Raw genomic sequence first — 461,373 nt, 5'->3', positions numbered from 1 at the left:
GCGGATGTACTCCGCCTTTAAATGATTTTATACCCATAACTGTATTTTATACGTAAATAACGAAACAATCAAGAGGTTAATAAACTTCCAGTTATTCTTGGGAAGTTTTAGTTACAAGCTTAAACGGATATTCTAGGATGCCTTCAATTGAATTATATATTTGAGTGTAACCGTGATTCGATAATATTCCTGATGCACGTGAGGAGGCTGTTCCTACGTTACAATAGAGAAATATTTTTTTATCTTTCGGCAATTTATTCAGGTTCTGTTCCAACTCAGAAACAGGGATGGATATTGCTCCTTTTATATGACCTGCATCGTAGGATGTTTTGCTTCGGCAATCTATTATTATTGAGTCCTGCTCTTCTAATAATTTTTCAAATTCGCTTCCGGTTAGATTTATGTATGATACTATATCAGCATAATTATATTGTTTAAGCCCCTCTGCATTATAAATAATTTTAAACCGGTTTGCGGCAAGAACCTCCGCTGCTTTAAAACTTTTATCGTCATCCTCATCATACAGACAAATAGGCTTATTTTTCCATTTTGATATTGTATCGATTTGTCTCGAAATTTCACTTAAGGGAATATTTATAGCGTGTATTATGTGCCCTTCTTTGTATTTTTCATAGGGTCTTGTATCTATTAGTAAAATATCATCTTTATTTGAATCCGTATTTAGATATTCAAGCCTTGAGCCTCTGATATCTTCCACTTCGATTTGAGTGCTGCAAGAACATATAAATAAAATGATAACAAATAATGAATAGAATAATTGTTTTTTCATACCGATCTCCATAAGCATCAATTAAGTGAAATCAATTATACTCTGTTTTATCTTTAATGTCAAAGTATTTTAAATATCTCTTTCAAATATGACAGGCTCATCCCCGGTAGGGATTATATCATTTATGTTTAATTTAATTTTCGTTAATGTCATTTGCTGAGTATTATTTTTCTCTTTTAATTCCACTAGATAGAATTTGTTTATATTTTGATTGGATTTCATTTGTAGTATAATTTTTTCATTTATTTCCATTATGCTAAAATAACCGGTTTCAATATCTTCAGCTTCTTGAAGAGAATAAGAATTTCCTTCAAGTTGTAAAATTTTATTGCCGTCAGCTTTTTTCCATTGATTTAAAGATTTAGACAGCATTTTTTTTACTTTTTCCGGGCTATTTTCTTTTTGATTTGCGCTTATGGCAGGAAGATTAATGTTTTTCTTATAATGACCGTTCCAAAGGGATTCCGTTCCGAATTTAATTCTAGCTACGTCTTCTATTACACGTACTTGAATTTCATCTACCCCTTTAATTTCTAGTTCTACACGTCTTATGATATTGGGAATGGATTTGTTGTTTGTTGTAAAAAATAAACCGTATCGTCGAGGTAAGGTTGTTTTTATTTGGTATATTTCTTCTACGTTATCTAAATTAAATACTATGTTATTATCGTTTTTGTCAAAATAAATGCTTCTCCCTGCTTCTTTGCTCCCGTCTGCCCTAAACCATAACCCTGATAAAAAATCGATAAAGGATTCCATGCTTCCGCTTTGAAGTTTTCGTAAAAGCTGGATTTCAATTTTTTCTCCCGGAATTAGCTTTTTAGGCCCCTCTTCATATTTTTGTGTTTTTGCATTCCATGTATATTCCGTTTCAATTTGATTTAAAGTATTAGGAGCGGATTGATCTGAATTATATGTATATACGCGGTATGCAGATAGGCTGGGAAGACCTTCTTCAAAATGTTCAATTTCCCTAATCTGAATCTGCATGTCTGCATGTAAATCGGCTATTTGCAGAATTTGAATAGCTTCATCCTTGCCTTTTTTAAGGGTTTGAAGTGATAAGACTTGCCTATTATCTGATGTCATACCGGAGTAAACAAGGGTTTTAGGATCTTTTGCCAAATTCATAATATAGAAAGAAAGGGATTTGGGCTGAGTAATTGATGTTCTTATTTCCTCAACTCTTTCCCATTTTTGGGTTATAGGGTTTTGAATTGAAATAATGAGATATAAAAAAGGATCCAATAGTTTTTTTACGGCAATAACTTGATCTTCAATACCGTCTTCGTTTAGGTCATCCGAAATTGCATCAATAAATACCTCATCATTAAATAATTCCAAAAATATTTTTGCATCCGTATTGGCTGTATAGGCTTCGGTTTTTTTTTCGTCATTATTGGTTTGAGAAGGAACCATAGGAATTATTGTTTTAGCAATAATTTTCTTTTCTGTTTTTATATTTGAATTTATAAATTTAAAATAAATCAAAAAGCTTATAATGCTTAGTATCGCAATAGCCGAAAGAATATAAATTATACGTTTAAACATATCCCTGCAAGATCCTTATTTTTTATGGATTATTTTTTTTGATTAAAGCCTTAGTTTCGTCTGCATGTACTCTTTCAGTGTTTTGATTTTTCAATATATCCGAAAAAAGTTCTTTGCTTGTTTTGACTACCCTTTCCTGAAGTCCCATATCAACTGTAATTTCATACCAATTTTCATGCTTAATAATCCTTGATTCAATTAAATAAGGGCTTGAGAATTTTTTTTGCTTTCCGCTGTATTTGGATGTCATAGGAGCATCTTGTTCCAAATCCGTTAACATAAAAAGAACCTTATACCTTCCGTTTTCGCCTCTTTGGTTTACGGCTTCCTGTATTTTATCCAGAGCCCTTCCTACATCGGTAAATCTTCCATTCGGTACAATTGAATTTATTGTTTTTATTATTTTATTGGTATCATTACGGTCTTTTACTTCAATTGACAGCAAATGTTCCGGATTTTCATAAAACTGATAAATGCTTATCCAATCTCCGGTGATTATAATTTGGTCTATTAATTCATCAAGAACCCATTGCTTTAGGCTGTCGAATTTGCCCGGATCCTGCATAGATAATGACTTGTCAATCATAATAATCATATCAATAGGCATTGTTCTTTCACCTGCATTTAAATTAAATAAAACTCCTGCTAAAAGCAAAAATATAAAAATAAGCTTTTTAATTTTCATAAATACTCCTTTTTTATGCTCTATACACACTATTATATAACATATTTGAAAAAAAATCATCAACTTTAAATAAAAACTCTTTACATTCTGCAAAATATGTTTATAATTATATAATAGTGATATATATTGTAATTAAACAAAATTGCTAAAAGTAAGGAGAGTTAGGAATGGCAAATTTAGATCTACCACAGAGCCCGAATGTATTCCATCCCGAGAAGCCCAGTGCTGTCGGTTCTAGGAACTCATTGGCTCAAGACTATCGAGATCAGCAGAAAGAAGTTAATCAGCTGATTGAAGAAGAAACAAATAAAGTGTTACACCACTTGACCACAAAGCTTCCCAAAGAAGTTCTTGAAAGATTAGACGTAATGGGCGGCGTTAAGGAAAAGCTGTATAACTACTTTAACCAGAACTACCAGAACATGTTCAACCGATACATGGTAACGGCTGAAGATGAAATGCTCAAAAAGGTACGAGGATTTATCGATCGGGAAGAAATGAAGGTTTTAGACCGCTATACTCCGAAAGAAATCGCAAACCTTCTTGATGCAGTCGGCGGTGCTGACAAGTTTAACACAGGCGAAATCGAAAAATCGATTGTAAACATGTACGGACACTTACAGGGTCACGTACAGCGCGGTGTTAATGATTTGGAGACTTTAACAAACTCATTGTTAAGGCAGAAGACGGACGTAGGTGCTTTCGTTCGAGGTGAAAACGCATACTCAATCGTAAAGTGTGCATTTAAAGACAACCTCTACAAACCAAAGACTGTAACCGATGTTAAGCTTTCCGTAAACATTCTTGATACGGAACTTATAAGCCCGATCTTCCAGTATCAGTCGACAGTCGAATATCTTATTAAAGACCTCTTGTCAAACCACTATATGGATGTAATTGACAAGGAAATTGAGAAGATAAAGGACAAGAGAATTGATCAGGGATTGGATGAATTGTCTGACGGAGAAATCGTTTTTGCAAAAATCGATAAGGTAAAAGATATCACTGATGATGATATTGAGAATCCCAAGAGCAAGCGATACGATGTAGTATCCAAGCAGCTTATGGAAAGAATCAATAACTTAAGAGCTGAAATCGATCCTGAAACCTTTGATCAGCTCAATGTTAGAGAAAACATCAAAAAGATCATCGATCTTGAAAACATCAGAAACCGCGGATTTAACACGGCTATCAACTCGATTACTTCAATCCTTGACACATCAAAGATGGGATATCAGTATATCGAAAACTTAAAGAATGCCCGTGAGTTAATCTTACGCGAATATGATGATACGGATATCGCCAATCTTCCTGATGAAAGATACCAGATCCGCCTCAAGTACTATGACAATGCTCAGTTAATTTCGGAAAGACAGGCTTATGAAGTAATGATGAGCTCTTTTGAAACTGAAATTCAGCACTTGTGGGATGTAGTAAGAGCTACATACGACAAATCCAAGTTTATGACCAAGATCACAGACTTTAACGATTTGGCTGCCAACTACAAGAAATTCATCAAGCGAAAGTACAAGGATCAGTCCGGTGAACCCGTATACGAAGATACCGCTAAGGTTTGGGATGAAATCTCCTTTGTTAAAGCTCCGGAAACTGAAGTTGAAAAGATGAACAGAACCTATGTCTACGAAAAAGATAAGCTCCGCAAGAAGCTCATCATCATGCGCCGCAGAATGAAGGATCTATATGATTATCAATATCCTATCGAAAGACGTGTTATCGAAGACAGACTTTCTTTCTTAGAAGCAGAATTCAACAAATTCGATTATTTAATCAACCCCTTCCATATCCAGCCCGGTCTCTTGCTTGATATCGATATTACATCTATCAAGAGAAAGAAGGCTACATTGGACGGAATGGCCAACGTGCTCAACGAATTCTTGCACGGTGTATCAAAAGGCTTTGCCGACGCAGCATTTGCTTCGTTCAGCCGCCGACGATCCACAGTCCGCGCCGATATCGCACAGAGCTTTGCTACTGCAGAAGATGATCCTAAAGCCAGTGGAGCTGCAGGCCGCTCTCAGTTTATCGATATGCTGAACAGCACACCTGCTATTGAAGCTCCTGCAGCTGAAGCTGTAAGCGCTCCGGCCAAACGCCGAGGCCCGAAGAGCGGCGCTGTTAAAGCAAAAAAAGCAGGCTCTGTTGATTCAGGACGAGGCCGACGAAAGGCTAAATCAGGAATTAAAGAAATCTAATTTAGGATTTTAGAGCTTAACTGATTAAAAATTTAAGCCCCTGGAACAACCCCGTTTCGGGGGCTTTTGCTTAAAAAAGGAGTAATTATGGTTAATATGACTAATTTTTTTGTTCCGCTTGCTAACAAGACTGATTTTAATGCTTCAGTTAAACATATTCAGTCTGTTATCGAAATTTTAGATGATTGCAATCCTAAAGAGAATATTGCTGACAAGATAAACGTTATGATAAGGGAACAAACGGTAAAACCTGAACAAGTTAGATCAATTCTTTCGGTTTCTCTACTTGATAAATGGAATTATAAAGTTGTATCTGAAAATTTAAAATTTATTTTAGATGATGCATCATCATTTGTTGCCGAGCTTGCCAAATGGACAGGCGTTGATTTGGTTTTCGGTTATGATCATCCTGATTTGGGTTTTATTGTTATAAACCCGAAAAATCCTGATGCAGCTCCTGTTATCCAAGGTTTTAGAAAAAATGAGCTGCTTTTGATATATGTCGGTAAGCAAGACAAGGGTGCTATTGATGCCGGTATTGCCGATTCCGTTATTTCCGCTATTCGAAAATTATTTGAAAAAAAGGCTTGTTCCGTACCTGCATCGGTAAAAACAGGTCCATTTGTATATGTTGAGCCTAAAAAAACTGCTCCCGCAAAGGCAAAAAGACAGGCTGTTAAACGGCCGGCTAAAAAAGCTGCTGCACCTGTTGCTGTTGCAGCTAAAGTGCAGTCAAGTTCGGTTCCCTCACATCTGGAAAGACCCACTGCCGTTTCTACAGGACCTAAAAAAATGTCTCAGCTTGTTTCCGTGCCTGTTTCAAATGAGCTTTTCCATAACGGAAATGTTGAAGCATGGAAGAGGATTATCCGAAGTTATACTGCAAAATACCAAGATGCCGAAGTTATGGTTTACTATGACGGAGAGCGTATTGTAGATATAAATACCTTATTTAAATGGGGAAAGGTTAAACACGGAAGTACAATTCAATTTGCCGTTTCTGCAGAAGAAATTAACGACCTTTCAAAGTTATCAAAATATTTTAGGCAGGGTGCCAGCCCTATGTTTGAAGCTTTTTTGCGCGGCTCGCCTGATACCGTTTTAAATCTATTTTAAGGAGTAAAAAGTGAAAATATCAAACAATATCCATTTTTTTAACAGTAAAGAAACCGTAGGCAAAAAAGTTGATAAAAACTTATTAGGTATTCGAGGAAGGCAGGCAAACGAATTTGCAGAGCTAAAACTTCCCATCTTGCCGGGTATTATCATAGATGCTTCCGTAATGCAGGACATAGGGGATGCTGACATCTATTCGGAAATATCTCCTTATTTAACAAAATTCGGTGCAGAGGTTAAAAAGAAATACGGCGATGATGAGTCTCCATTACTTTTGAAGTTGGTTATTTCACCTAATATGCTTATCACCAGCTATCCCACCCTTCATAACTTCGGTCTTACCAAGGATACGGTAATAGGATTTCAAGAAAATGTCGGTGAAGATTTTGCTGCAAATGAAGTTCTGTTTTTGCTTAATGGAATTTTAACCGTTGTTCTAAAAATCGAAGAATTAGAAAAAAATGAGCAGAAAGTTAAAGATTTGGAAAAAGCCTTGCATGACATAAAAGAATCAATGAAGATGGGTAAAATAGGTTTAAAACCGGGTGCTATCATGGATAAGTATTCCAAGTTCTTACCCAAACATTTTTTTGATGATTGTCAAGTTCAGCTTGAAGAGTCAATCCGCCTTATCGCCCGCCTTTTAACCCTCGAAGAAGATACCGACCATGATGTGGCTCTTTTGATTCAGCCCATGGTTTACGGAAACTATGGAAAGGATTCATATTCAGGCTCCTTCTTTAGCCGAAATATCGTAAACGGAGAGAAAAAATTACAAGGTCAGTTCTTTGCCGAAAAATTCAATGAGGTAAATGCCGTAGGTAAAGATATTAACTCAATAAAGCCCGAATATTTAAAACAATTCCAGCAGATTGCATGGCAGCTTGAAGATTATACAAAGGATATCCGCAATATCCGCTTTACAATCGAGGCCGGAAGACTTTGGCTTATCGAACAAAAATCGGTTGAAGCTAAGAGCACCATCTCGATGGTTCAGATTTTGCTTGATTTATATAATAGAAAAATAGTAGATGCCGAATATGTTGTACGAGCCGTTAAGCCCGGTCAGCTAAATGAAATCCTACATCCCGTTATAGATATCATGAGTACAAAGGGTATGAAATCTTCAAAGGGCGGTATAGCAGGTGCTCCGGGAGCTGCTGTAGGAAGGGTCTATTTTACTGCCGACTCCCTTATCGAAGCTCAAAGAGCTGCAAAACTTCAAGGTATGGACACAAGATGTATTCTCTGTATGCCTGCAACCTATGCAGGAGACGTAAAAGGTATAGAGGTTTCTACAGGTGTTATATCGAATGAAGGCGGTTATTCGGCCCATGCTTCCGTTGTTGCCCGTCAGTACGGTAAAATATCTCTTGTACGCCCCGATATGAAGATAAGCGGAAAGAAGGCCGTTATTGAAGGTGTTACAATAAACGAAGGCGATTATATTACGCTCAATGTTCCTTATTATGGGGATTCTACAGTTTATTTCGGTGAAGCAAAACTGATTGAGCCCGATCCCGAAACATCAGGCCTTTTGGACTTTATAAGCCTTGCAAAAAGCTTCCTATCCAATTTCCATGTAAGAGCCAATGCTGACAGTCCTCGTGATGCTCAGCTTGCTTTGGATTTCGGTGCTGAAGGTATAGGTCTTTGCCGAACCGAACACATGTTCTTTAATGAAAAGAGAATAAACACCTTCCGCGAAATGATTTTAGCTCCAAGCGAAGCTGAAAGAAAAAAGGTGCTTGATAAACTTCAAAAAGTACAAACGGAAGATTTCTACGGAATCTTTAAGGCTATGAACGGCAAAGAGGTTACTATCCGCTTGTTGGATGCTCCTCTCCACGAGTTCTTGCCTCATAATGATCTTGAGCTTGACGGTTTTGTAAAATACTTGACGGCTCAAAGGAAAAAGGTAAGCAAAAAAGACTTGACTGCGGAAATTGAAAAACTTTCCGAAATCAACCCTATGCTTGGTCACAGAGGCTGCCGAATTGCCATAAGCTATCCTGAAATTTATGCTATGCAGATAAGGGCTATTTTTGAAGCCGCATATAAGCTAAAAAAAGAAAAAGTGGATGTAAGACCTGAAATTATGATTCCTCTTATAATGAACTTTAGAGAATTAAAGCAAATTATTTACGGAAAGAAGATTGAAGGTCATGCTTATTTAGGTATCGATGCTATTGCCGAAGAGGTTAAAGCTGCCGTAAAAGGCGGAGACCTTGATTACAAGGTTGGAACTATGATCGAGCTTCCGGCTTCTGCCTTAAGTGCCGATGAAATTGCAAAATATGCACAGTTCTTCTCTTTCGGAACCAACGACTTGACTCAAACAACATTAGGTCTTTCGAGAGATGACTTTAACAGCTTTATGCCTGACTACACCATGTACGACCTTATCGACGGAAACCCCTTTGCAGTGCTTGACAGCCGTGTAAGGGACTTAATCGAAATTGCAATTCAGCGCGGTAAACTTACCCGCCCCGATTTGCACTTAGGTCTTTGCGGTGAACACGGTGCCCGTCCCGAAAACGTACGCTTCTGTATGGAAGCAGGATTGAACTATGTTTCATGTTCATCATATTCCGTACCGATTGCTCTCCTTTCGATTGCACAGGCTGAACTGGAGAATGCGGAAAAAGCAGGGATAAAGCTTGAGCCTAAAGCTCTTGTTTCGCGAAAGCCTTCTTCGGCAGCACCTAAATCGGCCGAAAAAAAGCAGGCACCCGAAAAAAAAGCTGTAAAGGCAAAGCCTGCATCAGCTAAAAAGGCTTCTTCTGTCAGGAAGAAGACTGCAAAAAAATCTAAGTAATTTTATACGGCTCCGTTTGGAGCCGTTTTAGATGTTTATGATAGCCTGCAAAAATGTAAGTTTTTGCAGGTATTCTTATCTTAATCTTTTTTAAGGAGTATTTTATGGAATACAAAATTATTGGAGACGCTTTTCCTGCCGTTGTCTGTAAACTTAGAGCAGGAGAAAAGATGATAACTCAATCCGGCGGAATGGCTTGGATGAGTTCAGGGATTTCTATGGAAACATCTGCTGGCGGAGTAGGTAAAGCCCTCGGAAGGATGTTTTCGGGAGAAAGTTTATTTTTAAATAAATACACGGCAACTACCGACGGAGAAATCTCTTTTGCCTCAAGGTTCCCCGGTGCTATAAAAGCATTTGAAATCACATCGGGCTCTTCCCTGATTGCGCAAAAAACAGCTTTTTTAGCTTCAACTGAAGGAGTTGAGCTTTCGGTTCACTTTCAGAAAAAATTGGGTGCAGGCTTTTTCGGCGGTGAAGGTTTTATAATGCAAAAGCTTTCAGGCAACGGAACGGTCTTTCTTGAGATTGACGGTTCTGCAGTAGAATATACTTTGGGTGCCGGCGAAACAATGCTTTTGGATACGGGATATCTTGCAGCAATGGAAGAAACCTGTAAGATGGAAGTAGAGATGATAAAGGGTATAAAAAATATGATTTTCGGCGGGGAGGGTTTATTTAACACGAAAGTTACCGGTCCCGGAAAAATAATTGTACAGACAATGCCTATTCATGCGGTTGCACAATCTTTGATTCCGTTTTTACCACATGGAAAATAACCGGCTTTAAAGCCGGGCTTTAAAGCCTATTTTTATGAGCCGGTGAGAGCTGCTTACCGGCTTTACTTATGATATCCTTATAGTTATTTTGTAACATTAGCTTATCTTTGTGTTTTTACATTGGAGAATCCTATGGCTAAAATGCAGATAATAAAATCCGAAGATTTCGGTTATGATTTTATTGATGGTAAATATTTACCTGAGGGTAAGGACGAGTATTATATAAGATTTAATCAAACTAATCATAAAAGTCATAAGTACCGTCAATTGGATTCGGATGAAATTGAGCGTCTGATAAAAAACGGAAATTCCAGTACCGATTGGTCGATGGTCTTGGTTGAAGATCCTTTTGATACGGATTTGATAACAAAGAGTATGTTCGCCGGATTGGTCCGCATTGCTTCAACTCAAAATTTTTACTTAAAATACCATGATTTTACGGTTCCTGCAGGAATTACAAACAGTAAAATTATTTCCTGCGATATAGGCGAAAACTGTGCAATCCATTATTGTGCCTATCTTTCACATTATATAATAGGGGATAGGGTTATTTTAAGCCGTATTGATGAGATGTGTACTACCAACCATTCAAAATTCGGAGAAGGCTTAGTAAAAGACGGAGAAGATGAAAAGGTTAGGGTAACGATAGATACGCTCAATGAGGCCGGCGGAAGGGAAGTTTACCCCTTTTATGATATGATTACGGCTGATGCCTTCTTATGGGCAAGGTATAGGGATGACGCCGCTCTTATAAAAAAGTTTGAAGAAATAACTCAAAATTCTAAAGACTCAAAAAGAGGTTATTACGGTGAGGTCGGTTCCGATTCCGCAATAAAGAGCTGCCGTATTATAAAAGATGTTAATTTCGGTCCTTCGGTATATGTGAAAGGTGCAAATAAACTTAAAAACTTAACCGTAAAATCAACGGCTGAGGAGCCCTCGCAGATAGGGGAGGGAGTAGAGCTTGTAAACGGTATAATAGGCTTGGGTTCCAGAGTGTTTTATGGAGTAAAGGCTGTCCGTTTTGTTATAGGCAATAACTGCGAATTAAAATACGGTACACGCCTCATTCATTCGATCGTTGGAGATAACTCTACCATTTCCTGCTGTGAAGTTCTCAATGCTCTTATCTTCCCGTACCATGAGCAGCATCACAATAATTCTTTTTTGGTTGCAGCGATGATTCAAGGGCAGTCCAATATGGCTGCAGGGGCTACTGTAGGTTCCAATCACAACACAAGAGGGAACGATGGAGAGATTATCGCCGGCCGGGGCTTTTGGCCGGGGCTTTCTTCAACCCTAAAACATAATTGCCGTTTTGCTTCATTTGTTATTTTGGCAAAGGCAAACTATCCGGCAGAGCTTGATATTCCTTTTCCTTTTAGCTTGGTTTTAAATGATGCTCATGAGGATAGGCTTGAAATTATGCCTGCCTATTATTGGATGTACAATATGTACGCTCTTGAACGCAACAATAAAAAATTTTTAAAACGGGATAGAAGAATAACAAAAACCCAGCACATTGAGACCAACTATCTTGCTCCCGATACAGCTGCCGAAATTTTAAATGCCCGTATTCTCCTTGAAAAATGGATATGTACAGCGTGGATTGAGGCCGGGAACAAACCTTTAAACATAGATGAAATTCTCAAAGATAAAAAAGATGAGGTAAAGAACCTTTTTGTAAAGGGTGAAAATATCGAAAGGTCTAAACGCCGGGTAAAAATAATCAAGTCTGTAGAATCTTATGAGGCTTATCAAGATATGCTGATATGGTATGGGGTTACAACCTTAGCCGAGTATTTTGATAAGGGCGTAGATAAGATTGGAATGAGTATTGAAGAGTTTAAACTTTCAAAGGATTTTGATTTTAACTGGGTAAATATGGGCGGTCAATTGATCCCCGAAAAAAAACTCAATTCAATTAAGGAAGACATAAAGTCAGGAAAACTTAATACTTGGCAAGATATTCATAAATCTTATGATGATGCCTATGATTCTTATTGCCGTGATAAGGCTGAAAATGCTTATACTGTTCTTTGCGGGCTTATGAAGGTTAAAAAGATAGATACGGCCCTTTGGGATAGACTCTTGGAAAAAGCTGCAACAATAAGAAAATATATTGAAGAACAAATATTCTATACAAAAAATAAGGATTATAATAATCGTTTTAGGGATATTACTTACCTGAATTCTGAAGAAAGAAATGCGGTTTTAGGAAGTGTAGAAGATAACGCCCTGATTATTGAATCAAAAAAAGATACGGAATATTATCTTAACCTTTTTGAAAGGTGCAGGGATTAAATAAAAATGGAAAAAGAAACTGAAAGTTTTAAAGGTACAAAAACAGCCGAAATGATTTTACTTTTGGATAAGGTCTATAAAGAAATTGAAGAAGCCGAGAGTGAGTGGATGTCAAAATGTCCTATTAAGTGTATAGACGGGTGCGGAGCCTGCTGTGTCCATTTTGAACCGGATGTTTATGAGGTTGAGGCTCTTTATCTTGCATCTTGGCTTCTCTTTCATCAAAGGGAACGGGCTTTGCAAATACTGGAAGGCTGTTTTAATGAAAATGTTTTAGATAAAAAAAACGGATGCCTCCTATTCGATATAGATAATCCTTATCATTGTACCGTATATGACGGCCGTTGTTTAATATGCCGCCTTTTCGGTTATTCCGGAGATCACGGCAAAGACAGATCCGTGCGCTGGCGTCCATGTAAATATTTAGTTTCTATGGATAAAAATCTTTCTGCTTCAACCATTAAACAATACTCACAAGAAGATTTGCTCAATGTTTTTGGTACACTTCCTCCGGTTATGAGTGATTTTTCTTCACGAATATTGTGTTTTATGACTGAATGGGCGTCTCATACCCTTCCGCTTCGAGAGGCCTTACCTGCTGCAATTTCTAAAATTCTCATGCTTGAAAAATATTCTAACAATCCGGAATTTGAACCTGATACTGATCCTGAAATGCCGCCTTTGGCTTCTTAAAATAAATTAGCTGAAACCTTATTCCCTTTTTTTCCTCTTTGTGTTAGTATCGCGGTCATGGAAAATTCACAATTAAATCAAGGAGCCCTTGAAACGGACTCCATTAAGAAAACGAATTTCTTGCCGGTAATTTCCGGACTCTTTGTAGGCATTTTGGTTTTGTCGAATATCCTTGCGGCAAAGATGGTACAGCTTGGGCCCTTCGTTTTTGACGGAGGTACTCTTCTTTTTCCTTTTTCTTATATTTTTGGAGATGTTTTAGCTGAAGTCTATGGTTATAAGGCTTCAAGAAAGGTTATTTGGACCGGCTTTTTTATGCTTCTTATTATGAGCCTCAATATCTGGCTTATAAGTGTTCTTCCTGCCGAAGCTGAGTGGATATTTCAAAAAGACTTTGATAATATTCTTTTACAGATGCCCCGCATTTGCGCCGGCAGCCTTTGCGGTTATTTTATTGGAGAGTATTCCAACTCGGTGGTTTTATCTAAGTTAAAAGTAATAACAAAGGGCAAGTACTTATGGCTTAGAACAATAAGTTCGACACTGGTTGGAGAATTTTTGGACAGTGCCGTTTTTGTTGCTATTTCTTTTTTAGGTCTTTACAGCATAGACATCCTTATTATAATGGCTTTTTCAAACTATCTTTTTAAAACTTTTATCGAAGTTATATTTACGCCTTTCACTTACAAGATAGTTGCCTTTGTAAAAAAACATGAACAGATAGATGTTTATGACTACAATGTAAGCTATAATCCTCTTCCGGGAAAATAGATTAAAAAAATACCCATCCTTAATTTTTTAAGGATGGGTTAAACTTATAACTTTCTTACTTGATGATTTTTAATTTTATGCTAAACCTTAAATTTCATCACTTCTCCTGCAAGTCCTGCAATACTTGATTTATTTTTTTGAGCTATTTCCTGAACTTCTTGAACTGCATTATTTATTTGTAAGGCTCCCGAGGCCATTTCGTTCATGCGGTTGGTAATTGTACGCGTTAATTCATCAAGTTTACTCATTTCTTGAGCTATACCTTCTCCTCCTTTTAGCATCTCCGATGAACCTTGCTTGACCTCCTGTGTTACGGTATTGATGCTCCTGATTGCAGCTAAGACTTCTTTGCTGCCGTTTTCCTGTTCACTCATTGCCTCCATAATATTGTTACTCATCTCTTTTACATTTTCTGCAAGGGTGAATATTGAGTTAAATTTTCCTTCAACTGTTCTAGCCGATTCAGCTAAGAGCTCTATCTCTCCCGAAAGATTTTTAAGGGTAGAGGTAATGGTTTTTCCTTGGGCGCTTGACTCTTCTGCAAGTTTCCTTATTTCGTCAGCTACTACTGCAAAACCTTTTCCGGCTTCCCCTGCATGAGCTGCCTCAATTGCCGCATTCATCGCCAAGAGGTTTGTCTGGCTTGCAATATGCTGTATAACATTGGAAGCTTCCATCAAACTTCCGGATTCTTCAGCTATTTTTTGGGTTACTTCATTTGCCGTGGAAACATTGCCTTTTCCCTCTGCTGTAGCATCGGCCAGCTCCTTTATAATATTATTGCTCTTACCAAGAGTTTGTGTAATCGATGTAATATTTGCAACCATTTCTTCAATAGACGACGAGGACTGTACAACGCTTGCAGCTTGCGTTTCAATACTATTGTTAAGCTGTTTTATGGTTCGTATTATTTCTTCAACTGTAGCGGCAGTCTCGGTTACGCTTGCTGCTTGAGTTAAAGTTTGCTGCTTTATGCCGTCAATATTAGAATTTATTTCGTCTACAGCACTTGCCGTTTCTGTCATATTGCTTGCAAGTTCATCTCCTATAAACCTCATAGTGTTTGTATTAGTTTCTACCGACTTAATTGATGTTCCTATTTTTTGGATTGTCTGATTAAAATATTCTGAAAGGAGAGTAACTTCGTCATTACTGGTGAGAGGCAGCCTTACCGTTAAATCTCCTTCACCTTGGGCAATATCCTTTAAAGCTAATACAACTTTTTGTAAAGGCAAAACTATCTTGCGTGTTGTGATATATGTAGATATCAAGGCAGTACCCAATAGACTTACTCCTGCTATTACCATTAAGACCTGTAAACTTTTGACGGTATCCATAAACTCATCGACAGGGGCTCTTACTACTACCATCCAGCCTGTAGATTCCATAAGAGCATAGGATCCGATATTTTCTTCTCCGCCGAATGTATAATAACCTATGGAAGAGCCGTTTGACTGCATAGCTTGTTTTGCAAAATTTGCAATTGATATTAATGCAGGATTTGTTTTGGCTTTTTCTTGAAAATTGTCTTGATTTAGAACCAGCTCTCTGTTGCGGTGTGCTAGGGCATTTCCTGTTTTTCCTAAGATAAAACAGTAGCCGGTTCTTCCTACTGTGATATTATATATGTCTTCTGAAAGCTTTGTTCCGGGTGTATCCGCTGCGAGCACACCGATGATTTTATTTTCATAGTCATATACGGGAACTGAGATGGTATTCACCAGTGTTCCATCGGTCTTTGAATTATACGGCTCGCTTACAAATTGTTCTCCTGCTAAAGCTCTTTTAAACCATTCTCTATCATTTACATCGAATATCTGTCCGTCAAGTGCGTGACATTTCCCGTTTATATCCGTTATTGAGAACTCCGATATTCTGGGATTAAAGGCGGCTTCTTTTTTTAAATAGGCTATCTTGTCGGAATATGGAGCATCTATATCTCTCAGCTCTGAGGCTCTTGATGCACTTGAAACAAAATTTAAGAAAGCATAAACCATAGCATCAATAAGAGCTGCCGTATCTTTGGCCTTATCTGTTAAATGTACTTCAACTTTTTCAAGAATTGCTTTTCTCGAGATAATAGCCCCAATAATTCCCTGAGCAGCTACGGCAATAAAAACTATAGATGCAAAAAAAATAAGTAATTTTTTGCGTATAGAAAATATCTTTTTTTTAGATATAGTTACAGGTATAACTTCTTTTTTTTCACTTCTCACAATCGGTAATTTTCTATTTTCCATATTTTTCCTCCTAAGCTCAATCACTGCATGGTGTCCTATAAATAGTCTACATCAGTATTGTAAATAATGCAAGATTGTATATTTAAATTTTTAAAGATTTATATTTTAAATTTATTGACTTCTCCTGCTAGGATTTCAATGTTTTGCTTGTTCTTTTAAGTTATATCGTTTACTTCCTCTACTCTACAGCCTTGCTTATTTGGGTTGCCCCTGATGCCATTTCGTTTATACCGCCATTTATCATTTTTGTCATATCTTCAAGTTTTTTAATGTATTTTTGATTTTTTATCGCTAGTTGACGAAAGTGTTTAAATATGTAATAATATGCGGATAACTAGGAGGCTTTAAATGCTAGCACTTATTATTGGTATTGTTCTAATTGCTTTTACGGTTGTTGCAGCCCTCCCCATGGGATTGGCTTGGGGACAAGATATTTTATTATTTATACGAGGCGGTTTACCTATTTTTGCAGCCTTTGTCGGCCTTATTTCCGTATTTATCGGAATTGCCGATATCAAAGATAAACAGGATGCAAGAAAAGAAGAAGCTGCCATGAAGGCTGCCGAAAACAAAGCAGAATAAACGGTATAAAATATGTTCAGATGCAGATAAGCGGTAAAAAATAGTTTTTTTATAAAATATAAAAGGTAATTGACACTTATTCTGTATTTAGTTATAATATTAGAACCCACATTATCTGCATATATTGTTTGTAGAAGGTATACATTAAATGAAAACTATTTTTTTAAAAGAACATGAAGCGCCGCGCTCTTGGTATGTTATTGATGCCGCCGGGAAGCCGCTTGGACGCGTTGCTGCTAAGACTGCAGCTATGCTGAGAGGAAAACACAAGGTAGGGTTTGCACCTCATCAGGAAATCGGTGATTATGTCGTTATTATTAATGCCGAAAAAGTAGCCGTAACAGGAAATAAGGCTAAGGATAAGATGTACTATACTCACTCCGGTTATGTAGGCGGTTTAAAGTCTATCAACTTTAACGGCTTAATCGCTAAAAAACCGGTTGAACCCTTGATGATTGCAATTAAAGGTATGCTTCCTAAGGGTCCCCTTGGAAGAAAGCTTTTAACGAATGTTAAGGTCTATGCAGGCCCCGAACATCCTCACCAAGCACAGAACCCCATAGCGGTTGAAGTATAAGGAGAGTAAAGTGAAGAATATTGGAATGGGAACAGGCCGACGAAAGACTTCGGTGGCGCGAGTATACATTCGAGATGGAAAAGGTAAGTTAACGGTCAATGATAAGGACATTAACGAATATTTTGCCACTTCGGAACAAATCCAAAAAGCAAAAGAGCCCTTAATGGTTACTGCAGGTGAATCTAAGTATGATATTATAATCACTGTACGAGGCGGAGGTCTTACAGGCCAAGCCGGTGCGTGCTCTCACGGAATTGCAAGAGCTTTAGCTCAAGTAGATGCTTCAAATCATGCATCTTTAAAGGCTAACGGATTGCTTACCCGTGATTCACGAATGGTTGAACGAAAGAAATTCGGTCAGCGCGGTGCAAGACGAAGATTCCAGTTCAGCAAGCGTTAATCCTTTTTCTATTGCGGATATATGCAGCACTTCTTCAGATTTGGTGAAAATCATCAATTCTGAAGGAGTGTCTTTTGTAACAAGGCGGAGATATTTTGAAGAAAATACTTATGAAAGCCTTGTTGAACAATGCGGAGTCCTTATAAGCGATATAATGCTTACGGCTCTGCTTAATGCGGTAAGAATTTATGCGGCTGAGTGTACAGCCATGGCCTATTTAAATAGGGCCGAACACTCCCGTTTCCAGCTGGAGCTGAAGCTTAAAAAAAAAGGCTTTTCCCGCTTGGAAATTGATCCTGCACTGGATTATCTGGCTGATAAAAAATTTCTTGATGATAGACGGTTTGCTGCAGCTTGGATACATACAAGGACTATCACCAAAAAAGAAGGACGTTTAAGGTTAGCTTCTGAGCTTGCTTCGAGGGGTGTAGGTTTTAAGATTGCAGAGAGTGTACTTAACGAGTTTTTTTCCGAAGTCTCGGAAGAAGATATTTGCCGAACTGCTTTAAAAAAACAATTAATAAAGGGTTTGGATAAATCTAAGTTGATGCGAAAGATGCAAAGACTTGGTTTTTCCATTGACACTGTAAATATATGTTTGGAGGGAATTGAAAACAATACCGATTCTTTTTGAGGTTTGTTTTTTATGCTTATGGCTAAAAGTGAAAGTAGACGACGTGTTAAAATGTATTCAGCTCTTGAAGTTGCGAATATTTGCGGGGTAGTAAACCAGACTGCTATCAACTGGATTAGAAACGGGTATTTAAAAGCCTTTAATACTCCGGGCGGTCAATATAGGGTATATTATGAAGACTTGCTCTTCTTTATAAAAGAAAGGGGTATGAAAATTCCTCCTGAATTGCAGGATTCTTTAGAAGAAGCTCATTGGAATTCCGTCATTATTATTGATGATGATAAGGTTTTAAATGGCGCTATAGCCTCTTTTTTAAATAGAAATCTTCCAAACTTAACCGTATATCAATCTTTTGACGGTTTTGATGCCGGGACTCAGCTTGTAAAATATAAGCCCGGATTTGTGATTTTGGATATAGATCTTCCCGGGGTTAATGGAAAAGAGATATGTAAAAAATTAAAAACGGATCCTTTTTTTGGACAGCCCTATATAATTGTTATTACAGGACTTGATGATGATTCTCTTGAAAAAAGTATGCAAGATCTTGGTGCCGATTCTTTTTTTAAAAAACCTGTAGATTTTACTGCTATCTTAAGCGAAATAAATGAGGTTGTAAGCTAGAGGGAATGACAGTTGAGGAAGCAAAAAGACTTGTAGTCGAAACAGGAAAAAGACTTTTGTCTTCCAATTTGACTATACGCACGTGGGGCAATGTGAGCCTGCGTATAGATGATAAAACATTTGCTATTACCCCTTCGGGTTATGCTTATGAAACTCTGAGGCCTGAACAGATAGTTATCCTTAAAATAGCTAATCCTGAATCTTCCGGCCCTATAAAACCTTCTTCTGAGCGTATTGTCCATGCCTCTATTTATAAAGCTGACCCCAATATAAGATTTATAATTCATACACATCAAAAATTTGCTTCTGCCGTTTCCGGCTGCTTTTCTGAAATTAATGTTAAGGATGAAAAACTGTCTTCAATTTTAGGCAGCTCCGTGCCTATTGCAAAATATGCCCCTTCCGGGACAAAAAGAATAGCCCGCTATTCGGTAAAATGTTTAAAAAAATCTTCAGGATCAATAATACTGGCTCAACACGGCTGTTTGTGTTTTGGAGAAAATGCCGATGAGGCCTTTACTCAGGCAGAAGCTCTTGAGACTTTGTGCCGTAGTTTGCTCTTTTCGGAAGTTCCGGAATTGGCTCTTGCCTATAGACGCCGCGAACGAAAAGCCCTGCATCCTTTAGTAAATTTTTATTCAAGCTGTAGAGGGGGAAATTCATGTACTGTTTATGATAAGGGTACCGGTATTATTGTGTGCAAGATGGATATAAAATCGGGTAATATTACAGAAGGCCTTTTCGATTTTTCTGCCGATTTGCATAGAAAAATATATGCTGCTTATCCTGAGATTAGTTTTATAGAGCAAAGCGATTTACCGGCGGCTGTTTTCGTTTCAAAAAAAATGAAGATCGATAACTGCATACCGGCTTTTTTAGATGACTTTGCTCAGATTGCCGGCGAAAATATTTTTGTTCTTCCTTTTTTTGAAAACAGAGCTGAACAGATGGGGGATGCAATTGTAAACGCTTTAAAAAACCGTTCTTGCATTTTGATAAGTGAAAGCGGTGCTCTTTGCTGCCTTTCCGATAAAAATGATATAAGAGCATTAAAAGAAATTCTTGAAAAAAATCTTTTGGCTCTTGCGCTTTCGTGGAAATTTAAAAATTATTTTCCTCTCAGTTTTCGAAGAGCAAAAAAAATGCGGAAAGGATACCTGTCGGAATACTCTAAGATGAGTTTAGAAAATATGGGAGTTTATAAAAAATGAAAAATATAAAAATTTTATGGCTTATAATTTGTGCAGGCCTTTTATTTTCCTGTAAACAGGAGACCCCTTCCGAATTGGAACGGGAGGAAAAATTCAGTCTGAATTACGGTTTATTTGAAAATGAATTGAATTTATTTAATTTAAATAGTTCTTATCCCCGGCCTGATACACAGATCTTAATGAAAGACGGAATCTTTTATATAGTCAATTCCGGCGGTCAAAAAATTTTAAAATTATCCTCATTTGGAGACTTATTGATATTTTTTTATAATCAAGATACAAATATGGAGCCTGCCTTTATGAAAAAAAATGCGGACGATGTAAAGGCTACTACAAGAGGAACTGTAAAGTATCCTTTTAATCATCCGGCACTAATTACGGTAACTTCTTCAAAACAATTATTTGTTGTCGATTCGGTTGTAGATGAAAAAATAGAATATGACCACGAAGAAAATCTGGCTCTGAGGGATATAATTTTACATTTTGATGAAAACGGAAATTTCTTAGATTATTTGGGACAAGAAGGTCCGGGGGGAACTCCTTTTCCATCTATCGAAGGTATTTATACAAATTCTTCAAATGATATAATTGTAGTCTGCCGTACACAAAGCAGCTTAAAAATTTATTGGTATAACAGCCTAGGCGATTTATTGTACAAGATTCCTATATTTTTTAATGCCGTGCCCAGCCCATACGATACGGGGAATAAGATCTTTTCTTCAATAGATAAAATAATGCCTGATTTTAATGATCTTTATCTTTATATTAAAATAGACTATTATATCGAAGAAAAAGATGCTGCAACCAAGGCTAATTTAGGTATAAGTTATGATAAAAGCTGCTTATATTTTTTAAATATAAAAACCGGTAAGTATGATAAAAAATCGGATATTGATGCCTATGAGGAAACCGAGATATCCGGAGGTACAAGTTCCTCTTTTAAAAAAGTATATGAAATGATAGGCATCACTGAAAATGATTGGTGTTATTTGCTTACTCCGACAAATAAAGGTTATGCCCTCGAAATTATGGATTTAAAATCTCAGCGTAAATATAAAAGAGATTTAATTGTTTCAAGCGGAGAAATGTTTTACAACACTTTTCATGTTTCTTCCAAAGGAATTATTTCTGCTTTGCTTGCTAAAGATGATAAGGCCCTGATTGTTTGGTGGAGAGGTGATAAAATTATTGGAGACAAATAATGAGTGATGATGATCTATTTGAAAAAAGAGATTCTTCTTCGCGTGAAGCTTTTACCCGCTATAATAGGGAAGATAGAATTAAAAATGCCTCAGAAAAGGTCAGGCAATTACACGATCCGGATTTTGTAAGAAAGCGAAGTTTTATAAAAAGCGTAACCGAAAATCGAGGCTTAAGGTCCGTATTTTTTGTTATAGTTGTTCTTATAAGCATTAACATTGCCTTTTTTATTACCCGTTCCGACAGAAATAGCGGCCGTATTTATGGAATAAAAGTAGAGCTAAAGTCCTTTATTTATCAAGATAGGGCCTTGGCAAATTTGCGTTTTAGTGAAAATACTAAATTTTTAGAAGGCTTAAAAGAGAGTGAAGAAAAAGACGGAGCCTTGGTAAGAGTAAACTTTATTTTTTTAGATGATAAGGGAAACAAATTATCGTCTTCGCTGCAGACCGGTATTTATACGGGAGCCGAGCTTAGGTTTTCTTCTCAAAATGAATCCGGAAATGCAAAAAAAGTTCAAGCCGAAATTTATATTAAAGAAAAACTTTTGGTTTTATCGTCAAAAATAAAATGAGAAAATAAAATGAGTGTGAACAAAAAATATAAGTGCCGATTATGTAAGGAATGTAACGGAAAAGCCTGCATAGGAGAGCTTCCCGGAATGGGCGGAGTCTTTGAAAGCTCTAATTTTATTTTAAACTGTGCCGAGTGGAAAAATTATTATACATCTGATTCCTATCCTCTGCCGAGACTCCGCCTTGCTCCTATGACGGGGGCTGTAGAAAATGTCGGCTATGAGGACGAAAGACAATTTTATTTTGACCTTATAAGGGCATCGGTTAAGGCCGGCCTATCTTTAAGCATAGGGGACGGCCATCCCAACTTAAAACTTTTTTCAGGTATTGATGCCTTAAAGGATGTTAAAAAAAAAGGTGCAGTCTTTTTAAAACCATATCCGCAGATGAAGCTCTTTGAAAGAATTGAGGCCTCACTGGAGGCGGCGGAAATTATCGGGGTAGATACGGATGCTTATAATATTGTAACTATGCGGAATCTTGTTCACCTTGAAAAAAAGACTGCAAAAGATTTGGCTGCTTTAAAAAAATATGCCAAGCTCCCATTTGCCGTGAAGGGGATTTTTACCTCCTATGATATTGAAGTTGTGAAGGAGCTAAAACCCGACATTGCCATTATTTCAAATCACGGCGGCCGTATCGAAACCGATAGGGGAAGCGTTGCCTCATTTGCTCACTCTCATTTAAAAGAGATAAAAAAATATTCAGGCGAGGTTTGGGCTGACGGCGGCTTACGGAGAAGAGAAGATTTTATAGCATCTTCTTCTTTAGGCGTTGAAGAAGTTTTAATAGGCCGCCCCTGTATTACCGCCCTCCTTAGAGACAAGGAGAATGGAATAAAAAATTTTATCGATTCTATTTTAAGTAAAGATTTAAATAAAGAAGCTTGCGGCTCCTTAGAGAGCTGCCCTTTAAGGAGCTTTGAAAAACCTTGAAAACCCGTTTGGATAGAATATTGGCCCTCAGCGGTTTAGGCTCCCGAAGTGATGTAAAAAAAATGATACGTAAAAAAAACTGCTGCGTGGACGGGGTGCGTATTGTTTCTCCCTCCTTTATTTTAGATACTGACCTAAATAAAATAACTATAGACGGGGAGCCTCTTGTGTTAAGGACAAATGTTTATCTTATGTTTAATAAGCCTCAAGGCTGTGTAACTTCGACAAGCGATCCCGTACATAAAACCGTAATGGATTATATAAAAGCTCCCTTTGACAGGATGAAGCTATTTCCTATCGGCCGGCTGGATATAGACACCGAAGGCCTTTTGATTATTACCGATGACGGCGAGATTACCCACAAGATTACCTCGCCTAAGTCGGGAACGGTCAAGACTTATTATCTGGAGTTAAGCCGAGAGCCCTCCGATGAAGAGTTTAGAACTTACTGCGAAGAGTTTGAAAAAGGAATTGTGTTAAAAAACGGTTATAAGTGTCTCCCTGCAAAATTCGAAAAATGCGAAAACAAAACCGGTTCTTTTAGAAGCGGATTTTTAATGCACATAACCGAGGGGAAATTCCATCAAGTAAAAAAAATGTGCTTAAGCGCCGGAAATGAATTGTGTTATCTTAGGCGTATTGCAGTGGGCTCTATAGTCTTGGATGAAAATTTAAAATTGGGTGAATATAGAGAGCTTTTAGCGGAAGAAATAAATTCTCTTAGATGTTTCCTATAATATTTTTTGATACCGATAAAATTTCAGCCTCAAAAAATATAAACTATTCTAATAGATAAATGCTTGATTTTATCTGAAAAAAGGCATACAATAAATATGGAGTAGTATGTATACATAAGAAGGAGGTAGAAGCTTGGTTATTTCAAAAGAAGAAGTTAAAGATTCCGTAATAAGACGCTTAAAGAGAAATTTCAGTAAAAGCCTTGATAAGGCTACCCGCCGAGAGATTTATGATGCCGTAGCCAGTACGGTTATGGAGCTTATTCAATCTAACTGGATTAAGACTATGAATGCTCAAGAGAAAAAGGGTGTTAGGAGGATGTATTACCTTTCAGCCGAATTTTTGATGGGGCGTGCCTTAATCAATAATATAAACAATATGGGTATTCGAAAAACCATTGAAGAAATTGCAGATGAAATATCCGAACCGCTTTCGATTATCGAAGATGAAGAGCCCGATGCCGGTTTAGGAAACGGAGGCTTGGGAAGACTCGCTGCATGTTTTTTGGACTCCCTTGCAACCATGAACTATCCGGGGCACGGCTACGGTATCCGCTATAAGTACGGAATGTTCGAACAAAGAATCGAAAACGGCTATCAGGTCGAATATCCCGACCGCTGGCTTTTTGCCCGCGACCCTTGGGAGGTCCGCCGCTCCGATTTGAGCGTTAAGGTTTATTTTGGCGGTATACCTTCTTCCCGAACATCCGAGAGCGGGAGACTCTATTATGATCTAAACGGAGCGGAAGAAATTATTGCCACCCCCTATGATATGCCGATTGTAGGTTACGGTACGGACACTGTAAACACCCTCCGCCTTTGGGAAGCTTCTTCCGATGACGGCTTTGATCTTCCGCTTTTTAACAGCATGGAATATAACAGGGCCTTCCAAAAACAGATAGATGCCGAAAGCATTTCCTGTATTCTATATCCCAATGATTCCGGCCCGCCCGGAATGAATCTACGCTTAAAACAGCAATACTTTTTTACTTCTGCAAGTTTACAGGATATTATACGCTCCTTTATACATAGAGAAGGTACGGATTTTACCAAGCTGCCCGACTATGTTGTGATTCAATTAAACGATACCCATCCTGTTGTGGGAATCCCTGAACTTATGCGTATCCTTATGGACGATTATCATCTTGAATGGGATGCCGCTTGGGATATTACAAAGAAGGTTTTTGCTTACACAAACCACACGATTTTAGCGGAGGCCTTGGAAAAATGGCCCATAGATGTTTTTCAAAACCTTTTGCCTAGGATTTATCAAATCGTTGAAGAAATAAACAGGCGCTTTTTGGCAAAGCTTTACGAAAAATATCCGGGAGATTGGAAAAAGCACAACAATATGGCGATTATGGCTGACGGGAAAATTCACATGGCCCGCCTTGCCATAGCCGGAGCCTTTTCGGTAAACGGAGTTGCCGCTCTTCACACCGAAATTCTAAAGCACAAAGAGCTTGCCGATTTTTATGACCTCTATCCCCATAAGTTTAACAATAAGACCAACGGAGTAACTCAAAGGCGTTGGCTTTTAACAGCCAATCCTCTTCTTTCCGAGTTTATCACAAAATACATAGGCGGCGGCTGGATAACTAATTTAAATGAATTAAAAAAGCTTGAAGCCTTTATAGATGATGAAGAATTTTTAGAAGGTTTTATCGAGGTTAAACATAAAAATAAAATCAGGCTTGCCGAATATCTTGAAAAAAATCAGGGCATATTTGTCAACCCCGATTCTATCTATGATGTTCAAATCAAACGCCTCCACGAATATAAAAGGCAGTTACTGAACATTCTCCATATAATGACCCTTTATAATAGAATCATAAACGACCCGTCCTATGACCCTATTCCTCGAACCTTTATCTTCGGAGCAAAAGCTGCGGCAGCTTATAGGCGTGCAAAGGAAATAATAAAGCTCATCAATACGGTCTCCGACAGAATAAATAACGATCACAGGGTTGCAGGTAAATTAAGAGTTGTCTTTGTTGAGAACTACCGCGTGTCTGCTGCGGAAAAAATCTTCCCTGCTGCCGATATTTCGGAACAAATTTCTACAGCCGGAAAAGAAGCCTCCGGTACGGGCAACATGAAATTTATGATTAACGGAGCCGTAACCATCGGCACCCTTGACGGGGCTAATATTGAAATTGCCGAAGAAGCCGGAGCAGAGAATGAATTTATCTTCGGGCTTAAGGCTGAAGAGATTTTAAAGATGGATAAGGAAAACACCTATAATCCGAGGGAATATCTCGCAGCAAACCCCGAACTGGAAAAGGCTGTCAATCAGCTTATCGATGGGACTTACACCTTGCCGGGAGAACAAACATTTAGAGGGCTTTACGATTCTTTGATTTACGGTGTTGAAGGTCAGAGGCCCGATACTTATTATATTCTTGCCGATTTTAAGAGCTATCAAAAAGCTCACGAGCAGATTATAAGCGAGTATTATCACCGCCATGCTTGGGCAAAAAAATGTATTTTAAATATAGCCCGCTCCGGAAAATTCAGTTCGGACAGGACTATTCAAAACTATGTTGATGAAATTTGGAGACTGGAAAAAATAAATGTCAATCAATAAAACAAGAAAGTATGATTTTGAAAATACCCTTCCGCGAAAAAACATCGGTTCCGCTAAGTGGGAGCTTATGTACCAATGGAAGCCTGATGTTTCGGACGGCATAATTCCGCTTTCGGTGGCCGATATGGAATTTAAAAACCCGCCCGAAATAACTGAAGGCCTAAAAGAATACCTCGACAGGCTGATTTTGGGTTATTCTACGCGGTATGCCGATTATGACAACGCTGTAATAAATTGGCTTAAACGCGAACATGATTACTCCGTAAGTGCCGAAATGATTCTTCAGACGCCCGGTGTTGTAAATGCTTTTTTTGCTGCAGTAAATGCCTTTACCGAAAAAGGAGACGGCGTAATAATTATGCGGCCGGTATATTATCCCTTTTCTATGGCAATCGAAATGAATGAGCGGGAGCTTGTAAATTGCCCACTTCTATGCGATAAGGACAACTATTATACAATAGATTATGAAAAATTTGAAAGCCTTGCAAAGCAGCCTAAAAATAAACTTTTGATTTTCTGTTCGCCTCATAATCCTGTCGGCCGCGTATGGAAAAAAGAGGAATTAAAAAAACTTGCCGAAATAGCCTTAGAAAATAATGTTATAGTTTTTTCCGATGAGATTTGGAACGATATTATAATGCCCGGCTATAAACACACTCTTATGGCAAGTATTTCAAAAGAAATAGGTGCAAATACCATTACGGCGACAGCTCCTTCAAAAACATTTAATGTTGCAGGTCTTGCTACATCAAATATAATTGTAGAAAATGAGACTTTGAGAAAAAAATACGACGAAATGCTTCAGAGGATGAGATCTTCAAGCGTAAATGCTCTAGGGTTTAAAGCCTGCGAAATAGCTTACACTCAGTGCGGCAAATGGCTTGAGGAACTTCTTCAAGTTCTCGATACTAATCAAAAGCTGGTAAAAAATTATTTTGATTCCAATTTTCCCATGCTTAAAAGCCGTTTCATTGAAGGTACCTATCTTCAATGGGTTGATTTTAGAGCCCTCGGAATGGATAACCAAACTTTGGAAAATTTTATGCATAATGAAGCTCAATTTTTTACGGATGAAGGATATGTTTTCGGATCTGAAGGAGACGGTTTTGAAAGAATCAATGTCGGCTGTCCTACTAAAATTTTAAAGCGTCATTTGGAAATGCTCGGTGATGCATTAAAGAAAAAATTGTTATCATTATAAAATCGTATTATTTATAAGGAGTTTATATGTCTGAAAAAAAATTATCTTATTCTATGATCTTTTTGGCTATTGCAGTAATGTCTACGGTATTGGGAATTGTCTGTATATTTAATCCTGACAGTATAACAAGAATTATTGTAACTATTGTAGGTATTTCGTTAATCGTTTACGGCTTTATCGAAATTTATCAGTTTCTTTCAATCAAGATGAATACCTTTTTGGTATTGGGTATCATTCTTATAGGACTGGGTCTTTTTTGCCTTGTAAATCCAAGCGCCGTTCTTGGTCTTATCGGGCTAGTGCTCGGACTATTTTTGGTTTGTTTGGGAGCTATTGAGATCAAAAAGTCATTCGATCTAAAAAGATTCGGTGTGAAGCTGTGGTGGCTTTGGCTTATCTTTGCCGGGATTGTATGCTTAATAGGTCTTTCCGGCCTTTTTAATCCTGCAAGCATTTCAGGCCTCTTTGCAAGTTTGATAGGTTTCGGCTTTTTGATAAACGGGATAAGCAGTATTTGGCTTTTTATTATTCTTAAAGATAATTAAGTGCGGGAATTACGCAGTAAATAAATACTTAAAAGAAAAAATATCAAAATGGGGGTCCATGCTCCGGCTAAGGGAGAAATGTATTCCCATTTTGCACACAGCATAGTTACCATTTCCGTAACATAGAAAAGAGTTGCTATTCCTAAACTGAATAATATACTCATCAGTAGGATATTCTTTTTAAATTTGCCGCCCAAAGAAATCGAAAAAAACAAGACTATAAAAATTGTAAATGGAAATGAAAAACGCCTGTGATATTTTGAAAGAGCTTCATAAAAGGGCAGGCCGTTTTTTTTGAGAGCTTCTATAAATGCCCTAGCTTCAGATATCTTCATTTCATCTACGGAACTTAAATTTCTTTGAAAATTAGCAGGTGCCTCTGAAAGTATTATATCATCAGGAATTTTATTTAAATATGTTACCATATTTTTTTCATCAAATTTATACACTTCTGCATTATCCGCTGTCCATCGGTCTTCATTCCAAAATATACGGGAGCTTTTGATGATTAAAGAAAGATTTCCGTATTCATCCCGGACTATTATATATGTATTTGATAGAGTTTTGCTTTCGGCATTAAAATAGTCTGCCGTATAAACAATTTTTCCCAGCTCTGATAGGAGAATTAAATCTTGTCTGTCTAAACTTTCTTCTTCTTGCAAAAGCTTTTTTGAAAGCTGCGTTTTTTCGTAGAAATATTTTATAACTATTTTGTCTTCAAAGAAAATCATTCCGATTGAAAGGCATAGTCCTAGTATTAAAAGGGGAAGGGTAAATTGCCCTAATGATATCCCTGCTGAAAAGATTGAAGTAAGTTCATTCTGCGCATATAAATTCCCCATTGTGTATGAACCTGCAAAAAGGATGGCCAAAGGTATGGAATATGCAATACATTTTGGAAGATAAAGCCACATAACTTTTAATATGTCTTTAAACCTTGCTTCATTTTGCAGATATGAGATTATATTTGCAAATAAATCACCCAACTGCAAAAGTAAAACAAAAAAAAGAATTGCAGCAATGAATGTAGGTAAAAAAAGTTTTAGTAAGTAGCGGTGAATTAACTTCATTTTAGAATCCTTTTTATTGCAAGCACGGAAGTGCATACTACAAGGAGTATATTAGGCAGCCACATTACAAAAGCTCCGTTTATTTCTATACCCGATTCAAGGCAGAACATTTGTCCTCCTATTAAAAATGCCCAATAAGCAACAGAGATTAAAAGTCCTATTATAAAGCCCGTGCTTTGATCATAGGTTTTTCCTGATCGGCTTATAGCAAATGCAAGAATTACAAAAAATAAGGCGCCGAAGGGGACGGAGAATTTTCTGTGCAGCTCCATTATATAAATATTTAAAAGACGCTGACTTGTATCTCCTGATTCCTTTTTTTGCTTTATGTCTTTTATTAGGTCGTAAGAAGTCATTTTGTCTGGACCTGAGCTTGAAATAAATTTCGGGGCAACATCCTTTGCAAGAACATTATAGGTTATACTTTCTCCGTATACGGTATCGAATTTGGAAGAATCATTCAAATTTAAATTTAAAAGGCGAGGATTTTGCATCTCAAGCTGCATGATGATTGAACTGTCATTTGATTTAATTACATCGGTCTTAGGTGCCGATAAAAACCTTTTTGCACCATGCTGTGACGAGTCAATGATTAAAAGATTATGTATAGAGTTATCCTTTATTAAGCCTGAAACAACTATAGAATTGTCATTTCTCTTTATAGAATATGATTCAAGTTCTAGGGCCGGAGTTGAAGAAGCAATATTGTAAAGAACCTCGTTAAATTTTATAGTACCTCTAGGAATTAAAATATCGTTTGTTATAAATGAACCTATCGAAACTAAAATTCCGAGAGAAAAGACAGGAATCAAAATAAAAGAAGTCGAAATGCCTAAGGCATTCATCGAAATAAATTCATAGTCTGCCGAAAAACGGCCTAAGCACATTAAAGTCCCTATTAAAGCCGAATATGGTGCTGTTGTTGCAATGACAAAGGGGAGGGAATAAAACAAAAGCATCAGAACATCTTTGACGGGAGCTTTTTTTGATAGAATCTCCTCAGCCATCAAAAGAATTTGATTAACAAAGAAAATAAAAAACAAAAATAAAAAAGAAACTATAAAATATAAAAGGAGTTCTTTAAAAACATATATAAAGATTGTTTTATGATTAAATGATAGGCTTCTCATAAGCTGTGCTCTTTTTAATCATGCTATTCCCGTAGAACCGTAGCCCCCTGCTCCTCGTTCGGTATTGGATAATTCATCTTTTTGAACAAAGTCAGCCTGAATAGCTTGGGCAATAACGGCTTGGGCGATGCGGTCCCCGTTTTCTATTTTAAAGTCTTCATTTCCGAGGTTTATTAAAAGAACGGCGAGTTCTCCGCGGTAGTCCGAATCTACAGTGCCGGGAGTGTTTAAGACGGTAATACCATGTTTTAGGGCAAGCCCCGATCGGGGACGCACTTGAAGCTCAATTCCCTTAGGTAATTCAACTGAAAGGCCTGTAGGAATTAAGCATCTTTGCATGGGTTTTAAGATAATGGGGTTTTCAATAAGGGCCCGCAAATCCGCTCCGGCAGATCCGCTCGTTTTATATTCCGGTAAAAGGGCTCCTTCTTTTAATTTTGTAAAAACTTCCATTTACAATCTCCTAAAATCACCATGCGCAAAATTTAAAAGCATGGGCCGAACAACCGGCTCCATGCTTCTTTTTATTTAGAACGCTCTTCAAGAGCATCGACATAAGAAAGGTTGAGCCTTCCGAGTTTATCGATTTCCAAAAGTTTAACGGGTATTTCCTGTCCTTCTTTAAGCACATCCGAAACCTTTTCGACTCTGGAGCGTGAAAGTTTTGAAATATGGCAAAGGCCTTCTTTTCCGGGAAGGATTTCGACAAAGGCGCCGAAGTCCATAATCTTTTTTACGGTTCCGTCATAGATCATTCCGACTTCGGGATCGCTTGTGATGCCCTTAACAATCAGCTTTGCACCTTTAAGATCCGAAGTTCCGTCCTTGCCGTAAATGGTTACGGTACCGTCATTTTCGGTATTGATTGTTACATTATACTTATCCGAAATGGCTTTTACATTCTTTCCGCCCGGGCCGATTAGTGCACCGATCTTGTCTTCGGGTATTGTAATCATCTCAACTCTTGGAGCATATTGGGAAAGTTCTGCATTGGGAGCGGAGATACACTGATTCATTATGCCGAGGATATGCATTCTTCCTTCTTTGGCCTGTGCAAGGGCATTTTTCATAATTTCAGGCGAAACACCTGCAATCTTTATGTCCATCTGGAAGCCCGTAATTCCGTCGGCCGTACCTGCAACCTTAAAGTCCATATCGCCTAAGTGATCTTCTTCTCCAAGAATGTCGGAAAGAATAGCGTAACGGTCATTTCCTTCGGTGATAAGCCCCATGGCAATACCTGCAACAGGCTTTTTCATGGGAACGCCCGCATGAAGCATAGAAAGGGTTCCCGAACATACGGTAGCCATCGAAGAAGAACCGTTAGATTCCAAGACCTCTGAAACAACACGGACCGTATAGGGGAATTTTTCCCTTTCGGGAACCATCGGATAAAGGGAGCGGTGCGCAAGGTTTCCGTGCCCGATTTCCCTTCGACCCGTTCCGAGCCTTCCGACCTCTCCTACAGAGAATGGCGGGAAGTTATAGTGAAGAATAAAGTTTTCTCTTCTGTCGCCCTCGATGTCATCATATATCTGTTCGTCAAAGACTGTTCCTATCGTTACAACACCCAAGGACTGGGTTTCGCCCCGTGTAAAGACGGCCGAACCGTGGGGACGGGGAAGAACTCCGATTTCGCAAGTTATGGGACGAATGTCCTTAGTGCCTCTTCCGTCAACCCGCAAGCCCTTGTCCAAGATATTGGTTCTTAAAATATTATACTCCATCTTTTCAAAGAGGGCATTAAAAAGTTTAAGCTGAATTTCGTCTTCAAGCTGTTCTGCATATTTTTCGGCCAATTCTTTTTTTACCTTGTCCGATTCTTCGCGGCGTTCCATCTTTGTTGAAAGATAGAGGGTTTTGCTTAAACGGGGGAAGGCTTCATCATAAATTGCCTGCTTATTTTCAAGCTCGGCTTCAAGGGGAACGAGGGGAAGTTTTTCTTTTCCGGCAAGTTCGCGTAAATCTTCCTGCATCTTGCAAAGAGCCTTGATCATTTCATGGGCTTTTTCCAAGGCTGTAAGCATGACCTCTTCGGAAACCTCGTTAGCACCGCCTTCGACCATGGTAATACCCTCTTTTGTTCCGGCAACTACGATTTCCATATCGGCCGTTTCAATTTGGCTAAAGGTCGGGTTTATAATATATTCGCCGTTTTTATAGGCAACACGGGCCGCTGCAACGGGGCCGTCAAATGGTATATCCGAAATATGAACGGCTGCGGAGCTTGCGATAACTGCAAGGATGTCGGGCGGATTTATCATATCCGTTGAAATACAGGTGGGAACAAGCTGAATTTCCCGTCCGAATTCTTTGTTAAACAAGGGGCGCATTGGCCTGTCTATAAGACGGGAAACAAGGATTTCCTTATCCTTTGGTCTACCCTCTCTTTTTATAAAGCCTCCGGGGATTTTTCCGGCTGCATAATATTTTTCGTTATAATCAACCGTTAGGGGGACATAGTCTAAACCTTCCTGAGCCTGTCCCGAAGCACAGATTGTAGCTAAAATTGCGGAACCGGCATATTCCGCATAAATAGAACCGTTGGCCTGTTTTGCCAAATAACCGGTTTCTAAAATTAAATCATGTTCGCCGATTTTATAAGTTACTCTTTTTCTCATTATTTTTCTCTTTGAAAATCTCTTCTTTAAAATTACATCAATTTTAAAACTCAATAAATAAAGATAAAGGCGCAAGGACAAGAATTCAGTCTTTCTGCCCCTGCACCTTATCAAACTACTTTCTAAGGTTAAGCTCTTTAAGAATAGTTCTATAACCTTCAATGTCTGTTCTGCGATAGTATTTAAGCAAACTGCGTCTATGACCTACCATGCTGATCAAACCTCGTCGGCTGCCTGCATCTTTAGGATGCTCCTTGCAGTGGTTTGTCAACTGATTAATTTTTTCGGTCAATAAGGCAATCTGCACCTTTACATCGCCTGTGTCTTTTTCGCTTGCACCGAATTTCTTTACGATCGATGCTTTTTGTTCTTTAGTAACTGCCATTACTTACTCCTTACAAATAAATTCTATAGTGTCAAAATTATTAAGGTCTTTTAGCTCAAAACCTTTTGAATCCTTTTCAGAAAAATACAAGAGCAGCCCCTCGTCATCTATAAGGCAATGAGCTTCTTGTTCTTGTCTGTCTGTTTTTTGAACCAAGACCCTATACTTCCCGCTTTGCGGAAGAATCTGCGATATATATGCTTTGGGAGCAAAAATTGTGTTTTTGTCCTTTACCTCCCACGGCAAACCTACGAAATCAAATAAAAAAGGATAACCCAAAAGCTCTTTTGCAAGGGAAAAATCCCCTAAACGTACAGCCTCCCTGATAGCACTGGAGCTAATCTTAAGGGAGCCTCGATTCACGGGATCGATGGAATCAAAGCAAAAGCCTTTCTGAGGGGCGATTTCTTTTAAATCGTCAACCCCCAATCCTCGGCGATATCCGCATAAAAAATCGCTGCCTACAGCCAAATACTTCATACGGATAGTCTTTATAAGAATATCAAAGAACGCAGTTCCTTCTATTTTAGCAAAACTTGCGGAAAAGTCAATAAGTACAATGAAATGAAAACCTAATTCCTGAAACTTTTTTAATCTTAGCCTGAGCGATGAAACATCGCCCGAATAAGCCTTATTTTTTACTGCTGCCGGTGAGCGGAAAAAAGTAACAAGCCCCGGAACAAGGGCTTTTTCGGCTGCATAATTTAAAACTTGCCTTAAAAGCTTATCATGGCCTTTATGGGGGCCGTCAAAACCGCCCACACTAATCGCTGTTTCTTTTCCTTCGGGGAAAAAATCCGAACCGGTTAAAATAGACTGAGCTGCTTCAACAAGCTCTTCCCACGAAATTATCTTAAAATCATCCATCTATTACAGTGGAAGATTATATCTTTTTTTATATTTTGTTTCAAGAGGGCGAATAGTTAAAACTTGAGTATATATTCCGGCAAATCCTAAATAACATTCTTGTTTTCTTCTAGTCCGAACTAATAAATTATCGATAAATAAAAAAATTACAAGCTTTCCATTACCCTTATCATCTCATCGAGACCGGCAACCTCGATGCTGTCTTCAGGCGGATAGAGGGCTCCTCCATAGTAGATTGAAGGATTTGCCTTGGTAGACGGTTCTTCTCTGCGTTTTAGGGCTGCAAAGTGAATCTGATCAACACCCGTGAGCTTGATTATTTTTGAAGCGTTTTTTTCGGTAATGCCGCCGCCGGGTAAAATTTCGATTCTGCCTTTTGCACGCTTCACCATTTTTGCAATTAAGTCGGCTCCCTCGTAGGCTGTGGGTTCTTGCCCGCTGGTTAAAACTCTGGTAAATCCTAAAGAAATAAGTTCATCCAGCGCCTTTAAGGGGTCGGGCACCACATCAATAGCTCTATGAAAAACCTTATCCGCTCCCCCTGCAATTTTTATCAAAGCTTCACACCGTTTTGAATCGATAGTTCCGTCCTTTTTTAGAAAACCGAAGACAATGCCGTCTGCTCCATTATCTATAAAAAGTTTTGCATCTTCAAGCATAGTCTTATACTCATAAGAAGAGTAAAAAAAACCGGCAGCTCTGGGCCTTACCATGGTCATAACCTCAAGATGAGTTTCTCTTTTAACCATCTTTAATGTTCCAAGAGATGGAGTCAATCCTCCCAAAAAAAGAGAAGAATTAAGCTCAATCCTTGAAGCCCCCGCTTTTTCCGCCAAGACGGCATCCTCAAAGGATCCCGCACAAATTTCTATTTTAACATTTTTCATCTAAATACCATCCCGATTATTAAACGCTTTCTCATTTTAAAAAATGAAGACAAAAATGTCAACATCGTATGCTAATTGAAATTCTCAGTCTACAGGAAAAAGAAACTTGTTCCGATACAATAATAAGAGCTTAAACGGCTCCGATTTTAATTTATGGAGGTTCTTATGAAAAGAACAGTAGGCCTTATAGTATTGCAAATTGCTCTGGCATTTTTTTTGATTGTTGCCGGTATCTTGGGGTTAATCAGATCGAATGCAGGGGAATTGGGGCAGGCGGTTGCCCTTTTAGATGCGGTTTTTAAAAGCCGAATAATTACAACCATCATAGTAATAAGTCTTGCAGTTGCAGAACTCATTGCCGGAGTTTTTTTAATTGTTGAATTTTTTTCAGGCGAGATAAGATTAACAAATATAATCTTAATCATATTTATGATCTTATGGATTATAAATATCGTTCTCATTGATATAATAGGACCGATAAACGGAAATGTATTTGGAAGCACAATGTCGGTTTTAAATTATCTTTCTTTATTTTCACGCCATTTGATGATTTTGGGAGCTATTATAGCTGTAAAAGACAAAAGCAGGGTTTAATCTACACATTGCCCTTATATTTTTACAAGTCTTAAGGTAATTAATAGGCTGCGGCTTTTTGATAAAGGCGGCAGCCGATTTTTATAAAAGCCTTTTTATTCCCCGATAAAGACCATGCTAAACCACGGAATATATGTAATTAAGAGTAAAATAAGAAATTGAACTGCAAGATAGGGTAGAATACTTTTGACGATTTTTATTACAGGTTTTTTAAATGTATAGCTTGCTATAAAAAGGTTCATTCCTATAGGCGGTGTCAAGAATCCAAGGGCTAGGTTTGTTAAGAATATAACACCTGTATGAACAGGATGTATTCCAAAGCTCTCAGCAACAGGGATTACCAAGGGCGAAACGACTAAAATTGCCGAATATAGATCCATAATGCAGCCTACTATCAATAACACGATATTCAAAAGCAGCAAAAATAAAATTTTAGATCCTACAAAGGTTATTGCCAAATCCGAAAGAATTTCAGGAATGCCTGCATATACCAAAAAGAGAGCAAGCCCCTTTGCAGCTCCTATTATTACAAGCACACCTCCTGCAACAGGTATGCTTTGTAAAACAAGGTCAAGAGCTTTTTTTATGCTCAAGTCTTTTCTTATAAATACTTCCAATATAAACGAATATAAAACCGTAAAAGATGCAGTTTCAAAAAGGGTAAAATAACCTCTAAAATAGAGAACTGCTATTAATAGGGGGAGCAAGAGCTCAAAAGATGCAGACTTAAAACTTTGAAAAAAAGCCTCCCTTGAAAACCTAATTCTTTTTAAGTTTTTATCCTTTATGATTCCTATAGTCATCATTGACAGGGCTAAAAGAATGCCCGGAAGAATAGCTCCCTTAAAGAGGTCAAAGATGTTTACGCTCATAAAATTAGTTGCTCCATAGACTATAACGGCCAAACTTGGGGGCAATAAAAGGCCTATGGAACCGGAGGCTGTTATAAGGGCTTCCGAATCATCTTCGGAATAGCCTGATCCTGTCAAAATTACGCTTAAAATCCCTCCTAGGGCCAAGATGGTTACTCCCGATGCTCCGGTGAAAGTTGTAAAAAATGTTGCAACCAGTACTGCTGCAATAACAACGCCGCCTCTTATACACCCTACAGAGTTTTTTACAAAGTTCAACAGCCTCTTTCCTGCGCTTCCTCCTGCTAAAAGGTAGCCTGCAACCGTAAATAGGGGGATTGCCGCTATGGATGTATCCGTTAAAATACCGTAAGTTTCCATGGGGATACTTTCGACATATCCTCCCGTGGTCATAAAGGCAAAATATGCCAGACCTGAAAGTGCAATATAAAGGGGCATTCCGAAAAGGCTGAGAATAGTAAATACTAAAACAATCGGCCAAATAGCATTTTCCGAAAAAATTTGAACTGATGCGGAAATACCGCTTAAAAGAATTGCAAGGCCTGAATCGTTTATTTCAGGGTACCATGAGCCGAGTATTAGATTTAAAAGGCCTAAAATTGAGCCCGTACTTATCAGTAATCCTATAAAAAGACCTAGTATGCTTGAAACTATGCACTTGTTTCTTTTTATTTCCAATATAAGCATTGTCAAGTACATTGGAGGGAGGGCTGAGAAGAAAATTTTTATAGGAATATATAAAACATGATCTTCAGAAGAAAGCATATTATAGTTTGGGAATACCGAGAAAAATACCGCTGTGAGGATTGCTATATTTACACATGATATAAACCCGTGTATGATTGATTGGAGTTTTTTATCTAATTTAGAAGTAAAGACTTCTATATTCAGCTGCCGCTTTTCTATTGTGGTTATTATACCTGCAAAACAGGCAAATACAAAGACCAGCTGAACAATCAAACGTTCATACTCTAAACCGTTTTTACCGAAACCTACGGTTATATGGATTATAAAAGGCAGCACAATCAGCACTGCCGTTAGAGCTAAAACAAAACCATTAACTATCTTTCTCATCTTATGATAATATACTTATTTGCGGTATGCTTCAAGCAATGCTGTAATTTTTTCATATATTTCAGCATTTATCAAGCCCGGAATAGCTTTTTGTACCCGCTGCATATCGGTGTTGAACTCTTTTGTCCATTCTTTTCTTTGCTGAGGGCTAAGGCTTATTATTTTTAAACCGTCCTGCTTCATTTTTTTTATATAGTCTTTTTCCATATCCTCAAGGGCTATGTTTAGCTTTTTTGTTGTTTTATTCATTGCTTCCAGCATTGCCGGTTTGTATTCATCAGGTATAAGAGCCCAAGATTCGTCGGCAATCACAAAGCCTGCCATTATAGGACATATACGGGCATCAAGCAGGTAGGATACATCCTTGTACAGCCTTAATGTGTAAGTAAGAATAGAAATCGATGCAAAACTTCTTGCTCCTGCTGAGGCCTTTAATTCCTGAGTGAATTTGGCGGGTAGTACGGGTAATACATTAAAACCTGAGACTTTTAGAACGTCCGTAAAATCCTTTGTGTCATTTGAGCACAGCATTTTTATCTTTTTTAACTCATCAAGGCTTGAATAGGAATCCTTTGTATAAAATGAAAGCCAGCCCACATTGGACCATGTTATAAGTTTACATCCGCTTTTTTGAATTTCATTTTCAAAGGCATATCCGTACTTACTTAAAACCAAATCAAGTTCTTCTTGATTTTGTATTAAAAAAGGGAGAGACATGGTAAAAATTTTTGCATTTGGTGCAAGCTCATTTAAGCCGATAGGAGTTAAAATAGCACCGTCTATCTGAGGTCTTTGTCCGGGGCGGGAAGGTTTCATCTTTACAATTCCTGCTTTTTCTCCTCCGATGACCGTCATATCCATAAACCTAAGGCTTACAAGCCCATTGGTTATCTTGTTCCACTCTTGAGCTAACTTTTTTAATTCAATATCCCAAGGAGTCCTTGCAGATGCACTGCTTGCAATCTTTAAAACAATCTTCTGTTGAGCAAAGATGCCTGAAATCGTTATCAGTACAAAAAAAGCAAATAATAATTTTTTCTTCATTCTATTCTCCCAATATAAACATTTCTTTATTTTCTTTTAGCCATTTTGCATATCTTTGTGAAATGCTTATGGCCAGCTTATTATTCGGATCTAATTCAGGATTGACAGCTAAGGCTTTTTCTATAGCTTCATCAAATCCCTTGCTGTCCTGTTTAGGTACACAAAAAGAGAGGGCATAGGTTACATGGATTGAAGGACTTTTCCCTTGGGAGAGCTCAAGGGCCTTTTTATAAGCTTTTTCGGCTTTTTCAATATTGCCGCCCAGGCTGTCCGGAGCGGAGGCATAAAATTTAGTCAAAATTTCCCATGTTGCCCCGTCAGAATAATCAGGATCAAGGCTGCAAACTTTTTCAAGCATTAACCTCGCCCCTTGAACTGTTTGTAAGCTTTGAATATCCAGTGGATCAAGGGCAAAAGCTGCCAAAATACCGGCTCCTGCCCAATGCAGAGCTTCAGTGTCGTAGAGCTTGCATTTTTTTAGCATTGCCTCTATTTTTTCCTCATTATCGGAGTTTATAGCTTGAGTAAATCCCGGGTATGCCGTATCTAAGGCTGAAAGGATCTTGTTATATCCTCTTTTATAAAACTTTTTTGCTCTATTAAAAGCCTTGTCTTTTTTATCGTATTCATCATCCGAAAGATAGGCTGCGGGACTTTCTACAAATATATTTGCATACATTATATAAAGCTCTCCCGTCATTATAGCAAGCCCCCTATGGGATGGGTTTGCTATGTGCATTCCCTCATAGACTTTTAAAATAACGGGAAAGACCTCTCCGACGAGCTCTACATCATCTTCTCCGGTTAAAGCCGTGATGGGATTCGGAGCATTGGGATCGGCTTTTGTAGGTATTTTTTTTTCAGGAAGAGGAGCCATGGCATTTGCTACCGAATTATAGGCCATCTTTTTTATTGAACATGAAGAAAAACTAAAAAGAATTAAAAGAAATAATAATCCTATCTTGAATATTATAAAGTCATTATTTTTGTGTTGTTTTTTCATTTTTCCAGTCCTCGATAAATTTTTCATAGGCAGCGATTGAAGCTGAAAGAGCTATTTCATGAACCCTGCTTCTTCCGGCAATATTGTTTCCTTCCAATATATATAGAGCTTCTAATGTACCTTGAAGGTCGCTTATGGAGCAATCTTTGGAATTCTCTCTTCGTCTAGTTAAAACTCTTATTTCATCATCAAAGAGCTCATTAAATTTTTTTGTTTCCCAGTCTGTAGTTTCCGGCATATTTTAATAGTATACTCGATTTTTATACTTTTTACAAGCTGTATAGTTATGTTGAAGTTTTTGGCGTACTTGACATATCTTTCTTTTAATAATAAACTGGATTTTAATACGATAAATTTGAGGAGGCGGAATATGGCAAGAAAGATTAAACTTGTATTGGGCGTAATAGGCTCTGATTGTCATGCTGTCGGTAATAAAATTTTGGATTATTCTTTGACCGAGGCCGGTTTTGAGGTAACCAATATAGGCGTTTTAAGCCCCCAAGAGGACTTTATAAATGCTGCCCTTGAAACGAATGCGGATGCAATTTTAGTATCTTCTCTTTACGGTCAAGGAGAGCTGGATTGCAAGGGCTTGCGCGAAAAATGCGATGAAGCAGGTTTAAAGGGTATTAAACTTTTTGTCGGCGGAAACATAGTTGTAGGTAAGCAGGATTTTGATGATGTACATAAACGTTTTACTGATATGGGCTTTGATCATGTTTATCCTCCCGGAACTCCGGTTGAAACGACTATTAAAGATTTATACGCAGATTTTCCTGATCATGTATAGGACTTAAGCTTAATTTAAAATTTACTCAAAATGAACTGTTATTTATTTGTTGACTTTGGAAGTACCAATACAAAAATAACCCTTGTGGATGTCGAAAAAGAAGACATAATCGGTACGGCAAAGGCTTATACGACTGTAGAAACCGATGTTATGATAGGTTATAATAATGCCCTTGACCTATTACACAAAAAAACGGGAACGGATTATACTGTAGTAAAAAGCCTTGCCTGCTCCTCGGCTGCAGGGGGCTTAAAGATTATAGCCATAGGCCTTGTGCCGGAACTTACGAGCGAGGCTGCAAAACGGGCAGCCCTCGGCGCCGGAGCTAAGGTAATCCACACTTACAGTCATAATCTCAATAAAAGTGAAGCTGAGGAGATAGTAAGCTCAAATGCGGATATAATACTCTTAGCAGGAGGCACAAACGGCGGTGATTCACGCTGTATAATCCATAATGCAAAGATGCTTGCCGATTACGGCGTCAAGGTTCCTGTTGTTGTTGCCGGTAACAAGAGTGCTGAAGATGAAATCATTGAAATCTTTAAGGATAAGGTAGATTTTCATCTAGCAGAAAATGTAATGCCCAAAATAAACAAGCTCAATGTTGAAAGCGCCCGCGAAACAATCCGCGGCATCTTTATGAATAATATTGTGCATGCAAAGGGCATGACCCATGTCGAAAATAATATAGATAATATCCTGATGCCGACTCCTGCAGCTGTCCTAAAGGCTGCTCAAACTCTGTCTGAAGGTACTGAAAATGAAGAGGGTTTAGGAGATCTTATCGTCTTAGACATAGGCGGGGCTACAACCGATGTTCATTCCGCTGCCGACGGCGAGCCGACCCAAGGCTCTGTCTTTTTATATGGATTGCCTGAAGCATTTTTAAAACGGACAGTGGAAGGCGACCTTGGTATGCGGTACTCTCTTCCGACCGTAGCCTCGGTGCAAGGGCCTCACGGGCTTAGACACTATCTTCCAAAAGAATATAGGTTTAACATTGAAGAAGAAGTAAAAAAACGGAATGAGCACACCGATTTTATTTCTGAAACCGAAAAAGATTTGGCCTTTGATTGTGCCGTTGCCAAGGTATGTGCCGATGTTTCGATGAGCCGCCATGTCGGGGTTTTAACTCCTGTTTATACCGGCTGCGGTGCCAGCTTTCAACAAGAAGGAAAGGATTTAACCCAGCTGCGTTATATAATAGGAACAGGAGGAATTTTGGTTTATAATTCCCATTACAAAGAAATTATGGAGGCTTGCAAATTCCGTGAAGACGATCCTTTTAGCTTAAAGCCTAAAAATCCTCAATTTCTTCTTGATAAGGAGTATATACTATCGGCTATGGGACTTTTGGCTACCGAAGATCCGGATATGGCTATAAGGATAATGAAAAAACATCTGGTATAAACGGATATTTTGTTATCTTTTGAATTTTGAATTTTGTATTGACTTTTTACGGGTTTTAGTGTAGAATAGACACTTAATTATGTGAACGGCCGCAAACAAGTGCGGCAGATACGCTTTTTTAATTTTAGATATTTTGTAGTGGAGGATTGAGTATGGCTGTACCAAGAGCGAATACGTCAAAGGCTAGAACAAGACGCCGACGCGGTATAAATATGCGTTTACAAGCGCCAAATCTTGTTGAGTGTTCCGGATGCGGTAACTTGATTATGCCTCATCATGTATGCCCCAAATGCGGGTTTTATAAAGGCAAGCAGGTTATTAACCCCGATAAATTAGACTAAAGGAGATAGTTTTATGGATGATTTATTCAAAAAAATTCAGCAGTTAATCGCAGCAAAGTTGGAAATTGATGAGGACAAGGTTACATTGGATTCTTCATTCCGACAAGATTTAGGTGCCGATAGTCTTGACACCTATGAACTCGTTTATGCTCTCGAAGAGGATATGGGTATTAAGATCCCGGACGAAAAGGCAAATGAGTTTGAAACTGTCCGCGATGCTTATGAATTTATCAAGACTCAGAAAAAATAAGTTTTGTTTTTAGGGGAGTTCTTTGTTTCCGATAAAATTAGGCATTGAGGCCGGTAGGAAGCGGGAACTCCTTGAGTTCCAAAAGCAAGCGGGATTGAAATTTAAAGATCTACGCTTGCTTGATCTAGCCTTCCATCACAGGTCATTTTCCAATGAACATAATAATTTTCACATCAATAATGAACGCTTGGAATTTTTAGGCGATTCGGTTTTGGGGCTTGTCGCAGCTTCCTATCTTTATAAATCTTTTGAGGATAAACATGAGGGGGAGTTGGCTAAAATAAAAGCTTCCGCTGTTTCGGAAGAAGCTTTATCGAAGGCTGCCCATAACCTAAACATAAGTAAATATTTGGTTTTAGGGAAGGGAGAAGAAATGTCCGGAGGCAGAGAAAAAAAGGCCATCCTTGCCGATGCCCTTGAAGCTGTTATAGGAGCCTACTACCTTGATTCCGGTTTTAAAACAGCTCAAAAATTTGTGTTAAATCTTTTGGAAAAGGCTATCGCTTCGGTCTTAGAAAAAAGGTTTATAAGCGACTATAAATCCCTTCTTCAGGAATTGGTTCAAAAGAAATTTAAAGCAGTTCCGAAATATGAGCTTAAAAAGGCGAGCGGTCCTGATCATGACCGCACTTTTTGGTTCTCGGTTTCAGTAAACGGTAAGGTTTACGGTCCCCTTTCAGGTAAAACAAAAAAAGAAGCGGAGCAGGCTGTTGCAAAAGTGGCCTATGAAAATCTCTATACTGAGGATACTGTGTCAAAATAGCTCTATTTAGCATGAAAATTTGGCACAATAGTATTTTTTGTCCCTTTTAAGCTCTATCATTTTTTTATAAACATAAATTTCCCGTTTATTCATAATTGTATAAGTCTATATTGAATATAGACTTATGGCATTTTAACAAATTTTCCTTCCTTTTTTTTGATTTGGCATAAAAATTGCTTGTATATAAGTGACAGCTTGAAAAGCAGGCTTAAAAACTGAACTTACAGAGCCAGCTCAAAGAGCCAGCTTACAAAGCGGCTCAACGAGCCGCTCGTTGAGTTTGAAATAGTAACTTATAAGCAGGAGGTGCTTTATGAATAGTTTAAGTCTTTTTAGTCCGTCTTTTACGGACAGCGTATTTGATGCCCTTGATAGGAGCTTGGGTCCCAATTTTGGAGTTTTTGCTCCGATCAAGAATGCAAGCTGCGGAATGCCGAGTGTGGATATCCGCGAAACCGAGAAAGCCTATGTTATGGAAGTAGATCTTCCAGGGTACAGCGAAAAAGATGTTGAGATCAGCTTAAAAGATAGGCTTATGACAATCTCATCTTCCAAAAAAGAAGAAAAGGAAGATAAGGGGGCAGAGTACATCATAAAGGAGCGAAGTTCAAGGCATTTTATGAGGCGTTTTACCTTGCCTGAGGATATAAACTCCGATGAAGTTTCTGCAAAATTTGAAAACGGTGTTTTGGTTGTAAATATTCCGAGAAAACCGGATACTCAGCCTAAACAAATAGAAATTAAAACTGCATAAGATTTAATTTTACATCTGTACACTAGCTTACCTGCGTCTTGCCTTCGGGCAGGGCGCAGTTTTTTTATATCTTCCCAATAATGCTTTTTGTAAAAACTGCCGATAAGATTATCGATGGTTTCCGTATATAGACAATATGAAAATTCAAATTCCTCTGTTTTAAGCAATTCTCTTTTGCGTAGGGAATTTCTTTACGGTCTAAAATTTTTCGCCGTACAAGAGAATTTTATGAGTGAACAGGGAGCTGTCTTGCGTATGAGAATCTCTTTAGCCTGCATAGAAGCCGGAGCAGTGGTAATCGATGCCTATATTCAAACCGACGGGAACCTATCATACCTTTTTGTTTTATGCTCATCGATTCTTTCTCCTCAAATTTTTTCGGAAGCTGTAAAAAGAATTCTGCCGAATGCTGTTATTGAAGAATTTTATAAAACTCAAGCCGAAGCTTATTTGGGATCGGCTTCTGTAGAAGAACTGGTAAAAAAGCCCATTCCATTTTTTTCGCCTATAGAAGGAAATTCCGAATCAAACCGTCTTTTAATATCTCTTCTGATTGAACATAAAGCCCTTCTTTTGGAAAACAAAAAAGGAGGTCTTTTGGAGATGTGCTTAAAGCATAAGTCTAGGAGCCTTTTAAATGAAGCTTCTGAAATACGCCGATATTCTTCTGCCGGTTTGGACCTAAACATATTGATGTTTCAAAAAGAAGATCTAATCCTTTCTATTCCGGTTTTTCAGGTCAAAAAAATCGATAAGGATGTTTTCCAAAAAAAGTTTATTCAAATTCTTCCTGAATACGGAGGAAAAAAAATCTATGTAGAGGATGTCTTTTGCATAAAAAACATCAATCTTTCAAAAGTAAATTTTACCAAAAGGTTGAAAAGGGGTATATATAGCATCACAATACCCGGTGCTAAGACGATCATGGAATTTAACCTTTTAGTTCCTTCGATGTATGAGTGATCCCTATGCGCTATTCTGTTTCCAAAACGAAATTTAAGCAGGGATCGTTTTGATTTTTAATATCTTCAATCGTATCCATAATAAAAACGTCAGGCGATAAACCCTTATTGTTAATTTCCATATTATTGTACATAGTTTTTTGCAATGATATGAAAAATGAAAAATTATTTGTAAGCTTAAATATTCCGATGTTTCCTGTAGCTCCTTTAGTATTTGTTCCGATTAGCCTTATGTTTAATTCTTTACAAAAACATGCAAAATTATCGCAAGCGGAACCGCTTTTGTAAGATGTAAAAACGGTTATATCTTTATTCTCGATTTTACACTTATTTGCAGCAGAGATAAGTTTTTTTTCTAATTCTTCCATTTCATTACTTTGCATAAGAAAGTTGTCTATTTGTTGTAATATTTTATCTTCTTCTGACGGCATTAACAATTGATGAGCTTTCATTAATTTACCGTCGTTAATAAAAGAATTTAGTTTTGTAAGCGTATCATGGTTTATCACCTTTAAATTTTTATCTTTTATTGCAGTTAAAGTAATCAGAACGGGACTTAATCGGCGTTGAAAATCTTTAATATTGACGGAAGATATTTCAGGATCTGTTTTTCCTGTAAGTATTTTTAAAATTACAAATCCTATATTTGAATTGCCGCCGCTATTTTTTCGAATATCTAAAATAAGATGAGCAGAATTTTCTAACAAAGGAATAATTTTTTCAATAAATTCATCTATCATGTGATAATCCCAAAAATTATGTATTTGTATCAAAGCATATTTTTCTTTAATATTATAAATCGAAAAATTATAGCTTGAATATATCTTATTCAGTTTATCATAATAATCAGGGATTTTATTAAATTTTATACTACCGATTTTATTTTGCGGAATTGAATATTTCAATTCTAAATTAACTTCATTTTTATCGACCTTAAATGTAAATTTTATTTTTTTATTTTGTGAAGAATATAAAATACGTTTTATCATTGAATTTTCAAAGGCATGAGGTGTTTTTACAGGAATATATTTTGCAATATTATTTAATAAATATTTTTTTACATCTTCATCATCAATTTTTATAAGCTCTGAACCTAATGGTATTTTTATATTGTTCTCTTTATATAAAAGATAGTATTTGCCGTCAGCATAGTCCAATCCGATAGGTAAAAATTAAAAAGGAGTGTTTGGGCCTTGTTCATAGAACACGGCTGCATGTCCGTCATTTATTACTGCTAACAACTCTTCAAAATAAGTATAAATTTTATATTTATCGCTTTCATACATAATTTTATTTGCAAGTTCAAAATATTTTTCATTAAGATTATTTAAAATAGCATTATTTAAAAAAGGAGAATACTCTTTAATATATGAATATAATTCGGCTAAACTTATAATATGTTTTTTATTTTGGTCCGGTTTTAAGCCTTCAAGAGCTGCATCAGTATCGGAACAGCCAAAATACATTACAGTAAAACAAAGTATAAATATGATTCTTTTATAGTACCTCTTCATAGTTGTTATTTTAGCATGAGCCAGGGGGCTTGTAAACAGGGACAAGGCTCGTATCGGCCGCAGCCTGTGCTTGGAGATTCCTTTAAAATTGAACGGTTACTATCCTTGCATTATCTCCTGCAGCATGTTATTATATCGCTGAGGAAAACATTTTAGCGGAATTGTACCGGATAGAAGACCATAACCTTCCGTACCGGCCTTAGCTCATCAAAAAAATTTTAATTTTTTTTAAATAAAATCTTGACAAAACGGGAAGGGGATAGAATAATATTATAGAATTAATAACAAATAATAAAAATTAGGAGGCTGGTATGAAAAATGAAGACAATTATTACGCACAGAATTTAAATGCACAAAAATTATTCCGAGTATACGACACGGCACTTCCCCGTGTGCGGCAATACCTCAATGAAGAAATAAATTTTATCAAACGGAATTTAACCGGAACCGAATCGGTTTTGGAAGTCGGCTGCGGGTATGGGAGAATATTAAAAGAATTATCTCCGTATGCAAAGCGTCTTATCGGTATCGACATTTCCGAAGATTCTGTCGCTTTTGCAAAAGAATTTTTAAAAGATAGTTCCAACGCAACAGTGCAGGCAGCGGATGCTTATAACCTTGCGTTTAATGGTGAATTTGACATGGTACTCTGTTTGCAAAACGGACTTTCCGCAATTAAAGGTTCTGCAGAACGCCTTATTACCGTATGTGTCCAAAGTCTCAAGAAAGGCGGAAAAGCCTTTTTCAGCACCTATAGCGGAAAATTCTGGAAAGATCGGCTTGAATGGTTTCGGGAACAGGCGGATAAAAAGCTTTTAGGCGAAATCGATGAAGAAAAAACAAAGGACGGTATCATTATCTGCAAAGACGGTTTTAAGGCGGTAACCTTTACCGAAGAAGAACTTAAAAAACTCGGCATTCAATCGGGTTTTCGGTATGAGATAAAAGAGATAGATAAATCAAGCTTGTTTTTAATATTGACAAAATAGATATAAGGAATATGCCTTACAAAAGTGTAAAGACTGTGATATACTAATAGATAAGGGGGATACTTTATGGCAAAACACAATCGCCGGTACAAAGACTCGGTATTCGTAGATTTATTCAGCGAAGATAAAACCGCCAAAGCCAACTTTTTATCGCTCTACAATGCACTGCACGGCACACACCTTGATTCTTCGGCGGAATTGAAGCCGCTTAAACTTGAACAGGCGATGTATACAAAATTGTCCAATGATGTATCGTGTCTGATTGATAATAAAATCATTGTGCTGGCAGAACACCAATCGACTATAAATGAAAATATGCCTTTGCGCTGCTTACAATATGTAGCACGTCTGTACGAACAAATTCAAGACCCGAAAGCAAAATATTACAGAACCTTGCAAAAAATTCCCATACCTGAATTTTACGTCTTCTATAACGGCAAGGCAAAATATCCGGCTCAGAAAACGCTCAAACTTTCAGAGGCCTACATCGCAAAATCGGAACAAGTTCCGCTGGAACTAACGGTTCAAGTGCTTAATATTAACACAGACAAAGCGAATAAGATTTTAATGACCTGTAAACCATTGGAAGAATACAGCCTGTTTGTAGAAGCCGTACGCCGCCATACCGCGCTTGATAAAGAAAAAGGCTTTGAAAGTGCTATAAAAGAATGCATCCAAAACGGCATTTTAAAAGAATATCTACAAAGAAAATCACGGGAGGTGATAAATATGTTACTGGCAGAATATGACTATGATACTGATATAGCGGTGCAGCGTGAGGAAAGCCTAATGATTGGAATACAGCAAGGCTCATACAAAAAAGCTCTTGAAACGGCTGCAGCATTTAAACGGCTTGGGGTTGATATTGTTAAAATAGCCGAAGGAACAGGCTTAAGCCGTGAAGAAATCGAAAAGCTTTAAAATGTGAGGTAATCAATATGTTGCCGGCATAATATGATTATGATAAGGAGATATGATAAACAGTTCGGCAGGAATTCAGCCTCACTGTTTATCTGCCGAGTTTGCCTTTCGGCAAACGTCGCATTATTGTATGCAGTTTGTAAACAAACTGCGTGAAAAACCTTTTTTCAGGATTTGATAATCCTTGCAAAAGGTTTTTATGGGAGGTATGATAAAATAGTAAACAAACAAACGGTAATGTGATAAACTGAACTAAAAAGAAGTTCAGTGGAAACCAGGCAATAGTTCGTCATGTTTAGTGGAGGCAATGACCTCCGAATGGGAGAATGAAGAGCTTTTGCCGCATCATACAGTAGTCGTTAAAGACTGAATGGGAGATTGGAATATATTACCGAAAAGACTTTCCGCTGAAACACAAAGGGAGGGAGGTCGAAATGACATTTTTTATTGGCGTGGATTTGCACAAAACACAGTTTACAGTTCATGTAAGAACGGAAGAAAGGTCTGAAACCCTAAATCAGATAAGACAATATAAAACTGATGACAAAGGTTATGCCGACTTTATGACAAGAATAAAAGCTTACAAAGAAATCGGAGCTGTTGTAAAAATTGGAGTTGAATCAACAGGGAACACCCGTTTTTTCAAACACGAGGTAGAAAAAGCCGGAGCAGAAGTTACAGTCATAAATACTTTGAAGTTCAAGGTTATAACTGAATCTGCTAAAAAAACTGATAAGCATGATGCTTGTACAATTTCAGAGTTTCTTTCAAAGACATGCTACCTGAAAGCTATCTTTGCAGTAAAGAAACTGAAAATATGAGGCGGCTTTTAAAGTCTAGGGAAAGGCTGGTTCGCTCGATAGTAGGTCAAAAGAATGAAGTTCATGCTCTTTGGTAAGTATGGGGCTAAAAGATGAAAGCAGGAGCCTACAAAGTAAAAAAGGACGCCAGAGAGTTCTGGACGTCCTTGAGTCGAATAACGACAACGTGCTCGAGGCACAATCAGTACAACTGATGTTTGAAATTATAAGGCAAATGGAAGAAAGTGTCAAGATAATAGAAAAACAACTTACAGAATTGACAAAGGATGATCAAATGGTAAATCGTCTTTTGAGTATACGAGGTTGTGGAAAGATAACGGCATGGACTATAAGAGCCTATACTGAGGATATGGGAAGGTTTGCAAGTGCAAAAATATGCAGCCTTTTGCGGACTTGTTCCATGGGTGTCTGATTCTAATGAAAGTATTAGGCATGGAAAAATTACGAAGCGAGGCCCGCAGGAATTAAGAGTGAGCTTTGTACAATTGGTAATGGGTATAAGACGTTGCAAAGATACTGCCTGTTGGCGTTTAATGCAGCGTTATGAATATATGAAAACACATAAGGGCAGCGGAAAGTCAATCATAGCCGCTGCGAGGAAGTTGGCAGAGATTGTATGGGCAATGCTCAGCAATAAAGAAGATTTTGACTGTGAAAAGATGAAAGGAACATACAACCGTATGAATCTTGCAGTTTAATTTTTATCTGCCATCTATTTTAATTTTTTTTAAGAAAGTCGATTTTGTTTGTTGACTTTTTATGGGAGAATCTTTATGAGTGACGAAAAAAGAAACGGAACAGCTGTTCCCGAAGGAAAGATGGAACCGAAAACTATAATCCGGTTTGTGGTTTATAGTTTGATCGGTATTTTTATGTTTTTTATTCCGATTGCAATCGGCGGAAAAAAGACGATTCCATTGGATCATATTGTGGGGTTGATTCAAAAGATTCCCTATTATGCAAAGTACTGGGGGCTTTTGCTTTGCTGCGTGGGCGTAGTTTTTCCATTTATAACAGGTTCATGGAAAAAGACCAAGGTAAAAATGGTGTTTTCAATTATCAACATTCTTGCAATCCCCTTTGCAATTATGACGGTGTTCAATGTAGGGCCTGAAGCTCTTTTAGCCAAAGGAATGTTGCCTTTTATTTACGGTAAAATTGTAGTTCCGGTCACAACCATCGTTCCTATAGGCTCGGTATTTTTAGCTTTTATCGTAGGTTACGGCCTCATGGAATTTGTAGGCGTATTTATGCGTCCTGTAATGAAGCCTGTTTGGAAAACTCCCGGCCGCAGTGCTATTGATGCCGTAGCTTCTTTTGTAGGAAGCTATTCTATAGCCTTGCTCATTACAAACCGTGTTTACAAAGAAGGAAGATACACAAATAAAGAAGCTGCAATTATCGCTACGGGTTTTTCGACCGTGTCTGCAACCTTTATGATAATAGTTGCAAAAACCCTAGGGTTTATGGAACACTGGAACTTCTATTTTTGGACAACGGTTATAGTTACCTTTATCGTAACGGCAATTACTGCAAGAATATATCCTCTATCCAAAAAAGCCGACTCCTATTATGAAAATCAAAAGGGCGATATCGAAACCGATGTAAAGGGGAATAAATTTAAAATTGCCTTGGGAGAAGCCGTAAAGGTTTGTTCTTCTGCTCCTTCTCTTCCCCAAAATGTAAAAATAAATTTGCTTGACGGTATAAAACTTGCAATAGGTTTGGCTCCGTCTTTAATGGCAATCGGAAGTTTGGGGCTTATCATTGCAAAATATACGCCTGTCTTTGACATAATCGGATATATCTTTGTGCCATTTACGTGGCTGATACAACTGCCGGAACCTGTGCTTGCGGCAAAAGCTCTTGCCACAAGCATTGCGGAAATGTTTTTGCCTGCTCCATTAGTTGCAAGCGCTTCGGCAGGTACAAGGCTTGTAGTGGCTGTAACCTGCGTTTCAGAAATCTTATTTTTCTCGGCCTCAATCCCCTGTATGATGAGTACGGAGATTCCATTGAAGATGAAGGACTATCTTATCATCTGGGTTGAAAGGGTTATCCTTTCGATCCTGTTGACGGCACCCTTTGTATATTTGTTTACATATATAATTGCAAAATAAGTGCTAAAACCGGAAGATGTGCCATATATCACTGAAGAAAAATGCCGTTTTTGTCATTTTTCTTCAGTGGGATAAGGGGGGGGATAGATGTGAAACAAATTGAACAGCTCCCCTTGCTCTTTAAGCTTAAAAACCATATAATTTTTGTATGAAACTTTTTGTTGTACGCCACGGTGAAACCGACTGGAATTCTAAGATGTTGGCTTGCGGTGTTTCCGAAGCCTCTCTCACCGAAAAAGGAATGGAGCAGGCAGCAAATCTTGCCGAACGCCTCGCTTCCGAACAAGATAAAAATAAGATTAGCTTTATCTATGTGTCCCCGCTTAAAAGAGCCGTAGCAACGGCAGCCTATATCGAAAAAGCTTTGGGTATAAAAGCAAAAATAGATGAACGCTTAAAAGAAATAAATTTCGGAACTTTTGAAGGTGAGGATTGGAGGAAGCCTGAATTTTTAAAAATAACCGGCAATCCTTTTTTTAGATTTCCGCAAGGAGAATCCTTGGTGCAAACAGCACACCGTGCCTATGGTATAATTGAAGAGGTCAAAGCAAAACACAAAAATGAAAATGTACTTTTTGTTTGTCACGGAATGATAAGCACTATGATTTGCACATATTTTAAATCTTATTCACAAGAAGAATTGGAAAAGATAGAAATCAAAAACTGCCAGCTTCTTCAGTTTGAATTAAAAAATTAAATTGCAGAATAATTTATAATATAATCCAGAGGCTATCTGATATTCCCTGCTTTTTTGCCTATTGACAAAAACGGATTAAAGCTACATCATATAAGGTATGAAGCTATCTAATATTTTTACATCATCGCGGCTGGTGCTTGCGCCCATAATCTATGTTTTGTATTTTTTGCCGGATTGGGTTCCTTTTGTAAGTCCTAAAATTACAATTCTTATTATAATTCCGATTTTTATCTTTATGGAATTTACCGATTTTTTGGACGGCTATTATGCAAGGCTGCATAATCAGGTGGATGATTTCGGAAAAATATTTGATCCCTTTGCAGATGTGGTTGCAAATGTAACGGTTTTATTTTGTTTTTTGATGGACGGATTTTTGTTTGCTCCTTTCTTTTTGATTATAGTTTACCGCGAATTCGGTATCATGTTTTTGAGGATGAAGGCCCGCGGCGAAGGCATAACTATAGGGGCTAAGATGGGCGGAAAAACAAAGACCGTGCTTTATATTGTTGCGGCAAGTGTTTCAATGTTTTTAAAACTTGAAAAAATTTACACATTTTTACCGCCGGCCCTTACTCAATACATTCTTTATTTTAACTGGCTTCTTTATTTTGCGGCGGTTATTTTGTCGCTAGCTTCATTTACCGATTATATTACTTCATATTTAAATACAAGGAGAACTGCTGATGAATAATCAGGACGAATTCAAATTTGAAATTACAAAAAGCTACGGAACTATCTCCGCGGGAAAGGGCGGTTGGAACACCGAACTCAACGAGGTATCATGGAATGGCCGAGATCCTAAATTCGATATAAGGCCTTGGTCTCCCGATCACCAAAAAATGGGAAAGGGAATTACCCTTACAAAGGATGAGCTTATAGTTTTAAAGAAGCTTTTGGACGAGGCCGGAATCTAGCCGCGAGCTCAAATTACATCATTTTTTGACAGGCTTCAACCGCAAGGCGATCGCAGGCTTCGTTTAAGGGATTGCCTGCGTGGCCTTTTACCCAAATCCATTCAGGCTTAATCGAGGCAGAAAGGGAGTCCAGCTCTTGCCAAAGGTCTTGGTTTTTTACGGGCTGTTTGGAGGCCGTCTTCCAATTATTTTTTTTCCAGTTAAAGATCCACGAGCTTATACCCTGCTGTACATATTGAGAATCGGTGTGTACCGAAATGCTTTTATAGTTTAAGGTTCCGCCGGACTTGCCGGCTAAAAATGCAGGCTCCTCTTTTATCTTTTTTAAGGCCCTTATAACAGCCATGAGTTCCATGCGGTTATTGGTGGTAGATTTTTCGCCTCCGTTTTCTCTGCATATTTCTTCTTTTGAATCCTTGTTTACCATTATATAAGCCCAGCCTCCGGGGCCGGGATTTTTAGAGCAGGCTCCATCCGTGTATATTTCAATATTCATTTTTGCTTCCTTACTTTGTATTTTTCATAGATGCGGAGTATTTCTTTTTGAGTTTCTTCCCAGCCTAGGCAGGGGTCGGTTATGGATTTACCGTATTCGCCGGCATTCTTTGCTTTTTCGATTGAGGTGCTTCCCTCTTGGATAAAGCTTTCAATCATACAGCCCCTTATATAGTCAAGAGGTTCATTTTTATCGAAGCGGAGCTTTAAGCTTTCTTCAAAGATTTTTATCTGTTTTTTCGGGTCCTTTCCCGAATTTCCATGGGAGCAGTCTATTACTATACTCGGTTTCAGCATTTTTTCTTTCATAAGAGAGGCCGCTTTTTCAACTTCTTTTCTATTGTAATTGGGCTTTGAAATTCCGCCCCTTAAAACCAAATGAGTGTCCGGATTTCCGGTTGTGTGGATTATTGCCGAAAGTCCGTTTCGGGCAATGCCTACAAAGGCATGTGGCAGACGGGAAGCAATTACTCCGTTTATAGCGGCTGTTACGTCTCCGTAGGTGGTATTTTTAAAGCCGACCGGCATTGAAAGCCCTGAGGCTATTTCTCTGTGGATTTGACTTTCGGCCGAGCGTGCTCCTATCGAAGCCCAGCTTACAAGGTCGGCAATGTATTGGGGAATCATAGGGTCTACCATTTCGGAGGCGGCAGGAATGCCTATTTCGGCAAGCTTAATCAGAAATTTTCTTGTCTTTTGAATGCCGCCTTCAATATTGATAAAGCCGTCAAGTTCAGGCTCTACGATAAGACCTCTCCAACCTAAAACGGTTCTGGGTTTTTCAAAGTAGGTACGCATTATAATATAGAAAGAATCGGAGCATTTATTTTTTAGCTCTAATAGGCGCATAGCATAATCCTCGGCTGCCTCAGTGTCATGAATTGAGCAGGGGCCGACTATAAGTAAAAAACGCTCATCCTTCCCGTTTATTATATCGCTAATAGTTTTTCGGGCTTCGGCTATAAAAGAATAAAGAGAATCCGAGGCGGGTATTTTTTCTACCATTTCGGCAGGAGAACTTATGCAATGAATCCTCTCGATTCGGAGGTCAACAAGGTTTTTTATCATCTTTAAAAACTCATCTTTTTTACTTCTCTTTGTGAGTATGCCTCTTCTAAAAGGCCGTCTATTTCCATTCTTTCGAAAATTTCGGCAGCGTCTTTGAGGTTTGAGTGTAAAATAGGGTGTTTGGGTGAAAACATTACACAGCAATCTTCATACGGCAAGATTGAAGTTTCGTAGGTGCCTATTTTCTTGGCTTCTATCGTAATTTCTTCCTTATCAAGGCCGATGAGGGGCCTAAAAACAGGAAATTCCGCATAAGAGTTTGTTACGGTCAGGTTTTCTACTGTTTGACTTGCAACCTGAGCAAGGCTTTCTCCCGTGATAAGGCATTTGGAATTGATACCCCTTGCCGTCATATTTGCTATTTTCATCATGCAGATTCTCATCATTAAAGTTAGGTAGGCCTCGGGGCTTTTTTCTCTGATTTGCTGCTGCACCTTTGTAAAAGGAATTATATTGAGGTATCCGCCGAGGCCGTAAGCGGCTAAGATTTCAGCCAGTTTTTCAACCTTAGCTTGGGCTTCGGGCGAGGTATAAGGATGGGAGTGAAAATAGATATAGTCCAGCTTCATTCCGCGGGTGAGCATCTTAAAGCCCGCAACGGGGGAGTCTATTCCTCCCGATAGGAGCAAAAGGCCTCTTCCCGAACAGCCGCAGGGGAGCCCCCGCCGTCCCTTGTGCTCAAGGCCGTAGATAAAGGCTTTTTCTCTTACTTCGATGGAAATTACAATGTCGGGATTATGGACGTCTACTTTTAAAATTCCTTCGGTATGGATTACCCCTCCCACTTCCCGTGAAATTTCGTAGGAGGTCAGGGGGAAGTTTTTTTCTCCTCTGCGGGATTCTATTTTAAAGGTCTTAGCCCCTGCATCCCGGGCCCTTATGGCTTCGGCTTTGGCTGTTTCGGTAATGGCTTCAATAGTTTTTTCGGCAGGAATGGCTTCTGCCCAGCCTGTAATGCCTATGAGTTTATTTAGGGCTTCTTCGGTTTTTTCTTTAAATTCGGGCTTGACGCTTACATACATTCTTCCGGCTCTTACGCGTATATTGGATTTAGCCTCCGGTAAATAGCTGCGTAAATTCTGCGAAAGCCGCATTTCAAAGTCTTTTAAATTCCCTTTTTTTAGGTTAATTTCGCCTATTTTTGCAAGATAGAAAAGTTCTTCCATATTCTTATATTTTATCTTAAAAATATAAAAAAGTCCATCAGGGGGAATTTATTGAGATATAACAATTCCCATATTGACCATTCGGTAAAAAAATTGTATCATTTAAGGATTGAGGTGTTTATGAGACCAATTAGGAAATTTATTTTTTTGGTTATGTTTGTGTTTGTAAGCTTTTCAGCCTTTGCTTTTGAAGAAGGCTTTACTCTGGGCCTTAGAGCTAATTTTTCCGGCTCCTATACCGACCCCCATATAAATGAAGCTGATAAACAATATTTGGGCGCCGATTTTATGCGCGGTATGGCCGGTTTTATTATGAACGGAGAAGCCGAACTTACCTATATTTTTGATTCTGTCAGATATTTTAATTATACAAATAATAATATCTTCGGAGGACTTGGACTTGCCTTTAACCTCGGCGTAGGGCAGGGGTTTTCAGGCCAGATTTCAGGAACAAAGAATATGAATTTTTCTGCGCCCGGCGGAGGCAGCTATAAAAAAGATATTGAAGTTTATTGCCGTGTTTATATGACACCGGTTGTAACTTTTGGAACAAGTCTTAAAACAATGCTTTTAAAAAACAGGCTGGTTTTAGGTTTCGGCATAGGAGGAAAGATGCTGGCCGATCCTCAGCCCACTTATGAGCTTTATACTAATTTGAATAATGAAGAACTTGCTGCTTTAAAGGCTGAAAAGATTGATTTTACCTCTGAGACAGGAACTCTTTACATTTCTGAAGCTATGATGAAAAAAATGAACCCGCTGAGTCTTCTTTTAAAACTATCTATAGCTTATAACCAGCCTGTAGTTTCTACAATGGATTTGACTATGGGCGGATATTTGTCCTATTCCGTTTATAAGCCTGGGTATGTAGCTCTTCCTAAAAAGGTAGAACAGGCAGCAATTATTAATGGCAAAAAAAATGGTATTGATGTAAATTTTGAAAAAAAACCTATAAATTCGTTTTTTATGAATAACCTGGACTTCGGTATAAGTTTGGGGCTTTTATTTAAGGTGTGAGGTGAAATATGAAAAACATAGTTGCGGTAAAAACTAAATTAATAAAAAGGTTTGCCGGTCTTATATTTGCAGGCCTTGTTTTAACATTGTTAAGCGCGTGTAAACCTGCTTTGGGATCTTCTTGGTATTCCCGTGTAAATGATGATATAGGGATGACAATGTATATAACCGAAATATTTGTTGCAGACAATCCCGTTGTCCCTGTCCTTTCTGAAGTACCCATTGATGAAGCCGATAAGTTAAAAAAATTTGCTGAAGCTAGAGAGTATTTTGTAAATGTTGCCCCTTCTGTTGAAGAGATACTTTCAGAGAATATAAAGGTAAAGGCTGTGGGAGCTTTATCAACTATGGAAAACGTTGATGTAAGTATTGAAATTAACGGAGATGGGGTGCCCTTGGTTTCAGGAAAAGCAGTTCCTGTAACTATAAAAATAAAGGATACCCAAGCTAAATACGGTGAACTTACAAAGGTTATCAAGATTACTCAAAATGAACCCTTCGACTTAAAATTGGAGAGCCTTACAATTGCCGGAGAAAATGCTATGAGCGGAAGCGTAACTCTTCCTTACAAAAAAACTATGATTTCGGCAGCCGATATTAGGGCGGAATTCAGTTACGGTACGGAAAAAACCGTTATTCCTGTTGTTTTAGAAAAAAACAGCATTGAGCTAAAAGAAGATGAAAGCATTGATGTAAAAATTTCTGTAAAGGCGCTAAAAGGTCAATACAAGGACTTTGAACATTTTGTATCCGTCACCAGAGCAAAGAGAGCTGAAAATGAAGATGTTGCTTTGGAACCTCTGGAGATTTATGTGCAGGGGATTAAAAGTGAAATCGGAAAAGACGTTAGTGTTCCTTCAAATGTAACGCAAATAACCGAGGATGATATAGTTGTCATATTTAAGACCTTTGATAATCTGCCTGTAAAACTTAATCCTAATCCTATAAAATTTGAAGGCAATGATAGTGCCACTGCAGAAATTTCGGTTGAAGGAAAAGAGGGTAAATACTTAGGTTGGAATATGAAGCTTACCGTCAAAAGAAATGCTGATGCCGTATATAATCCTGTAGACAAAAACGGAAATAAAAAATATGTAATAAAGGTAAATACTATAACCGAAGAAATAGATCCCTTTACCTATTATGATAAAGATTACGGCTTTCTTGCATCGAAATTTGATGAATGGGTAGTTTATATCAATGACTTTAATAACAGCACTAATATTGCTTCTTATCGTTTTAAAGCTGATTCATGGTCAGGTTCGCCTGAGCAATACGCAGGCCCTGATTTCGGTTCCGGCCTAAAACATATGGGTAATGTGAAATTTTACCGCTATAAGTCAAGGACGGATAGATGGGATGGTAATACGCCGCCTCTTTTTGATTCGGAAAAAGAAAAACGCTTTTATTTTTACCGTTTTACGGCATCAGGCGGGGTATCGCTTGATAACTCAATGTTCTGTGTTGATACCCATTCTAAATTTCTCTTTTACTATAGCGATCCCGCTTCTATAAGCAGTTTAGGGGTGCCCAGCGGGTGGACCGATTACGCAGCCCCGTCGAAGGGAAGCCATAAACAATTCAATGAACCTTTTTATTTAAGCGATCCTGTCGGTTATGTTAAAGAGGACGGCAGTGTTGTATTGTATAGCTGGATAAAGCAAAATATTACTAATAATAACTATAATGCACAAAAAAATTCTGCATTTACCAAACCTGCCGAAAAAAAAGCAAACGGTGCTGGGTTTTCCCCATACCGTAATAATATTGTCAAAAAGAGAACGGAGGTTATTACAACGAAAAATCCTGAATACACTGTTGCACGCCCCCTTATATTAGCTCAACCTAAGGCCTTGCGGATACCTTTAAACTCAACTGAAGATGCTGTTATGGAGGTTAAGACTGCCCCTGCTCCTGATGGAGAAACTCTTTCATATAAGTGGTATAAAAATGACTATCAATCGAACGAGGGTGGAACATTAATACCTGGAGAAGTATTGTATACTTACCGGCCTAATAAAACCGTCGCAACAAACTGCTACATATATTGTGAAGTAACCAATAGAAATTCTTCTAACGGTCTTACCGATACGGTAAAAACCGATGCTGTAAAACTCTTGATAAGTTCAGGCCCGCTCTATACGGATGCAGCTCAGCCTAAAATTATTAAGGAGCCTGAAGGCAAGACTCTTCCCATAAACACCTCAGGCAATATAAGTCTTAAAGTGGAAGCTCTTTCAATGGATATGGGGCAGGTTTCTTATCAATGGTATAGAAACACTTCTAATAGTAATGAAAATGGAACAAAACTAGACGGAGAGACATCTGGGGTTCTCAATTTAAATGTAGATACTTCTTCGGTAAAAACCGAATACTATTATTGTGTTGCTACAAATACAAACGATAAGGTTGACGGTGAGAAAACTGCTGACAGGGCATCTGCTGTTGCAAAAGTTGAAGTAGAAGAAGCTTATAAAATCATTTTTGATAAGGAAGGTAAAGGCGCCATTACTGCTATTTATGAATATAAGGAAAATGATAAATATAAGCAAAAACTTATTAAAACCGGCGACTATGTCAAAAAAGGAGAAAAAGTAACTTTCTTTGCTCGATCGGACGAAGGATATGAGGTTTTAAGTTGGACAGGTGTTTCCGAGGTTTTGGAAAACAAAACGATTGCCACACGTGTTGTTGGACAACAGGAAACTGTAAAAGTGGTGTTTAGGAAGATACCTGATGGAGGTAAATTAACTATAATTGCTAAAAAATTGGAAAATATTGATATCGGTTCTAAAGATTATCTCTGGGCTGCTTGGGGGGCTGAAAAGGATTGGGCCCTTTTTACATACGATTTTAGAGCTAGGATATGTGAAGATTCTGGAGATGCCGCTTCTAATTTTTCTTCAATTTGGGCAGTTGCAGAGACTTATAAGAGTTCAGTTGAGCTCTATAAGAAGGGAACTTCTGGTGCAAATTCAGTATCATCATTGCAATTTATAGAAAAAAATCTTACATCGCTAAATAATATACCTTACTTTCAACTGGATACTAAGTTAGCAAAATATAATCGTGGTGCTGGTTGGTCTCTCAGAGATAAGGTATATCTTTCTGACTATAATCAAAGTATAATAGAATTTGTGTATGATAAGTCGCAGGATGCATGGAAATATAGAGTAAATCAATATTCGATTCCTGATGTTGACGTATCAATTCCTCCTGTAAATTTTATATTAAGGCGTGGAGAAACAAAAGATTTTACGATTTCGTATATTTCCAGTGCTGTCGGTACTGCCGAAGTAACCTATACCTTGAAGTGGGAATAGATAGTTAAACTTAAGCCGAAGCCTCCTCGTGAGTCTCCGGCTTTTTTAGTTAAGATACTCTTATGAAAAAATTCGTTTTAAAGTTTTTCAATTTATTTTTGTTTCTCTTTTGTTTTATGAATCCTCTAATAGCCGGGGACTTAGAGGACCATAGTATAAAAGCTAATCCTGAAAATCCCGACTGCATTTACGAAAAAGCAAGGCTGGGTGATTGCCTCATCCACATGGCAAAAATTACTTCGCCCTCAAAGGGGTCGGCTCCGGCAGTTGAAATCATTTTTACCTCCGATTTTAAATGGGAGTCTTGTTCTCCTCATGAAGGCTGGGGGAAAGAAGGGAAAACTTATCAATATCGAGAAACCGAGGTGCCGGGGTCTTCCGTGTTTTTAGGCATAACAAATAAGATAAGCGATGTAGTTTATTTCAAGGTAGAAGGAGTTCACCCCTTTGATTTGCCTATTTATGATGAGCCTTCAGAAGCTAAAATCCTTGAACGTTTTATTTTCTTTAAATTTACCGCTTATGCGGCTAAAGGCGGCCTTTTTGAAAATGCTCTCAATAACTTAATGTGTGCACTTGATACCCATACTAAGCTTCTTTACACCTACGGAATGCCGAGTGAGTATAAAAAAATAATTGGAAACAATTATATTCCGCAAAAATGGCTTCCCTATGAAATACATCCGAATACGGCTGATTCGAAATTAAAGTTTTATGAATATGACCCAATCGGCTTTGTTTCTCTCGAAAAAACTCACAACTTTTTGGGCGTAAAGACAAATGTTCACTTATACGATTGGTGGAATGAATCTGTAGGTGCCGGGTCTTCGATGAAGACCGTAAAGGAAAAACGCTTTATGCCGCGTCTTTCCGGCGAAGCTCTTGAGGACTGGACTATCCGAGATGCCTCTAAGCCTGTGCGTTCCCCGTATAGAAAATTTTAAATAAGGTTAGTAAGCTGTTTTTATAGATTTATTCTTTTAGCACATAATCGATTTCTTGTTCAATCTGTAAAAGTATGTGCTTGGATACTTTTCCAACTTTTTCTTCAAGTCGGGATTTATCTACCACTATAATTTGATGAACAAGTGCAACAGAATTTTTTGGAAGTTGTGATTCATTTTTGGGAATGAAAACATTACCTTTTAATTCGGCATTGACAGTATTAGATGTAAGAGGGACAACTATTTTTGTATTTAAACTATTCAAATTCTTTTTATCGGACTGTATTATTATTACCGGTCGCCTCATCCCTGGTTCACTCCCGGCCGGAATGCCGAAATCAAGCATATAAACATCACCACGAGTCATTCTTTATACTCTCCCAAACGGTTTCCAGACTTGATTCTCTAATTTTTTTTAAGGCTTCTCCTTCTGCCAAGATAGAAGTTTGTTTATTAACATTATTTGCAATAAAGGTAAGAAGTCGAATCTGTTCTGCTAAAGAAAAAGAAAGAACTTGATTTTCAACTTGTATAAGAGCATCAGACATAATCTACCTCCATAACTATAAATTATATACTAAATTGCTTTTTTCCGCAACTTGTTGCTTGCCTGTTATTTATTTTCTACTTTTATTATGCAGATAGTTTATTCTGTTTTAAAAAGGAATTTATCCCTATCGTTATTATTAATACGATGACCGACACGAGGGCTGTAAAGCCGCCGGGGGCGACATTTAGGTGATAGGATAAGACCAAGCCGAGCATTATGTCTGCAACGCTTATCAAAATAGAAAAAATCAATGTCTTTTTAAAGCTCATTTTTAATTGAAGGGCTGTTGCGACGGGGAGGGCTATCATCGAGCTTAAAACCAACATTCCTACTATTTTTAATGAAACGGCTATCGTTGCTGCTGTTAGGCCTGAAAACAAGTAATTGATAAGCCTAACCTTAACTCCTATTATTTTTGCAATATCTTCATCGAGGGCTATGTAGACCATCTTGTGATACATGAGGCCGAGAGTAACCAAGGATAAAATACTTAAGGCAATCACGGTAATTAAATCCGAAGAAGAAACGGTTAAGACGCTTCCGAATAAATAGGTTTCGGCATTTGCTCTAACGGTTCCCGAGCTTATGAGGGTAATAGCGATTCCGACACTCAAGGACAAAACTATTGAAAGGATTAAATCTTGGTATTCTTTAAAAGTATTCCGTAGGGCTTCTATCAGGGCTCCTGCTGCTGTCGTAAAAATAAAGGCTCCAAGGATGGGGTTTATTCCTGAAGCGAGGGCAAGGGTAACGCCTGCAAGGGAGCTGTGGGAAAGGGTGTCTCCTATGAGGGAGTATCTTCTGAGCACTAAAAATAAGCCGATTGAAGGACAAAGGATTCCTATAAAAAAAGAAACGATAAAGGCATTTTGCATAAATCCATATTGAAGCATTTTATTTTTCCCCCTTTGGTTTAAATTGAACAAAGCTCGGATTAAAAAATTCCGAAGTATATTGTTTGGGATTACACAAATGGCCTTCTCCGTTTTTTATGTGAAATATTTTGGTAGAATTAAAAATAGCGGCATCTAAATTATGGTCAACCGAAATGACGGTCAGCCCCTTTTTAACGTTTAAATCTTTTACAAAAGAATAGATTTCTTTTTGTCCCTGAACATCTATTCCGGTAGAAGGTTCATCTAAGATTAAAAGGTCGGGATCTCCGATAAGGGCACGGGCTATGTAAAGTTTTTGAAGCTGACCTCCCGAAAGCTCTCCTACAAGGCTGTTTTTGTATTCGGTTAAATTCACTCTTTCCAGGGCTTTTAGAGCACAATCGCTTTCCCGTATCTTTAATATTTTTCTATAGGAATTTAAAAGTTCAAAAAGCGTAATCGGGAAATCGTTTAGGTTTTCTTTTTTTTGCGGAAGATAGCCTATTCTTTTTGCATCGATAATAATTTCACCTTTTTGTATTTTTAGCAATTTTAAGATCAGCTTTAGGAGGGTGCTTTTTCCGCAGCCGTTTTCTCCCACAATCGAAATATAATCGCCTTGTTTTACTTCCAAATTTATATTTTTTAAGACTTCTTTTTTTGAATTCGGGTATTTAAACTTGAGAGAATTTATTTTTACCATAAGAATTGCATTTTACTTCTTTTTTTTAAAGATTACAAGCACTTATTTTAGGTGCAAGATTGAAAAATTTTTGCACTTTTAACTGAATTGAGTGCAAGCTCAATGCTTTACGGCTAAATTCGGTATATACTGCTTTTAAAAACGACTAACCTGTGCTATAATACAATCAAGTGAGGAAACAGTTATGAGTACTTCAAATAGAAAATACAAGGACTCCGTTTTTGTCGACCTTTTTAGTGAAGACGAAAAGGCAAAAGAGAATTTTTTATCTTTATATAATGCTCTGCACGGTACAAATCTACCGATGTCTTGTCCTGTAGAAAATATAAGGCTCGATAATGTCATGTACATGAACATAATCAACGATGTTTCCTGCCTTGTAGATGGTAAAATAATCGTGTTGGCTGAACACCAGTCTACAATAAACGAGAATATGCCTCTACGCTTTTTAGAATACATAGCAAGGCTCTATGAAAAACTGCAAGCACCTACAGACAGGTATTTAAAAAAGCTGTCTAAAATACCTACACCTGAATTTTATGTTTTTTATAACGGCAAGGAAGACTACCCTGAAACTACAGCTCTAAAATTATCTGATGCATTTATAACAAAGCCTGAACACGCCCCGCTGGAACTGAGTGTGCAGGTTTTAAACATCAATACAGATAAGGCAAACAAAATTCTAACAGTCTGCAAACCACTTGAAGAATACAGTCTATTTGTTGAAGAGGTTAGAAACCAAATACAACTCAACCCTGAAAACGGATTTACCAATGCGGTAAAAATGTGTATAGAAAAAGGAATCTTAAAAGAATACTTACAACGAAAATCACGGGAGGTAATCAATATGTTAGTAGCCGAATATGATTATGATACAGACATCGCAGTGCAGAGAGAAGAAAGTCTAAGGATTGGTATACAGCAAGGCTTTTCTGACGGCTCATACCAAACAAAGCTTGAAATAGCAAAAAACTTGCTTACAATGAATTTTCCTATTGAGAGTATTGCAAAAGCTACCGGTTTAAGTGTTCAAGAAATAGAGACTTTATAAAATCAGCTTTAAGGTAATTGTTAATATGTAATTACTCTGATATGAGAAATTTCAGTGAGAGGATTTTTTATGATTGATTAATTTACTCTAAAAGTTAGCCTATTGCTATTTTTATTTCTTTCCTATAAAATACGGGTATATTTTCTTAGAGGTTAGTTATGATTCATAAACGCCTGACAAGGTCGGTGCCGAAAAGTAAAAAATGGATATTGCTTTCGGCTCTTTCTTCATGGATTTCTCTATTGTGCAATACGGCTATTACCTTTGTAACTGTGCGCTTTATTTTCGGCCTATATAATTCTTTACTTGATAAAAAAACGGTTTTTTTGTTGTTATCCGCAGCTTCGGCTGCCTTGATAATAAGAGTTGTTGCCGTCCGTAAACGCTCTTACTTTTCGTATAGGGCAGGAACCGAGGTTAAAAGAACTTTGCGCTCGATGCTCTACGATAAATTTATTTCGCTAAAGCTTAATTATTCTCAATATATAAGCATGGCTGAGGTTACTCAAATAGGCACTGACGGAATCGAGCAGCTCGATTCTTATTTTGGGGCCTATCTGCCTCAGTTTTTTTTCAGTATGGCGGCTCCGGTAACTCTTTTTATAATTCTTGCACCGATAAACTTTTTTGCCGCCCTTGTGCTTTTTGTCTGCGTGCCCTTAATACCTCTTTCGATTGCAGCTATTCAAACGGTTGCAAAGCGTATTTTAAAAAGATACCTTGATGTTTATACCGGGCTCGGAGATTCCTTTTTGGATAACCTCCGCGGCCTTATCACATTGAAGGCCTATGCCGACGATGAGGCTCAGCATAGGGAACTAAATGCCGAGGCGGAAAATTTTAGACGGGTAACGATGAGGGTTTTAACCATGCAGCTTAATTCTATCTTTGTGATGGATACCGTTGCCTACGGCGGGACTGCCCTCGGAACAATCGTCAGTCTTTATCAGTTAAGAGCCGGAAATCTTTCGATAGAAGGCGCTCTTCTTTTTATTTTGCTCTGTGCCGAATTCTTTTTACCTCTGCGTGCACTGGGCTCGTTCTTTCATATAGCGATGAACGGCATAACCGCAGCTAACCGCCTCTTTGAATTGATGGATGTAAAAAGCGATTCGGCTTCAATTTTAAGCGAAGCCGAACTTGAAGAAACAGCAAAAAAAATTAAAGGGTCTCAGCCCGGCAGTCAGCCTGATTCTCTACAGGGCAATTTGCCTTCGCTCGAAGTAAAAAATTTAAACTTTAATTATAACGAATCAAAGCAGGCTCTAAAAAATATCTCTCTTGAATTTTTAAAACCGGGCTTTTACGGCATCGCAGGAGAAAGCGGTTCGGGCAAATCCACTGCGGCTGCCTTACTTATGGGCTTACAAAAAAACTATTCCGGCGAAATTCTCTTATCGGGCATAGAAGCAAAAAAACTCCCCGACGAATTTAGAGCTAAGTATATGAACCTTGTTTCTACCGAAAGCTTTTTGTTCGGCGCTTCGGTTAGAGAAAACCTTTTAATAGCAAAGCCTGCTGCAAGCGATGAAGAATTGATGAGCGTATTAAAAAAGGTTCTCTTAGACGAGTTTATTTTAAACAGAAACTCTTCGGGAGACGGTAATTCGGGTTTGGATTTTTATATTGAATCGGGCGGAAAGAATTTGTCGGGCGGACAGGTTCAGCGGTTTGCTCTTGCGCGGGCTCTCCTCCATGATACAGACATTTATATTTTTGATGAGGCTGTAAGCAATATCGATGTCGAAAGTGAAGAGCTTATTTTAAGCACTCTTTATGAATTAAGCAAAACCAAAATAATTATCTTTATTTCACACAGGCTTGCGAATATTGAAAACGCAGACCATATCTATGTATTTGAAAAGGGCGAAATAAAAGAAGAAGGAACTCATTCAAGCCTCATTGAAAAAAACGGCATCTATGCAAGGATGTATTTACAGCAAAAAGATCTTGAGAAAATACGGATGGATGTAAAATGAAAAAAAGCGAACTTATAAAAAAATTGATAGTATTTGTAAAACCTCTTAGCGGCGTTATGACTATAACTGTCATCTTACGGGTTTTGGGTTTTATCATTGCGGCGGCCATCCCTGTTTTGGGCGGAGTCGGCATTGTTTCTCTTTTAGGCCTAAAGATTTTTAATGTTTCTGTTTCCTTGGATTTTGTAATCATAGGCCTTATCATCTGTGCCGTAAGCCGAGGTATCTTTAGATACGGCGAACAGCTTTCGGGGCATTACATAGCCTTCACCCTTTTGGCCTTGATACGGGATAAAATTTTTACGGCTATGAGAAGACTGGCCTTTGTAAAATTACAAAAAAAGGATTCAGGCAGTCTTTTGTCTATTATAACCGCCGACATAGAATTGCTCGAAGTTTTTTATGCCCACACAATAGCCCCCGCAGCTTCTGCCGTTCTCTACTTTATTTTTGCCTTAATTATCTTTGCTAAAATACACATTGTTTTGAGCCTTACGGTTGCCCTTATCTATATAGTTATCGGCTTCTTCCTTCCCCTCCTTTTTGCTAAGATGGATGACGGGGCCGGTGTAGAATATCGAAAAAAAATGAGCTCCCTTAATTCTTTCTTTTTGGATTCCCTCCTCGGAATAAAGGAGATTATCTTTTTCGATAAGATAAAAGAAAGAAAAGATAATATTGAAAAAAGAGGCGAGGCCATAAGCGGAACCTTTAAGCTCTTAAAAAACTTTGAGGGTAAAACATTTGCAATTACGGAAGCGGCTCTTACTCTTTGCAATTTTTTAATGCTGGGCATTTCTGCCTTCCTCTTGGTAAACGGAAAAATCGACTTTGCCTCTTTTTTAATTTCCAACCTGATGCTTCTTTCAGGCTACGGCCCGATAATAGCGGTTTCAGGTTTGGCAGTAAACTTGCAGCAAACATTTGCTTCAGCAGAAAGAGTTTTTTCCCTGCTTGAAGAAAAACCGGAACTCGATGAAGTTACAGACGGCGAAAACCTAAGCTTTGAAAAAGCCGAAGCCGATAACATCAACTTTAGATATGACGATATGGAAGTTTTAAAGGATGTAAGTATCTCCGTTAAAAAAGATGAGATAGTAGGTCTTTGCGGCAAAAGCGGAAGCGGTAAGAGTACATTGCTCCGCCTAATCATGCGCTTTTTCGATCCTCTGTCGGGTGAGGTAAAGATGAACGGTATTGATATTAAAAAGATAAACACGGCAAGTTTACGGGAGGCTGTTTCTTATATTACCCAGCAGACCTATATTTTTAAAAAATCTATTTATGAAAATATTCTCCTTGCAAACAGAAATGCTTCAAAAGAGGATGTTATCGAAGCCGCAAAAAAAGCCGCAATCCACGATTTTATTATGAGTCTTCCCGAAGGCTATGATACGAAGATGACAGAGCTTGGAGGAAATCTTTCGAGCGGTGAAAAACAGCGTCTCGGTCTTGCCCGAGCCTTTTTGCACAAGGCTCCGCTTTTGTTACTCGACGAACCGACCGGAAACTTGGACAGTTTAAACGAGGCCCTCATTTTAAATTCGATATACCAAGAAAAAAAAGACAAAGGCGTTTTAATCGTAAGCCACCGCAAATCCACCGTGAACGCCGCCGATAAAATTGTTTACATTGAAAAGGGAAGGGTAATGTAGAAAAAAATAAAAATCCCCATCGGAGGGGCGGAGTATTCCGATGGGGACAACTAAAAAAGCCCGGCTTTGCGGCTAGACTTATTACTTTTTCTTGGCTACAAAGCGTTTTTTTAAGGCTTCTTCGCTGGTTCCCTTTGTAATAGGTTTATCGGACTCTTTATCCTCAATTTTAAAACCTAATTTCTCAGCTCCTACATTGGTAGCAGTAAGAAATGTCTTTACACCACCTGCAGGCATATCCATAAGCGTAGTAGAAACTTTAAGACTTGTTATAAAATTTTCATAATACGTTTGTTGTTCGGTATTCATTTTAAAAGCACAAGAGGAAAACAATAAAGCTGTTGCTGCCAAAAGCAGTACTGCTACAAAAAATTTTTTATTTTTCATTAATATCTCCTTATAAGCACTGAAATATTATTCTTTAAAGCCTTTAAGATAAACTCCGCCTGTCTTAAAAAACTCTGCGAAGTGCTTATGGATATATACTATACTATACTATACTATACTGTCAAGCCCTTTTTAATTTTTTTTTACTCTCTTTCTACCATCATATAAAGCAGGGCGTTTATAATGGAGGCAGCAACATTGCTTCCGCCCTTGGTGTCTACGGTAGAGATTTGGGGAAAGTGGCTTGAACGCAGGGCTTCTTTTGATTCGGCGGCTCCTACAAAGCCGACGGGAACTCCGATAATAAATTCGGGGGAAACTTTTTTTTCTTCGCAAAGCTCCAAGAGCCTAAAAAGAGCCGTCGGGGCATTGCCTATGACAAAGGCTTTGGCTCCTTCTTGGACTGCAAGGTCTACGGCTGCCGAAGATCGCGTAATTCCGCCTTCCTTGGACATCTTAAAAACCCTCTCGTCATCGATGAGGCATAAAAGTTTATTTTCGGTTTTTGAAAGGGCGGGTTTGTTGATGCCTGTCAGCACCATCTTGGTATCTGTAAAAATAGTTATGCCTTTTTTGAAGAGCCCTTTTAGCCGATTCTATAAAGTTATTTTGAAAGACGATTATCTTTCGGTACTCGACATCACCCGTAGTGTGAATCATCCTCTTGGCTATAATTTTTTCTTCTTCCGTAAAAGCAACATCCTTCATGCTCTCTTCAATTATATCCATGCTCTTGTTTTCTATTTCCATAGGTTTTTTAATGTACATTGATTTTTTCCTTTAAGATGCTTTTGGGATATTTATAGATTGAACCGCAGTTATGGCAATAAAGCTCTATTTCCTCAGGGCCGTTTTCGTACATGTCTGCGATTTCTTTTTCGGGCAGGGTAAAAAGTTTATTGCGGAAATTTTCTTTCGAGCAGGGACAATAAAAGTCTATCTTTCTTTCGATTAAAACTTGAGGGTTACAGTCACGGAAAAGTCCGAAGATAACATCCTCCCTGTCTCCGCCTTCTGCAAACCATTGGCCTATCGAGGGGCAGGCTGCAAAGGCTCTTTCAGCCTTTTCTATCAAGGCTTCTTCGGCTCCCGGCATTAGTTGAATATACATTCCGCCCGCCCCGATAATTCTTCCTTCCTTGTCAAATTGGATGCCTGTATTAAAGCCCGTTACCGTCTGCTCGGATTGTAAAAAATATTCGGATAGGTCAAGGGCTATGTTTTTGTGTTTTATTTCGACGATTCCGGTTAAGGGTTCTCTGGCACCTTCAGGGAAGCGGATAACCGAGATTTTCCCTTCTCCGAAAAGAGGTTTTAGGTCCCATGTTTCTAAGGGCCTGTCCGGCCTTATGGGGTCTTCCAAAAGATAGCCCCTTACAAAGCCTTCGCTGAAGGCTTCGACACTAAAACCTACAAGGGGGCCTTGGGTATCGCATCTAAATATGATTCTGTCTCTTCCCTTCATTGTCGGAATTAAGAGTGCCCCGCAAAGGGAGGCGTGGCCGAGGGCTAGGCTTTCTAAAATACCTAAATTGTGCTGCACCCTCATCTTATTTACAAAACGGGTTCCGTGAAAAAAAGCTCCGCGTATTTGGCCTTCGCCGAGCATAAAGACCGTCATTCCGTCTTCGTGCATGGTTTTAAATTTTTCGATTAAGACGGGATCTGTTATAGGTTTATCTATCATAGGCGGATTATATCAGAGTTTAGGTTTTTGTACAAGGATTAAATTTTACCTGCCTGCCGAAGTTTAAATTTTTAGAATTTGATAATGATTGCATAATTCTTAAAATTTTAGTATACTAAACCGTTTATATTTAAAAAGCAGAAGGACTGGAATATAATGCAAAACACTCAAAAAATAATTCCTTTTTTTACTCCTTCCTTTTCTGAAGAGGAAGAAAAAGCCTTGGTAAGAATTTTACATTCCGGTTGGCTTACTACGGGAAAAGAAACCCTTGAGTTTGAAAAGGAATTTGCAGAGTTAACCGGCAGTAAATATGCTCTTGCCGTTAATTCGGCTTCAAGCGGGCTTATGCTTGCAATGGATGCATGCGGTATAAAGAGCGGAACCAAAATCTTGACAAGTCCCTACACCTTTATTTCTACGGCAACCTCTGCTATGCACTTAGGCGGTGATGTAGTTTATGCCGATATTGAAAAAGATTCCTACAGTATAGACCCAGAAAAAATCGAAACTATATTAAAAAAAGATAAAAACATAAAGGCTATTGTTCCGATTCATATTGCGGGCAATGTTTGTAATATGAAGGCGATAAATGACCTTGCAAAAAAATATTCCGTTGCCGTTATAGAAGATGCCGCTCATGCCTTTCCTTCAAAAACGGAAGAAGGTTATGCCGGAACTCTCGGCACCTGCGGCGTTTTTCCTTTTTACGCGACAAAGACGATTACGACAGGCGAGGGCGGAATGGTATGTACAGATGATGAAAAAATTGCAGAGCGTATAAAACTTATGCGTTCTCACGGGATAAACCGCACAATCTGGGACAGGTACACCGACACAAAGGCCTCATGGAAGTACGATGTTACGGCTGAGGGTTGGAAGTGTAATCTTCCTGATATTCTTTCTGCAATAGGAAGGGTGCAGCTTAAAAAGGCTAAAACTTTTTTTGAGCAGAGGAAAAAAATTGCCGAAAAATATAATGCTGCATTTGCAGGCAAGGATTCTTTTATCCTTCCTCCCGATGGAGAAGGAAATGCTTGGCATCTTTATATTTTAAGGCTGAACCTTGAAGCGTTAAAAATAGGCAGAGATGAGTTTGTTTCTGCTTTGCAGGATAAAGGCTTGGGTATTTCGATGCATTTTATACCTCATTTTGAAATGTCTTATATAAAAGAAAAATACGGTTTAAATAGTTCCGATTTTCCGGAATCGAATAAAAAATATTTGCAAAGTTTAAGTTTGCCTTTCTATCCTTCTATGGTTGATGAAGATATTGATTATGTAGTAGAAACGGTAATTAATCTTGCTAAATTAAATAGGCGTTGATGATTATGGATAAAACTTTTGTTTCCGATCTGGAATTTGAAAATCAAGAATGGGCTCGTCTTATCCGCTCGCCGGATACTAATGCAAAAATAATCGAAATAGAAGTTCCCGAACTTCCCGACGGTTTTCCTTTTTTTTCTGCAAAAGATATTCGCGGTAAAAATTCTATAGATTTTTTAAAAACCGAAATACCTGTTTTTGCCGATGAAAAAATAGAATATGCAGGCCAAGCTGTAGGTATTTTAACGGGACCCGATAAAAAAAAGCTCTTAGAGCTTTCGTCTCTTTTTAAAATAAAAACTCAAGGATATTCCCGTCCTAAGGCTCAATTTACTTTTGAGGAGGAAGAAAAAAATTATTTTGACTATCCTATAGTCTCTAGAGAAAGTTTAAGTTCAGGGAATACGGAAGAAGTTTTTGAAAAGAATTTAAGAGTTGTTTATTCTACTTTTTCTTTTAAGCAACGGTATCACTACCATGCCGAAACAGCCTGCGTTAAAACAAACTGGCTTGGTGACAGACTTGAAGTTCATCTTGCGACTCAGTGGCCCTATCAGGTTTTAACTTCCGTTTGTAATGTTTTAAATGTGCCGAAAGAAAAGATAAATGTAGTTTCACATGCAGAAGCCGAATCTCTTGATGGAAGAATTTGGTTTCCTTCTTTACTTGCTGCTCAAGTTTCCATAGCCGCATTTTTAACAAAAAAGAATATAGTTATGGAATTTTCGCGTCAAGAAGATTTTTTATATACGGTAAAGTCTCCCATTGTTTTGATACAGCATAAAACGGCTGTCTCCGATTCAGGGAAAATTGCAGCGATGGATATTTCTATAATTGTCGATTCCGGTTCTTTTAATCCCTTTATAAATCAAATGCTTAAGCAGATGGTTATCACTGCTGCCGGTATATATAATCTGCCGGTTTATATGATTAGTGCCGTAGCAACAAAAACGGAAAGAGGTTTAACCGGTTTATTTTCAGGCTGGGGTGATTCTTATGTAAGCTCTGCCTTGGAAAAACATATAAATGAAATTGTAGAACAGCTTGATCTATGTCCGATTCAGTTTAGACTTCAAAATAATTTAAAGCTTGGTCAAAAAACTATTACAGGAATAAAAAAAGAAGAAGATTTTGTTTTTGAAAATATATTAAAAGCCGTTTGCAATACAAGTGATTTTTATAGAAAATTTTATGCTTATCGGCTTATGAATAAGGGGCGTACAAACCGCTATGACGGAAATTGGCGCGGAATCGGTATTGCCTTAGGCTGTCAGTATAACGGTTCTCATATTCTTGTAAAATCGGGAATGAATTATACGGCTGAAATCACTTTAACTAAAGACGGTAAAGTAATTGTAAAAGCCGAACCCACATCCGAGGGATTGAAGCGTATTTTAAAAAAACAAATTGCAAAAGAATTGGAAGTTGAAGAGTCTCAAATTATTTTCTCCGGAACAACAACGGATGAAATGAGCCCTACAGGGGCGGCGACTGCCTCTTGCGGTATTTCTATATTACCTGCCTTGATTGCAAAGTGCTGTACCGGTATAAAAAATCAGCGCTTTAGAAAGCCTCTTCCTATTACCGTAAACAGAACTTATAAACTTTCAGGTTCTAAGGACTGGAATAACGAAACCTTAACCGGTACTCCTTTTATTTCGGCAACTCCGGGAGCCTGTGTGGTTGAGCTCGAGCTTGATCCGAGTACCTATCAAGTTAATGTTAGAGGTATTTGGTTTTCATGTGATCCGGGAAAAATATATTCAAAAAAAATGGTACATAGAAATATCCATAAAACTATTGCAACTGCCGTTTCAAATATTTCTATTGAAAAAATAAAAGAAAATTCGTTACTTCCTTCCAATTATAAAATAATTACGACCGGAGAAATTCCTCCGATAAGAGTTTTTATCTTGGAAAGTGAATTAAAAACCCGCGGGTTGGGAGAGCTTGCTGAAAGTCTTGTTCCTGCAGCTTATATTTCTGCCTTAAATCAAATTATGCTCAATCATAAGCGGATAGATTTTTTACCTGTTTTTACTGAAGATATTTTTAATGCCGTTACAGAAAGCGAGGATGTAAATGAAGATTAATTTTAATTTAAATAAAACATCGGTTCAAATTGAAGCTCCTGCAAACGAAAGACTTTTGTCGGTTTTAAGACGGGAATTTAATCTTTTAAGCCTAAAAAGCTCGTGCTTAAGCGGTCAATGCGGGGCATGTACCGTTTTAATGAATGATAAACCTGTGCCGGCATGCTTTATTCCTGTTTTTAAAGCAGAAGGCAAAAATATAATTACTTTAGAATATTTTAAAACGACTGATGATTATAAAGATATTGCTGCGGGCTTTGATCAAGCCGGTGTCGAAATGTGCGGTTTTTGCGATGCGGGGAAAGTGTTTTTTACATACGCAATTTTAAATTCCAATATAGATATTGAAGAAGCCGATGCCGAAGAGAGAATAAGAAAATTTTATTCCAGCACTATGTGCCGATGTACAAGTTTTGAAGATTTATTTTCGGCTATTGAAAAAATAGGAAAAAATCAGAGGAGAAAATAAAACTTATGAATGAATTAACAAAAAACACGATTGTTTATAAGGCCCGGAATATTCAGGATATGCAGGCTATTTTAAAAAATATTTCCAATATAAAACCGATTGCAGGAGCTACGGCTTTTCTAAATAAGCAAACCGATGAAATAGTGGATTTACCGGAACATGTTTTGGATTTGACTTGCTTACCGGAGTTAAAAGTTATTTCAAAAACGGAGCGCTATTTCGAATTCGGAGGAGCCGTTACATTAAATGAAATATTGGATTTGGGCAAGAAAAACATTCCTCCTTCTTTATACCTTTCTATAGAAAAGATAGCTAACAATGCTATACGCTCTCTTGCAACAATAGGGGGGAATATTGCAAGTGCAGATCCTCTTTCCGGAACTTTTTTGCCGATGCTGGCTCTTGATGCAAAACTTGAAATCAGAACAGCAGATGATATCGAATGGGTTCCTTTTGCAAAATATATAGATAAAATATATGCAGAAAAAAGAGAGCGTCAGTTTGTTATCACACGCATCAGAATTCCAAATGAAACATGGACAAAAGGTTTTTATATGAGATTAGGTTCCGTGGGATCTATTGGAAGAGATTCGGCTTCTTTTCTCTTTTTGCTTCTTGTTCAAAAAAATGTATTATCCGATATGAGGCTTTTTTTTGCTTCGGATAAATTGATACGAAACAAAGAGTTTGATAATCTGCTTTTAGGAAGAAATTTACCTCTTTCGCAGGCAGAAGTTCCTTTAATAATGCAAAAGGCTAGACAGATTTTTAAGACTGAGGAATTTTCTTCAGAGTTTCATAGTGCCTGTTTTTATAATTTACTTGAGGATAATTTGTATAAATTGACATAAATTATGTCTTAAATTATTCTATATTATATTTTTCGATTTTATTTCCGGATTTGCAAACTATTTCGTATAAGCACATATCCATAACTATGTTTTGAAGACTTGTGCCTAAGGATCGTAGCTCCAAATCCGTTTCAGACAATAGAGCTATTATTTTTACACACTGAATCTCATTCCACATCTTTGCAGCTCTTTTGTATTGTGCTAATGCGGTTTTTCCCGAAAAACCGAAACGCTTTAAGCTAAAGTCATCCAAGTATTCGTTTTCTCTATGTATTTTATGCCAGTCTTGTAATCGCCTAAAGCAATAAGTTAAACCTGCAATTGTCTGAACAGGAGATGAGTTTTTAGAAAGGATTATTTTTTGATTTATAGATAGGGCTGTTTCCAGTTCGCCCAAAGTTAAAGCATTAAATAGTGAAAAAGGTGTTTCTTCTTTATTATGGGCAAAAAGTTTTTCGATATTCTCTTGAGCGATATGTGAGCCTTTTTGAAAATAGAGCACTAAATGAGAACAGGCTGTTTTTAAAGCATCGGTATTGTTTTCTACTAATTCCAAAAGCTCATCAACTGCTTCATCCTCAATTTCAATGCCTTCTCTAAAAAGAAATGAACGCACCCATTCTTGTTTTTTGTTTTCAAAAAGTTCCCAAAATATTTTTTGCTGAGTTTTAGAAACAGTATCGCTTATTTTTTTTGCAACTGATGTTTCATCGGAAATTAAAATTAAAAAAGAATCGCTTGCCTTATCTTTTTTTGAAACGGATTGAATCCAATCTGTAATCAAATCGATGTCTTCTTTCTTTTTGATAAGCTCTGCCGATTTTAATATAAGGAGTTTTGCAGAAGAAAAAAGAGATGCATTTTGTAAGAGAGAAATTATATCTCCCATGCCCGTATCTCCTGCATAGACAGTATGCGTTTCAATATCTCCGTATTGTTTTGAAAGAGTTTTTACTACCGTATCAACAGCTGCATTTCTTTCACCGATTTCAGGCCCCATAAAAAGCCAAACAGGATTTGCCAATTATTTCTCCTTAAAAAACATGTTTATGAATATAAGTATACAATAAATATGGAACTTTGTCAGCTACTATATTATTCGCCGGCGATTTCTCTAAAGGCTGAAGCTATTGCTTTTGCCATAGCAATTGAAGCCGATCTATGAGCTTCTTTTTCGGTAAAACCGGCGCCCCTTTTGCTTATATTTTTTTTATAAAGAATTTCTTGTGTGTTTGAATTTTTTATTTCTATATTTGCATTAAGCTTCACCAAAAGTCCATCGGCAGTTTCTGAGACTTCATCGGTTTCTATCCTTACATAAATAAAAAAATCTGCGGACGGGTTTTCATTTTTTGCGGATATGGTTTTAAAATTCATATCTTTTAAAATATCCGAAATTTTTTCTTCAATATTTAAGCTTTTAAGATTATCTTGTTCTATAAAAAGTGAAACACTTCCTTTTTGTTTCTTTTCGTTTTTTATTTTATTTTCATTTTTTTTAAATTCAAAATGTATCACCTGTTTAAAAACAATTTGCTGAAGCTCCTTAACGGCTTTTTGATATTCATCAAAATCTTTAGAGCCGAGCATTTGGTTTATTTCGGAAATATCCAGCTCTATTCTTATGAGGGCTTTGGGTTCAATTTTTTCATCATGTAAAATAAAATTTGCAGTTCCGTTTTGATCCGTTTCAATGCCTTCAATTATTATGGAGGTATTATTCTTTATTTTTGTTTTGTAGCTTATTAGTAAGGGGACATTTTCTTCAGATATTCCAATGTTTATGGGCATTAAAATTTCGTTTAAAGAATCTTTAAGCCTGTCTTTTTGCAGATTAATGTTAATTTTTTTTAAACTTTCTTTTGCGTTTGAAATATTTTGTCTAAATTTTATATCCCCGTTTTCTATTCCGGAGCTCAATGCAGCAGAGGCCGCCTTAGTGTAATAAAGGGCAGCAGAATAATATTTTTTACTTTCAAAAAAATCGTCTGCCTTTTTTTGGGGTTCACTTACCGATAAAATTTTTTCTTCTGCAATTTTTAATAAGCGGTTTCTTTCTTTGCGGAGCTCATTTTTATCGTATTCGGCCAAAAGATAGACTGTAAGGCCGTTTTGGTTTTTTTGGCTATAGCGGTTTTTGATTTTTAATTTTTTTATATTAGCAGCCGAAGACTGCGAGATTTCAGATTTTAATATTTTTTCAATGTTTTCGGCGGAGCCTAAAGCGGTTGTTGTCGTTTCGGTTTTTATTGATACGCCTAAATACCGTATGATTTCGTTTATAAGATTATTTTTTGCATCCGCCTCTGCGAGGGTAAAATTTTTATTTGTTCCTGAGGCTGTAAAGTATTCGTAATCTGCATCGCCGGCGGGCACATTTTCTATCCAAGCAGGCAGCTCTTCCTCAGGTTTATTTTTATAGCTTGTACATGAGAATAATGTTAAAGTTAAAATCAGTAAAACTAATTTTTTTAATAGTTGTTTTTTTTTCTGCATAGTCTTTGTTTTTTATTATAGATGATTTTTAAGCGGTAAACGGAAGAAAGAAAATTTTATCGCTTTTAATAAAGTTCTTTCTTCCGTAGGTTAAAAAGATTTATAGGCCTTCTGAAAGAGCTTCCTTTACTCTTTGACGTACCGTTTTCTCTTCTTCGGTCTTGGGCTTATATTCATCTGCTCCGCTGATGGCGTTTTGGACGAGTTTATCCAAGGTTTTTTTGGAGATGCTGTATAAGACTATGTATGTATAGTCATCGCCTGTAGGATTTCCATCGGCATCGAAGTATCTCATCTGAACCCAATAATCGGTTTCTTTTTTAAAGCCGGAAAGTTTTGTAGAGGTAATCGTTTTGACTATATCTTCAAGATAGCCTTCAACCTTGTCCTTGTCTCCTGCAGCGGCTGCTGCTGCCTTGCTTTCTACTCTTACCTTAACCATTCTGGCCATTTCGGAAGGGACCGAAAAATCTCTTGTCCATAGCTCGGCTCCCTCCAAGCTCTTTGATCTGGGCGACTCAAACTTAAAAAGATAAACATCCTTGCCCTTATAGTCATCTGTTTTTTCGATGGTATTGGGTTCTTCTGCGACCCAGCCGGGGACAGGTTTATCCCATTTAAGGTTTTTGTGGTCGAGCATTTCCGGTTTTTTAACCTTGCTCGATACGGTTCCAAGCGGTTTTAATTTGTTTGCACAGCCTGCTAAGGCTATAACTGCAACTGCTGCAAGGAACATAATCTTAATTGCTTTTTTCATATCTTGCCTCCTAAAATAATGCAAATATATTTTTAAAATTAGGCGTAAGCTGCGTCCAATTTAAAAGCCCGATTTAAATGTTAAGGTTTTACCCCTTAGCATTACCAATTTTATATTTTCAAAACCCGCAACTGAATCTGCCGTATCATAGATGACAGCTTCAAGGTCATCAAGGGTTCCAAAAAATGAAACGGCATATTTTGTTTGTGCTGAGGATTGATATAAGGTTTTTATATCGTTTACATTTCCGCTTAAAGCTTTTCTAAAACGAGCCATGCTCTTGCTGTCAGATGTTTCGTTTATGATAATTTCATAGCGTATTCCGCGGGAATAGGCCTTGGCTAAAAGAATCTTCGCTTGGTCTACCGCCATCGGCAGGGCCTTGTTTACTGCGGATTGAATTGCGTTCGACTGGGCATCATAGCTGCTTACTCGGCTAAAAGTTTTTTGGCTTGTGTACGGAACTGTTCCCAGTAATTCTCCTGTAGACGGATTGAATATTTTTAAGGTTATCTTTGCCGAACCGTAATAACCGCTTGTTTCATAGCCGCCCTCTGTAACGGCATCAATTTCAATATATACATCCGCATTTAGCTTTTGAGCTATCAGCTGAATGGCCGAGATTCCTTCATCGGTGCTTTCTTGGTAAATGAGGGCATTATCTTTTTTTAGCTTCTCGACCTCTTTTGAGTCTACAGCTCTATAGCCCTGCTTTAAAAGAAAGGCATTACCGGTTTCTACTGCGGCTTTAAGTAAAAATCTTTCGGCCCTTGATTCTTCAGCATCAAAAACCATGTAGGTCATATTTTCGATATAATTATTTAAAAATTGAAGATTTTTTTTGCCTTCGGCAGAAGCTTGGGCTTCTTTTAAAATAAGGCCGGAATCCTTAGGCTTTTGTGAAACTTGAGGACTTCCTTGTGATTGTCCGTTTCCGAAAACTATATCATCCATTGTTTTATTGCTTGAAGGTCTTTGAGAAAAAATACCTGCTGTAAAAAGAGTTGCCGAAACCTCATTCATTTTTACAGGGATTTTAATTCTAATTATATATATTTCTCCGTTTTTCGATTTTTGCAGTACGTCCATTTTTTCGTTTACTACATACTTATTCGGATATTCCGTATTGTAAAGCACTTCTTTAATTTGTTCATAATTGTTTTTTTCAGCTTCTGAACCGATGAGATCGATGACCCCTTGCCTTATCGCTGCCACTTTTGCCTTATTTATAGCCTGTAAAAAAGAAGAATCTTCTCCCATAGCAATATATTCTTTTTTTTCGTCATAAGGGGCATCTTCAAGACTTGCACATGAAAAAAAGAAAATAGGTGCAGTTAAAACCAAAAAAAGTAAAATCTTTTTCATTATATTCTCCTAAAGTTATAATTTAATTGTAAAGCCGGCTCCGGCTGTGAACCTTAGGATTCCTCCTATCCCATTATAAAAGGTTGATCCTATTTTTATGCCGACGTCGCCTCCTATTTTAAAATTCTTTGTTACAAGAAAACTTGTGTGTACAAAGATCTTAAGTCCGGCTCCTAAAGGAATCGGGAAACTTTCTTTAGAACCGATTACAATCATTGTATAATAAAATTGCGCTGTAGGCAAGATTTGTAAACGCCTAAAATATGTATTTCCTATTTCGGCCCCGCCGAATATGGTTATCGGTGCTCCTGTAGAAAGAATTTTAGCGCTTTGAGAGTCAAATGTCATCTCGGCTCCAAAGCATGGCCTAAAGCGGTAAAAGCCTCTTGTGCCCGCGACATTAATGCCGAAGGTTCCGCCTCCGTCATATAAACCTCTTTCGGCAAAGGAAAAACCGAACTCACCTAGGGCATAAACCCTGTATTCAAAGGGGCCGTGAGGTACCTCCTTAATAGCATCCCCTAAATTTAAGGGCTTTTTTGAATAAAGTATTAATCCTTTAGAGAAATCACTTTCAGTTTTAGTAACTACAATTAAGCCTGTTTCTCTTCTTCCGTCCTCACTCAAAACAACATATTCGTCTCCAAGTTTCACTCCCATTTTTTTCCCGAGTTCAAAGTGAACGGTGCCGGCTTCGGCTTTGATTATGCCTGTTTTTATGGTAAAGGCTTCTATTTTGCGAAGTTCAGGATCAAGTTTATCCGGCAATAATTCATATACGGTATTGCAAGCTTTTTCATAAGAGCTTCCTATAGAGCTTATTTGTATATCGATTTTTTCTCTTAGGTCTTCTTTTGAAGAATATATATAGAATTCTAAACTGACTTTTATATTATATCCGTCTATTTCTCCCAAAAAGATATCATAAAATGTTCCTTTTTTAATTGAATAATCTTTAATTACCGGTGTTATTATATAGTAAGAATTGATAGCTTTTTCCCAGTCTTCTTTTGTAAAGGCTTCCAGTCCCATCAAAACAGCCTCAGGGAGGGCGGTATTAGTTTCCCTCGATTGTTTTATAATTTTGTTAAATGTGTCTACATCTTTTGAGTCCAGTCTATATTCTAAGCCTATTATATTAAAACGCTCAAGGTTAAAAAAAACATTCATGACCGCTTTATCAATTATATCAATTAACTTATTTGGGATATGCCTGCCGTAATAGGAGGTTGCAAATACGGCAATATCTTTTTTTTTGCTGACCTTTTGAGCGTAAAAAGGACTTGAGAAAAAAAATATGATTAAAATGACAAAAAAGAGTTTTTTATTCATTTTTGTCAGTGGATTTTTCCTTTCTCCTTTTCTTATTATTAGTATCTTATTGCTAATATATACGATTTACCGACTCTTTTCAAGTGAAAGGAATTTCAGTCATTCTAAGTTCTTCCATAATTTAGATACATATCTTGATTAAAATAGAAAAAACTGGTATATTTAACCAGAGATATTTAGGAGGACTTTATGTCAGAAAAATATGATTTGGTTATAATTGGAGGCGGTCCCGGCGGTATGGCCGCAGGAATTTATGCAGCCCGTTCAAAATTAAAGACGGTTATTCTTGAAGAAAAGCCCAATCAAGGCGGACAGTGCTATATCACTGAAGAAATCGAAAACTACCCCGGTTTCCCCGAATCTTCAGGTCCTGCTCTGACCGAAGCCTTTAAAAAACATGCCGAAAAATTCGGTGTTGAATTCAAAAGAGCAAGGGCCGAAAAAATCGAACTTGTTCCCAATTCACCTACGCGCATTGTTCACGGAAGTGACGGCGTAAAGTATGAATGCTTGGCTGTTGTTGTTGCAACAGGTGCAAGTGCCAGAGAGCTCGGCTGTAAGGGCGAAAAAGAGCACTGGGGCAAGGGTGTTTCATACTGCGCAACATGTGACGGTGCTTTCTTTGAAGAGTGCGAAATCGTAGTTATCGGCGGCGGAGACTCTGCTGTTGAAGAAGCTATGTATCTTACAAAATTTGCCGACAAGGTAACTATCGTTCACCGAAGGGATGAGCTTAGAGCTGCAAAATCCATTCAGGAAAAGGCTTTTGCCAACCCCAAAATGGCCTTTAAATGGAATGCCGTTGTTGAAGAAGTTTGCGGAGACGGCCTTGTAGACAGTGTTATCTTAAAGGATACAAAGACAGGCGAAACTTCCAAATTCGATACAGAAGGAGTATTCGTATTTATCGGACACAATCCTCAGACAGCCTTTATTCAGGGCTTGGTAGACCTTGATGAAAACGGCTACATCCTCACAAACGGAAAAATGGAAACAAACGTACCCGGTATTTACGGCGTAGGCGATGTTATTCAAAAAGAATCACGTCAGGTTGTTACAGCTGCTGCCGACGGTGCTCTTGCCGGTATCTGGGCAGGCCACTATATCGACGATATCAAAGCCAAGATGGCTATGAAAAAATAAGGAGATACGATAAACAGTTCGGCAGGAATTCAGCCTCACTGTTTATCTATCGAGTTTTGTACCAAAGGTACAAAACATCGCATTATTATAGGAGAAAAAAATGATTGAATTGACAAAAGAAAATTTTGAACAAGAAGTTCATCAGTCAAAGGGCGTAACCTTTGTAGATTTTTGGTCGGACGGATGCGTTCCCTGTAAACAATTAATGCCGGATGTTCACGCAATGGCAGAACGCCATGCCGGAAAGGCAAAGTTTTGCTCATTCAATATTGACGGTGCAAGACGCGTTGCCATGAAAGAGCAGGTTTTAGGTCTTCCTACAATGCTCATCTATGTTGACGGAGAGCGAAAAGACAGCGTTACCGGAAGTGATTTGACCATTGGTCAAATCGAAGAGATGGTAAAAAAATATATCTAACTTTGGTTTTAATCTTTTAAGCCGGAAAAAGGACGATTAGTTTTTTTACGGCTTTTTAAAGATACGGTTTAATAAACCGTAAGGCAGGTTATCCTGCCTTAAAAAAATTTATCCTAGGAGGATGCTATGGTTGATTTGAAAACCAAAAAAGTCATCATCATTGGTGACAGAGACGGCGTTCCCGGGGAGGCTATTAAGCTCTGTGCAGAATCGGCAGGTGCTGAGGTTGTATATGCTGCAACCGAATGCTTTGTCTGAACAAGCGCAGGAGCAATGGACTTGGAAAACCAAAAGCGAGTCAAAGAATTAGCTGAAAAATACGGTCCTGAGAACGTAATTGTTCTTTTGGGCGGTGCTGAAGCTGAATCTTCAGGTTTAGCCTGCGAAACTGTTACAGTAGGCGACCCGACTTTTGCAGGTCCGTTGGCTGGAGTCTCGTTGGGACTCTTGTGCTATCACGTGGCAGAACCGGAAATTAAGAGCCAAATAGACCCTGCGGTCTATGAAGAGCAGGTAAGCATGATGGAAATGGTTATGGACGTCGATGCTATTATCGCGGAAATTTCGGAATACCGAAATAAAGGCTGCAAATTCCTGTAATGCCTTTCGGAGCTTATGGGTTTTAAACCCTAAGCTTCTTTCGTGTTAGTCGGCGGTGCGGTAATGCAAGAATGACCCCATTCTTTAAAATGGAGCATTTTTGCAGCTGCACCGCTTTTTTTGTTTGCTTAAAAATTTAATAGTTTTTAATAATTGTGAAAAGGTATTACAATAAGTATAATCAGCATACTCTTTATGAAAATAAAAGAATGTAGACTTAGGTGTTTCAAGTTATACGGAGCGGGAACGTATAAGAATTATATCTGCCCGTATCTCTACAAAAGAGGAGGAAAAACTTTATGAAAAATGGTGCAAACAATTTTACAACTAATAGAATTGAAGAATTACGTAAAAACATAGATTTTACAGAAATTCCTGAACTTACCGAAAAAGATTTTTTGGAAGGTCATCTAAAAAATTGGAAACCTTTAAAAAAAGCCGTATCGTTTAGAATAGATTTGGATAATTTAGCCTGGCTTCAAAGCTCCGGTGTAAAAGGTTATCAAAAACGCATGAACGAGGTTCTGCGTTGGGCAAGGCAAAATGGCTGTCCTGTAAGTCAATTATAGATTTTATAAAGCATAACTACATTTAAAAAGCTGCACTGTGTTTTACCCTCAGTGCAGCTTTTTTTGCTTTTATTTTTTCTTTAACCTTACTTTCGGTTCGCTTGCGATGCCGAATTTGGGGAAGATTCTGTCGATACCGAACAGGGTAAATAATAGAATGGTTATGACCGAGATATGTGCCATAAAGTTGTACTTTATTATCTGGGTCTGACTGAATTGGTAAAGCGGATATACCGTGCCTGCGATGCCGATAAAAAAGCTTAAATAAACATGCCAAGGAATCAGCTGGGAGCCGAAGATGCCGAGGGCTGAGGAGAAGGTTGCGTTTCTCAATTTTAAGGAATAAAGGTCCTTTTCATCGCCTTCTACGTTTTCTTCCGTGATGTCTCGGATAATCGGGCCGACGGTAACTATTTGAGCCATTTCATCGGCAAGGGCTGCGTTTCCTAATAAAGAGATAATACCGTTCCAGAACATCAGCTGTCTTACATTTCGGGAAAGTTTTACGGCAAGGTTTGATAGAGGCCTAAAGGCATCCATCTTCGACATAATTCCGCCGAAGGCTGCGACCCACATCATCATTATGATAACCCACGAGCCGGCCCCTACAAAGCCGTTATACACTATGTCAAAAAAGGCAAGAAGGCCTGAAACCGTTCCTGCAAAGCGGCCTAAGATAAAGCATGAAACTATACCTGCTCCAAGGCAAAGGAGGGTAGAGTAGCCTTTTAAGGCAATCCCTATAACCAGAATGAGCGGAATTACCATGTAAACGGGGACTCCGTGCTGTACCTGATTGAGAAGGTCAACTGCGACCGGCTTTTCTTCAGCCAATTTTGTCCAAACTTCTTGGGGAATGGCTTTGATGGCTTTTTGCGGACTTACGGCATCTCCCGGGAGGCTTAAGCCTGCAATTAAAAATAAGCCTCCGGCTATAATCAAGCACACCAGAGACCAAAGCCCCTGATTTTTCATACGGTGAGTAACTTCAACCCTGTGAATGCCTGAGCTTACGACCGTTGTGTCCGAGATAAGGCCTAGGTTATCGCCGAAGCATGAGCCGCCTGCAATAGCTGCAATGCTTAAAACCAAGTTCCCATTTAAAATATGGGTCATCCACAAGAAGATAGGAGCACAGGCTGCAAAGGTTCCCCATGAGGTTCCCGTGGCAACCGACAATACCGATGAAACCAAAAAGGCAACAAGGGCTACTGTTCTGGCGGAAATGCCTATGTTTAGGCTTAAAGTTATAATCGAGGCTCCGACTCCTGTAGACATAAAGGCATCGGCCATCGCATAGGCAAACATAAGGATAAAAAATACCAGCTGCATTTCCTTAACATTGTCTACGGCGGAGTTTAAAATATCGTTGAATTTGAATTTTTCGGTTATCATAGCGACTATGGAAGCATAGATTACCGCTATAGGGGCTATGATTAAAATGTCCAGCTTAAATCCCAAGGCATTTGAAAAAGATTCTATGTTTGAAATCATCATCAAACCTGCAAGTAATAAGACCGGAGAGAGCTTAAAAAAAGCGCGCATAAAGTCTCCTTTTATGTGAAATAAGGATGCAGTGTATCATATTCATAAAAAAAAGTGTATAGGTTTGGATAAAAGATAAAAGCCGGTTAAATACTTTTAAATATTACATGGGGCTTTTTTTCTTCATCATAAATGATTTTGGCTTCTACATCATATAAGGTCTTAATTACTTCTTCTGTGATAACCTCATTTACACTGCCTGAGGCGATAATTTGTCCTTCTTTTAAAGCATATATTTTATCGCAATACATTGCAGCTATGTTAAGATCATGGATTGCCGATATAACGGTTATTTTTAAATCTTTTGCAAGGCTCATAAAGTGCAGCTGATGTTTTATGTCCAGATGGTTTGTAGGCTCGTCGAGGATTAAACAATCCGTGTTTTGCACTAAGGCACGGGCTAAAATAATTCTTTGCTTTTCTCCACCCGACAGGCTTGAAAAATTGCGGTCGGCAAAATCTTTCATATTCACTTGTTCAAGAGACTTGTACGCCAGTTCAATATCCTCGGCTGAATCCCTCTCCATAAATTTTTTATGGGGCGAGCGGCCGATTAAAACCATCTCAAGCACGTTAAAGTCAAAATGGGTGTCATTATGCTGGGCAACTACAGCCATCTTTTTTGCCGTTTCTTTAAACTGATAGTCATTTATGTTCTTACCGTCGATAAATATGGTGCCGGTTTTGGGTTTAAGAACTCGGTATATACATTTGAGTAGGGTGCTTTTTCCTGAACCGTTGGGATCGATTATGCCTACAATTCCGTTGTTTTTAATTGAAAGATCAATATCGGCTAAAATATTTTTGCTTCCGAAGTTAAATGAAAGAGAGCTGATGTCGAGAATCATTATGCTTTACCTCCAAACCCGTATTCTTTATTTATCAATAAATATAAAAATACCGGCGAACCTATAAGAGAGATTACAACCCCTACGGGTATTTCACCTAAGCTGGAAACAGAGCGTGCAAGTACGTCTGCCCATATAAGAATTATGGCTCCTATCAGTACGGATGACGGAATTATATTTTTATGATTTGTTCCCCAAAATATTCTTGAAATGTGCGGGATTATTAAGCCTATAAAGCCGATTATGCCTGCATTGTATACTAAAAAACCTACAATGGCGGAACATATCAAAAGATAAACTTGGCGGTAAATATGCAAATCCTTTCCTAATGTAATTGATACGCTGTCGCCGAGGAGCATCAGGTTAAGGGTGCGGTATTGTGTCATAAAAAAGAAGATTCCTAAAAATATAACTCCGGCAAGGAGTCCGAGGTTTTCCCATTTTGCTCCGCCGAAGCCTCCCATAAGCCAAAAGGTAATGCTTCTTATAGCTTCCCTGTTTTTTGTAGTAAAGACTATAAACGAAGAAAAGGCTGAAAAAATCGTGCTTATGGCAATACCGGCCATCAGTAATTTTGCGGAATTGGCTCTGCCTTTTATGTTGGCGGCATTTATTACGATTAAGGCTGTTCCAAAGGCGGAAAAGCAGGCACACAAGCCTACATAATTAGGCCCCAGTTTTGCACCCACGCCCAAAGCGATTGCAAGAGTTGCCCCAAGAGAAGCTCCCGATGAAATGCCCAATATATAAGGGTCTGCCAATGAGTTTTGTACTATTGCCTGCATGACAACTCCGGTTACGGCTAAGCCCATTCCGGTAAGACAGGCTAAAAGTATCCTAGGCATACGGACAATCCAAACTATGTCGATAGCCGACTTTTTAATTCCTTCAAGGCTTCCGGCACCTAAGATTTTAAATTGAGCGATTTTTAAGATTTCGGCGGGAGCTATGCGTACAGCTCCGAATCCTACCGATAGAACTATGGAAATTAAAAGTCCCGCCAAAGGAAAAAGAAGTGCTGAAGATAGAAAAACTATTTTCAGCACTTTGTTTTTATTGTTTTGCATATTATAGGTCAGGATATAAACCTGAGATAATTGTCTTTATTCCGTCATAGGTTCTTATGCCGCTGGCATAAACTTCACTTAAATTAATCGGAAAAACTTTTTTGTTTTGAAGTGCTGCTATGCTTTGTAAAGCATTATCTTTTGTGAGCATTTCTATAGATTGGTCTTTTTCAATATAGTCGCCGAAGTAAACCGTAAAGATAACATCGGGATTAAGCTCGATTAGTTCTTCCTTGCCTATTCCTTTTTTATCCTTACCTACAAGATCGGCACCGACCTGCATTGCAATTTGCCCGCCGATAGTTCTTTCCCCATAAACACGGTACTGGCCTTCTTTTTCTACTTCAATTATTATGGCCTTTACCTTTGTTTTGCCTTCGACGTGTTTTTTTGCTGCGGCAATTTCAGTTTTCATCTTATCGACAATTTCTTGAGCTTTGTCTTCTACATTGAAAATTTTACCTATATTGAGAATGTCCTGATATTCGTTTTCGAGAGCATCTTCTTTTTTTAAGCCTGAGTTTTGCCAAATGTAGGTTTTTGTACCTCTGTCATGCCAGAATTTTACATCTCCATAACGCTTTTCACCGAATAATGATGTCCATGCAAAAATAAAATCCGGTTCCATGTCGATAATTTCTTCTTTTTCAGGACGCTTGTCGCGGTAATCCACTTTGCTGAAAGCTTCTTTAAATTCGTCTTTAACCGGATCATCAAGCCCGACTGCAAGAATAAGCTTATCGGAAAGACCGAGGGCGAGCATTGTTTCGATAGGGCTTTGGTAAAAGGCGGCAACCTTTTCCGGGGCTTTTTCAAATGTAAGGTCTACAGGTTCTCCCGCATAATTATATGTGGTAATTGTTACAGGATAATGGGCTCCTTCCATTTTAGGCATTGATTTGCCCGAATTTTGTGATTGATCTTCCTTAGGACTGCATCCTAAAAAAAACGAAACTGCCAATAATAGCAGCATTGAGCGAAAAAAAATCTTTTTCATACTTCCCCCAAAAATAGTGTGTTTATTTTACGGCTTCAAACTAAAAGGTATAAGTTTATGCAGCGGGTACAAAGATACTTTTGGGATCTTATTAAGCTATAGAGAAAACAAAGATACTATAAGTTCCTTTAGTGTCCCGTACTTTATCGCTCGTAAAGCACAAGGCTTAGTCCTTTACAGGCAGGTATTCTGACTTCGAGTTTCAGCATCTTTTTAAGCCTTCCCCGATTTCCCGAGTGACATATTTTAAAAAGACTAGTCTCTTACAGCGGCGGGACCGTGACGGAATTACACCGTGCTTCCCTTTTAACCGAATTTCGGCACCTGTATGGTTTGAAAATTGTAAAGTAATTCTAAAACTTTTGTAAATTAATGTCAAGGAGTTTTTTATAAAATGAATGATTTTCCTATTGACATTTTTTATTCTTTATGGTATAAGGAACGCTGATATTGAAATTATGATTTAGGGCCTAAAAAGGGCTTTAAATCGGTATTCTTTAGAAGTTTTGCATTGCCGTAAAGCCTTTTAGGCAGGCGGATGCCGTCCTTGTTTAAGCAAATGAGGAAAGAAATCTTTAAAACTTCGCAGGATGCCAAACCAGTCATCGGAGTTACGGTTTACAGGTGATCAGGTGGGTCCGAATGCTGTCCGAAAACCTATGGGCGGTGGATAAAAAGCTTTTTTCTTTAAATAAAGAAAATGCTTAAATCTTATCTGATTTTAATCACTGTCTTATGTTTCTCCGGTTTGTTTCTTTGTTAAGCTTGTTTTTCGGTTACGAAAGACCGGTTAACTTTTTAATCTCGTCATTTTTAATGCGGGAAATATTAGACTTGCCTACGTCTTTTAGGAGGATCTCATGGCAAAGGAAAAATTTAACAGAACGAAAGTTCACATGAATGTTGGTACCATCGGTCACGTTGACCATGGTAAGACCACTCTTTCGGCAGCGATCACTACGTATTGTGCAAAGAAGTACGGTGATAAGCTTCTAAAATATGACGAGATCGACAATGCTCCGGAAGAAAAAGAGCGCGGTATTACTATCAATACCCGACACTTGGAATATCAGTCCGATAAGAGACACTATGCACACATCGACTGCCCCGGCCACGCTGACTATGTTAAAAACATGATCACCGGTGCTGCTCAGATGGACGGTGCTATTCTTGTAGTTTCTGCTCCGGACTCGGTTATGCCTCAGACAAAAGAACACTTGCTTCTCGCCCGTCAGGTAGGTGTACCTTCAATCATCGTCTTCCTTAATAAGGTTGACCTTGTTGATGATCCCGAACTTGTAGATTTGGTAGAAGAAGAAGTTCGTGAAACTTTGGCATCTTACGGCTTCCCTGAGGATACTCCTATTATTAAGGGTTCTGCATTTAAGGCTTTACAGGACGGTGCTTCCGCAGAGGATACGGCTTGCATCGAAGAATTGCTCCAGACAATGGACAGTTACTTCAAGGATCCTGTCCGCGATTCGGATAAACCCTTCCTTCTCCCCATTGAAGATATCTTTACAATTCAGGGCCGCGGTACCGTTGTTACAGGAAGAATCGAGCGCGGTATTATCAAGATGAACGAAGAAGTTGAAATTGTAGGTATTAAGCCCACAAAGAAAACCGTTGTTACCGGTATCGAAATGTTCAACAAGCTTCTTGATCAGGGTGAAGCAGGAGACAACGTAGGTCTTCTCTTGAGAGGTATTGAAAAGAAAGAAGTTGAACGCGGACAGGTTCTTGCCAAGCCCGGTTCAATTCATCCTCATACCAAATTTGAAGCTCAGATTTATGTTCTTTCAAAAGAAGAAGGCGGACGACACAGTCCCTTCTTCTCAGGTTACAGACCTCAGTTCTATTTTAGAACAACCGATATTACCGGAACTGTAAACCTTCCTGAAGGAACAGACATGGTTAAGCCCGGCGATAATACAAAGATTATCGGTGAACTTATTCACCCCATAGCTATGGATCAAGGTCTTAAACTCGCTATTCGCGAAGGCGGACGAACTATTGCTTCGGGTCAGGTAACTAACATTATCGAATAAATGATGCAAAAAACGGCGCTTGCGCTTTTTGCAAGTGCCGTTTGCATCTCTTCGGAGGAAATGATGACAAAGGAAAAGATTCGCGTAAAGCTTCGCGGATTCGATGTAGAGTTGGTTGATCAGAGTTCAAGGGCTATTGTACAGGCTGTTCAAAAAGCAGGTGCAAAGGTTTGCGGTCCTATTCCGCTTCCCACTCGGATTAACAAGTTTACGGTGCTTCGCTCGCCTCACGTAAATAAAAAGTCGCGTGAGCAGTTTGAAATGCGGACACACAAAAGGTTAATCGATATTATCGAACCTTCGGCAGAAGTTATGAATGCTTTATTGGCATTGGAGCTTTCAGCCGATGTTGATGTAGAAATTAAACAATAAGATTTAATCAAATCAATGGTAGACGGCCTTTAATCAGGGGTGCGTACCTTAGGAGAATTTAAATGATTGGACTGATTGGAAAAAAAATCGGCATGACCCAAATCTTCAATGAAGTCGGTCATCTTATGCCGGTTACGGTTATTCAGGTAGAACCCAATACCGTTGTTGCACTAAAGGACAAGGAAAAGTTCGGATACTCTTCAGTAGTGCTCGGTTTGGGTGAGCTCAAAGAAAAGCACACCAGCAAACCCTATGCAGGACAGTTCAGCGGAGACATCAAGCCTTTAAAACTTTTAAAGGAATTCCGTGATTTTGACAAAGAAGTCGCAGTAGGTGATAAGCTCGGTGTAGAGGCTTTTGAAAAAGTTTCGTATTTAGACATTACGGCAATTTCAAAAGGTAAAGGTTTTCAGGGTGTTATGAAGCGATGGGGCTATGGGGGCGGTAGAGCAAGCCATGGTTCTAAGTTCCACCGTGAAGCAGGTTCGACGGGACACTGTACAACTCCGGGTCGTTCTTTTAAAAATACGACAATGCCCGGAAGAATGGGTTTTGACAAGGTTACCGTTCAAAATTTGCAAATCGTAAAGATTGATCCTGAATTGGGTGTTATAATGGTTCGCGGTTCTGTTCCGGGTAAAAAGGATGCAACTGTATTCTTAAAATCCGCAGTAAAGCGGGCTAAATAAGGACGGTAGAAGACATGGAAAAGAAAGTCTATTCAGTCGATGGTAAAGAATTGAGGACAATTAATCTTGATGACAAGGTGTTCGGTCTTCCCGTAAATGATGATGTTATTTACTACGCCATCAATAATGAACTAGCCAATAAACGAGTCGGAACGGCTTGTACAAAGGGCAGAGCTGAGGTTCACGGTTCAAATGCCAAGCCTTACAGCCAAAAAGGTACAGGACGTGCAAGACGCGGTGATAAAAATTCCCCTCTTTTAGTGGGAGGAGGAACTATTTTTGGACCTAAACCTAGAGATTTCAGCTATTCTATGCCTAAAAAAGCAAAAAGATTGGCTATGAAGTCAATTTTGAGCCTTAAAGCTCAAAACGACAGGTTAGTGGTTGTAGAAGACTTTACGGTAGAAAGCGGAAAAACCCGCGACCTTGTAAAGATTTTAAATAACTTTGCAAAGGGTGAGCGTGCTGTTATTATTCTAAAGGACGATGATTCTTTGGTAAAAAGAGCAGGCCGCAATATTCCGCATCTTTCATTCTTGGCATATAACCGCCTTCGAGCCCACGATTTATTCTACGGCCGAAAAGTTATTATGCTTGAATCTGCCGCAAAAAATCTTTCTGAATTTTACGGATGTAAGGAGGCCGAATAATAATGGAATACAATGATATACTTATCGCGCCTGTTCTTACCGAAAAAAGCACAGAACTTCGCGAGCAGGGCAAATATGTTTTCAAAGTAGCACCTAAGGCTACCAAGATTCAGATAAAGGAAGCAGTACGAAGATTGTTCAATGTAAAAGTTACCGATTGTACTGTTGTTAATGTTCGAGGAAAGACTAAGCGTCTCCGCTACAAGGAAGGTAAAACTTCATCTTGGAAAAAGGCAACCGTAAAACTTGCTAAGGGCGAGACAATTAAGATTTTTGAAGGTGCGTAAGCCTTAATGTGCTTATGCTAAGGGGATAGCAAAATGGCTCTAAAAGAATATAAGCCGATGACGCCCGGATTGCGCGGACGAATTGATTTGCGAAAAGATGAAATTACAGCTCAAAAGCCTGAAAAGTCTTTGACTACAGGTAAAAAGAACAGAGCGGGACGCGATTCAAGAGGACGCATTTCAGTTCGAGGCCAAGGCGGCGGACATAAACAGAAATACCGACAAATCGATTTTAAGCGAAATAAATATGGTATTCCGGGCACTGTAAGGACAATCGAGTATGATCCTAACCGCAGTGCAAATATTGCATTGATTTTTTACGCCGACGGAGAAAAACGATATATCATCGCTCCCAAGGGTTTAAGAATCGGTCAAAAGATTATGAGCGGCGAAATGGCTTCATTGGATGTTGCAAATGCTCTTCCTTTGGAAGCTATTCCCGTCGGCTTTACCGTGCATAATATTGAGCTTACAATCGGAAGAGGCGGACAAATGGCGCGTTCGGCAGGTGCCGGCGCATTGGTTGCTGCAAAAGAAGGCGAATATGTTACCATAAGATTGCCTTCCGGAGAAACTCGCTTAGTAAACAAAAAATGTTATGCGACAATAGGCGAAGTCGGCAATGAAGATCACATGAATACAAGTCTTGGCAAAGCCGGTCGATCAAGATGGCTTGGAATCAGACCCACCGTTCGCGGTATGGCTATGAACCCGATTGATCACCCCCTCGGCGGTGGTGAAGGACGAGGAAAGGGAAGACATCCCGTTACTCCTTGGGGTCAGCCTTGTAAGGGTTATAAGACCCGCAAGAAGCGCAATCCTTCGGATAGCTTCATTGTCTCAAGACGAAAGAAGAAGAATTAGGGGGCTGCACAAGTGTCAAGATCAGTTAAAAAAGGACCTTTTATTGCAAAGAGTCTTTTTAAGAATGTAAACGAGATGAACAGATCGGGTAAGAAGAAACCGATTAAGACTTATTCCCGCTGTTCTACAATTATACCTGAAATGGTCGGTAACACTATTTCGGTACATAACGGCAAGACGTGGATTCCGGTTTATATAACCGAGAATCTTGTTGGACATAAACTTGGAGAGTTTGCTCCTACGCGCACATTCCGCAAACATGCAAACTCTGACAAGAAGGTTGGAAAATAGGTGAATGAAGATGACTGAAAGAACAGGATATCGAGCAACAACGAAATTTCTTATTGCATCACCTACCAAGGTAAGACCGGTGGCAAACGTCGTAAAAAACAAGCCTTATCCGGAAGCAATGGCTATTTTGGAAAATATGCCGCAAAAAGGAGCCGTCTTAATTTCTCAGACTATGAAATCGGCTGCCTCAAACGCTCTTTATAAAAACAAGCAGCTTGACGAAGATATGCTCTTTGTTAAGGAAATTATGATTGATGAAGGGCCCAGGCTAAAAAGAATTTGGTGTCGCGGCAAGGGCCGTGCGGACATTCTCTTAAAGCGCATGTGTCATATCACAGTTGTCGTTGACGAGAGAGCAGGAGAGTAGATATGGGACAGAAAGTAAACCCTACAGGATTAAGACTTGGTATAAACAAAACTTGGTCGTCTCGCTGGTATGCAGGCCCCAGAAACTATGCCGATTTACTGCTTGAAGATTTAAAGATTCGAGCTATGATTCAGGAAATCCCTGAATGTCAAAATGCTGATATTGCAGAAGTGGAAATCATCCGTCATCCCCAGAGGATTACGATTATGATTCACACGGCTCGTCCCGGCGTTATAATCGGTGTAAAAGGTGCCAATATCGAAAATATCGGAGCTATAATACAGAAAAAGCTCGGCAAAAAAGTGCAGATAAAAATTAAGGAAGTAAAGAGAGCCGAATTAAGGGCTGCTTTAGTTGCTCAAAACGTTGCACGCCAGCTTGCCGGAAGAGCTTCTTTCCGAAAGGTATTAAAACAGGCTTGTTTTAATACGATGAGATCCGGTGCTCAAGGTATAAAGATCAGAATTTCAGGACGCTTAGGCGGTGCTGAAATGTCGAGAACCGAAGAAATGAAGGAAGGACGAGTTCCTCTTCACACACTTCGGGCAGATATAGACTACGGTTTTGCTGAAGCCGATACAACCTATGGAAAGATAGGCGTTAAGGTATGGCTTTACAGCGGAATGATGTTTGGCGGAGAACAAAAAGAAGATGCAGGCGCCTTGCTCAAAAAGCAAAGAAGACCCCGCTCTGAAAAGCCCGCTCAAGCAGGGAGGCAATAATTATGTTTAGTCCCAAAAGAGTAAAACATAGAAAGGTTCAGCGCGGTAGAATCAAGGGCGAAGCTACTCGATGCAACAGCATCGATTTCGGCGATTATGCCTTAGTTTCTCTTGAGCCTTTTTTGCTTACAAACAGACAAATTGAAGCTGCCCGTGTTGCTTTAAATCGTAAGATTAAGCGAGGCGGAAAATTGTGGATTCGAGTTTTTCCGGATAAACCCTATTCAAAGAAACCCGCTGAGGTTCGAATGGGCGGCGGAAAAGGCGCTCCCGAATACTGGGTAGCGGTTGTAAAACCCGGAACTATTATTTTTGAATTAGCCGGCGTTGATAAGAATTTGGCCGAACAAGCTATGACCTTGGCAGGAAGCAAGCTTCCGTTTAAGACAAGGTTTGCAGAGCAGATTCAGGCCGACTAAGGAGCGTTTAAAATGAAAAAGAAGTCAAAGTACAGAGAAATGTCGTATAAGGAACTTGTTTCAAAACGCAATGAACTAAAGCAAAAATACATGGATTTGAGATTTCAAGCTGTGGTAGGCCATTTGGACAACCCGCTTGAAAAGAGAAGTATGCGTCGTGAAATAGCGATGTTAAATACCTTTATCCGCCAAAAAGAATTGGCCGGAGAAGGTGCAAATTAGGAGCTTAACCCGTGGAAACAACAGAAAATACAAAAAAAATCGGGAAGCGCGAGTTTGTCGGAATCGTAACAAGCGACAAGATGAATAAAACCATCGTCGTTGAAGTCCGAACTAAAAAGCTTCATAAGCTTTACAAAAAATACGTATCGAGCAGTAAAAAATACAAGGCTCACGATGAAGAGAACACAGCTCACATCGGAGATACAGTACGAATTGTAGAGCATAAGCCTATCAGTAAAGAGAAGGCTTGGATGCTTACTGAAGTTATTGAGCGGGCTAAGTAAGGCAAGGAGTTAAGGTAAATGATACAGGTTGAAACAAGATTAAACGTTGCCGATAACTCAGGCGCTAAACTCGTCGAATGTATTAAGGTTATCGGCGGATCAAAACGCAGATATGCAGGTATTGGGGATATAATCGTTGTGGCAGTTAAAGAAGCCTTGCCCACATCGGTTATTAAAAAGGGCACGGTAGAAAAAGCCGTTATTGTGCGTGTTTCAAAAGAATACCGCCGTCCCGACGGAACTTATATTCGCTTTGATGATAACGCTTGCGTAATCGTCGACGATAATAAAAACCCTAAGGGAAAACGTATTTTCGGCCCTGTAGCCAGAGAGCTTCGTGATCATGATTTCATGAAGATAGTTTCTCTTGCTCCGGAAGTTCTTTAAGGAGAGTTTATGGCAGGAAAGATGAAGATTCACCGCAATGATAGTGTTGAAATTATTGCAGGTAAGGAAAGGGGCAAGCGGGGCGAAGTCGTAAAGGTCTTGCAGGAAGATAATAAGGTTATCGTCGGCGGGCTTAATATGACAAAAAAAGCCATGCGCAAACGAAGCCAGCAGGATCAGGGCGGAATTGTAGAAATTGAAGCTCCGATATCTGCATCCAATGTTATGATTATATGCAAGAAGTGCGGCAAAACCCGAATTGCATACGAAATAAAGGACGGCAAAAAAATAAGAGTCTGCCGTAAGTGTGGAGAAGCGTTATAATGAGTAATTACGTACCTCGGCTTAAGAAAGTCTATACGGAACAGATCATGCCCGAGCTTAAAAAGGAATTTAACTACAGTTCCGTTATGCAAATTCCTCGGCTTAAAAAAGTCGTAGTAAGCATGGGTGTTGGTGTAGCTCTCACGAATAGGAAACTACTTGATGCTGCAGTAACTGACCTTGAAACAATCACCGGTCAAAAAGCTGTGAAAACAAAGGCAAGAAAGAGTATAGCAAACTTTAAACTTCGTGAGGGAAATGAGATTGGGGCAATGGTAACACTGCGCGGTGCTAGAATGTATGAATTCTTAGACCGCTTTATCAATGTTGCTTTGCCGCGTGTTAAGGATTTCCGCGGAGTTAACCCGAACGGTTTTGACGGTCGCGGAAACTATTCAGTGGGTATTACCGAGCAGATCATCTTCCCCGAAATCGACTTCGATAAGATTGAACGTATTTCTGGATTGAATGTGAGCGTAGTAACTTCTGCCGAGACTGATCAAGAGGCAAGATCGCTTCTTGCAAAGTTTGGTATGCCCTTTAGGAAGTAAGAGAGGATTTCATGGCTACAGTTGCAAAAATTAATCAAGCTAACAGAAAAGCGAAGTATCCGACACGGCAGTATAATAGATGCAAGGTTTGCGGACGCCCCAGAGGTTATCTGCGAAAGTTCAAAATGTGCCGTGTTTGTTTTAGAAAATTGGCAAGCGAAGGGCAAATCCCCGGCGTTACAAAGTCGAGTTGGTAGGAGGAACGATAATGAGTGTTTCAGATCCAATAGCAGATATGCTTACTAAAATTAGAAATGCTGCTTCAGCCGGTCACGAATCGGTAGATGTTCCTTCTTCAAAGATGAAGTGGGAAATCATCAGTATTCTTAAATCGGAAGGATATATTAAAAACTTTAAAAAAATGACCCAAGACGGGGCCAACAATATCCGCGTATTCTTAAAATACGATGATAAAGAATCTTCGGTTATTCACGGAATCGAAAAAGTTTCTACACCCGGCCGCCGAGTATATTTAGGTTATAAGAGCTTACCGAGAGTTTTTAACGGCTACGGTACTCTTATAGTATCGACTTCAAAGGGTATCATTACCGGGAAAGCTGCCGGCGAAAGCCAAGTAGGCGGTGAGCTTATTTGCAAGGTTTGGTAGGAGGGCAATATGTCAAGAGTTGGAAAAATGCCTGTTGCTATTCCTGCAGGTGTAAAAGTGAATGTTGCAAACGGTACATTTACCGTTGAGGGCCCTAAGGGAAAACTTTCACAAAGCTATCATACTGAAGCTGTTGATTTTAAGGTTGAAGGCGATCATGTTCTTGTAACAAGAAAAGATGATGAACTTCAAACAAGGGCTTATCACGGTTTATACCGAAGCCTTCTTAACAATATGGTAAAAGGTGTAAGTACCGGTTTTTCTAAAACCTTGGTAATCAATGGCGTAGGTTACAGAGCTGAAGTTCAAGGCAAGCTCCTTGTAATGGCACTAGGTTATTCAAATGACTTTTCCGTTCTTATTCCTGAAGGAATCGAAGTAAAGGTTGACCAGCTGAAGGTTATTATTTCAGGAGCTTCAAAAGAAGCGGTCGGGCAGTTTGCTTCTCAGGTAAGAAAATTGAGAGGCCCTGAACCTTATAAGGGCAAGGGAATTCGTTACGAAGACGAAATCATCAAACGAAAAGTCGGTAAGTCCGGTGTAAAATAAGGGTAGTATTATGGACAAAAAACGTAATGATAAAGATAGAAAAAGATTTAAGCGAAAGATGCACATTCGAAAGTCTATTTTCGGTACTGCAGAACGCCCTCGCATGACCGTATTCCGAAGCAATAAACGCATTTCGGTTCAGGTTATTGACGATGTAGAGGGCAAGACATTGGCTGCCGTTTCTACAATGGAAGAAGCTCTTCGATCGCTTAAGGTTAATGTTGAATCTGGGGCAAAGGTCGGTGAAGAAATCGGCAAGCGCCTCAAGGAAAAAAATATTGACACTGTTGTTTTTGACAGGAACGGATATCTTTACCACGGTGTTGTAAAGGCCGTTGCCGACGGTGCAAGAAAAACAGGAATTAAGTTTTAGGAGAGCTTATGAGTCACCAAAAAGAATCAAAACGGGATAACCAGCATACCGAAAAGGAATACGTTGAAAAGCTTGTTAAGTTAAACCGAACGGCTAAGGTTGTAAAGGGCGGACGCAGGTTCTCCTTTTCTGCTTTAACTGTTGTAGGAGATCAAAAAGGCCGAGTCGGATACGGTTTCGGTAAGGCAAATGATGTAAGCGATGCAATCAGAAAGAGTATCGAAAAAGCAAAGGCCAATATGGTAACATTTCCGCTTAAAAACGGTACGATTCCTCATGAAGTTCAAGGCAAGTTCAAAGGTTCGTCAGTTCTTTTGCGCCCTGCTTGTTCCGGTACTGGAATTATCGCAGGCGGTACAATCCGTGCTATCATGGAAGCTGCCGGTGCAACCGACTTGCTTTCAAAGTCTTTGGGATCAAGCTCCGCTGTAAATGTAGTTAAAGCAACATTTGATGCCGCAGGTCTTTTGATGGACGGTAAAAAAGTTGCTAAAAACCGCGGGAAGACCCTTTTGGATGTATGGGGGTAAGATAAATGGCAAAGAGAATTAGTATTAAATTGGTAAAAAGCACAATCGGGCAGAGACACCATGTCTGCGCAACGGTACGCTCTTTGGGATTAAAAAAGATCAACTCTGTGGTTGAGCATGAGGAAAATCCTGCTATCTTAGGTATGGTAAAATCCGTTGCTCATGTAGTTGAAGTTAAGGAGTTAAACTAATGTCCGAATTTAATTTAACTGTTCCTGAAGGAGCAACTCATAAAAAGAAGATTGTAGGACGCGGATCTTCTTCCGGCTGGGGAAAAACTTCCGGAAAAGGTCATAAGGGTCAGCAAGCCCGTTCAGGCGGCAAGGTTTATGCCGGCTTTGAAGGCGGACAGATGCCCTTATACCGACGTGTTGCAAAAAAAGGATTTTCAAACTATCCTTTTAAAAAGGAATTCTATGTTGTAAACCTTGCCATGCTCGAAACAAAGTACAGCGATGGCGAGACCGTAAACAAAGAGTCCTTAATGCAAAAAGGTCTTCTCCGAAAAGGTTCTCTTTATGTTAAAGTTTTGGGAACAGGAGATATAACAAAAAAATTGACGGTTGATGTCGATAGAATTTCTGCATCGGCTAAAGAAAAAATAGAAAAGGCAGGCGGAACGATAGTTCAGTCTGAAGCATAAAAGGCGGTAAGAATGGCTAATAATGTAGTTGCAAATATGTTCAAGATAAAGGATTTACGAAGCCGTATTCTTTTTACGATCATAGTTTTAGCAGTTTTCCGCTTAGGTTCGGTACTCACCATCCCCGGTATCGATCCTCGGGCTCTTACAATGTATTTCCGGCAAGGTCAGGGAAATGCTTTTGCAGATCACATGGACTTCTTTGTCGGAGGAGCGTTTTCGAACTTTTCGGTATTTATGCTCGGTGTAATGCCCTATATTTCGACTCAGATATTGATGCAGCTTGCCATGATTATTTTCCCGCGCCTTAAAAAAATAGCGGAAGAGGACGGAGGACGCAAAAAGATTCAAGTTTGGACAAGAATTATTACTGTTTTTGTTGCCTTGCTTCAATCTTCCGCTGTAGGTACATGGGCCAGAGCGATACCCGGTGCTGTTGTAATTTCAAGTCCTTTTTTACAATTGTTTATTACAATGGTTACGGTAACGACAGGTACTATGATTACCGTTTGGATGGGTGAGCAGATTACTGCAAGAGGTATCGGAAACGGTATTTCAATGTTGATTTTTGCAGGTATCGTTGCCCGTCTTCCTCAGGCTGTTTGGGAATTGATCAAGCTTGTAAGCAATAACGAATTAAACCTTGTGTTTGTAATTATTGCTTTTGCAATGTTTGTAGGAATTATAGCCTTGGTTGTTTATGAACAGCAGGGACAGCGCAAAATACCGGTTCATTATGCAAAACGCGTTATCGGCCGAAAAATGTATGGCGGACAGAATACCTATATTCCGTTTAAGATTAACCCCTCGGGCGTTATTCCCATCATTTTTGCTTCATCGTTCTTAACCTTTCCCCTTATGCTTTCACAGATGTGGGGATCGAATGTTTCTTGGCTGGCTGCGGTTGCAAGATTTTTGCGCTCGGACGGCTGGGGGTATAACATTCTTTATGTTGTTTTGATTGTTTTCTTTGCTTACTTTTATACACAGGTTGCACTTAACCCGACGGAAATAGCAAAACAAATAAGGGAAAACGGCGGATCGATTCCGGGAATTAGAACCGATAAGACTGAAGAATATTTACAGAAGATTTTAAACAGGTTGATATTGCCCGGTTCGCTTTATTTGGCTGCGATTGCAGTACTTCCTACTGTAATTCAATGGGCATTTAGTTTCCCCAGAAATATTTCGATGTTAATGGGTGGAACTTCATTGCTTATTTTGGTTGGTGTTGACTTGGATACAATGAGCCAGGTTGAAGCTTTGCTTAAAATGCACCATCATGACGGCTTGCTTAAAAAAGGCAAGATAAGATCAAGGAACCTATAGAATTTTTTTTAAGAATGATGTAAAATACATTCTTTGAAGGAGTGGATATGAAGGTTAGAACAAGTGTAAAGCCTATTTGTGATAAATGCAAGGTAATTAAGCGAAACGGAATTGTAAGGATAATCTGTACAAATCCGAAACACAAACAGCGACAAGGTTAACGGAGGACACTGAATAATGGCTCGTATTGCGGGAGTTGACCTCCCTAATAAACATGTTAATGTTTCATTAACTTACATTTATGGAATTTCTACTTCATCGGCAAACAAAATTTGTGAAGTTACAAAGGTTGATCCGATGAAAAAAATGAATGATTTGGATGAAGCCGAGTTATCTGCAATTCGTGAAGTGATTGACAGAGACTATAAGGTCGAAGGCCGTCTTCGAACCGAAGTGGCTTTAAATATTAAACGTCTTCAGGACATCGGCTGCTATCGCGGGCAAAGACATAGAAAGGGCCTTCCCGTACGCGGTCAGAGAACTAGGACAAATGCCAGAACACGCAAGGGTAAGAAAAAGACCGTTGCCGGCAAGAAGAAATAATCGTGATTGGAGGTAACTAAAACATGGCTACTGTAAAGAAAAGAAAAGAAAAGAAAAGCATTTATGAAGGCAATGTTTATATTCAAGCAACCTTTAATAACACAATTATTACGATAACCGACTTAAAGGGAAATGTCCTTTCATGGGCATCTTCAGGCGGCTTAGGTTTTGCCGGAGCGAAGAAGTCAACACCCTTTGCCGCTCAGACCGTTGCTGAAACAGCTGTACAAAAATGTCAGCCCTACGGCTTACATGAAGTACATGTTTTTGTAAAAGGTCCCGGAGTCGGCCGTGAATCGGCTATCAGAACGCTTGGAACAATGGGATTAAAGGTTCGCTCAATCAGCGATGTAACTCCCATTCCGCACAACGGCTGCCGTCCTAAAAAGACGCGCCGAATATAAGGAGACGCGAATGGCCCGTAAAAATCTTTTAAAAGGATTTAAAAAGCCCAAAGGCTTGGAATTTGATCAGCAAGAATCAACCGAAAGCTATGGTAAGTTTACGGCATCCCCTTTTGAAACAGGTTTTGGAACGACAATCGGAAACTGTTTGAGGAGAATTTTATTGTCCTCAATTCAAGGGTATGCTATATCGGCTGTGCTTATTACTTCATATGATGCCGATGGCGTACCTCACACGATTTCGAGTGAATTTGAAAATATTCCTAATGTTTCAGAGGATACGCTGGAAATTTTAAATAAACTAAAGCAGATCCGCCTCCGTTTATCGGATGAGTCGGAACAAGGTGACTTTCATTTTGAATTTAAGGGGCCTGCGTCGATAACCAGCAAAGATTTTGCCGTTGAAGGACAGCTTGAAATTTTAGGCGAACCTTTCCATGTTATGGAACTTATGAAGGGTGCTAATATTTCGTTTGATGTTCAGGTAGATTTCGGCCGAGGTTATGTACCGGCAGAAGTTAATGAAAAATACATTGAAATTGTCGGAACTATTCCGATGGACGCAATCTACGGTCCTGTTTTAAAGGTAAGCTATTCTATTGAGCCTTGCAGGGTAGGGCAAAGAAACGATTACGACAAGCTCATTCTTGAAATATGGACTGACAGCACGGTTCGGCCTGAAGACGTTTTGGGTGAAGCTGCAAAAATTGCAAAAGATCATTTTTCCATCTTTATTAATTTTAATGAAGGTGATTATCTTGGTGAAGATGAAGATATTGATGAAGAAGCAGCAATAAAACAGCTTTTGGCTACTTCAATAAATACTCTCGACTTTTCAGTTCGGGCTAAAAACTGCTTGGACTCTGCCGGTATTAAGACTCTCGGCGAATTGGCTCAAAAGCCGGAAGATGAGATCGAAAGTATGCGCAATGTAGGCAGAATGACCTTAAATGAAATTCATGCTAAATTGGCGGAATATAATTTGCGCTTGGGTATGACTGATTACAGTCATTTAAAAAATACGATAAAAGTATCAAGACAGAAGGAAGAAACAGATGAAGCATAAGAACGGCTTTAATCCGCTCTCGCGTACAACTGCACATCGCCGTGCTTTGCACCGGAATATGGTTACATCGCTATTTAAGTACGAGCGGATTACGACAACAAAACAAAAAGCGATGGAAGTACGCCGAACTGCGGAAAAATTGATTACCCGCTCAAAGGTTGATACATTCAACAACAGGCGTCATGCTGCAAAGTATATCTGGGATGATGATATTGTAAAGAAATTATTCAGCGATATCGGTCCTAGAATGAAAGATAGAAACGGCGGTTATACCCGTATCTTAAAAATCGGCTTTCGTGAAGGCGATGCTGCTGATGTTGCTATCTTGGAACTTGTAGACTATGACTTTGAAAAAAAGGAAAAGGATACAAAGAAAAAAGATGATTCAAAAAAATCCGATGACAAAAAGACTTCCAAAAAAGAAGCAGGATTTAAATCGTCAAAGGGTGAATCCGAACACAAAAAGAATACCGATCAGGTAGTAGATAGTTCATCAAATCGGAGGTACAACCGTGTCAAAGGCTCATAGAGGTAAGGGAATCCGCGCAGAGCAAAACCGCGGACGCGGGGTATGCCCCGTATGCAACAAAACCGGAATCAAAGTTTTGTACGAACAAGAGATTAACGGTGCAAAAACAAAGATCTGCAAAATATGCAGAGCAAACATTAAAAATAAAAAGGCTGCTGAAACATCTGCAGAAAAACCGGCTGAAGCATCGGCCGAATAAATTATTAAGCCTTTTTGCACAACGCCCGCCTCGGATGCGGGCGTTTTTTTTATCTAATTAGATGCTTTGAAGTTATAATGTATGTTCACTTAAGCGGTTTTAAATTTTAGCGGTAATTCTCTGTCAAGGCTGTAAGATATTTTTCGGTGAGGGTAAAGGCTTCGCTATTAAGAGTTTCAATCTTGTCATCAGCAGTATGCATCAGCTGCCATGTAAATGGAATTATTTTTTCGAAGGGGGAGCCTTGAGGCGGTTTTTGATTTTTTATTACCATGTCCGTGAGCTCGCCCATGGCAGTCTTGTTTTGGCCGGTGAGTTTTTCTTTCGGGAGGCAGTGTAAAAGAGTCTCGGCTTCTTTTCTTGGAAGAACGGTTATAACCTGTGCAAAAAGGCCTGCGGCTATAAAGCCTGCATTGTCGCTGTAAGCCGTAAGCATTGAAAGCCATTTATTGGGACAAGCTCTTTGAGCTAGAAGACCGGCCCTCTTATGCAGCTCGTCGAGCCTCTTTGTCTTTGCTTTATCCCGTCCGAAAATTCCCGAACGTGAAAGGATTAGGGTATCGCCCCTTCCGCACATATCGAATACAAAGATATCGTCCCCATCCATTTTAAGCTTTTTTAATCCTGTTCCGAGAGTGTATGCTCCTTGTTCTTTAAGGCCTGCGGCTCCTGCTTCTTCCCCGTCCGTAAAGATGATTTTTATGTTGTGGGGTCTTGTGTAAGAGCATAGTTTTTTTGCAAAGTTCATGAGGATAAAACAAGAGGCTGAATTGTCGTTAGCTCCTTGGGTATCGGGAGCCCTGTCATAGTGGGCTGTAAGTGTTTTCATTTTAAAGTTCTTATCGTAAAATTGTGCAGGATATTTTATAATGATGTGTTTTTTTTGTGCAAGGTTTACTATGCTGTGCGGAACATTGTGAGCACTTAACCACTGCGATATAAAGTCACAGCGGTTAAGGTCTTTTTTTAAAAAGGCTTTAAACAAATCGGAATTAAGCAGTTTATCTTCATTTTCCTTAATCATCTTTGTTAAAGCCCCTTGGGTTTTATTTTTTTAATTCTTCAAGAGCTTTTTCGAGTTCGTCTACAATCTTTGCAAAGTTATCGCATGCTGCCTGTACCGGAGCCGGGCTTGCCATATCGACACCTGCAAGTTTTAAGGATTCAATCGGATAGCGTGAGCCTCCCGATTTTAAGAACTTAAAGTAGTCTTCTCTTTCTTTGTCGCCGCCTGAGCAAACTCTTTCGGCAAGAGCCATCGAGGCTGAAATACCTGTTGAATATTTGTAAACATAGAAGGCTCTGTAAAAGTGCGGAATCCTCATTCCTTCCAAATCGCTTACATCTTCAAATACCATTTCGGGACCGAAGTAGAGCTCCAAAAGTTTTCTGTATTCGCTTCTTAAATTTTCGACCGTAAGAGGCGTGCCGCTTTCGACGAGGGCGTGAGTAATTTTTTCGTACTCTGCAAACATGGTTTGTCTGTAAAGGGTTGCAAGAATATCGGAAGCTCTAACGCTCAAAAGATAGGCTCTCATTTTCGGGTCGGTACTTGTTTTAATCATGTGCCTGAATAAAAGCTCTTCGTTAAAGGTAGAGGCAACTTCGGCTTCAAAGATGGTGTAGTGGTAGCAGGGGTAGGGGTTGTTTCTTACCGAATACCATGAGTGCATGGAGTGTCCGCCCTCGTGTACAAGGGTGAATACATCACGGATAACATCTTCTTTGTAGTTCATCAGGATATAGGGATCGCTGTCATATCCGCCTGCCGAAAAGGCTCCTGAGCGTTTGCCCTCATTTTCGTACTTATCTACCCAGCCGTTCAAAAGACCGTTTCGGATTGTTTTAACATATTCTTCTCCAAGAGGTTTGAGGGCCTCGGTGATGATGTCGACTGCTTCGTTATAGGGGGTAACTTTTTTTACCTCGCTGACTAAGGGCATGTAAACATCATAGTGGCGGAGTTCTTTTAGGCCTAAATGTTTTTTTAACATGCTGTAGAATTTATGTAAGGGCTTTAAATTCTTGTGAATGGTATCTACGAGGTTGTCATACACGGCTGTAGGCACCTTGTCTACATAGAGGGATTTTTCTCTGGCAGAAGCATAGCCCCGTATTTTTGCAAGGGCGACATTTTGCTGAACCTGTCCCGTGTACAGGCTTGCAATTGTGTTTTTATGTGCGCCGTATACGCCGTAAAGCTGCTTATAGGCCTTTTCGCGCAAAGCTCTGTCGGGATTTTGCATAAACTTTGAATAAGAAGATTGAGTCAGTTTTATGTCTCCTTCTTTTGTGGTGATTGTACCGAAATCAAAGTCTACGTTGGTTAGAACCGAAAAGGCTTGGCTAGGTGTGCCGTGGGGCTCGCTTAAAAGGCTTAAAATCTTTTCTTCCTTGTCGGAAAGGGTGTGGGGTTTTAGGTGCAGGGTTTTTTCTAAGGAAACCTTAAAATCGGCAAAGTCCTTTCCTGTGGGGCTTGAAGGGTCAATCCATGAGCGGATTTTTTCTTCAGGGATTTCCATGATGGCGGGCATGAGCCAGCTGGTGGCAGCCGAAAGCTCTGTAACGGTCATCATGTATTTACTTATCCGTTTGATGTTTCCGGGGTCGCCCTCGTTTGAAGATTTTTGTAAAAAGGCATAGTTTCCAACCTTTTCCGCAATTCTATCAACCCCCGTTGAAGCCTTTAGGCAGGCAAGCAGGGTTGCCGCATCGATTGTTTCAGGCTTGGAAAAAGCTTCTTTATATTTTAAGATTTCTTTTCCGCCTTCCGGAATAGAAGCAAGGGCTGCTTCCCATTCTTCTTCATTCTTAAAAAGTAATTCGATATTCCATTTGTCGCTTTTGGCGATCTCGGAACGTTTAGGTGTAGTTGAGTTTTTCATATCATTACTATACAACAATGTTGATAAATAGGCAAGGGTCTTAAATCTTTTAATTTTATTAAAAATATCTCCTCTTTCTATCTTCTTGTAATTTTCTTATCTTTATAGTAGTATAAACTTTCTTTAATAAAAAAGAATTTAGCCTATGAAAGAAGATCAAGAAGAAAATAAGGACTTTCTTACCACACAGATAATTACATACCTCGGCAATAAAAGGTCTTTGATAGATAAAATAGAAGATGAGGTAAAATCGGTTCAAAAAAACTTAAATAAGGAAAAACTTATCTGTGCGGATCTTTTTTCGGGCTCCGGTATAGTTGCCCGCATGTTAAAAAAGTATGCTTCAAAAATAATCGTTAATGATTTGGAAAATTATTCATATGTGATAAACTCCTGCTATCTTACAAATAAGGAAGAATATCCTAAAAAACTTTGTAATGAATTAAGAGATGAAATTATATCTTCTTCTTTAAATAAAAAAATCCCCGGCATAATTACCGAAAACTATGCTCCTAAGGATGACAATAAAATTCAAAGAGGAGAAAGGGTTTTTTATACACATACGAATGCTCTTTTAATCGACACATATAGAAATCTTATAGATAAAATTATATCGGAAGAAAATTTAAAAAGATTTTTTTTAGCTCCATTAATTATCGAAGCTTCAATTCACGTAAATACGAGCGGTGTATTTAAAGGCTTTTATAAGGATAAGAATACGGGGATAGGTTGTTTCGGTGCCGGCGGAAAAAATGCCTTAACAAGAATATTAGGCGAGGTAGAATTAAAAGAGCCTGTCTTTAGTAATTTTAATTCAGAGCTTGAAATTTTTACAAAAGATGCAGTGCTTCTTTCAAAAGAAATAAAGAATGTTGATATGGTTTATATCGACCCTCCTTATAATCAGCACCCCTACGGTTCAAATTATTTTATGCTTAATTTGATTCTTAAAAATAAACTGGATGTTCCTATAAGCCCCGTCAGCGGAATTACCCAAGGATGGAAGCGTTCAGCTTTTAATAAACCCTATCTTGCTCTAAAATCAATGGAAGAAATTATCTCTTCTCTTGATGCAAGCTATGCCGTCATCTCCTACAACTCGGAAGGCTTTATTTCTTTTGAAGAGATGAAAAATATGTTAAAAAAATACGGAGAATTAAAAACCGTCGAAATAAAATATAATACTTTTCGGGGAAGCCGAAATCTTAACAAGAGGAATATTCATGTTTCTGAATACTTGTTTGTTTTAAAAAAATAGATTAAAATAATGTTAATGGAAGAACAATTATCGAACTTTAGAATCAAACAGGGCCGCAGCGTTTTTAATGCATACAATGGAATCAATTCATTTTCGTTTGCCCTTGTTACCGGAAACACAATAACTCTTTATGCTCTTGCTTTAAAAGCCAACAGCACCGTCATAGGCTTGCTTACAGCCTTTATGTACATGTGCTATTTTACAATTCCTTTAGGAAAGCTTATGGCTCGGCGGTTTACTATCGTAAAGACCTTTGCCTACACTTGGTTTTTGCGCAACGCCTCGCTTTTACCTATCTTGTTTATTCCATTCTTTTATTTTAGAGGAGAAAATGAAGCTGCTATCTTTATGCTTTTAATTGCGGTAGCTCTTTTTAATTTTTTTAGAGGAGCCGGTATTGTTGCAAATAATCCGGTTATAAGTCTTTTGGCTCCCGGCAAGGATCGGAATTCTTATATAGTTAAAATATCATTGACAAACAATACGGCCGCCCTCGCAGCCATAATATTTTTGACCGTCTTTTTATGGTTTTCTCCAAGATTTGGAATCGATATAGTTTCTACATATAATATAACTGCAATTATAGGAATTATTACCGGTTTTGCAGCCTCGGCTCTTTTGCTTAAACTTCCGGATCCCGATTTTGAAAGAAGAATGGAAGCAGTGAAAGAGGCTAGAGCAGAAGGGAAAAGCCGGAAGGAAATAAGAAAACTAAAAAGCGGGAATCAAAACATTCAAAAGGGTTCTTTTTTTTCGGCTTCAAAAGAAGCCTTTGGCGATAAAAATTTTAAGCTTTATATTTTTTCGTTTTTTATAATTCAATTCGGAATAAGTTTAGCCCGCCCCTTTATAATTGTTTACGGTAAGGCTGTTTATTCTATTCCCGATAATTTAGTGATTATCTTTTCTCTTGCTTCAACTATGGGCTCTCTTTTGGTCGGACTTTTAATGCGCCTTTTGATAGACCGGATGGGAGCAAAGCCGATGTATGTTATTTTTACTGCCCTCAGTGCTGTAGCTCTTATTCCTGCAATTATAGCTCCTGCCAGAGAAATGTACTTGATTGCCTTTATATTTTTGATTGTATTTTCGATGATAACAAATATGGGATTCTCCGCTCAAATGGATGCATCTCAAGCTTACTTCTTCGGAATAGTTCCGGCAAAGTCCTTGATGGATTTAAGTATGCTTAACTTTTTTGTGATGGGGCTTACCGGTGCTCTAGGTTCAATATTGGGAGGCGGTATTTTGGATATGCTCCAAAATTCAGGCTTTTCTAATTTGAGCATGTACCGCTTGTTTTTTTCGGGAGTTGTAATCTGTATCCTGTTTGGAATGATTTTTCAGATTAGGCTTTTGAACCTTGGAGGCAGGCTTGTAAAAGATGCTCTTGCAGTTATTTTTTCGCCTCGTGATATGAAGGCCTTAAACCTTTTATATAAACTTGATTCAAGTGAGAGCCTTCAGACCGAAGAAAAAATTTTGCATGAGCTTACGGCGACGGCTTCTCAAGAATCGGCAGATAAATTAAATCAGTATATGAGGTCTCCGCGTTTTTCTATCAGATGCTCTGCAATGGAGTCTTTAAATTCTTTAGAAAAACTTTCTGCAAAAAATAAAGAAACTCTTTTAGAAGAATTGAATAAGGGCGAATTTACAACAGCAGCGATTGCCGCAAAAACTCTTGCCCATTTTAATGTGTACCAAGCTGTTGAGCCTTTGAGGAAGGCCATTGAAAGTGAAGATTATCTTTTGGCTGGAGAGGCGATGGTAGCTCTTGCTCATCTTAAAGATGAGGCTTCGCAATTTAAAATTTCGCAAATCTTATCCGAAACTAAAAATCCTAAAATATTGCTTTCGGGAATTAAGGCCATGGAAACTTATAGATCGGTAAATTCCATTCCGTTTATAATAGACTTACTCCGCAGGGAAGGGCTTCCTTCCTTGGTAGAAGATGAGGCTTATTTAAGTTTAGCTTCAATGATGAATGTTCAAGGCGGTTTTTATTTTGCTTATGATAGATTTAAAAATGAGGCGAGAGATACGGGGGCTATTTTTACCGATATGCTTGATGAAGCTTTTGCAAAAGGAAAAAAATCGGATCTTGAATTTAAAAAGATAATTTTAACATTTATAAACGAGGCTTCAAATGATACGGAATTTATAAAATGGTTTTTAGATTTGGCTGAAAAATTTTTAGGAGTAAACTCAGCTTTGCTTTTAAGTGTTATAATGGATGTCGATATGGTTACAAACAAGTCCTTTAGATTTTTCTTATGCTATTGGGCTGTGTCGATTTTTAAGGAGCCTAAGTTGGCTGCAATTTAAAAGATATTTTTATGAGATAAATTCTTATGGAGGTAGGATATGAATGAGGTTATTAAGAACATGCTCACGCGTGTGAGTGTGCGTAAGTTTACGGCAGAGAGGGTTGAAGACGAAAAACTTAAAACAATTGTAGAATGTGCTAAGGCTTCTCCGACAGGAAAAAACAGGCAGATGAGGAAATTTACTGTTGTGCATAATCGGGAAAAGATACAGGAACTTGCAAGGGCTGTTTCTTCCGTACTCGATATTCCGAATTATAGAATCTATGATTGCGATGCTTTGATACTCATCAGCTTTGAAGAAGATGACCGCTTCGGTTATTGTGATTCTTCAGTTGCAATTGAGAACATCTATCTTGCGGCTCATGCTCTGGGATTGGAGTCCGTTTGGATAAATCAGTTGAGGGAAAAATGCAATTCGCCCGAGATAAGACGGGTTTTAGATTCTTTTAATATTCCTAAAAATCACGTAGTCTGCGGAATATCGGCTATCGGTTATCCTGCAGAACACCCCGAACCTAAAACCCGTACCGAGATTGTGGAGTTTATAAATTAAGTTTTATAGGCGGTTTTAAAAATTCCCTGTAGGTTTTACATAAGGAAGATAATCGCCGTAACCTTCTTTCTCCATTTGATCATAGGGGATAAAGCGTAAGGCTGCACCGTTAATGCAATAGCGTAAGCCGCCTGCATCGGCAGGGCCGTCATCAAAGACGTGGCCTAGATGGGCTCCGCCTGTTTTTGAAACGACTTCAGTTCTGTTCATGCCGAGGCTTTTGTCTTCCAAATATTGAAGGGCCTGTGTTGTAATGGCCTTTGTAAATGATGGCCATCCGCAGCCTGCATCATATTTATTTAATGAAGAAAAAAGAGGTTTCCCTGTGGTGATGTCAACATAAATTCCTTCAGCATCGAATTTATCATACTCGCTTGTAAAAGGTTTCTCCGTTGCTTTTTCTTGAGTTACCGAAAATTGTATCGGCTTTAATGATTTCTTTAATTCTTCTTTTGACGGTGCTTTAAATTTTCTTTCATCATAAAGAGGTGTTAAAGCAAGGGTTAGGTCTATGTGACAATATCCTCCCGGATTTTTTTGAAGATAATCTTGATGATAGTCTTCTGCAAGAATAAAATGCCTAAGTTTTTCTACTTCAACAACAATGGGCTGCGAATATTTTTTTTGCATAAACTTTACAAAACTATTTATTTCTTTAATCATAGAATCATCTACATAATAAATACCTGTTCTGTATTGGCGGCCTGCATCGTTTCCTTGTTTGTTTAAAGATGTAGGATCGATTATTCTAAAATAATGAGCCAATAATTCTTGTAAACTTACTACCGAAGAATCATAAACTATCTTCACAGTCTCAGCGTGATCGCTCTGATGTAATCCTTTGTAGTTTGCAGAATCGCTTTTTCCGTTTGCATAACCCGTGTCCGTTGCTTTTACACCGGGAATTTGGCGAAAATATCCTTCAACGCCCCAAAAGCAGCCGCCTGCAAAATATATTTCTTTAATCATTCCTTTCCCTCCAATGGGTAATTTTTGTTCTGCCTGAGCCTTTGTACATGATAGAAATAAAACTATCATCAGTAAAAAACTCAAGTGTACTAAAATGTTTTTATTTTTCATATCTAATTCCTCTCGAAAAAAAAGTACTTCTTTTTTTTATAAAAAACAAGGGATTTGATAAAATTTATTTATTTTTTTTCTCTGCCGCTTTTTTCTTGACGGCTCTGATAAGACGGGTTATCGATGCAGAAATAATTAAACCTACGGATATCGCTATTGCGATAAAAGCGGCTTGAACGCCCTCGCTAACTCCTTTTTCCAATTTGTCGGTAACAAAAAAAAGCATGGTCTTATAAACTTTAAATCCGGGAACTAAAGGGATCGTGCCTATAACGATAAAACATGTAACCGGTGTTTTTTGAAGCACTGCGAATAAATCAGCCAGGAGGCCTACGGCCAATGCTCCTGCTAAGGTTGCAAATATATAATTTATACCGATGTTCTGAAAAAATATAAGGATTGTCCAAGAGACACTTCCGCATAGACCGCTTAAATAAATATTTTTTCTCGGAACCGAAAACAAAAACCAAAAACAAAAACTTGCGATAAATGATGCAATTGTATGTACATATAGCGGCATTATATTCCTCCCAAAAGTGAATAGCCGAAAAGAACAGAGCCTATACCAAAGGCTATTGCAACGGCTATGAGTACGGCTTCACAGGTTCGGGCAATTCCCGAAACTAAGTCTCCTAAAATAAAATCCCGTATACCTGAAGTAAAGGCAACTCCCGGCACAAGGGATAGAACGGCTCCGACTATTATCATATCAAGATTTTTTACAAAGCCTATATGATAAAAAAGAATGGTTGTTATACCGACAAAAAAGCCTGCTATAAAATTTCCTAAAAATACTGTTTTTGAAAACTGTGCAATTTTATCATTTGAGAAAACTGCTACGAAGGTGGCAAGAAAGGTAACTATAAAATCATTTAATGTTCCGCCGAGCAAAACAGAAAAAAGTCCGCAGGCTATTCCGGAGGTGGTTAGTACAAGCCAATACGGATAACCTTTTTCTGCATCAATATTTTTTAAAATTTCAAGAGCTTCATTTTCAGAAATTTTACCTTGAGTAAAGTTTCTTGAAAATTCGTTGACCAATGAAATTTTGTGTATATTGCTGCCTCTGACTTTTATGTTTTTAATATAAGTGGAGCCTTCTTTTTTATCATTTCCTATTAATATTACTGACGGTGTTATAAAAACGGCAAGACCGGTAATACCGTGTGAAGAGCATATTCTTAAAATAGTTTCTTCCGTTCTATGCATCTCTGCTCCGTTTTTTATTAGAAGCTCTCCTGCCGTCAGGGCTATTCTAAAAATTACTGCTTCGTTCTTTTCTTCTTCCATTAATTTCCTCATTTAAGAATGATTTTAAATTCCAAAAATAATATAACACAGGAGATTTAAAAAAACAAGTAATCCTGTTCATAGTTTTATATTAGGGCAAAATAAATTAAAGGTGAGTACTTTATTCGTGTGGAGGGTTTAATACCCTGTTGCTGCGCAACGTACGCTCTGCGTCGTAACAAAGGGTATTAAAGCCGATTGCAACCACCTTATGAGAACATACAGTGCGAAACATTGAGCACTGTACCCCGACGCTTGCGTCTGGGTAAGTTGATTCAATGAAGGTTTTATGATATAATCGTTTAAATATGGATTATTATGTAGTTCAGGTAAGTACAGGCAAAGAAAAGAATTTTATTGAAGATGCGGAATTTAAAAATAAATTTGATGAGCTTTCTTATTCTATAGTTTTTCCTCAAAGGATTTTAAAGATAAGAAAGGCAGGTAAGGTAACGGAAAAACAGCTGCCTGTTTTTGCCGGATATTTGTTTATAGGTACCGATAAAATTTCTAAAGAGCTGTATCAACATCTTAAAAGATGTAAGGGCTTTTATAGATTTTTACCCAATAATCAAGAACCGAGATTTTTAGAAGGAAGGGATTTGGAAATTCTTAATCAATTTATTTCCTTCGGCGGTCTTGCAAAAATTTCGCAAGTCGTATTTGATGAAAATGATAGAATAAAAGTTATCGGAGGCCCTTTAAGCGGTCTTGAAGGCTATATTGTAAGAGTAAACAAGAGGAAGGGAAGAGCTACCGTTTGTCTGGATATGTGTCAAACGGCTTTTTCTATCGACTTAGGATTTGAAATACTAAATAAGGAAGAGAAAAAATGAATCGTCCTATTAAACAAAAAGCTTCTATATATATAGTAGGTGCAGGTCTTGCCGGAACTATGATTGCACATGAGATTTCGGCAAAAAAAATATTCGGTAAGGTCGCTGCATTCTTAGATGATGACCCTAAAAAGATCGGAACTAAGATTGACGGGATTCCGGTATTCGGGCCTATAAGTGAAACGGTTCATTTAATCAGAATAGATGCAGGGGATGAGGCATTGATTGCAATTCCCAGTATACGCTCCGAACGCTTGCGTGAAATATATGAGCTTTTAAAATCGGCAGGTTTTTCAAAGATAAAACTTCTGCCCGCAATTTCGCAAATCATTGACGGTTCAGCCCATTTGGTGCAAGCCCGCGAAATAGATCCGCAGGATTTGCTTACCCGCACTCCTGTTACAATTTCTTTAAAAAAGAGTTTGGCTTATCTTCGAGGAAAGCGTGTTTTAATTACGGGTGCCGGAGGTTCTATCGGAAGCGAGCTTTGCCGGCAGCTTTTATCGGGCGGTGCCGAACGCCTCTATCTTTTCGGACACGGAGAAAATTCCATTTATCAAATTTATAAGGAGCTTAAAATATTGCAGGCCGGCGGCGTCGGCGACAAGGCTACAATTGTTCCGGTTATAGGAGAGTTAAAAGACCGCGAGTACATGCGCTATATTATTAAGCAATTAAAATGCGATGCGGTTTTTCATACGGCGGCTTATAAACACGTTCCTTTGATGGAAGAAAATCCTGTTGCGGTTATCGAAAACAATGTCTTCGGAACAAAAAATCTTTTGGATGCCTGTATCGAATTCGGAGTAAAGCGCTTTGTTTTAATATCTACCGATAAGGCCGTTGAGCCTGTTTCGGTTTACGGCGTTTCAAAACTATTAAGCGAAAAACTGGTATTGCAGGCTGCCGAAACCGTAAAAGAAAAAAAAGATTCGGCCTACATGTTTGTCCGCTTCGGAAATGTTTTGGGCTCGCGTGGTTCTATCTTTCCGCTTTTTGTAGAGCAGATACAAAACGGAGGGCCCGTAACCGTAACCGATAAAAATATGATCCGCTTTTTTATGACGATTCCGGAAGCATGCTCTCTGGTTTTGCAGACAGGAGGTGTCGGCAAATCGGGTGAGTCCTATCTTCTCGATATGGGGGAACCTGTAAATATTTATGAGACGGCGAAGCAGTTGATAAGTTACATGGGTTTTGAACCGGAAAAAGATATTAAGATAGAAATAATCGGCCCCAGAGAAGGCGAGCGTTTGGAAGAGCCTCTTTGGTCATCAACCGAGTATCTTGAAAAAACGGATTACGAAAAAATCATGCGCTTACGTGATAAAAAAGAATTCGATTCTAAAAACTTAAACGAAATTTTAAATACCCTATATCCGTTTTGTTTTTATAGTGAAGAACACAAAGATGATTTCCGCAACAAAGAAAAGATGCGCAAGGTTTTGGAAGAAGAAAATTTGTTAATTTATAAAAATGAATGTAAATAATTTTATTTAAATAAATTTTTAAACTTTATTTAGATTGTCTTACGCCTACTTGAAGTCTTTTTAAATTGAATGTATAGTAATTATTAATATATTGAGTATGTTTCCCAATAAATTTTTATTTTGAGAGAGAGTATGAGTCAAACTTGTAATCATGAATGTGAAGGTTGTAATTTAACCTGTGATGAAAGAACTGCTGCGCCGAACAGTTTTATTGAGAGCCCGAATAAACTCAGCAGCATTAAAAAAGTTATCGCAATTATAAGCGGTAAGGGCGGAGTAGGAAAATCTCTTATTACTTCCTTATCTGCGGTACAATCCCAAAAAAAAGGTTATCAATGTGCTATCCTTGATGCCGATATTACAGGGCCGTCTATTCCTAAAGCTTTCGGAATATCCGGAACTGTTGTAGGAAACGATTCTGGTATTTTTCCTGCAAAGACTAAAACCGGAATTGATATTATGTCGGTTAATCTGCTTCTTGAAAATGAAACCGATCCTGTTATATGGAGGGGTCCTGTAATTGCCGGCACTGTAAAACAATTTTGGACGGATGTTATTTGGAAAGATATTGATTTTATGTTTATCGATATGCCTCCCGGAACCGGCGATGTGCCTCTCACCGTTTTCCAATCCATACCTGTAGACGGTATTATTGTGGCGACTTCTCCTCAGGAACTTGTTTCAATGATAGTTGCCAAGGCTGTCAATATGGCAAAAAAAATGAACATACCTATAATCGGTTTGGTTGAAAACTTTTCGTATTTTACTTGTCCCGATAACGGAAAAGATTATCATATTTTCGGAGAAAGCGGCATTGATGAAATAGCTTTAGAGTACGGTATTCCGGTTCTTGCAAAACTTCCTATTGATCCTGAAATTGCGAAGGCTTGCGATAAAGGCAAAATAGAAAACATTGATGCACCATGGTTCAATCCTATTGTTGAATGTATTGCAAAACTTTAATTAAATAGGAATGTTTATTTTAAGGAAAGCACATGGCAAAAAAGAAAACTGGAGACCTTGCACACCGCTGCAGCAAATGCGGTTACACTCAAGCCCGATGGCTCGGCCGATGCCCCGAATGCGGCGAATGGAATACTTTTGAAGAGGTTACAATCAATCAAGATTATTCCGCAGCCGAAAGGAGCATTGCAGAAAAATTTGTAAAAGAAGCTCATTCCGTTCCTCTTGATGCTATTGAAGCAAATGATGCCGTCCGCCTTTCTACGGGGATTGCGGAATTTGACAGGGTGCTGGGCGGAGGTGCCGTAAAGCGTTCGGCAATTTTAATCGGAGGAGAGCCGGGTATAGGAAAATCGACACTGCTCTTACAAGCTGCTTCGGCCTCTTCTTTGGGTTCCGTAAAAAAGGTTCTGTATGTTTCGGGAGAAGAATCGGGCGGGCAAATCCGTTCCCGTGCCGATAGGCTGAATCTTCCTTTAAAAAATATTGAACTTTTATGCACTTGCAGGTTGGAAGATGTAGAGAGAGTTTTAAACAAGGTAAATCCCGTTTTTGTTATAATCGATTCAATTCAAACTATGTATTCCGCAGATGCCGGAGCCGTTCCGGGAACTATAAATCAATTAAAGCTATGTGCTCACGAGCTTGTATCTTGGGTTAAAGAAAGGGACAGCGTTTTGTTTTTAACTGCCCATGTAACAAAAGACGGAAACATAGCGGGGCCTAAGGTTCTCGAACACCTCGTGGACACGGTCATTTCTTTTGAGAGGACAGAAGACGATGTGCGTTTTTTGCGAGCTCTAAAAAACCGGTTCGGCTCGGTTGACGAGCTTGGAATTTTCTCGATGGATGAAAGCGGTTTAAAAGCCATAGATGACCCCTCTTCATTATTTATTACCAATCGGACAGGGCCTCTGCCTGCGGGTTCCGCTGCCGTTCCTGTCTGCGAGGGGAGCCGTGTTTTTATGGTAGAAATACAGGCCCTTACGGTTCCTGCCAAGGGTGCGGTTACAAGAGTTTTTTCGGACAAGATAGATTCCGCCCGCGTCAGCCGCATCGCCGCCGTTTTGGAAAAAAGAATAGGCTTACAATTTTCGGATCAAGATATTTATGTAAACGTTGCAGGAGGCATAAGGCTTAAAGAACCCGCCGCCGACCTCGCCATAGCACTTGCTCTTTATTCCGCTCGTGCAAATATACCTGCTCAAAAAGAAGGAGCCTACATTGGCGAGTTAAGCCTCGCAGGAGAAATCCGAAGCGTCAAAAAATTAAAACAAAGAATCAAAACCGCCCAAAGCATGGGCTTTACAAAAGTCGTGTCGCCCCCTCCTTCCGATTCCGAAGCGGGAGACATAAACATCTCACAGCTTTTTAAAGCAGAAGATTTAAGCTCGGCAATAAAGAAGGTGTTTGGGTAAATTTATGCATGAGCAAAATTTATCTTAATCTTGTTTCTTTAGATTTTGTTGAAAGTAAATCAACACAATATTGATTTATACTCATCCCCTCTTTTTTTGAGTTTTCACAAAGAGTTTTATGTAAAGTTTTAGACATTCTCAATTCCAGTTGAGTGGATGATGTATCCATATCTTCAGGTTCGTTAATTTTTATTCCTTCTTCAATAGCCGCAGAAATCCATGCTCTTTTGGCATCTTCGGAATTTAATACTGTTTCTGCAATACTTGATCCACAGGTTACACATCCGGGAAGTTCAGGATAAGAAGCGGCAAACCCTTTTTCATCAATATCAGGAATGATTTCCAGTTTGTAAGGTAATTTCATGTATTCTTCTAAAGTTTTCATTCTTTTTTCTCCTGTGTTTTATTTAGCTGCTCTGATTCGATTATCTCTTTTACCATCTTAACATAGACTATTTTTATTGGTTCATGATTTGGTATTGTAATTGGGTTGCATCCGGGCTTTCTAAAAGTATGATGACTACTTCCACTTTTAGGAGAACTCATCACATAACCATAACTTTCTAACACTTTTTTTAATTCTAAAAACCGCATATCTTTGTTTAGAGATGTTATTTTTCTAATAAGTTTATCCCATTGTCCCATAATTACATTATATATGCTTGTATATTTGATGTCAATATAAAATTTTACATTGACAGAGGAAATGCAATGACATGTCGAATCGAAAAAGTTGACATTGCCAATATATTTATTTATAATATACAAAAAGGAGTTACTACTATGGCACAGACAAACATAAATATCCGTATAGATGAGGACTTAAAAAACCAGTTTGAAGCTTTTTGTTCCGATATTGGAATGACAATGACAACAGCATTTTGCGTGTTTGCAAAAGCGGCGGTTAGGAAACAAAAAATACCGTTTGAAATATCAACAGATCCATTCTACAGTGAAAGTAACATGGCTCACTTACGCCGCGGAATTGAAGCTCTGAACGCTGGAAAATGGGTAGAACATGAGCTTATCGAGGCGGGCGAATAAAAAAAATATGGTTTGATGAAGCTTGGGAAGATTATGTGTATTGGCAAACACAAGATAAGAAAACAATAAAGCGTATCAACATGCTGGTTAAAGATATTGAACGAAGAAACTTTGACGGTATAGGAAAACCGGAACCCCTAAAAGGCGAGTTGAGCGGGTTTTGGAGCCGTCGTATTGATGAAGTGAACAGGCTTGTGTACCGTGTAAGCAAAAATACTCTAGAAATTCTATCCTGCCGTGGACATTACGAGGATTAATCGAAATGAGGTTATATATAAATACAAAAAAATATCTATAGATGAATTTATTTACCGAATTAAAAGGCTGTCCCATTTGGGGACAGCCGACAGTTCATTCGGCCCTTGTGTTATCGGTTATTTTAAATTGGTTCTGAACCATTCAAACGGTTGATATTTGTGTGGAAACATGCTATACTGCACAGTAATGATAGACAAACGCTCCGCCGGCAGTTACAATCATTCTCACGAAAAAAGTGCAAAAAGTTTTGCAGAAGCACTTGACATAAAGTACCGCATCGGGCAAAATTCGCAGCCTCGCAGTAAAGACTAATTACTCAAATCATGCCCAAAGACAGCCTGTCAGTAAAATACCGACTTTCTGTCTTTGGCCTTTTTTTATATTACACCTGTTAATAAAACCGCAACGGGCGCAGAGAACGCAAAGGATTATAAAAGAATGTCTTACAAAACCTCGCTTAAAACACCTTTGCGAACTTGTGCCGAAGCTCAATGTTTGGCGTGCGGTTAAATAAAAAAAACAGCTCTTACAAAATTGCTGTAAGTGTGCTATAATACAATAAGTGAGGAAACCGCTATGAGTACTTCAAACAGAAAATACAAAGATTCGGTTTTTGTCGATTTATTCAGCGAAGACGAAAAAGCAAAAGAAAATTTTTTATCTCTTTATAACGCCTTACACGGTACACACCTTCCGCTTTCGTCTCCGGTTGAAAATATAAGACTTGAAAACGTTATGTACATGAACATAATCAATGATGTTTCCTGCCTTGTAGACGGTAAAATCATAGTGTTGGCAGAACATCAATCAACAATAAACGAAAATATGCCTTTGCGTTTTTTAGAATATATAGCAAGGCTATATGAAAAACTGCAAGCACCGACTGATCGGTATTTAAGAAAACTGTCAAAAATCCCTACACCTGAATTCTATGTTTTTTATAACGGCAAGGACGACTACCCGGAAACTACAACATTAAAGCTATCCGATGCATTCATCACAAAACCTGAACAAGTGCCGTTGGAATTGAAGGTGCAAGTGCTTAATATTAACACGGATAAAGCAAACAAAGTTTTAGCAGCCTGCAAACCGCTTGAAGAATATAGCCTTTTTGTAGAAGAGGTAAGAAAGCAAACCCAACTCGATCCGGAAAACGGCTTTACCAATGCGGTAAAGATATGCATAGAAAAAGGCATCTTAAAAGAATACTTACAGAGAAAATCACGGGAGGTAATAAACATGTTAGTAGCCGAATACGATTATGATACGGATATTGCAGTACAGAGAGAAGAAAGCCTAAGAATTGGCATACAACAAGGCTTTTCCGACGGCTCATACCAAAAAGCTCTTGAAACGGCAAAGCTGATGAAAGGTATGAATTATCCAATCAATGATATTTGTACAATATCAGGGCTTTCCGTTGAAGAAATAAAAGCTCTATAAGAGTCAGCCTTTTTGCAAATAGGCGCAGTAGATACCCATATATTTAAAAAAAATCCCAAAAAGGTTGATATTTGTGTGGAAACATGCTATAATGTACAGTAATGATAGATAAACGCTCCGACCGCAGTTACAATCATTCTCACAAAAAAAGTGTAAAAAGTTTTGCAAAAGCTCTTGACATAAAACAGCGTATCGGGCAAAATTCGCAGCCTCGCAGCCTCGCAGCCTCGCAGCCTCGCAGCCTCGCAGCCTCGCAGCCTCGCAGCCTCGCAGCTAAGGCCTTATCATGCCTAAATGAAATTTTCACAATAAAGACTAATTACTCAAATCATGCCCAAAGACAGCCTGTCAGTAAAATACCGGCTTTCTGTCCTTGGGCTTTTTTTATATTACACCGTTTAATAAAACCGCAAGGAACGCAAGGAGTTGAGCTTTGCTCAAGTTCTCAAAGGAATAATCGGAATGTCCTACGGATTGAGACCAGTCAATCCAATGGATAATGTGTAATGGGTAATTGATAATTTAATTACAAATTACACATTACCAATTACCAATTAAAAAGACAGGAGGCTTTTATGGCAAAGAAAAAGTATGTTTGGGAAGTGCACTTGCGTCCCAACACCTTGACCAAGAACAACGACAGAGACTGTATAGCTGATGTTCATGCACATGCTGCTACGCAGAGAAATGAGGACATTGCGGAAATAATTACCAAAGAACGCTCGGAATTCCGCAAGGAAACAATTATCAACATTCTCAAGATGAGGGATAAGGCTGTAAAAGACCTTATCCAAGAAGGTTTGAGTTTTATGGACGGTCTTGTACAAATTAGTCCGCGTGTATCGGGTGTATGGGAGACGGAAAATTCTCCTTACGATGAAAAAGTACACAAGCGTACCGTAGACCTTGTGCCGACAACCGACTTGCGTACCGCTCTTGATGCAATCGGCGTAAAAGTACTCGGAGCAAAAGAAGAAACTGCCCGCATTACCGAAATAACCGATACCGCAACGGGCTTAAAAGACGGCACACTTACAATAGGCGATGATATTATAATCGAGGGAAGCAAAATCAAGGTAGACGAAACCGATCCGGCTCAAGGTGTATTTTTTAAAGCAGAAAATGGCACCGAATACAAAACCAACCGCCGCCTATCGGTCAACCTGCCGAGCCAAATCATCGCCCGCGTACCCAAAGAAATACCCGAAGGAAAAGTAGAAGTAATAGTGCGGACTAAATTCAGCACCGGCAATAAAACCCTTTTGCAAATACGCGAAATAGTATACGGCTATCCTTGCAAGGCAAAGGCATAGAAGTTTTAGGAAAGGCATTTTCCCCGCTAAGGGAAGGGTTCATTCCCCGTACAGGGAAGCCCCCTTTCCTCGAGCGGGGAATGACCGGTTTACTGTACGGTGAAGACCTTATTCAGAATTAATGGATTTTTCCTTTATAAACAGCATATCATTTTTTAGGAGAAAATATATGATAAAATTAAATTTGAACAAGAGCTCAGCCGCTTCAAGCGGCAGGCTCTGTGCACTGAAAAGAGCGGCGGCGCTCATCATAGCCGCAATATTGGCAGCCGCGCTGCTTTTTACCGGCTGTAACCAACCGTCAGGCAGCAGTTCGGGAGGTAACTCCGGAGGAGGCAATTCAGGTAACTCCGGCAATTCCGGCGGAGGAGGAAACTCAGGCGGAGGCGGAAATGGCGGGGGAGGCGGCACCCCGCCCACGCCGCCTGCACCGCCCGATGTAGGCTCTTTTGAAGACACAGGCGACGGCTTTGTAAAAATAATCCATCCTGCAAACGGCATTGTAGGCGTTGACCCTGACTACACCTTACCCGGAACTGACAATCATTGGAAAGGCGTATTCCGTGCAGGCCGAAAGGTAAAATTAAGTCCCTACAAGCTGGGCAAAACAGAGGTAACGTACGAGTTATGGCACGAGGTACGGACATGGGCAGAAGGTAAAGGCTACACCTTTGCTAATCAGGGAAAAGAAGGCAGCGGCGGAACCGAAGGAGCCGCTCCCACAGAAGCAGGAAAAAAAGAGCCTGTAACGACTATAAGCTGGCGGGACTGCATTGTGTGGTGTAATGCGTATACGGAAAAAGAAAAAGGAATAGAGTACTGTGTCTACCGCAAAAGCAAAACCGATACTACGGTATTAAAAGACGCAACAGCTGAAGAAGGGGGAGTATTTATTTGCGATAAAGCTTATGCCGATATGGATAAAAAAGGCTTTAGACTTCCGACTGAAGCTGAGTGGGAATATGCTGCCCGTTGGCAGGGAAGCAACAACACAAATGCGGCACAATACGGCGATGTATACCTTACCAAATTAAACAGTGCAAGCGGAGCCAAAGCTGACTGGAAAAATGCGGATGAGACAAAAGCCGTTGCATGGTATAGCGGTAATGCGGGAGGAACAACACATCAAGTAGGAAAAAGGAGAGCGAATGCACTTGGCTTACACGATATGAGCGGGAATGTCTGGGAATGGTGTTTTGATAGATATAGTAGTAACCCTGCATCAAACGATGTTGCTTATGAGCAAGGCGGTATTGTTACCGATCCTCAAGGTGCCGCGTCAGGCTCTGGCCGTGTTGGACGCGGCGGCAGCTGGGGCGACAACGCGGGCGACTGCGCTGTAGGCTTACGGATCGACGGCAGTCCTGGCAGCAGGGACAGCAATCTTGGCTTCCGGTTGGCTTGTCGGCCCTAAGTTCACACATTTTGCCGGAGAGGTACTCAAAATCGGACATCCGTGTCCGATTTTGAGTTTCGAGTTTTGCCTCACGGCAAAACATCGCAAGAATGGAACCACCGCCGTCCATGGCGGTAAAGCGGTGAAACCGAACAGGCAAAATGTGTTGTTGGGTGCAGTAAATTTTTGAAAATAATGATTAACCTGCACTATGTCAGCCGCTTTAGCGGCTCGAAAATTTTTTGGCTAAAAAACGGTATGGACCTTATAAGGTGCCGCGTCAGGCTCTAACCGTGTTAAACGCGGCGGCAGCTGGAACAACAACGCGAACAACTGCACTGTAGGCAAACGGAACAACAACAGTCTTTTCCTTCCCATATACCATTTCCCAAAAATAATGTATAATTGGTCTAGCCTAAAAATCTAATTCGATTTTTAGGCTAGACCGCTTTAGGAGGGCTTATACTTATGAAGTTATTGATTATTTCGGACGGGCATGGGGATCTTGAAAAACTAAAAAGGATAAAACCTGTTGCCGATGGGGTTGATGCCCTTATTTTCGGAGGGGACTTTGCTGCTTTTAAAAAGATTGAAACGGGGGCTCCTTTTTTAAACGAGCTTTTAAAGATTCATAAAAATATTTTTGCCGTGTTGGGGAATTGCGATGAACCTGAGTTTGAAAAAAAATTAAAAGATGCCGGTGTTTCGATTACGGGCGAGGTAAAAAATTTTGAAGGGCTTATCTTTGCGGGTTCCGGGGGCGGAAGCAAATTTACAGGCACTACACCTTACGAAAGAACCGATGAAGAGCTTGTAAAAGATTTAACCGATGCCTTTGAAAAAGCAAATATTACCGAAGCCGGTAACTTGGTTTTGGTTTGTCATAATCCTCCGCATGGGGCTAAGGTCGATAAGGTGGCTCCCATGGTGCATGTGGGCTCAAAGGGCATCACTGCTTTTATCGAAAAGCATAAGCCTCTTTTGGTTGTGTCGGGTCATATTCACGAGTCCTTTGCGGTCGATAAAATCGGCGAAACCGTTTTGGTAAACCCCGGTGCCCTGATGGAAGGCCGCTATGCTCTTGCCGAGATTACAAAAAACGAAAAGGGCTTTGAAGTTTCGGTAGAATTAAAAACCTTGGATTAAGGCTTTTCGATTATAAGAAGGTGTCTTTCTTTTTTTAAAAAAGGAACATCAAGTTTTTCTATTTTATAGTTTAGACCTTCTTTTTTGATAAGCTCCGTCTCTTCATTTATTTTTTCTTCCATGGCCTTGTATAAAAATAATTTACCCTTAGGTCTTGCAAGATTTAAAAGGGTGTTTAAGATGTGCTTATCCAAGGTGCGGAAAGCTCTGCAAGTTACAATATCAAATTTATTTTGGGAGGCTTTTTCGGCTTCGCTTTCGATAATCTCGGTGTTACTTAATTGGAGAACAGCCTTGATGTTTTCTAAAAAGGTGCATCGCTTTTGCATTCTTTCGATTAAAGAAAGTTTTACATCTAAATTGCCTAAAGAAATAAAGAGAGCTGCAAGGGGAATCCCGGGAAAGCCCGCTCCGGTTCCGGCATCGGCAATATAAAAAGGCTCACTTGTAAGAAGAGCTTCATTAGTATTTTTGATTTCGTTATAAAAAAAATGCCATGCCGAAAGGGAATCTAAAACATGGGAGATGATTAATTCTTCATCGTCCTTAACCTTTACCAAGTTAAATGAGGCGTTAAACATTTTAAGTTCCCGCATATAAATGTTTAAAAGTTCTGTGAGTTTATTATGAGTCTTTTCGTTTATGCCTAATTCTTTTAAGCCCTTTAGTAGAATACCATCTGATAAAAGGCCCTTTGATAAAAGTTTATCGGTGTCCATTTCTTAAAGCCCGTTTCCTACATCATCTTGTTTATTATGTTTAATTTTTTTTCGGAATAAGGATGATAGCGGAGCTTGATGTCGATGAGGTTTGATTTTTTTAGGATGCTTTTTGCATTGCTGAAAACTTTAAAGCTTTCGTCTCCGTGGTATTTTCCTATGCCGCTAAAGCCGACTCCTCCGAAGGGAAGGTGATCGCTTGCCAAGTGGACTATCGTATCGTTGATACAGCCGCCCCCGAAAGAAACCTCATTTAAGAATTTCTTTTCTATATTTGAGTCGGTTGTAAAAAGATAAGAGGCTAGGGGCTTTTCGCGGGATTTAATCAGTTTAATTGCTTCCTCTATTGTCTTAAAACTTATTACGGGAAGGATTGGCCCGAAAATTTCTTCCTGCATTATTTTGGAATCAAAGGTGATATTATCCAAAACCGTGGGCTCAATAAATTTTCTGCTTTTTTCTCCATTGCCGCCCGTGATTATTTTTTCTCCTTCAATTAAACCCATGAGGCGGTCAAAATGTTTTTCGTTTACGATGTGGGGAAGGTGCATGTCCAAATAGGTTTCCGTGGGGAAAAATTCTTTTAAAGCCTCTTTTAATTCTTCGATAAATTTTTCTTTTACCTCATCTTGAATTAAAAGATAATCGGGGGCTACGCAGGTTTGTCCGGCGTTAAGGTATTTTCCGAAAGCTATTCGGCGGGCTGCAACTTTTAAGTTTGCCGATTTTTCGACTACGCAGGGAGATTTTCCGCCGAGCTCCAAGGTTACGGGGGTTACATATTTAGCCGCCGCTTCCATTACGAGTTTGCCGACAGTTGTTCCGCCCGTAAAAAAGATGTAGTCAAAACGCTGTTCCAAAAGTTTTGAGTTTTCTTCCCGCCCTCCGGTAATTACCGATATATATTCCGGCGGAAAGTTTTCGGAGATTACTTTTTTTATAACCTCCGATGTCGCAGGCGAATAATTTGAGGGTTTTACAACGGCGCAGTTTCCTGCAGCAATGGCGCCTACCAAGGGAGCAAGGGTTAAATTTAAAGGATAGTTCCACGGCGACATGATGAGTACGGTGCCGAAGGGCTCATACATTATTTTACTTGAGCTTTTAAAATGGGCAATCGAGGTCGGAACTCTTTTAGGCTTAATCCATTTTTTTAAGTGCTTGATTGCAAATTTAAGTTCTCCGCGTACGATAGCAAATTCCGAAAAGAAGCCTTCCATTTCGGTTTTGTGTAAGTCGGAATAAAGGGCATTTAAAAGTTCTTTTTTGTTTTGGTTTAAGACTTCCTGTAATTTTAATAATTGAGAAATCCTAAACTCATAGCTTTTTGTTTTATTTGTTCCAAAAAAAATCCTGCAATTTTTTACGATTGTTTCTATATCCTGATTCATTATGTGCTCCGGCAATGTTTTGCCGAAGTATTATACATATAAACCGAATAAAATTCAAGGCTGAAATTTTAAACTATTTTTCCGTTTTCGATTTTTATAACCCTGTCAGCCTCTTTTATTGTAGAAGGACGATGTGCAATCGTTATTATGGTTTTATTTTTGCGGATATTATTTAGGGCTTGCCGGAAGAGTGCTTCGCTTTCACTATCCAAATTGGAAACGGCTTCGTCCATCAGTAATATGGGAGAATTTTTTAAGACGGCACGCGCTATAGCAATTCTTTGCTTTTCTCCGCCTGAGAGCTGAACACCCCGCTCACCGACATTGGTATCGTAGCCTTGTTCCAGCCTTTTAATAAAGCCGTCAGCCATCGCAACCTTAGCAGCTTGTTTAATTTCTTCATCGCTTGCATCGGGACAGGCAAGGGAAATGTTTTCTTTTATGGTTTTATTAAAAAGATAAACATCCTGCGGTACATAGGCGATTATATCCCTCAGGGAATTTTGGTGTATGTCTTTTATGTTTTTTCCGTCAATATAAATTGCTCCGCTGTCAGGTTCGTAAAAGCGCATAAGCAAATTCGCTATTGTAGATTTTCCCGCTCCAGATTCACCCGTAAGGGCAATGCTTTCACCGACCTTAACCGTAAAATTAACTCCGTGCAAAACTTCGATACCTTTTTCGTAAAAAAATTTTACATCTTTAAATTCTATGTTTCCCTTAACCGAATATTTGTTTTGCGGAATATATGGCACTCTGTCTTTAACGGCCGGTTCTTCTTCTAATATATCCAAAATTCTTTTTGCCGCTCCATTTGAAATATTCATAGCTCCTGCCGTAACCGAAACACTCATTATAGGCACAAAGGCAAAAAGAGAAAATATTATAACAACCGAAACCATTTCAGGTTTTAACGAGCCTGCAATTACTTCCGAATGAGCAAGTAATATTGTTGAAATTAAAACGGCGGAGGTAATTAAGTTTATTACCAAACTGTGTAAGCCCTTAAATCTCCCGTCCCGTATTTCTTTTTTATTTAAGCGTAAGGTGTCGGCGGCAACCTTTTCAATGTATTTTTTTTCTTTGCCGAAAATTAAAATCTCACGTAAACCTTGAACCGTATCTACAGCTTCGGCATTTACCTCAGCCAAACCGTCGCGTATCTCTTCTCCGATTTTTTTTGTAATAGGATTAAAAAAATACGGAACGGCTGCAACAAGAATACAGGCGGCAAAAACGGCTGCGCTTATTTTAAATGAAAGAAAACTTAATGCAGTAAGATAAAGAACAGTGCAGACAAATGCAATTATGTAAGAGCCTGCGGTGTGAGCATAAAAAACTTCGGTGGCTTCAACATCTTCGACAAACACGGAGGTAATACTTCCGCTTCTTTTTTTGCCTGTGGATTGCGGTGCTGTTTTGGAAATCGAATCATATAAAAGGTTTCTTATTTTTTCGATTACACCGTATGAAACCAAATGACATTCGTACATTTCCAAAAAAGCAAAAAGTCCTTTGCCGATAATAAAAATAATCAGCGGTATAAAAAGATAAAGTATTTTTCCTGTGCTCATTTTAAACAGAGCCGCTGAAGCTATATATGCGCCCGTTAAAACGGTGAGCAAAGCAAAAACACTGTTAAATATTCCGTAAATAATCGAAATAATAAATTCTTTTTTATAAAAGCTTATGTATTTGGTCATTTTAATAAGCGGTTTATATTTTTCTTTAAACATATTAATTTTCTCCTTGTTGCGCTTCTACAAGCTTTTTGTAGTATCCGTCTTTTAAAATAAGTTCCTTGTAAGAACCTTCTTCTACGATTTCTCCTCTGAGCAAAACCAGAATTCTATCACTGTTTTCAATTGTATTTAAGCGATGCGCAATCGTAATGCTTGTTCTGTTTCTTAACAAGTGATTAAGACTTTGTTTAATTTCATTTTCATTTTCGGTATCCACGCTGGACGTAGCTTCATCAAGAACTACAATCGGTGAGTTTTTTAAAACGGCTCTTGCAATTGCAATTCTTTGTCTTTGCCCTCCCGAAAAGTTAAGCCCTCTTTCTCCAACTTTTGTATTGTAACCTTCCGGTAAACTTTGAATAAAGGAATGAATGTTTGCTGCCTTACACGCATCTATAAGCTTCTCCTCATCTGCATCTTCATTTGCATGTAAAAGATTTTCTTTTATTGTTCCGTTAAACAAATAAGTTTCTTGCGAAACTACCGTAATTAAACTGCGCAAAGATTTTAATGTCAAGTCTTTTATATCGGTACCGTTGATATAAATGCTTCCGCTTGTAGGCTCATAAAACCTTAATAATAAATTTACAATGGTAGTTTTTCCGCTTCCCGATTCTCCTGCAACTGCAAGTTTTTCATTTTTTGCAACAGTGAAATTTAAATTCTTAAAAACCGTATTCTTTTTTTGCTTGTAAGCGAATTCAATATTTTTATATTTTATTTCAAAACCATCGGCCGATTTTATGTCAATGGTTTTAGTCCCCCCATCTTTTATTTTTTCTTCTTCATCAAGTAAGGCAAAAATTCCGCTCATAGAGGTTATGCCCATAAAACCTTGATGAAAGTATGCCGCCAATTCGTTTGCTGGTCTAAAGACTTCGTTGGTCATAAAAAGTAGAATAAGTAATGAGGATGCGGGAATTATATGCACAGAAGTTAATAGTGCTGCTACGGCAAGGGTAAAACTTGTACCGATACCGGAAGCAAAATTGGAAATACCTATTTCGGCTAGGTTTACTTTTAAGTTGCGCATAGTTTCAGAAAAAAGTGTTCTCATTTTTTCTTTTAATAATTTTCCGAGCCTTTCTTGTGCATTATACGTCTTTGCCGTTGTAATTCCTTGAATGCCGTCTAAAATTTCTGCAGTTAAATTTCTATAAGCCGTCCAATGTGCATTGGAAGATTCCGATAGTATCTTCCCGAAAGCAACGGGAGAAATCAATACGGCGATTAAGGCTGCAGTCGATATTATGCCTAAAACATAATGCAGCGAAAAAACATAAATGAGCATTGCACCGCATGCAATTACACACACAAGTATTTGCGGAATGTATAGCGTTAAATAGCCCTCTAAATAATCTACTCCGCTTACCATTGTTGAGCCTAATTTACCTGTTCTTTCATCATCTAAAAATGCAGGTCCCAGTTTTAACAGTTTATCGTAAATGCGGCGCCTTAAAATGTTTTTTACTTTGCCGATAATTTTTTTGCCGTAAACCGAATTGTAATATATTAAAATAAGGCGGGATGCTATAACTGCCGATACGTATAAGATAGTTTGTATTACCACGGATAATTCTTCTTTGGAATAAAGCTGTCCCACTATTTTACCCAGCAAGACGGCCTGAGCTACATAAGTTCCCGATACGGCAACACCCAATAGGGCTTTAAGCAAAATGCTGCATTTAATACCTTTTGTCAATTCGATAACTCTTCTGTTAAGCATCATAATTGTTTATCTCCACTTTCGTTTTATAAAGTTAGTATTAACTAACGATACCGATAACTTTATTATAATGGTATCGTCTTTTGTTTTTTCTTTCATTAAAATGAGTTTAATATTTTCTATTCAGTTTGTCTAGTCTTTTTTGTAAGTTTAGTTTAACTTCCAATGCCACAATGATTTTGAAAGTTCCGAAGAAAAGTGAGAAAGGTCGGCCATTTTTAGGATGGCCCTTGTTGCCGTTTCGGGATAATCGGGTGCGTAAAAAACTTGAGAAGAAATTAGCGGGTTTAAGGTTTTTAGGCCGGAAAGCCGGCCGTCAACACAGTCCGAAAGAAAGCATTTATTAGACGTACATTGGGTTGTTTTTTTACGGATTTTCTTAGATTTTTTTGCGCTCTATAATTACCGTCATTATCGAATTTAAAAGATCCATGTCCAAATTTTCAGCCTTTAACTCGGGCGGATGCCTCGGCTGTAAAGGCCGAATATGATTATAAAACAGATATAACCGTACAACGAGCTGAAGGAACAGGAGTAAGTATAAAAAAAATTCTTATAAATATACCCTTTTAAAACCCTTTAATCTATGGTATAATACAACAGGAGAGGGGGCTTGCTATGAGTACTTCAAATAGAAAATACAAAGATTCGGTGTTTGTCGATCTTTTCAGTGAAGATGAAAAGGCAAAAGAGAATTTTTTATCGCTATATAATGCTCTGCATAATACCGAACTTACGGATATAGAGAAATTGAAAAACATCCGCCTTGATCAAGTTTTGTACATGACATTTTATAATGATGTATCCTATCTTGTAGATAACAAAATAATAGTACTTGCTGAACATCAATCTACCATAAATCCCAATATGCCTTTACGTTGTCTTGAATACATCAGCCGTCTTTATGAAAGCCTCTTTGAATCAAAAGAAAAATACAGCCGTAAACTCTTAAACATTCCGACTCCCGAATTTTATGTTTTTTATAATGGAGAAGAGCCATATCCTTCCGATAAAACATTAAAACTATCGGATGCTTTTACAGAAAAGACAAGGGAAACTAATCTTGAGTTGACCGTTAAGGTCATAAACATAAACCGGCAAAACCGACATCCTGTATTGGAAAACTGTAAAACAATGCAAGAATACAGTATATTTGTGGAAACGGTAAGGAAATGGAAAGAAATAGATACTCAAAACGGCTTTGAAAAAGCCGTTGAAGAATGCATATCAAACAATATTTTGCGTGAATATCTAAAACGCAAGACTAAGGAGGTATTAAATATGTTAGTAGCAGAATATGATTATGAAACGGATATAGCCGTACAGCGTGCAGAAGAGCGTGAAATAGCCTTTGCTGAAGGGATTGAACAAGGGATTGAACAAGGGATTGAACGAGGAATTGAGCAAGGGATTGAACAAGGAATTGAACAAGGCATAGAACAAGGTATATCGCAAGGTATAGAACAAGGCATAGAACGGGGGATAGAACAAGGTATATCGCAAGGCTCTTACCGAAAAGCTATCGAAACGGCTAGACTGATGAAACAAGCAAATTGTGAACTTGACTTTATTATGCAAATGACAGGTCTTTCCAAAGAAGAAATTGAAGTCTTATAGACAGTCTTTTATTAAATATGTTAGTAGCCGAATATGATTATAAAACAGATATAACCGTACAACGTGCTAAAGGAACAGGAGTAAGTATAAAAGAATTTCTTATAAATATACCCTTTTAAAACCCTTTAATCTATGGTATAATACAACAGGAGAGGGGGCTTGCTATGAGTACTTCAAATAGAAAATACAAAGATTCGGTGTTTGTCGATCTTTTCAGTGAAGATGAAAAGGCAAAAGAGAATTTTTTATCGCTATATAATGCTCTGCATAATACCGAACTTACGGATATAGAGAAATTGAAAAACATCCGCCTTGATCAAGTTTTGTACATGACATTTTATAATGATGTATCCTATCTTGTAGATAACAAAATAATAGTACTTGCTGAACATCAATCTACCATAAATCCCAATATGCCTTTACGTTGTCTTGAATACATCAGCCGTCTTTATGAAAGCCTCTTTGAATCAAAAGAAAATACAGCCGTAAACTCTTAAACATTCCGACTCCCGAATTTTATGTTTTTTATAATGGAGAAGAGCCATATCCTTCCGATAAAACATTAAAACTATCGGATGCTTTTACAGAAAAGACAAGGGAAACTAATCTTGAGTTGACCGTTAAGGTCATAAACATAAACCGGCAAAACCGACATCCTGTATTGGAAAACTATAAAACAATGCAAGAATACAGTATATTTGTGGAAACGGTAAGGAAATGGAAAGAAATAGATACTCAAAACGGCTTTGAAAAAGCCGTTGAAGAATGCATATCAAACAATATTTTGCGTGAATATCTAAAACGCAAGACTAAGGAGGTATTAAATATGTTAGTAGCAGAATATGATTATGAAACGGATATAGCCGTACAGCGTGCAGAAGAGCGTGAAATAGCCTTTGCTGAAGGGATTGAACAAGGGATTGAACGAGGAATTGAGCAAGGGATTGAACAAGGAATTGAACAAGGCATAGAACAAGGTATATCGCAAGGTATAGAACAAGGCATAGAACGGGGGATAGAACAAGGTATATCGCAAGGCTCTTACCGAAAAGCTATCGAAACGGCTAAGGCTTTTAAGCAGTTTGGCTTTGATATTGCTAAAATAGCTGAAGGAACAGGATTAACTATAAAAGAAGTGGAAGCTCTATAATTAGGGGGAGAGAAAACCCCGTTCAGAGCAGGGTTTTCTCTCCCCCTATAACCCCCTCTCTTTCTCGCGCTGCCAAAGGGCTTGCCGCCCTTTGGAATCCGGCATTATTACAAAGTTTTTAGTTTATTTTTTGGTCAAGATTAAAACAGAAGAAACTCCGAATTCTTTTTTCAAATTTTACTATCTATTACAAACAATCTTTGCTGTTAAATTAAAAAAAATGCCGGTAAACAAAAAAAGCCCAAGCCTGGAACAAAGTCTAGACTTGGGCGTTTTTTGTAAGGCTGCTTACCCGTTTAGGGGCCGGGATGCCCGCCCGTCTTAAGGGGGCATCCCATTTTTAAGCTGCATTTTTACAAGCGGTTAAAACCTATTGTCTTTTTAACCAGCCCTTCCATTCATAAGGATTTTCAGAAGCCTTGATGTTTGTAAAGCAAAGTTCAGGTATCTTTTTTCCTTTAAGACCGCCGTCATTATAAGAACCTTCAAATGCAGCAGACCTTACGTTGGGACTGATATAAACATTCTCGGCCTGAACGTTTTCTGCAAATTTTATAATGATCGTATCAAAAGCCTCCGGGTAGTTCATTACATCACTTTGTACGAGACTAATCTGACTTATGGACATTAACACTTCTTTGCCGTCAACTGTACGTGTGCACTTAAAGTTTTCTTTTACTACAGTCTCAGGCTTAAAACCTGCAAAAAGAGGCTTTTTGGCAGAATCTTTATTGTCTTCTTTAACATCATGCCACCCGTTTTCTATATAAAAAGGAAAGTTGACACCGGCAGCACTTAAAGTAATCGTAACTTGTCCATTAACTGACCTGTTAACCGTCAACTTATCCAAATCAGGCCAGATATCGCCTTCTTCAAGAGAGAGGGTACCTGATTTGGCGTCAGCAAAATTGTCAGAAAGTATAGGAGTATTATTGTTAAGGGTAAGTCTAAGAGGATAAGCATATTTTACAAAGGTCATCTTAATATCGTTTATATTTTCCCACTGAAATGCAAGGCAACGATCCTTTTCTACAGTAACGTTCGAAACCCATTTTTTGTTGGTGCCATCATATGTGAAGTCAAGAGTAATGTTTTCCCACTTATTTTCTTTCCAATTAAATTGCTTTAATTTTAAATGCTTGTTAAGAATGTCCGTAAACTCTCCTATTTTTGCGGTTTTAGATGCCGCATCAAGGTCGCCATTACCGGGTCCGTCAATATAATTAGTAAGGAAGCTCGTAGCATTTATTTCCACTTTTTTTACCAAATACGTTTCAGCACCGGTGCCTGTTTTAAAAGCAGGATTAATAAGCGTTGAAGTTAAAGTGTCATTAAGACCTCCTACCTTCTTATTATGGTGAACGTTACCTGTAAGAACCGGTGCTGTACCCAGATCATCAACATATGCATAATCATCATCGCCTTCTTCGCCCCAAATTTCGTCTAGATCCTGATTTAACTTCATGCCGTTAATAGCCTTTGTTTCGGAAGCCTTTACGTATACATAAAGTTTTATATCTTTAGCAGGAATAGTAAAATAAGCTTTTTCATTGTCAACATTTAAATTTTTAGACTCAATTTCGGTCATAACGGGCATTTTCCAGCTCTTTTGACCTGCTGCATCTGTTAATTTATAGAATTTTACTCCATTTTTTACGCCTTCTTCATTTACGGCATAGTTAAATGTAACTTTAACACGGTACTCATCCTTGTCTGCGTATTTTTCCGTAGTAATGTTCAGAACGTTGAACTGGTTTGTCCCCGTCTGATACTCGTCAGCGTTGAGAGCAAAAGAGTCGGGGCTGACAGGTGTTGCTATGTTAGCCTTACAGCCGGCAAAGAAGCCTGCCGTAATAAGCATTAATGCTGCAACAAGCATTCCTAATTTTAATGTTTTCATGTCGTTTCTCCTTTAATTCTGTTAGAATTTTATTGTACATGCAATTTTTAGATCTTTAAAGTTGACCCAAAGAAAGCTGTTGTCCAAAAGCGATGCGCTATAAACAAGGTCGAAGGCAAAGTTTTCAACTATGTTCCAGCGTATACCGCCTACAAGCTTTGCTTCAATTTGTTTATGGGAGCTTGTCTTATCCAAAGATTCGCTCTGTGGGGCAGAAACTGCTGTTGTTACGGTTGTGGTGTGTCCGTCATTATACTTTGTAACTGTTTTGGTATTCTCTACAAACGAATCATACGAGGTCTTTTTACTTGTAAATTCACCTTGTAAAAATTTGATATCGGCACCTAGGTTGAGGAATAAGCGGCCGGGCTTAGCTGCATAGCTTACGGCAGCCTTTATTGACGGTGCAATATTAAGTTTTACCTCGTTAACCGTTTTGACGGGGCTGGTTACCGTTTTAGTTTCTACATTGTTGTTATGGGCATTTGAGGGATTAAGATACCTCATGTCAGTAATTGTTGTGTCGATCTTCTCGGTAATGCTGTTATCAAAGCTTAGGGTAATGGGGAGCTCGGCAGCAGCCAATAATGAAAGGCGGTCTGTAAAGTCCTTTTTTACTTTATAGCCTGCTTTTAAAGTATTGCTGAAGTAGCTTTTTTTGATAAAGTCGGCCTTAAAAGTCGAAGTTATCTTGTGTTCTCCTGCAACAGCTTTATTGTAATCTTCTACTACAGTGTCAGTAGTGATACTATAATTACCGATTACCTTGTGTTTTGTACCGTCTGCGGCCGTATAGTTTTTGCCGTAAGCATTTACGGTAAAGTCATAGCCGAAATTAAAAACGGAATTAAGGCTGTCTCCCAATGCAAGACCCGTACCGAGTTTTCCCGTAATACCTACATGGGCATGGCTTCTGGCGTTTTGAGTCTTTGTTATCTTGTATTTTTCTTTTGAATCCTGCTCTGTCTTCGTCTCTAAACCGTAGAATGTTTCATAAGAATACGGAGTAGGACCAGGCTTATTAATTATGCTTCCTTCATAAATTTTAACTTCAAGAGAAGCTGTGGGCGAAAGAGTCATAGCTCCCAGAGGAATATTCATACCGAAGTCCACAAAGGGTCTGTGGATTGCTCCATTTATATAACCATTTGGGCTATAAACTATTGAACTAAGATATTCAGGTTTATTGCTTTCTGTAGCAGTGTTATCATTTTTTATAAATCCTTCTGGTTTGGTAGCACCATCAGCGATACCAAAAAACGTACCTGAATAATTTTGTCCTTGTCTAGAATAACCGGTTTTGATACCCATATTAGCAAAACCGAAAAGCATAACTGCCATGTGGTCGGCATCATATTTTTTTAATTCCTTGTCATAGTCTGAGGTTGTAAGCTTTTTGTTTCCAATAGTACCGGGAGTGGCGCCTTGGGTAATCTCGGTTTGCACCTTCTTCTTATTCTCACCGTCAAAAACACCTAGGTTTCCCTTATACCAAGAACCGATAAATAAGGGGCCTGCCTTAAATGCGGCACCTAGGTCAACCATGTTTTTGTTACCCTGTGCAAAGCCCGTAAAGACAAAAGCCTTGTCGAATTTTACTTTACCCCAGTCAATTACGTTTACAAATTGATCTATTTCGGTTGAAGTCAAGCCTACCGTAGCATCATTTGTAGGGGAAGTAGGGGTCGTGTTTGAGTCTTGTGCCCATGCGGCCCCTGTTGTAATTATTACCAGTGCTAAAAGACAGCTGATAAATCTCATCCTTGTTTTCATAAACAACTCCTTAATTAATTATAGTCCTTTTATTTTACTTATAAAATTGTAAGTTGTCAACCTTCGAATTACAAATTCGAATTACAAATTAGCATAATATAAATTCACATAAACAGACAAATAATAATAACAAGGTTACAAGAATTTAAGAAATTTGCTTCCAATGCCACAAAGGTTTTGAAAGTTCCGATGAAAAGGTTTGTACGCGGTTAAAATCGGGGAGCCAGTCATCGGAGGCGACAAGCTCTTGGTAAAAGCCCTCATCTATTTTTAAGCTTGAAAGGAGGTCTTTTAAGGTTTCGTCTTCCTTTAGGTTTAGCATACGGTTTTCAAAGAGAGAATAGTTTTTTATGCCGGCTGTTCTTTTAACCGGAGTGTATTGGGTCATCACCGAAATAAGAGCCCTGCCTCTTAAATTTTTTGCAAACCATCTTAGGACGGCCCTTGAGTCCGCAATGCGGGAGGGGAGGGCAAGGTGGCGGACTATGACGCCTGAGTAAAGTTTTCCTAAAGGGTATTTTTCTTTATTCTCCATACAGATTTTTAAGGGAGAAAGGCAGGCCATTTTTAGGATTGCCCTTGTTGCCGTTTCGGGATAATCGGGCGCATAAAAAACTTGAGAAGAAATTTGCGGGTTTAAGGTTTTTAAGTCGGGAAGCCAGCCGTCAACGCAGTCCGAAAGGAGGCTTATAGCTTCTTCGGCTTCATAGGCAGAAGAATTCCAGACAACAGGAATTTTTAAGCCTCGGTCTTTTGCTTCTTTTAGGCCGAGGGCTATTGCTGGGATTGCATGGCTGCCTGTAACGATGTTTATGTTTTCGGCCCCTTCTTTTTCGAGTATAAAACACAAGTTTACGAATTCTTCAAGGCTTACAGCCCTTCCCATGCCTTCTTGGGATATCTGATAGTTTTGGCAAAAGGAACAGCGAAGGTTGCAGCCCGTAACAAAGATTGTGCCTGAACCTCCGGCTCCCGTGATTGGAGGCTCTTCCCCGAAGTGGAGGCCTGCCCATGCAAGGCGTAAATCTCTTGTTTCGCGGCAAAAGCCTTTTTCGCCCTTATTGCGGTTTACCTTGCAATTTTTAGGGCAGAGAGTGCATGAGTCATATTCTTTAAAACTGAAATCTTCAAAAGAAAGCATTTATTAGGCGTCCATTGGGCTGTTTTTTTACGGATTTTCTTATATTTTTTTGCGCTCGACAATCACCGTCATTATCGAATTTAAAAGGTCCATGTCCAAACTTTCAGCCTCGGAAGAAATAATTAAATTTATCTGCTCCCAGTCTTCTTGCGGAAAGTCCATGTCTTTTTCAAAATTGCCTGCAATAAGAGAAAATATTTGATAGAACCATTCGACTGCATCTTCTTTTTTTTGTCTGCCCTCCGAATAGGCCGAAAGCCAATAGTCGGCAAAATCGTTTGCCAAAACTTGGGCCTGCTTATCGTAAAGCGAAACCGCTTTGCAAAAGATTTCCGTCAGGCGGGCGTCAAAAGCTGCTGTGTCTCCGTCCTTATTTAGCTTTTCTGCAAGTTGGTTCGCATGCGACTTTTCTACAAGCCGGCTTGCATCCGAATAAAATTTTTCCATCGTATCCATAATATCTTCCTTTACTATTAACTTTGCGATGTTTTTCATAAGTATTGAAATACTTATGAAAAACTCGTCGGTAATTGATAAAAATCTAATAGGATTTTTATCAATTACCTATTGCTTGCCTTTTTTGCTGAAGCCTTCAACTCGGGCGGAGGCTTCGACTGTAAAGGGCGTTCTGTCTCCGCGTTTTAGGTAATGATAGCCGAGGCCTGCAATCATCGCTGCATTATCCGTACAGAATTTAAGCGAGGGGAATATGCACTTTAATTCCTTGTGCTCGGCAAGTTTTTCCCTCAACAAAGAATTGGCCGCAACTCCTCCGCCTGCTACTATCGTTTTTAAGCCCGTATCTATCGAAGCATCTAAAAGGGGCCTGAGCAAAATTTTTACCGCCCTTGTTTGGAATGCGGCTGCAATGTTCTCGGGTGTTTTTTCAAAGTCCTTATTCCAAAATTGGTCTATCTGATTTATGACGGCGGTTTTTAGTCCCGAATAGGAAACATCGTACTTATGCCCTTCCTTGTGGATTATAGGCATGGGGAAGTTGGCCGCCTTGGGATTTCCGTTTTTGGCGAGTTTGTCGATTACGGCTCCTCCCGGATATCCCAGATTATAAAACTTGGCAACCTTGTCAAAGGCTTCCCCCGGAGCATCGTCGATTGTGGTACCTAGGACTTCAATATCGTCAAAGTTATTTACCTTGCAGATAATCGAGTGCCCGCCTGAAACTAAAAGCCCCAGATATGGGTAGGGGATATCATTTTCCAGATGGCTTGCATATAGATGTCCCAGCATGTGATTTACGGCAATAAAGGGCTTATTTGAAGCCCATGCAAGGGTTTTTGCAAAGGTAAGCCCCACTAAAAGGGAACCCATGAGCCCAGGCCTTCCGGTGGCGGCGATGCCGTCTATTTCTTCAAGGCTCAGACCGGCTTCTGCTAAGGCTTGTTTAACAACGGGCAAAATCCATTCGGTATGTTTCCGGCTTGCTATTTCGGGAACGACGCCGTTATACATTTTGTGAAACGGAATTTGTGTTGCAACGATATTGCTTAAAATTTTATTTCCGTCCTCGACGACTGCCGCTGCAGTTTCATCGCAAGAACTTTCTATTCCTAATATCTTCATTTTATTTCCCTTTTGATTTTGAAATTGTAGAAAATGTATATCCTTCTTGAGTTAAATCGGAGTACATTTCTTTTAGAAGAATTGCAAGATCTACGGTAAACACATGGCCTATCATAATCGCTTCACCTCTTTGTGAGGCAATTTCCAAGCCGTCTATAATTTGTTTTTTCATATAGGCCTTATCTTTTTTATTATCAAGAAAGACAGCTCTTTCCCAAATGCTCATATTCAGTTTTTTTGCAGCTTGAGGGACAACGCTTTTTGAGCTGGTGCGGGAATCTAAAAAGTATATGTTTTTTTCCCTGCACAATTCAAGCACCGCCTCCATAGCTTCTTCGTCGGATGTGATAAGAGAACCCTCGTGGTTATTCATTCCGGCTATGGGCCCGATTTCTTCTACATTTGAAGCTACGATTTTTTTTATCTCTTCACGGCTCATGCCGGGTTTAACGGCTCCTTTTCCCGGATCTATATTCGGGTCTAAGGCCTGCATCGGCTGATGAAGGATGAGTTCCTTACCGGCCGCCCTTATTCTTCTTGCCGTTTCCCTTGAGTTAGGCAGCTTAGGCAAAACGGCTATGGTACAGGGAAAGGGTAAGTCCAAAAAATACTGCAACTGTTCTAAGTTGTGTCCTGCATCGTCAAACACAAAAATAAGCTTTCCCTTTGAAGGAAGCTCAGGCAAGTCCTGAATAGGGTAGGCCGAAGAGTCGGGCTCTTGTTCTTGAGGTTTAGGCTTGTCCGTAATTATAGGACTTTCAGGCTTTTTTGCCTTGGTTTCTTTGCTCGGCTTTTCGCTTTCTTTAGTCTGATTTTTTGCTGTCTGTGTTTCAGTTTCTTTAAGTTTATCGGGTACGGCCTTTTTTGCAGCTTCTTTAGGCAGATTTTTTGCGGTCTGCGTTTCAGCTTCTTTGCTTTTTTCGGTATGCTTATCTTTAGCCTTGCTTTCGATAGGAGGCTTTTCGGCAATTTTAGGCTTTTCTTCTTTTATTTTTTCTTGTTCCTTGGCAATTTGCGTTTTATTCGCTGTTTCATCTTTATTTTTTACCGAAGGAATTATAAACAAAAATACGGCGAGCATTATTACAGATACCGCTAAAAAACCGGCTATAGCTCCGGTATAGTTAATTTTTGACTTTTTTCTTCTCTTTCTTCCGGTTTTTTTTGCCGGTTTAGTTGTTTTTCCTGTTTTGGTGCTCTTTTTTGCCATAGGCATAAAAGATAAGCATTAAGGGGGCTTTTGTCAATCGGTAGGAATTTAACTATTTTGCCGAAAATTTATCTTGTTTGTAAAACGGTTTGAAATTGTTTTTTTAGACTCTCTTGTAAAAGCTGTGAACAATTTATATTATGCTCCGAGGCAAGAGCATTTAGCCATGCAGGTAAGGTTACGGTTCGGTTAACTGAACGTGTTTTTTGCATCATGCGGTAAGTAGGAAGATATACGTCAATTAAAACGGATTTTTCATTTTTACCTGTTTTTATATTACTTAAGTGAGAAGCCTTAGGAATAGGTTCTCCATCATCTTCGAGCCCGCACAGAACACAACCAAGAAGTTCTCGTGCAGATAATAGAGCATCAGCCTCATCTTCTCCCGAGGTAGCACAACCCAAATCGGGGAAAACAACTGCAATTTCTTTTTTACCGTTATAGGTGAATATTGCAGGATAAAAAAAACGTTCTTGTTTCTTCACATTTACCTCTTATTTAAATCTTATCCCCGATTGTTTTTCAATAGTTTTTAATGTCGCAATCGGTATATATTCTAATTACCATTGTCAAATACTTATCCAATATTTTTTTGAGAATGCTGTCAATTTTATATGCTTGCTTGTTTTAAAGTTTTTGGAGCAGCGATGCTCATTTCTAAATTAAGAAATTCAAGAACCTTAAAGATTGTTGAAAAAGAGGGATTCCCTTTTTTTGATAGCGATTTATAAAGACTTTCTTTACTGACATCTATTGTTTTTGCTAGATCCGTCATTCCTTGAGCTCTGGTTACATCTCCAAGGGCTTCTATAAACAGTTCCGGCATATTATCTTCCCTTGCAATTTTTAGTATTTCATCTAAGTATATTGCAATATCTTTTCTTGTTTTAAGATAATCTGCTGCGTCCCATTTTGATACTTTCATATTAATACAAGCTCCCTATTCTTCCAGCACTCCAAGTTTTCCAAAAATAAAAAAGATAAGGCTTAAAGCTACGGCAACGAGAGAGGCTAAAACCATTCCCTTAAATTCGATTTCTCCGAATTTTATGCTGAGGCCGCTCAATCCTGTGGTAAATACTATCGAGGTTAGGATTAAGTTTTTTGATTTTGAATAATCGACCTTTGAATCTACTAAAAGGCGTATTCCCGAAGCTCCTATCATTCCATAGAGCAAGAATGTTATACCGCCTATGACGTTTCCGGGTACGGTACGGATTAGGGCAGCTAGCGGGCTTATAAAGGCCATACAGATTGAAATGATTGCGGCTCCTGCAATTACATAAACGCTGTAAATACCGGTAACAGCCATAACGCCTATGTTTTCGCCGTAGGTTGTAGTGGGCACTCCTCCGACAAGGCCTGAAAGAGCTGTCGAAAAATTATCGGCAAAGATACTCCTGTGAAGGCCGGGATTTTTTAACAGGTCTTTTCCGATGATGTTGGAAGTTACTACCTGATGGCTTATGTGTTCGCTTGTAATAACTAAAAGAACGGGAAGCATTGTGATAATTGCCATGAGGTCGAATTTGGGAAGCTGAAAATGGGGAAGGGTAAAAAGTCCTGCTTCTCTTATTATCGAAAAATCTACCATACCGAAAAAGATTGCGGCTATGTAGCCTGCAATGCTTGCAATTAAAATAGAAATGGTAGATAAAAAGCCCTTAAAAAGAACCGAACCCAAAACGGCCGCTCCTATCGTAATAAAAAAAACTATTATGTCGCCCCGTGAGGCCGATTCCGTCATGATGTTTGCCCCGATAGTTCCGCCTCGAACAGTGAGTCCCGTAAGCTCAAAACCGATCAGGGAAACGACGGCACCCATGGCTGCAGGCGGAAGAATGACATTGATCCATGAGGTTCCGAACTTATAAATTATAAAGGCTATGAGGCATCCTAAAAGTCCTGTTACTATAAAGGCCCCTTGGGCATACTGAAATCCCATGGAAGAAATAATCAGGCCGGCAGGTCCTAAAAAGGCAAAGCTTGAACCTAAGTAGGCGGGTGCTTTTCCCTTTGTTATGGCTATAAATAAAAGGGTTCCCACACCGTTCATAAATAGAACGATGCCTGCATCAATTCCGAATATAATCGGAACCAAAACCGAGGCACCGAACATTGCAAATGTATGTTGAATACTTAAAGGCAAGAAAAGCCCCGCCGGAACTTTTTCGTCAACTTGATAAATTCTTTTATGTAACATGTTAATTTCCTTACTTCAATTTAATCTTTTTTTATCTTTTCAAACAGCGTTATCAGGCTCCAGCCTGCAAGCATACAGAGGACTGCAGCCAGCCTCATTGAAGGCAGCAGTCAGCCGTCGGGTAGCATGTGACGGATTGAACCTGCAACCAGCCCTAAAATAAAGGCGTAGGTTATCTTGGGAAATTTCTCCATTAAAAAACCGATTAAACGGGCAGAAAGAATAATGCCGGCTAGAATACCTAAGCCTACAGGAATCAGTACCGGAATGTTAAGCTCTGTAATGGCTTTGATTACCGTATAATAAGCTCCAATTATCAAAAGGAGGAAGGAGCCTGAGATACCCGGGATTACCATTGCCGCAGCTCCTACAAAACCTGCAAGAAATAAAAAGATAAAGCTTCCGAGGCTCAATGTTTCTACGGCCGCAGTTGATGAGGCCGCCGCACCCTTAAAAAAGTACAGGGCAAGCATTATGCTTAAACCTATAAAGAACCAAAGAATTTTGGAGGCTGTTTTAAAAGATGATTTTTGCTCTTTTTCGCGTACAAACTCAAAGATTATAAAGATACTTCCGACTATAAGGCCTATAAAAAAGAAATTGGTCTGTATGGGAAATCTTTCATAAACAATTTTAAAAAGGCGTGCAAAGAGTAGAACTCCTAAGCCGATACCTCCGAAAAGGCAAAGATAAATTTTAAAATTGGCTTTGATAGTTTTGATGTCAAGGCTTGCAGCGCCTATAAGGTCGGAATAAACCCCAAAAACGACGGCTATAGTTCCGCCTGAAACTCCGGGGATGACATTTGCTATACCTATGGCAATGCCTGCGATTATCTTCTTTATATAATTTAACATTGGCCTATTATACATAAATTTTAGGATATAAACAATACAATAGACACAATCTATAAAAATTTGGTATAATACAAAAATGTTATACCATATTGCAGAACTGCTTGGTCCTTATTTCGGGCCGATGAGACTTTTACAATCCTACGCCGTTTTAATTTCTTTAGGCCTGTTTTTGGGTTTTTTAATGACGGTTTTACTCTTGCCTAAATTTTATTCCAAATTGCCGAAAGACAGAGGTCGGGAGTTTACCGTAAATCCCGAAGCTGCCGTAGGAAAACCTACGGGGGGCGGCGCGGTATTTATTTCCATCTTCGTGCTCTGCGTTTTTTTATTGATTATACCGACACTTACACAAGGCCTTGTTTTGGTTATAACCTTTGCCGTTATGCTGACGGGATTTTTAGATGACAGGTCCGAAAAGTCGTGGGGAGAATATTTAAAGGGCAGCTTAGATTTTATTTTATCGGCAGTAACGGCCCTTGTTATTTTTTATATCTATTTTGAAGGAAAGGTTTCCTTTTGGCTTCCCTTTACATCAAACCTTGTTGAAGTACACCCTATTGTTTTCTTTGCGGTTTCAATAATGATTTTGTGGATTTCGATTAATACAACAAACTGTACTGACGGAGTTGACGGCCTTTCGGGAACCCTTATTCTATTAGCCCTTGTTTCCCTCGGTATAGTCTTTTACTTTGTTTTGGGACATGTCAAGGTTGCGGCCTATCTTTTGGTTCCGAATATCAGCACAGGTGCAAAATGGGCTGTTATGATTTTTACCCTCTGCGGAGTTCTTACCGGCTATCTTTGGCATAATGCCTATCCGAGTAAGGTACTTATGGGAGATGCAGGTTCCAGAGCATTGGGCTTTTTTATCGGTGTGCTGGTAATTATTTCACGGAACCCCTTTATACTTTTGATGACGAGCGGGGTTATCCTCATAAACGGAGGAACGGGGATTTTAAAAGTGGTTATGCTCCGCTTTTTTAAAATCCGTATTTTTAAAAACATCAGGTTTCCTCTTCATGACCACATGAAAAGGAATTTGCAGTGGTCGCCGACTCAGGTTTTAATCCGATTTGTGATTGTCCAAATTTTAATTACGATTGTGATTTTAGGAATTCTATTTAAGATTAGGTAGGCTTATAATTTTTAGGACGATGAGTTTTTTATCGAGGTTTGAGCCTCTTTTAGGTTCTGAAAATTTAAAGAAAATTGAAGACGCACGGATTGCTGTTTTCGGTTTGGGAGGTGTGGGAAGCTATACTGCCGAGGCTCTTGCTCGAAGCGGGGTTGCCCAAAACGGGACAGGGCAGCTTATTTTGATTGACGGCGATACGATAGAAGAAAGCAATATCAACCGCCAGCTTTATGCTCTTTATTCTACCATCGGAAAAGCTAAGACCGAAATTGCAAGGGAGCGTATTGCCGATATAAATCCGGCATGTAAAATAAAAGCTGTAAATTCCTTTATCCTGCCCGGTAATTTTTATAAAATTTTAGGCGAAGATTTTTTTAAAGGGGTAGATTTTATAGTTGATGCCGTCGATACAATAGCCCTAAAACTTTTTCTTGCAGCCGAGGCCGAAAAAAATGATGTCTCCCTTATCTCGGCGATGGGCTGCGGAAACCGCCTAAATGCCGATTTTGAATTTGCAGATATTTACAAAACAAGTGTCTGCCCTCTTTGTAAGGTAATGCGTACCGAGCTTAAAAAAAGGAATGTTAAGCACTTGAAGGTACTTTATTCTAAAACCGAATGTACCGTAAAACAAAAACCTCCGGCCTCGGCTGCATGGGTACCCTCAATCGCCGGCCTTTTAATCGCCGGGGAGGTTGTTAAAAGCCTGTATCAGACGGCTTCTTTTAAAGAAACATTGTAAGCCTGATTCGTATTTTAATCGACAAGCATTTCTTTAATGATTTTTTTTACGGCAAGGACTTCTGCCGGTTTTATCTTTCCCAAATGTTTTACCAATCTTACCCTGTCTACGGTTCTGATTTGATCCAATACTATCCACCCCTTTTTGCCTTCAAATTTTATACTGACTCTTGTCGGGTAAGCATGAGACTTTGTAGTCATAGGGGCAATAATAACGGTGGAAATATTGTTATTCATAACATCGGGAGATATTACCAAGCAAGGCCTTGTTTTTTGTATTTCATGGCCTATTGTTGGAGCTAAGTTTATAAGATAGACCTCGTATTGCTTAATTACCATTCCCATTGAAAATCCTTTGGCTCAGGGATATCTTCCGCTAAGTCTTCATTATTTTGGTGCATCTTACGAAAGGCTTCTTCCCATCCTTTTCGAGGTTCGTATTTTATAGGTTTTAATAAAATTCCTTTTTCCGAAACCTCCACTTCAAACTTATCTGCACTTGAAACCTTATCAAGCACGAGTTTCGGTAATCTTATTCCGCGTGAATTTCCTACAGGTACAAGCGATACAATCATAAAAGGCCTCCTTGTCTCCTTTATGTAATTATATTGTAATCACAATAAAGAGTCAAGCTTTTTTTTAATCGCTTTTTATACCTGCTGGAGAGGTAATTAAGCGTCTATCTCGGCCAAAAGATTTTTCATGATAAATTTGCGGCGTTCGGGGGTGTTCTTGCCCATGTAGAATTCCAAAATTGAAGGAACTTTTTTTAGGGTTTGAACCGTTACGGGGAGGAGTTTTATATCCTGCCCGATAAATTGCCCGAATTCCTTTGGGCTTATTTCTCCCAAGCCCTTAAAGCGGGTAATTTCGGAAGAAGCCCCAAGGCGGCTTACGGCCTCATCTCTTTCTTTTTCGGAATAGCAATAGTTTGTCTCTTTTTTGGTGCGTACCCTGAATAGGGGCGTTTCCAAGATATGAACCCGTCCTGAGGTAACCAGCTCTTCAAAATAGCTTAAAAAGAAGGTTAAAAGCAGGTTACGGATATGAAAGCCGTCGTTATCCGCATCTGTTGCGATTACGATTTTAGAGTAGCGCAAGCCCTCAATATCGTTTTCGATGCCTAGGGCCATCATCATATTATAAAGCTCGGCGTTTTTGTATATCTGAGCCCGTTTTTTGCCGTACATGTTTTCAGGTTTTCCTCGTAGAGAAAAAATTGCCTGCGTTAAAACATCCCTGCTTGAAACCATTGCCCCTGTAGCCGAGTCTCCTTCGGTAATAAAGATCATGGTGTCTTCACCGAATTTTCCGTCTCCTAAATGGAATTTGCAGTCCTTTAATTTAGGAATCTTTATGGCAATTTTTTTTGCTGCTGCCTTTGCTTCTTTTTTTACCGTGTTAAGCTCGGTTCGGAGTTTTTCGTTGGCAATTATCTTGCTTTCAAGTTTTGCGGCAGAGTCCGCATTTTTTTGCAGCCATTCTACAACTGCCGACTTTGTATCGTTGACTATCCAAGAGCGCACCTCGGTGTTGCCGAGCTTATTCTTTGTCTGGCTTTCGAAGACGGGAGCTTGAATCTTTACGGAAACGGCAGCACAGGTTCCCTCTCTTACATCTTCGCTCTTATAGTTCTTTCTAAAATACTCGTTAATGCCTTTTAATAAGCCTTCCTTAAAGGCTGAAAGGTGAGTTCCGCCGTCGGAAGTGTATTGTCCGTTTACAAAGGAGTAGTAGGTTTCGCCGTAATTGTTTGTATGCGAAAAAGCAAACTCAAGCTGTTTTTCTTTGAATCGGCAGACTTCATAAATTGTTGAAGTTCCTACATTGGATTCAAGCAAGTCCAAAAGGCCGTTTTCGGATTTAAAAAGTTTTCCGTTAAAGCTCAAGGTAAGGCCTGAGTTTAAATAGGCATAGTTCCAAATCCGTTTTTCAATAAAGTCCAAATTGAATTTATAGTCCCCGAAAATTTTTGTATCGGGAATGAATTCGACAAGGGTTCCGTTTTTGATCCCGGGCTTTGTGTTTCCGCTTTTTTCGCTTACGAGCTTTCCTCTTTCAAAGATAGCTTCAGCATATTTGCCGTCCCGCACGGCTACAACCCTAAAATGTTCCGAAAGGGCATTTACAGCCTTTGTTCCGACTCCGTTTAAGCCGACCGAAAACTGAAAGACATCATCGTTATATTTTGCACCGGTGTTTATAACCGAAACACATTCTACCAATTTTCCTAAAGGAATACCCCGTCCGAAGTCGCGGACCGTTATCTTATTTTCTTCTTGTTGAATATCTATGCGGGAACCGTTTCCCATTATAAACTCGTCTATCGAGTTGTCGATAACTTCCTTTACGAGGATATAGATTCCGTCATCTGGATTTGAGCCGTCGCCTAGACGGCCTATGTACATACCGGTCCTTAACCGGATATGTTCAAGGGAGCTCAAGGTTTTTATTTTGGACTCATCATAAACAGCTTTTTTTTCAGCCATTATTCTTCCTCCGGAAGCTTTTCAGAGCTTTTATCCATCAATTTTTCTTCAATTTTTTTGGCATAATCTTCCAAATCGGCAATTTTAGCTTGCGCTGTTTTGATGCCTGTTTCTGAATCGCTGATTTTCTTTTCAGCTTCCTTGATTGCATTTTCCGAATTTTTTATAGTCCGGTTGAAATTTTGAATCCTATTTTCTTCGGCCTTTATCTTTTGCATTAGCTCGCATAATTCAATATTATATTTAGTTTTTGTTATTTCTTTTAGATAGTTTCCTGCTTTTTTTAGATAGCCGGCATATTTGCCCAGCTCTTCATCCGAGGGGTTTTCTCCAAGAGCCGAATCTCCTTCCGGTGAGTAAAAATTTTCCGCATACTTTAAGCCGGTAGATTCCAAAATAGAATCTATGTTTTCATCGATTTCTTTTATTCTGCTTGTAAAATTATCGATGCGTTTTTTTGAATTTTTGTCTGCTCCGGTATCGGCTAATTTTTTGGTAACAAAACCTGTTTCTTCTTCTATCATTTTAAGGCGGTTTTCTGAGTCAGTCAAATCCGTGCCTAATTTTAACATTTCTTCGTAAGTTTTTTTAAGTTCGGATGAAAGTTTATCTTCATCATAAAGCACTTTTACTTCTTGAGAAGTGTTTATATCTATATCCGATTTTGTTAAGATATTTTTAATCTTTTTTTCGGAATTTTTTATCTTTAATTCCTGAGAAGAAATCTTGCCGGAAATGCCGAGCTTGACAAAAAAGTTTGCTTCTTTTTTTTCGGTTTTTAAGGCTTCTATTTTTTCTTGAATTTCGTGTATTTTTGCTTCTTCTGCGCGTATTTCGGCGGATAAGGGGTCAAAAAGAGCTGTACACTGAGGTAAAAAGTCCTTGTAAAGTTTGAGCAAAAAATCTCCCTTTAGTTTTTCGGCCTCTTTTTTGGTATCTAAAAGCCTATCCTTTATTTGTTTTTTAAAATTGTCCAATTCGGAAAGACGGGCATTGTTATTTTTTATGTCCAAGATACTTTCAGTACAAACCTTTCTTTCATCATATAGTTTTTGCCATTTAAGAAAATTTTCTTGTGAAACTCCATTATTTACCGAAACCGGATCGGCAGTATCTTTGAGAAGTTTACTTCCAAGCTGCTTATAGGTTTCAGCGAGTTTAGACTCAAAATCTTTTAATTCTTTTAAAAGAACAGGGATTGTTTTATTGCTATTATTCATTCTTCTATTTTAATCTTTTCTTTTAGTTTTGGCAAGCGGATGGGAGAGAGGTGAATCTATTTTTGATTTTAATTATAAAAAGTCTGTTTAGCATAAAAAATATAAAAAAATATGCTTTTTTAGCTATTTAGTATTGACATTTATTTTAACCTATGGTAGTATATCCCCCGTTGCAATAGCAAAATGGGCTATTAGCTCAGGAGGTAGAGCAACGCCCTTTTAAGGCGTGGGTCTCAGGTTCGAATCCTGAATAGCTCAAAACGGAGCCGGTTTATATCGGTTCCGTTTTTTTTTGCCCAAATGCCGATGTATTGACAAATGGGCTGTATAAGTGGTAATATTCTGCTTTAAGTCTAAATTTACATTTTTAGAGGTTTATATGGCTAGTTCAAAAAAGATTGCTGCTTCCATAGGAGGCATTATTGTTTTCGTTTTGGGGGTAATTGCCTTCGTTGTAGCTCCTATGGTTACGGAAAGATCATCTCAAGGTTTTAAAGTTGTCGGTAAATGGGGAAATGTTCGTATAGATAATAGTTCTTCATCTCCTTTTATTGGTCAATATCAATTTTTGGCTAATTATGTTGAGCGGCAAAAAATCGAGCCGGAAGATGCCCAAATGAGAGAATTTTTCTGGCAGCAGATTTCATACTTGGCTTTTAGGGCTGCTGTTGTGCAGGTAGCTATGGAAGATGAGGTTGTAAATGCAGGATACCGCGTTCCTCAGTTCCGAGTTAATAAGGATTTAATAAACTATTATTTGGATGAAAACGGCGTTTATTCCGAAAGTAAATATCAGAACACTCCCGAAGCCACGAGGGTAACATATAGAAAGGAAATCGAAAAATATATTAAGGACAACCGTTATATAGAAGATTTATTTGGAAACGGAAGCGGATACGGCCTTAAAACCTCCTCCAAGGAAACGGATTTTATCGTCGATATGGCAAAGAAAGAAAGAAGCTTTAAATATGTTGTTTTTAATTTGAGCCTATATCCTGTTTCCGAAATCGTAAAATATGGGAAAGAGCACAGTAACCTTTTTACAATGTATGATTTCTCATTATTAAGTTATCTTACTGAAGAAGAAGCTAAGAAGATGCTTGTTTCCATTAAAAACGGTGAGGTAAGTTTTGAAGACGCTGTTATCTTAAACGCCACAAAGACTTTGACGGATGATAACGGAAAAATTACCGCAAATTACAGGACAGATATAAATAGATATTTTCCGGATAATGAACATCTTAAAACGGTTTTAGCCCTAAAACCATCTGAGTTAAGTTCTGTCGTTTCTTTGGATAACGGAATGTTTGCGATTGTTCGATGTAATGCTGAACCTGCTCTTCCGGATTTTGAAAGCGAAGCCCTTATTTCAAATATTCGAAATTATATGAACAGAAATGAAAAGGGCCTCCTTGAAAACTATATTGTTAATATGGCAGGTAAATTTGTAGAGTCTGCAAAAGTATCCGGTTTTGAAAAGGCTGCTGCAGATTTTGAGGGATCTTCTTTATCCGTTGAAACATCGAATCTTTTCGGTATCAATTATGGAAATGCAAGCTCCTTGCCCACTCTTCCGGCCCAAGGCTTTTTTAATGCTGTTTCAAAGAATGAATCTTTCTTTAAAAAAGCTTTTGCATTAAAGAGCGGAGAAATTTCCGAGCCCATCCTTGCCGGTTCCGAAGTTGCAGTATTAACTCTTGAAGAAGAAAAAGAAGTTGATGAGTACACTCTTGACCGCACTAAAAAGGATTATCAAAATCAAGCAGGTGCTTGGTTTCCCTATTATCACATAGCGGCTATTATGAGTATGCAAGGAATGAATTATCCTCTTCCGATTGCTCATAAAACATTTATGGACTATATTTTTACAAATTCCAAATTCCAAGATAATTTTGGGAATCTATTTAAATAATAATGACTGCAAATAATGAAAAACCTGAGCTCATTCCGATTGACTCAGGTTTTTCGGTTTTATACAAGGGCAAGCACTTATATTCAAAACGCTCACCACAAAAAAATATCCTACAATTAATTTCTTCTATTGTAATTCAAAATGAAACATTGGTTCTTTGTGTATCTCCGGTTTTAGGATACGGATTAAAAGAGCTTTTAGAAAAGCTCCCGACGGATTCTTTTGCCCTCGCTTTGGAAGCTGATGAAAAACTGTTGAAGCTTTCAAAAAATAAAATCGATAAAAATATTTTAGAAGATTCTAAATTTCTATATACGGGGACGGATTCGGTAAATATCTTATTAAGCCGGCTTGATAATTTTATTAAAGGAAAAAAAATTAGACGCGTTATAAGAATAGATTTTTCGGGAGGAGCGGCTTTAAATCAATCCTTTTATTCTCAAGCCTTTGATTTTATCTCTCAATATATTTCGCAAATATGGATTAACCGATTAACGCTAATTCAATTCGGCAGAAATTATGCCCGTAATTTTTTTAAAAACTATTATTCGATTTTACGCTCTATTGTAAAGAGCCCTGATAAAAGTTCGGCTTTAAATATGAATTCTTATTTCGGTTCTTTAATTGAAAAATCGGTTAATAGACCTATTGTTGTAATAGGAGCAGGCCCGTCTCTTGATTCTTCCATTGAATTTATAAAAGAAAATAGGAATAGGCTTTTTGTTCTTGCAGTCGATGCTGTTTTTGCAGGGCTTTATCCCGAAATAAGACCTGACGCTGTTGTTTTGCTTGAGTCGCAATATTGGATTCAAAAAGCCTTTATCGGTATTACGGATTTAGATATTCCCATTATCGCGGATTTGACATCGAACCCTTCTTTGCTTGTAAAGCTAAATGGAAATAAGGCTTTTTTCTTTACCGATTATTCCGCTCAAGATTCCTTGGCAAGTTCTTTTTTTTCAGTCTTAAAAGAAAAAAATATTTTACCTTTAAAACTTGAAGCCATGGGCTCGGTGGGGCTTGCTGCCTTAGCCCTTGCTGAAAGATTGGCTTTTGACGGCCTTCCTATTTTTCATACAGGCTTGGATTTTTCGTGGGGACAGGGATTCAGTCATTCAAAATTAAGCTATCAAGTTAAAAATATATTTTCGGATATTTCCAAAATAAAAAGTCTTTACACGGGAGAATCTTTGTTTCCGAATAAGCTTAGTTTTGAAAAAGGTAAAAACGGCAGTCTTGTTTTTACTTCTCCTAATTTAAAAAATTACGGAGAGCTTTATAAAAACCTTTTTGCTTCTAAAGAAAACTTTTTTGATATAGGGCAATCAGGTTTGGAGCTAAATTCAAAAAAAATAAGCTTTAATACGGCAAAAAAAATCATAGACGATTTTTATTCGTGCGGAGGGGTTGTTGATTTGAGCTATGAAGCATCTTGTTCTATAAATAAAAATAATGATAAAAAAAATTTTATAAGCTATGATTATGCAGATAAAGAAAAAACGATAAAAGATTTTTTAATTTCCGAAAAAGAAAAACTTCTTAGGCTTAAAGATATTTTTACCGGAAAAATAAATTCTTCTGATGCAGAAATTAAAACTCTTCTTTTGTCTATGCCTTATCTATATCTTCATTTCCCGGATTATAATTCCTTATCCGAAACCCTCTTGGATAAACATTTTTTATCCCGTGTAAGAATTGAGATAGAATATTTTTTAAAAATACATCTGACAAATGAAAATTTTATCAATTAAGAAAATGCCAAAGCTTTAGTAAAATTCATGAGGATATGTAAATAGTCAATTGGAAATTTAAAAACTTTTGTCCTGAGTTTCGTCCTCTTGATAGTATTTTGCTTGTGCATTCCAAAGTTCATAGTACTTGCCGTTTATATCGGAAACGAGCTCGTTATGATTTCCGTATTGAACAAGACTGCCTTCATCCATGACGGCAATTTTATCGCAGAATTTACAAGATGAAAGCCGGTGCGAAATATAGATTGCAGTATTTTTTGAAGTTATATTATCAAAATGAGAATAAATCTCTGCTTCCGAAATAGGGTCGAGGGCTGCCGTAGGTTCATCCAAAATAAAGATTTTGCCTCCGTGATAAATTGCGCGTGCCATTGCAATTTTTTGAGCTTCTCCGCCGGAGGCTTCAATTCCGCCTATGTCAAAGTTTTGATATAGATAGGCTTCGCCTCCATGTTTTTTATAAAAAGCTTCCATTCCAGTTTTTGAAAGAGCATCGGCAACTTTTTTTTCATCATACGAACTTGATGCGGAAACATTTTCGCCTAATTTAAGCGATAATAATTTAAAGTCTTGAAAGACAACCGAGAATGTATCTATGTACTCATCATAATCATATTCTTTTATGTTTACTCCGTTTAAAAGTATTTCTCCTTCAGTCGGTTCGTAGAGCCTTACAAGCAATTTGATAAGAGTGGTTTTTCCCGATCCGTTTTTACCGACCATTGCAAGTTTTTGACTTGAATCTATTTTTAGGTTTATATTTTTAAGGGCATATTTATCCCGGTCGGGATATTTAAAACTTATATTTTTTAATTCAAACACAATGGGTTCGTCTTTTTTTATGGAAAGTTTTCCTGAGTATTTTTTTTCGTCTATATCGAGGAAGTTTAATAATTTTTCTCGGGACTTATCCGAAGGAACTAGGATTGTTAATCCGTCCAATGTTAAATTTATTTGAGTAGAAAAAACATTTATAGCTCCTATGAAAAAAAACACTTCGCTCAAGGCGATGGAACCGTAAACGGCTTTTAAACCTACAAATAAGAAAACTAAAACTAAAAGAGAGCCTTCGAGGAGTTTGGCTGCTCCGACAGTACGGGAAAAAAACTTCGCCATAAAATCATGAGTGCTTTTTTGCATTGCAAGATAGGTGCCTGTATACTTTTCGGCTAAGGCCTTATCATATAATCTAATATCCTTTCCCGTCCTATAATCATAAATTAAATTCATATAAGATTTTATATAACGGGCACTTTTTTTGACTTCTCCCGAAATATGTTCTCCGAATTTTTTATAAATATATTTTGATAAATAAAAAGAAATTATATTAAAGGCTATCAAAAGAATTAAAAAGGCTGAATTTATAAATGCTCCTGAAAGGCCCATAAAGCCTTGGGGATTAAAAAGGCCTATAAAAAAATATAGGGCGATGCCTGCTCCTATAAATCCGGCTATACAGGTACCTGTGTTTTTTATAAAATCACCATGAGAAAAAACTATAAAGCGTTCAAATTGCTTGATTGAATTTAAATCGTTTTGAAATTCGTTTTGCTCGGTAAGTTCAAAATTTAATCTTAAAACTTTAAGAGCTTTTTCCATAGTATGTTTTTTAGAAAAACACTTATAATGGTACATAAAGCGTTTTTCCAATATTCCTGAAATTATCGATAAAACCATAAATGCCGCTAAAAGAATAAGAGTCGATCTTAAAACTTCACTAGGTAATCTTTGTGATGTTACCGTTTCAATGATTATCTTGGATAAATAAAGGAGGCAAAAAGGCCGTATGGCCTCTATTATATTAAAAAAGATGCTGTTCCACATTAGCCCCCTTTCTATTTTTTCAACATAAAAAAACATTCTAAAAAATCTTTTAAGCCTCTTCATTTTCATCTCCTTGTTATGGTCTCTAAAAACTTCAGTTTTTAGAGGGCTTCCTTAAATATATTTACGATGTTTTTAATAAGTTAAAGACTATTAAAAACTCGTCAGGCAAGTCTAAAAATCTAACAAAGTTTTTAGACTTGCCTATAATCCTTACTTTGAACATCATACATGTTTCTGTATGTTTTATTTTGATTCATAAGTTCATTATGAGTGCCTTCTTCTATTATTTTTCCGTGTTCCAGTAAAATAATCCTGTCACAAAATTTTGTAGATGCGAGTCTGTGCGAAATAAAAATAGAAGTTTTTTCTTTACTCATTGCATCATACTCTTCATATATTTTACTTTCCGCAATCGGGTCAAGGGCTGCTGTCGGTTCATCCAGAATATTTATTTTTGCATTTTTATAAAGAGCTCTGGCGAGCAGCATCCTTTGATTTTGTCCGCCGGATAAATCGATTGCTTCATCATTGCTTTCTTTTACTAAAATAGTTTGGCTGCCATTCGGGAGACTTGAAACCATTTCATTTAAACCGCTCGAATTAATTGCATCTTTTAATTTTTCTTCATTTATATTTTCCGTTCCGGCAATATTGGCTGCAAAAGTTTCCGGAAAAATATTTATATCTTGAAATACCGGAGAAAACAAATTATAGTATTCCGTCTTTTTAAAGTCCGTGCTGTTTTTTCCGTCAATTAATACGGAGCCTTCGGTGGGTTCTAAAAGCCCCATTAAAAGGTGCATAAGCGTTGTTTTTCCCGCTCCGTTGATACCGACAAGAGCTAACTTTTCTCCTGCGTCAATTTTTAAATTAAAGTCTTTAAAAATCCATGCTGCGTTTTCCGAATATCTAAAAGAAAGATTTTTAAATTCGATTGAAGGTTTTTCGTTCGTATCATTTACGGTAAGCTCTCCGCCTGTTTTTTCATCGGGAGTGTTCAAGAAAATTCTTATTTGACTTAATTCGCTGTTAAATATAATGAGGTTACTTATTTGAAGAACAATAGCGTCCATCCATTTTGAGAATTCCATGACCAAGCCGATAAGAAAAACAAATTGAGAAACGGCAATGGTTCCGGCGTTTAATTGATAAATTAAGTAAATATAGGCAAAAACATCTCTTATAAAAATCATTAAGGCATTTAGAATTTTTCCTCCTGCCTGTACATTTGATTCTGCCCTCAAAAATTTTTTTACTCGCCCGTGATAGTGTTCAAAGTTTTTGATCAGCCAATCTTTCATTTTATAAAGGCGGATGTCTTTTGCAAAGCGTCTGTCTTCCGACGTTGTAAGAATGTAGCTCTCTTTTTTTTCGTCATCACCGCGGTCTTCCATGTTTTTTTGTGTGTATTTTCCCGTATAGATTCCGTACAGTAAATTTACGGTTCCTGAAGCCAAGACAATAAATAGAAGAATTAAGTCGATGCTTATAATACCTGAACTGAAGAAAAAAGCTCCTGCAATTGCGGTTAAAAGAAAGGATAAATTAAGTCCGAAAAAATGAAAGGGACCGCCCGAGCTTCCCGTCATGACTATGTTTTTTACCTTGGTTATTTTTGTTTGCACTTCGGGAGAAATAAGGGTTTGATAGTTAAGCTCAAACATTTTTTTATTTACAGGTACCGAATAAATATGGAATAGAGGGCGGGAGCCGAGAGCCATCAGTTTTGTTTCAAGTATCTGTATGATAATTTTACAGGCTGTTATCAAAAGCCCTGCCGTCAATATGGAAAGTAAAATCGCCTTAGCCTCTGCTCCGGTTTCAATACCCAATATAATGGTTTTCGGGATAAGAATGGTTTGATAAATCATAAAAATGCGGATAGGCACCGAAATAAGCATAAAGAAAATACCTGCCGGAAAGGTTTTTAACCAAACTCCTAAATAATAGAAGATATTGTTAAAAAGGTTTAATTTTGTATCGCTTTTTTCCATAATTTCCTCTCTAAAGTTAATATCTAAATATGTAAGACAATTCTAACATATGATTAAAAATCGGTCAAGGGTTTTAATGTTTTATCTCAATAATTTATGTTGCCAATTTCTTTTTTTTCTGTTATACTTGTTCTTATGAGTATGATTAGAAAAATGCCCATAGGCGTTCAAAGTTTTGAGGTTCTACGAAAAGAAAGTTTTGTCTATGTAGATAAAACGGAGCTTATTTGGAGATTAGTAAACGAAAGCCGAGTCCACTTTTTAAGCCGTCCGCGCCGCTTTGGGAAAAGCCTTTTGCTTTCCACTCTAAAAGCCTACTTCCTCGGTCAAAAAGAGCTCTTCAAGGGTTTAGCGATTGAGAAATTTGAAGAAGCCGAAAAAGAAAAACGTGAAATCTGGCAGGAGTATCCTGTACTCTATTTGGATTTTAATACGGGTATTTATGATACTAAGGAAGGTCTTTTAAATAGACTGATTTCTTTTTTGTGCGAATATGAAAAAATATATGGAAGTACAGGCCTTGACCTGCCCGACCGTTTTCAAAATTTAATAAAGGCCTCCTATGAAAAAACCGGCAGGCAGGCTGTTATTCTTATCGATGAATATGATAAGCCTCTTCTTCAAACGATGTGGAAGGATGAAGCCTTAAACGAAACCTACCGCACAATCCTTAAAGGTTTTTTCGGCGTTATAAAAAGTGCAGACCAATACCTCCGCTTCGCATTTTTAACCGGAGTTACAAAATTCAGTAAGGTCAGCATATTCAGCGATTTAAACAACTTACGGGATTTAAGCCTATTGTCGGATTACTCTGCTGTCTGCGGCATTTCTCAAGAAGAGCTTGAAGCCGATTTTAAACCTGAGATTGCAGCCCTCGCAGAAAATAATAGCTTGACTTATGAGGAAGCTCTTGCAAAGTTAAAGCAAAGATATGACGGCTATAAATTTTCCGAAGACGGAAAAAATATGTACAATCCATTTAGCTTGTTAAATGTTTTTGCCGATGGAAGGATGCGTGACTATTGGTTTGCAACAGGTACGCCGACATTTTTAGTAGAATACTTAAAGAAAGCTTATTACAATATCCCCGACCTTGACGGAAACGTAAAGATGAACGAATCCGGATTGGAAGCCTACCGAGCAGATGCAATAAATCCCTTACCCATTCTTTTCCAATCGGGATATTTGACAATTAAGGACTATAACGATTTTTCAAGACTGTACCGCTTGGGCTTTCCGAATGATGAAGTGCGTTACGGTTTTTTGGATAACTTGTTGCCTGCCTATACCTCGATAAGAACCGATAAAACGGGAGTTTCGATTTGGGAATTCTACGAGCAGATAGAAGCCGGAGATGTAGACGGCTTTATGCAAAAGATGAAGGGAATAATTTCAGGAATACCCTACGATAACTTAACTGAAAAAGATTTAGCCTTGCGTGAACAAAATTATCAGACTGCCGTTTATCTTGTATTTGCATTGATGAATCAGTTTGTGCATACGGAAGTTCATTGTTCAACAGGCAGGGCTGATTGCGTTGTCGAATTTAAAGATAAGGTTTATATCTTTGAATTTAAGCTTACCTCAAATGAAACGGCGGAAAATGCCGTAAAACAAATCAAAGAAAAAAACTATGCCGACAAGTATTCAGGCCGCGGTAAAAAAATTATAGCAATCGGTTCAAGTTTTGACGAAGCTAATCGGACTATCAAAGATTGGAAGACTGAGATTATAGTTTAAGTGAGGTAATGTATAACAGGGGCTGCCTTATATTCTTGTTTACAAAAAAAGGTATATAATATTTTATTTTCCTGTTATTTTTAGTAAAGAGCCGGTATCTATTCCTTTGTAATAAATATATTAATTTTGATATGTGTACTTGTATTAAATATAAAAAAAAGATATACTCATTCTCAATTGGAAAATATTTTCCTTAAAATTAAACAACCGAAATCGCATTAAGGTTCGGCGTAATTGCCGATTAAAAAGGAAATAGGTGAAAATCCTATGCAGTCCCGCTGCCGTAATTAAAGAGTTCTTTTCAATATGCCACTGAGTTTTTTGGGAAGGCGAAAAGAATGATGACTTTTAAGCCGGAAGACTTGCCCTAATGATTTTAGCTTTTGCTCCTTGCGAGAGACGGGGAGGATTGCAGATACTTATCGGCATTGTATGGTGCTTCCTTGTATTTACAAATCCTCTTGCAGGTTTTTCCTGTGAGAGGATTTGTTGCATTAAAGCGGATATCGGTAATATTTTGGAGGGGTTATGAAAAACTCATTTTTTAAAATCTTGTCGGCTGCATTTGCAGCTCTTGTTCTGTCCGCTGCTTGTTCTAAAACCGATTTGCCTCAGCAAGCTCAAAAAGGCGGGCACGTTGAAAATCTTGTTATCGGTACTAATTTAGCTCAGCAAAACGATTTCAGCTCGCAAAGGCAGAGACCAGACGCCTTACAGTACAACGCTTTAACGCAAGCACATTTTGTATACACCGATAAGAACGGAAAAATACACCCGTATTTTTTTAAATCCTTTAGCATTTCCAAAGATGCAAAACAATTGGTTTTTACTTTTCCTTCTACGGCTGTTTGGCATGACGGAAAGCCGGTTACAAAAGACGATATTCTTTTTACATTTGATTTTATGAAAAACGTAAGAAAAACTGGTTCTTTAAAAAACTTAGAAAAATGGGAAATTACCGGAGAAAACGAATGTACTCTTACCTTTTCGGAGCCTGATGCTTATTATTGGATTAATAATGCGGTTTTAAGCGCTTTGGTTTTTCCTAAACATGTCTGGGAAGGTGTTGAAGATTATCGCCAATATAATGGAAAGGATGCCGCATTAGGCTGCGGCCCTTATCGTCTTGTTTCTCTCGATAAAGATTCTCAAACGTCCGTTTATGAAGCTGTTCCTCAAAATGCCTTTTTGGGAGAGCTTACCGTTGACAAAATTACCGTACAGACTTATTCGGGTGAAGATACGCTTATGTTCGCAATGGCAAACGGAGAAATAGATGCTATGTTCAATTATGCAAATTCCGTTGATGTTACCGTAATCGATTCTTTTAAAGGAACCGACGGAATAGATTTCGGTGAAAGCGATTATGCCGGAAACTATCAGGTTACATATGGAATGGAAAGAAAGCCGTGTACAGATATTGCTTTCCGAAAGGCTTGCAGGCTTGCATTCGATTACGGTAAACTTGCCGCCGTTATTAATGGATCGTACGGTACGGCTCCGGGTGCAGGCATTATACCTCCTTCATGTAAAGGTTTTGACCCGTCTTTACCCATCCTTAAAACCGACATAAAAGAAGCTGCACGTCTTTTGGATGAAGCAGGCTATAAAGATATTAACGGGGACGGATTTAGAGAATACCCGGACGGTTCCGAATTAAAAGTTATGGTAACACAGCAATTTTCAACTAGAAATAAGGAACTGTTTAACCGCATGTCCGATGTAATTATGGCCTCGTTAAAAAACATAGGCGTTAAGACTTATGTCGATGAAGAAAGCTTAAGGAACGACGAAGTTTGGGAGCAAAATATAATTGATGGAAATTATGATATTTCAATCGGCTATACCACTTCGGGAATGGCTCAATATACAAGTGCTTTTAGGTATTTTTTAGCCGATCCCAGATTTGAAGGTGAAAATACATGGATTTGGGGAACCTTTCATAATGATGAATTTAAAGACACCTTTTTTGCCATGCAGCGGGCTTCCGATGATGAGACCTACATCAAAAATGTAAGAAAACTTCAAGCTATGGCAAATGATGTTGCTTTTGCTCAGGCGCTTTGTTGGGAAAAATGTTTTTTCCCATATAGAACGGATAAGTATGAGGGCTGGGATAACTATCCTTCTTGGGGTGTCATCCATCCGACAACATGGTTTGAGCTTAGAACAATAAAAAAATAAAGCTTCAAAGACAAAATGAGATCAACGGGTAAAAAATTTCTGTACGCTCTGTGTACGGTTTATATGATAATATCTCTTAGCTTTTTGCTCATTCATATTATGCCGGGGAAACCCATTATGTATTTGGTCGGGCAAGAAGAATACTATTATCTTTTGGATCAATACCCTGCCGAACTTGAAGCATTAAAATTGAAATTCGGACTTGATGATTCGTTATGGGTGCAATATAAAAAATATTTAAAATGTATTGCGACGCTCGATTTCGGACGTGCTCATTCGAATCATCAGCCCGTTTCAGAAAATGTTTTGCGAGCGGCAAAAAGCACTTTACTGCTTTCTATTCCCACGTGGATTTTGGGCGGAATTTTAGGGGCTGTTTTGGGAACTCTTGCAGGGTGGCGGACAAAAGGAATTTTCGACCGCATTACGACTCCGTTTTTTTTGTTTGTAAACACAATTCCATCGAACTGTATAGGCTTGATTTTTCTCATCATATTTTCGTACAAGCTTAAAATATTTCCTATAAACGGAATGGTAGGACCGGGGCTTTCGGGGATGGAGCGGATTTGGAGTTTATTAAGTCATATGGCATTACCGCTTATCATTTTAGTTCTTTCGCGTACGGCAGGAAATTTCATGCTTATGAAAAGCTCCGTTTCTCAAATCTGTAACGAAGATTATTTAATAACTGCGGAATCAAAAGGCTTGGAAGATAAAAAAGTTTTATTCCGTCACGTTTTATGCAATGCACTGCTTCCGTATTCAACGTCTCTTTCAATTCAGTTGGGATGGCTTTTATCGGGATCGATGATAGTTGAAGTTATTTTCGGCTGGAAAGGAATGGGTTCCCTTATGTTCGATGCGGTAAGCAGACGCGATTTTCCGACGGCACAATTGTGTTTTTTAATTTCAGCGGTGAGTGTTGTCGCTGCAAACTGGATAAGCGACATTGTCAATATCATAATAGATCCGCGCGTAAGGGATGAGAGATGATACAATTTTCAAATATAAAAAAAATGCCGTCTTCCTTTAAGGCGGGGCTTATGATTGTTTTGACGGCAGCTATTATTGCAATTTTTGCACCGGTTATCGCTCCGTATGATCCGTATGAAATGGGTCATATTTATGAAAAGCCTTGTCTTGCGCACCTTTTAGGAACTAATGATGTCGGACAGGATATTTTAAGCGAGCTGATCTACGGTGCTCGGGTTTCTCTTTTTGTCGGTTTTTTTGCGGCTATTACTATTACCTGTATCGGTGTTGTTTTTGCTCTGCTTTCAGGATATTACGGAGGTATTACCGATAGACTTATAACAGTGTTTACCAATATTGCAATGTCTGTTCCGGGACTGCCTTTGACGGTCTTGTTGGTGGCGTTTATGAAACCCGGAAAATGGAACTTGATTATAGCTATGAGTATTACTTCTTGGACTGGAACTGCACGGATCCTGCGAGCAAAGACAAAAGAAATTGCGGAACAGCCTTTTATAAAAATAGAAAAAGCTTTGGGTGTCTCCGATTTTGTCATTATGTTTAAACACATCTTGCCGAACCTTAAAGATATAATACTTATACGCGGCGTACTTTCCGTTTCGGCAGCGATGGTAACGGAATCGGGTTTAAGTTTTTTAGGGCTAGGAACCTACGGCGAAAAATCGTGGGGTGCAATTTTGCGGTACGCTTTTTTTAGGCACAGCATTTTGCGCGGACAAATATGGTGGTATCTGCCTCCGATTATCTGTATCTCGGTTACCGTTTTAGGTTTTATGCTTATAGGATATTACGGCACAAAAAATGAATAATACTGAAATAAACTTAGCTGAACTTCCTCTTCTCAAAATAGAAAACTTAAGTGTTTCATTCGGAGCAAAGAATGCTCCTCAAGTTCTTCAAGATTTTAATTTAGATATTTTTGAAAGAGACAAAATTGCAATTATAGGTGAGACTGGCAGCGGAAAAAGCGTTATGCTTTTAGCTGTGTTAAAACTTTTACCTAAAAATGCAGAAGTGCAGGGGACCGCTTTTTTTAATAATCGGAATCTTTTAAGCCTTGACCGTAAAACTTTAAACTCCATTAGAGGAAAAGAAATATCCTACATTCCTCAAGGCAGCGGAAACTCTTTAAATCCGCTTCTTAAAGTGGGTTATCAAGTCGGAGAGCCTCTTATAATTCATTACGGGTATTCCAAAAAAAATGCGGAGAAAGAAGCCGTAAACCTTTTACGCAAATTCAATTTAGGTAGTGAAGAAGAACGGGCCGTTCAATATCCTCACACTTACAGCGGCGGAATGAAGCAAAGGGCTATGATTGCAATGGGTATTTCCGCAGGAGCCCATTTAATATTTGCTGATGAGCCTACAAAGGGCTTAGACTCAAGACGTCTTAAAATGGTTGAACAAGCATTTAAACTCTTAAAAGAAGAGACCTATGTTTGCGTTACCCATGACCTTAATTTTGCAAAAAACATAAGCAAAAGATTATGTGTTATGCATTCTTCATATAGCGTAGAAATTGGATTGACCGAAGAAGTATTTGCAAAACCCTATCACCCGTATACCGAAGATATAATAAGGGCGATGCCCGAAAACGGTCTACAGTATAAGGCAAAGAGTATGCAGCGTCCCGTTTATGAAACAGGATGCAGATATGCTTCAAACTGTGAATATGCTTTTGAAAAATGTAAACAAACCCCTCCCATGATAGACATAGAAAAAAACAGGAAAGTAAGGTGCTGGAAATATGCTTGAACTTAAAAACATTTCTAAAACATATAAAAATGCCCGCAAAAAAGATTTTGAAGTAATTAAAAATATCAGCTTTTGCATAAATAAAAAAGAAACACTAGGCTTGATCGGGGACAGCGGAAGCGGCAAAACGACTATCGGACAAATTATAACCGGTTTAATAATGCCGTCAAATGGAGAAATGTTTTTTGAAAACCTTCCGCTTAAATATCCAGTTAATCGTGAAACAAGACGCAAAATTCAAATTCTTTTTCAGCATCCGGAAATATCTTTTAATCCCAAACTGCACATCATAGATAGCTTAAAAGAACCGTACCGTATTTATTTAAAAGAAAAAGGAATGGAGAAAATTATTCGGGATATAAAAGAATTGGGCTTAAGGGAAGAACATCTTTACCGCTACCCAAGGGAATTGAGCGGCGGAGAATTACAGCGTTTGGCTTTGGCAAGGATTCTTTCCATTACACCTCAGTTGATTGTCTTAGATGAGCCGACAGGAATGTTGGACAGCGTAAGCCAAGCTCAGATTATCCATTTATTAAAAGAATATCAAAATACACATCAATCAAGCTATCTTTTTATCAGTCATGATAAAATTTTAGCGGAACAATTTTGTGACAGACTTATCTATATAAATGAAGGACAGATAAACTGTAAATGATCCGGTAAAATTTCTATGAGACCTATCTTTTTCCTCCAAATCTGTTCTTATAAGCTATGAAATTATGTTTTTTAATAAATTTTAAGCGGCAAATAATTTAAACCTTGATATTTTGACTTTTTTGTTATATCATAATTATGTAAGTTTAAATTTAAAGGAGTAAATTATGGGTCTTATATCAGCAGCAGTTGGAGCAGTGGGCGGCGGTTTGGCCGATCAATGGCTCGAAGTTATTGAAGCAGGAGATATGGGTGAGGGCGTTGTCCTTGCAAAAGGAGTTGCTGTCCGCACAGATAAACGTAACACAAACAAAAAAGGTTCAAGCGATGTCGTTTCAAACGGTTCTATTATACATGTAAATCAAAACCAGTTTATGATGTTGGTGGACGGGGGAAAGATAGTCGATTATACGGCGGAGCCGGGATATTTTAAGGTTGAAAATTCGGCATCGCCCTCCCTATTCGGCGGTCAATTCGGAGATGCCCTAAAAGAAACCTTCAGCCGTTTTAAATTCGGCGGAACCACCCCGATGAAACAGGAAGTATTTTATGTTAATTTACAGGAGATCAAGGGTATTAGGTTCGGTACTCCCAATCCATTGCAATACTTTGACAACTTCTATAATGCGGAGTTGTTTTTGCGCACCTTCGGAAACTATTCGATTAAAATAACCGACCCAATCAAGTTTTTTAAAGAAGCTTGTCCTCGTGATGCCGAAAATGTTCACATTGATGAAATAAACGAACAATACTTGAGCGAATTCTTAGAAGCCTTACAGGCTGCCATCAGTCAAATGTCTATGGAAGGCGAACGCATTTCCTTTATTCCTTCAAAGGGAACGGTTTTAAGCAAACACATGTCCGAGATTCTGGATGATTCATGGAAGGAATTACGCGGAATGGAGGTGCTTTCAGTCGGTATTGCAAGTATTTCCTATGATGATGAATCTAAAGAACTCATCAACATGCGCAATAAGGGAGCTATGCTCGGCGATCCTACCGTACGGGAAGGCTATGTGCAAGGCTCTATTGCCCGCGGTATGGAAGCGGCAGGTTCGAATCAGGCAGGAGCAGGAATGGCCTTTATGGGTATGGGCATGGGCATGAATGCGGCAGGCGGTTTTATGGGACAGGCAAGTCAAACCAATATGCAGCAGATGCAAATGAATCAAGCTGCTCAAGGAGCCGGTCAACAACAAGGCAGCGCTAAGGCAGCAGGAGAATGGTTTTGCACCGAGTGCGGCCACAAGAATACCGGAAAGTTTTGTGCCGAATGCGGAACTCCTAAACCTGCAGGCAGCGGCTGCCCTTCATGCGGTGCGGAAGTAAAGCCGGGAGCAAAATTCTGTCCCGAATGCGGAACAAAATTATAACCAACATATTGGAGAAAGATATGAGTATTGAAAATTATAAATGTCCGGGCTGCGGAGCTCCTATAAGTTTTGATCCGAAAACCGGGGGCTTTAAGTGTGATTATTGTTTTTCAAGTTATACAGAAGAAGAACTTACAAAATACATGGAAGATCTGCAAGCAAAGAAGGGTGGAGCAAATGAAAGCTCTTCCGAAGGCGAAGGTGCAGGGGACGGAAAGGTAAAACAATATCACTGCAACAACTGCGGAGCGGAAGTTGTAGTAGGGGACACTTCAAGTACGGCCTTTTGTTATTATTGCCACAGTCCCGTAGTATTATCCGATAGGCTCAAAGGAGATTTTAAGCCTGATAAGATTATTCCTTTTAAGATTGATAAAAAGGAAGCCTTAAAGCATTTTGCTTCTTGGGTGCAAGGTAAAAAGTATGTGCCTAGCGATTTTACAAGCAATAGCACAAAAGAAAAGATAACGGGTATTTATCTTCCGCATTGGCAAGCTGATGTTGTAGCTAATGTTGACTATCACGCCGTAGGCTTAAAGATTTCATCGTGGCGAAGCGGGAATACGGAGTATACAAAAACGGATAAGTATAAGATTGAGCGCACGGGAAAAATTGAGTTGGATAAATGTCAAGAGTTGGCTTTTACAAAGATAGATAAACCTCTTATCAATGCAATAAGTCCTTATGATTTGGAAGAACAAAAAGATTTTTCTCAAGGTTATCTTGCAGGCTTTTCTTCGGAGCAATATGATATTAAAAAAGAAGATGTAGAATCCGTAATAAAAAACAGGGCGGAAGATTATACTAAGGACCTTATTCAAAACTCTACCGATTACGGAGGAAGTATTGAAGATGAAGAGGATAATACTTCCTACACTGTGCAAAATTATAACTATGTTTTGCTTCCCTCATGGATACTCACCTATCTTTATAAGGGAAAAACCTATGTCTTTGCCGTAAATGGTCAAACAGGAAAAGCTACAGGCGAGCTCCCGGTAAATAAGTCTAAGCTTGCTCTTGTGTCAGGTATTATATCGGGAGTTCTTGCAGCTCTTTTACTCTTAGGCGGGAGGTTTATATGGTAGCAAAAAAGATTATTTATGCATTGATATTTTTTATCTGCATAAGCTCTTATGCAGAGACTGAAAAAAACCTTTTGGTAGATGAAGCCGGTGTTTTACAGCCGGAAGTTTTTGCTAAGATAGAAAAACATCTTAAAACCGTTTCCCAAAAGAGCGGGTCTGATGCAGTTGTTGTGATTGTTTCCGATGCGGGAGGAAAAAGTCCTCAAGACTATGCTGATGATTATTTTGATTACAATGACTATGGTCAAGGTTCCGAAAAAGAAGGAAGTCTTTTACTCATTATAACGGGGGACGGAACTCCGGGAAGCAGGTATGCTCATATTTCAACCCATGGGGACAAAACAATAAAAACTATTACCGACAGTGTTATAGAAAAACTCTTGGATTCGCTTATCGACGGCGGTTTAAAAGCGAATAATTATTCTAAAGGCATAGAGTCTTACCTTAACACTTTAAGCGGAAGATTTTATAACAGTCTTTCTCTTTTGGAAGTTGGAATGAGTTTAGGTCTTGCCCTATTAGCCTTTTTCTTTAAGTTCTCCGGAACAATAAGAAAATATAAGTCTAAGGGAAACTTTGCTCCTGCCCCGTTCTATGATGTCAGTAAAAACAGCCTAGTTTCGTTTGCAACAACCGATGACTCCTTTATTTCTACAAATACGGTATCACATATTATTCAAACAAGCAGCAGTAAGGGAAGCAGCGGCAGCAGTACTACGCACACATCTTCCTCAGGACAAACACATGGGGGCGGAGGTAGAAGTTTTTAAGTTTTAGTTAAAATTATTAACCCGATTAAACATTTTATTTAAAGTGCTTTTAATCGGGTTTATTGAATTTTGTATATTAGGAAGTGATTATGAACTCTAAATTTTTTACGATTTTAGGATGGGTTGCAACCGCAACCGCTATGGCCATGTATGTTTCGTACATTCCGCAAATAAGTAATAATTTAAACGGAATGAAAGGAAATTGGCTTCAGCCCTTGGTTGCTGCAATAAACTGTACTCTTTGGGTAACATACGGGCTTATGAAAAAACCTAAACGGGACTGGCCGATTGCCTTTGCAAATTCACCCGGCATAATTTTCGGTTTGGTTGCCTTTATTACTGCACTTTGAGACTGATTATCCGCATTGCTGCAATGTCTACAATCGCGGATCTACAGCTTCGCTTTCGAGGGCAAGAACTGCAAAGGCACTTTCATGAACTCGCCTTAAAGGTTCTTTTTTTACAAAGCGTTCAAGAGCCTCTACGCCTAAGGCAAATTCCTGCAAGGCTAGGGCTCTTTTTTTTGCTAAGCCCCTTTTCTTTAAACGGTCTAAATTTTCTTTTTCGCAATATTCGGGGCCGTAAATAATACGCAAGTATTCTTTACCTCGGCATTTGACTGCCGGCTGAACGAGGCCGTGCTTTTCTGCATGGAAGACAAAATCGAATGGTTTTATTACCATGCCTTCCCCTCCTTTTTGTGTAAGAGATAACCACCAATCTACTGCGTCTTTTATTTCATTCGCGTTTTCTACATCAACTATTTTATAGGGTGTAATTTTAAAAAGAGTTTTATCGGCAAGACATATTTCTTTTATGTTTTCCATATGCCATTCGTGATTTTTATCGGTATGCACAGCACCTTCCGTTGCCAAAATATGGAAAGGAGCGAGTTTATAATCATCTATGCTTTTTACTTCCCAACAATAATTACGGTAAGATTCAATAAATTTTTCAACCGAAACTTTTTTTTGAGTAAAAATATTTGATAAGTTTTCTGCCCCTTCAATTCCTCTTAATTTTGTGAGGTTTAAAATTTTTTCCGCTTCTGAAAGAGCGTTTATTGCAGAGGAACCTGTTGCCGCATATTGGTCATGTATAAGACTTTGGGCTTTTACAGACCAAGGCATAAGTTCCGCATCAAGACAAACCCAATCGGTACTTTGCTTTTCCCAAAAGTTTGAAAGTGTTAAGGCCTTTTGAACCTTTGTTAAAAATTCTTTTTCGATTATTGAATCATTAAAAAAGTTTCTTCCCGTGCGTGTATAACAAATACCGAAACCTTCATCTTCAATGCCGAATTTTTTTTCCGCAGTCTGTGTATTTTTGCAAACAATAAGCACAGCTCTGGAGCCCATGTGCTTTTCTTCCAAAATAATTTTTTTAACTCCGCGGCTTTTGTAATAATCGATAGCTTCAATTGGATGCTCTAAAAAATTTTCAAGGCTGCTTGTTTCCGAAGGAGACATGGTGGGCGGAAGATATATAAGCCATTTAGGGTTTACTGCAAAGCGGCTGACCGCTTCAAGGGCTGCAATGGACTGTTCTTCTCGGATTAGTATATTGTTTTTTAATCGGGTTTGAATAATCCTTCTGCCTGTTACATCTTCAATATCGAGGAGGTCATCGTTTTCATGCTGCAATGAAAATGAAACTTTGGGTTCGATAGGCCGTACAGGTTCCGAATAAACTTTTTTTGCCTTAACCGATACAAACTCCTCTTCGGGATAACGGAGGGCTGTAAGAGCTCCGCCGAAAACGCAGCCTGTGTCTATGTCAATCGTATTATTCAACCATTGCGGATTCGGAACGGGAGTATGGCCGTAAACAACCTTTGCCCTGCCGCGGTATTCGGATGCCCAATTATATCTCACCGGTAAACCGAACTCATCCGTTTCGCCGGTAGTTTCTCCGTATAAACAAAAAGAACGCACTGCCCCTGAACCGCGTCCCTGCATTTCTTCTTTTAAGCCTGCATGGGCGACAACCAGTTTTCCCGAATCCAAAACATAGTGACTGACAAGACCGTATAAAAATTCTTTTACATCGTTTTTAAATTCTTCAGATTCGTTTTCTAGCTGCTGAAGGGTTTCTGCAAGTCCGTGTTTTTCCTGTACTGCCTTTCCGTTAAGTTTTTTATGAAGCTTCATATCGTGATTGCCGGGAACACAGAGTGCCGAACCGTTCCGCACCATGCTCATAACAAGTTTTAAAACTTGAGGAGAAGCCGGCCCCCTGTCTACCAAATCGCCTAAAAAAACGGCTGTACGGTTTTCGGGATGGCTTACATTGAAGCCGTAATTTTTTTCGTCATCGTTTACCGAATCTATTTTGTAATTTAGTTTTTGTAAAAGTTCTACAAGCTCATCATAGCATCCGTGCACATCACCGATAATATCGAATGGGCCGTGCATATCGGTTTTATCGTTATAAAGTTTTTCACGGATAATTTCCGTAACGGAATTTACTTCTTCTTCCGATCTTAGAATATAAAGTTTTTTAAAGCCTTCTTTCTTTAAATTCTTTAACGAATGTTTTAAGTTCTGCATCTGATGTCTTAAAACTCCGGAAGAAATTTTTCTGTCTGTCCTCTCTTCGTTTCGTTTTTCACAAAGCTCTTGAGGTAAATCAAAAACAATTGCAATAGGAAGAACATGAAAAGAATGGGCTATGTTGAGAAGTTTTTTTCTTGCTTCCTGCTGAATATTTGTCGCATCTGCAACCGTGAGTAATCCGTTTTGAAGCCGCTTTGAAAGAATAAAATTAAAAACTTCAAAAGCATCGTTTGTAGCTGATTGATTATTTTCATCATTTGAAACTATACCTCGGCAAATATCGGAAGAAACAATTTCATATTTTTCAAAATGTTTTTGTGCAAAGCTGCTTTTACCGGAGCCCGAAACTCCGACAAGTAAAACCAGTGAGGTCTTGGGTATATTAATCTGCATATTTAAATACCGCCATCTGTGACGGAGCTCCTATATTTTTTTCTTCTTCGCCTACCGTAAAAAATTCTACGGAATAATTATTTTCATCGGCAACTCTTTTTGCCCATGTTTCAAATTCCTTGCGTGTCCATTCAAAACGGTGATCGGTATGCCGCATTTTTCCGCTTGCTAAATTTTCATATTGCACATTGTACTCGCTGTTCGGCGTGGTAAGAACTACGGTACTTGGTCTTGCAAATTTAAAAACGGCTTTTTCGAAGGCGGGTAACCTGTTTTCATCCATGTGTTCTATTACTTCAACAACGGCGGCAGCTTCAAAGCCTGAAAATCTTTTATCTCTGTACATAAGTGAACTTTGAAATAAACTAAGTTTTTCTTTTTGTTTTGGCGGCATATCCTCCCAGTGCAGTCTTTCCTTGCATTTTGTTAATTCGGAATATGAAACATCCATGCCTGCAATTTTTTCAAATTGTTTTTCTTTTAAAAGAAGCCGTATCAGTTTGCCGTCTCCGCATCCCAAGTCGATAACGCTTTTTGCTCCGCTCATTTTTAATTTTTCGGTAACGGCATTTAGTCTTTGGTCATGCAGTCTTTCCTTTTTTCCTTTTTGAAGAGGTGAATCCGATTCTTCTTCAGTTCCGGATTGAGCCGCATTTTCTTCTTCAGCCAAAATATTAAAAGCCGAACGGACAAGCGATTTTATGTTTATCAAATAGCGCGAAACTATTAAATCCTTTGAAGGATGATTTTCAAGCCAGCCTTTTCCTTTTTGCAATAATTTATCGACTTCATCCTGAGTAATAAAATAATGCTTTTCGTTATCCAATACGGGAATTAAAACATAAAGATGAGAAAGCAAATCTTTAATAGGTAATTTATTTTTTAATATGAGAGTAAAATATTTTCCGTAACCCCAGTCGGTAAATTTTGTATCGAGAATATGACGCTCGGCTTCGATACTGTAGCCTAAAGGTTCAAAGAGATTTTTAATTAAAAGCTCGCCGCCGCGGGGAGCGGGAAGAACCGAAATTTTTACAGTTAAGGAAAGAGCTTCTTCAACATATTCCGGATGCTCTTTGCAGTTTCCGTTTAAGGCACTTGAAAAGACCTTTGAAATTGCAGAACTCATAAATGAGGAAGCAACATAGGGACGGTCGTTTACATATTGGCCCAGTAAAAATTCCTTTCCCGTAAAATTTTTTGCATTGCGCACCATGCCGACAGGATCGATTTCCAAAAGCAGAGCAGCCGTTGTTTTTTCTTGGGAGTATTCGGGATAAAAAACATGAGCCTTTCCTACAGATAATTCTGCTGTCTGTAATTTATCGGGATGTTTATGCAGCAAAAAACTTAAAATATTCGAGTTATTTCCTTCAGCACTTATTGTTAAAAGCATTTATTCTTCCTTAAAATTGAACAGCTGAACAAAATATCAATTTTGGAAGCTGTTCAATTAGTACGCGATAGCGTACATACAATCTGCGATGTTTGCGTAAGCAAACTCGACGTGTTTTTCAGCCGCGCTATTTCAGCGGCTGAAAATAAACCTTCCTTAAATTTATCATAAACAGAAGGCATTTTAGCATATCGCCGATAATTTCGCAAGTAAGCGATTAACTCACTTTTTAAACAAGAATTACAAGGCTTGTGATTTTTATTAAAAAATGATAGAATAAGCCTTAGAGGTAACTTATGGAAAATAAACGGATATTAAACAAAATACATATTACTAATAAAGATTTGGATTTGATTAAAAATGCTGTTGCAGAGGCGGAAAAAACTACAAATGGTGAAATTGCTTTGGCGGTTATTCCTCAAAGTGATTCTTATTCGTTTGTAGAATTGTTTGCTGCCGTCTGCCTAGCCTTTATTTCTTTTTTTGTAATGCTTTATTTTGGCAACGGTATTTGGCAATTACTCGAAACAAAACTTTGGTATCCTTCTCCTAAGACTCTCACAGCCGTGATCGGGGCCGGTGTTTTGATTATAATGCTCCTTTTCTTTTTGCTGATAAATATTCCCGCTCTCGATAGATTAATAATTCCAAAAAAAATAAAGGAAGCAAGGGTATATGCAAGAGCTTTAAAACATTTTGTAGAATGCGGAATTTATAAGACTGCCGAAAGAACCGGTATTTTGATCTTTGTTTCTATTCTTGAAAGAAAAGTTTTTATTATTGCAGATTCCGGTATTGCCGAAAAAGTTGAGCAAAACACATGGAACGGTATTTGCGGCATAATAACTGACGGCTTAAAGTCAAAGAATACGGCAAAGAGTTTATGCAAGGCTGTAGAAGAATGCGGAAAAATTCTTGCAGAACATTTTCCTAAAACGGCAGGAAACCCGAATGAATATCCCGACGGGCTTGTGGTATTGGAGCGATAGATGACAAAAAAAATCAAGCTTTTTTCTGTCTTGTTTTTTATTGCGGCCGTTAATATTTTTTCGCTTAATGTGCCTAAGCTTAAAGGGCCTGTAAACGACTTAGCCGGTATTCTATCGGATGATAAAAAGACTGAAATAGAGAATTTTCTTTTTGAAATTGAAAAAAAATCGGATGTGCAAATAGCCGTATTAACTATCCCTTCTCTCGAAGGAGAAAATTGTGAAGAATATTCATTGCGTGTTGCAGAAACATGGCAGCTTGGCTCTAAAGAAAAAGATTCCGGTGTTTTGCTCCTTGTTGCCGTAAACGATAAAAAAATGCGTATTGAAGTAGGGTACGGCCTTGAGGCAAATCTTACCGATGCCGCTTCAGGCCGTATTATACGGAATGTAATAGCTCCCGAATTTAAAACAGGGAATTTCGGTAGCGGAATATTCCTAGGGGTAAAAGCTATTGCAGGATGTGCCTTACAGGATGAAAGTATGCTATCCAAAATCAATTCCTCTGATGATGATAGTGACGGCTTTGCTATCATCGTCGGACTTACGGCTTTATTTATAATATGGTTTATTTTTTGCAGACTTATTCCGTGCTTTTTCTGGATTTTGTACCGCTTGATAACTTTGAAGGGATTTACCGGTGAGGAATTGGTAACTAATTTATTTACTTCAAGAAGCGCGTTTAAATTTTTAGGTTCGTCGGGAGGCGGAGGCGGTTATTCAGGAGGAGGGGGCAGTTTTGGAGGCGGCGGAGCTTCGGGAAGCTGGTAGATAAAAGTATACTTAGTTGAATTTTTTATAGCAAGTTATTATCTTAAAAAAGGGCAATCCTTATATTACTATATTTCTCCCGCCACTACCGGGTGCTTTTTTCTCCAGTCCAGACCTCTTAATGCATAGCATTCCCTATGTTGCCCTAATAGCTGCTGTGCGGGTAATCTGCTTATCAGGTTTTGATGCCATAGTCGCATGTTAATTTTCCTCTTCCTTAAAAATATTTGAATTTTCTAAATATTTATTAGGATATTTTTTTAGCAAGGTTAAAAGATAGATTAAAATTTCTTTTTTATTTATTTTTCCATATTTATATAGCTCAATCATATTTAAAAAATTTTCTTTTGCGTTTTTTTCTGCGCAATTTTTAAAATAGCCCCATATGTGCTGAAGGGAATTGATTACTTCTTTTGGGTTTTCTTCAAGTTTAATGGCTTGATCAATTAGGAGCTGCACTTCATCAGGGGTTATGTCTTCTTTTTTTAAAAGCTCTCTTATATCCTTATAAATTTTTTGAGACTTGCTTAAAACCAAATACTTGTTTTGCGCCCAGAGCTTTTGGCTGATTTTTTTATTATCATTCATTAATCTTATCTTTAAATCTTGACTATAGCATGGGATTCATTTTTTTTCAAGCATTTTTTCACAAAATTCCATATTTTTGTATATAGTTTCTCCGATTGACAAAGGCTTCTATAATAAATAAAATTAAGACCGATGAAAACGAATAATTTGATAAGCAATTTTCACACCCATACTTATTTGTGTAAACATGCTGAAGGGAAGCCGATCGATTATGTAAAAGAAGCGATTAAGGCCGGCTGTTCGGCTCTAGGTTTTTCAGACCATTGTCCCTATCCCGATTCTTCATGGGATTATTGCCGTATGGGAGAGTATGAGGTAAACCTCTATAAGAGCATGGTAGAGGAAGCTGTCATTGATGCTCCTTTTCCCGTATATTTCGGTTTTGAGTGCGAATGGCATCCCCGCTATAAGAGCTGGTACAAGGACTTTTTGAGGGAGGAACTGAAGTCCGATTTTTTGGTTTTAGGTTCTCACTGGTATGATGTAGGCGGCCGCTTGGAATATGCTCCAACCCTTACAAAAAAAGAACTTTTCGGTTATATTGATTTTACGATTGAAGGAATGGCATCAGGTCTTTATAATTTTTTAGCCCATCCCGATCTTTTTTTGGCTGATGTTTCAAACATAGATTCAGACCATCTGGCTTGTTCAAGGACCTTGATTCAGGCGTCCGTTGATCTTGATATGCCGATAGAAATAAACGGATACGGTACCTTTAAAAGAAAAATTGAACGCGCCGGGCGCGATGAGTTTATTTATCCGGTCAGGCAATTTTGGGAAATTGCTTCAGATATGGGGGCCAGAATTATCTGTAATTCTGATGCTCATTTCCCTGAGCATACTATTTTGGGCTGCAGGAATGCAATGGCCTTTGCAGAGAGTATAGGGATTAAGGTTCAAGATACTGCCGAAGCCCTAGGTTTCAGGATTATCAATGGATAAGGAGACTTTGAGAGCCCTTCATATTATAGTCAAAGGAAGGGTTCAAGGAGTGGGCTTTCGGTATTGGACCCGTTCTCTTGCAAAGAGCCTCAATGTAAAAGGGCGAGTCCGCAACCTTGCCGATTACTCCGTCGAAATTATTGCCGAAGCCGATACCGATACTTTGGGAGAATTCGTTTATGCTCTCAAGCACGAGCATCCTTATGCCCGTGTTGAAAGCCTTAATTCCGAAGAGATAAGGCTTAGAGGTTATACAGACTTTCGGATTGAGGTATAACAAAACTAAACCTGCCGATTGAGCCTCGTAAAAAAATTATTCTACCTTATCGTGCTTTTCTCCGCGGGTAACCTTTCCCATCATAAGCCATGCGAGGAGGAAAAAACATGCACAGTATACAAAGACTGCTCTGTGCCCTGCAAAGTCGATTATAAGACCTGCAAGGAAGGGGGCCATTATTGCAGCTCCTTGAGAAAATGTATAGTATAAGCCTGTGTAAAGTCCTATGTGAGCGAAGCCTGCCATCTGCCAAAGCATGGGGAAGGAGTTTGCTATTATACAGATCCAAAAAATACCGAACACAAACATTAGGCCCCAAAAAAGGTATTTTAATTGTCCTCCGGCAAGGCCTAGCATACCTGCAATTTCGGTTAAGAAAAATTGAGCTAAACACAAACTTGCAACAACAACCAAGGCGATTCTTATCATTCTTTTTCGTCCCCACTTACTTGCAGCATAACCCATTGGAATGGCTGATAGGGCTGAGGCTATTCCTACCATTCCTGCGGCAAAGGCTCCCTGTCCTGTCGATACACCGAAATGTTTTATACTGTACTCGGCGATGTATGGCAACATTCCCTGATAGCCTAGGAACCATAAGAAAAGCGAAACAAGAACAAATAGGGTACTTTTATCGGGCTTTTCCTCATCTTCAATTTTCCTTCCTGCCAATACGGTTTTCATTGCCTGTATAAACGGCACTTTTTTTTCTTCTTCATTTTCAGGAGAATCAGGCAGTGGAACATTTTTTCCTTTTACAAAAAGAAATAGCATTAGGGTTGCAAGGATAACCAAAAAACCTGCTGCCGGAAATGAAAGGACATCCTTTGTATGCCCTATAATGGGAAGGACAGTATCGACATCCATTAGGCGGGCCAAAAATAAGGTTCCCACTATTGCTGCAATGTTTCCCATGGTATTTATAACTCCGTTACCTTGAGAGCGGAATTCGGCAGGAACAATGTCAGGCATTAAAGCTATTACGGGCCCCCGCACCGATTGCTTAAATAAATTCAGCAGGGCAAGAATAATTATCAATGCCGCCAAAGAATTTTTTGCTGCATATGGAATAAAGCTAAAAGTAATTGCCGACAATGGAAGCAGAATTAAAATCCACGGCATTCGTCTCCCTATTTTTGTTCGGGTTCTATCCGACCATGTCGAAACGATGGGGATTAATAATATTGCCAGCACATTATCGAGAGACATCAATATTCCGACAAGCCATTTAAATGGAATATAACGGCTTAAAAAAAAATCGTTACATAACTGTCATACAATGGATCCATGAGCCCCATCGTAAAAAATCCTGCTCCGATTAAAAAAGTTATCGGAAGGTATTTTCTAAATCCTTCTTTTTGTTTCATAGCTTCTCCCATAAAAACTTTTTGCAGCAAATATTAATTTGCGAAAAAAGTTTTTTCAAGTGTGTGCAGGAATGCACACACATACAATAATGCGATGTTTGCCAAAAGGCAAACTCGGCAGATAAACAGTGAGGCAGAATTTCTGCCGAGCTGTTTATCGTAACTCCTTATAAATTTTATCTCTTAACAGTATAAACTATATTTGCTATAATAGCTATAGTAAAAATAAAGATTATTTAATTTATGAGGAAACGGAATATGCATAAAGAAATTTTGCCTAATGCAAAAAGGCCTCTTCTTTTTTGGTCATCGAGGAGTTTCAAGTTTAGCTCCTGAAAATACTATTGCCTCATTTAAGAAAGCTGTAGAGATGGGAATCCCCGGAGTGGAGCTGGATGTGCATTTAACCAAAACCGGAGAACTTGCGGTTATTCATGATTCCTCAATTAAGCGTACAGGAAGAATTTATGAAAACGGAAAAATTATCGAGGCTCCTAATCTAAAAGTTGAAGATTTATCTTGGGAAGAATTACAAAAATATGACTTCGGTATTTGGTTTTCAAAAGAATATGAAGGCGAAAAACTTCCTTTGCTTTATGATGTGCTTAAACTTTTAGGCTCCGATATCTATGTCGATATAGAAATAAAAATAGATAACTTAAAATATAAGGGAGTTGTAGAAAAAACCTATCAGGTTTTAAAGGATATTTTAAAAGTTTTACCCGAAAATCCTCAGAGATTTTTGGTTTCTTCTTTTAATCCATTTGCTATAAGATATTTTTCAAAGATATGTTCGGATATTCCTACAGCCTTAATCTATGATAATCATCCCGATAATCTCTTTTTTTTAAAAAAGGGTAGGGGGCTTCTATTTTGTAGACCTGATATTTTAAAACCTTCTTATAAATGCTTTACGAAAAAGAAAAATAAAGAATCTTGGTGCTGGACTGTTGACGATAAAGAAAAGGCCTTGGATCTTATCAAAAAAGGAGTAACGGGAATTATATCCAATCGCCCTCAGGATATAAAGGAGAGTTTATAAATTCTTTAAAACAAGATTAAGGTTTTTACTTGTATCGGCTTACTCCATGGCCATTGTATAAATATTGGATTCAAATTCCATGTCCGTATTGCGTTTTTTAAATGCTTTTGTATCTTGTATTTTTAATCCGCATTTTTCCATTACTCGGCACGAGGCTTTATTTTCTTTTGCAACTGTGCAATAAAAATTACGCACTCCTAATGAGTATGCAAAATTTATCAAAGCTTTTACCATCTCGGTCGCAAGCCCTTGTCCCCACAAGTCTTTTTTTACTGTATAGCCGAAGCCCCAATGATCTTTTGGTCCTTCCGTCCCTAAGCAGCAGGTTGCAACAGGTTCTCCCGTGTTTTTACAAACAGCAATAAAAGGATATTCGTCTACCCATTCGTCAATATCATAAATTACCTTTCTAAGTTCATCGCCGTTTTTATAAGGTTGATCTGCAAGATATTTTCCGTTTTCCGGATCGCCCCAAAGCTTTGCTGCAAAATCCGCATCGTCAAGTGTCATACTGCGTAAAATTAGCCTTTCCGTTTCAATATCTTTTGTTTTCATTTTTTTCTCCATGTCTTTTATTCGTGCAGAGGGTTGTTGATTCGATAATTTGAATAAATCCGCGTTTGTTGTACCAATTTATTGCCGTTTTATTTTTTGATTCGACATCAAGATAAATTTCCAAATCTTGATTTTTAAAATAGTTTATAACTCTATTTATAAGAGATATTCCGATTCCGCATTTTTGATATTTTTTTAGAACCGCAATAACACTGATGTAAGCCGAATTTTCTTTTATAAAAGAAATAATAAAACCTGCATACTCTTCATTATATTTTGCAATAAAACAAGAGGCGGGATTAAAAAGATCTATTTTATACCAATCACTTTCCCATGCCTTATCGCAAAAGGCATCGGCATAGATTTGAGGAATAATATCTTTGTGCTCAAACTCATTAAATTCTTCGATTTTAATGTTTTTATTTTTATTATCCAAAAGTTTTTTAGGTATTCGATATTTAGTCCAGTCCGGCATCTTGTTGCTCCTTAAAATTAACTGTTACTTGCCCAATTAAGATATTTGAATGTCTTTAATCTTGTTTAAAATACTTTGCAGTGTAAATGAATTTAATTTTTTTTCGAGGGTGGTTTGAGCATCCAAAAAATAGCCGTCAAGCAAGAGATTTATTTTTTGTGCAACAGGACATTCATTCGGCGGTGTGTCATGTATTTTAAATAGTTTTCCGTCTTTTATTGATTCTACTGCATTAAAGATATCGAGGAAGCTGATTTGAGCTGCCTTTTTTTTTAGTGCAATACCGCCTGTTCCCTGAGTAATTTCTATAAGGCCTGCATTTTTTAATGCACTCATAAGTTTGCGTATAACTACAGGATTTGTCTTTACACTTTCAGCAAGAAAATCGCTCGTTACCTTGCACTTATCTTTAAAGAATTCAACGCAGAGTAGGATATGAATTGAAACCGAGAATTTTGTTCCTATTTGCATAAGCCGTCCTAACCGAATATCTTTTCATTTTATACTAAAACTATATAAGATACAATAGGTCATTTCTAAAAATTGATGTTTTTAGGTACTCACAATAGGACGGCTATTGAATCGTTATTTTATAAACTTACAACCGAAAAATTATCTTGAATGAATTTTCCATTTTCTACTTCATCAATCATAGCGATGGCGTAATCGGCATAGCTTATTGTGCTCTCTCCATTCGAGTTGAATGGGAGATCTTTACCTGCAAGTTTATATTTTCCGGTACGTTTACCTTCTGGTTTAAAATCTAAGGGCGGTGATAAATAAGTCCACAAAACATCTTTTCTTTCCTTTAATTCAAGAAATGCATTCGTTTCTGCCTGTGCTAGAGGACGGAATTCTTCAGGGAAATTAGGAGCATTAAGTAAGATTGTTTTATGCTCCTTATCTGTATAAAGGCAACCCGCTCCTCCGACTATTAAAAGCCGGATTTTAGTATTTTTTAGGCAATCACATAAATGCCTTAACGAAGTGATGTGCCGGTCAAAGGTTTCAGGTGTCCATGCTCCAAAGGCATCGATAACCGCATCAAAACCTGCCAAATCTTCAGGTTTTAGATCAAATAAATCTTTTTGTAGAACCTTTACCTTTTCATTTTTAGCACAAGGCTGACGGATGATGGCTGTTACATCGAAGCCCCGCATTACAGCTTCATTTGTAAGACAATGACCTTGTTTTCCATTTGCTCCAATAATTGCAATCTTTTTCATTAGAACCTCCAATGTTTTAATATTATAGATGTAACTATTATTGTTACATCTATAATATAAGCTTTTTTAGATGTAATGTCAATGGTTACAATTAAAATTTTCTAAATTCTTTTATAGATTTTATTTGAGATTTATATATAGTTTTTTTTATTTACAAATTATGAATTACACGGGTATGATAAAATCTTCATTATAATATGGGATCAATGAATCATGAGTCATGAGAAACATATTTTCTACTTCTGCTTGGCAAATTAACATGCGATCAAAAGGATCATTGTGCAATTTTGGTGCATTTTTAGAATAAGTAAGTGTTCCAAGTGCAATCACATGACTTGGTTTTATATACAGGCAAGATAAATTCGCTTTAAGGCTTAGCTTATCCAAATGTTCCCCCGAAAACTGAAAAGAGTCAGGGTGTTTTAAATATTTAAGTTGAGCTTCCCAAATATTTATTGCGCTGTAAAAAATCTCATTTTGAGGATTGAGTATAATTTTTCTAGCTTTTTGAGAAAGTTTTTCATCATTCCGATGCAGCCATATTAAAATATGTGTATCCAATAAGACTTTCATATGGATTCTCCGAACATATCAATTATTTCGTCATCATATGCGTTTATGTCATCAGGTATTGGAAATTTTCCCTCTGCAAGTCCTATAATAGGAGTTTTTTTTGAAAGGTGATTTTGATTTAAAAAGGAAATCTTATACTTTAATAGTTCAATATATTCCGCCACAGATTCAAGATATTCTTCCGGCAGCGTTTTCAATTCTTTTTCTAATGTGCTATAACTCATGTTCTCCCCCTTATCCATTCATTATATCATATTTTTCAACGGTAGTATACTAATCCTCATTTTTTTACTATAATGTATATATGAAAACTACTAAACTATTTTCTTTATTTTTAATTTTGGTGAGTCTGTTTGCTTTGTTGACAGGCTGTGCTAGTATGTATGTCCGCGGTTCAACTCCCGTTCAAAGAGCTGTATCCGCTGCAGATCTTCTTATTGCCGGCAATGTATCGGATGCCTACATAAAGGTCTATAAAACCGAGTCCGCTAAGGCTGAACGCTCTATTATGGATATGATCAGTAAGGCGGAAAGAGATGACATATATTATGCAGATATTGCAGATAATATTTCCGATTGGATGCTGCTTTATAGCCGTGTTACTACTCTTCAAAGAATGTATCCCGAAGGTTTACGTGGAAAGAAAGAAATCGCTGTTTTTGAAGCTAGAGATTACAGCGAGCTGAAGGACATTTCTTATACAAGGGCAACGGAAGCCCTTTATAATGAAGCCTTGCGTATTGTACAAATGCCGGGAAACGATCCTAAAAATATTTCTAAAGCATTGGCAAATTTAAAGCGTGCAAAAAAGTACTCCCGCCATATGGATGATGAGATAAATTTACTGGGTGCGGATACGGCTTATAATGCTGCAGAGGCTCTTGCTTATACAAATAAGCCCGATAATCTTCTTCAAGCATCCGAATACTATATGCTTGCAAATTCATGGATTGCCGGGCATAAAGGAGCTTTGGAAAAAAGCCGTCTTGCAAAAGAAAAAGCTGCTTATCTTTATATAGAAGAGGGTAGCTATAATCTGAGGCTTAACAATTATACGGCCTTCCGCCATGCAAAAGCCTATTTTCAAAAAGCAGAAAAGATAATTCCAGGTATAGCTTCAAAAGAACTTGCAGAGGTAGACCAAAGACTTATACTCAGACTAACTATTGTACTGCCGGGTGATAATTATAATGATGTAGATAGAATACGGCGGGCAATAAATTCCGAATTTGCTTCTTCAAATTCGGGGCCTGAAATTATTAAAGTAAATTTTATCAAAGGCGGAACAAATTCTATTTTTAACTTTATAGATATCAGAGATGCTGATTTGGTGCTTATGCCTTACGAAAACTATGGAAAGGTTAAAGAAACATATGGGCCTGTAAATACTGTAAACAAAGATGTGTCAAATACTATAAATGGAATTGTATATACAGGTACGGTAACGGAACAAAGTCAGCTTGTTACAGTTTATGCTCAAAACGATTTTGTGTTATACGATATTAGAACATGGAGAAAAACTGAACTGCGTTATTTTAGCAATGAAACAAAAAAAATCTCTAAAAATTTTATAGTAAGATATTATGGCGGAGCTCCCGAAGCAAAACCGGCTGATTTTGATCCCGGATTTTTATATGAAGCGGGACAATATAAAAAATTCTTTCCTGAATTGATGACTGAAAATAATTCTATTAATTTGATTAACAGTAACGGCCGTCTTAGTTCAAGCGGTAAGGAGTTATGTGATGTAATTAAGAATCTTCAATATACAGAGCGGAGGTAATTGAAATTAGATTCTTATTTTGGAATCAATTTCTTTTCTTTATACTAAATATGAAAAAGCCGAACTATTTTATTTCTGATGCAGTTTGATTCGATTTTCCTGATTTGATATAAACATCCATCTGTGGAAACGGAATATTTATTTCGGCTTCTTCAAATAGCTCTGCTATAAGTTTAAATACCGAGTTTTTTATTATAAGAAAGTCTTCATTTAATCCCCAAGCATAGAAAGCTATTTCGATACCGGAATCCGCATAGGCAGACCATATAATGAAGGGTTTCGGATCTTTTAGAATTTGAGGAACTCTTTCGGGAATTTGCATAAATACCGATTCGACTTTTTCCATATCGCTGCCGTATGCTATACTTACCTTTGTTTCAATTCTTCTTATAGGCAGGCTTGAATAGTTGATCAGGTTACCCTTTATGACTGCTTCGTTCGGAATCCGGACTATGTTTCCTTCAATAGTTTTTACACGAATGGCCATAAAATCGATTGATTCCACATTGCCTGCTATGTCTCCAAGCTGAATCCTGTCGCCGACCTTAAAGGCTTTTTCAGCAAGGACAAAGAAACCTGAAATTATGTTTGATATCGAAGTTTGAGCTGCAAAGCCTATTGCGACACCGGCAATACCGGCTGCTCCGATAAATGTACTTATGTTTATGCCTATTTTCTTGAAGATGGTAAGAAGAATAACTGCGAGACAGGTGTATTGGAGAATCTTTGTTATAAGGTTTTGAACCGCAGGACTTACCTTGTTTTCCGTAAATTTTCTGACAGATTTAATTATAATTTTAAAAAAAATATATATAATTAAAATTACTCCTAAAAAGGATAAGATCGACATGAGGGCGGTAATGGTAAAAGTTTCCTTAAAAAAGGTTTGTATTTGTTCAAGATTTATACTCATTGTATAAATTTAACAAATTTTTAAAAAAAAGCCAAGAGCCGATTCTGTGTATGTATATTCCTATACCTTGAGTTTTTCTATATTTTATGCTATAACTAAACCATGATAACGAAATTTTCTGGCGATTTACAATTTTCTCGTTCTCTTATCTGGGCTTGTAATGCAGTAAAAAATGTTATCCTAAGTTTATCCACCTCCCTCAATTTTTCTATTAAGTAAAATATTTCTAATCAAAGCTTATAATACTTATTTTTCTCGATCTAAAAACCGCAAGGCTGAATTTATTCGGTGGAGATACAAGCGTAAAGGTAAAGATATTAACAACAAGCAAAAGTGGAAGTGGCTGCGTCTTTTAAAAGACTTAGCCTTGATATTGATAAAATAGCTGAAGGTATAGGCTTGAGCCGATAAAAATAGAAGCTCTGTAGCTTAAAAAAGCCTATAGACAGGTTCTAAATTTTTGTGTAAACTTTACCCCTATGCGCTATCCTGTTTCAAAAAAAATGAGTGAAATTGCTTCCGTTTTTTTCAATGCCGGTTTTTCGGCCTACCTTGTGGGCGGAGCTGTGCGGGACTGGTTTTTAGGAAAGCCGTGCAAGGATTACGATATAGCTACGGATGCCGAACCCAAGGAAGTTCAAGCCCTTTTCCGTAAGACGATTCCCACGGGGATAGCCCACGGTACGGTTACTATTCTTTACAAGGGCGAAAAAATAGAATGTACCACCTTTCGCTGTGAGGCCGATTATTCCGACGGAAGGAGGCCTCAGAGCATTAACTATGTCCGTTCAATAGAAGAAGATTTGAGCCGCAGAGACTTCACTATGAATGCAATAGCAGTTTCTTTGAAGGACGGCTCCATTATTGACCCATTTGAGGGCGTAAAATCAATAAAATCAAAAACCATTAAAACCGTCGGCTCTCCCCTTGACCGCTTTGGGGAAGACAGCTTGAGGCCTATCAGAGCAATCCGCTTTGCTTCACAGCTGGGCTTTAAGATAGAAGAAGAAACCTTAAAAGCGATTCCTTTAAGTATTGAAGTTTGCAAAAAAGTTTCGATAGAAAGGTTTCGGGACGAATTCGTTAAAATGCTTTTAAGTGAGCATCCTATAATTTCTTTAAGGATCTTGGAGGATACGGGGCTTTTAAAAGTCTTTTTGCCCGAGCTTTCGGATTGCCGCGGGGTTGAGCAAAAAGGAATGCACTCCTTCGATGTGCTTGACCACAGCTTTTTAAGCTGCGATGCCGCTCCTCAAGATAATTTGATTGTGCGATTGGCTGCTCTTTTCCACGATATAGGAAAGGTAAGTACCAGAGAAAAAAATGAATACGGCGATTATACATTTTATAAGCATGAGGCAGTTTCGGAAAAACTTACCAAAAAGATAATGCAGCGTTTAAAATTCCCGAACAAGGAAATTGAAGAGGTTTCTCATCTGGTGGGGCTTCACATGTTTCATTATACGGAGGATTGGAGCGATGCTGCCATCCGCCGCTTTATAGTCAGAGCCGGAGTAGAAAATATTCCGAATCTCTTCGATTTAAGAAGGGCCGACGGTTTCGGCATGACGGGACAGGCTCCCAATTTAAGCAATTTGGCGGCCTTTAAAAAAAGGCTTGAAAAAGTCATAGCCGAAGATTCTGCCCTGAGTTTAAAAGATCTGGCCGTCGGCGGCAGAGAGCTGATGGAAATCGGAATTCCTGCAGGCCCTAAGCTCGGCATAATCTTACAAAAGCTATTTGAAGCCGTTCTTGAAGACCCTTCACAAAATACCAAAGCCCAACTTTTAAAAATTGCGGCTGCAATAAATTCCAATTTAAGTTAAATTATTGATATAATATAAAAAATATGATAAGCTAAGATATGTTTGTAAAATTAGATGCAGAATTGACGCCGATTGATCCTCGGACCGAAAAAATAACGGGACCTGTTGCGGGCTATATAAAATTTAAAGAACTCATCGAGCTTCAAGGGCTTTTAGGCCTTGATCCTCTTTTTATCGAGCAATGCAGCGATTTTTCCCAACAAAATACCCTGGGTGTTTGGGAAGACTACAGTTTCGGCGTTATAAATATAGTCGAAATGGAAAACATTTTTAAAGACCGCGATACGATAGGGCTTTATATATCAAAAAATCTTTTTTTGGCCATAGAAATTATCGACAAGGATTACTCCGCTCAAAAAGCTTTTGAAGCTGCCTTACAGCAAACTATAGTTCGTGAAAGAAACATTCCGCGTATTCTTAACCGTTTTTTTAAAGAGCTTATCAAGTCCCATGCCGGCGTCTATTACCGTTTTAGAAAAAAAATATCGGAACTGGAAATGAGGGTTTGGGAAAAAATAGAAGAAGACAGTAACTTTGAATCGGAGCTTTCAAATATCAACAATGAGCTTTTAACCCTCTTTAGCTATTATGATCAGTTGGAAGATTTTTGCCAGGAGCTGGCCGAAAACGAAAACGAAATTTTTACCGAAGAAGAATTGACAATCATAAACCTGCTTTCCAAAAGGGTAGAGCGTTATGGAGCAAATATCCGTATTTTACGGGAGTATTCAAATCAGCTACGGGAATCCTATCAAGCTCAGCTGGACCTGCACCTAAATAAGATTATGAAAATCTTTACGGTAGTAACTACAATCTTTCTTCCTCTGACTCTTGTAGCGGGCTGGTACGGTATGAACTTTACCCACATGCCCGAACTTTCATGGAAGTACGGCTATATTACGGTTATAATACTGAGTATTGCCATCGTTGTTTTAGGACTTTGCTGGTTTAAAAGGAAAAAACTGATATAAAAATTCTTATTGCCTAATTTGCTTTAGATACCTTGACAGGTTATGTATATTATATTATAATATACTTATGTTAAACAAGCAGGAGATATTACGCGGACTTACCGATACGCTTATTTTAGGCCGGCTGTATTCTAAGGACAGTTACGGTTATGAAATAAATAAACAAATTCATCAAAAGAGTTCATCCTTATTTCAACTTACCGAAGCAACATTGTACACTGCCTTTAGACGGTTGGAAGCGGCAGGACTTTTAACTTCCTATTGGGGTGATGGCGATACGGGTGCCCGAAGGCGGTATTATTCAATCACAAAAACGGGGAAAAAGTTGTACCGTGAAAATGTAAACGATTGGGAAGAATTTTCCGCTGCTATTTCCGGTTTACTTGAATTATAGGGATTATATGGATAGGAGAAGAAAATGAACGAAAAAATTAAAAACTATGTAGGGCTTCTTTTTGAAGGAGTCCCTCAAAGCCGCAAAGCTATTGAGCTGCGGAATGAAATTTTGGCAAACTTAAATGATAGGTTTGAAGCATTGCTCGCAGAAGGCAAATCCGAACATGAGGCTTACGGGTTTGCTATTGCAGGACTTGGAGATGTCGATGAACTTATTAAAACGGTTTTACCGAATAAAGAGATTACCGAAAAAATCGATAAAGAACGCAAACGGAAGGGCTTTCTTACCTCAATTGCCGTAGCACTGTATATTCTTTCGCCTGCCGTGCTTATTTTTCTGTCAACATTTCATTATGACAATATTGGTGTTGTGCTGCTGCTTTCTATGGCGGCTGTTGCAACCTCCATTTTAATTTACGCAAATATGAGTACTCCAAGTGAAGTTCAATCTTATTTCAAAAAAGAAGAAAAAGTATTTTCGTATGATAATTACGGGACTAATAAAAACTATTTTTTAACATCGCTTGAAAAATTTTATTGGACATTAGTTCCGCTCGTTTATTTGGCGGTAAGTTTTTACACACACGCATGGCATATTTCATGGCTTATTTTTATTGCCGCCGTAGCTGTTTGGCAAGGCGTAAAATTGCTTATTATTTGGTCTAATTATAAAGATGAGGAAAGCAAATGAAAAAAAATATTATTTTGGCACTTGCATGGTTTTGTTTGGCTTTTGCAGTTATTGCTTTTTTTACAAATGAATTACGCAGATTTAACCGGTCGGGATATAAAGATTTTATGAGGTTCGGCATTATAAACGGAAAATTTAATCCACATACTTCCGTGTTAAAAGAAATGCAATTTGATATAAACGAAATACGTTCTATAAAAGCATCGCTTATAAGTGAAGACATAAAATTTATTCCGAGTAACGATGATAAAATTATAGTAAAAATTATCGGCATCGAAGAAAATAAAAAACCTCCCGAAATAAAAAAAGAAAATGAAGACATCCTTATTACGGCTTCTAAAAATGAAAAAAAAAGATTTTTTTTCGGTTGGAATTATTCGAATAGAATCGAAATCTCCATACCGAGTGCCGAGTTATATGTTGCAAAGAATACCGGAAACGGTATGGCTGAAAATACAATAAGTGCATTTATCGAAAGCTCTTCTTCGGATATTAGGATTTATGACATTACACTAAAGAATTTACATTTTAAAAGTGTCAGTGGTGATGTGATTTTTAGAAATTCCAAGATTGAAAATCAATTTGAATTTAATACAAGTTCAGGCGACATAAAAGGTGAAGCATCTATTTGCGGGTTTACCGGAACTTCCGTATCGGGAGATTTTAAATTAAGGTTTTTATCCGCACCTAAAAACGATTCTACATTTAACAGTACTTCAGGAGACTTTTCAATATATTTACCTAAAGATATAACCGGCTTTTCATGCGATTTTAATTCATCTTCGGGTGATTATAAAAATTATTTTACCGGCTCTTCCGCCGAAAAGAAAATATACGATGTCTATAAAACGGACAGCCCGCGATTTTTTATAAAAACCGTTTCAGGAGATTGCAGAATTAGAAGTTAAAATATCCCTAAAGCAGTCCTTATCATAAAAATTGTTTTCATCGGGGCTGTGATCGTCATACCAAATTTGTGCATAAAAAGGAACCTTCTTTGCCTGTTCATCAAAATTCCATGGGGGACATGCACATTCGGGACACCAGTGCCCTGTTTTTAGAACGAGGAAGGGGCTCGCTTTAAATTTGTGGCCGTAAGAACAGCTCCATTCAAGCGGAGTGTAGAGGTCTCCCTTTTTCATTTCGGTGCTTAAGCATTCGCCGCCCCTAAAACGGGCAGCCTCACGTACATCGCTTATATCGAGTTCGTTTTCTTTTTTGGATTCGTCATAGCCGTGATTCAGCAAAAAAGAAGCGGCTTTTTTTTCATCTTTTAATTCGGAATAGTTCAGCATTTCTCCCGTTTTCGGATTTTTGTTTTCCGATAAAAGGTTGTATTCTTTCCACTTTTGAGGGATTTTTTCAAAATCTTCTTTCGAGCCGAAAAAAGCCCTTATTCTGCCTTCAAAATTGTGCTTAACCCAATAGAGAGGAGCATTGCTTGTTTTTAAAAGAGGTTCTATGGCAAATTTTCTAATAAGACGCGGAAATGGTTTTCCCAGCTTAAAATACCAAAACTTTTTATCGAGTTTTTTAAAAAAGTCCTCAAAGCCTTCATATTGAAAGTCAAGATAATCATTTAAAATACGTGAATCATAGAACCAGCCGCAGTGAAAATTGCGGGCCGCATTCCAATGGGGCTTAAAAATCTCCTTTGCCGATCTGCCCATGAGCTTAAAGCCTCGGTCGAGGGTTTCATAACCGGTAACCCGTGCTTCTTTTCCGTTTCCTATATTGTAGACCTTCTTCCAAAAATCTTCGGGTAAGGTGCCGCCTGTATCTTTTTCGATGAGGTTTTTAAGCATGAGACCTGAGGTGCGGGCTGTTGCCCATTCGATTGGAGTATTCCAGCCTGTGTGGAACATAAGGCCGTCATCCATGTTTTTAAGCATAATATCATCGTATAAAACTCCCGACTGCCTTAAAGAAGCCCAATATTTTAAGCTCGATTCTATTACTTCCCTCTCGGCCATAATCTTCGTAGCACCGTAAAAGTCAAAGGCTGAACCTATTAAAGGGTCTCCGGTTCTTATCCATGGGTGTTTAAAGGTTCTGTTCCCATATTGGGCGACCGTTCCTATATGAATAAATTTTATTCTGTCTTTTTGGGGCCGTTTTTTTACGGCATTTATTAAATTTAAGGTGCCCAAAAAGTTTGATTTATAGCCTGCATCGGGATTGTGGTCGATTACGGGAGGAATTATCGCTGCACAATGGATTATATAATCGGCATTTTCGACGGCTCTTTCGCAGTCGGCAAAGATTGATAAGTCTCCGAAGATAATTTTTAAAATATTCGGATATTTTTTTTGCAAAGATTTTGCTAAACGTATATTGGCTTTTTTTTCCCGTAAGATTACGGTAATATCGTGTTTTCCGGTTTCGGCAATTTGTTTTAAAACTTCAGAGCCCATGGAGCCTGAAGCACCGGTAATTAAAATAGTCTTTTTCATGTGCTCATAGTATAAAACTTTTTAGACTTTTGCAAGTATTAAAGAAGATAAATTTTTTACTGTGTTGACGAAATTTGATAATATAGATATAATGGATATTATAGGTGATTATGGAGGAATTATGACGATACGCTTTAAACTAACGTTTTTTACATTGGCAGCTGTAATTTTGACTGTAGGACTTTGCAGTGTTTTTAATGTTTTATCGGTTCGGGCAAAATTTGAGCATGTATTTTATAAGAATACACGTGGAATTTTGGATTCGGCAAGTATCGACATTGAATCCAATTTTATTAAAGGTTTTTTGTATGCCCAAAATTGGTCAGAAGATTCTGAGCTCATTGATTGGCTTAATGGCGGTGAAGAAACCGGAGAGCTCAAAACAAATGTTATGCAAAAATTTAAAAATCTTGCAGAAAGAGCCGATATCATATCGGTTTTTATTGCAAGTCTTGGAAGTAAGACTAATTATATGTCCGATGCTAACAGGGTTATACAGGTAGGAAAGCTGAATGAAAATGACTCCTCGGATGAATGGTTTTTTAAGACAATAAAATTGCAGGAAAAAACAACGTTTTTTATCAATAAAAACAAAGAGACCGGTTTGACAGGCTTGTGGATAAATTCACAAGTTTTCGATAAAAATAAGAAAATTATAGGAATTGCCGGAATAGGCTTAGACTTAAATGCTTCCATAAGCCAATTAAAAAAAGTTCTTCCAAGTGACAACTCTATTTTATGTCTTGTAGATGAAAATAAAAATATCGTTATTTCTTCTAGAGATGATGTTTTCGGTAAAAAATTATCGGATTATTTATCGTCGGAAATGAGCGAGGTAAAAGGATTTTCTCATATAAAAACATGGAGTGACAAGGAAAAAGGAAAAATGATTTATGCCGAAAAAAAAGCGGCAGGCAATTTTCCGTATAAAATGGTTTTTATAGCTCCCATTAAAGATTTTTTGCCTTCTGTATTTGATATTGCAAAAGATTCAATTGTTGTAACATTTTTTGTTTTAATTTTGGTTATAATCGGAGTCATATTAGGGATAAGGAACATGTCCAAGCGAATTATTAAAATGGGGAACATATTTAAACACATCTCCCGCGGTGATTTTACCGTTAGAATGAACTACGAAAAAGATGAACTTGGAAAAATAGGCGAATATTTAAATTCGACTGCGGAAGCTATGCAAAATTCTTTCGGTCAAATTAAGACAGAATCGGATAAAATGAATTCTGTTGGGGACGGTCTTTTTACCGAAATGCAAAAAACCGAAAATTCGGTAAACCAAATAGCCGATTTTATTGATGAGCTTCATTCTAAAACCCAAGAACAAGTTAACAGTGTAGCGGAAACCTCAGCCTCAATTGAGCAAATTATTCAATCCATAACAAAACTAAATTCCGAAATTGAAATACAGTCTAAAAGTGTAAACGAATCTTCTGCCGCTATTGAACAGATGGTAGCCAATATCCATTCCGTTACTGAAAGTGTTAAAAAGGCGGATAATTCCATTACAAGCCTCTCGGAAGCTACAATCGATGGAAAAAATTCCTTAGTCGAGGCAAACAGTATTTCTCAGCAAATAGCCGAGCAGTCGGGGGACTTGATTGAAGCTTCTAATGTTATCGAAAACATAGCATCGCAAACAAATCTTCTTGCAATGAATGCAGCTATTGAAGCGGCTCATGCTGGGGAGTCGGGAAAAGGTTTTGCCGTTGTTGCCGATGAGATACGAAAATTAGCCGAAGAATCAAGCAGCCAAGGAAAGACAATCAGTGCAACATTAAAAACAATCACAGCCGAAATCGAGCTTCTTGCAAAAGCCGCAACATTGGCTGTAGAAAAATTTACAGCTATTTCTTTGCATGCGGGTGAGGTAAAAGATTCGGCGGCTTTAGTAAGTGCTGCTATGAGCGAACAATCCAATGCAGGGAATGATGTTTTGACATCGATACAAAAAATAAATGAGGTTACTGTTGCGGTCAAACGAAGCTCCGATGAAATGCTTGCAGGAAGTAAAAGGGTAACGGCTGAAACCGAAAATCTTGATAAGGTAACCCAAAATGTTCAAAGCCGTATGGACGAGATTGCATCAGGTTTTGTGCAGATAAGCAGTGCCGTTTATGAGGTAAAATCTTTTACCGAAAAAAATAAGGAGAGTATCGATAATCTTCTAAAAGAAGTGGATAAATATAAGGTATAATTTCCGACCTCTTGAAGCTATATCATCCTTGTGATACAATAAAATACAGTATTTAGGAGCAAGAGTATGAGATGGAAAATTAAAAAAATACCCGAAGGGGAGTTTATGGAGATGCGAGAAGAAATTCTCCAAACATGGCCCACGGGAAAGGATGTTGACTTAAAAGAGTCTATCGATTATTTAAAGAAGATCCCGCCTGAAAAAAACTTTGCAATCAAACTTGAACAAGCGGACAAAGAAGGTATAACTACGGCCCAGCCTCGTGCCGGTGTTCCCCTTTTGGATGAACACATTAATCTATTGCAGTTTTTACAGGATGAAGGCGGAGCCGACTTTTTGCCCAGCACAATTGACGCTTATACGCGTCAAAACCGATATGAAGAGGGTGAAGCCGGTATTGAAGCTTCAAAGAAGGCAGGCCGCTCTCTTATGAACGGATTCCCTGCAGTAAACTGGGGTGTAGGTCCCTGCCGTCAGGTTTTGGAAGCTGTAAATCTTCCCTTACAGGCAAGACACGGAACCCCCGATGCCCGTCTTCTTTCAGAGATTATTCACGCCGGAGGTTATACCTCTAACGAAGGCGGAGGAATAAGCTACAATGTTCCCTATGCAAAGGCCGTTTCAATCGAGCACAGCATCATGTGTTGGCAATATGCCGACCGCCTCGTAGGATTTTATGAAGAAAACGGAGTTCACCTTAATAGAGAGCCCTTCGGTCCCCTTACGGGAACCCTTGTTCCTCCTTCGGTTGCCATTGCAGTCGGAGTTATCGAAGCTCTATTGGCCGCAGAGCAGGGTGTAAAGAGCATTACCGTAGGTTACGGTATGTGCGGAAACATGACGCAAGACGTTGCAGCCGTTATTTCTTTAAGAGAAATTACAAAGGACTACATGAAAAAATTCGGCTACAAGGATATGTGCATTACCACGGTTTTCCATCAATGGATGGGAGGCTTCCCTGCCGATGAGTCCAGAGCCTACGGTCTTATCTCCTTGGGAAGTACCACTGCCGCCCTTTCCGGAGCTACAAAGGTAATCGTTAAAACCCCGCATGAAGCTTTCGGTATTCCTACCAAAGAAGCAAATGCAGGAGGTATCAAGGCTACCAAAATGGTTCTAAACCTTTTGAAGGGACAGCGCTATCCCGATTCAAGGGCGCTCGCTCAAGAGATTGAGCTTATCAAGGCAGAAACAAAATGCATTATGGACAGAGTCTATGAGATAGGAGGCGGCGACTTGGTTGAAGGCACTATCAAGGCCTTTGAAGCCGGAGTAATCGACATTCCATTTGCTCCTTCCCAGTACAATGCCGGAAAAGTAATGCCTGCCAGAGACAATGACGGATGTATCCGCTATCTAATGCCGGGAAATCTGCCCTTTACAAAGGACATTCTCGACTTTAACAGGGGAAAACTTGAAGAGAGGGCCAAGGCCGATAAGAGGGAAGTTGATTTCCAAATGTCGGTTGATGATGTTTATGCCGTAAGTTCCGGTGTTCTCGTTGGAAGACCGGCTAAACGATAAAATTATAGGAGTATTAAATATGAAAATTATTGATGTTGTTTGCGCAGAAGGCAAAACAGGTTTTTATTTTGATGACCAAAAGGCTATCAAGATGGGTGCAGGTCATGACGGATTTTTTTATACGGGGAAACCCGTAACCGAGGGCTTTACCTCAATCAGACAGGCAGGCGAAGCTATTTCCGTTATGTTTATTCTTGAAGACGGACAGGTTGCATACGGAGACTGTGCTGCTGTACAGTATTCCGGAGCAGGCGGACGCGATCCCCTATTTTTGGCAAAGGACTTTATTCCCGTAATTGAAAAGGATATAAAGCCCCTCTTTGTAGGAAAAGAAATTACAAACTTTAGGGAAATGGCTAAGACTTTTGAAGAGCACAAGGTAAACGGAAAAAGAATGCACACGGCTTTACGCTACGGCATATCTCAAGCTATTCTTGATGCCGTTGCAAAGTCCCAGCACATAACGATGGCCGAAGTTGTTGTAAAAGAATATAAGACCGGCTGCCAAATAAAGAGAATCCCGATCTTTACCCAGTCAGGCGATGACCGCTACTTAAATGCCGATAAGATGATTATCAAGCAGGCAGAAGTTCTCCCCCACGGTCTTTTTAACAATGTTGAAGAAAAAACCGGTAAAAACGGCGAAAAGCTCTTGGAATATGTTAAATGGCTTAAAAACAGAGTAGAAACCATGAGAACTTGCAAGAACTACAATCCTATTTTCCACATTGACGTATACGGCACAATCGGAGACTTTACAAATAACGATGTTCCCAAGATGACTGCCTATCTTAAAACATTGGAAGAAGCTGCCGCTCCTTTTAAACTTAGAATCGAAGGCCCCATGGATATGGGCGACAGGGAAAAGCAGATGCAGGTTCTTGCTGCACTCACAAAAAGCCTTGACGATAACGGTGTAAAGGTAGAGCTTGTTGCCGATGAATGGTGCAATACCCTAGAAGACATTCAGTACTTTGCCGATAACCGTGCAGGCCACATGATTCAGATTAAGACCCCCGACCTTGGCGGAATCAACAACACGATTGAAGCTATCCTTTACTGCAAAGAAAAGGGAGTAGGAGCCTATTGCGGAGGAACATGTAACGAAACCAACCGCTCAGCTGAGGTTATCGTAAACTGTTCTGTTGCAGCCGGAGCCGCCCAACAGCTTGCAAAGCCCGGTATGGGTGTTGACGAAGGCTACATGATTATCAATAACGAGATGAACAGAATCGTTGCCCTAGCCAATAGGAAGTAATATAAAAAAGGGAAACCTCTACAGGAAGGTTTCCCTTTTTTATTCGTGCGGAGGGGTTAATACCCCGACGCTTGCGTTGGGGGTGTTGATTAAAAATAAATTATTTTTTGTGCGCAAAATAAAATTTTGACATTTCTTTGTCGGTTATTAAGATATGGTTAAAAAGCCAATCCCTTAAAAACCTAACAAAGTAATTCGGAACAAGTTGTTTTCCGTTTTGATAATCATTCACAGATTTCAAAATTTCTCTTACAAAGTCTTCATGATATTGTTTATGTTCCTTTATATTCGGATAATTAATTTCTTCCATCAGTTTTTCTTCGTCTTTAAAATGTATCATCACATATGTTACAAGCTCTTTCATAACCTGTTTAAATTTTTCTTCTAAGGCTCCTTTTTCACCCAAACACGCGCAGTACAAATCGTTGATAAGCTCTACTAAATGTCTATGCTGTTTATCTACCTGTTCAATACCTAAATCGTAACTCGCATCCCAAGAGACAAAATCATTCATAAAATCACCTCAAAAATAATTATCGGCATTATCTATGCCCAAGTAAAAAAATAAAATTTTCATAGAAAATACTTAAAAACTCGGCTTATTTTACGGTTGACCTATAGTAATCTTCGATCTTAAAGTAAGCCATTTTTCAAAAGTTCTAAGAGTTTCAAGCCGGTTTTCTCTTCCAAGGTCTCTGGAAGAACCGAGGAGGATACCTGCCAAGATATCGTTTCCTCGTAGATCGCCAAAAGCTGCTAAACATTCCTTTGGCTTAATCAAAAAACAAATCGGAAATTCAGCTGAAGCTTCCGAAAATTTTAGATCTTTTTCATATAAGACAGTGTATAAATCTTCTTTGAGTCCTTTAGGAAGCGGATCATCTTCGGACAGGACAAAAAAAGCTCCGGAAAAAGCATTTGGATTTTTATTATAATAATCGCAAAGTTCTGTGATCCTTTCGCCTTCCGCAAATAAAAAAAGTTCCTTACCCTTATAAAAAGAGCTGACAGCTTCTATAGCGGGAATCAGTTCTCCATCTTCTTTATTGGATTTAGGATTTTTAAAAAGAGAATCCCAAACTGCAAAAAAAATTTCAGAGCGTTTAAAGCCGTACTTAAAGCCTTTTTTCTTTCCCAATATCAGCTCGGAAATCTTATAGCCTTCATCTAAAAGATATCTGCCCGAAGTATCGAGTTCATCTGAAGATAAGGGAAAAGAGGGTACCGTAATAATAACTTGATTAGGTTCGGCACATGGTTCTGGAGTATAACAAAGGGCAGCTTCTTTTTCAATTCCTTCCAAGAAAAAGTTTATATTTGTTTTTTCGTTAATCAAAGTTGAAACACTATATTCTCTTTCAGGAGAAAGATAAAAAGCTGCAAAAAAGCTGCCTGCCAAAAGGAATAATACAAAAACTCTCAATAAAACAGACGGAATTGTATAAAAATTATTGGGAACCTGCCTTAAAAACATTACAAATCTTGCAAATTCTGTTATAATACAGATTATGACTATCAATATTGTGGGAATAAATGAGAACATTAAGCCCTGTCCAATAATTGCAAAAATCAAAATGATTAGAGCTGCAAAGGGTAACAGCGGTACGGCATCGGCTGCTTTAAGAGCTTTTGAAAATGGTCGAATTAAGGGTAAGATCAATAAAAGCAAAACAAGTATTTCGCCGACAAAAAAATCAGACATAATATCCTCACAAATACGGTTTAAGGAGCTTGTATGACAAACGGTGTTGCAGAAAAATTGAACCTCAATGAACTGGAATTTTCTTTCCCTGAATCCCAAATTCGGGAGCTAAAAAATAACGGAGCCGACTCAACCATATTAGGTCAAGACCGTGCACTTAAGGCTATTGAGCTGGGTCTCGGTATCGAGGGTGAGGGCTATAACATTTTTGTTATGGGCGCACCCGGAACAGGACGCAGGACCGTTCTCTCATCTCTTTTAAAGAATTATAAGCCAAATGCGGCAAAACTTCAAGATATAGCCTATGCCTACAATTTCGGAAGGCCGATTGAGCCCATAGCTCTCTTTTTTCCGGCAGGGGAGGGGAGGCTTTTTCGTAAAAAGATTAAAAAAGCCGTAGGATGGATTCATGCCCAAACCTTAGCGCTTTTAAAATCTGAGGTCTTTTTGGCTGAACAAAAAAAGATTATTACTCAAACCGATAATGAAGAAAATCTTCTTTTAATGGATTTTGAATCTAAGATGCTGCACAAGGGGTTTAAGGTTTTACAAATAAAAGATGAGGCCAATCAATCCCTTGATCTAATTCCGATAATCAAGGGTAAAGAAATTTCTTTTAGCGAATTGCAATCTAAGGCCGCTAGAGGAAAATTTAGCGAGCAAGAACTTGCAGTTTTACGCGAAAAATACTATGCTTGTCTTGATGAAATGTCGGAACTATTTTCCGTTTTGAGGGATAAGAGGGTTGCTGCGGATGATAAACTTGTAAGGCATCAAAAGGAATCGGTAATGCCTATAATTAAATCAGCCTTTGACCCATTAAGAAAACTTGTTGATTCATATAAGACAAAAGACGGCAGCTCAAAACAAGATGAGGACAATAAGAAACTTCTTTTGTTTTTAAAAAAAGCCGAGGATGACTTAGTCAATAGGATGAATCTTTACAGTTCCGAATTTAAATCTTCGAGGATTAAAAAACACTTTTTCGGCCGTTATCTTATAAACATTGTTTGTGAAAACAATAAGGATAAAAACTATGTTATAAACGAAAACCTTCCTAGTTTTACCAATTTGTTCGGCACTATTGAAGCTCACTCAGATTCCGATGCCCCCGAAATTAACGGGCACTTGCGCATAAGGGAAGGTGCGGTACACAGGGCTTTTGGAGGCTACTTAATTGTAAGACTCCATGACTTACTTGAAGAAGAAGATTCATGGACTTATTTAAAAAGAGTTCTACAATCGGGGAAAATTGAAATACAACTTCCGCCCTCAGGTAATCATACGCCCAGTGTATTTAAACCGGAAGCTCTGCCTGCAAATTTTAAGGTAATTATAATAGGCGGAGAATACACTTATGATATCCTCTACCAAGAAGATCCGGACTTTTATAAGCTTTTTAAGGTTTGCGCAGAATTCGATTCGGTGATGCCTAAAACCGATAAAAATATATCGGCCCTGATTCATTTAACAGACTATCTTTGTAAAGAAAAAAAGACTCTATGCTTTGATGATTCTGGCTATAGCCGTCTTATATCCTATTCCTCAGAGCTTGCAGGTTCAAGACACTTGCTTACGGCTCAGTTTACTAAAATTTCGGATTTAATCATCGAGGCGGACTTTAATGCAAGAGCTCAAAACAAAAAGACTGTTTGCGCTGCCGTTCTAAACGATACGATAGAAAAAAGGCGTTATTTTTATTCTCTTCCTGAAGAAAAATTTGCCGAAATGGTCCAATTGGGTGAAATATTAATAGATGTATCTGGAACAAAACTTGCAAAGATTAACGGTCTTGCTGTTGAAGAAAGAGGTTATCATTCTTTCGGTGTGCCGGTTGCCGTTACGGCACAAGCCTCTCCCGGAACAGGAGGAATCATAAACATAGAAAGAGAGGCCGGCCTTTCAGGCGAAATTTATGATAAGGCTCACCTGATAATAACCTCCCTTTTGCGGGAGCGGTTTTCAAAGGACATTCCGCTCTCGATTTCGGCAAGTATTTGCTTTGAGCAGTCTTACAGCTACATAGACGGCGATTCGGCTTCATGTGCCGAGTTTTTAGCCTTGATTTCTGCGATAGGAGGATTTGAGATGAGGCAGGATATAGCCGTTACCGGAAGCTTAAACCAGCACGGTATGGTACAGCCTGTCGGCGGCATTACCGAAAAAATCGAAGGTTTTTTTAATACATGTAAGATATTAGGCTTTACAGGTACTCAGGGAGTAATGATTCCGTTTAGCAATAAAAATAATTTATTTTTATCAAAGGAAGTTCAAGAAGCTGTGAAGGACGGTAAGTTTAATATTTGGACAATAAAGACAATAGATGAAGGTATAAAATTTTTATCCGGCCTTCAAGAAGAGATGTACACATGGATGATTTCTCAAAGGCTTGAAGAGTTTTATAAAAAGGTTAATGAAATTTCTTTACGCAATCCGAGCTAAGAAATTCTAAAGTTTATTAAATTTTAAAGATGATATTTTAAGGGAAAAGCTATGACAAAAACTTATTCAGTCTATGAAATTACGGCTCAAATAAAAGCTATTTTGGAAAAGGGTTTCGGTAATGTTTCCGTAGAAGGGGAAATTTCAAATTTCCGTCCTTCAAGTGCAGGTCATCTATATTTTACACTCAAGGATGAAAAAGCTTCAATCCAAGCCGTTATGTTTAAGGGGCGCTCCCGTTATTTAAGTTTTATTCCCAAGGACGGAATGACGGTAAAGGCCGAAGGGGCCATTTCCGTGTATGAACAGCGGGGTTCTTATCAGATTATTATAGAAGATATGGGACTTGCAGGGGAAGGCAATATTTTAAAAATGCTTGAGGAGAGAAAAAGAAGGCTGGCTGCCGAAGGCCTTTTTGATACTGAAAGAAAAAAAAAGCTTCCTCTCTTTCCCAATCGGATTGCTGTCATTACAAGCCCAACCGGTGCAGCTGTTAGGGATATTATAAATGTTATAAAAAGACGGAACGAAAAAACCGGAATAGTTATTCTTCCCGCCGTTGTCCAGGGCGATGAGGCGGCTCCTGTCTTGATTAGGCAGCTCAAAATTGCAGATGAAAAAAAACTGGGGGATGTGATTATAATAGGAAGAGGCGGAGGTTCCCTTGAAGACCTTCTGCCTTTTTCGGATGAAGGGCTTGTAAGGGCTATAGCAGATTGTAAAACACCCATAATCTCAGCCGTCGGTCATGAAATCGACTGGGCCCTATCGGATTTCGCGGCGGATATGAGGGCTCCTACTCCTTCCGCAGCTGCGGAATTAGCAGTCCCTATTTTAAACGATATTATGTATTCTATAGCGATAAATAGAGATGAGCTGACGCAAAGAATTGAAAGCCGTATTGAAAAAATAAGGTTCATGCTGAATAATTTTAAACCCGATGCCTTAGAACTCCGGTTTAGAAATATACAACAACCTCTTCTTTTAAAGTTTGATAATGCAAAAGAAAAAATATTGTCCGGCATGCAGGATAGATGCAAAGATTTTAGGCAAAGGCTTTTAATTTTAAACAAGGTTTTAGAGGGAGCTAATCCTCAAGCAATTTTAAGCCGAGGCTATTCTATTGTCAGCAATGCTGAAACGGGTAAAACCGTCCGCTCCTTTTCTGATGTACAAGAGGGCTGCCGAATTTTAATTCAGCCATCAAACGGAAAAATAGAAGCGGAGGTAAAAAAGAGCTATCCTGTTTTATCTGACTAAACCGAAACGGGCTCTGGGAAATATAATTAGATTTACCGTTCCTAGCATTCTTGAAGAATGAATATAGCGCGGTGCTACATTTGTTACAAACATCATCGACATAGCATCATCCTTGTTCAAAGCTTCCAAGTGGTATTGATATTCATGCCTCATATCCGTGGAATTAAAACGGTTATCGCCCATCATAAAGTAGCAGTTTTCGGGGATGTACTCTTCTTCACCCTTAGGGAATTCGTCCATGTTCCTTTGAGATGATAGGGCTAAATAGTAGAGGTATTCACCAAGCTCGTTTATAATAGCTTGGCGTTCCGCATCCGAAGAAAAAACCGCATCGCTGACATTGGCTTTATAAAGTTCGGCATTTCTTACAAGGAGCTTTCCAAATCCGAGTTTAATAAGAACATTGAGTTGAGCATTTCTCATCTCGTATAGGTTGTAGGAATTATTTTCTGTCGGCTTTTTCCATGAGGTTAAAAAGTTCTCAAACCACATAAGCCCGCCGTCCGTCGTCAAAATCTTTGAGGCTATCGCTTCGTTATCTCTGGCCATTTGAGTAACAAGGTACTGCCCCTTGCTTAAAAAGTCCTTGGCCGAAAACACCTTATCGGGTTTAGACTTTATTTCTTTCATCTTTTTTATAAGGGCAAGGGCTTCCTTTTCGGCCTCATCAAAATCAAGTCTTGCCCGCCAAGCCTCTACCGATTGAAGGCGGTTTAAATCTTCGGTATTCATTTTTATGTCTTTTACATATTTTAAGCTTGACTGGGGCAGCTTGGATAAATCCCAAACGGCATAGGCACTTTCATCAAAGGCCTTAAAATCCTTTTCTCCGGCCTTTTTTATGTAGAGCACTCCGTCTACAAGCATTAACTTTTCTCCGCTTAGGCCCACAATCCTTTTTACCAAGGGGTCAGCCTTGATCTTTCCATTTTCATCCTTGTTGATATTTACCGTAGTGAGGGTCAGGTACTGCACCAGCTGAGATGTAAAAAATTTAAGCTCGTTATTCGGGTCATTTTCATAATGAGGATTGCGGATTATAACTACATCTCCTCTCTTATAATTATAAATTTGAGGAAACCGGAATGAAGAAAGAGGAAAGGTCGGCCCTGCAGCAACTTTAAAACCTGCAACCCTGTCCCCTATCATAAACTGCTGAACCATAGATTCCGAAGGAATAACATAGAGCTGCAAAACAAAAACGGTAAAAAGGAGAACTACACAGGCAGCCTGCAAGATAGAATCAGCCCAATCTAAAATTTCCGAAATAAGAGAACGTTTTTTCTTAGGTATCGCGGGCAATTCCGGGAAATACTTAGGAAGCCTCTTATCCTTTAATCTAAACAAAAGCACTCTATTATAAATAACTAAGGCAAACCAATAGACGGCTAAAATTGCATCAAGCACAGACCTATCCTGGCCGGTTTGAACAGCCCTCGATATAATAAAGCAGGCCATAAAAATATAGGGCACATATTCCATAGTTTTACGCATTATGAACATGTCTCTAACGGTCTTCTTTTTAAAAAAAGAAAATATACAAAAAGCAGTCCAAATAGAATAAGCCGCCCCTAAGACCAAGGCTGTTACGGCAAGGCTTGAAGTATTTTTTATAATTAATAAGATCGAAAACAAAAGACTTAAAACCGGTTCTGCATAAAAAAGGATAGACATGAAAACTCCTAATAATTTATAAATAGCCTATAAAAACTTTAGTTTTTATAAGAGCCCTATTGCTATTTAAACAAGATAAAGGCTCGTAGGAAACAAAGTATATCATTTTTTTGTGTTTTATGCTAGAGTTTATTTTTTAGACTGTGCATTAGATTTATGCCGTATAAAAGGCTGTTTATAAAAAAATAGCCCGCTCGCGCGGGCAAGCCCGATTCCGTACGAAGGAGGATTACAGAATCGGACTACACATATCCAACAAAGCTGGTAACTATAAGTTACATACTATTGTTAAATGTGCATTATTATTTATAAAAAGCTCTATAAGCTTTATAGGCCATATAAAGGTCGGCCTTACTCAAAATTTCAAATGGAGCATGCATTGAAAGAACGGGAACACCGCAGTCTACAACTTCAGCACCGTATTTTGCTATAATATAAGCAATTGTTCCGCCGCCGCCGGCATCTATTTTTTCCAAGCTCAGCCGTCTGCCAGACAACCTTATTATCATCAAAGATTTTTCTTACCTTTTGTAAGAATTCTGCATTGGCATCGTTTGAGCCGCCCTTGCCGCCCGAACCCGTATACTTATTGATACAGATACCGTTTCCTATAAAAGCCGAATTCATCTTTTCAAAAACGGAGGGGAAGGCAGGGTCGAAACCTGCAGAAACATCGGCCGAAAGCATATATGAGTTGGCAAATGCCCTTCTAACATCAATATCCCTATAGTTTTTGTTTAAGGCAGCTATTTCTGCAACCATATTTTCAAAATAGAGAGCCTGCATACCGGTATTTCCTACAGAACCGATTTCTTCCTTATCGGCAAAAAAGAGCTACAGCAGTTCTTTTAGGGGCTTCTATTTCCAAAATAGCCTTTAATGTTGTATAAGCACAAACCCTGTCATCATGGCCGTGACCTGCAATGAGGGAGCTGTCAAAACCTACATTTCGGGCCTTTCCGGCAGGAACAATTTCCAGCTCTGCAACCCTAAAATCCTCTTCAATGATACCGTATTTTTCATTAAGGATTTTTAAAATATTGTCCTTGATCGGATTTTTTGACTCTTCTTTTTTATCGTCCTTTTTTTCTTTTGAGACGGGTTTTTGATTTCCTACAAGGATATTAAGCTGCTCGCCGGTTATACCCTCAGACATTGTTTCCTGAAGCTGTTTTTTTGAAAGGTGTATCAAAAGGTCATTTATAAAAAGAACAGGGTCTTTTTCGTCTTCACCTATGCAAATGTCAACTTTTTTTCCTTCTTTTGTGAAGATAACCCCATGAATAGCCAGAGGAATCGTAGTCCACTGATATTTTTTTACACCGCCGTAATAGTGAGTCTTTAAAAAAGCCATATTTGAGTCTTCAAATAGAGGCATTTGCTTTAAGTCGAGGCGGGGGCTGTCTATATGAGCTCCGATAATATTCATACCCTGAGTAATATCATCACCCAAAACCATCAAAACAACGGATTTTTCCTTATTGTTTAGATAAACCTTTGTTCCTTTTTTTGCCGAGCCGCTTTTTACGACTTCTTCAAGGGACTTAAAGCCGTGCTTTTTAGCCTGCTTTATAATCTCTGCAGTACATTCTCTTTCGGTTTTTCCATTGTTTAAAAAATCCAAATAACTATCCGAAAGTTTTCCTAATTCGGAAAGTTCAGCCTTAGTCAAATCCTCCCAAGCAGATTTTTGCTTATAAGATAAATCCATAACGCACCTCTTTAATTTTTACCGTAGTTTACGGTTTTTATACTGTTTGAGTATATACTTTTTTTGAATTTTAGAAAAGCAGGGAAGAATAAATCAAGAAAATCACTCGGGATAGGCCTTCGGGAGAAACTTACCGCCTCGCTTTTTTGATTAGAACCGGCAACGGCCTTATCGTAGATCTTTAAATGCAGCAGTTTTGGAAAACAAATTATCCTCGCAGAAGTCAAATGTTTGGGATTGGAATGGTACTTTGCCGGCATTGAGACGATGAAAAATGTACGTCCTGTAAATTATCCGCCTTTGACACTTCTCCCTATTTATGTTATCATCTTTCCTTATGGAAAAAGAGGAAAAAAAAGAAGAACCTATAAAATACGGCATTTTAAGCAATGTTTGGTTTATGCTTGAAACATCTTTTAGGACATATAAGTCGGTGCCTGTTTTGATTTTGCTGGAATCCATTTTATATGTTGGAGATAATTTAATTTCGATATTTTTTGCACCTGCGGTTTTGAGCCTTATTCAAAGCAATGCTTCCATTAAAAATCTTTTAATAACTATTTTTGCCTTTGCTTTTTCTTTAATGCTTTTACGCGGTCTCCTTTCTTATCTGCGAACGAACCATCTATTCGGGCGGATTGGAGTTAGGAGTGAACTTATTTTTATGATAGGCAGTAAGGCGATGAACACTTCCTATAATAACTTGGATAATAAGGATTTTGAAGCAAAGAAAAATAAGGCGATGGATGTTACCGGCGGTAACTCGGAATCGGCCGAAGCTATTTGGACTACCTTGCAGGGACTTCTCCAATACCTTCTTTGTTTTATCATCTATCTTGTTATCCTTGCTTCCTTAAACCTTAATATAATTTTAATTACACTTTTGACAACCTGTGTGAGTTTTTTTATTACCAACAGTGTAAGCTCTTGGATGTATAAAAGGCGTGATGAAGAAAATAAACATGTAAATCATTTACGCTACATAACCCAAACCGGAAAAAATAAGCAGCTTGCAAAGGATATCCGCCTTTTCGGAATGGAGGCTTGGCTTAAAGAATTATATGAAAAGCATTTAAGGCTTTACAGCAATTTTCACCTCAAAGGAGAAAAGCGTTATTTTTTTGCCGACCTTGCAGACCTTGTTTTAACCTTTTTGCGGAACGGTCTTATTTATTATTGGCTGGTAAGTCTTGTCTTACAAAAAAATATAAGCGTTCCCCAATTTATTCTTTATTTTGCCGCAGCGGGAACTTTTACTCAATGGGTAAGCGGTATTTTAAATCAGTTTTCCATTTTGCATAAGCAAAGTCTGGATATTTCCCGCCTTAGAGAATTTTTTGAATTTAAAGAAGATTATCTATTTGAAAAAGGTGAAAAAGTTCCTCTACAAAAAGAAAACCTCATCGAGCTAAAAGATGTAAGCCTTTTATATTCGGAAGGCGGAACTCCTGTTTTGGATAGGTTCAATTTGACTTTGAAACCCAAAGAAAAACTTGCAATTGTCGGCTTAAACGGAGCAGGAAAAACAAGCCTTGTAAAATTGATTACCGGGCTTTATGATCCTACTCAAGGAGAGGTTTTGTTTAACGAAAAAAATATAAAAGAATTTAACCGAAGCGAATACTATAAGTGCTTTAGTGCGGTCTTTCAGGAGTTTTCGATTCTGCCTACCAGTATTGCGGTAAACATTGCACAGACCCGAGAAGGCATTAACAAGGAGAGGATTGAAAAGGTTCTAAAGCTTTCGGGCCTTTACGATAAGGTTCAAACTCTTCCCCAAAAAGAAGAAACCCGTCTTTGTAAGGACATCTTCTTTGATGCCGTAGAACTTTCAGGCGGCGAAACTCAAAAGCTCTTACTTGCAAGGGCTCTTTACAATGACAGGCCCTTTTTAATATTGGATGAACCGACGGCAGCCTTGGATCCTATCGCTGAGCATGAGCTTTATACTAAGTATAACGATTTATCGAAGGACAAAACTTCTATCTTTATTTCGCACAGGCTTGCTTCCACCCGCTTTTGTGACAGGATTATTTTTATAAAGGACGGAAAAATAATCGAAGAAGGCACCCATGATTCTCTTTTAAAAAAGGGCGGTGAGTACGCTCATCTTTTTGAAGTACAAAGCAAGTATTATAAGGAAGAACAGGATAAAGAATTGCCTGAAAGTTTAGGGGAAATCTGATGAAAACTGAAAAAGGATATAATAAAAAACGACATAACAAGGGCTTGAATCGGCGGGCTTTTTTGCTTCTCTTTAAAAAGGCTCCTTTGTTTTTTATTTCCGTGTTTGGAGAAAAAGTTTTTACAAGCCTCCTGCCCTTTATAGGTATTTTCTTTTCGGCAAGGATTATAAACGAGCTTGTTTTAATTTATTCAGGGAAAGGAGATTTATTAAAAATCAAAAGTTTGGTTTTACTCTCCTTAATTTTAACGGCTGTCTGCATGTTCGTTTCTTCCTTATTTAAAAGATGGGCAAACTATGAAGGCCGGAGCGTTGATTATAAACTGCAAGATATCTATATTCAAAAATTTTTAAGCATGGACTTTCAAGATGTTGAATCCGCAAAAACAAATGAAATTTATACAAGGATATGGCAAAATACAAATTACGGAGGCTGGGGCTTGGAAAAAATCCTATGGATCTATCCAAAGTGTTCTACTCATCTTACCTCCATTATTACTTCGGCTGCATTGAGTATAAGCCTTTTTAGTTTTAAGGTTCAAAGTTCTGAATTGGCCTTTTTAAACAATCCTTTGTTTATCTTTGTAATTCTTTTTAGTATTATACTTTTAATCCTCATTCCTGCAAAGCTTCAAACAATGTCCGATTCCTACTGGGCAATTGTTTCGGAGGATGCCACAGAAGGAAACAGGGTGTTTAGTTTTTTCTTTAGGCTCTTTAACGAAAAAAACCGAGCAATGGATGTGCGTATGTACGGCCAGCAAAAAGAGGGTAACATAATAAGAGCTTCCAGTAATATTTTTATGCCGGGCGGAAGGGTTTCGCAATATGCTAAAAAAGAGATGGGCTTTTTTGCCTTTTTATCGGCCTTTATTTCTACCTCTCTTTTAATAATCATTTACGGCTTTGTGGGGCTAAAGGCTTTAGGAGGAGCTTTCCCTGCCGGAAACCTCATGCAATATGCGGCAAGCATCACAGCCCTTTCTTCCGCCCTCACCGAAATCTTTACGGTTGCAGGTGAGGCAAAAAACAATAGGGAATTTTTAAAGGATGTGTTTGACTTCTTGGATATAAAAAACGGAATGTGTATGAACAATGCTCCGGTCAATTATCAAGCGCTTGATAAGCCTCTTATAGAATTTAAAAATGTTTCCTTTGCTTATCCCGATTCCGAAAAGACTGTTTTAAAGAATTTAAACCTTACTTTAAGGCAGGGCGAGCGGCTTGCCGTAGTCGGTAAAAACGGGAGCGGTAAGACTACATTTGTAAAACTCCTCTGCCGCCTCTATGACCCTGTTGAAGGCGAAATCCTTTTTAACGGGAAAAACATAAAAGAATATGACTATAAAGAATACCTAAATCTTTTTTCCGTAGTTTTTCAGGATTTTAAACTCCTTGCCCTCCCTCTTGCCCAAAACATTTCGGGTGGAGAGGCCTACGATAAACTCAAGGTCTTGGAAGTTTTAAAAAATACCGGTCTCGATCTTTCTAAATTTAAAAATGCGGAGGAAACTTATCTTTATAAAAACTTCGATGATGAAGGCGTAAACATTTCAGGCGGGGAGGGGCAGAAGATTGCAATAGCCCGAGCCCTTTATAAAGATGCTCCCCTTATAATCTTGGATGAACCTACAGCCGCCCTCGACCCTATTGCCGAAGCCGAAATCTATTCCAAATTCGACGGTCTTGTAAAAAACAAAACCTCCCTGTATATTTCGCACCGCCTTTCTTCCTGTAAGTTTTGTTCCCATATTTTGGTCTTTGACGCTGGTCTCATAGTTCAAGAAGGCAGCCACGAAGAACTTTTAGCGGAAGACGGCCTTTACAGTAAATTGTGGAACGCCCAAGCACAGTATTATCAAACACAGTATTTACTCAAGTAAAAATCTAACCTAAATGATTTATGTGATGAACGGATTTTTTCGGTTAGATTTAACTTGAGGCAATGCGTCATCTTGTTTTTTTTTAAGATTTGATGTAATATTTTGCGGATATTATGAATACTAAATATGAAGAGTTTAGGCTCGGTCCGGAAGTTTTTTCAATAAAAAATCCTCTTACAATAGCAGAAATAGGAACAAGTCATAACGGCTCTATTCAAAAAGCTAAGAATTTAATAGATGCAGCTGCAGATGCAGGAGCAAGAGCCGTAAAATTTCAAATTGTTTATGCAGATGAAATTCTTCATCCTAACACCGGATATGTGGATTTGCCTACAGGAAAGATTCCTCTCTATGAGCGTTTTAAAAGCTTAGAAGTTTCTATAAGCTTTTATAAAGAGCTTGCCGAATACAGCCGATCAAAAAAACTTTTGTTTTCAGCCAGTCCTTTCGGACTTAGATCTGCAGCAGAGCTTGTTTCTCTTGAACCTGATTTTATAAAAATAGCTTCGCCTGAACTTAATTATGTACAGCTTTTAAAATATTGTTCCCGATTTAATGTCCCTATGATTTTATCGAGCGGTGTTTCTCTTTTAAAAGATATTGAAAAAGCTTTAAATGTTTTACGCTCTGAAAATAAAGACTTGAGTCTAGCTCTCCTTCACTGTATTACATCTTATCCCGCGCCCGAAAAAGAATACAATATTTCGGTAATAAAAAATTTGAGCAGTATTTTCGGCATTGCATGCGGAGTAAGCGATCACTCTTTAGATCCGATTTTAGTTCCGGCCTTAACGCTCGCATCAGGAGGTTTTATAATCGAAAAACATATTTGTCTATCACGTCAAGAAAGCGGACTTGATGACCCTGTTGCCCTAGAACCTGAAATGTTTAAAAAAATGTGCAAATTCTTAAAAGAATTCTCATATCAAGATAAAGAACGGATTATTGATGACTTAATAAAATTAGGTTACTGTTTAAATCTGATAAATGAAGTAATAGGTTCAGGTGAAAAAAAATTAAGCGAGGCAGAAAAAGACAACTATGGAAGAACTAATCGCTCTATTCATTATTTGGAGAATCTAAATGCCGGTACGGTAATAAGTGAAAAAGATGTAGCCGTTTTGCGTACCGAAAAAATTTTATCTGTAGGAGAATCGCCTGAAATGCTCGAGTATTTTATCGGGGCTGTTTTACAACAAGAGGTAAAAGCCGGGGATGGACTTTTGATACGGCATTTTCTTAAAAAGGATTAAAAGATGAGCAAAAAAAATTATTATGATGGACTTGGCGGATTTTTACGGGATGCTCTTTCATCTGATGAAGACCCTTTTGAAGCTGCCGCCCAAAGGACAGGAGGCCGTTATCGCACAATAGGCGGCAGGATAGAAAGAAGACCGCCTCCTAAGATAGATAAATCCGTAAAGCGCATTCCTGTTCCTCCAGAATTGATAGAAGACTTTGCCGTTTTAAATGTTTTACCGGGGGTGCCGCTAGATGAGTGTAAAAAAGCATGGAAGCATTTAATCAAAAAATACCATCCTGATTTGGAAACTCAGCAAAAAAAACAAAAAGAAGCAAATGCAATTATAAGAAGAATAAACAACTCCTATAGAAAAATAGAAGCTTGGTTTAAAACGGGTGCAATTTTATCCGAAAAAGATTTAAATGTATAAGGAATAATAAATTGAAAAACAAACTTATTTTAGTTTTAGTTTTTTTTCTCTTCTTAAAATCTTATGCGGAAAATATTGTGTATGAAATAGGGCCTAATACTGAGGATGTAATTGTATTTACCGCTTCGCGTACGCATAATAATGAAGCTACTTCCTCTACAAAACTTTTGGAAGATTTTGCAAAAAAGCTTGAACACGAAATACTTAAGCTGCGTGTTATAATTATAATTACCGATAATGATACGCCGGACTTGCCGGAAACTGTCGGTATAAAAAAACATCAAAATACTCAGAAAATTATTTCAATGATAGCTCAGAGCAAATCCTCAGTTGTTTTTATATTATCCGATGGGCCATCTGATAAAGTTATTTTAACTCCCGGAGCTGCAAATAAAACATCTCCTCCATGGATGATTGAGGATATTCATTTTGCTTTAAAAAAACAAAATATACCTTTTAATTTAAAATATAATAATATTATTTTATATCGGCTTGGAATAATAAATGATGATATATTGGCTGAATATTTGGAAAAAGATATTCCTGCAATAAAACTGTCTTCAAATGCTGATATACGTCCATCTCTCCTTTCTTTAATAAGCATCTATTCCAATGGTATTTCATCTCAATGGGATAAACATTATAATATAAAAGAAATATTCGGCCTTAAAATTATAAGTGAAAAAAACTTGGTTATTTTAATACTGATAATTACATTATCGACTTTATTTTATATTTTCTTATTTAGTTTTTTATCTGGAAAAAGACGAGAAAAAAATATTAGCGATCTTTTATTGCTTTGGAAAGTTCCGATTCTATTTTTTATAATCAATATGTTTGCTCTTTATTTAGGTGAATATGTAAGCTTGTTTTTATTTTATCTTAAATTCGGATTTAAAGAATCTATTAACTTTTTGCCTATTATAGCAATTATTATCAAATTTTTATTTGCAGCATTGATAAGTTCTTCGTTTATATATATAAACAGATACTTAAAATTACCGAATAATGCTTTTATTTACGGATATTTAGCAAGCATCGTTTGCTTTTTTAATATATTTATTTTTTCCGGAGTTAATTTATCATTAGCAATTATGCTTTTGGAAATCTATGTTTTATCTTTTATCTCATATCATTTTGAAAAATTATATTCCCAGCTTATATTTTTTATTTTAAATATTATATTGTTTGCATATTATTTTTATGATATTTTGTTTATTAAAGATAATATTATTAATGTTTTGTTTTATTCCAACAATGGTTTAGCAGCAATTTTTATTCTTCCTTATAGTTTAATGTTTGTAAAATTTTTTATGCAGCTCAAGAAAGAGCATCCTAATATAAAACACCTTTCAAAAATAATTACAAGCATACCGCTCTTTTTTTTAATATTATCAATTGCAGTTGTTTTAATTTATCCCTCTTTTTTAAAGGTATCGGATAAGACCGAATTTGTTACATATAACATCGAAGACGGTAAAAAGTATATTTCGATTCTTTCCAGTATAAAAACAGACCAGAAAAATTTAGATGCAGATAAAGAATTACCTGAGCTATCCTCCATTACAGCTGATGATTTTTTAAGTATACAAGCAGTATCTAAAAATTACCTTGAAAGAGTTATAAGCGAAATAAATATAAAACCGCTTATTAAAGCTGCCATTATAAAAGTTATTATGACCAGAGATGACGGTTTTCCTGTTTATGAGGCTAATATGGAATTTAAAAAGCTTAATGAAGGTAAAAGTGCCGAATTTGTTTCCGGTCTTGATTTAAGTGAACCCTTTTCGATAAGATTTTCAGGAGAAAAAAATTCTGTTTTAAAAGTAAAAGTTCTTGCTTGGTTTTATGACAATCCTTTAATTTCTAATTTTACACTTTCCAATGAAAATTTAAAAAATAAGAAGCTGATTTTTCATGTAATAAAAGAATTTAATTTATTGCCCGATACGGAGATTTAAAATGGATAAGGAAAAAGTATTCTTTCATGTTGACATAGATGCTTTTTTTGCTTCAGTTGAACAGCTTGACAATCCGGAATACCGGGGTAAACCTGTAATTGTAGGAGGTCAGTCGGAAAGAGGTGTTGTATCCACTTGTTCTTATGAAGCACGTCAATTCGGAGTACATTCCGCAATGCCTATTTTACAAGCAAAGAAGCTTTGTCCTTCGGGTATTTTTCTAAGAGGCAGGATGGGACGTTATCATGAGAAGTCAAAAGAGGTGATGGCTATTTTTAAAGATTTTACTCCCGAAATAAAACAAATTTCCGTGGACGAAGCTTTTTTAAATATGACCGGTATGGAAAAAATATTGGGCGAGCCTAAAGATTCAGCCTTGCTTTTAAAAAAAACTGTAAAAGAGAAAACCGGTTTAACCGTTTCGATTGGATGTGCTCAAACAAAATATATTGCAAAGATTGCTTCAGGGCGCTCAAAGCCTGACGGTCTTTTTATTGTGCCCGCCGGTGCTGAAATCGATTTTATGAAAAGCCTTTCATTAAAGGATGTATGGGGAGTAGGAGGGAAGACCAGAGAAAGGCTTATATCTGCAGGACTAACTACCGTTGCAAAAATTCTTAATTCGAGTGAACATCTTTTGCAGAGCATTTTAGGGAATGCATCCGGCAGCTTTTTATTTCAGGCCGTACGGGGAGAGCTTTATGATGTTTTTAGTGATGATGTTAAGTCTCATTCGATAAGTACGGAACGAACCTTTGAACATGATTTATTTTCTCATGCTGATATAGATGATGTTATGTTTTATCTTGCATCTGAACTTATGTATAGGATATTTGATGAGAAGGTAAAAGGGAAAACCGTTTCAGTGAAAATACGCTATAATGATTTTACTACTGTTTCAGTTCAATCGACGGGAGAAGTTGTTAATGATACTCAGGATTTATTTGAGCGGGCTAAAGAACTTTTTTATAAAAAATTCGATAATAAAACACCAATAAGGCTGCTGGGCTTGTGCATTATGAATGTTGAGTCTGATGCTCCTGAAGCGCAAGCCGAATTGTTTTATAGCGAGAAAAATATAAAAAAAAGAAAAATAGAAGAAGCTATGTATCAGCTTACAAAAAAAGAAGGGAAAAATATTTTAAAACCTGCCCGCCTTTTTAAAAAAGATGAGGAGAATAATAAATGAAAAAAATAATTTTGATGGTGTTTATTTTTTTTAGTTTTATACCTTCTTTTGCAGATGAAGTTAAAAATTTAGATTATGGAATTAATTTAATAAAAAATAGGACCGGTGAAAATAAGGCTGGGCAATACTTTAAAAATTTCGATAAGGAAAACACCATTCTGTTTTTGGATGGTTTTTGGGATGTAGAATTTTTAGGCCTTTCATCTTTTGAATTCTTTAATTCTTATGTAAAGGTGAATTCTTTTCAAGGTGTTTTTAAGCAAAAAGCAAATTTATCTTTGTGGCTTTTACTGAATAAAAGCTTTTATTTTGAAACTCTTTATAAAGATGATTATACTAAAAGCTCATTGGCTTTTGGATATTTAGGAAAAGACGAATCTCCTATAAAACATATACGCGCGGGTAACAGTAATATAAAATTCCCTCTTAATTACGGATATATAAATACAGGCGGCGGTAAGTTCATAAGCCCCGGTATTATGGGTGTTTTTGCAGGGAAAAATTGGCAAGCCGATACGGTCTTGAGATATGAAAGCTCCGAGTATAACTCTAAAATATACTACGGCAATACCGAAGTAGTAGAAAATAAAATTTCCATCAATGCGTGGCAAAAGGCTTGCCATTTTTATATTCCGGTAGAAAGATTATATGGATCACAGATTTTTGTTTTTGTAAAAGATTATAAAGGAGCTCAATGGCGTTCTTTAAGTCAAGATGAGTTTTCAGTAGATGTTCGTTTAAAAGTTTTATCTTTAAAAAAATCTTATCCTGAAGGAGTTGCTATAAATTATTTTGATTTAGAGTCCCATCCTTCCGATTCGAATAATATTGCAAATAAATATTTGGGTGAGATTAAAGATTATTTTTCTGTATTAAGTCCAATTCCTGCCGCGACTGAAATAGTTGATTTTATTAATAACCACTTGACAATAGAGTCATATAAAAAAAATATTTTTGGAAAAGATTGTTTGATTTTAAAAGAGAAAAAATTTTCACCATTTGAAATTGCCTCACGATATAAAATAGCTCAAACAGGGACTGATTTTTCTTCGGTAATTATTGATATAAATAATCAAAATGAGAGCCCGGATTTTACGGCGAGCATAGAAATGACGGATAATTTTTTGAGTGATTTTCAAAAACTGAAATTTATTCAGGTTTTACAATCAAATAAATATTATGACTTTAGTAATCCTGAACAAATGTTTCCATTCCTTAAAACTGATTATAAAATATATCTCCCCAATAATTTGGATGAATCTAATTTAAATTTCAAAATATTATGTAAAACTTATACGCCTTCTCCTGATTTTGTTTTACCTGATGCATCCATTCCGGGAAGCATCCGTGTTTTTAAGAATAAAATAAGAATATTTAATTTTGAATATAATGAGTCAAGTCATATTTTAACGATTTATGAACCCATTCTTTCAAATGATATTATAGAGATTCAATGGAAGGAGGGACTCATTTATTCTGATTCAGGCTTAATTCGGTTTGCAGCAGGCGCCCGTTGGTATCCTCTTAATGGTTTAGAAACCTTTTTTGCGGGTTCAGGAGATTGGGAAATTACAAAACAGAAAACAAATCCGATAGATGTCTATAAACTATCGGGAGGAATAGACTATAAAAATAAAAATATAAAAACCGGATCCGTATTAGGCTTTGAAGCTGAAACTGATAGGAATAAAAAACCGGGAGAACAAACTTATTCTTTTAAAAATAAATCTTATTTTAATTATGCTCTAATGGGGAATCTTTTTTTTAAAAATGATGTACCTATAATTTCAAACCCTTCTTTTTATTTTGAAGAAAATTTTGAGGCTGGAACAAATACTGCAAATATTAATATAAGGACAAAAGCTTCTTTAGATATATGGAAAATAAAGCTTGCAGGTTCATTATCTTTAAAAAATAATTTTTTGACTTATAATACTTCTTCGAAAATTATTGAAAGTTACGGTCATTCCATTATAATACCTGTTTATTTTTTTACGGCAGCGGAAGATTTTTTTGTAAACCGTTATGATAAAATTCTAAGAAGAGAGTCTAAGCTTATATTTCAAAAGTATGTTGATATTAATTATTTGACTTCTATCGACTATAATAAAGAATATACTTCGCAAAAAATAAATGTATTACTTTCCCCTATCATTCCTGCTGCTGACTTTGGTCTTATATATACACATCTTAATTTTTTTATAAATCAAAAATATAAAACTGTTTTTGATCCTTCAGGACATTCTTATCCTTCGGTATGGACAAAGAGTTTAGTCGACATGTATTCCAAAGGGGAAAAAAATGCTGAAGATAGAAACGGGGGTATAAGTTTTTTACTTAATTATTTCCCTAATAGTAAAGAAGATACCGGAATAAGATTAACGGGGCTTAACTTTGAAGCTTTTTCAAAGACAAATTTTAAAAATAAAATAACAAAACATTCCATAGACGAAACAGGTTTTGAGATTTCAATACCTTTTAACACAGGCGGCATGTTTTTCTCTCCAATTATTAAAAGGAAGATAACAAAAGAAAAACGGGGAACTGAAGCTGAAAAACAAGTATCTTATGCTGCAGATTTGAATTCATTATTTTTAGGTATGGGTTCGCAGTATTGGCTTTTTTCCAAGCCTTTTTTTTATGATATGTTTGATCAAAAAATAAACTCTCAAATCCAAACTTCAAATAAAAATTTGTCATATTTTTTTCTAAATTCCTACGGCTTTAATTTTTCTCGATTAATAAGCGGTTCTATTAAAGATTTATACATCCCTTTGGAATTAGGAATGTCTTTATCCAGATTAGTTCAATCATCACAAATAAATACTCCGGTAAATATTTATGGTATTGACTTTCTATTTAAGTATACCGGCTTAAATATTTCAGGTAAATATGGTCATTTCGATTGGTTTAAATTTTATGACCAAGATGAATTAAACAGACTTTATAAATTCGGTTTTTCATTCGGTGAGAATTATTTTAAATTTAGATTTAATTCTATCCACAGCCTTTATTTTTTCTTTACTTTAAATGATAAACTTGGATTTGAAAATGAATTCTTATATACTGCTGCAAAAACAGGTACAGGAAAGTTTATTACAGACGAATGGAAAGAAAAATTCAGTTTTATATTTTTGTATAGAGGCGGCCGCTCTCTTCCCCGTCTGATTATAGAAAGCTTTTCAAAAATACCATTACTGGATAAACGAGAAGAGCGATTATCATTAGAATTTTCACAGAGCAAAGATATAGGAAGGCTTATGTATAAGCTTTCATTTAAACATTCTCAGTCTACAAAAATAGGGGAACATGGTGAAGTAAAAATATTTGCAGAATTGGAAGGGGCTTCTACAACATCGAATTCTTTTTTGCTCAACGTAAATGCAGGAATTTCAGGAAAGGTAGATTTTTAAAAGTTTTAGCATTTGTTTAATCGATCTATGATGCTTCTAAGAGCTGATTTGAATTCTTTTTACCGAAACGGCTTTTTTTGTTTCGCTGTCTATCTCTGCAACTAAACCGCAAAATATTGCAACTCCGTCTTCAAGCACTTCTACACGCTGAGGTACCTGACTCTTTGTTCTTGTGATGGCGATAAAAGGACTTCCTCCTATTACGGACTCTTTGGCTCCTATCATTCCAAGGTCGGTAATATAGGCCGTGCCGTTCGGTAAGATTCTTTCATCTGCCGTTTGGGTATGGGTATGAGTTCCTGCAAAAACAGATACCCTGCCATCAACGTAGAAGGCCAAAGCTTCTTTTTCCATTGTGGATTCCGCATGAAAGTCTATGATGTTAATTGACTCGGATAAATTATTTTCATTTTGCGAAGAGAAAAGAAAATCAATGGACTGGAATGGACAGTCGATAGCCCTCATGTTTTCCCTTCCTTGAAGATTTATTACGCTGTATTTGATTCCGTTTTTTTCGATAAGGGCGAGCCCCGAACCTTGAGCAAATGGAAAATTATGAGGCCGTAAAACCCTTTTGTCCTTGCCGAAATTCATACGGATTTCAAACCTTTCCAGAGTATGATTTCCGCCGGTTATAACATCAACTCCTGCATTAAAAAAGGCTTCCGTTTGATCGTCTTTTATTCCTACACCGTGGGCTGTGTTTTCTCCGTTTACCACACAAAAATCTATTTTTCCTTTTTTTATTATCAAGGGCAAATGTTTTTGTAAGGTTTCAAGACCTAAGTTGCCGCAAACATCTCCGCCCATAAAAATTCTTATAAATTGTTTCATAAGGTTTATTTTAAAATAAGATGAAAAAAAAATCAATTGCCGTCAAAATTGATATTATATGCTTTTTTAAAATTTTCAAAGATTGAATCTTTTAATTCTTCCAGATAATTTTTATAAGTTTTTTCATCATAGTTTGAAAGTCCCTCGGTTTGTGACCTTAATTTTGCAAAAACCGAAAACACTTTTTTTATATCTGTGGGAAGTGAAAATTTTTCTTCTTTTAGACTCATGTATGGGGCGTCGGTTTCGGTTAAGATTCTATCCTTTTCTAAATTTGCCGCCGTTTCAAGCTGGGCTTTTTGCCCTCGGAGCAAACCCTTACCGATACAAAAATAGGCATTTACTCCTTTTTTTAGAAATGACCTTGCTTCCGTTACGGAGCCTGCCCATCCGTGGAAGATAACCGCATTTATTTTGTTTAGAGTTTTTACATCATCGAATATGAGGTGCATTCCTTTTCGGCAGTGTACAACTATGGGGAGATTAGATTTTTGGGCAAAAGCCAGTTGGGTCTTCCCTACTTTTTTTTGAGCTTCTAATGTGCTTTTATAATGTTCGTCAAAGAGGTCAAAACCGCATTCCCCAATGGCTGCTATTCTTTTTTCGGTTAAAAGTTTTTCTAAATATGGTATTTCGTCTTCTATCGGGCATTGAGGGTGTATGCCGAAAGAAAGGATAAAATGCTCGGAATTTTCTCTGCATATTTTTTCTTGAATTTCAAAACGGACGGACTCATTTGCAGAAGCACAAAAAAATATCTCCTTGTCAAAGGTTTTTAAAATCGGATTTTCTATATTTTGAGAATTTAATTCTTCTATCGTATCTAAAATATGAACATGGGCATCGGTATACATGGGAGTCATTATATCCTAAAGGTATTATTTTGTATACCGAAAATAGTACTATACGGAGGGAAAGTATGAAATTATATTCGATAAAAACTACTCAAGGCGATGCCTCATATTGTTCTATTTTGCAAGAAACCGATGCCGGATACATCCTGCGTATTTGTATGGATAAAGAGGGTTATCAAAAGGTAAGTGAAGATTTTATAGAAAAAGATCTTTTTGATATGTGCATCCGCACAGGCTACATTCACGAGCTTTCGGAAGCAGCTTCCGTAGTAGCTTAGGCTTCATTTAATAAGACGGTAATTATGGCTTAGTCTCGTAATTACCGTCCTTTTCCGTAAAGGTTAGCTGTTAACTCTTTCCTGATATTCGTTAGTTTCGGTGTTTACAAGTATTTTTTCGCCCTGTTTAATAAATAGGGGAACACGAACTACAAGACCTGTTTCGGTAACTATGGGTTTTGTTGCTCCCGAAACGGTATCTCCCTTTATATAGTTTTCGCTTTGCTCTACAATAAAAATCATCTTTGTGGGAATCCTTACATCGATAGGTTCGTTTTCCCAGATGAGAATATCGTATTCATCGCCTTCTCTTAGATAATGTTCCTTGTCGCCTATTGTTTCGGCGGGTACGGAAATGGATTCAAAACTCTCCGTATCCATGAACATAAACTGGTCGCCGTCCTTGTATTGATACTGACTCTTGTGTGTATCTACTACCGCATCTTCAACGGTGTCTGCTGTTTTGATAGTCTGCATCAAAACAGAACCGTCTCTCAGATTTTTCATTTTAACACGGGCAAAGGCCGCACCCTTTCCGGGGTTGACAAATTCCCTCTCAACAACTAAATAGGGAGTTCCCTTATTGAGCAAAACCGTGCCCTTAGCTATATCTCCGCCTCTAATCATTTTTCACCTCATTTAAAATTGTGCGATATTTTAGCATTTTTGATGTTTTTATGCAAGAGTCTTGATTTTAAAAATTTTTCGTTAATTTAGCTTTTAGTTCTCCGCTTTAACCGCGGAGCTCGCAAAGGACACAAAGAATTTTTTAGGGTGTTTTTATAACCAAATCTTTAATATCCCTTTGCGGTCTTGGCGTTCGCTGCGGTTTATTAAAAATAGATAAAATATTTGTAAACATCACTTGACGAATAAATAAAGTATGCTATACTTTTTTATAGAAAATAATATTGAATTTATTTGCTTATAGGTCTAGCGGTCTATAAAAAAAAGGTTTTATATGAATAAAAGAACATTATTTACACTTATCACAGTTTTAGTTCTTGCCGGAATTGCAGCTTGCGTTATCTTTATTTATTATATTCCATATCAAAAGGAATATGCTTTATATAAAGATACTTTTATGCCTAAACAAAAGATGCAAGATGATTTTGATTATGTTTGGGACTTCGTTGAAAACGGTTATCCTTTTAAAAATGTATGTATCAGAGCCGGGGCCGATTTAAAAAACATTAAGGAAGAGTATTTGAATCGTCTTAATGAACCTAGAAATGAATATGAGTATTGTTTATTTTATCTCGGTATGTTTAATAGAATAACAGGTAATAGACAGATAGGGCATCTAAGCATTTATGACCCTAATCAAACAGATACTAAAACAAGAAAAGTTCAAAACACGCGTATTTACGATACGGATGATGAAGTAAACCGTTTTTATGAAAAAGCTGTAATGAATATGGTTCAATCTCTAAAACAAGATAAGCTCGGAGGCTTAGAAAAAAAATATGGAGTCGAGATACCTGTAGATAAACGCAGCTTTGACGAGGCAAATGCCGCAATGCTTGAAAGCCGAATAATTGAAGATAAAGCAATAGCTTATCTCAATATAAAAGGTTTTTCACCCTATGGAGCTCATGATGCTTATATTCAAAATTTAACCGGTATATTAAAATCTTTTGAAGGATATAAACATCTTATTATAGATTTGCGTGAAAATTCAGGCGGTCATTCCTATCTATGGCGTAAGTATATAGTTGCTCCTCTTATTAAAGAGCCTATCACATATTTTGCTTTAGTTGCTTATAACAGCAAAAATAAATTTTATAAAATACTTGAAGATAATTTTTTTGATAAACCTTTCGGGACAAAGGACAATATAGATGATAGCGATTTTGCTAATTTGAATAAGGAAGACAGAAAAGAATTTGATTCGGCTATCGATTCAGGTTTTACCATAAGGCCTTCTGAAGAAAGAATAAATTTCCAAGGCAGAGTATGGATATTGATAGGGCCTGATACTATTTCTGCTGGAGATCAGTTTGCGTATTTTGCAAAATATAAAAATGATGCCTATATAAATTTTGCTACAGTAGTCGGTGCTAACACTGGAGGAGAGGGGCTCAATCTTTTACCAAATCGCCTTTACTTAAAACTTCCCAAGAGTCATATGCTAATTCAAAGCGATATGGGCTACGGATTTAATCCTGACGGTTCATGTAACAGTGAGACGGGAACATCTCCGCATATAAAAAATCTCCCCGATAAAGATGCTTTAGAGACTTGCTTAGCTGAAATACATTTAATTGAAAGTCAGCTAAAAAGGAATTGATAAATAAAAAAGTTAGGGGAGAGGACAAACTTTTGATGGAGCAACAAGTGTCATTGGTTAATTTAACCGCCAAGCACGCGAAGGGCGCAAAGAATTTTTTAGGGTGTTTTTATAACCAAATCTTTAATATCCCTTTGTGGCCTTGGCGTTCCTTGCGGTTTATTTTATAGAAACACTTGACATATTGCAAAAGTATGGTACACTTAAAGTAAGATCTTTTTAAAAGACTAAAAATATTTAAGTTTAGGTGTAGCAGCCTAAACAAAGTAGTTTTTGTGAAAGATTTATTGAACAATGGGTTTCAGCCTGTAACTGAAACGGAGATGGTAATGGTTGAGGGAGGAAGCCCTACACCTCCGGGAGTTGAACCCGGTCCTGCTCCTGATGATGCAGGACAATATCCAAAACAACCCAAAAAAGGCGGAGTAAAGATTCCGGCTGCTCCTCCATTGAATAATAACAACTAGAATTTGACAGAGGCAGAAGCCTCTGTCAGTTTGAACTATATATGAGGATAAGTATTGAAGAAAATAAATCTATTTATTAATAGTATTTTTATACTTTTTATTAGTTGTCTTTTATTATTTTCTGTTGTTCTTTCCAAAAAAAAAGATGGTTCGTTGCGTTTTATCTCTTATAAAAAAATGAAGGCAGATTATGAATATTTTTGGGACTTTATTTATACGGGTTATCCTTTTACTGAAGTGTGTGAAAGAGCTGGAGGCGATTTAAAACAAATAAAGAATGAAACTTATGAGGATTTAAAAAAATTAAAAACTGAAGCCGAGTATTGTAGTTTTTATTATTCTCTATGTGAAAAGATTAGCTCAAAGAAACACTTTGGACATTTATTTGCGGTTTCACAACATGCTTATAAAGAACACTTTTACCAACAAGAATCCAACATTGTTTTATCATCATATATTCCGCTTATAACAAAATTTTATGAAAACGTGGTAAAAGAATACGGAAAAAATAAAAATGAATATGATTTGACTATCACAAAAAAAATAATCGATGAGAATAATATTGCTTACATTAAAATTAATTCTTTTTATCAATCAACATATAATGAACAAGAGGCATATATAAAGGCTGTTAATGATTTTTTTATTCAAACTGAAAACTATGAACACATAATTATAGATATTTCAGAAAATAAAGGCGGTTTTCCTGAAAATGCTGTTTATTTAATTGAAGGAAATATAAAAAGAAATACTTATTTTGAAAAATACGGCTTATATACTGAAAATAAATTTACCAAACCTTATATAGATATTTTATTTCAAAAAAATAATCGTATTAAAAAAATTGATATATCAAAAGTGCCGAATATTGGTAATAGAGAGAAAGAAAAATTTGATAAGGCTTTTTATATTAAAGACTATGTTGCGGTAAGACCAATATTGAATTATAAACCTTGTAAAGATAAAAAATTCTGGATTCTTATAAGTAGAAAAACTTATTCGGCATCTGACGAGCTAGCCGATACTTGTAAAAGGATAGGTTTTGCAACTTTAGTAGGAGAAAATACAGGCGGATCTGGCGGAGGCATTCACTGGCCTATGCATATAGTTTTACCTAATAGCGGTTTATTGATAATGTTTGATTTCATGTACAGTCTCAACCCTGACGGCTCTTGTCATGACGAAACAGGCACCGCCCCCGATATTTATAATCTCCCCGGTAAAGATGCCTTAGAGACCTGCTTGGAAGAGATAAGAAAGTTAGAATCGAGAGATTAATTTAACCGCAGAGCCCGCTAAGAACGCAAAGAATTTTTTAGGGTGTTTTTATAACCAAATCTTTAATATCCCTTTGCGGTCTTGGCGTTCCTTGCGGTTTATTTTATAGAAACACTTGACATATTGCAAAAGTATGGTACACTTAAAGTAAGGCCTTTTTAAAAGACTAAAAATATTTGGATTTAGGCGTAGGAACCTAAACAAAGGAGTTGTTTTATAAAAGATTTATTGAACAAAGGGTTTCAGCCTGTGTCTGAAACGGAGATGGTAATGGTTGAGGGAGGAAGCCCTACACCTCCGGGAGTTGAACCCGGTCCTGCTCCTGACGATGCAGGACAATATCCCAATGATCCCGAACCTGGAACTGGAGGAGGAGGAAATAATTCATACTCCAACCAATAGGGTAATATGATCCAAGGAAAAACCTGCACGGTCTTTTATAGGCTGTGTGGGCTTTATATATGTATAATACAATGAAAAGGAAAAAACTAATACTTAAAGCCATTTGGGTTTCTTTTATATCATTATATATTATAATTTCTCTTCTCATCTCAAAAAAACATGATACAATATCCGGTTTTATTTCTGCCGAAAAAATGAAAGCCGACTATGAATATTTTTGGGATTTTATTTATAACGGCTACCCCTTTACCGAAGTTTGTGAACGCAAGGGAGCGGATTTAAAAGAAATAAGGCAGTCTGGATATAGGTATTTAACGGATCCTATGATGCAGTATGGATATTATTCTTTCTATATGGATTTATGCAGAAAAATTACAAATGGTAGGTACATGGGACACCTTTATCCCGCTAATTATTATGATTTTCGCTCTAATTTTTATACAATACCTATATATAAGAATTTCATAAAAGATATGCCTCTCATTAATTCATTTTACAATAAGTTGAGGAAGGTATCGGAACTTAATACTCAAAAAAAAATATTTATATCTTCTCTTACTAATAGATTTCCTATGCTTGTAAATAATAATACTAATAATAAGTTAAAAGTAAATAAAAACGTAATTGAAGAAGGTAAAATAGCCTATATTAAAATTCATTCATTTTATATAGATTCGAATTTTGAAAGAAATGAATATATAAAATTTGTTGATGAGTTCTTTATTGAAACTTATAATTATAAACATATAATAATTGATATAAGAAATAATGGCGGCGGCTCTGAACGCAATTATGAATGTTTAATAACTCCTAATTTAGAAAAAAATATAAGCTTTTTTTACTATTATCTTTATAATGAAAACAAATATACAAATATTTGGATAAAAGATCTTTTTAAAGAATATCCTAAAACAAAAGAAAAGATAGAAAAATCTGAAATACCCAATGTAAAAAATTGCGGGACAGTAAAAAATGATGAGGCTATAAAACTTAAAAATGTATTGGCCTCTAAACCTATATTCGGTCATAAACCTCGTACAGGTAAAAAATTTTGGCTTCTTGTAAATGGGGGTTCATATTCGGCGGCAGATCGTTTTGCTGATGTTTGTAAAAACACGGGGTTTGCAAAACTAGTCGGCGAAAGGACCGGTGGAGCGGGCACAAATGGAATATATCCTGTTTATATAGTTTTACCTAACAGCGGTTTATTGATAAAGTTTGATTTTATGTACGGTTTAACTGAAGATGGATATTGTACAGACGAATTTGGAACCGCCCCCGATATTTATAATCTTCCCGGTAAAGATGCCTTAGAGACATGTTTGGAAACTATAAGAAAATTAGAATCGAGAGATTAATTTAACCGCCAAGCTCACGAAGTACGCAAAGAATTTTTTAAGATGTTTTTATAACCAAGTCTTTAATATCTCTTTGCGGCCTTGGCGTTCCTTGCGGTTTATTTTATAGAAACACTTGACATATTGCAAAAGTATGGTACACTTAAAGTAAGTTTTTTTTAAAAGACTAAAAATATTTGGGTTTAGGTGTAGGAACCTAAACAAAGTAGTTTTTATGAAAGATTTATTGAACAATGGGTTTCAGCCTGTGTCTGAAACAGAGATGGTGATGGTTGAGGATAGAATAAAATGTTAAAGCTTTGCCGGAGATTTTTATTTTTTTTACTTTGTTTGATTCTATTTTCATGTAAAGGACTTACTGAAAAGAATATTAATAATCAAGAAAAAATATTTGAATTTGAAGTACGTTCTGAAGCTAGGATAGTTCTTCCGGCAAAACTTGGTAATGTGTCTTGTAACTTAATGATAGATACAGGATGTGATTCTTCGGTCATCTCAGAAGAATTTGCAAATAAAATCGGTAAGAGGTTTTTATTTCCTACAATTATTAAGACATTTTCAGGAAGCGGTATTAGCCTTGGCGGCAGATGGAAATCAAAGGATGTATTAAAAATAGGAAGTTTTAATTTCGGAAAGTTACAATTTGTTATTGGTGAACTTGATGATTTTATGCTAAAAAATATTCACGGAATAATCGGTACTGATATTTTACAAAAATGTATTTTAAAATTAGATTATTCAAAAGGGAAAGGGTATCTTATTCCTCGGCAGATTTTCGATGATAAGGAATACTCAAGATATGAAAAAGTAAAGATAGATAAAAAAAGTTTGATGCCTGTAGAAGTTGAAAATAAAAAATATAAGTTACTCGTAGATTCGTGTGCAGCAGGTGTTTTTTTGGATATCGATAATAAAATAACTTTTACCGATTCGGTTGTTTTAAAAAACATTGAAACGCAGTATAACACTATTGTTTCCCCTATGAAAATTAATGGTAAATTGTGCCTGTCTCAAAAAGGGATAAAATTAAATAATATTACTATTGGTGATATTGTGTATCAGACATATAAATTCTCTAAAAAATTTATATTTGCTGCAGAGGATATAGTAGCAGGTATGATATTTATATCCAAGTTAAATTGGATTTTTGATTATTACAATAATTCGGTATATATTTTTAAACCCGATAATTTTACTTCCGATTTTAAAGAATATAAAATTGAAGAAGTTGTTTTGTACCGTAAATTAAATGCTCTATGGTTAAAATGGAAAAATAATGAAAATCCTCTTATAAATATAACAGATATTAAAAACAGTGATAAAATTATTGAAATCAATGGAGTGCCTTTTAAAGACTGTATTGAAAAACTGGGCTATGAAAAAGGCTATGACGTTTTTTTATCGGGAATTGAAAGTTTAGATTTTGATTCTCTTACCGTTATAAGGGAAAATAAAAAAGTTATTCTAAATCGAAAAGAAAAAAAATAGGTATGAAACTTATCAGGCAGTTTGACGGGACGGATTGCGGGGCGGCTTGTCTTGCGATGGTTGCATCCCATTACAAAGCAAAATACTCTGTAACATCGATCCGTGAGATTGCCGGAACCGATACGCACGGTACAAATCTTGCGGGTCTTGTAAAAGCGGGTGAGGCTATGGGCTTTTCGGTGCAAGTTTTAAAAGGCGATAAGGAAGCTCTAAGCCAAGACCTGCCGCTTCCCTTTATTGTCCATATAAAAAAATGTGAAGAAAAAAGAGAATTTTTTCATTTTGTTGTTGTCAAAAAATTAAAAAACAAAAAACTTACAATATACGATCCTTCCGGGGAAAAGAAAAAAATTGATATTGAAGAGTTTGCAAAAACATGGACGGGGTATACTGTTTTTCTTAGTCCCTCAGCCGAGTTTAAAATACAGGATAATACCAAAGGATTTTTTGAACGCTTTGCTCCGCTTTTAAAACCCTATATCCACGAAATAATTCAAGTTATAATAGCATCTTTTTTATTGACCTTTTTGGGTATTATAAGTTCCCTTTATTTTAGATACATAATAGATGATGTAATTTACTCAAAAGCTTTTACATCTCTTACAAGTCTTTCTATAGGAATAATTGTTTTAACTCTTTTTTCGTCAGGACTTTCTGCGGTGCGTTCTCATATTATTTTGTTTTTTTCGTTAAAAATGGATTACCATCTTATCTTTTCATATTTTAAGCATGTGTTTTCTCTGCCTATAAAATTTTTTGATACAAGAAAAACGGGCGAAATTCTTTCCCGCATAAATGATGCTCAAAAGGTCCGTTCTGCCCTTTCAGGAACTGCCGTTTCGGTTGTCATTGATTCTTGTATGGTAATTATTGCAGGCGTGGTACTTTATTTTAAATCTCCCTTTCTTTTTTGGATAGGTCTTATTACCGTGCCTTTATCTTCCATTATAATATGGCTTTTTTCAAAAAAATTTGCAAAGGGCTACCGTGAGCTTATGGGACAATTATCCGAAGTACAGTCATACTTGGTTGAAGCCGTTTCAGGGGCGGCCTCATTAAAAGCTCTTAATGCAGAAGATTCAGTTTATGATGAATATGAAAAAAGAGAGGTTAAGGCCGTAAAAATAAACTATAGGCTTGGAGTTTTAAGCAATATTCAGTCTTTTTTAAATTCTATTTTGACGGGTTGGAGTTCCAACATTATTTTTTTTGTAGGGACTTATTTAATTTTAAAAGATCAATTTACTGTAGGACAGCTTATCTCATTCAATGCTCTTTTGGGCTTTTTTACAGGCCCTTTACAGAGGTTTTTGACGCTGCAGCCTAGTTTGCAGGAAGCCGTTTGGGGGAAATTTTCGATTTAAAAAAGGAAATAGCAGATGAAGGGTATTGGATAAAACCTGAAAAAATTTTAGGCAATATCGAAATCAAAGACCTGATTTTTAGATATGGAACACGTAAGCCTGTTTTAAATAAGATATCTTTAAATATAAATGCAGGAGAAAGTATAGGCTTTGTCGGAGCATCAGGCTCGGGAAAAACAAGCCTTATTAAACTGCTTTTAAAATTTTATTCGCCTGAATCAGGCTCAATAAAAATTGACGGACATAATATTGAAGAATTAAAAGCCGAGTTGATAATATCTGATAAGGATATAGCCGAATTAAAAATCGGTATGGAAGTAAATTTAAAATTTACGGCACTTCCGCCTTCTGAATACGGTGTTTTAAAGGGGGTAATTACAAATATTTCCAATGATAGCTTTAATAATCAAAATACTTCCTCATTTTTTTTAGTTGATACCGATATCCTTTCTTCTTCTTTAAAAAATAATGAGCAAAAGGAAGTTAAGTTAAAGCCCGGAATGAGTACCGAAGCCCATATTATAATAAAACGTAAAACAATTATAAAATTTATTTTAGAAAAACTGGATTTTGTTAAATGAAACGTATTGGTTTAATATTAATTTTTTTTATTTTCCCGTGTTTAATTTTTACTGAGAGCCGTGATTGGGATGTTTTTTTTAACGAGCGGCTTTCATATTCTTTGTCTGCTTCCTTAAATGATATAGAATTTAAAAAAATAGAGCTTTTAGAATATAAAGAAAAAACAAAATGGATTCCCTCTCTTTCTTTTGATTTTCCAAAGCTATTTGCGTGGAAAAATATTCCTGTAGAGCTTAGTGGTGCAAATTCTTTAATTAAGACAAAATATATTGATGTTTTTGACGGTAAGTATTCTTTAGTGCTAAATCAAGCTTTACCCTCAGCCGGAAATATTTTATTTTCATTTAATTTTAATTATGAATATCTATTACAAAGTAAGGAATTTAAACAAATTCCATCTTTTACAATTCAATTTAGTCAACCCATAACTAAATATAGTTTCAGCTTTGTAAATGAAGCAAAAAAAATAAGTTTTTTAAAAAAATCGGTTAAAGAAAAAAGATTTGCACTCTACGCAGATTTTATTAAAACATTTTTAAAATCGGCTTTAAATATTGAAGTTTTAAATGCCGAATCGGCATATTTAAAAAACAAATATCTTTATGCAGCTGAACAGTACTCTACAGCCGAAATAGAATTTAAAAAAGAAAGATTAAAACTAGACGCCTTATTACAGATAAAACAAAAAATGATTGAGGCAAAGCAAGAATATGGCTTAAATCTGAATTCTTTAAATAGATTAAAAGAAGAGTTTGTTTTAAATTATAATTACGAATATTCTTTAATGAATGAAGAAGATATGTCTTCTCTTCTTGAGTTTTTAGAAAATGTTTTTTTAGACTCATATACTTTTGATATACAAAATACTGAATATGAAATATTTTTACTGAATGCAGAAAAAGAACAAGCTTATATTAAAAATGCCCCTCGTTTTAATATAGGTTTTTCTCATACTCCTAATACATTAAAAACTAGGTTCTATTCTTACACTGCATCATGGCAAAATCTTAAACAAATCGAATGGCTGCCTGAATTATTTATATCTTTTTCTTGGACTCCCGACTATACTTTTACACAAAAAAAAGAAATAGATTTAATCGATTTAAAAATATCTTATGCAAAAAATAAACTTAAAACTTTAAAAGAAAAAAAAGAAATTAAAAATAAGGCTAAAACATTACGAATAAAAAATCTAAAAGAAGATTTACATATTCTTTCTGAAAATTTAAATCTTTGTCTTGAATTAAATGAAGAATATAAAAAGCTTTATAAAGATGGAGTTATAACAAACCTTAGTTTATTGGAATACACTGTAACCCCTTCTCGACAAAGATTTTTAAAATTGAAAAAACTTAAAGACCTGATTTTAGAAATATTTTAAAAATTATAAATTTATGTAAAAAACACTTGACATATTGCAAAACTATGGTATACTTAAAGTAAGGTCTTTTTAAAAGACTTGAGGTAATTCGTATTCCAATCAGTAAGGTAATATGATTCAACGAAAGGACTGCACGGCCTTCTAGGCTGTGTAGTCTTTCTATAGGTATAATAAAATGAAAAGGAAAAAACTAATACTTAAAGCCATTTGGGTTTCTCTTATATCATTATTTATTATAATGTCTCTTCTTATCTCAAAAAAACATGATACGATACCAGGTTTTATTTCCGCCGAAAAAATGAAAGCTGACTATGAATATTTTTGGGATTTTATTTATAACGGCTATCCATTTACCGAAGTATGTGAACGCAAAGGAATTGATTTAGGACAAATAAAACGGACAGGATATAGGTATTTATCGGATCCCATGATGCAGCATGGATATTATTCTTTTTATAAGGATTTATGCAGAAAAATTACAGGAAATAGATATATAGGCCATCTTTATCCTTCAGATTATTTTGATTATAAGAAAATATTTAAGCAGACTACAGCTCAGTTTCCATTGCGTGAACAAAAAACTTTGATAGATAATTTTTATGCTTCAATGCCTAAAACAGGTGCTTTTGCCGAGAAAAACAATATGCTATATGCAGATGATTTTAAAAATATAAATCCTCCGTTGATGGGGACTCGTAAGTACTCAAAACCATATACAAAGATAATAAATACTGATTATATTGCATACATAAAAATCAATTCTTTTCTTATAACGGAAGGGAAAGAAAAGCAAGAGTATATAAAAGTCTTGGAAGATTTTTTTATTGAAACGGCAAATTATAAACATATAATTATCGATATACAAAATAATGGAGGCGGATATATTGAAAATTATGAAGCAATAATATCTCCAAATATAAAGGAAAATCTGACAATAGTTTTTTATGGTCTTTATAATGAAAATAAATATACTGATATTTATTTAGGTATGTTTTTGAACTATAACGATGTAAAAAAATTAAAAAAGAATGAAGTTCCAAATATAGAAAACTGCGGTACTATAAAAAACGATAAGGCTTATATATTAAAAAATATAATTTTTTCTCGTTCTGCTAAGGGATATAAACCTTGTGATGATAAAAAGTTTTGGCTTCTTATAAGCAGTGATGTATACTCAGGAGCAGATCGTTTTGCTTATGTGTGTAAAAAAACAGGATTTGCTACAGTGATCGGTACCAATACGGGAGGTGCCGGAACAAATGGTGAATCGCCTATGTACATTGCTCTTCCCAACAGCGGCTTATTGATAAAGTTTGATTTTATGTACGGTTTAACCGACGACGGATATTGTACCGATGAGTTCGGCACCGCTCCCGATATTTATAATCTCCCCGGAAAGGATGCCTTAGAGACCTGCTTGGAAACTATAAGAAAATTAGAATCGAGAGATTAATTTAACCGCAGAGCACGCGAAGGGCGCAAAGAATTTTTTAGGGTGTTTTTATAACCAAATCTTTAATATCCCTTTGCGGCCTTGGCGTTCCTTGCGGTTTATTAAAAATAAATAAAAATCCTAAATTTCCAAAATAAACACTTGACATATTGCAAAAGTATGGTAGAATTAAAGTAAGGTCTTTTTAAAAGACTTGAGGTAATTCGTATTCCAATCAGTAAGGTGGTAATATGATTCAACGAAAGGACTGCATGACTTTTATTAGTTATGTTAGTCCTTTTTATAAATATAAATAATATGATGACGAAGAAAAAATTACTAATTAAAATCATTAAATTTATTATTATCATTTCATTTATAATAGCAACTATTATAGTGTCTAAAAATAATGATATGGTATTTGATACTCTATTATCACAAAAGAATAAAGATGCTGATTATAAGTATTTTTGGGATTTTATTTATAACGGTTATCCTTTTAAAGAGGTTTGTGAACGAGTTGGTGCAAATTTAAAAATGATACAGGAAGAAAACTATAAAAAACTATCAAATTTAAGTACTGAAAGAGAGTATTATGATTTTTATAAAAATTTATGTACAGAAATAACATCTGGTAAGAATATAGGTCATCTTTTAGTAATGAGTTATGACTCTTATATTCGAGAGTTTGAGCCAAATACTGAAAAATTGCGTAAATACCGCTTTATTATAAATAGTTTTTATAAAAGATTGGGAACAACGCAAGATGAAAAAGATTTTTTTAAACTAAGACCTTCTTATATTTCTTATAAAATAGTTGAACCGGAAAAAATAGTGTATCTTAAAATAGATTCATTTTATACGCTAGATCGGCAGCACTATGAGCAATATGCTATAGATATATGGAATTTTCTTAGAAATACAGCCGGCTATAAGCATATAATAATTGATATCCGTGATAACGGCGGAGGATATTTAGATAACTACACTATTATCATTCAACCGAATACAGGCGGAAAGAATTTAAAAATTAAACAATATGTTTTATATAATGATAATAAATATACAAAACTCCATATAGAGGATATATTTAAAACAACTTACATAAAATTAATATCTAAAAAAAATATTAAAGGAGTAAAAAATTGCGGTACTTTGAGGAATGATAAAGCTTTTGTTTTTGAAAATGTAATCGTATATTGTCCGTTAAATTATTATAAACCGTGTAAAGATAAAAAATTTTGGCTTCTTGTAAATAGGGGTTCTTTTTCTGCTTCGGATAGTTTTGCCTATACTTGTAAGCAAAGCGGATTTGCAACTGTTATAGGTGAGAACACGGGAGGTTCAGGTTTGAATAGCCCTTTTATCGGCCCCCAAAGGATGGTTCTGCCCAATAGCGGCTTGGTAATAAGATATGATTTTGGATATGGGCTTAACGAAGATGGTACATCAAATGCCGAATTCGGCACCGCTCCCGATATTTATAATCTTCCCGGTAAGGATGCCTTAGAGACCTGCTTGGAAACTATAAGAAAATTAGAATCGAGAGATTAATTTAACCGCAGAGCACGCTAAGAACGCAAAGAATTTTTTAGGGTGTTTTTATAACCAAATCTTTAATATCCCTTTGCGGCCTTGGCGTTCCTTGCGGTTTATTAAAAATAAATAAAAATCCTAAATTTCCAAAATAAACACTTGACATATTGCAAAAGTATGGTAGAATTAAAGTAAGTTTTTTTTAAAAGACTAAAAATATTTGAGTTTAGGTGTAGGCACCTAAACAAAGTAGTTTTTGTGAAAGATTTATTGAACAATGGGTTTCAGTCTGTGTCTGAAACGGAGATGGTAATGGTTGAGGGAGGAAGCCCTACACCTCCGGGAGTTGAACCCGGTCCTGCTCCTGACGATGCAGGGCAATATCCTATAATGGGATATCCGAGGCATCCCGACCATCCTAAGAAAGGCGGCGGAGGTCGTGATACTAATAATGGAAATGCCGGTAACTGCTAATTAAAGTTTTTATGCTTGGGGGTATATATTCTTACCTCAAGCATTAAGGATGTGAATATGAAAATAACTTTTAATAAAAAATTCATTATTAAGTTTTTGCTATATTCTTGTTTAGCAGCTTTTTTTATTTCGGCTATAATATTATCGAAGAAAAAAGAAGAACCGAAACGGTTTATTTCTTTTGAAAAAATGAAGACTGATTATGAATATTTTTGGGATTTTATTTATACAGGTTATCCTTTTACTGAAGTGTGTGAAAGACAGGGTGTTGATTTAAAATACTTAAAAAAAACTTCCTTTTCTAATTTAGAAAAGGTTTATACCGAAAAAGATTATTACGAGTTTTATAACCTGCTTTGCAGAGCTATTACATCAGATAAATATTTTGGACATTTATACCCTAATAATGTATCTTATTCTACATATTTTGACGGCAATTTTTCATCAAAACTTTTTGATGATTACCGTTCTTTGGTTCATAATTTTTATTCTAATTTTGCAAAACAATCCGGATTAAATCTTAGACATTCTGTGTATCCTGCAAAAGATTCTCCGGCTGAAATTTATGTTTCACAAAAAATAATTGAAGATAAAAAAATAGCTTATATAAAGATAAACTCTTTTCTAATTAAAGGTATTGGACAAAAATTACAATATATAAAAGACATAGATAAATTTTTTCTCGAAACATCCGGTTATAAACATATAATAATAGATATAAGGGATAATGGCGGTGGAGCTTATGAAGATGCTCTACTTCTTATAGCACCCCATTTAAAAGAAAATACTTATTATAAGCGCTATGTGTTATATAATGAAAACAAATACACAAAGCCTTACTTGGATTTTATGTGTTCACGCCATCAGAGTATTGAGTCTATAGAAAAATCAAGTATACCTAATATTCAAAATTGCGGAACTATTAAAAATGATAAAGCTTACGCAATAACCGAATATGCTGCTTTAAGACCGATTATGGGATATAAACCTCGTAAAGATAAAAAGTTCTGGCTTCTTATAAATAACGGATGTTATTCTGCAAGTGATAAATTAGCAAGTGTTTGTAAAAGAATAGGTTTTGCCGTATTGGTAGGAGAGAATACAGGTGGGGCAGGAATGAATGGGCTTTACCCCATGCACTTTGTTTTACCCAATAGCGGATTAATATTCTTTTTTGATTATGTTTACGGACTAAATACTGAAGGTTATTGCCAAGATGAAGTAGGTACAGTTCCCGATATTTATAATCTTCCAGGTAAAGATGCCTTAGAGACCTGCTTGGAGGAAATCAAAAAGTTAGGGGAGAGGACAAACTTTTGATGGAGCAAAAGTTTTTATCTGTTTAACCGCCAAGCTCGCAAAGGACGCAAAGAATTTTTTAGGATGTTTTTATAACAATTCCTTAATACACTCTTTGCGGTCTTGGCGTTCGCTGCGGTTTTTTATGTGTTTATTAAAAAATAAATAAAAAAATATTATTTATAAACATTAGTTGACAAATAAGCAAAGTATGCTATACTTAACATAATACTAAATTTGAGTTTAGGTGTAGGAGCCTAAACAAAGAGTTTACATGAACAATTTATTAAGAAAAGGGTTTCAGCCTGTAACTGAAACGGAGATGGTAATGGTTGAGGGCGGTGGTCTTAATTATCTCGATTTTTGGTATTGGGATACAGAGGCTATTGAAAATGAGGATGGCACTATAACAAAAGAATGTAGAAATGCTCAACCTGTTGAGAGAAGTGAATATCCTGAGGAAATTAAGATTGTATCAGGAATAATGCAAGCCAAAAAAATGTCAGGTTGCGGTTCAGGATGTTATGCATCTTGTTGTGTCAATAGTTTAAATGATTATTTTTAAATTAATTTAAATTCTGTCCTATAAAATTTTATAGGACAGTTTGTAATATTGCGAGACTTTATATGAATAAAAGAACATTATTTACACTCATCACAGTTTTAGTTATTGCCGGAATTGCAGCTTGCATTATTTTTATTTATTATATTCCGTATCAAAAAGAATATGCTTTATATAAAGATACTTTTATGCCTAAACAAAAGATGCAAGATGATTTTGATTATGTATGGGACTTCGTTGAAAACGGTTATCCTTTTAAAAATGTATGTATCAGAGCCGGATCCGATTTGAAAAACATTAAGGAAGAGTATACCAATCGTTTGCATGAACCGAAAAATGAATTTGAATATTATTTATTTTATCTTGGGCTTTTTAATAAAATTACAAAAGAAAAACAGGTGGGACATTTAAATATATATGATATGAGTTCTGTACATCCTGTTACAAAAAAAGTACAAAATACACGGCTTTATGATAATGATGCCGAGGTCAGGCAGTTTTATGAAAAAGCCTTTATGTGTTTGAATGATGTAAGCGGAATTCACATAAATAAATTGGAAGCCTTGCTTAAAAAATATAATGTTAATTTGCCTATTGAAGATAGTGATAAAGAAAAAATTGATGAGAGTATGCTCATATCTAAAATTATTAAAGAGAAAAAAATAGCCTATATCGGTATAAAAGGTTTTTCTCCATATAACAAGGCCGAGTACATAAACCGTCTTTGTAATATGTTAAAATCTTTTGAAGGATATGAACATTTAATTATTGATGTACGTGAAAATATAGGCGGAGATAAGTATATTTGGTCTAAATATCTTGTTTCTCCTATAATTAAAGAAAGCGGTGAACTTTATGCTAAAATAGCTTATGACAGTGAGAATGAATATTTTAAAAAATATGAATCAAATTTTCTACAACGCAAAATGGGACAATCGGGAAATCTTGAAAGTTTTCAATTTGCCGAACAAAATAAAGAAGATAAAGACCACTTTGATTCTATAATAAATTATGGTTTCGGTATTCATCCGGGAGATAATGATACTAATTTCACAATTAATTTTACCGGCCGGATTTGGCTTTTAATAAATGGAAAAACTCAGTCTGCAGCAGATCGGTTTGCTTATTTTGCAAAAGGAAAAAAAAGAAATGCTGAACCTTTTGCAACCTTGGTAGGAGAAAATACCGGCGGCATAGGCCTTAACCTATTGTCAAGCCGCTTATATTTGAAGCTTCCCGAAAGTAATATGCTGATACAAAGCGATATGACCTATGGGTTAAATCCTGACGGTTCTTGTCATGACGAAGTAGGCACCGCTCCCGATATTTATAATCTTCCAGGTAAAGATGCCTTAGAGACCTGCTTGGAAACTATAAAAAATTTAGAGCAGAAAGACTAGTTTTTTACCGCTTAATTTAACCGCGAAGCCCGCTAAGGACGCAAAGAATTTTTAGGATGTTTTATAGCCAGACATTTAATATCCCTTTGCGGCCTTGGCGTTCGCTGCGGTTTATTTGATCAGTGTTTAATTTAACTGTTCAGGCCCGATTGAAAAGTTTCAAAAAATCTGTTATAATCCGCCTATTATGGAAGATATTAAAACTACGTGGCAAAAAATTATTGCCGACACCTTAAACGGGATAGCTCCCGAAACATGCGATAAGATTTTACCTGAGCAAATAAATATAGAAACACCTCCTAATCCCGAGATGGGGGATGTGGCCTTTCCTCTTTTTACCTTTGCAAAGAGCTTTAAATCCTCTCCTGCAAAGATTGCTTCCGATGTTTGTGCCCGTCTTTTAGAAAACGAGGATATAAAAAAATACGGAATGCCTAAGGCGATAGGCCCTTATTTAAATGTCTTTCTTGCCAAAGGGGATTTAGCCTCGAATGTTTTGGATAAGGTTCTAAAGGAAAAAGAAAACTACGGGAAAACTTCTTCTCTTTCCGGTAAAAGAATTATGATTGAGTTTTCAAGCCCGAATACCAATAAGCCCCTCCACCTCGGCCATCTGCGTAACGATGCCTTGGGTGAAAGTATTTCGCGTATTTTAAAATTTTGCGGGGCAGATGTTTTTAAGGTAAACATTATAAACGATCGGGGCGTTCATATCTGTAAGTCCATGATAGCCTATCAAAAATTCGGCGAAGGAAAAACTCCCGAAAGCGAAAATATAAAGTCTGACCGCTTTGTCGGGGACATGTATGTTGCTTTCCATAAATACAGTCAGGAAAATCCGGAAAAGGCAGAGGCCGAAGCAAAGCAGATGCTTTTGGATTGGGAAGCCGGAGAAAACAAGGAACTAATCGGGCTTTGGAAAAAGATGAACGGTTGGGCGATAGAAGGTATTAAGGAAACCTACAAAAGAACAGGTATCTCTTTCGACAAACTTTATTTTGAAAGCGAAACTTATTTAAAAGGAAAGGATCAGATCTTAAAAGGTTTGGAGGCCGGAGTTTTTTATAAGGAAGAGGACGGTTCCGTTTGGGTTGACCTCGCTCCCATCAAGCTCGATAAAAAAGTATTGCTTAGAAGCGACGGAACTTCTCTTTATATGACTCAGGACATAGGCACGGCAATTTCCCGCCACAAGGATTGGCCCTTTAATCAGATGATCTATGTTGTAGGAAACGAACAGGAATATCACTTTAAGGTGCTTTTTTATGTTTTAAAACAGCTCGGCTTCGAATGGGCCGACGACCTCTATCATCTTTCTTACGGAATGGTAAACCTGCCTGAAGGAAAAATGAAAAGCCGCGAAGGTACGGTTGTGGATGCCGATGACCTTATCAATTCTCTTCAAGATGAAGCCTTAAAAAAGATTGAAGAAAACGGAAGAGAAAAGGAAGTAGGCGACGCCGCAGTTGCTGCCGAGAACATCGCCGTAGGAGCTTTACATTATTTTCTTTTGCAGGTAAGCCCTAAAAAGGATATGCTTTTTAATCCTAAAGAGTCCCTTTCCTTTACCGGAAACACGGGCCCCTATCTTCAATACATGGGTGCTAGAATTTCTTCTATTTTGAGAAAGGCCGAAACAGCCGAAGGCAAAGAAAAGTTAAAGAACGGAAAACTCAATGCTTCCCTTTTGACAAATGAATCCGAATGGGAATTGTTAAAGACCTTAGAAGACTTCCCTGAACAGGTTGAACGCTCTGCCTTGCGTAAAGACCCGAGTGCCCTTACGGCTTATCTTTATGAGCTTTCAAAGGCATTCAGCCGCTTCTACCGCGATTGCCCAATTCTTTCGGGCGATGATGCCGACCTTTCTTATACAAGAATGGAATTGGCAAGGGCTACAAAGATAGTGCTTCAAAATGCAATGAACTTGGTACTCATTCCGTTTATGGAAATAATGTAAACTTTTTATAAATTATTTTTTAAAAATTACTAAAAGATTTATAAAATTATGATAATACTAATGAGGAGTATTATCATGATAAAAAGAATTAAACTAAGAGCTTTGACTTATCTGCGGAATATTTATGCCCGAATAATTTGTCCGCAAGTTTGTTTCTTTTGCGGGGAAGAAACGGGAACAGGTATTCCGTTGTGCAGCAAATGTTTACAAAAAGAAATTACCGAGCCTGTTTTATTCCGGCTTAAAAATCCTGAAAAGTTTTGTTCATCTTGCGGAAAAATTTTGATTTCCGAAAAAGAGTTTTGCACGGACTGCAGGGCTAAATTAAGAGAAAAAGAAAATCTAAGAACAGAAGAAAGGGAAGATTGTGCAAAACCTCTTCTCATTCAATCCGATTTTCTCAAAAAGGTTTACACCATTTATCCTTACAAGGGCAGGGGAGGCGAGCTTTTACGCTTATGGAAAAATCAAAACATGAGGGGCTTTGCGGAAATTTATGCTTCTGCCATTGCTTCCTTTATCGAAGGGCTTCCCGAACTTCAAAGCGTTCCTATGGTGCCGGTTCCGCCCCGTCCTAAAAAGATAAAAAGCAAGGGCTGGGATCAAATAGAAGATTTGTCCCTTTATTTGGAACATATTTATAATCTTCCAATCTTGCGTTGTTTAAAACGAATGGACGGGGCTTCCCAAAAAAGTCTTTCCCGTGAAAAACGGGCAAGCAATCTAAAAGGAAAGATTTTTTTAAAAAGGCAAAAATCCTTTTCAAAATCGAAAGGTTTAAAAACCGCCTTACCCGAAAAGCTAATAATCTTAGACGATGTTATGACCACGGGAGCCACCCTTAACTTTTGTGCGGCGGCATTAAAAGAGGGAGGCTGCAAAGAAGTGATCGGCCTCTGCCTCTTTTTTGATTAAGCATCCTTTTAAATATCGAACCTTGTTCCGCTTTGGACAAAACTGAAAAAATTTCCGTTAGGTACCAAGATTATGTGATCCAAAAGCTTGATGCCTAAGATTTTTCCGGCCTCGTAAAGGCGTCTTGTCAATTCCATGTCTTCACTTGAGGGCTCCAAATTTCCCGAAGGATGATTATGGGCCGCAATTATTGCAGCAGCCCTGTCCTTTAAAGGGTCTGAATACACTTCACGAGGATGCACTATTGTTCTATTGATAGTGCCGACACTCACAACACGGGTTGCAATAATTTCGTTTGCTCCGTTTAAAGAGACGCAGATAAAATGCTCCCTATCTCTGTCTGCATAGTGCTGTAAAAGCGGAACTACATCGGTCGGGTGAGAAATCGTGCGGTTCTTGTTGTCGTAATACCTCCTTCCCAATTCCAGAGCAGCAAGAACCGTTGAAATCTTTGAGTCTCCCATACCTCGGATAGAACGCAGATAGCCCTCAATTTTTTCAGGCCTTGCTCTATCGATGTGCAGAATAATATCATCGGCCAATTCTTTTACAGGCTTGTCCTTAATGCCTGTGCGTAAAAGAATGGCCACCAAATCGGAGTCGCTTAAATTTTGAGGCCCGTACTCTAAAAGCCTTTCCCTCATATCGGGTTTATCCGTATTGGACGAATTTTTATAGTCTATCATCAATTATATTGTATGTATTATTTGAAAGATTTACTACTTTTTATAAAATTATAATTTTTCGATTTCGGAAAGCCCTGTTACCTTCTTAATTAAAGCCATATCCGGTTTTTCCATTTTCATACATTTGGCTGAAAAGAAGGCGGGAAAACAACCACGGAAATCAATGCGGTTAAATTACACCGAATAAAACAGCGAAGCCCTCAAGGAACGCGAAGGAAAATGAAAGAATATGTCATCAAAACATCATCAAAATTCCTTTGCGCCCTTAGCATCTTTGCGGTTAAATAAAAAAACAGCTCTTACAAAATTGAGGTAATTGTGGTATAATACAATCAATGAGGGGGCGGCTATGAGTACTTCAAACAGAAAATACAAAGACTCGGTCTTCGTTGATCTTTTCTCGGAAGACGAAAAAGCGAAAGAAAACTTTTTATCGTTATATAACGCTTTGCACGGAACAAACCTGCAAATGTCTTGTCCTGTAGAAAATATAAGGCTCGATAATGTCATGTATATGAACATAATAAACGATGTTTCCTGTCTTGTAGACAATAAGATTATAGTTCTTACAGAACATCAATCCACCATAAATGAAAATATGCCCAGTCAAGGAATGTACTTCCGTGTACATTCCTTGACTTCGAGTTTTAGGCTTACAGCCTAAAACATCGTGTACTTGCGGCTTTTACGGTGTCCGTGCCGTAACCTTAATTAAAGAAGATCGGGTTCTTAGGGCGGAGCCCTAAGCAGTGCGGGAAGAAGAGAAAGGGTTTTAGGGAGAGAGAGGAAACCTTGCTCTGAACGAGGTGTCCTCTCTCTCCCTAAGAGAGCGGCTTTACCAATGCGGTAAAGATATGTATAGAAAAAGGAATATTAAAAGAATACTTACAGAGAAAATCACGGGAGGTAATAAACATGTTAGTAGCAGAATACGATTATGATACGGATATTGCAGTACAGAGAGAAGAAAGCCTAAGAATTGGAATACAGCAAGGTATTGAGCAAGGTATTGAGCAAGGAATACAACAAGGCTTTTCTGACGGCTCATACAAAACAAAGCTTGAAACGGCAAAGCTGATGAAAGGTATGAATTATCCGATCAATGATATTTGTACAATATCAGGTCTTTCTGTTGAAGAAATAAAGGCTCTATAAAAATCAACTTTTTGCAAATAGGCGGAGCAGATGCAAGGAGTTAGGCAAAAAAGTACCGCAGGCGTATCGGGCATACGTCGAGGACACTTTTTTGCCGTGTGACGCAGCAGATGCCTGCATATTTGCAAAAGAGAGGTAATAAATATGCTACTAGCCGAATATGATTACGATACAGACATCGCAGTACAAAGAGAAGAAAGTCTAAGAATTGGAATACAACAGGGTATTGAACAGGGTATTAAGCGAGGCTTTTCCGATGGAGTAATAAAAACAGCTTTAGCTTTTAAGAAAATGGGTATACCGATAGCAAAAATTGCTGAGGGTACAGGGCTTACTCAAGCGGAAATAGAAAAATTATAAATATGTTACTAGCCGAATATGATTATGAAACCGATATAGCCGTGCAACGAGCAGAAGAACGGGAAATAGCCTTTGCCGAAGGCATTGAACAGGGTATATCTCAAGGTATATCTCAAGGCTCATACCAAAAAGCCCTTGAAACGGCAAAAATATTAAAGCAGCTCGGTGATTCCGTAAAAAAGATAATACAAGCAACCGGTCTCAGCCAAGAAGAAGTAGAAAACATTTGATCCACCGCCATCCGTGGCAGTTCTGATACGTCGAGGATTTTCAGAAGCGGCATGGATGCCGCCGGTTACATCAGAAGCGATGTTTCGGCAGCACCGAAACTCGCTGCCAAAAGTGTACAAGGATGTACGCTTTTGGCAATGTAACGCAGCAGATGCCCGCATATTTTCAAAAAATCGCACAAATCAACTAACTGCGGGATTTATTTTGGGTTTGTAATAAAGCGAGAAGTTGATTCTGTTGTTTTTTTATGGAACCATGATAATTAGGATTTGTATTTCCATTTATTGTCTTTGCTTCACCACGATATATATATTTTTTTAGTTTATTATATATTTCTAGTGAGCCAGTATAATTTTCAGGCATATTTTCTTGAGGAACTAATGTATTTAATACTTCATCACCTTTTCCTTCTAACGGGCTATTTTTAATCTTTCCATGTATTTCCAAACTATAGTTTATAGTTGGAACATTATATGGGATGTCAATAAATTCGTATTCTTGACCTAAATCAAATTGCTCTTTTGGAAAGGTTACATCTTTTAATATAATAGTATTTGCTTCAGAATGTGCCATATTATATGGTAAAGTTGTATTATCAAAAGTTAAATTTACTGGACCTGTTGTTCCTTCATATCGCATTTTTGATAGGTTACTATTTTTAAATACTATATTTCCAGTAACAGAATTTCCTTCAAAATTCAATAATTTTAAGTCTTCTTCAGTCATAGTAGTAGTATTTACATTATTTAAAACTAAATTTTGTATTCTTGTTGATCTTGTATCTTTTTTTAATACACTATCCCATTTTTCATTAGTTCTTCTACGAAATTCTAATAATTGTTCTACAGGTAAAGGTTCTGTATTATCTTTTCCACCATTGTATTCAGTAACATTTGGTCCTGGGCAAGTAAATTCTTTTACATTTAAAAATTTTATACCATCATTTTTTCCAACAAGTTTTGGAAGTAAGTCTTTTACATTACCTTTTACATACATATCACCGATAACTAATGCATCCTTTAACTTTTCATTGTTAATTAGTTCTAAAATTTGATCTGCTTTGATATAAGGTGTTATATTATATGCATTTGTACCATGTGTTATTGTTTGTTGTAAATCCCTTAATAAAATTTGAATATTATTCGCTTTATCATTTTTTACAGTTATATTTGTATCTTGTAATATATTTAGTTTTCCATTTGTTACTTCTTTATAAAATTCATTTACATCAAAATAATCTGTTAAAGTGCTTTTAAATGCTACAGGAACATTTACATCACCATCTTTAAAATTCAAAACTGCTTTGTTAAGTGCATTGAGTTTAGTTTCTTTTAAAAATTTTGGAGTAATAGGAGTAGATATATATTCCCATTCAATATTTTCGGAATTTCGCTTTTTATGAAAAGTATTTATTTTTAAGTTTGTTGAATCAAAATCAGGATTTGTTTTTTCTTTTAAATTGTTGGCAATATACTTTGCTATTCCTTTATTACTTTCATTACTATCCATAATATCTTGTAATGAGATATTACCAGTAATAGATGTTATTTTTAGTTTATTATTTTCAATGTTAAGAGTAATACTTTGTTTAGTAAAATCTTGATTTTCTATATTTAAAACACTTAATTTGTTTATAACTGCTTGCAAATCATTTTCTGCTACTTCTATTATTCCTGTATCATTAAATGATTTTATTGTAAGAGCATCAGTGTTGATTACTATATTATTAGTGCTTTTTTGTGCAAGTTCTTCAATTTCATTTAAGAAGATAGTTCCGCTTACCTTAATTATATTACCGCCCGCATCTTTAGTAACATAGATAACCGAATTTCCAATAGTTATTTGTTCTGCCGGCTGGCTTGCTTCCTCTTCCACTACTGCGGAAACTGCCGTATTTTTTTCGATTTTTACCTTTTGCGTAATGGTATTATCTGTAACATCGGAATATGTTATGCCGTTTATAATAAGCTCTTTAACCTTATGGCCTGTGTTTGCGGAAAGCGTAAAGGTCAGCTCGCTGCCCTTATCAACCTTTCCGTCGGCAGGAAGCGCGGGGCTTACTTCAATTTTGCCGTTTGCGGGTTGGGTTATACTAATTTTGTATTTTGTGTCCTCTATAGACGGGGGGGGGGACGATGGACGGTTTTTCGGTTTTTTTAGCCGTGTCCACATTTTGATCGCAGCTCGATAAAAATACGGCAATTAAAACAGCCGTAAACAAAAAACACTTTTTCCTCATAAACTAATCCTCCAAATTTTGTGGTAAGTAAATCTAAAATCTGTTTTTTACTACATATTTACTATTTTAACCGCTTTTTTATAAATTGTCTAGTGTTCGCAAGTATACTTGTTATATAAAAATCAGGAATTTAAAATCCCGAGATACCTGCTTCTCAGCATCTTAAAGCCGCCGAAGCGTTTTATGTTTTCGGAAGGGATTTGGGCATCTATTAAAATACCCTTTTTGTTTTCAAAGAAGTCTTGGGCAAAGAGGGCGAAGGCTGTTTTGGAGGCTCCGCTTATCTCGCTGAACATGGATTCGCCTATAAAGACCTCGTTTATATAAAGTCCGTAAAAGCCTCCCGCCAATTCGCCTCCTTTCCATGCTTCTACAGAGTGGGCAAAGCCCAGCTTGTGAAGAAGCCTATAAGCTTGAAGCATGTCATCGGTGATCCAAGTTCCTTTTTGCCCCTCTCGTTTGATTAGGGCACAGTTTTCTATAACTTCATCAAAGGCTTCATTTAAGCTTATCCTAAAATCCGTCTTTTTTATTTCTCTTTTTAGGCGGGACGGAATATAAAAAGAAGCCTTATCGATTACAAACCGCAGAGAGGGAGAAAACCAGATTATCGGGTCTTCTTCGGAAAACCAAGGAAAAAAAGAATGTTTATAGGCCGAAAGAATCATCCCCGGCGAAAGGTTCCCTCCCGATATGACTTCATCATCTTGGGATTTTTGAATATAATCTTCCTCTCCCAAGGCCTTATTAAAATCAAAAAAATCTTCGCTCTCAAGCCAAGGAAAATCCTTTTGACTTCTTTTTAAGAGTATCTTTTTTTCCGTAGAACTTAAAAGCGATAATGAAGAAAAATCGGTCTGCATTTGTTTTTACTAAAAAGCCGAACCTTCTTATTTTATGTTCAATACCAAATAGGGCTTTTTAAGTTTGTCTCCGATTCGGCACTTTACTGAGCTGCCCTTCTTTGTTTCCCCGAAAAGAATCATGTCCGTTAAGGGTGTTACAAATTCGTCCTCGACAAGGCGGGCTGCGTTGCGGGCTCCGAATTCTTCCGAATATCCTTTTTCGGCTAAAAGAGGAATGACATCTTCTTCAAGCTCAAGAGAAATTTCTTTTTCGGCGAGCTGGGAGCGTATTTTTTCTACTTCCTTTTTGATGATGAGGCTCATAACCTGCATCGTAAGGGGGCCGAATTTTATGATTGCATCAAGCCTGTTTCTGAATTCCGGAGTAAAGGTCTTTTCGACAGCCTCATCGACAGCCGATTCCGAAATACGCTCTCCTCCGAAACCGATTAGGGGCTTTCCTATATTGGAAGAACCCGCATTGCTTGTCATAATAAGAATTATATTGTTAAAGGCCGCCTTTCTGCCCTGATTATCCGTAAGGGTAGCATAGTCCATAATCTGTAAGAGAATATTATAGATGTCGGAATGAGCCTTTTCTATCTCGTCCAAAAGAAGAACCGCATTAGGGCTTTTTTGCACGGCAGAGGTTAAAAGCCCTCCTTCTTCAAAGCCTACATAACCGGGGGGAGAACCTATGAGGCGGCTTACCGTGTGCTTTTCCTGATATTCGCTCATATCGAAACGGAGGAGGGGAATCCCCAGCTCTTCTGCAAGGGTCTTAGCAAGCTCGGTTTTGCCTACGCCCGTGGGGCCGACAAACAAAAAGTTTGCAACCGGCTTATCCTTAGAGCGGAAACCGGCTCGGGAACGTTTTACAGCCTTGGTAACACCCTCGATGGCGGTATCTTGGCCGAAGATTTTTTTTGAAAGAATTTCTTCAAAGTGCCGAAGCTTTTCCGTCTCGTTTACCGAAACCCTTTGTTCCGGAATCTTGGCCGTTTTTGCAACTATCTTATCTATGTCGGAAAGGCTTACCTCCGGCAAGGCTGTTTCTTCAAGGTTTTTTTCATCAGCTTCATTTTCGTTTTTTTCTTTATCGGCTTTTATTTTAATCAGGGCTCCGGCCTCGTCTATAAGGTCTATGGCCTTGTCGGGCAAAAACCTGTCCCTGATATGAATGGCCGAAAGATGGACTGCCGACTCCAAAACCTCATCGCTGTAGTGAACCTTATGAAAATTCTCGTAACTTTCTCGAAGACCTTTTAGGATTTTAAGGGCTTCTTCTTCATTCGGCTCTTCAATATCTATTTTTTGAAAACGCCTTGCAAGGGCTGCATCCTTTGTAAAATACTTATTGTATTCTTCAAATGTTGTAGCTCCTATACAGCGTATATTTCCATTAGTTAAAATAGGTTTTAATAGATCAGGGGCTTCAATGCCTCCGCCTCCCGAATTGGCATTTACTACGGTGTGAATCTCATCTATGAAGAGAACGGCATTTTTTTCCCTTGATACTTCAAGGACTATTCTTTTTAGTCTGTCTTCAAAGTCACCCCTGAATTTAGCCCCCGCCAATAGCTCCGACATACTTAAACTATAAATATTTGCATTTTTTAAAAAACTGGGAACTTCATTTTTTGCAATCCGTATTGCTAAGCCTTCGGTTATAGCTGTTTTGCCCACTCCGGCTCCTCCGACATGAAGAGGATTGTTTTTCTGCTTTCGGCATAAAATTTGTATTGTTCTCTCTATTTCTGCTTCTCTGCCGATTATGGGCGGGAGTAAGCCTTTTCTTGCTTTTTGAGTTAAATTTACCGTAAATCTTTCTATGAAGCTTTTAGCCTGCTTTTGCTTAATATTGTCTCCAGCAGAGCTGTTTTGACTTTCTCCTTTTAGGGGAATTTCATGGCCTGAGGCTTCATTTTGTGCGGTTTCACCGGAATATGCTGTGTATGCGTTATTATTTTTCCCATCATCATAGAATTCTGGGCTGCTTAAAAGCTGTAAAAGTTTTAAACGATCTATACCGCTTTTTTTCATAAAAAAAGAACAATGGTTCTTATCTTCATCTATCAAGCTTACTATTAAGTCGCTGATTCCTATTACAGACCTTTCGGCAGCATTGCAGTTTAAAATGGCCCGTTCAAAGACATTTTGTAAGCCTATAGTTTGGATAGGCTCCTCAGGGCTGTTTTGAGCCTTTGGCGGGATTTGATTTTCGAGATAATTGCTCAAATTATCGTGTATATATGCAAGATCCGAACCTGAAAGGGTAAAAAGCTCCAAGGCTTTCGGATAGAACATAATAGCCCACAAGAGGTGTTCCGGAGTAACAAATTCATGCTGTCGTTTTTTTGCATCTTCAACAGCGTCTTGAAAGACCTTCTGTACAGTCATACTCACTGTAAAATTCATATTTTTTCAATCCTGCATTGCAGCGGAAAATTATTATTTTTTGCTGCGGCTAATACTTGAAAGCATTTTGTATTCGCTATGTCGTAAACATAGACTCCAACGGATGCTTGTCCTGTTTTATGAACCTTATACATCAAGGTTTCAGCTTCTTCTTGGTTTTTATTAAAAATAGAAATAAGGATCGCAACAACGAAGTCCATAGGCGTAAAATCGTCATTTAGAAGAATGACCCGATAAGTATCCGGCTCCTTAATCTTTTCTGAGATGATAGTCCCTTTTTGGGCCTGTTTTTTTATTTCCATAAATATAAATTACTTTAAAATGAAATATTTTACAAGCAGAATTTAAATTTTTATTAAATAAATCCTTATATTTATGATTATTTACAAAAAAGGGAAAAAAACATTTGATATTTTTTAGAAATGTGATATACTGTATTGCAATGATTTGTTTAAATAATAACAGCTCTGATTCTAAAAAAGATTCTCCCCTCAGTATTCGTCAGAAAAATGAGGTAATTGAGCGGGTTTTTGAGCTTATATATTCAAAAACCGAGTTTTTGCTTCTAGGACATGTCTACGCTGATGAAGACTGTATAGCCTCTGTTGTTGCTATGGGCTTATTGTTAAGGAAATTCGGCAAAAAAGTAAGTATTTTTTTAGAAGAAAACATTCCGGAAAATCTTGCTTTTTTTGCAGATATATGCAATTATAATTCGATTTCAATGTTTGTTAAGCATATCACTGAAACAATCGATCCTCAAGCTATTTTTATATTGGATACTCCTAAGCCTGATATGATAGCCTTTAATGAGCAAATTGAAGTTTTTTTAAAGAATAAAAATATTCCAAAGGTAGAGCTGGATCATCACTTTGCTGCTGATGCCGGATATTCTGGAGATCCTGATTATAGATTAACGATGAGGGCATCCAGCACCTGTGAAATAATAGCTCAAATGTGCCTAAAACTTGAAAAAAGACCCGAAATACTAAAAAAGTATGAGATAAAAAATTTATATTCGCGTAATATAGTCCTTGCCATGCTTACAGGCATGATAGGGGATGCAAAATTAGGGAACTATCTTTTTAAACAAAGGGACAAGGCTTTTTATGAATATTTTTTAAAAAAATTCAATGCAATCCTTAATGTTCAGTTTGATAAGGGGTCCGGAAATATAAGCTCTGTAGAAGAGATTTTGGCAATACTTGAAAAACTTTCGGTTGAGGATACTCAACTATATAAACATATAATGAAGACTGCTGTTTATGATGGAAGAGTTGGAATTATCCTTCTTGACGAAAAACAATCAGCCTATTTAAGTTTTGGAGTAGATTATAACCAATTTTTAGGCGTTATCAAACGGGCTACAGATTTTATAGCTGAACAATCCGGAGGGGTAGGTATTTCCGCTTATTTTGACCCGATAGAAATTTCAGATAAGATTCAATTGAGAATCAGGGCATCCGAACATGTAAAAGGTATAGATCTAAGAACTTTATTGACCGATTTTAATATAAAAGACGGAGGCGGTCATCCGGGAGCTATAGGTTTTAGATTTCACCGTTCAGAGATAGAGGACTTAAATGCCTATGTAGAAAAAATAAGTGATAAGGTTAAAACTCTCTTACCTAAATGATAGAACCTAAGCAGAACTATGATAGGCAAATGCAGGAGCTGATAGCCTCATTATCAAGCGAGAAAAGAATATTTAATCTTCTTCTTCATTCCTGCTGTGCACCTTGCAGCTCTTCCGTTATCTTAAAGCTTGCTCCTTTTTTTAAGCTTACTGTTTTCTATTATAATCCCAATATAGACACGGATGAGGAGTACTCAAAAAGGGCCGAGGAACAAAAACATCTTATTTCCATATATAACGAAGAAAATCTATCATCTCACAAGATAGAAATAATCAAAGAGGCCTATGATCCGCAAGAATTCTCTGAGATTTCTCAAGGTTTGGAAGATTGTCCCGAAGGGGGGGAGCGCTGTATGCGCTGTTACCTTTTGCGGCTAAAAAAAACTGCCGAAAGGGCTAAAAAGGACGGTTTTGACTTTTTTACTTCAACTCTTTCGGTAAGTCCCCTAAAAAATGCGGAAAAACTTAATTCTATCGGCCTTTCCCTTGAAAACGAAGGCTGCAAATGGCTGCCGAGCGATTTTAAAAAAAGGAACGGCTATCTTGATTCTATAAATTTAAGCAAAAAATACGGTCTTTACAGACAGGATTACTGCGGCTGCAAATACTCGAAACGATAAAATTTTACTCATTTTATACTCATAAATTCAAATTTTAGAATTGACTATATACTTAATTCCTGTTATAATAAAAGCAAAGTAATCAATCTATTGACTAAAAATAATAGGAGGTCAAAAGTGAAACTTGAATTAGGTATTATACCCATTAACGACATGAAATTTGGAAACAAAACTGCCGTTAACGGAACATGCCTTGAAGTAAACAAAGCTGAACTTGAGGCTCTTATCAAGGAAGATCCGCTTGTAACCGGCGTTGAATTGCACATTGCAAAGCCCGGCGACAATACCCGAATTATCCCTGTAAAAGATGTTCTTGAACCCCGATGCAAGGTAGAAGGCAGCGGCGTTTGCTTCCCCGGTTTCTTTACCGGTGAAGAGGCTGTTGTTGGAGCAGGTAAAACCCACGTATTGAAGGGTGCTGCTGTAGTTACAACCGGAACCGTTGTTGGTTTCCAGGAAGGTATCATCGACATGAGCGGTCCGGGTGCTGAATATACACCCTTCTCAAAGACCGTAAACCTCGTTGTTGATTGCAAAATCCAAGACGATGTTACCCGTGCTATTAAAGAGAAGGCCTTACGCCTTATGGGCTTAAAAACAGCCCGATACCTCGGAGAAGCTGCTAAAAACGTAAAACCCGCTTCTGTAGAAACCTACGAAACACTTCCCTTCGTAGAGCAGGCTAAACAATATCCCAACCTTCCCAAGGTAGGCTATGTTTACATGCTCCAGAGTCAGGGACTTTTACACGATACCTACTACTACGGTGTCGATGTAAAGCAGATTCTTCCCACCATGATGTACCCCACAGAAGTTATGGACGGTGCAATCGTAAGCGGTAACTGCGTTTCTGCATGCGATAAAAACCCGACCTATGTTCACCAGAACAGCCCCATTATCCATGAACTCTATAAGAGACACGGAAAAGACATCAACTTCATGGGTGTAATTGTTACAAACGAAAACGTTACTCTTGCAGACAAGGAAAGATCTTCTAACCTTTCAGCAAAGTTGGCTCAGATGCTCGGCTGCGATGCAGTTATCGTTTCTGAAGAAGGTTTCGGAAACCCCGATGCCGACTTGATCATGAACTGCCGCAAGATCGAAGAAATGGGTATCAAGACCGTTCTCGTAACCGACGAATATGCCGGTCAAGACGGTGCAAGTCAGTCTCTTGCTGACTCGAACCCCTTAGGAAATGCTGTAGTTTCTAACGGAAACGCAAACGCTGTTGTAAAACTTCCCCCGATGAAGACCATCATCGGAGATGTAAAACAGGCAAATGTTATTGCAGGTGCTTGGGACGGAAGTTTACATGCCGACGGAACAATCGAAGCTGAAATTCAGGTTATTACCGGTGCTACAAACGAGCTCGGATTCTGGAATCTTAGCGCAAGAGGACTATAAGGAGTTAAGCTATGAGTAAAGTAATTGTTCATTATATCAATCAGTTCTTTGCCGGAAAGGGCGGAGAAGACATGGCTGACTACAAACCGGAGGTTATTGACGGAACAGCAGGTCCCGGTACCGGAATTCAAGGTGCTTTAGGAGATGCAGGAAAGATCGTCAAGACCATTATCTGCGGTGATAACTTTTTTAACGAGCACGAAGAAGAAGCTATTGCATTCGTAAAAAAAGTTCTTACAGATACAAAAGCAGACCTTCTTATCGCCGGTCCCGGATTTAACGCCGGACGATACGGTATGGCTTGCGGTAACGCAGCAAAGGTTGCTTTTGAGCTTGGAATCCCCGCTATTTCTGGTCTCTATGAAGAAAACCCCGGTTATGATGTATTCAAAGCCTTTATGTACACAATCAAGACAGGCAACTCTGCTGTAAGCATGAGAGAAGCTGTTCCTGCTATCGGAGCTTTGGCTAAAAAACTTTTAAAGGGCGAAAAAATTTGCTGCCCTGAAAAAGAAGGTCTCTTACCCAGAGGCGTACGCCAAAACTACTTTGCAGAAGAAAGAGGTGCAAAGAGAGCTGTTGACATGCTCATCAAGAAGATTAAGGGTGAAGAATTCGTAACCGAATATCCGATGCCCGTATTCGACAGAGTCCCTCCTCAGCCTCCCGTTAAGGATATTACCAAGGCAAAGGTTGCATTGGTAACCTCAGGCGGTGTTGTACCCAAGGGTAACCCCGACCACATTGAAGCTTCAAACGCTTCACACTACGGCGAATATTCAATCGCAGGTATGGCTGCTCTTTCATCAAAAGACAGTGAAACGGCTCACGGCGGATATGACCCGACCTATTGTAACGCAAACCCCAACAGGGTTCTTCCTGTAGACGTTTTGCGCGACATGGAAAAAGAGGGAAAGATCGGAAAGCTTCATGACAAGTACTATACAACGGTAGGAAACGGTACCGCTGTAAAGCGTGCAAAGAAATTTGCCGAAGAAATTGTTCAAAAACTTGTAAAAGATGGAGTGCAGGCTGTAATTCTTACCTCTACGTGAGGCACATGTACTCGTTGCGGTGCAACGATGGTTAAAGAAATCGAGAGATTCCTCCCGGTAGTACATATTGCAACTGTTGTTCCTATCTCAAAGACTGTTGGTGCTAACAGAATTGTGCCGGCTGTAGCTATTCCTCACCCGCTCGGTGATCCTAAAATGAACGACGCAGATGAGAAAAAACTCCGCCGATCACTTGTTGAAAAAGCATTAAAAGCTCTTGAAACACCTATTTCAGAGCAAACCGTTTTTTAATTTAGCTTTTTAAACTAAAGCCCCCAAGCCTCTAAGGCAAGGGGGCTTTTTTTATGCTTAGTTTATGCCGGCTAATTTAATATATTTTCCCTGACTCGATTTTAAGAAGGCGTGTAAAAAAATCGTCTTCATCCTCGGTATGACTAATTTCAAAGACTATCTTTGCTTGAGAATTGCCTAAAAGTCTGTTTCTTTCACTGCGGTAGCGTTTAATGGTTTGAATATCCATTCCGGCTTCGATTTCGTCTATGAGTATTATATCGGCTTCCTTTGCTCGGGCAAAGAGTTTTAGGGCAAGGAGCTTTTTTCTCATGCCTCCGGAAATATTTTTTGCATTGTCTTCGAGGATAAAGTTTAAAATGTCTTCATCATTTTTTGTTTTGGAAAAATCCCAGTCTTGCAAAAAAGCGGAGATTTCTTCTGTCTTAAGGCCTGTTTTCATTACTTTAAAATATTTTTCGATTGTTTCGTTGAGAATGAACTCATCTTGACTTATATAAAGAATTTTATTCTTTTTAAATTGAGATAAATATTCTTTGATGTTTTTTCCGTTGATGAGGATTGAGCCGCTTGAGGCTTCAAGAAGACCTGCTAAAAGTTTTAAAAGAGCAGTCTTTCCGCTTCCGTTTTTACCGCAGATTCTTACTCTATCCCCCGGATAAAAAGTCATATTGAGATTATTTACTAAGGGAGCAGGCATTTGCGTACTCGCCGGCTTTTTATCATTATCAAGATTATAATCAAAGGAAAAATTTTCAAACGAAAGAGATTGTAAGCTTTCCCATTTGAAAGTTTTTTCTTCCGTGTCTTTTTTGTCAAGTTGTAGTATTTCTTCAATGTGTTCAAATGCGGGAAGGTTTGCATAAAAGGCAGAGATCAATTGCTCGGTTTGAGTACTGAAAGAGAAGATCATGTTTGATATAAAAAATAAAAATAATAAGTCGCCTGTTGATGTATTTTTACCTAAAACTATAACCAAGGATAGGGCGAGGAGGGTAAAAACCATATTGATGTTTGCCAAAATATTTTTTAAAAAGACTTGGGTAAAATCGTTTTTGCGGGCAAGCTTGATAAAATTTTTAAGCATTTTTTTATGTTTTTCTTCAATGTAGCCTTCTAAATCGTTTGTCTTAAACAGTTCGATTGAATCTATAAAGGAATTTGTAAGGGCATTAGTTTTTTTTAATTCTGCGTTTACATTTTGAGAATTCTTTTTTATGGTTTTTCTTGCCAGTAAAGAAATCAAAAATCCTGTGCCGGCCATAAGAAAGAGTAAACCTCCCAAAGAAGGATTTAAGATTGAAACAAAAATTAAAAATAGAGCAAGCATTAAAAGATTTGAAAAGATGCGGATTCGGAAAAGCGTTAAGCTTGAAAAAACGCTCATGGTATCATTGAATAAAATATTTTTAATCTTTTCTCTTCCGGTATTGCTTATCCTTTGAAAAGGAGCATTTATGATGCTCTTAAAAAGTTTATTGCGGATCCGCAGTAAAATTATCCCTCCGGCCTTGTCCAATAATTGATACCAAAAAACATTTAAAAGGTTTCCTGCCAGTAAACAGCAAATATATAAAAGAAGATAGATAGCAAAGGAGCCGCCTCTTATTCCCTCCCTTATTTTATCGATAAGCAATTTAAAAAAGAGGGGCAGGCTTATTTCTACGCAGGCGAGGAGGAATGTTAAAAAATAGATAAGAGAAACCAAGGCCTTATTTTCTTTCCAAATTTCTTTACAGTATTTAAAAAATAGTTTCATAAATCCTAAAACGGTAAAATGGCTCTTACTTATCAAGCAAGAGCCATTAAAATTTTTTAAAAAGCTTTGAGCCTTGTGCCGGGGATGACTACCCTGTAAGCATAATCGTACATAGCCTCGACAAAGATTGCCGGTATATAGTATTCTCCTCCGTATGTTACGGTTCCCGTAAACTCAAAGTCCTTTGTGCCGTAGCCGTCCAAGGCAAAGTGAGTGTAAATATGAGTATCCTTTAAATCTTGGAAGTCATATAATTGCCTTGTGTTGCGCTCGTCTTCCGAATCCGTATCATCATCGCCTCCGAGTCTTGTGTTTGTAATTTCCCAGCCTGTCGGAATGGGGATTGAAAGGGTAAGGTTTTCAAGGGCGCCTTGAGTCTTATTGTCGACTCTTACCCTCATCTTAAACCTCTGTCCTTTTTTTAAGGTCTCGGGCGAAACTTCTTGATCATCCTCGTTTTGATATACAACCGAAAGTTTTAAGTTTTCTTCGATACGGGTTTCGCTTCCCGGGTTAAGTTTTCCTGCCGTGTTTATAGCAGCGAAGATAGGTGTATTTCCCGTATTCTTAATTTCCATCTTTTTTGCCGTTTCGGTATTTACAGGAATATTATGGAGTTTAGATGTATTATTCAATTTGTCCTTGATTACATTTTCTTCGGTTACAATCTCATAGTTTGCACTCTTATTTTTGTCGAAGGCGTAGTGAGGGGCTAAGGCTAAAAGAATCCAAGCCGTTTCCTGTGTCGAAAGCCAATCGTTGCTTGAAGAAATTTTAGCAAGCTTTGAAATAAGATTTGTAGTCCTTGAGGTTTCTCCGACCGTGGTGTAAGCATTTAAGATTAAAGCCAAGTCTCTGATATTGGACGAATAGTTTCCGCCCGTGCTCCTATAAACTGTGGTCGGCTCATAGAGCTTTTCGAGCATTGCCTTGGCCGTACTGCTGTGGCCTGCAAGACTGTAAGCATTTGCGAGGAAGGCCTTTGATACGGAGTTGAGGTTTTGCTCCATATTTTTTAAGCGGTTCATAGCTCCTATTTCGGGTTTACCAGCAAGGGCAAGGGTGTATAGGCGGTAGGCCTGAGTTTCCATGCTGTCCGCATAGGTGCCTGCCCAATTTTTTGCCATGTCGATTTGGTGGGAAAGCCAGCTTTGATAGATGCTGTCGTTTACTTCATAGCCGGCCTTTTTTGCTTCGACCATAAAGTGACCTGCATAGTTTGTAGCCCACGAAGTTTCATATCCGCCGCCCGGCCAATAGCTGAATCCGCCCGACCTAAGCTGATAGTTTATGTATCGGTTTAGAACCGAGTTTACATTGCTCTTTGCCTTGTCGATTTCCGTTTGGTCTAAGGCCGTTATCGTGTTTAGGTATAATTGAGGGAAGGCCTTAGATGTTATCTGTTCGATACAGCCGTAAGGATAACCTAAAAGATAGGCCAGGCGGTTTTCAAGTCCTAGGGCCGGCATTTGAGAAATTTCTACGCTTAAACTCTTTGTTCCGTTTTCACCTTTTAGAGGAACGGTTTTAGCAAATGTTTTTCCTGCTTCAATATTTATAAGCTCGACTGTAGAGTAGGGTATTCCTCTGGAAAGCACATCTATTTCGGTAAAGGCCTTTGCCGTTTTTGAAATGCCTGAGGCCGAGGCTTCCGCCGTGAATTTTGCAATGCCTCCCTTATCCGTTTTTACCTTAAAGAAAACGGAAGAGTCGGAATTTGCAGGGATACTTAACTCTTTTGTTTCGCTTATATTTATAGCTCCCTCGCTTTTTAAAACTACCTTTGCCTTTTTTTCGGAAGAAGTTCCGTTAAAGACTGTTACGGGAACCTCGATTGTTTCTCCTATTCCCATGGTGCGGGGAAGGGTAGGCATTACGATAAGATCGCTTTTTACCTTTACGGTTTCTTCTTTTATGCCATAGGCTCCGTCCTTTCCTGCAACTGCCATAATGCGCAAGGCTCCGATATACTGAGGAAGATCGAATTCGATTGTTTTCTTTTCCTTTGCTTTGATTTCAAAGGGGCCGAAAAAGTAAACAATGGGTTTAAAACGCTCCGCATTCTTTGAGGTCTTGTTATCTATAAAGCCTCCTCCTCCGACCGAGAGAATCGATTCTATATTGCCGCTGTAGGCTCCGATTACATATTTATAAACATCCCAAGAGGTAATTTGCGAGGACTCTTTTTTATAAAAGCTGTCCCAAGGATTTCCTGTATGGAAGGCTGTAAGACCTAAGAGTCCTTCGTCTACAACGGCAACGGTAAATGTCATAGGTCTTCCCTTTTCTTCGCTTACCGTAAACGAAACCTTGCTGTTGGGTTCATAGCTCGGTTCCGCTTGTATCACGGGACTTAGTCTTGATAATTTGTTTTCAATCATTACAGGGGTTATGCCGTACATTCTTATAGGCAGACTGTTTTTTGTCTGGCTGTGCTCCTGTATTAAACTTACATGGGCGTAGATGTTCGGAGCCATCGAAGGATCAAGTTTTAATTTGTACGAGAAAATTTTTCCCTTGGATTTTATCCATTCTTGTTTTAGAACCCTGCCGTTTTTTTCGAGCGTTATGAGGGCTTTTGCACCCTCATATCCGGGGAAGGTAATTTCGGCGGTATCATCGGCATAGTATTTTGCTTTATCGGTTGTGAGCATGATGATTGAATCGCTTGACTCATCGCTTGTTTTTCGGCTGGCCCATCCTTCCCAGTCAAAGTATACTACCTGAGCCGAGCTGTGCCCTCCGTTCGGATCTGAAACAGTAATCAAATACCTGCCCCAATCTCCATCCGTAACCTTCATCTTAAGCTCGGCCTTTCCGCCCTTTGCCGAAATATTCCAGTTTTTTATATGTTGCGTGTACCTTGAATTTGTATAGTTGGCACTTTCTTCATCTGCTTCCCACCACCAATACCATTCCAGCTTATAAAGGTCTACGCTTAAGTTTACGCCTTCTTTTACGGGATTTCCCTCAGGATCCAAAACCGCAAAATGCAGGGTTTGGTCCTTATTGGTGTAAAGCATATCTCTATACTCATCATCGCTTTTAGGAATCTGCATTCCGACATAGCGTGAATATGGCGAATAATCAAAGACCTTGTTTTCCGTAGAAAAGGCGCCTGAAGGCTCGTATATTCTTGTTTCAAAAATCGCTTTTAGTTTTCCGGGAGCTTTTGCTTCGGATGAAAGATAAAGATTTATGTCGGCTTTTCCCGAATCATCTAAGGTCCCTTCCCAAATTGTGTTTGAGTCTTGTTGTACGCTAAGTTCGGGATTTATAAAATTGTAGTTTTTATAATTTTCAAAGGGTGTCCGGTTTAAAACATAGCGGGCTGAAATTTCGGCCTTTAAGCCGGAAGCCTTTGCCCCATGGAGCCACTCGCCTCCAAGCACCGCCGGATTATAGCCTTCGGAAAAATATTTTGCTTTGGGATCAAGGTTTACAAAAAGACGGTTGGGTACAATGGATTCAACCTTTATGCTCTTAGACCAGGTCTTTCCTCCGGCTGTAACTCTTGCATACCATGTACCGGTTTTATCTTGAACATTGGTTTTAGTATCTATCCTATAAAAGCCGTCTACCGAAGAAGTAAAAACCTTAGTATCCGTTTTTTTGCCTAATGGGTCTTCAAGATAGAATTTAACAGGGTAATCTTTAGGGAGATTTTTTTCCAAATCCTGTAAAATAAATACAAGATGAATATCGTCTCCGGGGCGCCAAACTCCGCGTTCTCCGTAAATATAACCCTTAACTCCTTTTTTTGAAGACTCTCCTTCTACTTGAAAATGACTTGTAGAAAGCACTTCGGAATTAAGGGGAAGCCAGTTTACATCTCCGCTTTTTTCGGCTCTTATAAGGAAGGCATCGTTTTCATTTTTGAGCATTAAAAGCCCGTCGCCGTCGGTTTTGCCCGATTCAAATTCTTTTTGAGCAAAGTTAAATAAACTTATATTTACACCGCTCATAGGTTCGGCCGTCAATAGGTCGGCTGCACTGATGTAAAGTTTTCCTTCCCTGTCTTTTTTTGCCGATAAGCCTATGTTTGAAACCAAAATTCTTTTTATTGCCATACAGTAATTGCTGTATGACGGAAGATAAAAGGCCGGATGATTCGGGTTTTCCCGGTTCGACCAAAATTTATAACGGTCTTCGTCTTCTATATCGGAATTATTCCAATAATCGGTTTCGATGTTTTTAAAGTTTTCAATTTCGCTTATATCCTTGGGGAAGGGAAGGTGCGAAAACTCGTTGGATTTGGAAGAGGATTCATACATGCTGTGCTTTTTTGTAAAACTTGCACGAAGTTCGAACATACCGCCGGGGAATTTCTTTATCAGCTTGCTGATGTCGAGGGAATGTTGAACCGTTTTGTTTTTCATCGAGCTGTTCCATTCAAGGTCAAAGCTCTGCCGCCAGACGGGTTCTCCTACGCGATTTAGCTCATAGCTTCCGTCTATAGTATTTATCTGGAGAAATTGCGTCATATTTTTATCGTAGATCTGAAAGGCTTCCAGCATAAGGCCGCTGATATTTTTTGTAGAAACAAGGACGGACATTTCCTTTGCAGGAATTATGTTTCCGGCCTTTGTAAAGCGTATTGACGGTTTTTCCCAAGCAACCGTTATGGAAAAATCGGCTTGGGTTTCAAGTTTTTTTCCTCTTGAGTTTTTTATGCCGGGCAGTACCGATAAGCGTGTATTATCGGGGAAAAGCCCGTTTTGTGAAAAGATTTTAAGCTTATATCCGTCAATGCCGTATCTAAAAGGAATTTCGGGAGACGATTCAAGTCTTATAAAGCCTCTTAAATCTTGTGAAGAGTCCAGCATATCTGAAAAATTTACCTGTATTTCGCTTCCCGTTTCTTGAGAAAAAGAAGTTACCTGAAAAACCGATAGAGCAGCTACGGTAAAACTTGCAGAACTTGAGCCCTCTCCGCCGAGAGCTTCCAAATTCCATGATAGGTTCAATTCTTGAACTTGTTTTTTTCTGCCTATCTCTTTTATGCTTATCTTATATTGATTGGAGGCGGCTCCTTGGCTAACCTTTATAGCAGGGTTTGACTTTGAATTTCCAATCTTTAAATCGGCAGTAAGCATTTTTTCTATTGAGGCAAGGGTTTCAGGTATATCGGTTTCGCCGATACCCTCAAATCTAAAAATATTTTCTTTTTTTTCGTCGGGGATTAGTTCTCCCGATATAAGTTTAAACTCAGGATGAGCTATGTTGAATGTAAGGCTGATTGCCTTTTTCTTTTCGGTGTTTTCGAGAAGAAGGCCTACATCCAATTCCAGGTTAAGATCGGTTTTAAAGCTGTAGGCTGATGAGGGGGTAAAGGTAATTTGATTTTTACCCATTATCTTCCATTCTCCGGAAGGCTTAGGCGTTAAAACGCAGGCCTTTTCAAGGTTTTCGGGATGCTTTATTTCTTCCTTAAAAATCACATTGATAGGCTCAAGCCGCTTTAAGGCTCCGTAGCTTATGCTTTCAATATCATCCATTGCATTTTGCAAGGCTTGGTCATTTTTTTTACAACCGGCCATAAAAACCGATGCCGACAAAACAAGAACTAGAGCTGCTAAAAGCTGCTTTGATAATGAGTTTAAACTTTTCATAACATAATAATAGCACAGAGTCTGAAAATTTTCAATTGAGAATGAGTGTAAATTATTGAGACAATATTTTTTGTGTGTCAGTAGTTTTTACTATTCTTCTTTTTAAACAAAAAAGCGTTAAGATTTTTCTTAACGCTTTTTTTTATCGTTTAATTTTTCACCTTTTTTTAAAGACAAATCGGGAGCTGTTTTCTTACCCCTTCTTAAAGATAAGGCTGTCCTCTCCCTTGTCTACCAGTATTGTGCTGCCTTCAGGGAATTTACCTTCAAGGACTTCGCGGGCGAGTTTGTTTTCAAGCTCGGCCTGTATGGCCCTCTTTAGGGGGCGGGCACCGAACATGGGGTCGTAGCCTATGTCTGCAAGAAAATCCTTAGCCTTATCCGAAACTTTTAAGCCTAGTCTGCGGGTCTGCAAGCGTTCTGCAACGGATTTAAGCTGAATATCGACAATCTTTCGGATATGCTCTTTTTCGAGCCTGTTAAATGTTAGGATTTCGTCGATACGGTTTAAAAATTCGGGCCTAAAATTATCGCGGAGGATTTGGGTAATTTCTTCTTTTATGCTTCCCATGTCCTTTGCGGTCAATATATACTCGGAGCCTATGTTGCTGGTCATAATTATAATTGTGTTTTTAAAATCGACTACACGGCCTTGCCCATCGGTAAGACGCCCGTCATCCAAAATCTGCAAAAAGACGTTAAAAACATCCTGATGCGCTTTTTCGATTTCGTCAAAGAGGATTACGCTGTAGGGCCTCCGTCTTACGGCCTCGGTAAGCTGGCCTCCCTCATCATAGCCCACATATCCGGGGGGAGCTCCTATCAGGCGGCTCACGGAATGTTTTTCCATGTACTCGCTCATATCAATTCGGGTAAGCGCCTTTTCGTCATTGAACAAAAAGTCGGCTAGGGTTCTAGCCAATTCGGTCTTGCCGACACCGGTGGGGCCTATACATAAAAAACTTCCCAAGGGCCGGTTCATATCGGAAAGGCCTGCCTTGTTTCTTCTTATAGCATCCGAAACCACCCTTACGGCTTCATCTTGTCCGACGACGCGGGTTTGTAAAACTTTTTCAAGCTGCAAAAATTTTTGCATTTCGCTTGCAAGCATTTTTGCGACGGGAATACCTGTCCACATTGAAACGATTCGGGCTATGTCTTCTTCGCAAACCTCTTCGCGTAAAAGCTGTCCCTGCTGGCCTGCCTTTTTTTCAAGCTCGGCAGTAACGGCAGCTATCTTCTTTTCGAGTTCGGGGATTTTTCCGTATTTTAGCTCGGCTGCCTTGTTTAAGTTTCCTTCCCGGCTGTACTTGGTTTCTTCGATACGGAGCTGTTCCAATTCTTCCTTGTATTTGCGGGATTCGTTAATGCGGGACTTTTCGTTTTGCCATTGGGCCTGCATCGCATTCCGTTTTGAAGAAAGCTCCGCCAATTCTTCTTCAAGTTTTAAAAGCCTTTCCTTTGAGGCCGTATCGTTTTCTTTTCCTATAGAAACCTTTTCGATATTCAGTTGAAGAATTTTGCGCTCAACCTGATCAAGCTCTACAGGCTGGCTTTCTATTTCCATTTTAAGGCGGCTTGCAGCCTCATCTACAAGGTCGATTGCCTTATCGGGCAAAAAGCGGTTTGTGATATAACGGTTGGAAAGTACGGCTGCCGCTATGAGAGCTTCATCCCTTATGCGTACCCCGTGATGGACTTCATATTTTTCCTGTAAGCCGCGCAGGATTGCTATTGTGTCTTCAACCGTAGGTTCGGGGCAGTAAACCTGCTGGAAGCGGCGTTCAAGGGCGGCATCTTTTTCGATGTATTTTCGGTATTCGTTTAAGGTAGTGGCTCCTATCGCCCTGAGCTCTCCGCGGGCAAGGGCCGGCTTTAATAAGTTTGAAGCATCCATCGAGCCTTCGCTTGCTCCGGCACCTACAAGGGTGTGAAGCTCGTCGATAAAAAGAATGACTCGGCCTTCGGATTTTTGTACTTCGGAAATTACGGCCTTTAATCTTTCTTCAAATTCGCCGCGGAATTTTGCTCCTGCAACCAAGGCTCCGAGGTCAAGGGATAAAAGTCTTTTTCCCTTTAAGCTGTCAGGTACGTCGCCTGAAACGATACGCCTTGCAAGGCCTTCGACTATGGCCGTTTTTCCGACTCCGGGTTCTCCGATTAAAACGGGATTGTTTTTTGTTCTGCGGGAAAGAACCTGCATTACCCGCCTTATTTCTTCATCCCGTCCGATTACGGGATCTATCTTTTCATTTTTTGCAAGCTGTGTAAGGTCACGGCAAAATTTTTCCAAACTTCTAAATGTAGATTCGGGATTTTCGCTCGTTACCCTGTTGTTCCCGTGTACCTCTTTTAAGGCAGAAAGGAGATTTTTTAGATTGATACCCCGTGAACGCAAAAGTTCTCCCGTTTCGTCCTTAGATTCACTTAGAGCGAGTAAAAGATGTTCGGTAGAAACGTATTCGTCTTTTAATTTATCTGCATAGCCTTCGGCATTTGCAAAAACCTTTGCAAGTAAGGGCGAAATATAAGTTTGAGCGGACTGTCCCGTAACACGGGGCTTTCTGTCAAGCATTTTGTCGAGGTCATCCAAAAGACTTTCGGGACTTACTCCGATTTTTTCTACTAAAGGCGGAACAATTCCATCCTCTTGTTCTAAAAGAACATACAAAAGATGTTCACTTTCAACCTGACTATGGTCGTCTCTTTGGGCAAGCGAAGAAGCCTCTTGAACGGCTTCCGATGCCTTAACTGTATACTTATCTATATTCATGTATAAAAAATAATAAAAATTCAGGGAAAAATCAATATTCTGCAAAAATAATGCTAAAATATTTACTGAATTTAGAAAGGCTAACTTGTTATATTTTCCGATTATTTGAAAATAACCCCGCCATGCCGTCCTTTGGCCGGCAGAGCGGGGTTTTAATATTTAAAAATCCCATGTGTCTTTTGCATTTCCCGTTATAGGTATCTTCTTACCGAGGAATGTAGGCTTCACATTGAACATTACCAAAAAGAAAGTTTTTACCCTTGCCAAGGCTTCTCTTATTTCCCAGCTTATACGGGTTTCCCTGCTGTACTTTAAAACCTCAGGAGCTTCATAGGCTATGACATCGAGGCCTAATTTTCTTCCTATGTAGACGGCTCTTGCAGTATGGAAGGCCTGTGTTACCACAACAGCATCTTCAACACAAAAGATTTCCCGAGCACGGTACATTGTTTCATATGTAGAAAAACCTGCATGATCCATAAAGATTAGATTCTCATCAGTGCCGTAAATATCCTGCATAAAAATACGCATTCTGTTTACCTCATCATAGCCCTTTCTTCCGTGGTCGCCTGAAATCAAAACCCTTTCGGCTTTTTGGTTTTTTAAACAATTTACGGCGGCTTCGATCCTATCCCTCACAACATGCGAAACCGTGTTTTTATATACCTTAGCTCCGGGTACGATTACAACATATTTTTCCGGCAAGCCGGAAATGTTTTTATAAATATAAGGTTTCGAATAGTTAAGCATGTAGATGTTTATACTTACAATTCCTATTAAAATTAAAGCAAAAAGAAAAATAGTGCATAAGGCTATTTTTTTTATGGATTTAGATTTCATGTAACCGGGAGCTCCTTTTAATTATAAAATTGTACTTCTGAGTCATGATATGTTTTCCAAAAATTTATAAAGTCAAAATAGTAACTTTGCATAGCAGAAAAAATGCGGGTCAAATCTTTCTCAGGAATTTTACCCTTATTGTGAGCTAATTTAAAAGACCCATTCGATAAAACCCAAATTTTTGTATCATTTTTGCTTGGATTGCCCTTTGTGACATGAAAATGAATAGCTTCACCGTATTCATTTGACCAAAAATAAATTTTATAACCTGCAGTACGGAGATATATGGGCATCAGGCGCTCTCCAGTGCATCAAGATTGCGGAATGCCGTTATAGATTGATAAATCTGTTTAAGATAATTTTTAAAATATTCATTCTTTTCTACATCAAAATTAGAATGTATTATTTCTCCTCTATTTGTAAGCAAGATAGCTTCGGCTGTTTTAGAATCTTCAAAACATACATCGTTATCGGTATATGTAATTAAAATCCCATCTTTTTCACAAAAAATTTTACGATTCATAATAACCTCCTACGGTTTATATTATACCATAAAAAACTGAATATGTGTATGGATGCAGGTTTAAACGACCATTGTTTTATCTACTCCAAATATGTTATAATGACTAGGAAAAGAAGGTAAATATGGAAAAAATAGAATGTCCTAAGTGTAATTCCATCATGCAGGAATTTGATATCAAACCAAAAAAAGCCTCAAAATACGAGGATTGTATCAGGCGTTGTATACAGTGTCAAATCGGAGCATCAAATGCTAAGATAAATCCTACCTTTATTTATAAAGATTACAGAAATAATATTCCTAATAATTTATTAGAATATCTGGATAAAACTCTTAAAAAAACATTAAACACAGCCAATAGAGAAAATAAGAAAATTAAACTGAGGTTTTCCACATCCGAGGATGCCGTCAGCTGGATATTCATTAAGTATTTTCTTGTAAATGATAAACTTCCTGTCTTGCAACAAATATTTAATTTGGAAAATGGAATTTTGGAAATTCTAATGTGGGGAGTTCCTCAAATAAATCGTAATTCGGGATGTACGGAAAAATTAAAACATATCTGTGACAGCCTCGGAGAAGACAAAAAATATTACACGGAACCGGATATTATAATTATCACAAAGTCTGAATCAGTGTTTGTAGAAGTAAAAGTAAAATCCGGAAATGATAAGCAAGCAGCAGACAATAGAAATTATGATAAATACTTATTGGATAAATTTTATACCGATATTAAAGCTGCAAAAAAATCATCATATTATGAATTAATCAGAAATTGGACTATAGGAAATATATTTGCAGAAAATAATTTTAAACTGATAAATCTTGCTCCCCAAAAATTATTTTCTAACGAGAATCAAGATTCCGATTTTAAATTATTTATAAATTCATTGAAAGACAGCCGAAACTTTATTCAATTATCATGGGAGGCGGTATTTAAAAACCTAAAGAAATCAAACATTGAAGAATATTTTTATAATGAACTGGAAAAAAGAATATTTTAATACCGATTTTTAAATTCAGCCTAGCACCATCAATCCTTATTATTCTTTCCCTTGTACAATCCGTAAAAACGTGGTACAATGCAAAACCTTAGCTTAACTGAAAGGTCTTTAATTTTTTGGGAGGATTGTTTTGGCTCAACCGGATTATTTGAACATTCTTAATGAAGAGCAGCTTGCGGCTGTTAAGCATCAGGGTTCTCCTCTTTTGATTCTTGCGGGAGCGGGCTCAGGGAAGACCCGGGTTATTACTACCAAGATTGCATACCTTATTGGCGAACATAATATCGAACCTGAACGCATCCTCGCCGTAACATTTACAAACAAGGCAGCCAAAGAAATGTCCGAAAGAGCATCTCATCTGGATAAAAGAGCAGAGCGGGCAATGATCCGAACCTTTCATTCATTTGGAGCATGGATTTTACGCATGTATGCGGAATGGGCAGGGCTTTCACATAATTTTACAATCTATGATGATGACGACGCTCTTTCCCTTTTAACCCAAGCCTCTCCCGCCCTTACAAAAAATGCGGCCCGCGGTATCATAAAAAAAATTTCGCGTGCAAAGGATTATTGCCTTCTCCCCGATGATCCGCTTTTGCAGGAAGTTGATCCTAATCCCGAGTTTGCAAAAATCTATGCCGAATATCAAAAGAGGTTAAAAGAAACCGGAAACGTAGACTTCGGGGATCTTATCATGATTCCTGTTATGCTCTTAAAAGAAAATCCGCAAATCAGGGCATCTCTTCAAAACCGTTTTTCCGTAATAATGGTCGATGAATATCAGGACTCGAACATAGCCCAATTTGAATTCTTAAAAGTCCTCACGGGAGAAAATACCTATATCTGTGTTGTAGGAGATGATGACCAATCGATCTACCGTTTCCGCGGCGCCGAAGTTCAAAACATATTAACCTTTGCAGATACTTTTAAAAACACGAAGATAATAAGACTCGAAAAAAATTACCGTTCATATTCGGAAATTCTTGCGGTAGCAGATTCCGTTGTAAAAAAGAATACGGGCCGTCTCGGTAAAACCCTTGTGGCCGAAAGAGGAAAGGGACAAAAGCCTCATATTTATTTTTTGCCTAATCAGGAAACCGAGGCGGAACTTTGTGCCCGCCTTATATCGCAAGAAGTCGAAAACGGAGGAGCATATTCCGACTGGGCTGTCTTGTACAGGACTAACGCCCAATCCTTAAATTTTGAAACGGATTTTTTACACAAAAAAATTCCCTATCAGGTTATAGGTACTTTAAAATTTTATGAGCGGGAAGAAATAAAAGATGCACTTGCCGTTCTTGCTCTTATCTCAAACGGAAGGGACGAGGTGGCTTTAAGGCGTATCATAAATAAGCCTGCACGAGGTGTAGGAGAAATTACTCAAAAAAAATTAATCGATCTTTCTCGGGAACTTATGTTCTCTCAAAAAAGCGATGAGCTCAGCTTGGAATCCAAGGACGATTATATCTCGGCCATATCTGCCCTCATTAATTCAGTCTCCCTCACAAAAAAAGCAAAAGAAGGCTTAAAGAATTTTTTAAACACAATAAAAGAATTACGCAGTATAATAGAAGCCGGAGACATCTTTTTTAAAAAAGAAGAACCGAAGGGCGAAGGCTTGGCGCCTTTTATCTATGAGGTTTTAAAACAATCGGGCTTCGCCGAATATTACGAATCGGTAGACTCGGCATCCGGCACCCAAAAGACTGCAAACTTAAACGAGCTTGCAAACACGGCCTCTCTTTACGATTTTTCGGTAAAGGGCTTAAACGAATTTTTAGAGCACATCGAATTGGATAGAAGCCTTGCCGAGTCCGAAGAAAAAAAAGATTCCGTAAACCTCATTACCATTCATAATACAAAAGGCTTGGAATTTAAAAACGTAATTATCACGGGCCTTGAAACGGGAGTATTCCCCCGAGACAACGGAAACTTTGATGAGCTTGAAGAAGAAAGAAGACTTATGTATGTAGCCTGCACCCGTGCAAAGGATGCTCTCTACATGACAAGCTGCTCCTCGCGCCGCCTTTACGGCAGCCTGACATTTACCCAGCCAAGCCGCTTTATCTTCGAAATAGATCAAGGTCTAGTAAACATCTCGGAGGCCTCATCTTCTTATTCTACTTTTTCTGGCAGCTTCGGGAAACAAATACCTACCGATTTTAGCACAAAAAAAGAAGAACACCCCCTCCTTTCCAAATGGAAGAAGGGAGAAAAAATTTATCACGACGATTACGGCTACGGGGCAATAATTAAGGCCGATGCTTCAAGCGGAGAACTTGTAGTAAACATCCAATTTGAAACCGGTCTTATAAAACGCTTTATGCCGGAATACCAATCAAACGATATGACAATAATAAAGGATATGTAAATTCCCTATTGACTAATTCTTTTCTTTATAGTATTATGCTTTCCTACTCGTATTTTCATTAAAACACGGGTTTTATATTGAAATTTTGGGTTAATCCCGGGAGGTTTACGTGGTAAAAATCAGACTAAAAAGACTCGGAACTAAAAAACGCCCTTATTATCGAATTGTTGTTCAGGATGTAAGAGAACCCCGAAACGGCAAAACCATCGATGAAGTCGGCATTTATCATCCGATCGAAACGGCAGAAAAACAGATTTCTTTTGATGCTGATAGGGTTAGAAACTGGTTGGGAAAAGGTGCACAGCCCACCGACACAGTTAGACGTTTACTTAACAAAAAAGAATTCACTCTATAAGTGTAAAATCACTTGACAGGTGAAAAGGAAAACAAAATGCAAAAAGATTTAATAGAATACATTGCTAAATCCCTCGTTGATGATCCTTCCGCCGTAACGGTATCGGAAAGTGAAAACGAAAAGGGAACAGTCATCGAGCTTAAAGTAGCCTCGAGCGACATCGGCAAGGTAATCGGAAAGCAGGGAAGAATCGCAAAGTCGATCAGAACCTTGCTGAGCGCAAGTGCAGGAAAGTCGGGAAAGCGTTATTCGCTTGAAATTGTAGACTAATAATGGATTTGCTTGCAACAGGGCGAATCCGCGGCACCTTCGGGGTCGAAGGATTTGTAAAAGTTGAAAGTTTTTCCGGGGAATACGAGCATTTTTTAAGTTTTGACAGAGTTTTTTTAAGTATTCTTAAGGAAAAATTAAGAGAGCAAAAATATAAAGACGGCTGGTTTGAAATTGAAGAAGTTAATTTAAGAAAGGCCGATGCTCTTGTAAAATTTAAGGGGATAGACAACCCCGAAGCCGCCAAGTGTTTGACGGGTTCGGAATTGTTTATTCCTAGGGACAAGGCTGCTCCCCTTGATGAGGGCGAAGTTTATGTCCATGATCTTTGTAATTGTAATCTTGTATGCGAAGGAACTCTTGTTGGAAAAATAACAAGTGTAGCAGAAGGCGGAGGCGGTTACCTCTTAGAAATAGCCGGCAAAACCTCCGAGGCTGCTGCGGAATCGAGCTTTTATGTTCCCTTTAATAAGGAATTTATCGGAAAAATCGACTTAAAAGCCAAAACCGTGGAGCTCATGCACCGCTGGATTCTTGAATGAGATTCGATGTGCTGACCTTATTCCCCGAAATACCCGAAGCTTTTTTTAAAACTTCGATTATGGCCAAGGCTGTAGAAAAGGGAATTATTAGCTGCAACTTGGTAAACATCAGAGACTTTGCTTTTGACAAGCACCGCTCATGCGATGACATTGTTTACGGCGGAGGGGCAGGAATGTTACTTTTGCCGGAACCTTTGAGCCTCGCATTGGACTCGGTTAATGCTTCTTCAAAACGGGTAATATATGTTACCCCGTCAGGGAAGCCTTTTAACCAAGAGCTGGCAAAAGAGCTTTCGTCAGAAGAGGCTCTCGTCTTTGTCTGCGGAAGATATGAAGGAATCGATCAGAGAATAATCGACGAGTATGTTGATGATGAAATCTCGGTCGGCGACTATGTTATGTCCTCAGGCGAGCTTGCAGCCCTAGTGATAATCGATGCGGTTTACCGCCTGATAGACGGAGTTATTTCCGGCGAGTCGCTTGAAGAAGAAAGTTTTTCAGGATTTTTGCTTGAGTACCCGCAATATACAAGACCAAGAAATTTTAAGGGAAGAGAGGTTCCCGAAGTGCTCCTTTCAGGACACCATCTAAATATCCATAAGTGGAGGCTAAAAAAGCGTATCGAAAAAACGCTTAAAACGAGGCCCGACCTTATCGAAAAGGCAAGAAATTGCGGGATGTGGACAAAGGAAGCAGAAAAAATACTTAAGGAGTTTGAAAATGAGTGATCTGATTATGAAAATTGAAGCTCAGCAAAAGGCTGAAAACCCTCCCGTTTTCCGTGTAGGAGATACGGTTAAAGTTCACTTTAAAATCGTTGAAGGAAAGACCGAGCGAATTCAGGTTTATGAGGGCTTGGTAATCTGTTTTAAAAATTCCGGAATCGGAAGAACATTTACCGTACGAAAAAATTCTTACGGTGTAGGGGTTGAACGAGTTTTCCCCCTTCATTCACCTCGAATTGCTAAGGTTGAAGTTGTACGCCCTGGAAAGGTACGCCGAGCTAAACTTTACTATATCAGGGATAAGGTAGGTAAGGCCGCTAAGATTAAGACCCTTATTACCAAAAAAGACTCGTAAACTTTGAGTTTAAACTTTTAAATCGGCAAAAAATTTGTGATTTATACGGACGGTACAAAAGTTTTTTTTACCGCCTCAAGACGGGCTGCCTCAGGTTCGATGAGCTTAAAAAACGGCGATATTGTAAACGCTAAAATTTTAAGCTTAAAGACGGACGGGGCAGCCCGTATTTTTTTTAACGGAAGTATTTTTGAGGGGAATGTTTCAGGAAGCCTAAAGGAAGGCGACAGTCTAAAAATGAGAGTTGTCATCGACTCTGATAGAGTTCTTCTCATTCCCGAAAAGGGAGATGACGCCTCTTCTTCAAAGGACATCTTTTCTAAACTTGGACTTCCGCAAAACGAATTGACTTCAAGTATTCTTGCCTTTTTTACGGCGATAGAAAGCCGCCTTGATGAAAAATCGATAAACCGCATTTTTAACTTTTTGCACAAAAAGACGGCAGCTAAGGCATCAGGCCGAGCCTCTTTAAAAGAAAAGGAAAAAAGCGCCTTTGCCGCCTCTCTTATCGAAAACAAGGGCATTGAGCTTTCTGATGAGCTTTTTTCGCAAATCTATGAAGCCCTTTTCGGCGGCGGCGGTGAAAAAAATGATGATGAAGTTTTGGAGATGATAAATCACTTAAAAGGTGAGGGTCTTCATTGGATAATCCTTCCCTTTGACAGAGAATTTGATTCTTCCAAGGCCTCAGGTTCTTTGGCTCTTCTATTGGATATAAGCTTAAAAAAGCTTAGGTCTCTGGTACTTCGCTGTAATTTTAAAAATTCCGGCGAAGACGAATCTTGGATTTTTTCTTTGCAGGATAAAGAGTTTATATTTATGCGTGAAGACTCCGAACTTTCACAAAAGGAAAAAACTGATCTGGAAAAGCTTTTTACTTCCTGCCTAACGGAAGCTGGATTTTTCGATTCGGATACCGCCTCCGTTTTTGTCCGCTATGGAGAGCCGTCAAAATACGAACCTCCTCTTTCAGTCGATTTAAGAGTTTGATACTTTTATAAAGAATTGTTCCGGCGTAAAGACTTGAACTCTTGCCGATTTAAAATCGCCTAAATTTCTTGAAATTATGTAGTCAATACTATTTTTTACGGCACTTACTTCAATTACAGCATCTTCATAATCCTTAACCGGAGAAAATAAAGCTTCTCTTAAAATTTTTTCATCAATAGGAATTATATTAAACATATCAAGAAGGGCAGAAATAATATCAGCTGCCTTGTTTTTATCTTTTTTTTCTTTTAATAAAAAATAAGATAGGGTTGTTATTTCGTGAGCAGCAATGAAACCGAATAGCTTTTTTTCGACACACATATTTATAATATTTGCCGCTTCCTCGTGAAAATTACGTTTGTTAAGAAAATCCAAAATTATATTTAAATCAATTAGAACCTTTTTCATAAAATTCTTTCCGCAATTCTTTTTTATCCGGTATAGGGTGTTTTTCAAAGATTCCATACAAGGCGGCTGTTTTGGGGTTAAGCTTGTGTTGGTTATCGGTGTTCCGTAAATTCATAAGATATTGTTCAAATAACCTTGAAATAGATATTCCGCTTTTTCGGGAGTAAAGATGGGCAAAATCTATCAGTTCATTATCGATACTTAAAGTAAGTTTTTTTGGCATATTTACCTCCATACGTATTAAGTATAGATTATTACGTATTAAAAGTCAATATAAAATTATTCCTATGGATAACTTTTTTAATGATATCTCTAAGCTTGACAAAATCCTAGATTCAGCTTAGAATTATGCTATAAGCGGAGGTAAAGTTATGAAAAAAATGCTTATGGTTACAGTGCTTTTGCTCATAGGTTTTTCTTTATATGCCGAAGAAAATGTAAAACAAATTAATGAAGATGATGAAAGTTTTTCTTATTATTTGACTGTGAATCAACTTATAAGTAAAAACCTTTTTAAAAACAAAGATTTAATCTCTGAATATTCTCAAAAATTAAATAATGAGCAAATTTTATTGATTCAAAAAAAATACCAAAAAGACTTGGCTGTGCCTCTTTTGTTAAATGGGTTTGTCGGGTTCGGCAGCGGTAATTTTGCTTGCGGCGATATGCTGGGCGGAGGAATTCATGCCGCTATTGACGGTTTATCGGTGTTATCGGTGCTTACTATGCAATTTATTAATTTGGTAGATCTATTTTCCACCACTAGTTCGGACTTTCAGACAGGTCTAGCCAATATTGATAGGAGAATGAAGATATTCAGTTATGTGGCCTATTCAGCCGGAAGTATTATGCTTGTTAACCGTATTGCTTCATTAATTACAGCGAGCTTATATGTAAAAAGGTATAATCAAACCTTAAATGATGTGTTAATAAAAAAGATACCTAAGGTTTCATTTACTCCTGTTCCTGTCATTAGTCCTGAGGGAGTAGGGCTTGCTTTGAATATAAGATTTTAGATTATTTGCTCACGCTTATCCATGTTACAGCTTGTGATGCTTTTTCAAGTTCTTGAACATTCATGCGGACGGCCGTGTTTTCGGTTCCTGCTGCGGGATAGACCCAATCCAATGGCCTTATAGATTCGTCTATATAAACAGGAACTTGAGTCTTTAGGCCGAAGGGGCAAACCCCGCCTGCAGGATGGCCGATAAAATTGAAAAGCTGTTCTTCATTCATCATCTTTGTTTTGCAGTGGAATGTTTTCCTGAATTTTGCATTGTCTATGCGGGCCGATCCTGCAAGAAGGATGAGTATAGGATCTTCTTTTACCATAAATGCCAGGGTTTTTACGATGAATTCTGGCCTACAGCCTACCGCCTCTGCCGCAAGATCTACGGTTGCACTTGAGGTTTCGAATTCTATAATTCTGTCTTCCAGTGAAAATAAGCTTAAATGATCGCGTGCTTCTTTTAATCCCATTTACTTCCTCCTTAAAAGATAAACAAAAAAAGGGCCGCCGACCAGAGCCATCAGGGTACCGACAGGTAACTCTATAGGTGCTGCTATTGTGCGCGCAAATGTGTCGGCTATAAGCAAAAATATCCCTCCGTTTAATATCGAAAGGGGTAAAAGATATTTGTAGTTGGGGCCTGTTATAAGTCTTACGATGTGGGGAATTACAAGGCCTACAAAGCTTATGACTCCGACGAGGGATGTGGAAATAGCTGCCAAAAAGGAGGCTGTGAGCGAAATTAGAATTCGGCTTTTTGTAATGTTTAAGCCTAAACTGCCGGCCTTTTCGTCTCCGAATAAAAGGAGATTGCTCGGACGGATGGCTGCAAGGGCGGCTGTAAGGCCTATGAGCGAGTAGGGCAGCATAAGTTTGACATCATACATACTGCGTCCCGAAAGGTTTCCGCTGAGCCAAAGCATGATGTTTTGAATTTTATCGCTGTTTAAGATTGTGATAAGATAACTTACTCCTGCAAAAAAAGCGTTTACTGCAACCCCTGCCAAAATAAGGCGGACGGTTTTTACTCCGCCTTTCCAAGCCAAAAGGTAAACCAAGACTGCCGCACCCATTGCCCCTATAAATGCGAAGAGGGGGGCTGCCGTAACAAATTGCGGAAAAATTAAGAGAGCCAGTAAGAGCCCCAGCTTTGCTCCGCTTGAAATGCCTATTATTCCGGGGTCTGCCAATGGGTTTTGAATAACCGCTTGGAGAAGGGCACCTGAAGCTGCAAGGTTTGCTCCGACTATCAAAGCTAAAATAATTCTGGGAATTCTTATGTCCCAAATAATTATGGCAAAATCGGAATTTTCATGATAGAATATAATTTTTATAATCTCATTCAGAGGTATCCTTGTGCTTCCGAAATAGATTGCAGCCAAAACGGATAAGGCTAGAAGAATACAAGAAATAAAGAGAAAGATAAGCATTTTTCTTCGGCGTTTATCCGGCATTTTTTTACCCTTTAGAATTTAATTTTCGGTTTCTCCGTAGATTATTTCTTTTAAATTTTCGACGGCCTGCATTATTTTGATGTTCCGTGAAACGGTGTATAAATTACTGTCAAGGTCGTAGATTTTATCTTCTTTTACAGCCTTTACCTTCTGCCAAATTTCATTCTTTGCAAATTCAGTCCTGAGACTTTCGGCAGTATTTTCAGAATTTGTATGGGTAAGGCGTATGATTATGTCCGGCTGATGTTTTACGATTTCTTCTATGTTGATGGGAATATAGGATTTGTCAAAGTCTCCGATATCGTTTGCGATATTGTGAATTTTTAAAACTTCCATTAAACTTCCTGTGTAGCAGTTTTTTGTTCCCATCATCAGTTTTTTAGGAGAACCTAAAAGCATCAAGACCTTGGGGCTTTTTTTGCTGTAAATGGAGCGGCGTACTTCAAGGGTTTTTGCTTCAATCGTTTGAATTATGTGCTCGGCCTCTTTTTGTTTTGAAGTTATTTCTCCCAGATGTTTGATTGTATTTAAACATGCCTCATAGGAATTTAAGTCGACATAGTCAGTTTTTATGTTTTGGTTTTGGAAGATCTTATCCAATGTTGGTTTTGAGCCTAGGGAGGCCAAATAGATATCCGCATTCAGCCGTTTTACAGTTTCGATATCTGGCTGCAATGGCATTCCGATTTTTTCGGTCTTCGCATAAAGCTCAGGCATGGGATGACGGCTTGAAGGAACGCCTGCAACATTTTTATAGCCGAGGTCATCTAAAATTTCTACTATGGACATAGTGCCTGCAATAACACGCGGCCCTGTTTTTGCTGTTGTGCGGTCAGGCAAGGCTGCTTTATCCTTTTTGAAAAATATGTTCTCTGCTTTTGAACATCCGGCAATAAGTACAACTACGATAGCAATTAGTATAATATGTGTAAGAAATTTATTTGTTCCCATGGGGCGGTATTCTAAAACTATAATGGAAAAAAATCAAGTCATAGATAAGATTTTTTACTTTATAAATTGTTGTATTGAAATTAGACAGAAAATATGTTAGAATAAACTCCTTGTGCCGGAGGTTATATGAAAAATAAGCCTGTTATTGGGATATCTGCAAGTATATCTTTTGATAAAGACGAATACTTTGCCGGATTTGAGCATGTAAATGTGAGTTATGCTTGTGTAGATTCGATCAAAAGAGCAAATGCCCTTCCTATGGTCATTCCCGTAATTGATGATCCTGAGGCGGTAAGCGCTCTGGTTGAAAAACTTGATGCTGTTCTTTTAAGCGGGGGGCACGATGTAAATCCTCTTTTGTGGAATGAAGAGCCTTATAAAAAACTTTCCGGTATTTTACCCAAAAGGGATAAGTTTGATTTTCTTTTAATAAAATCTGCCTATGAACAAAAGAAACCTATTATGGGAATTTGCAGAGGCTGTCAAATCTTAAATGTTTATTTCGGCGGTTCTCTTTGGCAAGATATAGACGAACATGTAGAGTTTTATATTAAGCATAAACAGCAGGCGGCTTATAATGAAGCCACCCATTCTATTCAAGTAGAAAAAAATTCAGGCCTTTACCATATTTTGGGGGATAAGGTTTTGGTAAACTCTTATCATCACATGGCTATAAAAAATCCCGGATCAGGTTTTGAGGTTACGGCAAGAGCCCAAGACGGTATTATAGAGATGATTGAGAATTTTTCTTCAGATTCTTTTATGTTCGGAGTACAGTGGCACCCTGAGATGTTAAGCGAAAGAAATACAAAAATGCAGGAGCTTTTTAATTATTTCGTATCCAAAATAAGTTAGATTCTTTTTAGTATAAAAATTTTGCGGTTTTATGGAATATTTTGACGACAATTATTTTGATGATGAATATATAAGGCCCCTTGACCCTGAAAAGGTTTCAAGCCTATTGGATGAAGGCGGAAATTTTGCTTCTTTTTTTGAAAAATATGAGGCCCGCAAACCTCAACTGTCTTTAACAAGATCTATCTGCCGATGTTTTAATGAAGAAGCTATCGGCGTATTCGAAGCAGGTACGGGGGTCGGCAAAAGTTTAGCTTATCTTTTGCCGGCTATTATCTGGGCAAAACAGAATAAAAAGCGTATTGTAATTTCTACAGGTACGATTAATTTACAGCAGCAGCTTATCGAAAAAGATTTACCGACCGCAAAAAAAATATTGGGTGAGGCTTTTAAGGATACAAGGGCTGTTTTGGTAAAGGGTCGGCATAATTTTTTATGTCTCCGCCGCTTGTCTCAGGCCTTGAAAGAAAATGATTTTTTTACGGAAGGACAGGAAGAGCTTGAAAAAATAAAAGAATGGGCTACGGAAACAAAGGATGGGAGCCGCTCCGATCTTGACTTTATGCCTTCAGACTGGGTTTGGTCGAATGTGTGTTCCGAGCCTGATAACTGTTCAATGAATAAATGTCCTTACTTTGCAGGCTGCTTTGTGATGAAGTTAAAAAAAGAGGCTGAAGCCGCTTCCGTATTGGTGGCAAACCATCATATCCTTTTTGCAGATCTTTCGGTCCGTGCAGAAGGCTTCGGATATCAGGGAACTGCTGTGCTCCCTTCTTATGACAACATAATAATAGACGAAGCTCATGGAATTGAAGATGCTGCCCAAAGTTTTTTTTCAAATGATATTTCACGGTTTACCTTGCATAGGCAAATTAATTTGCTTTACCGTTTTAGGCGCGGAAAACAAGCCGGCATTTTAAGCGGTATAGTTGCAATTTCTAAAAAAGCGGAGCTTTTTACTTCTATTATAAATTTGCTGGAAGTATGCACGGCTTCTTTTAGCGTCCTTGAAGAAAAAGCCTTACAGATATTACAAAATGTTCAGTCCAAGGGGCTTTCTCAAACTGCAAGCGATGAGGCTGGCGATATTTTATCATTGATAGATACTTTTTTTCAAAATATAAATAATCTTAATATAAAACTTGAAAGTCTGATAAATTCGGCTGATGAGGATAAGGATGAAGAAGATTATATAAGAGAAGGCTTTGTAATTTTACGCCGCTTAAAAAAAATGGCTTCAGTGATGGAAAATTTTTTAAACCGGACGGAATTCCCAAATGATGTTTTTTGGTTTGAGAAAATAAAAACTTCTCAAGGTGAGGCAGTTAGGTTTATTCAAACACCTTTAAACTTAGCTCCAATAATGCGCCGCTCCGTTTTTATGCCTATGGCAACGGTTATCTGCCTTTCGGCTACTTTAAAAATAGGGGAGGATTTTAATTTTTGGCTTAATAGAAGCGGACTTTATAATTTTACCGAAAAAGAAATTATAACGGGCTTTTTCCCTTCTCCCTTCCCTTATGAAAAAAATGTTGTTTTTAATATTCCCACGGACATGCCCATGCCTGATGAAATTCGTTTTCAAGAAGCTGTAAACGAAACAGTGCTTTCCCTGTTGGAAATAACTCAAGGTAAAACCCTCATCTTGTTTACATCTTATGACTCGCTTCAAAAAACTTGCGATTATGTCAGAGGACACATCGATGAGGATATAAAAATCTTAAAACAAGGCGAGGCTGACAGGATGCAGCTTTTAGACAAGTTTAAGGAAGATGTTTCGAGCTGTTTGTTTGCTACATCTTCCTTTTGGGCCGGAGTGGATGTACCGGGGGAGTCTCTTTCCCATGTAATTTTGGTAAAACTTCCGTTTGCTGTTCCGACTGAGCCTATTTTTAAAGCCCGGTCGGATTTAATTGAACGAGCCGGAGGAAATTCCTTTATGCAGCTGAGTGTGCCGGAAGCGGTTGTGCAGTTTAGGCAGGGCTTCGGAAGGCTTATGCGCTCCAACACCGATAGAGGAATAGTTACGGTTTTGGATAAGCGTCTTTTGGTAAAACGGTACGGCTCTATATTTATTCAAAGTATTCCTAAAACTCTTCAATGTTTTTCTGAAACTAAAGACATATTGAATAAAATAGAAGATTTTTTGTATAATAGGTAAACTCTATTTTTAGGAGGAGCCAGTGGGTGCCTTTATTGCAATTTCATGTTGTTTAGTTCTTTTAAGTTGGAGGTCCGCTCTCATCGGTATATGCCATTCCGTATATAGAAAGGGATGCGATTGGGTTAATAGCCGTGTAATAGTCGGTCCGGCCCCCCGTTTGATTTTTGCTGTCTTTAAAAAATATATAGGTTTTAGGTTTGAAGGAGATTATTCTCTTATCGATAAATTGCCGGATCAATATTTGGTTATATCCAATCACCAAAGCCTTTTAGATATCGTGGTTCATATGAACTATTATAACGGTACCCGTCTCCGTTTTGTTGCAAAAGAGGAATTAGGGCATAATATTCCCCTTGTATCGCCTATGTTAAAAAGCGGAAAACACTGTCTGGTAAAAAGAACCGGAAGTCCCACTCAGGCTATGAAGTCTGTCGACAAATTTGCAGAACATGTTGTAAAAAATAATCTTATTCCAGTTATCTTCCCTGAAGGCTCCCGCTCAAAGGATGGAGAGTTAAAAACTTTTCATGCTGCGGGTTTTAGGCGTTTTTTAAATTCGGCTCCTATGCCGGTTGCAGTTTGCGCAGTGGACGGCGGATGGAAGTTATCCTCTCTTACGCGCTTGGCAAAAAATTTAAAAGGCGGAGCCTATAGAATTAAGCTTTTAAAAGTCTATGACGCCCCCCTAACAAAGGAAGATCAGCTGAAGATTCTTGAAGAAGGAAAAGCCTTAATACAGGCTCAGCTTGATAAATGGCGGTCTTGCTGAAGCTTAAAAGCTTATCTGCATTATAGCCTTAAATTTTCCTATTTTTACATTCTCTAAAGGATGAGCATATTCTATGCCTATTTTAGATCCGCTTATATCCATGTAAAATTTACCGTATATTGATTGATAAATATCGGCCTTATTTTTTCCTGCATCTAAAAAGTTAAAAACGGCTCTATATCCTGCGGATAGGTTTATTCTACTAAAAAATATAGGGAGCCATGAGCTTCCGGTTTGAATATCATAGCTGAAGATTTTTATTTCGCTTTCAATTCCTAAACCGTAATTTATTTTTCCGGGATTTATGATTTTTTTTATGTTTTCGTATTCGCTCATGTTTGGAAGGTAGGATGTCATTCCCATAAAGGCCCTGTTATTAAAAAACTCATAATTTCCGGTATGGGGCAGGGCAAAGGCATTGTATCCAAAATAAGAGCTTAAGTTTAGTTTAATCGGGATAAGGGGAGGACTAAAACCTGCAAAAGCTTGGAGGGCTAAGGCATTTGTTTTTGATGGAAAATGAAACCCGTGTTTTATGCCTAGAGCTGTCTGAACTATGTTTACATCCTTTGTAAAAAAATCCGTATTCAATTTTTGTTTGGACTTTTGATACATATAAACGGCTGAAATCTCTTCGGATAAAACGCCGTCGCCTAAGCTGTAATCATAAAGGGTTTTGGATTTTTCATAGTAGTCGGAAGGAAAAAAGCTAAAACCCTCGATAGACAGAGCCGCTCTTCCAAAAATATTGTGATAAGATGAATTTAGGGGGAAAGACAATTCCGAGCTTATGCTGCTTCCTATTTTTCTAAATTTAAAAAGCTTATTTTCGTCATAAAATTTTATTTGAATATCGGCAGGCTTCGTTTCGGCCTTAAACAAAATGCTTGTCTCGTAAAAAAAAGGTTTAAAGTAAAAAAGAGAAAGTGTTTCTAAAAATAAAAAATTTGTAGGGTCATTCCAATATAAATTTACACCCGCAGCCATAGTCTTTTTTTCTTCAAAAAGGCCTGAAATATCGAGTATGGGCAGGGGGAAGGGCTTATGTATCCACGAAAAATAATTATATTTATCTTTGCTTAAAATAGCCGTATTGGGAATTTTTGTTTTAGGTTCTTGTGCGGATATATCACAGGGCTTTAAGGCTGCTTGTCTTTCCGTAAAAGATGATACATCTATTTTATATATGGAATTGGACTTTGTAAAAACACCTACATAAATAACTTCGTATTCTTCCGTTTCTTTTTTTTGTTTTACGATCGGAAAAAAAGTACCGCCTGAAATATCTTTTTCCAAAACTTTTAATTTATTTGTTTTTATATTAAAAATTGCCGAGCGGTAAAGCTGATTTTTATCGGCCCATGAAAAGCTTAAAATAGGTTCTTCTTCAGAGTTATTGGTCTGTAAATATCTTATTGCAGGCAGAGGATGCTCAAATTCCAATTTTTGTATTTCTTTTGATTGCGTATTTATTATCAATATATCTCTTTTTATTCCATTGGCTGCTATGACGGCAATCTTGTTCTTTCCGGCAAATACGGGATTATAAAGAGCCGAGTAGGCGAGTCCGGGGCCTGCTTGTAAAATGTCTTCTTTTTTTTCAAAGGAATTCTTATCTATTAAGACCAGATTTGAAAACTGACTTTTTATTTCGATACCGCAAAAACTATTTTCTCCGCAAAATGAAGCATATCTTAAAGAATGATATTCTTTGTTTATAAACCTTCTTTTTTCCATATCGAAGATGACTGCCCTGTTATGCTCTCCGGTTGGCGTGCCGATTAAGTCGCTTACCAAAAGAAGTTTGCCGTCTTGTGAAAAGCTTAAAAAAGAAAGGCCGGGATTTGCAGTAAAAAGTTTTTCAGTCTTGCCGGAATCATAAAAAAATAATACATCTTTTGTTGCAAAGTCAAAACAAGCAAAGCCGTCTTTAGAGCTTGCCGTAATATTGAAGCCTGATTCAGCCTTGATAGGATTTTGAGGTTTAAGAGCATTTTCAGGAAAATAAATAGATTCTAAAAAATTCTTCCAAAGCTCATCGAGTTCTTTATTAAAAATTTTTTTTGTCTTATTTTTAGGAAAAGAAGAAAGAGGGTTTGCCCAGTATTTTGCATAAGTTTCCATGCCGTAAATCTTTTGAAGATAGGAAGCAAAGGCTCCTCCGTAAATATAAGGCCAAAGACCTCCAGGATAGATGTCCCTCGGCCCTGCCGCTTTTTTCCATGTAGGACTTGAGTTTTCGAGCCTGCCCTGCATTAGGTGATGCATGATTAAAGGATCGTTGAGCCTGCCTTGTTCTCCGTCAAGGCTTTCGTATGAAACCGTAACACCTTCTACAAAAGAGAGGGGTAAAAGAGGTAAAAAATATGTAAGAGAGATTGCATGGGTCAATTCGTGATAAAATACCTTTAAAATTACATCGCTTAAATTGCTTAATTGGCCTTCTTCAGGTAGTGTATCAAAAAGAACTATTCTGCGGTACGGAAAAAAAGTATAATAACCGTTTAGGGCTTCGCGGTTACCTTCAATATAGATGGGCATCCGCTTAGGAATTTTACGGTTTAGTTTTTGCGATATTTCTTCGGCATATGTATCGGCATGTTCTGCAATCAGGGCTGCTGCCTTTTCAGATGATTCAGAGTAAATGATGTCAAAGTATTTTGTCTTTTGAACAAAAAGCTTTTCGGAATTTAGGCTTAAAACAAGGGAAATTGAAAATAAAATGATTAAAAAATATCTGCGCTTCATGATTATGATTATGCGCAAAAAATACTAGGCTGTCAAGTCAAGCACGGCTGCAGGCAGAGCTATTCCGCCATAGCCTATGTTTTCCGTTTGAGTTATGGTGCTTTTAAGTTGATTATGATAATAGTCTAAGAGCCCGTCAATCCGGCTTTCGGTCATTTCGGATTGTAATTGAGCTGAGGCCGATTCCGTAAGGTTGGCTTTTTGAGCTTCATTTGTTTTCATGGATACGAGCTGATCTATTATAGAGTTTAAGATGCGAAGCTTATCTATACTCATGCCTGATTGGCCTTGGCTCTGAGCAAAGCCTGAAACATACTTAAAATGAGCATAGATTACCTGACTCGGCTTTACGGGAACATAGGCTCTTCCGCCTGCCGAAATCTTAGGCATAGCAAGTTGAGAAAGGGCTTGAAGCGGCGAGCTGTTTGAAACCATATTACCTCCGATTCCACGATCTAATTTATATTTAGATTATCGGAATTTAAAAAATCTGCTTTAATTAAAGATTAGCTTATATGGATTTTAGATTGGGGCATAAAAAAATGCCCCTCCTTTTTAGAGGAAGGGCGGTTTTTTGAAAATTCCTTAAGTATTTATTAGAAAATCTCTATTATTCTTTTTTTAAGGGAGCATTTTCAAAGGCAAGTATCGGTTTCTCTGCGGAATTTTTGTCATTTTGGGGATCAAAAACGGCATAGCGTTTTGAGTCTTTTACTCCATCGGCTTTTAGATTAGAGGGGGTTTTCCCGGCTTCAGGAGTCCATTGCCCGGTAAGTTCATCAAAGATCATGTTTATCCTGTGATTCTTTTTATATACAACTTCTTTTGCATAAAAATATCTTTTAACACCGGCTTCTTCCCATTCAAGATAGGCCTTATTATCGTCATAGAAGTTAAGCCTATATTTTACATTTACACCGGTATTAGTATTAATGGCTCCACAAGGTCTGTCTTCTGTCTTTCCGCCATTATTATAATCGTTAATACATCCTGTACCGCTGTAGGAATATATTGAGCCCTTTAAAGTGGTAGTAAATTCGGGAAGAGCCTTTTCGAATTCGAGCTTTACATACTCTGAATCCTTGGCTCGTTTATAAGAAAGAACTCCATTCGCGTCAACAAGATTTGCAAGAGCTCCTGCTTGATATCTGACATCTATTTTAGTCTCCGAAGTTGCCGCTCTAAATCCGTCATCTTTTTCTTCGCCCTTGCCGTAGAATGTATCTGTACCGTTTATAATTACTTTATAAGCACTGGAATCTGTGAAGAAAAATTCATATTTTTTGCTGTCGATAGTTCCCACATATTTTCCCGGTTTTGCGTTTACTTTTCCAAAAGGATTTAGTCCGCAGCTTGCAATAACGGCAGCAATAAGCATAAGGCTTATAGCCCCTGCAATCAGTTTAATCTTTTTCATATTTGCCTCCAAAATTAAAGATTAGTATGCCTTATATAAAACCTAAGGCCCTAAATACGATTATACAAAGAATTAAATACTTGTCAACTGCAAGTTTAAGCAATTTTGATCAAAAACTTCATTTTTATAAAATTTCTTGTGTTTTCTTGCGTCTTTTATAAATATCTTCCCAAAACCTCATTTTTTGTGTATAATGCTTTCCTTATGAACAATAAAAATCAAGGCGGACACCTAAATAAACTCATCGTAAAGGGTGCCCGTGAACATAATTTAAAGAATATTGATGTGGAGCTTCCACGCGATAAGCTCATCGTTATATCCGGTCTTTCGGGATCGGGAAAAAGCTCCCTCGCCTTTGACACTATTTTTGCCGAGGGGCAACGCCGTTATGTCGAATCTCTTTCGGCCTATGCCCGTCAGTTTTTAGGCAGAATGGATAAGCCCGATGTGGATTACATCGAGGGGCTTTCGCCTGCTATTTCTATAGAACAAAAAACTACGCACCGCAACCCGCGTTCTACGGTCGGAACGGTAACCGAAATCTATGACTACTACCGCCTCCTTTTTGCCCGTACCGGCCATGCCCATTGTCCTTCTTGCGGAAAAGAGATTAAGGAGCAGACGGTTGACCAGATTATAGATACCATTATGAGCTGGCCGGAAGGAACCCGCGTTCAGATTCTCGCTCCCATTATAAAGGGAAAAAAGGGAGAACACCAAAAGATAGTGAGTGATGCTATCGCCGCAGGTTTTGTGCGAGCTCGTATAGACGGCCTTCTTGTAAACCTCGAAGACGGGGTAAAGCTCGATAAACAAAAAAAACACACAATCGAAATAATCGTAGACCGAATCCGGCTGTCGAAGGATGTGCGGAAACGCCTTTCGGAATCGGTGGAAACGGCCTTGGAAAGTTCCGGCGGAACCCTGCTTGCTACAAAACAGGACGATAAGGATTCTCCCGTAACCGAGGTTTTCTTTTCGCAAAAAAATGCCTGTTCTGATTGCGGCATTTCGATGCCCGAATTGCAGCCCCGCCTTTTTTCTTTTAATAACCCGATAGGGGCCTGCCCCGAATGTACGGGACTCGGAATGACTCAGCACTTTGACCAAGACCTGATAGCCCCCGATAAAAGCCTTTCGTTTAATGAGGGCGTTTTTGTTCCGTATAATCCCGAATCCGATTGGAACAGGGTGCGGTTTGAAGCCCTCGCCGCCCAATTCGATTTTTCTCTTGATACGCCATTGAACAAGCTCCCCAAAAAAATACAGACCATCATTTGGGAAGGTTCGGGCGATACAAAGATTCAGTTTTCTTATACGTCCAAAAGCGGATCGGGGAAATATTCTTATAACCGCCCTTGGCCGGGGATAATGGCCGACATGAATCGGAAATATAACGAATCTTACTCGGCTTCTATCAGAGAATATTATGAAAAGTTTATGTCGATAAAGCCCTGCAAAACCTGCGGAGGAATGAGGCTTAAGCCCGAAGTGCTGGCAGTAACGGTGGGCAATAAAAACATTCATGACCTTACCTGTCTTTCCGTCGGGGATTCTATCGAGTTTTTGGAAAAATTGAAGTTAACCGAAACGGAAGAACACATAGCCTTTCAGATTTTAAAAGAAATTAAGGCCCGCTTGGAATTTATGAAAAATGTCGGTCTTGACTATTTAACCTTAGAAAGAAAGGCTGCAACCCTTTCAGGCGGCGAGGCTCAACGCATCAGGCTTGCGACCCAGATAGGTTCAAGTTTGATAGGAGTTCTCTATATTTTGGACGAGCCTTCGATAGGGCTTCATCAACGGGATAATCAGAGACTGATTGATACTCTTTTGTACTTGCGTAATTTGGGAAACACCCTCATCGTTGTAGAACATGACGAGCAAACCCTCCGCACGGCCGACTACATTGTCGACCTCGGTCCGGGTGCAGGCGTTCACGGGGGAAATATAACGGCCCAAGGTACGCCTGATGAAGTTGCAAAAGTAAAAAACAGTTTAACGGGTCAATATCTTGCAGGTACGCTTAAAATGGATATCCCTAAAGAAAGGCGGAAGGGTAACGGAAATGCTTTGGAGCTTTCAGGGGTGAGTGAGCATAATCTAAAAGATGTTTCTATAAAAATTCCTTTAGGAGCCTTTACCTGTATTACCGGAGTTTCGGGCTCGGGAAAATCCACCCTTTTAACCGATGTTCTGTATCCGGCAGTTTCAAATAAGATTATGCGTTCTTCTATTCCCGAAGGGGCCTATAAAAAACTGAGCGGCCTTGAGCACATAGACAAGGTTATCAATATCGATCAAAGCCCCATCGGGAGAACACCACGCTCAAACCCTGCGACCTATGTAGGCGTTTTTACGGGGATAAGGGACTTGTTTGCAAGCCTTCCCGAATCGAAGGCAAGAGGTTATAAGCCCGGCCGCTTTTCGTTTAACGTAAGGGGCGGAAGGTGCGAGCATTGTCAGGGTGACGGAACCCTCACAATCGAGATGAACTTTTTGCCCGATGTTTATATAGCCTGCGATGTTTGCCGAGGGAAAAGGTTTAACAAGGAAACCCTCGATGTCCGCTATAAGGGAAAAAACATTGCCGATGTTTTGGATATGACCATAGAGGAAGCTTCGGAATTTTTTGCTCCCATTCCTCACATTGCCCGAAAACTTCAAACCCTCTTATCGGTCGGTTTGGGCTATATAAAGTTAGGCCAATCGGCTCTTACCCTTTCGGGCGGAGAAGCCCAACGGGTAAAACTTGCAAATGAACTTGCCAAACGTTCTACAGGCAAGACCCTCTACATTTTGGATGAGCCTACAACGGGCTTACACTTTGCAGATGTCAAGCAGCTCATGCAGGTTATTCACCGCCTCATAGATCAGGGAAACACCGTCATTATGATTGAACACAACCTTGACGTTATCTTACAGGCCGATAAGATTATCGACCTCGGCCCCGAAGGCGGAACCAACGGAGGACAAATCATCGCCGAGGGAACGCCTGAAGAAGTAGCAAAGATAAAAAAGTCCTATACGGGATATTATATAAAGGAAATGCTTGAAAGAGTCAGGTAAGACGGAATAATGAAAAAAGCTTTGCAGGGGTTAATCTTTTTTGTATTTCTCTTTTCGGTAAATGTTTTACAGGCTGATGAAAATCCTGAAAAAACAATAAAGGTTACGATCGACTCCGCAGAGCTTACAGAATATGTAAAGGTTCCGTCGGCTCCTATAACCGAACAGATTGATAAGGCTTCTAAACCTGAAAGCGATAAATCCAAATCTGACTCTGATGAAGGTAAGGACGAAGACTCTTTAAAAGAAGATGATACGAAATCTGAAAAGGAAAAAAAAGATGAGCTTATTATTTTTACCGGCCTTGTTTCAATTTCAGTTTCAGACGGAAATTCCACATCTTCAATTTCTGCCGACAAAATAATCCATAATAAAACACGGGAAACATTGACTGCGATAGGTAATGTTGTGTATACCCGTAAAATCGGATCATCAGATGGGGAAAGTTTTAAAGGTGATTATCTAATCTTTAATATAAAAAAACTTGAAGGCGTCTTTGTTGATGGAATTATCGAACAAGCTCCGGCAAAAAAAAGCCAAGACCCTTTTAGAATTCACACAGGACTTGCAGGAAGAAATGAAAGCGGTGCGATAGCCTTTAAGGATGCCATGCTTACTACAAGTAAGGAAGAATACCCGCTCTGGTCGATTAGGGCAAGCCGCCTTTGGATTTTACCCGGAAACGAAATGGCTTTTTTTAACGGTTTTTTGTCGGTCGGAGTTGTACCTATCATGTACTTTCCCTTTTTTTATTATCCGGCTGATGAGATGCTTTTTCACCCTGTCTTCGGGTTTAAAAATAGGGAAGGTGCTTTTGTACAAACTACTACCTATATTCTGGGGCGTAAGCCTGCTCCTAAAAGCGATGAGGCGACTTCGTTTTCTAATTTTATGCAAAGCGATACTGAAAAAAAACAAAAACTTGAAGGCTTGTTTTTTAAAAAGCTAGATGAACCGGCTTCCGACACCGGAGGTTCGTATTTAAAATTGATAGCGGATGCTTATTCTGGGCTTGGATATTTAGCAGGTATCGACGGAAAAATTATTCCTAAAAAAGGATATGTAAAACAAATTGATTTTAATGCGATGCTGGGCTTTTCTTATAATCTTTATCCGGCAGATGGCAGCATTTATACTCAATATGGCGACAACGGCAGAATTTATAATAAGGCAAATCTTTTTGGAAAAATGGTTCCTTTTAGGTATGGTTTCAATTTTAATATGAGTATGACAAAAAGTCCATTTAATGTTTCCATTTCTTTTCCTTTTATCTCAGATCCTTTTTTTAAAAAAGATTTTATGGGAAGAAGTGAAGACATGAATTGGTTTAAATACTTTTTAAATAAAGATAAAATGGCTGCTGAAGATAATACTTCAAGTGAAAATTTTTACTCATGGAAGATAGACAGCTCAATAAACCCTAGTTTTTCATTGTTGCAGCCTTGGGTAAACTATATGGCTCTTGAAGCTTTTTCAGGTAAAGTTAATTTTGAAGCAAAAAAAAATGAAGACCTTATAGGTAAAGACTCTTTATATTCTCCGGATAGATTGTTTTACTACCCTAAAAATATACTTCCAGAATTAAAAGCCGGTATTGGGGGAACAATTTTTTCTACAAGAATTTCATCTCGAAAAAAAGATAAGCCTCAAAAAAAAGATTTAGCCGGTATAAACAATCCATTTGAAGAAGATACCAAGCCCATTGAAGAAAAAGAGTCTTCGCAGTTATTCTCGCAAGAGCTTTTTCCCCTATTTAAAATAGATCCTGTAAAAACTTATGATGTTTCAAATATTATAGATTATGATTTAACATATAAATTAAACGGCTCTTTTTTTGAGGATGTAACTTTTAATCATGAAGAATGGAAAAAACCTTTTGATATTGACTGGAAGGCTTTTTATTCTAACTTTTATAAATTAAGCGGACAGGCAAAATTTGACAGCAATTTTTCTTATAATAGAGGTTTTTTAAATTTATCTAATTCTTTTGAATTAAACGGTAATTATCAAAGTCACCCATGGTATAAAGATAAAACCGAGCATGATAAGGTTCAGCTGAATAACTATAAATTAAATATTTATACCGTAAAAAATACCAATAGCCTAAAATTGAATCCTTTTATTTTCAATGATTTATTTAAGCCTACTTTTTTTGAGTGGTCAATGTCAGAGATTCTTTTTCAAAATAAATTTAAGGGAACTCTTATAAAACCAGAATGGGAAAACGTAATTGCTAAATGGGATAAGGATTATATTATAACTCATGCGGCTTCTGCAGGATTTGGTATAAATTTAAAAGGCTATACCCAATTATTTAGCTCCTCCGTAAATTTAAGTCCGCTTTTGCAGTCTTATTCGTTCTTGGGAAGTTTTGCATTTCCTTACGGAAAACTTAGTATATCTACAAGACTTTTGGAAAAAGAGAAACAGCTTAAAAAATGGGCTTGGGATCCTTTTAAGGCTGATCTCAGTTTTTCTCTTCCATATGATATTTCGTTAAGCCAATCTTATTCTTACAGTATCGAAGATAAAAAAAGCGATAAGTATGCTGTTTCTTTTTATTGGAAATATATATCGCTGGTTTATGCAATGAGTTACGATACACCCTATAAACTTATTGCCGGTGTAGGATGGCAGCCGGAGAGTACCAAAAAATTTATGGCCCGTTCTTTGGATCTAAATATTTCAAATTCCTCAAAACCTTTTGTATTTTATGCTTGGAAAAACAGGGTAAAAATAGAGTTTTCGTTTAATTCCTCTCTTAATCTTAACTTAATAAGAGCAACCGATTCGTCGTTTTCTTTTTCGCCTAAACTCACTTTTAAGATACATGAATTTTTGGATATAAGTTTTAGCTCAAATAGCCGGAATGATGTTATTGCCCGCTACTTTCAAGATTCTCTCAATCTGCCTATTGTAATTCCGGGAGAAAAAAATGTGTTTACAGATTTGGCTTATTCATTTTATTTTTGGGATGAGGCAGCAAGAAAACAGTCGGGCTTTAAATTAAAATCTCTCAATTTTGATTTAACCCATTACTTAAAAGATTGGTTAATGAAATTTTCTTATTCGGTAAAGCCTGTGCTCCGTACGGCTGCGTCAAGAAAATATTATGAACTTGTTCCTACAATAACATTTACGGTTCAATGGAACCCGATAGGAGATATCAAGGTCCAAGCAAAAAAAGAAGATAAGGTTTTTTCTGTAGATAGCGGTGAAGTAAAATAGGTGCCGAATTCTACTCTTGTTTTAAGCCCTTGATTTTCTTATTTTTATGGTATATACTCATTTTATTATGGAATTTACAAATGAATTTATCGAAGGCCTCAGTGTAAACGAGGTAGATATTATGAAGAGAATTGCAGAAGAGCTGAATATAAATGTTGCTCAAGTTTCTGCAGTTATAAGTTTGGTCAATGAGGGATGCACCATCCCCTTTATTTCCCGTTATCGAAAAGAAATGCACGGTTCTCTTGATGAAGTTCAAGTCAGGGATTCAGACCGCCTATTTAAATCTTATACAAATTTGGAAACCCGCCGCCTCGAAATAGTACGGGGTATTTTTGCTGCCGGAAAGTTGACCGACTCTCTTTATGAAAATATAATGAAGGCCGGAACTCTTACCGAGCTTGAAGATATTTGGCTTCCCTTTAAAAAGAAAAAGAAAACCCGCGGTATGCTTGCCGTTGAAAGAGGCTTGCAGGCTTTAGCCGATTTGATGAAAGAGCTTGAAGCCGCTCCCCTTGAAGAAAAGGCTAAAGAATTTATTGTAACCGATGCCGAAACGGAAGAGCTAAATGTTCCCACGGCCGAAGACGCCCTCCAAGGTGCTGCCGACATAATTGCCGAAGAAATTTCTCAAGATACCGAAAACCGCAAAGCCGTTCATGATTATTTTATAAAAACCGGAAAGTTTGAAGTTAAGGGACTCGGTGATGAAGAGGCTGCAAAGACTTCCGTTTATCAGATGTACTGGGATTATTCCGAAAACTTAAACGAAATAAAACCCCACCGCGTGCTTGCGATTAACCGCGGAGAAAGGGAAGGGGTTTTGGAAGTAAAAATAGATGTAAGCATCGAAGATGCAATTTCTCTTTTACAAAATAAGTACACCCTAAATAACGATTACCATAAAGAAGCAATAGCCGACGGGCTTGTGCGCTTGCTCGCTCCTGCCGTTTTGAGAGAAATCCGAAGCGACCTTGCCGACACGGCTGACGAGCACGGTATAAATATTTTCAGCGAAAACTTAAAGCATCTTTTGATGACCCAACCCATCAAGGGTACAAGGGTTTTAGGAGTTGACCCCGGTATAAGAACGGGAACTAAATGTGCCGCTCTCGATGAAACAGGAAAATATCTGGGCTCCTTTGTGATTTATCAGCATAAGACTGATGAGGCTAAGTATTTGGTACTGGAAGCCGTTAAAAAATACAATGTTCAGCTCATCGCTGTAGGTAACGGCACGGGCTCCCACGAGGTGCAGGAAATAGTTTCCGCCGTTATCAAAGAATCTTGTCCCGATGTATTGTTTACGGTAGTCGATGAAGACGGAGCTTCAGTTTATTCTGCAGGCGATGTCGCCCGTGAAGAATTTCCCGATTTGGATTTAACGATAAGAGGGGCTATTTCTATCGGAAGAAGGTTGCAGGACCCTCTTGCAGAGCTTGTAAAGATTGATCCTAAGTCCATAGGCGTCGGCTTATACCAGCATGACCTAAACCAAAAAAAATTAAGCGAAGAGCTTGATGCTGTTGTAGGCTCCGTAGTAAATAATGTAGGCGTAAACTTAAACACTGCAAGTGCCTCTTTGTTAAAATATGTTTCGGGTGTAAGCTCATCTCTTGCAAAAAAAATTGTTGCCCGCCGTGAAGCCGAAGGGATTTTTACCGACAGGGAACAATTAAAAAATGTGAGCGGAATGGGGCCTAAATCCTTTGAGCAGTGTGCAGGCTTTTTAAAAATCCCCGAAAGCTCGAACCCCTTGGACAATTCTTGGGTTCATCCCGAAAACTACGAAACCGGAAAAATCATCTATGATGTAATTCATAAAAATGAAGAGGTTTCGGGTGAGCTTCGAAGTGAAATAAAAACCAAGTACAATATCGGAGACCAGACTATAAACGATATTATCGAAGAATTAAAAAAGCCTAACCGTGATCCGCGTGAAGATTGCCCTAAGCCCATAATGCAGCAAGGTGTTCTTCAATTTGAAGACTTAAAAGTCGGGATGACGGTAAAGGGAAAAATTAAAAATGTAGTCGATTTCGGTGCCTTTGTCGATTTGGGAATTAAGGAAACGGCTCTTTTACATATCTCGGAGATGAGCGATTCTTTTATTTCGGATCCGCTTGAGGCCGTAAAGGTCGGCGACATTGTAGAGTGTAAAATCATTTCACTTGACGAAGACCGCCGACGAATTTCTTTAAGCCGAAAAACGGGAGAAGGTGCAGCTCGCCTTACCGCAAAGCAAAAGTCTGAGGTTAAAAAACTTGTAGTCAAAACCAAGGACGGCAAAACGCTTACGGTTAAAACCGCTGCCGGATCTCCGGCTGTACAGGGCGGCAAGGCTCTTTCCGAAAGAGGAGAAAGAAGTCCCGCTGCAAGGGGGGAAAGGTCTCCTGCACATCGAGGCGATAGAAAGGTAGGTGAACCCCGTTCCCGCAAAGATGATGACGGTACAAAGTACAATCCCTTTGCAATTTTACTCCAAGGAAAAAAATAAGCCTAAGAACTGTGTTAGTATAAAAAACACCTTCCATAATAATACGATGTTTGCCGAGAGGCAAACTCGAAGATAAACAGTGAGGCAGAATTCCTGCCGAGCTGTTTATCATACCTCCTTGATGTATAAAAGATTTTATTCTTTTTACTGTCCCTTGTATTCTTCTAAAGAGTCGGAAATATGCTCTAGGATTATACCGGCTTTTTTAAACATTTCGATTGTGTCGGCCGAATCATGATAGCGTTTTTCTGCTACAACTCTTACAATCCCGCAGTTTATGATGAGCATAGCGCAGGTTCGGCAGGGAGTCATCTTGCAGTAAAGAGTTGCTCCGTCAATACTTATGCCCCGCTTTGCTGCCTGACAGATGGCGTTTTGTTCCGCATGGACGGTTCGCACGCAGTGCTGGGTAATTGAGCCATCCTCATGTTGAAGTTTTTTAAATTGGTGTCCTACATCATCGCAGTGAGGAAGGCCGGTAGGAGCTCCTACATAGCCGGTAACAAGAATCTGGTGATCGCGTGCAATAACACAGCCTGATCTTCCGCGGTCGCAGGTTGCCCTCTTTGCAATAGCCCGGCAAACATCCATAAAATATTCGTCCCATGAGGGGCGCTTATATTTTTCTTCACTGTTATTCGCGTCTACCATAAATCACCTTCCTTATCTACAAAATTCAAAGAAAGCACCGGTTTGATATTTTCAAATCGGTGCTTTTTATCTTAAAAAATAGAACTAAATGATTCCCATTTCTTTGCCGACTTTTTCACAGATTTTTACAGCTCTGTCAAGCTGCTCTGTAGTGTGGCCTGCGGTAACCATACATCGGACTCGGCCTGTTCCCTTGGGAACTGTGGGGAATACGATGGGGCCTGAGAATAAGCCGTTTTCAAAAAGCTTTTTCGAGAATTCTAAGGTCTTGGCTTCATCTCCGATAATAATCGGAGTAATCGGCGTTTCGCTGTGACCGATATTGTAGCCGAGCTTTCCTAAGCCCTCTTTAAAGTGCTTTGCGTTTGCCCAAAGCTTGTCCGTATATTCCGTTGATTCCATGAGCATCTTAACGGCTTCAATAGCGGCTCCTACGGCTGCGGGAGGAAGACCTGTTGAGAACAAGAAGGGGCGGCCCCTGTTTTTAAGCCAGTCGATAGTTACTTTTTTTCCTGCAACATAACCGCCTACAACACCGATAGCCTTTGAAAGGGTTCCCATTGCAACATCAACTCGGCCGTGAAGCTTAAAGTGGTCTACTGTTCCGCGTCCGCTTTCTCCTAAAACACCGCTTGAGTGAGCATCGTCAACATATGTAAGACAATTATATTTTTCTGCAAGGGCAACGATTTCGGGGAGCTTAGCAATATCTCCATCCATTGAGAAAACGCCGTCGCTTATAATTAAAACGTTGTTGTAGTTATTTCTTTTTCCTTTTAAAACTCTTTCAAGGTCGGCCATATCGGAGTGCTGGAAGACTGCCTTATCGGCCTTTGAAAGGCGGGTACCGTCGATGATTGAAGCATGGTTCAGCTGATCCGAAATGATTAGGTCACCCTTATCCGTAAGAGCCTGAATAACGCCCGCATTACAGTTAAAACCTGACTGGAAAGCTAAAACGGCCTCCTCTCTTTTAAATTCGGCTAAAAGTTTTTCCAAGTCATCATGTATCTTCATATTACCGATGATGGGGCGTACGGCTCCGGCTCCGGCTCCGTATTTTTCGATAGCCTCAATAGCCGCCTTTTTAAGCCTCGGATGATTTGCAAAGCCTAAATAGTTGTTGGATGAAAGGTTAATAACCTTTTTTCCGTTAATAATACATTCGGCATCGCTCGGCCCTTCAAGCGTAACAAGCTCTTTATATAAGCCCTGCTCTTTTAATTCTTGAACTTTTTTTTGTAAAAACTCCATATCATGGATATTCGACATAGTTTCCCCCTAATAAAATGTTTAAAATTCTTAAAGATTAAGTGGACTTTAAGACTGAGATATTATTTATCTTTTTAGCGATATTGTCAAGAGCCGTAAATAATCCGATTTTTTACACTAGACAATTTATAAAAAAGCGGTTAAAATAGTAAATATGTAGTAAAAAACAGGTTTTAGATTTACTTACCACAAAATTTGGAGGATTAGTTTATGAGGAAAAAGTTTTTTTTGTTTACGGCTGTTTTAATTGCCGTATTTTTATCGGGCTGCAATCAAAATGTTGACACGGCTAAAAAAACCGAAAAGCCGTCCATCGTCCCCCCCCCCCGGGTTCAGTAACAAAATATAAAATTACAGTAACCCGGCCCGAAAACGGCAAAATTGAAGTAAGCCCCTCTCTTCCTGCCGACGGAAAGGTTGATAAGGGCAGCGAGCTGACCTTTACGCTTTCCGCAAACACAGGCCATAAGGTTAAAGAGCTTATTATAAACGGTATAACATATTCGGATGTTACAGATAGTACCATTACGAAAAAGGTAAAAATCGAAAAAAATACGGCAGTTTCAGCTGTAGTGGAAGAGGAAGCAAGCCAGCCGGCAGAACAAATAACTATTGGAAATTCGGTTATCTATGTTACTAAAGATGAGGGCGGTAATATAATTAAGGCAAGCGGAGATATAACATTAGATAAAGTTGAAGAACTAGCAGAAAAAAGCACTAATAACGTAATAATAAACACAGATGCTCTTACCATAAAATCGTTTAAAAAGGAAAATAAGGACTTCACCGCTTACAAAATAAGTAAAGATGCATTAAAAAAAGCTGCAAAGGCATTAAGTGTTTTAAATATCGAAAATGCAGACAGCACCAAACAAAACATTACACTTGATGAAAATGCAAACATAAAAACTATCAGCGGCGATATTTCATTAGAAGATATTATGGAATGTACTAATGAAGAAACAACGGAAATAGCAAAATATATTGCTTATAATTTAAAAGAAAAAACAGAGCCCGATTTTGATTCAGCAAACTTAAAAATAAATACTTTTAATAAAACGCGAAATGCCGAAAATATTGAATGGGAATATATATCTACTCCTATTACTCCAAAATTTTTAAAAGAAACTAAACTTAATGCACTTAATAAAGCGGTTTTGAATTTTAAAGATGGTGATATAAATGTTCCTGTAGCATTTAAAAGCACTTTAACAGATTATTTTGATGTAAATGAATTTTATAAAGAAGTAACAACAAATGGAAAACTAAATATATTAAAAGATACAAATATAACTGTAAAAAATGATAAAGCGAATAATATTCAAATTTTATTAAGGGATTTGCAAGAAAAAAATCTTAACGGTTCAGGTCATACTTATACTCCATATATTGACAGTGCAGATTTATTAACACTAATTAAAAATGAAAAGTTGAAAGATGCTCTTGTTATCGGTGACATGTATGTAAAAGGTAATGTAAAAAATTTACTGCCACTTCTTATAGGATCAAATAAAATTGAAGAAATTAATAATGGTATAAAATTTTTAAATGTAAAGGAGTTTAAGTGTCCAGGACCAAATGTTACTGAATACGATGGTGGAGAAAATAATATAGAACCTTTACCTATGGAACAATTATTGGAATTTCGTAAAAGAACTAGTATAGTGAGAGATGATGTATTAAAAAAAGATACCAGATCAACAAGAATACAAAATTTAATTTTAGAAAATATAGATACTACCACTGTAAGTGAAAAAAACTTACAATTACTACATTTTGAAAGAAATTCTACAGCTGGAAATATAATATTTAAAAAATGTAATTTATCAAAATTGCAATATATAGGGACTTCAGGTACTGCAAATGTTATATTTGAAAATACAACCTTACCACAAACAATGGCTCAAACTACAATAAATGGTAATTTAATATTAAAAAATGTAACTTTTCCAAAAGAAGAATTTAATAATAATCCTGAATATGACTTCACTGATTTACCATACAATACTCCAAATATAACATATAGTTTAGAAATATATGGTGAAATAAAAGATAGTATTTTAAAAAATGCAACTCCTGAACAATTAGATTCATTAGTTCCACAAGAAAATATGCCTAAAGAATATAAGGGTTCAGAGGAAATATATAATAGACTTAAGAAAATATTTAAAGGTGAAGCACAAATAATAAATGGAAATCCAAATCCTAATTATCATGGTTCCATACAAAAACAACAAAGTCAACTTCTCGCTTTATTACAAACCCAAAATAAATCCCGCGGTTAGTTGATTTGTGCGGTTTTTTGAAAATATGCGGGCAATTACTGCGCTTCTGATGTAACCGGCGACATCCATGCCGCTTCTGAAAATCCTCGGTGTATCAGAACTGCCATGGATGGCAGTGGTTCCAAGCTACAGCAAGTTTTTTCGTCAGAAAAACTTGTCGTTGAACAGCGTACACGGATGTACGCTGTTCAACAGACCTGCGGTACTTTTTTGCCTAACTCCTTGCATCTGCTCCGCCTATTTGCAAAAAGTTGATTTTTATAGAGCCTTTATTTCTTCAACGGAAAGGCCTGTTCCTTCAGCTATTTTATCAATATCAAAACCAAACTGCTTAAAAGCCTTAGCCGTTTCAAGTTTGGTTTGGTATGTTCCATCAGAAAAGCCTCGCTTAATACCCTGTTCAATCCCTTTTTCAATTCCTTCGGCAAAAGCTATTTGTCTTTCTTCAGCTCTCTGTACTGCGATGTCTGTATCATAATCATATTCTGCTACTAACATATTTATAATTTTTCTATTTCCGCTTGAGTAAGCCCTGTACCCTCAGCAATTTTTGCTATCGGTATACCCATTTTCTTAAAAGCTAAAGCTGTTTTTATTACTCCATCGGAAAAGCCTCGCTTAATACCCTGTTCAATACCTTGTTCAATACCCTGTTCAATACCTTGTTCAATGCCTTCGGCAAAGGCTATTTCCCGTTCTTCTGCTCGTTGTACGGCTATATCGGTTTCATAATCATATTCGGCTAGTAACATATTTAATACCTCCTTAGTTTTGCGTTTTAGGTAGTCTCGCAAAATATTGTTTGTTATACATTCTTCAATCGCTTTTTGAAAGCCGGTTTGAGGCTCTATCTCTTTCCATTTTCTTACCGTTTCTACAAATATACTGTATTCTTGCATTGTCTGACAGTTTTCTAATAAAGGATGGCGGTTTTGATGATTAATGTTTATTACCTTAACTATCAATTCAAGAGAAGTATCTTCTGTCTTTTCTATAAAAGCATCCGATAGTTTTAATGTTTTATCACAGGGAAAGGTCTCTTCTCCATTATAGAAAACATAAAACTCAGGTCTTGGAATGTGTAGAAGTTTACGATTATATTTTTCCTTTGATTCAAAGATAGTCTCATACAGGCGGCTGACATATTCAAGACAGCGTAAGGGCATGTTGGGATTTATGGTTGATTGATGTTCTGCAAGCACTATGATTTTATTGTCAACGAGATAAGACACATCATTATAAAATGACATATACAAAACCTGATCAAGTCGGATGTTTTTTAACTGATCCATATCTGTAAGCTTGGTATTATGCAAAGCATTATATAGCGATAAAAAATTCTCTTTAGCTTTTTCATCTTCACTGAAAAGATCAACGAAGACAGAGTCTTTATATTTTCTGTTTGAAGTACCCATATGTGTTTCCTCACTGGTTGTATTATAGCATAGATTAACGGGTTTTCAAAGGTATAAACCGGCTTTTTTATCTTTAATATCAAATTATTTTGCACAATCATACATAGCGGTAGAGCAACGTTGATATGGATAATTGAAAAATACCCTATTCTATGATATAATCAGTTTATAGGATGTATACTTTTTGCACATCGAGGGCTCTTTTTCAATGCAGTGCAGGGTATGCTCTTGTTTCAAAGAAAGAAGAAATTAAAAAATTATAATAGGCGATTGATTTTAAAATGCACAATGAAGTAAGAATTTTATTTGAGGACAATTTTTTTGCGGTAGTTTTAAAAAACTGCGGGGACAATTCTCAAGTCTTTTTTAAAAAGACCTTTAGCGAAAAAAAATATGCCGAGGCAGTCAACCGATTGGATAAGCCTGTAAGCGGTTTAGTTCTCATAGCTTTTTCTCCTGCAATGCACACAAAGCTAAATAATCTTTTTAAAGAAAAAAAGGTAGAAAAAGAATATTGGGCAATCTGTAAAAAAATAGAAGAATTAAACTCGGCGGCCGATCCAGGAATAAACCGCACCGCTCCAGTTCTTTATAAAAAAGAATTCTGTGAAAATTATCTTGAATTCAATACAAAAATACAAAAGGGCTTTGTAACGGAATCAAAACAAAGAGGAAAAAAAGCATCTCTTTATTGGCAGCTTTCAGGGATTGGCGATAACTATAATTTTTTACGCATTTTCCCCGAAACAGGCCGCACCCATCAAATCCGTATTCAGCTTTCTCATTTGGGGATACCTATAAAGGGAGACATCAAATACGGTTTTGAGCGTACCGAAAAATCCGGCGGGATCAGGCTCCACGCCCATTCCCTAAAATTCGAACATCCTGAAACAAAAAAGCAAATAGAAATTTCAGCCCTTCCCCCGTCTCCCGATCCGCTATGGACAGCCTGCATCGAAGCCTGCTTGAAGGCTAAAAACCTTTCTTAAAAATATTTCTAGCCCTATATGTGGACAGTATTGTTTTTTTATGTACAATGGTTTTGAGATATGAAAAAAGAAAAATTGAGCGGGCCTGATGGCTTTGAAATTTACTATTCTTCAATGTTTGGAGAGAGGTGGCCTATTCTTAAGGCTTCTTTATTAAAAGAAAGCAAGGCTGTTGCTTATGATAAAAATTTAACAAAAACTTATTATCTGGACTATGCGAGTGTTCAGGCCGCTATGGCTCTTCCTTCGCTTGAGGATGGCTGCTGTCTTGATATGTGCGCCGCTCCAGGCGGTAAAACTCTTGTGCTCTTAAACAAAATGGGAGGAGAGATACAGGCTAATGAGATTTCTGCCGAAAGACGGAATCGGCTTATAAGGGTTTTGGATGAACATGTGCAAGAAAAAGACCGGAACCGCATAAAAGTTTCTTCTTATGATGCAGCCCGTATGCCCCGTTATTGTCACGAGGTTTATGAAAGGATTTTGCTGGATGCGCCTTGTTCTTCTGAAAGGCATGTTCTCCAAAATGAAAAGTATTTAAAACAGTGGACTGAGGCCCGTATAAAAAATCTTGTACAAAGACAATGGGCTCTTTTATCTGCGGCGTTTTTACTTTTAAAGCCTGCAGGCTTTTTGGTTTACTCTACATGTGCTCTCTCCGATGCTGAAAACGATAATTTAATAGAAAGATTGCTATCAAAATATAAGGATAAAGTAGAAACCGTACTTATCCCTCAAGATTCTTTTGTTCCAATAGTGCCTGAAAAAACTAAGTACGGATACCGCTTTCTTCCTGATCTGGCAGAGGGTTCAGGTCCTATATATTTTTCTCTTATTAAAAAGAAATAAAGCCCTGTAATTTTAAATTTATTCTGAAGAGTTTAAAAATATTAATATAATAAGCTGCTTTTATTTCCATATATACCACCCAACCATTAATATCTGGTTATTTATTCTTATTGATTATTTTTTATTTATGGTGCGGTTACCCTGAGTGAAAAAATATATTGACAAAGTTGTAATTTTCGGTTAATATGTAGCCCATGTCTAACAATACGGTATGCTTAAATTCGGAGATAAAAGGCGTAATCTTTTATACCGAAAAATCAAACGAGTTTACAGCTCTGGCAGAGCAGATAAGAGTCTACACTTCAAAAAAACGGACTATCTTGGATCCGAGAACAATAGTGTTTTTGAACATTATGCTTTCACTCATAACTACGGTTTCTTCATCTATTTCTGCAAATATTTTTATTTTTTTGGTGTCTTTGGGCATTGTATGCCTTTTTAAGATGTACAAAAAGGCAGTAAAATATATCTTCATATTCTTTTTAGCGCTCGCTCTTCCTTTTGGGATAAAAGCCTTGTCCGGCCTTCCCATACAGTTTTTGATTAACTCCGTTTCTCTTATTGCCATGGGTGTGCAAAAATTTTTACCCTTCCTTATGGCGGCAATGGTAATTTTTAACAAGGTGGATACAAAAAGTCTCGTAAGCTCTCTAAACAAAATGAAGCTCCCAAAGGGAATAATGCTCGGCTTTACGGTTGCAGTACGTTTTTTGCCTACCATAAAAAAAGAGATGACCATAATCACAAACAGCATGAAAATGAGAGGAATCGAAATAGGAACAAAAAATATCTTTTTTCATCCGATTCAAAGTCTGGAGTACGCCCTCGTTCCGGTTCTTTTTAGAGCAACCTCGCTTGCAGACGACATGACTGCTGCAGCCCTCGTAAAAGGAGCCGAATCCCCAAAAACTTCAGCAGAGCTTTTTAAAATCAAATTCGGAATAATCGATTATGTCTTTGCCCTATCATCCATTTTTGTTGTCGGTGCCGCAATCATATTCGACTTCGATTCCGTATTTATGAGGCTCTTTTAAAGGACGATAAAATGAATACGGTAGTAGAATTAAAAGATGTTTCTTTTATATATGAATCCTCAAAAGACGGAAGAGCAAATTTAAAAAAGACTTCTCTTAATATCAAAAAAGGAGAATTCTTACTTGTTACGGGCATAAGCGGCTGCGGAAAATCTACGCTGACAAAATGCATCAACGGCCTTATTCCTCGGTTTTACGAAGGAGAATTTTCAGGTTCCGTTTTTATCAATGAAAAAGATATTTCGAATTTCAGCATAGATGAAATTTCAAAAGATATAGGCTCGGTTTTTCAGTCTCCTAAGAGTCAGTTTTTTACCGATGACGTAATTTCGGAACTCAGCTTTCCTTGCGAAAACTACGGAATTTCCCGCGATGAAATTATAGAAAGGATTGCCGAAGTTTGTTCCATTTTACATATCGAAAATCTTTTAACCGAAAAACTTGAGAGCCTCTCGAACGGACAAAACCAAAAAATAGCTATTGCCTCGATTTTAACCTTGAGACCTAAGATTATAGTCCTTGATGAACCCTCGTCCAATCTGGATTTTAACTCTATCCTCATTTTGGTCGATATTTTAAAAATTTTAAAACAAAGAGGCTTTACTATAATCATAGCGGAGCACCGCCTTCATTATCTAAAGGATCTTTTTGACAGAGTTATCTATATAAATGAAGGAAGTATACAAAACGAATACACTCGTGAAGAATTTTTAGCCCTTACAAATACGGAGTTAAATTCTAAAGGTTTAAGAAGTTTACATCTTTTTACAAATGAAAATGGTGCAGAACCCATCGGCCCTGTACATAATAAATTTAACTCCGATACGGAAGCCGAAAAAATATGCAGCCTTTCGGATATTTCGTTTTCGTTTAAAGACGGAACCGAAATTTTAAACTCGGTTAATTTAGACCTTTACAAAAACGACATTGCCGCCCTTACCGGAAAAAACGGAGCGGGAAAAACAACTCTCGCAAAAATCATATCGGGTATTTACCGCCAATCTGCCGGAAGCATTAAATTCGGTGACAAAATTTTGAACGAAAAGGAAAGAGTGAGCCGCACAAATTTTGTTCTTCAAGATGTTGAATATCAGCTTTTTGGTGCAGATGTTTTTTCCGAGCTTTTGATAGGAAACAAACAGCTTGAAAATGTAAATGGAAAAATAGAAAAAGCCTTAAAGAAGCTCAACCTTTACGATTATAAAGATGAGCATCCCTTTTCTCTTTCGATGGGACAAAAACAAAGGCTTATAATAGCGGCCACCTATGTTAGAGGCTGCCCGCTTACAATTCTCGATGAACCGACAAGCGGCTTGGATTACGGAAATATGGTCAGGGTGGGAGAACTTATCGAAGAGATAGCCGAGACTTCGGCAGTGCTTATAATAACCCATGATTTTGAATTTATCTCTAAGATATGCAACAGGTTAATTCTTTTAAAGGATAAAAAAATAGCCTTAGATTCGAGGCTTGAAAAAAACGATAAAAAACTGGAAAGTATTTTTTCCACATATTTATAAATTATGGAGGACTTTATGGAAAAGTCAAACAAATTTAAAACAAAGGATTTTGTTTTTATCGGAATAATGACCGTAGTTTATATTGCGGTCTTTATGGTCATAGGTTTTGTTACTGCGGCAATAAATCCCTTTTTACATGCCTTTTCGCCTGCTATCACCGGGCTTGTCGTCGGAACAATTTATTTGTTTTTGGCTATCAAGGTTCCCAAATTCGGTGTCTTTACGATCAGCCAGCTCTTGCTCATTATGATTGTTTTGATTTTGGGAATGGGATATCTTCCATGGTTGATAGGTATGTTTATCGGAGCCTTGCTGGGCGACATAGCAGCCAATACCTCAAAGTATAAGAACAAGTATACGATAGCCATTGCAAGCGGCTTTATATGCTTGGGAAGTGCTTCAGGAGGCGTTATTCCGGTTCTCTTCTTTGTAGAGCATTATAAAAAATTCTGCTTTGAAAGAATGCAGATGAATGAAGCTCAGGTGGAACAAAGCATTGCAGCAAGCGCAGGATACCTCGGAGTCATCATACTAATTGCGACATTTGTCTTGGGCTTTGCAGGAGTTCTTATAGGCTCCAAAATATTAGGAAAACATTTTAAAAATTCCGGAATAAAATAAGACAAAGGTCAAACACTAAATTCAAATGTCAATTAAATAAACCGCGGCGGACACAAAGAGCACAAGAGAATTTTAAGGATAATAATACTACGGCATCCTCAAATTTCTTTGCACTATTTACCAAGTTGTGCGGAAGCTCAACTCTCTCTGCGGTTTATTTGTCAATCAGCCAATCTTTAATAGTGCGTTTTTCTTGTAGCACTTATAAGAACAGTATTACATAATAGTAAGCATAAAACAAATTCTATTGACAACTCTACTTTTTTCAAATATAATTCAAAAAATTGGAGAAATTATGTACATCAAAAAGCTTATCGGAAAAAAATGTTATCTTGCCCCAATGAGGATTGAAGATGCGGAAAAATATGCTGTCTGGGCAAATGATCAGGAAGTGTCTGAATATCTTAACTTTGCTTCTTCGATTATAGGCCTTGAAGCCGAGCGCATTGTAATCGACAGGATTTCAAAAGAGCATAATTACGCAATAGTAGATTCCGAGACCGATGAACTTATAGGAAATATGGGGCTTATGAGTATCAATCATATGAATAGAACAGCCGAGATCGGTATCTTTATAGGTAACAAGGCCTACTGGTCAAAGGGATACGGTACCGAGGCTATGTGCCTTCTCATAAACTATGCCTATCAAAAACTAAATTTAAATAACATAATCTTAAATGTATATTCTTATAATGAAAGAGCTGTTAAGGCTTACGAAAAGGTTGGCTTTAAAAAAATAGGCGCAAGAAGAGGAGCTCTAATCCGTAACCGTAAAATGCACGACATAATCTTAATGGATATTATCCCTGAAGACTTTTACGCAAAGCATCCTGAGTTTGAAGTATAATAAAAATTATTCTTTGTTTAAGGCTTTTTACTTTCTATCCCGAGAAATTAAGATTAAGCGTACAAGGTTGGCGACAGCCGTTAAAGCAGAAGCTACATAAGTCAAAGCTGCTGCCGTTAGAACCTTTTTTACCCCTTTAAGTTCTTCTTGGTTTAAAACGGCATTGTGTTCCAATATTTTTAAGGCCCTCCTTGAAGCGTCGATCTCAACCGGCAGGGTTACAAGATAGAATAAAACTGCACAGGCAAAAAGGATTATACCTATATTTAAAAGAAAATTCATTTTGAAGATAATGCCTGCAAGGGCGAGGTAAGGACCGGCTGCCGAACCTATATTTGCAACCGGTACCAGCGTACTGCGTAAAACAAGGGGGCCGTATTTTTCTTTATCCTGAATAGCATGTCCGGTTTCATGGGCCGCAACTCCCACAGCAGCTATAGATGTTTGGTCATAAACAGGCTCCGAAAGTTTTAAAACCTTATTAGACGGGTCATAGTGGTCGCTTAAGCTTCCTGCCGTTTTTTGAATTCTTACCCCTAAAATAGAATTTGTTCTAAGTAAAAGAGAGGCTGCCTCTTTTCCCGATATCTTTCTCATAGTTTGTATTTGAGAATACTTTGAAAATGTTGCTTTTACTTTAAACTGAGCATATATTGACAGCAGTAAGGTGGGTACAACCAAAACCAGATAATAATAATCAAAATACATAAACTCCTCCAAATAAAATTAAAATTTAACCTCAATAAATATCGGCTCGTGCACACATAGTAATTCGGAAAGAGGAATGTCTACTGTTCCCTTGTTTCTGTTTTTTGAAACGCTTCCGAAAGGTTTTATTGTTATGCTGTTTATTTTTCGGGGGCATGTAAGCGAAATATTAAATTTCGATTTTTTGAGTTCTTTCGCCAGTTTTTCTCCATAGCCCTGCTTTATCAGGTCTTCATATTCTGCAGCACTTAAATTTTCACCGGTTATTGCAGGTGCCATTAAAAGATCTATATATTCTCTATCATCTTCCGAAAGCATATTAACAAATTCTTTTATATTTTCAGGACCTATGCTTAAATATAAAAGACCGGCTTTTATATCGGTTTTAACAAAGGCATTGTCATTATTCATGTCTTTGCTCATTATTTTTATCTTTGCATTGATACCTGCGATTGATTCGGTTGACATAGATAAAACCTTGATTCCTTTATCTTCAAGGGCTTTTTTGATTTCTTCCGTTTTGAAGATAGAAGAACTTTCTGCTTTTTCTGCATCGGTAAATTGAGCTGTATTTTCAAGAAGCATATCAACTGTTGCTCCGGTTTTTATATCGAGCGTGATAACTGCGTCACCGGATTGCTGAATAAAGATATCGGCTTTTGGGGCACATGCAGACAGAACAAAGATTGTTAAAGTAAAAAGACCTGTTATTTTTAAAATATTTTTCATTTTTTTCTCCATAATAATATAAAAAACAAAATAGGTTAAAGGTTTCACATTTCTTTTTCATCGGCAGAAAAGGCTGCTTTTTTTAGGGCATCATTTACTGCATCTAAAAGGGCTTTACTTGTGATTGTTGCCCCGCCTATTATATCAACATCGGTAGAATTGGATTCTATAATTTTTTTAGGCAAGAACTCAAAAACGGTATCGCTATAACCGGGAGTATCGGAATATTCCAAAATATCTATATTTTTTATTTCATTTTTTTCTATATGAACCCTTACACTTATGTTTCCCATGAGGCTTTCAGCCTTGCCTTCAAATATACCCGATATAAAATTTTCCTTTGATTTTCCCCCGCATGCAGCAAGAAAGAATAAAAAAGTCAAAATAAAAATTATATGCACAAAATCTGTTCTCTTATTCATATTTTAGGATTATAGTATAGAATTCAAATATTGTAAAGCTGTAGAATCGAGCTTAGGCATCTATTGAAAAAATACCTCTTTATGGATATAATGAACTTGTTGTATTCTTACAATTTTTGAGTGAGGTTAATATGAAAAACAATATAAATTATTTTACATCGGAGTCGGTAAGTGAAGGACATCCCGATAAGCTCTGCGATCAGATTTCGGATGCTGTTTTAGATGCCTGCTTAAAAGATGACCCTGAAAGCCATGTAGCCTGTGAAACCTTTGCCTCTACCGCTTTGGTGCTTGTCGGCGGAGAGATAACCACCAACACCTATGTAGATATTCAAGAGATTGCACGGACTATAGCCGAAGAAATAGGCTATACAAATACCGATTTCGGGTTGGATTGCCATTCTATGGCCGTTATGAATATGATTCATGCTCAGTCCCCCGACATTTCGCAAGGGGTAGACGGTACGGGGCTTGATGAATATAAGGGCCAGCAGGGGGCCGGAGATCAGGGTATGATGTTCGGTTTTGCCTGCAAGGAAACCCCGGAACTGATGCCTGCTCCCATTATGTTTTCGCACTCAGTATTGAGGTATGCGGCAAAGCTCAGAAAGGAAAAGGTTATTCCCTGGCTTCGCCCCGATTCAAAGACTCAGATTACCGTAAAATATGAGGGCTTTAAACCTATTAAGATAGACACGGTTGTGCTTTCTCATCAGCATTATCCCGATGTTCAATATGACGAGTTAAAAGATACTCTAATCAATCGGGTTATTAAGCCTGTTTTGGGACCGACCGGGCTTTTGGCCGATGATACCAAGTATTTTATCAATCCTACAGGCCGCTTTGTTATAGGAGGCCCCTTTGGCGACACAGGTCTTACCGGAAGAAAAATAATCGTAGACACCTACGGTGGAATGGGAAGACATGGAGGAGGCGCTTTTTCGGGTAAGGATCCGTCAAAGGTTGACCGCTCTGCTGCCTACATGGCCCGATACATTGCAAAGAACGTAGTAGCCGCAGACCTTGCACGCCGCTGCGAAGTTCAGTTAGCCTATGCAATCGGTGTTCCGTTTCCTGTTGCCGTAAGAGTTGATACTTTCGGTACGGGTGAAGTTCCTGAAGAAAAAATAGAAAGGGCAATAAAAGAAGTTTTTGACATGTCTCCGGCAGGCATCATAAAGACTCTGGATTTAAAGCGCCCCATCTATAAAGAAACGGCAGCCTACGGCCACTTCGGACGCCCCGAATTCTCATGGGAAAAAACCGACAAGACGGAAGCTCTAAAGAAGGCGATTAAATAAGCTTGTCTGTTCTTTATTTTTACAGTAAAGGTTTAAGGGAATTATTTAAATGAAAGAGATCGACGATTTTTTTAAGAGAAATAATTTTGATTATAAAATTGATATTGACTATGCAGCTTCAATCCTTTTGGAAGATATGAAAAATGGCTTGGAAAGCGAAGCTGAGTCTGTTTCTTCTATGGATATGATTCCCTTATGGAAAAATCTTCCCACCGATGTCCCTAAGGATAAAAAGGTAATAATCATCGATGCCGGAGGAACCAATTTTAGGGCCGGTATTGTCTATTTTGACAAAAAAGGAATGCCCGAAATTCTTTCTTTTTTTAAACATCCTATGCCTGCTCTTGACAGGGAAATGAGCAATGAAGAATTTTTTGACAGCATTGCAGAATACTTAGAGCCTTTAAAAGATGAGTCTGATATGATTTCTTTTTGCTTTTCCTATGCAATAAAGATTTTTCCCGACGGCGGCGGACAGGCTATTAAACTTTCAAAAGAAATAAAGCTGCCATATATCGGCGACTGTAAAATAAATGAGGGGCTTTTGCAAGCCTTATCTCGTAAGGGTTGGAAAAGAGTAAAAAAAATTATAATGGTGAACGATACGGCCGCAGTTCTTCAGTCCGGAATTTTTTCTGAAACCGATGATCAGAGTTTTGACTCTCACATAGGCTTTGTTCTAGGGACGGGTCTAAATTCTGCATATATCGAATACGGAAAAATTGAAAAACTCAAAACTACCGAATTTTACGATAGGCCTCAGATAATCGTATGTGAGTCGGGGAAGAGTAATAAGATTCCTCAAAGTAAATTCGATAAAATCTTATCTGAAAATTCTAATTTAAAAAACGAGTATTTTTTAGAAAGAATGTGTTCAGGCCGCTATCTTGGAGAGCTTTGTTCTATCGCTTTAAGGGCGGGTGCTGCCGAAGGAATTTTTTCGCCGCGGGTCAACAAGATGCTTTTAAATTCCTGTGATTTTTCAACTGAAGAAATTTCTTTGTTTTTAAAGGAACAAAATCACGATAAAAATATTTTTTCCGGTATAATCGAAGCTCATTCGGTTTCGGAAGACTATGTTAAAATCTATTCCATCTGTAAATGTTTTTTTGAGAGGGCAGGAAGGCTTTCAGCTGCCGTGATTGCTGCCGCCTGTATAAAAACCGGCAAAGGTAAATCGCCGGATAAGCCTATCTGTATAAGTGCTGACGGCTCAATGTTTTTAAAAGGTTTTTTGATTAAAGAAAGAATTTTTAAGAGTTTACACACCTGCTTGACCGAAAAAAAAGGAATTTACTTTGTTATTAAAACAAACGATGAGGCCGTAACCTTGGGTACGGCTCTTGCAGCCTTTTTAAATTAAATAATAAATCTTAATTTTTTTTAATATGTTGACATTTTATCTTCTTTTTGCTAAAATATGCCTAAATAAACATTAATGTTTTATGGGAGGTATGATAAAATAGTAAACAAACAAACGGTAATGTGATAAACTGAACTAAAAAGAAGTTCAGTGGAAACCAGGCAATAGTTCGTCATGTTTAGTGGAGGCAATGACCTCCGAATGGGAGAATGAAGAGCTTTTGCCGCATCATACAGTAGTCGTTAAAGACTGAATGGGAGATTGGAATATATTACCGAAAAGACTTTCCGCTGAAACACAAAGGGAGGGAGGTCGAAATGACATTTTTTATTGGTGTGGATTTGCACAAAACACAGTTTACAGTTCATGTAAGAACGGAAGAAAGGTCTGAAACCCTAAATCAGATAAGACAATATAAAACTGATGACAAAGGTTATGCCGACTTTATGACAAGAATAAAAGCTTACAAAGAAATCGGAGCTGTTGTAAAAATTGGAGTTGAATCAACAGGGAACACCCGTTTTTTCAAACACGAGGTAGAAAAGGCAGGAGCAGAAGTTACAGTCATAAATACTTTGAAGTTCAAGGTTATAACCGAATCTGCTAAAAAAACGGATAAGCATGATGCTTGTACAATTTCAGAGTTTCTATCAAAAGACATGCTGCCTGAAAGCTATCTTTGCAGTAAAGAAACTGAAAATATGAGGCGGCTTTTAAAGTCGAGGGAAAGGCTGGTTCGCTCGATAGTAGGACAAAAGAATGAAGTGCATGCTCTTTTGGTAAGCATGGGGCTAAAAGATGAAAGCCGGAGCCTGCAAAGTAAAAAAGGACGCCGGAAAGTTCTGGACGTCCTTGAGTCGAATAACGACAACGTGCTCGAGGCACAATCAGTACAACTGATGTTTGAAATTATAAGGCAAATGGAAGAAAGTGTCAAGATAATAGAAAAACAACTTACAGAATTGACAAAGGATGATCAAATGGTAAATCGTCTTTTGAGTATACGAGGTTGTGGAAAGATAACGGCATGGACCATAAGAGCCTATACTGAGGATATGGGAAGGTTTGCAAGTGCAAAAAAATATGCAGCCTTTTGCGGACTTGTTCCATGGGTGTCTGATTCTAATGAAAGTATTAGGCATGGAAAAATTACGAAGCGAGGCCCGCAGGAATTAAGAGTGAGCTTTGTACAATTGGTAATGGGTATAAGACGTTGCAAAGATACTGCCTGTTGGCGTTTAATGCAGCGTTATGAATATATGAAAACACATAAGGGCAGCGGAAAGTCAATCATAGCCGCTGCGAGGAAGTTGGCAGAGATTGTATGGGCAATGCTCAGCAATAAAGAAGATTTTGACTGTGAAAAGATGAAAGGAACATACAACCGTATGAATCTTGCAGTTTAATTTTTATCTGCCATCTATTTTAATTTTTTTTAAGAAAGTCGATTTTGTTTGTTGACTTTTTATGGGAGATCAAAATGCGTAAATGAGTGTATATCTTCGAAGTAATTTTACTTCCGGCTTATAATACGGAAACAAAAACGAAGGACTTTTTGCGAATTTTGCTTTTTCCGTCTCCTTCTTTTTGATCACTTTAAAATTGTCTTTTATAGCCTTTTTGTAAATTTATTTTGAAGTACTCATTATCTCTCAATCTTTTTTATGGAGGAGAGTTTATGAAAAAACATCTCATGGTTATTGTTACAGGTGCCGTGATCGGTATTGCGGCCCTCGTATTGGTTAGGTTCGGAAATCCGGGAAACATGGGTTTTTGTATTGCTTGTTTTTTGCGGGACATTGCCGGTGCTTTAAAATTGCATAATGCAGGAGTTGTGCAGTATATGAGACCTGAGGTAATCGGTCTTGTTATCGGTGCCTTTGTATTGGCCTTTGCAAAAAAAGAATTTAAGCCGAGAGGCGGTTCAGCTGCATTTACCCGATTTACCCTAGGTTTCTTTGTTATGATCGGAGCCTTGGTTTTCTTAGGCTGTCCTTTAAGAATGTTTTTACGTTTGGGAGCAGGTGATTTAAATGCTGTTTTAGGTTTAGTAGGCTTTATTGCCGGAATTGTAATCGGTATTTTCTTCTTAAATAAAAACTTTTCTCTTAGCAGGGCTCATAATCAGTCAAAGCAGGAAGGTGTAATTCCTATAATCGTTATGATTGTTTTCTTTGTACTCTTGGTTGCTTTCCCATCAGCTCTTGCTTTTAGCGAAAAAGGTCCCGGTGCTATGAAGGCTCCGATTTTCTTGGCATTGGCTATAGGTCTTGTTGTAGGCGGTTTTGCTCAAAGAAGCAGAATGTGTACTGTAGGCGGAATTCGAGATGCAATCATGCTTAAAGATTTTCACCTATTGTGGGGAAGCCTTACTATTTTGGTAACTGTTTTAGTAGGTTCATTAATTTTAGGTAAGTTCAATTTAGGTTTTGCCGGTCAGCCCGTAGCCCACACAGACGGCTTATGGAATGCCCTCGGAATGGTTTTAGTCGGCTGGGCAAGTGTCCTTTTGGGCGGCTGCCCTTTAAGGCAGCTCATCTTGACGGGTGAAGGAAACAGCGACTCCGCAATTACCGTTGCAGGGCTTATAGCCGGTGCTGCCTTTGCCCATAACTTCGGTCTGGCTTCTTCCGGTAAGGGACCGACAAGTGCCGGAATGATAGCTGTTGTTGTAGGTTTGATTCTTACAGCTTTTGTAAGTATCTATTATTCTTTGAAAAATAAATAAGTTTTTATTAGGAGAAGATTATGTCTGATATTATTGTAGATGCTCGAGGGCTTGCTTGCCCTGAGCCTGTGGTTTTAACCAAAAAAGCTCTTGCAGCAAATTCTGCCTTCGTTGTGTTGGTAGATAACGAAATATCAAAAGAAAATATAAAACGCTTTTGCGATAATTCAAAGGCTAAAACAAAGATTGAACCCAGTGATGACGGCTGGAAAATTGCCGTATCAAAATAATGAAAGAGTATTTAATTACCTTTCATACACATTATGATTCTCTTGTTTGCATGAGGGCCGTGAACAAAACGGATAATGCTAAGACAGGAGAATTGACTGCAAAACTTGTTCCGGTGCCGCGCTCTGTAAGTTCAAGCTGCGGCACTGCATTAAAATTAATTTTTAAAGAAGGCCTTGCTTTTGATAAAGATTATTTTAGTCAATTTGATTATGATGCTTTTTATTATTTAAGTGAAGACGGTAAGTACGTTGAAGTGTGATGGTGCGATTAAAGGCGGCAGCGTTGATAAACACTGTCGCCGCTTTTTTATTAAGAGATTATTTTGTTTTTAATGCATCCAATTTTTGTTTTAATTCTGCAAGGGCTTTTTCTATTTCTTCATAGGTTTCTAAGGTTTCCAGATGAGCTTTTCCTTCTTTAACGATTTTTTCCAACTTTTTTTGTTCTCCCTTTTTATAATTGTCGGGATTTTTGTAGTTTACAAGCTCCTTAAGTGAAGCATCAAGAACCAAAGCCTGTAAAACCGCATTTTTTACCGCAAGGGAAGCTGCTGTGGCTCCTCCTACGGCATCAACTCCCGGAGCTCCGGGGAAACCGACATTCATTTTTTTGACATCTTCTATGGAAAGGTTTTTATACTTTTCAAAACCTTTCCCTGACAAATATTTTTTCCAGTAAGCTTTGTTGCTTGCTGCGGCTCCTATAACATCTGCTGCGATAGATGCCTCCGTGTTTTTCTCGTCATCACTTACTTTGATGATTTTACCTTGGTCATCAACGGTTACATCGATACATACTGAATATCCATATTCATAATTAGTACCGGCAGGGGTCGAGCCAGCTACCTTTGCAGTCCCGTAAAGCATCTCCGGTTCGCAAGCAAAAGCAAATACTAAAATAGCTGTCACAAAGAATCCTATAGCTTTTATCTTTTTACTCATTTTTATCATATTCCTCCGTAAACAAGATTTTGTTAGCAAGAGTATACTCTTATATAATTAAATGTTCAATAGCTCTTTTTTTATCTTGACTATAAGTTAAAATTATGAGATACTATGGCTATCTTTAAAAATCTTGTCGGATTTTTAAAGATAGCCGACGAGTTTAAAATTAAGTCCTTATATTTTGATGACTTAATTTTAAACATCGCAAATAAGTTTAAGGAAACCCTCTAAAAACTGATGTTTTTAAAGGCTTCTTAATTATTCAGGAGGCTGATATGAGCTGTTCACTTATTAATGAAGATTTCGATTTATTAAAAGCTGCGAAAAATCCCGGCTGAGGTGCAAAGCTGAGTGCGGGTGCACTCGATAAACTTTTAAAAAATTTTTCCGTAAGGAATGACGATAATTTACTCGTAGGTTTTAATACTTCAGATGATGCTGCCGTCTATAAGATAAACGATGAAACGGCTCTTATATCTACTATAGATTTTTTTCCGCCGGTTTCAGGCGATCCTTATATATTCGGGCAAGTTGCCGCCGCAAATTCTTTAAGCGACATTTATGCGATGGGCGGGGAACCTAAGCTCGCCTTAAATCTTTTTTGTATTACCAAGGATATGCCTGAAGATATGATAAAAGAAATTTTACGAGGCGGTTTCGATAAGGTTTATGAGGCCGGTGCCATTGTTTGCGGAGGGCATACTATTTATGATGACTCGCCCAAGTATGGTTTGGCTGTAAACGGCTTTGTTCATCCTAAAAAGATTTTAGAAAATTCGACAGCAAAGGAAGGCGATGTTTTAATTTTGACGAAGCCTATAGGCACGGGCATTTTACTTACAGCTTCAAAGGCCGATATGTCGCCGCCGGAAGAACTTGACCGCTGTTATAAGATTATGGCTTTTTTAAATGCGAAGGCCCGCAACATCATGGTAAAATATAAAATAAATGCCTGTACCGACATTACCGGTTTCGGTCTTCTCGGTCATCTTTACGAGATGGGGAAGGGAAGCGGTATGAGCATTGAAGTCGATTATAAATCCGTTCCTATTTATAAATCCGTAATTGAAAGTGCCGAAATGGGTATGATGCCGGCAGGAGTTTACTCCAATAGAAATTTTGTGGGAGATAATGTTGTCTTTGAAAATGTTCCCCTTGCCTACCAAGACCTGATGTTCGATCCTCAAACTTCGGGAGGACTTTTGATTTCGGTAGACAAGGAAGATGCTGCCGCTCTTTACGAAGAACTATCGCAAGCTATGGAAAATACTCCCTGCGGCAAACCTGCAATTATAGGCCTTGTTACCAAGCGGGAAGAAAAAATTCTTAGGGTGAGTTAAGCCCTTGAGCAAAGCTCCTTTACTGCCCTTATTGCCGTTTCAATTTCTTCTTCTATTGTGAAGGGACCTGTGGAAAATCTTACCGTTCCTTGCGGGAATGTGCCGATGGATTTATGAGCTGAAGGCGAACAATGGAGGCCGCAGCGGGTAAGGATGCCGTATTTTTCTTCGAGAGCGGCGCCGGCTTCCGCATTGTCCATAAATTCGGAAAAGTCTATCGAAACAATTCCGACTCTGTTTTCGGCTGATTCTCCTCCCGCTATTTTTATCGGAAGGCCTTTTATTCCGTCCAAAAATAGTTTAAGCAGTTTTTGTTCGCGGTTGTGAATGTTTTGAATTCCGAAAGCCTCCAGCCATTTCAGGCTGTGGTGAAGACCTGCAATTCCGATTATGTTTTGAGTTCCGGCTTCAAATTTATCGGGCATAAAGGAGGGAGTTTCTTCCGAATCGGAAGCACTCCCTGTTCCGCCTGTGATGAGGGGCTCAACCTCTTTTGCAAAATCCTTATCGAATAAGATGCCTCCCGTTCCTTGGGGGCCGAGTAAGCCCTTATGTCCCGTAAAGCAAAAGGCTGCCGGTTTTAATTTTGCAAGGTCGACGGGAATGTGGCCGGCAGTTTGGGCTCCATCTATTACTAAAGGAATATTGTGCTTTTTTAAGATTGAGGCAATTTCTTCGATAGGTTGAATAAAGCCCGTTACATTTGAAGCATGTGAAAAAACGGCAAGGCGGGTTTCAGGCCTTATCATAGATTCGATTGAGGCGGTATCTACAAAGGCTCCTCCGTTTTTTAAGATTGCAGGAACGCGGTCAATCTTTACGCCTAATTTTTCCATTTGAACCAGAGGACGCATTACGGCATTATGCTCAAAGGAGCTTGTTAAAACTCTGTCGCCCGATTTGAGAAATCCCTTGATAATATAGTTTAGACTTGCCGTAACTCCCGATGTAAAAATAACATGGGTTGCCGGCTGAAAATTAAAGAGCTTACACAAGAGTTCTCTTGTTTCGATGACGGCAAGACCTGCTTCTTCGGTTTCGGTGTAGGTGCTGCGGTTAATATTTCCCGTTCCCATATTTAATGCCATCGCAAGAGCTTGATCTAGTCCGGGCGTCTTAGGAAAAGCTCCGGCCGCATTGTCTAAAAAGATACGCTTTTTCATAAGATTTATTATCCTCCGTTAAAACTTATTATACTTAGGATAGTTTTTTAAGTCAATTGAATGGGGGCAGGGATAATGGAATACAGGTTTAACGGCAAAGCTTTTACTGTCATTATATTTATAAAAACAGATAAAGTATTGAAATTATTTATCTTTCTCTATTCTTTTTATAAAAATGTGGTATAATCAAAGACAATTGTAAATTAGGCTTACGGAGTTGCTTATGAATGTTTTAGATGAACATATAATCGGCCTTACAAAGTTAACGGAACTGTTTGAAAAGAATAAAAAACAGTACAATACATCGGCTTATGATGAAGCAAATACCCGTACGGATTTTATTGACAAGTTTTTTGAACTTTTAGGTTGGGATATAAGGAATGAACAAGGTTATTCCGAGCAGTATAGGGAAGTGGTGCGTGAAGACAAGGTAACGATAGGCGGAAAGGTTAAAGCTCCCGATTATGCGTTTAGAATAGGCGGGGTGAGAAAGTTTTTTGTAGAAGCGAAAAAGCCTAGCGTTAATATCAAAGATGAACTTGAACCTGCGTTTCAGGTTAGGCGATACGGATATACGGCAAAGCTCCCCTTGTGCATACTTACCGATTTTGAAGAATTTGCCGTGTACGATACCCGCATAAAACCTTCGCCATCCGATAAACCGAGTGCTGCCCGTATCTTTTATTGTACATTCGATGAGTATCATAAAAATTTCGATTTTATTTTTAATACATTTTCAAAAGAAGCAATTCTAAAGGGAGATTTTGGCTCCTATGTTCAAGAGAAAAAAGGCAAAGGAGCTGCAACCGAGGTTGATAAGGAATTACTTAAACTGATTGAAAGCTGGCGGACGGATATTGCAAAAAATATTGCACTGCGCAATCCTTTATTGAGTATTTATCATCTGAATACTGCCGTACAAAAAATTATCGACCGTATTATTTTCTTGCGAATTGCAGAAGATAAAGAAATGGAAGAATATGGGCTTCTTAAAAAGATAACTGAAAGCGGTGCTGTCTATCAAAAGCTTCAAGGCGTTTTTGACAAAGCGGATGTAAAATACAATTCGGGACTCTTTAAACCGCATGATTGGCTTCGCAGTTTGATAATTGATGATGGGGTTCTTTCTTCCATTATAAATGGGCTTTATTATCCCGAATGTCCATACGAGTTTTCTATTTTACCGGTTGAAATACTCGGCAATATTTACGAGCAGTTTTTAGGCAAAACAATCAAATTCCGCAATATCGGAGGGAGGGTTTCTTCCGATAGGACGAACACCCGGCACACTGCGGTGATCGAAGAAAAGTCGGAGGTAAAAAAGGCAGGAGGTGTGTACTATACTCCTCAATACATTGTCCGCTACATTGTGGAAAATACCCTCGGCGTAAAGATAAAGGGACAAAGCCCTGACGCTGTTGCAAAGCTCAAAGTAGTTGATCCCGCCTGCGGTTCAGGTTCCTTTCTTGTTGAAGCGTACCAGCAGCTGCTGAATTATCATTTGGATTATTACTCAAACGAAAAGGAACGGAAGCAGGCTCTGAAAAACAGCCGCATTTATGAAACAGGGAAAAATATCTATAAACTCACCATTGAAGAAAAGCAGCGTATTTTGCTGAATAACATTTACGGAGTAGATATAGACAGTCAAGCTGTTGAAGTTACTAAGCTTTCTCTCTACTTAAAGCTGTTGGAAAATGAAGGCAGTGAAACTCAAGGGCTGCTTTTTAAGTTTTCAGACCTTACCCTTTTGCCCTCCCTCGATTCAAATATTAAATGCGGCAATAGTCTTGTCGGTTCCGACTATTATAACGAAAAAGATTTAAGTCTTTTTGACGATGAAGCAATGCGGAAAATCAACACCTTTGACTGGGACAAAGAATTTCTCGAAGTCTTTGCTCAAGGCGGTTTTGACTGTGTGATTGGGAATCCGCCGTATGTTTTTGCTCGTGAAAGTGGCGAAAAAGGTATGGGTGATGATGATAAACTATATTATTATTCAAAATATCAGACGGCAAAATATCAAATCAACTTATATCATTTATTTATTGAAAAGGGATGTTTGTTATTAAAGGATAACGGTATTTTTTCTTATATCATACCTAATAATTGGCTTACGGTAAATTCGAACAAGGACTTGAGAGAATTTATTTTACAAAAAGCAAATATATCAATTCTCAATTTTAAGTATAAAGTTTTTGAAGGAGCTGATGTTGATACGTGTATTCTCAAGTTTGAAAACAGTAAAAATAATAAGACTATTTCTTTATTGGAATGTATTGAAAAAGGTGAATATAAACTGATTTCAAAAACTGAAACTGACGTTTTCTTCGCAACAAAAGAATATATAATAAATATAGATCTGTTCAAACGTAGTGAATTTATAGCACTGATAAATAAAATTGAACAAAATACTTGCGAACTAAAAAACTATGCAGAGGTTAAAGCTGGTCTGCAAGCTTACGAAGTAGGTAAAGGAATACCTAAGCAGACTAAAAATATGAAAGATAAACGTGTATATCATTCACAAGAGAAACAAAATGATGACTATTACCGGTATTTAGATGGAAACGATGTAAAACGATATAGCATCACATGGGAAAACAGAGAATATCTAAAATATGGGAAGCATCTTGCTGCTCCTAGAAATAATTGGGATTTATTCTCTTCACCGAGAATTTTAGTGCGGCAAATTCCTTCAAAACCGCCATACTGCATTAATGCTTGTTATACAGAAAGTGTTATGTTAAATGATAGAAATTCAATGAATATCATTTACATCAAGTTTAATCCTAAATTTTTATTAGGATTATTAAATTCACGGCTCATGTCTTTTTGGTTTGAACATAAATTCGGAAAGTTATCACGAGGAATATTCCCACAGTTTAAAATTAACGAATTAGCAAGTTTTCCAATACCCTGTTCAACCGAAGAACAGCAATCTAGGCTTATCACTCTTGTTGACCAAATGCTTGAAACACAAAGTAGATTGCAGCAAGCCTTTTCCGATGAAGATAAAAAGCTTTTGGAACAACGGGCTGCAATTATTGACAAGCAGATAGACAATATGGTATATAAGCTGTATGGTTTAACGGAAGATGAAGTGAAGATTGTGGAGGGCTCAAAAAGTGAATGAGCATATAAAAGAGTATTGTGAAAACTTTATAGAATCAATTGATAATCCACAATTTGCAGTTTTTCTAAAGGGAAATTGGGGAACAGGTAAAACTTATTTTATTGATACTTTATTGGGAAAATATAAAACAAGTAATAAGCATAACAGCCCTGATATTGATGAATCACATATCATTAAGATAAGTTTATTTGGTGTAAAAAGTTATGATGATATTGATATAAAAATTTATGAAGCTATTCATCCGGTCTTATCATCTAATAGAATGAAAATCGCAGGGGCAGTTGCTCGCTCCGCCTTAAAACTGGGAACAAGTATTGATTTTAATGGAGACAAAAAAAATGATATAAGTATGACTATTGGCGGATTTTCGCTCGGTAAAGGCAAAACTGCAAAAAATATCGCTAAAAAACTTATTGTTGTAGACGATTTTGAACGGGCTTTATTAGAACCCTGTGAAATATTCGGCTATTTTTCAGAAATAATTGCACAGTCTAATACAAAAGTAATTTTTATTGGGAATGAAGAAAAAATTGCAGAAAAAAATGAACAAAAGAAAACGGAATATTTACAAATAAAAGAAAAAATTATAGGTATAGAATTTGAGATTGAACCGGATAGCGAGAGAGCTATCGATCATTTTGTTGAAATCTTGCCATTTCAAAATAAGGATTTTTTTAAGACTAAAACAAAAGAAATCATACAAAACCTTGGTTGTACTAATCTTCGAACTGTTTGGCAGGCTTTATATAATTTGCATTTACTAATTACGCTAATAGATGAAGAAATAGAAGATACCGATAAAGAATATATTTTTTCCATCTTCCTTGTATTATTATATACAAAAAAATCTTGAAGAAATTCATAAGGATGATCAGATTATTGATATTCTTTCAGGATATTTTAAACATAATTGTCCGTACAAAAAATATAAAGAACTGAAAGAAGAACGAAAAAAAGAAAATGAATATTTTTTCTTTTTAGATATTACGGAATATATCCCCTTGCTTTCATCTTGGCCTAGATTGATTTTTGACGGTTACTATAATAAAGAATGGCTTGTAAAAAACTATAAAGAAGAAAAAAATGCTATTAAAATAGAAAATGAGAAAACAGATAAGAATTTATTTAGATTATTGCGTAATTGGAGACATTTAAATAAAACTGATTTTGAACCGTTGATAAAACTGGTTTTTAAAGAATTTGACGAAGGAATGTATTTACATCCCGGTGAAATCCTGCATTTTGCAAGTATTATGATGCTGTTTTCAAAATGGAATTTAATTCCTGATACTATTGATACAATTTTCGAAAAAACTGAAAAGTTTTTAACAGCTTTTTCCGATAAAGTTATTCCTGTAATCGGCTGGGCATATTTAACGGAGGAATATGCCGGATATGGATATAATGCAGATTTTCCGGAATTTGAAAAAATTTGTGATAATCTCAGAGAATTAAATTCTGAAAATGTAAAAAAACATGCAAGTATCGATATACAAGAAGAATTAAAGCTTTTAAATACAGATGAAGGGGTAGGTATTTTCTGTAAAGATATTATGCATATAAATGGCAGCGGAAAATATTATAAACAGCCAATATTAAGTTTTTTAGATATGAAAGATTTCTATGATATTTTAAAAACTCTATCAATTGAAAATCAACAGAGAATATTATATTCTTTTACAGAGCGATATGGTAAAAGATATTCCAATGAACCTTTAGAAAAAGAATATTATCCTGATTATGAAAACTTAGAAATTTTATGTAATATATATAAATCCGATGTAAAAGAAACTTATTATAATCCGCAAGAAATGCTAAAAAACAACTTAGCAACAGAATGGGGCGAATTACTTTCATATTTTAAAAGAAAAATAAATGCTTAGTCATAATGAAACTGAGGAATTATAAATAATTTCAATTACGCAGGAGGCCTCTCAATGTCTTACGAAACAGTTATTAAGCAATTAAAACTTATATAAGGCGGTAAATCTAAATATCTCTCAATTCCGCCCTCCCCTCTGTCTTATAAAAATTAAAAAAATATGATATAATGACCAGATAGGTAATGTCAGGGAGATACTTGAAGATGCTGAGATGACCGAAAATGGCTTACAGGATTATCGTCCCGATATGGAAAATCCCATACCGATTTTGTTTCAGGCAGGGTATTTGACTATAAAAAGTTTTGACACCGAATTCGGATTTTATAAGTTAGGTTTTCCGAATGATGAGGTAAAATACGGCTTTTTGGATAACCTTGTACCGGCATTTACCTCAATAGCAAAAGATGCAAGCGGTTTGTTTGTCGCAAATTTTTTAAGGGATTTGCGGAGCGGAAATATAGATTCTTTTATGGAGCGTATGTATACAGCTTGTGCAGGACTGCCATATAGCCTTGCTGCAAAAGGCAACACCAATATGAGGGAGCGGGACTATCAAATTGCCTTTTATATCCTTTTCAGTTTGATGGGGCAGTTTGCTCAAACGGAGGTAGTAAGCTCAAAAGGACGAGCCGATTGTGTTGTGCACACTTCCGATGCCGTTTATATTTTTGAATTTAAATTGATGGGAAGCGGAACTCCTCAGGAGGCAATTCAACAAATAAAAGAAAAGGGATATGCCGAACCCTACAGGATGAGCGGTAAAAAAATAATTCTAGTAGGAGCCGTATTCGGTGACGGTATAGATTCGGACTCGCCCAATAACTGGATTAGTGAAGAATTGTCCATATAATCAAGCGAGGTCTGCCTTGTGGTACCCCCTACAAAATCAGCATTGCATCCCCATAAGAAAAGAATTTATATTTTTCTTCGACGGCATGGCGGTAGGCTTTAAAAATATTTTCTTTTCCTGCGAGGGCGGAAACCAGCATTACGAGGCTCGACTCCGGGGTGTGAAAATTGGTAAAGAGCTTATCTATCAGCTTAAACTTATATGAGGGGTAAATAAAAATATTCGTAGCCTGATTGCCCCGTTTTAATTCTTTTCTTTTTTCGTCCCATGCGGATTCGAGGGTGCGCACGGTGGTCGTTCCTACAGCTATAATAGGCCTTCCTTCCTTCTTGGCTTTTTCAACGGTCTGAGCCGTTTTTTCCGAAATAAAAAAATGTTCGGTGTGCATTTTATGGTCTTCTATTTTTTCAGCCCGTACGGGAAGAAAGGTGCCGAGTCCCACATGGAGGGTTACATATTCAATATCGATTCCCTTATCCCTTATTTTTGAAAGCACTTCTTGTGTAAAGTGGAGGCCGGCAGTGGGAGCCGCAATCGAGCCGTAGATTTCTGCATAGACGGTCTGATAGCGGTCTGCGTCTTCTTGGGTGTCTTTTCGGTGAATGTAGGGAGGCAGGGGCATGTGTCCGTATTTATCGAGCCACTCATCATCGATAACCCTATTGAATTTCATACAGCGGAATTCGCTTTCGAGAGGTATCTCGGACTCGATTATTTCAGCTTCCGTTCCGTCTTCAAATAAAAAGGTCTTCCCGGGTTTTTGGCGTTTTGCTTTTTTTGCCATAACCTGCCAAAGGGAACCGTCCGAGTCCTTCATAGGATTAATCATTAAAAATTCGCATATTGCATTTGTCTTGCTTTTTGCATAAATGCGGGCATGACGCACCTTCGAGTTATTAAAAACCATCAGGGCATTTTTTGGAAGAATTTCCGGAAGCTCCGTAAAAAGCCGGTCTTCAAGTTTTCCGCTTTGTTTGTCTAAAATTAAAAGTCTGTCGCCGCCTCTTTTTTCGGAGGGAGATTGAGCTATCAGCTCTTCGGGCAAGTCAAAGTTAAATTCTTTTGTAAGCATAGTTTTCCATCAAAATAAGTGTTGTTAGTTTGTTTGTTCACCAAACAAGGATAAAATTTTTTTATCCCCGAAGAGTTTTGCATACCCAAGGGCAGACATACCTAGACCATCCTTGATATTATAATCGGCTCCGTGCTTTACAAGCATTTCCACAATATCGGCTTCATGACGGCCTACCGAAAGAATCAGGGCTGTTTGTCCGTCCTTGCTTTGAATATTGGTATCGGCTTTTTTTTCGAGGAGGGCTTGTACCGCTTCAAGGTATCCGACTTGAGCCGCATCCATCAGGGCCGTGTAGTTTCTGTCTTCGGCACAAAGGTTTATTGCCGCCCCTCTTTCAAGCAGGAGTTCAAGCGTTTCCAAACATTTGTTTCTTACGGCAAGGGATAGAACCGGTGTTCCGAGGGAATCTTTTTGCGAAGGGTCAAAGCCTGCGTCGATAAAAAGTTCTACGATTTCTTTTTCGTTATTTTTAACCGCACGCACATAATTCGGAATAAAAAGAGAATAGCCGTTTTCTAAAAGTTTTGCACGGGCCAGCTCTTTAAGCTGATTTTCCGTAAAGCGTTTTTTTTCTACCTCAAAATAGGACTCAAAGGACTTAATTGTCAGCATAACAAAAGAACGCAAAAAGTTCTTAGGCAGTTCTAGCTTTTCGCTTTCTTCAAGTACAAGAACCGGAAGATTTAAACCTGTGGCATAGCCCGAAAAAAACATAAAGCCCAAATAGGCAGCAGGATTTTTATTGTAAATAAAGAGAACATGAGTAATGTTTTTCATAATATGGCGCGGCGTGTGCAAATTTTCATCTTTCCATATCTCATCTTCATTGTATAAAGTTACATCACATTCGTGGGATATGATTATATTTTTAATAGCCATCGCTGCGTCTTTTTTCTTTTCATCATAGAAAATAGCGACATTCATAAAGCTTATTATATCTTCTTATAAAAAAAAAGTAAATAGAAGAGATTTTATGCTGGTATAATTTTAAAAACTATATTATAATAATTCTATGAGAAAAAAAGAGCTTTGTTCGATAGATACTAATCTAAGGGCTGCATATATCACCCCTCATCCTCCGATTATAATTCCCGAAATAGGCAGGGGAGAGGAGAAAAAAATAGCTTCAACTTCTAAGGCTCTTAAAACCATATCGAAAGAAGTAAGGCAAATAGAACCTGAAACTATTATAATCATTACTCCACATGCAAAAATGCATCGAGGGGCGGTTACAATAAATACGGCTCCGGTTATCGAAGGAACTATGGCTCAATTCGGTTGTCCCGATTTGCGCTTTTCAGCAAAAAACGATGAGCGGATTGTAAAAGAAATAATCAAAAAATGTAAAAAGACGGGTTTTCCTTATGCGGCTGTAGATATGAATCTCGATCACGGCTCCTTTGTTCCGCTTTATTTTATAAGCTCAGAGTTTTTAAATTTTTCTCTTGTGCATATAAATTACGGAATTATGTTGAGCGCAATGCTTGAAGAATTCGGGTCAATTCTTTCCGATATTATTGAAGAAAAAAAATGCAAATCAGTTTTTATTGCGAGCGGAGATCTTTCACATCGGCTTCTTTCTACAGGCCCTTACGGTTTTGCTCCTGAAGGACCCAAATTCGATAAGGAATTTGTAAGAATTATAAAAGAGGGCAGTCTTTCCGAATTTGCCGATATTCCTCCTTTGCTTACCGAAAGGGCGGGGGAGTGCGGGCTTAATTCTTTTTTAATTTTGTCGGGACTTTTGTCCTGTTATAAACATTCTCAAGAGCTGCTTTCCTACGAGGGCCCATTCGGAGTCGGATACGGTGTTGCTCGATTTAAGGTTGAATCTATAAGGCAGACTGAAGATGAGGACTTAGAGGTTGTTTTTAAAGGAAAAAAGAACTTTATATTGCCCGATTCTCAAACAAAAGACCCTTATATAAATCTTGCGCGAAGGAGTATTATCTACTATTTAAAGCATAATAAGTTTTTAAAACCTAAGAATACCGAGGGTATTCAATCAGGAAAGGCCGGTGTTTTTGTATGCTTAAAGAAAAAAGGTGAGCTTCGAGGATGTATAGGTACAATACTTCCTACCAAAAGCCGCATAAGTGAAGAAATAATTAAAAATGCAGTATCGGCAGCCTTGAGTGATCCACGGTTTCCTTCCGTCGATTTATCCGAAATGGACGAAATTGTCTGTTCTGTCGATATTCTTTTAGAACCTGAAGAAATAAAATCGATTTCGGATTTGGATGTAAAACGCTTCGGTGTAATAGTCTCATCGGGTTCGAGGACAGGTCTTCTTTTACCCAACCTTGAAGGTATCGATTCCGCCGGTATGCAGGTCGCCATAGCCCTTCAAAAAGGCGGAATAAGCCCCGAAGAACCTTACCGCATGTACCGCTTTGAAGTTATAAGGCATGAGTAGCTTTATAAAATGTTATCTAATAGTTACCCGTTTACACATCTTTTACGGCAGAACGCAGCCATTCAATCCAAGCTTCCATTCCGTCCCCTTTTAATGCGGAAACGGGAAAAATCTTTATATTAGGATTGAGCTTTTTTACGTATTCGGTACATTTTTCAAGACTAAAATTAAAAAAGCTTGAAGCGTCCATTTTTGTGATTAAAAGAACATCGCAAACTTGAAACATCGGAGGATATTTTAAGGGCTTATCGTCTCCTTCGGGAACGCTTAAAATCATCACATTCTTTAAGGCTCCCGTATCGAATTCTGCGGGGCAAATTAAGTTACCGACATTTTCGAGGAAGATAAGATCAAGGTCTTTAATTCCCAATGCTTCCAAACCTTGTTCCGTCATATCGGCATCCAAGTGACACATTCCGCCCGTATGGAGCTGAATTACCTTTGCTCCTGTTTGTGAAATCGTTTCGGCATCTACGGCCGAATCAAGGTCGGCTTCCATAACCCCGATTCTAAAATCTTTTTTTAGTGCCTCAATGCTTGCTTTCAGCAAGGTCGTCTTTCCCGAACCGGGAGACGACATCAAATTTAAAAGAAACTTTTTTTCTTCTTTTAACTTTTTACGCAGCTTTTCTGCATGGGCATTATTTGTTTCGTAAACACCTTCTTTAATTTCGATAATCTTAAATTCTTTCATCCTCTCCCCTATAAAAATAAAAACTTAATAACACACAATTTCTTTTATTACAAATTCCCGGCCTGTAAGAATCTCATGTTCATCACAAGAACAGGACGGGCATACGCCGTGATATTCTATCGGGTCAAAAACTTTGTTACAATTATTGCAGCGGACTGAAGCCTTTACCATTTCGATTTTAAGCTTTGTGTCTGCCATCCATGTTCCGTCTATGGCAGCAGGATAGCAGGCTTGAACAAAATGAGGAACAACGGTTGCAATTTCGCCGATCTGTAAAACTATTGTATCAACCTCGCTGACATTATTGGACTTAGCGATTGCATCAACCCGGCGCACAACTTCCATGACCAAACTTAATTCGTGCATAAACTTAAATCCGGTTTTCTATTTATTCTTGGGAGAAGGTTTAAAAATCTTGTTAAACAAAATCTTGCCTTCCCTCTTTACCATGTTTCTTATAACCACACCTTTAAGCTTTTCGAGGGTACTTGGGTGAGCATCATAAACACGCTTTAAGCTGATAGCTCCGAAACGGCAGCGGGTCGTACACATTCCGCAGCCTATGCACATGTATTCGTCAACCTTTACGGCTCCGCATTTTAAGCAGCGTTCGGTTTCAGCCTTTACCTGTTCTTCGGTTAATGTTTTGCGTAAATCCCTAAATGTCTTTTTTCCTTCTTCGCCGGAAGGTTCTTCCGCTCTTTGGCGGGGCAGTCTGTCAAAGCCTGCAAGCTCCAAATTTTCACGGTCGAGGGGTTTATAATCCCGCCTTGTTCTGCCCATAACCAAACTTTGCCCCGGATGTACAAAGCGGTGAATCGAAATAGCCCCTTCTTTTCCTTGGGCGATGGCATCTATGGCAAATTTAGGGCCTGTCAATACATCGCCTCCTACAAAGATATCTTTTTGAGCACTTTGGTAGGTAACGGGGTCTGCCTTTACGGTTTGATTTCTGTTTATTTCGCAAGCGGAACCTTCTAAGATAGAACCTAGATCTATGGCCTGACCTACAGAGGTTATAACAAAACTGCATTCTACAGTCATAGTATCGTTTTCGTCATAGCTTGGGCTGAACCTTCCGTCCTTATCAAAAACGGAAACGCATTTTTTAAATTCAACTCCGCTCACCTTTCCGTCCGTAACAAGAATGCGTTTAGGGCCCCATGAGTTTGTAATCTTTATACCTTCTTCTTCGGCTTCACGGATTTCTTCCGGAAGGGCCGGCATTTCTTCTCTTTTTTCTAGACAGAACATGGAAACTTCTTCGCCGCCTGCACGGACAGCCATTCGGGCTACATCAACGGCGACGTTTCCGCCCCCGATAACGATTACCTTGCCTGAAAGGCTTTTGGTTTCGTTTAAGTTTTCTTCCCTTAAAAAGTCCACACCTGTAATTACGCCTGAAGCATCTTCGCCTTCAATGCCCAAAAGCCTTCCCTTTTGAGCGCCGATTGCAAGGTAAAAGGCCTTAAAGCCCTGAGCTCTAAGTTCATCGAGGCTTACATCTTTTCCTACCTCGACTCCGGTTTTAAAGTTTACGCCCAGTTCTTTTAAAACATCTATTTCGGCATCAAGAACATTTTTTTCGAGCCTAAATGAAGGAATACCGAATTTTAACATTCCGCCCAAGGATTTTTCTTTTTCGAAGACGGTTACATCGTAATTATCTATTGCAAGATAATAGGCACAGGAAAGACCTGCGGGGCCGCCTCCTATAATGGCGATTTTTTTATCGTGATAGTCTCTTTTCTTTTTAGGAACATAGCGGTGCTCGGAATTGAGATCCTGCTCTGCTATAAATTTTTTTATATCGTCAACGGCAACGGCCTCATCAAGCCCCAGCCTTGAGCAGCCCTGCTCGCAATAACGGGGACATACATGACCGCAGACTGCCGGAAATGGGTTTTCAAGTTTTATAAGCTCCAAGGCTTCCCTGTATTTTCCCTGAGCCGCAAGTTTGATATAACCTTGAACGCCTATATGGGCAGGGCAGTTTGCCTTACAGGGGCTGGTTCCCGTTTTTACTACAACCTGTCTGTTTGTGCGGTAATCGGGATTCCAGTCTTCAGGCCCCCATCGGTGGTCTCTGGGAGTTTTTACGGTTTTTTCTTCGGGGATCGGCTTTGAAGAGCATATTTTTTGTCCCAGTCTTAGGGCATTTGAAGGGCAGTTTTCTACACATTCGCCGCAGGCAACACATTTTTCTTCGTCAATTACGGAGATATAATTTGAGCGTGAAAAATCCGTGTTTCTGTACATAATTGCATTTCGGATAGCAAGGCAGCCGCATCCGCAGCAGTTACAGATAGCATGAGTTTTACCCTCTCCGTCGAGGTTCGGAATATCGTGCATGAGCCCGTTTTCCTCCGCTCTTTTTATAATTTCAAAGGCTTCTTCACGCGTAATCTGCCTTGCCCTTCCGGTCTTGATATAATACTCGGCAGCGTGTCCCATCTGGATACACATATCTTCTTTTAGATGTCCGCAGCCTTCTCCCATCTTTTCGCGCACCGTTCGGCAAGAGCAATCTGAAACGCTGAAAATCGTGTGCTGGTTTAGGTAATGAGAAATTTCCTCATAGCTTGCATGATGGGTATCGCTTTCGATTGCACTTTCGATAGGAATAACCCTCATCGGGGAAACACCCATGGGCAAGATACCGGGAGCTATTTCTCCTTTCTTTTTTCCGTAGGCATCGAAGGCTATGGTTATTTCGGGATGCTTTTCGGTAAGCTCCTTGTTGTTGTTTATCATTTCCATAATGCCGGGAACCCATATTTCGGTCCAGTACTTATTTACTCCGTCAATGGTATTGGTAATACAGCAGCCTACATAGGCCAAATCCCAAAGAATCTTCTCGGTTTCCTCCACGGTTTTTCCGCATAGGGGAGATATATCTTGAGCACTTAGAGGTGTTCTGATTTTTAAAAACATACCGACCTTTGCCATTTCGTCGGTAACGATGTTTTCCATAACATAGTATTCGGGGTCATCGTATGTAATTGACCGTTTTGAACCGGGTTTTGTCCGGTTTAGATGGTTGGCAAATTCCAAAAGAAAGGGACTTTTTCTTTTCGGCTTATAATCGACTGCATACAAGATTTTTTTAGGCTTGTCTTTTTTACTCATAAAACGCTCCATAAAAGTAAATAAGGTTTAACTCATTTGCGGATTTATCCGCAGGCACTTGATTCAGGATTTTATCATAAAGGCCTAAAAAAGTAAACTGCACGATGAGGATGATTATCTTGCAAATACGAATACGAGAAGACTCCCTATCTGTATGCAGATAAGGCGTCTATCCTAAGCCGACAATTACCAATTAATTAATCGCTTCCACCTCTTCTTTACTGAGACCGGTCGCTTTAGCGATAATATCAATTGAAACACCAAGCTGTTTTAAATTGCATGCATCCTCTAAGGCTTTTCGGTACGAACCGTCTGCAAAGCCTTGCCGGATACCTTGTTGTATACCTTGTTGTATACCTTGTTGTATGCCGTCCCTTCGTGCATCCATTTCAAATGATTGTATTAACATGTACTCTTTCCTCCTCTCTTCATTTTCTTTTAGTTCTTTGATATACCTGTCTATCTTGCGGATAAACGGTTTATCGCTGACAACGCCGTTCATGTATTCCAAAAAAGCCTTGAGTTCAGGGTCAGGCTCTTTATCTGCGGCAGTGCTGTTGATAATGACTTTAGTTATGCCGTCCTGTAATGCGATTGCGGTATTTTCGCTGCATATCGTTTTGAAGGTGTATACCGGTAGGCCGTTTTTCAAGTAGTCGAATGGGCAAAAAAAGATGATGAACAAATCGTGTAAGTCGGTATAATGCCCGCCCTTTTCAAGGCTGCTTACGTCGATAACCGATTGATAGTAGCGCAATCGTTTAGCAAGGTCTTGTTTATTTGTTGTTTGCATTTCAACGTCATAAACACTGCCGTTGCTGCCGGTAACCCATACATCAAGGCGTATGCTTTTTGCATAGCCTGCTTGGTCAAAGGTTTTTTGATAGGTTATATCGCTAATCGGCCCTATTGAGTCTGCAAGTACCATATTCAATACTGCCGTACAGATAGACTTATCCTGCATAACAGCACAGAACATAAAGTCATCGGCTATGGTTAAATCATCAAAACTTTTACGCATTCTTTAACCTCCACGTACATTATACCACAGGTTAAAGGATTTTAAAAGAGCGGTTTTTTAATTTAACCGCAAGGGACGCTAGGAGCGCAAAGGAATTTTAGGGGAGCTTTGTTAAGATATTTAATTTTCCTCTTTGCGAAGTTGAGCGAAGTTCAACGCTTTGCGGCCTTGGCGGTTTCTTTAATGTAACTGCCCCCTGTTCCGCCCGATACGAGACCTTCGATCCGAGCGGTACGAGAGACTCGTACCAAGCGATACGAGCCTTTCGCATAACGGCATTCGAGAGGCTCGAACAGGACGGTACGAAATGCTCGAATGCAGCGTTAAAGCTCAACCTTAAGCCCGATTCCATCAAACTTATACATCTTCCACTTCTTTACGGTTTTTGCATTATTAAAGGCTGCGGCTAAATCCGGTGGAGCGGTAAAGTCTGTGTGATTGCCTTCGCTAACGCCGGTTACTTCGGTGTAAAGAAGACAGAATTCAGCATGGCTGCTTGTAATCTGCGGTAAATCGTCAAAGAGCTTTTTAAATGCGTCTGCATTAAGCTGATTGCTGTAGCACTCCAGACGTTGCAAAGCGGTGCACCCTTGTACGTTAAGTTCGGTCAGCTGATTGCCCCCGCACCACAGCCATAGCAAAGCGGTGCAGCCCTGTACGTTAAGGGCGGTAAGCTGATTGTTATGGCAGCCCAGCGCGTTCAAATCCGTTAAGCCCTGCACGTCGAGGGAGGTAAGCCGGTTGCCGCCGCAGTACAGCCATGTCAAAAAGGTTAAGCCCTGCACGTTAAGTTCGGCCAGCTGATTGTCCCAGCAGTACAGATCTTGTAAAGCGGTTAAGCCCTGCACGTTAAGAGCGGTAAGCTGATTGTAGTGGCACTTCAGCTCTTGCAAAGTGCTTAAGCCCTGCACGTTAAGCTCGGTGAGCTGATTTTTGCTGCAGTCCAGTTCTCTCAAAGCGGTTAAGCCCTGCACGTTAAGAGCGGTAAGCTGATTGTGGAAGCAGTACAGCTCTTTCAAGGCGGTGCAGTCTTGTACGTTAAGGGCGGTAAGCGAGTTGCCGCCGCAGTTCAGATGTTGCAAAGCGGTTAAGCCCTGTACGTCAAGGGCGGTAAGCTGATTGTTGTCGCAATACAGCTTGGTGATGTTGCCTTTGAGGATAACCCTTCTGCCTTTTGCGTGCAGCACCGTGTACGTGCTGTTGCTGCTGCTTGCAAGCGTTGTTTCTTCGCAGCCTTCAACTGTAACGGGGGTACCGTCAGCGGTTCTTACCCTAACTTTGATGTCGAGCTTGTCGGGGCTTAAGATGAGCGAAGCGCCGCCTTCGACAAAGAGTGATTGAAACTTCACCTTGATGTCCGCATTTGCCGTTACCGCGTAAGTATAGCTTGTATCCATGCCTGCTTCGGCGATAACTATGCCGCCCTTTGTCCACTGTTCCACCACATAATCAGGAGCAGGTTCCGCCGTAAAGACAACAGACTTACCCTGTTCGACTGAATCGCCCGTAGTGATTTCATTGCCATCCACTTTGGCTTTCAGTGTGCCGCCGGCGCCTTCTACGCTGAAGTTAATCGTGTAGATGTTCTGCCATTTCGCAGTGTATTCCGTATCGGCTGCGGGGAAAAGGGGAGATAAAGGCAGGGCAGGTTCCCATCCTTTAAAAACGGCACCCGTTTTTACGGGAGCGGGTGCAGTCAAGGCTGTTCCGTATTTGCCCGTTTTTACAACATTATCCGTATTGCCGTCTACGGTGCCGCCTGCAAGTTTAAAGGTTACGTTTACCGTCTTTCGCTCATAATAGAGTTCTACGGCGGTAGTGCTGCCGGCGCTTATCATGCCGCTCGTTTGTACGGTTCCGTTTATTTTGGTAAGGCTTGAATTATAGGTAAAGCCTTCGTAGGTTTTCGCCGTGTATGCGGCATCTGCTCCCACGGTACCCTGTAAGATTTCCCTTTCCGCAGGCTCTGCAGGATAACCGCCTTCCGGTTTTTCCCGATAGTGTTTTACCGTATACGAAGCTTTGCCGGGCGGGAGCGCATCAAAGCTCACTTTAACGTCAATCGCTTTTGTAACGGTATGGATATATGAATTTTCCGTATTGCCTGTAATGACGGCGCCGTCTACTTTCCACTCTTTTATCATGTAGCCTGCGGCAGGTTCGGCCGTAAAAGTTACCTTTTTGCCCTGTTCAATGCTTATGGGACTCTTCGCCGTTTTCGTTACACCGTCCGCCTTTGCTTTAAGCGTGCCGTGCCCGCCTTCTACGCTGAAAGTTACCCCGTGTTTGGGTACCTGCGATACGGTTTTTCCCTTTTCCTCTTCAACCAGCATCTTTTTTAAAAACGGGTTTTCACAAGATAAAACCGATACTAAAAGTACCGCTAAAAATAAAACTAAAATCTTACCTTTATGCTTTTTCATATTCTAAAACCTCCGCTTATTCCGGCAGCCCAGATTACCGGATAGCCGCCTCTTATATAGGGCTCGATAAAAAGGTTTTTTACTGCAAAGCGGTAACCGAATGTTCCTTCTCCCAAACCGAATACAAAGGGTTTTGCGGCCTTTCCGTTCCAGCCTAGGGAAACTCCTCCTTCCGCCTGCACAAAAAAGCCTGAGTCCGGCTTTTTAGATTTTGAAAAATCATAGAAGTTCCAGCGGAATAAGAGGGCTGTATCAAAAAGCCCGTATCTTTTAAATTCCGTCGAATATAAGAGCTTTACACCGGCTGAAAACCTGCCGGTCTTTACCCAATCAGGCAATACGACAAGCCCGTAAAGCCCTGCGCCCAAGGCGTAGCCTTTCGGTACGTTCATATTCCCTTCCGCAGAAAGCCCCACCGACCAATGAAGAACGTCTTTTTGTTCTGCAGGTTCCTCATTCACCTCTTGAGCAAACAGAACGGAAGCTGCCATGCCCCTTAAAAACACCGCCACACAAAGTGCGGCTTTTATACAATTTTTCATCATACATCAATTCTCCTGATAAGTAATTTTGAATTGGTAATTTGTAATGTGTAATTTTCACCCATTACCCATTATCCATTACCAATTAATTAATCGCTTCCACTTCTTCTTGGCTGAGGCCTGTCGCTTGCATTATCTTTTTTACGGAATCACCAAGTTGTTTTAGTACCTTTGCCGTTTCAAGTTTTGTTTGATATGAACCGTCGGCAAAGCCTTGCTCAATCCCCTGTTCAATTCCTTCGGCAAAGGCGATTTCATGTTCTTCGGCTCGCTGTACTGCAATATCTGTTTCATAATCATATTCTGCCAGTAACATATTCAATACCTCCTTAGTCTTGCGTTTTAGATATTCACGCAAAATATTATTTTCTATACATTCTTCAACGGCTTTTTCAAAACCGTTTTGACTATCTATCTCTTTCCACTTGCGCACCGTTTCCACAAATATACTGTATTCCTGCATTGTCCGGCAATTTTCCAATACCGGATGACGGTTTTGCCGGTTTATGTTTATTACTTTAACGGTCAACTCAAGATTAGTTTCCGTTCCTCTTTCTATAAAGGCCTCCGAAAGTTTCAGAGTCTTATCGGAAGGATAGGCTTCCTCTCCGTTGTAAAATACGTAGAATTCAGGAGTCGGTATATTTAAGAGTTTGCGGCTGTACTTTTCTTTTGATTCAAAGAGGGTTTCATACAAGCGGCTGACATACTCAAGACAGCGGAGAGGCATATTAGGATTTATCGTCGATTGGTGTTCTGCAAGAACTATTATTTTGTTATCTACAAGATAAGAAACGTCGTTATAGAATGTCATGTACAAAACTTGATCGAGGCGGATATTTTTCAAATGCTCTATAGCCGTAAGTTTGGTGCCGTGCAAAGCATTATAGAGCGATAAGAAATTCTCTTTTGCTTTTTCATCCTCACTGAAAAGGTCGACGAAGACAGAGTCTTTGTATTTTCTGTTTGAAGTACTCATAGCTGTTTCCTCTCTTGTTGTATTATACCACAGGTTAAAGGATTTTAAAAGAGCGGTTTTTTAATTTAACCGCAAGGGACGCAGAGACCGCAAAGGAATTTTTTAAACTGCATTGAGATTGAAAACATAGGGATTGGGGCAAGTCTCAGGTATTCACTCGTTCGGAACGAGACCTTCGATCCGCCCGATACGAGACCTTCGATCCGAGCGATACGAGAGGCTCGAGCAGGGCGGCTCGAAATTACCAATTACCCATTATCTCAAATAACCGTTCTCGTCTATTACCCAGTCCTGCGTATTGCCGCCGCCTAAATCTTTCGGCGTTACCTCAAATCGCATGTAGTTTGGCGGTGGGCCACCGGCCGTTATATCACCGTCAAGCACCTGCGTACTCGGGCTGTAGTTTTCAGGCGTAATGCGTGCGACGAAATACTCCGACAGCCGGCCGGAAAGGGTTATCATTGTTCCGTTAGACAAATACACATCGTCGGAGGATTTGATTTTTGCGCTGCCGCTCATCGTAAATGTACCGCTGGCGGCAAGGTAGACACCACTGCCTTTTCCGCCGCTGCCTATCTGTGCATCGTTACCGGTCAATAAGCCGCCTGTCATAGTAAACGAGGCATTACTGTCGATATATATGCCGCCGCCGTCATATGCTTCATTTAATAAAACTTCGCCCCCTGTCATAACTGCCGTTACGGATTTTGGTGAATTGCCTTTCATATAAATACCGCCTCCCCAAGGATCACCGGAAGTAAGATTCACATCGTTGCCATCGAATTGAGTGGTCCCTTTTATAGTGAGGTTTACATCGGCATAAGCTGCCAAAACATACAGGCCCCCGCCTTTTTTTTGTGCTTTGTTATTTTGAATTTCGGTATCTTCTATCGTTAGGTTACTGTCCACAGCATAGATGCCGCCGCCTTCGTTGGTGGTTGTGCTATTCTTAATAGTACAGTCTTCAATAGTTGCCGTTGACACCTTTCGAAGATAAATGCCTCCGCCCTGTTTTTGGCCGAACTCGTTACCGAGGGATTCACCGGTAAACTCGCATCGATTTAGTGTTACGTTTGATAAAGACACATCTCCGTTTCCGTAAACGGAGATGCCCGCTCCATGTGCGTTTTTGTCGCCAGAGGAGTTATACTCGATATTGCAGTTTGTGATTTCTGCGTTTTCTATTGTAAGTTTGCCGGGTTTGTCTGCGTCCCAATAGTAGCTTATACCGCCGCCTCCGTTGCCGCCTCCGCCCGACGCTATAACCGTATTATTTTCTATTCTTGCATTATCGTTTTCATACTTCTCGATATACAGGCTTCCGCGGGAAATATTGATAGCACCACCTGATACGTACCCTGTGTTATTTTTGATGAGCCCGCCTTTAATGCGGACAACCGGCTGCTTGCCGGAACTATCGCCTGCATAAATTGCCCCTCCGCCGCCACGTGTCGTTTGACATCCCGTAATGGTACATCTTTCAAGTACTGCCTCTACACCGCCGTTCAAAGATATACCGCCTCCGCCGTATGCTTTACAGTCCTCAATAACGCAGTTTTTAAGCGTCAATGTTTTTATTTGACTTGCAGAAATGGCACCGCCGTATCTGTAGTCTAAGAGACCGCCCGGGTTTGCATAACCGTTTTTGAGCGTTAGGTTTTCGAGCGTAAACTCCGTCTTATCTCCCGTTACGGTAAAGATGCGGTGAGCGTTTGAACCTAATGCACTTTGATTTGCATCGAGTGCAGGATTTGAACCGACTCCTTTTATGGTAAGGCTTTTAGTTACATCGATCGCACCGTTGTTGTCGGGGTCATTTGTTGCTTTAACATTACCCATGACGGTTATAACGCCGCCTTCCTGTGCGTCCGCGACGGCTTGTTTTAAATTTTTCCATGCCTTCGTATTGTCGCTTATATCGGGAATAGAGCCTAAGGTCTTCGCTTCTTTTGGTACCGAAGAAAGACCTTTTTCATCAATCAGCCGGACTGTGTATTTTGTTGGGAGCGTGCTTTCAGTAAGGCCCGTAGCGGTTTTAACGTATAGCTCCCAATTTCCGGACGGGATCGTATCAATGAGCGGGTCAACATCCGTTGACTGCAAGAGAAAAGGTCCCCCATGCGATGTGTTAAATTGGGAAGACTGTGCGCTAATCGGTATTTTTCTTTCCGTGCCGCCCTCTTTTTGTACATTAAGATATGCGATGTCTTTATGCAAAAGAGCGGAGCCTAACAGAGCCGTCATATTATCGGCTTTAAAATGCAGAACGTACATACCGCCGGTTTTGGTTTTTGCTATCGTTATATCACCGATTTCAGGCGGCGGCGTGTTCGCTTCAATATTTAAGCTGAACTTTTTGCTGAATTTTCTGCCATCTGTAGAAATAAGGGTAATTTCGGGGCCTATGTCGCCGTTACTCCACTCGTGTGCCTGTAAAAAGGCTTGTGTGTACGTAAGTTTCAGCGTATCATTTGCCGTCAAATCCAGCGTGTAGTCCGTACCGTACACCGGCTGCGTCGAAAGCCCAGGAAAATAGATAACCTTTCCCGCATCGGCGGAAGACGTAGGCATAACAAGCGTAAAGTTTCTCGGATTATGCACTTTCATCGTAACCGTTACGGGGCCTGCAGACGGCACACAGGGAATACTCGAACCGGGCGCATAAGAGGGAGCCGGACTTATCACGATATTCCGGTCTATAACGGCTCCCGCCGCCCAATAGCTGAAAAAATCTTCAGGGTCTTCTAAAAACTGTTTACATCCTGCAAAAAACAGTGCGGCTGCCAGTATTGCAGCCATCGGTGTTAAAATCTTTGAAAGTTTTTTCATAAGTTAACTCCTTATTAGGGGGAGGGACAAACCTCCGTTCCCTTACGGGCTTTAGGGTCTGTACTAGTATTGACTTTTACCTGCTGAACTTCACAGCTCTCTCCTTCCCGTGCTGTCAAAGGGTTTTTTCCCCCTGATCAATACCATTACCGTGGTAGACCGGCTACCATTACGCATCCGTACTCTATGGAGCTATCCCTCCATACTGTCGGGAGCTATGCCTCCCTGCTGTCGGGGCCTACGCACCCATGTGTTATGGGGCTATGCACCCGTACTGTGTGGGCTTATGCGCCCATGTTTTACGGCGTTATCTTCTTCAGCTTGAGCTCATTACCGTCCAGCTCGGTCGTCCACAAAGTATATAGGCCCGACGATATCTCCTGCGATGTTATGGGGAACTTGTACACATAAGCCGAAGTGAGCGGAAAACCGTCTCCTTTTACGACAAGTCTGCCATTTCTGTATCCGGAAAAATCTGGGTCCGGATCGTCCTTCATCGTAAGCTTTGCTGCAGGTGTGTTGTCAAGCGCACCCGTTACGACGACATACGCAATCTGACCCGTAGCATGATTCAAGAAGACGTCGTTGCCTTCAGTAACTGTTGCACTGCCCGACATCTTCATAACCGTGCTGCTATTGGCAGGCTCGCTTACATAGATACCGCTGCCTTCGTCTGCCGTGTTGCCTCTGACGGTTCCTCCGGTAAAGTCAAATGCTCCGTTGAACTCAATGAAAATGCCGCCGCCTGAACCGTTCGGAGCAGCCGTGTTATTCTTTATTTCTGCAGAATCCGATACGGTCAGTTTATAGTGCGAGTATATACCGCCGCCTGCGGTCGCCGTGTTGTCGGAAACTTCGCCGTCTACGGTCGCCGTGTTGCCGGAAACTTCGCCGCCTGAAATTTCAATTACTCCTCTAACAGTGTCATCATAGTATTCACCGTAAATGCCGCCGCCTGCGGCCAGCGTGTAGTCGGGAGTTACCTCTCTTGCGGTCACCGTGTTGCCGCTCACTTTTCCTCCGGACATGGTAAATTTTCCGTGTTTTACGAACACGCCGCCGCCTTTGCTCAGTTGAGGACTGGAGATATCCGGATTGGTTTTGCAGCCCGTAATGGTGCCGTCTGTCATATTAAAAGTTCCCCCTCCTTCAACAAAGACCCCGGCACCGCAGTTTTTCTTCGCTCCGTCAAGGAAATTGTCTTTTATGGTACCGCCCGTAAAATTAACGGTACCCCCGTTTATATAAATTCCGCCGCCGCCGACATCTTTGTGGGGGGGGTCTCCAAACGTTCCTTCCGCCGCATGGTTGTTGTTTATTGTTCCGCCTGAAATCTCTACTGTTCCACTGTCAACAGAAACACCTCCTCCAAAGCAGTATGCTCTGTTACCCGATATTTCACCGCCCGTCATTCTAAACTTTGCATTGTTACCTGTTAGAGACACCCCGGCATGATTCGTAGCCTTATTATCTTTTATAGAACCTCCGTTTAAGATAAAAGTTCCGTTGCTTTTTATCTCTACGCCGGAGTTTGCGCCGTTTACATAATTATTGCAGATTGAACCTTCTTCCATCGTAAAAGTACCGCCGGTAATTTCTACGGCATGGGCAAAGTTTCTAACTTGCGCCGCTTCACCTTTAACGGTTACGGTTCCTCCTGTTTGTTTTATACCGTAAACCCATGAATTTGCGATAAAACCGTACATAGTGTGCGTTCCCGTTATAACAGCTTTTAAGATAACGGAGTCGAGAGTAAGCGTTCCTGCCGTTGTAACAAGATAGCGTTCGTGACCAGAGGCGGGTAGTGAACGTGCATCGTGTATTATCGCAGGTACCGGAGGATTATAGTCTTTCCGTAAAGCTGCTATTGTAATCATTTTACCGCTTTCAATATTAAGGGTATCATCTTCCTCAATCGTTCCGTCTGTAAGAATGATGTAGGGCACGCCGTTTTGGGTACATTGTGTCAGCGCTTTTGCAACGGTTGCATACGGCTTTTGCTTTGAACCGTCTCCGCTAATGTCATCGCCCTCCTCGCTTCCCGGTACGTTATCGGTATACCAATAGCCGTATATTCCGCGGACATAGAAAGTGGGAAATTCCGCCTTTGCGGTTGGCTTCAATTCTTCTGAAACCAAACCTTGTTCATCTATAAGTGTAATCGTATAATTTTTTTCAGCTCCGTATTCGGCTTTAACATCGGTTTGGTAATACAAGACCCATGCACCTGTAGGCGGATTATCCGCACCCGGTATGGGAAGTTTTTCCACATTAGTAGATTCAATAAAAGCTGAATCCGCAGGTTTTATAAAATCGGTGCCTCCGCCGTTTATTTTCAGCTCATATTTCGTCCCGTTGATTTTGATGTGTTTCATGTCTTTATGGAGCTTTTCGCCGGTAATAGTTTCGCCCATATCGGGGACTTGCAGACATAAAACATAATACTTCTGACCTATCTTTGTCTGCGCAAGAGTGACGGACGGCTTCGGCGGGGCTGTATTCGCCTTTAGGTTCAAACTGAACTTCTTACCGAATTTTCTGCCGTCTGTTGAAATAAGGGTAATTTCAGGGCCTATGCCGCCGTTACTCCATTCGTGTGCTTTCAAAAAGCCTGGCTTGTACGTGAGCTTCAATGCTGCTTTGTCAGGTGTTTGCTCTAAAGTGTAGTCCTTGCCGTATGTCGGCTGTGTTGTAAGTCCCGGAAAGCGGATAACATCGGCGGAAGACGTAGGCATAACGAGGGTAAAGTTTTTGGGGTTACGCAGTTTAATTGTAAGCGTTACGTCAGTTGCAGAGGGTACGCACGGTATGCCGTCTTTGTTCATTTGCTGAGGTTTATCAATGCTGTAATCCGTACTCATAACTTCCGCCACCCAATAGCTGAAAAAATCTTCAGGGTCTTCTAAAAACTGTTTACATCCTGCAAAAAACAGTGCAACTGCCAACACTGCCGCAATTGTTGTTAAAATCTTTATAATCTTTTTCATAAATTCATTACTCCTTTTTAAGGGGAAAATTGTATGTAGAAAGAGAGTCTTTTGCCGGATTTGTGTCCGTCATTCCAAAAAAACGCACAAGAACACTATTTCTGTCTTGTGTGTATAGTGTGATAAGATTTTTGAATCTGCTATCGGCAAATCTTTCCTTCATTACAGCACAGTATAGCATTTTTTTCCGTATATTTCAATCTTTTGAGGATTCTTTAATACCGGCTTATGGTTTACAATAAGAACCTGTCATGCTATAATTTACAAGTCAACACAATGTTAATTTTTGGAGGAAGGAATGATAACTTTTTATATAATTGCAGGATTGCTTGCGGTTTTCGGTATTTTAATTCACAAGTTTAAATTCTATTTTTTGATTGCAGGTTATAATATGATGAGTAAGGAGGAAAAAGAAGAATATAATGCCTCTTCCATAGGCAAACATGTAGGGCTTAGCCTGTATCTTCTTTCAGGCCTTTCCTTGACAGTAGGCCTTCTTTTCCGGTTTTTTCAAATGTCCAAGCAAACCGAAAAACTTGTAATAGCAGTCTATGTAATTTTTACAATGATTGCAGTTTCAATTCTCTTGATAAAAGAAAATAAAAAAAAACTAAACGAAATTATTCCCTTTATCGTGTTTATAAATATTGTTATTCTGATTATTTTAGCTCTAGTTATTTTTATGGGGTAAACGCTATTTGAGCGCTATAAAAAACTTGTAGGATTTTTTGAGATGTTCTTTAAATGTAAAGAAGAATTCGCAGAAATGGTAATGATGGGGATTCTTTTTCTCAATCTTCTTGGCCTGCGTCTTCCTTAATATTATAGTTTAATGCAGAGTGTAGCTATATAGTCATTTCCATAACGTGATAATCTATGTCTTTTATCACATGATTCATAAAAATCTATCATAGCGAGACCATTTTTAAGTTGTCCTCTAATCTGAGTTTCTAAGGTATGGCTAAATTCATATCCATATTCTGGATTTATGGTTATTTTGCCTTCCTCTTCAAGCTCTTTTGAATTAAAAGGTATTGAAAACTTTAAAAGTAATTCCTCATCGGGTTTGTCCCATACAATGTCAGCATCATACATGTATATCCAAGGATTCATAAATCCGACCATTAACAGTCCACCCTTTTTCAATACTCGAGAGGCTTCTTTATACATGTTTTCTAAATCTTCTATATATACATTTGAAACCGGATTAAAAATAATATCGAAAGTTTCATTTTCAAATGGAAATGGTTTTGTCATATCGCCTTGAACTGTATTGATTTTTAAGCCTTCTCTTTTAGCAACCATATCATCTCTTTGTAATTGTGATTTAGAAAAATCCATTATGGTTACATCATAACCTTTTATAGCAAAAACCGGACCCTGCTGTCCACCACCACAAGCTAAACCTAATATCTTTTTTCCGTTGGCTTTTTCAAACCATTCTTTCGGAACTTTTTTTCCAACAGTTAATGCAACAGAAATTGAATTATTTCTAACTTCTTCTAATTCTTCATGTGTCAATGGTTCAGTATAGTCATTTTTTACATTATTCCATCTATCTTCATTTAATTTTATATAATTGTTCATCTTATAATCTCCTCGTAATTTTATACTATTTCGATTTAAGTTGGATGTGTTGCCATTACATTTTTCTCACCTCTACAAATTCTAATTTGTTTTACTCGATGTTTGTAATATTATACCATTTTTTTAGCCAATTTGTACAGGTCTAATTCTTGCTTCTTTCCTGTGATAGTTCTCTGTTTTCTTGTTGCAATTTCTCTACTCTCTATGATTTTTAAGATTGATTTCATCTTTATTTCTTTGACTTGTTATTAGCTGATAAAATTCATCTTTGGTTAGATTTTTACTTTCAGTAAATATACTTTCAAAGACTGCCCCTTTTTCATATATCCTTTTATCTCTCTTTTTTCGTTCTTCCTGTTTCTGCTGACTGATGAGCTTTTTCCTTTTGTTTTGTAACTGCTTGATTTCTTCATCTGCCATTAAGATTTTTTCTTCAATGTTTTTCATTTTCTCGTTTCCTCCCTTTCTAATTTTGAGTAAAGAAAAACAGTAAACCTTTTTTGATTTACTGTTCCTGTGGTAATTTTTATTAAGTTGTTAGTTCTACAAACTGGGATTTATCGAGCCGAATTTATCCACTGCTTTAGTTCCTCCGATAAGCGCTCATCAACTTCAATCCTCGTCTGCTTACACTCTTTAGGATACTGCTTTGCCTCCTTAAAAGCCATGCTGATAAACAGCCCGGAACCCACAGGAAGAATGCCTGTTAACATGGTCTGCGGAAAAATAAAATGCGTTCCATGTTCATAGGTCATGAGAACTACACTGTTATCCGCGTCCCTTTCTTTCAGCCTGTTTTCCATTCTACGAATGTATTTACAGGTATCCCAAAGTACATCATCCTCCGCACCAATCAGCAGAATGCGACCCTTTATATTCTCCACCTTTATTTTCTCGGCTTCCTGCACGGGATGCCTTTTCTCCGATTCATCGAACAAATCGCGACTGGCAACCATCGCGCCACGCCGTTTGGTTTCCTCAGATATTTTCTGCCAGTATTCCGGATGGCGATACGCATAGGGCAGATAAGGAAGCGGCTTACCGTGATATGAAACAGATGACTCTCCGTCTCCCGGACGTTCGTGAGCCCCGTCTTTCCCATCCTGATAAAAACCTTCCATCACAAAATCAGAAGGAGAAATGGCTATCGTAAGCGTTATTTCCGAAAAGTATGACGCTGCGACAAGCGCAAGCATACCAGTTGTCGAGGCACCCATAATACCGATTTCTTCATTGCCCATCGTCTTCAGAAATGCAAGTGCCTTCTCAAAACGTTCGAGTGGATAGTTATGGTGACCGTAATCTTTTGGGGCCGGTGACATTGTGAGGACGTTCAGACCTTTCTTTTGAAGCCATTTGACGCCACCCTTTGCCATCATGTCTTTTGTATCATCACCAAGCATGGCAATCATGCAATATTTACTGCCGTTCGGATTCGGCCAGTATACGCCGTTATATCCATCTTTCTCTATTGTTTTGATTTCTTTCTTCATGGGAAAGTTTCTCCTCTTCAACTTCAAATTTGTTTATCTATATTGACTAATATTATAGCATTTTTTTCGATATTTTTCTACTGTCATATTTCTCTACTCACTACTATTTACCCTTTGAATGTATAACTTTGAACATTTTATCTTGAAATGTTTCCTTACTCTTTTTATCAAAATATATCTCTGTTACAAAGGTCTTTCCTCTAATCTTTTTTATTAAAATGCCATCAGGTTTTCGGGACATGGCTCTATCTCTTTTGTAAGTTCATTTTCTGTTTTCCTCTCTTTTTATTTTTAAACAAAGAAAAAACAGTAAACCTTTTTCCGATTTACTGTTTCTGTGGTAGTTTTTATTAAATTGTCAGTTCAACAAACAACCGGGATTTGATTATTTCCATGGACGATTTTTAGCAAGCCATCCTTTCTCTTGCCAATATGTCTTATCTCTCTCATTCCATCCCTTTTTTTGAATAATTCTTATGATATTGAATAAAATCCTTGTTTTTATTGAAGGTCTTACCATTGTATAGTTGCTTTTTATTTTATTCGAGAGAGTTGTTGTTTGGCGGTCAACCTTTGATTTTATCTTCTCGTCAACTCTCTTCCAATCCGTCTCCCAAACTGCAATACCTAATTTATAAGTTTTAGCACATCCCCAAAAGAATGTGCTATCTGCCATATCTTTATTAGCTTTTTTCATTCCTGCCCCAGCAGCTGTTGAAAAACAGACAGCTTGTTTTGAAAACATACTTTCACTTGGTCGGTGAACCATCCATCTATAACCATAATGGTCAAGAAACGCTTTCATTGAACCTGTAACATGATATACATATACAGGGCTTGCAAGAATAATTATATCCGACTCATCTATGGCATTTGTAATTGGCTGTAATTGTTCGAAATGCGGACACATACTTTCTCCTTTAGTAAAGCAATTCCCACACCCAATACAGAAATGATTAAAATCTTTTGGTAGAAAAAATTCCGATACTTCTCCACCCAATTTATCTGCAAGCATTCTTGAACTATTATATGTTGAACCTTTATGACTTTGACCATGTATAATAACTATTTTCATAAAATCACCACCGTAAATTCAAATTTATTTGTCTATATCGGCTAATATTATAGCGTTTTTAAGCGATTTTTTCTACTGCCAGATTTCCCACTTACTCGATACTATTCTCCCTTAGAATGTATTACCTTAAACTCATGATGACAATTCCGATTTTGCCTTGTTCTACATCGTTTATCATCTGTGTATAGGCTGAGCGGTCAAAGAACCTACCGCTTTCGTCATCGTCGGTATAGTGGCGAATGTTTATCAGCTTTTGCTCTCGTGCATACCTTTCTAAAAATGCTTTTTGATTTACAATACTATTACTCTCGCCACCGTCTCTATCTTCATCACCAACTGAAAGGCGGTAGTATAGTGCTGTGATTTTATTATGATATTCTATCATGGCATTATCCTCCTTTTTTGTGTCTATATATCACTCCTGTTTCCGATGTGAAGAATCACTCATAGCTCCACCCCACGATCTTTCACTTTAACTTTCTCACGAGTCTTGTGATTTTTTTCCGCAGCTTCCTTGAAAGCAGATAGCGCCTTTTTCACGGATGGCTTTTTCTCCTTGCGGAGATTCTTCGCCATATACTCCTTAAAGGCCGCTTCCATCACATCTGCATCACGGCCCTTGAAGAAAACTAAATACCTTGGTGGATTCTCTGAAATGTCCTTCTTCAAAGCAAAATCAATTCCATACTTCTTGGCTGTTCCTTCAAAGTCTTTGATATTGTCAAGGAGCAGTGATTTTCACTACTCCGAAAGTGCATCAATTCGACAAATAAGAGGAAGATGGAATTACCAATGGTGCTCCATCTCCCCTTTGTGTGTCTCCGGTTTTATTTTAGATTGAACGGCTAGATACCCGTTTTTTTAATAAGATAAAAATAGCAAAAAACACCGGCGGCTGCAAGCAGCAGGATTAAAACGGCAATAAAAATATTTCTGCCATTTTTCTTTTCGGCGAACGGGTCAAGGTGTGCGAGCCGTGCATTTTTCGGCAATGATGCCAATTTTGTAAGCGAGCTTCCAAGCGGAATGTTGATTTTTGCATGTGCATTAATCGCCCAGCCGTTTGCTTCAAGAATCGGACCGATACTTCGCTTGCGCAATTTCATGGCGGCGAGTATCATCGACGGCCCCGATATAATCAGTATAAGCCCGATGAGTCCGATAGGTACCCACAAGCCTAATCCGAATAGTGCTTGAAGTAAGCTTCCGATGAGAGTTGAAATTCCGCCTATTGCTGTTCCGATTAAAGCAATCGTCCCGAGATCAAGCTTTTTGTTCGGCAAACTCGCCGCCGCTTCTTTCGGCATATTGACCGTTTTGTCTGCGGCCGTTGCAACGAGGGCATCCGATTTTTCGTTTGCTGCATTTGCCTTTTTTGCAATTTGCTCTTCAATCATACGGGCTAAATTTTTATAGGGGGAGAAAAACGCTTCACGCACACTGACCGGATTGGCAATAACTTTAGTAATAGTTGCGTTCCAATCGTTTCCATCTCTGTCATAAAACAAACCGTTTCGTTCAACAACAATATTGTCAGAAGCGCCATTGGTTAAAAGTGCCAAAAGTTTCCGCTTGGCTGTTCCTCGTGTTATATCACAGTAAAGTAAATACGCTCCCGATAAAATATCCAAGGTTGCATGGCGGTCATCTCCGTTTAATTCAAAGCATAAGGTCGTTGCCCTTGTATCAAAGAATAAAACACCTGCCTGAAAGGCTGTTTCACCTCCGGTATAAAAGTTGGAAAAGCTGACATAATTTTTCAAAAGTGTAAAAAAGTCTTTTCGAAGAAGCAATAATTTTTTAAGCGATTGGATATGCTGTTTTTCCTTTTCAAAGGTCAACCGTTCATTTATTTCAGTGATAATTTCATCTTTTTGATTTAGCTTTGTTTCCAAAAACTGCGGGTTGATTTTTGCAGCCTTAATTTCAGATTGCTTTGAATATACCGCAGTAAAGCCGGAAATTTTTTGTGAAATATTTTTCCAATCGTTTTCTGTTAGTACCAAAAGATCTCCGCACAAAGGTGAAAGAGCATCTGCGTAGAATTTTTTTATTTCATTTGCCCAAGCCGGGTTTATTTTACTTTGTGTGTCCAAAAGCATTTCGGTATTCGGCAATGCAATGGGGAGTTCGCGTAATTTTTCGCTGGAAGTGTTCAATTCAACAGTGGTGAAGGTTTTAAAAATTTCACTGTAGTCGGTGAGCGGGGTATTTTCTCCATTGACATAGATCAAAAGTTTACAGCGCACAAAAAAGTCATCTATCTTGTTTTTAACGGCTTCAAAAGAGGCAACGGCTTTTACCATCGATGAAGTTTCTAAACCGGCACTGACGGCTTTTAAATCTTCTGTGTTTTGGAGACATTGGTTCCTGTCATTAGTAAGCATGTCAAAGATGAGTTCCCCCGTGCTGTTTATATTTTCTTTTACATACAGTGAAAGCACTTTTTTCAGGCGGAGATCATCGCTGTCATCATCAGATATTTCTCCGAGTTCATTTGATTTTATAACTTCATTTTCGTTTACAATATCCGCAAGTGAAATTATACTGCCTGTTTTTCCCTGCCTTTTTAAAGCCCATTCCGCTGTCTTGACAATTTCGGTGTTCTTTATATCGCTGAGTGAAAGTGTATCGCCGTCTTTTATGATGATGCCGACATCCTGTAAACTTTCTGACAAAAAATCGACGGCGTCTAAAACTTCCGGAGGGCGGATAAATCCGTCGGCATCCGTATCCAGTATGGCAGCCGTTTCGGGATTAAAGAAAATGCCTTTTGTCGGCATCGCTAATGTAGTCCAAAGCTTTTGGTCTAACTGCCTCAGGTTAAGAATATCATCGGCTGTTTCAAACACTAACTGAGTGACTCCGCCGAATCTTGCAAATTTCCAAATATGTTTTTTCAAGTTTACCTCCAAACGATAAAGTAATACGCTATCGTTTTTTTATCAAGAGGGTCTTTATGGTTTATAAAAATCGATTTTGTAATATTTTTTTAAGAGCACCAGAGCTGTCAACAAGCGTAATAAGATACTGCCAACCGGCACGGTAAGGATTTACATTTTTCATTAATCTTGCTTTCCATGAATTTGGAATGCATTTTAATTGACAGGCAAAAGACTTATTTATATAATATCAAAGATGAAATACACGGGTTTAAACACAAAGAAAATTCTTGAAAATTGGTACGGCAATCATCTTATTATTGCCGGAGAAAGTTTTATAGTGGGAATCCTCACTGGGCTTGCCATTACGGCATTTAGAAAATCCATCGATTTTCTTTCAAACTTGCGAATTGATTTTTATGATAAGGCAATAAGCGGACAGTTCGGTACGGTCTTCGGCTTTGGCGTTTTAATTTTGACGGTAATTATTTTAGGCTTATTTATGGGCTTTATCATCAAAAAATATCCAATGATAAAGGGGAGCGGGGTTTCACAGATCAAGGGTAAATTTATGAAAAAGCTCGATATGACCCCATGGCCGGAATTACCCTTAAAATTTTTAGGCGGTGTTTTAAACATAAGTGCAGGCCTTTCAGTCGGACGGGAAGGCCCCTCCGTTCAAATCGGAGCATACATAGGAAGTGCCTTTGAAAAAATCGGCAAGACTTCCCATATTGAAAGAGTCTGCCTTGTAACGAGCGGCGCTGCAGCAGGGCTTGCCGCAACTTTCGGAGCACCCTTTGCAGGAATCGTCTTTGCTATAGAAGACCTGCACCAATATCTAAGCCCCCTCCTTTTAACCTGCGTAATGCTCGGAGCCTTTGCAGGCGACCTTGCAGTCTCCTTATTTTTTAAGCAGGGAGCTATTTTTGATTTTCACGGTCTTCAACTTTTCCCTATAAAATATTTCGGCTGGCTCATTTTGATGGGGGCCGCGGCAGCTCTGATCGGACATCTTTTTAAAAAATCGATTTATACATCTCAAAAGATGTACAGAAAATTAAAGATTTCTCCCCAATTTTCGCCATTGATTCCGTATCTTATTTCGGTACCTGTCTGTATTTTTGTGCCCCTTGCGGCAAGCGGAGGAGATCATCTGATTGAAGCCATTGCAGAACACAGCTTTCCGCTTTCCATGCTCGTTCTGATTCTTGCGGCAAAGATAATTTTTACAGGCCTTTCGGCAGGCTCCGGAGCCATAGGCGGCATATTTGTTCCTCTTCTTTCATGTGGAGCTTTGACGGGAATTATATTTTCGAACATCTTGGTTTATTTTAATTTAATTGAAGCTCAATATGCCGTAAACCTGATGGTCTTTGCGATGGCCGCCTTTTTTACTACCGTAATAAAGGCTCCGGTTACAGCCATAGTTCTTCTTGCAGAAACAAGCGGAGACCTTTTCCATTTGGGAGGCTTGGTGCTGACCACAGCAGCTGCATATATTACGGCAAACATAATAAAGTCGCCGCCTAATGACGAGGTTCTTTTAAAACAGATTTTAGACAGTGAAGATTTTGCAAATAAAAAAGAAAAAGCGGAAGAACACGGCAAGCAGGTTTTTGAAGTCTGCGTTTCTCCCGAATCTTTTTTGGACGGAAAGAAAATTATGGACATTCAATGGCCTGATGACTGTTTAATCGTAAGCATTGCGAGGGGCGAAGAAGAAATTATTCCTGACGGCAGCACCTCTATTTCGGCAGGCGACAGGCTGGTGGTTTTAACACACGGACACCATGTAGAATCCCATTTGGAGCAAATCGCAGAGATGGCTCAAGTCGAGTGAGTTTATTACTTTCCGACACAAAAGCCTGAAAAGACCTTGTCAAGGATATCGTCGGAGCGGACTTCTCCGGTAATTTCGCCTAAAAAGCTTAAGGCTTCTTCAAGGTCTTCTACGATGAGGTCGAGGGGAAAGCCTTCAAGAGAATTTTGATAGGCTGTTTTAAGCACATCCAAGGCCTTTTGAACGGCATCCCTCTGCCTTTCACTTCCGAGGGAAGCTGTTTTTGAAAAGCCGGAGCTGCCTGTATCTTTTGCAAGAACAGAATAGGCCTTTTCGGACAAAGCCTTAATTCCGTTAGAAGCCTTTGATGAAATTATTATGGGCTCTTTAATTTTTTCGGCTTTTAAGATTTCTTTTATTTTTCCTTTTAACTCGGTATCGAGTAAGTCCTCTTTTGTGATAACCGTAATTACAGGAGCCTTTGCATTTTTTATAAACTCGGAATCATCCTTGTTTAAACTGCCTGCGGACAAGATATCTTTAGGGTCGCAAAGGTAGAGGATGAGGTCGGCATTCCGGCTCATCTCCAAGCTCCGCTCGACACCGATAGCTTCTATCGAATCCTGAGTATAGCGTATACCCGCCGTATCGTAAAGGCTTACGGGGATGCCGTTAAAGTTTAGGGAAGCTTCAAGCCAGTCCCTTGTAGTCCCGTGAATATCCGAAACTATTGCCCTGTCTTCTTTTAGGAGGGCGTTAAAGAGAGAGGACTTTCCTGCATTGGTCTTACCTGCAAGAACAACCTTAGCTCCTTGAATAAAGATTTTTTCAGCTGCCCATGAATCGGCTAATTTTTTTAAAGGTTCGATAATCCGTAAAATCAAATCGGGGGAAAAGGCCCCTTGGCTTGTTTCCTCATCTTCGGGATATTCTATTTCAACATCGGCCGCAGCGATGACAGCCGTGAGTCCGTGCTTTATTTCCTCTATTCCCGAAAAAAGATTTCCCGACAGGCGGCCTGCTGCAAGTTCTATATTTATATCGGTTTTTGAATTGATGATTTCGTTTACAGCTTCAGCCCGCGTTAGGTCGGCCTTTCCGTTCGCAAAGGCACGGAATGTAAACTCCCCGCCCTCGGCCGCTCTAAAACCGTTTTCGATTAAAAGGCGGTAAATTTTTAAAACTACGGCAGTTCCGCCATGGCAGATAAACTCGACGGAATCCTCTCCCGTAAAACTTTTAGGTTCCCGATAAACGCAGACCGTAACCTCATCAACTTCTTTTTTTGATTCGGGGTCTAAAACCCAGCCGTGCAGGATAGTGTTGCCTTGAGCTTCTTTTAGTTTTTCGGGCTTTGAAAAAATTGCAGAAGCAAGGTCTATCGCCCCCTTCCCCGAAGTGCGGACAATGCCCAAAGCTGCAGGGCTTAGGGCAGTAGCTATTGCAGCTATAGGATCGTCCAGAGCATATTTACCAATCTGCATTATCTTCTCCCGAAATTTTTAAGCGGCAAAATATTATCGGAGCAAGCCCTGAGGCAATAAGACCTACTGCAAAAAATTCCAAAAATCGGTAGAGCCTGTATTGTGCATAGCTTGAATCTATTTTTAAAAGATAAAAAATCATAATCGGAATACAGGAAAGAGCAGACCCGATTATAAAACGTAAAAGTTTTTGAATCCAAGTTCCCGAAGAAGCATCAAAGCTATATTTGGAATTTTCAAGGATACGGATATTTCCAAAAGCCAGTCCAAGTATAAGGCCGGCTTCATTTACCTTTTCTCTCGAAATTAAAATGAGAATAAACGAAAAAAGAGCCGCAAGGGTAAACCTTATAGATGCAGTTTTTTTGAATTTAATATTTTGGGCATCGCTCTCATCTGCTCTATTTAATGTAGAAAGCTTTGCTTCGATTGCGGGAAGAAAAAACATCATACTTAAAAAGATAAATGCACCAAGCCCCCAGCCTAATAAGACATCGGTCGGATAATGCACTCCGAGATAAACCCGTGAAAAACCTACCAATAGAGGAAGAACAATTGCAGCCGCTATTTTTATCTTAACCGAAGCTGAGCCGCTTTTTTGAGGCTTTGCCGATTGGGCATCTTTTGAGAGGTTTTCTCCAAAGGGTTTATAAAACAAAACTGCCGGATAGATAAAAGCGCTTATCGAAGAATGGCCCGAAGGTGTTGAAAAACCGCCTATGCTTTTAAGCATAATTTCAGGAGCATGAGCAAAGGGACGGGGAATTTTAAAAATCCGCTTAATTCCTCCGTTGAGTCCCGATGTAAAGGCAGCGGCATAGGCAAGATGAAGCCCCTTTTTATAATCTATACACCAAAGATATAGGCCTATAATAAAAACGACAAATCCGTAAGTGGAAGCCTCCGTAAAAATTTTCATTACTTCGTTAAGAAAAGGACTCGAAAAATTTTGTACGGCCCTGATTACTTCTATTCCCCATTGGTGTATAAAATGAAGTTCTTTTGAAGCTGCTGTAAGTTCCGTCATTATAAGCTCTCCCCGTCAGGTCTCAGATCTAAGTAGCGTCCCGAATTATTCCAATAGATATAGCCCTCATCTATAGAATCCTTAATTCCTAAAATCTGGCGTTTTACATAATTTTCATCATAGTATTTTTTGTCATAAGAAACCGGAATAAAAAAGGCTTGAGCCCAAGGGCGTACAATTACCTTATTGCGGGCAATCGATTTGTTTCTATATGAACCTTGATGATAAATCCTATAAGGTCTTTCTTCGGCAGGCTGATAAGCCAAAAAACTTTGAGAAAAATGACTGGGATAAAACATAGGGCAGATAACATCCACATATTCTGCAAGAAGTTCTACATCCTGTCCCGTGCGGGCTCCTGTGCGGTGCCAGCCGTTTGCTCCGTAAATATCTATAGAAATAGGAGCTTTAATTCTTTCGCGCGAATAGGCCAAAAAAGACATCAGGGCACTGACCGCATCCATGCCTTTTTCTCGTGCAGGATATTGAGCGTCTGATAGGTTTAAGCCGTCAGTAGGAAAACGGATATAGTCGAATTGAATTTCGTCAAAGCCAAGTTTACACAGTTCGTCGGCTATATCCACATTGTATTTCCAAACATCTTCGTTATATGGGTCTACCCAATGCTCCTGTATAATCTCTTTTTCTCCATCATAGGTATTATAGCCTTGCCAAGGCTTTCCTGTTTGTTTGTCCTTAACTGCATATTGTCCGTTATTATATCTATATAAATTTTTATCTTTAAAAGCAACGATTCGGGCTATAAGATAAATCTTTTCCGCCTTTGCTCTTTTTATAAATTTTTCAATATCCAGTGTATACTTTATGCCGTTATATTTTTTTATGTCTTCGTTTTTACTTTCATAGCGGACAAAGCCGTATTCATCCTTCATATCGATAACAAGGGCATTGAGCTTATTATCCTTGATTGTTTTAAGATGGTCTTCAAATTTTTTTTCATCCATTGCTTGATGTGCCGGTATATATATACCTTTTTTTCCATCGGCTTTTTTTAAATAAGCCGTATGGTAATGTTCTTTTTTTTGTAAAAGCCAGAGCTCCGATAAAATCAAATTGCCTTGGAGAGGACTGATTTTCTGCGGAACAAAGGCACATAGAAAGGCTGAATTTTTAATAAAGTTTTTTATCTTGTTATAATTTTGAAATAATTTTTTATTACCGAAGGTTTCCGTTTTGGGCATTAGTAAATTCATTTCAAAAAAACCGGTATTGCTTACAGCAAAGACCGTATTATCAATTATATTTAAGCTGTCGATGCAGACAAGTTCTTGTTTTTGTTGTTCTTTTTCATTTATGGGTATAAATAATTTTCTTTTCCAATCCAATCTATAAATTATTCCTGAAAAAGTTTGAGTACAATAAATTTGTAAATCGGAAGCATTTTGACTAAATGCTATATCTGAAACTTCTTCAACTCCTCCGGATCCTTTTTTTAGCCCATCGCTTATGTCGTTCCAAACTTTGGAATTTATATCCGGCTGATTCCATGCCAGGCCGGATAAAGAATGAGAAACAAAAACTGTTAATATTTTTTCACCCTTAGAATTCGGCATATCTAAAACGCAAACGGCTTTTATGCCGTTTACATAATGATTGGAACCGAGGTCTGTCCATGTTTTACCCGAATCTCTGGTTAAGAAAACATTTGACGAGCTTGCTGTAACGAAGATATTTGGATTAAAAGGATGGACTTCCAAGTCTTTAAGCTGAGGGATTTTTTCGATAAATTCTTTGTTACCGTCTTGGCCTATTGTTTTTATAATTTTTCTGGGAAGATTATCGTTGAGGTAGTAAAACTGTTTTAAATCTTTACTTGCTGCAAGGCCCTTATCCGTTAAAAAAAGCCATTGATTTCCGGCCTTAGATATTTTAAACACTTGTGCGTCCGACCAAATTTTTCTAGGTTTTAGATATTCTATCTCAAATAGCCCGTTTTCATTTCCGGCTAGAAAAATATTTTCGGCATAAAGCGGGATAAATAAAAGCATCAGTAAAATATAAAAAAAAACTTTAAAAGGTTTTTGCAGGCATAAAATTGTTTCATGGGCTTAATAATGCCATAAATTGAGGATATATGCAAGCCGTTACAGGTTTAATGCACGGAAATCAATTTTACTAAAAACTGCCGATAATGTAGGTATGGAAATAGAAAATATATTTGATTACTTTAACGACATCAAAATAATAAGCAATTACGACGGATATTTTTACAGCGTAAATGAAGCTTTAAAAATATTACTACTTGGACTTCTTTGCGGCCGTAAAAACATTAGAGAAATACACGAATGGGCAACTGCCGACATTATAAAAGATAGGCTCAATAAAGAATTCGGCATAAAAAAAAGATACCTTGCTATTATTGGCTAACCTGTCTACTTAAATTGATAAACATAGACTCATTAAACGAATGTTTTATGAATATGGCTGAAGCTCTTATCAAAGAATACGGTACAGAAAAGCCTCTTACAATAGCGATAGACGGAAAAACTATCCGTTCAACAGATAAAATGAGCAGCTATGAAAGTCCGCTGCACATAGTCTCTGCACAAGTTGCAGAATTTGGTATAACATTGGCACAAAAGTGTGTTAAAGGAAAGACAAATGAGATACCTACGGTTCAATCTCTTATAAAAACTCTTAATATAAAAGGGCATATAATCGTTGCAGATGCCTTAAATTGTCAAAAAGAAACGGCAAAAATCATAAAAGAAGGAAAAGGGGACTATTTATTGTCGGTAAAAGGGAACCAGCCTTTATTAAAAGCGGATATTGAAGAATATGTTCAAGATGAAATTCTAAGAAAACAAATGGACACGGCTTGTAAAAGTGAAAAAAATCGTGAAAGAGTTGAAAAGCGAACAGCCTTCTGCACAACTAATTTAGGTTGGATGGATAATACGGATGAATGGGAGGGGTTAAGCTGTATTGGAGCTATTCATTCAGAGTTTAAGAGTAAGAAAGGAAAGAGTGATGAATGGCATTATTATATTTCGAGCAGAAAACTTACAGCTCAACAGCTATTGGATATAGCAAGAAAAGAATGGGTTGTAGAAACCATGCATTGGTTATTAGATGTTCATTTTAGAGAAGACTTTTGTCGGCTTTTAGATAAAAATCTACAACAAGCCTTGAACATAGGACGGAAAGTGGCGTTAAATTTGGTCTCGCGATACAAACAAAAAAATGCACCTAAATCTTCTTTGTCACACATTATGTTTAAAGCTCTCATGGATATATCTTTTATCAAAAAAATATTACAAAATTGATTTCCATGGGTTTAATGAAGTTTAAAATATTAAAGTAATCGGCTTGTATTTTTTTTTCTTTTTTTGTATAATCGGGTTCAATTTAATAACCTTTTTCAAAAAGGAAAGCTCGTTCTGGAACTTTTTGAGGCATTTGCATTTGCCGTTTTACTGACGATGCAAAGGAATTTATTTTGAATAATACCAAGATTACCGTTTTATCTCGATTGGCCTTGTTGGTTGTGGCCATTGTATGGGGCAGCTCTCTTGTTGTTGTGAGCGAAACTACCGATTTTTTTAAGCCTAATTTTTTGTTAAGTTTAAGGTTTACTATCGCTTGTCTCTTGTTATGTATAGTTTTTTATAAAAAATTAAGGCTTATAAACAAGGACTATCTTATGAGAGGCGGAATTGTAGGCTTTTTCCTTTTTATAGCTTATTCAAGCCAGACTTTCGGCGTTACAACTGCCGGCGGTCTTCCGGGGCGCAGCGCTTTTCTATCGGCCTCTTATTGTGTGATTGTGCCGTTTTTAGGCTGGGCTGTAAATAAAGTAAGACCCGATAGGTATAATGCTTCAGCTGCAATTTTATGTATCTTGGGTATTGGTCTTGTTTCATTTAATGATCTTGTCCTTTCGTCGGGAGTAGGTATAACCATGGGAGATTTTTACGCTCTCTTAAGCGGACTGCTTTTTGCCAGCCATATTATAAGTATTACCCGTTTAAGTAAAGGAAAAGATCCTATTTTGATGACTATTATTCAATTCGGTGCGGCTGCTTTAATTTCATGGATTGTAACGCTTTTATTTGAAGACAATAGTTCAATAGTTTGGAGTTCTTCTTCCATCGGTTCTGTCCTTTATCTTGCAGCAATTTGTACAGGCCTTGCTCTTCTTTTGCAAAACATAGGTCAAAAGCATACTGACGCTTCAAGCGCCGCGATTATTTTAGGTCTTGAATCTATCTTCGGTATAATCTTCTCTGTGATTTTTAAAGGTGAAAAACTGGATTTATATTCGGTTCTAGGTTTTATTTTGATTTTTATTGCGATTATAATCTCAGAAACGAAGCTGTCATTTTTAAAAAAAGAAAGATAATATCTTTGTTTACTACATAATAAAAGCCATTAAAGACTAAAGCTTTAATGGCTTTTATTGTTAATTTTTCTATTAAAGTCTTGTTTATTTGACTTTATCAGCTTGACAGTGAATAGTCTTTTTCTTATAATGCCGTTCACTGTAGAAACAGGTGTTTTTTACTAAAAATTAAATTTCTTACCAGCCCCCGCTATTACTAGGTATTAAATACTTAGCACATCCTAAACTTGACAAAGGGGAATTGTTTAATTATTTAAAACATCTATAGTATTTATAGGTTTTATAAAAATTTCATAATCGTACATTAGGAATTATTTTACTTAAGGAGAAAACAAATGAAAAAAAGATTTTCAATGCGGAATAAGCTATTGATTATAGTCGGAGCTTTGATTTTTATAGCAGGTTTTACGCTGGGTGTCTTGGGAGTACGTACTGCGCGAAAAACCGTAACTGAAAAGGTGGAGGTTCATCTTAAAGATAAGGCTGCCGACACTGCAGAGATTATAGACGGAAGGGTTATAGCTTTCTTTCAATTTTTAGAAGGAATAGCCCGTATGCCTATATTAACCGATAAAAATGTCCCATATAATGAAAAAGCCGATATATTGGATAATGAAGTCTCTTTTAATGAAAGGTTGGAACAGCTTAATTTATATGATCTTTCTGGAATACGCACTACAAATGACGGACAAGTTATATCGGTAAAGGATCGTGACTGGTTTAAATCCGCTGTAAGCGGCAAACGGTTTGCATCCGAGCCCATTTTATCCCGCTCTCTTAATAAACTCGTTTTCGTCTTTGCAGTTCCAGTGTACGGCAAAGATAAGAATGTTGTTGCCGTGTTAAACTGCACGATCGGGGCCGAACATCTATCCAACGATATTGATGATATCATAGTCGGGGAAACAGGAAATTGCTATATTTTAGGTTTGACCGGAACGATAATAGCACACAAAAATTTTGATTTGGTAAATTCTCAGGATAATATTTTAAATAATGCAAAAACAAACAAAGACTTCGCCTCTTTAGCAAAATTTATGCAACAAGCTTTGAGCAGCACAAAAAGTGAAGTAGGGTTTTATGAGTATAAGGGGGAGTCCTATATAGCCTCTTATGCAAAGATGGATAACACCGGTTGGACCGTCATTATAAGGGCTCCTATAAAACAGTTTATGGGAAGTATTGATGCCCTGCGCAATAAAATGCTGCTTATAGGTTTTACTATTTTAGCAGTAAGTTTAGCTATACTTTTTGTTGTTTCTTATAATATGATAAAGCCCATAAATGTTGTGGTGTCTGCACTCAAGGAAATTGCCCAAGGCGGAGGAGATCTAACTGTCCGCCTGCCCTTGGTCGGAAATAACGAGGTAACGGACTTATCCGAATACTTTAATAGAACAATCGAAAAAATCGGTACATCAATTAAAATAGTCGGAGAAAACAGTGATGAGATGACAAATACAGGTTCGGAACTTGTAAGCAATATGACTGAAACAGCCAGTGCCGTCCATGAGATAAGTGCAAATATCGACGGAGTAAAAAAGCAGGCTCTTACCCAAGCTGCAAGTGTCAGCGAAACGGCAGCTACCGTAGGAGAGATTATCCGGACGATAAAAAATCTTAACGGAAGTATTGAAAATCAGGCAGCAAGCGTTGCAGAGTCTTCGTCAGCGATTGAGCAGATGGTAGGTAATATTGCTGCAATTACGCAAACTCTGGATAAAACAAACGATGTTATAAAGACCCTTGCAGCAGCCACTGCCGACGGAAAAGAAACTGTTGCCGGAGCAAACGATGTAACGCAACGCATAGCTGAAGAATCAGGCGGTCTTTTGGAAGCGAGCAATGTTATTCAGCATATTGCAAGTCAAACAAACCTATTAGCTATGAATGCCGCTATTGAAGCTGCTCATGCAGGTGAAGCAGGAAAGGGCTTTGCCGTTGTAGCTGATGAAATACGCAAGCTCGCAGAAGAATCCAGTACTCAGGGAAAAACAATTACCGCAACCCTTAAAATACTTTCGGGAGAAATTGAAATGCTTTCGAATGCTGCAAAAACAACAGAGGATAAGTTTAACACTATCTTCAACTTATCCGAGCAGGTAAAAACAATGAGCCAAAATTTGATGAATGCTATGTTGGAACAGGAAAACGGCAGCCGTGAAGTACTTACAGCAATCCGTGACATCAATATAGTAACAAACCAGGTAAATGACGGCTCTGCCGAGATGCTGAGAGGCGGCGAAAATGTTGCTAATGAAATGCAAAAACTTGATGCTCTTACACGCGTTATAACGGACAGCATGAACGAAATGGCTGCTGGCGCTGTTCAGATAAGCAATGCAGTACAGGATGTAAGCGATATTACCCAAAAGAATAAGCGCAATATAGACAGCCTATCGGCAGAGGTAGGAAAGTTTAAAGTTTAATAAAAAAGATGTACATTCATAAACGGACTCAGGATGTCCGTGGTTATGTCAAATGCGTACATCCTTGTACGCATTTGACACCGAGTTTTTTGCGAGACAAAAACACTCGAAGTCCAAAAATGTACTCTGGATGTACATTTTTGGACGGCACTTGAATTTTCTCCTTCTTTTCTATAAAATATCTTCCGTCAATTTTGATAGATTCATCAATTTTCTTGGAGTAAAATATGGCTTATCCCTTTAGCACGATAGAACCCAAATGGCAAAAATATTGGGAAGAAAATAAAACATTTAAAACAGTTGAAGACAAAAATTATCCTAAGGATAAGAGACTCTATATTTTGGATATGTTTCCCTATCCTTCGGGAGACGGCCTCCATGTAGGGCACCCTGAAGGCTATACTGCAACGGATATTTACAGCCGTTTTTTACGCATGAGCGGATACAATGTACTCCACCCGATGGGCTTTGATTCCTTCGGACTGCCTGCAGAAAACTATGCCATAAAAACGGGCGTTCATCCTCTTATTACCACCCGAAAAAATATGGAAACCTTTAGAAAGCAGATTAAATCGATAGGTTTAAGTTATGACTGGGATAGGGAAATCTCCACAAGTGAAGAATCATATTATAAATGGACCCAGTGGATATTCCTTCAATTATTTAAAAAGGGATTAGCCTACGAAAAAGAAGCCCCCATCAACTGGTGCCCTTCCTGCTTAACAGGCCTTGCCAATGAAGAAGTAAAGGACGGAAAATGCGAAAGATGCGGAGCTCAAATTCAACGCAAAAACTTGAGGCAGTGGATTTTAAAGATAACCGAATATGCCGAACGCCTCTTAGAAGACTTGGATGAACTTGACTGGCCCGAATCCATCAAAATCATGCAAAAAAACTGGATAGGCAAGAGTACGGGAGCCGAGGTTGACTTTGCCCTTGTAGATAAGGACGGAAAAGAAACCGGACAAAAAATCAAGGTTTATACAACCCGCCCCGACACTATCTTCGGAGCGACCTACATGGTCTTGGCCCCGGAACACGAGCTCGTAAAAAGCATAACTACAAGCAGCCAAGAAAAAGCCGTCGCCGCTTATATCGAAGAGGCCGCAAAAAAAAGCGACCTCGAAAGAACAGACCTCGCAAAAAACAAGACCGGCGTTTTTACGGGAGCCTATGCAATCAATCCATTGACGGAACAAAAAATCCCCGTCTGGATTTCGGACTATATTTTAATCTCCTACGGCACGGGAGCAATTATGGCTGTCCCCGCCCATGATGAAAGAGACTTTGAGTTTGCTGCCCAATTCAATCTGCCTAAAATCAAGGTTGTAGCCGGTGCGGAAGAATGGGAAAGCGGAAAAAGAGACTTTTCTGAGGAGCCTGAGGCTTGTACAACCGAGGACGGCTATTCGGTAAACTCAAAACAGTTTGACGGTCTAAAAACGGAAGAAGCAAAGACAAAAATCACGGAATATCTTGAAAGCTTAGGCCTTGCAAAAAGAGCCGTAAACTATAAACTCCGTGACTGGATTTTCAGCCGTCAGCGCTATTGGGGTGAGCCTATACCATTGGTACACTGCCCCTCTTGCGGCATAGTTCCACTGGACGAGCATGACCTTCCCTTAACCCTTCCCCAAGTAGAAAGCTATGCTCCAACAGGTACCGGAGAAAGCCCCTTGGCGGCTATCGACTCTTGGGTAAATACAAAATGTCCCAAATGCGGAAAGGAAGCAAAACGGGAAACCAATACGATGCCTCAGTGGGCAGGTTCTTGCTGGTTCTATCTCCGCTTTATAGACCCTCATAACAACGAAGCCTTTGCCGACAAAGAAAAATGCGATTACTGGATGCCTGTAGACCTCTATGTCGGAGGAACCGAACATGCTGTTCTCCACCTATTGTATGCAAGGTTTTGGCACAAGGTCTTGTATGATCTGGGACTGGTTTCTACAAAAGAACCCTTTACACGGCTTGTAAATCAGGGAATGATAACCTCCTTTGCCTATATGAGAAAAAACAAAAGCCTTGTTCCTGTCGATAAGGTTAAAAAAATATCTGAAACCGAATTTGAAGACATTGAAACCGGAGAAAAACTTGAACAGGTAATAGCCAAGATGTCCAAGAGCTTAAAGAATGTTATCAATCCCGACGACATCATAAAGGAATATGGGGCAGACACCCTTCGCCTCTACGAAATGTTCTTAGGCCCCTTAGAGGTTTCAAAACCTTGGAACACAAGCGGCATCATGGGCGTGTTCAGGTTTTTGGAAAAAATCTGGAATATGTCCGACAGGGAAATATACAAAACTCCCGTCAACGATACCTCGACCCCTGAAACCAAGACCTTGACAGTTCTTTTAAATAAGACCATAAAAAAGGTAACCGAGGACACAGCCTCTCTTAACTTTAATACTGCCATAAGCCAGATGATGATTTTTATAAATGAGGTTTCAAAGCACAAAAAAATACCCCACTATGTTTGGTATAATTTTGTAAAACTTTTAAACCCCTACGCTCCTCACTTGGCCGAAGAGCTTTGGCAAAAGATGGGAAATGATGAATCGATAGCCTATTCTCACTGGCCGATGTTTGTCGAAAAATTCTGCGTTGACCAAACCTGCACTGTGGTAGTACAGGTAAACGGAAAACTCCGCGGTAAGTTTGAGGCAGAAGCAGGAACCTCTAAAGAGGAACTGGAACGCCTTGCTTTATCGAATGAAGGAGCTGTCCGCAATATTGAAGGCAAGGAGATTAAAAAGATAATTACAGTGCCCGATAAGCTCGTAAATATTGTAGTACAATAGAATATAATCGGCTCTATTGACATAAAGCTACTTTTTTTTTATACTTATTAGGTTAGCATAACAATAAATATTTTACTAGGAGGCAAGTATGGCTGGTGCAAGTAAAAACTCTCGAACTGCTGCTGCGACTCAAAAATTTAATTGTCCTTGCGGCGGAGACATCGTATTAAAAACAATGGTCGATAACGGTAAGATTAAAAATATTGCAGAATGTTCAAAGTGTAAAAGAGTTGAACGACGACCTAAAGACTTTCATTAATCGATCAGGTTTAAAAGTTCTTAAAATGCCGAAGAGGGAGGCTCTTTCTATAAGATGAGAGGTCTCCCTTTGTTTTTTTTGATTAGATTTGAGGAGAATAGGGTAAAATGAGCAAGGATGATATTTTTAAATCGAGTTTGGGGGAAGAATGCGGAATTGCAGCTGTCTGGGATTCAAACTCCTATAAGACAGAAAATCCGGAAAGGCTGCCTTTCAGGCCGGATGACGCTGCCCGCTCGGTTTTTTATGCTCTTTTTTCTCTTCAACACAGGGGACAAGAGGCCGCCGGAATGGCTGTTTCAAACGGAAAACATATCCGAGTCTTCAAAAAACCGGGCCTTGTTTCCAACATTTTTACCGAACACGATATATCGAATCTCCAAGGTTATGCTGCCATCGGCCACACCCGCTACTCGACTACAGGTTCTTCTTCTTTTGGAAATATCCAGCCCTTTTATATAGAAACAATGCACGGGCCTATAGCCCTTGCTCATAACGGAAACCTTGTAAATGCCCCGCATTTAAGAAAAACACTTTTGGAAAGAGGGGTAGGGCTTTCTTCTACCTCCGATACCGAAGTTATGATTATGATGCTTGCAGCTGCCAAGGGCGATTCTTGGGCGGAGCGTATAGCTTCATGTATGCGAGAATGGGAAGGAGCTTTTTCGATTGCCGTTTTAACGGTTGAAGGCATTTACATAGCCAGAGACCCTTGGGGCTTCAGGCCTCTTTGTGCCGGAAGTTTTCAGGACGGAGTATCGGTTGCGGCAAGCGAATCTTGTGCTCTTTTAACGCTGGGCTGTAAGGATGTTACTGAGGTAAAAGCCGGTGAGATTCTAAAACTTGTCGATAACGGAGCCGAGCTTTGTATGCGTATTCCGCCTAAGGAGCCTCTTTCCCCATGTATTTTTGAGTATGTCTATTTTGCCCGCCCCGACTCGGTTTGGAACAATGCTTCGGTTCATGTATCCCGTGTAAATTTCGGAAAGGAGCTTGCAAAGAGCTCTCCCGTTGAGGCCGATATAGTTATAGCCATTCCCGACTCGTCCCGTTCGGCAGCCATAGGCTACTCTCAAGAATCGGGTATTCCCTATGATGAAGGCTTTTCAAAAAACCGCTACATAGGACGCACCTTTATTCAGCCTACCCAAAAATTGCGTGACCAAGGTGTTGCGATGAAGTTCAATGTTCTTTCCGAAGCTGTCCAAGGAAAACGCATTGTTGTGGTAGATGACAGCATCGTCAGAGGAAGCACCATGGGGCCCTTAATCAAAATGCTTAGGGGAGCGGGTGCAAAAGAAGTACACATCAGAATATCTTCTCCTCCGGTACGATACTCCTGCTTTATGGGTGTAGATATGGGAGACCCCGAAAACCTCATCGCTCACAAAAAATCGGTTGAAGAAATCAGGGAACACATCGGTGCAGACTCCTTAGTTTATCTATCCCAAGAAAGTATGCTCAAAGCGATGAAGGATGCCGGAGCAAACACCCGCTTTTGCTGTGCCTGCTTTGACGGTAAATACCCCGTCGATGTCAGCGGCGCCGCCGATAAAAACAGCTTTGAGTAAAAAGCATTTTTAGGTCCTATTGTAACTCCATAATATCCTGTTTGATCTTTTCCTTTTTTTTCAATTGCAAAATCTGCCTCTTTTTGATATAATAGCTCTAGTAATTATTTAGGGGGAAATATGATTTATACATCGGAAAGTCTGCTTGAAGCTGCAAAAAACGCCGTTCCTAAGGCGGAGCTTGTAACTTTACGCATTCACCGCACAAGGGAAACTTCTTTTGAGGCTCAAGATGGAGCTTTTGAATCTTCCGGTTATGGGCTTGATCAGGGTTTTATGGTTGAAGTCTTGTATAAGGGGCATATTGCTTATGGGGCAACTCAAAACATGACGCCTCAAGGAGCTGCCGAAGCTGCCTGTCAAGCCTTTAATGCCGCTCAAACCGCTTCGGCCTTTAAGATTGCCGATTTTGACAAAAATGTCAGGCCGGATACGGAATTAAAATACGAGACTCTTAGGGGTAAAAAGACCCGCCCTTCCAAAACGGAAATTTTCGATTATCTTTTTGAGATATGCAATATTTTAAAAGTCTCTGATGAAGTTATTGACACTCATGCTTATGTAAATTTAGGCGAAGAGATGATAGAGCTTTTAAGCTCAGGCGGGGCAAAAATCTTACAAGATTTTTACACAATAGGTTCAAGTTTCGGTGCCGCTGCCCGCCGAGGCGACATAATTCAAAGACGGACTTATAATGGCTCAGGTGCCCGTACCTTTCAGGGAGGCTATGAGTTTTTAAACTTTGCCAAATCCAAGGTAGAAGCCAAACGGGTAGGGAATGAAGTAATAGAGCTCTTGGGAGCCGAGTCCTGTCCTTCCGACAGGCGCACCCTCGTTCTTATGCCCGACCAAATGCTTTTACAAATTCACGAAAGCGTCGGCCACCCCTTGGAAATTGACCGCATTTTAGGTGATGAAAGAAACTTTGCAGGCGGCAGTTTTATAAAGCCTGAAGATATAGGAAGCTTCCAATACGGCTCAAAGCTTATGAATATCTGCTACGATCCTACGATTCCATATCAGCTTGCCACATTTGCCGCCGACCAAACAGGGGCTCAGGCAAAGAAAACATTTATAATCAAGGACGGAATCTTAGTTTGCGCCTTGGGAAGCCTTGAAAGTGCAGTCCGCCTCTATGCAGGCAAACCCGTTCCGCCGGACAAGATGGTCGCAAACCAAAGAGCAACCTCGTGGAATCGTCCGCCGATAGACAGAATGGCAAACCTAAACCTTGAACCGGGAACCAGCAGCTTTGATCAAATAATTTCTTCAATCGAAAAAGGAATTATTATGACATCTAACCGCTCATGGTCGATAGACGATTACCGCAATAAATTTCAATTCGGATGCGAATACGGCCAATTAATCGAAAACGGAAAAATTACGAAAACCGTACGCGACCCGAACTACCGAGGTGTATCTCAAAACTTTTGTCGAAACCTCTGTGCCGTAGGCGACAAATCCACATTCCATGTTTACGGAACGCCTAACTGCGGTAAGGGAGAACCGAATCAGGTTATCAGTGTAGGACACGCAAGTCCTGTATGCGCATTTTCTGATGTAGAAGTTTTTGGAGGCGGAAAATGAAAATGAGTTTTAAAGAATATTTTGAATCGATTGCCGATTTTATGCTTTCTGAACTGCTTGAGGGAGAAAAAATTTCGATTTCTTTTTCGGGCGAAAAAAGCTATTTTATGCGCTTTAGCAAGGCTAAGGTACGCCAAAACGGAATGGTTGATCAAGGTTATTTTTCTTGTACTTTTTGGAAAAAGAACCGCACCCATAATTTCAGTTTCGGTATTCAGATGAGTATGGAAAAAGATAAGAGGATGGCTGCAGAGGCTCTTCAAGAAGCTAGAGACTCTATAATGCTTCTGCCCGAAGACAAGTACCAGTCAATTCCCGAAGCCTCGCAAACCTCTTCGGCAATATATACGGGAAAACTTTTGCCCGAAGATAAGATACCCGAAACTATTTTATCTCCCGTTAAAGACCTTGACTTTGCAGGTCTTTATTCTCAGGGCGTTATTTGTAAGGGTGTTATAACTTCTGCAGGGGCAAGTCACTGGTTTCAAACAGAAACCTTTGTTTTGGATTATTCGGTTTGGCTCGAAAACGGCCGCGGTATAAAATCTCTTTATTCGGGAACTGAATGGAGTGATGCTCAATATAAGCTAAAGATAGAGCAAGCTCGAAAGGGCTTGGAGGTTTTACACACGCCTCAAAAAAAATTAGCCCCCGGAAAATACAAAGCATTTATAAGTGCCGATGCTCTTCTTGATGTAACGGACTTTTTTTCGTGGAACGGTTTTAGCGAAAGGAGTATGCAGCAAGGCTCCAGTGCTTACCTTGCCTTAAAAGAGGGAAGAGAGCATTTTTCCGATAAGTTTAATTTGACTCAGGACTTTTCGCTTGGGCTTGAACCTGCCTTTAACTCAAATGGAGAGCTTGCTCCCGAAAAATTAAGCATAATCGAAAAAGGTAAGCTTAAAAATACCTTGGTCAGTTTAAGAACCGAAACCCAGTACGGGGTAAAGTCCAACGGTGCTCCTTTAAGCGAAAGCATGCGTTCAATAGTTATCGGAGCGGGAAACTTAAACGAAGCTGATGCCGTAAAAGAGCTGGGTACGGGTATTTATATTTCAAACTTTAACTACCTAAACTGGAGCGATACCTCATCGGCCCGCGTTACGGGAATGACCCGCTTTGCCTGCCTTTGGGTAGAAGACGGAAAAATCGTTGCCCCCATTGCCGATATGCGTTGGGACGAATCCTTGTACAATATGTTCGGGGAAAACCTTTTAGCCGTAACAAAGGAAAGCCGCATCTTTGCCAACACCGGCACTTACGGCAGAAGAAGCACAGGAGGAGCTTCGCTTCCCGGCATCTTGGTAAAGGATTTTAACTGCACGCTCTAAGGTAAAAATAAATGTTATTAAAGCAAAGGCAGCAGCAGATTCTATCTCAAAAAATGGTGATGAACCAGCAGATGCTGAATGCTGTTGCCCTGCTTAATTTATCGAGCGAAGAACTTCAGGAAGAGGTAATAAAAGAAGTAAAGCGGAATCCGGCCCTTATTTTTAAAACCTCTTCCCGAGTGAGTGCCGCCTCTGCTGAAGAGGGGGATAAGCATCAAAGTTTTTTGGAGAGCATCGAAGATGATTCCCGCAAAACCCTTCAAGCTCATCTGATTGAACAAGCCGGAGAATCGATTGCGGACGAATATGTCCTAGATGCGGCAATGCTCATAATTCAAAATTTGGATCAAAACGGTTTTTATTGGGTGCCTCTTGAAGAACTTTTTGCAGACTTGCTTGCCGAAAAAAAGATAAACCATGCTGAAATAAAAAAAGCTCTTAACATTGTCAGGCGGTTTGAGCCGATAGGCTGTGCCTGTTCCGGTTTTAAAGAATCGCTTATTGTGCAGGCCGGAATCCTTTGCGAGTCGCCCAAAACGCATGAAATCCTTGATATTTATAAAACCATACATTCTCTTTGTGTAAAGATAATAAAAGAACACTATGAAATTCTTGTCTTTGTTTCAGATTTAAAACTTTTTATAAAAAAACTTGCTCAAAAAAAAATCGATATAGATTTTGAAACGGCGGAAGAACTTGCAGGACTGATAGGTGCCTTAAACCCCAAGCCGGGCCTTATCTATGCAAGCAAAGGAGACGGCGAAAAATTTATTACGCCGATTGCCGAGATAAAACGGGAAGGGAATGAGCTTAAGATTATAATAAATGATGAGGAAGTTCCTGCCTTGGAGATTTCGCCCGAATATGAAAAAATAAAAAATTCCGGTTCAAAAGAAGAAAAAAAACAGGCTTCGGAGTTTTTAAACAAGGCAGCTCTTTTTATGAATGTGCTTGCCTACCGCAATCAGACTATACTAAAGGTCTTAACTGCTCTTGTAAATTTTCAAGAGGCCTTTTTTTTAGGCCGCCCCTGCAAACCGTCCTCTGAAGGGGAGAGTGAAAAAATGCAGGCAGGTTATTTAAAGCCATTGAAACAAATCGATATTGCAGAAATTGTGGGCCTAAGCCCTTCTACCGTTTCGAGAGTTTCAAACCAAAAATATATAAGATGCGAGTGGGGCATCTTTGAAATTAAAGACCTATTTTCGCCGGAAGTAAGCGGCGGACTATCAAAAGACTTTGTAGAAAAAGCAATACAAGAAATCATCGAATCGGATACCGAAAAAAAAACCGATGCCCGTATTTCGCAAATCTTAAAAGAACGCGGAATCGATATCGCCGTAAGAACTGTAAATAAGTACCGCAAAGAAATAGGCCTCCCTTCTTCTTATCATCGCAATTGACATTTTTGCCGAATTGCCGTATAAAAAAGGTATGGAAATTACGGAGATTTATACCGGCCCGCTTTTTGTAAAGACTTGGGCTCTTCCCTTGGATAAAAAAACGATTCTCCTCGTTGATCCGGGCGGCACGGATGAGGAATTGATGGAATACCTAAAAAATAAAAATGCCGAAAGACTCGAGATTATGCTTACCCACGGACATTTTGACCATGTGGGCGGTGTGCCAGAACTTATGTTGAAATATCCCGGTTCTTCTTTGTGGATTCATCATGCAGATGCAGGATATCTGGGCAAAAACGGAAAAGAAAAGCATATTGCATGTTTTAGCCAAATCCGTGCAGAAAGATATATAAAAGCTTTAAAATACGATTTTCCGGAGCCTACTGCCTTGTTAAAAGACGGAGATATTGTAAACGGTTTTAAGGTTTTATATACTCCCGGGCATACAGAAGGCTCGGTTTGCTTTTGGAATGAGGAAGCAAAAGTACTCTTTTCGGGAGATACCCTTTTTTACCGCTCCCATGGGAGAACAGACCTTTTGGGCGGAGACGATCAGAAGATGAAGGCTTCACTAAAATCTCTTTTAAATTTGCCGGATGACACTACTGTTTATCCCGGGCACGGTTCCAATACCTCGATAGGTGCTGAAAGGGGCTGGATAGAAAAAATTTAGAGAATCTTAAATATTCCCCGGATAAACATATTTTAAATTTCTTTGGGCTGTCTTACATAGGTGCCTGATTGTTTCAGGCCTTGTGGGGGGCTTATCCCTTATCTTGTAGGCAGGGTAGAAGGCCGAGATATGAAGAGGTATGTCGGGTCTTATTTTTGAAAGCATTTGGGAGAGGGCGTCTATTTCATCGTCGCCGCTGTTATATCCTTCTATAACCAAGCAGGTAACTTCAACATGAATTTGTGGGGCAGCTTTTTTTATAGTGTTTATTACAGGTTCTATTTTTCCCTTACAGACCTTGGTATAAAACTGCGGAGAAAATGACTTTAGATCGATATTCATAGCGTCAACCATCGGAAGAATTTTATGTAAGGGTTCTTCTTCGATAAAGCCGTTTGTTACAAGCACTGTTTTTAAATCTTTTTCTTTTGCAAGCGGGAGGACATCCTTTATATACTCATACCAAATCGTGGGCTCGTTATAAGTAAAAGCTATGCCGATAGAGGGCGTTTTTAAAACAGCCCCAATCAGCTCCTCAGGGCTGACCTCATCCCGATAATTGTTAGGTTTCTTTTCTGTTTTTTCTTCTATTGGAACGGAATGAACAAGGAAATGGTTTTGACAAAATAGGCAGTCAAAGTTACAGCCGAAGGTTCCTACCGAGAAGATATAAGTAGAAGGATAAAACCTGTATAGGGGCTTTTTTTCGATTGGGTCGAGGGCTGCTCCCAAAACCTTGCCGTAGTTTAAGCTGTAAAGTTTTCCGCCCATGTTTTTGCGGCTAAGGCATCGGGAGCTTTGTCCCTCTTTTATAAGACATCTGTGAGGGCATAAAAGGCAGCGTATTTTATCGTCTTCATTTTCTAAAAAAGAAGATTCTTTTTTCCAAAATTCCGCTTCTTTCATAGCCCTCCTAAAGTTCTTTTAAAAAACTCTTTTTTTAAAAGTCAAGGTTTACTTCTTTTTTGCAGTTCCCTTGGAAGGTTTGGCTGCCGGTTTCTTTGCAGCTGTCTTGGGAGCCTTTTCTGCAGGCGTCGCCGGTTTTTTAGCGGCAGGAGTCTTAGCAGTGCTTACCTTTACTGTAGAAGGTTTTGCATTAGGAAGCTCGATTCCTAATTTTTCGCTCAATTTTTCGAGCATATCCTTTGTCATGCTTTCAAGATTATACTTAGGCTTCCAACCCCATTCTTTTTTTGCACAAGAATCATCGAGGGAGTTAGGCCAAGAATCTGCTATAGCCTGACGTACGGGGTCGACATCATAGCTCATCTTAAATTTGGGAATATGCTTTTTAATTTCGGCAGCTATCGTTTCGGGAGCAAAGCTCATAGCGGTGATATTAAAGGCGTTTCTGTGTTTTAATTTTGCAGGGTCTGCCTCAAGAAGTTTAAAGATAGCGTTTAAGGCATCGGGCATGTACATCATGTCCATAAGAGTTCCTTTTTTGATAAAGGAAGTATAGGCGCCTTGCTTTAAGGCTTCATAGTAGATATGAACAGCGTAGTCGGTTGTTCCGCCGCCGGGGAGGGCCTCATAGGAAATAAGGCCGGGGAAGCGTACACCTCTTGTGTCTACGCCGAATTTTTGGTGATAGTAATCGCACAAAAGTTCTCCGGCAACCTTTGTAACACCGTACATTGAGGTAGGCCTCTGGATTGTATCCTGCGGAGTCTTATCGGCAGGGGTCGAAGGGCCGAAGGCTGCGATTGAGCTGGGCACAAAAAGAGAATATTTTTGTTCTCGTGAAAGTTCCAACATATTGTGTAAACCTGTAAGGTTAATCTGATAGGCTAATTGAGGATTTTTTTCGGCAACGGCTGAAAGAAGGGCTGCAAGGTGGATGATCGTGTTTACCTTATATTTTTTGCAAACCTCAAGAGTTTTTTTGCCGTCAAGGACATCGAGCTTTTCAAAGGGGCCGCTTCCAATAACCTTGGGTACATCTTTTTTTTCGATATCGGAAGCTATAACATTATCGTTTCCGTACTCTTTTCTTAAAAACATAACCAATTCACTTCCGATCTGTCCCAGTGAACCGGTAACCAAAATTTTTCTTTTAGTCATACTATCTCCTTTTTTTTGCAGTAGGTATTCCTGCCAAAAAATCTATTTTTAATTTTACCATATTTTTATTTTATGTGCTAGATGTTAAAAAGCCTGCTTTTAAGAAAAACTTAAAAGCAGGCGCTTTAATTATAATATTTAACTATACAATATTATAAGGGATTCCCTCTAAAAGTTAATGTTGACTCGGTTGTTCCTCCTGAGGTAACTTTTATCCTTATGGTACCGTTCAGATTGTCGGTAATAGTTGCAGTTATTTGTTCTCCGGGATTACCTTCTCGGATGCCGTTGAAGGTATAGTCTGGACCGCTTCCGGTGATTGTGCCTATGTAGTTTTTTTGAGGATAGCTTCCTCCTTGATTTTCTCGTATTGATAAACCTCCTTCGATTGTTCCATTAGGGGCGTTCCAAGTATATATATCGGAAATCCAAGATGTTTCAGAAGATGCCGGATGATAATTCCATTTCCCTTTATTTTCATACCAAGGTTTTGAAGGATTGTGAACTGCCTCTGTTTCAAAGTGCAAGTTTCCTCCCGGATCTTTTCTTATAGAGTAAGTATAGGTACAAGGTTCTTTGGCTTCTTTTATCATTTGAGCGGCATATTGCTGAAGTTGTTTTTTTAATTCAGCTAACATATCCTCCGTTGATGCATTTTCAGGTAAGCCATGCCTCATAGCTATTCCTTTTTTTACTTCTGTAAGTACGGCTTTTATTTTCTCTGTTTGTTCTTCAGCGGAAAGAGCTATAAATTGTTCATAGGTCATAGTAAAGGAAAACAGCCTTTTTTTTAGAACATTTTCAAAAAATTCTTTATCATCGTATCCTGATACATCTTCATCAAAAAAATCTTTTAAATCTTTTTTTAGATCTGCGATACTTATAGTGGGTTTACTCAAAAGAGTATCAATGCCTTTCAACTGATTTTTTATATAAGTAAGCTCCATGTCTGTCATAAGACTAGCGTATTCTTCAATGGTAATCCATGTGCCTTTCGGTGAAAGAACAGATGTCAGTCTTACGGTAATTTTTTTGTTTGTGCTATCCAATGTGTATGAGTATAGGGTACCTTTTGAAAGCTTATTCTCCCGGAATTCCTTTATAGTTATACTATTTTGTGCAAACTCATAAACTCGTTTAGTATTCGGACCGTAGATGTTGTTAATTTCAATCTTTGTAGGCGGTAAAACTGTAACTTCAAAGTCTTTTGTTTTTCCGTTTGCGGTTGCTGTCAGTTTTACCTTTTTTTCTATAAGATCGGGTATAACTACTGCTTTTTTATCGGGATAGCCTTCAATTTTTATGATATGTTCATTTTTAGATAACCAATCAATTTGTGTATTGTTTTGTAATTCTTTAGGCAGATTAAAATCATCGCTTACTGTTAAGGGAATCGTTAAGGCTGCCAAATAGTCTTCTTCTGATAGGGTATCTCCGCTTTTAAATACTTTTACCGTAAAATCCCTTGATTTTGAAGTACCGTTTTTTGTTAGGGTAATAGTAATTTTTACATTTGTAGTTTCCGGAGGTAATGCTTTGACCTTCAACTGGTTAGGTGCTTCATATTCGATAAGGTCTGTGTTATTTGAGGTTATTTCAGCCGTTACCCCTGCTGCTGAGGGTAAATTGGAAATTGTAATAGTTTCGGGGGCAGCGGTAATAATAGCTTTGTCTAAGCTTATTTTTCCTAAAAGAGCTGTCAACTCGGTTTCTTCCGTGTTAATAAGGGGAGGCTCTAGGTTGGGAACTACAACGGGTGGTGTACTGCCGTTTCCTGAGGATCCATTCCCACTAGATGAATTGTTTCCGTTAGGCTGTGTTCCTACGTTGCTTTGATTAGAAGAACCGTTGTCCTTTGCGGGACCTGTTCCCGTGGGACAAGCTGTAACTAAAAATACGGCACTTAAAGCTAAGATTAAAAGTGCGGCCATTGAAACAAAATTCTTATGTTTCATAAAAACTCCTTGTTCTGCATTCTGCAGGATTATAATTTTATGAGTTTTCATTTTTTATATAAATCCGTTTAAAAACAGCCTTATTGCAAAATATGAAAACTTTCTTCCATTATACCCCGAAAAAGTCAAGGACTTTGATACTTTAAAATATTAAGAATATTCAGCACTCTTGACTTTTATCCCCTTAATTGATATAATCCCCAATCTTTAATGTGTATTATCCTTAATTAGGATTATATTGAAATCTTTGAATGGAAGCCCCATTCTATAATATAAGGAGTCTAGTTTATGAAACGGACATATCAACCAAGTAAAACAAAGCGGGTTCGACGCTTCGGATTCCGTGCACTTATGAAAACAAAGGGCGGTCGTGCTATTTTAAGCCGCCGCAGAGCAAAGGGCAGACGCAAGCTTTCAGCTTCCGACGAAAAAAAACCGTTCTAAGTTTCTCTTGAGTGAGTAATTTTACATTTTCCGGAGAAGAACGGTTAAGGAATAGGTCATGTATTAAGGCCGTATTTCAAAAAGGTCTTAAACTGAGCTTAAACGGAGTTAGCTTGTTTCTCCTGCCTAATGGATTGGAGTACAATCGATTCTTATGTACTTTTCGACGAGGTTTCGGTTCCGCAGTGATGCGGAACAGGTCTCGGAGAATATCAAAAGAAGCCTATAGACATATAAAACATAGGTTAAAAACGGGAAACGACATTATCCTGCTGGTTTTTTCAGAAAAGGATTCTTATTCTCTTCGTTTAGAACAGCTTACCGCCCTCTTTTTAAAAGCGAAAATGTATAATGATGAGGCTTTATGAGAAAACTTTTAGTAAGTTTTTTGTGTGCTTGTATAATCTTTTATCAAAAGGCTATTTCTCCTCATTTCCCGCCTAGCTGCAGGTATGAACCTACTTGCTCGCAGTATGCTATCGAAAGCATAAAAAAATACGGCCCGTTTAAGGGAAGCGGTATGGCTTTACTTAGGATTTTGAGGTGTAATCCTTTTTGTAAGGGAGGATACGATCCTGTTCCTTAAAATGATTAACCTATAGAAGTTAAAATCTAGGAGTTACAATTGAAAAAAAATACTGTTTTGGCCGTTGTGCTGTCAATGCTTGTTTTCGGAGGGTGGCTGTATATTCAGCAAAAATACTTCCCTACCGAATATAATGTTCCCCAAAAACCTGTTGCTCAGGCGCAGGGGCAAAATCCGAGTCCATCTGAAAATGCCGTTCAAACTTCTTCAAATCAAATTTCAAATTTGATGATTGAGGCTGTTGCAGATTCGGATTTTCCTTCAAGAGAACAAACCTACGTTATTGAGACCGATATTATCCGTGCTGTTTTTACAAACAAGGGCGGAGATATTATTTCTTATAAATTAAAGGAACATGCTTCAGCAGGGAGTGATGAGCGTGTTGAAATGATAGAAAATGTTACCGAAACTAACAGAGCTCTTTCTTTGGCCTTCGGCGGCTCTGAAGCTCAGGCTGTGGATATGCTTTTTAATGTAAAAGAAGAAAGTCTTTCCGACGGGCGAAAGCAGATAGGCTTTTATCGGGATATAAAGCTAAAAAATACGGACGGCTCGGAAACTGTTTTTACTCTTGCAAAACGCTATACATTTATCCCGGGTGATTATATGTTTACCCTTGAGGTTTCTATTGACGGAAAAGACGGAATGAAGGGGCTTTCTTTCGGGGATAGTGCTTATACTTTAAGAAGTGCTCCTCAGATCGGCCCTGAATGGGATAAGGTAAACGATAAATACGAATACAGAGCCCTTTCTTATTTTGCAAATGAAAGGAAAAAGGAAGACAGAAGCATTACAGACGGAAAAACAAAGGCTGTAAACGACTTAGCTTCATGGGTAAGCGTTTCAGGCAAGTACTTTTCCTTTATCATTATACCCAAAGACCCTATTCAAAAAATGTTCTTTTCAGGAGCAAAGGAAGAGGGTGCAAAGCTTCACAATTCCCAGTTTTTTATTTCACGCCAGCCTATTGTCGGAAATGCAGCCTATGACCAATACAGGGTCTACATAGGCCCCAGTTCCGAAAAGATATTAAATTCTTATAATTCGGCAGCAGCAAATAATTACGGTTATGAGAATTTAAGAATAGACAGCCTAGCTGCGTCAAGCGGTTTTTTAGCCCCCTTGGAAAGAGTTTTAAAATTTATTATGGAGCTCTTATATAAAGTTATTCCGAACTGGGGTGTGGCCCTTCTATTACTTACTCTTTTGATGCGCATCATCTTTTTCCCGCTTACCCAAAAAAGTTCGAAAGCTACAAAGAGGATGCAGGAACTTCAACCTCAGATTAATGAGCTGCAGCAAAAGTACAAAAATAATCCTCAAAAACTTAATGCCGAAATGGTTAAATTTTATAAAGAAGCCGGTTATAATCCTGCATCGGGCTGTCTGCCTCTGCTCATTCAGCTTCCATTCTTGTTTGCTATGTTCGGATTATTCAATAACTACTTTGAATTCCGCGGGGCTAGTTTTATTCCCGGCTGGATTCCTGACCTCTCGGTGGGGGACAGTATTTTGAAATTCGGTTTTACTATTCCGTTTTTAAATTGGACGGATTTAAGATTGCTTCCTATTATTTATACCGCCTCTCAGCTTTTGCACGGTAAGCTGACGCAGACTCCGGGGCAGTCTCAGCAAAATCCTTCTATGAAGATAATGATGTATTTTATGCCGATTTTCTTTTTCTTTCTTTTTTATAATGCACCTTCGGGGCTATTATTGTTTTGGACATTTTCCAATATTTTGATGCTTTTACAGCAGCTTATAATCAATAGGTCTATGAAGAATAAAGAATAATTATTGTAAAAAGTTTTTATGGGAGAATAGATATGATATATGAATTTGAAGGAAAGACAGAGCGGGAAGCTATCGATATTGCGGTGGCAAAGCTCGGTCTTGAAAAAGATCAGTTTGATGTTGAAATTTTAGAAATTCAAAAAAATTCCTTGTTTAAAAAAGGATATGCGAAGATAAGAGTACATGTTGATGAATCTTTAAGGACTAATGCACATGATAATGCAGAGCAAGATTTAGAGACCGAAAAGATTGAAGAAGAGCGGGATCTAAGAACTTCCGACGATATTTCGGATGGTGCGGAAAAGACTAGGGCCTTTATTCAGACTCTTATAGAAAAAATTGGCTATGATTGTTCCGTGTCATTAATTGCTTTCGATAAAAAACATTTTTCTTATAGAATCAATTCTAAGGATGCTGCAATGCTGATAGGCAAAAAGGGTAAAAATTTAGATGCTGTTCAGCTTCTGGCAAATGTATATGCCGGTACCATAGGCCATGCTTATACCCGTGTATCTGTGGATTGTGAAAGTTATAGAATGAGGAGAGAGGAACTGCTTATCCGAATGGCTTACGATGTTGCCGATAAGGTACGAATGACAAAGAAGTCTCAGCTTTTGGAACCTCTTAATCCCTATGAGCGCAGAATTATACACACAACCTTAAATGCCGTAAACGATATTGAAACTAAAAGTGAAGGTAATGGTTTATATAAACAGGTTCGCGTGTTCTATAAAGGTATATAAATATAATAGGCGGGCTTAAATCCTCTTAGAGGTAATAATTTTAGGAGATTTTATGAACAAGATTAAAATGATATTCGTGTTTTTTTTAGCCTGCTTGTTTTCAATTTTTGCAAATGATGATTCTTCACCCCCCAGTATTGAGCAAAGACTTGCAGATATTCTTGATAGCAAAATAGCAGCTGAACTTGTTCAAAAAAAGGAAATTCTTAAACTAAAATACGGGGCTTCAAATATGAAAGCAGAAATGCAGCCTATATTGGCTCTTTCTGAAAAGATGTCTTTACAATTACCGAAACAAAAGCCTGCTTTTTTAGGTGAATTTATGTCTTTGTATAAAAAAGAAGGTTCCAATAATCCTGATGTGTCCAAAATATTGCGTCATATTTCGGGACTTGAAGGTACTGAATATTTTTCAAACTCTTATCAGGAAATGAGGCCTCTTTATTTGACATCCTACGCAGTAAAAGAAGTAAAAACTTCGAGCGGTATAGCTTATGAGCGGATAGATGATCCTTTAAATGAGGAATTTGAAGGTCTACAAACCCTTGCTCGTCAAGTCGATGCTACATTTGGAGATTTTATTTATAGGTACCGTTATTTTAAAAGCGGTAAGGATGTTGGTATGATATGCGTAAATACCCAAAAGATTACACATCCGGATATGAGCCTTATTTCTCTTCAGCCTGAAGCAATGGCCTTATCTATGTGCGTATATGATCTTGATGATTATATTTTAATCCATTGTGTAAGTACTGCAAAATTTCCTATAATTCCTTTTATAGGCGGCAAGATTAAAAGATCGTTTTCTTCGCGGTTGATGGCCATCTATGATTGGTTTATTGAAGAATATAAATGCGCAGAAAAAGGTATAGAATATAGACCAAAAACTAATTCTGATAATGAAGGAAAAATAAAATGAAAAAATTATGGATCATGATTATTGCAATTGCATTTATGATTTTAGTTGCGGGAACTGCTGCAGCTATCATAATAACAAATTCCGGTATGGAAAAAGGAGATAAAAGAATGAGCAAAGTTGATTTAAAGATGGAATCTTTAAAAGAAGACGGTCTTTATGCCGTGATCGATACGGATAAAGGTGTAATTGTTTTAAAACTTTTTTACAAAGATACGCCTTTAACGGTATGTAATTTTGTAGGTCTAGCTGAAGGAACTCTTGATGCTGCAAAGGGAAAGCCTTTTTATGATGGAGTCTCCTTTCATAGGGTAATAGCCGATTTTATGATTCAGGGAGGAGATCCTACCGGCACAGGTTCAGGCGGTCCCGGTTATAGATTTCCCGATGAGATTGTAGAGAATTTAAAGCATGACGGTCCAGGTGTTTTGTCGATGGCAAATGCAGGTCCCGGAACTAACGGTTCGCAGTTTTTTATTACCCATGTTGAAACTCCTTGGCTTGACGGTAAGCACACGGTTTTCGGGCGGGTTCTTGAAGGTCAGAATGTTGTAGATGCAATTCAACAAGGCGATAAAATTAAAACCGTTAAAATTATAAGAACCGGAGATGAAGCAAAGGCTTTTAAAACCGATCAAGAAGCCTTTTATAAATACCTTTCAAATTCAAAAGAAAGTGAAAAGCGCAGAGCAGAAGTTATTGCAAAAAAAATGGAAGACTTGATTAAAACAAAATATCCTCCTGCAAAACTTGATGATGACGGTGTATATTCCTTTGTTATAAAACAAGGAAAGGGAGATACTCCTAAACAAGGTCAAACCTTAACAATGAAATACAAGGGCTCTCTTTTAGAAAACGGAAAGGTCTTTGATGATTCCGATATGCACAAGCCTTTAGAATTCCCTGTGGGTGTAGGCCGGGTTATTCCGGGTTTTGATTCTCAATCGTCGAAAATGACTTTGGGTGAAAAACGAATTATCATTATTCCTCCTCATCTTGCTTACGGTGAAGCTGGCGCAGGCGGTGTTATTCCTCCGAATGCTTATTTAGTTTTTGAACTTGAGTTGTTAAATATAAAATAACATAAAAATAAGGAGTTATTTATGAAAGTAAATTTTGTTAGAAAATTTGTTTTATTGTTGTGTGTTTTGTTATTTGCCTTTGCTTCTTGTAAAAAGGAAGAGGCCACTTCAAAATCCGAATCTGAAAAATCCGACTCTATGGGTTCAATGGAAAAAGATACTCCTAAAGAATCTATGGGAGAAGTAAATGCAGACGGAGTTATCTATGTGCACCGTGCAGGGCTTTATACCGAAACGGATGAGGGTAAAATGAAATGGGCTGCAGAAGCCTCATTAGGTGATGTCGCTATCTACCTTGGTGAAAAAAAGGAAGCACAAAGAACGGACGGCCAAAAGCGCGTATTCTTCCATATTTCTTTAAAAGATAAGGAGTATTGGATTCAAGACTATTGTTATGAACCTAATACGGTTACAGGATTTATTTCTGCTGAGGATACGGTTTTATACAAATCGGATTCTTTAACGGCTGTTACAGATGAAATCATACCTCAGTATTTTATTGTTGCCGTTTATAAAGAGAGTTTAAACAGCTCTAACCAAAAATTTGTAAAGATTGCAGCTTATTGCCCTGAACTGGTAACTTCGTGGATTGTAAAAGAAAAGTATGTAAAACGGGATGCTGTAGAATTTGATAAAACAAATACCGATGCAATGCTCCTTGCTCAAGTTGCAATGGAAACTCAAAGTGAAACAAGCAGAGCTGAACTGTTTCAAAACGCTATTGAAATGAATTCAAGATATAGTGATGATATAGCTATTTTACAAAACCTTGCTCAAGTGATGGATGCTGAGGCTGCTTTTTTAAAAAAACTTGAAGCCGAAAAAGTAGAAAAGAAATTCACTGCAAAAGAAGATATAGATCTTTTGAGTATTCCGTCTTCAGAAGGTGAACCAAGAGTATTGGCATCCGTAAAAGCCGATACCCTTCTTAATGCTTCAAAAAGGGTTGTCATTGATAATGGAGATAGTTCTCAAACTGAATGGTATTATGTACAAAACAAACAAAAGAAAGGCTGGATTCAAGCTTCATATCTTGAAGAAAAATAAGCTTTTTATTTAGCGAAAAACCGTCTTGGCTTTAAAATGCCGGACGGTTTTGTTTTAGATTAGTTATATATTTGATTAAAATCTATAGTCAAAATGAATTTTAATTTTTTAAGTCTTGCCGATTTTGTTTTTTCACATATTAATTTTTTTATTTTATTGTCCGCAATAATTCTTGATTTTATTTTAGGGGACCCTTATTCTTTTCCTCATCCCGTAAAATTTATGGGTAGCCTTATAAAAAAAGAAGAAGCCCTTGCTAGGTTTTGTTTTAGTTCTCCGCGAGGTTTAAAGTTTGCCGGTTTTTTAATTGTTGTTTTCAATATTATTTTCAGCTTTTGTCTTATCTTTTTCTTTTTAAAATTATTATATCCTTACAAGGTTTTATACTTTATTTTTTCCGTATGGATCAGCTATACCTGCCTTGCAGCCCGCTGTCTTCAAAAAGAATCTATAAAAGTTTTTAAGGCCTTGCAGATAAGCCTTGAAGAGGGAAGAAAGCAGATTGCAAATATTGTAGGCAGGGATACCGAATCTTTGGATAAAAAGGGTGTGAGCCGTGCCTGTGTTGAAACCATAGCCGAAAATACAAGCGACGGTGTTATAGCTCCATTGTTCTTTATGATGTTATTTGGGCCTGCGGGCGGTATCGCTTATAAGGCTGTAAATACTATGGATTCTATGCTCGGCTATAAAAATGAAAAATATGCCGACTTGGGATTTTTTCCGGCAAAGATTGACGATATTGTAAACTATGTTCCGGCCCGCCTTTCTGCCTTGCTCATTCTTGCAGGTTCTTTTTTTTGTAAACTTAGAAGACCGGCACGAAAAGGTTCGCAAAAAAGAATTTCAAAGAAAATAATTCCGAAACTAGCTGCAATAAAAAGAGGTTTTAAGATTTGGCGGCGGGATTGCAGAAAACATTCAAGTCCCAATTCCGCTCATCCTGAAAGCGCTGCTGCCGGTCTTTTAGGTTTAAAGCTGGGAGGTCCGAACTATTACGGCGGAGTGCTTGTCGAAAAGCCCTTTATAGGGGATGAGCTTTTTGAAATTGAAGATGAAGATATAAAAAGATGCATACAGCTGATGTATGCATCCGAGATTTTTATGTTTGGGCTTTATGCTTTTTTTATTTTTCGGGAATATCTTTTCGGTTTTTAGCTATTTTTGAAATAAGACCGTATTCTACGGATTCTTCTGCATTGAGCCAGCAATCCCTGTCCGTATCCTTTGCAACCTTTTTTTCATCCGTGCCTGTTTCTTCCGCAATGAGTTTGTTTATTTTTACCCTCATCTTTTCAAGCTCTTTGGCGTGTATTTCTATTTCGGTTGCAACTCCCTTTATGCCGGACAATGGCTGATGGATAAGGTAGTGGCTGTTAGGCATACCGAAACGGCGCTCCTTGCTTGCTGCAAGAAGAATGATGGAGGCTGCGCTGGCAACGAGTCCCATACCTATTGTGTAGACGGGTGCCTTGACAAATCTTATCATATCGAAGATTGCAAAGCCTGCATCGGCATCTCCCCCGGGGGAATCTATATAAATATAAATAGGCTTTGTTGACGACAAGGATTCCATGAGTAAAAGCTGGCGTACTATTTTTTCGGAAAGCTCCTTGTTGATTTCTCCGGCCAAAATAATTTGGCGTGTATTAAGAAATTTTTGCATCAAAGCATCGTCATCATTTGTTTTATTTTTTTTCTCTTCGTTTGTTTCATTTATAAAATTCATGTAAGCTCCTAAATTTTTTTCGTTCACAATGACTAATATACAAAAAATTTAAACTATTGTACAGGGGGTAATTTTTTATACCCTATTGTACAAGATATTCCAAAGCTTCAATTTTTCAGTCATCTCGCAGTTTTCATAAGAGCCGGTTACCCTCCATTGCCAGTTTCTTCCGACTGTTGAAGGTTCATTCATTCTTGCTTCCGAATTTAAAACCAAAAGATCCTGCATCTGTACGGCTGCAAAATCCGCCACGGAAGAAAAAGCTTTTCGGATTATTTCGGAGGCTAATTCTTTTTTAAATTCATAAGTGTTTAAAATGGAGCAAATCCTTTCATCCTCTTTTTTTCCGTAAAGATAGGTGTAAATAAATTTTAGCATCTCATCGGAAGAATTTTCAAGACAGCCCATGATTGTGTCGTTGTCGTGGGAGCCGGTATATACGGCACAGTTTTTTTTGTGGTTATGAGGCAGATAAGGGTTAATCATATTTTCCGATTTAAATTCGTTTAAGTCAAAGGCAAATTGCAATATCTTCATCGTCGGAAAATTAAAATCATCTCTGAGTCTGACAACCTCAGGCGTTATAATTCCCAGATCTTCAGTTAGTATAGGAAGCTCTATCCTGTATTTTTCATCCAATGAAATCAGATCCTTTTGTATTTCTTCAAAAAAATGATGGTCAGGGCCTTTCACCCATTTTCCTTCTTGAGCCGTTTTTGCGTCTTGAGGAATAGACCAAAAGGCTTCAAAGCCTCTAAAATGGTCGAGGCGTATTATGTCGAATAGTTTTAGGGTCTGTCTTATGCGTGCCTTCCACCAGAGGTAGCCGTCTTTTTTCATATTAGCCCAGTCATAAAGGGGATTGCCCCAAAGCTGTCCCGTAGGGCTAAAAAAATCGGGAGGTACACCGGCGACGGCTTTAGGCTTAGCTTCTTCGTCCAGTAAAAATAAGCTTTGGTTTTGCCAAACATCGGCTGAATCCATTGCCGCAAATATCGGAATATCTCCTATAAGTTGTATGCCGTTTTTTTCAGCATAATCTTTTAATTTTTTCCATTGCGAAAAAAAGAAAAACTGTATAATCTTTTGGGCCTTATATTCTTCGGAATGTTTATTTAAAAATTCTTTTACTGCGTTTTCTTTATTTAAGGCAAGTTCCTTGGGCCAAGCTTCATTCCAGATTCCTTGCACTAAATTTTCTTTATTTGCTCTTTTTTCATAGTCTTCTTTAATGGTCATAAAGGCTGCATACCCGTCCAGCCAAAAACTTTCTTCTTGATAAAAATTTTCAAGTTCTTCTTTTAACGATGAGTCTCTTTCCGTTTTGTGCAATAAAAATGAGGCTGCTTTTTTTAGAATCCTTGTTTTATGGTAATGGATTAAACCGAAATCCACTCTTTTAGGATCAGTATTTTCTTGTACAATTTTTTTGTATTCGGCAAAATCTTTTTTTTCTAAAAAGCCTTCTTCACAAAGATCTTGAAGACTTATAAGATAAGGGTTTCCTGCAAAGGCCGAAAAAGAAGCATAGGGTGAGTCTCCATAACCTGTGGGGCCAATCGGAAGCATCTGCCAAACTCCCGTTCTTGTTTTTTTTAACCAATCTATAAAGGCAAAAGCCTCTTTACCGATTGTCCCTATGCCTTCATCATTAGGTAACGAGGTGGGATGTAAAATAATACCTGAACTTCTTTTCATTTATTTTCCTCCATTGGTAGTTTATAATTTATCAGTTTATAATTTTCTGCTATGTAAAATATAATTCCCGTAATTCCCGGAAATATAAATAGGGCAGGGAATGAAATAAATAATTTTATGGCACTGAAAAATATTATCTTATATGTAAAAAAAGAATTGTCAAAAAAAAGATAAAAGGATTTTTTTAAGTTGCCTATTATTCCTTTATTTTTCTTTTGAAAGCAGACTATAGCCGGATACCAAAAAAGAGAAAACTCAAAAATAAAGAATATAAAAAGAATGAAGACTGAAAAAAAATATCCCGTAACAGTTTTTAGTTTTAAAAAGTATCTTAATAAAAAAATCAGTGCCGATAAAAATGATAATTTTATCGCAGATATAATTAAAGCTTCAATAAAATTTTCTTTTACACCGGCTATAAGGCTTTTTATATTTGCCTCATCCTCTTTATAATAAAAAGAATATAAGGCAAAACTTATTATCTGAAAGATTATATAAAAACTTATATTAAAGCCTAGAGCCGTAAAATAATTTTTGGGTAAAATTACCGGCATAAAAATAAATAGAATGAGTAGAAAAATAAAGATTATGTTTAAAAAAAATATTTCTTTTTCCTTTTTTATCATCATTCTGGTTAAGATTGGCGGCAGGTTTTGAGCTTTCTGTCTGCCTTAAATCTATCTATTGCAAGTTCTATTAAGTGCATTATAAGTTCGTTATATGGAAGACCTGAAGCTCCGCACATTTTAGGGAACATCGAAATCGAGGTAAATCCCGGAATAGTGTTTACCTCGTTTAAGTATATCTTGCCGGTTCTTTTGTCTATAAAAAAATCCACGCGGGAAAGGCCCGAAAGATCCAAGGCTTCATAGGCTTTGATAGCTGTTTCTCTGATTGTCTTTCTTTGAGTTTCATTTAAATCGGCCGGAATCTTTAATTCGGCTCCGTTCGGATCGGTGTATTTTGCTTCATAGTCATAAAATTTATGGGTCGGAATTATTTCTCCCGGAATATAGGCAATCGTTTTTGTGTTTCCGGTAACCGAACATTCCACTTCTCTGGCTTCAATACATGCTTCGACCAAAATTTTATTATCCCATAAAAATGATTCTTCTGCCTGCTCTAAAAGTTCGTTTCTGTTCTTTACCATTCCGGCCCCTACAGAGCTTCCTGCCCTGCAAGGTTTTATAAAGAGGGGATATTCCAAGTCCTTTTCGGCCCTTGCTAAGAGTGCTTTTTTCTTTTCAGGATCATCCCAGTCCTGTTTTTTGATTGCTATATAGGGTACAATGGGAAGGCCCGAATAATCCCAAATCATCTTGGTTTTTTCCTTATCCATCGAGATGCTTGTGGACATTACATCGCCTCCTACATAGGGAAGGTCGGCCATTTCAAAAAGACCTTGAATTGTGCCGTCTTCTCCGAATCTTCCGTGTAAAACGGCAAAGACCGCATCAGTCGGTAAAAACTCGTCTCCGGCTTTTAAACCTTTTTTTGTCCCGCCTCCGGGAATGACTGTTACTCGCTTCGCCTCATCTTTTTTTATTTTTAAAACGGCCTTTTCGTTTTTTATAATCCTTTCTCTTTCTTCATCTCCATGTAAATACCATGCTCCGTTTTTAGAAATACCTATTAGGTGAAGTTTGTGTTTTTTATCTATTGTCCTTATAATCGATGATGCCGACTGTAGGGAAACCTCATGCTCGCTTGACTTTCCGCCGTAAATGATTGCTATATTCATATCTACTCCTGATAGCCTTTATAAATTAACCTTAAAATTCATTCTATCATTATTTTATAAAATTTTCAATCAGATGTGATTTTAAATCCCATTAAAAACTTCAATACCTTTATGAATAATTTCATTTTTATTATCCGATAAAAAAACTTCTAATATGCTGATTGCCGAATTTTTAGGAGCAAATTTATTTCTTAAAGAAAAATTATCCAATGCCCATGCGAGAGCCATTGTTATTGTGCCGTAGTGAGTTACGATGATTATGTTTTCACCTTTTAAGGCTGCTTCTTCTAAAAAGTCGGAAGTTCTCTTAAAATGTTCAAAGGAGGTTTCGCCTTCAGGCGGGGCTGAGCTGTCGTTGTTCTCGATCCAGTTTTTTGCTTCAATAGGATATTTTATTTGAGCTTCTTCAAAGGTTAAGCCCTTAAAAATACCGAAGTTATATTCTTGGAGTCTCTTATCGGTTTGAATATTTTTAAGACCTAAATATTCAGCTGTTTGTAAGGCTCTTTTGAATGGGCTTGAATAAACTTTAAAAGAAGAAAAATCCTTTAGTTTGGGCTTTAAACCGCCAAGCATGGGATAAGCTTCTTCCGCCAAGGGGCTATCGTCAAAACTAAAAATTCTTTTTTTGTTTGTTACAGTGATTCCGTGTCTTATCAAAACTATTTTCATATTCTATCCTTAGATTTTTATAAATGTACGTTTATAAAAAAACTTGTACTTAAAACTGCCAGTTCCGTTAATTCGACAATAAGGCCGTTTACATCTCCTGTGGTGCCGCCTATTTTTTTATATGAAATTCTTATTATGATAAATGTTAGAATAAATGCGGTTAAGGGAAGAAGTAAATATTTTAAGCGCTCTGCTAAGATGAAAGTCCCTTGTATTTTTGAAAAAGCGGATATCTCAGGCGTAAAAAGAGAAAGAAAACATACGAGAATCAGCCAAAGGAAAAAACTAAACTTTGATGCCGACTTATGGAAGAGCAGGCCAAGGCCCGTATCCTTTGCAGGTTTTGAAAAAACTACAACTGTCAAACCTGAAAGCCTCGAAATTATTCCGGCTAGTATGAGCAGGCCTGCATCAGGCATTATGGTAGAATAGTTTATGTATCTGAGAAGCAAAAATACATTAAGCCCTATTGTTCCGTATGTTCCTATTCTCGGATCCTGCATAATTTCCAATATTTTTCCTTTTTTTCTTGCAGAAAAAAAACCGTCTATAGTGTCTCCGACTCCGTCAAGGTGAATGCTGCCTGTTAAAAATAAATAGAGGAGCAAACTTATAAATCCGGATATTTCAATATATTTTTGCGGGAGAAAATAGATGGGGATAAAAACAAGACCTGCAATAAGCCCTCCTATAAGAGGTAAAAATTAAAAAGCTCTTTTAATGTTCTTTTCGTTAAAGTCTATGTTTATGTTGATGGGGATGCGGGTAAAAAACTGCAAGGCTAAAATAAAACCTTTCATATTGATGCTCCGCCTTTTATTTTTATAGGTAGGCCGCAAACGCAGAGAACAACCTCATCTGCAAGTTCGGCGATTTTTGCATTTACTATTCCTTGAATATCCGAAAAAGCTCTTGATACGGGATGCATCGGTACAATAGAAGACCCGACCTCATTGGTTACAAGAATTAAGGAGCCGTTTATTTTTTTTATTTCTAAAATAAGATTTTTGATTTGAATTAATGAAGTATCTATTGTCTTTTGAATCTCCTCTTCACTGGGCTTTTCTTTTTCTCCTGTTATTTGAAAAAGAATTCGAGAAATTAAATTTGTTACGCAGTCAAGTAAATAGTGTTTTTCTCCGTTGACGGCTTTTTCTAAGTTTAAAAAGCCCTCATAGGTACGCCACTTTGGGTTGCGTCTTTTAATATGCTTTTTTACTCTTTCCTGCATTTCATCATCATAGATTTCGGCGGTTGCTATATAGACAACATCATCTATTCCGTCTAAAAGTTTTTCGGCATAGGCCGATTTTCCGCTCCTCGATCCGCCTGTTATAAGTGTTATCATAAGATAATTATATCAAAAAAAAAGAAAATGTTAAGAGGGTAAAGAAACTGCGTAAGGGGTTTTAAAGAGCCTTATTTTTAAAAAATGCCAAACGCATAAAAAAGCCTTTTACGGCAGGAAGACTTTCATAATAAACCGTTCCCTCCGTTTCCTTTACTCTTTCTTCGATAGCTTTTAAGCCTATTCCTTTTTTGATGCCGGTACAGCCGATCCCATTGTCCTTCATAGTAACTATGAGAGAGGTTTCAGTATAGGAAAAGTGAATCATAATTTTTGAAGCATTGCTGTACTTTGCAGAATTGGATAAAAATTCTTGAACGGCCTTATATACTGCATGACTTTGTTTTTCGTTTAAACTCCAAATATCTTTTGAAAAAGTAAACTGTACATTGATATTTGTCATTTTTTTAAATTCCCCTATCAGATTGTGAACTAGGATTATTATTTCATACTTGTTATAATCTACCGGTTTTAATTCTCTCAAGGCAAACCTTACTTCTTCTAAGTTATTTTTAGCAAAGGCGTTTAAATCTAAAATTTTTTGAGGTAAATCATTGTTGTTGTTCTTTGCAGCAGCATAGAGCGCATTTAGCTGAATAATCATTGTAGAAAGTCCGTGTCCTACGCTGTCATGTATTTCTCTGGAGATGCGGTTTCGTTCTTTTAAGGTCATAAGGTCTTCTATCGACTCATTGTATATTTCCAAATCATGAATGGAATTTAAAAGCTCGTCTCTTTGAATGCTTAATTCTTCTATTTTGTTTTGGAAAGAAATAATTTTATTTTGATTTAGTTTAAAATATTCTAAAACCCCTCCGCTTAAAATAAAAAGAGCCGTATAGTTTATGATTATTCCCATATCAAAATTTCTTAGTGAAAATATACAGACTGCAAGCCCTATTATTCCCAATATGTAGGTATACGGCTTTGAATTATAATAAAAGCTGTCTATCAAGGGAATTAAAAATAAGAGGAAGGGAATTGTAAGACCCGTAATATGTAGAAAAAAACAAATAGCCCAATCGGTTAAACAAAAAGCAAAAAAAAGGAAAGTTTTTCTATCTATATAAAAGAGCCTGAGATTAAACAGTATAATAATACAAAGATATAATAAAAACTGAATTCCTGTAATCTTATTTCCGCTTACGTTTATTTGAATGAGGCTTGATGCTATTAAAAAATAATGAATAAAAATAAAAAACTTATTTTTCATAAAGCCGATTATATTATAATAATTAAGTTTTTGCAAGGTTTTAACCCAAAAGAAGGAGGCAGAAGCTGCCTCCTTTAAATTGATTTTAATTTATTTCGTTGTTAAACTCTTTTATTTTCCAGCTTCCGGCTGTAAAAATAGCGGCAGTCATCGCCCAGACTATCAATATGTTTGGAAAAGGTTTTTCTTTATCCAGCATTTCCAACAGCCAATATAGGGGTGAAAACATTGAAATATTTTTAAACACAGGCGGAATTGAAACAAAAGGCATTACAGAAATAATAGCAAGGAAAAATAAAACTATTGTAAGAAGACTTGTTATATTCGAAGCAAGAGCCAGTTGAGATTCTTTTTTAAAAATTCTTGCTATTAAAATAGCTATGGATAGAGCAAAAAAACTTGTTGAAACCACGGCTAAGAATATCAATGGAAGTCCCGTAATTTCTAATTTAAATATTATTGTCGCAGAAATAAAGACTATCATATTTACTACCACTTGAATAAAGACAAAGGCTAATAAAAAGCTTCCCACTATTTTAAATTCGGAGTTTGGGCTTATTATTGCACGTGCCAACATCTTTGTTTCCCTAAATTTTATTAAGTCGGTTACAATCGCTGTTGAGCCGAAAATAATCATATACAATACAAGCAATGTCATTATTTTTAGGCCTAGACTTATAATGTTTTTATTATCCGGTGTTTTAAATACAATATTTATATTGTTGTTTAAAAGCTTTTCTCCATTTTCGGCTAGACCCGAACTTTTAATAAAATTATCCATGAGATAAGCATTTATACTTAAATTGAGTGCTTGGACTCTATTGTCAAGAATAATGCTTTCTTCCGTTTTTAAAATTTCAAGTTCCGGTTTTTCATTTTTTGAAATTTTTTCGGAAAAATCTTTGGGTATAATTATAAGACCGGGTATTTTTCCGGTTGCAAGTTTTTCCTTAACCTTTGTTAATTCTTCTTCTTTATTTTCAGGACGGACTGTAGATTCGGAACCGGCAAAAAAGTTTTTCCATAAATCTCCCGTATCATTGACAAAATACCCTACCTCACCCATTTGAACGGTATAATCGGTCTTTTTAGTTTCCAAATCATCGGTATCTTTCGGATCAAGAATAAATCTTATTACAAAAATAAGAATTATCATAGCAAAAGGGAAAATAATCAACATACTGGCATTTGTTATATTTTTTAATATTCTTTTTAGCTGTGCTAAAAATAAACTTACGAATTCCTTCATATCATACTCCTTAAATTTTGGTTTTTTTAAAACTTACCATAAGTAAACCCAGAATATAAAATACTGCACCAAAGGTGAGCATTATAATCAGACTGCCTATCATTCCTCCAAAAGAATTTTCCACAACAATGTTCTTAAGAGGGTTAGTTATAATTTGGGAAATGTTATATTTAAAAAATAGTTTCGCAATTTTATTTTCATTTGGAATTGAAAAAAGAACCGTTCCCAAAACTCCGAATACAAAAAATATGATTATGGCTATTGTATATACAATTTCTTGTTTATTAATGCTTACTAATGAACATGCAATGCATCCGGTTACAAGGGAAAAACTTGCAGCGTATATAAGAAGAAGAATGGGGTTGCCCATAAAAGAAACTCTTAACAATCTAAAGATTAAAAGATAAATTGTGATAGCAACAAATACTTTTAAGGCCAGACCTATTATTTGGGCATTAAAGATATAAGCAGCCTTTTTAGGCATCGAGTTAATACGCAGGGTAAGACCTGCTGCCTTTTTCTTATATGTGGGATTAAGAATTTCCATAACAAACATAAAAAATAAAAAGATGCTTATGGATATTGCATAGACTTCATAACTTGACATACTATGCAGGGCGGGATGCATAAAAGTTTTTCCTATAGGTTTAGCCGCTTCTTTTTGAATATTAAGATACTTATCCATAAGTTCTTTAGATTGACCGGAAGCTGTAATCGCCTTAGCCATTTTATAATTCCCATTAATGGAACTGCTTATGTTTTTAATTATGTTCGATAAAAAAGTAATTGATGCAGAAGACTTTTCTTTACCGATAATTAAAATATCAAACTCTTTGTTTTCTTCAACTGCGGTTTGGTAACCTTTAGGAATTTTGATTTTATATTTGGCATTTGTTTCATCTTCAATTTTTATAAAATCTTTTAAAGAGTTTGAATTTAAAGTACCGATTAGTTGTTCCGATAAGAAAGTCTTATCTTCATCATCTAAAAAAACTGAAATAGCCTGTTCTTTAGTTTCAGCTTTAAATTTATCTTTTTGCAAAAACCCGTTATAGCCTACAAAAAATATCGGAAGACAAAGGTAGACTAAAATAAAGGTAATAAAGTTATCTTTTACCGCTATAAGCGTAATTTTTAAAAATGCTTTCATCTATTTCTCCTATAATAATACGATGTTTTGTACAAAGTACAAAACTCGAAATTGAAGCGTAGGGCACCATTTGTGCCTGAAGCTTCAATCATTCTCCCTACTCACGCAATTTTTTTCCTGTGAGCTGTAAAAACACCTCGCCTAAATTCAGCTCATTTATTTGTATGGCCTTGATTACGGCTCCTGATGTTTGCAAAATTTTAATAAGCTCATCAAGGTTGACCTTGTTCCGTTCATAAAGGATATTCAAGGTATTTGCTTCTTTTTCTACATTTAAGGCCCCATCCAAAATACGGATTTTTTCTATTAGATCTTCATTTATGTTGTCTGCCTTTATTTCGATGGTTACGGTTCCGTTTGCTTTTTCCTTTACGGAATTAAGTGAGCCGTAGGCAATCTCTCTTCCTTCATCGATTACAAAGATATTTTTGCAAAGTTCTTCGACTTCTTCCATATAGTGGGAGGTATAAAGAATTGTAGTTTTATCTTGTGAATTTACCTTGCGCAGATATTCAAAGATATTGTTCCTTGACTGAGGGTCGATACCTACGGTGGGCTCATCTAAAATTAAAAGACGGGGCTTGTGCATAATGGCTGCAGCAAGGTTGAGTCTTCTTTTCATTCCGCCTGAAAATTTTTTCACTTTTCCTTTTTTCTTTTCGGTTAAGCCGACAACTTCCAAGGCCTCATTTACAGCCTCTTTTAATTTTTTCCCTGAAAGGCCGTATAGGCTTGCAAAAAAATTGAGGTTGTCTATTGCCGATATATCCTCCGATAGGGCTAGTTCTTGAGGTACAAGGCCTATGAGCTTCTTTGCTTCTATCGGCTTTTTTTTGATACTGTATCCGCCTATAAGCACCTCGCCGTTTAGCGGATCCAATATTCCGGTTATTATATTTATCAGGGTGGATTTTCCGGCTCCGTTAGGCCCGATTAAACCGAAGATATCGCCTTCTTCAATATCAAAAGAAACACCGGAAAGGACCTGTTTTTTTCCGTATTTTTTTGATACATCCTTAACTTCCAATATTTTCATAAAACACCTCCAAAAGAGTTTTTTGATTGATATGCCTCAATTTTAATCGATTTTGCTTAAAATAAAAGTGCCGAAAGTCATTTTTTATAGGGAAAATAGTAATGATTCCCCATAAAAACTGATTTTTTAAGGACCCTTGTAATGATTTTTCCTGCCATAGGCTCTTGTATAAAGGGCCTTTTTTTGCGAAAATGAACATGATGAATTTTTATGATGAAGTAAGAAACCGATACGGGAATGTAAAAAGAGCACGGGGTTTTTATCTTTATACCGAAAAAAACATAAGACTTTTGGATATGTACCTTGACGGGGGAATGTCAATTTTGGGTAGAAGGGAAAATCAAGCTCCATTGGTTTTTAAACAAAGCATAGATAAGGGCTTAAATGCCTTCCTGCCTTCTTCAGGCGATTACCGGCTTAAAAAGGCCTTAAATTCCCTTTTTCCGGAACATCCTCATTTTTACCTCCTTTCGGAATGGAGCAAGGCTTTTTCGTTTTTGGAAATAGAAGATAATAAAACCGATCTTGACTCTTGTATTATGGAAAATACTTGGAAGCCTTTTTTGCCCTCATCTGAAAATTTAAAGAAAAAGAAAGTTTTTTTTGTAAATCCTCCGTTTTGCACTTCAATAAAAATTGCGGTTTCTAAAGATGTTCTTCCTATTTTATCATCTGAAGTTTCTGCAGCCGAAAAAGAAGTTTTAGCTAAGGCTTTTTTTGACTTGATAAGAATCATTAAACTGCGGGAACAAGAAAAGGGGCATTCTGATGAAGAATTGATAAATTCAGCCCGAGGAAAAAGGAAAAAACAGCAGCTTGTAAAAAGCATAAAATCTTATAGAAGGGTAGTGGAACTATGTTCCCGTTTTTGGAATATGGAAGGCCCCTATCTTTTTTCAAAATTGAATGAAGAAAAATATGAGACCTTTTTTAAGGCTGCCTTGGATTTTCATATTTTTTTGTCTCCTTATTTTACTATTCCGTCGATATTGCCGAAAATAAGGGTGTACACCGAGCTTGAGAATTTTCTTAAGGCTCAAATGTAAAGCATAAGGACATAAAAGCTGTGAGTAAATTAAATTTGATTTTATCTGAAGGATATCCGGTATTGCTGTTTGTTAAATTATTTTTAGGTGCCGTTGCCGTTTTTTTTGCAGTTATTGTATGGAGCAGAACAAAACGCCTATCTATGATATTTTTTATCTTCGGCATTTTTTTTATGTATATTTCAATTTTAACCGAAGCTTTAAATTATTTTGGTTTTATAGATACCAATATTTTTAATATAGGTAAGGTTCCTACAATTTCAGTTTTTTTGGAGGCAATTCCTATTATATTTTTTATTGTTTCTTTTTGTGCCTTCTTGCGTGAAAGACTCTTTTAACTTAGCAAAGCTCTTGCTTTATAAAATCAAGGCTTAGAAGCTCTTACAATGTAGATAGGATTTTCTCCCTTAAAAAGACCGGCTTTTCCCATTGATGCGGTTTGAATAAGATGAGTTTCCATTTCGGTATATCCGTACTTTTCGAGGAGTTCTAAAAATTCGTTTAAGTTTTTTATAAGGATAAAATTAGCACAAATTATCCCGCCTTTTTTTAAATGGCTTTCCAGATAGTCAAAAATATTTTTTAACTCGCCGCCGCTTCCGCCTATAAAACACTTATCAAACTGTAAGTCCTTATATTCGGCCGATAAAAAAACTTCGGGTGCTTTCCCTAAAATAAGATTTATTTTAACTCCGAATTTTTTTGCGTTTTCTCTTATGAGTGCATAAGCCGTTTTATCGAATTCAACTGTTAAAACTTCTGCTCCCTGTAAGGCTGCTTCAACCGAAACGGACCCCGTACCTCCGCCTATATCCAAAAACTTATCTCCTTTTTCTATTTGAAGATGAGCGATAGATAGGCTTCGTATGTTGAATTTGGTCATCGGCACTTCGCCTCTGATAAATTCGGAATCTTTAATATTTTTCATTTTGAACCAATACCGTATTTAAAAAAGATTTTACTATAATTTTATCGCCTATGGTATATTCTTCAATCGATTCATCCGGATATGAAAGATTATAACCTACAAAAAGTCTTCCTTTAAAGCCTTCTTCTTTTAGTCTTGCCGAAATTATGTCGGGATTGTTTGTCTTATCGGTAAGAATAAAAAAGCTCTCCTTACTGCGCATTTCCGTAAAGTCTGTTTCTCTTCCGTGAAAGGAATAAAAGGGCAGGGTCTGCCACTGTTTTTGAAGTTTGCCCATAAAATACTGCATTGAAGATATGCCGGTTATTACTTTTTCTATTTTTATATTTTTATTTTTGATAAACTCGGTAATTCCAAAAAAACAGGGGTCGCCTGAAGCAAGGACTAAAACTTTTTTTGTCTCTATAGGGAGATCAAGAATTTCTGAGATTCCATTTAGAGTTTTTACATCATTCCTTATCGGCTTGACATCGGAAGCTATACGCTCAAAGCCTGCAACTATATCCGCATCTTTGATTGCGCATATAGCCTCTTGGGTTAAAAGTTCTATATTTCCGGGCCCTGCCCCGGCGACCGTTAAAGGCATAATTTACTTTGAGGCTACGGCTTTTAGGGCTTTATCAAAAGGTTTTTCAAAACCTTCCTTACTTAAACCTCCAAGGTGAATGGTTCCGGGGATAAGTTGACCCTTTTTGTCTACCATAAAGCTTGTAGGAAAACCTGCAACCTGTTCGTATATGGGCAGAAAGCTGTCAACCGTTACAAGTGCCTTAAAGGTGCATCCTGCATCTTTCCATATTTCTTTGGCCAAGGCCAGAGTTTCGGCATCGCCTTCAGGAAGGTCGGCTGTAAGGCCAATAACGTTTACTTTTTTATCGGCATAAGCCTTGTAAGCGGCTTCCAAATGGGGTAATTCAGCTTTGCAAGGACCGCAAAATGTTCCCCAAATATTTACCAATGTAACATCGTAGTTTTCAAAAATTTCGCTGGTAACCGTATTTCCGTCAAGATCCTTTGTTGAAAATGTAAGGCAGTTTTCGCTAGCTCTTAAAATGTTTGATTCTGGTGCTGCTGCAACTTCTTTTGCGGTTAAAGGCTTTTCTGCCTCTTTATCTCCCTGTGCTTCGGTTTTTGTGCACGAAGCAAATAAAATACCCGCAAAGATTGCGGTTAGTACATAAAAATGTAACTTCTTCATTTGTAAACTCCTATAGTTTAAAATAATTCTAAAATTTCCCAGTCAATATACCTAGTCCTTATGGAATAATCAAGGGTTTTGAGAAAATTTATTATTCTTTTTTTATCTTTAACTTCATATTTGTGTTTTTTTCCGTAAAAAGAAAGCTTTGTTCGATAGCTTTTACGGGACAGGCCTTGATACATTCTCCGCATCTTATACATTCAGGGCTATTGGGGGTCTTATATGTCGGAATATCCAGCTTACAGGTTCTTTCACATTTTCGGCATTTTATGCACTTGCCGTTTATTTTTAAACGGTAGAGGCTTATAGGATTGAACATTCCTAAAAAGGCTCCGAGGGGACATAAATAGCGGCAAAAGGGCCTGTAAAAAATCATTGAAAGCATTGTAATGATTGCTAAAACCGTAAATTTTAGGCCGAATAAGGCTCCTAAAGAGGCTGTGAGAGCTTTATTCATCGCTATAAGCGGAATCGCTCCAAATAGGATGCCTGAGGGGCAAATATATTTACAAAAATAAGGATCGCTCATGCCGTATTTGTCCTGCAAGGCAAAGGGGAGAACAAAGACAAAAAAGGCAAGAATAAAGTATTTTAGATACCTTAAAACCTTGTTTACTTTTTGCGGAACCTTAATTTTTTTTAAGGGAATCTTATCCAATAGGTCTTGGAAAAGACCGAAAGGGCAGATATAGCCGCAAAAAAGTCTTCCTGCGGCTATTGCAAATAACGACAATAGGCCTACTACATAAAAAGCAAAGTTAAATTTGCTGCTTCCAATGGTTGCCTGTATCGAGCCGATAGGGCATCCAAACAAAGCACCCGGGCATGAATAACAGTTTAAAACAGGCATACAGACTCTTTTCATAGGCCCCTTATAAATTTGCCCCTTTAAAAAGCCTATAAGATTTCCGTTTATTGCCAACATTCCTAATGCCTGAATTGCATGGCGTTTTTTATTCAGTGTTTTTTGTTTGTTTTGTTTAGCCAATTCCTATGCACTCCATACATATATTTACAGCCTTTTTGAGGACTACAGCAACTTCTCCGCGGTATATTCCTATAAGGGTAAAGCTTAACGCTAAAACAATAACAAGTATTGCCGCTATTTTCTTTTTCATTTATTTTTGACCTCAGGGTATTAAATATAACATCTGAATGCTGAATTTTCAAGTATTTACCCTTGTTTTTTTTCTTTTTTTCCTATACTATTAGGTTGTGATTTTTGACTAAAATGGGCAGCTTTTTATGGAAATAACGGAACTTGAAAAACAAGTCTTAAAACAAGAATATCCTCAGGTGAGCCTTTCGGAAGATCTTGATATTGAAAGATATTTTGAACTGAGAAAAACAGGGCTCCTTAATGAAGCCCTTTTATTATACAATGGAAAATTAAAGCGGAAATATCCGGATGATTCTATGAGGTATGAACTGATGTCTTCGTATAGACTGAGATCCCATAGGTTTCAGGAACTACTGACTGCAAATTTAATCAGCCTTGCTCAAAAAACTATAACGCAGATTAAACGGGTTATAGGCTTTATTACCGAAAGAACAGCTAATCTTGATACAAACGATGTTTATAACGTTATTCAAGAATGCGAAAAAATAGTATCGGCTGTTTCTTCCGATAGATTTGCTTCTATTTCATTTACTGAAAAATATGCACGCTATGCAGACATCATAGGGTTTAAACAGGCTGCAATGAAAAAATCGGCAGAGCTTATCCGCCTCTATGTTACCGATACCCTTTCATCGGTAAAAGCCTATAGAGATGAACAGGATGAAATATTATCCCGTCAAAAAAGAGAACGGGCTGCCTACAGGCCTCCCGCTACCCTTGACTTTTCTAAGATTGTTTTTACAAAAGAGCAAGTAGATTCAATAATTATTTCTCCAGATATTAAACGGGTTGAAGATCAAGTTATTGCTTACACTTTAAAGTATTGGCCGGTTTATGCTGACGGCGGATTTGAAAATATCGTTTTATTGTACAGCCGGAAATACAGAACCAATAACTTTAATATTTTTCAGGCCGTAAAAATCGGAAGATTTAGAAACTGGAAAGATGAAGAAATTTTACAGGCCGTCCTATTGAATTTGGTAAACGGTTATTACTACAGTATAAGCGGAGACCTTTATCTTCAAAGGGAATGGGCTAGGGTAAAAGTTTCGATAGAACCTGTAAAAAAGAAAGAAGAATCTATTGATGAAGCTTCCGATGCAGGGGCCGTTTTAGAAAAAAAAGTAAAACCGAAAAAAGAAAAAAAAGTTTTCGATACGAAAACCGAAAAGGTAAATCTTATAAAAGCTGAAAAGGTAAGGATTAAAAAATCAACGGATACCAAAACAGAGCCTGTTCAAAAAGATGCTGTTTTTGAAACAACGAAAGCTAAAAAAGAAGAATTAAATTTAGAAAACAAATCACAAAACATAGAATCTTTACCCGACAAAAAAACGGATAAACTTAAAAAGTCGAAACTTGAAAAAAACAAACTTAAAAATGAAGAACTTAAAAACGATAGCATAAAAAAAGAAAACCTTGTAGAAGTTCCAAAAGAAGAATCAAAATCGGAGGCCTATTTTGAAAGGCCTAAGCTTGAGATGAATCCTTCAGGCTCAATTTCGGAAATGATTAAGACCATGAGGGGTGATAAATATCAAATTCATAAAGGGCTCTTTTTTGAAGGGATAAGACCTTCAATCAGGAAGGTGCTTGAAAAGTCCGCTGTTCAAAAGATTTCAATGTTCGGTAACGAGCAAAACGATGCCGAGAACTATATCTACGATTTCTTTGATCAAAACTACGATAACCCCTACCAAAATTGGGGTATCTCAGAACAGAGGGGTCAAGTATTAAAACTAGGCTTCGATATAAAAACCGTGGAACCGATTATAGCAGATTGGATTAAGGGTCTTAAGTTTTAGCAAAGATAGATAAAACTGTTTAATTTCGCTTCTTGCCAAATTTCCCGTTTTTTGGTATACTCACCCTTCCTATGAATGAATTTACTGAAGGTCTTAATCCCGAACAGTTTAAAGCCGTTACTACGATTAACGGGCCGGTGCTTATAATAGCTGGAGCCGGTTCGGGGAAAACACGCGTTATCACTTTTAGAATTGCACACATGCTCGACAAGGGGATTCCCCAGTCTCAGATTTTGGCTCTTACCTTTACCAATAAGGCCGCCAAGGAAATGGCAGATCGAATAAAAGAGCTTACCGGCAAAAAACTTCAAAACCTGACTGTCAGTACCTTTCACGCCTTTGGGGTTAAGGTGCTGCGTTCTCACATCGAAAAAATAGGCTGGAGAAGTAATTTCAGTATTTATGATGAAACCGACCGCAATCAGTTGATTAAAGAATGCGGAAGAGAACTTAAATTCTCGGCAGATGCCTTGGATGTTTATAAGGTAGGCATTCTTTTTTCCAATATCAAAATGGGAAGAAAGGATTGGACAAACGAACATGATTCGTACAAGGCTCTTTATAAAGAATATCAGGATGGGCTTAAACTTTATAATGCAGTAGACTTTGACGACCTTATAATGCTTCCAATAAAAATATTTAAAGAACACCCCGAAGTCTTGGAAGAGTACCGCGAAAGATACCGATATATAATGGTTGATGAATTTCAGGATACCAGCACACAGCAATATAATTTTATGAAGCTCATCGCCGACAAAAATATCTGCGTAGTAGGCGATGACGATCAATCTATTTATTCTTGGCGGGGTGCCAGTTTTGAAAATATCCGCAACTTTGAAAAAGACTTTCCCGAAATGATTGAAATAAAACTTGAACAAAACTATCGTTCAACAGGGACAATTTTGGCTGCTGCAAACGGCGTAATTTCTCATAATGTAAACCGCAAGGTAAAAGCTCTTTGGTCAGAAAAAGATTCGGGCCGCCCCATCGAAATTTTTATTCCCGAAAACGAGGCGGCGGAAGCCGATTTTATTTCGGACATGATTTTAAGCTTAAAGCAAAGAGAAGGTTTTAAGTATTCCGACTTCGGAGTTTTAATCCGTGCCAACAGTTTAAGCCGCCCATTGGAAGAATCCTTTTTGGAAGTAAACATTCCGTATAGAATGTCGGGTGGGACAAGTTTTTTTCAGCGGAAGGAAATAAAAGATCTTATAAGCTATCTGCGCGTTGTTGCAAATCCCGACGATGATGTAAACCTCCTGCGCATTATCAACACGCCGAGGCGGGGCATAGGCAAAAAAACTCTTGAAACCCTTTCCGCTCTTGCAACGGAAAATTCTTGTTCAATGCGGACTGCAATCCGTCTTCTTCTTGAAAACCCGCCTGAAGATATGAGGGGAAAAAGCATCGAAGATTTAAAAGAATTTGCCGAACTTATAAGCGCACATCGCACCCAGCTTCTTTCGGGGAAGGGCCTTGCTCAAAAGGTTAGAAAACTTTTGGACGACATCGCCTATAACGAATACCTTATTACCGAATACCAAAAAAGCGAAAAGGCAGCTCAATTTAAAATGATGAATATCGAAAGTTTTTTGCACTCGATGGACGATTGGGAAAACAATCCCGACAATTGGGACGGAAGCCTCTACGATTATCTTAACCGCATTACTCTTTTAACCCGCGATGATACTGAAGAAGAAAAAGGCGAAGTAAATATTATGACTATTCATTCTTCAAAGGGTCTGGAGTTTCCCGTGGTTTTTATTGCAGGAGCGGAAGACGGCCTTATTCCTCATGCAAGGAGTGTCGAAGAAAATGACGGAGATGTCGAAGAAGAGCGCCGCCTTTTCTATGTGGCTATCACCAGAGCCCAACAAAACCTTTTTATTACAAGCTGCAGGCAGAGACGGAAACAGGGCGGCATAACCGAATGTGCTCCATCTCCTTTTTTGGATGAGATTCCTGCAGACCTCGTTGAATACCATGAGCCCGATGCCCAAGCCGAAGAAGAACGCATCGCCGATATCTTCAGCCAAATGAAAAAAAAGTTTTCGATATAGGGGAGAAAAATTTACGGCGGCTTCGATCCGCTGTATAATCACAACATTTTTTTTCGGCAAGGCGGAACTGTTTTTATAAGCAGAAACTTTTGTATGAGAAAAGATGAAAATTCAAGCCAAAAGCCGTCAATCTTAGCCAATCTTTTAGCTGTTTTTAAGACAAAAATCTATTGCTGTTGTAAAATCTTCACACAAATAGGGGAAAGTTTTACTATATGCAAGAGATTAAAACCGCTGTTGATGTTAGAACGCTTCTTTTTTTAGACATAGTGATTATGGTTTTTATGCTGATTTCCGGAAAGGCGGAGGTAACGCTCAGCTCTTTTATCGTTGCGGCGGCGGTGCCGGTCATAACAGAATTAAACCTGTTCGGAAACTTCAGTTTCAGAACAGGCTGCCTTAAAATGCGATGTTCTAAATCGTGCTATTTGCACGATTTAGAACTCGTCGACCTGTTCGATAATGCAAGTTATCGAACAGGTCTATTATACGGTGTCTTATTGTGCTACGCTATTTTGTTTGCAGTGCTTTTTTCCTATTACCAACTAATTTTTCATTTGAAGCTGCCAGTGTTTCACTCTGCGGTTTTTTCCGTTATCGGAATAGTCGCTTTTATCGTGCAGAGGATTATTCCCTTTATGCTGTTGGGAACGGTAATTCAAAACCAAAAAAATATTTCGGAAATTACAATGGCGCTCGATCGTATGCGGCTTCCGCGAGGCGTTATCCTTAGCATAACGGTAATGTTTCGTTATTTTCCTGCAATAAAAGATGATTTTCTGATTATCATCGATGCGATGAAACTGAAAGGTTTGTACACCTCAAAACGTTCAGCTATGCTTCATCCGATAAGGATGATGGAATTTATAATCGTGCCGATGTTGTTTAAAAGCCTAAAGACTGCGGAAGAACTTTCCTGTGCAGCATTGGTTAAGGGCATTGAAAACACCGGTAAAAAAACATCGTACTTTGATGTCAAACTCCGGCCGATAGATGCCATGTTTTCGCTCGCTGCAATCACAGTGTTGACGGCAAGTATGTACGCAAAATTATTTTGAATGAGAGCCTCGCGTATGATCAATCTGAACGATGTAAGCTATCAGTATAACGGTGCGGCGGTGCAGGTAATTCAGAACTTATCCTTGTCTATCAAAAAAGGAGAACTGGTTGTTATTACCGGAAAAAGCGGCTGCGGAAAAACGACCCTGTTTCGTTGTATGAACGGGCTGTGTCCCCGTTTTTATGAAGGAGAAATAAACGGAACGCTTACATTAAACGGCAAAGTTCTTTCGTCGATGCGTATATGTGATATATCGAACATTGCGGCATCCGTTTTTCAAAATCCCGAAAGTCAGTTTTTTACCACCGATGTACTTTCCGATCTTGTGTACCCATGCGAAAATTACGGTATAGAAAAAGAAGAAATACAAGAGCGGCTGCACCGTGTTACAAAACTGCTATCGCTGGAACCGCTTTTGAACAGAAAGCTTTCGGAACTCTCCGGAGGTGAAAAACAAAAGATTGCAATCGCTTCGGTTTTAATGTTGGACACGCGCGTTGTACTGATGGACGAGCCGTCTTCCAATCTCGATTATCAATCCGTCGAATTGCTTACACAAATACTTGCACAGCTAAAATCAAAAGGTTACACGATACTCATTATCGAGCACCGGCTGCATTATTTGGCGGAACTCTGCGACCGGCTCATTGTAATGGAAAATGGAACCATAGTACGGGAATATGAAAAAGATTCGTTACGCACTATCTGTAATGATGAGTTCCACAAACAAGGACTTCGAGGCTTGCATTTATTTCAAAATCACCGCAATACGCTGCCCGCTCCGCGGCGTCAGCATGAAGACGAAGCCTTGGTTGTACTGCACGATATTCATTTTGGATATCGGAAAAATGCTGAGGTTTTAAAAGGAATACATCTTTCGATATATCCCGGAGACAAGATTGCTTTAATCGGTAAAAACGGATGCGGAAAAACAACGCTGGGGAAAATCCTGTGCGGATTAAAAAAGGAACAGAGCGGTACCGTTTTGTTGGACGGAAGAGCGTTCCCTGCTAGGGTACGCAGTAAGACCGCCGGATATGTGATGCAAAATGTAGACTTTCAGCTTTTCGGGTGCAGCGTATATGACGATTTACTGCTCGGCAACGAAGCGATGCCCGATCGGGAAAACCGGATACAAAGCGTTCTTACAGCGCTTGATCTTTCGACGCTGCAAGAACAGCATCCGACAACGCTGTCGATGGGACAAAAACAGCGCTTGGTAGTCGCCGCATCATTTTTACAAAATAAGCGGCTCACTATTTTTGACGAACCGACAAGCGGTTTGGATTACGGCAGTATGCAAAATGTCTGTGCGTTAATAGATTCGATAACGGGCAAGACAAACGCCTCCGTTATTATCACGCATGATTATGAATTCATTTTAAACACCTGCAATAGAGCGGTTCTTTTGGAAGATGGGCAAATAACTGAAGATTTTCAATTGAACGGCACGATGCAGTTGGAATATATTTTTAAAGAGAGGTTATAAAGGTATGGAAACAAAAACCAATCACTGGAAAATCAGTTATTTTGTTTTAATCGGTTTAATGGCCGCAATTTATGCAGCCGTTATTTATGGGGTCGGAATGCTGACAGCCGTTACTATCCCCGTTATGCATGTGTTCGCGCCCGGTATGACGGGACTTTTGATGGGGCCTATCGTGCTTTTTGTTGTAAAGACTGTTCGGAGATTCGGCGTATTGACGCTGCTTGCAGGTTTAGGCGTTGCGCTTTTTACGCTGACCGGAATGGGAAGTATTAATTGTCTGATTTTTGTTGTCATTGCAGGTTTGATAGCCGATGTGATTATTACAAAAACAAGGTTCAAAACGCTTTCGGTCGGTATCGGTCACGGACTAACGCAGGCTGCATATTTTACCGGAGGCGTGTTCCCTTTCCTTTCCTTTTTGGAACGGGAATTAGCAAAGTGGCAGGAAATGGGAATGAGCCGAGAAGAGATACTTGAATATGTGAAATATTTTACCGGAACCTTCGCCGTCATCGGCATAGTATCCGCTATCGTTTTCGGTATTGCAGGTATCTATATCGGCAAGCTCATCTTAAAACGGCATTTTAAGGAGCGGTAAAACCGTAGATGATTACGAGATAGTCGAGGCAGGTTTTGTAAAGCCGGTTATGAGCAAAAGTTTGTAAGAAACACCCGCACACAAAAAAACCGCCCCCGAAGCCGGAGCTTTGTCAGGCTTGTGGCGGTCAGGGTAGTTTAATTCCCGCACAGGATATGCGGTGGTTTCAATCGTGCCAGGGTTTGCAAAACTCGAGGTTTATCCCCGACACGGAAGCCGGGAATAAACCGAATTATAAATTAGCTAATCGATTCCACTTCTTCTTGAGTTAGGCCGGTCGCTTGCATTATCTTTTTTACGGAATCACCGAGCTGTTTTAATATCTTTGCCGTTTCAAGAGCTTTTTGACGGGAACCTTCAGCAATACCGAGCGATTTACCTTGTTGTATGCCTTCTTCCCGTGCGTCCATTTCAAAGCCCGAAATAAAGCGGTATTCCTTGCGTGCCTGTTCGTTGTGTTTTACTGCCTGTATCATTGTTTCTATCCTCCCTGTATATTCCGTGTTGATTGTACCTGTCTTGAGGTATTCCAAAAAGCCTTTGAGTTCCGCATCTTCGGCTTTGCCGAATGCTTCCGCATTGATTATAACCTTTTTTGTTCCGTCTCGTAAGGGTGTTTGCCGGTCTTCAAGGCACATATTTTCAAATGTGTAGAGCGGTTTGCCTTTCCCGATAGCGTCGAAAAGACAAACGAAAATAATATAGCTTTCGTTCAAGGCTTTGTAGTGAGTACCCTTGTCTAAGAATGCGATGTCGATTGCTGCCTGATAATAACGCATACGCTTGGGGATATTATGTTCGTTCGCCACTTGCATTTCGATGTCGTAAGATTTGCCAGCTTCGTCCTTTACAAGCAGATCGAGGCGTACTGATTTGGATTCCGAGCCGGTAAAGACGGCATCTTGGGACGACAGATAGGTAATTTTCCCGATTTTATCTGCCAAGACCATTTCGAGAAACTCTTTACAAATACCTTCGTCCTGCATTACCTTGCAAAACATAAAATCGTCTGCAATGGTCAGTTCGTCAAAGCTTTTTTTCATCGGCACCTCCTCCTGGTTTGTATTATACCACAACTTCCTCAATTTTGTAAGAGCTGTTTTTTTAATTTAACCGCATTGATTTCCGTGGTTGTTTCCCCGCCTTCATTCCCAGACAAAACATATCGTTAACAGACAAACTTTTACCGGTTTTGCAGACAGCTTCTTCAAAAAGATATATAAACAAACCATGAGATTTAAAGATTTTATTCGTGCGTATACGCCTGCGTATACGGTGTCCGTAAGTCTTGCGGTGCTGGGTGTCGGCTGCGGGATGGTGCCGTATATCACGGTGCACCGTCTTCTTATGCGTTTGGCAAAAGGCGGAACTTCCCTTGCAGAAGTGTCGGCTTATGTAGGCGTTATTATTGCAGCCTTTGCTTTTCAACTGGTGCTGCACAGCATATCGACGGCGATTTCGCACAAGACAGCCTTTTCCGTTTTGGAAAAAATAAGGCTTGCCCTTACCGAAAAGATGATAAAGATGCCGCTGGGTTTTACGCGGAACAAGGGCGCCGGCTATTTTCACGGAATGCTCATCGACAGTATTGAACGGCTTGAATTTCCGCTTGCACACGCACTGCCTGAAACCACCTCAAATATCCTCATTCCTTTAAGCATTACCGCGATACTTTTTGCAGCGGATTGGCGGCTTGCTCTTGCCGTTTTGGTACCTGCTGCAGCAACCTTGGTTTTTTATCTTCCGATGTATATCGGCATTATGAACGATTTTGCAAACACCTATTATGCCGCCCTCGAAAACATGAACGGCAGGGTTATCGAATATATCCGCGGGAATAAGGAAATTAAAATATTCGGCACCGAAGCAAAGGCCTATTCTCAGTTTGAAGATTCCATAGACAATTACGAAAGGTCAACCTTAAAGCTCTACAATAAAATGTATTTTGTAAGCGCTCCTGCCTTTGTACTTTTGTCGTCGATTACGGTGAGCGTGCTTTCAGTCGGCGGACTGCTTTTTACTTCCGGTTTGATTGAAGCGCCGCTCTGTCTTTTTGCCGTCATCATTGCAGAGGGCTTGGGCGTTTCGCTTTTAAAGTTCACCGAATTTATGGACAACTTTTATCACATAAGAAACAGTAAAAAGCTGATTGAAGAAGTGCTGTCCGCTCCCGAATTGGAAGAAACTGCCGCCGCAGCTGCTCTGCATATTCCGAATAACGAAATTGTGTTTCATAATGTGTGCTTTTCATACAATGAAATTACGGCTGCAGATAAAACAGGCAATGAGAACAATGCTCCTGAGGGGAATGTGCTTCACGATGTATCGCTCACTTTTAAAGAGGGGAAAAAGACGGCGATTGTCGGGCACTCAGGTTCGGGTAAGTCAACAATAGCCAATTTGATTGCCCGCTTTTGGGATGTTTCAAAGGGTTCCATTACAATCGGCGGAATCAATTACAAAGATATGTCTCTTGCTCAATTAATGGAACATGTCAACTATGTTACACAGGATACTTTTTTATTCAATATGAGTATTTTGGAAAATATCCGCATGGGTAAGCCCGCCGCCTCCGATGAAGAGGTAAAAGAAGCTGCCCGTCTTGCACAGTGCTCGGATTTTATCGAACGGCTTGAAAAGGGCTGGAACACTTATGCGGGCAATGAAGGAACAAAACTGTCCGGCGGGCAGCGGCAGCGCATTATCATTGCCCGTGCGATTTTGCGGAATGCACCGGTGCTTATCTTAGATGAAGCGACTACTCACACCGATGCGGAAAACCGCCGGCAGCTTCAGCTTTCATTACAGGAACTGTGTAAAAATAAAACCGTCATCACGATAGACCACAACCTTTCCACCGTCAAAGAAAGCGATTCAATCATCGTTATGGAAAAGGGACGGGTAGAGGCTCAAGGTACACATACGGAACTGTTAAAAAAATCGGCAGTGTATAAGAAGCTTTATCAAGGACAGGGAGGAAATTTATGCTAAAAACGATGCTGGCTTTTTTGGCCCTTATGCAAAATCAAAAAAAGGAAATTGTTTTTTCCGTTGTATTAAGTTTTATCGACGGCTTTTTTATAATGATACCTTTTATCATCGCCTTTAAAATTGTAAACGCCGTACCGCTTTTTAATCCCGCCGCTTCGGGAACGCTTGATGTCCGTACTATGTACCGGTACATCGGCATTATGGCGGCAGCGGTTTTTATCAGAATTGTACTGCGTTACTTTACGCTCTATTTCCGCGGCGGGGCAGGTTATAAGGCAATGTGCCGCGAGCGCAAAAACTTAGGGACACGATTACGCAAGGTATCGCTCGGCTTTCTCAATGAAAAAAACACGGGCGACTTGGTTTCGACCATTACTTCCGATGCGGCGTTTTTGGAAATTGAAGGCATGGGCGTTATCGAAAAAATCGCCGTGGGTATTCCTGTTTTTGCTATCGGACTTACTGTCTTGCTTGTCTTCGATTACCGCATCTTTTTGCTCACCGCTTTTTTGTTTATTCCGGTATGGTACATGTACAGAAAATTATCTACATTGCAAGACAAGTTAAAAATAAACCGGCAGGACTTTATCGGAAAAGTTACCGCCGATATTGTTGAATTTATCAACGGGATCCATGTGCTTAAAATATACAACATGGCGGAAAAGCGGTTTTCAAAAACGGCTGAAGCGGTAAAGAATTTACGGGATTTTTCCGTCCGCGCGGAACTCGCTCATATTCCTGTCGTCTCTCTTTTTCAGTTTTGCTTACGGCTTGTTACGGCGGGAATAGTTTTTTCTTCCGCCCTGCTTTTTTTACGGGGAACACTTTCTTTTGCACAAATCTTTTTGCTGATGACCGCCTCTTTCAGTTTATTCAGCGGTATTGAAGCGATGGGGATTTTCAGTATCTTTTCTAAAATGACTCAGCAGTCAATCGACCGTATGAATGCCATCAAAGCGGTTCCGGAAATGCAAAACCTTTCAGGGAACCTGTTGCTCGATCCTCAAAGTCCGCACGCCTTCGATATTCAATTTGAAGAGGTTTCTTTTGCCTACGCCGAAAAAGAGGTGCTGCACAATATCAGCTTTTCAGTTCCCGAAAAAACGGTAGCCGCTCTTGCAGGTCTTTCGGGAAGCGGCAAGACGACTATTGTGAATCTGCTCGCCCGTTTTTGGGATATAAAAAAGGGGCGCATCAGTATCGGCGGCACCGATATTAAAGAACTCAATTACGAAAACCTTTTGCACAATATCAGCTTTGTGTTTCAGGATGTGTTTTTGTTTAACGACACGATATTGAATAATATCAAACTTGGCCGGGAAGACGCTTCTTTGGAGGAAGTGTATCAGGCGGCTGAGCGTGCAGGCTGCACCGATTTTATTATGCAAACTGAAAAAGGCTATGATACGGTTATCGGAGAGGCGGGCTTGCGGCTTTCGGGCGGAGAAAAACAGCGCATTTCGATTGCCCGTGCTTTTCTTAAAAACGCCCCGATTGTGCTCTTGGACGAGGTTACCGCCAATGTCGATGCAGAAAACGAAGCCAAAATACAAGCCGCCTTACAGGAATTGCTCAAAGATAAAACCGTCATCATGATTGCCCACAATCTGACAAGTCTCCGCAATGCCGGCCAAATTCTGGTCCTTGAAAACGGGCACATTGTTCAGTGCGGCACACATGGGGAACTGATAAAAGAAGAAGGTTTATATAGAAAATTGTGGGAAGAATCCAAGAACTGACGGCAGTTCTTTGTTTGTAAGTAGGCCGGGAAAACCGGTATTTCTGTCTTACTGTCAAAATTGTGCTTCATGCCCTCTTTGTTTTTTGGACAAAAATGGTTATGGCTACTAAAAAACAGGTTTTTATAGGAGCCCTTTAATCTTAAAACCTTTCCCTAAAGGTTGAAATCTTAGAATAAACATGCTATACTGTACCGTAATGATAGACAAAGGCCCCGACAGCAGTTACAAACATTCTCACAAAAAAATTACAAAAAGTTTTGAAAAAGCTCTTGACATAAAGCAGCCTATCGGGCAAAATTCACAGCTTCACAGCTTCACAGCTTCACAGCTTCACAGCTTCACAGCTTCACAGCTTCACAGCTTCACAGCTTCACAGCTTCACAGCTTCACAGCTGAGGGCTCGTCATGCCCGAATAATAAATTCACAGCCAAATACACATCAAACTCTCAGACAACAAGCGTACCGAACAGAATCATTCCTTTGGTGCGCTTTTTTTATATTACACCGTTTAATAAAACCGCAAAGGGCACAAAATCCGCAAAGGATTATAAAAGAATGCCTTACAAAGCCTTCTTAAAACACCTTGCGTCCTTGGCGTGCTCCGCGGTTAAATTAAAAAATATAAGGAGGCAAAGAAATGCTTAAATACTCTTTACGAGAAAACTTACTCACCCCTGCGCCGGACGACTACATGGCGCAGGCGGCGGATGTGCGCTCGTACACTCTTGACGAGATTATCGATTTGATGATGGAAAAAGGTACCACGCTTACGAGGGCGGATGTGGCGGCAACGCTGCAAGTCTACGGAGAAGTCTGCTCGAGCCTTATCAAAGACGGTTCCGCTGTTAATACACCGCTTATGAACACCTCGATGAGCATATCGGGCGTATTTGACGGAGCAAATGACAGCTTCGATAAAAAGCGGCATACGGTCAATTTGAACATAACCGCCGGCACCCTGCTTCGCGACGCGGTTACCAAGGTTAAGTGTGAAAAGACCGAGGGAGTAAGCACCGACCCGTACATAACCGAAGTTGCCGATATCGTATCTGGCAAGGTGAACGAAGTACTCACCAAAGGCGGCGTCGTACAGCTTACCGGAAGCCGCCTTAAATTCGATGCAAAAGATGCAGCCCAAGGCATTTTCTTTGTACCCGAAACGGGAAATCCGGTACGTGCCTCCGTCATTGCCGAAAACAAACCCGCACGAGTTATGGCAATAATCCCCGCCGACTTGGCGGCAGGAACGTATTATATCGAGGTGAGAACAAAGTATGCCAATGCAACAAAGCAGCTTAAAACGCTGAAAGTAGGCAGATTTGCCAAACCGCTTACCCTTAACGCATAAGGCGCGGCGGACTTACCGCATAAGGTAACTCCGGCTTACTGCATAGGGTAAGTCTGAGTTACTACATAGGGTAAGTCTGAGTTACTACATAGGGTAAGCCGAACTTACTGCATAAGGTAAGCCTAACGTACCGAGATAAAACACGGTACTGATAAAGGATTTTATAGGGTGATAAACATTCAGTGGGCACGGCTGGGGTTCCGACCCGTAAAAAATTCTGCACAAGGGTGTAAACACTCGATACAAATGGTATTGCGTGTTTACACGCAAAAGTGTCTTCCCTTCCCTAAGGGAACATTTTATTCAAGGAGGTCTTATATGACACACTTACACAAAAGAGGAGCGGCGGCGCTCATCACAGCCGCAATTTTAACGCTGGTAATGCTTTTTGCAGGTTGTAAGCACAAGACGGAATCGAAAAAGTCTGAGCCCAAGTATACCATAACCTTCGGCATAGACGGCTCAAACGGTACGCTGAAAGCAACAGTTGACGGCAACGAAATCCATTCAGGGGACAAGGTTAAGCACGGCAAAACCGTAACCTTTACCGCAACGCCGAATTCGGGCTACAAGGTAAAAGAGTGGAAAGCAGACGGAGCAGTTGTTACAGGCAACACATCAAACACCTATATCTGCACCGTAACAAAGGCGGTAACCGTTAAGGTAAAGTTCCAACTCATACCTCCAGGCGAAGCCTCATATAAAGTAAAACACTATAAGGAAAAAGAGGAAGGCGGCTATCCTACAGAACCGACGGAAACCGAAGATAAAAGCGGTGCGGTCGGAACAAACGCAGTATACACGCCGAAAACCGGCGGAGCCTACGAAGGCTTTACCTATAAATCGGAGCTTACTAAAATAAACGGCTCCCTACAGACAAGCAGCACGATAAACGGCGACGGCTCTACGGTTGTAGAACTCTTTTACGAGCGCAATACGATAAGCTTAACCTTCGGCGTAGACGGCTCAAACGGTACGCTGAAAGCAACAGTTGACGGCAACGAAATCAATACGGGGGACAAGGTTAAGCACGGCAAAACCGTAACCTTTACCGCAACGCCGAGTTCGGGCTACAAGGTAAAAGAGTGGAAGGTAGGCAATGATATTGTTACAGGCAACACATCAAATACGTATACCCTTACCGTAACAAAAGCGGTACATGTAACGGTGAGCTTTGAGCCCGATGTAGGTTCTTTTGAAGATACAGGCGACGGCTTTGTAAAAATAATACCTCCGACAACAGGCATTCTAGGCGTTGACCCTGACTACACCTTACCCGGAACTGGGGCTTATTGGAAAGGTGTATTCCGTGCAGGGCGTAAGGTAAAATTAAGCCCCTACAAGCTCGGCAAGACAGAGGTAACGTACGAGGTATGGCACGAGGTACTGACATGGGCAGAAGGTAAAGGCTACACCTTTGCTAATAAGGGAAAAGAAGGCAGTAATGGAGGCGTAGGAGCAGCTCCCACAGATGAAGGAAAAAAAGAGCCTGTAACGACTATAAGTTGGCGGGACTGCATAGTGTGGTGTAATGCGTATACGGAAAAGACGATGGGCGAGGGAGAATGCGTCTACCGCAAAAGCGATAGCGATTCTACCGTATTAAAAAATGCGACTGATACAGCTGCTTGCGATGCCGCTTATGCCGATATGAGTAAAAAAGGCTACCGCCTTCCGACTGAAGCTGAGTGGGAATATGCGGCCCGCTGGCAGGGAAGCGATAAAACAAATGCGGCACAATACGGCGATGTATGGCTGACCAAATTAAACAGTGCAAGCGGAGCAAAAGCCGACTGGAATGATACTGTGGAAACAGGAGCGGTTGCGTGGTATAGTGGTAATTCAGGAAGCAAAACTCATCCTGTAGGAAAAAGGAGAGCGAATGCACTCGGTTTACACGATATGAGCGGGAATGTCTGGGAATGGTGTTTTGATTGGTACGGCGATATAGAGGCTAACACAGTTACCGATCCTCAAGGTGGTGCGTCGGGTACTGACCGTGTTATACGCGGCGGCGACTGGGGCAGCTTCGCGAGCAGCTGCACTGTAGGCTGGCGGCTCTACTACAGTCCTGACACCAGGAGCGACGATCTTGGCTTGCGCCTGGCTTGTCTGCCCTAAGTTCACACATTTTGCCAGAGAGGTAATTGGTAATTGATAATTACAAATTACACATTACAAATTAAAAATTGAAAAGACTTTGACAGGAGGCATATATGACAAAGTTTAGAACACACAGCAAAAAGGCACACGCCTTTAGAGGAGCCGCGGTGCTCATCATAACCGCACTTTTGGCACTGGGATTGCTTTTGACCGGCTGTCCGACACCTAATACGCCCACGCCTACGCCTGCACCAAAGCCTAAGCATGCTATCACTTTCAGCGTGGACAGCACTACGCCAAACGGCACGCTTAAAGCAAATGCAGACGGCGTCCCCGAAACAGAGGCAAGCCCAATAACTGTTGAGGAAGGCAAGACTGTAACTTTCACGGCTAAAGCTGACGACGGCTACAGGGTAAAGGGCTGGACGCTTGACGGTAACGCCGTAAACGGCACCAACAATTCCTATTCATTTCCTGTTACCAAGGCGGCCGAGGTTAAGGTGAGCTTTGAGCCCGATGTAGGTTCTTTTGAAGATACAGGCGACGGCTTTATAAAAATAACCCCTCCTGCAAACGGCATTGTAGGCGTTGCCCCTGACTACGCTTTACCCGGAAGTGAAGCTTGGTGGAAAGGCGTATTCCGTGCAGGGCGTAAGGTAAAATTAAGCCCCTACAAGCTCGGCAAGACAGAGGTAACCTATAAACTGTGGAAAGATGTTTACGATTGGGCGGTAAAAGCTGAAAACGGATACAAGTTTGCCAATGCAGGGCAAAAAGGCAGTAATGGAACCGGAAATGACGAAGAGCAACCTGTAACTGAAGTAAGTTGGCGGGACTGTATTGTGTGGTGTAATGCGTATACGGAAAAGGAAAAAGGAATAGGCGAATGCGTCTACCGCAAAAAGGACAATCATACGGTTGTATTAAAAGATGCGACGGCAACAGCTGATTGTGATGCCGCCTATGCCGATATGAGTAAAAAAGGCTTTAGACTTCCGACTGAAGCTGAGTGGGAATATGCGGCCCGTTGGCAGGGAAGCAATACTGAAAATGCGGCACAATACGGCGATGTATGGCTGACCAAATTGAACAGTGCAAGCGGAGCGAAAAAGCCCATAGGCTTTTCAGGTCTTGCTTTACCCGCAGGAGAAACTTGGGAAACTTTACGAGATGAACTTACAAGAGTTGCCGTGTATGGTAAATGGTGGAACGGAACCGGTTGGGACGATAAAACCCCTGCTACAACTAAGACGGCTGCGGTAAAAAGTAAAGATCCGAATGCTCTTGGCTTATATGATATGTCGGGAAATGTTATGGAATGGTGTTTTGACTGGTATGGCAGCATAGGAGCAGGAGAGGTTATCGACCCTCAAGGTGCCGCGTCGGGTGCTGACCGCGTCCTTCGTGGCGGCAGTTGGCTCTACTACGCGCGCTTCTGCCCTGTAGGCAGGCGGGACCGCATCAGTCCTGGCTACGGGGCCAGCGTTCTTGGCTTGCGGCTGGCTTGTCTGCCCTAAGTTCACACATTTTGCCGGAGAGGTACTCAAAATCGGACATCCGTGTCCGATTTTGAGTTTCGAGTTTTGCCTCACGGCAAAACATCGTAATGCTGGAACCACCGCCGTCCGTGGCGGTAAAGCGGTGAAACCGAATAGGCAAAATGTGTTTTGTGGTGCACGTGTTTTGCTGTATAGCGTGTGCATATCCGCCAAGGAGGGCGGGAGTATTAAACAGAATCGAGATTTGCGATTAGCAAATCTCGTAGTTAAACAATGTACAAGGACGTACATTGTTTAACGATGCGGCTCGAAAATTTTTTGGCTAAAAAACGGTATGGCTCTTATAAGGTGCCGCGTCAGCTGGATAGCTAATTGACATTAATAAGCGAATTGAGAGCATCAGTAACAGAAGGATAAAGATGCGCATTACTTGCGAGAGCTGAAGAAGCCTAACCTTTCACCTCCTCCTATATTCATTCGGAAGCATACCTGTGTACTTTTCAAAGCAGGCGGAAAAATATCCGGTGCTGCGATAGCCGAGACTTTGGGCGATGTTTGCAACATACATATTAGTATTTAAAAGCAGGGAGCAGGCTTTTTCCATTTTTTTATTAACAAGATAATCGGTGAGCGGAAAACCGGTAACGGCTTTAAAAACATATTTAAATTTTGAAGGGCTCATATACGACATTTTTGCAAGCGTTTCAAGCGGAAGTCTTTTGTGTAAGTTTTTATTTATGAACTCAATCGTTTGCATAATAGCTGCATGGTCGGCTGAAAAAACGGAGTGTTCCGCTTTTTGTATGTTTTCGGTTCTTCGTAAAAGAAGGGCGGAGATTTCGTCAACTTTGCTTTTAAAAAAAAGTTTTGCACTCGCTTCGGTTCCCGAGAATTTCCGTATCTGATTCAATATAAAAGAAATTTCAGGAATATAGTTTTCTTTCGGCAAGAGAGAAATTTTTGTGCAAAAATTTTCTTCCGTAATGCCGAAGGTGTTTTTTAAATATGCACCGTAATATTCGGGGTTTAATTGAAGCCCGATAATACATGCAGGAGTTTCCTTTTTTATAACATACTGAACCGTTTTAACATTAGTGTAATGCTGAATGTATTGCATTCCGGTATACACTCTCCCTGCAGGATATTTTTTGTCGGAGGCAATAGAATCATATTGCTGAATATAAATACCTTCATCCGATGGTACCGTATATTTAAAATCCTCATAGTAAAGATGATCGGCAATACAAATATGTGCATAAGAGCCTACATCATAAATAGCAGAATATCCTCTTCCTATTTCGGAAGAAAATGCGTAGGTTTTAAAATGCGGATACGGATTATCTTTTTTTACAATATCCGAATTGGTATGGTTTAAAAAAGCGTAATAACTTTTTTGCATAATTTAACACTCCAATCATTAGTGGGCATTTCTAAAAACTTCAGTTTTTAGAGATGCCCTAGTATACAATAAAAATAAATTTTAAGCTATAGCTTACATTTTCAGAAAACTTATTCCTACTTTTGCAGTCTATACCATTCGGCGTATTTTGAATTCAGGGCAATAAGTTCTTCGTGAGTGCCCGATTCCAATAATTTGCCGTCATCGATTACGTTTATTATATCCGCATTTTTTACGGTAGAAAGACGGTGTGCGATTATAAGTGTGGTGCGTCCCTTCTTTAAAACTTCGATACCTGCATTTATAAGTTTTTCGGTTTCGGTATCAATGTTTGCCGTAGCCTCATCTAAGATTAGAATTTTAGGATCTCTTACCATGGCACGGGCAAAACAGATAATCTGCCTCTCTCCTTCCGAAAAGTTTTTTCCGTTTTCGTTCACTTCGGCATCCAAACCTTTTTTCGAACGTTCTATAAGATTTGTGCCGCCTACAGCCTTTAAAGCTTTTTCGCAAGATTCTCTATTTATAAGAGGATCGTTTAAACTTATGTTGTCAAAAATCGTTCCGCTAAAAAGATAGGGTTCTTGCAAGACCACTGCAATCTTGGAACGCAGAGTTTTTAATTCAAGAGAGCGTATATCCTGCCCGTCAATTAAAACCTTACCGCCGGAATTTTCATAAAAACCTAAAATCAAATTCATAATCGTAGATTTTCCGCAGCCGGTCTTTCCGACAAAGGCTATGGTCATCCCGTCTTCCGCATTAAAATCAAGTCCTTTTAAAATTGGAATGCCTTCTTTGTATTCAAATTGAGTGTTTGAAAATTTTATATCTCCCATGGGAGAATGAGGAGTGCCGTTTGTTCTTTCATGTTCAAAATTAATTATCTCCGAAACTCTTCCCGCCGCGACAAAGGCATTTTTGTAAATATTTATCTGCATGAACAATTTTAAAAAAATATCGGTTATTTCCTTATTATAACTTATAGCGATTACAAGAGTACCGACAAGAAAATGAGCTCCCTGAAAATACAGATATCCGAACACTCCCAAAAGGGCGGCGTAAATTAAGGTTCTAATTCTTGCAATAATATTCCAAGAAAAAAGCCCCGAGAGTAAAACCATTTTTCGTTTTGAAGTATATGCCGGGAGATTAAATTTATCGAACTCTTTTTCTGTTTTTTCCTCTGCACAAAAAGCTTGCACGGTTTCAATAGAATTAATACTTTCGTTAAAAAATCCGTTTAATTCTCCGATTGAATTTCTATAATCCCGTGTCGGCTTGTCGCTCTTTTTTAAATAATACCGAGCAAGAAAATAAACAACCGGCAGATAGGCAAAACTAGCCCAAAAAAGATAGGGGCTCATAAGTGCCAAACGGATATATAAAACTATACATAATAAAATTACACTAAATACCTCGCCCAAAACCAAAAAGTATAAATCGCCTACTGCATTTACATCGGAAGAAAAACGGCTCATTATATTTCCCGAAGTCATTTCATCAAAATGTTTCATCTTTAAATTTAAAAGATGACCGGCCATATCCATTTGAATATGTTCACAGGCGGTATTTGCAATTTTTCTAAAAAGCAATGTTTTTACATATATCGATAAAAAAAATAAAAGGGCAGTCCCCAAAACCAAAAGGGCATGTTTAATTAAAAAATTTTTTAAGCCGGGCATATTTACAAGGTCGGCATTTATAACGCTTGCTGTAATTGTAGGAAGATAGGCTGAAGATGCAATAAAAATTCCTACTACAACAAAGGCTGCTAAGACATAAGTCTTGCAGTATTTTAGGTACGAGAGAAAAAATCTATAATTTACTTTGAGTTTATTGGTCTTATCTTTCATCTTTTTTTCCTCCGTCAATTTGTAGGTCAGCATCTTCAGCTTGCATAAGTTCCGCAGAATGGCTGTGCTGGTATTCAAACTGCTCCGCATACCAGCCGCCTTCTTTTATAAGTTTTTCGTGCGTTCCTTGCTGAATAATTTTACCGTCATCCAGCACAATTATTTTGTCTGCATGCTGAACAGCCGAAAGACGGTGTGCCGATATAATGCAGATATTAAATGAAGAAGATTTTTTTAGGTTTTCGATTATCTTAACTTCAGTGTCTGCATCGACGGCAGAAATGGCATCATCCAAAATCAAAACTTCCGGTTCTTTAAGAAGAGCACGGGCAAGGGCAATTCGTTGCCTTTGCCCTCCTGAAAGCATAACACCTTTTTCTCCTATTTTTGTATCGATCCCGTTTGTAAGTTTTTCAATGTCGCTTTTTACATCAGCCGCTTCCAAAACCTTTAATATTTTTCCTTTTTCAATTTCCTTTTCATAAAAGCATAAGTTTTCGTAAACGGTTCCCGATAAAAGTTGAGGACGTTGACTTACATAAGCGGTCTTGTTTCTAAAAGAAAAAATATCGCAATTTTTTAAGGGAATATTATTTATGAAGATATTTTCATTTTGAGGATAGAGGCTGAAAAATTGTTTTATCAAACTTGTTTTACCCGAACCGGTTTTTCCGGTAATTCCTAAAATTTCTCCTTGTAAAATTTCAAAGAAAATATCCTGTAAAACTTTCTTTTCGGAATCGGAATATGCAAAGCTGAAATTTTTAAAAGAAATTTTTTCTATTCTTTCGATTTTTTCTTTGTTTCCCATGGACGGAAATTCGTTGTTATCTCTTATAAGAGCATTTATTCTGTCGATAGCTGCATCTGCCGACTTTTGAATTTGTAAGTAAAAGCCGCTTGCCATTCCGCTCCATGCAATCATTCCGACAAAACCAAAAAATGAAACAAGATTCCCTGAAGTAATTTCTCCTATGTGTACAAGGTAACCGCCGTAGCAAAAAGCTATTATGATACAAAGATTTGTAATAAAGGCTGTACATGGCTGCAAAATAGAGGTTAGTTTAACTTGTGCATAAAGAACCGAAAAATAATTTTTAACAATGGAAGAAAGTTTTTTTAACCTGACTTGCTCATTCACGTAACAGCGTATAAGTTTTATTCCTTCAGCGAGCTCCAAAATACCTTGGTTGACCTTGGAAAATTCCGCATAGGTTTTACCCGTTCTATCTTTTATTGCTTTACCTAAAGAAAAATAAATAATAGTTATAAGTGGTATTGGGAGGACAACTGCAAGGGTTAACTTCCATGAAATTAAAACCGACATCATAAAAATTGCAGCTCCGGGATAGGCAAAGGAATCCATCAGCATTATAAAACCGTTAGCAAAATAATTTTCTACGGCCGTGACATCATTTGAGGTGCGAGCCAAAATATCGCCTGAAGTATATTTTTTAAAAAACGGCGGAGTCTTTTTTAAAACCGACGAAATTATTTTTTTTCTAAAAAGATAAGCCGCCCTGTTTCCAGAATTGTGAATAAAGAACATAAACATGGAAGAAAAAAAATATCCCATACAGGTGAAAAAAATTATTTTTACCACATACGCAATAAGGGCACTTTGTGTCATAGTAGCATTTTTTAATTCATCTACGGCAAGACCTATGTAGTATCCCGGCACGACCGTCAAAAACTCATCCGAAAGTAAAAAGAAACCTCCAAACATTCTTTTAAGCCTGATAGATTTAAAAATCTCTTCGGCTTCCTTTTGTATCTTAAACATAACTACTCCGATGTCTCTAAAATATTGTAAACTTAATCTTACAAAAGAGTATAATATATCGGAACCAATATTGTCAATAGTTTAGATATTTTTTATTAAAAGGAATTTTATACATTTACCTCAGAATTCTCCAAGACATACACATTGTTCTACTTCTCCCCACTTTACACAAGCCCTTAAAAGTGCTAGGCTGTTCATCGTAAACTATAACATTTTTACAGGAGATATTATGGATTATCTTAAAAGATTTCAAAAATACATTTCGATGGACACTAAGTCCAACGAAGAAAATGAATGTTGTCCCAGTACTCCCGGACAGCTTGAGCTGGGAAAATACCTTGTAAAAGAATTGACCGAGATGGGCTTAAAGGCCGAGCAGGATGAGCACGGTTATGTTTATTCGGCCATTCCTGCAAACACCGATAAAAAGGTTCCTGCAATCGGTTTTATAGCCCACATGGACACGGCTCCCGATTTGGACGGCAAGTGCGTAAATCCGAAAGTTTTTGTGTACAAGGGCGGGGATATTAAACTCAATGATGAGTACACCATGACCGTCAAAGATTTTCCCTTCTTAAAAGAGCTTGAAGGTCAGGAGATTATTACAACCGACGGAACGACCCTCTTGGGTGCAGACGATAAGGCCGGTATTACAATCATCATGGGTGCTATAGAATATCTTTTGGCTCATCCCGAAATTAAACACGGCGAAATAAAAATCGGTTTTACTCCCGATGAAGAAATCGGAAGAGGCGCCGATCTTTTTGATGTAAAAAAATTCGGAGCGGACTTTGCCTATACTGTAGACGGCGGCCCCTTGGGTGAACTCGAATACGAAAACTTTAATGCCGCAAGCGTTAAGATAGAAATTCAAGGAAAGAATGTGCATCCGGGTTCTGCAAAGAATATGATGGTTAATTCTCTTTCTGCGGCAAGAGAATTGGAAAACATGCTTCCCGAAGAACAAAAGCCGGAATACACCGAAGGCTATGAGGGTTTTATTCATTTAACTTCCATTGAAGGAAGCGTTGATTTTACAAAGATGTCTTATATTATCCGCGATCACTTTATGGAAAGCTTCCTTCACAAAAAAGAACTTATGAAGGCAGCTGTCGATTTTTTAAATAAAAAATACGGCAATATAATCAAGATGGAAATAAAAGATTCCTATTACAATATGAAAGAAAAAATCGAACCGCACATGGAAATAATTGAGCTTGCAAAAAAATCTATGACTGATGCCGGTATTGAACCTCATATAGTTCCGGTTAGGGGAGGAACTGACGGAGCCCGCCTTTCTTTTATGGGGCTTCCCTGTCCTAACCTTTTTGCAGGCGGTTATAATTTTCACGGCCGCTTCGAGCTCATCCCCACAATGGCATTTGAAAAGGGAATTGAACTTGTAGTAAAAATTGTCGAAAATAACGCAAAATAGTTTTTGCTTCAATGCTAACGGGGCAGTAAGAATTCTTTTGATTCTTTCTGCCTCGTTAAATTTAAAAGTCTAATGCCTAATTCTGTTTCTTATCCTTGTCGAAGATATTTCCAAAATAATTGCCGTTCCGAAAATAAGATAGGATATAAAGCCGACTTCACTCATATTAAAGTTTAAAGAGCCTGCCATAAAAAGCTCGTAACCTATTCCGCCGGCTCCTGCCGCAGCTCCTACGGCAACAGCATTTCCGAAGTTAATTTCAAATCTAAAAAAGCTCCACGAGATTAGATTGTTTATCGAAGCGGGGAGAACTGCCTGACTTATAATTTCGATATAGCTTGCCCCGCAGGCTTTTAAGGCCTCAATCGTTTTTTTGTCTATGCCGTCAAAGCTTTCCGAAAAACCTTTTACGAGATAGGCTGTGCTGTGGAAGCTCATGCCTAGGACGGCGGCCTCTGCTCCTATGTTTGCAACTACCGAAAATATTAAAACCCAAATAATTGTCGGCACGGAGCGGATAAGGGACATTGCCGTTCTTATGATTTTTACAAGATACTTGTTTGAAAGATTTTCCGAGGCGGCTATCCCTAAAAAGAAAGCAAGCACCACTCCGAAGACGGTGGTTAAAAGGGCAAGACTTAAACTTACTAAAAGAGAAAAAAATATTTCCGCATAAGAATATTTTTGTGACAGCTTAGGATAAAAAAATAAATCTTTTGAATATTCCGTAAATTGCAAAAAAGCCTTTTGAATTCCATAGTCGGGCTTTTCCATTTGAAATAAGCTTATAATTGTAAGGCCGGATAAAAAAATAAGAACAAATAAAATTAATACTCTTTGCTTTGAGAATCTTCTTATTTTTATTTTTTTAATTTTGTTTGCTTGCTCAATCATAAAAGAATCCGCCTTATTTTGTTTGAAAGAATATCGATGAGTAAAACTATGATTACAAGGCATAAAATAATTAAGCCTGCACTATTATAACGGAAACTTTTAAAATAAAGGTTAAATAAAAAACCTATTCCGGTTCCCGTTAGAATTCCTATTAGAGCGGAGTCCCTCACATTCGTTTCAACCGTGTATAAGAGCCACGAAACAAGGCCGGGCGCTATGCTTGGGAATACGGCATTAAAGAGAGCCGGAAAATACGGAACGCCCGCAGCCCGTAACGCTGTAAAAGATTCTTCGCTTGTTTCTTCTATCATTTCCTTAAAAGCTCTTACCAGATGACCCAAGGTAATTATAAAGAGGGCTAAAAAACCGGTAAAATTATTTTGTTTAAACGAAAACAATAAAAGCATTGCCCATGCTACCAGCGGAATGTTTCTTAAAAACGAAGCTATAAGGGTAAGGATTATTTGAAAGGGCTTATTTATTCCTGTGGTTTGAGAGCCGAGGAGGGCTAAGATAAGGGCGAAAAAAGCCGCAGCGGTAGTTGCCGAGGCCGCTATTACACAGGTTTCGCCCAAGGTTTTTATTATAATCGGAATATGTTTTAAACTTTCATTGTCGGGTATAAAGTTTTTTATAAGCCAAGCTATTGCAAGGGGAAATTTAAAAATTGCTTTAAGGTCTTTAAAGCCGGTTATATTTGATGCAAAATAATATATTAAAATAAGACTTAAAAGAATAATAATTGCCTTTAGTTTTTTCTTCGCAAAAAAGATTTGTTTTTTTTCCCAAGAGTATGAAGTTTCTTTTTTGTGATAATGTCTTTTCTTTTTTTTGTCCTCAGAGTAAATTTTTAAATCGAACTTCATAGAACTTTTTCTCCGCTGTTCATAGAAGCGCTTGCAAAAATTTCTTTGTGCAAGACTTCATCGTTTAAGGAATCGGGTCTTCCGTCAAAAACTATTTTTCCGTTATTGAGAGCGATGATTCTGTCGGCATATTTTTTTGCCGCTTCCATTTGGTGTAAACTTATAAGACAGGCGATGTTTTTATTTACTGCAAATTCTTTAATATAATTTAAAACCGTTTCTGCCGACTGCGGGTCAAGGGAGGCTATGGGCTCATCGCATAATAAAAGGCTGGGGCTTTGCATTAAGGCTCTTGCAATTCCTATTCTTTGTTTTTGACCTCCGCTTAATTCGCTGCATCTTTGAAAGGCAAATTCTTCCATGCCTACGGTTTGTAAAAGAGCAAAGGCTTTTTCTTTTCCTTTTTCGGTATAAAGGCCTAGTGCCCCGCGGTAAGAAGGAATTGAGCCGAGGCAGCCGTGCAGAACATTTTCGACGGCATTAAGACGCTCGACCAGATTATAATTTTGAAAAATCATTCCTATCTTTGAGCGGTATTGTCTTAATTTTTTTCCTTTAAGCCTGTTTATTTTTTCTCCCAAAAAAATAACTTCTCCTTCATCCGGCTCGACCAAGCGGTTTATACATCTAAGCATTGTAGACTTTCCGGCTCCCGAGAGGCCTATTATTGCAAGGATTTCTCCTTCTTCTATTTTAAAAGAAATGTTTTGTAAGGCCCTTCGTCCCGAAGGATAAGTTTTTGAAATGTTTTTAAGTTCAAGAATCACAAGGCTTCCCTCCAAAAAAATTAAAGACTCTTCCTAAAGTTTTTAGAAAGAGTCTCAGGTTAGCAAATATAAAAAAGATTAGCACATTGTGGCATACATAACAGCCTTGATTGTATGCATGCGGTTTTCGGCTTCATCAAAAACAACGGATTTATGAGATTCAAAAACCTCGTTTGTAACTTCCATTTCGGGAAGGCCGAACTTTTTGTGAATCTCCTGACCCTTAGTTGTCTTTAGGTCATGGAAGGAGGGGAGGCAGTGCAAGAAGATTGCATCCTTGTCTGCATTGTCCATAGCAGCCTTGTTTACCTGATAGGGCTTTAAGAGCTTAATGCGTTCTTCCCATACGCTGTCGGGTTCTCCCATAGATACCCAAATGTCGGTATAAAGAACATGAGCTCCCTTTGTGCCTTCGTTTACATTTTCGGTAAGGGTTACGCTTCCTCCTGTTTGGGCTGCGATTTTCTTTGCTTCGGCTACCAAGTCTTCAGTGGGGAAGAGGTGCTTGGGCGAACATGCTGTAAAGTGCATTCCCATTTTTACGCAGGCTATCATGAGGGAGTTGGCTACGTTGTTTCGTGCATCTCCCATGTATGTAAATTTAAGTCCTTTCAAATAGCCGAATTTTTCTTCGATTGTAAGAAGGTCTGCAAGCATTTGAGTCGGGTGGAAAAGGTCGGTTAATCCGTTCCATACGGGAACACCGGAATATTCGGCCAATGTTTCTACAAGCTCTTGGCTAAAGCCTCGGTACTCGATGCCGTCATACATTCTTCCTAAAACACGGGCTGTGTCTTCGATAGATTCTTTATGTCCCATCTGTGAAGAATTGGGATCAAGGTAGGTAACGCCCATTCCAAGGTCATAACCTGCAACTTCAAAAGAGCATCGTGTTCTTGTAGAGGTTTTTCCAAAAAGAAGAACGATGTTTTTTCCTTCTAGGTATCTGTGAGGAATTCCGGCCCTTTTCATGTCTTTAAAATTTTTTGAAAGGTCAAGTAAATAGCGGATTTCGTCTGTAGTAAAATCCAACAATTTTAGAAAGCTTCTTCCGCGCAAGTTTTTTGCGCTCTTTCCTCGAATTTCTTTAAGCATAGTTTTAACTCCTTAAGATGCTATTGATGAATGGGAACAATATATCAGCTTTTTCAAAAATAATCCAGTACCTTTTAAAATTGTATTTTTCTTGTTTTAAGCTGAGCTTATTCGCCTATCCTTCTCCAATGCCAGCCGAATACGGAGTGGGCGTTTGTTACAACCATAAAGGCTTTAGGGTCGTTTGCGGCAAGATAGCTTTTTAACTTTACAAAGTCCCTGCGGCTCATAACGGTTTGAATAACCGAGCGTTCGGCTCTTGTGTAAGCCCCCGTTGCCTTATATACGTTTGCAGAACGGCCTAGTTCCACCATAAATCGGCAAAGTTCATCGGGCTTATCCGTATTTATAACGCAGTATTTACTCATGTTAAGGCCGTCGATTGTAGAGTCGATTACGAGTCCGTTTATGATTACACCCACTAAGGAAAACAAGGCTATTTCCGGGCCGTAAGCAAAGCCCGCAAAAACTGTAATGGTAAAGTCCGTAATTAAGCAGCCCTTTCCCAAGTCTAGGCCGAAATACTTTTGCAGAATCATTGCAAAGATATCGCTTCCTCCGGTTGATGCATACTGATTTAAAACTATGCCTACGCCTCCCCCGTAAAGGATGACGGCAATTACCAGCTGTAAGAATTTGTCGTTTACAATCGGCCCCTGCAATGGAACAAAGATTTCTAAAAGCCATACCGCTCCTGAAAGCCCAAGGCTCGCACAAACCGTTTTAAGACCGAATTTGTTTCCGATGATTAAAAAGCCGAGAGCAAACAGAAAAATGTTTACTACAACAAGTAAGGCTCCTGTAGAAAGCGGAAGGTATTTTGATAATACCAAGGCCATTCCTGTAGCCCCGCCCAAGGATAATTTTGAAGGCAGCAAGAAAAAATGAATACCTGATGCTATCATCAAAACTCCGCAAACAATGTAAAAAAAACTTAATAATTTTTCTTTCATTTTTTTTCCCTTATAAAAAAATAGAATATATTTGAATTTGAAAAAGCAAACAATTACAATTTATATCATTTGCTTATTTTTTTAAGTTAAGAATTTTGGCCGTCTTTTTTTTCCATTTTCCTGAACAATAGTAAAAGAGTGTTAAAAGAAAGCCTGCTGCTGATCCAACCGAAACGGCAAGCCAGATCCCATCCGAGCCTAAATATCGAGACAGAACAGCTGCTGCCGGTACTCTAAACACCCACATAGCCAATAATGTTGAAATCATCGGAAAAACAGTTTCTCCCGCTCCTCGTATAACTCCGTTTAGAGTAAATGTTATTGTATTAAAAAAATATGCAGGTGCAACTATTATTAAGTATCTTGCGCCCAATTCGATTACTTCCGGATTATTTACAAAAAGAAACATAACTGCTTTACCGAAGATAACTATTGCCGTAGTAGCCGTAATTGTAATTCCGAGTCCTAAAAATAATGAAGCCCGCAAACCTTTTTTTACTCTGTCTAATCTTCCGGCTCCTATGTTTTGGCCTGTAAAGGATGAAAGGGCAACGCCTATATTTAGAGCAGGCATTACAATAAAGCCGTCAAGTTTACCTGCAGCCGAATAGGCTGCTGCCGTTTGTGTACCGAAGGTATTTACAATCGAAAGGAGGGCCATAAAACCTCCTCCGACTAAGGCTTGCTGTATTCCTGATGGAAAGCCCATTTTGACGGACTGAATACAAATAGTTTTATCGAATTTTAATTTAAAAAAGTTTACTCTGAAATCCTTATATTTTATTCGACAATAAAATATAAGCCAAAAACAAGAAATAAATTGGGCTATTATGGTTGCTATTGCAGCTCCCGCAATACCCCATTTGAATACTATTACAAAAAGACAGTCAAGACCTATATTTATTATTGTAGAGATGATTAGGGCATAAAGGGGTGTCATTGAATCCCCAAATCCTCTCAGCATTGCAGTAAAGGCATTATATATAAATAAAAAAATAATTCCGGTAAAAATGAGTCTTAAATAGATAAGGGCTTCCTCAAAGACATCGGAAGGCGTGTTCATTATTTTTAAGATATAAGGCGCAAAAACAATGCCTATAGCCGTAGTGATAAGCCCTGCCCAAAATAGTATTAATATACTTGTTTGAATTACCTTACTTATTTCTTCTTCTTTTTTTGCTCCGACAAATTGAGCTATTAAAATATTACAAGCCATAGTAAAACCTATGACAAGGGATATAAAAATAAACCATACAGGGAAAGAAATACCTACGGCAGCAAGAGCATGATCGCCTATGCTTTTTCCGACTACAATACTGTCAACAACATTATATAACTGCTGAAAGATATTACCTAATAGCATCGGTAAGGAAAAAAGAGTTATTTGCTTTAGCTCATTTCCTTGAGTTAAGTTTTTCATATTATTGTCCTTATAAATTAAGAGATTTATTTACTTGTCATGTTTACAATATCGCTGTGTGTTGCCGCCGTTTCAGCGTCTGCAAGAAGCATCTTCATTCTTTCAACATACATCTTTGAAGGCTCGTCATCGGGAGAGACTTCCAAACACTTGTTAAAAAAATTAAGGGCTTTTTGATATTCTCTTTGGCGGTAAAAATCTATTGCGTTTTCAAATATGCCTACGAGCTGTACCATTTCCGCAGAGGCTTCGGATTTGACTGCCATAACATTGTAAAGCTGAACAGGGGTATTGATACCCACAACCCTTACGCGGTCGAGGCGGCGGCCAAGGAAGGCATCATTTGTTTCGTTCCATGTAGATTCGGAAGCTAAAATCCATGTGCCGTATTTTTTGTTTACACCTTCAAGACGGGCTGCAAGGTTTACGTCATTTCCCATAATTGTGTAGTTCATTTTTTTTTCGGTGCCCATGTTTCCGACAACCATTTCGCCGGTATTTATTCCTATGCGTGTAAAGATGGGCATGGGAATGTCGCCCGCATCATAAAGCTGTTTATTGAGTTCGGCTTCAGCCTGTTTCATTCTGATGGCCGCAAGACAGGCCCTGTAAGCATGGTCGGGCAAATCCATCGGTGCTCCAAAAAAAGAAACGATGGCGTCTCCTATGTATTTGTCAATCGTGCCTTTTGCTTGTAGAATTAAATCGCTCATTTGTGTGAGGTATACGTTTAAAACCGAAACCAAGTGTTCGGGCGTAATTTTTTCCGAAAGGGTGGAAAAAGATTTTATATCGGTAAACAGAGCCGTAATTCTTTTTTGTTCTCCTCCGAGAGTGAGCTTGTCGGGGTCGGCAATAATTTCATTTACAACATCGTCCGAAAGATAAACACCGAAGGCCTTTCTTAAAAAGCCCTTTTCTTTTTCGCTGAAAATAAAGTTTAGTAAGAGGATAACTATAAAACTTATGACCACCGTTATAACCGGAAGAAATAGCTGTAAGTATATTTTCCCGAATACGAATAAAAGAATTCCTATAGAAAGAGTTAAGCTCAATAAAACGATTCCAAGAAAAACCTTTATAAATCCTCTTTCTATCTTTTTCATCATAAAGGCTGTAAATATTGCTATTACAAAGGCAAGTATTATTGAAACCCATTTTGGAAGAGGTCTTATAAAGTCCTCATTCATAATCGTGTTATAAATATTGGCATGGGTACCTACATTGGGATAAGATTTCCAAAAAGGGTTTACACCTAAATCGGAGGTGCCTACGCCGCTGTATCCTATAATTGCAAAGGCGTTGCTGCAAAAGCCGTTTATATAGTTAATGTGTTCCGAATAGTTTTTATATTCTTCTTTTGCATTTTTAAAAAGTTCGGTAACATAGGCATCTATATCGTCATATTGGTTTGAGCCGCTCTGTTCTTTTATTTTTGCAAAGAGGCTGTGTATTTCTTTATCGAAGTTCCCGCTTAAAAATTTGCTGTAATTATCAAAAAAGGAACTGCGTGCCGCAAAGTAATCTTTAAAATCCTGCTTGTTCTTATTTAGAAGTTCTTTTTTCCATTGATCAAGCCTTGAGTATTCACTTTCTAAAGAACTAACCGCATTGTGATAAGAAAGGTAGCCTTCTGCAGTTCTTATTTGCAAATCTTTTATGGCTTCTAAAAGTGAAATTAAGTTTTTTTCTATAATGTCGGCGTAGGTTAGGGCATAAACCGATAAGCTTTTAAAGCTGCCGTTTTCCGGATTTTCAGTGTCGGCAAATCGTTTTTTTAGCCAGTTTATTAAAAGATTTCCGTCATCATCCAGAGGAATTATAAGGTCCTTTCTTTTTTCCAAATCGGACGGGTTCTTGGCATTTTTTAAAATCAGCTTTCTTCCCGACCGGATAATTTTTTCGGGTTCAAGGATATTAAGGATTGGAGTAAAAACAAGCTGTCCTATATATCTTCCTTCATATTCGGTTAAAAGAGAAATGCGGCGGCGTACCCCGTCCTCGTCTATAACCACATTCGGAAAACCTGCTCCCCTTGCATACTGTAGTATGGGCATAATCGCCGGAGCCATTCCGTATTCTTCATTTGCGGCTTTGCGGTTTGCTAAGGTTTCCTTTTTAAAAAGACCTGTTTTATCTTCTACATTGGTAAACAAAAAATTATTATAGGCAAAGTCTTTTAGTTCCTTTGTTTCGCCTCCTATGTTTATATTTACTGCGTTTATAGTTAAAAAAGCATTTTCAAAAAAGCCTACTGCAGCTCCCATGTAGGCATCGTTATCTCTAAAAACATTTTGTTTAATTGAATCGGAAAGTTCGTCAATTTTTGATTCAAAATACTCGGACATATCCTTTCCAACAGTTTTTACTTCAGAAAGCGGAATGTTTTTGCTTGCTACTGCATCCGAAAATTCTTTTATATATTCTCCGAATTCCTGCCGCACGGCTGCATATTCTTTCGGCAGATCATGTTCTACATAGGTATTATTTGCACCCGCCCTTCCTGCAGACAGGTACTCAATATCGAAAACCGCCGCCTTTCCGCCTGCTTCCTTTAGGCGGATTAAAACATCGGCTAAAACATCCCTTGACCATGGCCAAGAGCCGACTTGTTCTATAGAAAAGTCATCGACATTTAAAAGAAGAATTTCGCTTTTTTCTTTGATTTCAGGTTTAAGTTTTAGCATGGCATCGTAGGCTTGGTTTTCTATATTTCTTCCCAATTTAATAAAACTAAAGGCTGTAAAAATTAAAAAGACAACTATCGCTATTATAAAATTAAGATTTTTTTGTAAAAATTCTACAAATGCAGATTTATTTTTTCCTTTTTCGACCATAAATTTCTCCCGAGCTGTTTATCATATTTCCATTGCTTACATAAAAACCGTAAGTTCCATTATAATCTAAAAATTATTAAAAAACAAGCCTTTATATCGATAGACTTTTCTTATATTTTAGGGTATTATACCAAGTAAGATTACTTCACATTTTTAAGGAGATATATAATGAAGATATTGGTTATCAACTGCGGAAGCTCTTCTTTAAAGTATCAGTTAATTGATATGGCTAATGAAGATGTTTTGGTAAAAGGCCTTGTCGAAAGAATCGGTATTGAAGGTTCACGCATTAAGCACGAAAAAAAAGGAATGGATGCCGTTTTAATTGAAGAAAAAATGAATGACCACAAAAAAGCCATTCAGCTTGTTTTGGAAGCTCTCATCGATAAAAATCACGGTGTTGTAAAATCCATGGATGAGATTACGGCTGTAGGTCACAGGGTAGTTCACGGCGGAGAAGAATTTAATAAGTCGGTTCTTTTGGATGACAGGGTAATGGCCGGTATCAAAGAATGTATCGATCTTGCTCCCTTACACAACCCTGCAAATATCATGGGAATTGAGGCTTGTAAGGCTCTTATGCCGAAAACTCCGATGGTTGCGGTTTTTGATACGGCCTTCCATCAAACAATGCCGGCAGAAAACTATATCTATGCTCTTCCCTACGAGTATTACGAAAAATATAAGATACGCCGCTACGGTTTCCACGGAACATCGCACCGCTTTGTTTCGGAAAAAGCCTCCGAAACCCTCAAAAATAATTCGGCCGATTTTAAGGTTATTACCTGCCACTTAGGAAACGGTTCCAGCTTGGCCGCTATCAAGGGCGGAAAATGTGTAGATACCTCGATGGGACTTACCCCCCTTGAAGGTTTAGTTATGGGAACCCGCTCAGGAGACCTAGACCCTGCAATTCTTCCCTTTATTATGAACAAGGAAAAACTTTCAGCCGATGATATGAGCAATGTTTTAAATAAAAAATCCGGCGTTTTGGGTATTTCGGGTGTAAGCAGCGACTTTCGTGATATTGAAACCGCTGCAAAAGAAGGAAATAAGAGGGCTCAGCTTGCCTTAGATGTATTCTGCAACAGAGTTAGAAAGTACATAGCTTCCTATGCCGCCCAGCTCGGCGGAGTGGATGCTCTGGTATTTACAGCCGGCATAGGTGAAAACTCTATCGAGCTTAGAGAAAAAATCTGTCACGGTTTGGAATTCCTCGGTGTTGAACTCGATTCCGAAAAAAACAAGGTAAGAGGAAAACTTACCGATGCAAGCAAGGCCTCATCAAAGGTCAAGGTTCTTATTATTCCTACAAATGAAGAGCTTATGATTGCTAAAGATACGATGGCTTTGGTAAAATAAAGCTTAAGCAAAAATAGACTATAGGTTTTATCCTGTAGTCTATTTTATTTTGGAGGTTCAGATGAAAAATAAAATTATAAGCATCTTCTTTTTTTTATTTTGTTTAACTATTTTTGCAGACATAAGGGATGCTGTATGTATTGTAAGACCCAATTATGAGGAAAAAATTTTACAATTTATGGATGATGCTGCTGATGAAATTTCCAAGGCCGGTTATAGCGATATTGCCGAACTTTTCGAAAATGCTAAAGAAGGTGTTTTCGGTTCAGGATTTTTTATCCAGGGACAAAATAAAAAAATCTATGTACTGACCAACTATCATGTTGCGGCCTATGCTTCATCTCTTTCTCTTGAAATTGAAAATATTGACGGTGCAAAGATTAAAATAGAAAATTGCCCTGTTGTAGCAATAGATGAAGAATTGGATCTTGCCATAGCTGAAGTAAACGATAAAAGGGTAAAGTCTTTTTTAAATTTTGCAGCTAAACTTCCCTCCGATGGAGCTGATGTTTGGTCTGCCGGTTATCCGGGGCTTGGAGGAAAACCGCTTTGGCAGCTTGGGAAGGGAACCGTTACCAATTCAAAAGCAAGGCTTAGTAATATTGTTGATCCTAAAAAATCTTTTTTTATTCAGCATTCCGCCCCGATAGATTCGGGGAATTCTGGAGGCCCTCTTTTAATAAAATCTCCGAATTCTCCCGAAGGATACGAAGTTATAGGCATAAATTCGGCTAAGGCTGTTTTTAGACAGTCTACAAATTTTGCAATTCCTGTTACATCAATTAAAAATTTTATTGATGTACGGCTTTTTGGGGGCAGAGAAAAGGCAGAAAACAATCTAAAACTGGCCTTAGATGAATTTACAGAAGCCTGTAAGAATTTTAAGATTGATAAAGAAGAACAAAAAAATGAAGAAATTCTAAAAAGGCTTAGAAAAATTGCAATGTATATTTCCGAAGACTATGCCGTAAATGAGGGCTTGGATGCTTACAAGACAGCTTTGCGAAAGGCGCCCAGACTTTTTAGGACTGAGATTCTGGCTGCTTCAATCCTTGGAAACCCTATAAACGGAATTAGAACAGCTCTTGCTTATGAAATATATACCTCTATAAAGCCTGAAGAAAATTCATATAGATCTGAAACAAGCATAGATCTTAAAGCTTTAAAAAATACCGGCAAAAATTATGAATTTGTGCTTTATGATGAGGCTTTAAAGTCTAAATTTTTTACCGTTTGGAAAAATAAGCATAATTTTTGGCAAATTGAAGCTTCCAATTTAAACGGTTCGCCCGAAAAAAAATCTGAAAAAACGGCCAAAAAAGAAAAACAAAAGACAGGTTCATCTTTTATTTCCATTGAAGAGATTCCGGTAAAAATGAGAATATACGCATCCTATACCGGTTTAAAAAAGGGTACTGGCTGGGCATCAGGCTTCTCCTTAGGATATCTTTATAGTTTTAAATATGTAGAAATAGGTTTTTCCGGAATCATCGAGAAACCTAGGACTTTGCCGAGTTTTTCATTTAGTAATCCGCCTAAAATCGGCATCGGGCTAGGGCCTGAATTACGGCTTCAGCTGCCACTTAACATTACTGATGTTGTATATCTTGCCCCTCAACTTTTTATGGGAGGCGGTCTATTTATGCCTCCCTTTGACCCGTTTGTTCAATATGGCGGGGGAATTGAGATTGTACCGGTAAATTTTACATCAATATCATTCGGTCTTGAGTGTCTTGTCAGGTCATATTTTAAAGAAATAAAAGAAACAAATGTAGGAATTCGCGCAAGTATTTCATTGCGTATATAATAATAGGAGATTAATTATGGAATTAAAAAAGAATTCTATCAAGGTTGGGGCATGGCTTATATGTCTGATAGGCTTATCAGTGCTCCTTAATTCATGCCTTTTTTTGGCTTTTTCAGGAAGTGGTGTATCTGAAGGAGAGGCGGGCATAAACGGTGAACAGGTCAAACTAAAGGAAATGATAAATTCCGATAAGGAGTGCCTGGTATACGGCTATCTGGATGTGGGCGGCTTTCATACATATGCTCAAATGGACACTTCAAAAGAGCCTATGTTTGTTTTGCCTAAATCTTTTGGAGGCGGAGTTTTTTGTTTTCCCCCAATGGACAAGGGCTTGAGTTTTCAGCTTTTAGAAATGAATTATAGTAACTGGTTTACTAAAACAACTACAACTTTTACACCGGGACTCAGCAAAACAGGTAATATAACATTTACTACTAAGAAAACGGGGCTACAGTTTATCGGGGCTTATGACTTTATAATTAACGGTTCTGCAGCCTCTCTTTCTCTTTATCCCCGAGGAGAACAATCAAAATATGAGCTAAAATGCTTAAATAAAATGAAGAGTAAGTTTAAAAAGACTAAGTGGGAAGCTCTTATTGATAAAAGAATACAGGAGATTGAAAATGAAAAATAGAAAATACCTTTTATTATTTCTTATTGCATTTGTAAATATTGCAGTATTTGCTGCAGATAAAAAACCTCCAAAACCGCCTGCAAAAAGTGAGGTTGTTGTTGTTTTTGCTCTAAAGATTAAGCCTGAGCCTAATACTGACTTCTTTTCAAATTATAGGTATGCTTTTTCCTTTTCTTCGAGGCTTGAAACAAAGGATTCTAGTGATATGACGGATAGAATAACGATTAAAGCTTCAAATCGTAGGATGCCTCTTTTGGGTTTAATTGATGAAGATGCTAAAAAAGTTGAATTTGCTATGGTAAAACTGCCTTTTGCTTACGGCCAGCGGTATATCAATATTGAGGCTTTACAATATCATTTTGCAGGTACTGAACCTCTTAGAATAAGCATTCCCTTAAATGGAAAGCTTGAAGTTCCTGAAGGTGTAAAATATGTCTATATCGGAGATTTTGAATGCAAGTGTGCTCTTCCGTTTTATGATATAACCGATGTCAAAAAAATTGATAATTTTGATGCAGCTGCTAAGGCTGTAAAGGAAATTTATGGAAAAGATGCAGAGCTTGAAAGACTTCCGTTAATTCCGATTGAAAAATAATAAAGCTCTTGTAAACAAAAAAAAGGCGGGTGTTTTAAAGCCCCGCCTTTTCTAATCAGCTTTTATCTGTAAGATAAAAACGCTAAACCTTATTCTACAACAGCAACCAAATCATTTGACTTTAAAATCAAATGATCTACACCGTCGATTTGAATTTGAGTCCCGGAATATTTGTCGTGAATAACTTTTTGTCCGACAGAAACCTTAATCTTTTCTTTGTCGTCGCCTACAGCTATAACAACACCTCTTTGTGTTTTTTCTTGAGCTGTGTCGGGAATGATGATTCCGCCGGCAGTTTTTGTTTCTACGGCATCCGGTTTTACTAAAACTCTGTCTCCTAAGGGTTTAACTTTCATCAAAAGACCTCCTGAATAAATTAAAAGAACACAAAAAAGGTCTGTTTGTGCCTTTTTGGCACTCTTTTTTGTGTTTTACCTCGGGTTGTGTCATTTCAATACATTACCCCGATTACATTGAAAATATAAGCAAAAAATACCAAAAAGGCAATAGGTTCATGTTATTTTCGGTGCCGAATGTTAAATTCTCTAAGTCTATATTCAATATAGACTTATGTAATTTCTGATAATTTTTTTCACTTTATTAAGCTGTTTTCTTCTTTTTTTAATGGTTGGCATGTTTTTTGCTGGTATAACTAGGAAGCTAAAAAGCTTTCAGTCTTATACAAGGAGTTGAATTATGTATAACAGAAATAAACCTAATTATGAAGCAGAAACAAACTCATTGGCTACATATTTAAAAGAAATAAACAAAATACCGCTTTTAACTGCGGATGAAGAAATAAAATATGCTAAACTTGCAGAAAAAGGGGATGAATATGCCAAAAATATGTTGGTAAATTCTAACCTCCGCTTTGTTGTAAATGTTGCAAAAAAATATCAAAATCAGGGGCTTCCCCTCATGGATCTTATAAGTGAGGGCAATATAGGCTTGATGAATGCCGCTGAAAGATTCGATGTTTCAAAGGGGTATAAGTTTATTTCTTATGCTGTTTGGTGGATTAAACAAGCTATTTTAAAGGCTATTTGCGAAAAATCAAGGATGATACGCCTTCCATTAAACAGGGCAAATGAGCTTGTACAAATTGAAAAGGCAAAAAGAGAAATAGATTTTTCCGGAAATGAAACTCAAGAGTTAAATGAAATTGCAGGTATTTTAAATATGAATAATGACATGGTTCATACTATTATGAATGCAGCTAGAGATCCTATTTCCATAGACGCTCCCGTTTTTGATGAACCCGGAAGCTCCAGTGTAAACGACTTTTTACAGGACGAAACTCATCAAATGCCTGAAGACTATGCTGTAGACATGAGTCTCAGAGATGAGGTAAGCGAGTTGCTTAAAAATCTCGATGAAAGGGAGGCGGAAATTATACGGTACCGCTTCGGCCTAGGCGGATATGCCCAGCTTTCTTTAAAAGAAGTCGGCCTTATCTTTAACCTCACAAAAAGAAAGAATACGCCAAATCGAAAAAAAGGCCTTGCAGCAGCTTAAAAAGCCTGCCGAAAAACAAAAACTTGCCGTTTACGTTGCGTAAACGATTTATATAAAAATTAGTTCCATGCGATTAACTTAGGGCTGCTGAAAAGCAGCCCTTTTTTTGTAAGCTAAATCGGATTTTTACTCCATAATGTACAAGACGGTTTCCATGTTGCCGCCTCGCAGGCTGTGTTTTTTTAAGACGGCATTCTTATTTTGCTTACAGAATATTTTTTCGAATTCTTTTTTGCTTGTGATAAAGCCGAGTTTCCAGTCCGGAAAATGCTGAGGTATTTTGGCCATCCGCTTATAAAGCTCAAAGGCTTCTTCTTCGCTTCCGAGTCTTTTCGCCGTAGGGCGGATTCGATAAAAGGATGCCGCTTTCGTATGGGGCTTCCAGTTCCGAAAAGTCCGATTGAATAAAGTCGGGACGTTCTATGTGATGGGTAATGCCTGCTGCATGAAGTTCCCTTCCTGCGATGATGCAGGCCCTTTCGGCATTGGCCTTTGAAAGAGAAACGGCTTCTTCCGAAATATCTGAGCCCGTTATCCTTGCAAGACAGTCGGTACGTACCTCCGAGGCGGCTCTTTCTTTTTCTTCCTTTAAGACGGCTTCTATTTTTCCTTTTTCAAAACAAATGAAGTTTTCAAAGGCAAAGTGACGGGCAATCCCGGGCGGAATATTATAGGCATACCAAGCGGCTTCAATCGGAATAGTCCCGGAGCCGCAAAAAGCATCGTGGAGGGGAATTTTTCTTTTCCATTGCATTAGCTGAATTAAGACGGCTGCCAAGGTTTCCCTCATAGGGGCGGCTCCTCCGCTTAAACGGTAGCCCCTTCTATAAAGAGGTTCCCCGGATAAGTCCAGACAGACATAGACATTGTTGTTTTCTATATAAATGCGGATCATAAAACGGGTTCCGGTTTCTGGCAGGGAATGCATATTCCATTTTTTGCACAGCTTGTCGCAGACAGCCTTGTGGACGATGGATTGAACGGCATGTTCCGAAGAAAGCTTGGACTTATAGGTACGCACCTTGTCGATTGTAATTCGGGCATCTCGCGGAAAATAGTTGTGCCAGTCTATCGAAAAGACCAAATCAAAAAGGTCATCAAAATTTTCGGCCTTTGCGGTATTTATAAGCATAAAAACCCTGTCGGCTGTGCGTAAAAAATAATTTGCCTTAAAAAAAGCTAAAATAGGTTCGGCTTCGGCTGAAGTAAAAAATACCCTTCCGGGTAACCTATTGTAAGGTTTAAAACCTAAAAGTTTTAGTTCCCTTGTAAGTACAGGTTCTGCACCTACGGCGCATAGTGCAATAAAATCATTCATAAGTGTTTTGCAGTATAGCATTTTTTTAAAATTTTTTATATACTGTAAATCATGAAATAATCGTTATAAAATAATCTAATTAAATTGGAGAATATATGAAAAACCTTAAAAAAATCTTGACAGCCGCTTTGGCTTTTTTGCTTATTTTTCCTTTTTTAGTCTCTTGTAAAACAAAGGATTCAAATTCGCAGGCTGACGGCGAATCGAAAGCCGTTTTAATAAAACATACTGAAAGGATGTTTTGGGAAGTAAAAAAAGGAGATACTTCAATCTATGTTTTGGGTACAATCCATGTTGCAGACAAGGATTTTTATCCATTGGAAGATAAGATACTGGAAGCCTTCGATAAGGCCGATAGACGGGTCAGTGAATTGGGCGGCAAAAAAGAAATGGAAACCTTGCAGGAAAAATTACAAATTAGGATGCTCCAAAATTTTAATATTAGTCCCGAAAAAGATTTATCTAATTTTTTGTCCGAAGATGAAATAAACGTTGTTATACAAGAATTGGGAACCGTTGCTGCTCCTCTATTTAAATTTAATCCATGGATTCTTGCACTTGCTTTAAATCAAGTAGTGTATACAAAGGCCGGATTAGATCCCCAAAACGGTATAGATATGCATCTTTTAAACCGTGCCGATAAAAAAGAAATTGAAGCCCTTGAAAGTATTGACGAACAGCTGGACATCTTATCTTCAGGATCTTTTGAAGAACAGTTAAAGGTTCTTAAAGAAACTATCGACGAACTACAAAATACTGATAAAACCATTGACTCGCTTACAAAGCTAAAAAAACTTTATTTGGAAAACAATAGCGAGGAATTAAAAGATTTTATAGGTTCTCTTTTAGATATAAGTGACGGTATATCTCAAGATGCTCTTTTAAAAGATAGAAATATTGTTTGGGCTGACAAATTTGAAGAATATCTTAATAAAGGCGGAACAACATTTGTGTTTGCAGGTCTTGCTCACTTTTTAGGAGAGGACAGCGTATTTGAGTTGATGAGAACAAAAGGAATTTTGGAATGAAAAAAGGACTTATCTTCGTGTGTTTTATGCTTTGCGTTTTCTCATGCAAGACAAAGCAAATTCAGTCTAAAATTGAAGGAGCTTATATCCAGCTTACCGACAAGGCTCAAATCTCTTTTAAGGACCTTCCATGTACGGTTTTTTTTTCGGACGGCACTCAAGAAAAATATCTTACAAATGAAGACGGTAAGATTGTGGTTCAAGTTATTGAGGGCCGTGTAATAACCAAGGTTGTCTATGATTTTTCGGAATATAGGCGGCCTAAGGGAAAGCTTTTGGCAAAGGAAGAGTTTTCAATAATAAAAAAATTTAAAACAAAACCTAAATCTCTGATACAAGCCTTTAATATAAATATTGAGCCGCGTAAAGGAATGCAGCTTATAATAATCTTGGATGTTTTTGATATCTAAAAAATATCTTCAGGATCCAAAATGCGGCCTGCAAAACGGTATGTGTTTTTCCAATATTTTTCATCAAGGGAAGAAATTATTACGCCGGTATGTTTACCCTGCGAAGCGGAATGGATGAATTCTCCATTACCTATGTAAATTCCTACATGTGATACCTTGTTTCCCACAGTATAGAAAAATAAAAGATCGCCGGGTTGAACTTCTTTGTCTGAAATCCGTTTAGCAAAGTCTGCAAGCCCCTTTGTGCTTCTGGGAACGGTAATTTCAAGACCGTCAAGAGCTGCCCTATATACAAAACCTGAACAATCCATTCCGGCCTTAGTAGTACCTGCATATTTATATGGAGTCTTTAGGTATTTATATGCAGCATTTACAAAATCGAGCCTAGGCGATTCGGGCGGTTGAGCTCCAAATATCATGCATCCGTTTAAAAAAAAGCTAAAGATAATAAAAATAAATATTTTTTTCATAAATTATGCAACCTCTTACCTTTTATCGGGTCTAACTATAAGAGAATTTAGCTAAATTTATTTATAAAAGGAAGATCTTATGGCAAATCTTAATAAAAAGCCCTGGGCATTTTTAGATGAATGGAGAGGATCAAAGTTTAAAGGCGAATGGCCGACCCTCCCCGAAATGTTTGAAATTACTGCGGAACGGTACCCTGACAGGAATTGTTTTACGGTCTTTGAACCGGATCGTATTACCCTTTCTTATGCTGAAAGTTTGAAGGCAATCAAAGACTTAGCCTGCTGGATGACGGAAAACGGTGTTACGAAGGGAACTCATGTTGCCGTTTCTGGAAAAAACTCCCCCGAATGGGCTGTTGTATATTTGGCAACCCTTTTTGCAGGGGGAATAATAATTCCGATAGACTACGGTCTTCATAATGAGGAAATTGAAGTTCTTTTAAAAACGGCAAAGCCTAAACTGTTCTTTTTAGATGAGGAAAAGTTTCCAGTTTTTGCAGAAAAAGCAAAAAACGAGAGTTATATAGGTTCTCTTTATTCTTTAAGTAAAAAACATCCTGAAATTTATGTTTATAATCTAAAGCCTTCCGGAAATCCTGAGCTTGCAAAGGCCCAAGAAAACGATACGGCTGCAATTCTTTTTACCTCAGGTACAACTGGAAACCCCAAAGGCGTTGTTTTAACACATAAAAACTTCGTTTCGGACTGCTATATAGCCCAGTCCAACCTTAACATTTACCATACAGACGTATTCTATGCTCTTTTACCGCTTCATCACTCTTATACGATGCTTGCAGTATTTATCGAAGCCCTCTCGGTCGGTGCAGAGCTGGTATTCGGTAAGACTCTTGCCGTATCAAAAATGCTTGCCGAGCTTAAAGCCGGAAAAATCACGATGCTTTTGGGCGTTCCGCTCTTGTTCAATAAACTCCTTGCAGGTATTTTTAGGGGCATTAGGGCAAAGGGTATTGTAGTTTTCGGTATTATCAAGGCATTAATGGGCTTTTCATATTTTGTTAAGAAAGTCTTTAAGGCTAATATCGGTAGTAAGCTCTTTCACGGTATTTTGGATAAGGCCAGTTTAGGAAATGTCCGTATCGCTATATGCGGAGGCGGCCCCCTTGCGCCCAACGTATGCAGGGCTTATAACGAATTCGGTATCGACTTTGTTCAAGGTTACGGTTTGACGGAAACCTCTCCCATTATTGCTCTTAATCCGAAAGAACACTTTAAAATCGCCAGTGTCGGACAGTACTTTATTTCTTATATGGAAATGAAGATTCTCGATCCTGATGAAAAGGGAATAGGGGAGGTTGCCGTAAAGGGGCCGATGGTTATGCAGGGCTATTACAATATGCCCGAAGAAACAGCCGAAGTTCTTTCACCCGACGGCTGGTTAAAGACAGGAGACCTAGGCTGGCTTGACGATGAGGGTTATCTCTACCTTTGCGGAAGGGCTAAAAACCTCATAGTTACTGCCGGAGGAAAAAACGTCTTCCCCGAAGAAATCGAAAATATGTTCCAGCTTTATTATAACGAGATTGAACAGATTACCGCTGCAGGCTATCAGGCTGAGGAGGGGGAGGAAGTTGAAGCCCTTGTTTATCCCGCCGATGACCTTTATAAAAAGCTCAATATGACGCGCGGCACAAGCGAAGGCGATGCAGCTGTTCAAAAAGAAATCGATGCCATTATCGAAACCGTAAATAAAAAACTTTTACCTTATCAGCGGATTACAAAGACAACCTATCTATCCGAACCGCTTGAAATGACCACTACCAAAAAAGTAAAGCGTTTTAAGAAGTAGGTATTGGTAAAAACTTCTTGGATTAAGTTTTTAAGACATAAAAAATTCCCCGAAAAGCTCGGGGAATTTTTTATTATATCTTAAATCTCTTGTTATTTTTCTTTTCTTTTTGTATATTGAACAAATGTCATATTCTTATACTATTCGGGAACTGGAATTATCTATAAATTCGGTATGTAATTTGCGTTGTAGAGAGTGCGGTTTCTTTACTCCCAATCAACCTAAGGCTTCTATGACAGATGATATCATCGGAGAACATCTAAATAGTTTAAAAATTCTTGAAAAGGAAAAAATTGAAATTCTTAGTCTTGCAATTCTTGGAGGAGAGCCTACTCTTACATCTTTGCATTTGGAAAAAGCGGCTTGTACATTTTCAAAACTAGGAAATATTAAAAATATAGAAGTTGTCTCTAATGGATTATATCCTCAAGGGCTTACACTAAATACTTTAAAATCAATAAATAAGCTTTCGATAAGTGTATATATAAAGGATGAAGTCTTTATCTATGCATGGAAAAATTTTGTAATAAAAAATGCTCCTGATGTGAAGCTTGAATTCAGAATAGAAAAGCTTTGGGATAAAACTACGGGAAATTATTTTGTTCCAAAAGATAGAGCCCAAACATTCTACAAAGAATGTTGGTATAAAATGCATTGTGCAACATTAGAACGTTCCCGATTATTTATTTGTTCCCGTGCTGCAAAGCTGCAAAATGATTTTGACGGATTATTATTAACCGATAATACAAAATCCTCGGATATTATAAATTATTTAACAAGAGATGAATGTTTATCATCATGTCAAACTTGTGTTCCATCTATGAAATTAGGAAAAGTACAAGGAGGTCATCAGCCTAATACTATTTCAATTCAGGCTATGATGAATACTGCTATAGATTATCTAAATAGTTACAGCTGATTAAATAGTCTATCTGAAGTATCCGGTCCTATATTACCGGATTGGACTTTTACTTTTCTGCCTGTATATTTATTTTCGGATATTCTAACGGCAATAAGTTTATATGCCTTAAAAAGAGATACTGCTTCTTTATTAATAACATTTGTCAAAATAATTATCCTTTTAACTTTTGAGTTATGTTCTATCTTCTTTATAATATCGATTATTGTTTTTCCGTTATTTATTACTCCATCGACTAAGATAATATTATCTGTCTCTATTTTAGGCATATCATGGGAAGAATTATATGATTCAAATTTTGCATTAAACGACATATACAAGCCGTCTGCAAGAAATCTTCCGCTTCTTTCTATGCTTAGAATTGTTGTTTCTTCAGGTTTATATTTTTGTAAATATCTACATAATTTTTTTCCCAGTTGAAAATGAGCTTCTGCTAAACGATTTCCGATAATTCCTGAGTCGGATTTTGTAATTTTGATTAACGAATTTATTTCATCAATCTCATCGCTGTTTATAGATTTATCCTGATCTAAAATATGTAAATTATTTTGTAAGTTAATAATATTCAAATTTTCAATTTCCGAATATGATAGGCTTCTGCTCAAGTGCTCATTTATAATTAAAAAACCTTTATCGGCTTCTTTAAGCATATATAGATCATTTTTACTGTCTCCATAGGCTGTTACATTATATTTTTTCTTTAGGAATTTTACAACAAAATATTTTGTGTCAGCCGATATGTATTTACCGGCAAATGTTTTTACTCCTAATTCCTTTCCCAAATTGTCTTCCCATATTTCAGGTATACCTGACGATAAAATAATACTTTTGTTTTCTATACATTGTTCCTTTAAACTTGTATATTCTATTTTTTTTGTATTTTGTAAATCTGCCGATTGTAAGAAGGGTTTTATATATTTATCTTGAAGCCAAAATTGATAACCGGTATATATATTATTATCAAAAATATTTGTGGTAAAGTTTAGTAAATATTTTGATGAATCATATGGTATAAGTGTTTTGTCTCCGTCAAATATATTTATTGAATCCGATACTATGTTTATTGATTCGAAAATTGTTCTTGCAAAATTAACATTGCTATATCCGTTGAGAACATCTTTTAAAAAAGGAGTAAAGTTTTTATAATTTGTTTCATAATCATCAATAACATAGAAATCCTTATCTGCTCTATGACATATTTCACGAAGTGAATTTATTTCTTCAAGCTGCCATTCTATAATTGTACTGATATTTTGGGGAATATATTTTTGATTTTTTCCGGATTCTTTCATTCTTTCGTAGATAAGTTCAGGTTTTTGATATAAGTACATAAAAACATCAAATACTTTATCTTCAAAAGTAAAAACCGTTTCTTTACCTTTTTCGGTTATAAATTGATAATGTCCGTCAATAAGAAATTCGGTTTCTTGACTTAATTGATTTAAAAGAGTTCTGCGCTTTTCGAAAATATCCCCTTGTATGTTTTGCAATAATTTGTATCCGCTTATAGTTTTGATAAAACCGGAGGCTGTTTCCAATAATGTTGATTTTCCGGCACATGGTAAACCGTACAAAGCAATTTTCATATTAATACTCCAATTTGATTATTTTATTGATGATAATTTTTCTAAATATTAGTATGTGTTAACCACCAATCAGCACAATGATTATTTCTATCTCTAATATATTTATCCGTTCTGGGTAATGATAGGAGATAGTTATATAGATCATAGTTTTTCTTTATTGCACATTTAAATAGAGGTGTAAAACCGTTACTATCTTGTTGGTTTAAACCAATATCGTGGTATTCACATAGCCTCTTTACAAATTTTGTTCTATTATGCCAACAAGCAATCATTAAAGGTGTATTACCTTCATTTCTACATTTAATATAATTTTTTTGTGTTTCTTTTACACTTCCTTTATTGTAGTCTGCGTTATTGTCTAATAACCGGCAAAATGATTTAAAATCATTAACTTGAATACAGTGGCTTAACGGTGTTAAAAAGTATTTATAATTATCCGTTTTATTAACATTTGCCTTACATTTTTTTATCAGAAATTCCAATTTTTTATATTTTAATATATTTTTACTTCTTATGCAGCTGATAAGTAAGGTATATCCTCCGGATAAATAGTCATCGATATTTTCGATAGCAGGATAATTGTTCCAATCTTCTAAAAATAAAGAATCTATTTTTTCGATTTCGTTATAATCGTTTTTTTTTGATGCATTGATAACCGATATAATCTCTTAATAATAGAGAATTTTCATATTTTAAAGAAAAACCAATATCATCATGAAGTATGTAAACATTATGCCTTTGTTCTTTTGAATATTTTTTTGCAAATAAGATGATTTTTTCATCATTGATACCTGTAAAGTTACGGTCATTATGAATATATATTTTGTCTTTTAAATTTTCAATGCGCTGCATAGCAAGCCATGCCTCATTATTTTTTTTCTTATCTTTTTGATAATTTAGCTCATCAATTATTGTTTGTGTTATTATTACACATGAAAAGTCAGACAACAAATTATCTATAATGTTTATATTTTTTAACAGGGCAGAAGTATCGGGAATCACTGCTGAATTTTTGTAGTCATTAATAATCATTTTACAGCTCATAGGGAGATACTATAGGAACCTCATAAAATTTTATTTTTAGAAGGTTCCTATAGCTTTTTACGTATCTATTCTTCTTGTTCTTCCATGAAGGCCTTGGCTTCGGCTATTATCTCATCGGCAATCTTACCTGAAATCGGATCATAGTGGTCGAAGGACATTTCAAAAGAACCCGTACCGCTTGTCATCGAGCGGAGGTCTATTGCATAGCGTAAAAGCTCCTTGTGGGGAACCTGTGCCCTGATTTCTTCAATGCCGCTGGCGGGAGAGGACTGGCCTAGGATTCTACCTCGGCGTGAAGAAAGGTCGCTCATTATATCTCCGAGATATGAGGTTTCGACAAAGACGGTCAGGTTCATAATGGGCTCAAGAAGGATCGGGCCTGCATTTCTCATTGCATCCTTAAAGGCATTTCGGGCTGCAATCTTAAAGGCCATTTCCGATGAGTCTACGGGGTGCTCTTTTCCGTCGAGAACGGTTACGGCAACATCTACTACGGGATAGCCTGCAGAAACGCCCTTTTCCATAGCCTCAATAACGCCCTTTTCAACACCGGGTATGTAGCCCTTTGAGATAGCTCCTCCGAAAACCGCATTGGTAAACTTATATTTTTCGCCTCTGGGGAGGGGCTCGATTGCCAAAACAACCCTGCCGAATTGTCCGTGGCCGCCCGACTGCTTTTTATGCGTGTATTCGGCTTGGGATTTACGCTGAATTGTTTCTCTATAGGCAATTCGGGGAATGGATGTTTGAATTTCTATCTTGGACTGATTTTTAACCTTATCCAAAACTATGCTTGTATGTAAATCGCCCATGCCCGATAGAACATTTTGTTTGGTCTCGGAGTTGAAGGCAAAGGAGAGGGTCATGTCTTCTTCGCATGCCTTAAAAAGCTGCTCGCTGACCTTATCGTCATTCTTTTTGTCGATTGCCGAAACCGCCAACGAATAGATGGGCTCGGGAGTTCTAAGCCTTACAAATGGTATTACATCGGCTGAGGCCGCTAAGGTATCGTTCGTCTTTGTGCTTGAAAGTTTTACCAAAACGCCTATATCGCCTGCTTGAAGCTCTTTTACTTCCGTAAGCTTTTTACCCAAGGTTTTATAGATTTTACCGACCCTTTCCTTTTTTTCTTCTCTAAGATTGTAGACCTCGGAATCGGCTGAGAGAGTTCCCGTAATAACCTTTACATAGGAAAGTCTGCCTGAGAATTGGTCATTGGAGGTTTTTACTACAATGGCCGAAAGAGGGGCTGAAGGGTCCAGTTTAACGGAGATTTCTTCCCCTTCTTTGGTGATTCCTCTTTCCAGGGCACCCTCAGGGGACGGCAGGATTTCGCTTATAAAGCGTAAAAGAGAATTAAGGCCCGAATTATTTATTGCCGAACCTGCAAAAAGCGGAACAATTCTATTGTCTGCCATTGCAAGGGTAAGGCCTCGGCTTATTTCTTCAGGAGAAAGTTCTCCTTCATCTATAAATTTTACAAGTAATTCTTCATCGCCTTCGGCGGCAGCTCCTGCAAGAACTTCCAGAGCGTCCTTGTATTTATCCTGATATTCGGCAGGGATTTCCGTTTCTACTTCTTTTCCGCCTTCTATTTTATAGGCCTTGCCGTGAAGAACGTCTACAACGCCCTTAAAATTATCTCCCGTTCCCATGGGAAAGCTTACAGGGAAGACATCTACCTGAAACTGCTTTTTAACGTCGGCTATACAGTTATCGAAGTCGGCTCTGGCTTCGTCCATCTTGTTTGCAAAAACCAAGCGTGGCTTGTTTCTTCTGTCAAGGTCGCGCCAGTACTTGATTGTTTCGATTTGTACGCCCGATCTTCCGTCCAAAACTATGAGGGCTGCTTCGGATGAGCGGAAAGCAGCTATTACCTCACCGATAAAATCAGAAGCTCCGGGAGTATCCCAAATATTTATGAGCTTATCATCTTTTTGTAAATTGACTAAGGTCGAGTAAATAGATATTTTTCGATCGATTTCTTCCTGACTGTAGTCCGTCACGGTTTTTCCCGACTCTACCGATTCTGCCTTAGCGATAAGGCCAGAAACATAGAGCAAGTGTTCCACAAGACTGGTTTTTCCCGATTGTCCGTGTCCGGCAACGGCGATGGTTCTGATTTTATCCGTTGTAAATCCCATAAAAACTCCTTTTTATATAAAGCATAAAAGCTTAAATTTAATCACAGAATAAGGATACACTATATTTTCAAAAATTGCAAGGTTAATAATAAATTATAAATGGTATTTTTTTGCAGAACCTCTTACAATTTATAAGGTTTAATTAGATTCTGCATAAATATAAAATAGTAGTCCTTGAAATTATAAAATATTTGTAGTATACTTAGGGTACTTAAACTAGAAAACGAGGGATGTATTTTAAATCGTCTGCATGGAGAGACATATGTTAGAAAAAGAAATTGATGAAAAAGTAAAGTTTTCTATAGGCGCAAAATTAATTACCATTATTTCCATATTAGTTCTTTTTTCTTTGGGAATTATTATCGCTCTTGTAACATGGTTTGGAAAAGAAGATGTCCAAGCTATGGCTGAGGAAACTAATAGGACTGTAAATATTCAGGCGGGCGCTGCTGCCGAAAAAGAACTGAATTCATTGAAAGCAAATGCATTTTTACTTTTAGATATGTTAAATTCCTATGAAACTTCATCTCCGCTTGCAGCTCAAGCTGCAGAATTTTACTTTGAAAGAAACCCGTCTGTGGCTGCCGTTTTGGTTACGGATTCCAGAATAAGCAATAAACTTTCGCGAAAGCTTATCAGTCCGAACTTTTTTCTTGCCAATGAAATAGATCCGGCTGTACTTGACAAGTGTATGCTGAATGAAATGGGAAAAGCTGAAGAAGCGGAAAAAGGGGTAATGCAGGTTATCAATGCATCCCCTTATTTCGATCAGCCTATGCTGATTCTTTTTTATCCGTATAGAGAAAAGGGCCTTGATCAGGCCTTGGTTGTCTTTTTTTCTGCCGAAAAACTATCCGATAGTTTGGGAGCAGGAAAACTTCAAACAACATTTCTTGTAAACAGTTTAGGTGATATTCTTATTCATCCTGATTTTGATTTGGTAAAAACCGGAGCTAATGTAAGCAGCTTTGTGCTTTTTACCGAGATGCGTGAAAGAGGCGATACTAACCGTCAGATGCTTTTTGAAGATAAGGATGGAAATAGATATTTCGGTGCTTATCAAAGGCTCGGTTTAGCAGATCTTGCCGTTCTTACAACAGCTGAAGCTGAAAAAGTTTTAGAGCCGGTTTATAAGACAACTTTTAGAAACATCTTATTGATGATAGCTGTTTTAGCTATTTCGGTTATTTTTGTATGGTTTTTTTCAAAATCTATAAGTAATCCTGTAAAAACATTGGCTTCTGCTGCAGGCGAAATTGAGCAGGGAAATTATGAGCCGGAACTTAAACCCACGACAAGTGATGAAATAGGCCTTTTAACTAAAAGCTTTGTGCGCATGGCTAAGGGTTTGGCGGAAAGGGAAAGACTTAAAGATTCTTTTGGACGTTTTATAAATAAAGAGATAGCAGAGCTTGCAATGAGAGGAGAGCTTGCTCTCGGAGGAGAAACAAAACAGACTACTATTTTCTTTTCGGATATAAGATCTTTTACATCTATCTCAGAAAAGCTTGAGCCTAATGAAGTTGTTGAATTTTTAAACGAGTATATGACACAGATGGTTGAATGTGTAAATGATACTCATGGAGTTGTTGATAAATTTATAGGGGATGCAGTTATGGCTGTTTGGGGAGCACCGACAAGTGCAGGCTCTCCTAAGGAAGATGCTCTAAACTGTATCCGTGCCGCTTTAAGGATGAGAGCTGCTCTTATTGTGTTTAATAAGGACAGGGGAGGAAATAAAAAACCGATTATCCGCATAGGCTGCGGTATAAATACGGGCCCGGTTGTTGCCGGTCAAATAGGTTCAAAAAAGAGGATGGAATATACGGTAATAGGGGATGCCGTAAATGTTGCTTCCAGAACGGAAGCCTTAAATAAACCCTTTGCTACGGATATTCTTATAACCGAAAATACATATAATCTTGTAAAAGATGAGGTATCGGTTGAAGAGATGCCTCCTGTTATGGTTAAAGGAAAGGAAACACCTTTGAGAATGTTTGCAGTTATCAATATGCCGAAAGAAACAAACATTCCGGGCGCGGGAGAGAAGGGGCCTTTAAGTTTAGCTCAAGTCAGAGAAATTTTGGGAATTGCTGCTCCAAATTTGGAAGAGGTGAACGTAAATGAAGATGAAAAAAAATACAAGATTCAATCTTAAGCCGGATCTGGTTTTTGATTTTATTGTGATTGCCGTCTCTCTTCTTATATTTTTTACCGATATTTATATCCTTATAAGAGAGCTTAATAAAACATTTGAGGGTTCAGGAGAACCTATTGCGATAGTAAATTATAAATATAAAACCCTTCAAAGAAAGTTTTTAAACCGGGCCGTATGGGACAGGCCATTGCAAAATTCTTTTTTATATAATGGGGATACTATCCGTACAGCCCAGTATGCTGAAGCCGAAATTAGATTTTTAAATGATGATGAAGCCGGCAAGATTGATGTAGGTTCAAATACTATGCTGCAAATTTTTCTTAAGGCAGGCACGAGTGAGTTAAACCTAAACACCGGTTCTGTTTCATCAACAAGTTCAAACGAGAATTTAGTTTTAAAATCAGATAATACGGAAATAAAACCCGGTAAGGATTCTGTTCTGCATATTGCAAAATCGGGTGACAATGTATTACAGGTTGCAGTTGAAAAAGGCAATGCTTCATTAAAAAAGGAGGATGCAGCGGAAAATATCCTAGAGACATTAAATGAAGGTGAGGTTTTAAAAGATAAAGATACTTTAAAACTTGTAATGATAAGTCCTGCAAATAATGCAAGGATTTTAAATCAAAGCAGTGACAAAGACGGCTTTCCTGTAAAATTTAAATGGGAAAGTTTTTTTGAACAAGATGAGAGTCTTATTTTTGAGACTGCTTCAACGGCAAATTTCGATACTAATCTAACCGCTTATGATGTTTCCGGCTTGGACAGCCTTGAGCTTAAAGCACAAAACGGTTTTGTTTATTGGAGACTCTATCCTCAGAAGGAAGGTGCTGAATCTTATGCAATGATTTCAGGAAAGATAAATGTCTTACCTGCTCCTCCTCCGCAAATTTTATTGCCGAAACTGGAAGAAGAGTTTACATATAATTTAACTCTGCCGTCAATAAGATTTTTGTGGGAAGGAAATAAATTTTCTTCTTCATATTTCCTTGAAATAGCCGACAACAGAGAAATGCTCAATCCCGTTTTTACAAAAACTATAGAAGCTGAGTCGGTAAATCTGTCTGTATTATCTGAAGGTTCTTGGTATTGGAGAGTAAAACCTAAATACGGTTCATCCTTAAATGCAGAGTCTTCAAAAGTATCTGTCTTCCATATCAAAAAAACTACGGATTCAGAAAAACCCGTTTTAAAATTAGATAAAGATGTATTTGATACGGCAATGGGCGTACCTCTTAAGTTTTCATGGAAGCCTGCTTCGGATGCGGAAAAATATAAGGTCTCTGTTTCATCCAATAAGGATATGACACAACCTATTATTAGTAAAGTTGTAAATACAAGTTATATAGAATTGACTGACGCATCGGCACAGCTTGCTAAGGGCGAATACTATATACAAATTTCAAGTCTTGATAAAAATAATGAAATTATAAGCTCAAGTGATGTAAAAAGTTTTAAGACTCTTGATGATAGGGTGATTATTAAATCCGTTTTTCCTCCTGAAAATTATAATTTAGCTCAAAGTCTATCGGCAGAAGCCCGCTTTACATGGAAGACCAATATAGATAAAGAAATGCAGTTTCAAGTTTCAAAATCTAAAGATTTTAAAACCTTTATAATAAATAAAACGGTTCACGGGCTTGGAATTGAAGGCATTTCACTTCCTGAGGGCGAGTGTTATTGGCGTCTTGTTATGGAAGAAAATGATACGGTATTCTATTCCGATATAAAAAAATTAAATATTCTTCCGCCTCTCGATAAGCCGGAGCTTATCGATAAAAAGAATAATGTGGTTATTTTACCTGATCGTAAAATTAAATTTGCATGGATTCCTGTTAAAGGAGCTGATTACTACCAAATTAAGATATCCAATGCCGATTCCGATAGTTTGCCGATATACGAAAATTTATTTGCACGTCAAACCGATGTTGAAATAGATATGAGGAGCTTGAATAACGGTTTATATGTATTGACTGTTCAAGCCTTATCATCACCAACTATTGAAGCAAGCCGAAGATATGGTTTAACCCAAAGGCATTATTTTGAGGCAAAACATTTAAAGCCGATTGATCTTTTAGATCCTAAGAACGGTACTAAAATAAGCGGCCTTGATGCAGCCCTTAATCCTTTGACCGCTAGATGGCAGGCGGATCAAATTCCTATTGAGCCCGAATTTCTTTTGTTTAAAGAAGGTCTTAGAGAGCCTATTTTAAATATAAAGAATGCAGATTATAATGTAAAACTGCCTCCTTTAGGTGCAGGGACTTATCGCTGGAAAGTTAATTCCTTTACTGAAGGCGGTTTTGACATTTCCGCACGTGCTTATGCTTATTTTACCGTTTTACCTATTCCTCCTCTTCCTAAAGCAAAGTTTGTTTTTCCTGAAAATAAACATGTTTTAGATATGAATTATTTTAAAGCTAATAGGACAATCCGTTTTAAGTGGAAAGCTGTTTCAACGGCTACAGATTATAAAATCAGGATATATGATACAAAAAACAATCTTGTTTTAAGTAAAGTATTAACCGGAGAAAATTATTCAGGTGAAGTTACATTTGAGCTTACAAACTTAAGTATTTTATATAGAGGGTCTTTTTTTATTGAAGTTATAGCAGAAAGAAGATTTGAAGGCAGCTCGGTTTTACAAAGCGGCCTTGCCTCAAGAGTTCAGTTTGATATCGCCTTACCTAAAACTAATGCTATTCAAACAGATGAAACCGGAGTTTTATATGGTAAATAAAAAAATCTTTATGTTTTTATTGCTTGTTTCGGCTTTGCCGCACATACAAGCTCAAAAAGCGCCTCAGGGTTCGGCTGAGTCTCCGTCATCGAATGATAGTATGAAACCGCTCGGCAATCCTGATGATGTAAAGAATAACTACTTTATATCGACTGAAGGAAAGAATAGTGTTTTTTATCAAACTCTTTCATGGGAAAAGATAGAAGATATCTTACATTATGAATTTGAGCTTGAAAAAAAAGATAAAAATAAAAACTGGCAGATTATAGATAGGAAAAAGTTAAAACAAAATTCAATAGAAGTATCTCTTTCTCACGGTAGTTATAGATATAGGGTCAAGGTTATAAACCTTTTAGGATTGATTGATACTGTAAGTGCTTATAGGTATTTTGATATTTTACTGGCCTATCAGCCTGAAACCTATTCGGTTTCACCTAAAACAATCAGCTTTGATGAAGATTATTCCGATATTATAAATGTTACAGGAAAATATTTTAGAGAGGGTACGAGATTTTCCCTTAAAAAAGCGGGGGCAAGCCCTATTTATGGAGAGGTAGTTGAACTCGGAAAGAACGGCACTGAAGCGCGGATAAAGTTTAATATGCTTGGAATGAGCCCTGGGAATTATACATTTATTGTTACCGACCCCAGCGGTTTAAAGGATTCAAAGGAAAATATAATTTTTAGGTTTCAAAAACCTTTGGATTTTTACTTGTCCGGAGGTTATGTTTTTACCGGTTTTGTAGGAAAAAGCGTTTTAAAAACTTATTTTAAGACTGATTTTTCCGCCTTAGGCGGGATTTTAAGAGCCGGTATTGTTCCCATAAAACGTATCTATGGGTTCTTCGGGGTTAGTATGACTTTATCGGGTATGCATCTTAATCATAAAGAAGATGAGTATAATCTTTCAGGCGGATTTATGAATATACAATTGAATGGTTTATACATGTATCCGATAATCAAACACAGATTAAATTTTGATTTTCATTTAGGTATGGGCGCCTTATTTTTGCTAAATACACAATTTAAATTTGATGAATTAAAGAGTCCCCTAATTTGGTATGGTGCCATAGACCTTAATTTGGGTACGGCTTTTCAAATATATGTTTATAAAAAACTATATATCGAATTGAATGTTGATCATATTTTTCCGTTCCGGAAGAATTTTCCTACATATATAATACAGCCGTCAATATCTTTGGGTTGGGAATTTTAAATATAAAAATATATTGCGCTGGATTTATTTTAGATTCAGCTCAATCCCCATAGACATAAAGAGAACCTCTTATTATAATGAGTAACGTTATACTTACAAAAATTTAGGAGAAATAAATTGAAACAATCCGATTTTGAAAAGCCGCCTGTTGCGGAAATAAAAGAAACACGTTTTGAAAAGTTTGGGAAAATAAGAATCGATAATTATTATTGGTTAAAAGACAAGACCGATAAAAAAGTTATCGATTACTTAAATGCAGAAAATGCTTATACGGATAAGATAATGGCTTCTTCAAAAGATTTGCAAAAATCTATTTATGATGAAATTGTAGGCCGCATAAAAGAAGATGATGAAACCTATCCTGTTTTTGAAAACGGCTATTATTATTATAACCGTGTCGAAAAGGGAAAGCAATATAGAACCTATTGCAGAAAAAAAGCCTCTCTTGATGCAGCTGAAGAAATCATTTTCGATGTAAACAAAATGGCGGAAGGGAAACAAGCTTTTATTTTCAGTGACTATGTTGTAAGCCCCGACAATAAAAAGGCTTGCTATTTTTATAACGAAACAGGCTCCTTTGCGGAATTTATTTTAAAGATACGCGATTTGGAAACCGGAAAAGATATAGGCTTCAGCTACAACGGAGCCGTTACCGCAGCTTGGGCTTCCGACAGTAAAACTCTTTTTTACAGTGCAATCGACAGTACCTTGCGTTCAAGCAAGGTCTTCCGTCAAAAACTTGATGAAGAAAAAGGAACTCTTGTCTATGAAGAAAAGGATGTAAAATATTCTTGCTATGTGCATGAAACAAAGACAAAGGAATTTATTTTTATTTCAAGTTCAAGTTCTACCACCTCCGAAGAGCGTTTTATTTATGCGGATAAGCCGGAAGAAGAATTTAAAATCTTCCTTCCCCGCGTTAAGGATACCGAATACTCCGTTTATCCGCACAAGGAAAAGTTTTTTATCCGTTACAAGGACAAGCAAAACTTAAACGGCAAAATCTATTCCGCTCCTCGTTCTTCCTATTCAGATAAATCTACATGGAAGGAAGAAAGAGCTCATGACGAAAATGTACGCATTGAAGCCCTTTCAGTTTTTGAATCCTACATTGTATTGGAGCTCCGTAAAAACGGCCTCATCGAGATTGAAATTAAATCGCTTAAAAACGGCGAGGTAAAAAATATTTCCTTCCCCGAACCGGTTTATACGGCTTATTTGGGGGCAAACCCGGAATACGCTTCCGATAAGGTCCGCTATATTTACACATCCTTAAACCGCCCGAGCAGCGTATACGATTACGATATACTTACGGGAAAATCGGTCTTGTTAAAACAGCAGGAAGTTCCATCAGGCTTTAATCCCGATGATTACACTGTAGAAAGGCTTTGGGCAAAAGCTCAGGACGGAGTGAAGGTGCCTATGGCTGCCGTTTACAAAAAAGGTTTGGCAAAGGACGGATCAGCGCCTACTCTTCTTTATTCTTACGGAAGCTACGGCTACAGCTCCGATGTTTATTTCAGTCCGAGTGTTTACAGCCTTGTCGAGAGAGGTTTTGTTTATATTGTTGCTCAAATCAGGGGCGGAAGCGATATGGGAGAGCAGTGGTATGAGGACGGTAAGCTCTTAAAAAGGAAAAATACATTTACCGATTTTATCGCTTGTGCCGAGCACCTGATTTCTCAAAAATACACTTCTTCCGATAAGCTCGCAATCATGGGCGGAAGTGCGGGCGGCCTTCTTATGGGAGCCGTTACAAACATGAGGCCGGATCTTTTCCATTCGGTTGTTGCTGCCGTTCCCTTCATAGATGTCGTTACTACCATGCTCGACGATTCATTACCCCTTACAACAGGCGAATATGAAGAGTGGGGAAATCCGAACGAAGAAGAATATTATAACTACATGCTTTCATATTCTCCCTATGATAATATCGAAGCAAAAAATTATCCGCACATTCTTGTAACGGGCGGCTTAAACGATTCGCAAGTTCTTTTCCATGAGCCTGCAAAATATACGGCAAAGCTGCGTGCAAAGAAAACCGGAGATAATATTCTAATCCTCCACATGAATATGGAGTCCGGCCACGGCGGAGCCACAGGCCGCTATGACAGAATTAAGGACACCGCCTTCGAATATGCCTTTATTCTTAACATGGTAGGAATCAATAAGTAGAGGGCTGCTTAAAAAAACTTGTTGTATTTTTAGATTTGATTTAATCACCGCAATTCCATTCATGGCTTTGCGGTGATTTTTTTACTCGGTAAAATTAAACAAAACGCCGTATGTTTTTTTCGGATCGGTATAAACCGATGAACCCGTATCTTCACCGATTAAATCTTTTTCCGATAAAAAGTAACGCACCTTTTCTAATGATTTAACCTTTACTTCAAAACTTATAAACCTGTCATAATCGCTTTTGATTATTTCGATATTCGGGGAGGATTCTATTTCCCAAAAACCTTCTTTAGTTTCTTTGTGAGGAACAAGAAGCTTTCTCCACAAATCGAGGGCTTTGTTATAATCTCTATATGCTATTTTTACCTTTTCTACATATCGAATTCCTAAGTTTCCTCCGGGTTCTTTTTCCGTTTTTTTGACAGGAATTTGATACTCGCAAAAAAAGACAGTTCCTCCTGTAGATAAATCATTACAGATTAAATTTTTCCAATATTGATTTGAATAAAGATTTGTTTCCTTAAATCCTTTTTCTCTTAGTCTGTCCTGTATATCCGAAACTTTCATTGCGGGTTCAAAGGCCATTCCTATTATTCCCGAAATATCTTCTTCTATTTTAAAGTCGATTGCTTCCAATACACAGTTTCCGAATTCTACGCCTCCGCTCGTAAACTTACCCATGCTGCGGTATGACCATGAGATAGGTAAATCAAATGTATATACGGGCATATTGTATAATTCTTTAGGCTCCTTACAGGTCAGCATAAAATGATCAATCTTTTTAACAAAGATTTCTTGACTTTCTTTTGGAGCACAGGCTGTTAATAATAAGCTTAAACATAAAATCATTAGTTTACTTTTCATCATTTTACCACACAGCTTTATAAAAGTTTTAGTTCCCTGTATAATTCGTCATTCTTTGCTAAAAGAGCATAATCTTTTATTGTCATGCCGTCCTGTTCTCCGCCTGTAACTTTTTCGTCTATGCAGGCACCCTTTGAGATTACATAGTCAAGCATTTTTTTGTCGCCGCCTAAACCGACGGCATGAACTATCGAAAAATTATAATCCGATTTAATTAAAACATCTGCTCCTTTTTCGATTAAAAACCAAAATAAATCCTTATAGCCGAATTCGGCTGCTTCCATAACAGCCGTAAATCCATCCTTGTCTTGAGTATTAATATCAAAGCCGTTTTGTAAATAAGTTTTTATAAGCTCAATATCATTCTTTTTTGCAGCTTTTATAAATTCGGCTATATTCATCTTTTTCTCCCATAAAAAGTCAACAAACAAAATTGATTTTTTCATTATTGAGTTTCAGCAGATATACAATTTATTATACTTAGTTTTTAGAAAAAAAACAAGTCAAAGGATTCGACAATCAACTGGTTTGATTTTATGTTGAAAAGCCTAAGAGGCCTTAGTTATTTTTTTTCTTTGGCTCTTTCTCTTCTTATAGACAAATTTCAGCTTTTAGTGTATCATCTTAAAATACTTTTTTTCGAGGAAAAAGATGGATTATATTGAAAGTCTTTTTAATAAGAATTTTTTGGAATATGCAAGTTATGTTATCCGCGATAGGGCCATTCCCGACCTTGAGGACGGTTTAAAGCCCGTTCAAAGGAGAATTCTACATTCTCTTTTTGAGATGGATGACGGTAAATTTCACAAGGTAGCAAACGTTATCGGGCACTGTATGAAGTACCATCCCCACGGAGACGCTTCCATAGGGAACGCCCTCGTGGTTCTTGCTTCAAAAGAACTTTTTATAGATACCCAAGGAAACTTCGGGAATATTTTTACCGGAGATGAAGCTTCCGCTCCCCGATACATAGAGTGCAGGGTAAACGACTTTGCAAAAACCATCTTCTATAATCCCCATATAACCGATTATACCATTTCTTATGACGGAAGAAACAAGGAGCCCTTAGCCTTTAGGGCCAAGCTCCCCGTAATCCTCGCAATAGGGGCAGAGGGAATTGCCGTAGGTATGTCCACAAAGATTTTGCCCCATAATATTCTCGAAATAATTGAAGCAGAAAAAGCCTTTTTAAGCGGAAAATCCTTTGCTCTTTTCCCCGACTTTCCTACGGGAGGATTGATAGACGTTTCGGAATATGAAGACGGCTTGGGCAAAGTTTTAGTCAGAGCAAAGCTCGACACCTCCGACGAAAAGAGGATAGTAATAAGGGAGCTCCCCTTCGGAAGCACCACTGAAAGTATGATTAACTCTATCGAGGCCGCTTCAAAGGCCGGAAAGGTTAAGATTTCGGAAATAAGCGACTATACGGGCGAAAATGTCGAGATTGAGTTAAAGCTCCCCAGAGGGGTTTACTCGGCCGATGTGGTAGATGCCCTCTATGCTTTTACCGAATGTGAGCAGTCTATTCCATGCAATCTTTTGGTTATAAAGGACAATCTTCCGGTTCAAATTACCGTAACCGATATAATAAAATATCATGCCAAGCAGCTGATGCAGATTTTAAAGGACGAGCTCGAATATGAAAGGGCTATGCTTACCGACCGCCTGCACATGCGCACCCTTGAGCGTATTTTTATTGAAGAACGCATATACAAAAAGATAGAAACTATGAAGACGGCAGAGGGGGTAATCAATGCTGTTATCAAGGGCTTTGTTCCCTTTAAAAAGGAATTAATCCGCGATGTAACCGAAGATGATGTCGACAAATTGCTTAAAATCCCCATCCGCCGCATATCTCTTTACGATATAAACAAAAACCGTGAAGAGGTTAGGGAGATAAATAACCGCTTAAAGGAAATAGCAAAGCTTTTAAAGAACTTAAAGGGCTATGCTATTTCGGTTTTGGACGGAATTGCGGCTAAGCTTCCGGCAGAGGAATTTAAGCGCAAGACCGAGATTACCGGCTTTACAAAGGTTGATGTAAAAGAGGCCGTAACAAGGGATACAGCCCTCCGCTATGATGAAGAAACGGGCTATCTCGGCACCTCCGTTACCACAGGAAAAGAGATTTTACGGGTCAGCCCCTATGACCGCATCTTTGTCTTGCGGAAGAGCGGGGTTTACACCGTAATGGATGTTCCCGACCGAGTCTTTGTCGATACGGGAATGTGGTATTGCGGCTTTGCCGAAAAAGAAGAGCTTTCAAAGGTGCTTTTTACCGTAATTTACCGCGATTCCAAGACAAAGTATGCCTATATAAAGAGGGCTAGGGTAGAAGGCTATATCCTAAACAGGGATTACCTTTTTGCGCCCGACAACACTGAGGTGCTTTTTGTAAGTACGAAACTTAAGTTTTCTTTTAAGCTGAACTACGCGCCTAAACCTAGAGTAAAAAAGATAGAAGAAGAATTTAAGGCCGATTCCTTTGCCGAGAAGGGCTTAAAGGCTCAGGGCGTGCGCCTTTCGGTACGAGAAGCTCTTTCTGCCGAAGAATTGTCTGAAAAAAAATCCTTGATTAAAAAGGCCCAAGAAAAAAAGAGCGATATGATTTTTTCTGAAACAGAGCCTGAAATGCCTTCTTCTAAAAAAAAGACTGAGGAGGCTTCATCCAAGAAAAAGGCCGAAACAAAAAAGACGGTTAAAAAGGAAGCACCCATAAAGGAAAAAAAAGAAGCCGTAAAGAAGACTAAGCCTGAAAAAACATCCAAGGATGTCAAAAAAGAGAAGCCTTCCGCGGCTCAAAAGACGCCAAAAAATAAGAAAAAGGTCTCGGAGAAATAGGTCTGCTTTTAATCCAGAAGCAAGTTTTGTTTGATTTCTTCTAAGAGCTTGAGCTGCTGTTCGGCTCTGGCTATACCTTCTATTGCAGGGTCATAACGCTTGTCGATTGCTAATATTTCTTTCCAAATCTCTATAGCCTTTTCATAGCTTTTATCATTGTATGCTTTTAGACCTTGGATATAGAGCTTTTTTATTGCATCCTGCTGTTTATCCCGTTTATCCTGACCTAAAAGCAGTTTTACTCCAACGCTTATACGGCTTATATTTGTAACTTGGCTGGATAGGTCTAAAGTATAATTTGCAGAAATTTGAACATTTGACAGGTTTATTTCCCCGCCAAGATTAAACCGAGGGTTTCCTCCCTTAATCCCAAAGCCCGTTAAAAGATTAAAATACTGAGTAATGGCAACCATCAAGCCCACGCTTCCATAGGGCAGGCCTGATCGTCTTATGTTTACAAGATTTACTCCTTGATTTATATCTATTCCAAACAAAAAGAAAGAAGCAGGACGGTATGCAAAGCCCATTGAAATATAAGAAGGCGGTATATCTCCTCTTATTGGGGGACCGAAATTTTTCATACTTAGGCCGAAGTAAAAATTGGGTTCATCGCTGTAAAAAAGTTTAAAGATATTTGCCCTTATCATAATGCCTAAATCTGCTAAAACTGCATATCCGTTTTGCTTTGATGCATTTTTATATTGTTCTTCCGGATCATCCAGGTCTGCTGCTTCATCTTGTCCTGAAAAAGGCGGCATTGACCTTATACCTGTTTTTATACTTCCCCCTACAGTTAGACCTTTAAAATCATAACCTGCAAGAAAATTGTAGGCAATATTGGCCGTTAAAAAAGTTTCACTGTAATAACCTGAGGCTTTTTTTTCGCCTAATTTTCCGTATTCTGTAAACGGAATATAAAAGCACCTTAGGGATGTTCCCCAGCCTAGATGGTTTTTTCTTTGGGTATAACCCACGGTTTCAAGCTTTGAATCTGCTATCCAGCTATTGTGCAGTACATTTAATTCGGTTTCTTTTAAAAGCGCACTCGCCGCAGGGTTTGCATCAAAAAAACTTATATCGTTTGACAGTGCCGTAAAACTGCCTCCAAGGCCTTCAAAACGGCCTCCTGATGGGATCAGAAGGCTCCTAAAAGCCGATTCTCCTTCAAATTTTTGAATAAAAATATCAAAAGCCGAAGAGGTAGATGCATAAGAATCGGAAATATCTGCTCCAAAAAGGCTTATTTTTGAAAAAATGAGAAAAATAAGTATGCAAACGGCTTGAATAAATCTCTTCATATTTATACTATTATATATGAATTTCGGTTTTTTTTTAAGCAGTTTTTAGAGTTTTTTGTTAAAAAAAACTCTAAAAAGCCGAAAATTGATATAGGATTTTTTGATTTGAATAAAAAACAGGCTTTTTTTAGTATTTTTATTTTTTTTCTCTGTATTGCCGCTTTTCCAAAGGGCTCAGCCGAAAAGGATTATGCTGAAGGAAGAGCTCTTTTAGATTCATCTAAAAATACGGCTGCTTTGGAAAGTATAGTCCAAGTAATGGAAAACAAGCCTGAATCAATGGAAACAGGAATAAATCTTGCCCGCAAAACAATGAAAAATCAAATGAAATTCCAAAATAAGCTTGAAGAATTTATAGATTTATTAAAAAATGATCCTACAAATAGCGAAAAACGGCTGGCTTTGATAAAAGACATAGAAGACTTAGAGGCTGATATGGATCCTGAGCTCCATGATTTTTTAAATAAGGTAAAATTTTCTTCAATGTATGCTATTAAGCGAATTAAGTTTAATGATATAATGAGCAAGGGCATTGCTTTAATAACGGAAAAAGAGTACACAAAAGCTTCAAATACATTTATCAGCGGTTTTTCAATTTATGACGGAGATATAATAAGTGAAAGTAACAATCAAGAGCTGTGGACTATCATGAAAAAGCAGCTTGATATTGTTAGAGCCGATGTCAAAAAATATGAGGACTCCTATTCCGAATTTATATCTGCTACTAATAAATATTATTCTAAGGCATTTTCAACATCGGCTGTTTCAATTGAAAAAGAATTGGAAGCTTTACAAAATACTGCTTCAAATATTCGAAGTATTATAGGCTCGACTGTTAAGGCCGGTTCTGCTTTAAAGAAGATCTATTTGGATGAAGCTGCAAGCGGTGCCGATATCGATGAAACATTATTACCTTTTGCTTATAGATTAACGATAGGCAGGGATTCTGCTCAATATTATGAAGGCGTAGAAGGCTCTATGGAAGCAGGTATGTACGATAAACTTTCTTCTTTAGCCGATAAACATTGGGATGAGATTAAAAGACTTTGGATTGAATCATGCGATACTTTTAATTTTGAAACGGATATGCCTATAGAAAAGAATATTTCTTTAATCAATTTGCATCTAAAAAATTTAAACGGGCTCTACTCTCTAATAAATATCCGTTCCAATTCTAGGTTTAGTAAGACTGTTGACACTTTATCTAAAAAACGCGTGTCATTAGCACAATTGAGTAATATTATAAATTCTACAAAAAATTATTACAGCAGGTTTTTAAGTTTAAAAAAAGAAGAAAACCTTTTTTCATCTTCTAGTTCTGGAAATTCTGATGAATTGCGGAATCCTGAAAATATAAAGGTTACTAATTTAAAGTCTCAAACTAAAGAGCTTGAATCTATGATTGATTCAATTAAAAAGCTGTCAGCAAGTGCATATCCGCATAAAGAAAATGATCTTGTTGAAGAAGAGGATGCCTTACACAGCAAACATGACTTATTTTTAAGTAATTTAAATAAAACAAGGCTTTCTTTTTATGAAGAACTTGCTATCATAAATAATAAAGCCGGATACCAAGCTTTTTCGGAGTCTAAACAAAAGTATGAAGCCTTTAAGGATTATTTGGTTCAAAAAAACATGGATGAAAAAGTTTCCGTATCTCCTGAAAAGGCCAGAGAGGAATTAACCGGTTTAAGGGATGTCATAAAATCAGATATCCGGCTTTTAAATAAGTTTATCAAAGAGACTGGTCTTTCAATATCGGAGCAAAGTAATATATTTGCAGAAAATAAAACCGGCATAGAAAAGACTGTTACCGATCTTGAAGCATTGTTTAAAAATGTAAATTCGGATTTAGCTCAAGCAGAATCCATACTTTTAAAAATCCAGTTGGCAAAAAATGAAGCCGATTTAAGATATGAAGAAGCCGTAAAAAATTTAAAAGCCGGTAACTTTACTTCGGCTCGGCGTAATATTGAGTTATCCCGCACAAGAACAAATGATTCTCTTGCACTTGAAGAAAATTCGGAATATCGAAAGATGACCGATGAAAGACTTGAAAAATTAGGCAAGGAAATAAGTGATGCCGAAAATGCCGTAGTAGTTAAGGATGTCCGTGAGTATTTGGAAAGAGCAAAAAAAGATTATTTTAATGGTGAGTTTGAAAGAGCTGAAGTATCTTTAACTTTGGCCAAAAGCCGCTGGGCCGTAACTAATGTTGAGCCAAATGAAGAGGTTGAAAATTGGATTGCTATTATCAATACTGCAGGAACATTAAAAACCGGAAGAACAATACCTGTCTCGGCGCCTCTTTATCCTCAAATGATTCAGCTTTTAAATAATGCAAACCAGCTTTATTTGGATGCTGAAAATAAAATAAAATCCGGGAAACGTAATGAGGCTTTAAAGAATTTAAATCAAGCTAATGAAAATATCAAGCAGGTATTATTACTCTTCCCGTATAATGAAGTTGCAGGTCAGTTGAGTTTAAAAATAGATAAGTTGCTTGACCCTGAGAATTTTAATGAGCAGTTTAAGAAAAAGGTTGAAACTGTTAGAAGCGGATATAAGACTAACTCTCAAAAGGCATATAGCGATTTATTGGATTTGTACGGCATAGATAAAAACTTTCCCGGCCTTGCTGCTTTAAAGAATGAGATAGAAATTTATTTGGGAATTAAGCTGCCTCCTCCTAATCTTAAAGCTATTTCCGATTCGGATAATCTTACAAAGTCGGCAGAGGTTATATATAAATCCGGTGATAAGCTGTCTTTCCCCATTGCTATTCAACAGCTGGATACGGCTATACAACTTAATAAGGAAAATACTGCCGCTATACAATTAAAAGACACGATCCGGATGGCTATGGGCGGTGACGGTACTATAGTTCTTTCTGCTGCTGATGAAGCAAAATATCAACAAGCCGTTTCCGAACTTCAAAAAGGAAATAGAGTTATAGCAGCTGCTTTAGTTGAGCAGTTGATGCAAAGCCCGAATGCAAAGAATTCTGCAAAGGTCCGTGAGTTAAAAAAGAGGATAGATGCATTACTATGATGAACTTAAAAAAAAGCTTTATAAAATTTTTGAATCTACTTATATTTATTGCAGGCTCCTTAGCGGCAAAAGAATTCTATTGGGAAACCCCTTCACCCCTAAGTAATAAAAACGGGCAGTTTTTGAAATCTGCTTCAAATAAAAATATCTCTGCATCCGTATGGGAAGAGGTTGTAAGATCTTCGGATAGTTCAGGTTTGATCTATATTTCCGCAGGCGTATATGTAAATAAAAAATGGGCTATAAATGAAAGAATAATTCCGCCTATTCCATATACGGCGGATATTCCTTCTATTGTGTCTATAGCTGTAGGAAATGATGACTCTATTTTAATTGCATTGGTAAAGGATAGAAACACGATAAGTATTTTAAAAAGCACGGACTATGGAAAAACTTATACGGTTAAAGATATTACTCCCGATATATCCGATTTACTTTCGCCTCAGGTATCCGTTTCATCTGACGGTAAATATCTTATATTTCTTTCGCATGGAGTAAATCAAAAATTTTCAATTTTTTCGTCATCTTCGATAGACGGTTTAAATTGGTCTCCTTTTTCCGAACTTGATTTTGTAAAAAGTACGGATAGAATTTTTCTTCCATCTCATACTGCTGCTTTAGATAAAGATGTTATAGTTTTCCAAGCCTTGGATACAACGGCAAATAGACAGACTTATCAGCTTTTTTCCAGTTTTTCTTCGGATGGAGGAATATCGTGGTCGAAGCCTGTAAAAATAACTGATGATTCCAATTATAATAACCAAAGACCGGATATAACATATATCAAAGAAGAAGATTCAATTTTTCTTGTGTGGGAACAATCACCTTACCGCAGGGAAAAAAGTTCGACAGCCTTTGCTGTTTTAAATAATAAAGGTTTACCGTCTTCTTCAACCGAGACTCTTCCATCTCAAAACGGCAGCGTATTTAGTCCTAAAGTTATGTCTTACAATCATAAACCTCTTGTTGCTTGGTCCGAATATTTTGAAGGTAAATCTTCTGTTTTTATTGCACGTAAATCGGATTCCGGATGGGTTACCGATTTAGTCAGATCCATAAACGGTATGATTTTTTTTGTTAATCCTTTTTTTGCATATGAAAATCTCCATATTGTATGGCAAGAAGGAGCCGCTGCTGCAAAGATTATTCATGTTGAACCTGATTATGAAGTTGGAAAAGCTCAATTACAGCCGATGAACTTTGATTCAAAAACATCTGAAGGTAAGCAAAAGATTACAATTAAAATAAAATTTCCTGCCGATTCATCAGGTATTGCCGGGTACTCATACGACTGGTCAAAAGATGCTCCTCCTGAATTTATTGAGCCTGTAATAAAAAAACTAAAGACAGATTCCGTTTTGGTATATGAACCTGAAGAGGATGGTCTATGGTATCTGGGTGTAAGGGTGTGCGATTATGCAGGAAACTGGTCAGATATTGTAACTATATCTTATGAAAGAGATATCGTTCCTCCATCGAGTCCTGTTTTTGATATATTGGATCTGGATGCCGAAGGCTTTTTAAAATCCAATACATTTAATATCTCGTGGAAGGCTCCTGAGTTCGACATAGACGGTAAATATGAAAGTGCAATAACCGGATATGTTTGGAGCCTTTCATATATAGGCAGTATAGAAAAATTTAAATCATATTTAAAGAATTTATCTTTTATTGATGATGAGGGTATACAAAACCTTTTGACAGATAATTTAAAGGCAAAGATAAATACTTCTGCATTAAATACCACTGAGCCTAAAAGAGAATTTATAAATTATGAAAACGGTTTATATGCTTTAAGTGTTTCTGCTGTAGATTCTTTTGGAAATGTCGGTATTCCGGCAGTCAAGTATTTTGCTTTAAATAAATATATTCCGTATACTTATGTTGCAGATATAAATGCAGAACAATCAATTGACGGTTCTATATCTATTTCAATAATCGGTAAAGGATTTTCGGCTGAGGGAAAGATTAGTCAGATATACATAGACAAGGATGGACTTGCTCCTTATGATCTTACGATAGAATCGGACAATTTTTCTATACTGACGGATCAACTTATTTCCGGTATTAAACTTGATTATTTGGATCCCGGGAAATATTATATAGGTCTAATGCATTCAAAGAGGGGATTGTATTTTGCAAAAAATACTATTTCCTTTGACGAGATTGGAAATATCAAATTAGGGGATTACAGTAAGTCTTATACTTATAATTGGCTTCTCAGTGCTGCCGATTATGATGTTTCCGATTATATTTTAATTATTTTTTTACTTTTATTTATTGTATTTATTATTATTTTTTCAATATCAGGTCTTATTCATTCGGCAAAAGAAGCTATAAAAATAAAAAATGAAGTAACTGTCTTATTGAGCGGAGGTGCTATGACATTCGGAAAAGAAAAGAAACTATCTGCATTAAAAGTTAGAGGTATGGGATTAAGATTAAAGTTTATTTTATTTACAACTACTTTAGTAATATCCGTTATTTTAACCTTAGCTCTTCCTCTAGGTTTTAGATTTTCTGAAACTCAGGAAAGACTGCTGGCTGAAGGCTTGGCTTCAAATACTCAAGTTTTGCTTGAAAGTTTGACATCGGGTGCTAAAGCTTATCTTCCGTCAAAAAATGTATTGGAATTGAGCCTTTTGCCTTCTCAAGTTTCGGCTCTTAAAGAGGCTGATTTTGCAACAATAACGGGCTTCCATATTGATAACAAAAAGGTAAGTTATAATTTTGTTTGGGCATCTAATGATAATGACATTGAATCCAAAATCGATACCCACGAATTTATTGTAGGTGAATCGGAATTGTCCTTACCTGATCTGGAACCAGTATATCAAAATCTCGATAAGATAGATCAAGAAGCCCGTGAAAAAGTCGGAGAACTTGCAGCAGAAATTCAATCTTTAACAAATACGGCTATGGAAATGGCTTTAAACACGGATAAGAAATCTACAGAAAGGCGAAATGAAATTCAAGCTGCAATAAATCAGATGGGAGAAAAACTTAATTCGGAATTAAATCGTCTAAGTATAAAAGGTGCCGGTTCTTATCCTGAATTTAACTCAAAAAAATTATCCAGAGATGTTACAAAGTATCTTTTTTATAAGCCCGTACTTTACAGACAAACAGGAGATAAATCGAACTTTATTCATGGTATGGTTTATGTTCAGGTTTCTACAAAAGGATTGATTGAACAAATTGATGAAGCCGCTGCTGAGCTGTATAAAATTATATTATTGATTTCATTGGCTGCTCTTGCAGCAGGTATAGCCGGTGCTTATATCTTGTCTTCAATTATTACGGCTCCTATAAAAAAACTTGTAAGACATGTTGCTATGATTTCAGCTACCGAAGACAAGGAGCTCCTTGCCGGTAAAGATGTTAAAATTAAAAGAAAGGATGAGATAGGAGTTTTAGGAACAACCATAAATGAAATGACAAACGGTCTTGTGGAGGCAGCTGCAGCTTCAAAGGATTTGACTATGGGTAAAGAAATTCAAAAAATGTTTTTACCCCTCGATTTAGATGAAACAGGAAGAAAGCTTACATCAGGAAAGACTATAGATGATAATGTAGAATTCTTCGGCTACTATGAAGGAGCCCGTGGCGTTTCCGGAGACTATTTCGACTATATAAAACTGGACGACAGATACTATGCAATTATAAAGTGCGATGTTGCAGGTAAGGGAGTTCCTGCCGCTCTTATAATGGTCGAGGTTGCAACTCTTTTCTTGGACTACTTTAGAGACTGGAGCTATAAAAAGCAGGGACTAAAAATAGATCAGGTTGTATCACGAATAAACGATCTACTGGAATCCAGAGGCTTTAAGGGACGCTTTGCAGCCTTTACCCTTTGTATTATGGATTCTATAAGCGGTAATGTTCATTTTTGTAATGCAGGAGATAATATTATAAATATTTATGATGCAGCCTCAAAGAAAATGAAAGAGGTTGTTTTGACCGAGGTTTCTGCTGCAGGAGTTTTTCCGACTTTTATGATAGATATGAAAGGCGGCTTTAAAGTTGAAACCGTTAAATTAAATTCCGGAGATGTTCTATTCCTTTATACTGACGGTATTGAAGAAGCTAAACGCTTGTTTAGGAATTCCAAACTGGAGCCTATTTTATGCGAAGAGCCCGGACTTGAAAAAGATGCCGAACATGAAACTCATAGTGTCGGTCAGGACGGAGAAGAGTTGGGTAAGCCCCGTGTATGTGAAATCATCGAAAGTATCTTTTCTCGAAGTTCTTTTAGCTTAAAAAAATGGCATAACCCGATTGAAAATGAACAATTTGATTTTGATTTTACAAACCTTGAGGGCACAATTGAAGATGCGGTTATAGGTCTTGTTTCTGTCGAAAAAATATTCCGAATGTATCAGGATCCTAAGGCAACCGATAGGGATATGGTTCAGGTAGATAAAAAAATAGATTTATTTTTAAATAAACATTTTAGGCAATATCAAACTTATTGCGGAAACCGTGTACCTAACACAAGTTATAACGAGTATCTTTATTATACAAATGTACGGGAAGATCAGCAATATGACGATTTAACTATTTTGGGAATTAAGAAAAAATAAATGCTCAAAGTACAAAACTTAAGTAAGTATTACGGAAGCAAAAAAGCTCCGGTTGTAGGATGTAAAAATATTTCGTTTGAATTAAAACCGGGAGAGATAACTTCGCTTTTGGGTTTAAACGGTGCCGGTAAAAGCAGTATTATAAACTGTATATCAGGTTATTATACTCCGGATGAAGGAGATGCTTTTATAGACTCGTACTCCATATTAACCGATGAACTTGAAGCAAAAAAGCTTCTAGGTATTCTATATGAACAAAATCCCCTTTATTTGAATATGACGGTCTATGACTTTTTATATTTCGCCGGTCAAATGCACGGAATAGAAAAAGATAAATTGGATGCTGCTTTAAATGAGGCAATCGATTTTTGTGAAATAGATGAAGTAAAAAATCACTTAATTAAAAGTTTATCCAAGGGTTTTAAGCAGCGTGTAGGACTGGCTCAAGCTGTTTTACATAATCCTCCGTTAATTATTTTAGATGAGCCTGCTTCAGGTTTTGATTCGGTGCAGGTAAAAGATTTTGAAAAAAAAATATTGCATATTGCAAAGGAAAAAACAATTTTAATATGCACTCATGATTTAAGGCAGGCTGCAGAGCTTTGCTCCAATCATATTTTGCTCAATAAAGGAGAAATAATAGCCTCAGGAAATCTTTTAGAAATAAAAGATCAACTGGCAGCTGAAGGCTGCGAGTTTGATTCGGAAATAAATTATACCATATTGGAAAAAGCTTTTGAATTTTTTGCAGGGATAAACAAAAATGAATTTAGAAAAAACGAATAAAAATCTTATTTTTTTTATTGCAAAAAAAGAATTTAAGATGATGTATAAAAGTTCATCCTTTTATGCTGCTTCTCTTTTTTTTCTGGCCGGTGCGGCTATTGCCTTTATAGGTTCCGATTCGTGGTTTAATGCAGGTTTGTCGGATCTAAAAACCTTTTTTTTAAATATGCCTCTTTTATTTTGTGTTGTGATCCCGATGCTGACGATGAGTTCGTGGAGTGATGAAAAAAAACAATTTACCGATAAGTTTTTATTTTCCCTGCCCGTTTCAATCCGTTATATTGTACTGGGGAAATATTTAAGCCTTATTTTAATATGGTCCATTATGCTCGTATTAAGCTTGGTAATACCTCTTTCCGTTTTTTCATTGGCTTATTTCGATTCCGGCTCTTTTTTTGTTTCTTATATTTCTATTTTTTTATTCGGTGCGGGTATTATTTCGATCTCTCTTGGCCTTTCGGCTGTAAGCAGTAAACCTGAAATTAATTTTTTGTTTTCGTTTTTGACGGTTTTATTTTTTACAATTATTTATCCTTTGACAAAAAATTTAAATCTTCCCTTATTTCTGAATAAGATTATCGCTTATCTTTCTTTTAGCGCTCATTTTGAATCGGCTGCACGAGGGCTTTTTGATTCCCGCGACATTATCTTCTATTTAATTTTAGTCGTCTTAGGAATTGAGCTTAATGTTTTTATTTTAACACAACAAAGGAATGTAAGATGAAAAAAGAATATAAGTTTCAATTTTTGCTTTTTGTTTTGATGCTTATTTTAATTTCTCTTGTTTCTTCAAAAATATATTTTAGACTTGATACTACAAAGGAAAAAAAATACACCCTGTCAAATTATACAAAAGAATTATTGACAAATCTTGAAAGCTCCGTAAAGGTAACTTGGTTTAAAAGTTCAAATGTAGATAGTTTTTTCCCTTCATTAAAATATTTAAACGATATGCTTTCAGAGTATAAATTATATTCCAAGGGAAATTTTGATGTTGTAATAAAAGATACTGCAAGCCTTTCATCGGATGCTATAAGCAAGATAGGGCTGGTTCCCCGTGAAATAGAAGCTCAAGACAATTCCGTAAAGATAATTCATAAGCTCTACTCCGGTCTTATGATAGAATATATGGGACAAACAAGAATTATACCCTTTATTGATGATATTGATACCTTAGAGTATGACCTTGCAAGATTTATTTTAAGTATGAGGTCTGATGCTTTAGGAAATACCCAAGCGGGAACGATTTTTCTTATTGCGGATCCTGCCTTGCTTGAAACAGATTATTCTTATGTAATTCCTTGGCTTGAATATGCAGGTTTTAATGTTTTACCTTTGGAATTGCCTGCAAGCAATATACCTGCCGAATTTCCTCTTTTGGTTATAGGTTCGGATTATATAGATTATTCTTCCGCTGCTGCGATAGATATGTTTTTACAAAAAGAGGGCAGGGCTGTTTTTTTTGTTTCAGGGAATAAGGTCGATGTAAAAGGTTCTTGGAAAGCTAAGCCTAAGGTAAAAGATTTTCTATTGGATGTGCTTTCTCATCACGGCTTTTATATAAATGCCGATATGGCCTTGGATTTAATAAATAACTTCCGCATTACGATGGCTCAAGCTGATAACAAAGGTACAAAATTAATTAATTATCCTTTTTGGATTCAGTTTCCTTTAAGCGGTATTAACCTAAGTCATCCAATATTTGCAGCATACAGGCCTTTGATTTCTTTTTGGCCTTCTTCAATCGATTTGGATTTAAATAAAAATGCAGAGCTTGTTCCTTATGTACTTACAGGTCAAAACTCCTTGACGGTTTTTGATTCTTACAGCACCGATCCTCTTGAAAATCATTTTAAAAAATTTGAGGATGCATCTTTTAAGCCTTCGGTAATTGCTGCAGGGCAAACAAAACCTTCCCGTATCTTGGTTATAAGCGATGAGTATATGATAAGCAGGGCAATAGATTATACCGGTTCCACATACAATATGGATTTTATGGTAAACTGTTTGGAATATGTTTCTTTAAAGGATAATCTCCTTTTGTTAAAAATTAAAAAACATTCTCCTCCTCCCTTTAAACAATTTGAAGATAGAGAAAAAATGACAAGCCTTGTATTTAGGGCAAGATTAATTTCTATTATATTTCTTCCTCTTTCTGTTTTTATTTTGGGGCTTTACATGTTTATAAAACAAAGGAG

Annotated in this window: 408 protein-coding genes, 1 tRNA gene, 17 pseudogenes and 2 riboswitches (1 of these 428 cut by a window edge); of the genes and pseudogenes, 251 read left to right on the top strand and 175 right to left on the bottom strand. The window is 38.2% G+C overall.

Features of this window, described 5'->3' with window-relative positions:
• Positions 1–91 precede the first annotated feature (91 nt).
• The 3 genes from E4N78_RS11725 to E4N78_RS11715 all read right to left on the bottom strand — a co-directional run bounded on the left by E4N78_RS11725 (position 92) and on the right by E4N78_RS11715 (position 3,026).
• Positions 92–790: a rhodanese-like domain-containing protein gene (locus E4N78_RS11725; RefSeq protein ID WP_255810717.1), complete on the bottom strand. Its 699-nt coding sequence runs from the start codon at positions 788–790 to the stop codon at positions 92–94.
• A 69-nt stretch (positions 791–859) separates the two neighbouring features.
• A complete protein-coding gene (locus E4N78_RS11720) occupies positions 860–2,341 on the bottom strand; it encodes a pallilysin-related adhesin (RefSeq protein WP_255810716.1) in 1,482 nt (493 codons plus the stop codon).
• 22 nt (positions 2,342–2,363) lie between these two features.
• Positions 2,364–3,026 carry a vWA domain-containing protein gene (locus E4N78_RS11715; RefSeq protein WP_255810715.1) on the bottom strand — a complete coding sequence of 221 codons (663 nt, stop codon included), beginning with the start codon at positions 3,024–3,026 and terminating at the stop codon, positions 2,364–2,366.
• 167 nt (positions 3,027–3,193) lie between these two features.
• Here E4N78_RS11715 and cfpA point away from each other — a divergent pair, with 167 nt between their 5' ends.
• The 7 genes from cfpA (at position 3,194) to E4N78_RS11680 (ending at position 13,720) form a co-directional block, all read left to right on the top strand.
• Positions 3,194–5,239, top strand: a complete 2,046-nt coding sequence (gene cfpA, locus E4N78_RS11710; RefSeq protein ID WP_255810714.1) for a cytoplasmic filament protein CfpA — start codon at positions 3,194–3,196, stop codon at positions 5,237–5,239.
• A gap of 87 nt (positions 5,240–5,326) precedes the next feature.
• Positions 5,327–6,355 (top strand): hypothetical protein, encoded by a 1,029-nt coding sequence (locus E4N78_RS11705; protein ID WP_255810713.1) that lies wholly within the window; start codon positions 5,327–5,329, stop codon positions 6,353–6,355.
• Between the two features lie 10 nt (positions 6,356–6,365).
• Complete coding sequence (locus tag E4N78_RS11700) at positions 6,366–9,173, top strand: putative PEP-binding protein (protein WP_255810712.1); 2,808 nt, start codon at positions 6,366–6,368, stop codon at positions 9,171–9,173.
• Positions 9,174–9,277: 104 nt separating this feature from the next.
• Positions 9,278–9,952 (top strand): TIGR00266 family protein, encoded by a 675-nt coding sequence (locus E4N78_RS11695; protein WP_255810711.1) that lies wholly within the window; start codon positions 9,278–9,280, stop codon positions 9,950–9,952.
• Between the two features lie 132 nt (positions 9,953–10,084).
• Positions 10,085–12,256, top strand: a complete 2,172-nt coding sequence (locus E4N78_RS11690; protein ID WP_255810709.1) for a DUF4954 family protein — start codon at positions 10,085–10,087, stop codon at positions 12,254–12,256.
• 6 nt (positions 12,257–12,262) lie between these two features.
• Complete coding sequence (locus E4N78_RS11685) at positions 12,263–12,949, top strand: YkgJ family cysteine cluster protein (protein WP_255810708.1); 687 nt, start codon at positions 12,263–12,265, stop codon at positions 12,947–12,949.
• A 57-nt stretch (positions 12,950–13,006) separates the two neighbouring features.
• Positions 13,007–13,720, top strand: coding sequence for a queuosine precursor transporter (locus tag E4N78_RS11680; protein ID WP_255810707.1), 714 nt, complete (start codon positions 13,007–13,009; stop codon positions 13,718–13,720).
• A gap of 80 nt (positions 13,721–13,800) precedes the next feature.
• Here E4N78_RS11680 and E4N78_RS11675 read toward each other — a convergent pair whose 3' ends face one another.
• A complete protein-coding gene (locus E4N78_RS11675; protein WP_255810706.1) occupies positions 13,801–15,960 on the bottom strand; it encodes a methyl-accepting chemotaxis protein in 2,160 nt (719 codons plus the stop codon).
• 348 nt (positions 15,961–16,308) lie between these two features.
• On the opposite strand from E4N78_RS11675, the gene E4N78_RS11670 reads away from it, so the two are divergent.
• The 13 genes from E4N78_RS11670 to E4N78_RS11610 all read left to right on the top strand — a co-directional run bounded on the left by E4N78_RS11670 (position 16,309) and on the right by E4N78_RS11610 (position 27,765).
• A complete protein-coding gene (locus tag E4N78_RS11670; RefSeq protein ID WP_255810705.1) occupies positions 16,309–16,542 on the top strand; it encodes a hypothetical protein in 234 nt (77 codons plus the stop codon).
• A 148-nt stretch (positions 16,543–16,690) separates the two neighbouring features.
• Complete coding sequence (gene rplM / locus E4N78_RS11665; protein ID WP_255810704.1) at positions 16,691–17,119, top strand: 50S ribosomal protein L13; 429 nt, start codon at positions 16,691–16,693, stop codon at positions 17,117–17,119.
• Between the two features lie 10 nt (positions 17,120–17,129).
• Entirely contained in the window at positions 17,130–17,519 is a 390-nt protein-coding gene (rpsI, locus tag E4N78_RS11660) for a 30S ribosomal protein S9 (protein ID WP_255810703.1), read from the top strand.
• On the top strand, positions 17,485–18,153 hold the full coding sequence (locus E4N78_RS11655; protein WP_255810702.1) for a regulatory protein RecX: 669 nt from the start codon (positions 17,485–17,487) through the stop codon (positions 18,151–18,153). Before rpsI ends, E4N78_RS11655 begins: the two co-directional genes overlap by 35 nt.
• Before the next feature lie 51 nt (positions 18,154–18,204).
• Positions 18,205–18,774, top strand: coding sequence for a response regulator (locus E4N78_RS11650; protein WP_255812359.1), 570 nt, complete (start codon positions 18,205–18,207; stop codon positions 18,772–18,774).
• 5 nt (positions 18,775–18,779) lie between these two features.
• Complete coding sequence (locus E4N78_RS11645) at positions 18,780–19,985, top strand: class II aldolase/adducin family protein (protein WP_255810701.1); 1,206 nt, start codon at positions 18,780–18,782, stop codon at positions 19,983–19,985.
• Positions 19,982–21,187, top strand: coding sequence for an LIC_12708 family protein (locus tag E4N78_RS11640; RefSeq protein WP_255810700.1), 1,206 nt, complete (start codon positions 19,982–19,984; stop codon positions 21,185–21,187). The genes E4N78_RS11645 and E4N78_RS11640 overlap by 4 nt, the downstream gene beginning before the upstream one ends.
• Positions 21,187–21,759 (top strand): hypothetical protein, encoded by a 573-nt coding sequence (locus tag E4N78_RS11635; RefSeq protein ID WP_255810699.1) that lies wholly within the window; start codon positions 21,187–21,189, stop codon positions 21,757–21,759. Before E4N78_RS11640 ends, E4N78_RS11635 begins: the two co-directional genes overlap by 1 nt.
• Positions 21,760–21,768: 9 nt before the next feature.
• The gene (locus E4N78_RS11630; RefSeq protein ID WP_255810698.1) at positions 21,769–22,695 is read left to right on the top strand and encodes an alpha-hydroxy-acid oxidizing protein; all 927 of its coding nucleotides are present in this window, start codon (positions 21,769–21,771) and stop codon (positions 22,693–22,695) included.
• Positions 22,692–23,432 carry a 16S rRNA pseudouridine(516) synthase gene (locus tag E4N78_RS11625; RefSeq protein WP_255810697.1) on the top strand — a complete coding sequence of 247 codons (741 nt, stop codon included), beginning with the start codon at positions 22,692–22,694 and terminating at the stop codon, positions 23,430–23,432. The genes E4N78_RS11630 and E4N78_RS11625 overlap by 4 nt, the downstream gene beginning before the upstream one ends.
• Before the next feature lie 133 nt (positions 23,433–23,565).
• On the top strand, positions 23,566–26,019 hold the full coding sequence (locus E4N78_RS11620; protein ID WP_255810696.1) for a glycogen/starch/alpha-glucan phosphorylase: 2,454 nt from the start codon (positions 23,566–23,568) through the stop codon (positions 26,017–26,019).
• Positions 26,006–27,220, top strand: a complete 1,215-nt coding sequence (locus E4N78_RS11615; RefSeq protein ID WP_255810695.1) for a MalY/PatB family protein — start codon at positions 26,006–26,008, stop codon at positions 27,218–27,220. Before E4N78_RS11620 ends, E4N78_RS11615 begins: the two co-directional genes overlap by 14 nt.
• A gap of 26 nt (positions 27,221–27,246) precedes the next feature.
• Positions 27,247–27,765, top strand: coding sequence for a DUF308 domain-containing protein (locus E4N78_RS11610; RefSeq protein WP_255810693.1), 519 nt, complete (start codon positions 27,247–27,249; stop codon positions 27,763–27,765).
• Here the strand turns inward: E4N78_RS11610 and E4N78_RS11605 are convergent.
• From E4N78_RS11605 to E4N78_RS11575, 7 genes are all read right to left on the bottom strand, one after another.
• Positions 27,762–28,835, bottom strand: a complete 1,074-nt coding sequence (locus tag E4N78_RS11605; protein ID WP_255810692.1) for an LptF/LptG family permease — start codon at positions 28,833–28,835, stop codon at positions 27,762–27,764. The two genes, E4N78_RS11610 and E4N78_RS11605, sit on opposite strands and share 4 nt — an antisense overlap.
• On the bottom strand, positions 28,832–29,965 hold the full coding sequence (locus E4N78_RS11600) for an LptF/LptG family permease (RefSeq protein ID WP_255810691.1): 1,134 nt from the start codon (positions 29,963–29,965) through the stop codon (positions 28,832–28,834). The genes E4N78_RS11605 and E4N78_RS11600 overlap by 4 nt, the downstream gene beginning before the upstream one ends.
• Positions 29,966–29,983: 18 nt before the next feature.
• Positions 29,984–30,418, bottom strand: coding sequence for a dUTP diphosphatase (dut, locus tag E4N78_RS11595; protein ID WP_255810690.1), 435 nt, complete (start codon positions 30,416–30,418; stop codon positions 29,984–29,986).
• Positions 30,419–30,489: 71 nt separating this feature from the next.
• A complete protein-coding gene (gene pnp, locus E4N78_RS11590) occupies positions 30,490–32,586 on the bottom strand; it encodes a polyribonucleotide nucleotidyltransferase (protein ID WP_255810689.1) in 2,097 nt (698 codons plus the stop codon).
• 115 nt (positions 32,587–32,701) lie between these two features.
• The gene (rpsO, locus tag E4N78_RS11585; RefSeq protein WP_002670516.1) at positions 32,702–32,971 is read right to left on the bottom strand and encodes a 30S ribosomal protein S15; all 270 of its coding nucleotides are present in this window, start codon (positions 32,969–32,971) and stop codon (positions 32,702–32,704) included.
• 3 nt (positions 32,972–32,974) lie between these two features.
• A complete protein-coding gene (locus tag E4N78_RS11580; protein WP_255810688.1) occupies positions 32,975–33,838 on the bottom strand; it encodes an FAD synthetase family protein in 864 nt (287 codons plus the stop codon).
• 146 nt (positions 33,839–33,984) lie between these two features.
• On the bottom strand, positions 33,985–34,725 hold the full coding sequence (locus tag E4N78_RS11575) for a copper homeostasis protein CutC (protein WP_255810687.1): 741 nt from the start codon (positions 34,723–34,725) through the stop codon (positions 33,985–33,987).
• Between the two features lie 165 nt (positions 34,726–34,890).
• Between E4N78_RS11575 and E4N78_RS11570 the strand changes: the two genes are divergently transcribed.
• Positions 34,891–35,319 carry a hypothetical protein gene (locus E4N78_RS11570; RefSeq protein WP_255810686.1) on the top strand — a complete coding sequence of 143 codons (429 nt, stop codon included), beginning with the start codon at positions 34,891–34,893 and terminating at the stop codon, positions 35,317–35,319.
• 95 nt (positions 35,320–35,414) lie between these two features.
• Here E4N78_RS11570 and E4N78_RS11565 read toward each other — a convergent pair whose 3' ends face one another.
• From E4N78_RS11565 to E4N78_RS11550, 4 genes are read right to left on the bottom strand one after another with little or no spacing between them, the layout of a single operon-like run.
• On the bottom strand, positions 35,415–37,265 hold the full coding sequence (locus tag E4N78_RS11565; protein WP_255810685.1) for a TRAP transporter large permease subunit: 1,851 nt from the start codon (positions 37,263–37,265) through the stop codon (positions 35,415–35,417).
• A gap of 15 nt (positions 37,266–37,280) precedes the next feature.
• A complete protein-coding gene (gene dctP, locus E4N78_RS11560) occupies positions 37,281–38,309 on the bottom strand; it encodes a TRAP transporter substrate-binding protein DctP (protein ID WP_255810684.1) in 1,029 nt (342 codons plus the stop codon).
• 1 nt (position 38,310) lies between these two features.
• Complete coding sequence (locus E4N78_RS11555; RefSeq protein ID WP_255810683.1) at positions 38,311–39,312, bottom strand: TRAP transporter TatT component family protein; 1,002 nt, start codon at positions 39,310–39,312, stop codon at positions 38,311–38,313.
• Entirely contained in the window at positions 39,290–39,550 is a 261-nt protein-coding gene (locus tag E4N78_RS11550) for a hypothetical protein (RefSeq protein ID WP_255810682.1), read from the bottom strand. The genes E4N78_RS11555 and E4N78_RS11550 overlap by 23 nt, the downstream gene beginning before the upstream one ends.
• 132 nt (positions 39,551–39,682) lie before the next feature.
• Between E4N78_RS11550 and glmS the strand changes: the two genes are divergently transcribed.
• The 7 genes from glmS to E4N78_RS11515 all read left to right on the top strand — a co-directional run bounded on the left by glmS (position 39,683) and on the right by E4N78_RS11515 (position 44,583).
• Positions 39,683–40,102, top strand: coding sequence for a methylaspartate mutase subunit S (gene glmS, locus E4N78_RS11545; RefSeq protein ID WP_255810681.1), 420 nt, complete (start codon positions 39,683–39,685; stop codon positions 40,100–40,102).
• A 30-nt stretch (positions 40,103–40,132) separates the two neighbouring features.
• Positions 40,133–41,512: a methylaspartate mutase accessory protein GlmL gene (gene glmL, locus E4N78_RS11540; RefSeq protein WP_255810680.1), complete on the top strand. Its 1,380-nt coding sequence runs from the start codon at positions 40,133–40,135 to the stop codon at positions 41,510–41,512.
• A gap of 152 nt (positions 41,513–41,664) precedes the next feature.
• Positions 41,665–41,853 carry a 50S ribosomal protein L32 gene (gene rpmF / locus E4N78_RS11535; RefSeq protein WP_253693913.1) on the top strand — a complete coding sequence of 63 codons (189 nt, stop codon included), beginning with the start codon at positions 41,665–41,667 and terminating at the stop codon, positions 41,851–41,853.
• Between the two features lie 13 nt (positions 41,854–41,866).
• The gene (gene acpP, locus E4N78_RS11530; RefSeq protein ID WP_255810679.1) at positions 41,867–42,103 is read left to right on the top strand and encodes an acyl carrier protein; all 237 of its coding nucleotides are present in this window, start codon (positions 41,867–41,869) and stop codon (positions 42,101–42,103) included.
• 22 nt (positions 42,104–42,125) lie between these two features.
• Positions 42,126–42,866 (top strand): ribonuclease III, encoded by a 741-nt coding sequence (rnc, locus tag E4N78_RS11525; RefSeq protein WP_255810678.1) that lies wholly within the window; start codon positions 42,126–42,128, stop codon positions 42,864–42,866.
• A 313-nt stretch (positions 42,867–43,179) separates the two neighbouring features.
• A complete protein-coding gene (locus tag E4N78_RS11520; protein ID WP_002670499.1) occupies positions 43,180–43,620 on the top strand; it encodes an Hsp20/alpha crystallin family protein in 441 nt (146 codons plus the stop codon).
• A 114-nt stretch (positions 43,621–43,734) separates the two neighbouring features.
• Positions 43,735–44,583: a hypothetical protein gene (locus E4N78_RS11515; RefSeq protein WP_370644942.1), complete on the top strand. Its 849-nt coding sequence runs from the start codon at positions 43,735–43,737 to the stop codon at positions 44,581–44,583.
• A 10-nt stretch (positions 44,584–44,593) separates the two neighbouring features.
• Here the strand turns inward: E4N78_RS11515 and E4N78_RS11510 are convergent.
• A pseudogene (locus E4N78_RS11510) lies at positions 44,594–46,048 on the bottom strand (S41 family peptidase).
• 359 nt (positions 46,049–46,407) lie between these two features.
• On the opposite strand from E4N78_RS11510, the gene E4N78_RS11500 reads away from it, so the two are divergent.
• The 9 genes from E4N78_RS11500 to E4N78_RS11460 all read left to right on the top strand — a co-directional run bounded on the left by E4N78_RS11500 (position 46,408) and on the right by E4N78_RS11460 (position 52,558).
• On the top strand, positions 46,408–47,085 hold the full coding sequence (locus E4N78_RS11500) for a class I SAM-dependent methyltransferase (RefSeq protein WP_253682655.1): 678 nt from the start codon (positions 46,408–46,410) through the stop codon (positions 47,083–47,085).
• Between the two features lie 66 nt (positions 47,086–47,151).
• Positions 47,152–48,006, top strand: a complete 855-nt coding sequence (locus tag E4N78_RS11495) for an Rpn family recombination-promoting nuclease/putative transposase (protein ID WP_255810674.1) — start codon at positions 47,152–47,154, stop codon at positions 48,004–48,006.
• Between the two features lie 434 nt (positions 48,007–48,440).
• Complete coding sequence (locus tag E4N78_RS11490) at positions 48,441–48,827, top strand: IS110 family transposase (protein WP_255810673.1); 387 nt, start codon at positions 48,441–48,443, stop codon at positions 48,825–48,827.
• A gap of 214 nt (positions 48,828–49,041) precedes the next feature.
• Entirely contained in the window at positions 49,042–49,239 is a 198-nt protein-coding gene (locus E4N78_RS13945; protein ID WP_255810672.1) for a transposase, read from the top strand.
• A complete protein-coding gene (locus tag E4N78_RS13940; protein WP_255810671.1) occupies positions 49,193–49,525 on the top strand; it encodes a transposase in 333 nt (110 codons plus the stop codon). The genes E4N78_RS13945 and E4N78_RS13940 overlap by 47 nt, the downstream gene beginning before the upstream one ends.
• Positions 49,526–49,600: 75 nt before the next feature.
• Entirely contained in the window at positions 49,601–50,947 is a 1,347-nt protein-coding gene (locus E4N78_RS11475; protein WP_255810670.1) for a YjiH family protein, read from the top strand.
• A gap of 148 nt (positions 50,948–51,095) precedes the next feature.
• The gene (locus tag E4N78_RS11470; protein WP_255810669.1) at positions 51,096–51,644 is read left to right on the top strand and encodes a histidine phosphatase family protein; all 549 of its coding nucleotides are present in this window, start codon (positions 51,096–51,098) and stop codon (positions 51,642–51,644) included.
• A gap of 97 nt (positions 51,645–51,741) precedes the next feature.
• Positions 51,742–52,335, top strand: a complete 594-nt coding sequence (gene pgsA / locus E4N78_RS11465) for a CDP-diacylglycerol--glycerol-3-phosphate 3-phosphatidyltransferase (RefSeq protein ID WP_255810668.1) — start codon at positions 51,742–51,744, stop codon at positions 52,333–52,335.
• Positions 52,328–52,558 carry a YdbC family protein gene (locus E4N78_RS11460; RefSeq protein ID WP_255802682.1) on the top strand — a complete coding sequence of 77 codons (231 nt, stop codon included), beginning with the start codon at positions 52,328–52,330 and terminating at the stop codon, positions 52,556–52,558. Before pgsA ends, E4N78_RS11460 begins: the two co-directional genes overlap by 8 nt.
• 13 nt (positions 52,559–52,571) lie before the next feature.
• Here E4N78_RS11460 and rnhA read toward each other — a convergent pair whose 3' ends face one another.
• Genes rnhA through thiI form a run of 3 tightly spaced genes read right to left on the bottom strand, consistent with a single transcriptional unit; the run spans position 52,572 to position 55,287 of the window.
• On the bottom strand, positions 52,572–53,054 hold the full coding sequence (gene rnhA, locus E4N78_RS11455) for a ribonuclease HI (protein ID WP_255810667.1): 483 nt from the start codon (positions 53,052–53,054) through the stop codon (positions 52,572–52,574).
• Entirely contained in the window at positions 53,051–54,121 is a 1,071-nt protein-coding gene (locus E4N78_RS11450) for a 3-deoxy-7-phosphoheptulonate synthase (protein ID WP_255810666.1), read from the bottom strand. The genes rnhA and E4N78_RS11450 overlap by 4 nt, the downstream gene beginning before the upstream one ends.
• A gap of 2 nt (positions 54,122–54,123) precedes the next feature.
• Positions 54,124–55,287, bottom strand: coding sequence for a tRNA uracil 4-sulfurtransferase ThiI (gene thiI / locus E4N78_RS11445; RefSeq protein ID WP_255810665.1), 1,164 nt, complete (start codon positions 55,285–55,287; stop codon positions 54,124–54,126).
• A 120-nt stretch (positions 55,288–55,407) separates the two neighbouring features.
• Between thiI and E4N78_RS11440 the strand changes: the two genes are divergently transcribed.
• The 3 genes from E4N78_RS11440 to E4N78_RS11430 all read left to right on the top strand — a co-directional run bounded on the left by E4N78_RS11440 (position 55,408) and on the right by E4N78_RS11430 (position 60,571).
• Entirely contained in the window at positions 55,408–56,304 is an 897-nt protein-coding gene (locus E4N78_RS11440; RefSeq protein WP_255810663.1) for a hypothetical protein, read from the top strand.
• Positions 56,305–56,312: 8 nt separating this feature from the next.
• Entirely contained in the window at positions 56,313–59,627 is a 3,315-nt protein-coding gene (locus E4N78_RS11435) for an immunoglobulin domain-containing protein (RefSeq protein WP_255810662.1), read from the top strand.
• 62 nt (positions 59,628–59,689) lie between these two features.
• Positions 59,690–60,571, top strand: a complete 882-nt coding sequence (locus E4N78_RS11430) for a hypothetical protein (RefSeq protein WP_255810661.1) — start codon at positions 59,690–59,692, stop codon at positions 60,569–60,571.
• Positions 60,572–60,599: 28 nt separating this feature from the next.
• On the opposite strand, the gene E4N78_RS11425 is transcribed toward E4N78_RS11430, so the two are convergent.
• The 4 genes from E4N78_RS11425 to E4N78_RS11410 form a co-directional block, all read right to left on the bottom strand.
• Positions 60,600–60,938: a type II toxin-antitoxin system PemK/MazF family toxin gene (locus tag E4N78_RS11425; protein ID WP_002673725.1), complete on the bottom strand. Its 339-nt coding sequence runs from the start codon at positions 60,936–60,938 to the stop codon at positions 60,600–60,602.
• Positions 60,925–61,119, bottom strand: a complete 195-nt coding sequence (locus E4N78_RS11420) for a hypothetical protein (protein ID WP_255810660.1) — start codon at positions 61,117–61,119, stop codon at positions 60,925–60,927. Before E4N78_RS11420 ends, E4N78_RS11425 begins: the two co-directional genes overlap by 14 nt.
• Positions 61,120–61,204: 85 nt before the next feature.
• Positions 61,205–62,014 (bottom strand): metal ABC transporter permease, encoded by an 810-nt coding sequence (locus tag E4N78_RS11415; RefSeq protein ID WP_255810659.1) that lies wholly within the window; start codon positions 62,012–62,014, stop codon positions 61,205–61,207.
• Position 62,015: 1 nt separating this feature from the next.
• On the bottom strand, positions 62,016–62,699 hold the full coding sequence (locus E4N78_RS11410) for a metal ABC transporter ATP-binding protein (RefSeq protein ID WP_255810658.1): 684 nt from the start codon (positions 62,697–62,699) through the stop codon (positions 62,016–62,018).
• A 184-nt stretch (positions 62,700–62,883) separates the two neighbouring features.
• Here E4N78_RS11410 and E4N78_RS11405 point away from each other — a divergent pair, with 184 nt between their 5' ends.
• From E4N78_RS11405 to E4N78_RS11395, 3 genes are all read left to right on the top strand, one after another.
• Positions 62,884–63,750 (top strand): Rpn family recombination-promoting nuclease/putative transposase, encoded by an 867-nt coding sequence (locus E4N78_RS11405; protein WP_255810657.1) that lies wholly within the window; start codon positions 62,884–62,886, stop codon positions 63,748–63,750.
• A gap of 158 nt (positions 63,751–63,908) precedes the next feature.
• Positions 63,909–65,729, top strand: coding sequence for an ABC transporter ATP-binding protein/permease (locus tag E4N78_RS11400; protein WP_255810656.1), 1,821 nt, complete (start codon positions 63,909–63,911; stop codon positions 65,727–65,729).
• Positions 65,726–67,384 carry an ABC transporter ATP-binding protein gene (locus E4N78_RS11395; RefSeq protein WP_255810655.1) on the top strand — a complete coding sequence of 553 codons (1,659 nt, stop codon included), beginning with the start codon at positions 65,726–65,728 and terminating at the stop codon, positions 67,382–67,384. Before E4N78_RS11400 ends, E4N78_RS11395 begins: the two co-directional genes overlap by 4 nt.
• Positions 67,385–67,465: 81 nt before the next feature.
• Here the strand turns inward: E4N78_RS11395 and E4N78_RS11390 are convergent, their stop codons facing one another.
• The 3 genes and pseudogenes from E4N78_RS11390 to E4N78_RS11375 all read right to left on the bottom strand — a co-directional run bounded on the left by E4N78_RS11390 (position 67,466) and on the right by E4N78_RS11375 (position 69,458).
• Positions 67,466–67,771: a hypothetical protein gene (locus E4N78_RS11390; RefSeq protein WP_255810654.1), complete on the bottom strand. Its 306-nt coding sequence runs from the start codon at positions 67,769–67,771 to the stop codon at positions 67,466–67,468.
• A 143-nt stretch (positions 67,772–67,914) separates the two neighbouring features.
• Positions 67,915–68,539, bottom strand: a pseudogene (locus tag E4N78_RS13880) (precorrin-8X methylmutase).
• A complete protein-coding gene (locus tag E4N78_RS11375) occupies positions 68,529–69,458 on the bottom strand; it encodes an Hsp33 family molecular chaperone HslO (protein WP_255810651.1) in 930 nt (309 codons plus the stop codon). The pseudogene E4N78_RS13880 and the gene E4N78_RS11375 overlap by 11 nt, the downstream one beginning before the upstream one ends.
• Positions 69,459–69,614: 156 nt before the next feature.
• Here E4N78_RS11375 and E4N78_RS11370 point away from each other — a divergent pair, with 156 nt between their 5' ends.
• From E4N78_RS11370 to E4N78_RS11355, 4 genes are read left to right on the top strand one after another with little or no spacing between them, the layout of a single operon-like run.
• Complete coding sequence (locus tag E4N78_RS11370; RefSeq protein ID WP_255810650.1) at positions 69,615–70,784, top strand: DegT/DnrJ/EryC1/StrS family aminotransferase; 1,170 nt, start codon at positions 69,615–69,617, stop codon at positions 70,782–70,784.
• Positions 70,785–70,789: 5 nt separating this feature from the next.
• Positions 70,790–72,877 (top strand): xanthine dehydrogenase family protein molybdopterin-binding subunit, encoded by a 2,088-nt coding sequence (locus E4N78_RS11365; RefSeq protein ID WP_255810649.1) that lies wholly within the window; start codon positions 70,790–70,792, stop codon positions 72,875–72,877.
• Positions 72,867–73,346, top strand: coding sequence for a (2Fe-2S)-binding protein (locus E4N78_RS11360; RefSeq protein WP_255810648.1), 480 nt, complete (start codon positions 72,867–72,869; stop codon positions 73,344–73,346). Before E4N78_RS11365 ends, E4N78_RS11360 begins: the two co-directional genes overlap by 11 nt.
• A gap of 5 nt (positions 73,347–73,351) precedes the next feature.
• On the top strand, positions 73,352–74,197 hold the full coding sequence (locus E4N78_RS11355; protein WP_255810647.1) for an FAD binding domain-containing protein: 846 nt from the start codon (positions 73,352–73,354) through the stop codon (positions 74,195–74,197).
• Positions 74,198–74,210: 13 nt separating this feature from the next.
• Here E4N78_RS11355 and holA read toward each other — a convergent pair whose 3' ends face one another.
• The 5 genes from holA to E4N78_RS11330 all read right to left on the bottom strand — a co-directional run bounded on the left by holA (position 74,211) and on the right by E4N78_RS11330 (position 80,147).
• Positions 74,211–75,221 carry a DNA polymerase III subunit delta gene (gene holA / locus E4N78_RS11350; protein ID WP_255810646.1) on the bottom strand — a complete coding sequence of 337 codons (1,011 nt, stop codon included), beginning with the start codon at positions 75,219–75,221 and terminating at the stop codon, positions 74,211–74,213.
• Positions 75,222–75,292: 71 nt separating this feature from the next.
• Entirely contained in the window at positions 75,293–76,693 is a 1,401-nt protein-coding gene (locus E4N78_RS11345) for an LPP20 family lipoprotein (RefSeq protein WP_255810645.1), read from the bottom strand.
• 100 nt (positions 76,694–76,793) lie between these two features.
• Positions 76,794–77,450 carry a hypothetical protein gene (locus E4N78_RS11340; protein WP_255810644.1) on the bottom strand — a complete coding sequence of 219 codons (657 nt, stop codon included), beginning with the start codon at positions 77,448–77,450 and terminating at the stop codon, positions 76,794–76,796.
• A 60-nt stretch (positions 77,451–77,510) separates the two neighbouring features.
• On the bottom strand, positions 77,511–78,815 hold the full coding sequence (locus tag E4N78_RS11335; protein WP_255810643.1) for a hypothetical protein: 1,305 nt from the start codon (positions 78,813–78,815) through the stop codon (positions 77,511–77,513).
• Positions 78,816–78,830: 15 nt separating this feature from the next.
• Entirely contained in the window at positions 78,831–80,147 is a 1,317-nt protein-coding gene (locus tag E4N78_RS11330) for a hypothetical protein (RefSeq protein WP_370644940.1), read from the bottom strand.
• A 189-nt stretch (positions 80,148–80,336) separates the two neighbouring features.
• Between E4N78_RS11330 and trxB the strand changes: the two genes are divergently transcribed.
• From trxB to E4N78_RS11310, 4 genes are all read left to right on the top strand, one after another.
• On the top strand, positions 80,337–81,290 hold the full coding sequence (gene trxB, locus E4N78_RS11325; RefSeq protein WP_002669979.1) for a thioredoxin-disulfide reductase: 954 nt from the start codon (positions 80,337–80,339) through the stop codon (positions 81,288–81,290).
• Positions 81,291–81,390: 100 nt separating this feature from the next.
• Entirely contained in the window at positions 81,391–81,708 is a 318-nt protein-coding gene (gene trxA / locus E4N78_RS11320) for a thioredoxin TrxA (protein WP_255810641.1), read from the top strand.
• A gap of 126 nt (positions 81,709–81,834) precedes the next feature.
• Positions 81,835–82,308, top strand: a complete 474-nt coding sequence (gene grdA / locus E4N78_RS11315; protein WP_255810640.1) for a glycine/sarcosine/betaine reductase complex selenoprotein A — start codon at positions 81,835–81,837, stop codon at positions 82,306–82,308.
• A gap of 299 nt (positions 82,309–82,607) precedes the next feature.
• Positions 82,608–82,877: a BrnA antitoxin family protein gene (locus E4N78_RS11310; RefSeq protein WP_255810639.1), complete on the top strand. Its 270-nt coding sequence runs from the start codon at positions 82,608–82,610 to the stop codon at positions 82,875–82,877.
• Between the two features lie 69 nt (positions 82,878–82,946).
• On the opposite strand, the gene E4N78_RS11305 is transcribed toward E4N78_RS11310, so the two are convergent.
• The 5 genes from E4N78_RS11305 to E4N78_RS11285 form a co-directional block, all read right to left on the bottom strand.
• A complete protein-coding gene (locus E4N78_RS11305; protein WP_255810638.1) occupies positions 82,947–84,422 on the bottom strand; it encodes a Na+/H+ antiporter NhaC family protein in 1,476 nt (491 codons plus the stop codon).
• Positions 84,423–84,508: 86 nt separating this feature from the next.
• Positions 84,509–85,270, bottom strand: coding sequence for an ABC transporter ATP-binding protein (locus E4N78_RS11300; protein ID WP_255810637.1), 762 nt, complete (start codon positions 85,268–85,270; stop codon positions 84,509–84,511).
• Complete coding sequence (locus E4N78_RS11295) at positions 85,270–86,337, bottom strand: FecCD family ABC transporter permease (RefSeq protein WP_255810636.1); 1,068 nt, start codon at positions 86,335–86,337, stop codon at positions 85,270–85,272. The genes E4N78_RS11300 and E4N78_RS11295 overlap by 1 nt, the downstream gene beginning before the upstream one ends.
• Position 86,338: 1 nt before the next feature.
• Entirely contained in the window at positions 86,339–87,334 is a 996-nt protein-coding gene (locus tag E4N78_RS11290; RefSeq protein WP_255810635.1) for an ABC transporter substrate-binding protein, read from the bottom strand.
• 162 nt (positions 87,335–87,496) lie between these two features.
• Positions 87,497–87,677: riboswitch (cobalamin riboswitch) on the bottom strand.
• Positions 87,678–87,790: 113 nt separating this feature from the next.
• Positions 87,791–87,940: a hypothetical protein gene (locus E4N78_RS11285; RefSeq protein ID WP_155117328.1), complete on the bottom strand. Its 150-nt coding sequence runs from the start codon at positions 87,938–87,940 to the stop codon at positions 87,791–87,793.
• A gap of 254 nt (positions 87,941–88,194) precedes the next feature.
• On the opposite strand from E4N78_RS11285, the gene tuf reads away from it, so the two are divergent.
• The 29 genes from tuf to E4N78_RS11140 all read left to right on the top strand — a co-directional run bounded on the left by tuf (position 88,195) and on the right by E4N78_RS11140 (position 102,583).
• Positions 88,195–89,382 (top strand): elongation factor Tu, encoded by a 1,188-nt coding sequence (tuf, locus tag E4N78_RS11280; RefSeq protein ID WP_255810633.1) that lies wholly within the window; start codon positions 88,195–88,197, stop codon positions 89,380–89,382.
• Between the two features lie 63 nt (positions 89,383–89,445).
• Positions 89,446–89,754, top strand: a complete 309-nt coding sequence (gene rpsJ, locus E4N78_RS11275; protein WP_255812358.1) for a 30S ribosomal protein S10 — start codon at positions 89,446–89,448, stop codon at positions 89,752–89,754.
• Positions 89,755–89,816: 62 nt separating this feature from the next.
• Positions 89,817–90,443, top strand: coding sequence for a 50S ribosomal protein L3 (gene rplC, locus E4N78_RS11270; RefSeq protein ID WP_002669995.1), 627 nt, complete (start codon positions 89,817–89,819; stop codon positions 90,441–90,443).
• Between the two features lie 14 nt (positions 90,444–90,457).
• Positions 90,458–91,093, top strand: a complete 636-nt coding sequence (gene rplD, locus E4N78_RS11265; RefSeq protein ID WP_255810632.1) for a 50S ribosomal protein L4 — start codon at positions 90,458–90,460, stop codon at positions 91,091–91,093.
• A 2-nt stretch (positions 91,094–91,095) separates the two neighbouring features.
• Positions 91,096–91,380, top strand: coding sequence for a 50S ribosomal protein L23 (locus tag E4N78_RS11260; protein ID WP_002672216.1), 285 nt, complete (start codon positions 91,096–91,098; stop codon positions 91,378–91,380).
• 33 nt (positions 91,381–91,413) lie between these two features.
• Positions 91,414–92,244, top strand: coding sequence for a 50S ribosomal protein L2 (gene rplB, locus E4N78_RS11255; protein WP_255810631.1), 831 nt, complete (start codon positions 91,414–91,416; stop codon positions 92,242–92,244).
• A 12-nt stretch (positions 92,245–92,256) separates the two neighbouring features.
• Positions 92,257–92,535 (top strand): 30S ribosomal protein S19, encoded by a 279-nt coding sequence (rpsS, locus tag E4N78_RS11250; RefSeq protein ID WP_002669999.1) that lies wholly within the window; start codon positions 92,257–92,259, stop codon positions 92,533–92,535.
• Positions 92,536–92,539: 4 nt separating this feature from the next.
• Positions 92,540–92,902, top strand: coding sequence for a 50S ribosomal protein L22 (gene rplV / locus E4N78_RS11245; protein WP_002670000.1), 363 nt, complete (start codon positions 92,540–92,542; stop codon positions 92,900–92,902).
• Positions 92,903–92,904: 2 nt separating this feature from the next.
• Positions 92,905–93,624 (top strand): 30S ribosomal protein S3, encoded by a 720-nt coding sequence (gene rpsC / locus E4N78_RS11240; RefSeq protein ID WP_255810630.1) that lies wholly within the window; start codon positions 92,905–92,907, stop codon positions 93,622–93,624.
• Positions 93,624–94,043, top strand: coding sequence for a 50S ribosomal protein L16 (gene rplP / locus E4N78_RS11235; RefSeq protein WP_255812357.1), 420 nt, complete (start codon positions 93,624–93,626; stop codon positions 94,041–94,043). Before rpsC ends, rplP begins: the two co-directional genes overlap by 1 nt.
• 12 nt (positions 94,044–94,055) lie before the next feature.
• The gene (gene rpmC, locus E4N78_RS11230; RefSeq protein ID WP_255810629.1) at positions 94,056–94,265 is read left to right on the top strand and encodes a 50S ribosomal protein L29; all 210 of its coding nucleotides are present in this window, start codon (positions 94,056–94,058) and stop codon (positions 94,263–94,265) included.
• A gap of 11 nt (positions 94,266–94,276) precedes the next feature.
• On the top strand, positions 94,277–94,549 hold the full coding sequence (gene rpsQ, locus E4N78_RS11225; protein WP_044977703.1) for a 30S ribosomal protein S17: 273 nt from the start codon (positions 94,277–94,279) through the stop codon (positions 94,547–94,549).
• A gap of 18 nt (positions 94,550–94,567) precedes the next feature.
• On the top strand, positions 94,568–94,936 hold the full coding sequence (gene rplN, locus E4N78_RS11220) for a 50S ribosomal protein L14 (RefSeq protein ID WP_002670011.1): 369 nt from the start codon (positions 94,568–94,570) through the stop codon (positions 94,934–94,936).
• A 9-nt stretch (positions 94,937–94,945) separates the two neighbouring features.
• The gene (gene rplX / locus E4N78_RS11215; protein ID WP_255810628.1) at positions 94,946–95,260 is read left to right on the top strand and encodes a 50S ribosomal protein L24; all 315 of its coding nucleotides are present in this window, start codon (positions 94,946–94,948) and stop codon (positions 95,258–95,260) included.
• On the top strand, positions 95,260–95,811 hold the full coding sequence (rplE, locus tag E4N78_RS11210; RefSeq protein ID WP_044977700.1) for a 50S ribosomal protein L5: 552 nt from the start codon (positions 95,260–95,262) through the stop codon (positions 95,809–95,811). Before rplX ends, rplE begins: the two co-directional genes overlap by 1 nt.
• 11 nt (positions 95,812–95,822) lie before the next feature.
• Positions 95,823–96,008 carry a type Z 30S ribosomal protein S14 gene (locus E4N78_RS11205; protein WP_002670020.1) on the top strand — a complete coding sequence of 62 codons (186 nt, stop codon included), beginning with the start codon at positions 95,823–95,825 and terminating at the stop codon, positions 96,006–96,008.
• 11 nt (positions 96,009–96,019) lie between these two features.
• Positions 96,020–96,418 (top strand): 30S ribosomal protein S8, encoded by a 399-nt coding sequence (gene rpsH / locus E4N78_RS11200; protein WP_255810627.1) that lies wholly within the window; start codon positions 96,020–96,022, stop codon positions 96,416–96,418.
• A gap of 9 nt (positions 96,419–96,427) precedes the next feature.
• Positions 96,428–96,967: a 50S ribosomal protein L6 gene (rplF, locus tag E4N78_RS11195; RefSeq protein ID WP_255810626.1), complete on the top strand. Its 540-nt coding sequence runs from the start codon at positions 96,428–96,430 to the stop codon at positions 96,965–96,967.
• Positions 96,968–96,977: 10 nt separating this feature from the next.
• Entirely contained in the window at positions 96,978–97,340 is a 363-nt protein-coding gene (rplR, locus tag E4N78_RS11190) for a 50S ribosomal protein L18 (RefSeq protein WP_002670026.1), read from the top strand.
• Between the two features lie 8 nt (positions 97,341–97,348).
• On the top strand, positions 97,349–97,870 hold the full coding sequence (rpsE, locus tag E4N78_RS11185) for a 30S ribosomal protein S5 (RefSeq protein WP_255810625.1): 522 nt from the start codon (positions 97,349–97,351) through the stop codon (positions 97,868–97,870).
• Positions 97,871–97,875: 5 nt separating this feature from the next.
• Positions 97,876–98,061 (top strand): 50S ribosomal protein L30, encoded by a 186-nt coding sequence (gene rpmD, locus E4N78_RS11180; protein WP_255810624.1) that lies wholly within the window; start codon positions 97,876–97,878, stop codon positions 98,059–98,061.
• Positions 98,061–98,513 carry a 50S ribosomal protein L15 gene (gene rplO / locus E4N78_RS11175; protein ID WP_255810623.1) on the top strand — a complete coding sequence of 151 codons (453 nt, stop codon included), beginning with the start codon at positions 98,061–98,063 and terminating at the stop codon, positions 98,511–98,513. Before rpmD ends, rplO begins: the two co-directional genes overlap by 1 nt.
• Positions 98,514–98,525: 12 nt before the next feature.
• Entirely contained in the window at positions 98,526–99,842 is a 1,317-nt protein-coding gene (secY, locus tag E4N78_RS11170) for a preprotein translocase subunit SecY (RefSeq protein ID WP_255810622.1), read from the top strand.
• A gap of 47 nt (positions 99,843–99,889) precedes the next feature.
• A complete protein-coding gene (rpmJ, locus tag E4N78_RS11165; protein ID WP_002672206.1) occupies positions 99,890–100,003 on the top strand; it encodes a 50S ribosomal protein L36 in 114 nt (37 codons plus the stop codon).
• 16 nt (positions 100,004–100,019) lie between these two features.
• Positions 100,020–100,385: a 30S ribosomal protein S13 gene (gene rpsM / locus E4N78_RS11160; protein ID WP_255810621.1), complete on the top strand. Its 366-nt coding sequence runs from the start codon at positions 100,020–100,022 to the stop codon at positions 100,383–100,385.
• A 23-nt stretch (positions 100,386–100,408) separates the two neighbouring features.
• Positions 100,409–100,789, top strand: coding sequence for a 30S ribosomal protein S11 (gene rpsK, locus E4N78_RS11155; protein WP_002670039.1), 381 nt, complete (start codon positions 100,409–100,411; stop codon positions 100,787–100,789).
• A 10-nt stretch (positions 100,790–100,799) separates the two neighbouring features.
• Positions 100,800–101,855 carry a DNA-directed RNA polymerase subunit alpha gene (locus tag E4N78_RS11150; RefSeq protein ID WP_255810620.1) on the top strand — a complete coding sequence of 352 codons (1,056 nt, stop codon included), beginning with the start codon at positions 100,800–100,802 and terminating at the stop codon, positions 101,853–101,855.
• Positions 101,845–102,384, top strand: coding sequence for a 50S ribosomal protein L17 (gene rplQ, locus E4N78_RS11145; RefSeq protein ID WP_002682042.1), 540 nt, complete (start codon positions 101,845–101,847; stop codon positions 102,382–102,384). Before E4N78_RS11150 ends, rplQ begins: the two co-directional genes overlap by 11 nt.
• On the top strand, positions 102,368–102,583 hold the full coding sequence (locus E4N78_RS11140; protein WP_255810619.1) for a hypothetical protein: 216 nt from the start codon (positions 102,368–102,370) through the stop codon (positions 102,581–102,583). Before rplQ ends, E4N78_RS11140 begins: the two co-directional genes overlap by 17 nt.
• 106 nt (positions 102,584–102,689) lie before the next feature.
• Here the strand turns inward: E4N78_RS11140 and E4N78_RS11135 are convergent, their stop codons facing one another.
• A complete protein-coding gene (locus E4N78_RS11135) occupies positions 102,690–103,607 on the bottom strand; it encodes a M28 family peptidase (protein WP_255810618.1) in 918 nt (305 codons plus the stop codon).
• A 22-nt stretch (positions 103,608–103,629) separates the two neighbouring features.
• Positions 103,630–105,468, bottom strand: coding sequence for an oligoendopeptidase F (gene pepF / locus E4N78_RS11130; protein WP_255810617.1), 1,839 nt, complete (start codon positions 105,466–105,468; stop codon positions 103,630–103,632).
• A gap of 145 nt (positions 105,469–105,613) precedes the next feature.
• Here pepF and E4N78_RS11125 point away from each other — a divergent pair, with 145 nt between their 5' ends.
• The 3 genes from E4N78_RS11125 to E4N78_RS11115 are packed head-to-tail and all read left to right on the top strand — an operon-like array spanning position 105,614 to position 109,609.
• Positions 105,614–106,726 carry a DNA adenine methylase gene (locus E4N78_RS11125; protein WP_255810616.1) on the top strand — a complete coding sequence of 371 codons (1,113 nt, stop codon included), beginning with the start codon at positions 105,614–105,616 and terminating at the stop codon, positions 106,724–106,726.
• 15 nt (positions 106,727–106,741) lie between these two features.
• On the top strand, positions 106,742–109,054 hold the full coding sequence (locus E4N78_RS11120) for an MFS transporter (RefSeq protein ID WP_255810615.1): 2,313 nt from the start codon (positions 106,742–106,744) through the stop codon (positions 109,052–109,054).
• A gap of 39 nt (positions 109,055–109,093) precedes the next feature.
• Positions 109,094–109,609, top strand: coding sequence for a nitroreductase family protein (locus E4N78_RS11115; RefSeq protein WP_255810614.1), 516 nt, complete (start codon positions 109,094–109,096; stop codon positions 109,607–109,609).
• A 15-nt stretch (positions 109,610–109,624) separates the two neighbouring features.
• Here the strand turns inward: E4N78_RS11115 and msrB are convergent, their stop codons facing one another.
• From msrB to E4N78_RS11100, 3 genes are all read right to left on the bottom strand, one after another.
• Positions 109,625–110,689, bottom strand: a complete 1,065-nt coding sequence (gene msrB, locus E4N78_RS11110) for a peptide-methionine (R)-S-oxide reductase MsrB (protein ID WP_255810613.1) — start codon at positions 110,687–110,689, stop codon at positions 109,625–109,627.
• Between the two features lie 64 nt (positions 110,690–110,753).
• Entirely contained in the window at positions 110,754–111,209 is a 456-nt protein-coding gene (locus E4N78_RS11105; protein WP_255810612.1) for a threonine/serine exporter family protein, read from the bottom strand.
• A complete protein-coding gene (locus tag E4N78_RS11100) occupies positions 111,209–111,979 on the bottom strand; it encodes a threonine/serine exporter family protein (protein WP_255810611.1) in 771 nt (256 codons plus the stop codon). The genes E4N78_RS11105 and E4N78_RS11100 overlap by 1 nt, the downstream gene beginning before the upstream one ends.
• A gap of 308 nt (positions 111,980–112,287) precedes the next feature.
• On the opposite strand from E4N78_RS11100, the gene loaP reads away from it, so the two are divergent.
• The 4 genes from loaP to radA all read left to right on the top strand — a co-directional run bounded on the left by loaP (position 112,288) and on the right by radA (position 116,686).
• The gene (loaP, locus tag E4N78_RS11095; RefSeq protein ID WP_255810610.1) at positions 112,288–112,815 is read left to right on the top strand and encodes an antiterminator LoaP; all 528 of its coding nucleotides are present in this window, start codon (positions 112,288–112,290) and stop codon (positions 112,813–112,815) included.
• A complete protein-coding gene (locus tag E4N78_RS11090) occupies positions 112,812–114,305 on the top strand; it encodes a polysaccharide biosynthesis protein (protein WP_255810609.1) in 1,494 nt (497 codons plus the stop codon). The genes loaP and E4N78_RS11090 overlap by 4 nt, the downstream gene beginning before the upstream one ends.
• A 132-nt stretch (positions 114,306–114,437) precedes the next feature.
• Entirely contained in the window at positions 114,438–115,268 is an 831-nt protein-coding gene (locus tag E4N78_RS11085) for an Mrp/NBP35 family ATP-binding protein (RefSeq protein ID WP_255810608.1), read from the top strand.
• A gap of 32 nt (positions 115,269–115,300) precedes the next feature.
• A complete protein-coding gene (radA, locus tag E4N78_RS11080) occupies positions 115,301–116,686 on the top strand; it encodes a DNA repair protein RadA (protein WP_255810607.1) in 1,386 nt (461 codons plus the stop codon).
• Between the two features lie 19 nt (positions 116,687–116,705).
• Here radA and E4N78_RS11075 read toward each other — a convergent pair whose 3' ends face one another.
• Together E4N78_RS11075 and E4N78_RS11070 are read right to left on the bottom strand one after the other, a co-directional pair.
• Positions 116,706–117,071 carry a type II toxin-antitoxin system HicB family antitoxin gene (locus E4N78_RS11075; protein ID WP_255810606.1) on the bottom strand — a complete coding sequence of 122 codons (366 nt, stop codon included), beginning with the start codon at positions 117,069–117,071 and terminating at the stop codon, positions 116,706–116,708.
• The gene (locus E4N78_RS11070) at positions 117,068–117,331 is read right to left on the bottom strand and encodes a type II toxin-antitoxin system HicA family toxin (protein WP_255810605.1); all 264 of its coding nucleotides are present in this window, start codon (positions 117,329–117,331) and stop codon (positions 117,068–117,070) included. The genes E4N78_RS11075 and E4N78_RS11070 overlap by 4 nt, the downstream gene beginning before the upstream one ends.
• A gap of 138 nt (positions 117,332–117,469) precedes the next feature.
• On the opposite strand from E4N78_RS11070, the gene E4N78_RS11065 reads away from it, so the two are divergent.
• The 8 genes from E4N78_RS11065 (at position 117,470) to E4N78_RS11030 (ending at position 123,286) form a co-directional block, all read left to right on the top strand.
• Complete coding sequence (locus E4N78_RS11065) at positions 117,470–117,730, top strand: type II toxin-antitoxin system RelB/DinJ family antitoxin (protein ID WP_044901942.1); 261 nt, start codon at positions 117,470–117,472, stop codon at positions 117,728–117,730.
• On the top strand, positions 117,727–117,987 hold the full coding sequence (locus E4N78_RS11060) for a Txe/YoeB family addiction module toxin (protein ID WP_010694945.1): 261 nt from the start codon (positions 117,727–117,729) through the stop codon (positions 117,985–117,987). The genes E4N78_RS11065 and E4N78_RS11060 overlap by 4 nt, the downstream gene beginning before the upstream one ends.
• A 187-nt stretch (positions 117,988–118,174) precedes the next feature.
• A complete protein-coding gene (locus tag E4N78_RS11055; RefSeq protein WP_255810604.1) occupies positions 118,175–118,300 on the top strand; it encodes a hypothetical protein in 126 nt (41 codons plus the stop codon).
• Positions 118,301–118,564: 264 nt separating this feature from the next.
• Positions 118,565–119,431 (top strand): Rpn family recombination-promoting nuclease/putative transposase, encoded by an 867-nt coding sequence (locus E4N78_RS11050; RefSeq protein WP_255810603.1) that lies wholly within the window; start codon positions 118,565–118,567, stop codon positions 119,429–119,431.
• 101 nt (positions 119,432–119,532) lie between these two features.
• Positions 119,533–119,931, top strand: a complete 399-nt coding sequence (locus E4N78_RS11045; RefSeq protein ID WP_255810602.1) for a hypothetical protein — start codon at positions 119,533–119,535, stop codon at positions 119,929–119,931.
• 75 nt (positions 119,932–120,006) lie between these two features.
• Positions 120,007–120,744, top strand: coding sequence for a DUF4469 domain-containing protein (locus E4N78_RS11040; RefSeq protein WP_255810601.1), 738 nt, complete (start codon positions 120,007–120,009; stop codon positions 120,742–120,744).
• A 169-nt stretch (positions 120,745–120,913) separates the two neighbouring features.
• A complete protein-coding gene (locus tag E4N78_RS11035) occupies positions 120,914–122,158 on the top strand; it encodes a formylglycine-generating enzyme family protein (RefSeq protein ID WP_255810600.1) in 1,245 nt (414 codons plus the stop codon).
• Between the two features lie 450 nt (positions 122,159–122,608).
• Positions 122,609–123,286: a metallophosphoesterase family protein gene (locus E4N78_RS11030; protein WP_255810599.1), complete on the top strand. Its 678-nt coding sequence runs from the start codon at positions 122,609–122,611 to the stop codon at positions 123,284–123,286.
• Here the strand turns inward: E4N78_RS11030 and rsmG are convergent.
• The 5 genes and pseudogenes from rsmG to E4N78_RS13875 form a co-directional block, all read right to left on the bottom strand.
• The gene (rsmG, locus tag E4N78_RS11025; protein WP_255810598.1) at positions 123,283–124,005 is read right to left on the bottom strand and encodes a 16S rRNA (guanine(527)-N(7))-methyltransferase RsmG; all 723 of its coding nucleotides are present in this window, start codon (positions 124,003–124,005) and stop codon (positions 123,283–123,285) included. The genes E4N78_RS11030 and rsmG overlap by 4 nt on opposite strands.
• Positions 124,006–124,022: 17 nt before the next feature.
• Positions 124,023–125,396 carry an aldehyde dehydrogenase gene (locus E4N78_RS11020; RefSeq protein ID WP_255810597.1) on the bottom strand — a complete coding sequence of 458 codons (1,374 nt, stop codon included), beginning with the start codon at positions 125,394–125,396 and terminating at the stop codon, positions 124,023–124,025.
• A gap of 68 nt (positions 125,397–125,464) precedes the next feature.
• Positions 125,465–127,132 (bottom strand): ABC transporter ATP-binding protein, encoded by a 1,668-nt coding sequence (locus E4N78_RS11015; RefSeq protein WP_255810596.1) that lies wholly within the window; start codon positions 127,130–127,132, stop codon positions 125,465–125,467.
• 1 nt (position 127,133) lies between these two features.
• A complete protein-coding gene (locus E4N78_RS11010; protein WP_255810595.1) occupies positions 127,134–128,867 on the bottom strand; it encodes an ABC transporter ATP-binding protein in 1,734 nt (577 codons plus the stop codon).
• Between the two features lie 198 nt (positions 128,868–129,065).
• Positions 129,066–129,197 (bottom strand): annotated as a pseudogene (locus E4N78_RS13875) (radical SAM protein); the annotation flags it as partial.
• A gap of 285 nt (positions 129,198–129,482) precedes the next feature.
• On the opposite strand from E4N78_RS13875, the gene E4N78_RS11005 reads away from it, so the two are divergent.
• Complete coding sequence (locus tag E4N78_RS11005) at positions 129,483–130,481, top strand: Rpn family recombination-promoting nuclease/putative transposase (RefSeq protein ID WP_255810594.1); 999 nt, start codon at positions 129,483–129,485, stop codon at positions 130,479–130,481.
• Positions 130,482–130,645: 164 nt separating this feature from the next.
• Positions 130,646–131,631, top strand: a pseudogene (locus E4N78_RS11000) (Rpn family recombination-promoting nuclease/putative transposase).
• A 370-nt stretch (positions 131,632–132,001) separates the two neighbouring features.
• Here the strand turns inward: E4N78_RS11000 and E4N78_RS10995 are convergent.
• From E4N78_RS10995 to E4N78_RS10950, 10 genes are all read right to left on the bottom strand, one after another.
• Positions 132,002–133,531: a hypothetical protein gene (locus tag E4N78_RS10995; protein WP_255810593.1), complete on the bottom strand. Its 1,530-nt coding sequence runs from the start codon at positions 133,529–133,531 to the stop codon at positions 132,002–132,004.
• A gap of 21 nt (positions 133,532–133,552) precedes the next feature.
• Positions 133,553–135,304: a TDE2508 family outer membrane beta-barrel protein gene (locus tag E4N78_RS10990; protein ID WP_255810592.1), complete on the bottom strand. Its 1,752-nt coding sequence runs from the start codon at positions 135,302–135,304 to the stop codon at positions 133,553–133,555.
• A gap of 145 nt (positions 135,305–135,449) precedes the next feature.
• Positions 135,450–136,445: a radical SAM protein gene (locus tag E4N78_RS10985; protein WP_255810591.1), complete on the bottom strand. Its 996-nt coding sequence runs from the start codon at positions 136,443–136,445 to the stop codon at positions 135,450–135,452.
• Between the two features lie 39 nt (positions 136,446–136,484).
• Positions 136,485–136,940, bottom strand: a complete 456-nt coding sequence (locus E4N78_RS10980) for a hypothetical protein (RefSeq protein WP_255810590.1) — start codon at positions 136,938–136,940, stop codon at positions 136,485–136,487.
• Between the two features lie 69 nt (positions 136,941–137,009).
• A complete protein-coding gene (tsaD, locus tag E4N78_RS10975) occupies positions 137,010–138,026 on the bottom strand; it encodes a tRNA (adenosine(37)-N6)-threonylcarbamoyltransferase complex transferase subunit TsaD (protein WP_255810588.1) in 1,017 nt (338 codons plus the stop codon).
• Position 138,027: 1 nt separating this feature from the next.
• Complete coding sequence (locus tag E4N78_RS10970; RefSeq protein WP_255810587.1) at positions 138,028–139,236, bottom strand: divergent polysaccharide deacetylase family protein; 1,209 nt, start codon at positions 139,234–139,236, stop codon at positions 138,028–138,030.
• Positions 139,237–139,304: 68 nt separating this feature from the next.
• Positions 139,305–139,721, bottom strand: coding sequence for a type II toxin-antitoxin system HicB family antitoxin (locus tag E4N78_RS10965; RefSeq protein WP_253718086.1), 417 nt, complete (start codon positions 139,719–139,721; stop codon positions 139,305–139,307).
• A 125-nt stretch (positions 139,722–139,846) separates the two neighbouring features.
• Positions 139,847–140,161 carry an addiction module antidote protein gene (locus E4N78_RS10960; protein WP_255810585.1) on the bottom strand — a complete coding sequence of 105 codons (315 nt, stop codon included), beginning with the start codon at positions 140,159–140,161 and terminating at the stop codon, positions 139,847–139,849.
• A gap of 15 nt (positions 140,162–140,176) precedes the next feature.
• A complete protein-coding gene (gene uraA / locus E4N78_RS10955) occupies positions 140,177–141,439 on the bottom strand; it encodes a uracil permease (RefSeq protein ID WP_255810584.1) in 1,263 nt (420 codons plus the stop codon).
• 110 nt (positions 141,440–141,549) lie between these two features.
• Positions 141,550–142,311: a DUF368 domain-containing protein gene (locus E4N78_RS10950; RefSeq protein WP_370644933.1), complete on the bottom strand. Its 762-nt coding sequence runs from the start codon at positions 142,309–142,311 to the stop codon at positions 141,550–141,552.
• A 61-nt stretch (positions 142,312–142,372) separates the two neighbouring features.
• On the opposite strand from E4N78_RS10950, the gene E4N78_RS10945 reads away from it, so the two are divergent.
• A complete protein-coding gene (locus E4N78_RS10945) occupies positions 142,373–143,431 on the top strand; it encodes a phospho-N-acetylmuramoyl-pentapeptide-transferase (RefSeq protein ID WP_255810581.1) in 1,059 nt (352 codons plus the stop codon).
• 19 nt (positions 143,432–143,450) lie between these two features.
• On the top strand, positions 143,451–144,173 hold the full coding sequence (locus tag E4N78_RS10940) for a tRNA threonylcarbamoyladenosine dehydratase (RefSeq protein WP_255810580.1): 723 nt from the start codon (positions 143,451–143,453) through the stop codon (positions 144,171–144,173).
• 14 nt (positions 144,174–144,187) lie between these two features.
• On the opposite strand, the gene E4N78_RS10935 is transcribed toward E4N78_RS10940, so the two are convergent.
• The 4 genes from E4N78_RS10935 to E4N78_RS10920 form a co-directional block, all read right to left on the bottom strand.
• A complete protein-coding gene (locus tag E4N78_RS10935; protein WP_255810579.1) occupies positions 144,188–144,517 on the bottom strand; it encodes a type II toxin-antitoxin system PemK/MazF family toxin in 330 nt (109 codons plus the stop codon).
• Positions 144,505–144,747 carry an AbrB/MazE/SpoVT family DNA-binding domain-containing protein gene (locus E4N78_RS10930; protein ID WP_255810578.1) on the bottom strand — a complete coding sequence of 81 codons (243 nt, stop codon included), beginning with the start codon at positions 144,745–144,747 and terminating at the stop codon, positions 144,505–144,507. Before E4N78_RS10930 ends, E4N78_RS10935 begins: the two co-directional genes overlap by 13 nt.
• A 96-nt stretch (positions 144,748–144,843) precedes the next feature.
• The gene (locus E4N78_RS10925) at positions 144,844–146,661 is read right to left on the bottom strand and encodes a DNA topoisomerase IV subunit B (protein ID WP_255810577.1); all 1,818 of its coding nucleotides are present in this window, start codon (positions 146,659–146,661) and stop codon (positions 144,844–144,846) included.
• Positions 146,661–147,881, bottom strand: coding sequence for a hypothetical protein (locus E4N78_RS10920; protein ID WP_255810576.1), 1,221 nt, complete (start codon positions 147,879–147,881; stop codon positions 146,661–146,663). Before E4N78_RS10920 ends, E4N78_RS10925 begins: the two co-directional genes overlap by 1 nt.
• 185 nt (positions 147,882–148,066) lie before the next feature.
• Between E4N78_RS10920 and E4N78_RS10915 the strand changes: the two genes are divergently transcribed.
• The 3 genes from E4N78_RS10915 (at position 148,067) to E4N78_RS10905 (ending at position 151,544) form a co-directional block, all read left to right on the top strand.
• Positions 148,067–148,139 (top strand) — tRNA-Lys (locus E4N78_RS10915).
• A 121-nt stretch (positions 148,140–148,260) separates the two neighbouring features.
• Positions 148,261–149,793, top strand: coding sequence for a peptidyl-prolyl cis-trans isomerase (locus E4N78_RS10910; protein ID WP_255810575.1), 1,533 nt, complete (start codon positions 148,261–148,263; stop codon positions 149,791–149,793).
• Positions 149,794–149,795: 2 nt separating this feature from the next.
• Positions 149,796–151,544, top strand: coding sequence for a 6-hydroxymethylpterin diphosphokinase MptE-like protein (locus E4N78_RS10905; RefSeq protein ID WP_255810574.1), 1,749 nt, complete (start codon positions 149,796–149,798; stop codon positions 151,542–151,544).
• A 57-nt stretch (positions 151,545–151,601) separates the two neighbouring features.
• Here E4N78_RS10905 and E4N78_RS10900 read toward each other — a convergent pair whose 3' ends face one another.
• Both E4N78_RS10900 and E4N78_RS10895 read right to left on the bottom strand, forming a co-directional pair.
• The gene (locus tag E4N78_RS10900; RefSeq protein ID WP_255810573.1) at positions 151,602–153,431 is read right to left on the bottom strand and encodes an ABC transporter ATP-binding protein; all 1,830 of its coding nucleotides are present in this window, start codon (positions 153,429–153,431) and stop codon (positions 151,602–151,604) included.
• Between the two features lie 131 nt (positions 153,432–153,562).
• Entirely contained in the window at positions 153,563–155,365 is a 1,803-nt protein-coding gene (locus tag E4N78_RS10895) for an ABC transporter ATP-binding protein (protein WP_255810572.1), read from the bottom strand.
• 135 nt (positions 155,366–155,500) lie between these two features.
• Between E4N78_RS10895 and E4N78_RS10890 the strand changes: the two genes are divergently transcribed.
• The 10 genes from E4N78_RS10890 to E4N78_RS10845 all read left to right on the top strand — a co-directional run bounded on the left by E4N78_RS10890 (position 155,501) and on the right by E4N78_RS10845 (position 166,272).
• Entirely contained in the window at positions 155,501–157,105 is a 1,605-nt protein-coding gene (locus E4N78_RS10890; RefSeq protein ID WP_255810571.1) for an ATP-binding protein, read from the top strand.
• A gap of 204 nt (positions 157,106–157,309) precedes the next feature.
• A riboswitch (cobalamin riboswitch) is annotated at positions 157,310–157,489 on the top strand.
• Positions 157,490–157,633: 144 nt separating this feature from the next.
• Positions 157,634–159,289, top strand: a complete 1,656-nt coding sequence (locus E4N78_RS10885) for an ABC transporter substrate-binding protein (protein ID WP_255810570.1) — start codon at positions 157,634–157,636, stop codon at positions 159,287–159,289.
• A gap of 63 nt (positions 159,290–159,352) precedes the next feature.
• On the top strand, positions 159,353–160,282 hold the full coding sequence (locus tag E4N78_RS10880; protein ID WP_255810569.1) for an ABC transporter permease: 930 nt from the start codon (positions 159,353–159,355) through the stop codon (positions 160,280–160,282).
• Positions 160,279–161,091 carry an ABC transporter permease gene (locus E4N78_RS10875; protein ID WP_255810568.1) on the top strand — a complete coding sequence of 271 codons (813 nt, stop codon included), beginning with the start codon at positions 160,279–160,281 and terminating at the stop codon, positions 161,089–161,091. Before E4N78_RS10880 ends, E4N78_RS10875 begins: the two co-directional genes overlap by 4 nt.
• Positions 161,084–162,037 carry an ABC transporter ATP-binding protein gene (locus E4N78_RS10870; protein ID WP_255810567.1) on the top strand — a complete coding sequence of 318 codons (954 nt, stop codon included), beginning with the start codon at positions 161,084–161,086 and terminating at the stop codon, positions 162,035–162,037. The genes E4N78_RS10875 and E4N78_RS10870 overlap by 8 nt, the downstream gene beginning before the upstream one ends.
• Entirely contained in the window at positions 162,030–162,695 is a 666-nt protein-coding gene (locus E4N78_RS10865; RefSeq protein WP_255810566.1) for an ABC transporter ATP-binding protein, read from the top strand. The genes E4N78_RS10870 and E4N78_RS10865 overlap by 8 nt, the downstream gene beginning before the upstream one ends.
• Positions 162,696–162,861: 166 nt before the next feature.
• On the top strand, positions 162,862–164,067 hold the full coding sequence (locus tag E4N78_RS10860) for an SPFH domain-containing protein (RefSeq protein ID WP_255810565.1): 1,206 nt from the start codon (positions 162,862–162,864) through the stop codon (positions 164,065–164,067).
• A gap of 20 nt (positions 164,068–164,087) precedes the next feature.
• The gene (locus E4N78_RS10855) at positions 164,088–165,152 is read left to right on the top strand and encodes a TFIIB-type zinc ribbon-containing protein (protein ID WP_255810564.1); all 1,065 of its coding nucleotides are present in this window, start codon (positions 164,088–164,090) and stop codon (positions 165,150–165,152) included.
• Positions 165,146–165,922 carry a TPM domain-containing protein gene (locus E4N78_RS10850; protein ID WP_255810563.1) on the top strand — a complete coding sequence of 259 codons (777 nt, stop codon included), beginning with the start codon at positions 165,146–165,148 and terminating at the stop codon, positions 165,920–165,922. The genes E4N78_RS10855 and E4N78_RS10850 overlap by 7 nt, the downstream gene beginning before the upstream one ends.
• Positions 165,923–166,011: 89 nt before the next feature.
• On the top strand, positions 166,012–166,272 hold the full coding sequence (locus E4N78_RS10845; RefSeq protein ID WP_002667363.1) for a SemiSWEET family transporter: 261 nt from the start codon (positions 166,012–166,014) through the stop codon (positions 166,270–166,272).
• 27 nt (positions 166,273–166,299) lie between these two features.
• Here E4N78_RS10845 and E4N78_RS10840 read toward each other — a convergent pair whose 3' ends face one another.
• Positions 166,300–168,870 carry a polynucleotide kinase-phosphatase gene (locus tag E4N78_RS10840; protein WP_255810562.1) on the bottom strand — a complete coding sequence of 857 codons (2,571 nt, stop codon included), beginning with the start codon at positions 168,868–168,870 and terminating at the stop codon, positions 166,300–166,302.
• The gene (locus E4N78_RS10835; protein WP_255810561.1) at positions 168,860–170,266 is read right to left on the bottom strand and encodes a 3' terminal RNA ribose 2'-O-methyltransferase Hen1; all 1,407 of its coding nucleotides are present in this window, start codon (positions 170,264–170,266) and stop codon (positions 168,860–168,862) included. The genes E4N78_RS10840 and E4N78_RS10835 overlap by 11 nt, the downstream gene beginning before the upstream one ends.
• Before the next feature lie 296 nt (positions 170,267–170,562).
• Between E4N78_RS10835 and E4N78_RS10830 the strand changes: the two genes are divergently transcribed.
• Positions 170,563–171,255: a TPM domain-containing protein gene (locus E4N78_RS10830; RefSeq protein WP_255810560.1), complete on the top strand. Its 693-nt coding sequence runs from the start codon at positions 170,563–170,565 to the stop codon at positions 171,253–171,255.
• Positions 171,256–172,026, top strand: coding sequence for a TPM domain-containing protein (locus E4N78_RS10825; protein WP_255810559.1), 771 nt, complete (start codon positions 171,256–171,258; stop codon positions 172,024–172,026). It begins immediately after the preceding gene.
• 68 nt (positions 172,027–172,094) lie between these two features.
• Here E4N78_RS10825 and E4N78_RS10820 read toward each other — a convergent pair whose 3' ends face one another.
• Together E4N78_RS10820 and E4N78_RS10815 are read right to left on the bottom strand one after the other, a co-directional pair.
• The gene (locus tag E4N78_RS10820) at positions 172,095–172,226 is read right to left on the bottom strand and encodes a pyrimidine dimer DNA glycosylase/endonuclease V (protein ID WP_255810558.1); all 132 of its coding nucleotides are present in this window, start codon (positions 172,224–172,226) and stop codon (positions 172,095–172,097) included.
• A 1-nt stretch (position 172,227) separates the two neighbouring features.
• On the bottom strand, positions 172,228–172,614 hold the full coding sequence (locus E4N78_RS10815; RefSeq protein WP_255810557.1) for a YbgA family protein: 387 nt from the start codon (positions 172,612–172,614) through the stop codon (positions 172,228–172,230).
• A gap of 132 nt (positions 172,615–172,746) precedes the next feature.
• Between E4N78_RS10815 and E4N78_RS10810 the strand changes: the two genes are divergently transcribed.
• Both E4N78_RS10810 and E4N78_RS10805 read left to right on the top strand, forming a co-directional pair.
• The gene (locus E4N78_RS10810; RefSeq protein WP_255810556.1) at positions 172,747–173,556 is read left to right on the top strand and encodes a PHP domain-containing protein; all 810 of its coding nucleotides are present in this window, start codon (positions 172,747–172,749) and stop codon (positions 173,554–173,556) included.
• On the top strand, positions 173,549–173,833 hold the full coding sequence (locus E4N78_RS10805) for an acylphosphatase (protein WP_255810555.1): 285 nt from the start codon (positions 173,549–173,551) through the stop codon (positions 173,831–173,833). Before E4N78_RS10810 ends, E4N78_RS10805 begins: the two co-directional genes overlap by 8 nt.
• A gap of 36 nt (positions 173,834–173,869) precedes the next feature.
• Here E4N78_RS10805 and E4N78_RS10800 read toward each other — a convergent pair.
• A pseudogene (locus E4N78_RS10800) lies at positions 173,870–175,200 on the bottom strand (MFS transporter).
• A gap of 258 nt (positions 175,201–175,458) precedes the next feature.
• Between E4N78_RS10800 and E4N78_RS10795 the strand changes: the two are divergent.
• A pseudogene (locus E4N78_RS10795) lies at positions 175,459–176,242 on the top strand (glycerophosphodiester phosphodiesterase).
• A gap of 39 nt (positions 176,243–176,281) precedes the next feature.
• On the opposite strand, the gene E4N78_RS10790 reads toward E4N78_RS10795, so the two are convergent.
• From E4N78_RS10790 to E4N78_RS10765, 6 genes are all read right to left on the bottom strand, one after another.
• Positions 176,282–176,797, bottom strand: a complete 516-nt coding sequence (locus tag E4N78_RS10790; RefSeq protein ID WP_255810553.1) for a GNAT family N-acetyltransferase — start codon at positions 176,795–176,797, stop codon at positions 176,282–176,284.
• Positions 176,778–177,272: a GNAT family N-acetyltransferase gene (locus E4N78_RS10785; protein WP_255810552.1), complete on the bottom strand. Its 495-nt coding sequence runs from the start codon at positions 177,270–177,272 to the stop codon at positions 176,778–176,780. Before E4N78_RS10785 ends, E4N78_RS10790 begins: the two co-directional genes overlap by 20 nt.
• Positions 177,273–177,308: 36 nt before the next feature.
• Positions 177,309–177,743: an Rrf2 family transcriptional regulator gene (locus tag E4N78_RS10780; RefSeq protein ID WP_255810551.1), complete on the bottom strand. Its 435-nt coding sequence runs from the start codon at positions 177,741–177,743 to the stop codon at positions 177,309–177,311.
• A 119-nt stretch (positions 177,744–177,862) separates the two neighbouring features.
• Complete coding sequence (locus E4N78_RS10775; RefSeq protein ID WP_255810550.1) at positions 177,863–178,498, bottom strand: SDR family oxidoreductase; 636 nt, start codon at positions 178,496–178,498, stop codon at positions 177,863–177,865.
• 165 nt (positions 178,499–178,663) lie between these two features.
• Complete coding sequence (locus E4N78_RS10770) at positions 178,664–179,071, bottom strand: type II toxin-antitoxin system VapC family toxin (protein ID WP_255810549.1); 408 nt, start codon at positions 179,069–179,071, stop codon at positions 178,664–178,666.
• A complete protein-coding gene (locus E4N78_RS10765) occupies positions 179,068–179,295 on the bottom strand; it encodes a DUF2281 domain-containing protein (protein WP_255810548.1) in 228 nt (75 codons plus the stop codon). Before E4N78_RS10765 ends, E4N78_RS10770 begins: the two co-directional genes overlap by 4 nt.
• Positions 179,296–179,375: 80 nt before the next feature.
• Here E4N78_RS10765 and E4N78_RS10760 point away from each other — a divergent pair, with 80 nt between their 5' ends.
• Entirely contained in the window at positions 179,376–180,854 is a 1,479-nt protein-coding gene (locus E4N78_RS10760; RefSeq protein ID WP_255810547.1) for a hypothetical protein, read from the top strand.
• A gap of 64 nt (positions 180,855–180,918) precedes the next feature.
• On the opposite strand, the gene E4N78_RS10755 is transcribed toward E4N78_RS10760, so the two are convergent.
• Complete coding sequence (locus E4N78_RS10755; protein WP_255810546.1) at positions 180,919–181,767, bottom strand: mechanosensitive ion channel family protein; 849 nt, start codon at positions 181,765–181,767, stop codon at positions 180,919–180,921.
• A gap of 479 nt (positions 181,768–182,246) precedes the next feature.
• On the opposite strand from E4N78_RS10755, the gene E4N78_RS10750 reads away from it, so the two are divergent.
• The 5 genes from E4N78_RS10750 to E4N78_RS10730 all read left to right on the top strand — a co-directional run bounded on the left by E4N78_RS10750 (position 182,247) and on the right by E4N78_RS10730 (position 186,559).
• Complete coding sequence (locus tag E4N78_RS10750) at positions 182,247–183,593, top strand: CCA tRNA nucleotidyltransferase (protein WP_255810545.1); 1,347 nt, start codon at positions 182,247–182,249, stop codon at positions 183,591–183,593.
• A gap of 38 nt (positions 183,594–183,631) precedes the next feature.
• Positions 183,632–184,564 carry a magnesium transporter CorA family protein gene (locus tag E4N78_RS10745; protein WP_255810544.1) on the top strand — a complete coding sequence of 311 codons (933 nt, stop codon included), beginning with the start codon at positions 183,632–183,634 and terminating at the stop codon, positions 184,562–184,564.
• Positions 184,565–184,631: 67 nt separating this feature from the next.
• The gene (locus E4N78_RS10740; protein WP_002670505.1) at positions 184,632–184,958 is read left to right on the top strand and encodes a PadR family transcriptional regulator; all 327 of its coding nucleotides are present in this window, start codon (positions 184,632–184,634) and stop codon (positions 184,956–184,958) included.
• 24 nt (positions 184,959–184,982) lie between these two features.
• Positions 184,983–185,651 carry a permease prefix domain 1-containing protein gene (locus E4N78_RS10735; protein ID WP_255810543.1) on the top strand — a complete coding sequence of 223 codons (669 nt, stop codon included), beginning with the start codon at positions 184,983–184,985 and terminating at the stop codon, positions 185,649–185,651.
• Positions 185,648–186,559, top strand: a complete 912-nt coding sequence (locus E4N78_RS10730) for a DUF4097 family beta strand repeat-containing protein (RefSeq protein WP_255810542.1) — start codon at positions 185,648–185,650, stop codon at positions 186,557–186,559. Before E4N78_RS10735 ends, E4N78_RS10730 begins: the two co-directional genes overlap by 4 nt.
• On the opposite strand, the gene E4N78_RS10725 is transcribed toward E4N78_RS10730, so the two are convergent.
• Positions 186,533–188,104, bottom strand: a complete 1,572-nt coding sequence (locus tag E4N78_RS10725; protein ID WP_255810541.1) for an NAD-dependent epimerase/dehydratase family protein — start codon at positions 188,102–188,104, stop codon at positions 186,533–186,535. The two genes, E4N78_RS10730 and E4N78_RS10725, sit on opposite strands and share 27 nt — an antisense overlap.
• A 61-nt stretch (positions 188,105–188,165) precedes the next feature.
• On the opposite strand from E4N78_RS10725, the gene E4N78_RS10720 reads away from it, so the two are divergent.
• The 3 genes from E4N78_RS10720 (at position 188,166) to E4N78_RS10710 (ending at position 193,095) form a co-directional block, all read left to right on the top strand.
• On the top strand, positions 188,166–190,313 hold the full coding sequence (locus tag E4N78_RS10720; RefSeq protein WP_255810540.1) for a methyl-accepting chemotaxis protein: 2,148 nt from the start codon (positions 188,166–188,168) through the stop codon (positions 190,311–190,313).
• A gap of 66 nt (positions 190,314–190,379) precedes the next feature.
• The gene (locus E4N78_RS10715) at positions 190,380–191,837 is read left to right on the top strand and encodes a methylaspartate mutase subunit E (protein ID WP_255810539.1); all 1,458 of its coding nucleotides are present in this window, start codon (positions 190,380–190,382) and stop codon (positions 191,835–191,837) included.
• Between the two features lie 19 nt (positions 191,838–191,856).
• Positions 191,857–193,095 carry a methylaspartate ammonia-lyase gene (locus E4N78_RS10710; RefSeq protein ID WP_002691025.1) on the top strand — a complete coding sequence of 413 codons (1,239 nt, stop codon included), beginning with the start codon at positions 191,857–191,859 and terminating at the stop codon, positions 193,093–193,095.
• Between the two features lie 100 nt (positions 193,096–193,195).
• Here the strand turns inward: E4N78_RS10710 and E4N78_RS10705 are convergent, their stop codons facing one another.
• Together E4N78_RS10705 and E4N78_RS10700 are read right to left on the bottom strand one after the other, a co-directional pair.
• Positions 193,196–193,609 carry a bacteriohemerythrin gene (locus E4N78_RS10705; RefSeq protein ID WP_255810538.1) on the bottom strand — a complete coding sequence of 138 codons (414 nt, stop codon included), beginning with the start codon at positions 193,607–193,609 and terminating at the stop codon, positions 193,196–193,198.
• A gap of 90 nt (positions 193,610–193,699) precedes the next feature.
• On the bottom strand, positions 193,700–194,797 hold the full coding sequence (locus E4N78_RS10700) for a hypothetical protein (protein ID WP_255810537.1): 1,098 nt from the start codon (positions 194,795–194,797) through the stop codon (positions 193,700–193,702).
• A 33-nt stretch (positions 194,798–194,830) separates the two neighbouring features.
• Between E4N78_RS10700 and E4N78_RS10695 the strand changes: the two genes are divergently transcribed.
• Together E4N78_RS10695 and xseA are read left to right on the top strand one after the other, a co-directional pair.
• On the top strand, positions 194,831–197,239 hold the full coding sequence (locus E4N78_RS10695; RefSeq protein ID WP_255810536.1) for a Lon protease family protein: 2,409 nt from the start codon (positions 194,831–194,833) through the stop codon (positions 197,237–197,239).
• Positions 197,240–197,290: 51 nt separating this feature from the next.
• Positions 197,291–198,499, top strand: coding sequence for an exodeoxyribonuclease VII large subunit (xseA, locus tag E4N78_RS10690; protein ID WP_255810535.1), 1,209 nt, complete (start codon positions 197,291–197,293; stop codon positions 198,497–198,499).
• On the opposite strand, the gene lepB is transcribed toward xseA, so the two are convergent.
• Positions 198,488–200,173 (bottom strand): signal peptidase I, encoded by a 1,686-nt coding sequence (lepB, locus tag E4N78_RS10685; RefSeq protein WP_255810534.1) that lies wholly within the window; start codon positions 200,171–200,173, stop codon positions 198,488–198,490. The two genes, xseA and lepB, sit on opposite strands and share 12 nt — an antisense overlap.
• 302 nt (positions 200,174–200,475) lie before the next feature.
• Positions 200,476–201,884: pseudogene (locus E4N78_RS10680) on the bottom strand (aminopeptidase).
• Between the two features lie 337 nt (positions 201,885–202,221).
• On the opposite strand from E4N78_RS10680, the gene E4N78_RS10675 reads away from it, so the two are divergent.
• The 7 genes from E4N78_RS10675 to E4N78_RS10645 all read left to right on the top strand — a co-directional run bounded on the left by E4N78_RS10675 (position 202,222) and on the right by E4N78_RS10645 (position 214,188).
• Entirely contained in the window at positions 202,222–204,069 is a 1,848-nt protein-coding gene (locus E4N78_RS10675; protein ID WP_255810533.1) for an ABC transporter ATP-binding protein, read from the top strand.
• A complete protein-coding gene (locus E4N78_RS10670) occupies positions 204,069–205,952 on the top strand; it encodes an ABC transporter ATP-binding protein (RefSeq protein ID WP_255810532.1) in 1,884 nt (627 codons plus the stop codon). The genes E4N78_RS10675 and E4N78_RS10670 overlap by 1 nt, the downstream gene beginning before the upstream one ends.
• 113 nt (positions 205,953–206,065) lie before the next feature.
• Positions 206,066–207,205: an N-acetylneuraminate synthase family protein gene (locus E4N78_RS10665; RefSeq protein WP_255810530.1), complete on the top strand. Its 1,140-nt coding sequence runs from the start codon at positions 206,066–206,068 to the stop codon at positions 207,203–207,205.
• A gap of 3 nt (positions 207,206–207,208) precedes the next feature.
• Complete coding sequence (locus tag E4N78_RS10660; RefSeq protein ID WP_255810528.1) at positions 207,209–207,625, top strand: J domain-containing protein; 417 nt, start codon at positions 207,209–207,211, stop codon at positions 207,623–207,625.
• An 11-nt stretch (positions 207,626–207,636) separates the two neighbouring features.
• Positions 207,637–209,586 (top strand): hypothetical protein, encoded by a 1,950-nt coding sequence (locus E4N78_RS10655; protein WP_255810527.1) that lies wholly within the window; start codon positions 207,637–207,639, stop codon positions 209,584–209,586.
• A gap of 1 nt (position 209,587) precedes the next feature.
• On the top strand, positions 209,588–210,775 hold the full coding sequence (gene dinB, locus E4N78_RS10650) for a DNA polymerase IV (protein WP_255810526.1): 1,188 nt from the start codon (positions 209,588–209,590) through the stop codon (positions 210,773–210,775).
• On the top strand, positions 210,772–214,188 hold the full coding sequence (locus E4N78_RS10645; RefSeq protein WP_255810525.1) for a hypothetical protein: 3,417 nt from the start codon (positions 210,772–210,774) through the stop codon (positions 214,186–214,188). The genes dinB and E4N78_RS10645 overlap by 4 nt, the downstream gene beginning before the upstream one ends.
• Positions 214,189–214,224: 36 nt before the next feature.
• Here the strand turns inward: E4N78_RS10645 and E4N78_RS10640 are convergent, their stop codons facing one another.
• Entirely contained in the window at positions 214,225–215,022 is a 798-nt protein-coding gene (locus tag E4N78_RS10640) for a TIGR00282 family metallophosphoesterase (protein ID WP_255810524.1), read from the bottom strand.
• A gap of 32 nt (positions 215,023–215,054) precedes the next feature.
• Complete coding sequence (locus E4N78_RS10635; RefSeq protein ID WP_255810523.1) at positions 215,055–215,876, bottom strand: TatD family hydrolase; 822 nt, start codon at positions 215,874–215,876, stop codon at positions 215,055–215,057.
• Between the two features lie 65 nt (positions 215,877–215,941).
• Here E4N78_RS10635 and E4N78_RS10630 point away from each other — a divergent pair, with 65 nt between their 5' ends.
• Positions 215,942–216,154: a hypothetical protein gene (locus E4N78_RS10630; protein ID WP_253697408.1), complete on the top strand. Its 213-nt coding sequence runs from the start codon at positions 215,942–215,944 to the stop codon at positions 216,152–216,154.
• Positions 216,155–216,217: 63 nt separating this feature from the next.
• Here the strand turns inward: E4N78_RS10630 and efp are convergent, their stop codons facing one another.
• A complete protein-coding gene (gene efp, locus E4N78_RS10625) occupies positions 216,218–216,781 on the bottom strand; it encodes an elongation factor P (RefSeq protein WP_002677419.1) in 564 nt (187 codons plus the stop codon).
• Between the two features lie 334 nt (positions 216,782–217,115).
• Here efp and E4N78_RS10620 point away from each other — a divergent pair, with 334 nt between their 5' ends.
• From E4N78_RS10620 to E4N78_RS10540, 17 genes are all read left to right on the top strand, one after another.
• The gene (locus tag E4N78_RS10620) at positions 217,116–218,444 is read left to right on the top strand and encodes a S41 family peptidase (protein ID WP_255810522.1); all 1,329 of its coding nucleotides are present in this window, start codon (positions 217,116–217,118) and stop codon (positions 218,442–218,444) included.
• 275 nt (positions 218,445–218,719) lie between these two features.
• Positions 218,720–218,911: a hypothetical protein gene (locus E4N78_RS10615; protein WP_255810521.1), complete on the top strand. Its 192-nt coding sequence runs from the start codon at positions 218,720–218,722 to the stop codon at positions 218,909–218,911.
• A gap of 177 nt (positions 218,912–219,088) precedes the next feature.
• Positions 219,089–220,189 (top strand): S41 family peptidase, encoded by a 1,101-nt coding sequence (locus tag E4N78_RS10610; protein WP_255810520.1) that lies wholly within the window; start codon positions 219,089–219,091, stop codon positions 220,187–220,189.
• A gap of 228 nt (positions 220,190–220,417) precedes the next feature.
• Positions 220,418–220,591 (top strand): hypothetical protein, encoded by a 174-nt coding sequence (locus E4N78_RS10605; protein ID WP_255810519.1) that lies wholly within the window; start codon positions 220,418–220,420, stop codon positions 220,589–220,591.
• Between the two features lie 71 nt (positions 220,592–220,662).
• Positions 220,663–221,949 (top strand): S41 family peptidase, encoded by a 1,287-nt coding sequence (locus E4N78_RS10600; protein ID WP_255810518.1) that lies wholly within the window; start codon positions 220,663–220,665, stop codon positions 221,947–221,949.
• A 288-nt stretch (positions 221,950–222,237) separates the two neighbouring features.
• Positions 222,238–223,437 carry a retropepsin-like aspartic protease gene (locus E4N78_RS10595; RefSeq protein WP_255810517.1) on the top strand — a complete coding sequence of 400 codons (1,200 nt, stop codon included), beginning with the start codon at positions 222,238–222,240 and terminating at the stop codon, positions 223,435–223,437.
• Between the two features lie 2 nt (positions 223,438–223,439).
• Positions 223,440–224,801 carry a peptidase domain-containing ABC transporter gene (locus E4N78_RS10590; RefSeq protein ID WP_255810516.1) on the top strand — a complete coding sequence of 454 codons (1,362 nt, stop codon included), beginning with the start codon at positions 223,440–223,442 and terminating at the stop codon, positions 224,799–224,801.
• Positions 224,780–225,382: a beta-barrel domain-containing protein gene (locus E4N78_RS10585; protein WP_255810515.1), complete on the top strand. Its 603-nt coding sequence runs from the start codon at positions 224,780–224,782 to the stop codon at positions 225,380–225,382. The genes E4N78_RS10590 and E4N78_RS10585 overlap by 22 nt, the downstream gene beginning before the upstream one ends.
• Positions 225,379–226,764 carry a hypothetical protein gene (locus E4N78_RS10580; protein WP_255810514.1) on the top strand — a complete coding sequence of 462 codons (1,386 nt, stop codon included), beginning with the start codon at positions 225,379–225,381 and terminating at the stop codon, positions 226,762–226,764. The genes E4N78_RS10585 and E4N78_RS10580 overlap by 4 nt, the downstream gene beginning before the upstream one ends.
• Positions 226,765–226,939: 175 nt before the next feature.
• Positions 226,940–228,217, top strand: coding sequence for a S41 family peptidase (locus E4N78_RS10575; protein ID WP_255810513.1), 1,278 nt, complete (start codon positions 226,940–226,942; stop codon positions 228,215–228,217).
• 375 nt (positions 228,218–228,592) lie between these two features.
• Entirely contained in the window at positions 228,593–229,750 is a 1,158-nt protein-coding gene (locus tag E4N78_RS10570; protein ID WP_255810512.1) for a S41 family peptidase, read from the top strand.
• 240 nt (positions 229,751–229,990) lie between these two features.
• Positions 229,991–230,206 (top strand): hypothetical protein, encoded by a 216-nt coding sequence (locus tag E4N78_RS10565; protein ID WP_255810511.1) that lies wholly within the window; start codon positions 229,991–229,993, stop codon positions 230,204–230,206.
• 57 nt (positions 230,207–230,263) lie between these two features.
• A complete protein-coding gene (locus E4N78_RS10560) occupies positions 230,264–231,526 on the top strand; it encodes a S41 family peptidase (protein WP_255810510.1) in 1,263 nt (420 codons plus the stop codon).
• A 253-nt stretch (positions 231,527–231,779) separates the two neighbouring features.
• Positions 231,780–232,070: a hypothetical protein gene (locus tag E4N78_RS10555; RefSeq protein ID WP_255810509.1), complete on the top strand. Its 291-nt coding sequence runs from the start codon at positions 231,780–231,782 to the stop codon at positions 232,068–232,070.
• A 62-nt stretch (positions 232,071–232,132) separates the two neighbouring features.
• The gene (locus tag E4N78_RS10550) at positions 232,133–233,467 is read left to right on the top strand and encodes a S41 family peptidase (protein ID WP_255810508.1); all 1,335 of its coding nucleotides are present in this window, start codon (positions 232,133–232,135) and stop codon (positions 233,465–233,467) included.
• Between the two features lie 187 nt (positions 233,468–233,654).
• A complete protein-coding gene (argS, locus tag E4N78_RS10545) occupies positions 233,655–235,427 on the top strand; it encodes an arginine--tRNA ligase (protein ID WP_255810507.1) in 1,773 nt (590 codons plus the stop codon).
• A 75-nt stretch (positions 235,428–235,502) separates the two neighbouring features.
• Positions 235,503–236,342, top strand: a complete 840-nt coding sequence (locus E4N78_RS10540; protein ID WP_255810506.1) for a ComFC family protein — start codon at positions 235,503–235,505, stop codon at positions 236,340–236,342.
• Positions 236,343–236,350: 8 nt separating this feature from the next.
• Here E4N78_RS10540 and radC read toward each other — a convergent pair whose 3' ends face one another.
• Positions 236,351–237,028, bottom strand: coding sequence for a RadC family protein (gene radC / locus E4N78_RS10535; RefSeq protein ID WP_255810505.1), 678 nt, complete (start codon positions 237,026–237,028; stop codon positions 236,351–236,353).
• Between the two features lie 349 nt (positions 237,029–237,377).
• Here radC and E4N78_RS13870 point away from each other — a divergent pair.
• From E4N78_RS13870 to E4N78_RS10515, 3 pseudogenes are all read left to right on the top strand, one after another.
• Positions 237,378–238,183 (top strand): annotated as a pseudogene (locus tag E4N78_RS13870) (hypothetical protein).
• A gap of 129 nt (positions 238,184–238,312) precedes the next feature.
• Positions 238,313–238,543 (top strand): annotated as a pseudogene (locus E4N78_RS10520) (hypothetical protein); the annotation flags it as partial.
• Positions 238,528–238,773: pseudogene (locus E4N78_RS10515) on the top strand (hypothetical protein); the annotation flags it as partial. The pseudogenes E4N78_RS10520 and E4N78_RS10515, both read left to right, overlap by 16 nt.
• A gap of 187 nt (positions 238,774–238,960) precedes the next feature.
• On the opposite strand, the gene E4N78_RS10510 reads toward E4N78_RS10515, so the two are convergent.
• The 4 genes from E4N78_RS10510 to E4N78_RS10495 form a co-directional block, all read right to left on the bottom strand.
• Positions 238,961–240,946 (bottom strand): hypothetical protein, encoded by a 1,986-nt coding sequence (locus E4N78_RS10510; protein ID WP_255810503.1) that lies wholly within the window; start codon positions 240,944–240,946, stop codon positions 238,961–238,963.
• Between the two features lie 189 nt (positions 240,947–241,135).
• Positions 241,136–241,876, bottom strand: coding sequence for a leucyl/phenylalanyl-tRNA--protein transferase (gene aat / locus E4N78_RS10505; protein WP_255810502.1), 741 nt, complete (start codon positions 241,874–241,876; stop codon positions 241,136–241,138).
• A gap of 27 nt (positions 241,877–241,903) precedes the next feature.
• A complete protein-coding gene (gene clpA / locus E4N78_RS10500) occupies positions 241,904–244,276 on the bottom strand; it encodes an ATP-dependent Clp protease ATP-binding subunit ClpA (protein WP_255810501.1) in 2,373 nt (790 codons plus the stop codon).
• Positions 244,273–244,578 (bottom strand): ATP-dependent Clp protease adaptor ClpS, encoded by a 306-nt coding sequence (locus tag E4N78_RS10495; protein WP_255810500.1) that lies wholly within the window; start codon positions 244,576–244,578, stop codon positions 244,273–244,275. The genes clpA and E4N78_RS10495 overlap by 4 nt, the downstream gene beginning before the upstream one ends.
• Before the next feature lie 140 nt (positions 244,579–244,718).
• On the opposite strand from E4N78_RS10495, the gene E4N78_RS10490 reads away from it, so the two are divergent.
• From E4N78_RS10490 to grdB, 4 genes are all read left to right on the top strand, one after another.
• Positions 244,719–245,912 (top strand): DHH family phosphoesterase, encoded by a 1,194-nt coding sequence (locus tag E4N78_RS10490; protein WP_255810499.1) that lies wholly within the window; start codon positions 244,719–244,721, stop codon positions 245,910–245,912.
• Positions 245,909–246,532, top strand: a complete 624-nt coding sequence (locus tag E4N78_RS10485; RefSeq protein WP_255810498.1) for an epoxyqueuosine reductase QueH — start codon at positions 245,909–245,911, stop codon at positions 246,530–246,532. Before E4N78_RS10490 ends, E4N78_RS10485 begins: the two co-directional genes overlap by 4 nt.
• Positions 246,533–246,649: 117 nt before the next feature.
• Complete coding sequence (locus E4N78_RS10480) at positions 246,650–247,939, top strand: glycine/sarcosine/betaine reductase component B subunit (protein WP_002674584.1); 1,290 nt, start codon at positions 246,650–246,652, stop codon at positions 247,937–247,939.
• An 11-nt stretch (positions 247,940–247,950) separates the two neighbouring features.
• The gene (gene grdB / locus E4N78_RS10475; protein ID WP_255810496.1) at positions 247,951–249,246 is read left to right on the top strand and encodes a glycine reductase complex selenoprotein B; all 1,296 of its coding nucleotides are present in this window, start codon (positions 247,951–247,953) and stop codon (positions 249,244–249,246) included.
• Positions 249,247–249,322: 76 nt separating this feature from the next.
• Here the strand turns inward: grdB and E4N78_RS10470 are convergent, their stop codons facing one another.
• From E4N78_RS10470 to E4N78_RS10445, 6 genes are all read right to left on the bottom strand, one after another.
• Entirely contained in the window at positions 249,323–251,005 is a 1,683-nt protein-coding gene (locus E4N78_RS10470; RefSeq protein ID WP_255810494.1) for an ATP-binding cassette domain-containing protein, read from the bottom strand.
• 56 nt (positions 251,006–251,061) lie between these two features.
• Positions 251,062–256,617 (bottom strand): alpha-2-macroglobulin family protein, encoded by a 5,556-nt coding sequence (locus tag E4N78_RS10465; protein WP_255810493.1) that lies wholly within the window; start codon positions 256,615–256,617, stop codon positions 251,062–251,064.
• A 193-nt stretch (positions 256,618–256,810) separates the two neighbouring features.
• Positions 256,811–259,390: an ATP-dependent chaperone ClpB gene (clpB, locus tag E4N78_RS10460; protein WP_255810492.1), complete on the bottom strand. Its 2,580-nt coding sequence runs from the start codon at positions 259,388–259,390 to the stop codon at positions 256,811–256,813.
• 159 nt (positions 259,391–259,549) lie between these two features.
• On the bottom strand, positions 259,550–260,230 hold the full coding sequence (locus E4N78_RS10455) for a SanA/YdcF family protein (RefSeq protein ID WP_255810490.1): 681 nt from the start codon (positions 260,228–260,230) through the stop codon (positions 259,550–259,552).
• Positions 260,231–260,247: 17 nt separating this feature from the next.
• The gene (locus E4N78_RS10450; RefSeq protein WP_255810489.1) at positions 260,248–260,523 is read right to left on the bottom strand and encodes a DUF4160 domain-containing protein; all 276 of its coding nucleotides are present in this window, start codon (positions 260,521–260,523) and stop codon (positions 260,248–260,250) included.
• Entirely contained in the window at positions 260,523–260,753 is a 231-nt protein-coding gene (locus E4N78_RS10445; protein ID WP_253692115.1) for a hypothetical protein, read from the bottom strand. Before E4N78_RS10445 ends, E4N78_RS10450 begins: the two co-directional genes overlap by 1 nt.
• Positions 260,754–260,875: 122 nt before the next feature.
• Here E4N78_RS10445 and E4N78_RS10440 point away from each other — a divergent pair, with 122 nt between their 5' ends.
• From E4N78_RS10440 to E4N78_RS10405, 8 genes are all read left to right on the top strand, one after another.
• On the top strand, positions 260,876–261,754 hold the full coding sequence (locus E4N78_RS10440; RefSeq protein ID WP_255810488.1) for a hypothetical protein: 879 nt from the start codon (positions 260,876–260,878) through the stop codon (positions 261,752–261,754).
• Between the two features lie 130 nt (positions 261,755–261,884).
• On the top strand, positions 261,885–264,125 hold the full coding sequence (locus tag E4N78_RS10435; RefSeq protein ID WP_255810487.1) for an ATP-dependent helicase: 2,241 nt from the start codon (positions 261,885–261,887) through the stop codon (positions 264,123–264,125).
• 109 nt (positions 264,126–264,234) lie between these two features.
• A complete protein-coding gene (rpsP, locus tag E4N78_RS10430) occupies positions 264,235–264,480 on the top strand; it encodes a 30S ribosomal protein S16 (protein ID WP_253730840.1) in 246 nt (81 codons plus the stop codon).
• A 36-nt stretch (positions 264,481–264,516) separates the two neighbouring features.
• A complete protein-coding gene (locus tag E4N78_RS10425) occupies positions 264,517–264,750 on the top strand; it encodes a KH domain-containing protein (RefSeq protein ID WP_253717942.1) in 234 nt (77 codons plus the stop codon).
• Between the two features lie 2 nt (positions 264,751–264,752).
• Complete coding sequence (gene rimM / locus E4N78_RS10420; protein WP_253698827.1) at positions 264,753–265,292, top strand: ribosome maturation factor RimM; 540 nt, start codon at positions 264,753–264,755, stop codon at positions 265,290–265,292.
• Entirely contained in the window at positions 265,289–266,020 is a 732-nt protein-coding gene (trmD, locus tag E4N78_RS10415; RefSeq protein WP_147624008.1) for a tRNA (guanosine(37)-N1)-methyltransferase TrmD, read from the top strand. Before rimM ends, trmD begins: the two co-directional genes overlap by 4 nt.
• Positions 266,013–266,372: a 50S ribosomal protein L19 gene (rplS, locus tag E4N78_RS10410; RefSeq protein WP_010692350.1), complete on the top strand. Its 360-nt coding sequence runs from the start codon at positions 266,013–266,015 to the stop codon at positions 266,370–266,372. Before trmD ends, rplS begins: the two co-directional genes overlap by 8 nt.
• 36 nt (positions 266,373–266,408) lie before the next feature.
• Positions 266,409–267,362, top strand: coding sequence for a hypothetical protein (locus E4N78_RS10405; protein WP_255810485.1), 954 nt, complete (start codon positions 266,409–266,411; stop codon positions 267,360–267,362).
• Here E4N78_RS10405 and E4N78_RS10400 read toward each other — a convergent pair.
• A complete protein-coding gene (locus tag E4N78_RS10400) occupies positions 267,351–267,770 on the bottom strand; it encodes a PIN domain-containing protein (RefSeq protein ID WP_255810484.1) in 420 nt (139 codons plus the stop codon). The two genes, E4N78_RS10405 and E4N78_RS10400, sit on opposite strands and share 12 nt — an antisense overlap.
• Positions 267,751–267,993, bottom strand: a complete 243-nt coding sequence (locus E4N78_RS10395; protein WP_255810483.1) for a DUF6364 family protein — start codon at positions 267,991–267,993, stop codon at positions 267,751–267,753. Before E4N78_RS10395 ends, E4N78_RS10400 begins: the two co-directional genes overlap by 20 nt.
• 148 nt (positions 267,994–268,141) lie before the next feature.
• Between E4N78_RS10395 and E4N78_RS10390 the strand changes: the two genes are divergently transcribed.
• Positions 268,142–268,786, top strand: a complete 645-nt coding sequence (locus E4N78_RS10390) for a P13 family porin (protein WP_255810482.1) — start codon at positions 268,142–268,144, stop codon at positions 268,784–268,786.
• Between the two features lies 1 nt (position 268,787).
• On the opposite strand, the gene E4N78_RS10385 is transcribed toward E4N78_RS10390, so the two are convergent.
• Genes E4N78_RS10385 through E4N78_RS10375 form a run of 3 tightly spaced genes read right to left on the bottom strand, consistent with a single transcriptional unit; the run spans position 268,788 to position 271,184 of the window.
• Entirely contained in the window at positions 268,788–269,249 is a 462-nt protein-coding gene (locus tag E4N78_RS10385) for a YbaK/EbsC family protein (RefSeq protein WP_255810480.1), read from the bottom strand.
• Positions 269,250–270,233 (bottom strand): FecCD family ABC transporter permease, encoded by a 984-nt coding sequence (locus E4N78_RS10380; RefSeq protein ID WP_255810479.1) that lies wholly within the window; start codon positions 270,231–270,233, stop codon positions 269,250–269,252.
• Between the two features lie 18 nt (positions 270,234–270,251).
• A complete protein-coding gene (locus E4N78_RS10375; RefSeq protein ID WP_255810478.1) occupies positions 270,252–271,184 on the bottom strand; it encodes an ABC transporter substrate-binding protein in 933 nt (310 codons plus the stop codon).
• A 126-nt stretch (positions 271,185–271,310) separates the two neighbouring features.
• Here E4N78_RS10375 and E4N78_RS10370 point away from each other — a divergent pair, with 126 nt between their 5' ends.
• The 3 genes from E4N78_RS10370 to E4N78_RS10360 are packed head-to-tail and all read left to right on the top strand — an operon-like array spanning position 271,311 to position 274,972.
• On the top strand, positions 271,311–272,039 hold the full coding sequence (locus E4N78_RS10370; protein WP_255810477.1) for a gamma-glutamyl-gamma-aminobutyrate hydrolase family protein: 729 nt from the start codon (positions 271,311–271,313) through the stop codon (positions 272,037–272,039).
• Between the two features lie 31 nt (positions 272,040–272,070).
• A complete protein-coding gene (locus E4N78_RS10365; RefSeq protein ID WP_255810476.1) occupies positions 272,071–274,200 on the top strand; it encodes an ATP-dependent DNA helicase in 2,130 nt (709 codons plus the stop codon).
• Between the two features lie 22 nt (positions 274,201–274,222).
• Positions 274,223–274,972 (top strand): lysophospholipid acyltransferase family protein, encoded by a 750-nt coding sequence (locus E4N78_RS10360; protein WP_255810475.1) that lies wholly within the window; start codon positions 274,223–274,225, stop codon positions 274,970–274,972.
• Between the two features lie 3 nt (positions 274,973–274,975).
• Here the strand turns inward: E4N78_RS10360 and E4N78_RS10355 are convergent, their stop codons facing one another.
• The 3 genes from E4N78_RS10355 to E4N78_RS10345 form a co-directional block, all read right to left on the bottom strand.
• On the bottom strand, positions 274,976–277,720 hold the full coding sequence (locus E4N78_RS10355) for a hypothetical protein (RefSeq protein WP_255810474.1): 2,745 nt from the start codon (positions 277,718–277,720) through the stop codon (positions 274,976–274,978).
• 24 nt (positions 277,721–277,744) lie between these two features.
• Entirely contained in the window at positions 277,745–278,155 is a 411-nt protein-coding gene (locus E4N78_RS10350; protein WP_255810473.1) for a hypothetical protein, read from the bottom strand.
• Between the two features lie 175 nt (positions 278,156–278,330).
• Positions 278,331–279,137, bottom strand: a complete 807-nt coding sequence (locus E4N78_RS10345; RefSeq protein ID WP_255810472.1) for a hypothetical protein — start codon at positions 279,135–279,137, stop codon at positions 278,331–278,333.
• A 204-nt stretch (positions 279,138–279,341) separates the two neighbouring features.
• Between E4N78_RS10345 and uvrA the strand changes: the two genes are divergently transcribed.
• The 3 genes from uvrA to E4N78_RS10330 are packed head-to-tail and all read left to right on the top strand — an operon-like array spanning position 279,342 to position 287,931.
• Positions 279,342–282,206 (top strand): excinuclease ABC subunit UvrA, encoded by a 2,865-nt coding sequence (gene uvrA / locus E4N78_RS10340; RefSeq protein WP_255810471.1) that lies wholly within the window; start codon positions 279,342–279,344, stop codon positions 282,204–282,206.
• 9 nt (positions 282,207–282,215) lie between these two features.
• On the top strand, positions 282,216–285,434 hold the full coding sequence (locus tag E4N78_RS10335) for an LPS-assembly protein LptD (protein WP_255810470.1): 3,219 nt from the start codon (positions 282,216–282,218) through the stop codon (positions 285,432–285,434).
• 46 nt (positions 285,435–285,480) lie between these two features.
• On the top strand, positions 285,481–287,931 hold the full coding sequence (locus tag E4N78_RS10330; RefSeq protein ID WP_255810469.1) for a helix-hairpin-helix domain-containing protein: 2,451 nt from the start codon (positions 285,481–285,483) through the stop codon (positions 287,929–287,931).
• A 144-nt stretch (positions 287,932–288,075) separates the two neighbouring features.
• On the opposite strand, the gene E4N78_RS10325 is transcribed toward E4N78_RS10330, so the two are convergent.
• The gene (locus E4N78_RS10325; RefSeq protein ID WP_255810468.1) at positions 288,076–288,582 is read right to left on the bottom strand and encodes a deoxycytidylate deaminase; all 507 of its coding nucleotides are present in this window, start codon (positions 288,580–288,582) and stop codon (positions 288,076–288,078) included.
• 84 nt (positions 288,583–288,666) lie between these two features.
• Positions 288,667–289,854, bottom strand: coding sequence for a glycine C-acetyltransferase (locus tag E4N78_RS10320; RefSeq protein WP_255810467.1), 1,188 nt, complete (start codon positions 289,852–289,854; stop codon positions 288,667–288,669).
• A gap of 210 nt (positions 289,855–290,064) precedes the next feature.
• Here E4N78_RS10320 and E4N78_RS10315 point away from each other — a divergent pair, with 210 nt between their 5' ends.
• On the top strand, positions 290,065–290,193 hold the full coding sequence (locus E4N78_RS10315; protein WP_255810466.1) for a hypothetical protein: 129 nt from the start codon (positions 290,065–290,067) through the stop codon (positions 290,191–290,193).
• A 233-nt stretch (positions 290,194–290,426) separates the two neighbouring features.
• Positions 290,427–292,139 carry a hypothetical protein gene (locus tag E4N78_RS10310; protein WP_255810465.1) on the top strand — a complete coding sequence of 571 codons (1,713 nt, stop codon included), beginning with the start codon at positions 290,427–290,429 and terminating at the stop codon, positions 292,137–292,139.
• Positions 292,140–292,397: 258 nt separating this feature from the next.
• Here E4N78_RS10310 and E4N78_RS10305 read toward each other — a convergent pair.
• Positions 292,398–292,643: pseudogene (locus E4N78_RS10305) on the bottom strand (hypothetical protein); the annotation flags it as partial.
• A complete protein-coding gene (locus E4N78_RS10300; protein ID WP_255810463.1) occupies positions 292,640–293,554 on the bottom strand; it encodes an Rpn family recombination-promoting nuclease/putative transposase in 915 nt (304 codons plus the stop codon). The gene E4N78_RS10300 and the pseudogene E4N78_RS10305, both read right to left, overlap by 4 nt.
• Before the next feature lie 281 nt (positions 293,555–293,835).
• Between E4N78_RS10300 and E4N78_RS10295 the strand changes: the two genes are divergently transcribed.
• The 6 genes from E4N78_RS10295 (at position 293,836) to E4N78_RS10270 (ending at position 299,414) form a co-directional block, all read left to right on the top strand.
• A complete protein-coding gene (locus tag E4N78_RS10295) occupies positions 293,836–294,543 on the top strand; it encodes an RluA family pseudouridine synthase (RefSeq protein ID WP_255810461.1) in 708 nt (235 codons plus the stop codon).
• Positions 294,544–294,603: 60 nt separating this feature from the next.
• On the top strand, positions 294,604–295,392 hold the full coding sequence (locus E4N78_RS10290) for a class I SAM-dependent methyltransferase (RefSeq protein WP_255810459.1): 789 nt from the start codon (positions 294,604–294,606) through the stop codon (positions 295,390–295,392).
• Between the two features lie 194 nt (positions 295,393–295,586).
• Positions 295,587–296,426, top strand: coding sequence for an energy-coupling factor transporter transmembrane component T (locus E4N78_RS10285; protein WP_255810457.1), 840 nt, complete (start codon positions 295,587–295,589; stop codon positions 296,424–296,426).
• Positions 296,427–296,437: 11 nt separating this feature from the next.
• On the top strand, positions 296,438–297,946 hold the full coding sequence (locus E4N78_RS10280) for an ABC transporter ATP-binding protein (protein WP_255810456.1): 1,509 nt from the start codon (positions 296,438–296,440) through the stop codon (positions 297,944–297,946).
• 15 nt (positions 297,947–297,961) lie between these two features.
• Positions 297,962–298,567 carry an MptD family putative ECF transporter S component gene (locus tag E4N78_RS10275; protein ID WP_002668121.1) on the top strand — a complete coding sequence of 202 codons (606 nt, stop codon included), beginning with the start codon at positions 297,962–297,964 and terminating at the stop codon, positions 298,565–298,567.
• 295 nt (positions 298,568–298,862) lie between these two features.
• Positions 298,863–299,414 carry a GNAT family N-acetyltransferase gene (locus E4N78_RS10270; protein ID WP_255810455.1) on the top strand — a complete coding sequence of 184 codons (552 nt, stop codon included), beginning with the start codon at positions 298,863–298,865 and terminating at the stop codon, positions 299,412–299,414.
• A 27-nt stretch (positions 299,415–299,441) separates the two neighbouring features.
• Here E4N78_RS10270 and E4N78_RS10265 read toward each other — a convergent pair whose 3' ends face one another.
• The 3 genes from E4N78_RS10265 to E4N78_RS10255 are packed head-to-tail and all read right to left on the bottom strand — an operon-like array spanning position 299,442 to position 301,273.
• Positions 299,442–300,122, bottom strand: a complete 681-nt coding sequence (locus E4N78_RS10265; RefSeq protein ID WP_255810454.1) for a zinc metallopeptidase — start codon at positions 300,120–300,122, stop codon at positions 299,442–299,444.
• An 18-nt stretch (positions 300,123–300,140) separates the two neighbouring features.
• Positions 300,141–300,851: a hypothetical protein gene (locus E4N78_RS10260; RefSeq protein WP_255810453.1), complete on the bottom strand. Its 711-nt coding sequence runs from the start codon at positions 300,849–300,851 to the stop codon at positions 300,141–300,143.
• 44 nt (positions 300,852–300,895) lie between these two features.
• A complete protein-coding gene (locus E4N78_RS10255; RefSeq protein ID WP_255810452.1) occupies positions 300,896–301,273 on the bottom strand; it encodes an FMN-binding protein in 378 nt (125 codons plus the stop codon).
• A gap of 131 nt (positions 301,274–301,404) precedes the next feature.
• Here E4N78_RS10255 and metK point away from each other — a divergent pair, with 131 nt between their 5' ends.
• The 6 genes from metK (at position 301,405) to E4N78_RS10225 (ending at position 307,155) form a co-directional block, all read left to right on the top strand.
• On the top strand, positions 301,405–302,574 hold the full coding sequence (gene metK / locus E4N78_RS10250; RefSeq protein WP_255810451.1) for a methionine adenosyltransferase: 1,170 nt from the start codon (positions 301,405–301,407) through the stop codon (positions 302,572–302,574).
• Between the two features lie 49 nt (positions 302,575–302,623).
• Positions 302,624–303,937 (top strand): hexokinase family protein, encoded by a 1,314-nt coding sequence (locus E4N78_RS10245; protein WP_255810450.1) that lies wholly within the window; start codon positions 302,624–302,626, stop codon positions 303,935–303,937.
• A gap of 317 nt (positions 303,938–304,254) precedes the next feature.
• Positions 304,255–305,343: an IS110 family RNA-guided transposase gene (locus E4N78_RS10240; RefSeq protein ID WP_255810449.1), complete on the top strand. Its 1,089-nt coding sequence runs from the start codon at positions 304,255–304,257 to the stop codon at positions 305,341–305,343.
• A gap of 272 nt (positions 305,344–305,615) precedes the next feature.
• A complete protein-coding gene (gene yedE / locus E4N78_RS10235; RefSeq protein ID WP_255810448.1) occupies positions 305,616–306,665 on the top strand; it encodes a YedE family putative selenium transporter in 1,050 nt (349 codons plus the stop codon).
• Between the two features lie 20 nt (positions 306,666–306,685).
• Positions 306,686–306,895 carry a sulfurtransferase TusA family protein gene (locus E4N78_RS10230; protein ID WP_255810447.1) on the top strand — a complete coding sequence of 70 codons (210 nt, stop codon included), beginning with the start codon at positions 306,686–306,688 and terminating at the stop codon, positions 306,893–306,895.
• On the top strand, positions 306,895–307,155 hold the full coding sequence (locus E4N78_RS10225) for a putative Se/S carrier protein (protein WP_002675925.1): 261 nt from the start codon (positions 306,895–306,897) through the stop codon (positions 307,153–307,155). The genes E4N78_RS10230 and E4N78_RS10225 overlap by 1 nt, the downstream gene beginning before the upstream one ends.
• 58 nt (positions 307,156–307,213) lie before the next feature.
• Here E4N78_RS10225 and E4N78_RS10220 read toward each other — a convergent pair whose 3' ends face one another.
• Positions 307,214–307,837 (bottom strand): FMN-binding protein, encoded by a 624-nt coding sequence (locus tag E4N78_RS10220; RefSeq protein WP_255810446.1) that lies wholly within the window; start codon positions 307,835–307,837, stop codon positions 307,214–307,216.
• A gap of 278 nt (positions 307,838–308,115) precedes the next feature.
• Between E4N78_RS10220 and selD the strand changes: the two genes are divergently transcribed.
• Positions 308,116–309,180, top strand: coding sequence for a selenide, water dikinase SelD (gene selD / locus E4N78_RS10215; protein WP_255810445.1), 1,065 nt, complete (start codon positions 308,116–308,118; stop codon positions 309,178–309,180).
• Here the strand turns inward: selD and E4N78_RS10210 are convergent.
• The gene (locus tag E4N78_RS10210) at positions 309,177–310,343 is read right to left on the bottom strand and encodes an aminotransferase class V-fold PLP-dependent enzyme (protein WP_255810444.1); all 1,167 of its coding nucleotides are present in this window, start codon (positions 310,341–310,343) and stop codon (positions 309,177–309,179) included. The two genes, selD and E4N78_RS10210, sit on opposite strands and share 4 nt — an antisense overlap.
• 223 nt (positions 310,344–310,566) lie before the next feature.
• Here E4N78_RS10210 and E4N78_RS10205 point away from each other — a divergent pair, with 223 nt between their 5' ends.
• The 4 genes from E4N78_RS10205 to E4N78_RS10190 all read left to right on the top strand — a co-directional run bounded on the left by E4N78_RS10205 (position 310,567) and on the right by E4N78_RS10190 (position 316,212).
• Positions 310,567–313,479 carry an Eco57I restriction-modification methylase domain-containing protein gene (locus E4N78_RS10205; protein ID WP_255810443.1) on the top strand — a complete coding sequence of 971 codons (2,913 nt, stop codon included), beginning with the start codon at positions 310,567–310,569 and terminating at the stop codon, positions 313,477–313,479.
• Positions 313,472–314,332: a P-loop NTPase fold protein gene (locus tag E4N78_RS10200; RefSeq protein WP_255810442.1), complete on the top strand. Its 861-nt coding sequence runs from the start codon at positions 313,472–313,474 to the stop codon at positions 314,330–314,332. The genes E4N78_RS10205 and E4N78_RS10200 overlap by 8 nt, the downstream gene beginning before the upstream one ends.
• Before the next feature lie 148 nt (positions 314,333–314,480).
• Positions 314,481–315,362, top strand: a complete 882-nt coding sequence (locus E4N78_RS10195) for a hypothetical protein (protein WP_255810441.1) — start codon at positions 314,481–314,483, stop codon at positions 315,360–315,362.
• Between the two features lie 211 nt (positions 315,363–315,573).
• Positions 315,574–316,212 (top strand): PD-(D/E)XK nuclease domain-containing protein, encoded by a 639-nt coding sequence (locus E4N78_RS10190; protein WP_255810440.1) that lies wholly within the window; start codon positions 315,574–315,576, stop codon positions 316,210–316,212.
• Positions 316,213–316,240: 28 nt separating this feature from the next.
• Here the strand turns inward: E4N78_RS10190 and queA are convergent, their stop codons facing one another.
• Entirely contained in the window at positions 316,241–317,284 is a 1,044-nt protein-coding gene (queA, locus tag E4N78_RS10185; RefSeq protein WP_255810439.1) for a tRNA preQ1(34) S-adenosylmethionine ribosyltransferase-isomerase QueA, read from the bottom strand.
• Between the two features lie 24 nt (positions 317,285–317,308).
• Complete coding sequence (locus E4N78_RS10180; protein ID WP_255810438.1) at positions 317,309–318,211, bottom strand: ankyrin repeat domain-containing protein; 903 nt, start codon at positions 318,209–318,211, stop codon at positions 317,309–317,311.
• 88 nt (positions 318,212–318,299) lie between these two features.
• Between E4N78_RS10180 and amrA the strand changes: the two genes are divergently transcribed.
• The gene (amrA, locus tag E4N78_RS10175; protein ID WP_255810437.1) at positions 318,300–319,703 is read left to right on the top strand and encodes an AmmeMemoRadiSam system protein A; all 1,404 of its coding nucleotides are present in this window, start codon (positions 318,300–318,302) and stop codon (positions 319,701–319,703) included.
• Positions 319,704–319,734: 31 nt separating this feature from the next.
• Here amrA and hypB read toward each other — a convergent pair whose 3' ends face one another.
• From hypB to E4N78_RS10125, 10 genes are all read right to left on the bottom strand, one after another.
• On the bottom strand, positions 319,735–320,397 hold the full coding sequence (hypB, locus tag E4N78_RS10170; protein WP_255810436.1) for a hydrogenase nickel incorporation protein HypB: 663 nt from the start codon (positions 320,395–320,397) through the stop codon (positions 319,735–319,737).
• A 24-nt stretch (positions 320,398–320,421) separates the two neighbouring features.
• Positions 320,422–320,763, bottom strand: coding sequence for a hydrogenase maturation nickel metallochaperone HypA/HybF (locus E4N78_RS10165; protein ID WP_010695607.1), 342 nt, complete (start codon positions 320,761–320,763; stop codon positions 320,422–320,424).
• 18 nt (positions 320,764–320,781) lie between these two features.
• Complete coding sequence (locus E4N78_RS10160; protein ID WP_255810433.1) at positions 320,782–323,526, bottom strand: FAD-dependent oxidoreductase; 2,745 nt, start codon at positions 323,524–323,526, stop codon at positions 320,782–320,784.
• 193 nt (positions 323,527–323,719) lie between these two features.
• Positions 323,720–324,547 carry an Rpn family recombination-promoting nuclease/putative transposase gene (locus tag E4N78_RS10155; RefSeq protein ID WP_255810432.1) on the bottom strand — a complete coding sequence of 276 codons (828 nt, stop codon included), beginning with the start codon at positions 324,545–324,547 and terminating at the stop codon, positions 323,720–323,722.
• A 323-nt stretch (positions 324,548–324,870) separates the two neighbouring features.
• A complete protein-coding gene (locus E4N78_RS10150) occupies positions 324,871–326,970 on the bottom strand; it encodes an InlB B-repeat-containing protein (RefSeq protein ID WP_255810431.1) in 2,100 nt (699 codons plus the stop codon).
• Positions 326,967–327,515 carry a hypothetical protein gene (locus E4N78_RS10145; RefSeq protein WP_255810430.1) on the bottom strand — a complete coding sequence of 183 codons (549 nt, stop codon included), beginning with the start codon at positions 327,513–327,515 and terminating at the stop codon, positions 326,967–326,969. Before E4N78_RS10145 ends, E4N78_RS10150 begins: the two co-directional genes overlap by 4 nt.
• Positions 327,516–327,597: 82 nt before the next feature.
• On the bottom strand, positions 327,598–328,491 hold the full coding sequence (locus E4N78_RS10140) for an Rpn family recombination-promoting nuclease/putative transposase (protein ID WP_002694511.1): 894 nt from the start codon (positions 328,489–328,491) through the stop codon (positions 327,598–327,600).
• Positions 328,492–328,746: 255 nt separating this feature from the next.
• The gene (locus E4N78_RS10135; RefSeq protein ID WP_255810429.1) at positions 328,747–331,320 is read right to left on the bottom strand and encodes a right-handed parallel beta-helix repeat-containing protein; all 2,574 of its coding nucleotides are present in this window, start codon (positions 331,318–331,320) and stop codon (positions 328,747–328,749) included.
• Between the two features lie 299 nt (positions 331,321–331,619).
• On the bottom strand, positions 331,620–334,307 hold the full coding sequence (locus tag E4N78_RS10130; RefSeq protein ID WP_255810428.1) for a hypothetical protein: 2,688 nt from the start codon (positions 334,305–334,307) through the stop codon (positions 331,620–331,622).
• 7 nt (positions 334,308–334,314) lie between these two features.
• Positions 334,315–334,470 carry a hypothetical protein gene (locus tag E4N78_RS10125; protein WP_255810427.1) on the bottom strand — a complete coding sequence of 52 codons (156 nt, stop codon included), beginning with the start codon at positions 334,468–334,470 and terminating at the stop codon, positions 334,315–334,317.
• A gap of 135 nt (positions 334,471–334,605) precedes the next feature.
• Here E4N78_RS10125 and E4N78_RS10120 point away from each other — a divergent pair, with 135 nt between their 5' ends.
• Complete coding sequence (locus E4N78_RS10120; protein WP_255810426.1) at positions 334,606–334,998, top strand: DUF3784 domain-containing protein; 393 nt, start codon at positions 334,606–334,608, stop codon at positions 334,996–334,998.
• Positions 334,999–335,129: 131 nt separating this feature from the next.
• Here E4N78_RS10120 and E4N78_RS10115 read toward each other — a convergent pair whose 3' ends face one another.
• The 8 genes and pseudogenes from E4N78_RS10115 to E4N78_RS10085 form a co-directional block, all read right to left on the bottom strand.
• Positions 335,130–335,894: a class I SAM-dependent methyltransferase gene (locus E4N78_RS10115; RefSeq protein ID WP_044977544.1), complete on the bottom strand. Its 765-nt coding sequence runs from the start codon at positions 335,892–335,894 to the stop codon at positions 335,130–335,132.
• Positions 335,895–336,089: 195 nt separating this feature from the next.
• The gene (locus tag E4N78_RS10110; RefSeq protein WP_002680014.1) at positions 336,090–336,341 is read right to left on the bottom strand and encodes a DUF3847 domain-containing protein; all 252 of its coding nucleotides are present in this window, start codon (positions 336,339–336,341) and stop codon (positions 336,090–336,092) included.
• Between the two features lie 110 nt (positions 336,342–336,451).
• A complete protein-coding gene (locus E4N78_RS10105; protein ID WP_002680020.1) occupies positions 336,452–337,387 on the bottom strand; it encodes an acyl-CoA thioester hydrolase/BAAT C-terminal domain-containing protein in 936 nt (311 codons plus the stop codon).
• A gap of 103 nt (positions 337,388–337,490) precedes the next feature.
• On the bottom strand, positions 337,491–337,628 hold the full coding sequence (locus E4N78_RS13865; protein WP_369426247.1) for a hypothetical protein: 138 nt from the start codon (positions 337,626–337,628) through the stop codon (positions 337,491–337,493).
• A gap of 144 nt (positions 337,629–337,772) precedes the next feature.
• Positions 337,773–338,462: a flavodoxin family protein gene (locus E4N78_RS10100; RefSeq protein WP_255810425.1), complete on the bottom strand. Its 690-nt coding sequence runs from the start codon at positions 338,460–338,462 to the stop codon at positions 337,773–337,775.
• A gap of 133 nt (positions 338,463–338,595) precedes the next feature.
• Positions 338,596–338,847 (bottom strand): annotated as a pseudogene (locus E4N78_RS10095) (recombinase family protein); the annotation flags it as partial.
• A 59-nt stretch (positions 338,848–338,906) separates the two neighbouring features.
• Positions 338,907–339,179 (bottom strand): PcfB family protein, encoded by a 273-nt coding sequence (locus E4N78_RS10090; RefSeq protein ID WP_442267887.1) that lies wholly within the window; start codon positions 339,177–339,179, stop codon positions 338,907–338,909.
• A gap of 128 nt (positions 339,180–339,307) precedes the next feature.
• A complete protein-coding gene (locus E4N78_RS10085; protein WP_255810424.1) occupies positions 339,308–341,365 on the bottom strand; it encodes a hypothetical protein in 2,058 nt (685 codons plus the stop codon).
• A gap of 199 nt (positions 341,366–341,564) precedes the next feature.
• Here E4N78_RS10085 and E4N78_RS10080 point away from each other — a divergent pair, with 199 nt between their 5' ends.
• A complete protein-coding gene (locus E4N78_RS10080; protein WP_370644920.1) occupies positions 341,565–343,187 on the top strand; it encodes a ClC family H(+)/Cl(-) exchange transporter in 1,623 nt (540 codons plus the stop codon).
• Positions 343,188–343,192: 5 nt separating this feature from the next.
• Here the strand turns inward: E4N78_RS10080 and mnmE are convergent, their stop codons facing one another.
• Genes mnmE through E4N78_RS10065 form a run of 3 tightly spaced genes read right to left on the bottom strand, consistent with a single transcriptional unit; the run spans position 343,193 to position 347,647 of the window.
• A complete protein-coding gene (mnmE, locus tag E4N78_RS10075) occupies positions 343,193–344,611 on the bottom strand; it encodes a tRNA uridine-5-carboxymethylaminomethyl(34) synthesis GTPase MnmE (RefSeq protein WP_255810422.1) in 1,419 nt (472 codons plus the stop codon).
• Positions 344,598–345,638: a phosphatase PAP2 family protein gene (locus tag E4N78_RS10070; protein WP_255810421.1), complete on the bottom strand. Its 1,041-nt coding sequence runs from the start codon at positions 345,636–345,638 to the stop codon at positions 344,598–344,600. Before E4N78_RS10070 ends, mnmE begins: the two co-directional genes overlap by 14 nt.
• Positions 345,638–347,647, bottom strand: a complete 2,010-nt coding sequence (locus E4N78_RS10065; RefSeq protein WP_255810420.1) for a putative glycoside hydrolase — start codon at positions 347,645–347,647, stop codon at positions 345,638–345,640. Before E4N78_RS10065 ends, E4N78_RS10070 begins: the two co-directional genes overlap by 1 nt.
• A gap of 151 nt (positions 347,648–347,798) precedes the next feature.
• Here E4N78_RS10065 and E4N78_RS10060 point away from each other — a divergent pair, with 151 nt between their 5' ends.
• The 11 genes and pseudogenes from E4N78_RS10060 to E4N78_RS10010 all read left to right on the top strand — a co-directional run bounded on the left by E4N78_RS10060 (position 347,799) and on the right by E4N78_RS10010 (position 362,058).
• Positions 347,799–348,026, top strand: a complete 228-nt coding sequence (locus E4N78_RS10060; protein WP_255810419.1) for a hypothetical protein — start codon at positions 347,799–347,801, stop codon at positions 348,024–348,026.
• Positions 348,027–348,040: 14 nt separating this feature from the next.
• Entirely contained in the window at positions 348,041–348,925 is an 885-nt protein-coding gene (locus E4N78_RS10055; RefSeq protein WP_255810418.1) for an ISAs1 family transposase, read from the top strand.
• 63 nt (positions 348,926–348,988) lie between these two features.
• Positions 348,989–350,001: pseudogene (locus tag E4N78_RS10050) on the top strand (DMT family transporter).
• 335 nt (positions 350,002–350,336) lie between these two features.
• Positions 350,337–352,430, top strand: coding sequence for a methyl-accepting chemotaxis protein (locus tag E4N78_RS10045; protein ID WP_255810416.1), 2,094 nt, complete (start codon positions 350,337–350,339; stop codon positions 352,428–352,430).
• A 227-nt stretch (positions 352,431–352,657) separates the two neighbouring features.
• Complete coding sequence (leuS, locus tag E4N78_RS10040) at positions 352,658–355,234, top strand: leucine--tRNA ligase (protein ID WP_255810415.1); 2,577 nt, start codon at positions 352,658–352,660, stop codon at positions 355,232–355,234.
• 88 nt (positions 355,235–355,322) lie between these two features.
• Positions 355,323–355,493, top strand: coding sequence for a hypothetical protein (locus E4N78_RS10035; RefSeq protein ID WP_002667639.1), 171 nt, complete (start codon positions 355,323–355,325; stop codon positions 355,491–355,493).
• Between the two features lie 107 nt (positions 355,494–355,600).
• Positions 355,601–357,064, top strand: coding sequence for an amidophosphoribosyltransferase (gene purF / locus E4N78_RS10030; RefSeq protein WP_255810414.1), 1,464 nt, complete (start codon positions 355,601–355,603; stop codon positions 357,062–357,064).
• 120 nt (positions 357,065–357,184) lie between these two features.
• Positions 357,185–358,651, top strand: coding sequence for a TldD/PmbA family protein (locus E4N78_RS10025; protein WP_255810413.1), 1,467 nt, complete (start codon positions 357,185–357,187; stop codon positions 358,649–358,651).
• Positions 358,648–359,982 (top strand): TldD/PmbA family protein, encoded by a 1,335-nt coding sequence (locus tag E4N78_RS10020; RefSeq protein ID WP_255810412.1) that lies wholly within the window; start codon positions 358,648–358,650, stop codon positions 359,980–359,982. The genes E4N78_RS10025 and E4N78_RS10020 overlap by 4 nt, the downstream gene beginning before the upstream one ends.
• A gap of 11 nt (positions 359,983–359,993) precedes the next feature.
• The gene (rpoN, locus tag E4N78_RS10015) at positions 359,994–361,385 is read left to right on the top strand and encodes an RNA polymerase factor sigma-54 (RefSeq protein WP_255810411.1); all 1,392 of its coding nucleotides are present in this window, start codon (positions 359,994–359,996) and stop codon (positions 361,383–361,385) included.
• A 31-nt stretch (positions 361,386–361,416) separates the two neighbouring features.
• Positions 361,417–362,058, top strand: a complete 642-nt coding sequence (locus E4N78_RS10010; RefSeq protein ID WP_255810410.1) for an MBL fold metallo-hydrolase — start codon at positions 361,417–361,419, stop codon at positions 362,056–362,058.
• A gap of 6 nt (positions 362,059–362,064) precedes the next feature.
• Here the strand turns inward: E4N78_RS10010 and amrS are convergent, their stop codons facing one another.
• From amrS to E4N78_RS09995, 3 genes are all read right to left on the bottom strand, one after another.
• Positions 362,065–362,964, bottom strand: coding sequence for an AmmeMemoRadiSam system radical SAM enzyme (gene amrS, locus E4N78_RS10005; protein ID WP_255810409.1), 900 nt, complete (start codon positions 362,962–362,964; stop codon positions 362,065–362,067).
• A 48-nt stretch (positions 362,965–363,012) separates the two neighbouring features.
• On the bottom strand, positions 363,013–364,122 hold the full coding sequence (locus E4N78_RS10000) for an L-threonine 3-dehydrogenase (RefSeq protein ID WP_255810408.1): 1,110 nt from the start codon (positions 364,120–364,122) through the stop codon (positions 363,013–363,015).
• Between the two features lie 152 nt (positions 364,123–364,274).
• Complete coding sequence (locus tag E4N78_RS09995) at positions 364,275–366,077, bottom strand: hypothetical protein (RefSeq protein ID WP_255810407.1); 1,803 nt, start codon at positions 366,075–366,077, stop codon at positions 364,275–364,277.
• A 288-nt stretch (positions 366,078–366,365) separates the two neighbouring features.
• Here E4N78_RS09995 and rpmH point away from each other — a divergent pair, with 288 nt between their 5' ends.
• The 9 genes from rpmH to cbiB all read left to right on the top strand — a co-directional run bounded on the left by rpmH (position 366,366) and on the right by cbiB (position 373,847).
• Positions 366,366–366,521 (top strand): 50S ribosomal protein L34, encoded by a 156-nt coding sequence (gene rpmH / locus E4N78_RS09990; protein ID WP_044979600.1) that lies wholly within the window; start codon positions 366,366–366,368, stop codon positions 366,519–366,521.
• Positions 366,522–366,532: 11 nt separating this feature from the next.
• Complete coding sequence (rnpA, locus tag E4N78_RS09985; protein WP_255810406.1) at positions 366,533–366,889, top strand: ribonuclease P protein component; 357 nt, start codon at positions 366,533–366,535, stop codon at positions 366,887–366,889.
• Entirely contained in the window at positions 366,886–367,107 is a 222-nt protein-coding gene (gene yidD / locus E4N78_RS09980; protein WP_255810405.1) for a membrane protein insertion efficiency factor YidD, read from the top strand. The genes rnpA and yidD overlap by 4 nt, the downstream gene beginning before the upstream one ends.
• A 39-nt stretch (positions 367,108–367,146) precedes the next feature.
• A complete protein-coding gene (gene yidC / locus E4N78_RS09975; RefSeq protein ID WP_255810404.1) occupies positions 367,147–368,901 on the top strand; it encodes a membrane protein insertase YidC in 1,755 nt (584 codons plus the stop codon).
• 32 nt (positions 368,902–368,933) lie between these two features.
• Positions 368,934–369,644, top strand: coding sequence for an RNA-binding cell elongation regulator Jag/EloR (gene jag / locus E4N78_RS09970; protein ID WP_255810403.1), 711 nt, complete (start codon positions 368,934–368,936; stop codon positions 369,642–369,644).
• A 52-nt stretch (positions 369,645–369,696) separates the two neighbouring features.
• Entirely contained in the window at positions 369,697–370,563 is an 867-nt protein-coding gene (locus E4N78_RS09965; protein ID WP_255810402.1) for a DUF6675 family protein, read from the top strand.
• A complete protein-coding gene (locus tag E4N78_RS09960) occupies positions 370,560–371,642 on the top strand; it encodes a peptidylprolyl isomerase (protein ID WP_255810401.1) in 1,083 nt (360 codons plus the stop codon). Before E4N78_RS09965 ends, E4N78_RS09960 begins: the two co-directional genes overlap by 4 nt.
• 21 nt (positions 371,643–371,663) lie before the next feature.
• Positions 371,664–372,689 (top strand): SH3 domain-containing protein, encoded by a 1,026-nt coding sequence (locus tag E4N78_RS09955; protein WP_255810400.1) that lies wholly within the window; start codon positions 371,664–371,666, stop codon positions 372,687–372,689.
• Between the two features lie 93 nt (positions 372,690–372,782).
• Positions 372,783–373,847, top strand: a complete 1,065-nt coding sequence (gene cbiB, locus E4N78_RS09950; RefSeq protein WP_255810399.1) for an adenosylcobinamide-phosphate synthase CbiB — start codon at positions 372,783–372,785, stop codon at positions 373,845–373,847.
• Here the strand turns inward: cbiB and E4N78_RS09945 are convergent.
• The 11 genes and pseudogenes from E4N78_RS09945 to E4N78_RS09895 all read right to left on the bottom strand — a co-directional run bounded on the left by E4N78_RS09945 (position 373,816) and on the right by E4N78_RS09895 (position 384,525).
• On the bottom strand, positions 373,816–374,418 hold the full coding sequence (locus tag E4N78_RS09945) for an ATP-dependent Clp protease proteolytic subunit (RefSeq protein WP_255812355.1): 603 nt from the start codon (positions 374,416–374,418) through the stop codon (positions 373,816–373,818). The two genes, cbiB and E4N78_RS09945, sit on opposite strands and share 32 nt — an antisense overlap.
• A gap of 75 nt (positions 374,419–374,493) precedes the next feature.
• The gene (gene malQ, locus E4N78_RS09940; protein WP_255810398.1) at positions 374,494–376,116 is read right to left on the bottom strand and encodes a 4-alpha-glucanotransferase; all 1,623 of its coding nucleotides are present in this window, start codon (positions 376,114–376,116) and stop codon (positions 374,494–374,496) included.
• On the bottom strand, positions 376,113–376,745 hold the full coding sequence (locus E4N78_RS09935) for a hypothetical protein (RefSeq protein ID WP_255810397.1): 633 nt from the start codon (positions 376,743–376,745) through the stop codon (positions 376,113–376,115). Before E4N78_RS09935 ends, malQ begins: the two co-directional genes overlap by 4 nt.
• Positions 376,746–376,750: 5 nt before the next feature.
• Positions 376,751–377,857, bottom strand: coding sequence for a D-alanine--D-alanine ligase family protein (locus E4N78_RS09930; protein WP_255810396.1), 1,107 nt, complete (start codon positions 377,855–377,857; stop codon positions 376,751–376,753).
• 81 nt (positions 377,858–377,938) lie between these two features.
• Complete coding sequence (locus E4N78_RS09925) at positions 377,939–378,529, bottom strand: histidine phosphatase family protein (RefSeq protein ID WP_255810395.1); 591 nt, start codon at positions 378,527–378,529, stop codon at positions 377,939–377,941.
• A 17-nt stretch (positions 378,530–378,546) separates the two neighbouring features.
• Positions 378,547–379,329: pseudogene (gene cobS / locus E4N78_RS09920) on the bottom strand (adenosylcobinamide-GDP ribazoletransferase).
• Positions 379,326–379,877, bottom strand: a complete 552-nt coding sequence (cobU, locus tag E4N78_RS09915) for a bifunctional adenosylcobinamide kinase/adenosylcobinamide-phosphate guanylyltransferase (RefSeq protein ID WP_255810394.1) — start codon at positions 379,875–379,877, stop codon at positions 379,326–379,328. The pseudogene cobS and the gene cobU overlap by 4 nt, the downstream one beginning before the upstream one ends.
• A 61-nt stretch (positions 379,878–379,938) precedes the next feature.
• Positions 379,939–381,090, bottom strand: coding sequence for a sensor histidine kinase (locus tag E4N78_RS09910; protein WP_255810393.1), 1,152 nt, complete (start codon positions 381,088–381,090; stop codon positions 379,939–379,941).
• Between the two features lie 85 nt (positions 381,091–381,175).
• On the bottom strand, positions 381,176–382,339 hold the full coding sequence (locus tag E4N78_RS09905) for an ABC transporter permease (RefSeq protein WP_255810392.1): 1,164 nt from the start codon (positions 382,337–382,339) through the stop codon (positions 381,176–381,178).
• Between the two features lie 10 nt (positions 382,340–382,349).
• On the bottom strand, positions 382,350–383,489 hold the full coding sequence (locus E4N78_RS09900; RefSeq protein ID WP_255810391.1) for an ABC transporter permease: 1,140 nt from the start codon (positions 383,487–383,489) through the stop codon (positions 382,350–382,352).
• Between the two features lie 97 nt (positions 383,490–383,586).
• Positions 383,587–384,525 (bottom strand): ABC transporter ATP-binding protein, encoded by a 939-nt coding sequence (locus E4N78_RS09895; protein ID WP_255810390.1) that lies wholly within the window; start codon positions 384,523–384,525, stop codon positions 383,587–383,589.
• A gap of 191 nt (positions 384,526–384,716) precedes the next feature.
• Between E4N78_RS09895 and E4N78_RS09890 the strand changes: the two genes are divergently transcribed.
• Positions 384,717–385,571, top strand: a complete 855-nt coding sequence (locus tag E4N78_RS09890) for a hypothetical protein (RefSeq protein WP_370644912.1) — start codon at positions 384,717–384,719, stop codon at positions 385,569–385,571.
• Positions 385,572–385,591: 20 nt separating this feature from the next.
• Positions 385,592–385,909 (top strand): hypothetical protein, encoded by a 318-nt coding sequence (locus E4N78_RS09885; protein ID WP_255810387.1) that lies wholly within the window; start codon positions 385,592–385,594, stop codon positions 385,907–385,909.
• 26 nt (positions 385,910–385,935) lie between these two features.
• Here E4N78_RS09885 and cbiT read toward each other — a convergent pair whose 3' ends face one another.
• From cbiT to E4N78_RS09860, 5 genes are all read right to left on the bottom strand, one after another.
• On the bottom strand, positions 385,936–386,499 hold the full coding sequence (gene cbiT, locus E4N78_RS09880; RefSeq protein WP_255810386.1) for a precorrin-6Y C5,15-methyltransferase (decarboxylating) subunit CbiT: 564 nt from the start codon (positions 386,497–386,499) through the stop codon (positions 385,936–385,938).
• Positions 386,486–387,085, bottom strand: a complete 600-nt coding sequence (gene cbiE / locus E4N78_RS09875; protein WP_255810385.1) for a precorrin-6y C5,15-methyltransferase (decarboxylating) subunit CbiE — start codon at positions 387,083–387,085, stop codon at positions 386,486–386,488. Before cbiE ends, cbiT begins: the two co-directional genes overlap by 14 nt.
• A gap of 3 nt (positions 387,086–387,088) precedes the next feature.
• A complete protein-coding gene (locus E4N78_RS09870; RefSeq protein ID WP_255810384.1) occupies positions 387,089–387,697 on the bottom strand; it encodes a TlpA disulfide reductase family protein in 609 nt (202 codons plus the stop codon).
• A gap of 91 nt (positions 387,698–387,788) precedes the next feature.
• Positions 387,789–388,688: a 4Fe-4S binding protein gene (locus E4N78_RS09865; protein WP_255810383.1), complete on the bottom strand. Its 900-nt coding sequence runs from the start codon at positions 388,686–388,688 to the stop codon at positions 387,789–387,791.
• A complete protein-coding gene (locus E4N78_RS09860; RefSeq protein WP_255810382.1) occupies positions 388,681–388,818 on the bottom strand; it encodes a CD1871A family CXXC motif-containing protein in 138 nt (45 codons plus the stop codon). Before E4N78_RS09860 ends, E4N78_RS09865 begins: the two co-directional genes overlap by 8 nt.
• Before the next feature lie 127 nt (positions 388,819–388,945).
• On the opposite strand from E4N78_RS09860, the gene E4N78_RS09855 reads away from it, so the two are divergent.
• From E4N78_RS09855 to E4N78_RS09835, 5 genes are all read left to right on the top strand, one after another.
• A complete protein-coding gene (locus E4N78_RS09855; RefSeq protein WP_255810381.1) occupies positions 388,946–390,625 on the top strand; it encodes a hypothetical protein in 1,680 nt (559 codons plus the stop codon).
• 71 nt (positions 390,626–390,696) lie between these two features.
• On the top strand, positions 390,697–392,685 hold the full coding sequence (locus E4N78_RS09850; protein ID WP_255810380.1) for an ATP-dependent helicase: 1,989 nt from the start codon (positions 390,697–390,699) through the stop codon (positions 392,683–392,685).
• Positions 392,686–392,900: 215 nt separating this feature from the next.
• The gene (locus tag E4N78_RS09845; RefSeq protein ID WP_255810379.1) at positions 392,901–393,743 is read left to right on the top strand and encodes an energy-coupling factor transporter transmembrane component T; all 843 of its coding nucleotides are present in this window, start codon (positions 392,901–392,903) and stop codon (positions 393,741–393,743) included.
• A gap of 15 nt (positions 393,744–393,758) precedes the next feature.
• On the top strand, positions 393,759–395,234 hold the full coding sequence (locus tag E4N78_RS09840) for an ABC transporter ATP-binding protein (protein WP_255810378.1): 1,476 nt from the start codon (positions 393,759–393,761) through the stop codon (positions 395,232–395,234).
• Positions 395,235–395,238: 4 nt separating this feature from the next.
• Positions 395,239–395,832, top strand: a complete 594-nt coding sequence (locus E4N78_RS09835; RefSeq protein WP_255810377.1) for an MptD family putative ECF transporter S component — start codon at positions 395,239–395,241, stop codon at positions 395,830–395,832.
• Between the two features lie 239 nt (positions 395,833–396,071).
• Here the strand turns inward: E4N78_RS09835 and E4N78_RS09830 are convergent, their stop codons facing one another.
• Positions 396,072–396,875 carry an Rpn family recombination-promoting nuclease/putative transposase gene (locus tag E4N78_RS09830; RefSeq protein WP_255810376.1) on the bottom strand — a complete coding sequence of 268 codons (804 nt, stop codon included), beginning with the start codon at positions 396,873–396,875 and terminating at the stop codon, positions 396,072–396,074.
• 187 nt (positions 396,876–397,062) lie between these two features.
• Here E4N78_RS09830 and E4N78_RS09825 point away from each other — a divergent pair, with 187 nt between their 5' ends.
• The 7 genes and pseudogenes from E4N78_RS09825 to E4N78_RS09795 all read left to right on the top strand — a co-directional run bounded on the left by E4N78_RS09825 (position 397,063) and on the right by E4N78_RS09795 (position 405,534).
• The gene (locus E4N78_RS09825; RefSeq protein ID WP_255810375.1) at positions 397,063–398,823 is read left to right on the top strand and encodes an ABC transporter ATP-binding protein; all 1,761 of its coding nucleotides are present in this window, start codon (positions 397,063–397,065) and stop codon (positions 398,821–398,823) included.
• A complete protein-coding gene (locus E4N78_RS09820) occupies positions 398,817–400,562 on the top strand; it encodes an ABC transporter ATP-binding protein (RefSeq protein WP_255810374.1) in 1,746 nt (581 codons plus the stop codon). Before E4N78_RS09825 ends, E4N78_RS09820 begins: the two co-directional genes overlap by 7 nt.
• A gap of 199 nt (positions 400,563–400,761) precedes the next feature.
• Positions 400,762–401,211 (top strand): hypothetical protein, encoded by a 450-nt coding sequence (locus E4N78_RS09815; protein ID WP_255810373.1) that lies wholly within the window; start codon positions 400,762–400,764, stop codon positions 401,209–401,211.
• The gene (locus tag E4N78_RS09810; protein ID WP_255810372.1) at positions 401,204–401,914 is read left to right on the top strand and encodes a DNA-binding domain-containing protein; all 711 of its coding nucleotides are present in this window, start codon (positions 401,204–401,206) and stop codon (positions 401,912–401,914) included. The genes E4N78_RS09815 and E4N78_RS09810 overlap by 8 nt, the downstream gene beginning before the upstream one ends.
• A gap of 246 nt (positions 401,915–402,160) precedes the next feature.
• Positions 402,161–402,583, top strand: a pseudogene (locus E4N78_RS09805) (InlB B-repeat-containing protein); the annotation flags it as partial.
• A gap of 270 nt (positions 402,584–402,853) precedes the next feature.
• Positions 402,854–404,035 carry an SUMF1/EgtB/PvdO family nonheme iron enzyme gene (locus tag E4N78_RS09800; protein WP_370645040.1) on the top strand — a complete coding sequence of 394 codons (1,182 nt, stop codon included), beginning with the start codon at positions 402,854–402,856 and terminating at the stop codon, positions 404,033–404,035.
• 95 nt (positions 404,036–404,130) lie between these two features.
• Positions 404,131–405,534, top strand: coding sequence for an SUMF1/EgtB/PvdO family nonheme iron enzyme (locus E4N78_RS09795; RefSeq protein WP_255810371.1), 1,404 nt, complete (start codon positions 404,131–404,133; stop codon positions 405,532–405,534).
• A gap of 439 nt (positions 405,535–405,973) precedes the next feature.
• Here the strand turns inward: E4N78_RS09795 and E4N78_RS09790 are convergent, their stop codons facing one another.
• The 3 genes from E4N78_RS09790 to E4N78_RS09780 all read right to left on the bottom strand — a co-directional run bounded on the left by E4N78_RS09790 (position 405,974) and on the right by E4N78_RS09780 (position 410,554).
• The gene (locus E4N78_RS09790; protein WP_255810370.1) at positions 405,974–406,915 is read right to left on the bottom strand and encodes a helix-turn-helix domain-containing protein; all 942 of its coding nucleotides are present in this window, start codon (positions 406,913–406,915) and stop codon (positions 405,974–405,976) included.
• Positions 406,916–407,031: 116 nt separating this feature from the next.
• A complete protein-coding gene (locus E4N78_RS09785) occupies positions 407,032–408,771 on the bottom strand; it encodes an ABC transporter ATP-binding protein (RefSeq protein ID WP_255810369.1) in 1,740 nt (579 codons plus the stop codon).
• A complete protein-coding gene (locus tag E4N78_RS09780) occupies positions 408,761–410,554 on the bottom strand; it encodes an ABC transporter ATP-binding protein (protein WP_255810368.1) in 1,794 nt (597 codons plus the stop codon). The genes E4N78_RS09785 and E4N78_RS09780 overlap by 11 nt, the downstream gene beginning before the upstream one ends.
• Before the next feature lie 229 nt (positions 410,555–410,783).
• On the opposite strand from E4N78_RS09780, the gene pepT reads away from it, so the two are divergent.
• A complete protein-coding gene (gene pepT / locus E4N78_RS09775) occupies positions 410,784–411,989 on the top strand; it encodes a peptidase T (protein WP_255810367.1) in 1,206 nt (401 codons plus the stop codon).
• Between the two features lie 69 nt (positions 411,990–412,058).
• Here pepT and E4N78_RS09770 read toward each other — a convergent pair whose 3' ends face one another.
• The 7 genes from E4N78_RS09770 to E4N78_RS09740 form a co-directional block, all read right to left on the bottom strand.
• Positions 412,059–412,883 carry a PhnE/PtxC family ABC transporter permease gene (locus E4N78_RS09770; protein WP_255810366.1) on the bottom strand — a complete coding sequence of 275 codons (825 nt, stop codon included), beginning with the start codon at positions 412,881–412,883 and terminating at the stop codon, positions 412,059–412,061.
• Positions 412,880–413,749: an ABC transporter permease subunit gene (locus tag E4N78_RS09765; RefSeq protein WP_255810365.1), complete on the bottom strand. Its 870-nt coding sequence runs from the start codon at positions 413,747–413,749 to the stop codon at positions 412,880–412,882. The genes E4N78_RS09770 and E4N78_RS09765 overlap by 4 nt, the downstream gene beginning before the upstream one ends.
• On the bottom strand, positions 413,746–414,516 hold the full coding sequence (phnC, locus tag E4N78_RS09760; RefSeq protein WP_255810364.1) for a phosphonate ABC transporter ATP-binding protein: 771 nt from the start codon (positions 414,514–414,516) through the stop codon (positions 413,746–413,748). Before phnC ends, E4N78_RS09765 begins: the two co-directional genes overlap by 4 nt.
• A gap of 78 nt (positions 414,517–414,594) precedes the next feature.
• Complete coding sequence (gene argF / locus E4N78_RS09755; RefSeq protein WP_255810363.1) at positions 414,595–415,611, bottom strand: ornithine carbamoyltransferase; 1,017 nt, start codon at positions 415,609–415,611, stop codon at positions 414,595–414,597.
• Between the two features lie 107 nt (positions 415,612–415,718).
• On the bottom strand, positions 415,719–416,564 hold the full coding sequence (locus E4N78_RS09750) for a YitT family protein (RefSeq protein WP_002670316.1): 846 nt from the start codon (positions 416,562–416,564) through the stop codon (positions 415,719–415,721).
• A gap of 73 nt (positions 416,565–416,637) precedes the next feature.
• Positions 416,638–417,984, bottom strand: coding sequence for an MATE family efflux transporter (locus E4N78_RS09745; RefSeq protein ID WP_255810362.1), 1,347 nt, complete (start codon positions 417,982–417,984; stop codon positions 416,638–416,640).
• A 26-nt stretch (positions 417,985–418,010) separates the two neighbouring features.
• The gene (locus tag E4N78_RS09740; RefSeq protein ID WP_255810361.1) at positions 418,011–420,821 is read right to left on the bottom strand and encodes a CHASE2 domain-containing protein; all 2,811 of its coding nucleotides are present in this window, start codon (positions 420,819–420,821) and stop codon (positions 418,011–418,013) included.
• A gap of 168 nt (positions 420,822–420,989) precedes the next feature.
• Between E4N78_RS09740 and E4N78_RS09735 the strand changes: the two genes are divergently transcribed.
• The 4 genes from E4N78_RS09735 (at position 420,990) to E4N78_RS09720 (ending at position 425,219) form a co-directional block, all read left to right on the top strand.
• Positions 420,990–422,183, top strand: a complete 1,194-nt coding sequence (locus E4N78_RS09735) for an acetate/propionate family kinase (RefSeq protein ID WP_255810360.1) — start codon at positions 420,990–420,992, stop codon at positions 422,181–422,183.
• 61 nt (positions 422,184–422,244) lie between these two features.
• Positions 422,245–423,990, top strand: coding sequence for a S1C family serine protease (locus E4N78_RS09730; RefSeq protein WP_255810359.1), 1,746 nt, complete (start codon positions 422,245–422,247; stop codon positions 423,988–423,990).
• Between the two features lie 16 nt (positions 423,991–424,006).
• Entirely contained in the window at positions 424,007–424,624 is a 618-nt protein-coding gene (locus E4N78_RS09725; RefSeq protein ID WP_255810358.1) for a hypothetical protein, read from the top strand.
• Positions 424,614–425,219 (top strand): hypothetical protein, encoded by a 606-nt coding sequence (locus E4N78_RS09720; RefSeq protein ID WP_255810357.1) that lies wholly within the window; start codon positions 424,614–424,616, stop codon positions 425,217–425,219. The genes E4N78_RS09725 and E4N78_RS09720 overlap by 11 nt, the downstream gene beginning before the upstream one ends.
• An 89-nt stretch (positions 425,220–425,308) precedes the next feature.
• Here E4N78_RS09720 and E4N78_RS09715 read toward each other — a convergent pair whose 3' ends face one another.
• On the bottom strand, positions 425,309–425,575 hold the full coding sequence (locus E4N78_RS09715) for a co-chaperone GroES (protein ID WP_255810356.1): 267 nt from the start codon (positions 425,573–425,575) through the stop codon (positions 425,309–425,311).
• 340 nt (positions 425,576–425,915) lie between these two features.
• Between E4N78_RS09715 and E4N78_RS09710 the strand changes: the two are divergent.
• Positions 425,916–426,777 (top strand): annotated as a pseudogene (locus E4N78_RS09710) (sigma-70 family RNA polymerase sigma factor).
• An 83-nt stretch (positions 426,778–426,860) separates the two neighbouring features.
• On the opposite strand, the pseudogene E4N78_RS09705 reads toward E4N78_RS09710, so the two are convergent.
• Positions 426,861–428,052, bottom strand: a pseudogene (locus E4N78_RS09705) (THUMP domain-containing class I SAM-dependent RNA methyltransferase).
• 95 nt (positions 428,053–428,147) lie between these two features.
• On the opposite strand from E4N78_RS09705, the gene E4N78_RS09700 reads away from it, so the two are divergent.
• Together E4N78_RS09700 and E4N78_RS09695 are read left to right on the top strand one after the other, a co-directional pair.
• Complete coding sequence (locus E4N78_RS09700) at positions 428,148–429,080, top strand: TraB/GumN family protein (protein ID WP_255810355.1); 933 nt, start codon at positions 428,148–428,150, stop codon at positions 429,078–429,080.
• A complete protein-coding gene (locus tag E4N78_RS09695; protein WP_255810354.1) occupies positions 429,077–429,490 on the top strand; it encodes a hypothetical protein in 414 nt (137 codons plus the stop codon). The genes E4N78_RS09700 and E4N78_RS09695 overlap by 4 nt, the downstream gene beginning before the upstream one ends.
• On the opposite strand, the gene E4N78_RS09690 is transcribed toward E4N78_RS09695, so the two are convergent.
• Positions 429,487–429,960, bottom strand: a complete 474-nt coding sequence (locus tag E4N78_RS09690; protein ID WP_255810353.1) for a C40 family peptidase — start codon at positions 429,958–429,960, stop codon at positions 429,487–429,489. The genes E4N78_RS09695 and E4N78_RS09690 overlap by 4 nt on opposite strands.
• Before the next feature lie 79 nt (positions 429,961–430,039).
• On the opposite strand from E4N78_RS09690, the gene E4N78_RS09685 reads away from it, so the two are divergent.
• Together E4N78_RS09685 and E4N78_RS09680 are read left to right on the top strand one after the other, a co-directional pair.
• Entirely contained in the window at positions 430,040–431,767 is a 1,728-nt protein-coding gene (locus tag E4N78_RS09685) for an AMP-dependent synthetase/ligase (protein ID WP_255810352.1), read from the top strand.
• A gap of 124 nt (positions 431,768–431,891) precedes the next feature.
• Positions 431,892–432,686: a GTP 3',8-cyclase MoaA family protein gene (locus tag E4N78_RS09680; protein WP_255810351.1), complete on the top strand. Its 795-nt coding sequence runs from the start codon at positions 431,892–431,894 to the stop codon at positions 432,684–432,686.
• Here the strand turns inward: E4N78_RS09680 and E4N78_RS09675 are convergent.
• The 4 genes from E4N78_RS09675 to fusA all read right to left on the bottom strand — a co-directional run bounded on the left by E4N78_RS09675 (position 432,677) and on the right by fusA (position 437,460).
• Positions 432,677–434,272, bottom strand: coding sequence for a uracil phosphoribosyltransferase (locus tag E4N78_RS09675; protein WP_255810350.1), 1,596 nt, complete (start codon positions 434,270–434,272; stop codon positions 432,677–432,679). The two genes, E4N78_RS09680 and E4N78_RS09675, sit on opposite strands and share 10 nt — an antisense overlap.
• A 41-nt stretch (positions 434,273–434,313) precedes the next feature.
• The gene (locus tag E4N78_RS09670) at positions 434,314–434,754 is read right to left on the bottom strand and encodes an ankyrin repeat domain-containing protein (RefSeq protein ID WP_255810349.1); all 441 of its coding nucleotides are present in this window, start codon (positions 434,752–434,754) and stop codon (positions 434,314–434,316) included.
• Positions 434,755–434,896: 142 nt separating this feature from the next.
• Positions 434,897–435,304 (bottom strand): PIN domain-containing protein, encoded by a 408-nt coding sequence (locus E4N78_RS09665; RefSeq protein ID WP_255810348.1) that lies wholly within the window; start codon positions 435,302–435,304, stop codon positions 434,897–434,899.
• A 77-nt stretch (positions 435,305–435,381) separates the two neighbouring features.
• A complete protein-coding gene (fusA, locus tag E4N78_RS09660) occupies positions 435,382–437,460 on the bottom strand; it encodes an elongation factor G (RefSeq protein ID WP_255810347.1) in 2,079 nt (692 codons plus the stop codon).
• A 262-nt stretch (positions 437,461–437,722) separates the two neighbouring features.
• Between fusA and E4N78_RS09655 the strand changes: the two genes are divergently transcribed.
• From E4N78_RS09655 to E4N78_RS09640, 4 genes are all read left to right on the top strand, one after another.
• Entirely contained in the window at positions 437,723–439,618 is a 1,896-nt protein-coding gene (locus E4N78_RS09655) for an adenylate/guanylate cyclase domain-containing protein (protein ID WP_255810346.1), read from the top strand.
• The gene (locus E4N78_RS09650; protein ID WP_255810345.1) at positions 439,584–442,358 is read left to right on the top strand and encodes a FecR family protein; all 2,775 of its coding nucleotides are present in this window, start codon (positions 439,584–439,586) and stop codon (positions 442,356–442,358) included. The genes E4N78_RS09655 and E4N78_RS09650 overlap by 35 nt, the downstream gene beginning before the upstream one ends.
• Complete coding sequence (locus E4N78_RS09645; protein ID WP_255810344.1) at positions 442,348–443,574, top strand: fibronectin type III domain-containing protein; 1,227 nt, start codon at positions 442,348–442,350, stop codon at positions 443,572–443,574. Before E4N78_RS09650 ends, E4N78_RS09645 begins: the two co-directional genes overlap by 11 nt.
• Positions 443,575–443,691: 117 nt before the next feature.
• Positions 443,692–445,749, top strand: a complete 2,058-nt coding sequence (locus tag E4N78_RS09640) for a S9 family peptidase (protein WP_255810343.1) — start codon at positions 443,692–443,694, stop codon at positions 445,747–445,749.
• An 81-nt stretch (positions 445,750–445,830) separates the two neighbouring features.
• Here E4N78_RS09640 and E4N78_RS09635 read toward each other — a convergent pair whose 3' ends face one another.
• Positions 445,831–446,616, bottom strand: a complete 786-nt coding sequence (locus E4N78_RS09635) for a hypothetical protein (protein WP_370645039.1) — start codon at positions 446,614–446,616, stop codon at positions 445,831–445,833.
• Positions 446,617–446,633: 17 nt separating this feature from the next.
• Positions 446,634–447,017 carry an ankyrin repeat domain-containing protein gene (locus tag E4N78_RS09630; protein ID WP_255810341.1) on the bottom strand — a complete coding sequence of 128 codons (384 nt, stop codon included), beginning with the start codon at positions 447,015–447,017 and terminating at the stop codon, positions 446,634–446,636.
• A gap of 250 nt (positions 447,018–447,267) precedes the next feature.
• Between E4N78_RS09630 and E4N78_RS09625 the strand changes: the two genes are divergently transcribed.
• Positions 447,268–449,457, top strand: a complete 2,190-nt coding sequence (locus E4N78_RS09625) for a DNA topoisomerase IV subunit A (protein ID WP_255810340.1) — start codon at positions 447,268–447,270, stop codon at positions 449,455–449,457.
• A gap of 8 nt (positions 449,458–449,465) precedes the next feature.
• Here the strand turns inward: E4N78_RS09625 and E4N78_RS09620 are convergent, their stop codons facing one another.
• Entirely contained in the window at positions 449,466–450,755 is a 1,290-nt protein-coding gene (locus E4N78_RS09620; RefSeq protein WP_255810339.1) for a UPF0164 family protein, read from the bottom strand.
• A 105-nt stretch (positions 450,756–450,860) separates the two neighbouring features.
• Between E4N78_RS09620 and E4N78_RS09615 the strand changes: the two genes are divergently transcribed.
• The 5 genes in view from E4N78_RS09615 to E4N78_RS09595 are tightly spaced (each overlapping or abutting the next) and all read left to right on the top strand, a layout consistent with a single transcriptional unit that may run on beyond the window.
• The gene (locus tag E4N78_RS09615) at positions 450,861–453,806 is read left to right on the top strand and encodes a hypothetical protein (protein ID WP_255810338.1); all 2,946 of its coding nucleotides are present in this window, start codon (positions 450,861–450,863) and stop codon (positions 453,804–453,806) included.
• The gene (locus E4N78_RS09610) at positions 453,803–458,389 is read left to right on the top strand and encodes a SpoIIE family protein phosphatase (RefSeq protein ID WP_255810337.1); all 4,587 of its coding nucleotides are present in this window, start codon (positions 453,803–453,805) and stop codon (positions 458,387–458,389) included. The genes E4N78_RS09615 and E4N78_RS09610 overlap by 4 nt, the downstream gene beginning before the upstream one ends.
• Positions 458,390–459,175 carry an ABC transporter ATP-binding protein gene (locus tag E4N78_RS09605; protein WP_255810336.1) on the top strand — a complete coding sequence of 262 codons (786 nt, stop codon included), beginning with the start codon at positions 458,390–458,392 and terminating at the stop codon, positions 459,173–459,175.
• Positions 459,153–459,899, top strand: coding sequence for an ABC transporter permease (locus tag E4N78_RS09600; protein ID WP_255810335.1), 747 nt, complete (start codon positions 459,153–459,155; stop codon positions 459,897–459,899). The genes E4N78_RS09605 and E4N78_RS09600 overlap by 23 nt, the downstream gene beginning before the upstream one ends.
• Positions 459,896–461,373: the 5' portion of a GldG family protein gene (locus E4N78_RS09595; RefSeq protein ID WP_255810334.1), read on the top strand. 10 nt of this gene lie beyond the right edge of the window; only the first 1,478 of its 1,488 coding nucleotides appear in the window; it begins with the start codon at positions 459,896–459,898; its stop codon lies beyond the right edge, outside the window. The genes E4N78_RS09600 and E4N78_RS09595 overlap by 4 nt, the downstream gene beginning before the upstream one ends.

The sequence above is a fragment of the Treponema denticola genome (assembly GCF_024400535.1).
Taxonomy (GTDB): Bacteria; Spirochaetota; Spirochaetia; order Treponematales; family Treponemataceae; genus Treponema_B; species Treponema_B denticola_C.
Note: the sequence above shows the minus strand (reverse complement) of the source record. Positions and strands in the feature narration are given on the sequence as shown.

Excerpts from the sequence above, each read along its gene's own strand:
- rpsJ (WP_255812358.1), top strand. The coding sequence starts at position 89,446 with ATGACAAAGGAAAAGATTCGCGTAAAGCTTCGCGGATTCGATGTAGAG.
- E4N78_RS10155 (WP_255810432.1), bottom strand. The coding sequence starts at position 324,547 with ATGCGTAAAAGTTTTGATGATTTAACCATAGCCGATGACTTTATGTTC.
- rnhA (WP_255810667.1), bottom strand. The coding sequence starts at position 53,054 with ATGAATATTGAAATATACACGGATGGAGCCTGCTCTAAAAATCCCGGC.
- E4N78_RS10135 (WP_255810429.1), bottom strand. The coding sequence starts at position 331,320 with ATGAAAAAACTTTCAAAGATTTTAACACCGATGGCTGCAATACTGGCA.
- E4N78_RS11460 (WP_255802682.1), top strand. The coding sequence starts at position 52,328 with ATGAATAATCAGGACGAATTCAAATTTGAAATTACAAAAAGCTACGGA.
- E4N78_RS11410 (WP_255810658.1), bottom strand. The coding sequence starts at position 62,699 with ATGGTAAAAATAAATTCTCTCAAGTTTAAATACCCGAATTCAAAAAAA.
- rpmH (WP_044979600.1), top strand. The coding sequence starts at position 366,366 with ATGAAACGGACATATCAACCAAGTAAAACAAAGCGGGTTCGACGCTTC.
- E4N78_RS11605 (WP_255810692.1), bottom strand. The coding sequence starts at position 28,835 with ATGAAGTTAATTCACCGCTACTTACTAAAACTTTTTTTACCTACATTC.
- E4N78_RS11305 (WP_255810638.1), bottom strand. The coding sequence starts at position 84,422 with ATGCGCGCTTTTTTTAAGCTCTCTCCGGTCTTATTACTTGCAGGTTTG.
- E4N78_RS10355 (WP_255810474.1), bottom strand. The coding sequence starts at position 277,720 with ATGAAGCGCAGATATTTTTTAATCATTTTATTTTCAATTTCCCTTGTT.
- yedE (WP_255810448.1), top strand. The coding sequence starts at position 305,616 with ATGAAAAAACATCTCATGGTTATTGTTACAGGTGCCGTGATCGGTATT.
- tuf (WP_255810633.1), top strand. The coding sequence starts at position 88,195 with ATGGCAAAGGAAAAATTTAACAGAACGAAAGTTCACATGAATGTTGGT.
- E4N78_RS11475 (WP_255810670.1), top strand. The coding sequence starts at position 49,601 with ATGAGTGACGAAAAAAGAAACGGAACAGCTGTTCCCGAAGGAAAGATG.
- pgsA (WP_255810668.1), top strand. The coding sequence starts at position 51,742 with ATGAAGCTATCTAATATTTTTACATCATCGCGGCTGGTGCTTGCGCCC.
- E4N78_RS10065 (WP_255810420.1), bottom strand. The coding sequence starts at position 347,647 with ATGCTTTTATTTATCCCGCTTTATGCCGAAAATATTTTTCTAGCCGGA.
- rplF (WP_255810626.1), top strand. The coding sequence starts at position 96,428 with ATGTCAAGAGTTGGAAAAATGCCTGTTGCTATTCCTGCAGGTGTAAAA.
- E4N78_RS10490 (WP_255810499.1), top strand. The coding sequence starts at position 244,719 with ATGATTTGTTTAAATAATAACAGCTCTGATTCTAAAAAAGATTCTCCC.
- E4N78_RS11035 (WP_255810600.1), top strand. The coding sequence starts at position 120,914 with ATGATAAAATTAAATTTGAACAAGAGCTCAGCCGCTTCAAGCGGCAGG.
- E4N78_RS10190 (WP_255810440.1), top strand. The coding sequence starts at position 315,574 with ATGACCGAAAATGGCTTACAGGATTATCGTCCCGATATGGAAAATCCC.
- E4N78_RS11050 (WP_255810603.1), top strand. The coding sequence starts at position 118,565 with ATGAGTACTTCAAACAGAAAATACAAAGATTCGGTTTTTGTCGATTTA.
- E4N78_RS11030 (WP_255810599.1), top strand. The coding sequence starts at position 122,609 with ATGAAGTTATTGATTATTTCGGACGGGCATGGGGATCTTGAAAAACTA.
- pepT (WP_255810367.1), top strand. The coding sequence starts at position 410,784 with ATGGATTATCTTAAAAGATTTCAAAAATACATTTCGATGGACACTAAG.
- E4N78_RS10555 (WP_255810509.1), top strand. The coding sequence starts at position 231,780 with ATGAACAATTTATTAAGAAAAGGGTTTCAGCCTGTAACTGAAACGGAG.
- E4N78_RS10600 (WP_255810518.1), top strand. The coding sequence starts at position 220,663 with ATGAAAAGGAAAAAACTAATACTTAAAGCCATTTGGGTTTCTTTTATA.
- E4N78_RS10180 (WP_255810438.1), bottom strand. The coding sequence starts at position 318,211 with ATGAATGTCGCTATTTTCTATGATGAAAAGAAAAAAGACGCAGCGATG.
- E4N78_RS10385 (WP_255810480.1), bottom strand. The coding sequence starts at position 269,249 with ATGGGATTAAAAGAAGCACGCGATCATTTAAGCTTATTTTCACTGGAA.
- E4N78_RS11045 (WP_255810602.1), top strand. The coding sequence starts at position 119,533 with ATGATAGATAAACGCTCCGACCGCAGTTACAATCATTCTCACAAAAAA.
- rpsC (WP_255810630.1), top strand. The coding sequence starts at position 92,905 with ATGGGACAGAAAGTAAACCCTACAGGATTAAGACTTGGTATAAACAAA.
- E4N78_RS09685 (WP_255810352.1), top strand. The coding sequence starts at position 430,040 with ATGGCAAATCTTAATAAAAAGCCCTGGGCATTTTTAGATGAATGGAGA.
- E4N78_RS11150 (WP_255810620.1), top strand. The coding sequence starts at position 100,800 with ATGGCCCGTAAAAATCTTTTAAAAGGATTTAAAAAGCCCAAAGGCTTG.
- E4N78_RS09785 (WP_255810369.1), bottom strand. The coding sequence starts at position 408,771 with ATGAAAGATAAGACCAATAAACTCAAAGTAAATTATAGATTTTTTCTC.
- E4N78_RS09995 (WP_255810407.1), bottom strand. The coding sequence starts at position 366,077 with ATGAAACATAAGAATTTTGTTTCAATGGCCGCACTTTTAATCTTAGCT.
- E4N78_RS11335 (WP_255810643.1), bottom strand. The coding sequence starts at position 78,815 with ATGAAAAAGATTTTACTTTTTTTGGTTTTAACTGCACCTATTTTCTTT.
- E4N78_RS10930 (WP_255810578.1), bottom strand. The coding sequence starts at position 144,747 with ATGATTGTATCGCTTGTACCTGTAGGAAATTCACGCGGAATAAGATTA.
- amrA (WP_255810437.1), top strand. The coding sequence starts at position 318,300 with ATGAGAAAAAAAGAGCTTTGTTCGATAGATACTAATCTAAGGGCTGCA.
- cbiE (WP_255810385.1), bottom strand. The coding sequence starts at position 387,085 with ATGCCTTTAACGGTCGCCGGGGCAGGGCCCGGAAATATAGAACTTTTA.
- E4N78_RS10470 (WP_255810494.1), bottom strand. The coding sequence starts at position 251,005 with ATGAAACTATTTTTTAAATACTGTAAAGAAATTTGGAAAGAAAATAAG.
- E4N78_RS11645 (WP_255810701.1), top strand. The coding sequence starts at position 18,780 with ATGACAGTTGAGGAAGCAAAAAGACTTGTAGTCGAAACAGGAAAAAGA.
- glmL (WP_255810680.1), top strand. The coding sequence starts at position 40,133 with ATGAACTGTTATTTATTTGTTGACTTTGGAAGTACCAATACAAAAATA.
- rplO (WP_255810623.1), top strand. The coding sequence starts at position 98,061 with ATGTCCGAATTTAATTTAACTGTTCCTGAAGGAGCAACTCATAAAAAG.
- cfpA (WP_255810714.1), top strand. The coding sequence starts at position 3,194 with ATGGCAAATTTAGATCTACCACAGAGCCCGAATGTATTCCATCCCGAG.
- E4N78_RS10220 (WP_255810446.1), bottom strand. The coding sequence starts at position 307,837 with ATGAGTAAAAAGATAAAAGCTATAGGATTCTTTGTGACAGCTATTTTA.
- E4N78_RS11490 (WP_255810673.1), top strand. The coding sequence starts at position 48,441 with ATGACATTTTTTATTGGCGTGGATTTGCACAAAACACAGTTTACAGTT.
- secY (WP_255810622.1), top strand. The coding sequence starts at position 98,526 with ATGGCTAATAATGTAGTTGCAAATATGTTCAAGATAAAGGATTTACGA.
- fusA (WP_255810347.1), bottom strand. The coding sequence starts at position 437,460 with ATGGGATTTACAACGGATAAAATCAGAACCATCGCCGTTGCCGGACAC.
- E4N78_RS10275 (WP_002668121.1), top strand. The coding sequence starts at position 297,962 with ATGGAAAAGTCAAACAAATTTAAAACAAAGGATTTTGTTTTTATCGGA.
- E4N78_RS10390 (WP_255810482.1), top strand. The coding sequence starts at position 268,142 with ATGAAAAAAATGCTTATGGTTACAGTGCTTTTGCTCATAGGTTTTTCT.
- E4N78_RS11125 (WP_255810616.1), top strand. The coding sequence starts at position 105,614 with ATGAAAGAAGATCAAGAAGAAAATAAGGACTTTCTTACCACACAGATA.
- E4N78_RS10900 (WP_255810573.1), bottom strand. The coding sequence starts at position 153,431 with ATGAAGAGGCTTAAAAGATTTTTTAGAATGTTTTTTTATGTTGAAAAA.
- E4N78_RS10670 (WP_255810532.1), top strand. The coding sequence starts at position 204,069 with ATGAAAACTGAAAAAGGATATAATAAAAAACGACATAACAAGGGCTTG.
- E4N78_RS10060 (WP_255810419.1), top strand. The coding sequence starts at position 347,799 with ATGGAAATAGAAAATATATTTGATTACTTTAACGACATCAAAATAATA.
- E4N78_RS10885 (WP_255810570.1), top strand. The coding sequence starts at position 157,634 with ATGAAAAACTCATTTTTTAAAATCTTGTCGGCTGCATTTGCAGCTCTT.
- E4N78_RS10350 (WP_255810473.1), bottom strand. The coding sequence starts at position 278,155 with ATGGTTTCAAACAGCTCGCCGCTTCAAGCCCTTTCTCAACTTGCTATG.
- E4N78_RS10345 (WP_255810472.1), bottom strand. The coding sequence starts at position 279,137 with ATGAAAAAGATTAAACTGATTGCAGGGGCTATAAGCCTTATGCTTATT.
- E4N78_RS10995 (WP_255810593.1), bottom strand. The coding sequence starts at position 133,531 with ATGAAAACATTAAAATTAGGAATGCTTGTTGCAGCATTAATGCTTATT.
- rpsE (WP_255810625.1), top strand. The coding sequence starts at position 97,349 with ATGAGTCACCAAAAAGAATCAAAACGGGATAACCAGCATACCGAAAAG.
- E4N78_RS11725 (WP_255810717.1), bottom strand. The coding sequence starts at position 790 with ATGAAAAAACAATTATTCTATTCATTATTTGTTATCATTTTATTTATA.
- E4N78_RS10945 (WP_255810581.1), top strand. The coding sequence starts at position 142,373 with ATGTTATACCATATTGCAGAACTGCTTGGTCCTTATTTCGGGCCGATG.
- hypB (WP_255810436.1), bottom strand. The coding sequence starts at position 320,397 with ATGAAAGAATTTAAGATTATCGAAATTAAAGAAGGTGTTTACGAAACA.
- metK (WP_255810451.1), top strand. The coding sequence starts at position 301,405 with ATGAAAAACAATATAAATTATTTTACATCGGAGTCGGTAAGTGAAGGA.
- E4N78_RS11020 (WP_255810597.1), bottom strand. The coding sequence starts at position 125,396 with ATGAATCAGGATATAGAAACAATCGTAAAAAATTGCAGGATTTTTTTT.
- E4N78_RS10455 (WP_255810490.1), bottom strand. The coding sequence starts at position 260,230 with ATGAAATCTAAATCCATAAAAAAAATAGCCTTATGCACTATTTTTCTT.
- E4N78_RS11435 (WP_255810662.1), top strand. The coding sequence starts at position 56,313 with ATGAAAAACATAGTTGCGGTAAAAACTAAATTAATAAAAAGGTTTGCC.
- E4N78_RS10880 (WP_255810569.1), top strand. The coding sequence starts at position 159,353 with ATGATAATATCTCTTAGCTTTTTGCTCATTCATATTATGCCGGGGAAA.
- rplD (WP_255810632.1), top strand. The coding sequence starts at position 90,458 with ATGGAAAAGAAAGTCTATTCAGTCGATGGTAAAGAATTGAGGACAATT.
- E4N78_RS10760 (WP_255810547.1), top strand. The coding sequence starts at position 179,376 with ATGAAAACTACTAAACTATTTTCTTTATTTTTAATTTTGGTGAGTCTG.
- E4N78_RS10920 (WP_255810576.1), bottom strand. The coding sequence starts at position 147,881 with ATGAATAATAGCAATAAAACAATCCCTGTTCTTTTAAAAGAATTAAAA.
- E4N78_RS09695 (WP_255810354.1), top strand. The coding sequence starts at position 429,077 with ATGAAAAAAGGACTTATCTTCGTGTGTTTTATGCTTTGCGTTTTCTCA.
- E4N78_RS10425 (WP_253717942.1), top strand. The coding sequence starts at position 264,517 with ATGCAAAAAGATTTAATAGAATACATTGCTAAATCCCTCGTTGATGAT.
- E4N78_RS10560 (WP_255810510.1), top strand. The coding sequence starts at position 230,264 with ATGAAAATAACTTTTAATAAAAAATTCATTATTAAGTTTTTGCTATAT.
- E4N78_RS10440 (WP_255810488.1), top strand. The coding sequence starts at position 260,876 with ATGGAAAAAATAGAATGTCCTAAGTGTAATTCCATCATGCAGGAATTT.
- E4N78_RS11695 (WP_255810711.1), top strand. The coding sequence starts at position 9,278 with ATGGAATACAAAATTATTGGAGACGCTTTTCCTGCCGTTGTCTGTAAA.
- E4N78_RS11005 (WP_255810594.1), top strand. The coding sequence starts at position 129,483 with ATGAGTACTTCAAATAGAAAATACAAAGATTCGGTGTTTGTCGATCTT.
- mnmE (WP_255810422.1), bottom strand. The coding sequence starts at position 344,611 with ATGCAGATTGGTAAATATGCTCTGGACGATCCTATAGCTGCAATAGCT.
- E4N78_RS10165 (WP_010695607.1), bottom strand. The coding sequence starts at position 320,763 with ATGCACGAATTAAGTTTGGTCATGGAAGTTGTGCGCCGGGTTGATGCA.
- E4N78_RS10240 (WP_255810449.1), top strand. The coding sequence starts at position 304,255 with ATGACATTTTTTATTGGTGTGGATTTGCACAAAACACAGTTTACAGTT.
- E4N78_RS10225 (WP_002675925.1), top strand. The coding sequence starts at position 306,895 with ATGAAAGAGTATTTAATTACCTTTCATACACATTATGATTCTCTTGTT.
- E4N78_RS09795 (WP_255810371.1), top strand. The coding sequence starts at position 404,131 with ATGACAAAGTTTAGAACACACAGCAAAAAGGCACACGCCTTTAGAGGA.
- queA (WP_255810439.1), bottom strand. The coding sequence starts at position 317,284 with ATGCTTACAAAAGAATTTAACTTTGACTTGCCCGAAGAGCTGATAGCT.
- E4N78_RS10140 (WP_002694511.1), bottom strand. The coding sequence starts at position 328,491 with ATGAGTACTTCAAACAGAAAATACAAAGACTCTGTCTTCGTCGACCTT.
- E4N78_RS11675 (WP_255810706.1), bottom strand. The coding sequence starts at position 15,960 with ATGGAAAATAGAAAATTACCGATTGTGAGAAGTGAAAAAAAAGAAGTT.
- E4N78_RS10970 (WP_255810587.1), bottom strand. The coding sequence starts at position 139,236 with ATGGCAAAAAAGAGCACCAAAACAGGAAAAACAACTAAACCGGCAAAA.
- E4N78_RS10330 (WP_255810469.1), top strand. The coding sequence starts at position 285,481 with ATGGTATATACTCATTTTATTATGGAATTTACAAATGAATTTATCGAA.
- E4N78_RS11090 (WP_255810609.1), top strand. The coding sequence starts at position 112,812 with ATGAATCGTCCTATTAAACAAAAAGCTTCTATATATATAGTAGGTGCA.
- E4N78_RS10270 (WP_255810455.1), top strand. The coding sequence starts at position 298,863 with ATGTACATCAAAAAGCTTATCGGAAAAAAATGTTATCTTGCCCCAATG.
- E4N78_RS10905 (WP_255810574.1), top strand. The coding sequence starts at position 149,796 with ATGACTGCAAATAATGAAAAACCTGAGCTCATTCCGATTGACTCAGGT.
- E4N78_RS09850 (WP_255810380.1), top strand. The coding sequence starts at position 390,697 with ATGAATGAATTTACTGAAGGTCTTAATCCCGAACAGTTTAAAGCCGTT.
- malQ (WP_255810398.1), bottom strand. The coding sequence starts at position 376,116 with ATGAAAAGAAGTTCAGGTATTATTTTACATCCCACCTCGTTACCTAAT.
- E4N78_RS09605 (WP_255810336.1), top strand. The coding sequence starts at position 458,390 with ATGCTCAAAGTACAAAACTTAAGTAAGTATTACGGAAGCAAAAAAGCT.
- E4N78_RS10315 (WP_255810466.1), top strand. The coding sequence starts at position 290,065 with ATGAGGAAAAAGTTTTTTTTGTTTACGGCTGTTTTAATTGCCGTATTT.
- E4N78_RS10840 (WP_255810562.1), bottom strand. The coding sequence starts at position 168,870 with ATGCAGATTAATATACCCAAGACCTCACTGGTTTTACTTGTCGGAGTT.
- E4N78_RS11100 (WP_255810611.1), bottom strand. The coding sequence starts at position 111,979 with ATGGAAGAAGAAAAGAACGAAGCAGTAATTTTTAGAATAGCCCTGACG.
- E4N78_RS09905 (WP_255810392.1), bottom strand. The coding sequence starts at position 382,339 with ATGAAGGAATTCGTAAGTTTATTTTTAGCACAGCTAAAAAGAATATTA.
- E4N78_RS11690 (WP_255810709.1), top strand. The coding sequence starts at position 10,085 with ATGGCTAAAATGCAGATAATAAAATCCGAAGATTTCGGTTATGATTTT.
- E4N78_RS10630 (WP_253697408.1), top strand. The coding sequence starts at position 215,942 with ATGAAATTATATTCGATAAAAACTACTCAAGGCGATGCCTCATATTGT.
- E4N78_RS10950 (WP_370644933.1), bottom strand. The coding sequence starts at position 142,311 with ATGTATAATAGGCCAATGTTAAATTATATAAAGAAGATAATCGCAGGC.
- dctP (WP_255810684.1), bottom strand. The coding sequence starts at position 38,309 with ATGAAGAAAAAATTATTATTTGCTTTTTTTGTACTGATAACGATTTCA.
- E4N78_RS10280 (WP_255810456.1), top strand. The coding sequence starts at position 296,438 with ATGAATACGGTAGTAGAATTAAAAGATGTTTCTTTTATATATGAATCC.
- E4N78_RS10735 (WP_255810543.1), top strand. The coding sequence starts at position 184,983 with ATGAACGAAAAAATTAAAAACTATGTAGGGCTTCTTTTTGAAGGAGTC.
- E4N78_RS11360 (WP_255810648.1), top strand. The coding sequence starts at position 72,867 with ATGAAGATTAATTTTAATTTAAATAAAACATCGGTTCAAATTGAAGCT.
- E4N78_RS09860 (WP_255810382.1), bottom strand. The coding sequence starts at position 388,818 with ATGAAAAAGAAAATAGCGGCAATACTTGTTATTGTTTTAGCGTTAAGC.
- E4N78_RS10380 (WP_255810479.1), bottom strand. The coding sequence starts at position 270,233 with ATGCCGGATAAACGCCGAAGAAAAATGCTTATCTTTCTCTTTATTTCT.
- E4N78_RS11425 (WP_002673725.1), bottom strand. The coding sequence starts at position 60,938 with ATGACTCGTGGTGATGTTTATATGCTTGATTTCGGCATTCCGGCCGGG.
- E4N78_RS09835 (WP_255810377.1), top strand. The coding sequence starts at position 395,239 with ATGGAAACAAAAACCAATCACTGGAAAATCAGTTATTTTGTTTTAATC.
- E4N78_RS10205 (WP_255810443.1), top strand. The coding sequence starts at position 310,567 with ATGAATGTTTTAGATGAACATATAATCGGCCTTACAAAGTTAACGGAA.
- E4N78_RS11115 (WP_255810614.1), top strand. The coding sequence starts at position 109,094 with ATGAATGAGGTTATTAAGAACATGCTCACGCGTGTGAGTGTGCGTAAG.
- rplB (WP_255810631.1), top strand. The coding sequence starts at position 91,414 with ATGGCTCTAAAAGAATATAAGCCGATGACGCCCGGATTGCGCGGACGA.
- E4N78_RS11355 (WP_255810647.1), top strand. The coding sequence starts at position 73,352 with ATGAATGAATTAACAAAAAACACGATTGTTTATAAGGCCCGGAATATT.
- E4N78_RS10260 (WP_255810453.1), bottom strand. The coding sequence starts at position 300,851 with ATGAAAAATATTTTAAAAATAACAGGTCTTTTTACTTTAACAATCTTT.
- E4N78_RS09690 (WP_255810353.1), bottom strand. The coding sequence starts at position 429,960 with ATGAAAAAAATATTTATTTTTATTATCTTTAGCTTTTTTTTAAACGGA.
- E4N78_RS09720 (WP_255810357.1), top strand. The coding sequence starts at position 424,614 with ATGAAAAATAGAAAATACCTTTTATTATTTCTTATTGCATTTGTAAAT.
- rplC (WP_002669995.1), top strand. The coding sequence starts at position 89,817 with ATGATTGGACTGATTGGAAAAAAAATCGGCATGACCCAAATCTTCAAT.
- trxB (WP_002669979.1), top strand. The coding sequence starts at position 80,337 with ATGTCAGAAAAATATGATTTGGTTATAATTGGAGGCGGTCCCGGCGGT.
- E4N78_RS10160 (WP_255810433.1), bottom strand. The coding sequence starts at position 323,526 with ATGAGTAAAAAAGACAAGCCTAAAAAAATCTTGTATGCAGTCGATTAT.
- E4N78_RS10825 (WP_255810559.1), top strand. The coding sequence starts at position 171,256 with ATGACAAAAAAAATCAAGCTTTTTTCTGTCTTGTTTTTTATTGCGGCC.
- E4N78_RS10875 (WP_255810568.1), top strand. The coding sequence starts at position 160,279 with ATGATACAATTTTCAAATATAAAAAAAATGCCGTCTTCCTTTAAGGCG.
- E4N78_RS11550 (WP_255810682.1), bottom strand. The coding sequence starts at position 39,550 with ATGCCGGAAACTACAGACTGGGAAACAAAAAAATTTAATGAGCTCTTT.
- E4N78_RS11610 (WP_255810693.1), top strand. The coding sequence starts at position 27,247 with ATGTCTGAAAAAAAATTATCTTATTCTATGATCTTTTTGGCTATTGCA.
- E4N78_RS09600 (WP_255810335.1), top strand. The coding sequence starts at position 459,153 with ATGAATTTAGAAAAAACGAATAAAAATCTTATTTTTTTTATTGCAAAA.
- E4N78_RS11450 (WP_255810666.1), bottom strand. The coding sequence starts at position 54,121 with ATGATAAAAAACCTTGTTGACCTCCGAATCGAGAGGATTCATTGCATA.
- E4N78_RS10265 (WP_255810454.1), bottom strand. The coding sequence starts at position 300,122 with ATGTATTTTGATTATTATTATCTGGTTTTGGTTGTACCCACCTTACTG.
- E4N78_RS10830 (WP_255810560.1), top strand. The coding sequence starts at position 170,563 with ATGGAAAATAAACGGATATTAAACAAAATACATATTACTAATAAAGAT.
- E4N78_RS10495 (WP_255810500.1), bottom strand. The coding sequence starts at position 244,578 with ATGGAAATAAAAAAACAGGCCCAAAAAGGGACTATCATCTCAGAAAAG.
- E4N78_RS10850 (WP_255810563.1), top strand. The coding sequence starts at position 165,146 with ATGGTAGCAAAAAAGATTATTTATGCATTGATATTTTTTATCTGCATA.
- E4N78_RS11495 (WP_255810674.1), top strand. The coding sequence starts at position 47,152 with ATGGCAAAACACAATCGCCGGTACAAAGACTCGGTATTCGTAGATTTA.
- rplE (WP_044977700.1), top strand. The coding sequence starts at position 95,260 with ATGAGTAATTACGTACCTCGGCTTAAGAAAGTCTATACGGAACAGATC.
- E4N78_RS11015 (WP_255810596.1), bottom strand. The coding sequence starts at position 127,132 with ATGTTTAAAGAAAAATATAAACCGCTTATTAAAATGACCAAATACATA.
- E4N78_RS10740 (WP_002670505.1), top strand. The coding sequence starts at position 184,632 with ATGTTAAACAAGCAGGAGATATTACGCGGACTTACCGATACGCTTATT.
- rpsK (WP_002670039.1), top strand. The coding sequence starts at position 100,409 with ATGGCTACTGTAAAGAAAAGAAAAGAAAAGAAAAGCATTTATGAAGGC.
- E4N78_RS10845 (WP_002667363.1), top strand. The coding sequence starts at position 166,012 with ATGAACTCTAAATTTTTTACGATTTTAGGATGGGTTGCAACCGCAACC.
- E4N78_RS09745 (WP_255810362.1), bottom strand. The coding sequence starts at position 417,984 with ATGAAAAACTTAACTCAAGGAAATGAGCTAAAGCAAATAACTCTTTTT.
- E4N78_RS10375 (WP_255810478.1), bottom strand. The coding sequence starts at position 271,184 with ATGGGAACAAATAAATTTCTTACACATATTATACTAATTGCTATCGTA.
- E4N78_RS10700 (WP_255810537.1), bottom strand. The coding sequence starts at position 194,797 with ATGTCTGATTTTTTTGTCGGCGAAATACTTGTTTTGCTTTTATTGATC.
- E4N78_RS10635 (WP_255810523.1), bottom strand. The coding sequence starts at position 215,876 with ATGTATACCGATGCCCATGTTCATATTTTAGATACGATAGAAGAATTA.
- E4N78_RS09675 (WP_255810350.1), bottom strand. The coding sequence starts at position 434,272 with ATGAAAATTGCTTTGTACGGTTTACCATGTGCCGGAAAATCAACATTA.
- E4N78_RS09680 (WP_255810351.1), top strand. The coding sequence starts at position 431,892 with ATGTCATATTCTTATACTATTCGGGAACTGGAATTATCTATAAATTCG.
- E4N78_RS11075 (WP_255810606.1), bottom strand. The coding sequence starts at position 117,071 with ATGAAAACTTTAGAAGAATACATGAAATTACCTTACAAACTGGAAATC.
- E4N78_RS11405 (WP_255810657.1), top strand. The coding sequence starts at position 62,884 with ATGAGTACTTCAAATAGAAAATACAAGGACTCCGTTTTTGTCGACCTT.
- xseA (WP_255810535.1), top strand. The coding sequence starts at position 197,291 with ATGACAAAAACTTATTCAGTCTATGAAATTACGGCTCAAATAAAAGCT.
- E4N78_RS10230 (WP_255810447.1), top strand. The coding sequence starts at position 306,686 with ATGTCTGATATTATTGTAGATGCTCGAGGGCTTGCTTGCCCTGAGCCT.
- E4N78_RS11555 (WP_255810683.1), bottom strand. The coding sequence starts at position 39,312 with ATGAAAAAACAACACAAAAATAATGACTTTATAATATTCAAGATAGGA.
- E4N78_RS10010 (WP_255810410.1), top strand. The coding sequence starts at position 361,417 with ATGGAAATTACGGAGATTTATACCGGCCCGCTTTTTGTAAAGACTTGG.
- E4N78_RS10550 (WP_255810508.1), top strand. The coding sequence starts at position 232,133 with ATGAATAAAAGAACATTATTTACACTCATCACAGTTTTAGTTATTGCC.
- argF (WP_255810363.1), bottom strand. The coding sequence starts at position 415,611 with ATGCTTAAAGAAATTCGAGGAAAGAGCGCAAAAAACTTGCGCGGAAGA.
- E4N78_RS10245 (WP_255810450.1), top strand. The coding sequence starts at position 302,624 with ATGAAAGAGATCGACGATTTTTTTAAGAGAAATAATTTTGATTATAAA.
- E4N78_RS09955 (WP_255810400.1), top strand. The coding sequence starts at position 371,664 with ATGAAAGTAAATTTTGTTAGAAAATTTGTTTTATTGTTGTGTGTTTTG.
- E4N78_RS09655 (WP_255810346.1), top strand. The coding sequence starts at position 437,723 with ATGTTAGAAAAAGAAATTGATGAAAAAGTAAAGTTTTCTATAGGCGCA.
- E4N78_RS11630 (WP_255810698.1), top strand. The coding sequence starts at position 21,769 with ATGAGTGTGAACAAAAAATATAAGTGCCGATTATGTAAGGAATGTAAC.
- E4N78_RS10660 (WP_255810528.1), top strand. The coding sequence starts at position 207,209 with ATGAGCAAAAAAAATTATTATGATGGACTTGGCGGATTTTTACGGGAT.
- E4N78_RS10100 (WP_255810425.1), bottom strand. The coding sequence starts at position 338,462 with ATGAAAATAGTTATTATACATGGTCAAAGTCATAAAGGTTCAACATAT.
- E4N78_RS10870 (WP_255810567.1), top strand. The coding sequence starts at position 161,084 with ATGAATAATACTGAAATAAACTTAGCTGAACTTCCTCTTCTCAAAATA.
- E4N78_RS10910 (WP_255810575.1), top strand. The coding sequence starts at position 148,261 with ATGGCTAGTTCAAAAAAGATTGCTGCTTCCATAGGAGGCATTATTGTT.
- rplS (WP_010692350.1), top strand. The coding sequence starts at position 266,013 with ATGAGTGATCTGATTATGAAAATTGAAGCTCAGCAAAAGGCTGAAAAC.
- cbiT (WP_255810386.1), bottom strand. The coding sequence starts at position 386,499 with ATGAAAAATATTAAAGATTCCGAATTTATCAGAGGCGAAGTGCCGATG.
- E4N78_RS09770 (WP_255810366.1), bottom strand. The coding sequence starts at position 412,883 with ATGATTGAGCAAGCAAACAAAATTAAAAAAATAAAAATAAGAAGATTC.
- E4N78_RS11285 (WP_155117328.1), bottom strand. The coding sequence starts at position 87,940 with ATGACTGGTTTGGCATCCTGCGAAGTTTTAAAGATTTCTTTCCTCATT.
- E4N78_RS10860 (WP_255810565.1), top strand. The coding sequence starts at position 162,862 with ATGGGTCTTATATCAGCAGCAGTTGGAGCAGTGGGCGGCGGTTTGGCC.
- jag (WP_255810403.1), top strand. The coding sequence starts at position 368,934 with ATGATATATGAATTTGAAGGAAAGACAGAGCGGGAAGCTATCGATATT.
- E4N78_RS11345 (WP_255810645.1), bottom strand. The coding sequence starts at position 76,693 with ATGCAGAAAAAAAAACAACTATTAAAAAAATTAGTTTTACTGATTTTA.
- E4N78_RS09965 (WP_255810402.1), top strand. The coding sequence starts at position 369,697 with ATGAACAAGATTAAAATGATATTCGTGTTTTTTTTAGCCTGCTTGTTT.
- E4N78_RS11640 (WP_255810700.1), top strand. The coding sequence starts at position 19,982 with ATGAAAAATATAAAAATTTTATGGCTTATAATTTGTGCAGGCCTTTTA.
- E4N78_RS09700 (WP_255810355.1), top strand. The coding sequence starts at position 428,148 with ATGAAAAACCTTAAAAAAATCTTGACAGCCGCTTTGGCTTTTTTGCTT.
- yidD (WP_255810405.1), top strand. The coding sequence starts at position 366,886 with ATGAGAAAACTTTTAGTAAGTTTTTTGTGTGCTTGTATAATCTTTTAT.
- E4N78_RS09825 (WP_255810375.1), top strand. The coding sequence starts at position 397,063 with ATGAGATTTAAAGATTTTATTCGTGCGTATACGCCTGCGTATACGGTG.
- rplR (WP_002670026.1), top strand. The coding sequence starts at position 96,978 with ATGGACAAAAAACGTAATGATAAAGATAGAAAAAGATTTAAGCGAAAG.
- rplX (WP_255810628.1), top strand. The coding sequence starts at position 94,946 with ATGGCAGGAAAGATGAAGATTCACCGCAATGATAGTGTTGAAATTATT.
- E4N78_RS11520 (WP_002670499.1), top strand. The coding sequence starts at position 43,180 with ATGAATAGTTTAAGTCTTTTTAGTCCGTCTTTTACGGACAGCGTATTT.
- E4N78_RS10130 (WP_255810428.1), bottom strand. The coding sequence starts at position 334,307 with ATGAAAAAGATTATAAAGATTTTAACAACAATTGCGGCAGTGTTGGCA.
- E4N78_RS10285 (WP_255810457.1), top strand. The coding sequence starts at position 295,587 with ATGTCTAACAATACGGTATGCTTAAATTCGGAGATAAAAGGCGTAATC.
- E4N78_RS10400 (WP_255810484.1), bottom strand. The coding sequence starts at position 267,770 with ATGAAAAAGGTTCTAATTGATTTAAATATAATTTTGGATTTTCTTAAC.
- uraA (WP_255810584.1), bottom strand. The coding sequence starts at position 141,439 with ATGTTACATAAAAGAATTTATCAAGTTGACGAAAAAGTTCCGGCGGGG.
- E4N78_RS09645 (WP_255810344.1), top strand. The coding sequence starts at position 442,348 with ATGGTAAATAAAAAAATCTTTATGTTTTTATTGCTTGTTTCGGCTTTG.
- E4N78_RS09610 (WP_255810337.1), top strand. The coding sequence starts at position 453,803 with ATGATGAACTTAAAAAAAAGCTTTATAAAATTTTTGAATCTACTTATA.
- E4N78_RS11575 (WP_255810687.1), bottom strand. The coding sequence starts at position 34,725 with ATGAAAAATGTTAAAATAGAAATTTGTGCGGGATCCTTTGAGGATGCC.
- rpmD (WP_255810624.1), top strand. The coding sequence starts at position 97,876 with ATGGCAAAGAGAATTAGTATTAAATTGGTAAAAAGCACAATCGGGCAG.
- rimM (WP_253698827.1), top strand. The coding sequence starts at position 264,753 with ATGGATTTGCTTGCAACAGGGCGAATCCGCGGCACCTTCGGGGTCGAA.
- E4N78_RS10980 (WP_255810590.1), bottom strand. The coding sequence starts at position 136,940 with ATGAAAAACATCGCAAAGTTAATAGTAAAGGAAGATATTATGGATACG.
- E4N78_RS11650 (WP_255812359.1), top strand. The coding sequence starts at position 18,205 with ATGTATTCAGCTCTTGAAGTTGCGAATATTTGCGGGGTAGTAAACCAG.
- E4N78_RS09750 (WP_002670316.1), bottom strand. The coding sequence starts at position 416,564 with ATGAAAGAAAAATTATTAAGTTTTTTTTACATTGTTTGCGGAGTTTTG.
- E4N78_RS10295 (WP_255810461.1), top strand. The coding sequence starts at position 293,836 with ATGCACAATGAAGTAAGAATTTTATTTGAGGACAATTTTTTTGCGGTA.
- E4N78_RS09735 (WP_255810360.1), top strand. The coding sequence starts at position 420,990 with ATGAAGATATTGGTTATCAACTGCGGAAGCTCTTCTTTAAAGTATCAG.
- E4N78_RS10985 (WP_255810591.1), bottom strand. The coding sequence starts at position 136,445 with ATGCTTTCTTTTGAAGATTTCAGTTTTAAAGAATATGACTCATGCACT.
- E4N78_RS10335 (WP_255810470.1), top strand. The coding sequence starts at position 282,216 with ATGAAAAAAGCTTTGCAGGGGTTAATCTTTTTTGTATTTCTCTTTTCG.
- E4N78_RS09820 (WP_255810374.1), top strand. The coding sequence starts at position 398,817 with ATGCTAAAAACGATGCTGGCTTTTTTGGCCCTTATGCAAAATCAAAAA.
- trxA (WP_255810641.1), top strand. The coding sequence starts at position 81,391 with ATGATTGAATTGACAAAAGAAAATTTTGAACAAGAAGTTCATCAGTCA.
- E4N78_RS09900 (WP_255810391.1), bottom strand. The coding sequence starts at position 383,489 with ATGAAAGCATTTTTAAAAATTACGCTTATAGCGGTAAAAGATAACTTT.
- E4N78_RS10025 (WP_255810413.1), top strand. The coding sequence starts at position 357,185 with ATGATTTATACATCGGAAAGTCTGCTTGAAGCTGCAAAAAACGCCGTT.
- E4N78_RS10755 (WP_255810546.1), bottom strand. The coding sequence starts at position 181,767 with ATGAGTATAAATCTTGAACAAATACAAACCTTTTTTAAGGAAACTTTT.
- E4N78_RS10115 (WP_044977544.1), bottom strand. The coding sequence starts at position 335,894 with ATGAACAATTATATAAAATTAAATGAAGATAGATGGAATAATGTAAAA.
- E4N78_RS11420 (WP_255810660.1), bottom strand. The coding sequence starts at position 61,119 with ATGTCTGATGCTCTTATACAAGTTGAAAATCAAGTTCTTTCTTTTTCT.
- E4N78_RS11065 (WP_044901942.1), top strand. The coding sequence starts at position 117,470 with ATGGCACAGACAAACATAAATATCCGTATAGATGAGGACTTAAAAAAC.
- glmS (WP_255810681.1), top strand. The coding sequence starts at position 39,683 with ATGGCAAGAAAGATTAAACTTGTATTGGGCGTAATAGGCTCTGATTGT.
- E4N78_RS09630 (WP_255810341.1), bottom strand. The coding sequence starts at position 447,017 with ATGAATATAGCCGAATTTATAAAAGCTGCAAAAAAGAATGATATTGAG.
- E4N78_RS10705 (WP_255810538.1), bottom strand. The coding sequence starts at position 193,609 with ATGAATGATTTTGTCTCTTGGGATGCGAGTTACGATTTAGGTATTGAA.
- E4N78_RS10610 (WP_255810520.1), top strand. The coding sequence starts at position 219,089 with ATGAAGGCAGATTATGAATATTTTTGGGACTTTATTTATACGGGTTAT.
- E4N78_RS10110 (WP_002680014.1), bottom strand. The coding sequence starts at position 336,341 with ATGAAAAACATTGAAGAAAAAATCTTAATGGCAGATGAAGAAATCAAG.
- E4N78_RS10725 (WP_255810541.1), bottom strand. The coding sequence starts at position 188,104 with ATGAAAAAGACTATTTTAATTACCGGTGCTTCAGGCTCCATGGGCTCT.
- leuS (WP_255810415.1), top strand. The coding sequence starts at position 352,658 with ATGGCTTATCCCTTTAGCACGATAGAACCCAAATGGCAAAAATATTGG.
- E4N78_RS11260 (WP_002672216.1), top strand. The coding sequence starts at position 91,096 with ATGGAATACAATGATATACTTATCGCGCCTGTTCTTACCGAAAAAAGC.
- E4N78_RS10855 (WP_255810564.1), top strand. The coding sequence starts at position 164,088 with ATGAGTATTGAAAATTATAAATGTCCGGGCTGCGGAGCTCCTATAAGT.
- E4N78_RS10020 (WP_255810412.1), top strand. The coding sequence starts at position 358,648 with ATGAAAATGAGTTTTAAAGAATATTTTGAATCGATTGCCGATTTTATG.
- E4N78_RS09665 (WP_255810348.1), bottom strand. The coding sequence starts at position 435,304 with ATGATTATTAATGACTACAAAAATTCAGCAGTGATTCCCGATACTTCT.
- E4N78_RS10450 (WP_255810489.1), bottom strand. The coding sequence starts at position 260,523 with ATGCCCATATATCTCCGTACTGCAGGTTATAAAATTTATTTTTGGTCA.
- E4N78_RS09765 (WP_255810365.1), bottom strand. The coding sequence starts at position 413,749 with ATGAAGTTCGATTTAAAAATTTACTCTGAGGACAAAAAAAAGAAAAGA.
- E4N78_RS09870 (WP_255810384.1), bottom strand. The coding sequence starts at position 387,697 with ATGAAGAAGTTACATTTTTATGTACTAACCGCAATCTTTGCGGGTATT.
- E4N78_RS11105 (WP_255810612.1), bottom strand. The coding sequence starts at position 111,209 with ATGCCGCTATATGTACATACAATTGCATCATTTATCGCAAGTTTTTGT.
- E4N78_RS09810 (WP_255810372.1), top strand. The coding sequence starts at position 401,204 with ATGCTTAAATACTCTTTACGAGAAAACTTACTCACCCCTGCGCCGGAC.
- E4N78_RS09935 (WP_255810397.1), bottom strand. The coding sequence starts at position 376,745 with ATGATGATAAAAAAGGAAAAAGAAATATTTTTTTTAAACATAATCTTT.
- E4N78_RS09815 (WP_255810373.1), top strand. The coding sequence starts at position 400,762 with ATGATAGACAAAGGCCCCGACAGCAGTTACAAACATTCTCACAAAAAA.
- E4N78_RS11570 (WP_255810686.1), top strand. The coding sequence starts at position 34,891 with ATGAAAAGAACAGTAGGCCTTATAGTATTGCAAATTGCTCTGGCATTT.
- E4N78_RS10710 (WP_002691025.1), top strand. The coding sequence starts at position 191,857 with ATGAAAATTATTGATGTTGTTTGCGCAGAAGGCAAAACAGGTTTTTAT.
- E4N78_RS10640 (WP_255810524.1), bottom strand. The coding sequence starts at position 215,022 with ATGAAACAATTTATAAGAATTTTTATGGGCGGAGATGTTTGCGGCAAC.
- pepF (WP_255810617.1), bottom strand. The coding sequence starts at position 105,468 with ATGAAAAACTCAACTACACCTAAACGTTCCGAGATCGCCAAAAGCGAC.
- E4N78_RS10485 (WP_255810498.1), top strand. The coding sequence starts at position 245,909 with ATGATAGAACCTAAGCAGAACTATGATAGGCAAATGCAGGAGCTGATA.
- E4N78_RS10765 (WP_255810548.1), bottom strand. The coding sequence starts at position 179,295 with ATGAGTTATAGCACATTAGAAAAAGAATTGAAAACGCTGCCGGAAGAA.
- E4N78_RS11635 (WP_255810699.1), top strand. The coding sequence starts at position 21,187 with ATGAGTGATGATGATCTATTTGAAAAAAGAGATTCTTCTTCGCGTGAA.
- E4N78_RS11515 (WP_370644942.1), top strand. The coding sequence starts at position 43,735 with ATGGTTTCCGTATATAGACAATATGAAAATTCAAATTCCTCTGTTTTA.
- E4N78_RS10715 (WP_255810539.1), top strand. The coding sequence starts at position 190,380 with ATGAGATGGAAAATTAAAAAAATACCCGAAGGGGAGTTTATGGAGATG.
- E4N78_RS09790 (WP_255810370.1), bottom strand. The coding sequence starts at position 406,915 with ATGCAAAAAAGTTATTACGCTTTTTTAAACCATACCAATTCGGATATT.
- E4N78_RS10790 (WP_255810553.1), bottom strand. The coding sequence starts at position 176,797 with ATGAAAACAAAAGATATTGAAACGGAAAGGCTAATTTTACGCAGTATG.
- E4N78_RS09840 (WP_255810378.1), top strand. The coding sequence starts at position 393,759 with ATGATCAATCTGAACGATGTAAGCTATCAGTATAACGGTGCGGCGGTG.
- rpmF (WP_253693913.1), top strand. The coding sequence starts at position 41,665 with ATGGCTGTACCAAGAGCGAATACGTCAAAGGCTAGAACAAGACGCCGA.
- E4N78_RS10645 (WP_255810525.1), top strand. The coding sequence starts at position 210,772 with ATGAAAAAAATAATTTTGATGGTGTTTATTTTTTTTAGTTTTATACCT.
- E4N78_RS11670 (WP_255810705.1), top strand. The coding sequence starts at position 16,309 with ATGCTAGCACTTATTATTGGTATTGTTCTAATTGCTTTTACGGTTGTT.
- E4N78_RS10815 (WP_255810557.1), bottom strand. The coding sequence starts at position 172,614 with ATGAATGATAATAAAAAAATCAGCCAAAAGCTCTGGGCGCAAAACAAG.
- E4N78_RS10125 (WP_255810427.1), bottom strand. The coding sequence starts at position 334,470 with ATGAAGGAAAGATTTGCCGATAGCAGATTCAAAAATCTTATCACACTA.
- E4N78_RS10785 (WP_255810552.1), bottom strand. The coding sequence starts at position 177,272 with ATGCCGGACTGGACTAAATATCGAATACCTAAAAAACTTTTGGATAAT.
- loaP (WP_255810610.1), top strand. The coding sequence starts at position 112,288 with ATGGATTATTATGTAGTTCAGGTAAGTACAGGCAAAGAAAAGAATTTT.
- E4N78_RS10000 (WP_255810408.1), bottom strand. The coding sequence starts at position 364,122 with ATGACTAAAAGAAAAATTTTGGTTACCGGTTCACTGGGACAGATCGGA.
- E4N78_RS11715 (WP_255810715.1), bottom strand. The coding sequence starts at position 3,026 with ATGAAAATTAAAAAGCTTATTTTTATATTTTTGCTTTTAGCAGGAGTT.
- pnp (WP_255810689.1), bottom strand. The coding sequence starts at position 32,586 with ATGAGAAAAAGAGTAACTTATAAAATCGGCGAACATGATTTAATTTTA.
- E4N78_RS13865 (WP_369426247.1), bottom strand. The coding sequence starts at position 337,628 with ATGTCCCGAAAACCTGATGGCATTTTAATAAAAAAGATTAGAGGAAAG.
- E4N78_RS10150 (WP_255810431.1), bottom strand. The coding sequence starts at position 326,970 with ATGAAAAAGCATAAAGGTAAGATTTTAGTTTTATTTTTAGCGGTACTT.
- E4N78_RS11055 (WP_255810604.1), top strand. The coding sequence starts at position 118,175 with ATGATAGACAAACGCTCCGCCGGCAGTTACAATCATTCTCACGAAAAA.
- E4N78_RS11390 (WP_255810654.1), bottom strand. The coding sequence starts at position 67,771 with ATGAAAAATAAAAAATTTTTTGTAGCAGTACTGCTTTTGGCAGCAACA.
- cbiB (WP_255810399.1), top strand. The coding sequence starts at position 372,783 with ATGAATTTTAATTTTTTAAGTCTTGCCGATTTTGTTTTTTCACATATT.
- E4N78_RS10780 (WP_255810551.1), bottom strand. The coding sequence starts at position 177,743 with ATGCAAATAGGAACAAAATTCTCGGTTTCAATTCATATCCTACTCTGC.
- E4N78_RS10925 (WP_255810577.1), bottom strand. The coding sequence starts at position 146,661 with ATGGCTGAAAAAAAAGCTGTTTATGATGAGTCCAAAATAAAAACCTTG.
- E4N78_RS09740 (WP_255810361.1), bottom strand. The coding sequence starts at position 420,821 with ATGGTCGAAAAAGGAAAAAATAAATCTGCATTTGTAGAATTTTTACAA.
- E4N78_RS10595 (WP_255810517.1), top strand. The coding sequence starts at position 222,238 with ATGTTAAAGCTTTGCCGGAGATTTTTATTTTTTTTACTTTGTTTGATT.
- purF (WP_255810414.1), top strand. The coding sequence starts at position 355,601 with ATGAGCAAGGATGATATTTTTAAATCGAGTTTGGGGGAAGAATGCGGA.
- E4N78_RS10810 (WP_255810556.1), top strand. The coding sequence starts at position 172,747 with ATGAAAACGAATAATTTGATAAGCAATTTTCACACCCATACTTATTTG.
- E4N78_RS11720 (WP_255810716.1), bottom strand. The coding sequence starts at position 2,341 with ATGTTTAAACGTATAATTTATATTCTTTCGGCTATTGCGATACTAAGC.
- acpP (WP_255810679.1), top strand. The coding sequence starts at position 41,867 with ATGGATGATTTATTCAAAAAAATTCAGCAGTTAATCGCAGCAAAGTTG.
- E4N78_RS11565 (WP_255810685.1), bottom strand. The coding sequence starts at position 37,265 with ATGAGAAAGATAGTTAATGGTTTTGTTTTAGCTCTAACGGCAGTGCTG.
- E4N78_RS09780 (WP_255810368.1), bottom strand. The coding sequence starts at position 410,554 with ATGTTTAAGATACAAAAGGAAGCCGAAGAGATTTTTAAATCTATCAGG.
- E4N78_RS11010 (WP_255810595.1), bottom strand. The coding sequence starts at position 128,867 with ATGATGCTTAACAGAAGAGTTATCGAATTGACAAAAGGTATTAAATGC.
- E4N78_RS11440 (WP_255810663.1), top strand. The coding sequence starts at position 55,408 with ATGAGACCAATTAGGAAATTTATTTTTTTGGTTATGTTTGTGTTTGTA.
- E4N78_RS10935 (WP_255810579.1), bottom strand. The coding sequence starts at position 144,517 with ATGGGAATGGTAATTAAGCAATACGAGGTCTATCTTATAAACTTAGCT.
- E4N78_RS11085 (WP_255810608.1), top strand. The coding sequence starts at position 114,438 with ATGAGTCAAACTTGTAATCATGAATGTGAAGGTTGTAATTTAACCTGT.
- trmD (WP_147624008.1), top strand. The coding sequence starts at position 265,289 with ATGAGATTCGATGTGCTGACCTTATTCCCCGAAATACCCGAAGCTTTT.
- E4N78_RS10365 (WP_255810476.1), top strand. The coding sequence starts at position 272,071 with ATGGAATATTTTGACGACAATTATTTTGATGATGAATATATAAGGCCC.
- rsmG (WP_255810598.1), bottom strand. The coding sequence starts at position 124,005 with ATGGACACCGATAAACTTTTATCAAAGGGCCTTTTATCAGATGGTATT.
- E4N78_RS11135 (WP_255810618.1), bottom strand. The coding sequence starts at position 103,607 with ATGATTAAGGAAAATGAAGATAAACTGCTTAATTCCGATTTGTTTAAA.
- E4N78_RS11370 (WP_255810650.1), top strand. The coding sequence starts at position 69,615 with ATGCAAAACACTCAAAAAATAATTCCTTTTTTTACTCCTTCCTTTTCT.
- E4N78_RS10865 (WP_255810566.1), top strand. The coding sequence starts at position 162,030 with ATGCTTGAACTTAAAAACATTTCTAAAACATATAAAAATGCCCGCAAA.
- E4N78_RS09945 (WP_255812355.1), bottom strand. The coding sequence starts at position 374,418 with ATGAATTTTATAAATGAAACAAACGAAGAGAAAAAAAATAAAACAAAT.
- E4N78_RS10990 (WP_255810592.1), bottom strand. The coding sequence starts at position 135,304 with ATGAAAACAAGGATGAGATTTATCAGCTGTCTTTTAGCACTGGTAATA.
- rplV (WP_002670000.1), top strand. The coding sequence starts at position 92,540 with ATGAAGATGACTGAAAGAACAGGATATCGAGCAACAACGAAATTTCTT.
- rplN (WP_002670011.1), top strand. The coding sequence starts at position 94,568 with ATGATACAGGTTGAAACAAGATTAAACGTTGCCGATAACTCAGGCGCT.
- E4N78_RS10620 (WP_255810522.1), top strand. The coding sequence starts at position 217,116 with ATGAATAAAAGAACATTATTTACACTTATCACAGTTTTAGTTCTTGCC.
- rplM (WP_255810704.1), top strand. The coding sequence starts at position 16,691 with ATGAAAACTATTTTTTTAAAAGAACATGAAGCGCCGCGCTCTTGGTAT.
- E4N78_RS11375 (WP_255810651.1), bottom strand. The coding sequence starts at position 69,458 with ATGATAGATAAACCTATAACAGATCCCGTCTTAATCGAAAAATTTAAA.
- E4N78_RS10120 (WP_255810426.1), top strand. The coding sequence starts at position 334,606 with ATGATAACTTTTTATATAATTGCAGGATTGCTTGCGGTTTTCGGTATT.
- uvrA (WP_255810471.1), top strand. The coding sequence starts at position 279,342 with ATGAACAATAAAAATCAAGGCGGACACCTAAATAAACTCATCGTAAAG.
- rpsH (WP_255810627.1), top strand. The coding sequence starts at position 96,020 with ATGAGTGTTTCAGATCCAATAGCAGATATGCTTACTAAAATTAGAAAT.
- E4N78_RS11365 (WP_255810649.1), top strand. The coding sequence starts at position 70,790 with ATGGATAAAACTTTTGTTTCCGATCTGGAATTTGAAAATCAAGAATGG.
- E4N78_RS09930 (WP_255810396.1), bottom strand. The coding sequence starts at position 377,857 with ATGAATATAGCAATCATTTACGGCGGAAAGTCAAGCGAGCATGAGGTT.
- E4N78_RS11040 (WP_255810601.1), top strand. The coding sequence starts at position 120,007 with ATGGCAAAGAAAAAGTATGTTTGGGAAGTGCACTTGCGTCCCAACACC.
- E4N78_RS09650 (WP_255810345.1), top strand. The coding sequence starts at position 439,584 with ATGAAGATGAAAAAAAATACAAGATTCAATCTTAAGCCGGATCTGGTT.
- E4N78_RS11615 (WP_255810695.1), top strand. The coding sequence starts at position 26,006 with ATGTCAATCAATAAAACAAGAAAGTATGATTTTGAAAATACCCTTCCG.
- E4N78_RS11330 (WP_370644940.1), bottom strand. The coding sequence starts at position 80,147 with ATGAATAAAAAACTCTTTTTTGTCATTTTAATCATATTTTTTTTCTCA.
- E4N78_RS11470 (WP_255810669.1), top strand. The coding sequence starts at position 51,096 with ATGAAACTTTTTGTTGTACGCCACGGTGAAACCGACTGGAATTCTAAG.
- E4N78_RS11205 (WP_002670020.1), top strand. The coding sequence starts at position 95,823 with ATGGCTACAGTTGCAAAAATTAATCAAGCTAACAGAAAAGCGAAGTAT.
- E4N78_RS10745 (WP_255810544.1), top strand. The coding sequence starts at position 183,632 with ATGTTTGTAAAATTAGATGCAGAATTGACGCCGATTGATCCTCGGACC.
- E4N78_RS09925 (WP_255810395.1), bottom strand. The coding sequence starts at position 378,529 with ATGAAAATAGTTTTGATAAGACACGGAATCACTGTAACAAACAAAAAA.
- E4N78_RS10805 (WP_255810555.1), top strand. The coding sequence starts at position 173,549 with ATGGATAAGGAGACTTTGAGAGCCCTTCATATTATAGTCAAAGGAAGG.
- E4N78_RS11600 (WP_255810691.1), bottom strand. The coding sequence starts at position 29,965 with ATGAGAAGCCTATCATTTAATCATAAAACAATCTTTATATATGTTTTT.
- E4N78_RS09620 (WP_255810339.1), bottom strand. The coding sequence starts at position 450,755 with ATGAAGAGATTTATTCAAGCCGTTTGCATACTTATTTTTCTCATTTTT.
- E4N78_RS11705 (WP_255810713.1), top strand. The coding sequence starts at position 5,327 with ATGGTTAATATGACTAATTTTTTTGTTCCGCTTGCTAACAAGACTGAT.
- E4N78_RS10300 (WP_255810463.1), bottom strand. The coding sequence starts at position 293,554 with ATGGGTACTTCAAACAGAAAATATAAAGACTCTGTCTTCGTTGATCTT.
- E4N78_RS09855 (WP_255810381.1), top strand. The coding sequence starts at position 388,946 with ATGGAAATAACGGAACTTGAAAAACAAGTCTTAAAACAAGAATATCCT.
- E4N78_RS11680 (WP_255810707.1), top strand. The coding sequence starts at position 13,007 with ATGGAAAATTCACAATTAAATCAAGGAGCCCTTGAAACGGACTCCATT.
- E4N78_RS11340 (WP_255810644.1), bottom strand. The coding sequence starts at position 77,450 with ATGAAAAAAGCAATTAAGATTATGTTCCTTGCAGCAGTTGCAGTTATA.
- dut (WP_255810690.1), bottom strand. The coding sequence starts at position 30,418 with ATGGAAGTTTTTACAAAATTAAAAGAAGGAGCCCTTTTACCGGAATAT.
- cobU (WP_255810394.1), bottom strand. The coding sequence starts at position 379,877 with ATGATAACACTTATAACAGGCGGATCGAGGAGCGGAAAATCGGCCTAT.
- E4N78_RS10960 (WP_255810585.1), bottom strand. The coding sequence starts at position 140,161 with ATGAAAGTATCAAAATGGGACGCAGCAGATTATCTTAAAACAAGAAAA.
- dinB (WP_255810526.1), top strand. The coding sequence starts at position 209,588 with ATGGATAAGGAAAAAGTATTCTTTCATGTTGACATAGATGCTTTTTTT.
- E4N78_RS10750 (WP_255810545.1), top strand. The coding sequence starts at position 182,247 with ATGCGCTATCCTGTTTCAAAAAAAATGAGTGAAATTGCTTCCGTTTTT.
- E4N78_RS09895 (WP_255810390.1), bottom strand. The coding sequence starts at position 384,525 with ATGAAAATATTGGAAGTTAAGGATGTATCAAAAAAATACGGAAAAAAA.
- E4N78_RS11400 (WP_255810656.1), top strand. The coding sequence starts at position 63,909 with ATGATTCATAAACGCCTGACAAGGTCGGTGCCGAAAAGTAAAAAATGG.
- clpB (WP_255810492.1), bottom strand. The coding sequence starts at position 259,390 with ATGAATATAGATAAGTATACAGTTAAGGCATCGGAAGCCGTTCAAGAG.
- rpsO (WP_002670516.1), bottom strand. The coding sequence starts at position 32,971 with ATGGCAGTTACTAAAGAACAAAAAGCATCGATCGTAAAGAAATTCGGT.
- amrS (WP_255810409.1), bottom strand. The coding sequence starts at position 362,964 with ATGAAAGAAGCGGAATTTTGGAAAAAAGAATCTTCTTTTTTAGAAAAT.
- E4N78_RS10895 (WP_255810572.1), bottom strand. The coding sequence starts at position 155,365 with ATGGAAAAAAGCGATACAAAATTAAACCTTTTTAACAATATCTTCTAT.
- E4N78_RS10105 (WP_002680020.1), bottom strand. The coding sequence starts at position 337,387 with ATGAAGAAAGAAATCAAAACAATAGAGAAAGATGGATATAACGGCGTA.
- E4N78_RS10290 (WP_255810459.1), top strand. The coding sequence starts at position 294,604 with ATGAAAAAAGAAAAATTGAGCGGGCCTGATGGCTTTGAAATTTACTAT.
- lepB (WP_255810534.1), bottom strand. The coding sequence starts at position 200,173 with ATGTCTATCCTTTTTTATGCAGAACCGGTTTTAAGTCTTTTGTTTTCG.
- E4N78_RS10510 (WP_255810503.1), bottom strand. The coding sequence starts at position 240,946 with ATGTGGACACGGCTAAAAAAACCGAAAAACCGTCCATCGTCCCCCCCC.
- radC (WP_255810505.1), bottom strand. The coding sequence starts at position 237,028 with ATGATAGACTATAAAAATTCGTCCAATACGGATAAACCCGATATGAGG.
- E4N78_RS11415 (WP_255810659.1), bottom strand. The coding sequence starts at position 62,014 with ATGCTTCAATATGGATTTATGCAAAATGCCTTTATCGTTTCTTTTTTT.
- rpoN (WP_255810411.1), top strand. The coding sequence starts at position 359,994 with ATGTTATTAAAGCAAAGGCAGCAGCAGATTCTATCTCAAAAAATGGTG.
- E4N78_RS09725 (WP_255810358.1), top strand. The coding sequence starts at position 424,007 with ATGGAATTAAAAAAGAATTCTATCAAGGTTGGGGCATGGCTTATATGT.
- E4N78_RS10540 (WP_255810506.1), top strand. The coding sequence starts at position 235,503 with ATGATAAAAAGAATTAAACTAAGAGCTTTGACTTATCTGCGGAATATT.
- E4N78_RS10770 (WP_255810549.1), bottom strand. The coding sequence starts at position 179,071 with ATGAAAGTCTTATTGGATACACATATTTTAATATGGCTGCATCGGAAT.
- E4N78_RS10320 (WP_255810467.1), bottom strand. The coding sequence starts at position 289,854 with ATGTCGAATATCCATGATATGGAGTTTTTACAAAAAAAAGTTCAAGAA.
- E4N78_RS11300 (WP_255810637.1), bottom strand. The coding sequence starts at position 85,270 with ATGATTCTCGACATCAGCTCTCTTTCATTTAACTTCGGAAGCAAAAAT.
- E4N78_RS11430 (WP_255810661.1), top strand. The coding sequence starts at position 59,690 with ATGAAAAAATTCGTTTTAAAGTTTTTCAATTTATTTTTGTTTCTCTTT.
- rpmJ (WP_002672206.1), top strand. The coding sequence starts at position 99,890 with ATGAAGGTTAGAACAAGTGTAAAGCCTATTTGTGATAAATGCAAGGTA.
- aat (WP_255810502.1), bottom strand. The coding sequence starts at position 241,876 with ATGCAGACCGATTTTTCTTCATTATCGCTTTTAAGTTCTACGGAAAAA.
- E4N78_RS10775 (WP_255810550.1), bottom strand. The coding sequence starts at position 178,498 with ATGAAAAAGATTGCAATTATTGGAGCAAATGGAAAACAAGGTCATTGT.
- rpmC (WP_255810629.1), top strand. The coding sequence starts at position 94,056 with ATGAAAAAGAAGTCAAAGTACAGAGAAATGTCGTATAAGGAACTTGTT.
- rpsM (WP_255810621.1), top strand. The coding sequence starts at position 100,020 with ATGGCTCGTATTGCGGGAGTTGACCTCCCTAATAAACATGTTAATGTT.
- E4N78_RS11580 (WP_255810688.1), bottom strand. The coding sequence starts at position 33,838 with ATGGATGATTTTAAGATAATTTCGTGGGAAGAGCTTGTTGAAGCAGCT.
- thiI (WP_255810665.1), bottom strand. The coding sequence starts at position 55,287 with ATGGAAGAACTTTTCTATCTTGCAAAAATAGGCGAAATTAACCTAAAA.
- E4N78_RS10045 (WP_255810416.1), top strand. The coding sequence starts at position 350,337 with ATGAAAAAAAGATTTTCAATGCGGAATAAGCTATTGATTATAGTCGGA.
- E4N78_RS09890 (WP_370644912.1), top strand. The coding sequence starts at position 384,717 with ATGAACATGATGAATTTTTATGATGAAGTAAGAAACCGATACGGGAAT.
- E4N78_RS10675 (WP_255810533.1), top strand. The coding sequence starts at position 202,222 with ATGGAAAAAGAGGAAAAAAAAGAAGAACCTATAAAATACGGCATTTTA.
- E4N78_RS10665 (WP_255810530.1), top strand. The coding sequence starts at position 206,066 with ATGAATACTAAATATGAAGAGTTTAGGCTCGGTCCGGAAGTTTTTTCA.
- E4N78_RS10035 (WP_002667639.1), top strand. The coding sequence starts at position 355,323 with ATGGCTGGTGCAAGTAAAAACTCTCGAACTGCTGCTGCGACTCAAAAA.
- E4N78_RS11500 (WP_253682655.1), top strand. The coding sequence starts at position 46,408 with ATGAAAAATGAAGACAATTATTACGCACAGAATTTAAATGCACAAAAA.
- efp (WP_002677419.1), bottom strand. The coding sequence starts at position 216,781 with ATGATTAGAGGCGGAGATATAGCTAAGGGCACGGTTTTGCTCAATAAG.
- rplQ (WP_002682042.1), top strand. The coding sequence starts at position 101,845 with ATGAAGCATAAGAACGGCTTTAATCCGCTCTCGCGTACAACTGCACAT.
- E4N78_RS10465 (WP_255810493.1), bottom strand. The coding sequence starts at position 256,617 with ATGAAAAGTTTAAACTCATTATCAAAGCAGCTTTTAGCAGCTCTAGTT.
- E4N78_RS10890 (WP_255810571.1), top strand. The coding sequence starts at position 155,501 with ATGAGTATGATTAGAAAAATGCCCATAGGCGTTCAAAGTTTTGAGGTT.
- E4N78_RS10210 (WP_255810444.1), bottom strand. The coding sequence starts at position 310,343 with ATGAAAAAGCGTATCTTTTTAGACAATGCGGCCGGAGCTTTTCCTAAG.
- E4N78_RS10145 (WP_255810430.1), bottom strand. The coding sequence starts at position 327,515 with ATGATGAAAAATTGTATAAAAGCCGCACTTTGTGTGGCGGTGTTTTTA.
- E4N78_RS09910 (WP_255810393.1), bottom strand. The coding sequence starts at position 381,090 with ATGAAAAATAAGTTTTTTATTTTTATTCATTATTTTTTAATAGCATCA.
- E4N78_RS09730 (WP_255810359.1), top strand. The coding sequence starts at position 422,245 with ATGAAAAATAAAATTATAAGCATCTTCTTTTTTTTATTTTGTTTAACT.
- E4N78_RS10370 (WP_255810477.1), top strand. The coding sequence starts at position 271,311 with ATGAAAAATAAGCCTGTTATTGGGATATCTGCAAGTATATCTTTTGAT.
- E4N78_RS09830 (WP_255810376.1), bottom strand. The coding sequence starts at position 396,875 with ATGAAAAAAAGCTTTGACGAACTGACCATTGCAGACGATTTTATGTTT.
- msrB (WP_255810613.1), bottom strand. The coding sequence starts at position 110,689 with ATGAAAAATAAAAACATTTTAGTACACTTGAGTTTTTTACTGATGATA.
- E4N78_RS10940 (WP_255810580.1), top strand. The coding sequence starts at position 143,451 with ATGAGTTTTTTATCGAGGTTTGAGCCTCTTTTAGGTTCTGAAAATTTA.
- E4N78_RS09625 (WP_255810340.1), top strand. The coding sequence starts at position 447,268 with ATGGATTATATTGAAAGTCTTTTTAATAAGAATTTTTTGGAATATGCA.
- clpA (WP_255810501.1), bottom strand. The coding sequence starts at position 244,276 with ATGAATTTTACAGTGAGTATGACTGTACAGAAGGTCTTTCAAGACGCT.
- E4N78_RS10255 (WP_255810452.1), bottom strand. The coding sequence starts at position 301,273 with ATGAATAAGAGAACAGATTTTGTGCATATAATTTTTATTTTGACTTTT.
- E4N78_RS11685 (WP_255810708.1), top strand. The coding sequence starts at position 12,263 with ATGGAAAAAGAAACTGAAAGTTTTAAAGGTACAAAAACAGCCGAAATG.
- E4N78_RS10445 (WP_253692115.1), bottom strand. The coding sequence starts at position 260,753 with ATGAATCGTAAAATTTTTTGTGAAAAAGATGGGATTTTAATTACATAT.
- E4N78_RS10820 (WP_255810558.1), bottom strand. The coding sequence starts at position 172,226 with ATGCGACTATGGCATCAAAACCTGATAAGCAGATTACCCGCACAGCAG.
- E4N78_RS09635 (WP_370645039.1), bottom strand. The coding sequence starts at position 446,616 with ATGAAAAGTAAACTAATGATTTTATGTTTAAGCTTATTATTAACAGCC.
- tsaD (WP_255810588.1), bottom strand. The coding sequence starts at position 138,026 with ATGAAGATATTAGGAATAGAAAGTTCTTGCGATGAAACTGCAGCGGCA.
- E4N78_RS10575 (WP_255810513.1), top strand. The coding sequence starts at position 226,940 with ATGAAAAGGAAAAAACTAATACTTAAAGCCATTTGGGTTTCTCTTATA.
- E4N78_RS13945 (WP_255810672.1), top strand. The coding sequence starts at position 49,042 with ATGGAAGAAAGTGTCAAGATAATAGAAAAACAACTTACAGAATTGACA.
- E4N78_RS09960 (WP_255810401.1), top strand. The coding sequence starts at position 370,560 with ATGAAAAAATTATGGATCATGATTATTGCAATTGCATTTATGATTTTA.
- E4N78_RS10395 (WP_255810483.1), bottom strand. The coding sequence starts at position 267,993 with ATGCCAAAAAAACTTACTTTAAGTATCGATAATGAACTGATAGATTTT.
- E4N78_RS11070 (WP_255810605.1), bottom strand. The coding sequence starts at position 117,331 with ATGGGACAATGGGATAAACTTATTAGAAAAATAACATCTCTAAACAAA.
- E4N78_RS10070 (WP_255810421.1), bottom strand. The coding sequence starts at position 345,638 with ATGACGGAACTTACAGCAGCTTCAAAAGAACTTCATTTTATACACCAA.
- E4N78_RS10580 (WP_255810514.1), top strand. The coding sequence starts at position 225,379 with ATGAAACGTATTGGTTTAATATTAATTTTTTTTATTTTCCCGTGTTTA.
- argS (WP_255810507.1), top strand. The coding sequence starts at position 233,655 with ATGGAAGATATTAAAACTACGTGGCAAAAAATTATTGCCGACACCTTA.
- E4N78_RS10590 (WP_255810516.1), top strand. The coding sequence starts at position 223,440 with ATGAAACTTATCAGGCAGTTTGACGGGACGGATTGCGGGGCGGCTTGT.
- E4N78_RS10325 (WP_255810468.1), bottom strand. The coding sequence starts at position 288,582 with ATGGTAGACGCGAATAACAGTGAAGAAAAATATAAGCGCCCCTCATGG.
- E4N78_RS09715 (WP_255810356.1), bottom strand. The coding sequence starts at position 425,575 with ATGAAAGTTAAACCCTTAGGAGACAGAGTTTTAGTAAAACCGGATGCC.
- E4N78_RS11290 (WP_255810635.1), bottom strand. The coding sequence starts at position 87,334 with ATGAAAAAGATTTTTTTTCGCTCAATGCTGCTATTATTGGCAGTTTCG.
- E4N78_RS10730 (WP_255810542.1), top strand. The coding sequence starts at position 185,648 with ATGAAAAAAAATATTATTTTGGCACTTGCATGGTTTTGTTTGGCTTTT.
- E4N78_RS11295 (WP_255810636.1), bottom strand. The coding sequence starts at position 86,337 with ATGCAAAACAATAAAAACAAAGTGCTGAAAATAGTTTTTCTATCTTCA.
- radA (WP_255810607.1), top strand. The coding sequence starts at position 115,301 with ATGGCAAAAAAGAAAACTGGAGACCTTGCACACCGCTGCAGCAAATGC.
- E4N78_RS11120 (WP_255810615.1), top strand. The coding sequence starts at position 106,742 with ATGGAAGAACAATTATCGAACTTTAGAATCAAACAGGGCCGCAGCGTT.
- E4N78_RS10695 (WP_255810536.1), top strand. The coding sequence starts at position 194,831 with ATGACAAACGGTGTTGCAGAAAAATTGAACCTCAATGAACTGGAATTT.
- E4N78_RS11310 (WP_255810639.1), top strand. The coding sequence starts at position 82,608 with ATGAAAAATGGTGCAAACAATTTTACAACTAATAGAATTGAAGAATTA.
- E4N78_RS09845 (WP_255810379.1), top strand. The coding sequence starts at position 392,901 with ATGCAAGAGATTAAAACCGCTGTTGATGTTAGAACGCTTCTTTTTTTA.
- E4N78_RS11395 (WP_255810655.1), top strand. The coding sequence starts at position 65,726 with ATGAAAAAAAGCGAACTTATAAAAAAATTGATAGTATTTGTAAAACCT.
- E4N78_RS10835 (WP_255810561.1), bottom strand. The coding sequence starts at position 170,266 with ATGCTTTTAACAATAAGTGCTGAAGGAAATAACTCGAATATTTTAAGT.